General features: G+C 45.5%; 405 protein-coding genes, 9 tRNA genes, 2 rRNA genes, 5 pseudogenes, 1 riboswitch and 2 other annotated features (2 of these 424 running past the window's edge). Of the genes and pseudogenes, 214 read left to right on the top strand and 207 right to left on the bottom strand.

Translation table 11 applies throughout. From position 1 onward, the window contains the following. From HUB64_RS15340 to HUB64_RS15355, 4 genes are all read left to right on the top strand, one after another. Positions 1–9, top strand: the 3' end of a protein-coding gene (locus HUB64_RS15340) for a glycerol-3-phosphate dehydrogenase/oxidase (RefSeq protein WP_173497335.1). Its footprint begins 1,167 nt before the window's first position; 9 of the gene's 1,176 nt are visible here — the last part of the coding sequence; its start codon lies off the left edge, out of view; it ends in the stop codon at positions 7–9. A 109-nt stretch (positions 10–118) separates the two neighbouring features. Next, complete coding sequence (gene rlmC, locus HUB64_RS15345) at positions 119–1,291, top strand: 23S rRNA (uracil(747)-C(5))-methyltransferase RlmC (RefSeq protein WP_173246540.1); 1,173 nt, start codon at positions 119–121, stop codon at positions 1,289–1,291. A gap of 200 nt (positions 1,292–1,491) precedes the next feature. Further along, a complete protein-coding gene (chrA, locus tag HUB64_RS15350; RefSeq protein ID WP_173497336.1) occupies positions 1,492–2,640 on the top strand; it encodes a chromate efflux transporter in 1,149 nt (382 codons plus the stop codon). Positions 2,641–2,767: 127 nt separating this feature from the next. Then, on the top strand, positions 2,768–4,432 hold the full coding sequence (locus HUB64_RS15355; RefSeq protein ID WP_113939838.1) for a methyl-accepting chemotaxis protein: 1,665 nt from the start codon (positions 2,768–2,770) through the stop codon (positions 4,430–4,432). 120 nt (positions 4,433–4,552) lie between these two features. Here the strand turns inward: HUB64_RS15355 and fdhF are convergent, their stop codons facing one another. Then, entirely contained in the window at positions 4,553–8,818 is a 4,266-nt protein-coding gene (gene fdhF / locus HUB64_RS15360; RefSeq protein ID WP_173497337.1) for a formate dehydrogenase subunit alpha, read from the bottom strand. Positions 8,819–9,355: 537 nt separating this feature from the next. Here fdhF and prfB point away from each other — a divergent pair. From prfB to HUB64_RS15390, 6 genes are all read left to right on the top strand, one after another. Beyond that, positions 9,356–10,454, top strand: a protein-coding gene (prfB, locus tag HUB64_RS15365; protein ID WP_168824900.1) for a peptide chain release factor 2 whose coding sequence is annotated in 2 segments (ribosomal slippage) — positions 9,356–9,430 and positions 9,432–10,454 — 1,098 coding nt in all. Because the reading frame shifts where the segments join, the coding sequence is not laid out codon by codon here. A 28-nt stretch (positions 10,455–10,482) separates the two neighbouring features. Next, entirely contained in the window at positions 10,483–11,985 is a 1,503-nt protein-coding gene (lysS, locus tag HUB64_RS15370) for a lysine--tRNA ligase (protein ID WP_006080389.1), read from the top strand. A gap of 692 nt (positions 11,986–12,677) precedes the next feature. Then, complete coding sequence (locus HUB64_RS15375; protein ID WP_173497338.1) at positions 12,678–14,150, top strand: carbon starvation protein A; 1,473 nt, start codon at positions 12,678–12,680, stop codon at positions 14,148–14,150. A gap of 310 nt (positions 14,151–14,460) precedes the next feature. After that, the gene (gene katG, locus HUB64_RS15380; protein ID WP_173497339.1) at positions 14,461–16,626 is read left to right on the top strand and encodes a catalase/peroxidase HPI; all 2,166 of its coding nucleotides are present in this window, start codon (positions 14,461–14,463) and stop codon (positions 16,624–16,626) included. A gap of 170 nt (positions 16,627–16,796) precedes the next feature. Next, positions 16,797–17,231, top strand: a complete 435-nt coding sequence (locus HUB64_RS15385) for a PaaI family thioesterase (RefSeq protein ID WP_028761608.1) — start codon at positions 16,797–16,799, stop codon at positions 17,229–17,231. 370 nt (positions 17,232–17,601) lie between these two features. Then, on the top strand, positions 17,602–19,290 hold the full coding sequence (locus tag HUB64_RS15390; RefSeq protein ID WP_131524680.1) for a glucan biosynthesis protein: 1,689 nt from the start codon (positions 17,602–17,604) through the stop codon (positions 19,288–19,290). Between the two features lie 83 nt (positions 19,291–19,373). Here the strand turns inward: HUB64_RS15390 and HUB64_RS15395 are convergent, their stop codons facing one another. Further along, complete coding sequence (locus HUB64_RS15395; RefSeq protein WP_173497340.1) at positions 19,374–20,105, bottom strand: type 1 glutamine amidotransferase; 732 nt, start codon at positions 20,103–20,105, stop codon at positions 19,374–19,376. 84 nt (positions 20,106–20,189) lie between these two features. Between HUB64_RS15395 and HUB64_RS15400 the strand changes: the two genes are divergently transcribed. The 3 genes from HUB64_RS15400 to HUB64_RS15410 all read left to right on the top strand — a co-directional run bounded on the left by HUB64_RS15400 (position 20,190) and on the right by HUB64_RS15410 (position 23,709). Beyond that, positions 20,190–21,005, top strand: a complete 816-nt coding sequence (locus HUB64_RS15400) for an AraC family transcriptional regulator (protein WP_173497928.1) — start codon at positions 20,190–20,192, stop codon at positions 21,003–21,005. A gap of 248 nt (positions 21,006–21,253) precedes the next feature. Beyond that, complete coding sequence (locus HUB64_RS15405; RefSeq protein ID WP_105252986.1) at positions 21,254–22,723, top strand: inorganic phosphate transporter; 1,470 nt, start codon at positions 21,254–21,256, stop codon at positions 22,721–22,723. Between the two features lie 134 nt (positions 22,724–22,857). Then, positions 22,858–23,709, top strand: coding sequence for an isocitrate lyase/phosphoenolpyruvate mutase family protein (locus HUB64_RS15410; RefSeq protein WP_173497341.1), 852 nt, complete (start codon positions 22,858–22,860; stop codon positions 23,707–23,709). A gap of 337 nt (positions 23,710–24,046) precedes the next feature. Here the strand turns inward: HUB64_RS15410 and HUB64_RS15415 are convergent, their stop codons facing one another. Beyond that, positions 24,047–25,000: a DUF72 domain-containing protein gene (locus tag HUB64_RS15415; RefSeq protein WP_173497342.1), complete on the bottom strand. Its 954-nt coding sequence runs from the start codon at positions 24,998–25,000 to the stop codon at positions 24,047–24,049. A gap of 291 nt (positions 25,001–25,291) precedes the next feature. Between HUB64_RS15415 and HUB64_RS15420 the strand changes: the two genes are divergently transcribed. Beyond that, positions 25,292–26,719 carry a GGDEF domain-containing protein gene (locus tag HUB64_RS15420; protein WP_173497343.1) on the top strand — a complete coding sequence of 476 codons (1,428 nt, stop codon included), beginning with the start codon at positions 25,292–25,294 and terminating at the stop codon, positions 26,717–26,719. 134 nt (positions 26,720–26,853) lie between these two features. Here the strand turns inward: HUB64_RS15420 and HUB64_RS15425 are convergent, their stop codons facing one another. The 7 genes from HUB64_RS15425 to HUB64_RS15455 all read right to left on the bottom strand — a co-directional run bounded on the left by HUB64_RS15425 (position 26,854) and on the right by HUB64_RS15455 (position 35,989). Next, positions 26,854–28,746, bottom strand: coding sequence for a methyl-accepting chemotaxis protein (locus HUB64_RS15425; RefSeq protein WP_173497344.1), 1,893 nt, complete (start codon positions 28,744–28,746; stop codon positions 26,854–26,856). A gap of 497 nt (positions 28,747–29,243) precedes the next feature. Further along, positions 29,244–31,877, bottom strand: a complete 2,634-nt coding sequence (gene pepN, locus HUB64_RS15430) for an aminopeptidase N (protein WP_173497345.1) — start codon at positions 31,875–31,877, stop codon at positions 29,244–29,246. Positions 31,878–32,128: 251 nt separating this feature from the next. Continuing rightward, on the bottom strand, positions 32,129–32,722 hold the full coding sequence (gene lpoB / locus HUB64_RS15435) for a penicillin-binding protein activator LpoB (RefSeq protein ID WP_173246506.1): 594 nt from the start codon (positions 32,720–32,722) through the stop codon (positions 32,129–32,131). A 69-nt stretch (positions 32,723–32,791) separates the two neighbouring features. Continuing rightward, positions 32,792–34,195: a COG3014 family protein gene (locus HUB64_RS15440; protein WP_113939848.1), complete on the bottom strand. Its 1,404-nt coding sequence runs from the start codon at positions 34,193–34,195 to the stop codon at positions 32,792–32,794. Continuing rightward, entirely contained in the window at positions 34,195–34,752 is a 558-nt protein-coding gene (gene def / locus HUB64_RS15445) for a peptide deformylase (RefSeq protein WP_168824914.1), read from the bottom strand. Before def ends, HUB64_RS15440 begins: the two co-directional genes overlap by 1 nt. 64 nt (positions 34,753–34,816) lie before the next feature. After that, entirely contained in the window at positions 34,817–35,029 is a 213-nt protein-coding gene (locus tag HUB64_RS15450; protein WP_006080410.1) for a SlyX family protein, read from the bottom strand. 9 nt (positions 35,030–35,038) lie between these two features. After that, complete coding sequence (locus HUB64_RS15455) at positions 35,039–35,989, bottom strand: WD40 repeat domain-containing protein (protein WP_173246498.1); 951 nt, start codon at positions 35,987–35,989, stop codon at positions 35,039–35,041. Positions 35,990–36,143: 154 nt separating this feature from the next. On the opposite strand from HUB64_RS15455, the gene fkpA reads away from it, so the two are divergent. The 6 genes from fkpA (at position 36,144) to katB (ending at position 43,376) form a co-directional block, all read left to right on the top strand. Then, on the top strand, positions 36,144–36,911 hold the full coding sequence (gene fkpA / locus HUB64_RS15460) for an FKBP-type peptidyl-prolyl cis-trans isomerase (RefSeq protein WP_131524662.1): 768 nt from the start codon (positions 36,144–36,146) through the stop codon (positions 36,909–36,911). 618 nt (positions 36,912–37,529) lie between these two features. Next, positions 37,530–40,142, top strand: a complete 2,613-nt coding sequence (exeM, locus tag HUB64_RS15465) for an extracellular exonuclease ExeM (RefSeq protein ID WP_173497346.1) — start codon at positions 37,530–37,532, stop codon at positions 40,140–40,142. Positions 40,143–40,252: 110 nt separating this feature from the next. Then, the gene (locus HUB64_RS15470) at positions 40,253–40,708 is read left to right on the top strand and encodes a hypothetical protein (RefSeq protein WP_173497347.1); all 456 of its coding nucleotides are present in this window, start codon (positions 40,253–40,255) and stop codon (positions 40,706–40,708) included. Between the two features lie 105 nt (positions 40,709–40,813). Next, the gene (locus HUB64_RS15475) at positions 40,814–41,251 is read left to right on the top strand and encodes a PaaI family thioesterase (protein ID WP_028761594.1); all 438 of its coding nucleotides are present in this window, start codon (positions 40,814–40,816) and stop codon (positions 41,249–41,251) included. 82 nt (positions 41,252–41,333) lie between these two features. After that, entirely contained in the window at positions 41,334–41,576 is a 243-nt protein-coding gene (locus HUB64_RS15480) for a YgjV family protein (RefSeq protein ID WP_028761593.1), read from the top strand. Between the two features lie 324 nt (positions 41,577–41,900). Next, positions 41,901–43,376, top strand: coding sequence for a catalase KatB (katB, locus tag HUB64_RS15485; RefSeq protein WP_173246491.1), 1,476 nt, complete (start codon positions 41,901–41,903; stop codon positions 43,374–43,376). 115 nt (positions 43,377–43,491) lie between these two features. On the opposite strand, the gene norW is transcribed toward katB, so the two are convergent. Then, entirely contained in the window at positions 43,492–44,658 is a 1,167-nt protein-coding gene (gene norW / locus HUB64_RS15490; protein ID WP_173497348.1) for an NADH:flavorubredoxin reductase NorW, read from the bottom strand. Continuing rightward, positions 44,651–46,180, bottom strand: a complete 1,530-nt coding sequence (norV, locus tag HUB64_RS15495; RefSeq protein ID WP_173497349.1) for an anaerobic nitric oxide reductase flavorubredoxin — start codon at positions 46,178–46,180, stop codon at positions 44,651–44,653. Before norV ends, norW begins: the two co-directional genes overlap by 8 nt. A 227-nt stretch (positions 46,181–46,407) precedes the next feature. Here norV and norR point away from each other — a divergent pair, with 227 nt between their 5' ends. Continuing rightward, the gene (norR, locus tag HUB64_RS15500) at positions 46,408–48,015 is read left to right on the top strand and encodes a nitric oxide reductase transcriptional regulator NorR (RefSeq protein ID WP_254451430.1); all 1,608 of its coding nucleotides are present in this window, start codon (positions 46,408–46,410) and stop codon (positions 48,013–48,015) included. A gap of 50 nt (positions 48,016–48,065) precedes the next feature. On the opposite strand, the gene HUB64_RS15505 is transcribed toward norR, so the two are convergent. After that, positions 48,066–48,620: a TMEM165/GDT1 family protein gene (locus HUB64_RS15505; RefSeq protein WP_131524629.1), complete on the bottom strand. Its 555-nt coding sequence runs from the start codon at positions 48,618–48,620 to the stop codon at positions 48,066–48,068. Positions 48,621–49,030: 410 nt separating this feature from the next. Continuing rightward, positions 49,031–49,130, top strand: a riboswitch (cyclic di-GMP riboswitch). A 123-nt stretch (positions 49,131–49,253) separates the two neighbouring features. Between HUB64_RS15505 and gbpA the strand changes: the two genes are divergently transcribed. From gbpA to HUB64_RS15520, 3 genes are all read left to right on the top strand, one after another. After that, on the top strand, positions 49,254–50,699 hold the full coding sequence (gene gbpA, locus HUB64_RS15510; RefSeq protein WP_173497351.1) for an N-acetylglucosamine-binding protein GbpA: 1,446 nt from the start codon (positions 49,254–49,256) through the stop codon (positions 50,697–50,699). Positions 50,700–51,260: 561 nt separating this feature from the next. Then, positions 51,261–52,436 carry an aromatic amino acid transport family protein gene (locus tag HUB64_RS15515; RefSeq protein WP_173248682.1) on the top strand — a complete coding sequence of 392 codons (1,176 nt, stop codon included), beginning with the start codon at positions 51,261–51,263 and terminating at the stop codon, positions 52,434–52,436. A gap of 294 nt (positions 52,437–52,730) precedes the next feature. Further along, the gene (locus HUB64_RS15520; RefSeq protein WP_173497352.1) at positions 52,731–54,887 is read left to right on the top strand and encodes a S46 family peptidase; all 2,157 of its coding nucleotides are present in this window, start codon (positions 52,731–52,733) and stop codon (positions 54,885–54,887) included. A gap of 1,430 nt (positions 54,888–56,317) precedes the next feature. Here the strand turns inward: HUB64_RS15520 and gmhB are convergent. Continuing rightward, a complete protein-coding gene (gene gmhB / locus HUB64_RS15525; protein WP_168824129.1) occupies positions 56,318–56,866 on the bottom strand; it encodes a D-glycero-beta-D-manno-heptose 1,7-bisphosphate 7-phosphatase in 549 nt (182 codons plus the stop codon). A 469-nt stretch (positions 56,867–57,335) separates the two neighbouring features. On the opposite strand from gmhB, the gene HUB64_RS15530 reads away from it, so the two are divergent. Both HUB64_RS15530 and HUB64_RS15535 read left to right on the top strand, forming a co-directional pair. Beyond that, positions 57,336–58,007, top strand: coding sequence for a GntR family transcriptional regulator (locus tag HUB64_RS15530; RefSeq protein WP_028760950.1), 672 nt, complete (start codon positions 57,336–57,338; stop codon positions 58,005–58,007). 91 nt (positions 58,008–58,098) lie between these two features. Next, positions 58,099–59,166, top strand: a complete 1,068-nt coding sequence (locus HUB64_RS15535) for a ketoacyl-ACP synthase III (protein ID WP_028760951.1) — start codon at positions 58,099–58,101, stop codon at positions 59,164–59,166. A gap of 87 nt (positions 59,167–59,253) precedes the next feature. Here the strand turns inward: HUB64_RS15535 and HUB64_RS15540 are convergent, their stop codons facing one another. The 12 genes from HUB64_RS15540 to HUB64_RS15595 all read right to left on the bottom strand — a co-directional run bounded on the left by HUB64_RS15540 (position 59,254) and on the right by HUB64_RS15595 (position 75,943). Beyond that, positions 59,254–59,847, bottom strand: a complete 594-nt coding sequence (locus tag HUB64_RS15540; RefSeq protein ID WP_173244179.1) for a lecithin retinol acyltransferase family protein — start codon at positions 59,845–59,847, stop codon at positions 59,254–59,256. 214 nt (positions 59,848–60,061) lie between these two features. Continuing rightward, positions 60,062–60,748 carry an exonuclease domain-containing protein gene (locus tag HUB64_RS15545; RefSeq protein WP_173497353.1) on the bottom strand — a complete coding sequence of 229 codons (687 nt, stop codon included), beginning with the start codon at positions 60,746–60,748 and terminating at the stop codon, positions 60,062–60,064. 1 nt (position 60,749) lies between these two features. Continuing rightward, positions 60,750–62,597 carry a DUF294 nucleotidyltransferase-like domain-containing protein gene (locus tag HUB64_RS15550; protein WP_173497354.1) on the bottom strand — a complete coding sequence of 616 codons (1,848 nt, stop codon included), beginning with the start codon at positions 62,595–62,597 and terminating at the stop codon, positions 60,750–60,752. A 200-nt stretch (positions 62,598–62,797) separates the two neighbouring features. Further along, entirely contained in the window at positions 62,798–64,534 is a 1,737-nt protein-coding gene (locus HUB64_RS15555) for a sodium:solute symporter family protein (RefSeq protein WP_131523557.1), read from the bottom strand. Between the two features lie 11 nt (positions 64,535–64,545). Next, the gene (locus HUB64_RS15560; RefSeq protein WP_006082142.1) at positions 64,546–64,812 is read right to left on the bottom strand and encodes a DUF4212 domain-containing protein; all 267 of its coding nucleotides are present in this window, start codon (positions 64,810–64,812) and stop codon (positions 64,546–64,548) included. 632 nt (positions 64,813–65,444) lie between these two features. Further along, positions 65,445–66,065, bottom strand: coding sequence for a thiol:disulfide interchange protein DsbA/DsbL (locus tag HUB64_RS15565; RefSeq protein ID WP_173244167.1), 621 nt, complete (start codon positions 66,063–66,065; stop codon positions 65,445–65,447). A gap of 121 nt (positions 66,066–66,186) precedes the next feature. Then, positions 66,187–67,050: an NAD(P)-binding domain-containing protein gene (locus HUB64_RS15570; RefSeq protein ID WP_173244164.1), complete on the bottom strand. Its 864-nt coding sequence runs from the start codon at positions 67,048–67,050 to the stop codon at positions 66,187–66,189. A 56-nt stretch (positions 67,051–67,106) separates the two neighbouring features. Next, complete coding sequence (locus HUB64_RS15575; RefSeq protein WP_131523554.1) at positions 67,107–68,312, bottom strand: HD-GYP domain-containing protein; 1,206 nt, start codon at positions 68,310–68,312, stop codon at positions 67,107–67,109. 222 nt (positions 68,313–68,534) lie between these two features. Next, positions 68,535–69,020, bottom strand: coding sequence for a DUF2919 domain-containing protein (locus tag HUB64_RS15580; RefSeq protein ID WP_173497355.1), 486 nt, complete (start codon positions 69,018–69,020; stop codon positions 68,535–68,537). Between the two features lie 248 nt (positions 69,021–69,268). Then, positions 69,269–71,326: an NAD-dependent DNA ligase LigA gene (gene ligA, locus HUB64_RS15585; protein ID WP_173497356.1), complete on the bottom strand. Its 2,058-nt coding sequence runs from the start codon at positions 71,324–71,326 to the stop codon at positions 69,269–69,271. 103 nt (positions 71,327–71,429) lie between these two features. After that, complete coding sequence (zipA, locus tag HUB64_RS15590) at positions 71,430–72,503, bottom strand: cell division protein ZipA (RefSeq protein WP_173497357.1); 1,074 nt, start codon at positions 72,501–72,503, stop codon at positions 71,430–71,432. 23 nt (positions 72,504–72,526) lie between these two features. Further along, positions 72,527–75,943 (bottom strand): chromosome segregation protein SMC, encoded by a 3,417-nt coding sequence (locus tag HUB64_RS15595; RefSeq protein WP_173497358.1) that lies wholly within the window; start codon positions 75,941–75,943, stop codon positions 72,527–72,529. Positions 75,944–76,140: 197 nt separating this feature from the next. Between HUB64_RS15595 and cysZ the strand changes: the two genes are divergently transcribed. Together cysZ and HUB64_RS15605 are read left to right on the top strand one after the other, a co-directional pair. Next, the gene (gene cysZ / locus HUB64_RS15600) at positions 76,141–76,920 is read left to right on the top strand and encodes a sulfate transporter CysZ (protein ID WP_173497359.1); all 780 of its coding nucleotides are present in this window, start codon (positions 76,141–76,143) and stop codon (positions 76,918–76,920) included. 176 nt (positions 76,921–77,096) lie between these two features. After that, positions 77,097–79,505: a carbohydrate binding family 9 domain-containing protein gene (locus tag HUB64_RS15605; protein ID WP_254451431.1), complete on the top strand. Its 2,409-nt coding sequence runs from the start codon at positions 77,097–77,099 to the stop codon at positions 79,503–79,505. Positions 79,506–79,605: 100 nt separating this feature from the next. Here HUB64_RS15605 and HUB64_RS15610 read toward each other — a convergent pair whose 3' ends face one another. Further along, on the bottom strand, positions 79,606–80,727 hold the full coding sequence (locus HUB64_RS15610; protein WP_028760965.1) for a beta-ketoacyl-ACP synthase III: 1,122 nt from the start codon (positions 80,725–80,727) through the stop codon (positions 79,606–79,608). Continuing rightward, positions 80,724–81,923 (bottom strand): RDD family protein, encoded by a 1,200-nt coding sequence (locus HUB64_RS15615; RefSeq protein ID WP_173497361.1) that lies wholly within the window; start codon positions 81,921–81,923, stop codon positions 80,724–80,726. Before HUB64_RS15615 ends, HUB64_RS15610 begins: the two co-directional genes overlap by 4 nt. A 250-nt stretch (positions 81,924–82,173) precedes the next feature. On the opposite strand from HUB64_RS15615, the gene cysK reads away from it, so the two are divergent. From cysK to HUB64_RS15635, 4 genes are all read left to right on the top strand, one after another. Then, positions 82,174–83,142 (top strand): cysteine synthase A, encoded by a 969-nt coding sequence (gene cysK, locus HUB64_RS15620; protein ID WP_113940761.1) that lies wholly within the window; start codon positions 82,174–82,176, stop codon positions 83,140–83,142. Positions 83,143–83,344: 202 nt separating this feature from the next. After that, positions 83,345–84,418, top strand: coding sequence for a methyltransferase (locus HUB64_RS15625; protein WP_173497362.1), 1,074 nt, complete (start codon positions 83,345–83,347; stop codon positions 84,416–84,418). Positions 84,419–84,570: 152 nt separating this feature from the next. Continuing rightward, positions 84,571–85,569 (top strand): TDT family transporter, encoded by a 999-nt coding sequence (locus HUB64_RS15630; protein WP_028760969.1) that lies wholly within the window; start codon positions 84,571–84,573, stop codon positions 85,567–85,569. A 693-nt stretch (positions 85,570–86,262) separates the two neighbouring features. Next, positions 86,263–88,977, top strand: coding sequence for a TonB-dependent siderophore receptor (locus tag HUB64_RS15635; RefSeq protein WP_028760970.1), 2,715 nt, complete (start codon positions 86,263–86,265; stop codon positions 88,975–88,977). Positions 88,978–89,129: 152 nt separating this feature from the next. Here HUB64_RS15635 and focA read toward each other — a convergent pair whose 3' ends face one another. Continuing rightward, positions 89,130–90,125 carry a formate transporter FocA gene (focA, locus tag HUB64_RS15640; RefSeq protein ID WP_028760971.1) on the bottom strand — a complete coding sequence of 332 codons (996 nt, stop codon included), beginning with the start codon at positions 90,123–90,125 and terminating at the stop codon, positions 89,130–89,132. Positions 90,126–91,344: 1,219 nt separating this feature from the next. On the opposite strand from focA, the gene pflB reads away from it, so the two are divergent. Together pflB and pflA are read left to right on the top strand one after the other, a co-directional pair. Next, positions 91,345–93,627, top strand: a complete 2,283-nt coding sequence (gene pflB / locus HUB64_RS15645) for a formate C-acetyltransferase (protein ID WP_028760972.1) — start codon at positions 91,345–91,347, stop codon at positions 93,625–93,627. 63 nt (positions 93,628–93,690) lie between these two features. Beyond that, positions 93,691–94,431, top strand: coding sequence for a pyruvate formate lyase 1-activating protein (gene pflA / locus HUB64_RS15650; RefSeq protein WP_105252135.1), 741 nt, complete (start codon positions 93,691–93,693; stop codon positions 94,429–94,431). A gap of 43 nt (positions 94,432–94,474) precedes the next feature. Here pflA and yfbV read toward each other — a convergent pair whose 3' ends face one another. After that, positions 94,475–94,918, bottom strand: coding sequence for a terminus macrodomain insulation protein YfbV (yfbV, locus tag HUB64_RS15655; protein WP_081729091.1), 444 nt, complete (start codon positions 94,916–94,918; stop codon positions 94,475–94,477). A 141-nt stretch (positions 94,919–95,059) separates the two neighbouring features. On the opposite strand from yfbV, the gene ackA reads away from it, so the two are divergent. The 3 genes from ackA (at position 95,060) to HUB64_RS15670 (ending at position 99,437) form a co-directional block, all read left to right on the top strand. Next, positions 95,060–96,259 (top strand): acetate kinase, encoded by a 1,200-nt coding sequence (gene ackA / locus HUB64_RS15660; RefSeq protein WP_105252134.1) that lies wholly within the window; start codon positions 95,060–95,062, stop codon positions 96,257–96,259. A gap of 111 nt (positions 96,260–96,370) precedes the next feature. After that, entirely contained in the window at positions 96,371–98,524 is a 2,154-nt protein-coding gene (gene pta / locus HUB64_RS15665) for a phosphate acetyltransferase (RefSeq protein WP_028760976.1), read from the top strand. A gap of 478 nt (positions 98,525–99,002) precedes the next feature. Then, a complete protein-coding gene (locus HUB64_RS15670) occupies positions 99,003–99,437 on the top strand; it encodes a hypothetical protein (RefSeq protein WP_105252133.1) in 435 nt (144 codons plus the stop codon). A 786-nt stretch (positions 99,438–100,223) separates the two neighbouring features. Here HUB64_RS15670 and HUB64_RS15675 read toward each other — a convergent pair. After that, complete coding sequence (locus HUB64_RS15675; protein WP_131523541.1) at positions 100,224–101,141, bottom strand: class I SAM-dependent methyltransferase; 918 nt, start codon at positions 101,139–101,141, stop codon at positions 100,224–100,226. 6 nt (positions 101,142–101,147) lie between these two features. Further along, positions 101,148–102,257 (bottom strand): AI-2E family transporter, encoded by a 1,110-nt coding sequence (locus HUB64_RS15680; RefSeq protein ID WP_028760979.1) that lies wholly within the window; start codon positions 102,255–102,257, stop codon positions 101,148–101,150. Positions 102,258–102,355: 98 nt separating this feature from the next. Here HUB64_RS15680 and folX point away from each other — a divergent pair, with 98 nt between their 5' ends. The 3 genes from folX (at position 102,356) to gltS (ending at position 105,455) form a co-directional block, all read left to right on the top strand. Then, complete coding sequence (gene folX, locus HUB64_RS15685) at positions 102,356–102,718, top strand: dihydroneopterin triphosphate 2'-epimerase (protein WP_006082167.1); 363 nt, start codon at positions 102,356–102,358, stop codon at positions 102,716–102,718. An 87-nt stretch (positions 102,719–102,805) separates the two neighbouring features. Further along, on the top strand, positions 102,806–103,699 hold the full coding sequence (locus HUB64_RS15690) for a TIGR01777 family oxidoreductase (protein WP_173497363.1): 894 nt from the start codon (positions 102,806–102,808) through the stop codon (positions 103,697–103,699). 532 nt (positions 103,700–104,231) lie between these two features. Beyond that, positions 104,232–105,455 carry a sodium/glutamate symporter gene (gene gltS / locus HUB64_RS15695; RefSeq protein ID WP_113940752.1) on the top strand — a complete coding sequence of 408 codons (1,224 nt, stop codon included), beginning with the start codon at positions 104,232–104,234 and terminating at the stop codon, positions 105,453–105,455. A gap of 75 nt (positions 105,456–105,530) precedes the next feature. On the opposite strand, the gene lepB is transcribed toward gltS, so the two are convergent. The 3 genes from lepB to HUB64_RS15710 all read right to left on the bottom strand — a co-directional run bounded on the left by lepB (position 105,531) and on the right by HUB64_RS15710 (position 109,686). After that, the gene (gene lepB, locus HUB64_RS15700; RefSeq protein WP_105252129.1) at positions 105,531–106,193 is read right to left on the bottom strand and encodes a signal peptidase I; all 663 of its coding nucleotides are present in this window, start codon (positions 106,191–106,193) and stop codon (positions 105,531–105,533) included. 266 nt (positions 106,194–106,459) lie between these two features. Beyond that, on the bottom strand, positions 106,460–108,955 hold the full coding sequence (locus tag HUB64_RS15705) for an ABC transporter permease (RefSeq protein WP_173497364.1): 2,496 nt from the start codon (positions 108,953–108,955) through the stop codon (positions 106,460–106,462). A 2-nt stretch (positions 108,956–108,957) separates the two neighbouring features. Next, entirely contained in the window at positions 108,958–109,686 is a 729-nt protein-coding gene (locus HUB64_RS15710; RefSeq protein ID WP_028760984.1) for an ABC transporter ATP-binding protein, read from the bottom strand. A 52-nt stretch (positions 109,687–109,738) separates the two neighbouring features. On the opposite strand from HUB64_RS15710, the gene HUB64_RS15715 reads away from it, so the two are divergent. After that, the gene (locus tag HUB64_RS15715; RefSeq protein WP_131523537.1) at positions 109,739–110,338 is read left to right on the top strand and encodes an arylesterase; all 600 of its coding nucleotides are present in this window, start codon (positions 109,739–109,741) and stop codon (positions 110,336–110,338) included. Between the two features lie 145 nt (positions 110,339–110,483). Next, positions 110,484–111,551 carry a DUF3083 family protein gene (locus HUB64_RS15720; RefSeq protein WP_028760986.1) on the top strand — a complete coding sequence of 356 codons (1,068 nt, stop codon included), beginning with the start codon at positions 110,484–110,486 and terminating at the stop codon, positions 111,549–111,551. Between the two features lie 87 nt (positions 111,552–111,638). Here the strand turns inward: HUB64_RS15720 and sohB are convergent, their stop codons facing one another. Together sohB and HUB64_RS15730 are read right to left on the bottom strand one after the other, a co-directional pair. Beyond that, positions 111,639–112,655, bottom strand: a complete 1,017-nt coding sequence (sohB, locus tag HUB64_RS15725) for a protease SohB (RefSeq protein WP_105252126.1) — start codon at positions 112,653–112,655, stop codon at positions 111,639–111,641. A gap of 111 nt (positions 112,656–112,766) precedes the next feature. Further along, complete coding sequence (locus tag HUB64_RS15730; RefSeq protein WP_173497365.1) at positions 112,767–115,250, bottom strand: VolA/Pla-1 family phospholipase; 2,484 nt, start codon at positions 115,248–115,250, stop codon at positions 112,767–112,769. Positions 115,251–115,512: 262 nt separating this feature from the next. On the opposite strand from HUB64_RS15730, the gene HUB64_RS15735 reads away from it, so the two are divergent. Further along, the gene (locus HUB64_RS15735) at positions 115,513–116,250 is read left to right on the top strand and encodes a YciK family oxidoreductase (RefSeq protein ID WP_173497366.1); all 738 of its coding nucleotides are present in this window, start codon (positions 115,513–115,515) and stop codon (positions 116,248–116,250) included. Between the two features lie 146 nt (positions 116,251–116,396). On the opposite strand, the gene HUB64_RS15740 is transcribed toward HUB64_RS15735, so the two are convergent. Continuing rightward, entirely contained in the window at positions 116,397–117,362 is a 966-nt protein-coding gene (locus HUB64_RS15740) for an exo-alpha-sialidase (protein WP_173497367.1), read from the bottom strand. Between the two features lie 101 nt (positions 117,363–117,463). After that, positions 117,464–118,339, bottom strand: a complete 876-nt coding sequence (gene rluB / locus HUB64_RS15745; protein ID WP_028760991.1) for a 23S rRNA pseudouridine(2605) synthase RluB — start codon at positions 118,337–118,339, stop codon at positions 117,464–117,466. A 276-nt stretch (positions 118,340–118,615) separates the two neighbouring features. Here rluB and HUB64_RS15750 point away from each other — a divergent pair, with 276 nt between their 5' ends. Beyond that, positions 118,616–118,909 carry a hypothetical protein gene (locus HUB64_RS15750; RefSeq protein WP_173497368.1) on the top strand — a complete coding sequence of 98 codons (294 nt, stop codon included), beginning with the start codon at positions 118,616–118,618 and terminating at the stop codon, positions 118,907–118,909. On the opposite strand, the gene HUB64_RS15755 is transcribed toward HUB64_RS15750, so the two are convergent. Genes HUB64_RS15755 through HUB64_RS23245 form a run of 3 tightly spaced genes read right to left on the bottom strand, consistent with a single transcriptional unit; the run spans position 118,903 to position 120,367 of the window. Beyond that, on the bottom strand, positions 118,903–119,613 hold the full coding sequence (locus HUB64_RS15755) for a hypothetical protein (RefSeq protein ID WP_173497369.1): 711 nt from the start codon (positions 119,611–119,613) through the stop codon (positions 118,903–118,905). The two genes, HUB64_RS15750 and HUB64_RS15755, sit on opposite strands and share 7 nt — an antisense overlap. Beyond that, on the bottom strand, positions 119,613–119,894 hold the full coding sequence (locus HUB64_RS15760; protein WP_173497370.1) for a hypothetical protein: 282 nt from the start codon (positions 119,892–119,894) through the stop codon (positions 119,613–119,615). Before HUB64_RS15760 ends, HUB64_RS15755 begins: the two co-directional genes overlap by 1 nt. After that, on the bottom strand, positions 119,891–120,367 hold the full coding sequence (locus HUB64_RS23245; RefSeq protein WP_368039631.1) for a DUF1983 domain-containing protein: 477 nt from the start codon (positions 120,365–120,367) through the stop codon (positions 119,891–119,893). The genes HUB64_RS15760 and HUB64_RS23245 overlap by 4 nt, the downstream gene beginning before the upstream one ends. Positions 120,368–120,747: 380 nt before the next feature. On the opposite strand from HUB64_RS23245, the gene HUB64_RS15770 reads away from it, so the two are divergent. The 4 genes from HUB64_RS15770 (at position 120,748) to HUB64_RS15785 (ending at position 122,931) form a co-directional block, all read left to right on the top strand. Beyond that, on the top strand, positions 120,748–121,257 hold the full coding sequence (locus tag HUB64_RS15770) for a hypothetical protein (RefSeq protein ID WP_028760234.1): 510 nt from the start codon (positions 120,748–120,750) through the stop codon (positions 121,255–121,257). Positions 121,258–121,363: 106 nt separating this feature from the next. Then, complete coding sequence (locus HUB64_RS15775) at positions 121,364–121,909, top strand: hypothetical protein (RefSeq protein ID WP_173497371.1); 546 nt, start codon at positions 121,364–121,366, stop codon at positions 121,907–121,909. 93 nt (positions 121,910–122,002) lie between these two features. Then, complete coding sequence (locus tag HUB64_RS15780; RefSeq protein ID WP_173497372.1) at positions 122,003–122,383, top strand: hypothetical protein; 381 nt, start codon at positions 122,003–122,005, stop codon at positions 122,381–122,383. 110 nt (positions 122,384–122,493) lie between these two features. Beyond that, positions 122,494–122,931, top strand: coding sequence for a hypothetical protein (locus HUB64_RS15785; RefSeq protein ID WP_173497373.1), 438 nt, complete (start codon positions 122,494–122,496; stop codon positions 122,929–122,931). Between the two features lie 22 nt (positions 122,932–122,953). Here HUB64_RS15785 and HUB64_RS15790 read toward each other — a convergent pair whose 3' ends face one another. After that, complete coding sequence (locus HUB64_RS15790) at positions 122,954–123,910, bottom strand: IS110 family transposase (protein ID WP_173497374.1); 957 nt, start codon at positions 123,908–123,910, stop codon at positions 122,954–122,956. Positions 123,911–124,692: 782 nt separating this feature from the next. Between HUB64_RS15790 and HUB64_RS15795 the strand changes: the two genes are divergently transcribed. The 3 genes from HUB64_RS15795 to HUB64_RS15805 all read left to right on the top strand — a co-directional run bounded on the left by HUB64_RS15795 (position 124,693) and on the right by HUB64_RS15805 (position 126,235). Then, entirely contained in the window at positions 124,693–125,037 is a 345-nt protein-coding gene (locus HUB64_RS15795; RefSeq protein WP_173497375.1) for a hypothetical protein, read from the top strand. Between the two features lie 176 nt (positions 125,038–125,213). Continuing rightward, positions 125,214–125,630, top strand: coding sequence for a DUF6882 domain-containing protein (locus tag HUB64_RS15800; protein WP_173497376.1), 417 nt, complete (start codon positions 125,214–125,216; stop codon positions 125,628–125,630). A gap of 89 nt (positions 125,631–125,719) precedes the next feature. Beyond that, entirely contained in the window at positions 125,720–126,235 is a 516-nt protein-coding gene (locus tag HUB64_RS15805) for a hypothetical protein (protein ID WP_173497377.1), read from the top strand. Here the strand turns inward: HUB64_RS15805 and HUB64_RS15810 are convergent. The 10 genes and pseudogenes from HUB64_RS15810 to HUB64_RS15855 all read right to left on the bottom strand — a co-directional run bounded on the left by HUB64_RS15810 (position 126,225) and on the right by HUB64_RS15855 (position 139,752). Then, entirely contained in the window at positions 126,225–126,365 is a 141-nt protein-coding gene (locus tag HUB64_RS15810) for a hypothetical protein (RefSeq protein ID WP_254053120.1), read from the bottom strand. The two genes, HUB64_RS15805 and HUB64_RS15810, sit on opposite strands and share 11 nt — an antisense overlap. Before the next feature lie 335 nt (positions 126,366–126,700). After that, positions 126,701–127,860: pseudogene (locus HUB64_RS15815) on the bottom strand (IS3 family transposase). 414 nt (positions 127,861–128,274) lie between these two features. Then, on the bottom strand, positions 128,275–130,194 hold the full coding sequence (locus HUB64_RS15820; protein ID WP_173497378.1) for an AAA family ATPase: 1,920 nt from the start codon (positions 130,192–130,194) through the stop codon (positions 128,275–128,277). Between the two features lie 160 nt (positions 130,195–130,354). After that, positions 130,355–131,092, bottom strand: coding sequence for a hypothetical protein (locus tag HUB64_RS15825; protein WP_173497379.1), 738 nt, complete (start codon positions 131,090–131,092; stop codon positions 130,355–130,357). A 1,548-nt stretch (positions 131,093–132,640) separates the two neighbouring features. Then, a complete protein-coding gene (locus HUB64_RS15830) occupies positions 132,641–133,195 on the bottom strand; it encodes a hypothetical protein (protein WP_131526156.1) in 555 nt (184 codons plus the stop codon). A 2,478-nt stretch (positions 133,196–135,673) separates the two neighbouring features. Then, a pseudogene (locus tag HUB64_RS15835) lies at positions 135,674–135,961 on the bottom strand (tyrosine-type recombinase/integrase); the annotation flags it as partial. 185 nt (positions 135,962–136,146) lie between these two features. Beyond that, positions 136,147–136,734, bottom strand: coding sequence for a TlpA disulfide reductase family protein (locus HUB64_RS15840; protein ID WP_173242631.1), 588 nt, complete (start codon positions 136,732–136,734; stop codon positions 136,147–136,149). Next, a complete protein-coding gene (nrfF, locus tag HUB64_RS15845) occupies positions 136,731–137,210 on the bottom strand; it encodes a heme lyase NrfEFG subunit NrfF (protein WP_173242627.1) in 480 nt (159 codons plus the stop codon). Before nrfF ends, HUB64_RS15840 begins: the two co-directional genes overlap by 4 nt. After that, on the bottom strand, positions 137,207–137,761 hold the full coding sequence (locus HUB64_RS15850) for a DsbE family thiol:disulfide interchange protein (RefSeq protein ID WP_105251044.1): 555 nt from the start codon (positions 137,759–137,761) through the stop codon (positions 137,207–137,209). The genes nrfF and HUB64_RS15850 overlap by 4 nt, the downstream gene beginning before the upstream one ends. Before the next feature lie 11 nt (positions 137,762–137,772). Further along, entirely contained in the window at positions 137,773–139,752 is a 1,980-nt protein-coding gene (locus tag HUB64_RS15855; protein ID WP_173242625.1) for a heme lyase CcmF/NrfE family subunit, read from the bottom strand. Positions 139,753–140,152: 400 nt separating this feature from the next. Between HUB64_RS15855 and ccmI the strand changes: the two genes are divergently transcribed. Then, positions 140,153–141,403: a c-type cytochrome biogenesis protein CcmI gene (gene ccmI / locus HUB64_RS15860; protein ID WP_173248542.1), complete on the top strand. Its 1,251-nt coding sequence runs from the start codon at positions 140,153–140,155 to the stop codon at positions 141,401–141,403. A gap of 61 nt (positions 141,404–141,464) precedes the next feature. On the opposite strand, the gene HUB64_RS15865 is transcribed toward ccmI, so the two are convergent. Further along, complete coding sequence (locus HUB64_RS15865; RefSeq protein WP_105251041.1) at positions 141,465–141,764, bottom strand: cytochrome c5 family protein; 300 nt, start codon at positions 141,762–141,764, stop codon at positions 141,465–141,467. Between the two features lie 318 nt (positions 141,765–142,082). On the opposite strand from HUB64_RS15865, the gene ccmA reads away from it, so the two are divergent. The 6 genes from ccmA (at position 142,083) to HUB64_RS15895 (ending at position 146,011) form a co-directional block, all read left to right on the top strand. Continuing rightward, positions 142,083–142,733 carry a cytochrome c biogenesis heme-transporting ATPase CcmA gene (ccmA, locus tag HUB64_RS15870; RefSeq protein WP_131525727.1) on the top strand — a complete coding sequence of 217 codons (651 nt, stop codon included), beginning with the start codon at positions 142,083–142,085 and terminating at the stop codon, positions 142,731–142,733. A gap of 11 nt (positions 142,734–142,744) precedes the next feature. Continuing rightward, the gene (gene ccmB, locus HUB64_RS15875) at positions 142,745–143,431 is read left to right on the top strand and encodes a heme exporter protein CcmB (protein WP_006079706.1); all 687 of its coding nucleotides are present in this window, start codon (positions 142,745–142,747) and stop codon (positions 143,429–143,431) included. A gap of 1 nt (position 143,432) precedes the next feature. Further along, on the top strand, positions 143,433–144,179 hold the full coding sequence (locus HUB64_RS15880) for a heme ABC transporter permease (protein WP_105251039.1): 747 nt from the start codon (positions 143,433–143,435) through the stop codon (positions 144,177–144,179). After that, the gene (ccmD, locus tag HUB64_RS15885) at positions 144,179–144,379 is read left to right on the top strand and encodes a heme exporter protein CcmD (protein WP_105253042.1); all 201 of its coding nucleotides are present in this window, start codon (positions 144,179–144,181) and stop codon (positions 144,377–144,379) included. The genes HUB64_RS15880 and ccmD overlap by 1 nt, the downstream gene beginning before the upstream one ends. Continuing rightward, positions 144,376–144,864 (top strand): cytochrome c maturation protein CcmE, encoded by a 489-nt coding sequence (gene ccmE / locus HUB64_RS15890; RefSeq protein ID WP_105251038.1) that lies wholly within the window; start codon positions 144,376–144,378, stop codon positions 144,862–144,864. Before ccmD ends, ccmE begins: the two co-directional genes overlap by 4 nt. A gap of 142 nt (positions 144,865–145,006) precedes the next feature. Then, positions 145,007–146,011 (top strand): ABC transporter substrate-binding protein, encoded by a 1,005-nt coding sequence (locus tag HUB64_RS15895; RefSeq protein ID WP_254306291.1) that lies wholly within the window; start codon positions 145,007–145,009, stop codon positions 146,009–146,011. A gap of 57 nt (positions 146,012–146,068) precedes the next feature. Here the strand turns inward: HUB64_RS15895 and rplQ are convergent, their stop codons facing one another. From rplQ to HUB64_RS16060, 33 genes are all read right to left on the bottom strand, one after another. Continuing rightward, positions 146,069–146,464, bottom strand: a complete 396-nt coding sequence (gene rplQ / locus HUB64_RS15900; RefSeq protein WP_006083573.1) for a 50S ribosomal protein L17 — start codon at positions 146,462–146,464, stop codon at positions 146,069–146,071. 40 nt (positions 146,465–146,504) lie between these two features. Further along, positions 146,505–147,494 (bottom strand): DNA-directed RNA polymerase subunit alpha, encoded by a 990-nt coding sequence (rpoA, locus tag HUB64_RS15905; protein WP_006083574.1) that lies wholly within the window; start codon positions 147,492–147,494, stop codon positions 146,505–146,507. Positions 147,495–147,518: 24 nt separating this feature from the next. Next, positions 147,519–148,139 (bottom strand): 30S ribosomal protein S4, encoded by a 621-nt coding sequence (gene rpsD, locus HUB64_RS15910; protein WP_006083575.1) that lies wholly within the window; start codon positions 148,137–148,139, stop codon positions 147,519–147,521. Between the two features lie 32 nt (positions 148,140–148,171). Then, positions 148,172–148,564 (bottom strand): 30S ribosomal protein S11, encoded by a 393-nt coding sequence (gene rpsK / locus HUB64_RS15915; RefSeq protein WP_006083577.1) that lies wholly within the window; start codon positions 148,562–148,564, stop codon positions 148,172–148,174. Positions 148,565–148,579: 15 nt separating this feature from the next. Beyond that, complete coding sequence (gene rpsM / locus HUB64_RS15920; RefSeq protein WP_011787581.1) at positions 148,580–148,936, bottom strand: 30S ribosomal protein S13; 357 nt, start codon at positions 148,934–148,936, stop codon at positions 148,580–148,582. A 117-nt stretch (positions 148,937–149,053) separates the two neighbouring features. Next, a complete protein-coding gene (gene rpmJ / locus HUB64_RS15925) occupies positions 149,054–149,167 on the bottom strand; it encodes a 50S ribosomal protein L36 (RefSeq protein ID WP_006083579.1) in 114 nt (37 codons plus the stop codon). Between the two features lie 21 nt (positions 149,168–149,188). Continuing rightward, a complete protein-coding gene (gene secY / locus HUB64_RS15930; protein ID WP_007644459.1) occupies positions 149,189–150,529 on the bottom strand; it encodes a preprotein translocase subunit SecY in 1,341 nt (446 codons plus the stop codon). Positions 150,530–150,536: 7 nt separating this feature from the next. Further along, positions 150,537–150,971 (bottom strand): 50S ribosomal protein L15, encoded by a 435-nt coding sequence (gene rplO, locus HUB64_RS15935; protein ID WP_006083581.1) that lies wholly within the window; start codon positions 150,969–150,971, stop codon positions 150,537–150,539. A 3-nt stretch (positions 150,972–150,974) separates the two neighbouring features. Next, positions 150,975–151,157, bottom strand: a complete 183-nt coding sequence (rpmD, locus tag HUB64_RS15940) for a 50S ribosomal protein L30 (RefSeq protein ID WP_006083582.1) — start codon at positions 151,155–151,157, stop codon at positions 150,975–150,977. A 6-nt stretch (positions 151,158–151,163) separates the two neighbouring features. Next, positions 151,164–151,667 (bottom strand): 30S ribosomal protein S5, encoded by a 504-nt coding sequence (gene rpsE / locus HUB64_RS15945; RefSeq protein WP_006083583.1) that lies wholly within the window; start codon positions 151,665–151,667, stop codon positions 151,164–151,166. A gap of 11 nt (positions 151,668–151,678) precedes the next feature. Next, the gene (gene rplR / locus HUB64_RS15950; RefSeq protein ID WP_006083584.1) at positions 151,679–152,029 is read right to left on the bottom strand and encodes a 50S ribosomal protein L18; all 351 of its coding nucleotides are present in this window, start codon (positions 152,027–152,029) and stop codon (positions 151,679–151,681) included. A 10-nt stretch (positions 152,030–152,039) separates the two neighbouring features. Further along, complete coding sequence (gene rplF / locus HUB64_RS15955) at positions 152,040–152,573, bottom strand: 50S ribosomal protein L6 (RefSeq protein WP_105251036.1); 534 nt, start codon at positions 152,571–152,573, stop codon at positions 152,040–152,042. Between the two features lie 10 nt (positions 152,574–152,583). Then, a complete protein-coding gene (gene rpsH / locus HUB64_RS15960; RefSeq protein ID WP_006083586.1) occupies positions 152,584–152,976 on the bottom strand; it encodes a 30S ribosomal protein S8 in 393 nt (130 codons plus the stop codon). A gap of 24 nt (positions 152,977–153,000) precedes the next feature. Then, positions 153,001–153,306, bottom strand: coding sequence for a 30S ribosomal protein S14 (gene rpsN, locus HUB64_RS15965; RefSeq protein WP_006083587.1), 306 nt, complete (start codon positions 153,304–153,306; stop codon positions 153,001–153,003). Between the two features lie 10 nt (positions 153,307–153,316). Next, a complete protein-coding gene (gene rplE / locus HUB64_RS15970; protein WP_006083588.1) occupies positions 153,317–153,856 on the bottom strand; it encodes a 50S ribosomal protein L5 in 540 nt (179 codons plus the stop codon). A gap of 12 nt (positions 153,857–153,868) precedes the next feature. After that, on the bottom strand, positions 153,869–154,183 hold the full coding sequence (gene rplX, locus HUB64_RS15975) for a 50S ribosomal protein L24 (protein ID WP_006083589.1): 315 nt from the start codon (positions 154,181–154,183) through the stop codon (positions 153,869–153,871). An 11-nt stretch (positions 154,184–154,194) separates the two neighbouring features. Then, positions 154,195–154,563: a 50S ribosomal protein L14 gene (gene rplN, locus HUB64_RS15980; protein ID WP_006083590.1), complete on the bottom strand. Its 369-nt coding sequence runs from the start codon at positions 154,561–154,563 to the stop codon at positions 154,195–154,197. A 180-nt stretch (positions 154,564–154,743) separates the two neighbouring features. Then, positions 154,744–154,992 carry a 30S ribosomal protein S17 gene (gene rpsQ, locus HUB64_RS15985; RefSeq protein WP_006083591.1) on the bottom strand — a complete coding sequence of 83 codons (249 nt, stop codon included), beginning with the start codon at positions 154,990–154,992 and terminating at the stop codon, positions 154,744–154,746. Further along, complete coding sequence (gene rpmC / locus HUB64_RS15990) at positions 154,992–155,183, bottom strand: 50S ribosomal protein L29 (RefSeq protein WP_006083592.1); 192 nt, start codon at positions 155,181–155,183, stop codon at positions 154,992–154,994. Before rpmC ends, rpsQ begins: the two co-directional genes overlap by 1 nt. After that, positions 155,183–155,593, bottom strand: a complete 411-nt coding sequence (rplP, locus tag HUB64_RS15995; protein WP_006083593.1) for a 50S ribosomal protein L16 — start codon at positions 155,591–155,593, stop codon at positions 155,183–155,185. Before rplP ends, rpmC begins: the two co-directional genes overlap by 1 nt. A gap of 11 nt (positions 155,594–155,604) precedes the next feature. Next, on the bottom strand, positions 155,605–156,297 hold the full coding sequence (gene rpsC, locus HUB64_RS16000; protein WP_006083594.1) for a 30S ribosomal protein S3: 693 nt from the start codon (positions 156,295–156,297) through the stop codon (positions 155,605–155,607). Between the two features lie 9 nt (positions 156,298–156,306). Next, positions 156,307–156,639, bottom strand: coding sequence for a 50S ribosomal protein L22 (rplV, locus tag HUB64_RS16005; RefSeq protein WP_006083595.1), 333 nt, complete (start codon positions 156,637–156,639; stop codon positions 156,307–156,309). Between the two features lie 15 nt (positions 156,640–156,654). Further along, on the bottom strand, positions 156,655–156,933 hold the full coding sequence (rpsS, locus tag HUB64_RS16010; protein WP_006083596.1) for a 30S ribosomal protein S19: 279 nt from the start codon (positions 156,931–156,933) through the stop codon (positions 156,655–156,657). A gap of 14 nt (positions 156,934–156,947) precedes the next feature. Then, positions 156,948–157,772, bottom strand: a complete 825-nt coding sequence (gene rplB / locus HUB64_RS16015) for a 50S ribosomal protein L2 (protein ID WP_006083597.1) — start codon at positions 157,770–157,772, stop codon at positions 156,948–156,950. Positions 157,773–157,788: 16 nt separating this feature from the next. After that, positions 157,789–158,091, bottom strand: coding sequence for a 50S ribosomal protein L23 (gene rplW / locus HUB64_RS16020; protein WP_025008843.1), 303 nt, complete (start codon positions 158,089–158,091; stop codon positions 157,789–157,791). Continuing rightward, the gene (gene rplD / locus HUB64_RS16025; RefSeq protein WP_113941598.1) at positions 158,091–158,696 is read right to left on the bottom strand and encodes a 50S ribosomal protein L4; all 606 of its coding nucleotides are present in this window, start codon (positions 158,694–158,696) and stop codon (positions 158,091–158,093) included. Before rplD ends, rplW begins: the two co-directional genes overlap by 1 nt. 17 nt (positions 158,697–158,713) lie before the next feature. Beyond that, the gene (gene rplC, locus HUB64_RS16030; protein ID WP_006083600.1) at positions 158,714–159,352 is read right to left on the bottom strand and encodes a 50S ribosomal protein L3; all 639 of its coding nucleotides are present in this window, start codon (positions 159,350–159,352) and stop codon (positions 158,714–158,716) included. Positions 159,353–159,382: 30 nt separating this feature from the next. Next, complete coding sequence (gene rpsJ / locus HUB64_RS16035) at positions 159,383–159,694, bottom strand: 30S ribosomal protein S10 (protein ID WP_006083601.1); 312 nt, start codon at positions 159,692–159,694, stop codon at positions 159,383–159,385. Positions 159,695–160,028: 334 nt separating this feature from the next. Continuing rightward, the gene (gene tuf / locus HUB64_RS16040) at positions 160,029–161,213 is read right to left on the bottom strand and encodes an elongation factor Tu (RefSeq protein WP_105251028.1); all 1,185 of its coding nucleotides are present in this window, start codon (positions 161,211–161,213) and stop codon (positions 160,029–160,031) included. Positions 161,214–161,330: 117 nt separating this feature from the next. Then, positions 161,331–161,406 (bottom strand) — tRNA-Thr (locus tag HUB64_RS16045). An 8-nt stretch (positions 161,407–161,414) separates the two neighbouring features. After that, positions 161,415–161,488 (bottom strand) — tRNA-Gly (locus HUB64_RS16050). 38 nt (positions 161,489–161,526) lie between these two features. Then, positions 161,527–161,611: transfer RNA gene (locus HUB64_RS16055), tRNA-Tyr, on the bottom strand. An 8-nt stretch (positions 161,612–161,619) separates the two neighbouring features. Next, a tRNA-Thr gene (locus HUB64_RS16060) sits at positions 161,620–161,695 on the bottom strand. Between the two features lie 235 nt (positions 161,696–161,930). On the opposite strand from HUB64_RS16060, the gene coaA reads away from it, so the two are divergent. Then, a complete protein-coding gene (gene coaA, locus HUB64_RS16065; protein WP_105251027.1) occupies positions 161,931–162,881 on the top strand; it encodes a type I pantothenate kinase in 951 nt (316 codons plus the stop codon). 27 nt (positions 162,882–162,908) lie between these two features. Here the strand turns inward: coaA and birA are convergent, their stop codons facing one another. The 5 genes from birA to HUB64_RS16090 all read right to left on the bottom strand — a co-directional run bounded on the left by birA (position 162,909) and on the right by HUB64_RS16090 (position 167,307). Continuing rightward, on the bottom strand, positions 162,909–163,868 hold the full coding sequence (gene birA, locus HUB64_RS16070) for a bifunctional biotin--[acetyl-CoA-carboxylase] ligase/biotin operon repressor BirA (RefSeq protein WP_173497381.1): 960 nt from the start codon (positions 163,866–163,868) through the stop codon (positions 162,909–162,911). Continuing rightward, positions 163,861–164,886, bottom strand: a complete 1,026-nt coding sequence (murB, locus tag HUB64_RS16075) for a UDP-N-acetylmuramate dehydrogenase (protein WP_173497382.1) — start codon at positions 164,884–164,886, stop codon at positions 163,861–163,863. The genes birA and murB overlap by 8 nt, the downstream gene beginning before the upstream one ends. 188 nt (positions 164,887–165,074) lie before the next feature. Further along, positions 165,075–165,190, bottom strand: a 5S ribosomal RNA gene (gene rrf, locus HUB64_RS16080). Positions 165,191–165,391: 201 nt separating this feature from the next. Then, positions 165,392–166,264, bottom strand: a sequence feature (23S ribosomal RNA rRNA prediction is too short). A gap of 3 nt (positions 166,265–166,267) precedes the next feature. Then, positions 166,268–167,000: a sequence feature (23S ribosomal RNA rRNA prediction is too short), on the bottom strand. A 112-nt stretch (positions 167,001–167,112) separates the two neighbouring features. Beyond that, positions 167,113–167,189, bottom strand: a tRNA-Met gene (locus HUB64_RS16085). A 41-nt stretch (positions 167,190–167,230) separates the two neighbouring features. Beyond that, positions 167,231–167,307: transfer RNA gene (locus HUB64_RS16090), tRNA-Met, on the bottom strand. A 257-nt stretch (positions 167,308–167,564) separates the two neighbouring features. Between HUB64_RS16090 and rlmKL the strand changes: the two genes are divergently transcribed. The 5 genes from rlmKL to rmf all read left to right on the top strand — a co-directional run bounded on the left by rlmKL (position 167,565) and on the right by rmf (position 174,093). Next, on the top strand, positions 167,565–169,694 hold the full coding sequence (rlmKL, locus tag HUB64_RS16095) for a bifunctional 23S rRNA (guanine(2069)-N(7))-methyltransferase RlmK/23S rRNA (guanine(2445)-N(2))-methyltransferase RlmL (protein WP_173497383.1): 2,130 nt from the start codon (positions 167,565–167,567) through the stop codon (positions 169,692–169,694). Further along, entirely contained in the window at positions 169,687–169,941 is a 255-nt protein-coding gene (locus HUB64_RS16100; protein ID WP_168827464.1) for a glutaredoxin family protein, read from the top strand. The genes rlmKL and HUB64_RS16100 overlap by 8 nt, the downstream gene beginning before the upstream one ends. Position 169,942: 1 nt before the next feature. After that, the gene (locus HUB64_RS16105; protein WP_173497384.1) at positions 169,943–171,868 is read left to right on the top strand and encodes an ABC transporter ATP-binding protein; all 1,926 of its coding nucleotides are present in this window, start codon (positions 169,943–169,945) and stop codon (positions 171,866–171,868) included. Positions 171,869–171,896: 28 nt separating this feature from the next. Continuing rightward, entirely contained in the window at positions 171,897–173,729 is a 1,833-nt protein-coding gene (locus tag HUB64_RS16110; protein ID WP_173497385.1) for a DUF3466 family protein, read from the top strand. 187 nt (positions 173,730–173,916) lie between these two features. Next, positions 173,917–174,093, top strand: a complete 177-nt coding sequence (gene rmf, locus HUB64_RS16115; protein ID WP_006082074.1) for a ribosome modulation factor — start codon at positions 173,917–173,919, stop codon at positions 174,091–174,093. 122 nt (positions 174,094–174,215) lie between these two features. Here the strand turns inward: rmf and fabA are convergent, their stop codons facing one another. Both fabA and HUB64_RS16125 read right to left on the bottom strand, forming a co-directional pair. After that, positions 174,216–174,731 carry a bifunctional 3-hydroxydecanoyl-ACP dehydratase/trans-2-decenoyl-ACP isomerase gene (gene fabA, locus HUB64_RS16120; protein WP_028759638.1) on the bottom strand — a complete coding sequence of 172 codons (516 nt, stop codon included), beginning with the start codon at positions 174,729–174,731 and terminating at the stop codon, positions 174,216–174,218. A 74-nt stretch (positions 174,732–174,805) separates the two neighbouring features. Beyond that, positions 174,806–176,539: an AAA family ATPase gene (locus HUB64_RS16125; RefSeq protein ID WP_105253105.1), complete on the bottom strand. Its 1,734-nt coding sequence runs from the start codon at positions 176,537–176,539 to the stop codon at positions 174,806–174,808. A 221-nt stretch (positions 176,540–176,760) separates the two neighbouring features. Here HUB64_RS16125 and HUB64_RS16130 point away from each other — a divergent pair. Continuing rightward, positions 176,761–176,851: transfer RNA gene (locus HUB64_RS16130), tRNA-Ser, on the top strand. Between the two features lie 1,012 nt (positions 176,852–177,863). Here the strand turns inward: HUB64_RS16130 and secA are convergent. After that, the gene (gene secA / locus HUB64_RS16135) at positions 177,864–180,590 is read right to left on the bottom strand and encodes a preprotein translocase subunit SecA (protein ID WP_173497930.1); all 2,727 of its coding nucleotides are present in this window, start codon (positions 180,588–180,590) and stop codon (positions 177,864–177,866) included. Between the two features lie 60 nt (positions 180,591–180,650). Further along, positions 180,651–181,550 (bottom strand): M23 family metallopeptidase, encoded by a 900-nt coding sequence (locus tag HUB64_RS16140; protein WP_105251201.1) that lies wholly within the window; start codon positions 181,548–181,550, stop codon positions 180,651–180,653. Between the two features lie 27 nt (positions 181,551–181,577). Here HUB64_RS16140 and HUB64_RS16145 point away from each other — a divergent pair, with 27 nt between their 5' ends. Continuing rightward, on the top strand, positions 181,578–182,024 hold the full coding sequence (locus HUB64_RS16145) for a DUF721 domain-containing protein (protein ID WP_106648311.1): 447 nt from the start codon (positions 181,578–181,580) through the stop codon (positions 182,022–182,024). A gap of 12 nt (positions 182,025–182,036) precedes the next feature. Here the strand turns inward: HUB64_RS16145 and lpxC are convergent, their stop codons facing one another. The 15 genes from lpxC to mraZ form a co-directional block, all read right to left on the bottom strand. Next, complete coding sequence (lpxC, locus tag HUB64_RS16150) at positions 182,037–182,957, bottom strand: UDP-3-O-acyl-N-acetylglucosamine deacetylase (RefSeq protein WP_011845621.1); 921 nt, start codon at positions 182,955–182,957, stop codon at positions 182,037–182,039. A 182-nt stretch (positions 182,958–183,139) separates the two neighbouring features. Then, a complete protein-coding gene (gene ftsZ, locus HUB64_RS16155; protein ID WP_106648312.1) occupies positions 183,140–184,327 on the bottom strand; it encodes a cell division protein FtsZ in 1,188 nt (395 codons plus the stop codon). Positions 184,328–184,360: 33 nt separating this feature from the next. Beyond that, on the bottom strand, positions 184,361–185,596 hold the full coding sequence (gene ftsA, locus HUB64_RS16160) for a cell division protein FtsA (protein ID WP_006079897.1): 1,236 nt from the start codon (positions 185,594–185,596) through the stop codon (positions 184,361–184,363). Further along, complete coding sequence (locus HUB64_RS16165) at positions 185,577–186,326, bottom strand: cell division protein FtsQ/DivIB (RefSeq protein ID WP_168826587.1); 750 nt, start codon at positions 186,324–186,326, stop codon at positions 185,577–185,579. Before HUB64_RS16165 ends, ftsA begins: the two co-directional genes overlap by 20 nt. Positions 186,327–186,477: 151 nt before the next feature. Further along, positions 186,478–187,944 (bottom strand): UDP-N-acetylmuramate--L-alanine ligase, encoded by a 1,467-nt coding sequence (gene murC / locus HUB64_RS16170; protein WP_173247341.1) that lies wholly within the window; start codon positions 187,942–187,944, stop codon positions 186,478–186,480. A 2-nt stretch (positions 187,945–187,946) separates the two neighbouring features. Continuing rightward, positions 187,947–189,035, bottom strand: coding sequence for an undecaprenyldiphospho-muramoylpentapeptide beta-N-acetylglucosaminyltransferase (gene murG, locus HUB64_RS16175; RefSeq protein ID WP_173248714.1), 1,089 nt, complete (start codon positions 189,033–189,035; stop codon positions 187,947–187,949). Further along, the gene (gene ftsW / locus HUB64_RS16180) at positions 189,035–190,246 is read right to left on the bottom strand and encodes a cell division protein FtsW (protein ID WP_113941076.1); all 1,212 of its coding nucleotides are present in this window, start codon (positions 190,244–190,246) and stop codon (positions 189,035–189,037) included. Before ftsW ends, murG begins: the two co-directional genes overlap by 1 nt. After that, entirely contained in the window at positions 190,236–191,555 is a 1,320-nt protein-coding gene (gene murD, locus HUB64_RS16185) for a UDP-N-acetylmuramoyl-L-alanine--D-glutamate ligase (protein ID WP_173247345.1), read from the bottom strand. Before murD ends, ftsW begins: the two co-directional genes overlap by 11 nt. Before the next feature lie 6 nt (positions 191,556–191,561). Beyond that, on the bottom strand, positions 191,562–192,644 hold the full coding sequence (mraY, locus tag HUB64_RS16190) for a phospho-N-acetylmuramoyl-pentapeptide-transferase (protein WP_006079891.1): 1,083 nt from the start codon (positions 192,642–192,644) through the stop codon (positions 191,562–191,564). Next, on the bottom strand, positions 192,645–194,027 hold the full coding sequence (gene murF / locus HUB64_RS16195; protein WP_105251193.1) for a UDP-N-acetylmuramoyl-tripeptide--D-alanyl-D-alanine ligase: 1,383 nt from the start codon (positions 194,025–194,027) through the stop codon (positions 192,645–192,647). A 156-nt stretch (positions 194,028–194,183) separates the two neighbouring features. Continuing rightward, positions 194,184–195,686, bottom strand: a complete 1,503-nt coding sequence (gene murE / locus HUB64_RS16200; protein WP_173247348.1) for a UDP-N-acetylmuramoyl-L-alanyl-D-glutamate--2,6-diaminopimelate ligase — start codon at positions 195,684–195,686, stop codon at positions 194,184–194,186. Continuing rightward, a complete protein-coding gene (locus tag HUB64_RS16205; protein WP_105251191.1) occupies positions 195,683–197,437 on the bottom strand; it encodes a penicillin-binding transpeptidase domain-containing protein in 1,755 nt (584 codons plus the stop codon). The genes murE and HUB64_RS16205 overlap by 4 nt, the downstream gene beginning before the upstream one ends. A gap of 13 nt (positions 197,438–197,450) precedes the next feature. Beyond that, a complete protein-coding gene (ftsL, locus tag HUB64_RS16210) occupies positions 197,451–197,765 on the bottom strand; it encodes a cell division protein FtsL (protein WP_105251190.1) in 315 nt (104 codons plus the stop codon). Between the two features lie 10 nt (positions 197,766–197,775). Continuing rightward, on the bottom strand, positions 197,776–198,717 hold the full coding sequence (gene rsmH / locus HUB64_RS16215; RefSeq protein ID WP_105251189.1) for a 16S rRNA (cytosine(1402)-N(4))-methyltransferase RsmH: 942 nt from the start codon (positions 198,715–198,717) through the stop codon (positions 197,776–197,778). 31 nt (positions 198,718–198,748) lie between these two features. Further along, on the bottom strand, positions 198,749–199,207 hold the full coding sequence (mraZ, locus tag HUB64_RS16220) for a division/cell wall cluster transcriptional repressor MraZ (RefSeq protein ID WP_105251188.1): 459 nt from the start codon (positions 199,205–199,207) through the stop codon (positions 198,749–198,751). 663 nt (positions 199,208–199,870) lie between these two features. Here mraZ and HUB64_RS16225 point away from each other — a divergent pair. Beyond that, the gene (locus HUB64_RS16225) at positions 199,871–200,206 is read left to right on the top strand and encodes a hypothetical protein (RefSeq protein ID WP_168826581.1); all 336 of its coding nucleotides are present in this window, start codon (positions 199,871–199,873) and stop codon (positions 200,204–200,206) included. Positions 200,207–200,377: 171 nt separating this feature from the next. Here HUB64_RS16225 and glpK read toward each other — a convergent pair whose 3' ends face one another. The 6 genes from glpK to leuA form a co-directional block, all read right to left on the bottom strand. After that, positions 200,378–201,862 (bottom strand): glycerol kinase GlpK, encoded by a 1,485-nt coding sequence (glpK, locus tag HUB64_RS16230; protein ID WP_173497386.1) that lies wholly within the window; start codon positions 201,860–201,862, stop codon positions 200,378–200,380. A gap of 193 nt (positions 201,863–202,055) precedes the next feature. Further along, positions 202,056–203,405: an outer membrane protein transport protein gene (locus tag HUB64_RS16235; RefSeq protein ID WP_173497387.1), complete on the bottom strand. Its 1,350-nt coding sequence runs from the start codon at positions 203,403–203,405 to the stop codon at positions 202,056–202,058. A gap of 526 nt (positions 203,406–203,931) precedes the next feature. Further along, the gene (leuD, locus tag HUB64_RS16240) at positions 203,932–204,537 is read right to left on the bottom strand and encodes a 3-isopropylmalate dehydratase small subunit (protein WP_173247355.1); all 606 of its coding nucleotides are present in this window, start codon (positions 204,535–204,537) and stop codon (positions 203,932–203,934) included. A 27-nt stretch (positions 204,538–204,564) separates the two neighbouring features. Then, positions 204,565–205,965 (bottom strand): 3-isopropylmalate dehydratase large subunit, encoded by a 1,401-nt coding sequence (leuC, locus tag HUB64_RS16245; protein WP_173248716.1) that lies wholly within the window; start codon positions 205,963–205,965, stop codon positions 204,565–204,567. Positions 205,966–205,988: 23 nt separating this feature from the next. After that, a complete protein-coding gene (gene leuB / locus HUB64_RS16250; RefSeq protein WP_173497388.1) occupies positions 205,989–207,083 on the bottom strand; it encodes a 3-isopropylmalate dehydrogenase in 1,095 nt (364 codons plus the stop codon). Between the two features lie 70 nt (positions 207,084–207,153). Then, positions 207,154–208,722, bottom strand: coding sequence for a 2-isopropylmalate synthase (leuA, locus tag HUB64_RS16255; protein WP_173497389.1), 1,569 nt, complete (start codon positions 208,720–208,722; stop codon positions 207,154–207,156). Between the two features lie 509 nt (positions 208,723–209,231). On the opposite strand from leuA, the gene HUB64_RS16260 reads away from it, so the two are divergent. After that, positions 209,232–211,013 (top strand): diguanylate cyclase, encoded by a 1,782-nt coding sequence (locus HUB64_RS16260; RefSeq protein ID WP_173497390.1) that lies wholly within the window; start codon positions 209,232–209,234, stop codon positions 211,011–211,013. Here HUB64_RS16260 and recQ read toward each other — a convergent pair. Continuing rightward, on the bottom strand, positions 210,995–212,818 hold the full coding sequence (gene recQ, locus HUB64_RS16265; protein ID WP_173497391.1) for a DNA helicase RecQ: 1,824 nt from the start codon (positions 212,816–212,818) through the stop codon (positions 210,995–210,997). The genes HUB64_RS16260 and recQ overlap by 19 nt on opposite strands. Positions 212,819–213,145: 327 nt before the next feature. Here recQ and HUB64_RS16270 point away from each other — a divergent pair, with 327 nt between their 5' ends. Both HUB64_RS16270 and rarD read left to right on the top strand, forming a co-directional pair. Beyond that, positions 213,146–213,610 (top strand): thioesterase family protein, encoded by a 465-nt coding sequence (locus HUB64_RS16270; RefSeq protein WP_173497392.1) that lies wholly within the window; start codon positions 213,146–213,148, stop codon positions 213,608–213,610. A 205-nt stretch (positions 213,611–213,815) separates the two neighbouring features. Then, positions 213,816–214,700, top strand: a complete 885-nt coding sequence (gene rarD / locus HUB64_RS16275) for an EamA family transporter RarD (RefSeq protein WP_173497393.1) — start codon at positions 213,816–213,818, stop codon at positions 214,698–214,700. Between the two features lie 49 nt (positions 214,701–214,749). On the opposite strand, the gene HUB64_RS16280 is transcribed toward rarD, so the two are convergent. The 5 genes from HUB64_RS16280 to radC form a co-directional block, all read right to left on the bottom strand. Next, the gene (locus tag HUB64_RS16280; RefSeq protein WP_173497394.1) at positions 214,750–215,268 is read right to left on the bottom strand and encodes a PH domain-containing protein; all 519 of its coding nucleotides are present in this window, start codon (positions 215,266–215,268) and stop codon (positions 214,750–214,752) included. Positions 215,269–215,387: 119 nt separating this feature from the next. After that, positions 215,388–216,707 carry an amino-acid N-acetyltransferase gene (gene argA, locus HUB64_RS16285; RefSeq protein WP_105251176.1) on the bottom strand — a complete coding sequence of 440 codons (1,320 nt, stop codon included), beginning with the start codon at positions 216,705–216,707 and terminating at the stop codon, positions 215,388–215,390. A gap of 322 nt (positions 216,708–217,029) precedes the next feature. After that, a complete protein-coding gene (rpmG, locus tag HUB64_RS16290; RefSeq protein WP_006079871.1) occupies positions 217,030–217,203 on the bottom strand; it encodes a 50S ribosomal protein L33 in 174 nt (57 codons plus the stop codon). A 6-nt stretch (positions 217,204–217,209) separates the two neighbouring features. Next, the gene (gene rpmB / locus HUB64_RS16295) at positions 217,210–217,446 is read right to left on the bottom strand and encodes a 50S ribosomal protein L28 (protein ID WP_006079870.1); all 237 of its coding nucleotides are present in this window, start codon (positions 217,444–217,446) and stop codon (positions 217,210–217,212) included. 121 nt (positions 217,447–217,567) lie between these two features. After that, positions 217,568–218,245, bottom strand: coding sequence for a DNA repair protein RadC (gene radC, locus HUB64_RS16300; protein WP_113941095.1), 678 nt, complete (start codon positions 218,243–218,245; stop codon positions 217,568–217,570). A gap of 122 nt (positions 218,246–218,367) precedes the next feature. On the opposite strand from radC, the gene coaBC reads away from it, so the two are divergent. From coaBC to folE, 5 genes are all read left to right on the top strand, one after another. After that, a complete protein-coding gene (gene coaBC / locus HUB64_RS16305) occupies positions 218,368–219,591 on the top strand; it encodes a bifunctional phosphopantothenoylcysteine decarboxylase/phosphopantothenate--cysteine ligase CoaBC (RefSeq protein ID WP_173497931.1) in 1,224 nt (407 codons plus the stop codon). Further along, positions 219,588–220,046: a dUTP diphosphatase gene (dut, locus tag HUB64_RS16310; RefSeq protein ID WP_173497395.1), complete on the top strand. Its 459-nt coding sequence runs from the start codon at positions 219,588–219,590 to the stop codon at positions 220,044–220,046. Before coaBC ends, dut begins: the two co-directional genes overlap by 4 nt. Positions 220,047–220,080: 34 nt before the next feature. Then, complete coding sequence (slmA, locus tag HUB64_RS16315) at positions 220,081–220,674, top strand: nucleoid occlusion factor SlmA (RefSeq protein WP_113941097.1); 594 nt, start codon at positions 220,081–220,083, stop codon at positions 220,672–220,674. A 135-nt stretch (positions 220,675–220,809) separates the two neighbouring features. Beyond that, complete coding sequence (locus HUB64_RS16320; protein ID WP_173497396.1) at positions 220,810–222,798, top strand: S9 family peptidase; 1,989 nt, start codon at positions 220,810–220,812, stop codon at positions 222,796–222,798. A 270-nt stretch (positions 222,799–223,068) separates the two neighbouring features. Then, positions 223,069–223,719 carry a GTP cyclohydrolase I FolE gene (folE, locus tag HUB64_RS16325; RefSeq protein WP_006079864.1) on the top strand — a complete coding sequence of 217 codons (651 nt, stop codon included), beginning with the start codon at positions 223,069–223,071 and terminating at the stop codon, positions 223,717–223,719. Positions 223,720–223,946: 227 nt separating this feature from the next. Here folE and pyrE read toward each other — a convergent pair whose 3' ends face one another. Together pyrE and rph are read right to left on the bottom strand one after the other, a co-directional pair. Further along, positions 223,947–224,588 carry an orotate phosphoribosyltransferase gene (gene pyrE, locus HUB64_RS16330; RefSeq protein WP_006079863.1) on the bottom strand — a complete coding sequence of 214 codons (642 nt, stop codon included), beginning with the start codon at positions 224,586–224,588 and terminating at the stop codon, positions 223,947–223,949. Between the two features lie 163 nt (positions 224,589–224,751). After that, a complete protein-coding gene (rph, locus tag HUB64_RS16335) occupies positions 224,752–225,465 on the bottom strand; it encodes a ribonuclease PH (protein ID WP_006079862.1) in 714 nt (237 codons plus the stop codon). Positions 225,466–225,674: 209 nt separating this feature from the next. Between rph and HUB64_RS16340 the strand changes: the two genes are divergently transcribed. Next, positions 225,675–226,538: a YicC/YloC family endoribonuclease gene (locus HUB64_RS16340; protein WP_006086670.1), complete on the top strand. Its 864-nt coding sequence runs from the start codon at positions 225,675–225,677 to the stop codon at positions 226,536–226,538. Positions 226,539–226,686: 148 nt separating this feature from the next. Here the strand turns inward: HUB64_RS16340 and yjjG are convergent, their stop codons facing one another. Beyond that, complete coding sequence (gene yjjG / locus HUB64_RS16345; protein ID WP_254451432.1) at positions 226,687–227,367, bottom strand: pyrimidine 5'-nucleotidase; 681 nt, start codon at positions 227,365–227,367, stop codon at positions 226,687–226,689. 296 nt (positions 227,368–227,663) lie between these two features. Between yjjG and HUB64_RS16350 the strand changes: the two genes are divergently transcribed. The 10 genes and pseudogenes from HUB64_RS16350 to HUB64_RS16395 all read left to right on the top strand — a co-directional run bounded on the left by HUB64_RS16350 (position 227,664) and on the right by HUB64_RS16395 (position 238,294). Further along, positions 227,664–228,560 carry a LysR family transcriptional regulator gene (locus HUB64_RS16350; protein ID WP_173497398.1) on the top strand — a complete coding sequence of 299 codons (897 nt, stop codon included), beginning with the start codon at positions 227,664–227,666 and terminating at the stop codon, positions 228,558–228,560. 300 nt (positions 228,561–228,860) lie between these two features. Beyond that, the gene (locus HUB64_RS16355) at positions 228,861–229,127 is read left to right on the top strand and encodes a helix-turn-helix domain-containing protein (protein ID WP_168826547.1); all 267 of its coding nucleotides are present in this window, start codon (positions 228,861–228,863) and stop codon (positions 229,125–229,127) included. Continuing rightward, the gene (locus tag HUB64_RS16360) at positions 229,127–230,434 is read left to right on the top strand and encodes a type II toxin-antitoxin system HipA family toxin (RefSeq protein WP_173497399.1); all 1,308 of its coding nucleotides are present in this window, start codon (positions 229,127–229,129) and stop codon (positions 230,432–230,434) included. The genes HUB64_RS16355 and HUB64_RS16360 overlap by 1 nt, the downstream gene beginning before the upstream one ends. An 11-nt stretch (positions 230,435–230,445) precedes the next feature. Then, positions 230,446–230,679 (top strand): annotated as a pseudogene (locus HUB64_RS16365) (LysR substrate-binding domain-containing protein); the annotation flags it as partial. 165 nt (positions 230,680–230,844) lie between these two features. After that, positions 230,845–231,201, top strand: coding sequence for a hypothetical protein (locus HUB64_RS16370; RefSeq protein ID WP_173497400.1), 357 nt, complete (start codon positions 230,845–230,847; stop codon positions 231,199–231,201). A 443-nt stretch (positions 231,202–231,644) separates the two neighbouring features. After that, positions 231,645–232,775: a DNA cytosine methyltransferase gene (locus HUB64_RS16375; protein ID WP_173497401.1), complete on the top strand. Its 1,131-nt coding sequence runs from the start codon at positions 231,645–231,647 to the stop codon at positions 232,773–232,775. A gap of 114 nt (positions 232,776–232,889) precedes the next feature. Continuing rightward, the gene (locus HUB64_RS16380; RefSeq protein ID WP_173497402.1) at positions 232,890–234,779 is read left to right on the top strand and encodes a DUF262 domain-containing protein; all 1,890 of its coding nucleotides are present in this window, start codon (positions 232,890–232,892) and stop codon (positions 234,777–234,779) included. A gap of 5 nt (positions 234,780–234,784) precedes the next feature. Next, positions 234,785–235,942 carry a DUF3696 domain-containing protein gene (locus tag HUB64_RS16385; RefSeq protein WP_173497403.1) on the top strand — a complete coding sequence of 386 codons (1,158 nt, stop codon included), beginning with the start codon at positions 234,785–234,787 and terminating at the stop codon, positions 235,940–235,942. 3 nt (positions 235,943–235,945) lie between these two features. Beyond that, positions 235,946–236,848 carry a hypothetical protein gene (locus HUB64_RS16390; RefSeq protein ID WP_173497404.1) on the top strand — a complete coding sequence of 301 codons (903 nt, stop codon included), beginning with the start codon at positions 235,946–235,948 and terminating at the stop codon, positions 236,846–236,848. Between the two features lie 363 nt (positions 236,849–237,211). Further along, positions 237,212–238,294: pseudogene (locus HUB64_RS16395) on the top strand (ISAs1 family transposase). Between the two features lie 15 nt (positions 238,295–238,309). Here HUB64_RS16395 and HUB64_RS16400 read toward each other — a convergent pair. Both HUB64_RS16400 and HUB64_RS16405 read right to left on the bottom strand, forming a co-directional pair. Continuing rightward, positions 238,310–238,645: a hypothetical protein gene (locus HUB64_RS16400; RefSeq protein WP_254451433.1), complete on the bottom strand. Its 336-nt coding sequence runs from the start codon at positions 238,643–238,645 to the stop codon at positions 238,310–238,312. A 296-nt stretch (positions 238,646–238,941) separates the two neighbouring features. Then, positions 238,942–240,057, bottom strand: coding sequence for a Fic family protein (locus tag HUB64_RS16405; protein WP_173497405.1), 1,116 nt, complete (start codon positions 240,055–240,057; stop codon positions 238,942–238,944). A 429-nt stretch (positions 240,058–240,486) separates the two neighbouring features. On the opposite strand from HUB64_RS16405, the gene HUB64_RS16410 reads away from it, so the two are divergent. Continuing rightward, on the top strand, positions 240,487–241,320 hold the full coding sequence (locus HUB64_RS16410; RefSeq protein ID WP_173497406.1) for a sulfotransferase: 834 nt from the start codon (positions 240,487–240,489) through the stop codon (positions 241,318–241,320). 53 nt (positions 241,321–241,373) lie between these two features. Here HUB64_RS16410 and HUB64_RS16415 read toward each other — a convergent pair whose 3' ends face one another. The 3 genes from HUB64_RS16415 to HUB64_RS16425 form a co-directional block, all read right to left on the bottom strand. After that, positions 241,374–242,438, bottom strand: a complete 1,065-nt coding sequence (locus HUB64_RS16415; protein WP_173497407.1) for an aminoglycoside phosphotransferase family protein — start codon at positions 242,436–242,438, stop codon at positions 241,374–241,376. Further along, positions 242,431–243,303 (bottom strand): NTP transferase domain-containing protein, encoded by an 873-nt coding sequence (locus HUB64_RS16420; RefSeq protein ID WP_173497408.1) that lies wholly within the window; start codon positions 243,301–243,303, stop codon positions 242,431–242,433. Before HUB64_RS16420 ends, HUB64_RS16415 begins: the two co-directional genes overlap by 8 nt. A 166-nt stretch (positions 243,304–243,469) precedes the next feature. Continuing rightward, entirely contained in the window at positions 243,470–245,182 is a 1,713-nt protein-coding gene (locus HUB64_RS16425; protein WP_173497409.1) for a hypothetical protein, read from the bottom strand. Between the two features lie 252 nt (positions 245,183–245,434). Here HUB64_RS16425 and gmk point away from each other — a divergent pair, with 252 nt between their 5' ends. The 32 genes from gmk (at position 245,435) to HUB64_RS16585 (ending at position 278,375) form a co-directional block, all read left to right on the top strand. Further along, positions 245,435–246,058: a guanylate kinase gene (gene gmk / locus HUB64_RS16430; RefSeq protein ID WP_173497410.1), complete on the top strand. Its 624-nt coding sequence runs from the start codon at positions 245,435–245,437 to the stop codon at positions 246,056–246,058. Between the two features lie 58 nt (positions 246,059–246,116). Continuing rightward, positions 246,117–246,395, top strand: a complete 279-nt coding sequence (gene rpoZ / locus HUB64_RS16435; RefSeq protein WP_007651394.1) for a DNA-directed RNA polymerase subunit omega — start codon at positions 246,117–246,119, stop codon at positions 246,393–246,395. A 42-nt stretch (positions 246,396–246,437) separates the two neighbouring features. Continuing rightward, the gene (gene spoT, locus HUB64_RS16440) at positions 246,438–248,543 is read left to right on the top strand and encodes a bifunctional GTP diphosphokinase/guanosine-3',5'-bis pyrophosphate 3'-pyrophosphohydrolase (protein ID WP_105251161.1); all 2,106 of its coding nucleotides are present in this window, start codon (positions 246,438–246,440) and stop codon (positions 248,541–248,543) included. A 25-nt stretch (positions 248,544–248,568) separates the two neighbouring features. After that, positions 248,569–248,952: a RidA family protein gene (locus HUB64_RS16445; RefSeq protein WP_173497411.1), complete on the top strand. Its 384-nt coding sequence runs from the start codon at positions 248,569–248,571 to the stop codon at positions 248,950–248,952. 228 nt (positions 248,953–249,180) lie between these two features. Further along, on the top strand, positions 249,181–250,845 hold the full coding sequence (locus tag HUB64_RS16450) for an AMP-binding protein (RefSeq protein WP_168826527.1): 1,665 nt from the start codon (positions 249,181–249,183) through the stop codon (positions 250,843–250,845). Between the two features lie 181 nt (positions 250,846–251,026). Beyond that, positions 251,027–251,971 carry a calcium/sodium antiporter gene (locus tag HUB64_RS16455; protein ID WP_105251158.1) on the top strand — a complete coding sequence of 315 codons (945 nt, stop codon included), beginning with the start codon at positions 251,027–251,029 and terminating at the stop codon, positions 251,969–251,971. Between the two features lie 247 nt (positions 251,972–252,218). Then, positions 252,219–252,923: a tetratricopeptide repeat protein gene (locus HUB64_RS16460; RefSeq protein ID WP_173497412.1), complete on the top strand. Its 705-nt coding sequence runs from the start codon at positions 252,219–252,221 to the stop codon at positions 252,921–252,923. A 118-nt stretch (positions 252,924–253,041) separates the two neighbouring features. Then, positions 253,042–254,121 (top strand): sensor histidine kinase, encoded by a 1,080-nt coding sequence (locus HUB64_RS16465; RefSeq protein WP_173497413.1) that lies wholly within the window; start codon positions 253,042–253,044, stop codon positions 254,119–254,121. After that, the gene (locus HUB64_RS16470; RefSeq protein ID WP_113941110.1) at positions 254,121–254,717 is read left to right on the top strand and encodes a DNA-binding response regulator; all 597 of its coding nucleotides are present in this window, start codon (positions 254,121–254,123) and stop codon (positions 254,715–254,717) included. Before HUB64_RS16465 ends, HUB64_RS16470 begins: the two co-directional genes overlap by 1 nt. Before the next feature lie 191 nt (positions 254,718–254,908). Further along, entirely contained in the window at positions 254,909–256,984 is a 2,076-nt protein-coding gene (recG, locus tag HUB64_RS16475; RefSeq protein WP_173497414.1) for an ATP-dependent DNA helicase RecG, read from the top strand. A gap of 203 nt (positions 256,985–257,187) precedes the next feature. After that, positions 257,188–258,084: a DUF3014 domain-containing protein gene (locus tag HUB64_RS16480; RefSeq protein ID WP_173497415.1), complete on the top strand. Its 897-nt coding sequence runs from the start codon at positions 257,188–257,190 to the stop codon at positions 258,082–258,084. Between the two features lie 337 nt (positions 258,085–258,421). Beyond that, positions 258,422–259,159 (top strand): beta-ketoacyl synthase chain length factor, encoded by a 738-nt coding sequence (locus HUB64_RS16485; protein WP_173497416.1) that lies wholly within the window; start codon positions 258,422–258,424, stop codon positions 259,157–259,159. Next, positions 259,152–260,027, top strand: a complete 876-nt coding sequence (locus tag HUB64_RS16490; RefSeq protein WP_011918527.1) for a 1-acyl-sn-glycerol-3-phosphate acyltransferase — start codon at positions 259,152–259,154, stop codon at positions 260,025–260,027. The genes HUB64_RS16485 and HUB64_RS16490 overlap by 8 nt, the downstream gene beginning before the upstream one ends. Next, positions 260,011–260,265 carry a phosphopantetheine-binding protein gene (locus tag HUB64_RS16495; protein WP_011787697.1) on the top strand — a complete coding sequence of 85 codons (255 nt, stop codon included), beginning with the start codon at positions 260,011–260,013 and terminating at the stop codon, positions 260,263–260,265. Before HUB64_RS16490 ends, HUB64_RS16495 begins: the two co-directional genes overlap by 17 nt. Before the next feature lie 9 nt (positions 260,266–260,274). Further along, positions 260,275–260,523: an acyl carrier protein gene (locus HUB64_RS16500; RefSeq protein WP_011787696.1), complete on the top strand. Its 249-nt coding sequence runs from the start codon at positions 260,275–260,277 to the stop codon at positions 260,521–260,523. Next, positions 260,523–261,071: a hypothetical protein gene (locus HUB64_RS16505; RefSeq protein WP_131523999.1), complete on the top strand. Its 549-nt coding sequence runs from the start codon at positions 260,523–260,525 to the stop codon at positions 261,069–261,071. The genes HUB64_RS16500 and HUB64_RS16505 overlap by 1 nt, the downstream gene beginning before the upstream one ends. After that, on the top strand, positions 261,068–262,432 hold the full coding sequence (locus HUB64_RS16510; RefSeq protein ID WP_173497417.1) for an AMP-binding protein: 1,365 nt from the start codon (positions 261,068–261,070) through the stop codon (positions 262,430–262,432). The genes HUB64_RS16505 and HUB64_RS16510 overlap by 4 nt, the downstream gene beginning before the upstream one ends. Continuing rightward, complete coding sequence (locus HUB64_RS16515) at positions 262,425–262,811, top strand: thioester dehydrase (RefSeq protein ID WP_173242763.1); 387 nt, start codon at positions 262,425–262,427, stop codon at positions 262,809–262,811. Before HUB64_RS16510 ends, HUB64_RS16515 begins: the two co-directional genes overlap by 8 nt. Further along, positions 262,805–264,682: a glycosyltransferase family 2 protein gene (locus tag HUB64_RS16520; protein ID WP_173497418.1), complete on the top strand. Its 1,878-nt coding sequence runs from the start codon at positions 262,805–262,807 to the stop codon at positions 264,680–264,682. Before HUB64_RS16515 ends, HUB64_RS16520 begins: the two co-directional genes overlap by 7 nt. Continuing rightward, positions 264,679–266,253: a histidine ammonia-lyase gene (gene hutH, locus HUB64_RS16525; RefSeq protein WP_173497419.1), complete on the top strand. Its 1,575-nt coding sequence runs from the start codon at positions 264,679–264,681 to the stop codon at positions 266,251–266,253. Before HUB64_RS16520 ends, hutH begins: the two co-directional genes overlap by 4 nt. Continuing rightward, positions 266,250–266,681 carry a thioesterase family protein gene (locus HUB64_RS16530; RefSeq protein ID WP_173497420.1) on the top strand — a complete coding sequence of 144 codons (432 nt, stop codon included), beginning with the start codon at positions 266,250–266,252 and terminating at the stop codon, positions 266,679–266,681. The genes hutH and HUB64_RS16530 overlap by 4 nt, the downstream gene beginning before the upstream one ends. Beyond that, the gene (locus tag HUB64_RS16535) at positions 266,681–267,481 is read left to right on the top strand and encodes an outer membrane lipoprotein carrier protein LolA (protein WP_173497421.1); all 801 of its coding nucleotides are present in this window, start codon (positions 266,681–266,683) and stop codon (positions 267,479–267,481) included. The genes HUB64_RS16530 and HUB64_RS16535 overlap by 1 nt, the downstream gene beginning before the upstream one ends. 2 nt (positions 267,482–267,483) lie before the next feature. Further along, positions 267,484–269,925: an MMPL family transporter gene (locus HUB64_RS16540; protein ID WP_173497422.1), complete on the top strand. Its 2,442-nt coding sequence runs from the start codon at positions 267,484–267,486 to the stop codon at positions 269,923–269,925. Between the two features lie 23 nt (positions 269,926–269,948). Next, positions 269,949–271,238, top strand: a complete 1,290-nt coding sequence (locus tag HUB64_RS16545) for an NAD(P)/FAD-dependent oxidoreductase (protein WP_173497423.1) — start codon at positions 269,949–269,951, stop codon at positions 271,236–271,238. Positions 271,239–271,242: 4 nt separating this feature from the next. Beyond that, positions 271,243–272,007 carry a DUF3261 domain-containing protein gene (locus HUB64_RS16550; protein ID WP_173497424.1) on the top strand — a complete coding sequence of 255 codons (765 nt, stop codon included), beginning with the start codon at positions 271,243–271,245 and terminating at the stop codon, positions 272,005–272,007. 46 nt (positions 272,008–272,053) lie between these two features. Beyond that, positions 272,054–273,253 carry a beta-ketoacyl-[acyl-carrier-protein] synthase family protein gene (locus HUB64_RS16555; protein ID WP_173497425.1) on the top strand — a complete coding sequence of 400 codons (1,200 nt, stop codon included), beginning with the start codon at positions 272,054–272,056 and terminating at the stop codon, positions 273,251–273,253. A gap of 4 nt (positions 273,254–273,257) precedes the next feature. Beyond that, positions 273,258–273,791, top strand: coding sequence for a hotdog family protein (locus tag HUB64_RS16560; RefSeq protein ID WP_131524010.1), 534 nt, complete (start codon positions 273,258–273,260; stop codon positions 273,789–273,791). Between the two features lie 112 nt (positions 273,792–273,903). Beyond that, the gene (locus tag HUB64_RS16565; protein ID WP_131524011.1) at positions 273,904–274,629 is read left to right on the top strand and encodes a 3-ketoacyl-ACP reductase FabG2; all 726 of its coding nucleotides are present in this window, start codon (positions 273,904–273,906) and stop codon (positions 274,627–274,629) included. Further along, complete coding sequence (locus HUB64_RS16570) at positions 274,630–275,889, top strand: beta-ketoacyl-ACP synthase (RefSeq protein ID WP_173497426.1); 1,260 nt, start codon at positions 274,630–274,632, stop codon at positions 275,887–275,889. It abuts the gene before it with no gap. Positions 275,890–275,920: 31 nt separating this feature from the next. After that, positions 275,921–276,664 (top strand): hypothetical protein, encoded by a 744-nt coding sequence (locus HUB64_RS16575; RefSeq protein ID WP_173497427.1) that lies wholly within the window; start codon positions 275,921–275,923, stop codon positions 276,662–276,664. Between the two features lie 558 nt (positions 276,665–277,222). Next, positions 277,223–277,732, top strand: a complete 510-nt coding sequence (locus HUB64_RS16580; protein WP_173497428.1) for a hypothetical protein — start codon at positions 277,223–277,225, stop codon at positions 277,730–277,732. Between the two features lie 166 nt (positions 277,733–277,898). After that, positions 277,899–278,375 (top strand): GNAT family N-acetyltransferase, encoded by a 477-nt coding sequence (locus HUB64_RS16585; RefSeq protein WP_173497429.1) that lies wholly within the window; start codon positions 277,899–277,901, stop codon positions 278,373–278,375. 51 nt (positions 278,376–278,426) lie between these two features. Here HUB64_RS16585 and HUB64_RS16590 read toward each other — a convergent pair whose 3' ends face one another. After that, a complete protein-coding gene (locus tag HUB64_RS16590) occupies positions 278,427–279,614 on the bottom strand; it encodes a benzoate/H(+) symporter BenE family transporter (protein ID WP_173497430.1) in 1,188 nt (395 codons plus the stop codon). 163 nt (positions 279,615–279,777) lie between these two features. On the opposite strand from HUB64_RS16590, the gene HUB64_RS16595 reads away from it, so the two are divergent. The 3 genes from HUB64_RS16595 to HUB64_RS16605 all read left to right on the top strand — a co-directional run bounded on the left by HUB64_RS16595 (position 279,778) and on the right by HUB64_RS16605 (position 281,081). Beyond that, positions 279,778–280,353, top strand: coding sequence for an XRE family transcriptional regulator (locus tag HUB64_RS16595; RefSeq protein WP_173497431.1), 576 nt, complete (start codon positions 279,778–279,780; stop codon positions 280,351–280,353). A gap of 143 nt (positions 280,354–280,496) precedes the next feature. Beyond that, on the top strand, positions 280,497–280,820 hold the full coding sequence (locus tag HUB64_RS16600) for a rhodanese-like domain-containing protein (RefSeq protein ID WP_105251132.1): 324 nt from the start codon (positions 280,497–280,499) through the stop codon (positions 280,818–280,820). Positions 280,821–280,895: 75 nt separating this feature from the next. Next, positions 280,896–281,081: a hypothetical protein gene (locus HUB64_RS16605; RefSeq protein WP_173497432.1), complete on the top strand. Its 186-nt coding sequence runs from the start codon at positions 280,896–280,898 to the stop codon at positions 281,079–281,081. 139 nt (positions 281,082–281,220) lie between these two features. Here HUB64_RS16605 and azoR read toward each other — a convergent pair whose 3' ends face one another. The 6 genes from azoR to HUB64_RS16635 form a co-directional block, all read right to left on the bottom strand. Continuing rightward, positions 281,221–281,817 (bottom strand): FMN-dependent NADH-azoreductase, encoded by a 597-nt coding sequence (gene azoR, locus HUB64_RS16610; RefSeq protein ID WP_173497433.1) that lies wholly within the window; start codon positions 281,815–281,817, stop codon positions 281,221–281,223. A gap of 181 nt (positions 281,818–281,998) precedes the next feature. Then, positions 281,999–282,436 (bottom strand): thioesterase domain-containing protein, encoded by a 438-nt coding sequence (locus HUB64_RS16615; RefSeq protein ID WP_173497434.1) that lies wholly within the window; start codon positions 282,434–282,436, stop codon positions 281,999–282,001. 92 nt (positions 282,437–282,528) lie between these two features. After that, positions 282,529–282,966 (bottom strand): D-aminoacyl-tRNA deacylase, encoded by a 438-nt coding sequence (gene dtd, locus HUB64_RS16620; RefSeq protein ID WP_105251128.1) that lies wholly within the window; start codon positions 282,964–282,966, stop codon positions 282,529–282,531. A 16-nt stretch (positions 282,967–282,982) separates the two neighbouring features. Continuing rightward, positions 282,983–283,588, bottom strand: a complete 606-nt coding sequence (locus tag HUB64_RS16625) for a hypothetical protein (protein ID WP_131524020.1) — start codon at positions 283,586–283,588, stop codon at positions 282,983–282,985. Then, positions 283,585–284,538: an alpha/beta fold hydrolase gene (locus HUB64_RS16630; RefSeq protein WP_173497435.1), complete on the bottom strand. Its 954-nt coding sequence runs from the start codon at positions 284,536–284,538 to the stop codon at positions 283,585–283,587. Before HUB64_RS16630 ends, HUB64_RS16625 begins: the two co-directional genes overlap by 4 nt. A gap of 35 nt (positions 284,539–284,573) precedes the next feature. Further along, positions 284,574–285,545 carry a virulence factor BrkB family protein gene (locus HUB64_RS16635; RefSeq protein WP_173497436.1) on the bottom strand — a complete coding sequence of 324 codons (972 nt, stop codon included), beginning with the start codon at positions 285,543–285,545 and terminating at the stop codon, positions 284,574–284,576. An 81-nt stretch (positions 285,546–285,626) separates the two neighbouring features. Here HUB64_RS16635 and HUB64_RS16640 point away from each other — a divergent pair, with 81 nt between their 5' ends. The 4 genes from HUB64_RS16640 to HUB64_RS16655 all read left to right on the top strand — a co-directional run bounded on the left by HUB64_RS16640 (position 285,627) and on the right by HUB64_RS16655 (position 288,692). Continuing rightward, the gene (locus tag HUB64_RS16640) at positions 285,627–285,848 is read left to right on the top strand and encodes a hypothetical protein (protein ID WP_006079786.1); all 222 of its coding nucleotides are present in this window, start codon (positions 285,627–285,629) and stop codon (positions 285,846–285,848) included. Between the two features lie 28 nt (positions 285,849–285,876). Continuing rightward, a complete protein-coding gene (locus HUB64_RS16645; RefSeq protein ID WP_173497437.1) occupies positions 285,877–286,530 on the top strand; it encodes a DUF2959 domain-containing protein in 654 nt (217 codons plus the stop codon). A 266-nt stretch (positions 286,531–286,796) separates the two neighbouring features. Beyond that, entirely contained in the window at positions 286,797–288,011 is a 1,215-nt protein-coding gene (locus HUB64_RS16650; RefSeq protein ID WP_105251123.1) for a 4Fe-4S binding protein, read from the top strand. Positions 288,012–288,275: 264 nt separating this feature from the next. Further along, positions 288,276–288,692 carry a hypothetical protein gene (locus HUB64_RS16655; protein WP_105251122.1) on the top strand — a complete coding sequence of 139 codons (417 nt, stop codon included), beginning with the start codon at positions 288,276–288,278 and terminating at the stop codon, positions 288,690–288,692. Positions 288,693–288,717: 25 nt separating this feature from the next. Here the strand turns inward: HUB64_RS16655 and HUB64_RS16660 are convergent, their stop codons facing one another. After that, positions 288,718–288,867 (bottom strand): hypothetical protein, encoded by a 150-nt coding sequence (locus HUB64_RS16660; RefSeq protein ID WP_173497438.1) that lies wholly within the window; start codon positions 288,865–288,867, stop codon positions 288,718–288,720. Positions 288,868–289,151: 284 nt separating this feature from the next. On the opposite strand from HUB64_RS16660, the gene HUB64_RS16665 reads away from it, so the two are divergent. Beyond that, positions 289,152–290,177 carry a diguanylate cyclase gene (locus HUB64_RS16665; protein ID WP_173497439.1) on the top strand — a complete coding sequence of 342 codons (1,026 nt, stop codon included), beginning with the start codon at positions 289,152–289,154 and terminating at the stop codon, positions 290,175–290,177. 392 nt (positions 290,178–290,569) lie between these two features. Here the strand turns inward: HUB64_RS16665 and typA are convergent, their stop codons facing one another. Then, positions 290,570–292,381 (bottom strand): translational GTPase TypA, encoded by a 1,812-nt coding sequence (typA, locus tag HUB64_RS16670; RefSeq protein ID WP_105251119.1) that lies wholly within the window; start codon positions 292,379–292,381, stop codon positions 290,570–290,572. Between the two features lie 1,009 nt (positions 292,382–293,390). Between typA and glnA the strand changes: the two genes are divergently transcribed. Continuing rightward, a complete protein-coding gene (gene glnA, locus HUB64_RS16675) occupies positions 293,391–294,800 on the top strand; it encodes a glutamate--ammonia ligase (protein WP_113941334.1) in 1,410 nt (469 codons plus the stop codon). Positions 294,801–295,128: 328 nt separating this feature from the next. On the opposite strand, the gene HUB64_RS16680 is transcribed toward glnA, so the two are convergent. Next, on the bottom strand, positions 295,129–295,779 hold the full coding sequence (locus HUB64_RS16680; RefSeq protein ID WP_254306293.1) for a hypothetical protein: 651 nt from the start codon (positions 295,777–295,779) through the stop codon (positions 295,129–295,131). A gap of 76 nt (positions 295,780–295,855) precedes the next feature. Between HUB64_RS16680 and HUB64_RS16685 the strand changes: the two genes are divergently transcribed. Next, positions 295,856–295,932: transfer RNA gene (locus HUB64_RS16685), tRNA-Met, on the top strand. Positions 295,933–296,311: 379 nt separating this feature from the next. Here HUB64_RS16685 and HUB64_RS16690 read toward each other — a convergent pair. From HUB64_RS16690 to HUB64_RS16735, 11 genes are all read right to left on the bottom strand, one after another. Next, positions 296,312–296,725 (bottom strand): hypothetical protein, encoded by a 414-nt coding sequence (locus tag HUB64_RS16690; RefSeq protein WP_173497440.1) that lies wholly within the window; start codon positions 296,723–296,725, stop codon positions 296,312–296,314. 225 nt (positions 296,726–296,950) lie between these two features. Then, positions 296,951–297,442 (bottom strand): GNAT family N-acetyltransferase, encoded by a 492-nt coding sequence (locus HUB64_RS16695; protein ID WP_173497441.1) that lies wholly within the window; start codon positions 297,440–297,442, stop codon positions 296,951–296,953. A gap of 457 nt (positions 297,443–297,899) precedes the next feature. Further along, positions 297,900–298,499, bottom strand: coding sequence for a recombination mediator RecR (gene recR, locus HUB64_RS16700; protein ID WP_006082081.1), 600 nt, complete (start codon positions 298,497–298,499; stop codon positions 297,900–297,902). 12 nt (positions 298,500–298,511) lie between these two features. Next, complete coding sequence (locus HUB64_RS16705; RefSeq protein ID WP_006082082.1) at positions 298,512–298,841, bottom strand: YbaB/EbfC family nucleoid-associated protein; 330 nt, start codon at positions 298,839–298,841, stop codon at positions 298,512–298,514. A 223-nt stretch (positions 298,842–299,064) separates the two neighbouring features. Next, entirely contained in the window at positions 299,065–302,427 is a 3,363-nt protein-coding gene (gene dnaX, locus HUB64_RS16710; RefSeq protein ID WP_173497442.1) for a DNA polymerase III subunit gamma/tau, read from the bottom strand. A 37-nt stretch (positions 302,428–302,464) separates the two neighbouring features. Further along, positions 302,465–303,016 carry an adenine phosphoribosyltransferase gene (gene apt, locus HUB64_RS16715; protein ID WP_105252212.1) on the bottom strand — a complete coding sequence of 184 codons (552 nt, stop codon included), beginning with the start codon at positions 303,014–303,016 and terminating at the stop codon, positions 302,465–302,467. Between the two features lie 268 nt (positions 303,017–303,284). Then, positions 303,285–303,653 (bottom strand): YbaN family protein, encoded by a 369-nt coding sequence (locus HUB64_RS16720; RefSeq protein ID WP_173497443.1) that lies wholly within the window; start codon positions 303,651–303,653, stop codon positions 303,285–303,287. A gap of 81 nt (positions 303,654–303,734) precedes the next feature. Continuing rightward, positions 303,735–303,857 carry a hypothetical protein gene (locus tag HUB64_RS23335; RefSeq protein WP_006082086.1) on the bottom strand — a complete coding sequence of 41 codons (123 nt, stop codon included), beginning with the start codon at positions 303,855–303,857 and terminating at the stop codon, positions 303,735–303,737. Between the two features lie 150 nt (positions 303,858–304,007). Continuing rightward, positions 304,008–304,754, bottom strand: a complete 747-nt coding sequence (locus tag HUB64_RS16725; RefSeq protein ID WP_173497444.1) for a DUF2063 domain-containing protein — start codon at positions 304,752–304,754, stop codon at positions 304,008–304,010. Then, positions 304,754–305,623, bottom strand: a complete 870-nt coding sequence (locus tag HUB64_RS16730) for a DUF692 domain-containing protein (protein ID WP_173244261.1) — start codon at positions 305,621–305,623, stop codon at positions 304,754–304,756. The genes HUB64_RS16725 and HUB64_RS16730 overlap by 1 nt, the downstream gene beginning before the upstream one ends. Positions 305,624–305,739: 116 nt before the next feature. Next, positions 305,740–306,168: a hypothetical protein gene (locus HUB64_RS16735; RefSeq protein WP_028759624.1), complete on the bottom strand. Its 429-nt coding sequence runs from the start codon at positions 306,166–306,168 to the stop codon at positions 305,740–305,742. Positions 306,169–306,435: 267 nt separating this feature from the next. Between HUB64_RS16735 and HUB64_RS16740 the strand changes: the two genes are divergently transcribed. Beyond that, positions 306,436–307,386, top strand: coding sequence for a tRNA-dihydrouridine synthase (locus HUB64_RS16740; protein WP_105253104.1), 951 nt, complete (start codon positions 306,436–306,438; stop codon positions 307,384–307,386). Positions 307,387–307,573: 187 nt separating this feature from the next. Beyond that, positions 307,574–307,933 (top strand): TraR/DksA C4-type zinc finger protein, encoded by a 360-nt coding sequence (locus tag HUB64_RS16745; RefSeq protein WP_028759621.1) that lies wholly within the window; start codon positions 307,574–307,576, stop codon positions 307,931–307,933. An 89-nt stretch (positions 307,934–308,022) separates the two neighbouring features. On the opposite strand, the gene HUB64_RS16750 is transcribed toward HUB64_RS16745, so the two are convergent. The 4 genes from HUB64_RS16750 to HUB64_RS16765 all read right to left on the bottom strand — a co-directional run bounded on the left by HUB64_RS16750 (position 308,023) and on the right by HUB64_RS16765 (position 314,179). After that, complete coding sequence (locus HUB64_RS16750) at positions 308,023–310,683, bottom strand: TonB-dependent receptor (RefSeq protein WP_173497445.1); 2,661 nt, start codon at positions 310,681–310,683, stop codon at positions 308,023–308,025. A 421-nt stretch (positions 310,684–311,104) separates the two neighbouring features. After that, positions 311,105–312,823 carry a bifunctional UDP-sugar hydrolase/5'-nucleotidase UshA gene (ushA, locus tag HUB64_RS16755; RefSeq protein WP_028759619.1) on the bottom strand — a complete coding sequence of 573 codons (1,719 nt, stop codon included), beginning with the start codon at positions 312,821–312,823 and terminating at the stop codon, positions 311,105–311,107. A gap of 364 nt (positions 312,824–313,187) precedes the next feature. After that, positions 313,188–313,859 (bottom strand): alpha/beta hydrolase, encoded by a 672-nt coding sequence (locus HUB64_RS16760; protein ID WP_173497446.1) that lies wholly within the window; start codon positions 313,857–313,859, stop codon positions 313,188–313,190. A gap of 92 nt (positions 313,860–313,951) precedes the next feature. Then, entirely contained in the window at positions 313,952–314,179 is a 228-nt protein-coding gene (locus tag HUB64_RS16765; RefSeq protein ID WP_173497932.1) for a DUF3389 family protein, read from the bottom strand. A gap of 253 nt (positions 314,180–314,432) precedes the next feature. Here HUB64_RS16765 and HUB64_RS16770 point away from each other — a divergent pair, with 253 nt between their 5' ends. Beyond that, positions 314,433–316,376: a M1 family metallopeptidase gene (locus HUB64_RS16770; protein WP_173497447.1), complete on the top strand. Its 1,944-nt coding sequence runs from the start codon at positions 314,433–314,435 to the stop codon at positions 316,374–316,376. A gap of 193 nt (positions 316,377–316,569) precedes the next feature. On the opposite strand, the gene HUB64_RS16775 is transcribed toward HUB64_RS16770, so the two are convergent. Then, a complete protein-coding gene (locus tag HUB64_RS16775; RefSeq protein WP_105252202.1) occupies positions 316,570–317,058 on the bottom strand; it encodes a peptidylprolyl isomerase in 489 nt (162 codons plus the stop codon). Positions 317,059–317,205: 147 nt separating this feature from the next. Then, positions 317,206–318,510 carry a lytic murein transglycosylase gene (locus HUB64_RS16780; protein ID WP_173497448.1) on the bottom strand — a complete coding sequence of 435 codons (1,305 nt, stop codon included), beginning with the start codon at positions 318,508–318,510 and terminating at the stop codon, positions 317,206–317,208. Positions 318,511–318,929: 419 nt separating this feature from the next. Between HUB64_RS16780 and HUB64_RS16785 the strand changes: the two genes are divergently transcribed. Both HUB64_RS16785 and HUB64_RS16790 read left to right on the top strand, forming a co-directional pair. After that, positions 318,930–319,289: a DUF2750 domain-containing protein gene (locus HUB64_RS16785; protein WP_028759614.1), complete on the top strand. Its 360-nt coding sequence runs from the start codon at positions 318,930–318,932 to the stop codon at positions 319,287–319,289. A gap of 51 nt (positions 319,290–319,340) precedes the next feature. Next, on the top strand, positions 319,341–319,982 hold the full coding sequence (locus HUB64_RS16790) for a hypothetical protein (protein WP_173497449.1): 642 nt from the start codon (positions 319,341–319,343) through the stop codon (positions 319,980–319,982). A 197-nt stretch (positions 319,983–320,179) separates the two neighbouring features. Here HUB64_RS16790 and HUB64_RS16795 read toward each other — a convergent pair whose 3' ends face one another. Continuing rightward, positions 320,180–321,124, bottom strand: coding sequence for a chemotaxis protein CheV (locus tag HUB64_RS16795; RefSeq protein ID WP_173497450.1), 945 nt, complete (start codon positions 321,122–321,124; stop codon positions 320,180–320,182). A 232-nt stretch (positions 321,125–321,356) separates the two neighbouring features. After that, on the bottom strand, positions 321,357–321,971 hold the full coding sequence (locus tag HUB64_RS16800; protein ID WP_028759611.1) for a class I SAM-dependent methyltransferase: 615 nt from the start codon (positions 321,969–321,971) through the stop codon (positions 321,357–321,359). Between the two features lie 101 nt (positions 321,972–322,072). Here HUB64_RS16800 and HUB64_RS16805 point away from each other — a divergent pair, with 101 nt between their 5' ends. The 5 genes from HUB64_RS16805 (at position 322,073) to HUB64_RS16825 (ending at position 325,608) form a co-directional block, all read left to right on the top strand. Further along, a complete protein-coding gene (locus HUB64_RS16805; protein WP_028759610.1) occupies positions 322,073–322,624 on the top strand; it encodes an LON peptidase substrate-binding domain-containing protein in 552 nt (183 codons plus the stop codon). Positions 322,625–322,769: 145 nt separating this feature from the next. Further along, positions 322,770–323,432: a sigma-70 family RNA polymerase sigma factor gene (locus tag HUB64_RS16810; protein ID WP_173497451.1), complete on the top strand. Its 663-nt coding sequence runs from the start codon at positions 322,770–322,772 to the stop codon at positions 323,430–323,432. Next, positions 323,425–324,147 (top strand): ChrR family anti-sigma-E factor, encoded by a 723-nt coding sequence (locus tag HUB64_RS16815; protein ID WP_105252198.1) that lies wholly within the window; start codon positions 323,425–323,427, stop codon positions 324,145–324,147. Before HUB64_RS16810 ends, HUB64_RS16815 begins: the two co-directional genes overlap by 8 nt. A gap of 726 nt (positions 324,148–324,873) precedes the next feature. Then, entirely contained in the window at positions 324,874–325,047 is a 174-nt protein-coding gene (locus HUB64_RS16820; protein ID WP_006082106.1) for a hypothetical protein, read from the top strand. Positions 325,048–325,347: 300 nt separating this feature from the next. Continuing rightward, positions 325,348–325,608 (top strand): hypothetical protein, encoded by a 261-nt coding sequence (locus HUB64_RS16825; RefSeq protein WP_011789018.1) that lies wholly within the window; start codon positions 325,348–325,350, stop codon positions 325,606–325,608. A gap of 157 nt (positions 325,609–325,765) precedes the next feature. On the opposite strand, the gene HUB64_RS16830 is transcribed toward HUB64_RS16825, so the two are convergent. The 4 genes from HUB64_RS16830 to HUB64_RS16845 form a co-directional block, all read right to left on the bottom strand. Then, positions 325,766–327,238, bottom strand: a complete 1,473-nt coding sequence (locus tag HUB64_RS16830; RefSeq protein WP_168827420.1) for a nicotinate phosphoribosyltransferase — start codon at positions 327,236–327,238, stop codon at positions 325,766–325,768. A 10-nt stretch (positions 327,239–327,248) separates the two neighbouring features. Further along, a complete protein-coding gene (prs, locus tag HUB64_RS16835) occupies positions 327,249–328,136 on the bottom strand; it encodes a ribose-phosphate diphosphokinase (protein WP_113940908.1) in 888 nt (295 codons plus the stop codon). A gap of 357 nt (positions 328,137–328,493) precedes the next feature. Next, a complete protein-coding gene (locus HUB64_RS16840) occupies positions 328,494–329,207 on the bottom strand; it encodes an NUDIX domain-containing protein (protein ID WP_173497452.1) in 714 nt (237 codons plus the stop codon). Between the two features lie 81 nt (positions 329,208–329,288). Further along, entirely contained in the window at positions 329,289–330,317 is a 1,029-nt protein-coding gene (locus tag HUB64_RS16845) for a pyridoxal-phosphate dependent enzyme (protein WP_173497453.1), read from the bottom strand. A 268-nt stretch (positions 330,318–330,585) separates the two neighbouring features. On the opposite strand from HUB64_RS16845, the gene HUB64_RS16850 reads away from it, so the two are divergent. Beyond that, positions 330,586–330,993, top strand: coding sequence for a YccF domain-containing protein (locus HUB64_RS16850; RefSeq protein ID WP_028759602.1), 408 nt, complete (start codon positions 330,586–330,588; stop codon positions 330,991–330,993). Between the two features lie 35 nt (positions 330,994–331,028). Here the strand turns inward: HUB64_RS16850 and HUB64_RS16855 are convergent, their stop codons facing one another. The 5 genes from HUB64_RS16855 to HUB64_RS16875 all read right to left on the bottom strand — a co-directional run bounded on the left by HUB64_RS16855 (position 331,029) and on the right by HUB64_RS16875 (position 336,445). Next, positions 331,029–331,919 (bottom strand): alpha/beta fold hydrolase, encoded by an 891-nt coding sequence (locus HUB64_RS16855; RefSeq protein ID WP_173497454.1) that lies wholly within the window; start codon positions 331,917–331,919, stop codon positions 331,029–331,031. Then, complete coding sequence (locus HUB64_RS16860; RefSeq protein WP_131525019.1) at positions 331,916–332,956, bottom strand: M14 family metallopeptidase; 1,041 nt, start codon at positions 332,954–332,956, stop codon at positions 331,916–331,918. The genes HUB64_RS16855 and HUB64_RS16860 overlap by 4 nt, the downstream gene beginning before the upstream one ends. Before the next feature lie 165 nt (positions 332,957–333,121). Beyond that, positions 333,122–333,868 (bottom strand): ABC transporter substrate-binding protein, encoded by a 747-nt coding sequence (locus HUB64_RS16865; protein ID WP_173497455.1) that lies wholly within the window; start codon positions 333,866–333,868, stop codon positions 333,122–333,124. Between the two features lie 344 nt (positions 333,869–334,212). Further along, complete coding sequence (locus HUB64_RS16870; protein ID WP_131525021.1) at positions 334,213–335,925, bottom strand: AMP-binding protein; 1,713 nt, start codon at positions 335,923–335,925, stop codon at positions 334,213–334,215. 139 nt (positions 335,926–336,064) lie between these two features. Then, the gene (locus tag HUB64_RS16875) at positions 336,065–336,445 is read right to left on the bottom strand and encodes a DUF6508 domain-containing protein (protein WP_028759597.1); all 381 of its coding nucleotides are present in this window, start codon (positions 336,443–336,445) and stop codon (positions 336,065–336,067) included. 277 nt (positions 336,446–336,722) lie between these two features. On the opposite strand from HUB64_RS16875, the gene HUB64_RS16880 reads away from it, so the two are divergent. The 3 genes from HUB64_RS16880 to HUB64_RS16890 all read left to right on the top strand — a co-directional run bounded on the left by HUB64_RS16880 (position 336,723) and on the right by HUB64_RS16890 (position 339,270). Next, positions 336,723–337,184 (top strand): EVE domain-containing protein, encoded by a 462-nt coding sequence (locus tag HUB64_RS16880; RefSeq protein WP_028759596.1) that lies wholly within the window; start codon positions 336,723–336,725, stop codon positions 337,182–337,184. Positions 337,185–337,293: 109 nt separating this feature from the next. Beyond that, the gene (locus HUB64_RS16885; protein ID WP_173244223.1) at positions 337,294–337,632 is read left to right on the top strand and encodes a hypothetical protein; all 339 of its coding nucleotides are present in this window, start codon (positions 337,294–337,296) and stop codon (positions 337,630–337,632) included. A gap of 369 nt (positions 337,633–338,001) precedes the next feature. Then, complete coding sequence (locus HUB64_RS16890; protein WP_173244220.1) at positions 338,002–339,270, top strand: hypothetical protein; 1,269 nt, start codon at positions 338,002–338,004, stop codon at positions 339,268–339,270. 92 nt (positions 339,271–339,362) lie between these two features. Here HUB64_RS16890 and HUB64_RS16895 read toward each other — a convergent pair whose 3' ends face one another. Next, positions 339,363–340,157, bottom strand: a complete 795-nt coding sequence (locus tag HUB64_RS16895) for a TIGR00266 family protein (protein WP_113940919.1) — start codon at positions 340,155–340,157, stop codon at positions 339,363–339,365. Between the two features lie 256 nt (positions 340,158–340,413). Further along, the gene (locus HUB64_RS16900) at positions 340,414–341,328 is read right to left on the bottom strand and encodes a LysR family transcriptional regulator (protein ID WP_028759592.1); all 915 of its coding nucleotides are present in this window, start codon (positions 341,326–341,328) and stop codon (positions 340,414–340,416) included. Between the two features lie 207 nt (positions 341,329–341,535). On the opposite strand from HUB64_RS16900, the gene HUB64_RS16905 reads away from it, so the two are divergent. Both HUB64_RS16905 and hppD read left to right on the top strand, forming a co-directional pair. Beyond that, entirely contained in the window at positions 341,536–342,696 is a 1,161-nt protein-coding gene (locus HUB64_RS16905; RefSeq protein ID WP_173244217.1) for a homogentisate 1,2-dioxygenase, read from the top strand. Between the two features lie 76 nt (positions 342,697–342,772). After that, positions 342,773–343,813 carry a 4-hydroxyphenylpyruvate dioxygenase gene (gene hppD, locus HUB64_RS16910; RefSeq protein WP_173497456.1) on the top strand — a complete coding sequence of 347 codons (1,041 nt, stop codon included), beginning with the start codon at positions 342,773–342,775 and terminating at the stop codon, positions 343,811–343,813. Between the two features lie 124 nt (positions 343,814–343,937). Here the strand turns inward: hppD and HUB64_RS16915 are convergent, their stop codons facing one another. The 6 genes from HUB64_RS16915 to HUB64_RS16940 all read right to left on the bottom strand — a co-directional run bounded on the left by HUB64_RS16915 (position 343,938) and on the right by HUB64_RS16940 (position 348,462). Further along, positions 343,938–344,492 carry a sugar O-acetyltransferase gene (locus HUB64_RS16915; protein WP_131525027.1) on the bottom strand — a complete coding sequence of 185 codons (555 nt, stop codon included), beginning with the start codon at positions 344,490–344,492 and terminating at the stop codon, positions 343,938–343,940. A gap of 169 nt (positions 344,493–344,661) precedes the next feature. Further along, positions 344,662–345,144, bottom strand: coding sequence for an Atu1372/SO_1960 family protein (locus tag HUB64_RS16920; protein WP_254053117.1), 483 nt, complete (start codon positions 345,142–345,144; stop codon positions 344,662–344,664). Then, positions 345,144–346,133: a glycine betaine ABC transporter substrate-binding protein gene (locus HUB64_RS16925; protein ID WP_254451434.1), complete on the bottom strand. Its 990-nt coding sequence runs from the start codon at positions 346,131–346,133 to the stop codon at positions 345,144–345,146. The genes HUB64_RS16920 and HUB64_RS16925 overlap by 1 nt, the downstream gene beginning before the upstream one ends. Beyond that, entirely contained in the window at positions 346,120–346,596 is a 477-nt protein-coding gene (locus HUB64_RS16930) for a VOC family protein (RefSeq protein ID WP_028759587.1), read from the bottom strand. The genes HUB64_RS16925 and HUB64_RS16930 overlap by 14 nt, the downstream gene beginning before the upstream one ends. A gap of 154 nt (positions 346,597–346,750) precedes the next feature. Next, positions 346,751–347,917 (bottom strand): major royal jelly family protein, encoded by a 1,167-nt coding sequence (locus HUB64_RS16935; protein WP_231466222.1) that lies wholly within the window; start codon positions 347,915–347,917, stop codon positions 346,751–346,753. Between the two features lie 11 nt (positions 347,918–347,928). Next, a complete protein-coding gene (locus tag HUB64_RS16940; protein ID WP_368039635.1) occupies positions 347,929–348,462 on the bottom strand; it encodes a YbhB/YbcL family Raf kinase inhibitor-like protein in 534 nt (177 codons plus the stop codon). A 296-nt stretch (positions 348,463–348,758) separates the two neighbouring features. Between HUB64_RS16940 and HUB64_RS16945 the strand changes: the two genes are divergently transcribed. Then, positions 348,759–349,241 (top strand): hypothetical protein, encoded by a 483-nt coding sequence (locus HUB64_RS16945; RefSeq protein ID WP_173244206.1) that lies wholly within the window; start codon positions 348,759–348,761, stop codon positions 349,239–349,241. Between the two features lie 225 nt (positions 349,242–349,466). Continuing rightward, a complete protein-coding gene (locus HUB64_RS16950) occupies positions 349,467–350,090 on the top strand; it encodes a LysE family translocator (RefSeq protein ID WP_106650850.1) in 624 nt (207 codons plus the stop codon). Between the two features lie 74 nt (positions 350,091–350,164). On the opposite strand, the gene HUB64_RS16955 is transcribed toward HUB64_RS16950, so the two are convergent. Then, a complete protein-coding gene (locus HUB64_RS16955; protein WP_173244203.1) occupies positions 350,165–351,505 on the bottom strand; it encodes a GNAT family N-acetyltransferase in 1,341 nt (446 codons plus the stop codon). Positions 351,506–351,613: 108 nt separating this feature from the next. Here HUB64_RS16955 and ggt point away from each other — a divergent pair, with 108 nt between their 5' ends. Beyond that, positions 351,614–353,353, top strand: a complete 1,740-nt coding sequence (ggt, locus tag HUB64_RS16960) for a gamma-glutamyltransferase (RefSeq protein ID WP_173244200.1) — start codon at positions 351,614–351,616, stop codon at positions 353,351–353,353. Between the two features lie 657 nt (positions 353,354–354,010). Here ggt and HUB64_RS16965 read toward each other — a convergent pair. Together HUB64_RS16965 and HUB64_RS23250 are read right to left on the bottom strand one after the other, a co-directional pair. Next, positions 354,011–354,505 (bottom strand): hypothetical protein, encoded by a 495-nt coding sequence (locus HUB64_RS16965; protein WP_173244197.1) that lies wholly within the window; start codon positions 354,503–354,505, stop codon positions 354,011–354,013. Between the two features lie 447 nt (positions 354,506–354,952). Continuing rightward, positions 354,953–355,153 (bottom strand): annotated as a pseudogene (locus HUB64_RS23250) (hypothetical protein); the annotation flags it as partial. Between the two features lie 253 nt (positions 355,154–355,406). Here HUB64_RS23250 and HUB64_RS16970 point away from each other — a divergent pair. The 3 genes from HUB64_RS16970 to HUB64_RS16980 all read left to right on the top strand — a co-directional run bounded on the left by HUB64_RS16970 (position 355,407) and on the right by HUB64_RS16980 (position 358,730). Next, positions 355,407–357,620 carry a M3 family metallopeptidase gene (locus HUB64_RS16970; RefSeq protein ID WP_173497458.1) on the top strand — a complete coding sequence of 738 codons (2,214 nt, stop codon included), beginning with the start codon at positions 355,407–355,409 and terminating at the stop codon, positions 357,618–357,620. 276 nt (positions 357,621–357,896) lie between these two features. After that, a complete protein-coding gene (locus HUB64_RS16975) occupies positions 357,897–358,346 on the top strand; it encodes an acetyltransferase (RefSeq protein ID WP_173248611.1) in 450 nt (149 codons plus the stop codon). Next, positions 358,347–358,730: a GCN5 family acetyltransferase gene (locus HUB64_RS16980; protein WP_173244192.1), complete on the top strand. Its 384-nt coding sequence runs from the start codon at positions 358,347–358,349 to the stop codon at positions 358,728–358,730. Between the two features lie 214 nt (positions 358,731–358,944). Here the strand turns inward: HUB64_RS16980 and HUB64_RS16985 are convergent, their stop codons facing one another. Beyond that, positions 358,945–361,089, bottom strand: coding sequence for a M3 family metallopeptidase (locus HUB64_RS16985; protein WP_173244189.1), 2,145 nt, complete (start codon positions 361,087–361,089; stop codon positions 358,945–358,947). A 707-nt stretch (positions 361,090–361,796) separates the two neighbouring features. On the opposite strand from HUB64_RS16985, the gene HUB64_RS16990 reads away from it, so the two are divergent. From HUB64_RS16990 to HUB64_RS17020, 7 genes are all read left to right on the top strand, one after another. Then, positions 361,797–363,842 (top strand): bifunctional 2',3'-cyclic-nucleotide 2'-phosphodiesterase/3'-nucleotidase, encoded by a 2,046-nt coding sequence (locus HUB64_RS16990; RefSeq protein WP_028759576.1) that lies wholly within the window; start codon positions 361,797–361,799, stop codon positions 363,840–363,842. Positions 363,843–364,048: 206 nt separating this feature from the next. Next, positions 364,049–364,798: a DUF2057 domain-containing protein gene (locus tag HUB64_RS16995; RefSeq protein ID WP_028759575.1), complete on the top strand. Its 750-nt coding sequence runs from the start codon at positions 364,049–364,051 to the stop codon at positions 364,796–364,798. 773 nt (positions 364,799–365,571) lie between these two features. Then, positions 365,572–365,763 (top strand): hypothetical protein, encoded by a 192-nt coding sequence (locus HUB64_RS17000; RefSeq protein WP_147250506.1) that lies wholly within the window; start codon positions 365,572–365,574, stop codon positions 365,761–365,763. A gap of 135 nt (positions 365,764–365,898) precedes the next feature. Then, positions 365,899–367,143 (top strand): lanthionine synthetase LanC family protein, encoded by a 1,245-nt coding sequence (locus HUB64_RS17005; protein ID WP_028759573.1) that lies wholly within the window; start codon positions 365,899–365,901, stop codon positions 367,141–367,143. 39 nt (positions 367,144–367,182) lie between these two features. Next, on the top strand, positions 367,183–370,335 hold the full coding sequence (locus HUB64_RS17010; protein ID WP_173244186.1) for a lantibiotic dehydratase: 3,153 nt from the start codon (positions 367,183–367,185) through the stop codon (positions 370,333–370,335). Next, positions 370,332–371,096: an HlyD family efflux transporter periplasmic adaptor subunit gene (locus HUB64_RS17015; protein WP_173244183.1), complete on the top strand. Its 765-nt coding sequence runs from the start codon at positions 370,332–370,334 to the stop codon at positions 371,094–371,096. The genes HUB64_RS17010 and HUB64_RS17015 overlap by 4 nt, the downstream gene beginning before the upstream one ends. Then, a complete protein-coding gene (locus tag HUB64_RS17020; protein ID WP_254306306.1) occupies positions 371,096–373,216 on the top strand; it encodes a peptidase domain-containing ABC transporter in 2,121 nt (706 codons plus the stop codon). The genes HUB64_RS17015 and HUB64_RS17020 overlap by 1 nt, the downstream gene beginning before the upstream one ends. Before the next feature lie 331 nt (positions 373,217–373,547). Here HUB64_RS17020 and rrf (HUB64_RS17025) read toward each other — a convergent pair. Next, positions 373,548–373,663 (bottom strand): 5S ribosomal RNA (rrf, locus tag HUB64_RS17025). On the opposite strand from rrf (HUB64_RS17025), the gene HUB64_RS17030 reads away from it, so the two are divergent. The 7 genes from HUB64_RS17030 to HUB64_RS17060 all read left to right on the top strand — a co-directional run bounded on the left by HUB64_RS17030 (position 373,653) and on the right by HUB64_RS17060 (position 378,445). Further along, complete coding sequence (locus HUB64_RS17030; protein ID WP_173497459.1) at positions 373,653–374,168, top strand: CbrC family protein; 516 nt, start codon at positions 373,653–373,655, stop codon at positions 374,166–374,168. The two genes, rrf (HUB64_RS17025) and HUB64_RS17030, sit on opposite strands and share 11 nt — an antisense overlap. A gap of 86 nt (positions 374,169–374,254) precedes the next feature. After that, positions 374,255–374,704 (top strand): hypothetical protein, encoded by a 450-nt coding sequence (locus tag HUB64_RS17035; protein WP_028760222.1) that lies wholly within the window; start codon positions 374,255–374,257, stop codon positions 374,702–374,704. A gap of 103 nt (positions 374,705–374,807) precedes the next feature. Beyond that, positions 374,808–375,083 (top strand): hypothetical protein, encoded by a 276-nt coding sequence (locus tag HUB64_RS17040; RefSeq protein ID WP_028760233.1) that lies wholly within the window; start codon positions 374,808–374,810, stop codon positions 375,081–375,083. Between the two features lie 109 nt (positions 375,084–375,192). Then, positions 375,193–375,729 carry a hypothetical protein gene (locus tag HUB64_RS17045; protein ID WP_028759283.1) on the top strand — a complete coding sequence of 179 codons (537 nt, stop codon included), beginning with the start codon at positions 375,193–375,195 and terminating at the stop codon, positions 375,727–375,729. Between the two features lie 160 nt (positions 375,730–375,889). Then, a complete protein-coding gene (locus tag HUB64_RS17050) occupies positions 375,890–376,039 on the top strand; it encodes a hypothetical protein (RefSeq protein WP_158497601.1) in 150 nt (49 codons plus the stop codon). Positions 376,040–376,506: 467 nt separating this feature from the next. After that, the gene (locus HUB64_RS17055; RefSeq protein ID WP_173497460.1) at positions 376,507–377,541 is read left to right on the top strand and encodes a DUF2235 domain-containing protein; all 1,035 of its coding nucleotides are present in this window, start codon (positions 376,507–376,509) and stop codon (positions 377,539–377,541) included. Positions 377,542–377,617: 76 nt separating this feature from the next. Continuing rightward, positions 377,618–378,445: a cobalamin-binding protein gene (locus HUB64_RS17060; RefSeq protein ID WP_173243092.1), complete on the top strand. Its 828-nt coding sequence runs from the start codon at positions 377,618–377,620 to the stop codon at positions 378,443–378,445. 62 nt (positions 378,446–378,507) lie between these two features. On the opposite strand, the gene HUB64_RS17065 is transcribed toward HUB64_RS17060, so the two are convergent. Both HUB64_RS17065 and HUB64_RS17070 read right to left on the bottom strand, forming a co-directional pair. After that, positions 378,508–379,899, bottom strand: a complete 1,392-nt coding sequence (locus tag HUB64_RS17065; protein WP_173497461.1) for an NAD-dependent succinate-semialdehyde dehydrogenase — start codon at positions 379,897–379,899, stop codon at positions 378,508–378,510. Between the two features lie 225 nt (positions 379,900–380,124). Beyond that, the gene (locus HUB64_RS17070) at positions 380,125–381,243 is read right to left on the bottom strand and encodes a glycerol dehydrogenase (RefSeq protein ID WP_173497462.1); all 1,119 of its coding nucleotides are present in this window, start codon (positions 381,241–381,243) and stop codon (positions 380,125–380,127) included. 471 nt (positions 381,244–381,714) lie between these two features. On the opposite strand from HUB64_RS17070, the gene HUB64_RS17075 reads away from it, so the two are divergent. The 3 genes from HUB64_RS17075 to HUB64_RS17085 all read left to right on the top strand — a co-directional run bounded on the left by HUB64_RS17075 (position 381,715) and on the right by HUB64_RS17085 (position 383,131). Further along, positions 381,715–382,230, top strand: a complete 516-nt coding sequence (locus tag HUB64_RS17075) for an ATP-binding protein (RefSeq protein WP_173497463.1) — start codon at positions 381,715–381,717, stop codon at positions 382,228–382,230. Positions 382,231–382,259: 29 nt separating this feature from the next. Continuing rightward, positions 382,260–382,655 (top strand): GNAT family N-acetyltransferase, encoded by a 396-nt coding sequence (locus HUB64_RS17080; protein ID WP_028759277.1) that lies wholly within the window; start codon positions 382,260–382,262, stop codon positions 382,653–382,655. A gap of 92 nt (positions 382,656–382,747) precedes the next feature. Next, positions 382,748–383,131, top strand: a complete 384-nt coding sequence (locus tag HUB64_RS17085) for an MAPEG family protein (RefSeq protein WP_113941155.1) — start codon at positions 382,748–382,750, stop codon at positions 383,129–383,131. A 9-nt stretch (positions 383,132–383,140) separates the two neighbouring features. Here the strand turns inward: HUB64_RS17085 and HUB64_RS17090 are convergent, their stop codons facing one another. Continuing rightward, a complete protein-coding gene (locus tag HUB64_RS17090) occupies positions 383,141–384,604 on the bottom strand; it encodes a PLP-dependent aminotransferase family protein (RefSeq protein ID WP_173497464.1) in 1,464 nt (487 codons plus the stop codon). Between the two features lie 117 nt (positions 384,605–384,721). Between HUB64_RS17090 and HUB64_RS17095 the strand changes: the two genes are divergently transcribed. Further along, a complete protein-coding gene (locus tag HUB64_RS17095) occupies positions 384,722–385,180 on the top strand; it encodes a GNAT family N-acetyltransferase (RefSeq protein ID WP_028759274.1) in 459 nt (152 codons plus the stop codon). A gap of 128 nt (positions 385,181–385,308) precedes the next feature. Here HUB64_RS17095 and HUB64_RS17100 read toward each other — a convergent pair whose 3' ends face one another. Then, positions 385,309–386,376: a tartrate dehydrogenase gene (locus tag HUB64_RS17100; RefSeq protein WP_173497465.1), complete on the bottom strand. Its 1,068-nt coding sequence runs from the start codon at positions 386,374–386,376 to the stop codon at positions 385,309–385,311. Between the two features lie 96 nt (positions 386,377–386,472). Here HUB64_RS17100 and HUB64_RS17105 point away from each other — a divergent pair, with 96 nt between their 5' ends. Beyond that, positions 386,473–387,387 carry a LysR family transcriptional regulator gene (locus tag HUB64_RS17105; RefSeq protein WP_173497466.1) on the top strand — a complete coding sequence of 305 codons (915 nt, stop codon included), beginning with the start codon at positions 386,473–386,475 and terminating at the stop codon, positions 387,385–387,387. Between the two features lie 264 nt (positions 387,388–387,651). After that, on the top strand, positions 387,652–388,794 hold the full coding sequence (locus tag HUB64_RS17110; protein ID WP_254306297.1) for a glucosaminidase domain-containing protein: 1,143 nt from the start codon (positions 387,652–387,654) through the stop codon (positions 388,792–388,794). Positions 388,795–388,997: 203 nt separating this feature from the next. On the opposite strand, the gene HUB64_RS17115 is transcribed toward HUB64_RS17110, so the two are convergent. From HUB64_RS17115 to pyrC, 5 genes are all read right to left on the bottom strand, one after another. Beyond that, positions 388,998–391,052, bottom strand: coding sequence for a toxin-antitoxin system YwqK family antitoxin (locus tag HUB64_RS17115; protein WP_173497467.1), 2,055 nt, complete (start codon positions 391,050–391,052; stop codon positions 388,998–389,000). Between the two features lie 241 nt (positions 391,053–391,293). Further along, positions 391,294–392,106 carry a glutamate racemase gene (murI, locus tag HUB64_RS17120; RefSeq protein ID WP_173497468.1) on the bottom strand — a complete coding sequence of 271 codons (813 nt, stop codon included), beginning with the start codon at positions 392,104–392,106 and terminating at the stop codon, positions 391,294–391,296. A 922-nt stretch (positions 392,107–393,028) separates the two neighbouring features. Continuing rightward, positions 393,029–393,850 (bottom strand): toxin-antitoxin system YwqK family antitoxin, encoded by an 822-nt coding sequence (locus tag HUB64_RS17125; RefSeq protein ID WP_173243121.1) that lies wholly within the window; start codon positions 393,848–393,850, stop codon positions 393,029–393,031. Between the two features lie 300 nt (positions 393,851–394,150). Next, positions 394,151–395,197: a hypothetical protein gene (locus tag HUB64_RS17130; RefSeq protein ID WP_173497469.1), complete on the bottom strand. Its 1,047-nt coding sequence runs from the start codon at positions 395,195–395,197 to the stop codon at positions 394,151–394,153. Positions 395,198–395,328: 131 nt separating this feature from the next. Beyond that, positions 395,329–396,360: a dihydroorotase gene (pyrC, locus tag HUB64_RS17135; protein ID WP_173243127.1), complete on the bottom strand. Its 1,032-nt coding sequence runs from the start codon at positions 396,358–396,360 to the stop codon at positions 395,329–395,331. A gap of 353 nt (positions 396,361–396,713) precedes the next feature. Between pyrC and HUB64_RS17140 the strand changes: the two genes are divergently transcribed. The 10 genes from HUB64_RS17140 (at position 396,714) to HUB64_RS17185 (ending at position 406,999) form a co-directional block, all read left to right on the top strand. Next, positions 396,714–397,976, top strand: coding sequence for an efflux RND transporter periplasmic adaptor subunit (locus tag HUB64_RS17140; protein ID WP_173243130.1), 1,263 nt, complete (start codon positions 396,714–396,716; stop codon positions 397,974–397,976). Between the two features lie 109 nt (positions 397,977–398,085). Continuing rightward, on the top strand, positions 398,086–398,349 hold the full coding sequence (locus HUB64_RS17145) for a hypothetical protein (protein ID WP_105251637.1): 264 nt from the start codon (positions 398,086–398,088) through the stop codon (positions 398,347–398,349). A 99-nt stretch (positions 398,350–398,448) separates the two neighbouring features. Next, on the top strand, positions 398,449–399,198 hold the full coding sequence (locus HUB64_RS17150) for an ABC transporter ATP-binding protein (RefSeq protein ID WP_173243133.1): 750 nt from the start codon (positions 398,449–398,451) through the stop codon (positions 399,196–399,198). 11 nt (positions 399,199–399,209) lie between these two features. Further along, complete coding sequence (locus HUB64_RS17155) at positions 399,210–400,520, top strand: ABC transporter permease (RefSeq protein WP_173243136.1); 1,311 nt, start codon at positions 399,210–399,212, stop codon at positions 400,518–400,520. Between the two features lie 10 nt (positions 400,521–400,530). Continuing rightward, a complete protein-coding gene (locus tag HUB64_RS17160; RefSeq protein ID WP_173243139.1) occupies positions 400,531–401,730 on the top strand; it encodes an FtsX-like permease family protein in 1,200 nt (399 codons plus the stop codon). Between the two features lie 134 nt (positions 401,731–401,864). Beyond that, positions 401,865–403,343 carry a sigma-54 dependent transcriptional regulator gene (locus HUB64_RS17165; protein ID WP_173243143.1) on the top strand — a complete coding sequence of 493 codons (1,479 nt, stop codon included), beginning with the start codon at positions 401,865–401,867 and terminating at the stop codon, positions 403,341–403,343. A gap of 46 nt (positions 403,344–403,389) precedes the next feature. Further along, complete coding sequence (locus HUB64_RS17170; protein ID WP_173243146.1) at positions 403,390–405,078, top strand: ATP-binding protein; 1,689 nt, start codon at positions 403,390–403,392, stop codon at positions 405,076–405,078. Between the two features lie 298 nt (positions 405,079–405,376). Continuing rightward, positions 405,377–405,787: a curli production assembly/transport protein CsgE gene (locus HUB64_RS17175; protein WP_131523186.1), complete on the top strand. Its 411-nt coding sequence runs from the start codon at positions 405,377–405,379 to the stop codon at positions 405,785–405,787. Positions 405,788–405,797: 10 nt separating this feature from the next. After that, positions 405,798–406,193, top strand: a complete 396-nt coding sequence (locus HUB64_RS17180) for a curli assembly protein CsgF (RefSeq protein WP_106649655.1) — start codon at positions 405,798–405,800, stop codon at positions 406,191–406,193. Then, complete coding sequence (locus HUB64_RS17185) at positions 406,193–406,999, top strand: CsgG/HfaB family protein (protein ID WP_105251644.1); 807 nt, start codon at positions 406,193–406,195, stop codon at positions 406,997–406,999. The genes HUB64_RS17180 and HUB64_RS17185 overlap by 1 nt, the downstream gene beginning before the upstream one ends. 147 nt (positions 407,000–407,146) lie before the next feature. Here HUB64_RS17185 and HUB64_RS17190 read toward each other — a convergent pair whose 3' ends face one another. Together HUB64_RS17190 and HUB64_RS17195 are read right to left on the bottom strand one after the other, a co-directional pair. After that, complete coding sequence (locus HUB64_RS17190) at positions 407,147–407,752, bottom strand: TetR/AcrR family transcriptional regulator (protein WP_173243149.1); 606 nt, start codon at positions 407,750–407,752, stop codon at positions 407,147–407,149. Between the two features lie 17 nt (positions 407,753–407,769). Beyond that, positions 407,770–409,194 carry a coniferyl aldehyde dehydrogenase gene (locus HUB64_RS17195; RefSeq protein WP_173243152.1) on the bottom strand — a complete coding sequence of 475 codons (1,425 nt, stop codon included), beginning with the start codon at positions 409,192–409,194 and terminating at the stop codon, positions 407,770–407,772. Between the two features lie 226 nt (positions 409,195–409,420). Here HUB64_RS17195 and HUB64_RS17200 point away from each other — a divergent pair, with 226 nt between their 5' ends. The 3 genes from HUB64_RS17200 (at position 409,421) to HUB64_RS17210 (ending at position 410,953) form a co-directional block, all read left to right on the top strand. After that, the gene (locus tag HUB64_RS17200; protein WP_028761699.1) at positions 409,421–409,804 is read left to right on the top strand and encodes an STAS/SEC14 domain-containing protein; all 384 of its coding nucleotides are present in this window, start codon (positions 409,421–409,423) and stop codon (positions 409,802–409,804) included. Between the two features lie 108 nt (positions 409,805–409,912). Further along, on the top strand, positions 409,913–410,344 hold the full coding sequence (locus tag HUB64_RS17205) for a universal stress protein (protein ID WP_028761700.1): 432 nt from the start codon (positions 409,913–409,915) through the stop codon (positions 410,342–410,344). 171 nt (positions 410,345–410,515) lie between these two features. Next, a complete protein-coding gene (locus tag HUB64_RS17210; protein ID WP_028761701.1) occupies positions 410,516–410,953 on the top strand; it encodes a universal stress protein in 438 nt (145 codons plus the stop codon). A 15-nt stretch (positions 410,954–410,968) separates the two neighbouring features. Here the strand turns inward: HUB64_RS17210 and HUB64_RS17215 are convergent, their stop codons facing one another. Together HUB64_RS17215 and HUB64_RS17220 are read right to left on the bottom strand one after the other, a co-directional pair. After that, the gene (locus HUB64_RS17215; protein ID WP_173497470.1) at positions 410,969–411,826 is read right to left on the bottom strand and encodes an ABC transporter substrate-binding protein; all 858 of its coding nucleotides are present in this window, start codon (positions 411,824–411,826) and stop codon (positions 410,969–410,971) included. Between the two features lie 151 nt (positions 411,827–411,977). After that, the gene (locus tag HUB64_RS17220; RefSeq protein WP_173243159.1) at positions 411,978–412,529 is read right to left on the bottom strand and encodes a DUF924 family protein; all 552 of its coding nucleotides are present in this window, start codon (positions 412,527–412,529) and stop codon (positions 411,978–411,980) included. A 207-nt stretch (positions 412,530–412,736) separates the two neighbouring features. On the opposite strand from HUB64_RS17220, the gene HUB64_RS17225 reads away from it, so the two are divergent. The 5 genes from HUB64_RS17225 to HUB64_RS17245 all read left to right on the top strand — a co-directional run bounded on the left by HUB64_RS17225 (position 412,737) and on the right by HUB64_RS17245 (position 417,569). Next, the gene (locus tag HUB64_RS17225; RefSeq protein WP_028761704.1) at positions 412,737–413,063 is read left to right on the top strand and encodes a winged helix-turn-helix domain-containing protein; all 327 of its coding nucleotides are present in this window, start codon (positions 412,737–412,739) and stop codon (positions 413,061–413,063) included. Between the two features lie 25 nt (positions 413,064–413,088). Continuing rightward, entirely contained in the window at positions 413,089–413,427 is a 339-nt protein-coding gene (locus tag HUB64_RS17230; protein WP_173497471.1) for a carbon starvation protein CstA, read from the top strand. 241 nt (positions 413,428–413,668) lie between these two features. Beyond that, positions 413,669–414,958, top strand: a complete 1,290-nt coding sequence (locus tag HUB64_RS17235; RefSeq protein ID WP_131523194.1) for an NCS2 family permease — start codon at positions 413,669–413,671, stop codon at positions 414,956–414,958. 202 nt (positions 414,959–415,160) lie between these two features. Then, positions 415,161–416,279, top strand: a complete 1,119-nt coding sequence (proB, locus tag HUB64_RS17240) for a glutamate 5-kinase (protein ID WP_105251651.1) — start codon at positions 415,161–415,163, stop codon at positions 416,277–416,279. Between the two features lie 12 nt (positions 416,280–416,291). Beyond that, positions 416,292–417,569, top strand: coding sequence for a glutamate-5-semialdehyde dehydrogenase (locus HUB64_RS17245; protein ID WP_173497472.1), 1,278 nt, complete (start codon positions 416,292–416,294; stop codon positions 417,567–417,569). A 104-nt stretch (positions 417,570–417,673) separates the two neighbouring features. Here the strand turns inward: HUB64_RS17245 and HUB64_RS17250 are convergent, their stop codons facing one another. From HUB64_RS17250 to HUB64_RS17260, 3 genes are all read right to left on the bottom strand, one after another. Beyond that, the gene (locus HUB64_RS17250) at positions 417,674–417,982 is read right to left on the bottom strand and encodes a hypothetical protein (RefSeq protein WP_105251653.1); all 309 of its coding nucleotides are present in this window, start codon (positions 417,980–417,982) and stop codon (positions 417,674–417,676) included. A 222-nt stretch (positions 417,983–418,204) separates the two neighbouring features. Further along, the gene (gene ybaK, locus HUB64_RS17255) at positions 418,205–418,681 is read right to left on the bottom strand and encodes a Cys-tRNA(Pro) deacylase (RefSeq protein ID WP_028759489.1); all 477 of its coding nucleotides are present in this window, start codon (positions 418,679–418,681) and stop codon (positions 418,205–418,207) included. Between the two features lie 119 nt (positions 418,682–418,800). After that, positions 418,801–419,721, bottom strand: coding sequence for a DMT family transporter (locus HUB64_RS17260; RefSeq protein ID WP_173243168.1), 921 nt, complete (start codon positions 419,719–419,721; stop codon positions 418,801–418,803). Between the two features lie 288 nt (positions 419,722–420,009). Between HUB64_RS17260 and dnaK the strand changes: the two genes are divergently transcribed. The 3 genes from dnaK (at position 420,010) to HUB64_RS17275 (ending at position 424,279) form a co-directional block, all read left to right on the top strand. Continuing rightward, the gene (gene dnaK / locus HUB64_RS17265) at positions 420,010–421,929 is read left to right on the top strand and encodes a molecular chaperone DnaK (RefSeq protein ID WP_105251655.1); all 1,920 of its coding nucleotides are present in this window, start codon (positions 420,010–420,012) and stop codon (positions 421,927–421,929) included. A gap of 110 nt (positions 421,930–422,039) precedes the next feature. Beyond that, positions 422,040–423,176: a molecular chaperone DnaJ gene (gene dnaJ, locus HUB64_RS17270; protein ID WP_113941183.1), complete on the top strand. Its 1,137-nt coding sequence runs from the start codon at positions 422,040–422,042 to the stop codon at positions 423,174–423,176. Positions 423,177–423,694: 518 nt separating this feature from the next. Next, complete coding sequence (locus tag HUB64_RS17275; RefSeq protein ID WP_173497473.1) at positions 423,695–424,279, top strand: DUF5677 domain-containing protein; 585 nt, start codon at positions 423,695–423,697, stop codon at positions 424,277–424,279. Positions 424,280–424,791: 512 nt separating this feature from the next. On the opposite strand, the gene HUB64_RS17280 is transcribed toward HUB64_RS17275, so the two are convergent. After that, complete coding sequence (locus HUB64_RS17280; RefSeq protein WP_028759454.1) at positions 424,792–425,070, bottom strand: hypothetical protein; 279 nt, start codon at positions 425,068–425,070, stop codon at positions 424,792–424,794. A gap of 528 nt (positions 425,071–425,598) precedes the next feature. Between HUB64_RS17280 and HUB64_RS17285 the strand changes: the two genes are divergently transcribed. From HUB64_RS17285 to HUB64_RS17320, 8 genes are all read left to right on the top strand, one after another. After that, the gene (locus tag HUB64_RS17285) at positions 425,599–426,930 is read left to right on the top strand and encodes a DEAD/DEAH box helicase (RefSeq protein ID WP_173497474.1); all 1,332 of its coding nucleotides are present in this window, start codon (positions 425,599–425,601) and stop codon (positions 426,928–426,930) included. Between the two features lie 137 nt (positions 426,931–427,067). Continuing rightward, positions 427,068–427,652, top strand: coding sequence for a GNAT family N-acetyltransferase (locus tag HUB64_RS17290; RefSeq protein WP_173497475.1), 585 nt, complete (start codon positions 427,068–427,070; stop codon positions 427,650–427,652). A gap of 149 nt (positions 427,653–427,801) precedes the next feature. Beyond that, positions 427,802–428,611, top strand: a complete 810-nt coding sequence (locus HUB64_RS17295) for a M48 family metallopeptidase (protein WP_173497476.1) — start codon at positions 427,802–427,804, stop codon at positions 428,609–428,611. Positions 428,612–428,830: 219 nt separating this feature from the next. After that, positions 428,831–429,448, top strand: coding sequence for an FKBP-type peptidyl-prolyl cis-trans isomerase (locus HUB64_RS17300; RefSeq protein ID WP_006083907.1), 618 nt, complete (start codon positions 428,831–428,833; stop codon positions 429,446–429,448). Positions 429,449–429,519: 71 nt separating this feature from the next. Continuing rightward, positions 429,520–430,332 (top strand): 4-hydroxy-tetrahydrodipicolinate reductase, encoded by an 813-nt coding sequence (dapB, locus tag HUB64_RS17305; RefSeq protein WP_105251661.1) that lies wholly within the window; start codon positions 429,520–429,522, stop codon positions 430,330–430,332. Positions 430,333–430,500: 168 nt separating this feature from the next. Beyond that, positions 430,501–431,661, top strand: coding sequence for a glutamine-hydrolyzing carbamoyl-phosphate synthase small subunit (gene carA, locus HUB64_RS17310; RefSeq protein ID WP_113941188.1), 1,161 nt, complete (start codon positions 430,501–430,503; stop codon positions 431,659–431,661). Between the two features lie 27 nt (positions 431,662–431,688). Continuing rightward, a complete protein-coding gene (carB, locus tag HUB64_RS17315) occupies positions 431,689–434,913 on the top strand; it encodes a carbamoyl-phosphate synthase large subunit (protein WP_105251663.1) in 3,225 nt (1,074 codons plus the stop codon). Positions 434,914–435,098: 185 nt separating this feature from the next. Further along, positions 435,099–435,830 (top strand): RluA family pseudouridine synthase, encoded by a 732-nt coding sequence (locus HUB64_RS17320; RefSeq protein ID WP_173497477.1) that lies wholly within the window; start codon positions 435,099–435,101, stop codon positions 435,828–435,830. A gap of 73 nt (positions 435,831–435,903) precedes the next feature. Here HUB64_RS17320 and HUB64_RS17325 read toward each other — a convergent pair whose 3' ends face one another. The 4 genes from HUB64_RS17325 to HUB64_RS17340 all read right to left on the bottom strand — a co-directional run bounded on the left by HUB64_RS17325 (position 435,904) and on the right by HUB64_RS17340 (position 440,340). Continuing rightward, positions 435,904–436,677, bottom strand: a complete 774-nt coding sequence (locus tag HUB64_RS17325) for an ABC transporter substrate-binding protein (protein WP_173497478.1) — start codon at positions 436,675–436,677, stop codon at positions 435,904–435,906. A gap of 215 nt (positions 436,678–436,892) precedes the next feature. Next, positions 436,893–437,981, bottom strand: coding sequence for a methyl-accepting chemotaxis protein (locus tag HUB64_RS17330; RefSeq protein ID WP_173243184.1), 1,089 nt, complete (start codon positions 437,979–437,981; stop codon positions 436,893–436,895). Between the two features lie 258 nt (positions 437,982–438,239). After that, complete coding sequence (gene mgtE / locus HUB64_RS17335) at positions 438,240–439,613, bottom strand: magnesium transporter (protein WP_173497479.1); 1,374 nt, start codon at positions 439,611–439,613, stop codon at positions 438,240–438,242. Between the two features lie 19 nt (positions 439,614–439,632). Further along, on the bottom strand, positions 439,633–440,340 hold the full coding sequence (locus HUB64_RS17340) for a hypothetical protein (RefSeq protein ID WP_173497480.1): 708 nt from the start codon (positions 440,338–440,340) through the stop codon (positions 439,633–439,635). 753 nt (positions 440,341–441,093) lie between these two features. On the opposite strand from HUB64_RS17340, the gene HUB64_RS17345 reads away from it, so the two are divergent. Both HUB64_RS17345 and HUB64_RS17350 read left to right on the top strand, forming a co-directional pair. After that, positions 441,094–442,299 carry an endonuclease/exonuclease/phosphatase family protein gene (locus tag HUB64_RS17345; protein WP_173497481.1) on the top strand — a complete coding sequence of 402 codons (1,206 nt, stop codon included), beginning with the start codon at positions 441,094–441,096 and terminating at the stop codon, positions 442,297–442,299. 280 nt (positions 442,300–442,579) lie between these two features. Further along, entirely contained in the window at positions 442,580–443,770 is a 1,191-nt protein-coding gene (locus HUB64_RS17350; protein ID WP_011788387.1) for a class I SAM-dependent rRNA methyltransferase, read from the top strand. A gap of 181 nt (positions 443,771–443,951) precedes the next feature. On the opposite strand, the gene rpiA is transcribed toward HUB64_RS17350, so the two are convergent. Then, a complete protein-coding gene (gene rpiA, locus HUB64_RS17355) occupies positions 443,952–444,614 on the bottom strand; it encodes a ribose-5-phosphate isomerase RpiA (protein WP_028761507.1) in 663 nt (220 codons plus the stop codon). Positions 444,615–444,865: 251 nt separating this feature from the next. On the opposite strand from rpiA, the gene HUB64_RS17360 reads away from it, so the two are divergent. From HUB64_RS17360 to HUB64_RS17375, 4 genes are read left to right on the top strand one after another with little or no spacing between them, the layout of a single operon-like run. Beyond that, entirely contained in the window at positions 444,866–445,798 is a 933-nt protein-coding gene (locus HUB64_RS17360) for a DUF808 domain-containing protein (RefSeq protein ID WP_105251669.1), read from the top strand. Between the two features lie 35 nt (positions 445,799–445,833). Further along, entirely contained in the window at positions 445,834–446,766 is a 933-nt protein-coding gene (locus HUB64_RS17365; RefSeq protein WP_173497482.1) for a 3'-5' exonuclease, read from the top strand. After that, positions 446,763–446,921 carry a hypothetical protein gene (locus HUB64_RS17370; protein ID WP_173497483.1) on the top strand — a complete coding sequence of 53 codons (159 nt, stop codon included), beginning with the start codon at positions 446,763–446,765 and terminating at the stop codon, positions 446,919–446,921. The genes HUB64_RS17365 and HUB64_RS17370 overlap by 4 nt, the downstream gene beginning before the upstream one ends. A 40-nt stretch (positions 446,922–446,961) precedes the next feature. Further along, the gene (locus HUB64_RS17375; protein ID WP_173497484.1) at positions 446,962–447,906 is read left to right on the top strand and encodes a hypothetical protein; all 945 of its coding nucleotides are present in this window, start codon (positions 446,962–446,964) and stop codon (positions 447,904–447,906) included. Between the two features lie 106 nt (positions 447,907–448,012). Here the strand turns inward: HUB64_RS17375 and HUB64_RS17380 are convergent, their stop codons facing one another. After that, on the bottom strand, positions 448,013–448,351 hold the full coding sequence (locus tag HUB64_RS17380; protein ID WP_113939267.1) for a PBPRA1643 family SWIM/SEC-C metal-binding motif protein: 339 nt from the start codon (positions 448,349–448,351) through the stop codon (positions 448,013–448,015). A 381-nt stretch (positions 448,352–448,732) separates the two neighbouring features. Here HUB64_RS17380 and HUB64_RS17385 point away from each other — a divergent pair. The 3 genes from HUB64_RS17385 to HUB64_RS17395 all read left to right on the top strand — a co-directional run bounded on the left by HUB64_RS17385 (position 448,733) and on the right by HUB64_RS17395 (position 452,084). Continuing rightward, positions 448,733–448,809 (top strand) — tRNA-Trp (locus HUB64_RS17385). 670 nt (positions 448,810–449,479) lie between these two features. Then, on the top strand, positions 449,480–450,691 hold the full coding sequence (locus HUB64_RS17390) for an NnrS family protein (protein ID WP_173497485.1): 1,212 nt from the start codon (positions 449,480–449,482) through the stop codon (positions 450,689–450,691). Continuing rightward, positions 450,675–452,084, top strand: coding sequence for an ammonia-forming cytochrome c nitrite reductase subunit c552 (locus HUB64_RS17395; RefSeq protein WP_173497934.1), 1,410 nt, complete (start codon positions 450,675–450,677; stop codon positions 452,082–452,084). The genes HUB64_RS17390 and HUB64_RS17395 overlap by 17 nt, the downstream gene beginning before the upstream one ends. A gap of 286 nt (positions 452,085–452,370) precedes the next feature. Here HUB64_RS17395 and HUB64_RS17400 read toward each other — a convergent pair whose 3' ends face one another. Both HUB64_RS17400 and HUB64_RS17405 read right to left on the bottom strand, forming a co-directional pair. Beyond that, complete coding sequence (locus HUB64_RS17400; RefSeq protein ID WP_173497486.1) at positions 452,371–453,948, bottom strand: ABC transporter ATP-binding protein; 1,578 nt, start codon at positions 453,946–453,948, stop codon at positions 452,371–452,373. Then, on the bottom strand, positions 453,945–455,546 hold the full coding sequence (locus tag HUB64_RS17405) for an ABC transporter ATP-binding protein (protein ID WP_173497487.1): 1,602 nt from the start codon (positions 455,544–455,546) through the stop codon (positions 453,945–453,947). Before HUB64_RS17405 ends, HUB64_RS17400 begins: the two co-directional genes overlap by 4 nt. Before the next feature lie 319 nt (positions 455,547–455,865). Between HUB64_RS17405 and HUB64_RS17410 the strand changes: the two genes are divergently transcribed. The 5 genes from HUB64_RS17410 to HUB64_RS17430 form a co-directional block, all read left to right on the top strand. Then, positions 455,866–457,983 (top strand): TonB-dependent receptor, encoded by a 2,118-nt coding sequence (locus HUB64_RS17410; protein ID WP_173497488.1) that lies wholly within the window; start codon positions 455,866–455,868, stop codon positions 457,981–457,983. A 92-nt stretch (positions 457,984–458,075) separates the two neighbouring features. Beyond that, positions 458,076–458,786: a TetR/AcrR family transcriptional regulator gene (locus tag HUB64_RS17415; RefSeq protein WP_173497489.1), complete on the top strand. Its 711-nt coding sequence runs from the start codon at positions 458,076–458,078 to the stop codon at positions 458,784–458,786. Between the two features lie 72 nt (positions 458,787–458,858). Beyond that, a complete protein-coding gene (locus tag HUB64_RS17420; RefSeq protein ID WP_368039637.1) occupies positions 458,859–459,800 on the top strand; it encodes an ABC transporter permease in 942 nt (313 codons plus the stop codon). Next, a complete protein-coding gene (locus tag HUB64_RS17425; RefSeq protein ID WP_173497490.1) occupies positions 459,797–460,747 on the top strand; it encodes an iron chelate uptake ABC transporter family permease subunit in 951 nt (316 codons plus the stop codon). The genes HUB64_RS17420 and HUB64_RS17425 overlap by 4 nt, the downstream gene beginning before the upstream one ends. Then, positions 460,744–461,373 carry the 5' portion of an ATP-binding cassette domain-containing protein gene (locus HUB64_RS17430; RefSeq protein WP_173497491.1) on the top strand. Its footprint extends 153 nt past the window's final position, so only the first 630 of its 783 coding nucleotides appear in the window; the start codon lies at positions 460,744–460,746; its stop codon lies off the right edge, out of view. Before HUB64_RS17425 ends, HUB64_RS17430 begins: the two co-directional genes overlap by 4 nt.

Here is a 461,373-nt window from a genome sequence, read left to right on the forward strand (position 1 = left end):
CTATCTTGAGTGCGCCGTGAATTATGCACTTGATGCTGATTTGAATATGCTTCAAGGTGATTTTTACCTGTAAAACCGCTACAGTGTGGCGCTTTTTTACTGATATCTAGGATCTGCCGTGAATGCTGCTATTGTAAATACCGTCAAGCAATGTGGTTATTTTAACCAAGGTCAGTGCCTTTCTTGCCGGCATATACAACAGCCTATGGTGCAGCAAGTGGCGGTTAAGACTCAAACTTTACAGCAACTACTCGCGCCTTTTATCCCAGCTAATTTGCCCGATATTTTTCAGCCGCCGGTAATTGGCGAGGACAGCGGCTTTCGTAATAAAGCTAAAATGGTGGCCTTAGGCGCCGCCCATGCGCCTGTGTTGGGGATTGTGGGCCCAAGTGGCGAGGCGGTAGATCTTTGCGACTGCCTTTTATATCCATCTGATATGCAAGATTTATTACATCGCTTAACACGCTTTGTGCAGCAGGCTGGACTTCCTCCTTATCGGGTAGATAGAGCCAAGGGTGAACTTAAATTTATTCTGCTGACCCGCAGTCAAGTGCGTGGTGAATATCTACTGCGGTTTGTACTGCGGTCCACCAATAGTATCGAACGTATCGAACGTGAATTACCTGCATTATTAGCTGAATATCCGCAAATAAAAGTGGTGTCAGTCAATATCCAACCGGTTCATATGGCAATACTTGAGGGTGATGAAGAGATTTTCTTAACTGAGAATACTAGGCTTGAAGAACGTTTTAATCATGTGCCTTTGTTTATTCGGCCTAAGAGCTTTTTCCAAACCAATCCACACGTTGCGGCGCAGTTATATCAAACGGCCCGTGAATGGGTTGCCGAGTTTTCACCTCATTCGTTATGGGATCTCTTCTGTGGTGTAGGCGGTTTCGGACTGCACTGTGCATCCAAAGACATTACCCTCACAGGGATTGAAATTGAAGCTGAAGCGATTGCCTGCGCGCAAATGTCAGCGCAAATGATGGGGCTCGAAAACGTGCAATTTATGGCGCTCGATTCCACCGACTTTGCTAAGGGTAAAAGCGCTGCTGATAAGCCGGATTTGATCATAGTTAATCCGCCGAGGCGCGGTATTGGCGAGGCGCTATGCCAGTCATTAAGCGAGTTTTCCCCTAAGGCCATTCTCTATTCAAGCTGTAATCCGCAAACCTTAGCGAAAGATCTCGAACATATTCAAGGCTATCACTTAACCAAAGTGCAGCTATTTGATTTATTCCCCCACACGGATCACTTCGAAGTACTAGTCATGTTGGTGAAGGATTAATTTTTTAGCTCATCAATTTATCACTAAGCATTTGTGTTCAATCGCTTTACGACTCTTGAAGTCCGCTCAAACAATCATAAGGACTCTACCATGTGGAGTCTTTGCAATACTTTTATCTGCGCTGCTCGCGTGAAACTTCATCAAAGTGTCTTTTTAGTGGCATAATCTTCAGCACTTTATGCATTGATGGACGGCGATTTATGCTACAGATTTTCCTACGCTTTTTTACCTTGGGCTTGATGAGTTTTGGCGGGCCTGCGGCGCACATTGGTTATTTTCGCCAGACCTTCGTAAATGAACTCGGTTGGCTCGATGATAAGCGTTACGCCAGTCTGGTTGCCTTAAGCCAATTTATGCCGGGGCCAGGGTCGAGCCAAGTGGGCTTTGCCATTGGTTATCAAAGAGGCGGGTTTGTTGGCGCGCTTGCTGCTTTTGCCGGTTTTACACTACCTTCCTTTATTTTGATGTACTTACTGGCAGTAACAACGTCGGCTTGGCTCGCTAATCATTATGTTCAAGGGATGATTTACGGGCTTAAATTAATGGCCGTCGTTGTGGTTGCCGATGCCGTTCTCGCCATGTTTAAACAGTTCTGCCAACGCAAATCCGCACGCCTATTAATGTTAGTCAGTACTGCTGCAATTTTGATTGCGCCATCTATGTGGACGCAAATCCTTTTGTTACTTGGCGCCGCCACTATCGGCATCTATAAATTGACTGCGAGCCAAGATGACACAGTAGCGCTGGCACCGATTCGATTGAATTACTTCTATTTGTTGCTCTTTTTCGTGTTGCTCATCGGCAGTTTTTTTATCGTGGATTTAGGCTCTGAAGCTTGGATCTTCGGTGAGTTTTATCGTGTAGGGAGCTTAGTATTTGGTGGTGGTCATGTCGTACTACCTCTGCTAGAAACAGCGGTGGGCGATACCATAGGTGGCGATCGTTTTCTGACAGGTTATGCCTTTGCCCAAGCAGTGCCAGGACCTATGTTTACCTTTGCGACCTTTTTAGGCGCTGAAGTGATGTTAGATAAGCCCTTCATGGGGGCTTGCATCGCAACAGCAGCCATTTTCTTACCCGGTTTTTTACTCATGCTGGTGGGGTTGAAAAGTTGGCATGCGATTGCCGCAAGACCAAAAATTGCTGGTGCGATAGCGGGAGTGAATGCTTGTGTTGTTGGCTTACTTGCCGCAGCACTTTATCAACCCGTGTTTTCTCAGGCGGTATTCTCAGGTAAAGATATGGCCTTGGTATTGCTCGGTTTTGGTGCATTAAAGTTATTTAAACCACCCATGCTACAACTGGTATTAGGCTTTAGTGTATGTGGTGTGCTGCTTAATATGCTTTGAACTGAGTCGTTATTAATCGAATGTTTATTGAGCAAGATTAAGATTTTGTTACTTTAAGCGCATAGAAATACAACAATCTTAGCTATACTCCGAAGATACAAGTTGTAATCCTTTGGAGCATTCAAGTATGTCTAAGTTGAGTTTGCGCAATAAATTATTATTGCTATCGCTATTTCCTTTGATCCTCGCATTATTGGTGTTGATGTCGGTTTCTTATTATGTCGAGCAAAATGCGCTTGCCGATGAGGTGGTTACCTTTAGATCTAAGCTCGTCGGTGAACGTAAACAACAAATTAAAGAAGCTACCGAAATTGCCGCTGGTATAGTGAATTACCAATTATCGTTAAAAGAACAAGGGAATGTGAATCAAGCGCTAAGAGACATACGTTTTGGCAGTGCGGGTTATTTCTTCATGTATGACTCTCAAGGGAAAAATATTTTTCATGCCCTAATACCGAGTTTAGAAGGGCAAAATAAAATGGATATGACAGATCCTCGCGGCACTAAAATTATCGTCGGTCTGCTCGATGCCGCTAAACGTGGCGATGGTAGTTTTTCCTATTACTATCAAAAACCTAATACTAATGAACAGATTGAAAAAATCAGTTACGCCATGATGATCCCTGGTACTGACTGGATGTTAGGTACTGGGGCATATATCGATGATATTGAAGCTGTTGTTGAAGATTATCGCGAGACAGTGACTGAGCAAATGGCAGAAAAATCCTTCGCGATTTTGCTGATAGCGCTTTTCCTTACGGGTATTACTGGCTTTATCATTATGATTGCCGCCCACCGTATGGTCGTGCCAATCAAGAATATGGCCGATAACTTAAATGATATTGCTAAGGGCGAAGGGGATTTAACCAAGCGACTTACCGTAAAAGGTGAAGACGAAATTGCCCAACTTGGGCGCTCCTTTAACCTCTTTGTCGATAAACTTCAGCATATTATCGGCGATGTTGCGACTGCGACGGCAAAAGTAAAAACGGCAGCCAATGCGATTCATGATCAAACTAAAGTCATGTCGAGCCAGTTGGTGAGTCATAACAATGAAACCGATCAGGTGGTGACTGCAATCACTGAGATGTCCTCCACTGCGAACGAAGTGGCTAAGAATACCACTCAAGTAGCCGAAGCGACTCACGCTGCTACTGGTGATGTGGCAAATGCTCAGCGCTGTGTTGATGCTTCGCTTGAGGAGATTGCGTCTTTAATGTCGCAAATCAACAATGCGGCAGGCAGTATAAAATCACTCAGCGAGCAATCACAGAAGATCAACAGCGTGCTTTCTGTCATTGGCGGTATTGCCGAGCAAACTAATCTATTGGCATTGAACGCCGCCATCGAAGCGGCCCGTGCTGGTGAACAGGGTCGTGGATTTGCTGTGGTCGCCGACGAGGTGCGTAATTTAGCCAGTCGAACTCAAGCCAGCACGTTAGAAATCAACGAGATGTTATCGGCACTGCATAAGCTAGTGACCCAAGCCGTGAAAGCCATGGAAGAGAGTCAGCAAAGCTGTGTACGTTCGGTGGATTCTTCTCGCACGATTTCCGATAGTTTAGGTTCAGTCACTTCAGCGGTAACGGCGATTAATGATATGAGTACCCAAATTGCGGCCGCGGCGACAGAGCAAAGCTCAGTAACCGAAGAAATTAACCGTAACGTGTATGCCATCCAAGAGATTGTAAACGAGCTGCTTCATTCCAGCGAAGATGCCGCTAGGATCAGTATGACAGTCTCGGAAGAAGGCATTAACTTGGGCAAGTTAGTGGGCCAGTTTAAGATTTAATTGCAGCAATCTTGATTAAAAACGGGAGACTTAAAGTCTCCCGTTTTTATTTGGCTTATTTACCTTTTTGAAGAGCACTTAATCCATCTACTTTAGTCAATTCAGCCTAGTCAGTTCATTCTAATCAATTTTCTCGGCAACCCGTTCAACCCTTACCGAGCAGACCTTATATTCAGGGATAAAAGCGACAGGATCGAGCGCATTGATGGTGAGTTTATTCGCCGCAGCTTCCACAAAGTGGAAGGGCAGGAATAGCACGCCAGCTTGGGCTCTTTTCGTCACAAAAGCGTCGATTTCAATTTCACCGCGGCGGGTAGTGAGTTTGATTTTATCGCCATTGCCTATGCCGAGTTGCTCGGCGTCATAGACTGAAATCATTACCTTAGGCGAGCCGAGTAAGTCGAGTCCGGCCGTTTTACGGGTTAAGGTGCCTGTGTGGAACTGTTCCAGTAAACGTCCGGTCGAGAGGGTGAGCGGGTACTCACTGCAGGGCATTTCTGCGGGTAAGCGATAACTCACTGGCGTGAACTTACCTAAGCCGCGGGTGAATTGCCCTTGGTGCATAATGGGAGTGCCAGGATGAGCTTCATCTGGGCAAGGCCATTGAATACCTTGGGGAATTTTACCGTCAACTCCAGTGCTTAATCGCTGCCAAGTAATGCCGCGATATTGTGGTGTCAGCTGATTGATTTCCTGCCAAATCGCTTCTTCATTAGGGTAATCCCAAGCGGCACCCATCGCATTGGCAATGGCTTGGACAATTTGCCAATCGGGCCGGGCTTCACCTGGCGGTAGCAGGGCTTGTTCGAGTCGCTGCACTCGTCGTTCAGTATTAGTGAAATGACCGCGTTTTTCGACAAAGGCTGCGGCGGGCAGAACCACGTCGGCAAGCTCGGCGGTTTCGGTGAGGAAGATGTCCTGCACCACTAAAAAGTCGATTGCATTAAGCGCCCTAAGCACATGGGCTTGATCTGGGTCGCTTAATACGGAGTTTTCGCCCATCACATATAAAGCCTTGATTTTCCCTTTGGAAATATCATGCATCATATGGGTGGCGGTCACGCCAATTTCTCCCGATAACGGCGTTTGCCAATGTGCCTCGAAACGCATTCTGGCATGAATGTCGGTGACTTTTTGGTAACCACTGAAGAAGTTAGGCAGTGCGCCCATGTCACAGGCACCTTGCACATTACTTTGTCCCCGCAGTGGATTAATCCCCGCTCCTTCAACTCCAATATTGCCGCATAGAAGTTGTAGATTAGATATGGCGGTGACATTGTCGTGTCCCGTCGTGTGCTGGGTAATGCCCATAGCATAGTAGATTGCGGTTTTATCGGCCGTGCCTATGGTACGGGCGATGCGGGCGATATCTTCGGCTTTAACGCCGGTTATCAAGGCCGCGTTTTCTAGACTGTAATCTGCTTTTGCGAGTTCAGCATAGAGAGCATCCACGCCTTCGGTGCGTTCAGCGATATAACTTTTATTCTGCCAGTTGTTGCGGATAATTTCCGCCATAATCGCATTGAGTAGCATGACGTCTGTGCCGGGTCTGTGGGCGACATAAAGCTGTGCACTGTCGGCAATGGCGACACGTTTAGGGTCGGCCACCATTAATCTTGCGCCATGCAAAGCCACGGCTTGCTTAATTTTCGAGGCGATTATCGGGTGAGCACTGCTGGTGTCTGAGCCTATGATAAAAATCACATCCGATGCTTGAATGCTTGGAATGTCATTGGTCATTGCACCACTGCCGATACTTTGCTGTAGCCCAGTGACAGTGGATGAATGGCACAGACGGGCGCAATGGTCGATGTTATTGGTGCCGAGTATGCTTCTGACAAATTTTTGCAGGAGGAAGTTTTCTTCATTGGTGGCTTTTGCCGAGGCCAAGCTTGCCAGTGCATTGCTGCCATGTTGCTGTTTTATTTGCTGTAAATGTTCGGCCACATAGGCGATGGCTTCAGGCCAACTACTTGGCGTGAGCTGGCCATTTTTACGAATGAGTGGCGTGGTGAGGCGTTTTTCACTGTGAATAAAATCGAAACCAAACCGGCCTTTCACACACAACATGCCTTGGTTTACCACAGACTCTTTATTGCCCTCGATATGACGGATCTGATTCGTGCTGGTATCGATTTTAAGGTCAAGCCGACAGCCTACGCCGCAATAGGTACAAATCGTTGAGGCGGTTTTGAGTGGCGTTTCATCGCCTTGGCGTTTATCCCGCGCATCGACGAGTGCGCCTGTTGGGCAAACCTGCACACAGTTACCGCATTGCACACATTTGCTATCGGCCATGCTAGCGCTAAAGCCGACTCTCGGTGCGCGGCGCGCGGCGGTTTCGCTTATGTCTTGCGGCAGTGCTTGATAGGAATCATGGGCAAATTGAATCGCACAATGGCCACTCTGCAACTGGCACACATCGACGCACTTACCGCAGCTAATACAGCGGTTTGCATCAAATTGAATGAACGGACTCGATTTATCGACCGAAAACTTACGCGCGCTTTGGGTGCTGAGTGACTTAGGTTCGACATGGTAGTCGGTCGCATAGTCCCTTAATTTACAATCCGTATTGGCTTGGCAGGCGCATTCGAGGCAGCGCGCAGCTTCTTGCATGGCGGCATCGGGAGCAAAGCCTAGCTCGACTTCGCCGTAATTGAGTAAACGTTGCACCGCGTTCAATTCGGGCATGGTTAAACGGGCTTTACGTGCGACAGAGGGGTAGAGCTCGGTAGTTGGCAAGCCTTGTTTTATTGTGTTACCGACTGCTTTTGATGAATTAAATTCAGTGGCATGCAGCTCACAGCTTAGGCCTTGTTTGAGTAATTTATCTATGGCGATGGCGGCTTTATGGCCATCGCCTATGGCGGCGACTGCGGTGGCAGGACCGCGGCGCGCATCCCCCACCACGAAGAGTTTTTCAACCCCTGATGACATAGTGTGCTCGCAGCCAATAAAGGTATTCCAGCGGCTGAGAGCGAGTTCACCATTACTTAAGTGGCTCGCGGGATCTTGCATAAAACTCATATCGGGAGTTTGTGATACTGCGGCTATCACAGTATCAAAATCTTGGGTAAAGGTTTCACCAGTATCAACGGGAGCGCGTCTGCCAGAGGCATCGGCTTCGCCGAGTGCCATCTTAGCGAAGGTGACAGAATGTACTCTACCTTGCACATCGCTATGGTTTTCAAGCGGATTGGTTAAAAAATGAAACTTCACCCCTTCGACTTCGGCCTCATGTACCTCGTAAGCTTCGGCTGGCATTTCTGCGCGGGTGCGACGGTAAATTAGGGTGACATCGCAACCTTCACGCACTGCTGTGCGGGCGCAATCAATAGCGGTATTGCCACCACCAATGACGGCGACTTTCTTACCTAAAACAAGAGTCTTTTCGAGACAATGATCTTTTAAGTAATCGACACCTAAGTAGCAACCCGCGAGTGTGCTGCCGGGATAATCCATAGGCACAGCTTTTTGGGCGCCAATGGCGAGACAGACGGCATCAAAATCTTCAACTAATTGATTTAAATGTATCTCGTGACCGAGACGTGTTTCTGTGTGGATGGTTAACCCGTTATGGCACAAGAGTTCGATTTCTTTATCGAGTATCGCCTTAGGTAAGCGATATTCAGGAATGCCATAGCGCAGCCAGCCACCCGCCTGTGGCATAGATTCGAATATCTCAACGCTATGGCCTTGGTTTGATAAGTAATATCCGGCACTTAACCCTGCTGGACCCGCACCGATAATGGCGACTTTTTTGCCCGTGTCGGCTTGGCGTGGTGGCACATAACTCATGCCCCCATTTTCGCCATCAGCTAAGTCGAGATCGGCGGCGTGGCGTTTTAATTGACGTATGGCAATGGGCTCATCGACGAGTCCGCGGCGACATTGTGCTTCACAAAAAGCAGGGCAGACACGGCCAATGGAGAGTGGCAGTGGCAAAGTTTGTTTAATGACTTTAACGGCTTCAGTATGGTTGCCTTGGGCGATGTGATACAGGTAACTCTGCACATCGACGCCCGCAGGGCATGCTTGTTGGCAGGGGGCTTCGCAATCGGCAAAATGATCACTCAAGATTTCAGTCAGCGCTTGTTTGCGTTTTTGACTTAAAAATTCAGACTGAGTTATGACTCGCATGCCGACGGTGGCGGACGTTTCACAGGCGCGTACGCAGCGCAAACTGGCGTCGGAATTCTCAATCTGGACGACACATAAATTGCAGGCTTGCTTGTCTGCATGTTCGTGAACGCCTAATTGCTGCGAGGCTGCGCTGGGATCACATAAGCTGGGTATTGCTATGCCAGCAGCATGCGCCACTTGCAGTAGGTTATCGGTCGGATTCACCGACAACACTTGGTTATCAATTTGAAGTTCTATCATCCCATGGCCTTTTTATATGTAGGGTGCTTAGCTGCTATAGCGCGGGGCTGCAGGCTTAGGTTGTTTCGAGTATACCTAGACAGCTTTAGAAGACGCTTATGGGCGAGTGAAGTTTACTGCAAAATTGCAGCTTGAATCACAAACCCGCCCAGACTGTGCGCTGGTGAATGTTTGTTCTGATTTAGTCGTGATAGGGTTGGCGTTATCAGGCCTTTTTAGTTGTGTTTCCTTTGATATTATGTGGATTTTTTAGGCAGGAGAGCGCTTGTGTGTCAGCCATTGGCCTCGCGCATAGCACTATCTTGGCTAAATTTAAGTAAGATCACAGTCTTAACTCATTGCTTTTTGTTAGTCTCGGCTTTAGTGCTGTGGTCTTTTAGCTTGGAAAATAATCCTTGTTATCCCATTTAATGAACAGTGCACCCCTAGGTTTACCAGTCTGGTTAGGTTAAAATGCGCGGTTGCAAATACTGTTAATCACCGCCCCTTTTAGTGGAAGATCAATTAAAGCGGCCAAATAAAGAAAGTTGAAAACTCATGTTTGAAGTTAATCCAGTAAAATTCAAAATTAAGGAGCTTGCCGAGCGCACGGAGCTTCTTAGGGGGTATCTTTGACTACGATGCCAAAAATGAGCGTCTAGAAGAAGTTACCCGTGAGCTTGAAAGTTCAGAAGTGTGGAACGACCCAGAGCGCGCCCAAGCCTTAGGCAAAGAGCGCGCTAGCCTAGAAGCTGTGGTCAAAACCATAGACGATATGGACTCAGGTCTTGAAGATGTTGAAGGCTTACTCGAGCTGGCTATTGAAGAGGAAGACGAAGATACCTTCAATGAAACCAGTAAAGAGCTGGATTATCTCGAAAGCCGCCTTGCCGATCTTGAATTCCGTCGTATGTTCTCCGGCCCGCAAGATGCGTCAAACTGTTATTTAGACATTCAGTCTGGTAGTGGTGGTACCGAAGCCCAAGATTGGGCCAACATGGTGCTGCGTATGTACCTACGTTGGGGCGAAGCCCATGGCTTTAGCCCTGAGTTGATGGAAGTGACCGATGGTGACGTGGCCGGTATTAAAGGCGCGACCATTAAGTTTACTGGCGAATATGCGTTCGGTTGGTTACGCACTGAGACTGGCGTGCACCGTTTAGTACGTAAGTCGCCATTCGATTCATCGGGTCGTCGTCATACGTCATTCTGCTCTGTGTTCGTTTATCCAGAAATCGATGACGATATCACGATTGATATCAACCCATCGGATCTGCGTATTGACACTTATCGCGCATCGGGCGCGGGTGGTCAGCACGTTAACAAAACGGAATCGGCGATTCGTATTACCCACTTACCGACGAATACCGTCGTGCAGTGCCAGAACGACCGTTCACAGCATAAAAATAAAGATGCTGCGATGAAGCAGCTGAAAGCAAAACTGTTTGAGTTAGAAATGCTCAAGCAAAATGCCGACAAACAGGCCGCAGAAGACGCTAAGTCTGATATCGGCTGGGGCAGTCAAATTCGCTCTTATGTATTAGACGATGCCCGCATTAAAGACTTACGCACAGGCGTTGAAACCCGCAATACTCAAGCGGTACTCGATGGCGATCTGGATAAGTTTATCGAAGCCAGTTTGAAATCTGGGCTGTAATTAATTCAAGGTATAGACGAGAAATAAGATGACTGAACAAGTAATTGATGAGAACAAACTGATCGCCGAGCGCCGTGCCAAGCTAGAAAGCATCCGCCCAAACTGTAGTGCTAATGCGCATCCAAATACCTTCCGTCGCACCCATAAAGCGGCTGAACTGCAAGCACAGTATGGTCAAAACACTAAAGAAGAACTCGAAGCCTTAGGTTTTAAGACCAGCATTGCTGGCCGCATCATGGCAAAACGTGGTCCTTTCTTAGTGATCCAAGACGTGTCTGGCCGTATTCAAGCTTACGCTGAAAAAAGCGTACAAGCTGATTTGAAAGAGCGTTTTCAAGGTCTGGATATCGGTGACATCATAGGTGTAACTGGTCAGCTGCATTTGTCTGGTAAAGGCGACTTATACGTCAACATGGAACAGTACGAGTTACTGACCAAGGCGCTGCGTCCATTGCCTGCGGACTATTATGGTCTAGCCGATCAAGAAATGCGTTACCGTCAACGTTACGTGGATCTCATCGTTAACGAAGATTCGCGCAATGCCTTCATCATGCGTTCTAAAGTGGTTTCTGCAATTCGTAACTTCATGATCAAAAAAGAGTTCATGGAAGTTGAAACCCCTATGATGCACGTGATCCCTGGTGGTGCTTCGGCCCGTCCTTTCATCACTCATCACAACGCCTTAGACATGCCAATGTACCTGCGTATCGCACCAGAATTATATCTGAAGCGTTTAGTGGTAGGTGGTTTTGAGCGTGTGTTTGAAATCAACCGTAACTTCCGTAACGAAGGTCTGTCGCCACGTCATAACCCAGAATTCACTATGATGGAATTCTATATGGCTTATGCTGACTACAAAGATCTGATGGACCTTACCGAAGAAATGCTCAGCTCGATTGCTATCGAACTGCTTGGCAGTGCGCAAATGCCCTACGGTGAGCACACAGTCGATTTCGGTGGCCCATACGCACGTTTAAGCATGTTAGAAGCGATTCAGAAGTACAATCCTGATAACGCCACTATCCAAGCTATGACCTATGAGCAAGTGAAAGATGTTGAATTCATGCGCGATTTAGCGAAAAGCTTAGGCATGAAGATTGAGAAGTTCTGGACCTGTGGTCAGCTGCTTGAAGAAATCTTCGGTGAAACTGCTGAATGGCAATTGATGCAACCGACGTTCATCACTGGCTACCCAGCGGATATTTCACCATTGGCACGTCGTAATGATGACAACCATTTCATCACTGACCGTTTCGAATTCTTCATCGGTGGCCGAGAAGTGGCTAACGGCTTTAGCGAGCTGAACGATGCTGAAGATCAAGACAACCGCTTTAAAGCACAGGTTGACGCCAAAGATGCAGGTGACGATGAAGCTATGTTCTACGATGCAGACTATATCACTGCACTGGAACACGGTTTGCCACCCACGGCAGGTCAAGGTATTGGTATCGACCGTTTAGTGATGTTGTTCACTAACACTCATACTATCCGTGACGTGATCCTGTTCCCTGCCATGCGCCCACAGGCGTAATGCAGTCGAACAAGGTATTTCGTTGTACATTTTGTTGTATTAGTTTAGCCACTCGACTTTTAGTAAGTCTCAATAGGTTAAGTTTACAGTGATTGATTTAGGTATGACCTGAGCATCGCTACGATGAAATACCCCCTAAAAAACCAGCCATTTGGCTGGTTTTTTGTTTTCTAAAATAGCTAAAAATAATGAGTGATAAAGTCGAACCATTAGTAACCTAAAAATGGGCTAGATGAGCATCATCAAGTGGCACGTTAGCTTTAGGTTGTGGCTATCGATCGTAGTGTAGATTGCGGGTTTAGTTTGTGAGTGTAGATAGTGTCTTTAACTTGGGGTTGTATATTGGGATGTCACGAAACACTCGTCTATGCTGCTAGCATCTCGCCGCCAGTCACATGCGATATTGTCTGTGTTCATTTCATTTTCGATAGCGATGGTTTGCAGGAATACCTAGGGCAAAGAGTTCAAGAAGAGGCAATTGGGATACATCAAAATAGTTGGTTGTATTACTGAGTGCATAAATACTTCATAGGGATTATTTTTAAACGCGTTTGTTCATCTATACCCACTCGTACGGCTGTTTCAGATAATCAACCCGACATTAGTCTAATAGTGTGTTGCTTGACCTCAGTCGCTAACTCAATGAAACTCTCCATTAAATCACCTCCTACTAAAGTATGGATAATTAAATAATGTTAATTTTCTTTATTTGTATCGCACTCTTAGTGCTTGCATACAAGTTCTATAGTCCCTTTGTTGAGCGGCAAGCTGGTATAGATCCTAAAGCGATAACACCACAGGCGAGATTCGAAGATGGCGTCGATTACGTTCCGGTTCATCCGGCTAAAGCGTTTCTGATCCAGTTCCTCAATGTCGCGGGTGTGGGGCCGATATTTGGCCCGATCCTCGGTGCACTTTACGGCCCAATAGCCTTAGTGTGGATTGTACTGGGGAATATTATTGGCGGCGCAGTACATGATTATTTTTCTGGCGTGCTCAGTATTAAAGAAGACGGTAAGAGTCTGCCAGAGATTGCGGGCCACTACTTTAATATTTACTTTAAAGGCGTGATGTTGCTGTTTACGGCTATGCTGCTGTTTTTTGTGGGCGTGGTCTTCATCATGAGCCCCGCAGGTTTGCTGAGTAATCTCGATTATTTTAAAGACACCATCTTTGGCAATAATACCTTCTGGGTGTTAGTGATTTTAGTCTATTACTTTTTAGCGACTATGCTGCCGATTGATAAAATCATCACTAAATTATATCCCGCATTTGGTTTGTTGATGATAGTCATGACAGTTTCTATCGCTGTTGCTCTAATGATCAATGCGCCGCAGTTACCTGAAATGGGGGATGTGTTTGCCTATTTCGACCACAGTCATTACAACAACGAGTTACTTGAGCCAAATCCAGACGGCTTACCAGTATGGCCACTGTTATTTGTGACTATTACCTGTGGTGCGATTAGCGGTTTCCATTCAACTCAAGCGCCCATCATGGCCCGTTGCTTGACGAATGAGAAGTATGTTCGCCCTGTGTATTATGGCGCTATGGTTGCTGAAGGTATCGTTGCTTGTGTATGGGCAACGGCGGGTATTGCAGCTTTCCCTGGCGGTTATGTAGAGCTTAAGAGTTTGCTCGACCAAGGTGGCCCAGGTTTAGTAGTTAATCAAGTGGCAACTACGTATTTAGGTGTTGCGGGCGGTATTATGGCGATTGTGGCCGTGGCTATCTTCCCTATCACCTCTGGCGATACCGCATTTCGTTCGCTGCGTTTGACGATTATCGATGCCTTCCATATTCCGCAAAGTATGCGTAATCGCTTATTAGTTGCAGTGCCTATTCTGACCATTGCGTACTTTATGACGAAGATCGATTTCTCTTTGATTTGGCGTTACTTTGCTTTCTCAAATATGCTGCTATCAACCAGTGTATTGTGGTTAGCAACTAAGTACTTGTTCGATCGCGGGACCTTCCATTGGATTGTTAGCTTACCAGCGATTGGCGGCACCAGCGTTACTGTGTCTTATATTATGACTGCGGGTATTGGCTTAGGCTTACCGCAACCTTTGAGCCAGCCAGTGGGTATTGCTGTCGGAGTTATCTGTTTAGTTGCGCTGATCATTGCGCACAATAGACGCAAACCTGTGGCAGAAGCTAAATAGTTAGTTATCCCATAGTTTTACCCAATAAAAAACAAGGGCTGCATTTTGCAGCCCTTGTTTTTTATGATTGGTATCATTCTACTATCCTTTAATGGCTTATTTTAGAAAGGTAATTTTTGCTGAATATTTTTTAATGAGCGGATTCATCGCGTTTCATCTAGAGGTAAGGTAAGGTCGTTAGACTGGTTTTTATTTCTCTATTGAAACGATTAGTCTGTGGTAGAGAGCGTTAAGCAGTACAAACTTGCGGCAAAAGTCATTTAGATTTTATTTACTTGAATATTTTTTGCGAACAGAAGGAGAGCACGTTATGTCTGAGAACAAATGTCCTATGCACCATTCTGCTGGTGGCACCTCGAATCGAGATTGGTGGCCTAAACAGCTCCGGCTCGATATTCTGCACCAACACTCTTCCTTATCTAATCCTTTGGGTGATGACTTCAATTATGCTGAAGCCTTTAAATCCCTCAATTTAGCTGCTGTAAAGCAAGATCTCCTCGCATTAATGACGGATTCACAGGACTGGTGGCCAGCAGATTTTGGCCACTATGGGCCGCTATTTATTCGTATGGCATGGCACAGTGCCGGCACCTATCGTACCGGTGATGGACGTGGCGGAGCGGGGAGTGGTAATCAACGTTTCGCACCGTTAAACAGCTGGCCAGATAACGTAAACCTCGATAAAGCACGCCGGCTCCTTTGGCCGATTAAACAAAAATATGGCAATAAAATCTCTTGGGCCGATTTGATGATCCTCACGGGTAATGTCGCGCTGGAATCTATGGGATTCAAAACCTTAGGTTTCGCTGGTGGGCGAGTCGATATTTGGGAACCCGAAGCTGATATTTACTGGGGTGCGGAAAATAAATGGTTAGACGATAAGCGTTACTCGGGAGAGCGAGATCTTGAAGATCCCCTCGCCGCAGTCCAAATGGGGTTGATTTATGTTAATCCTGAGGGACCCAATGGCGACCCAGATCCTTTCGCTGCCGCTGTAGATATCCGCGAAACCTTTGCCCGCATGGCGATGAATGATGAAGAAACCGTAGCCTTGATTGCTGGTGGTCATACTTTTGGTAAAACCCATGGTGCAGGTGACGCAGCATTAGTCGGACCTGAGCCAGAAGCCGCAGGTATTGAGCAGCAAGGCCTAGGCTGGCAGAGTCGCTATAAAAGCGGTAAAGGTGGCGATACTATTTCCAGTGGCCTCGAAGTGACTTGGACTTCAACACCAACCCAATGGAGTAACAATTTTTTTGAAAATCTATTCGGATATGAATGGGAACTGACTAAGAGCCCAGCGGGTGCCCATCAGTGGATACCTAAAAATGGCGCGGGTAAAGGGGTGATCCCCGATGCGCATGATGCCTCAAAACGTCATGTGCCAACCATGTTGACTACCGACCTTGCACTGATCTTCGATCCTGATTACGAGAAAATATCACGTCGATTCTTTGAAAATCCCGATGAGTTTGCCGATGTATTTGCAAAAGCTTGGTACAAGCTGACACACAGAGATATGGGGCCATGCACACGCTATTTGGGTCCTGAAGTGCCTGCAGAAACGTTTCTTTGGCAAGACCCCATTCCTGCGGTTGATCATCCCCTGGTTAATGAGCAGGATGTTACTGATCTCAAACTGAAGATTATTGGCTCTGGATTAACGATTTCAGAAGTCGTTGCCACTGCTTGGGCCTCGGCGTCTACCTATCGGGGTTCCGATATGCGCGGTGGTGCGAACGGTGCGCGAATTCGACTCGCGCCGCAAAAAGATTGGCCAGTGAATCAGCCTGAGCAACTTGCTAAGGTGCTCAAAGTGCTTGAGAGTATTCAGTCTGAGTTCAACAACAGCGGTAAGAAAATCTCCCTTGCTGACTTGATTGTGCTAGCAGGCTGTGTCGGTATTGATCAAGCGGCTAGAAATGCAGGGGTTGAAGTGACGATTCCATTTACGCCGGGTCGTATGGATGCCACGCAAGCACAAACTGATGTGGAATCTTTTGCGGTACTTGAACCTGTCGCAGATGGCTTTAGAAATTATCATCCCACTCCGTTTTCTGTTTCGGCGGAGGAGTTATTGGTTGATAGGGCACAATTGCTGACCTTAACTGCGCCGGAAATGACAGTGCTTATTGGCGGTTTGCGGGTGTTAGATACTAACTCTGATCAGTCAAAAACGGGTGTCTTGACTGCGCGTCCTGAGTTTTTGACCAATGACTTTTTTGTTAACTTGCTCGATATGGGGACGACGTGGAAACCCACTTCCAAAGCGGAGGATATGTTTGTGGGTATTGATCGCGTCAGCGGCCAGCAAAAGTGGACTGCAAGTCGTGTTGATTTGATCTTTGGCTCTAATTCGCAGCTGCGTGCACTCGCAGAAGTGTACGCGAGCAGTGATGCACAGCTGCGATTTATCGATGATTTTATCGACGCTTGGACTAAGGTGATGAACTTAGATAGATTCGATCTTCGCTGAGCTTATATTTATTAGTCTTTTTAGTGGTATATGGATCCAATTTAGGCGCCGCTGGGGTTAATGCGGACCGAGCGTTTAAGTGGATTTTCAGTTAAATGATCGCCTAATCCAAAGTGGTTAAGCGGTCATTTTTATTCATGTGCTTTGACGCTCATCAATTTAGGTGGAATATGAATATTCAGCAAATGTCGGGTTTAGCCATTTTACAGGCAATGGCAAGGGGGGAATTACCCGCACCTTCTATCTCTCTCACTATGCCAATGTCGCTGGTTCAAGCCGACGAAGGAACGGTGACATTCCATGCGACTGCCGATGATAAGCACCTCAACCCATTGGGCGGTGTTCATGGTGGTTTTGCCGCGACTGTATTGGATTCGGTTACCGGTTGCGCCGTGCATACATTGCTTGAAGCGGGTGTCGGTTACGGCACTATCGATTTGAATATTAAAATGATTCGACCTGTGCCTAAACATCAAGTGTTAGTGGCTGAGGGCAAGGTGATCAATTTATCTAAGTCTTTAGGTATTTCGGAAGGTACGCTAAAAACGCAGGATGGAAAACTGCTCGCCACTGCTACGGCGACTTGTATGATTTTAAGGCCATAAACCGATTTTGCGGGCTGGCGATATTATCTCTTCGAGTTAACATGCTGAGCAGATAATTAACCTATGCCGAAGGTGCACTTTATCTTCAGGTATTAAGCCGACGGCCTTCTTGCTGGCAGTGAAGTTTTTATGGGCGTGAATTCAGTAAATAACGGAATTTTTTAATCATATTTTCATAAATAGGCCTCAAGATTGAAAATAGCTAGCATGCCATATTCCATTCGACAGAAAGTATGCTAGATTCTGGCGAATTGTTGCTGATCGCTGTATTGTTACCTCTGTCATCAACAGTTCTCCACAGGGCCATCGCTGCAATTGAGTCAGATTTGCAGGGAAGTGTCAGGAAGTTACACCAATTCAGAGTCTGCTTATGCAACCCAATTTATTTCCCGAACAAAGAAACGTTTATCAAGAATCGAGGGTGACACTACCCTCGATTGAAGCCCAATCTTCCTCTCGTCGCGGCCGTTTGCAGCGTATGGTTGGCGGCGTATTGTTAACCTGTAGCGTATTGCTGAGTCTTTCAGCATGTGCGGCAGGTAAGCAGGCGTCACCACAAGAAGGTGAAGAGTTTAGTTACGCTTGGCTAAAGGGTTATGCCCGTACTATGGCGGCACAACCCTATGAGAGTCATAAAGGCGAATTACCTAAAAGCCTTCAGGGCATGAGTTGGGATGATTACCAACAATTCCACTTCAAGAAGAAAGCCGCACTATGGCGTGATCAAGATTCGGAGTTTCGTGCCGAACTGTTCCATCTTGGGCTGTTTTTTGATACCCCTATCCATATTTATGAGCTAAATGAGGGTAAGGCTAAGTTAATCGAATATTCACCTTCAATGTTCGATTACGGCAAGTCAAAGGTCAAAGGTAGTCAGTTGCCTAAGGATCTTGGTTTTGCGGGTTTCCGTATGCAATTTAATACCGATTGGCAGCGTGACATTGTTGCCTTCCTTGGCGCTAGTTATTTCCGCGCAGTGGGTCAAGAAATGCAATACGGTTTGTCGGCTCGCGGCTTAGCGGTTGATACTGCACTGCCAAAACCCGAAGAGTTTCCAATGTTCACCAATTTCTGGTTAGAAAAACCTAAGCCAGGATCGAATATCACCACTGTGTATGCCTTGCTAGACTCTCCGAGTGTCACGGGTGCTTATCGTTTTGATATCGAACCGGGTGAACGTTTAAAAATGAAGGTGGATGTGGCTGTTTATCCACGTAAAGCGATTGAACGTTTAGGCGTTGCGCCACTGACAAGTATGTTTATGGTGGGTGAGAACGATCGCCGCACCGGTTATGACTGGCGTCCAGAAATCCATGATACCGATGGTTTAGCCATGCACACTGGCAATGGTGAATGGATTTGGCGTCCGCTAGGTAATCCTGAAAACCTGCGATTCAACGCCTATAGCGATGAAAATCCAAAAGGTTTTGGTTTACTGCAACGTGATCGTAACTTCGATCATTATCAGGACGACGGCGTATTTTATGATAAACGCCCAAGCCTATGGATTGAACCAACCAGCAGTTGGGGTAAAGGTTCCGTGCAGTTGGTTGAAATTCCAACACTGGATGAAACCTTTGATAATATAGTGGCTTTCTGGAATCCTGCTGAGCCGATTGTTCCTGGTCAAGAGCTGCTATACAGCTACAACATGTACTGGGGTGGCATTCCACCGGTTCAATCACCCCGTGCTCGGGTTGTTGATACCTTCACCGGGATTGGCGGCGTAGTTGGCCAGAAACGCAAATACTACAGTAAGCGTTTTGTGGTGGATTTCGCGGGCGGAACTTTACCTATGATAGGTAAAGACACTCAAGTTAAAGCCGTGATCACAGCATCTGAAGGTAAAGTGGAAATTGAATCAGCCCGTCCTTTAGCCTCGATTAATGGTTACCGCGCTATGTTTGACGTAGTGCCACCCGGAGACGGGACTGAGCCGATTAACCTGAGAGTCTATTTGGAGGTCGATGGTCAGCCATTGTCTGAGACTTGGATGTATCAGTGGAATCCGCCTGCAAAGGATGATCGTGAATTGCACAATGCAGGTCATCTGCAATAAGCGATTCGTGAGTCATTAATCTAAAACGCCAGCTAAGTTAGCTGGCGTTTTTGTTTTGGCTTAGCCCGCAGAATCCTGCAGCTTCAGGTTGTTTGGGTATATACGGCTTGATAGGTTAGGACTAGATTATCTAAAAAATGCCCCAGCAACTGATTCATCCTAGCCGTTGATTGCCCCAGTATGAACTCAGGGCTTTGAATATATGGCATTTTCGGTGTGCTAGAAAAAGCATTTTCTTGAGCAATTAATGGCGCTAATTGGCTACTGATAAATTCAAGATGGCATTGAAATCCAAAAACTAAATTTGTGTAACGTACAATTTGCCGCGGGCAAGCTTCACTTGTGGCGAGCACTTCGCAATCGGGAGTGAGGCCAGGCATATCGTTATGCCAGTGGCCAACCACTTCAGTTGTCGAAAATGTCATAAGGTTAACATCACTTTTTCCTGCCGCAGTCAGTTCAATGGGGAAGTAACCAATCTCGGTATGCGGGCTCTTTTGATAACGGGCACCTAATGCCTCTCCGATTAACTGTGCCCCAAGACAAACCCCCACAACGGCTTTATTTTTTTGGATAGCTTGTCTGATAAACCTTTGTTCTGCTTGGCTATCAAAATATTGACAATCGTTTTGGCATGTCGCGGGAGACTGAGGGCCACCGAGGATAATTAATAGATCAAAACCATCACTATTGTCGGGTAAAGCTTCATCTAGATAGATTCTGCTAAAGCTCATACTGTAGTTTTTGCTTGCAGCCCAATCGCTAAAATAGCCTGGACCTTCATAGCTTTCATGGATAATGCAATGAATGCGCATCGAGTTTTCCTGTGTCTTTTATGGGATAACGCTATGCTACAATCCTTTTTATTTGGCTGAATAACGTTATATGGACAAGTAATGATGCTAAGTCGCCAACTCGATTCGATTAACGCCATTATTGAGCAAGCGCCTAATATGCCTTCTTTTGTCAAAACGATTGAGATGCAGAAGGGTTATGTGGATGTTTTACACCAGCACTGTTGGCATCAGCTTATTTTTCCGCTTCAAGGCCTGTTACAGACAGAGGCAAATGAGGCACTTTTTTTGGTCCCCCATACCACAGCGCTTTTTGTGCCTGCAGGTGTCATGCATGAGTCTGTTGCGATCACAGATACCTGCTTTATTGGTGTCTATTTGAATCCTATGTATGGTCGAGATTATGGTGCCATCGTTAAGCCCGTCGCCATGAGTGCTTTTATAAGGGAGTTAGTGCTAACGCTCAGAAAACAATGTGCTTTTAATACCCCAACGAATGTTGATCCAATGGTTCAGGCGCCAATACTGCGTTTGCTTGAGGTGTTATATGATCAAATTAATAGTGCGGAAGGACAGACTTTCAAGTTACTGATACCGCAAGATAGGCGCCTAAAATTGATTTTTGAGCATTTAACCCAAACGCCAGCTTTAGATTTCTCTTTAGTGAAATGGGGTGAGATGGTTGGGGCATCGGAACGAACATTGTCGAGGCTATTTGTGAGGGAGTTTGGTTCTTCATTCGTATTATGGCGTCAACATTTACGGCTGATCTATTCGCTGTCGTTATTGGCCACTGACCTATCAATACAGAATGTGGCCCACCAAATTGGTTATCAAAATGATTCATCCTATATCAAAGCCTTCAAGGAGCGTTTTGGGATGACGCCACAGCGATTTCGGTTAGGCGATCATGGGATATAACCCTGTTACGACGTATGGTCATGAACACTATTTCTAGTTGGCTTATTTAATATTGAATCAATATATTGCACCTTTTTGCGGCACAAATATTCATTTGGCCGAATAAAATCAAGCCAGTTGTAATTGCAAGCATGCTACTGAGTTATTGGGGGCTAATTCACTTTTTGACAATCTAAACAATTTTTCACTGTAAAAGACCCCAAACTTGGGCGTAACCTGTGGGCGTTCTCGCCATGGGTAAGTATTTTATGTTTGAAATGTTCACAACGTTAGGCTTTGCGTGGTCGGTGGGTTTAGTCCTTGCCGTACTTTTTGTACTGGCATACGAATTTATTAATGGCTTCCATGACACGGCAAATGCGGTGGCGACGGTGATCTATACCAAGGCAATGCCGGCAAATCTGGCGGTCGTTACCTCCGCACTATTTAATTTTGCGGGTGTGCTGTTAGGGGGGTTAGGGGTGGCCTATGCGATAGTGCATTTATTACCTGTAGACTCCTTGCTCGGTATGGACTCAATCCAAGGCTTGCTGATGGTGTTTTCCCTGCTATTTTCGGCAATTATCTGGAACTTAGGCACTTGGTATTTTGGTATTCCGGCATCGAGTTCCCATACCTTGATTGGTTCGATAATGGGCGTGGGTGGCGCGTTCGCTTGGATAAATCATCAGCCTATCTTGCAGGGCATTAATGTCTCTAAAGCAACGCAGATTATGCTGTCCTTGATTATTTCGCCGACCTTAGGGTTTGTGATGGCAGGGATTTTTTTGCTCATCATGAAATACGTTTGGCAGAAACATAAAATTCACCGTACCCCCGATGAGCAGATGCAGATTAATGGTAAAAAACACCCTCCATTTTGGGCAAGGGCGAGTTTAATTATCTCCGCTATGGGGGTGAGTTTCGCCCATGGTTCTAACGATGGACAGAAGGGGATAGGTTTAGTGATGCTAGTGCTGATTTGTATGGCACCGGCTTATTTTGCCTTGGACATGGGCAGTCAACCCTATGATTTAGAAAGAACTCAAGATGCTAATCGTCGCATTATGGCGATTTATGACCGTAACCAAGCCGTTATCGCGGATGTTATCGACTTTAAAGCCTTAGTCAACGTTCCCGAATATATGCTGGCCCATTGCTCATCTGCCAATGTATTACCGGCGATGTCGTTGCTTGACCGTCGCTTAGCAAAAGTCTCAACTTACAAAGATATGGATGTAGAAGAGCGACGCGAGGTGCGACGTTTATTGTTGTGCATTGATGATACTGCTCGCCAAGTGGCTAAATTGGATCTTCCTGCTAAGGATTTAAGTTCATTGGCTAAATGGCGAAAAGATCTCACTAGAACTACTGAGTATGCGCCCATTTGGGTGATTATTGCCATTGCGACTGCGCTGGGTTGCGGCACGTTGGTGGGGTGGCGGCGGATTGTATATACCGTGGGGGAAAAAATTGGTTCATCGAGTATGACTTACAGCCAAGGCATTGCCGCGCAGGTCACCGCTGCCGTCTCTATTGGGATTGCCAGTATGACGGGGATGCCGGTATCGACGACTCATATTTTGTCTTCCGCTGTTGCGGGTACTATGGTGGCTAATCGTTCAGGGCTTCAGATCCAAACTATTAAGCAAATCATGCTCGCTTGGCTGCTGACACTACCTATTACTATGTTGCTCTCCGCGAGTGTGTTTATCCTTGCCAATGCACTTTGGGGTTAGCCAAGAATACTCAAGTTGAATGCTCACATAGCCAAGCCTTGAGGGCTTGGCTTTTCGGTTCAGTGCCGTTTCCCGCGATAATTACCTAAGCCATCTTGTTAGAGTTGAGCCTTCAACACCAACAAGGACATAAGATGGCTGAGCAATCTAGAATACTTTTCAAAGCACTACATCAACAATCAGAGCCGCTGATATTAACTAACGTTTGGGATGCCGCCAGTGCGGCCATCATCCAAGCATCGGGCGCCCGTGCGATTGCGACCAGTAGCGCGGCATTGGCTTGGTCGCTCGGTTATCCCGATGGCCAAGCGTTACCTAAAGTGGCTTTATTGGACGTAGTGAACAATATCCTACGGCTGAGCCGAGTGCCCGTGACGATAGATATTGAATCTGGTTATAGCCAAGATCCCGATGAGGTTGCTGCTTTTGTTGCGAAGCTCGCTGAGCTTGGCGTAGCAGGAATTAATATTGAGGATGGCAGTGCAAGTGTTGCTGAGATGGTGGCAAAAATTAAAGCTATTCGCGCCCATCATCCTCGTTGCCAAGGATTATTTATTAATGCGCGAACTGATGTGTATTTACTGGGTTTAGCCAGTGGTGAGGCCGCTGTTGTTATGACTATCGATAGGTTAACTCAATATCAGGCTGCGGGTGCGGATGGTGGCTTTATCCCTGGCGCGAATCAGGTCGAGACCGCTAAGCGCTTGTCTGCCGCTGTGGATATGCCACTGAATTTTATGCTATTGAATGAGCAGATGGATATCGGCGAGTTATTTGCCGCAGGTGTGCAGCGTTTTTCCACTGGCCCAGCTTCATTTTTACAGGCCTATAGCACTTTGCTTAATCCAATTTTGTTAAATTCAATTAAGGCAAAACCGTTTCAGCGAGAGTCAAATGATGCGGTTATTGCCGTTGATAAGGATTCAATACCTAAAGCCATTTCCCTTGGTTTTGAGCAAATGAATAACTTATTTATCCCGAGTTAAAGCTGTTTTTCATCTATACCCAAGCTACCTGAAGATACGAGTTTCAGAGCGCCCAGGGTGCTTTAATTCAAGGCGCATTAATGACAGAATGTCGGCCACCTTTTGAATTGATGCAACACGGAAGTGGAGTGCCCTGGGCGCTCCGTCCCGGCGGGTTTTAACGCACTTTATGCTGCGTTGGTTATTTTTAACTTAGCCCGCTAGGCCTGCAAATAACCGCCTTGCCTAAAGTGCGTTAAATTCCCGCTGAATCCTGCATCTTCAGGTTGTTTGGGTATATACCCACGGCGAGTTTGCCGTGGGTTTCTTCTTACGTCCGTTTTACTTAGCGCCCGTTTTACCAAGAAAGTCCCATCTGCGTGCTTGTCTCCTCAGGTTTCTTATCAAGCAGGCGTAGCTCGGCGAGTTGAATGTGCGCTGCAATTTGGCTGCGCAATTTTTGATAGAGACGGATGGCTAGTTCAGGCGCGGCTTCATTGTCGGGAGTATGGATAAACAGATAGGGTTCTCGACCTTCTGCGAGCCACAGCGGGAGTTGGGTGAGCCAATTATCAAAAAAGGCATCGTTATCCTTAGGTAAAGCAGTAACGCCTTGCTGTGCGAGTTGTGTTACGGCATCGTCTGGTTGGCCGATAAAGCGCACCACTGGATTATTGGCGGTGGCAATCGCATGCACTGGCACTCGAGGTTTTTTCTTGTGAGCGTCGATAATCGCGACATTGCAGGGCGGCAGTGCAAACAAGGGCCTGCTGTCCATGATGATGCGATTCACTTTTTTATCGATGAGTAATCGATTAAGCGCACGCTCGGCATCTCCCTTAGCAAAAAACGCAGCATGCCTGACTTCGACGCCATAGGTTAACCCTTGGGGGATTTGATCTAGAAATTGCGCTAACGCAGGCAAGTTTTCTGGGCCGAAATGGGCGGGCAGTTGAATTTTCCAGCTCCCTGTTTTATCGATTAATGGTGTCATTATCTGGAAAAAATCTTTCAATTCTTGGCCGCAGTGTTGCAATAATCTTTGGTGAGTGATGGTTTGCGGTAGTTTGAAGGTAAAACGAAAGCTATCGGGCGTGGCACTGTGCCAATTCATTACCGTTTGCTGTGCAGGCGTTGCGTAGAAGCTGGTGTTCCCTTCGACAGTATTGAATATTGTCGCGTAACGGGCGAGTCGCTCCGCTTGTTTAGTTCCGTGACCATACACACTTTCTTGCCAATTCGAGTGCGACCACATGGCAAGCCCAAGGCGAAAATGGTTGGGTTGATGTAACGGAGAGCACAATTGGTCCAAAAATAAATTCCTTTAATGCGATTTGCGCGTACCAAAGCTGCGCCCTGATGTTGACCAACACTTTAGGGCATTGTGCCGATATCTGTCGTCCAGAGTCAAATAGTGCCACCGATGGCCTTAAGTATTGTGTTTGATTTTGTTTGAATTTAACTCTGTAAAAGTCGGACTTAACTTAGCCAACTCTGGAATGACATTGAAAATTAACCTACTCTAATAGTGCGTTATTATTATTTTTATGCTTATGATCAAACTTAGGACTTAGCCAAAGACGGACGTTTATTGGAGAATTACGTGAATAATGATGGCTATACTTCCTTAAGCAATTTTATCGACCTTCTCTTGGATGCTATTTGTGTCGTCGATAAAACGGGGAGGTTTGAATTTGTGAGTGCTGGGGCAGAACGTATTTTTGGCTATACCCCAGAAGAAATGATGGGTATGCAGATGCTAGATCTTGTCATTCCAGAGGATAGAGAGCGCACTCTCGCAACGGCCAATGAAATTATGGCAGGTCGCTTTAAAGTCGATTTTGAAAACCGTTATGTGCGTAAAGATGGTGTTATCGTCGATATTCTTTGGTCTGCACGTTGGTCCGATGCTTATCAACAACGTGTCGCAGTCGCTAGAGATATTTCTAAGAGCAAAAATGCCGAACGTAGACAAGCAGCCTTATATGAGATTTCAGAGGCTGTGCATGTCGCTGAGGACTTGCTAGCCCTATATCGTAGAATTCATGAAATTATTGCTAAATTATTGCCTGCAGCAAACTTTGCTATTGCATTGTACGATCAAGATTTAAATGAATTAAGTTTTCCTTATAAAGCCGCTACTGGCAAGGATTCACTTATCGATATTGCAAGTTTCAGTGTGTTCACTGACCAAGTGATCCGCAGTGCTGAGTCTTTACTCCTGTGTCCCGTGACCTTAACTGATTATCCCCAAGCGATTCGTGAAGATTTGGGTAATGGCTGTTTAAGTTGGCTGGGTGTGCCGCTGAAGCTACAGAAAGGTGTTATCGGCGCTTTGATTATGCATAGCTTGCCCACTTCGGCTTCATATACACACCAAGACCGTGAGTTATTGGAGTTTGTTTCTACGCAAATAGCTTTTGCGATTGAGCGTCGACAAATGCTCGCGCGATTAGAGCATATTGCACTTTATGATCAGTTAACCTTGTTACCCAATCGTGAGCTTTTTTACGATAGATTTCAAAAGGCGCTATCTCGAGCCCATAGGGAATCAAGTTATTTCTCTTTGCTTTATTTAGACTTAGATAAATTTAAGTGGGTTAACGATACTTTTGGTCATAGCGTGGGCGATTTATTACTGCAAGTGACGGCACAGCGAATAGTCAGTTGTGTGAGGGGCTCAGATACCGTTGCGCGTTTTGGGGGGGATGAGTTTGTCATCTTACTTGAACGAGTCGATTCAGCACATAATACCCTGCTGGCCGCGCAAAAAATATTGCAAGTATTCGAGCAACCCTTCGAGCTTGCCGAACAGCAGATCCATATTCTGCCGAGTATCGGTATTGCTCTGTATCCAGAGCACGGTGAAGATGAAAAACAACTTATTTCCTGTGCCGATACTGCTATGTATAAAGCTAAAAAGAATGGCGGAAATCGAATTGAAATGGGTTACCAAGGATTAAGAAACTTACATGCTGAGCTTCGGCCTGAGGCCAATATTCCTGAAAATAAAGCGATGAAGATCATTTAAGCTTGCTTTAGGTAAGCCATTGTAAGTCTTTGAAGAAATAATATGTAAAGAAATGCCCGCAAATGTCACTGACACTTGCGGGCATTATTGTATGGAACTGTTGATGTAATCTTTATATAAAATAAGGCTTTTGATTACAGTTTGAAGCGATTAACTTCCTGCTGCAATGATGCGGCTAAATGGGCGAGCTCTTGAGCTTGGACCATAGACGTTTGTGCCTCAATCGAGAGATTCTCTGACACTTCACGAATCGACTCTGTATTACGGTTGATTTCGCTGGTGACTGAGGTTTGCTCCTCGGCTGCTGTGGCAATTTGGCTCGCCATATCTGAAATATCATTAATGGCTTTGCTGATTTGCAACAGACTTTCGCTGGCTGAATTAGCATCGGCCACACTGGTTTCTGCCATTTCATGACTTTGAGTCATAGACTTAACGGCTTTGCCTGCGGTTTGTTGTAGGGTTTCGATCATCGCTTGAATTTCTTGTGTCGATGAATGCGTACGTTGTGACAGTACACGCACCTCATCAGCAACTACAGCGAAGCCACGACCTTGTTCTCCTGCACGTGCCGCCTCAATGGCTGCATTGAGTGCAAGTAAGTTGGTTTGCTCTGCGATGCCACTAATGGTCAACAAAATGCTGTTGATCTTTTGTGAGTGCTCGTTCAGTTCACCGATAATTCGCCCTGCAGTTTCGACTTCACTGGCTAAATTACGGATAGATTGCTGGCTTTGCATTACCTGTTTATGGCCATGGTTTGAAAGTCCGACCGCATTTTGAGCTGTCTGAGCTGTATGCTCAGCATTACTGGCAATTTCCTCGGTGGCGCTGGCCATTTCGGTCACCGCAGTGGCAACCATAGTCACTTCATCTTGCTGTACTTCAATGCGCTGGCTGTTATCCGTTGCCGACGCACTACTTCCTTTGGCTTGATATTCCAATTGACCCGCAATCTTGTGCATGCGGGAAATCATACCGTGTAGACGTTCTACAAAGCGGTTAAACCCCGAAGCTAACATACCAATTTCATCGTGACTGTTGGCAGTATGAATGCGCACAGTGAGATCGCCATCGCCTTCGGCAATATCATTGAGTGCTTGGGCAACGCGTTCGAGATCTTTGAATTGAATTTTAAAGATGGCGATTAAAATCAAACCAAACAGCACCAATAGTGCAACACCTACGGCAGACATCCACCAAGCAAGATCGGTTGCCTGTGACATGATTTCTTGCTTATCCATTACGAAAATCAGCGCCCAGTCTGTTGAGGGTATTGCCGCAACATAGACTAACTTAGTGGCACCATCGAGGTTTCGCTCTTCCATCGTATTGGCATTAGTGCGCTGTGATAACCAGCTATTACTAAAATCACTATCAATTTTAGTGAGTTGTTGAGTATTTAGCTGGCTATTGGGATGACTAATAATGAGCCCTGCATTATCGACCATCAGAGTATAACCTTCGCCCGGCACTACGAGGCGCTGCACCGCATCGGTTAGCTGATCTATGGTTAAGTTCGCTGCGGCAACGCCTATCAATCGGCCAGAACTCATTACAGGTTCGGCAATGGTCACGACTTGTTTTTTCAGTGTGGCGCTGACGTAGGGCGCCGTCATGATCATTTTACCGGCAGCTTTAGCGTCCATATACCAAGGGCGAACGCGGGGATCATAATTCGCGGTATTTAGCGACGGATCTTGGCGATACATGTTGCCTTGTTCGTCGCCATAGTAAGTGAGGGCAAAGTCAACCGCAGTATGCGCTTGCAGCAAATGAGGGGTAACGTTTGTACTCGGATCGGCTTCAACGACTTGTTTTAGGCTGGTAATGGCCATTTTTCTGTCTTGCATCCACTGACCTATGCCGGATGAAAAGGTAATCGCTAGTTGGTCAATTTCATGTTGAGTGTTTTCTAACGCATTATTTCTAATGAAATAACTAGAGATACTTACGAGTACAGCAATAGTGATCAGTACAGCGGAAAGACTGCTGAACAGCAGCCGTGTTTTGAGTGTCGATCGCATAATCTATATCCTTTATATTCCGTTAGCTCTCTAACGTTGTTTTAGTATAGCGGCAGTACGGGGCAAAACATTAAATCATTGAAGAATTATAGTAATAAATTTAGAAGTGACGCCCATAATTTATGAATTTAATAATTACATGATTTTTATATCAATAACGATTGCGTCAGCGGTTGTTTATTTGATGAGCTGATGGAACTTAGTAGACTAAACTGAAGAGATGAATAATATTTTACAGGTGATAAATAACATTGGTTATCGTCAGTAAGCCGTTAAAACACATAAGCTCAAGCTAACAATTTAATTAAATATGTCACTGGTTGTGAGTGTGATTAATTCATTATTCAGAATGCTGGCTTGTTTATATCAAAGGTTAGTGAGCATAATTTCGCGCGGGTAGCATCTTGTGTGCTGGTTCAAGTTTAAGACTCATCTGTAACAGAACATAAAAAAGGGACTCCTAGGAGCCCCTTGTTAATTTTAAAATGACCTTAATATTAGTGAGTCATCTTATTTTTGATCAGCACACAACGCTGCTCTATTTGACGGGTTTCCAGTAGATTACGGCGGGTAAGGTTAGATAGCCCAGTTTGGCGATCAAGTACTTTGTCCAATGCCGCTATGCTAGTGTAATTACAATCGGTTGGGATGAGGAAATGGCTATAATTACGCATAAATACTGGCCCTTTTTTGTCCATATCCATTAAGCTCGCCAGACGCTCTTCCGCTGTAGCTGCGCTTAATAGTTTTTGCTCAGCAGGATAAAGATTTTGCATAATAATCCGCTGTTTGGAGAAAGGCAGGCTGTCTAGATGGACTTTACTTAACCAACGACGTTTTGCGGCCGCTTCAGGGCGGATCACTTGTGCCGCAAGTGCCGCTTTTTCACCAGAGTCTGAATTATCCTTGGTGGCCTCTTTGGTTAAGCGCTGCAGCGCGTTAGGAAAATCATAGCGATTAAGCTGGGTGATGATTGCCCATCGTAAATCTTGGTCTAAGGTTAATCCCTTTATTTTTGTTTCACCGTCAATGAGTTGTGCTAAATGACGCAGTGAATCTCTGTCGCTTGCTAAACTGACATACGCATTGAACCAGATCCGTTGGAAGTCATTATCGCCTTTATTTTCCATTGCTTTTCTCAGACTCATTTGGCTTAAGCCTTTAATTGCATTTTCAGCGTAGTTTTGCTGAATAGGGGCGATCTGCGCGAGATATTCCTTTGAGCGCAACATGCTATCGATGATCTGACCAACAATCGTGTAGTCCGTCTCAGCAGGCGCGTTAACAAACACTGTGCTTAGGTATTGATCTAAGCTCAATTTACCTTCGCGGACGCTGTCCCACAGACTTTGCCACAGCATAGATCGCAGTAGTGGATCGGAAATATTACTCAGTTGTTGTTTTGCGGTATTAAATGACTTGTCATCAAGCTCGACTTTCACAAAGCCCCAATCATCAAAGTTTGGATAGACTAGGTCTGGGCAGCGCTCACCAATCAGTTGTTTAACTTCAGTACGCTCGCCTTTGTAAGTCACTGGCACTGTAATGTCATTTCGCAGATCAAAGCGACCTTGGGTAAATAAAGCCACTTGGACTTTTTGTTCACGTAATGTGGGTAGCTCTGCGCTTGCAGGGAGCTGTCGTAGGCTAAATTCGCTGATTCGGTTGCCCTCACAACGATATTCCGCCTTGATGGTGTTAACGCCCGCGCTGTAGAGCCATTCTTGAGTCCATGCACTTAAATCGCGGCCAGCGGCTTTCCCTAGGCTATTGATAAAATCGTCTAACTCAGCGTTTTGATAACTGTATTGTTTTAAATAGTTACTGACGCCACGACGAAACACCATGTCGCCGAGTAAATGGCGTAATTGTTTCAGCGTTGATGCGCCTTTTTGGTAAGTGATAGCATCGATATTGTCGAAGGCGTTCTGAGTAGTTGCTACGGGTACTTCAATGGGGTGCGTGGTGACTAAGCTGTCTTGCTCATAGGCTTTTTGCTTGCCTTTAGCGTAGAAGGTACGCCAAGCATTGGTGAACTCTGTGGCTTCTTGAGTCGCAAGTGTGCCCATAAATGAAGCAAAACTTTCATTTAACCACAAGCCGTTCCACCATTTCATGGTGACGAGATCGCCAAACCACTGGTGCGCCATTTCGTGCATGATCACGCCCGCAAGATTTTGCTTTTGATCTGCTGTCATCGCCGCTTTATGAAGGAAGATATCTTCGGAAAAGGTCACTGCGCCTGCGTTTTCCATCGCGCCATAAAGGAAGTCTGGCACTAGAATTTGATCGTATTTCTTAAAGGGGTAAGGAATACCAAAGTAATTATCGAAAAAAGTTAACCCTTGTTTCGTATAGGTAAACCAATCTTGCTCCGTGACTTGATTTGCAACGGATTGACGGGCGAACAGGCGCATAGGATAGCGGCCTGAGTTGTCTTGCCACATGTGATAAGGGCCCGCGTGCATCGAAAAGTTATATGGGCTTAGCTTAGGTGTTTGTGGGAAAGTCCAACGATTGTAAGCACCTGCTGGGGTGATTTGGCTTTCACGCATTGAGCTAATGACTTGCCAGTCTTTGGGTGCTGTTACCGTAATTTGATAGTTAGCCTTGAGATCCGGTTGGTCGAATACTGCGAACATCTGCTGAGCTGCAGCGGGTTCAAAATGAGAGTAGAGGTAGACCTTGCCATCGATTGGATCTTTAAAACGGTGTAAACCTTCACCATTGGTGCTGTGGGCACGGCTAAATTGCACTTCAATGGTATTTTCACCTGAGGTGAGCAAACGCGTATTTAAGCTGATGTAAGCGCCATTGTAATTGGGGTATACGGCGGTACCGTTGATGATAAAGCGTTTTATCTGCGCCTTGTTTAAATCTAAGCTCAGTTGTTTTGGCACTTCACTTAATTGAAATGTCACTTTGGAGGTGGCGGAAAACTCGGCATCCCCTGTGAGCTGAAAATCCAAGTCATAGTGAATATCGGAGATGACCTGCGAGCGAAGCGCAGCCTGATATTGGCTAATATAAGCGCTAGCATCACGTGGACCCGTATTGAGTGTACTTTGGGTTGCACACGACATTAATGTGCCGCAGGTAAGGGCAACGAGACTGGCTTTAAACAAGTTCACAACTTAAATCCTTCAACGATTTGTTTTTTGCTTGGATGTTTGCATTCAATATCGTGTGTGTAGGTTTGCCTTTGTGGCAAATTATCCCTCGCGCCAGCGCCAATTTTGAGCATCATCATCGCAGTGTATTTTGGCCGAGTACACTACCTTATTTACCTTGGATTACCAATGTTAAAAATGTAAAAAAAAGCCAGCGTTAACGCTGGCTTCTTGAGATTACTGTTTGGCAGAATTAAGTGCCAATAGGACAATTACATGCCTAAGAAAGACTTAGACTTCATCTTACGGATTTCTTTTTCATCAGACCATTCGATAAGGCCTGTTTCTAAATCCATTAAACGCATTGTCATCTTATAGTAGACGTCTTTAGTGCTACCGTCTTGCTTCACTATGCTAGATAAATTGCCATATAACATGTATTGAGCGCCAATTTGACGACCAAACTTGATGGCGGTTGATGGGTCAACCATGCCAGTGTTGTTTTGGTAATCCAGTTGTTTACGGACTGAATCTACTTTAGTCATGTCGATAAAACGGAACTTGCCTGAGCGCAATAATTTGTTACTGATAGAGTCAGTGACAGACTCTGTGTCGATATGTTCTGAGGTTTTGTTTTTGATGCTATCAACAAATAAAATCGGGCGGTCATTGGCTGTTATTGCCACGATAGGAGGGAAAGTCATCATGCTATCCACCATCTTGGCTGCAATAGCTTGTAGATCCGTCGAGCCAAAGTTCTCATTGACGGTTTCAACTTCTGTGGCATCGCCATATTCGACTTTAGATTGACATGCAGCTAGACCCATAACGGCAGCCAGTACAAAAATCAGTTTAAATTGTTTCATAGTCAGTTCCATTTTGTGATTGTATAAACTTAATGACACACGTCTTATTCAAATACCACAACCGCTAGGCTAAATGATTATTGAATAAATTCGGGTGTAATTACCAGTATCAATTGCCCAGACTAAGGTGGTTTTGCCTGCTGCAACATCAATTTTAGCCGGTGGCGCTTTGTCTAACTGCAAAGTGTATTCACCTGCACTCAAATAACGCCGCCCGATCTGTGCTTGTTTAGGGAGCGTCAGCCAACTACGACGATCCGCTTGTTCTGTTACTACGTTAAAAATCTGCATCGCTATACTGCCAATATCGGCCGCATTGTTCCCTGGTTTGCCACTCTTCTCAATCTGATAGGCCATCTCAGATTTAGCATAGACCCTAGCGACTTGGCGAACTAGCGTCGCGGGCAGATCTTCCTTGAGTGCTGTGATGGCTAAGGCATCGATATTGGCAATAGGTTCAGTTTTCAGCACTGTACCTAAACCTTGCACTTGCGTCTCTGGCACAAAAGTATTGTTTGGCATGTAGGTAGCAAGTGACACTGTCTGCCAGTTACCATGGATAGTAAAAGGTACAGTGAGAGCTTGTTTTGCTGGCACAAAGCCGCGCTCGACCATCAAAATTACTTGGCCATCTTTGGGGTTGGGCAATTTAGCATCGCCCCAACGGCGCTTAAACTCATCATACTGTGGCATGCCGAGTTGCTTGGCGAGGCGGACCAGATCTTGCTGTAAATAGGTGTTATCTGGAGTGATTTGTGCTGCTTTACGATAATCGATATAGGCATCGTTCGGCTCACCCAGCACTTCGTGCAGTACGCCAGTCGTATAATAACTGTAAGCGTTTAAGAAGGAACTGGTGACTGTGCCCGCAGCTTGTCCTAGTTTGTTAACCTCGGCATCTATGGTGCCGTTCGCCATGGCTTGAACTGACTTTTGTGATTTTTGATAGCGTTCTTGCTCGCTGCTCTGTAGTTCGTTACTGCGACGAACTTCGACTAGAGCCCCCTGATAGTCGCCACTAAACAAATAGTTAAGAGCTTGGTATTGGTGCAGCATAATGCGTTCATACCCTGGGCCTCGGTACGGAATCGCATTGTCGTTTAACACTAAGCTGCTGGCTGTGGCGCCAATGTCACTAACGCTGACTTTGGCTTTATCATCAAAGGCGGTATAAGCATCTACTGCTTGCTGATAATATTTTTTACTGGCAGCAAAATCGCCGGCGACTTGAGCAATTCGTCCCGCTTCTTGGGCATAGAGTAAGCCGTCATTGCCATTGATATTGCTGGCAAGTTTGTCGATATCGGCCATGGGAGTCGCACTATTAAGCTCTTGTTTGAGTGGTTCTATCTGCGCAGGATAATTAATGAAAATACTGTTATAAGCGCAGCCCGATAAGTTTAAAACCAATCCCATTGCCAAGGTTGGTGCAATAAATGCGCGAGAAAAAGGTGTAACGAAGGACAGTTTCATTATTGCGCTTCACCTTTTTTGATGGATTGGGCTGAAATCGCCTGAGTCTGTTCTGGCATAAGTGAACGCTCGAGTAATGTGATCCCTTGAAGGTGATCAAATTCATGTTGAAAAATCCGTGCAATAAAGCCCGTTAATTCGGTTTGTTGCCATTCGCCTTGTAAATTTTGATAGCGTACTTCAATGGCTTGATGTCTTTGTATCGTAAATCTTTGCCCCGGTACAGATAAGCAGCCTTCTTCTCCGCTGACCAACTCGCTTGATGCATTAATGATTTGCGGATTAACCACGACCACAGGCGCCATATTAGGCGCGTCGGGATAACGCTCATTAGGACGAGAAGCCATAATAAATAAGGCTAAAGGGCTGTGAACTTGGGGGGCTGCGATACCAACGCCATTGGCAGCGTCCATGCTGGCAGACATTTGCTCGGCAAGATGCACGAGCTCGGCATCGAAATGGTGCACTGTGATTGCAGTCTGCCTTAGAATGGGTTCACCCACTAACGCTATGGGTAATAGAGTTGGGGTTTCTTTTGGCATTAAATGTTTAAACATCGCATTCCCTGGATATTTTGCAGTAACTGTTTTTTAATCAAAGTTAACATCTAAAGCGTCAGTATTAATAATGAGGTGGTGGCGTTTCTTCAGCTTGGGTCGCCATATTACTCGGTTCCATGTCCTGCAACTTACCAATTAACATGTGAATTTGGTGTTGCTGGTGAGCCACCAGTCGATTTAATTTGATGACCTCTTGGTTTAATTCTTCGACTGTGAGCTCTTGAAAAGCCAATTTGGTTTCTAGATCTTCAATCTGTGCTTGTACGCCTTGCATGGCTAACCTCTATTTCTGCCAAGTTTCAACTAAGCCTTGGCTACTGATACTAACGACTTTATTGGTATCTCGAATTGCCACAGAGTATACAACGGCTCCTCGATTTTGGCTGTTTTTAGTGAGTGCAACCTGCCATTTTTCAATTTGTTTACCCGAGTCACGTTGCCAGAGTATAACTTCCCGCGCTGGCGTACCTGTTAATAGCTGGCTGTCTTGTTTGATAAACCTCACCGCTGAAAAGTTCATTTGGCGACGGGTAATATCCAGCTTATTTAACAGCTTACCGCTTGTGTTATCCCAGATTTTTGCTTCATCTGTGCTGCCATTAGTAAAACTTAAACTACCACTGTCGTTGAGTGCCACTTTGGTTATACGGCTGCCGAGTGTCCACGTATGAAGCGGTTGGCCAGTTTGTGCCTGCCAGAGAATCGCCTGCATATCATTTGACCCCGTTAATGCTAATCGGCCATCAGCAGAGAGGGCAACACTATTGACGCGCTCTTTATGTCCAAGAAACTTGATTAAGGCAGATTTTTCGGCATTAAGCGACATGACTGAACCATCATTTAAACCAATAAGTAGTGCGCCATTATCGGCTACCGCGACACTTTCACCGGATGAAGGTAAGGACCACCAGCCCAAAGGCTTACCGTCGGCTATTTTCCACATAGCAACTGAATCTCGGCTTAACGATGCTGCAAATATCCCGTTGGGAGAAATCGCTGTACCTGTGACGCCAGTATTAATATCGCCATGTATCCATTGGTATTTGAGGGTGTGGGTACTGAGATCCCAGCATTGAACTCCACTACTTTGAGTGGCAACTAAGGCGAATTGCCCATTACTTGATAGGCTCGCGCTATAGCTGGGTTCTGTCGTGAGAACACTGATATCTTCTGCTTTGGGGTGGCAAGCGATTAGAAAAACTGTGCAAATTACCAGCAGTAGATTTTTCTTCATGAACTTGCTCCCTAAGTTGTTGTCTTTAGACTTGATCAAGTGACATTAATCACTGTTAACCCATAAAGAATCTAGTTGGTATAACCGAGATAACTAGTATAAAGTTGTCACGCTTAGGTTATTGTAACCGCTTGAGGATGCTGAGGAAGCTTTAATGAAATCGATTTATAAATTATCGTTAGTTGCATTGGCTATTATTGGCCTATCTGCTTGTAATCAAGAAGAAAAAGCAGCTACGAGTACAAATGTTGAATTAACGACTGAAGCTCAAAAAGAAGCTTACAGTGTAGGCGCTTCAATCGGTCGTTATATGTCTGGCCATATCAAAGAGCAAGAAGAATTAGGCCTGCCAGTTGATCGCACTCTGATCGTCACTGGTTTCACTAATGGTCTGAATGACCAATTAAGTTTAACCGAAGAAGAAATGCAAACCATTCTTCAAGGTCTAGATAAAAAGTTAAACGATAAACGTCAGGAACAAGCCACAGCGATTTCTGCGAAAAATATCGAAGATGGTAAAAAATTCCTTGAAGAAAACAAGGTTAAGCCTGGTGTAGTGACAACTGAGTCTGGCTTACAATATGAAGTATTAACTCCTGGCACGGGTGAAAAGCCTGCCGCAGAAGACACTGTAGAAGTGGATTATGTTGGTACTTTACTTGACGGTACTGAGTTTGATAGTTCTTATAAACGCGGCGAAGCGGCTAAGTTCCCTTTGAATCGCGTTATTCCAGGTTGGACTGAAGGCGTGCAATTAATGCCTGTTGGCGCTAAGTTCAAGTTTGTGATCCCATCGGAATTAGCCTATGGCGTACGTGATACTGGTACTATTCCACCAAACTCTACGTTGATTTTCGAAGTTGAGTTGAAATCAATCGAGAAAGCTTCTGCAGCGCCAGTAGCTGAACCTGCTAAAAAGTAATTGATTAGCTGCGACGTGTAATACGCCGCTATTGAAAATACCGCTCCTAAATGAGCGGTATTTTTTTGTCTGTAAAATTCGCATTATTGTTTTAATATTGAGCTCACTATCTTACAGTCGTTGGTTCTCAGACTGGCTTTATGTTTCATTTTTATACCCATCATCAACATTAATCTGCTGCAATAACCAAGGGTATAAATCATCCACTTTAGCAGTTTGACTGTTATGTTTATTTCAAAATAATGAATGCTAAATTAAGTTTTAATTATATCCATTACCTTTTAAGGACCCGTGTTCCTTATATATTATTGGGTATTGCATACCGAATAATATCATCAAAATATCACATTAAAATATTGATTATTATTTGAGCTGGACACTAGATGCTTTGAGCTTATGTGTATTGCTCTTACTGTTTGTTTTTACATGGCTAATACTTTTGATTTACCATCATGTTCTGTTAGGTGAACAGTGAGGTGTCTATAATTAGTTACTCATCAATGTGTTACATTGGCAATGTGCGATCTTGCCCTCTTTTTTTACGCATTCAACTCTGAAATAATCCGCTCGCACGTTAATAGAAGTTAGCGGCAATATTATAATAATGGGGTTGATGATATGGATAATGTTAATAAATTAACGGCTATTTCTTTAGCTGTTGCAGCGGCTTTGCCTATGATGGCAAGCGCAGATGTGATGATCACCGAATATGTTGAAGGTAGCTCAAATAATAAAGCGATTGAACTGTATAACAGCGGCGATACGGCAATTGATCTCGCGGGTTATAAACTGGTTCGTTATAAAGATGGTGCTACTGTTGCGTCGGATATGGTGGCTTTAGGTGGTCAAACTATTGCGGCAAAATCGACAAAAGTTATTTTAAATACTAGCGGTACTATTACTGTTGCTCAAGGGGTTGATAGTTACTCTGGTAGTTTAAGTTTTAATGGCGGTGATGCGGTTGCCTTAATGAAAGATGATGCAGTCATCGATATTATTGGTGATGTGCCGACGCCAACGGGTTGGGGATTAGACGTTACCTTAAAACGTAAATTAGATGCGTTAGTGGCGAATACAGTATTTAATGCCGCCCAGTGGGAACAATTACCTAAAGATACCTTCTCTGGTTTAGGTTCTCTAGAAACGCCTGCTGAGCCAGAAGTGCCGCTCTTTAGCTGTACTGGCGCTAAAATTGTGCCTATTTATCAAGTACAAGGTGCGGGCGAGTCGAGCCCATTTGTACCAGCAGGGGCATTCGAATCTGAAGCCGAAGTGACTGTGCGTGGCGTCGTGACTGCCCGTGGTGAAAGCTTGTTTAAAGGTTTTTACTTACAAGAAGTTAAGGGTGATAACTCACCGTATACCTCTGATGGTGTATTTGTATTCTTAGGTGAAGCTGCACCTGAAGCGATTCAACCTGGGGTTGAAGTGTGTGTGCAGGGTAAAGTGAAAGAATACTTTGGCTTAACTCAAATCGATATTAAAGCCGATAAGAAATTTGATGTTGGCGCTAAGGGTGAAGTCCCTGTTGCCGCACCTTTCTATGTGGCCGATGGCGAAACCTTAGCGCAAGCATTAGAGCGCTATGAAGGCATGAATGTGGCCTTAGATGCGGGCAGCGATCTTAAAATCAGCCGCACCTTCAGCTTCGACTATGCGGGTAGTCGCAATAACATGCTAGTGTCATATCAAGCACCTTTGATGAAGCCTACACAGCTGTATCCAGCGCTTTCTGCTGAAGCAACAGCATTAGTTAAATCTAACCGCGAAAACCAACTCTTTATCGAATCCGATTACAAGCCTGCCAATGGTGTTATTCCATACTTCCCTGATTTCAATGTGGAAACGGGTTACATCCGTGTTGGCGATCAACTGACTAACCTGCAAGGTGTGATTGGTTACAGCTACGGCGCTTATCGTTTAGTGGCGACTAATACTATTACAGCGGGTGATTTTATCCGTGGTGACGATAGAACCGAAGCCCCAAGTGTTGCAACTAAGGGAGATCTGCGCGTGGCTAGCTTTAACGTGCTGAACTTCTTTAACGATGTTGATGGTGGCGATACCAATCCATCAGGCAGTAACCGTGGCGCTCTAACGCTGGAAGAAATGGTGCTACAACGTACTAAAATCGTTAGCGCTATTACCGCCATGAATGCCGATATCGTCGGTTTGATGGAAATTGCTAACAACGGTTTTGGTGAGAAGAGTGCGATTAAGGATTTAGTCGATGCACTAAATGACAAGCAGACGCCTGAAAACGCCTATAGCTTTGTTGAAATCACCGATGCTGATAAGTATGACGGCAAGTACTTTGGTACAGATGCGATCACTGTCGGCATGTTATACCGTGGTGGTAAAGTGGCTTTAGCGGGGGCAGCACAAGTTATCGGTACTCCAGAACAGCACGCCAGTGCTGGCAGCGTGACTCGCACAAAAGATGGCAAAACTGAGACTAACCCTGGCAATGATGCTTATCAACGTCACAGCTTAGCGCAAACCTTTAAAATCCATGATGAGTCTCTGACCGTAGTCGTTAACCATTTGAAATCTAAAGGCTCAGGTTGTTTAGAAGATTGGGTTAACTTCGAAGAGTCAGTTGATCCTGCCGATCAACAGGGCAAGTGTAATGCTTTCCGCGTATCTGCAGCGAAAGTCTTGGGTGAAACGCTAAAAGACGTGAAAGGCGACTTACTGATCATCGGTGATATGAATGCCTATGGTATGGAGGATCCTATCCGTGTACTAACCGACTTCGATGCGAGCAAGTCAGAGCGTGACATCCTGACCGCTTCGTGGACGACGCTCGACGGCAAAGTGTTTGAACGCCAAGGCAGCAAGATTGAAAAAGGTTATGGCTTTATCAACTTGAACACGAAAGCCCACGGTGCAAGCACTTTCTCTTATAGCTATAACGGCGAGTTAGGTAACTTAGATCATGCTTTAGCCAATGCTAGCTTAGCCAAACGTTTAGTGGATATTGAAGATTGGCATATCAACTCAGTGGAATCTAGCCTGTTTGAATACGGTAAGAAGTTCTCTGGTGATCTGGTTAAATCTGAAAATGCTTTTTCTGCATCGGATCATGATCCTGTGATTGTTGCTTTAAGTTATCCTGCGCCAGTAGTGCCGCCAAAACCTGAGCCAAAGCCTAAAGATGATGGCGGTGCTTTAGGTTATTTAGGTTTAGCACTGATGTCCTTGTTTGGTTTGCAGCGTCGTCGCCGTTAACCTGTATATGGGGTTAACTCACAAGTGCAATTTGTGAGCTAGACTGAAACAAAGGGATGGTTAACCATCCCTTTTTTATCTCTTTTTTTCAGTTTTTATTAGGAGTGAGTATGGATACCACCTCAAATCCGCTGAAAACCATGAATATCAAGGCGCCACTGTGGTTTTACTTTGTCGCAACGCTCAGTTTGTTGTGGAATATCATGGGGCTGATGGCTTTTGTGATGCAAATGACTATGACGCCAGATGCACTCGCACAGATGAGCCCAGATCAAATTACACTCTATGAAACGACGCCAATTTGGGTTGATGCTGTGTTTGGCTTTGCCGTGGTTTCAGGGGTTCTAGGATGTTTATTATTGTTATTCAGAAAATTAATTGCTTATAAAGTGCTGGTCGCCTCGCTTATCGCTATTTTGTTGCAAATGACCTATGTATTTTGCATTCAGCAAGCGGCTGTGGTGCTAGGAGCCGACGCGTTAATTATGCCAAGTGTAGTCGTGGTGTGGGGATTATTTCTTGTCTGGTTTAGTCAGCTAAGTACCACTAAATCTTGGTTAGTTTGAGCCTTATTTTTGCTGATATTGATGTGAGCAGCTAAGAGTAAACTAGTTGAACTTCATCCACTTCACAGTAAACTGCTGATTGGTTTTATTGACTAGGAAGTTGCAATGAGTATTTGGTTTAGAGCTGTAACGTTAGAGGATTGCGCGCGTTTAGACGCAGGTATGGGTGGCAAAGGCACCTTGATGCAGACTTTAGGAATTGAGATCAGTGAGATTGGCGACGATTACATGAAGGCCACTATGCCAGCCAGTCCGGCGGTGCATAACCCTTTGGGCATAGTGCATGGTGGCGCGAATGTCGCGCTTGCTGAAACCGTTGCCAGCTATGCGGCAAATTTCGCGGTGGATTTTGAGCAGTACTATTGTGTCGGTCAAGAAATTAACGCTAACCACTTACGGGCTTCCCGTAATGGGGTATTAACCGCCACGGCTAAGCCTATCCACTTAGGGAAGCGCAGCTCTGTATGGGAGATTTTAATCCACAACAGTGCGGGTGAACTGACTTGTATTTCACGGATGACGGCGGCTGTCGTTAAACGCTAAATGCAATGAGCCAGCTTATTACCTGTGGTGTGATTGGCGTATCAATCGTTTGATTTAAATAATATATAGATAAGGATTGGATATGGATAACGCTACAATTTGGGAATGGGTTGGTTATTTAGCTTCAGTGGTCGTTGCAATATCACTGATGATGTCAAACATTAAGAAACTGCGCTGGTGGAATCTCATTGGTGCGGCTTTATTTGTGGCCTACGGTGTGGCAATTGGGGCTTATCCTGTTGCCTTAGTTAACTTTTTTATCGTGCTGATTGACACTTATTATTTGGTTAAGCTTTATCGTGAAGCTGACTTATCCAGCAGTTAATGGTGTATCAGCTTAACTCCGCTTTCTCGCACCGCACTTCGATCCATTGTCCTGAGCAGCTATTTGGTTTTTCAACAGCATCTTAAGTGATGTGAGCGGACCATTGGCTGTGAGTCCGTGTAATTCATTAACAGTCTTGCTAAACTCATTTTTAATCTTTTTTTTAGATTATATAAATCTAGTTTAATCGCTTTATTCTCAAACGGTAATTCTCTATTCTTGCTCTATCGACAACACGTCGCCAGCCAAGGAGATAAACCATGGCCACCATTTACGATTTAATTGAAACCTGGTTAACCAGCAATCAAGACTAAGGAGCAGGGCATGAGTCAACAACATCAAACAAGCCAGTACTTAACGAGCCAAAACGGCGCCCCAGTGGCCGACGATCAAAACTCACTGTCGGCGGGTGAACGTGGTCCTCTGCTATTACAAGATTGGCATTTAATTGAAAAGTTAGCCCATTTCAACCGTGAGCGTATTCCTGAGCGTATCGTGCATGCTAAAGGTACTGGGGTTTATGGCACATTTACGCTGACTAAAGATTTAAGCGATTACACCATTGCTGACCATTTCAATGGTGTTGGTAAGCAAACCGAAACCTTTATTCGTTTCTCGACCGTAGGTGGAGAAATGGGTTCTGCCGACGCAGAGCGCGATCCACGTGGCTTTGGTTTACGTTTTTATACTGCCCGTGGTAATCACGATATCGTGGGTAATAATACGCCGACCTTTTTCTTACGAGATGGGATTAAGTTTCCAGACTTTATTCATACGCAAAAGCGTAACCCCAAGACAAACTTAAAAGATCCGCAGGCTATGTGGGACTTTTGGTCATTGAACCCAGAAGCCATGCATCAAGTGACCATTTTGATGTCGGATCGTGGTATTCCGGCGAACTACCGTCAAATGCACGGTTATGGTTCACACACTTTCTCGCTGTGGAATGCCAAGGGCGAGCGTTTCTGGGTGAAGTTCCACTTTAAATCGCAGCAAGGTGTGGTCAACTTAACCAATGAACAGGCTGATAAATTAAAAGGGATTGATCCCGATTCATCGCAGCGCGATATGGTGGTTGCTATTACTGATGGTAACTTCCCGCGTTGGACGGTTAATGTGCAGATTATGCCTGAGGCGGATGCCAATACTTACCATATCAATCCATTTGATTTAACTAAGGTTTGGCCGCATAGCGACTATCCATTACTTGAGATTGGTGTATTAGAGCTGAATCGTCTGCCACAAAACTACTTTGCTGAAGTTGAGCAAGTGGCATTAGCACCTAGTAATTTGGTCCCAGGCGTCGGGGCTTCACCAGACAAGATGTTACAAGCACGTTTATTTGCCTACGCCGATGCGCAGCGTTACCGCATTGGTGCTAACTACAACCAATTGCCAGTGAATTGCCCGCATGCCGCTAAGGCAAATCACCATCAACGTGCAGGTGCGATGGCGGGTACACAATGTCCTTATCATGGCAGTCAAACTGGTGGCGACGCTTCGGCAAACTATGGCCCGAACAGCACTGCTGATGCCTTGGTTGAGCCAGTAAACTTTAGCGAACCACCATTGCGTTTAGAAGGTGAAGCGGCGCGTTACAGTCGTTATAACCAAGACGATTATACCCAAGCGGGTAATTTGTATCGCATCTTCTCTGAAGCTGAGAAAGCGCGCCTAGTGGCAACAATTTCGGGTTCATTAAGTCAAGCGAGTTTAGATGTGCAGCAACGTATGGTGGCGCATTTTACTCAAGCCGATGCGGATTACGGACAACGTATTAAACTGGCATTAGGTCTTTAAACTATTGCTGTTGCGAATGTTTGAATAATAGTAGAAACGATAAAACTGAGTAGAAAGCCTCTACTCAGTTTTTATTATCAGCGACAATAATATTAACATTCTCGTTAATGTGCTCTTAGGCCGCGATGAGTGCCGCGTTAGGGCTATTTAGCTGCTTTAACAATCCAAATGCTTGCTGCATTTTATCCTCGGTTACGATAAATCCTATAAATGTTTCATCCACGTCGAATGCTTTAATACAGCTTCCTTGAGCATCAATATCGACTTGCCAGCGATGGACGCCATTCACTGTTATACCGCTGAGTTGCATAGGTAACAGTGGCGTTTTCACTTTAATGAGCATGGCGGGAAAATTCACTGCTGTCGGTTGGTTCAGTAATGTGTTCGCCAGTGCATTGGCGCTCAGTAACGCAGGTTGCAAATAGGCCCTATTTTGGTCGTTGATTTGGGCGCAATCACCTAGCGCATAAATATGGGCATCGTTGGTTTGTAAGCATTCGTTAACGACGATACCTTTATTGACCTCTAGCCCCGCATGCTGGGCAAGTTGACTGTTAGGGAGAAGTCCCGCTGCACAGATAACCGCATCACAAATAAACCGCTGGTCATTATCTAGGCACACAGAGATACTGCCATCTTGGTGTTGCAGTTGGCTGACTCGGGTTTGCAATTGCACTGTGACGTTATGCTGCTTTAGTACAGCGGTCAGTTTGTGGTTTAACATTTCGGGTAGCATATTCGGCATTAAGCTCGCTTGTGGATCGACCAAAAACACTTGCTTACCTGCAGTTGCTAAGTCCATTGCCAGTTCAACTCCGACCAAACCAGCACCGATAACCAGTACTCTCCTCGCGCCATGGATGTCTGCTTCGCAGGCCTGATACTCCATTAAGCTGTTAACTGTGTGGATGATATCGACGCCATCCCCCTCTATAGGCGGAATAAAGGGTCGCGCACCCGTGGCAAGCACTAATTTTTTGTACGCAATTTCGCGTCCTTGATGGCAACAGACTACCTGACGAACTTTATCTATTTTTATGACTTCACAGTGATTTATTACATCAATTTGTTGCTCATGTGCAAATTCAGTCGCGGTCAATTTTATGAGGTCTGACGCCATTTTTTTAAGGCTAAACACATGGCTTAAATCTGGTTTATGGTATTCGTCACCAGAGTCGGCTGTGATAACTGTAATCGGTTGTTCGCGGTTTAAACGTCGCAGTGTTTTGACTAGCTGATATGCCGCGAATCCACTGCCGATAATGACGATAGGTTTAGACATTAGTCACCTCATTTTTTATGACAGCGAAAACGCTTTTACCTAGGCCACATTCGGGACAGAGGAAGTCTTCGGCCACTTGAGTCCAAGGTGTGCCAGCAATGACATCTTGATTAGGTTCTCCTTTTTCAGGGTCGTAAATCCATTGGCAAACGGTGCAAATCATTGATTGTGTATCATTTAATTCGCACGCTTTTGTTGCAATCGGTGCTGTCACAGGGACGTTATTAGTAGCAGTATTTTCAGCTGTTTGACTGGCCGTGGTGGCTTGGCTAGGTTTTGACATGACTTGATTAATGATAGAGCGACTATTAGCGCTATCAAGGGGCCGCAATGCCCATTCTCGCGCGATTCGCTGGCCGTGCTGACGGCATTCTTGCATCGCATCTCGATCGGGACGCCATTTGACTTTTAATCCCACTGAGGTTTCAAAACCAGCATCCATCAAACGAGTGTGAATTCTATCGACTGCGCCGCCATTCCAGCCATAACTACCAAAAGCTGCCGCCTTTTTATTGCGAAAACGCAGGCCCGTGATTTCTTCAAGCATGGCGGCAATTTTAGGCATCATCACATTATTCATGGTGGATGAGCCGACTAAAATACCTTTTGACCTAAATGCCTGTGCAAGGATTTCGTTTTTATCATGACGTGCGACGTTATACACTTTTACCGCTACATTGGGGTCAACATCATGGATACCTTGAGCGATACCGTCGGCCATCATGCGAGTATTATTGGACATGGAGTCGTAGAAAATCGTGATGCGGTCTTCTTGATAAGCGTCGGCCCAAGCTAAATATTGGTGAATAATTTGGGCTGGATTATCACGCCACACAATGCCGTGTGAAGTTGCGATCATATCTACAGGTAAATTAAAGCTTAATACTTCGTGAATTTTAGCCGTTACTAGGCTGCTAAAGGGCGTTAAAATGTTTGAGTAGTACCGTAGGCATTGTTCCATTAATTCATTTTGATCAACCTCATCATTGAATAAATGTTCGTCGCAATAGTGTTGGCCAAAGGCATCGTTACTGAATAAAACCGCATCTTCGGTGAGGTATGTCATCATGCTATCTGGCCAATGCAACATAGGTGCTTCGATAAATATCAGTTGCTTACCATTGCCTATCGCTAAACTATCCCCTGTCTTTACGGTAATGAAATTCCATTCTGGGTGGTGGTGATGTCCTACAATGGAGTCGACCGCATTTTCACTGCAGTAAATTGGAGTGTTAGGAATTTTGGCCATTAATGCAGTCAGGGCGCCTGAGTGGTCTTCCTCTGCATGGTTCATCACAATATAGTCTATGTCGGTTAAATTAATTTCAGCTTCAAGATTTTGTAAGAATTGCTGGCTAAACCGATGATCAACTGTATCAATTAACACGGTTTTTTCTTCACGGATAAGGTAGCTATTGTAGCTTGTGCCTTTAGTTATCTTGTACTCAGTACCATGAAAATCTTGCACTTCCCAATCGCGTTGACCCACCCAGTGGATATTGTTTTTTACATGAATAGTCATAAATACACCTGTGATAATTAATAATGAATGCGCTACGTAAATCTTGCTTATTTAGTTAAATCTCTAATTGCACTCACTATGCCAACATTCTAATGTATTGATTTTTATTAGTATTAACGTATTTTAATATTTTGAAATCACTTAGTAGTGTCATAATGACAGTTTGATATTGGTCAAATTGACATTACACTGTTGTCAATATGACTTTATTTGACTGTGGATGTGCTATGAGTGCCCATGCTGATTTAACTCAGTTAGCCTTAGATTTAACTGTCGGCGTGTCGACGCAAGACAGATTTGAGCGTTTGTTGGCAGTGGTCAGGCGGCGTGTCAATTGTGATGCTGCGGCATTATTGGCATTTCGGGAGCAGCAATTTGTCCCCTTGGCGATAGATGGGCTCTTTGCCGAAGTGTTAGGGCGTCGCTTTCAAATTAGTGAACATCCGAGATTAGAGGCTATCGCCCGTGCTGGCGATGTGGTTCGTTTCCCGGCCGACAGTGAACTTCCCGATCCGTATGATGGTTTAATTCCACATCATAGTGCGAACTTACATGTACATGCTTGCATTGGTTTACCACTAATCGCGAACGATCGCTTAATAGGGGCGCTCACCATTGATGGTTTCAACCCTCATCAGTTTGATGGTTTTAGTGATAGCGAGTTGCGTGTGATCAGCGCACTGGCCGCAGCCAGTCTTAATACTGCGTTATTGATGCAACAGCTAGAATCCCAAGTTGTTGAAGTTTCCAATGGCACTGAGGTGCTCAATCGTCCTGCTAGTCAGCAGGAGATCATAGGGCAATCCACACAGATCCAATCGCTAAAGCAGCAGATAAGTGCCGTGGCAGGCACTGATTTATCGGTATTAATTACTGGCGAAACTGGCGTGGGTAAGGAGTTAGTGGCCGCGGCGATACATAATCAATCGACCAGAGCCGATAAATCACTTATCTATTTAAACTGCGCTGCATTGCCTGAGTCCGTCGCCGAAAGCGAGTTATTTGGGCATGTAAAAGGGGCATTTACGGGGGCAATCAGTCATAGGCAAGGCAAGTTTGAACTCGCTGACAAGGGGACCTTGTTTTTAGATGAAATCGGGGAGCTTCCCTTGGGGCTGCAAGCTAAGTTATTGAGGGTTTTACAATACGGTGAATTACAGCGAGTGGGCAGTGATAAGAGCCTAAAAGTGAATACTCGGATTATTGCTGCCACTAATCGAATTTTGCACCAAGAGGCAACGGAAGGGCGCTTTCGTTTCGATCTTTACCATAGGTTGAGCGTATTTCCTATCCACGTAGCACCATTAAGAGAGCGTGGGCAAGATATTGTTATGCTGACAGGTTTTTTTCTTGAACGTTGTAAAGCGAAGTTAGGACTCACCCATATCAATATCACACCCGCAGCGCAGCAGTTATTAGAGCAATATACATGGCCGGGTAATGTGCGTGAGCTAGAGCATGCGATACACAGGGCTGCGGTGTTGGCGAAAGCCGAGCTAAAAACGGCTTATATCAGCTTAAGTGATAAACATTTTCAGCTCGATTCTTTGATGAATCAAGCACACAGAACAGTCGACGAAGATAGGCCATCAGATGCCGCAACGCTAGCCAGTGAATTAGCATTTAGGTCTGAGTCGGCCTGTCGTGAGGGACAATCGCAAGATAATTCCAGTGTTATGCTGGGGCTTAAGGCTGCGACGGAGAGATATCAGCGTCAACTTATTCGTCAAGTTTTAGCCGCGAATCAACAAAATTGGGCTGCGTGTGCAAGAATATTGCAAATCGATACAGGTAATTTGCACCGACTTGCAAAACGGTTAGGTTTAAAAGAATAAAATATTGCGTGAAGAAATTTTATTCTGCAGCAAAACCCCTGCCTCGATTCTTAGAAGAACAGTGTTGCTACGCCTAAGAGTGCGAACAATACGGCGCAGCCACGATGTATCCACAACATAGGCAATTTTTCAGCGCTGAAGTGGCCTGCGATCACTACGGGTACGTTAGCAAGCAGCATGCCTAAGGTTGTGCCAGCAACCACCATAGTTAATGAATCGTATTTTGCGGCTAATACCACAGTTGCGATTTGCGTTTTATCCCCCATTTCGGCGATAAAAAACAGAATAAAGGTGGCGAGAAAGGGGCCCATTTTATAGAAACGGCTCTCTTCTGCATCGACTTTATCGGGGATTAACACCCAAAGAGCGATCGCAAAGAATGACGCAGCCACTAAATAACGTGCAAGATCAGGGCTTACCCAGTTAATGGCCCATTGACCAATCCAAGCTGCGGCAAAATGGTTAAATAATGTCGACAGCAAAATACCTAAAATAATGGCGGTTTTATTTTTAAATCTTGCGGCGAGGATTAGTGCAAGCAATTGAGTTTTATCACCAATTTCGGCGATAGCAACCGTAAAGGTTGAGGCAAGTAGGGCTTCCAAGTGTGATCCTTTAGGGGTGGTTATGACATAAGCACAATAAACCGTCCACCCCTAGGTGCGGTAATTGTGCTCAGGTCTTGCTGGGCAAATCTATTATTTGCTGTGAACACCATGGCATGTTGCCAAGTATGTTGATGTTCACCCTAGATGACGATGGCTCGAAATCCAGTTAGCTACTCCCCCGAAGCGAGGTGGGCATTATACCTAGGTAAGATTTAGTTTCAAGCACGAGTTTATAACAGTAGGTGCTGATAAATGTTTGACAGGTGTCAGAAAAATACCGATTCACATTCTGTAACTTAATGAATATAAATGAATTATTTTTTGACAACGTTGTCTTTTGTTGCTAATTTAGCCAAGTCATTTCTACTTGGTTACATACTGTTAACTCGTAGTGACTCAATGATAACGACTGTATTTGGCAAACTAATTGAAAAGTTAGGACGCAAAGCTTCCGGTCTAAGGTTGTAAATGGATTTTTTAGTGAACTAAGATAGCGGAGTTGCCGCAGAATTCGATTTCTGTGAAAGATAAACGACTGCTGTTTAATGCTGTTGTTTGCCCAAATACCACTTTTATATCTAAGCCTATCATTATGTTTAGGATGATAGGCAATCAATGGAGTGCATTAAAGTGGCAAATCCTACTGTTTTTTCCCCTATTTCTAAATTGAGTTTATTGGCCGCGGCAGTAATGGCGACGAATGCGTTTGTGAGTATCTCTGCGCAGGCGCACGGTTATGTTGTGGCACCTGAATCGCGTTCATATGCCTGTAAAACAGGTAAAAATGCCAATTGTGGTGCGGTGCAATGGGAGCCGCAAAGTGTTGAGGGGCCATCGGGTTTTCCTGAATCAGGTCCTGCTGATGGCAAATTGGCGAGTGCTGGCAATGGTGCTTTTTCACCTTTGGATGAACAAAGTCCGAGCCGTTGGGCAAAGACGGATATTAAAGCGGGCTGGAATAAGTTCAGTTGGCAGTTCACAGCAAACCATGTCACCCGTAATTGGCGTTACTATTTAACTCGCCAAGATTGGAACCCAAACCAAGCTTTGAGTCGAGCGAGCTTTGACTTAGCACCCTTTTGCGTAGTTGATGGTGGTATGGAACAGCCGCCTAAGTTAGTGACCCATGACTGCTACGTGCCAGAAGGTCGCAGTGGTTATCAAGTGATCTTGGCCGTGTGGGAAGTGGGAGATACGACGAATAGTTTCTACAATGCTATCGATGTGAACTTGGGCTCTGGTCCTGTTGTGCCGAGTGAATGGCAAGATGTGGGGGATATCAATCCGTCACTCGATCTAAAAGCAGGCGATAAAGTGATGACCCGGGTGTTTGACGCCAATGGTGAGCAAACGGCTAAGCAAACAGTCATTACCATTAGTGATGCGACTCAAGGTGATAAACAAAATTGGCCTTTCCTATTAGCGAGCGCGATTAATGCCCAGCAGTCCCAGTTAAAAGCGGGACAAAAAAATGCATCGGGTGTGATTGAGCCTGTGTATGGCAAAAACGACATTTTTACAGCGAAAAACTCAGGTATTGAGCGTGTCGAAGTAGGATTTGATTTAGCTCCTGCTCCGGGCAACAGCTTAGAAGTCACTTCACTTGCCGACGATTATCAAATTATCGATGGTGCGGCGAAGGTCAGCTTTGATGTAACCAGTAACGCTGAGATGCTAGTGTCAGCGTATTTGTTTAGCCATGATGGCACCGCGTCAGGTTTTGTGAGCCAAACTGTTAACAATACCAGCGCGAGCTTAGTGTTAGACGTCGTTGAGCCTAAAGCTGGGCATTATCATTTGCAGGTAAAAGCTGAGCCTAAACAAGGTGATGTTATTCAGCAGAACTTTGATCTCTTCTTAAAGGATCAAGCTCCTGCACCAGAAGCTGATTTTGTATTCCCAGCAGGCGTGAAAGGTTACGTTGCAGGTACTACAGTGTTACAGCCTAAAAATGGCAAAGTGTATCAATGTAAGCCATTTCCTTATAGCGGCTATTGCGTGCAGTGGTCGGCTTCTGCCACAGGATTTGAGCCAGGTGTTGGCGCTTCTTGGGCTATGGCGTGGACTGAGCTGTAAATTAACTTTTTGAGCTAACCTAGCTTCAAAAAGGTGTCATTGGGCTTAAACATATCCGTGTGTTTAAGCCCTTTTTGTCTGCATCGGATGGAAAAAGACTGGCTTTATTTTGATTCGAGCCTAATACAAGATTACAGGTATTCTCAACAAAGGTAGCGATTTTGTTGGCTTGTTTATTTTCGTTTATCACAGCGCTATTAAGTTGTTACCGTACCGTTTGCTACCCTTCTTTGTTCACAACTGGCTTGCCCACTGGGTTTGGCTCTGTTAATGTCCCAAACTATCTATTTAATCGATGCTTATATCGGTACATTAATTTGGGCTATCACAATTGAAAGTCATGCCATTTTTCAATAATCGATTTAGTTAGCCTCAATGGCTACTGGGTTGAAACATTCAAAAGCTATTGGGGCCAATTGATCTGCTAGGTCGAGATCTGATTGGATGCTTTAAGTGATGTGTCGCTTATTTCGATTTAAGACGCAAGGCTTTATCGGTTCAAATCTTACTCAAATAAAATAATAATTAATTATTGAACAGGACTATTGTGTGAATTCAAAAATGTTAGGCTCGATCGCCATCGTTGCCGGGACAGCCATTGGCGCAGGTATGTTAGCGTTACCTTTAGCCACAGCGGCTTTAGGTATTATCCCTGCCTTAGTGTTACTCGTCGTTATTTGGGGCGTGTCCGCCTATACCTCATTACTTATGCTCGAAATTAACTTACGCACTGGCGTGGGGGATAACGTGCATGCTATTACGGGTAAGTTACTGGGTAAAAAAGGTCAAATAATTCAAGGTGCTTCTTTCCTGAGTTTATTATTTGCCTTGACCGCGGCTTATCTCACCGGCGGCTCTTCGTTATTAGTGCTTAAAGCGAAGAACATGTTCGATATCGTGCTCGATAATCAAGTCGCAGTGTTGTTATTCACACTGGTGCTTGGTGGCTTTGCGGCGCTAGGTGTTGCTTGGGTCGATAAAGTTTCACGTTTCCTATTTTCGTTAATGATTCTATTGCTCGTGGTGGTGGTATTATTTTTATTGCCCGAAGTCAGTATTGCTAGCATGGCAACGGGTGCGATTGCCGAGTCGATGACCAGCAATTGGATGGCGGCAATTCCCGTGGTGTTTACTTCGTTTGGTTTCCACGTCTGTATCGCCACCTTAGTGCGTTATCTTGATGGCGATGCGGTATCACTGCGTAAGGTGTTGTTAATCGGCTCGACGATCCCACTTGCTTGTTATGTTCTGTGGTTATTGGTGACTTTAGGCACAGTCGGCGGATATGAGGTGAATAGTTTTGAAGGTTCACTACCTTCACTCGTCACGGCATTGCAGGATATTGCTCATACGCCTTGGATCAGCAAATGTATTTCATTATTCGCTGACTTAGCTTTAGTGACCTCATTCCTCGGTGTGACCTTAAGTTTATATGACTTTATCGCCGAATTAACTCGCGCCAAAGAAACGTTTGCCGGCCGTATTCAAACTTGGTTACTGACCTTTATTCCGCCTGTCTTGTGTGCCTTGTATTTGCCTGAAGGCTTTGTGGCGGTACTGGGATTTGCGGCCGTACCATTGGTCGTGATGATCATCTTCTTGCCCATTGTTATGGCACTGCGTCAACGTCAGTCGCAGCTCGGTGGTTATCAAGTGTCTGGCGGATCTGTTGCATTAGTCATTGCAGGCTTGTTAGGTGCCGTGATTGTGGGTGCCCAGCTATTTGTTGGGATCTAATTCATTGCAATTTAGTTTATTGTTATTTCATTGCGATAGGTGAGGCCTTTTAGCGAACGCGGCAGGGTAACTTTGATTAAATGTATTTGCATTGTAAGCGAGTTTTTCAGAGTCTGTTATAGAGAGTGTCGCATGTGATAAAGTCAGGCCCCGGCCTGACTTTTTGCTTTTTAGGTTTTAAAGCGAGTGATGCTGGGTTTTAGCACAGTTATTTAAAATTAAAACAACGCTATTAAAACGAGAAAATGGCCCAGCTTGCGCGTGGCTTCATTCACATAAAACGGACTTAACACAATGAAAAAATGGTTACTCACAGTTGCCGTGGCCGCTAGTTTTGGCGCACAGGCTGACGAAGGTATGTGGCAGCCTCATCAACTGCCTGCAATGGCTGATGAGCTAAAAGCAAAAGGCCTTGAAATTGATGCAAAATCGATTTCTAAACTCACCGAATTCCCGATGAATGCCGTGATAAGCCTCGGCGGTTGCACTGCATCATTTGTATCGCCAAAGGGCCTAGTCGTGACTAACCATCACTGTGCCTATGGGGCCATTCAATACAACTCCACTCCTGAGAAAAATCTGCTGCAGGATGGTTTTTTAGCTAAGACCTTCGCCGATGAATTACCTGCAACCCCTGGCTCACGTGTCTATGTGACTGAAGATGTCACTAATGTCACTGAGCGAGTTAAAAACGGGCTTGAAGGTAAAGTGGGCAGCGCCTTCTATCAAGGCATTGAAAGCCAAGAAAAAGCCTTAGTTGCTGAATGTGAACAAGAAGATGGTTACCGTTGCCAAGTGTATAGCTTTCACGGTGGTCTCGAATATTATCTGGTTAAGCAATTGGAAATCCGTGATGTGCGTTTAGTCTATAACCCAGCCGCGAGCGTGGGTAAATACGGCGGCGACGTAGACAACTGGATGTGGCCACGTCACACAGGCGATTTTTCTTTCTACCGTGCTTATGTATCTAAAGCGGGTAAACCAGCAGAGTTTAGCAGCGACAACGTGCCATACGAGCCAAAAAGTTTCTTAAAAGTCTCGGCTAAAGGTGTGAGTGAGGGTGATTTTGTGATGGTGGCAGGCTACCCTGGTCGCACCAACAGATATCGCACAGCCACTGAAGTTCAAAATGAGTTTGAGTGGGCTTATCCCGAAGGCAAAATGCTGCGTGAACGCTTTATAGAGATCATTAAAGAAACCGCGCCAGAGGGCAGCGACGAGCGTATTAAGTACGAGAGTCAAATTGCTGGCCTTGCAAATTACGCGAAAAACTTCACTTCTATGATCGAGTTTTACGGCAAATCAACCATGTTGGCTGACCGTAAAGCCCTCGAAGCTAAGCTTGCGGCGTGGATTGCCAAAGACAGCAGTCGTGAAGCGAAATACGGTAAAACCTTAGCGGAATTAGATGCCTTGATTGCCAAAGGCAAAACGCATCAAGAGCGTGACATGATCTTAAGCTACATAGGCAGCACGACTATGTTGCCGACGGCGCGCAGCTTATATCGCCTCGCGAACGAGAAACAACTGCCAGATATGCAGCGTGAACCGGGCTTCCAAGATCGTGATATGACACGTCTAAAAGCCAGCATGGAGCGTATTGACCGTCGTTATGCGCCAAGCGTTGATAAAGCGGTATTGCACGACATGCTAAAACGCTACGCCGCACTGCCAGAAGATCAGCGCCTACCCGCATTGGATAAAGCCTTTGGTATCGATAAAAAGTTTAGTGAAGCTAAGCTTTCGAAAACCTTAGATAAAATGTACGCCAAAACTGAGTTAGGTAAGAAAGATGTTCGCCTAGCGTGGATGGATAAATCCGTTGCCGATTTTAAAGCCTCTAAAGATCCTTTCATTCAATTCGCTGTCGCTATGTATGACACAGATATGGCTGAAGAAAAGAAAGAAAAAGAATTAGCGGGTGAACTAATGAAGGTGCGTCCGCAATATATGGATGCCATTATTGCTTACAACCTAGAGCAAGGTAAGCCAGTGTATGCTGATGCTAACTCAAGCTTACGTGTCACGGTTGGTCATGTGAAAGGCTACTCGCCAAAAGACGGTTTAGTGGCTGTGCCATTCACTCGCCTTGAAGGCATAGTGCAAAAGGACACAGGTGTTGACCCATTCGATGCACCAAAGAAAGAGTTAGAGCTGATTAAGCAGAAGCAATATGGTGATTTCTATATGAAATCAATAGATTCTGTACCAGTAAACTTTTTATCAACTTTAGATACTACTGGCGGAAATTCTGGCTCACCGACCTTAAACGGCCGCGCTGAACTCGTCGGCCTATTGTTCGACGGTGTGTATGAAAGCATTATCGGCGGTTGGGCATTTGATAATGAGATTAACCGTTCTATTCATGTCGACAGCCGTTATATGCTGTGGGTAATGAAGTATTTAGATCATGCCGACAATTTATTAGCTGAGATGGAAATCGTTAAGTAATCCATTGCCGCACCAGCAATGGTGCGGCCTATAGTGGCATAGTGAATTTGGATTATCAGCATTCAAGTGCGATTTAGTGATTTAAGAATGCTGAAATAACAAGACAACAAAATAGCGATAAACTCACTGGGTTTATCGCTATTTTTTTGTGCAATGACTGCTGATAGCTGTTGAGATAGCTTCGCTATGGTATTAGCTCACCTTTTTAGCATTAGCGTAACCAGTGGATTGAAAATATATACGCAACATATTTTTTTAGACTGAAATGTGTTGGAAAGTAGTGCCGGAGGACCTGCATCTTTAGTTAGAGTTTTTAGTGGGTTAGCATTGGCAGGTATCCACGCATATAGGTTCGCCATGGCATTGACTCGTCGACACGGTGAATAGAAACCTAGGGTTTCTGAGCTTATGAACGAGAGCCATGGACGGCGAACTGGCAGTTAAACAGGGATAATGGAATGGACCCATCCACTTTTAATCGGCCTCGCAATGGGCCACGATGTAGTCGCTAAAACTCATCAGAAAGAGGACGGGTCCACCTATGAAGATTACTACAATCGGTTTAGATATCGCAAAGTCTGTTTTTCATGCTGTTGGTGTCGATAAAGCAGGCAAGTTAATCAAAAAGAAAATGCNCTGTTATCCCCCTCGACTGGGCAGATCCCTAGGCATTACTCACCCGTCCGCCGCTCGCCACCTCAGAAGTAAACTCCCTTGTGCTGCCGCTCGACTTGCATGTGTTAGGCCTGCCGCCAGCGTTCAATCTGAGCCATGATCAAACTCTTCAATTAAAGTTTTGTTGTTTGACTTACGTCAAACGGCTCAATGAATTCTACTGTTTTGATTCGCTTTGCTCACTAAGAAGCATCACGTTTCAATTCATACATTACTGTATGTACATATTACTATGAACACTCAATCACGCTTCTCGTTGAGGAGAATGACTTGAAAACATTGATTTAAATTTTTTACTGCCAACCCGAAGGTTAAGCAGTTTCGATTAACTCAACACCTGTGAGTGTCCACACAGATTTGCTTGATAAATTGTTAAAGAGCATGGTTAGCAGCTTATTCAGCGTTTAACCCTTGACCCCGCTGGGTCAGTGGATGCGCATTATAGGGATGTCAGATTTTACCGCAACCCCTTTGGCGCGAATAATTACGAAAAACGATTCAAGCGCACAATTTTTAAACTAAAAGTGTGTTTTAACGCCAATATTATCGAATCTATGCTGAATTAAGGGCAAAGATGAGATTAATCCAGCGCTAGAAATGACAAGAGCCAACCTATTGGTTAGCTCTTTATCTCATGCGAGATAGCTTTACTTCTGATTTCTATCCAACAAGAGCAACAACTGGCACCGCTTATATCGCAACCTTGGTTGACGAATCAGCTCATGATGAACTGATTATAAGTAGTAGAACTCCAACTAACCCACGCTTTTTAAGTAAGCCGGCACATCGGCAATACTGTCGAGTACCACAGTGGCATCACTGTCATCAGCAATAACCTTACCACTGCGCACTAATATACGAGTAGTCACGCCCGCCGCTTTCGCAGCCTGCATATCTTCGGCTTTGTCGCCAACCATGACTGAGTTCGCTAAGTCGATTTTTAAGAATTGCGCCGCATCATTAAGCATACCCGGCTTAGGTTTGCGGCAATCACAATCGACCTTATATTCCCCTATGCCTTTCTCGGCATGGTGTGGGCAATAGTAAATCCCATCGAGCTCGACCCCTTTGTCGGCAAAGTTCCAATCCATCCACTCCGTTAAGCTGTGGAATTGGTCTTCAGTGTACATGCCACGGGCAATACCAGATTGGTTAGTGACGACAACTAACTTGTAGCCCATTTCTTTTAAAGAGAGGCAAGATTCAAACACACCGTCAATATATTCGAAGTCATCCACTAGGTGGACATAACCATGGTCTTTGTTAATCACACCATCACGGTCTAAAAATACTGCTCGACTCACTGTAATACTCCCAAATCGCCTAAGGCGTTATCGCGCTATTATTCCATTCATTATCAGAAATTGCACCGCGAAGTTATGCTTTTAGCGCTAAATTGCGCATTAGTGATATTTCGTGGCTGTACAGGCAAATCTCTATGCACAGCTTGTGTCTATGCGAGATAGCAATTGTCCCACCAAATTAGAGTCCAAAAAAAATCCAGCAGTGAAATGTGTAATTACACTGTTTTAATCAAAATACTCAATCGAAGAAGCTGAACAGCGTTTTTACAAATAATGGCCACCGTTGCCATCGAAGCCGCTCGCAAGGAATGCGCTTCAAATCGTAAGAGAAAACCACAAAAAACCCCGTCTTTTGGGCATTGTTAGTCTCTGAGATGCTGCACTCAATCAAGCATTTCCCTTTATTTGTGGTGTTTTTAACGGTAATCTTGGGCAAATAACGAGAAAATACCCGAAATAGACGGAAATAATGAGTCGAACTACGCCTATCGTCCACAAAACCCGCACCCAGTTAGTTGTGGAAGTGCTCAGAGAGAGAATTCTTTCAGGTGACATAGCCGCAGGAGAACCCCTCAGACAAAGTGCCTTGGCTGAAGCGTTAAATGTCAGCCGTATTCCGGTGAGAGAAGCATTATTGCAACTCGAAGCTGAAGGACTCGTTAAGTTTGAGCCCCATAAAGGTGCGACTGCGACCGTTTTATCCGTCGAACAAGTCACCGAACTCTTTGAATTACGTGCAATGATCGAAACCGATCTGCTTGCGAAAGCGATCCCACGACTTCAAGAGGCTGATTTAGAAAAAGCAGAACGTGTACTCGAACAATTGGAGTCGGCCTTCAAACATGAAGATGCCGTCGCCAGTTGGAGCGAGTTGAATACGCAATTTCACACTTGCTTATATCAGGCGGCTAATCGCCCACACACCCTTGAGGTTGTTCACGGCCTCAATACTAATTGTGATAGATACATTCGTTTGCAGTTATTGCTCGCGGGGGGAATTCCTGCCGCAGAGCATGAGCACAGGGCTTTGCTCAACCACTGCAAACTGAGAGAAACAGAAAAAGCGACGGCGCTACTGCGTCATCATATTCTGCATGCCGCAATGACAATTCGAGATCTCGTCGCCAAACAGGTGGTCTAGATCACGGACGGCCATTAGAGTTGCCGATAAGCTTTGTTGTCGATTCAAGGCAGCGCTCAGGTTCTGCCTTTTTTATTTGAGAGAAACCACCATGCAGTACGCCACTATCACTGGTTGGGGCAAATGTGTTCCACCAGCCACGCTGACCAACGATGATCTTGCGACCTTTATCGAGACATCCGACGAATGGATTAAATCTCGCACAGGGATCAGCCAGCGCCATATCAGTCATGTAAATACCTCTGAACTTGCTTCAGTTGCAGCACAACGTGCGCTCGCAGCAGCAGGTATTGATGGCAGTGAAATCGACATGATCATTCTTGCCAGTGCCAGCCCAGACACTTTGATCCCAAATATTGCATCCACTGTACAAGCTAATATTGGCGCCAGTTGTGCAGCATTCGATATCAATGCTGCCTGCAGTGGCTTCTTATATGGCTTAGGTTTAGCCAGCTCACAAATCAAGAGTGGCCAGAGCAAGAAAGTATTAGTCATTGGTGCTGAACGTTTATCTTTCTATTTAGATTGGTCGCGCCGCGAAACTGCAGTGCTATTTGGTGATGGTGCGGGTGCCGTTGTGGTTGAAGCGACAGATGTTGCCGGTGGCGTGCTCGGTTATGAGCTAAATAACGATCCTGAAGGTCGTGATATTCTGAAAGCAGGCTTTGGCACGGCGATGGACAGATTCTCAGCCGACTCATTGGACTTTTTCATTGAATTCGATGGCCAAGAAATCTTCAAGCGTGCGATTAACGGAATGAATAAATTGAGCACTAAAGTGCTTGAAAAATGTGGTGTTGATAAGGATGAAGTGGATCTCGTGATCCCGCATCAAGCCAACGAACGTATTATTGATACCTTAGTTAGCCGAATGAAAATCCCGAAAGAAAAAGCCTTCGTGAACATCGCTAATTATGGCAATACCTCGGCGGCGACGATTCCAATTGCCATTTGTGATGCGTTAGAACAAGGCATTATCAAGCCGAATCAAACCATACTCTCTTGTGCCTTTGGCGCAGGCTTAACCTCTGCCGCACTCTTGCTGCAATGGGGAAATCGCGTCACACCTATCAATATCAGTGATGCCGAGTTACCGCCTTGTGATAAAACAGGCATAGAGTTAGTTAAACGCGCTGTAGATTATTTTTGTAAGCCGTAAACGGTTTCTGCAAAACGATAACATAGTGTTTCACTAAAACAAAAAGCCATCTTAATCGATGGCTTTTTTAGTATATGACTACAGAGCTTATTCATTCAGCTTGCTAATGATCATCTCATCCCAATAGATAGCTTGATTAAAATGTTCGGCGAGTTTTTGATTTAACTCGTTAAAGCCTTTAATCACGCCTTCGCTGCCACTAATACAAGACCAGACAAATCGATGGCAATTATTGTCGAATAAATCATATTCCCGATACTGATAAATCGCCTGTTCAGCACGGGGCAACACAGACTCGGCAATAAGAGGCTGATGTTGGTGATTACAGGCAAGATAGATTTGGCTACCGGTCCGTCCCGCTAAAAAACGCTTTACCGATACAGCCCGCACCAACCCTGAGCCATGTAACTCTACGAGGCAATTATCACCAAGCCAAATGCCAGTATGCTCAATCACACCAAAAACATAACAACAGACGATACTCCCAGGAATTGGCGATACTTGTTTTAATCCCTTTTGCCATTGACTCGGCGGTGCCACCATAGCGCGATTGGCAACGGGGGACTTAGGAGCCTTACCGAGTAATCTGTCACGCTCAAGCTGTTGACGCTGCTCGCGCTCATCGGCCAGCAAAACAGCACCGATTACGGCACCACCCACCCAAAGTAAAGGTAACGGCATCATATTCTCCTACACACTCAACTTAGTAGAGTGAAGTACAAGTTGGTTGGATTGCCAAGTTAACGGCAGGTTGAATTTGAACAGAGAATTAAATGTCAACTGAGTTTAGCTTGTCAGTGATTAACCTAAGATGAAATCAAAGTGAAATCAAAGTGAAACCAATCCATCTCAAATGAATTCACTCACCACAAAGAGTGATTTTAGTTAACACTGACTAAGTCGATTTTTGCAGTAAATCAGCCACGGTAAGCTTTGCCGCACCGCCCATAGCAGCCATTTGCGCGAGTAATAATTCCCCACAAGCTAAGGCATCGGTCAGTGCGCTATGGGCTGTATAAATGGGTAAACTGTAACGTTCGCGACAAGCACCGAGACGCAAGCTCCCCTCTTTAATCACTGAGTGTTCCCGTAGTAAACGGTGCTTTTCAATCATTAAAGTATCGATTGTAGGTAAAACAATGGCTTGATGATAAATCGTCAATAAATCCTGCTGTAAAAAACGACAATCTAAAGGGGCATGATGTGCCACCAGCACGCGGCCATAGGTCTGATTGATAAACCAGCCCATGGCTTCTTCAATGGTTACGGCTTGTACCAAATGATTATCAAGAATGCCGTGGATCGTCGCGCTTTGGCCTACACTACCGCGAATTTGTACTAACTTTTGTTCGGCGCGTGCCAACGGGATCTCACCGCGCTCAATCGGCACCAATCCAATACTGAGAATTTGGTCTTGCTGTGGATTGAGCCCTGTCATCTCCAAATCCATCGCCGTTAACGGCGCTTCGGATAACGGCATTGCCAGCAGAGGCAACAGCGACTGATAATAGCCTTTAAATAAATGATGTTGGCAACGCAGCGCCCGCCAATTGAGCTGAGTTTTCAGCAACAATATATTCATATCAAAAACTTCGCATAAATTTCATCTTCATCCCCGCCTGCGCCTCATGCACGACTTTAAAAGCGTCACGTAACTGATGACGAACCAGCGAAGATAAATGCCCAGGCAGCAAATAATTACTCACCTCTACCCCTTGATTATGTTGATAACCTTGGTTCGATAACCGCATATGAGCGATAAACTCGTGGGCATCAGCCAAATTGAGCGCATCTTGTCGATTGAGGATATTCGCATCCATCAAGGCACGAATACGTTTTGCAGTATTCACTTCTTTAATGCCCGCAGACAAGGCATAAACACGGGCAATATCGTTAATCAAAGCATTGCCCTTATGCTTCAAATCTATGCCTTTAACTTCACTACCATCCCGCTCGAGTACAAATTTGCGGAAAAATCCTAGCGGCGGCGACTCCACCAGCGAATTGCCAGTCATACCCGCGAGGAAAATATCGTTATCGCGGGTTTGAGCTAAGACTTTATCCTGTAAGGCATCAAACAGGGTTTGTGGACCGTAAACCGATCGCATATCGAAGAAGATGCTGGCGTGCATTAACGCCTTAGGCTCAGGCGTTATGACCCATTTTTCAAATACCTGTTGCCACTGTTTGAGTGACATCCGCCATTGGGGATTTTGCGCCATAATATTGCCGGGACAAAATTCATAACCGCATTGGTCAAGCCCTGCGCACACGGCATGGGTTAAGGCATCAAAATAACCTTTAGCAAAATCATCCATCTCTTCTGCGACTAACAAGCCATTATCTTGATCTGAACACGCAGCCTGATCTTGTCGTCCCTGCGAGCCAAATGCCAACCAGCAAAAGGCCATGGGCGGTTCACCGAGTAATTGCTGATTGAGCACAATTAATCGCCGCGTCAGCGCATCGGTGACAGAGGTTAACACTCGGCCAATTTCTTCAGCTCTGGCATCGGCACTAATAAGATTTTGCAGCAATAGGGGAATTTGCTTACTGACGCCAATTAAACTGGCAAGATCCTGCTGCCGTTCAATCTCACCAATCAACAGTAGCGGTTGTGAGCCCTGCCCGCGCAAGATGTCGGTACTGGTCACCATACCGATAGCTTTATCTTGATCAATAATAGGTAAGTGATGAATGTTATGCTCACTCATCAGCAGCATGGCTTCAAAAATCAATGCATTGGAGGAAATAGAGATAGGTGAAACCGTCATGGCTTGATGCACAGCAACGCTGCCATCAAGCCCTGCTGCTAACACGCGATTACGCAAATCCTTATCGGTTAAGATGCCAACCAATTTATGATTATCCGTCACCAATAAGGACGATACTCGGCGATTTCGCATCAAGAGTGCCGCCTGAGTCACGCTAGCTTGAGCATCAATAACGATGGGAGTGGAAGACATCAAGGTACTTATCCGACTTGTGGTCGTCAGATCCTTTGCCTTAAAGCGGGCCTCATGGCGTAAACGCTTTGCGAAGGCGCGGGTAAAAAACTTATCGAAGTGACGACTCTCACTCCTAAGGCTATCAAACAAGGCTTGGGGCAGATGATAAACTAGACCGTCTTCAAGAATAGCGACTTTATTAACGACTTTTTCCCCTGATAACAAAGTAGAAAAGCCAAAAAACTCACCCTCACCCACTCTATCCACCAACACGCCGTCAGGATCGCGCACCTCAAAGGCGCCGCTACGCACCATATACAACTTAGGCGAATTCGCGTCGAAATTAACATAACCAGAGGCCTTGCTGTAATACCCAACAGTAACAGCCTTAGCGCAGCGCACGACTACATCCTCAGGCAGAGCATCAAAGGGCACAAGTCCCTGTAGAAATTGCACTACGGGTTGTAACTCACTGGCATTCATAGGCAACACCTTCTTTAGGCGAATTTTTACTGAGATGTCATCACTATAGCCTGCATTGTCGCTACGCTACATTCGACTAAAGTCAGCCGCAAGCATAATAAAGTGACTCCCCACAGAGTCATAAAGGCAGGCCAAAAGAGGCCATAAAAAAGAGCGCCGAAGCGCTCTCTTGTGTTGATACTCACCATTACGCAGTAAGGTTAGTGGCCGCTTGCTTCACCCGAACCTTTAGGGAAACGAATCGATTCAACCATCTCCTGAACATGCAGTGGTGTTGCCGCAGTGACTCGACTCACTATCGCTGCTACACCGAAGTTCACCAGCATGCCTACCATACCAATACCTTCTGGTGAAATACCCAGGAACCAGTTAGCAGCTATGTTAGCCGTTGGATCAACAAACTTGAAGTAGATGATATAACCCGCAGTAAACAGTAGACCCGTTAACATACCAGCAATCGCACCTTCTTTATTCATTGTCTTAGAGAAAATACCCATAACAATGGCAGGGAACAGTGAGGAAGCCGCTAATCCGAAGGCGAATGCCACCACTGCCGCCACGAAACCAGGAGGGTTCACCCCAAAGTAACCCGCAATCACAATGCCGATACCTGCCGCCAAGCGAGCGTATAGCAGCTCTTTTTTATCGGAAAGGTTAGGCATTAAATTCTTTTTCAATAGGTCGTGTGAAACCGACGTTGAAATCACCAATAGCAAGCCTGCAGATGTTGATAACGCAGCGGCTAAACCACCCGCCGCCACGAGGGCGATAACCCAAGCTGGTAAATTAGCGATTTCTGGAGTAGCAAGTACGATAATATCGTTATCAATCTTCATTTCATTTTTGCTAGCGGGATCTTCAATCTTACCTGACGAATAGTAAATTTTACCGTCGCCATTTTTGTCATCCCACTTAATCAAACCGGTTTTTTCCCAGTTCTTAATCCAATCTGGTGCAGACTCATAAGCCACACCTTTAGAATCGGGACCGTTAATAGTTTCAATCATGTTCACGCGGGAGAACGCTGCTAACGCAGGCACTGTGGTGTACATAATCGCAATAAAAACAAGCGACCATCCGGCAGTGATACGTGCATCTTTCACCTTAGGTACAGTGAAGAAACGCACGATAACATGGGGTAAACCCGCAGTACCCACCATCAAGGCACCCGTAATACAGAACACATCTATCATGCTCTTAGAACCGTCGGTGTAAGGTGCAAATCCGAGCTCAACCGAAACGTTATTGAGTTTTTCTAACAAATACACACCGCTATTATTGCCAGCGGCATCTAGTAACTCAGCACCAAAACCAATTTGCGGAACTAAGTGGCCTGTCATCATCACTGAAAGGAAAATAGCCGGAACCATAAAGGCGAAAATCAGTACGCAGTATTGGGCAACCTGAGTGTAGGTAATCCCTTTCATACCACCGAGTACCGCGTAGAAGAACACGACCGCCATACCGATATATACGCCCGTATCCACATCCACTTCAAGGAAACGCGAGAACACAACACCCACGCCACGCATTTGCCCTGCAATATACGTAAAGCAAATAAAGATAGCGCAGATAACCGCGACTGTGCGTGCCGCCTGTGAGTAATAACGCTCACCGACGAAATCTGGCACAGTAAACTTACCAAATTTACGTAAATACGGTGCCATACAAAGGGCAAGCAATACGTAACCGCCAGTCCAGCCCATCAAGTACACGCTACCATCGTAACCGACGAAAGACACAATACCCGCTAACGAAATAAATGACGCCGCTGACATCCAATCTGCCGCCGTTGCCATACCGTTCACCACAGGGTGAACACCGCCGCCAGCAACATAGAACTCTTTGGTTGAACCCGCACGGGTCCAGATTGCAATCCCAATGTAGAGCGCAAATGAGAGCCCTACGATAATATATGTGAGTGTTTGAACATCCATCTCAAAGCTCCTTAGTCTTCTTGTACGTTATATTTTTTATCTAAGGCGTTGGCTTTTGCCGCGTAGACAAAGATAAGCGCAACGAATACATACATAGATCCCTGTTGTGCAAACCAGAAACCTAATTTGAATCCCATGAAATGGACTTCATTGAGTACATCAACCAATAAAATGCCGCATCCAAAAGAAACTGCCGCCCAAATGGCTAATAAGCTCAGTACGAGACGAATATTCTCGCGCCAATAACCCTTTGCCTTGTCGTTGTTTTCAAAACCCATAGTGACTCCCCTGTGCTGTTTTAATTTTAAGTCATGTTTAATCTAGCAACAGCTGGTGTGAGCACAATCACGACTTTCGTCTAACCCGTGATTCAAAACACTGTCTGCAAATAGCGAATAGAAACAAATTCAAAGAGTTAACAATGATATTACATTTTGATGCGGTTTTAACTTTTTTAACAGGTTAGACCAATGTCGAACATGAATGAGTGGGATGTGAATGGAGAAAGAGGATTTTCAACCAATAAATAGAAATAACTTATTGTCTGAACTAGGGAAATTAGAAATTTAAATGACCTTTAATACAGCTCTAGACTGGCTAAAAATCAGATGACTTGAGGTTTTTAGCCTAGATTATCGAGAGTTTTAATCATGAGTTTCTCAATCAATTAGAGACGTTAAATCTTTCATCAAACCTAGGTCAGCCCAATTGCTTACCGTTTCATTTCATCATGTTATTTCGTCAAAATGTTAGGGTTTGACTCACAGTCACCTTGCAGGTTTACAACAAAAAATAACCCAGCCTATGCTGGGTTACTCAATCTACCTTGAGGAAACGTGACTAAGCGTTACTCGCAACAAGCAACTTTCATCGCATGATACATCGCGCGCCGTCCGTCTATAAAATGCCGTTACTTCGCAGCTAAAAACTTCACTAACGCCGCCAATTCTTCTGCGGTATGTGCGGTTGAGGTCAGCATATAACGGCCATTAACCAGTAATGACGGTACCCCCTTGATCCCAGCAAGCTCAGCTTGAGAGTCATAATTCATTAGGGTGAATTTAGCATCGACGGAATTCATCGCGGCATCTACATCATCCACCCTAGCGCCTTGGGCAATGAAAAAGGCTTTTACTTGCTCAAGGGTGGTAAATTGCTCACCTTTCTCATGAATTTGCTTAAAAATGGCACCATGGGTTTGCTTAGTCATCTTTAATTTTTGCGCCATATAATAGGCAAACTGGCTCAATTCCCAAGCGGGACGACCTGCACCAACGGGGGTACGCTCAAAGGCCACATCTTTGCCAAGCAGCTTTACTGTCGACTCAATGAGCGGTTCTTGCTTATAACAATGTGTACAGTTATAAGAAAAAAACTCCCGCAGCACTGGCTTTTGCGTTTCGGTAATGCCCGCCACAGTGACATAATCCTTGCCTTCCTCGAAACTTGCAGCCTGCAGGGCAAAGCTGGCACTCAGCATTAATCCGCACGCAAATACTGCTATAGGTCGAACTCGATTAAACACGCTCATTATATTGTCTCTTTTTATTCGCCATTTGTTTAAATAAGGATTACACATTTGCTCAAGCAAACTTGGAACCCAAAGATAACCTAAAAGTTCGACTTTTACCTTTAACAGTAATGAACCTTTCTCAACATGCCGCTAGCATATCCAGCGGCGAAACATACTGATATCGAAAGCCTAAATCTGTGACAATCGCGTCAGCTTGGATGACTTTACTCGGCATAGATTGTTGATTAAATTCTGGCGCGACTAAACCTAGAGATTCGGCAGCAGCTTGATAAAACTCAGCTTTAGTCGGATGTGAAGGTGCGCAAAGATTATAAATCGGCGCCACTGATAATCCAGAATGAGTTGCCGCGAGAATGGCGCTAACGGCGCGCACACAGTCGCTAAGATGGACTAAATTTACCGCGACATTCGCTCCACTCACATCGGTTTTTCCAGCAAGAAAACGCCCAGGATGACGTTTAGGACCGACGAGTCCAGCAAAACGAACGATACAGGTATGGGGCAATGCTTGAAATAAAGCTTCAGCATCTAACAGCACTTGGCTATCGCTTGATTCTGTCATCGCATCGGCTTCTGTCATCAATTTATCTTGGGTCGGATATACGCCCGTAGTGCTGATAAACACAATCCGCTGATATTGCCAGCCTTGAGTTAATGCGATGAGTTGTTGTAATTCTTCAAGATAAGCGGCATTACCACGCTTTAGCCGTGGAGGAATATTGACCACCAGATAATCGGTCTGAAATAAACCGCTTAACGCCTGAGCATCGGGGGCAGATGATGCTTCGTGGCCCAATTGCAGCGGATAGGCTTCAATCCCGACTTCAGTTAATACCGATAATTCTTCGGCACTGCGCTTACAGCCAGTGACTCGATAGCCCTCATGGACAAGTTGCTTTGCCAAAGCAAAACCAAACCATCCACAACCGACCAAAGCAACACTGGATTTTACTGCGCTGTTTTCTGCTTTTACATTCGCCATATTAGCCCTAAGGGAATCACATCAGCGGATAGAATACGGAACTTAGCGCATAAGATTCAAGTTTGTAGCGAACTAAAATAAAAACTAATCCCTTTATCGACTTGTAAGGTACGAATCGCCCCCTCGGACAACTCTTCCGCCTTGATGGCTTTTTGTACTGTCACGCCTTCATTACTTAAAAAACGCAGCGATGGCTCACTACCATCCTCTTTGCAGGCCCACACTTGGGGTTGACTCACATCTTTAGTCGTCATCATGACTTTTGCGATACAGCCATCGGAGAGTTTCACTATGGTTCCTGGTGGATAAATACCGAGAATTTTAACCAAAATAGCGATTAAAGATTCGGCATGTTTAGTGGCCCGATTCTTAAACAAATAACCTAAAGCGACTTGAGGAGAGGATATTTGTTGACCACTGAGCTGTTGATCGTAGTCATTTGCCAAACTCACGATCTGCGTAATGATAGGAATTTTATGATCAGTTAACCCATCAGGGAAACCTGAACCGTCAATAAACTCATGGTGGTGTAGCACAATGTGGAGTACTTCTTTAGGGAATAATCCGGAACGATTGAGCATGTCATAGGCGAAATTAGGGTGCATTTGCAGATAATTTGACTCATGAGGTGTTAAGGCTCCGCGCTTACGGCGAATAACATCAGGTACCTTAAGTTTTCCAATATCATGTAACAAACTACCAAGAGCAATATCACGCAGTTCCCTTGGGCTTAAATCCAGTGCATGACCCATCATCATTGCTAATACTGCCACAGAGACCCCGTGCTGGGTCACACTGACATCGTTATCATCCATTCCGACCAAAGTGAGGAAAGGTTTTTCAACTTCCTGCAAATGGCTTAGCAAGTCTTCTACCAATGACGCCGACAATCGATAGGCACCTTCGGGATCACTGGCTATCTTGCCAAATACATTTCGGCAGTTATTTACATTCTCAAGGAAACGCTTTTGGCTTAAACGTATCGCCTTACGGGTATCGGCCTTAAGATCCCGCTCAGGTGGAACTTCAATTTCATCTTCAACATCCTCATCTTCCCTAACAGTCTCCGATCCGGGATTCAATTCAGATAACAAAAAAACATAGGGAACGCCTAAGCCACGGATCATTTCGATTTGAGCGGCACTGCTAATATCAACACGGTTAAATAAAAAAGGGTGGTTCGTCCATGACAAAGGCAACTTGACTCTCATGCCAAGTTGAATTTCTGACAGTAACAACTTTTTTTGAGGTACTTTTGCCACGCAATATGACTCCTTTCAAATGTAATGTGGATATAAACAGATGACCTCATCTGCGTATCCAACAGGGCACATTTAAGCTAAGTACATATAACTATAGATGATTCAAAGCATTCAATGGAGAAATAAGGTAAAAATCCTTATCAAACTGAGGGATAGAACACATCGTCATGTGCCCCACCGCTCAGTTCTAAATAAAGTTATTATATAACAATACGATAAAAACTAAGGCTGAAGTTCTTGAGCTTCTTCTTTTGGCCAATCACGGAGGTAATAACTGAGTCGCTTCGATTTAATAAGATAAATACTCGACCAAAACAACATTAAAGCATCTAAAGCAAGACTCCAATGAAACAGAAATTGGCTATGGATTAACCGCTGACCCAACAAAACGCCATCAATCATCAACAGCAACCACAACCCCCATTTTAAATGCACAAAAATCGGTCTTAACCATTGGGGCGAACGTCGACGTTCAGCTATCACCACAAGATAAATCAAAACCGCGCCAAGTCCCGCCCCGAGTGCTAGCAAAAAATCTGACTTTTCAGGGTAAAAAATCCGCACTAACTCAGAACGATCACCCATCTGAGTCAGCGAGGCGATAAAAATACACCAACCACGCGCGAGATAAGCCAAAAGCGCATATAAAAAGATGGGCGGTTTAATGTGGCCTTTATCATCGAGCCAAGTGATGTGACTAAAATTCAAATAGGTTTCCAATCAGCAAAATCTAAAACAGCATATCAAGGAGATGGTGCCAATCGCAGTTAATTCAATAGCCAAAGCAGATAATCTTTCCGCACCGTGATTATTTTCAGACAAAAAAATAGCGCCTTGGGCCAGGCACTATTTAATATCGGCTATTCGGCGGTATTCACCCCTTGATACAAGGCTGCAGCCGCTACAGCCAGCATTGAATCAACATCAAGCCAACGCCCTCTCTGAAATGACGCCAATCAAGCGTTCGCGGCGAGAAGTGCTAACAGCTCGTCTTCATCCATCACTTTAACACCAAGCTCCTGCGCTTTAGCCAGTTTTGAACCTGCCGCCTCACCTGCCACTAAACAATCGGTATTTTTGGAGACACTGCCTGCCACTTTCGCCCCCAGCGCCTGCAACCGAGCTTTAGCATCATTGCGATTGAGCTGATTTAAGGTGCCAGTCAATACCCAAGTTTGGCCTTTAAGCGGCTGTGCATCTGCACTAGGTGCTTCAATGGCAGGCCAATGAACACCTGCAGCAACTAAAGCATCAATAACTTCAAGGTTATGGGGCTGGGCAAAAAAATGGGCCACATGCTGTGCAACAACAGCACCAACATCTTCCACTTCGGTTAACTGCTCCACAGTTGCCACCCGCAGCGCATCTAGACTGGCAAAGTGCGCCGCCAGGTTTGCTGCCGTCGCCTCGCCCACTTCGCGAATACCTAAGCCATATAAGAAACGCGCAAGAGTGGTGGTTTTGGCCGCTTCAATCGCGGCAGCTAAATTGGTTGCCGACTTCATCCCCATGCGGTCAAGCATAGTCATCATAGAAGCGGTGAGCTTAAACAGATCCGCAGGACTTTGAACTAACTCTTTATCAATCAATTGCTCAACGACTTTGTCGCCCATGCCATCGATATCTAAAGCCTTGCGGGATGCAAAATGCTTAATCGCTTCTTTACGCTGCGCTTCGCAGAATAAACCACCGCTACAGCGCGCCACAGCCTCACCTTCTAGGCGCTCAACTAAACTGCCACATACAGGACAATTGTGCGGAAATACAATGTCTGTCGCCGTTTCAGGGCGTCTTTCGGGCACTATGGCAACAATTTGTGGGATAACATCGCCAGCGCGGCGGATGATCACTGTGTCACCGACTTTAATGCCTAAGCGGGCAATTTCATCGGCATTGTGCAGCGTCGCATTCGATACCGTCACGCCACCAACAAACACTGGCTTTAAGCGTGCTACTGGCGTGACAGCACCTGTGCGGCCCACTTGAAAATCAACGCCTTCAAGTTGGGTCATTTCTTCCTGTGCGGGGAACTTATAAGCAATCGCCCAGCGGGGTGATTTAGCCACAAAGCCTAAACGTTGCTGCTGGGCAATGTCGTTAACTTTCATCACTACGCCATCGATTTCAAAGGCTAAATCACCGCGACGGCTGAGAATATCTTTGTAGTAGTCATAGACTTGGCTTAGTTCAGCGCAGACTTTAATTTCGCTACTTACGGGTAAACCCCACGATTTAAGCTGCTGTAACTGCTCGAAATGGGTTTTAGCTAACGGATGGGAATCCGGCTCCACCACACCGAGCGCATAGGCATAAAAAGCCAATGAACGGGCAGCAGTAATTTTACTGTCAAGTTGTCGCAAGCTACCGGCTGCTGCGTTACGCGGATTCACGAAGAGTTTTTCATCTTTGGCGCGCGCCCTGTCATTCAAAGCTTCAAAAGCGGCTTTTGGCATAAAAGCCTCGCCGCGTACTTCAACGAGTTCAGGGAAGTCATTACCACGTAATTTAAGCGGGATCGATTTAATGGTTTTAACATTTTCAGTGATGTCTTCACCCACTGAACCATCGCCGCGCGTCGCCGCACGCTCGAGCACACCATGGCGATACAAGATACTCACGGCAAGGCCATCAAGTTTAGGCTCACAACAAAAGCTCACCTCACCCACTTTATCGGTGACACGCTTATGGAAAGCACTGAAATCCGCCTCATCGAAGGCGTTATCTAGGCTTAACATAGGCTTAAGGTGCGTGATTTGATCAAATTTGGCGAGCGCTAATCCGCCCACCCTTTGAGTCGGTGAATCAGCGACAATCAAATGGGGATACAAGGCTTCTAACTTGAGTAAACGCTGCATCAACCTGTCGTACTCAGAATCGGTAATGCTCGGAGCATCGTCCACATAGTAACGAATGTTGTGCTCGTTCAGCGATTGGCTGAGCGCCTGCATCACCTGCGATGCGTTTTCTGGGGTGACGTCTTTAGACAGAAGTGTATCGAGTTGAATGTCTTGCATATTCTTTATCCAGAATTCTTTAGATCACAAAAAGTAGATCACAAAAAATGAGGCCGCAATAGCGGCCTCATCAATCTATTAACCGCCAAGTTGCGGTGTCGGCTTAAGCGTTAGCGCGAATGCGGTGTAAATAATCTTGCTTAGTGAACTCACCCCAAGGTTGGCGTTGTCCGTCAAGCACGACCGCATCGATATCATCCGCGAGTTGACGCGCCGAGTTAAGCATAATCGAAAAGTTCATTAGGGCGTCACCGTAACAAGGCAAAGTCATGAAAAACACCACGCCTTGGGTACTGAACTGCTCCATATTATCAGGATCAAACACGCCAGGCTTTAGCATATTCGCTATCGAGAACAATACTTTTCCATTGCCAGCATTATCCACATGGCGATGGAAAATATTCATATCGCCATATTTAAAATTCAAGGTTAAGAAACAAGGCAGCAATTCGGCGCCGTTAAGCTGTAGACCCTCTTTAGCGACCACGTGTAATACCAGTACGTCGCGTGGTTCACCTAACTCATCTTCAGCGGCTTGTTCGGCAACCTCTTCTTGATAGCTATCTTCTTTATATTCATTTTCGTCAAACAAGGCCGTTTGCTGCGGAGCTGCACTACGTAACGCATGCTCCTGCTCAGCCGCTTTTTGCGCGACGATAGCCGCATGGGATTGACCCATTGGCGGAGTTTGCGTGCTCGCTTGAGTGTTCAAGACGGGCTCTTGACGCGAGACTTTCGGGCCACGGTGTTGCTCTTTTGCCACGGGTGGCTGCAAGCTAAAATCAGGCTGAGCTGTCATAGGCTCGTGTTTAGGGCCAACTTTCAACTCTGGTTTAAATTCTGTTGATTTAAACTCTTGTGGTTTAAATTCAGGCTTAGGTTCTAACTTTACTTCCTGCTTCAAATAAGGATTGGCCGCAGGAGTTTCGTTGTTAGGTGCAAGTTCACCGGCTTTGCGCACGCGTACGGCGCCAATACCATCGGCATCAAACCCTTCTGAATCGATCCGCTTCGGACTCGGCTCACCTTTCTCAGCCTGTTTCTTATAAAAGTTGCTCATTGGGCTATCTTTCAATGATTTAGGCTGTTGTCTTCTGATAGACCAAAATCCATGCACCAGCACAGCAACTATGGCTATGGCGCCTAAAACGAACAATACTAGTTGCAAATCTTCCATTGGTTACCCTGTCTTTCTTCTAGTTATCCAGCGTCAGCCATCGCCACCGCTTGCTCTATGTCTACCGCAACTATACGAGACACACCGGGCTCGTGCATAGTCACGCCAATAAGTTGATCCGCCATTTCCATGGTTATTTTGTTATGGCTGATATAAATAAACTGTACGCTCTGTGACATTTCTTTTAGCAATCGACAGAAGCGTTCTACGTTGGCATCGTCTAATGGCGCATCCACTTCATCTAACATACAGAAGGGAGCAGGATTCAGCCTAAAAATGGCGAATACCAATGATAAAGCGGTTAATGCTTTTTCACCACCCGAAAGAAGATGGATTGTGCTGTTCTTCTTCCCCGGTGGTTGGGCCATGATAGTCACGCCCGTTTCTAACAAATCGTCGTCAGTTAACGCTAAATAAGCTCGGCCGCCACCAAACACTTTCGGAAATAAGCGTCCGAGATCTTCGTTGACTGAATCAAATGTCGTCTTAAAGCGGCTTCGAGTTTCTTTATCTATTTTACGGATCGCTTCCTCTAAGGTTGCAAGCCCTTTATTTAAATCGTCATCTTGATGATCAAGATAAGATTTTCGCTCACTTTGCTGTTCAAATTCTTCGATCGCCGCAAGGTTAATGGCACCTAAACGAACAATTTTCTGCCGGATTTGATCTAAATCACTCTGCCACTTGTCTGGCATCCCCTCTGCCGGCAAGTTTCCAAGGATTTCAGACAGAATGATTTGCTGTTCTTGTAAGGCTTCCAGCTGACTATTCGCTTGGCCTTTTATTCCTTCACGACGTAACTTTAACGTGCTCAGGCTTTGAGTCAAGTCCTCAAGCTTACCAAGCTCTTGTTTTTGCTTTATTCCTATACTGTTTAATGTGTCTGTGAGCACACTTTGCTGCTGACGAACCTCTTTTAAGCCCTGTTGTTGCTCATGTTGTTGCTTTAGTAACTGCGTTAACTGTTCAGTTAGCTGCACACTATTTTGCACCCCACTCAATTGGGCAACTTTGGCAAGTTCTGTTAACACAGACTCGCGGGAGTGGATGAGTTCATTGACACGCACTTGCTGTAATTCAATTTGCTCCGCGCTCACGGCCATGCGCATCGTCACGGCTTGCAACCCCGTCGCAGTGGCTGATAATTGACGTTCTACCTCAGTAATACGCCCTTTTAATGCTTGATGGCGCACACTATCGGCCTGTGTGTCTTGGATGAGTTGCCGCTGAATATCTTCACTAGCCTGCAGCGTCTCATCGAGCTCCATTTCTTGTTCTGCTAATAATTCGCATTGCTCGCTTAAGCGTTCAATATCAATCAAACTCGTACTTAAAGCCGCGTCGAGTTTACTTTGCTGTTCGACGCGCGCCTTCACTTGCTCGATTAAACCACTAAGCTGCATCGACTTAGTCGCTTTGTCTAACTGCAATTGATGTAATTTTTGCGCGCCATCGGTCAGTTGCAGTCTTTGTTGCTGCAAAATAGCCGCAAGATCTGTCATCTTGTCTTGCCGAATCTGCAGGGATTGTTGCAAATCGAGGATATTTTGCGCTAACTGAGCTTGCTCTTTACTGAGTTGCACCAGTGACTGGGCGCCCTCTGTTTTAGTGATTAAAAAACCTTGTCCCAGTAGATAACCGTCGGCAGTGACAATCCGTTCATCGGATGTTAGCTGTGGCAGCAGTTCTTTCGCTGCATGGATATCCTTTGCCCACTTAAGCCCCGCTAACCAAGGGGCGAGATTCACCTTAGCCTGTAAAAATTCACTTTGGCTTGATTGTGACGCTAACGCTTGAAACCCCATTTCAGTTTCAGTGACGCCAACGGGCAAGGTCAACAAGCCATTTAGGGCGAGTTCGGCCGCGGTTTCCCAACCATTTTCAACAGTTAAACTCTGCCATAACTGCGGTTTATCACTCTGCTGTTCTTGCTTAGTCAACCACTGTTCAACCAGCTCATGGCGCGCTTTAGTCGCAGTTAATTGCTGCTGAATGTGCTCAGCGCTATGGCGGGCTTCATCTAAGGCTTGCGTACTTGCACTTACACTTTGTTCTTGCTGATGATTAATTTCATTTTGCAGTGTGAGCGCATCATCCAAAGACTCAATATCTTGCTGCAATGGTGTAATACTCGATGCGAGATCACCGTCCATTAACGCCACAAGTTGCGCCTGCTGCTCACGACTTTGCTGCTGTTTGTGTTGCAGTAATTGCTGCTGATGCGCTAACTGGCTGCGACGCAGTTCAAGCTGTAACTTATGCTGAGAAACATCCGCTGCCTGTTGGCGCGCCACTTCGGCCTGCTGCTGACTGCGTTCTATGCTCATTTCCCATTGGGATTGCAGCTCATCCATGAGCTCTTGTTGCTCATCATGCTGTGGCCCAAGTTTGGCAAGTTCAAGCTCTAACGCGCTAAGACTCGCTTTATAGCCGTTAAGCTTATCGGTGTTTTGTTGGATCTGCTCTTTGACTTGCGCCAACTGGGTTTCGAGCTGGGCGTCGCGTTGCTTTTGATTCTGTAGCTGTTGCTCTAACTTAGCGATCTCAGTACCGGTCAGATAATAGGCTTCAACCGCTCGCTGCTCTTGCTCCGCCAATTGCGCGAGTTGCACTTGCAATTCAGTGGTCTGTAATTCATCAGTTTGCGCGAGTGACTGCGCCGCCGCTTGCTGCACTTCAATAGCACTTATCTGCTCAGATAGGCTCGCCATCTGATCTTGCAACTCTTGATAGCGCATCACAAGGAGTTCAGCATGGGTCTTACGCTCGGCCTGTTTAAGCTCACGATATTGTTTAGCGGCTTTAGCCTGCTGCGCAAGTTTATCTAACTGCTTACCGAGCTCACTGCGAATATCGCCCAAACGCTCGAGGTTTTCGCGGGTATGGCGAATACGGTTTTCAGTTTCGCGCCGACGCTCTTTATAGCGGGAAATCCCGGCGGCTTCCTCAATAAAGGTACGCAAGTCTTGGGGTTTAGATTCAATCAGGCGGGAAATAGTGCCTTGCTCGATAATGGCATAACTTCGCGGGCCAAGACCTGTGCCCATAAACAAGTCGGTAATGTCTTTACGACGACACTTTTGACCATTGAGAAAATACCAAGACTCACCGTCGCGGCTCACCTGACGCTTAACGGCGATTTCTTCATAACTGGCATACTGACCAGCGAGGCGACCCTCTTTGTTTTCAAAAATAAGTTCAACACCCGCCACAGACACAGGTTTTCGCGCGCTTGAACCGTTAAATATCACATCGGCCATAGAATCACCGCGTAGGTGCTTCGCCGAGCTTTCACCGAGCACCCAACGCACGGCATCGATCACGTTCGATTTACCGCAGCCATTTGGGCCAATAATGGCGGTTAATGCCTGTAAAAAAGGAATTTTCGTGGGATCGACAAACGACTTAAAGCCGGCAAGTTTTATCTGTTTTAATCTCATGGTGCCAGTTAGCGCGTCTCTGAAGTCTGGCCCGAAAATGAGCCGAGCGGTGCAAATGCATTCTGCTGGCAACTTTAACAAAGCAGGCAGCATTTTGTAACGCTTTTTATTGAATTCATGCGGCTTTTAGCTTGTCATCTGTCCATGAGTTGATCACAATCGCATATAGCTGTCGCTTAACTTTTTGGAAAAACGATATGACACAGAAAAAAACCTTGCCCTTCCCAGCCAAAAGTGGCGTTAATTATTTTCTCGATGGCTTTGGTTTAATCACACGTAAAGGCCTGCGCACTTTCGTATTTATTCCGTTAATGATTAACCTACTGCTGTTTGCTGGCGTCATTTATGTAGCCATAGGCCAGTTAGATACGCTATTCACTTGGATGAATGCCCAGCTCCCTGAATATTTAAGCTGGTTAAACTTTTTGCTTTGGCCCCTCGCCGTCACCACTATGCTGGTGATGCTTGCTTTTGTATTTAGCTCCGTCATGAACTGGCTCGCCGCCCCCTTTAATGGTCTGTTGGCTGAAAAAGTCGAGCAGCTGTTAACTGGTAAGCAGCTGAATACCGATTCTGGTATTGATTTAATCAAAGACTTACCGCGTATCCTTGGGCGTGAGTGGATCAAACTCAAATACTATCTGCCCCGCGCACTGGTATTTTTGTTATTGTTTTTAGTGCCTATGGTAGGCCAGACGCTGGCGCCGATTTTATGGTTTCTGTTCAGCGCTTGGATGATGGCGATTCAGTACTGCGATTATCCCTTCGATAACCACAAGGTCAGTTTTAAAGATATGCGCTTTGCCTTGAATCAAACCCGTGGCACCAGTTTTAGCTTTGGCGCAACTGTGACGCTATTTTCGATGATCCCCATAGTCAACTTTATCGTCATGCCAGTGGCGATTTGTGGCGCGACGGCCATGTGGGTCGATAAGTATCGTGAAGCGTATCGCAACCATGCCATCGCACCCGAGTAGTAACACCAGCAGTGCTGAGTCATGGCTCAGCACTGCTCCCCAATTTTTTAGACCCAATAATCCAATCATGTTTCGCCTCGTTAAAATCAACGCAAACCTTGTAACAATTACTCGCTATTGTTAACTTCACATTTTCTGGCAAAATGCGCGCCACGAATGTGTTATTTGAGTCTTTTTTGTTGAAATCAATCTTAGCCATCATCTTATCTAGTCTTACTTTTCTACCTGTAACTTGTCTTGCTGGCTATGCCAGCCAATTTCAGTTAGCCATTCCAACACTTAACAGTGCTGCCAATATCGACGGTGAGTTGGACGATGCCATTTGGCAACAAGCCGCAGTCACAGAGCTCAAATACGAAACCCAACCAGGGGAAAACATTGCCGCATTAGTGAAAACCGAGGCGCGAGTCTATGCGACTAAAACCAGTCTTTTTGTGGCATTTACTGCCAAAGACATTAATCCCAAACTCATTCGCGCCACACTCAAGGACAGAGACAAACTGTGGAGTGATGATTTAGTCGGAATTAAACTCGATACTTTTAATAATGCCCGTTTAGCATACCAATTTTTTATTAATCCCCTTGGCGTGCAATTAGACTCAATTGAAAACGAACTAACGGGTGAAGAAAGCGAAGCATGGGATGGTATTTGGAAATCCGCAGGCAAGATCACCGCCGATGGCTATCAGGTCGAAGTCGAGTTACCACTGAGACTGTTCAACTTTGACGACAAGAAAAGCCTGCAAGAATGGGGCTTTGAGTTAATTCGTTATTATCCACGCAATGAAAAACATCGCCTATCGACCCATAAGATTGACCGTAATACGAGTTGTCAACTTTGTCAGTTAGGTGTGGCTTCTGGCTTGGCGGGGGCAGAACAAGGACAGGATGTACAAATCACCCCGACTTTTATCGCCAACCGTAACGAACATAAACAGGCGGATGGCTGGGAAGCTGATAACAATCTCGAGCCAGGTGTAGACTTGCGCTGGGGCATTAATTCCAGCACCTTACTCAATGCCACCATTAATCCCGATTTTTCCCAAGTGGAATCCGATGCTGGCCAGCTCGATGTGAACAGCACTTTCTCCTTGTTCTATGATGAGAAACGGCCGTTTTTTTTGGATAATAAAGACTATTTCGACACACAGGTCAATCTGCTGCACACCCGCAATATTGTTGCACCTGACTATGGTATCAAACTGACAAGTAAGAGCGATGATCACACTTTAGCTCTGCTAGCAAGTAACGATAGCCAAACCACGTTTTTAGTGCCGGGAAATTTAAGCTCAGAGGTTGCCTCGCTTGATCAAGAAAGTTTGAACCTTGCGGGACGTTATCGTTTCGACATGAGCAAAACCTTCTCCATCGGCGGATTACTTACCGCGAAAACAAGCAGTGACAACACTCACAATGGTGCAGCAAATGCCCCCCATAATGGGATCAACAGCCAACCCGATTACCACAACTATGTCATTAGTCTGGATGCGAAATATCAACCAACACCACAGGACAGTTTCACTGCGCAAGTGGCCCAATCGGATACTCAGTACCCCACGGGAGTTTATCGTCAATTTTGTACTGATACTGAAAATGACCCTAGTAATGGTTTGCCCTGTGGCCAATCTCAGCTTGATTGCGAACTCGGTCACTGCCAACTCAACGAACAAGTATTACGTAGCCAATCTGATAGCCGCTTTGGCGGCAATTTATATCAGTTAACCTTTAAACACGAAGAGCGAAATTGGTTTGCTTACAGTGAATACAACGCAGTTGATCCCGATTTTCGTGCCGATTTAGGCTTTGTCGAAAAAATCGATTACCGCACCTTTGAGGCTGGTGCGGGTTTGATTTGGTATCCTACGGGCACCTTTAACAAGGTGGAATTAGCGGGAGATTGGGATATCACTCATAACCAAGCAGGCGAACGACTTGAAGAAGAGTATGAAGCCTACATAGAAATCCTCGGCGCATTACAAAGCGAAATCACCTTTGGTGTAGAAACCCGTGAACGTGTGGGCCCTCGCCTCGATGCTTCACTGCTCACTATCGCCGGAAATAGTCAACTATATGATGAAACCCAAGTGTGGTTTTATGGCGCAGTAACCCCGTTATCGCCCCTGAGTATGGAGCTTGAAATGTACTACGGCGATGAAATTGATTTTATCAATGATAGGCTGGGCACTAAAACGCAAATGAACCCGAGTATCAATTGGAAAATTGCTAATGGACTTTCTATCGATATCTCCCATCTTTATCAGCAAATGGATGTGGAACAAGGTGCACTTTTTACCGCTAATCTGAGCGATGTACGCCTCAACTGGCAATTCAGTCTACACAGTTTTATTCGCCTTTCTAGCATTTACACCCGGATAAATCGCAATGTGGCGCAGTATTTATATTCAGCGCCGCAGAGTGAGGAAGCGCATTTAGGCAATGAGCTCCTCTACGGTTATAAACTCAATCCGCAGAGTGTGTTCTACCTCGGATACTCTGATAGTTTACAGGCTAATGATGAGTTAAGCCGCCTGACGCGGGACGAGAAAACCTACTTTATGAAGTTAAGTTACGCATGGCTGCTATAAACAATCATTGCCTTAAACAGAAAGCAACTTAGGCAAACAACTGACATAAAAAAGCCCACATCTTCCTCGATGTGGGCTTTTTATTATGACGGTGAGAATCTTAGACCTTCTGCAGAATAACACTGCCAATAGAATATCCTGCGCCAAACGAACTCAATAAACCTAAATCGCCAGTCTTAAAGTCACCGGAAAACTTGTGAAATGCAATAACAGAACCCGCGGAAGCCGTATTGGCGTATTCATCTAGTACCACGGGCGCTTGTTCCGCAGACACATCATCCCCAAGCAACTTTCTCACCACAAACTGATTCATGTTGATGTTCGCTTGATGTAACCATAAACGCTTGAAGGACTGTGGCGTTAACGCTTGTTCGGCCAGATGTTCATCCAAATGTTGATAAATCATCGGCAACAGCTCTTTAAATACCTTACGCCCTTGTTGGTGGAATAACTTATCGGCTTGATGGGCCGCACTCGGATCGCAGCGATTCAAGAAACCGAAATTACTGCGAATATTGTTCGAGTAATCGGTAAAACAGCGGCTTGAGAGGATCTTAAACACATGGTCAGACTGGGCTAAGCTTTGTTCTTCCAGTACCAGAGCCGTCGCCACATCACCGAAGATAAAATGGCTGTCACGGTCGCGATAATTCACCTGTGCCGAGCAAATTTCAGGGTTGATCACTAGCACTCTTGAGGCAGAACCCGTAGCAATGGCATTAGCCGCGGCGACAATTGCAAACGTCGCCGATGAACACGCTACCTGCATGTCGTAACCATAACCCCGCGTACCCAGTGCACGTTGAATTTCAATCGCCATAGCAGGATACGCACGCTGAGTATAAGCGCAGGCAACAATCACTAAGTCAATTTGTTCAGCCTTGAGATTGGCATTTTTAAGCGCCATCAATGCGGCTTCAAGGCCAATCTCGGCCTGCATCGATAATTCGTCACTACTGCGCTCAGGAATCAACGGCATCATGACTTCGGGATCCAGAATGCCCTCTTTCACCATCACATATCTGTGCTTGATGCCAGAGGCTTTTTCAATAAACTCGCTCGATGAATAGGACAAAGCCGCGACATGGCCTTGCTCAATTAAGCCTGCATTTTCAAGATTAAAAATATCCACATAAGCATTGAAGCTCTCAACTAAGGCTTCATTGGAAATACTGTGGGGCGGCGTAAATAGGCCACTCCCCGAAATGACGACCTGTTTCATAAATGCTCCAAACGGGTACTGGTTGTAAGGTGAGCAGAGGATGCATCATCACTCGTAAGCACAGGTGCTAACTCATTTTGCCCCTGCGCTTGTTGCTCTAATCGTTGCTTTTTATGCATTTGCACTAAGTCTATCACGACTGTTGAAGATATTTTATCTTGGATCCCCTGCCGATTGGCATCCCAAAATATTTGCATAAAGCCAAGTAAGCCAGTAGTAAAGCCTGCGGCATAGCCACCATAACGGCCAAACGCGGCCCATAAACTGATGTTGGCACCATCGAGCTGGATCACCCTAATGCCCAACATCTTCTTACCTAAGGTTTGACCATCAAATCGTGCAGTAAAGACGGTAAAGTAAAACGCTGCCCAACCAAAACCCAACCCCATATCACTCAGAAAGCCTTTCACCCAAGCGACAACACTATGGGTTGTAGCTTCATCAACGGTTCTGAGGCGAGAATATTGCGAAGAGCTCACATTCACTGCATCAGCCGCACTTTGCAGCTGTACATCCGGCGAAATAGCTTGAATAGGCTGAAGTGGCTCAGGCGGAGAATCTGTTGTCGCCAACTCAACAGGAAGTGTAATAACAGGCCATAGGCTGCCATTAAGCACCTCCGCCTGTAACTTTTCACTGTCTACGGCAGGCAAACTACTGTTGGCTATGGTTTCTAGCACCATTTCACGTTGATCATTTTCTGTCATGCCCTTTGATACTGAAGCGCTTTTTATCGCTTCATGTAGGGATTGAACTTGAGTTTTACCACAAGCATAATTATTGCACTGGCTCAACGACATCAATGCTGGTAGTGACGTAATGATTTGTTCACCTAATGCCAATTGTTGCTCTACTCCCTCACTGCTTTTAACGTCTGTTCCATTAAAATCAAACAGATTATTGGCGGTTGTCAGCAACATAAAAACCAACATCAGGGCATAAAGTCCCCACTTTAATAAACGACCAAACTTACGACTGCGCTTTTCAATCCAGATAATACTGACCACCAGCAAGACAAACATCCAATCCATCTGTTCAGCTAACACAGTGATCAGCAAACCATCAATCAGTATGGCTAACATCCGCTTCAACGGTGTCGCCAATGGGGTATATAACACGGCTGCTGCAATGGTAAATGCCTTTGGCGTTACCATCGTTTTTGGATCTTTACCCAGATCCATTTGTTGCTGCTTCATCTTTGCGCTTGTCCGATACGAGTGATAGGCTAGTTTTACGATTGAGACATCAAGAAGTTATCCCTGTTAATGCCACAATCTTTTTTATGTTAGCAAGAGGTTAACACAGTTAAACTGGCTGCCAATCAGGGTTTGCGAATAACAGCACACCCTTTAATAACCAAATCGAATAAAGAAGAACAAACAATCACTTCTAAAAGCGCCACAGCAGATTATGATTCAGTAGTGCCAACATAGGAGCAAGCAATCCATGAGCAAAATTTTCGAAGATAATTCATATACTATTGGTAATACACCACTAGTACGTTTAAACCGTGTTAGCCAAGGTAAAGTGCTGGCCAAAGTCGAAGCCCGTAACCCAAGTTTCAGTGTTAAATGCCGTATCGGTGCCAATATGATTTGGGATGCCGAGAAGAAAGGTCTATTAACAAAAAATCACGAGCTGATTGAGCCGACATCAGGCAACACAGGTATTGCATTAGCGTATGTTGCCGCGGCCCGTGGCTATAAACTGACCCTGACCATGCCAAATACCATGAGTTTAGAGCGTCGTAAGCTACTCAAAGCCCTAGGCGCAACTCTCGTGCTGACTGAAGGCGCGAAAGGCATGAAAGGTGCCATTGATAAAGCGGAAGAAATTCGCCAATCGGCTCCTGAAAAATACATTTTATTGCAGCAGTTTAATAACCCTGCTAACCCAGAAATCCATGAAAAAACCACAGGTCCAGAAATCTGGAATGATACCGATGGTGAAGTGGATGTGTTTGTTGCCGGTGTAGGTACTGGCGGTACAATTACTGGGGTAAGCCGTTACTTGAAAAAAGTGGCCGGTAAAACCATCACCTCAGTTGCGGTTGAGCCAGCAGATTCTCCTGTTATAGCTCAAACCTTAGCGGGTTTACCTGTGCAACCAGGGCCGCATAAAATCCAAGGTATTGGTGCTGGCTTTATCCCAGGTAACTTAGATTTAGAATTGATTGACCGTGTTGAAGCTGTTACTAACGATGAAGCCATCGACATGGCCCGCCGCTTAATGCAAGAAGAAGGCATTTTAGTGGGTATTTCATCGGGTGCCGCCGTTGTCGCCGCCAACCGCATCGCTGAGTTGCCAGAGTTTGCAGGCAAAACCATTGTGGTGATTTTGCCATCGGCTGCCGAGCGTTACCTATCTTCAGTCTTGTTCCAAGGCCAATTCGGCGACGAAGAAAACGTTCAATAAACGACGTTTTATCGTCCTTAAAATACCCAGCTTTGGCTGGGTATTTTTATTTATGGCATTCCATTATTTAGATCTCGATTACAGAGCATAAACAAGTTACTGCTCAAGTTTGGATACAGCTCATAGTTCTTTGTATCTCAACTGGCTTTCACGGCTAACTTGGTTATAAAGAACGGACCCGCTCGCCAATTCATTCCTTTTTATGTCTTTTTACCGAACACCAAGTAACATCAGCGCCTTCAATGCAAAGTTTGAAGCTCAAAAAATTGCCTTTGGCCCCATTAGTTTCCAAGTCGCCCACTGCCTACTCAAATTCGATGTGCTAGCCCAAATAGATAAAGCGGCCGAACATGGGATCACTGCGGCCGAGTTAAGCCAATCCACCCCACTGAGTGAATATGCCTTGGGGGTATTGTTGGATATGGGGCTCAGTATGGGTCTCGTTTGGCAACATGAAAATGGCTATGTGCTCGACAAAACTGGGCACTTTTTACTCCATGACGACATGGCAGCCATCAACCTTAACTTTGTGCAGGATGTTTGCTATCAAGGCCTTTTTAACCTTGATACCGCGCTACTCGAAGGCAAGGCCGCAGGACTTAAGGTGTTCGGTGACTGGAATACCATCTATCCCGCCTTAAAAGATCTACCACCCAAAGCGAAACAGAGCTGGTTTGCCTTCGATCATTACTATTCGGATCATGCCTTTCCACAGCTTCTACCATTAGTGTTTGCCCATAAGCCAATCCATTTAGTGGATATAGGCGGCAATACCGGAAAATGGGCACTGAGCTGCTGTGATTATGACGCAAACGTTGAAGTTACGATTATGGATTTTCCGGGTCAACTAGAGGTAGCCACACAAAATGCACTCGCACGAGGTTTTGCAGCACGCGTGCATACCTTTGCCACCGATCTGCTGGACGACTCACTACCCTTTGTCGAAGGCGCCGATACTTACTGGATGAGTCAATTTCTGGATTGCTTCTCAAAAATCCAAATCCTGAGCATTTTACAACGCACGGCAAAGGCAATGACATCAAGCAGCCAACTCTTTATCGTCGAAACCTTTTGGGATAGACAGCCATCGGCCGCCTCCGCCTATTGCGTAAATGCCACTAGCCTCTATTTCAGCGCCATGGCCAATGGCAATAGCCGCATGTATCACTCTAAGGATTTATTGGCCCTGCTTCACCAAGCGGGACTGTATGTGGATGAAGACACAGACAATCTTGGCCTAGGGCACACGCTACTACGTTGTAAACTCAAACCTTAAGTTTAATAGCAACATCAAAGTAAATAAAACTTATGCAATGAATAAAATTAATCAAGTTTATTTATCATTGATACCCGCAGTACACTAAATACATCAAAACAGCGCCCCAAAAAAGCGATGTTAAGCATTGTCAGTATTGAGAGGTATTCAAAATGACTTCAAAACGCAAACGCTGGACATCCCACGCAGCTAAACTTCCCAGCCCTATGGCTGGGTTGGCACTGGCAATTGCCAGCTTAGGTTGGACATGGGAGAACATGACACCTTCACTTAATGGCGCAGGACAACTCACAGGTGCCATCATAGCCTCTGTGTTACTGTTATTGCTCATGGGTAAATTCATGCTTCATCCTAATATTTTAAAGGACGAGCTTAGTCACCCTGTGATTGGTAGTGTGATCCCCACCTTCGCCATGGGCTTGATGGTGGTGTCTAAATCACTCGGCGACTATTTCCCCAAAGCTGGCTTAACCCTGTGGCTAGTCGCCATTGGTATCCATGTGATCTTCCTAAGCGCGTTTATCTACTATCGCGCCATTGATTTTAAACTCGAGCACATGGTTCCAAGCTGGTTTGTACCACCGATTGGCATTATCGTCGCGGCGGTGTCTTTCCCTGTGTCTGATTACCAATGGTTAGCAAACGCCATTTTGGTTTTTGGAATGTTAGCCTACTTAATCATGCTGCCTTTGATGCTCTATCGCCTCATTTTCTGTCAGGCGATACCTGATGCCGCTAAACCAACCATTGCCATTCTTGCAGCTCCCGCAAGTTTATCACTCGCGGGCTATCTGACTGTTTGTGAGCAGGCATCAATTCCCTTAGTCGCCTTACTACTGAGCATCGCCATTCTGATGACCAGCATCATCTACTTGGCCTTCTTTCACCTACTAAAACTGCCCTTTAGCCCAGGCTACGCAGCCTTTACCTTCCCTATGGTGATCGGTGCAACCGCCCTCTTTAAAACCGCTGCTTGGTTAACGCAGTTCAATAACATGGGTGAGTTAGCGATATGGATAAAATACTTAGCAGAATTCGAACTGGTAATCGCCACCTTAGTGGTTGCCTATGTCGCCCTACGTTATTTAGGACACTACTTTCCACTGCAATTTAACGTGGTAGAGCACAAATCAGTTCTAAATAGCAAATAAACAGAACAGCTTTTTGTAAAAATAATTAACCATACAAATGAATTGTTCACTCAAAAAACTAAACAATAAACCGAAAGCGAAGTGAATAGATATTCACTTCGCTTTTATATTTAAACAGTCAAAATTAAATAATCAGAAATAGCATTTGATTAGTTTTCACTCTTTACAACATTTCATTCCATAATTTTACTTCTAGCTTCCTGACGCGGTGTAAAAATATCACCATACAAAATTAAACCGCATGAAAACCCTTATTGATAGCACTCCTCAATCATCCAATCTAAAATATATGGAATGACAAACCATATCGTTATTAATTTTTACTTTTTCACATAAAATAGTTTCAAACTATTATTGAAAACAACAAAATTAAAACACAATAAAACAAAACATTAGCAACAATAAAAAAACACAAAGAACCAATAATAAAAACAAAAAGCCAAATAAAAAACAAAACCCTCAGATTAAAACCTTATCTGCCACCGATTACACACACACCCTACTTATATCTGCATTTTAAAAAGAGAGTAAATAACAAATTTTAAACAAAACTCCAGCATGACCAATGTTGCACTTGTTATTTTCTTGTGGTTATATCCTGAACTCAATTAAATGAGAGCTTAATTCTTTACATAAGTAACCATTTAAGAAAAATAAAAAATAAACATACAACATGTGTTAAGGGAGAATAAAATGCGTGCAAATTCTACATTAGCCAAAGCCGTTCGCTTTGCATTAATAAGCGGAGCAGCTACTGCCGCGTTAACCACTTCGATAGTATATGCAGCTGAAGATGGTGCCAAAGTTGAACGTATTGAAGTAACAGGTTCACGTATTAAGCGTACCGATATGGAAACCGCAACCCCAGTTACAGTACTAAGTGCTGATGATATGGCAAAACAAGGTTTTACTAACGTACAAGATGCATTGCAGAGCCTGACTTCAACAACAGGAGCAATGACAACTCAATCAGTACATGGTTTTACACCAGCTGCGTCATCAATCAGTTTACGTAATGCGGGTGCAAGCAGAACGCTAACATTGATTAACGGTAAACGTCTCAACCAATATCCTAAACCAGCAGGTGGTACAGACAACTTTGTTGATACCGCAAACTTACCAATGGAAGCTGTTGCTCGTATTGAGATATTACAATCTGGTGGTTCAGCAATTTATGGTGCAGATGCTGTTGGTGGCGTAGTAAACATTATTTTAAAAAGAGATTTTGATGGCGTCGCATTAAAATATCGACATGGTGATACTACTGAAGGCGGTGGTGGAAGCGATCGAATTGCGCTATCTCTGGGTTCATCTTCCGAACGTGGTAACGTCTCAACCTTCATCGAATTTACTGATACTGAGCGTTTGAATGCAACTGATAGAGCTGTTTTTGGATTAGATACAGACAAAGTACCTTATAGTAAATATTCACAATACAGCTCATATGGGGCTGGCATTACAGGTAAAAAACCTGCTGGTGGAACGACACCAAAAGGCCAACGTGTCCTAACTGCGAGTGAATGCGAAGCGGGCGGTTTTCTTTGGACAGGTAGCGCATGTGGCTTTGATCGCTCAAAGTGGCGCGATCTATCACCAGAAAGCACTCGTTTTATCAGTTCAACGAACTTTAACTATGAACTTGCAGATAATTTGAACTTTGTAGGACGTCTTGATTTTGCAGAAGCAAAATCAACAACACGTATCGAACCTATGGGTATCGATAACTACACAGTCAATGTTGCAGGAGACAAAGTAACTTTAGGCGTTGATTTAGATGATTCACTGACAAAAACATTCGACAAGAATACAGGTCTTGGTGGAGATTTTAAAAATGCCGAAAATGGTGACTACAACTATATTCGTCGTTTGCACGAATTCGGCAACCGCGCAGGAGAAACAAGTACCCGTAACTATTTCTTCACCGCGGGCTTGGAAGGCGTGATCGCTGATGATTATAGTTGGGATACATCCGTAAATTACGGCCGTACTAATGTGGATGTATTCAATAGTGGCTTTGCGACTGTGGGTGGATTATTTAATTATCTAGCTCAAGGTACTGACGGTAAATCACTGCTTGCGCCTATCAGCACAAATGATGTCAGCGGTATAGCGTACACTCCGTTTGAAAAAGCTCAATCAACTCAAAAAAATATTCAAGCAAATATCACAGGTCCAGCATTTGAACTGCCAGCAGGTTCAGCAGACTTTGCTTTTGGGGCGGAATATACCACTCAAGACTACTCATCAGAATCTGACTCAGAATCTGTTAAAGGCAATATTCTAAGCCGTGGTGGTTCATCAGGTGCTGGTGAGCGTTCATACTGGGCAACCTATATGGAATTAAAGCTTCCAGTTCTTGAGGACTTAACACTTGATGCGGCCTTACGTTATGACCGATATGATGATTTCGGTGGAAATTTGTCGCCTCAATTAACCGTAGAGTATCGCCCACTTGATGAATTATTAGTTCGTGGCTCTATCAGTAAAGTGTTCCGCGCACCAGATATGCATCGCGTATATGGAGATGCAACTAAAGCATATAGCAATATCATTGATTTTAAACAGTGCCAAGCTCTAGGTGGAACTCCATCTCAGAAAAATCCAGATCCAACACTGAACAAAATCTGTAATGAACTCAATATTGATATCACTACTGGTGCTAACAAAGATCTTAGCGCTGAAACAGGCTATACAGCCAACATAGGTGCTGTATATGGTGGCGATAGCTTAAATGCTTCACTCGATATTTGGGAGTGGAAACTGGATGACATGGTAAGTGACATCTCTGCAAGCAAAGCTGCTCGTGAATATGAAACTTATGCAAACATGATCACCCGTGACGCATTAGGTACTATTACTCACATTAATACCGTCGCACAAAACCTTGCTTATCAGAAAGTTCGTGGTATTGACTTAACCACTGGTTACGGATGGGATGTCGCTGACTTTGGTGAGTTAAAACTAAACTTTAATGGTACTTATATTCTTCTTTCTGAAGGACAAACAGATCCTACAGCTGCAATTGATGATGACATCGATGATGGTGGTTTACCGCAATATAAAGCCAATATCATTTTAGGTTGGTATATAAACGATTTTGAAACAACTTTAGGCGCTTACCACACAGCAAGAATGCATGGTGTTGGATATAAATCGTTTAAAAAAGCTGCATTAGATAAAGGTTTGGCATTCGATGAAAGTGCAAACGAAATTGCATCACAAACGAAGTGGAACTTAACATCGGCTTATAACATCACAGACGCAATTAAAGTGACTGGCGGTGTAATGAACTTATTTAATGTTGGACCAAACTTTGATCCAACAGATACAGCCTGGCCACACTATAACCGCTCATCATATGATGCGCGTGGTCGTGAATGGTTTATCGAAGGCGAAGTTAAATTCTAATATGGTGTTTATGAGTTAGAACCTAATCAAAAAACGGCATCTTCGGATGCCGTTTTTATTTACTTCATTATTTACACATCATAGTAAACCGACATAAAAATGCCCAGCTACCTGCTGGGCACTTTCACTTCAGACTAATAATTAAAGGCGTTCTAGGAATGTTTAGTCAGCTTAATCTCACTCTGATGCTGAGATTTTTCAGCATGCGAATGTGGTGCAGAAAAATGTTCATGATGAGCTTTGTGTGGTTCAGCCAAGGTGACTTTACCCTGCTCTATCCACCAATAACCTAAACCAACAATCACACCGCCACCGACAATATTGCCTAAGGTTACAGGTATTAAATTATTGAATATAAAGTTTGCCACGGTTAAATCGGCAAATTGTGCTTGAGTAACCCCTAAAGACACGAAGAACTCTGGGCTGGCGATAGATTGGATCATCATGCCCATAGGCACCATAAATAAGTTAGCGATACTGTGTTCAAAGCCACTACTAACGAACATAGCCACAGGTAAAATTAACAGTAACGATTTCGTCAGTACATCACGACTAGCAAAGGTCATCCACACACCTAAACACACCAACATGTTACATAAAATGCCTAAACTAAAGGCTTGAATCCAAGTATGGTGCAGTTTGTGCTGTGCCACTTTAAGTGCATTTAATCCCCAATTACCACCATCGAGATCATACATACCTGCGGCAGTGATCAAGCAAACCATCAACATAGCGCCGACAAAATTGCCGGCATACACGCGGCACCAACATTTGAGTAATTCAGCGCCAGTGACCTGTTTTTGTGCCCAGGCGACGGTACTGAGTACAGAACTGGTGAACAGTTCTCCACCGCAAACAACCACTAAGATTAAACCTAAACTAAAGGCTATTCCGCCAACGAAACGAACTAAACCCCAAGACGCATCGCCTGCGCCAGTAGTTACGGTTAAATAAAAAACAAAGGCTAAAGCGATAAATGCGCCAGCAAACACGGCTAAGCCAAAGGACTGCCAAGGTGCTTTAACCACTTTGCTTGTCCCGTAAATTTCAGCCTGATTGTAACAACTAAAATGAGCTGAAACCTGTGGCGCTTCATGTGCGCTGTTTGTCACAGTTGGAACTGATGACGATGGATTTGGGCTTTTCATTGCATAACTCCAACTTCAGATAAACAAACTTGAACGCGTAGCATAGGTATCTCCAGCAGCGCCATTGCGCAGATAACACGAATCAAAACCGAGATAATGATTTGCTGCTTAAATGATGATTCACTAAAGTCTCGCTTTGTATCATACAACACGCTTATGCTGTGAAGCAGATATTGCTAAAGCGTGATGCTATTCACACCCAAAATGTGAAAACTTTGAAGCCAAAAACACAAAAGGTTAATTGGTCTTACCATGTCAACCCGATTTTCATCGCGAGAATGTGGCTTAATTAAGATGGTATACAATGCATATCCTGCACGTTTCCATCTCATATTTAGCGAACTAACGCTTAAATTAATGCGCTATAGATTCAAGTTAACCTCAGCAATGACACATTAAATGACCAATAGCTTGACGCGTGTCTCTCAGTATTCATTAAATTGAACCCACTATAACCCATACTTTAGCATTTACAGTTTAGTCCAACAGCAAGTAACAAGTTGCCTGCATCATAGCCAACTACTGTATTTAGCCACTCTTTAACCCTTCCTGAATGATTTAAGCATTGCATGCTTTATTTGATGGCGTTATGACATGCCGTCTCCTAAATCGACACTAAGTTAGCAAATAAAAATAAATTAATACAAATAGCTAACATCAAACTTATTTTTAATATCATAACCACTGCGCCTACTGTGACAGCTCCCATTATCGAGCCGTGACTCCCACCAATCAAAATCAGCCTATACGAGGATAGATTTATCCTCGCTAAAGGTGGACAGTAAATGGGAACAATATAGGCAGGCTGATTTAAGAGATAATGGGGTTCAGATGTCACACCAACTTAAAAAGCGTGCCGTATTCCCTATTGTGGTAAAAAAATGCTACCTAGCTAGCAAATTTGGTATTAACAGAGCATAAACCAAGCCGTTTAAGATGCGATAGCGACAGACCTATGTTAATATGCTTGTGGACAATTGGTCTTACCAATTATAAAGATTTATCAGTAGCCGATAATCAAAGTAAGCGAATATTTGTCATCTTATCGGGTATCAATAGACAGACTTTTGGAGTGACGAGCGCTTCAAAATCCAGTTCCCATCATAGGGCGTCATCATGAAGGGAGCTTTATTTCAGGAATTAGCTATTGGCTTATACTCAGCATTGCTTAACGCTGATCGCCAATAACCTTTTATCTCAACCAGAAGGTATTAGTACGATGACCGACAAAACTGAACTGTTTGCCAACGCATGGGAAGGCTTTACTCCTGGCGATTGGAAATCTGAAGTCAATGTACGTGACTTTATCCAACAAAACTACGCGCCTTTTGAAGGCGACGAGTCCTTCCTCGCCGGTGCCACCGAAGCGACCACAAAATTGTGGGATAAAGTCATGGAAGGCATCAAACAGGAAAACCGTACCCACGCGCCTGTTGATTTCGACACTAAGATGGTTTCAACCATCACTTCCCACGACGCTGGCTATATCAACAAAGAATTAGAAACTATCGTTGGCTTACAAACAGACGCGCCGCTAAAACGCGCTATGTTGCCTAACGGTGGTATTCGTATGGTGGAAAGCTCATGCGCCGCCTACGATCGTGTACTGGATGAAGATGTTAAATACGTTTATTCAGAACTGCGCAAAACCCATAACCAAGGTGTGTTCGATGTTTACACCCCCGAAATTATGGCCTGTCGTAAATCAGGTATTTTAACGGGCTTACCCGATGCTTATGGCCGTGGCCGTATCATTGGTGACTATCGCCGTGTGGCACTTTACGGTATCGATTACCTGATGAAAGATAAGTTTGCCCAATTTAGCTCACTGCAAGCGCAGTTTGAAGCGGGTGAAGAGTTATCTAACGTTATCCAATTACGTGAAGAAATTGCCGAGCAACACCGTGCATTAGGCCAAATGAAGAAAATGGCTGCCAAGTATGGCTTCGATATTTCTCGTCCAGCGACCAATGCACAAGAAGCGATCCAATGGACTTACTTCGGCTATTTAGCTGCAGTGAAGAGCCAAAACGGCGCTGCCATGTCATTAGGTCGTACCTCTTCATTCCTCGACATCTATATTGAACGTGATCTAAAAAATGGCACCTTAACTGAGCAACAAGCTCAGGAAATGGTTGACCATTTTGTGATGAAATTGCGTATGGTGCGTTTCCTACGTACCCCTGAATACGACGAATTGTTCTCAGGCGACCCAATTTGGGCAACGGAGTCAATCGGCGGTATGGGCTTAGATGGCCGTACGTTAGTGACGAAATCAAGCTTCCGTTTCTTGAACACCCTTTACACTATGGGTCCAAGTCCAGAGCCAAATATCACAGTATTATGGTCAGATAAACTGCCAATCGGTTTCAAAAAATATTGCGCCAAAGTGTCTATCGACACTAGCTCAATCCAATACGAAAACGATGACTTAATGCGTCCTGATTTCCAATCAGACGACTATGCAATCGCCTGTTGTGTGAGCCCTATGGTTGTGGGTAAACACATGCAGTTCTTCGGTGCTCGCGCTAACTTAGCGAAAACCATGCTGTATGCGATTAACGGCGGCGTAGACGAAAAACTGAAAATCCAGATTGCCCCTAAAGCAGACATGATCACAGACGAAGTGCTCAACTTTGATGATGTGATGAATCGCTTAGACGGTTTAATGGATTGGTTAGCGACTCAATATGTCACTGCACTGAACTCAATCCACTACATGCACGATAAGTACTCTTACGAAGCCGCGCTTATGGCGCTGCACGACAGAGACGTACGTCGCACTATGGCTTGTGGTATTGCGGGTTTATCTATCGCAGCCGACTCACTGTCTGCCATCAAATACGCCACAGTAAAACCAGTGCGTGATGAAAACGGCATAGCCGTTGATTTCGATATCAGCGGTGACTATCCAAAATTTGGTAACAACGACCCACGTGTAGATGATATCGCCTGTGACTTAGTTGAACGTTTTATGGCGAAAATTCGTGACCGTAAAATGTATCGCAATGCGATCCCAACGCAGTCAATTCTGACCATCACCTCAAACGTGGTTTATGGTAAGAAAACCGGTAACACACCCGATGGTCGTCGTTCAGGTGCGCCATTTGCACCGGGTGCAAACCCTATGCATGGCCGTGATGAAAAAGGTGCAATCGCTTCTTTAACCTCAGTGGCAAAACTCCCATTTGCCCACGCTCAAGACGGTATTTCTTATACCTTCTCAATCGTGCCAAATGCGCTGGGTAAAGATGATGATGCTCGCCGTACCAACTTAGCGGCATTGATGGACGGATACTTCGACCACAATGACAAAAAAGAAGGTGGCCAACACTTGAACGTCAACGTGATGAACCGCGAGATGCTCGAAGATGCCGTTAAGCATCCAGACAAGTATCCACAGCTGACCATCCGTGTTTCTGGCTATGCAGTGCGCTTCAACTCACTGACGCCAGAACAACAACAAGATGTGATCACGCGTACATTCACAAAAGGTCTGTAAGCTAAATTAGTCAAGGCTGTAGTACACTGTGCTACAGCCTCACTTATTTTAACAGGAGTCACAATGGCAGTTATCGGTCGGATCCACTCGGTGGAATCCTTTGGCACAGTAGATGGTCCCGGCATACGGTTTATCACCTTTATGCAGGGCTGTTTAATGCGCTGCCAATATTGCCACAACCGTGACACTTGGGATCTTGATGGCGGAAAAGAAGTTCTGGTCGATGAGTTAATGAGTCAAATCATCAGCTATCGGCCTTTTCTCGATGCCAGCAATGGTGGTGTTACGGCCAGTGGTGGTGAAGCCATTTTACAGGCCGAATTTGTCGCCGAATTATTCACAGCCTGTCAGCAAGAAGGTATTCATACCTGTTTAGATACCAATGGTTTTGTACGTAAGTACACGCCAGTGATTGATGAGTTGCTCGACCATACTGACTTGGTCCTGCTCGACATCAAGCACATGGACGATGAAAAACATATTGAGTTAACTAAAGTCAGCAACCATAGAACATTACAGTTTGCGCAGTATTTAGCAGAGCGTAATCAAGCGACATGGATACGTTATGTCGTAGTGGGCGGATTTACCGACGATGAAGCATCGGCATTACAACTGGCCGAGTTTATCAAGCCCATGAAAAACATTGAAAAGGTAGAGTTACTACCCTATCACGAATTAGGTAAACATAAGTGGGAAGCCATGGGCGAAAGCTATCAACTCGATGGGATATCCCCCCCGAGTCGAGAAACCATGGAAAAGATCAAAGCGGTATTTGTCCAACAAGGGATTAACGCGATTTATTAATCCACAGTAATAGAAAGCCAAAACGGATAACCGCGGCAACGGCCTAAAGTTCTTCCCAATAACTGGCATCTAAACGCTCAAAGGCTATTTTTAAAATCAGTGCCATATCGAGGTAACAGGCCTTAGCGCCTAACGTGTGGCAATTGATACCCATGGATGACAACTTCGCACTCAACTGGTTAATCCAGTCGAACAGCGTTAACGGTAATGGATGGCGAGCTCGCCAGCCTAACCACAGCAGCCCCTGTAACGGTAAGCTGATGAAAAATAAACCGAGAGTGACAGCTTGGGGCAGAAATGCCCAACCGTGAATATACAGCTGGCTCATGCTCACAAAAATCGCCAGCACTGGCATCACCAGTATGGCAAGCTGAGTCGCTCGGACGACCCGATACTCAGGAAAATAAAAACCCAGTTGTCTAACCATAGGCCAAGTCTTCATATACTGATGACCATCACCTAAGGTTTTGAGGATCTTAATGCTCAATCTTAGACACCAACTACAATGGAATACTGCTCTTACCATAGCACAATCTGGCGAATCGCCCCAAGACTGATATGGTAAAAACACCGCAGTTCCTCATTATTTTGAATCGTTATATTAAACACAATGGCAAAGGGTTTACACATGTCAAATAAACTGGTTTTAGTTCTCAATTGCGGTAGCTCTTCTCTCAAATTTGCCGTCATTGACGCGCAAACAGGTGACGACCAAATTTCTGGCTTAGCTGAATGTTTTGGTTTAGAAGACTCTCGCATTAAATGGAAAATCAACGGCGAAAAACATGAAGCAGCCTTAGGTGCATTTACGGCTCACCGTGAAGCAGTTGAATACATTGTTAATAAAATTCTTGCGGAACAACCTGAATTAGCAGCAAAAATTCAAGCCGTTGGCCATCGTATTGTTCACGGTGGTGAGAAATTCACTCGCTCAGTGATCATCGATGAGAGCGTGATCAAAGGTATCGAAGACTGTGCTTCATTAGCACCACTGCACAATCCTGCTCACCTTATCGGCATCCGCGCGGCAATGGCCTCTTTCCCTAAATTGCCACAGGTTGCTGTATTTGATACCGCTTTCCACCAAAGCATGCCAGACAGAGCTTATGTCTACGCCCTGCCTTACAAGTTATACCGTGAACACGGTATTCGTCGTTATGGCATGCATGGCACGAGTCATTTATTCGTTAGCCGTGAAGCGGCAAAAATGCTCAACAAGCCCATCGAAGAAACGAATGTTATCTGTGCTCATTTAGGCAATGGCGCGTCAGTCACGGCCATCAAAGGCGGCAAAAGTGTCGACACTTCTATGGGCTTAACCCCATTAGAAGGTTTGGTCATGGGCACGCGTTGTGGCGATATTGACCCTTCAATCATCTATCACTTAGTCCATCAACTGGGTTACACCTTAGAAGAAGTTAATAACCTGATGAACAAGCAAAGTGGTCTGCTGGGTATTTCCGAGCTGACCAACGATTGCCGTGGCATAGAAGAAGGTTACGCCGAGGGCCATAAAGGCGCGACCTTAGCCTTAGAAATCTTCTGCTACCGCTTAGCCAAGTACATCGCCTCATACACTGTGCCACTGGGCCGTTTAGATGCAGTCGTCTTCACCGGCGGCATTGGCGAAAACTCAGATTTAATCCGTGAAAAAGTGCTCAACATGCTGGAAATCTTCAATTTCCATGTCGATAGTGAGCGCAACAAAGCGGCGCGTTTCGGTAAGAAAGGTATCATCACCCAAGATAAAGGCACGATTGCCATGGTGATCCCAACGAACGAAGAATGGGTTATCGCTGAAGATTCCATTAAACTTATCAACAAATAAAAAGACCTAAGCCGTTTGCTCACCCAGACGGCTTTATACCTTACGTAGCCGTACTCACAAGCAAATTTGCAGAAACTATTCTGCCAAAAACCATCGAAACTAGAGGTTTTTATGTCTCGTAATATTATGTTAATCCCCATAGGTACCGGAGTCGGCCTGACCTCCTTAAGCCTTGGGATGGTGCGCGCACTGGAGCGCCACGGGGTTAAGGTTCAGTTCTTTAAGCCTATTTCTCAGCTTCGTCCAAACGATAATGGCCCAGAACGCTCGACCACTATTCTGAGCAAATCGCCAACAGTAAACCCCTTAGAGCCCTTCGACATGGCCCATGCCGAAGCCTTAATTCGCGCTGACCAAATCGACGTCTTAATGGAGCAAATCATCGCCCGTGCGGCCGATTGCGCTAGCAACACAGAGACCTTAATTGTCGAAGGTTTAGTGCCAACGCGTAATCATCCCTTCGCCGATGATGTGAACTATGCCATCGCTAAAGCCATGGATGCCGACGTGATTTTTATTGCCACGCCAGGCAGTGATACGGCTACAGGGCTAATGAATCGCCTCGAAATCGCCTATAACTCTTGGGGCGGGAAAAAGAATAAACGCTTAATTGGTGCTGTGATCAACAAGATTGGTGCCCCCGTTGACGACGAAGGTCGCGCGCGCCCTGACTTATCTGAAGTCTTTGATCACCAAGGTGTTCAACGCTCAGATGCGGCCAGCATGTTCCAACTGCCGGGTAAGAGCCCACTACGTATCTTAGGCAGCGTGCCCTACAATCTTGATCTTGTCGCTCCTCGTGCTTCGGATTTAGCGAAACATTTAAGCGCACGCATTCTGAATGCTGGTGAAATGCATACCCGCCGCCTGCGTAAAGTAACGTTTTGTGCACGCAGTATCCCGAACATGGTCACTCATATTAAGACTGACTCCTTGCTTGTAACCTCAGGCGATCGCTCAGATGTGATCGTATCAGCCTGTCTTGCGGCCATGAACGGCGTGAAAATTGGTGCCCTGTTATTAACAGGTAGCTACGAGCCAGAGCCAGAAATCCTTAAGCTGTGTGAGCAGGCCTTTGAAACCGGTTTACCTGTGTTCTTGATCGACAGTAACACTTGGCAAACCTCGCTCAACATTCAACGTTTCGACCATGAAGTACCCGTCGATGACGCAGTTCGTATCGATCTGGTGCAGGATTATGTGGCCAGTCACATTGACCAAACGTGGATTGAAAGCGTGACTAAAAACTCACCCCGTGAGCATCGCCTATCACCACCAGCTTTCCGTTACAAACTCACGGAATTGGCGCGCGCCGCCCACAAGACTGTGGTACTGCCAGAAGGTGATGAGCCGCGTACCATTAAAGCGGCGGCCATTTGTGCCGAACGCGGTATCGCTCGCTGTGTACTTTTAGGCAAAAAAGATGAAATCCTGCGTATCGCCGCACAGCAAGATGTGGTGCTTGGCGAAGGCGTGATCATTATCGATCCAGAAGAGGTGCGCGACCGTTACGTAGAACCTATGTTGGAACTGCGTCGCAGCAAAGGCTTAACTGAAGTCGTTGCCCGTGAACAGTTAGAAGACAACATGGTGCTCGGCACTATGATGTTGGCGCAAAACGAAGTCGACGGTATCGTTTCTGGCGCGGTTAACACCACAGCCAATACCATTCGCCCACCACTGCAATTGATCAAAACGGCACCGGGCTCAAGCTTAGTTTCATCCATCTTCTTTATGCTGATGCCAGATCAAGTGCTTGTTTACGGTGACTGTGCGATTAACCCAGATCCCAATGCTGAGCAGTTAGCAGATATAGCCATCCAATCGGCGGAATCAGCAAAAGCCTTCGGTATCGAGCCAAGAGTGGCGATGATCAGCTACTCAACCGGCAACTCAGGTACAGGTTCTGATGTGGATAAAGTGCGTGAAGCAACCCGTATTGCCAAAGAAAAACGCCCAGATCTGATTATTGATGGTCCATTGCAATACGATGCGGCAGTCATGCCAAACGTTGCACGCTCTAAGGCACCTAATAGCCCTGTCGCTGGTCAAGCTACCGTTTTCGTGTTCCCAGACCTTAATACAGGCAACACGACTTACAAGGCCGTACAGCGAAGCGCGGACCTGATCAGTATCGGTCCTATGCTGCAAGGTATGCGCAAACCTGTGAACGACTTGTCTCGCGGCGCGTTAGTCGATGACATCGTCTACACTATCGCACTAACGGCAATTCAAGCCGCACAGAACGACGCAGCTAAAGGCTAACAGCATTAAATCTGCATAACGTTACGCACAAAAAAGCACTGGTTATTACCGGTGCTTTTTTATGCTCAAATTTAACGTAAACCATACCGCTGATCGCAAGAATCGCTTAATGGATAAGTCTAAATTGCAAAAGATGAAGAAAAAAACGAGAAATATCGAATTATGCAGTGTGAATAAGCTCGGCAAATTGCGAAAAATATCCACAAGTAGAAGTGGAACATAATGGAAAGCAGAAAAGCGTCACTTTTTAACCAGCAAATAAAGCAAGACAATATCAGTGACTTACAAAGTATCACTGAAGTCTTCAACATAGTTTTCCACAGTTTCTGTGGATAACCTTTTTATATGACTCCTAACTATATGCCACACACATGAGGTTTGAGTCAATGCTTTTCACAATAGACAGCGAATCACGACAAGACTTGTACATTACAGCTAAAATCGCGATACTCGGAACAAATTCCAATAACTAAAACTTATGCGAACTCTATTTTTTTTCTCCCTCCTGTTTCTCTTCGGTTGTGGCGATCCCTCAACGCAAGAGCAACGCCAGTTATCACCGGAAGAAGTGAGCTTAGGCTTTTTTAAAGCGATTTATGTTGATCGTAATGTTGAACAAGCCAAGCAATACGTCGACGATCCCATTAAACAAGTGCTCACCCATTACCACATTGCCGCAGCCGTACAGCGTAATATGCTCGGCCTATCTATGACCAATGTTGAAATGGAAATTGATGATATCGATATCGACTTCTTCCGCAAATTTACCAAAGACGTCATTGTTGTGGTCAAAATGAAAGGTCTTAAAGGTGGTCAGCCATGGATTGATGACAGGACCATACGCCTACACAAAATTGGTAGCCAATGGATTATCGTCGAACTTCTGCCTGAAAAGCGCAAAGTTAACGGTTAACCCCCTTTCTTGCCTGCTTTCACCGCGCATACCTTGTCATACAATCATTCTGCTTACTTTCAGCCAAAAAAATAGCAACCTTAGGGTTGCTATTTTTTTGTGCTTGTTCTGTTATTTCCGACTCATAAGTACCGTCAGTTTAATCGCTATCGATTAAGCTTGGATCACTTCTTCTTCGCTTTCAGCAGGTAAAGACGTTAGTACATCGTCTTTCACTTGATAATAAGCATTTTCGTATTCATGAACTTCCATAACAACTCCTGCTTGATTGGGTAAGGTCGCAGAGGCTTGCCATTCTATGCTGACATTTTGCCTATGAGGAAAGGGATACATTCCGTGGGCTGGAGTATAACAAAGCAAAAGCCACAATTACAGAAAACTTTCAGTTTTGTATTACCAAGCATAGCATTTAAGGCTGGTTATCATTTAAATAGCTCACAATCAGTGATTCGACATGAAAGACTTTCACTTTCTACGAGGATATTGAGGCCATGCTGACGCCATTTCATCATTCGCTTTATACACAAAAGCGATTAACAGAAATCGCTTACATAAAATGAATCTAGGGAATGCCATTAGATGTTCAGGGCAGGCTTTATGGTGAAATTTCCACCCTCAAACACTTAGACCAACATCAAGTAAGTAAAGTGATTGAAACCTATGGGCGATCGCAGCTATCAGAGCGATTAAGCTACTGAAGAATAAGTGCTGTGTAATAAGCGACAGTGTAGAAAGCTAAACACTCAACCTAAGCCGACAAAAAAGGCCAGTTAAGCTAAATCAGGCCTAGGCTTGAGTCGATAAGCGGTAGCGAAGCACCTTAAGTGACTTCTCTTCCGACACATCCATAAAGGCTAGCGGATTGGCTAAGCGCTCTATGTATTCGAGTGCAGGTGCTGCTTCCGCTACCTGTTGACGCAGGAAAGCGGTATCGAGTTCAGGTGCATTTAGACACAGTAATACTTCGCCATTCTCGGCAAGCAACTCAGGTAACCGCCTAATTAAACGCACATAATCCTTAGTCGCAACAAAACTGCCCTTCTGATTGCTCGGTGGATCGGCAACAACAATGTCGTAGGGACCGAGCTTTTTCAGTTTGCCCCAAGATTTAAAAATATCATGGCCTAAAAAACGGGCTCCCGCGCTAAAGCCATTCAGCAAATGGTTCTGCTTACCTATGCCTAATGCGCCTTTGCTCATGTCCATATTCACAACTTCATCGGCGCCCCCTTGTAATGCCGCGACCGAGAAACCACAGGTATAAGCGAATAAATTAAGCACCTTTTTATAACGGGCGTTTGCTCTAACCCACTCGCGACCATTGGCCATATCGAGGAAGAGTCCGTGGTTTTGTCCGCGCATTAGGTGCACCTGAAACCGTGCACCGTTTTCGCTAACGATATGCGGCTCAGGCACTTCACCTTGCAATAATTGGGTAAACGTCTCCCCCGCACTACGGTATTGGTAGACTAAATTCAATTGACTATCTGGCCGAATAGCTTGCCAGCGCGCTGCAATCGCCTGTTGGCAGAGGGTTAAATCCGTATCCTCCAAGGGAGTAAAGCTGGTCAGCAATAGTACGGGTGCAAACCAATCTAAACATAGGTGCTCACAACCCACGTAATGCCCACCGCGGCCGTGGAATAACCGCACCGCATCATCACCTAACTCAATTGTCGCTAGCGCTTGTATAAAACTTTGCATCTTCTATTACTTACTCTCAGTTGCACTTGTATTGGCTTCATCGCCATTGGGAATTGAATTTTCCGTGTTACTGGCCAAGAACTTATCTTCAATATCGTCCGATAATAAAATGGCTAACCAATTACCACTCTTACTCGATTCGAGGGCAATTTTAACCACCATAGTCAATGGCACTGACAGCAACATGCCCACAGAACCTAATAACCAGCCCCAGAAAATTAATGATAAAAACACCACTAAGGTCGATAACCCCAGACCGCGCCCCATAAATTTAGGCTCAATGATATTGCCCATCACCATGTTGGCACCCACGTACAAAAGTGCAGTCCCCCCCGCAGCCGCAGGGCCAAGCTGAATAAAGGCCAACAACACAGCTGGAATGGCGGCAATGATAGAACCAATATTGGGAATATAATTAAACAGGAAAGCAATCACCGCCCATAACATGGCGTAATCCACGCCAATGAAGGTCAACCCCACACCGACGATGATCCCAGTAGCCAAACTCACTAAGGTCTTGATCACCATGTACTGATTCACAGATTGTAAAAAGCGGTCAATCTGCTTTAAGCGCATATCGGGATCGTCCAATGCCAGATGCAATTTCTTTGGCAGCGACTGAGCTTCAAACAGCATAAAGACGATAGTGAGGATGATCAGAAATAAATTCGCCATCACATTGCCGACACCCGATAGCATATTCGTGGTCATAGACAAGGCCATACCTGGGTCAAAATAGGCTAATACCTGATCCTTCGAAATCTGAATATTTAATGCCTGTAATTTATGGATAATCCACGAAAACTGCTCCACCAGCTGATCGCGATATTGGGGCAATTGTTTAGAAAACTCATTGACAGAACTGCCGACGACTGAGGCTAACCATAGGCCCATCAACACAATAAAACCCATCAAGAGGATCACTGCCAGCCATTTAGGCACACGGAACTTTGTCATCAAACCGATTGCAGGATTACAAATCACCGCAAGAAAACTGGACAGCACAAACGGCACCACAATCGGGCTCGCCGCCTTAATCCCTGCCAAAATAATCACTACAAAGGCCATAACCGCAAAGCCACGATAAGCAGCAGAGGGCGCATTAGGTCGAGTCATTTATTAAAAATCCTTCTTGATCTTAGATAAAATTGTTAGGCTAACCTTTGAAACCACTTAACCTCAGCAACTTTAGCTTAAGATAGCCATTTGTCATTATGAAACCAGAAACCGCGATTATACGCATTAAAAACTTAAGACTTCGTACTTTTATTGGCATTAAAGAAGATGAAATCCAAAATCGCCAAGACGTGATCATTAATGTCGTGATCCATTATTGTGCCGAACGTGCCCGCAACAGTGACAATGTTGAGGATGCGCTCAATTACCGCACTATCACCAAAAAGATCATTGAACTGATTGAGAATAACCGTTTCTCATTACTCGAAAATCTCACCAGCCAAACGCTGGCCATCGCCAGTGAACATCCTTGGGTTGAATTTGCCAGTGTCGAAATAGACAAACCCCATGCACTACGCTTTGCCGATTCAGTCTCGATGGAGTTATGTTATCAAAAATAATCTGGCTACAAATACTCCGACTAAGTGATCGTTGCACACCGCATTTTGGTATATATCCGCAGAGCTTAACCAATTAAGAGAGGTTCCATGAATATACTGATCACCGGCGCAAGCGGCTTTATTGGCCGCCAATTAGTCGAACGACTGGCGCCATATCATCAACTGACGTTATTAACTCGCTCAGTGCAACAAACACAAAAAGTGCTCGGTAGTAAGCACCATTACCTCGAGAGTCTCGATGCGCTAAGCGACTTAAATCACATTGATGCCATTGTAAATCTTGCGGGTGAACCCATAGTCGCTAAACGTTGGAGTAAAAATCAGAAGCAACGCATTTGTGATAGTCGCTGGGATATTACGGCAAGATTAACTCAGCTAATACAACAGAGTAGCACTCCTCCTCAGATCATGGTGAGTGGTTCGGCAGTCGGTTATTACGGGCGGCACGATGATAAATTACTCGATGAGTCTAGTGGCGCCCATGTTGAGTTTAGCCATGACATCTGTCGAAAATGGGAGCAAGAGGCGCTAAATGCAACCTCAGAGCACACACGAGTCTGCATTATCCGTATTGGTATCGTGCTAGGTAAAGGTGGTGCCTTAGAGAAAATGTTACCGCCATTTAAACTCGGACTCGGTGGCCCAATTGGCCATGGACGCCAAGGTATGAGCTGGATCCATGTGCAGGATCTCATTTCCCTTATTGATTTTTTACTCACTCAACAACACTGTAAAGGCATATTTAATGCCACAGCACCCAATCCAGTGAGTAACGCTGTGTTTACCAAAGCGCTCGGAAAAGCACTTAATCGCCCAGCGTTAATCACGACCCCACCGCTTGCATTACGCTTAGCGATGGGCGAAATGTCGGAGCTGCTGACAGAAGGACAATTTGTTTACCCCAAACGTGCCCTCGAAGCGGGTTTTCAGTTTCAATTCAGTGATCTCGATAACGCCTTAACAAACGTGTTAGCCAAATAGGCCAGCACGCTAGAGCCTAAACTCAGCTTAAATATACTGATAAAATCAGTGGCTGATGCAGGCGGAACTTAGTACTCAAATCCGCTCAACAGCCAGGTATATTGTAACGTCAATCTTGCCATTATTTTAGTAACACGAGAAAAACAAGAGTGTAACATCATGATTTATATTATGATTTAGCGACAATCCGTCCATTTTCTGCTAAACTCGCCTCCATTCGGTCATAGGAGGCACGCATTAACCGCCTCAGCCTTGACCACAGATAGACTCAGCAACACCTCATAAATAGACAGTTATTTATGCTCAGGAACAGGCTATTTAATCTGCTGTTCTTGGTCTGTAGACCATAAAACGATACACACTCGCGCCTACTCATCCTTTAAATTTTTTATCGGATTGACACTGATCTGTCCTCGACATCAAGCGCTTAACATCCAGCATTAGCAGGTACTTAATAACAAGATGGGTTACTTCTCATTGGACATTGTGCCCAATGAAACGCCCGCACTAAGACAGTTTGTAAGGAATTTTCATGCACACGACCTATATGATTGGCGAGCTAGAATCATTTTTAATTGCCATTTTCGTGCTGTTTATCGGCCACTCTATCAATCGCCATGTACGTGTCTTCAGGCAATATAATATCCCCGAACCCATAGTGGGTGGCCTAGTTGTCGCCGCGGGAGTCACATTTCTTCACTTTCAAAATATCAGTCTCGACTTCAGCCTATCACTGCAAAATACCTTAATGCTGATGTTTTTTAGCACCATTGGCCTCTCGGCAAACTACAAGCTATTGCTCAGCGGTGGTAAAAAAGTCTTCATCTTTTTAGGTGTGGCCTCAGTGTATATTGTGATTCAAAATGCCGTCGGCGTCAGTTTAGCCAGCCTATTGGGGCTCGATCCCATCATGGGACTTATCGCAGGATCAATTACCCTGTCGGGCGGCCATGGTACCGGCGTCGCTTGGTCACAAACCTTTGCTGAGCGCTACGGTATCAACACCTTAGAGTTTGCTATGGCCGCGGCAACCTTTGGTTTGATCATGGGTGGGATCATCGGTGGCCCCGTCGCACAGCGATTAATCGGTAAGCATAATCTCGTTTCTCGCTATGGGGTTGGCCGCAAGCATCACAGTGAACATCCGCATTTAGTCACTTATGATCACTTAGAAGAAGACCAAGTCACCGCCAAAACCATATTAGAAACTCTGTTTGTGCTGTTGTTGTGTGTTGCAGGATCAAAATGGCTCACGCTGTGGATCAGCCAATCGGGTATTGCATGGCTAAAGATGCCCGACTTTGTATATGCTCTTTTTCTTGGCGTGCTGATCGCTAATCTCACAGAACTCACCCGCGGTTACAAACCCCATACCGAAAGCATCGATGTGATAGGGACTGTCGCGCTGTCACTCTTCCTCTCAATGGCCTTAATGACTTTAAAATTATGGGAAATTTTTGATTTAGCGATCCCGCTACTGGTGATTTTACTGGTACAAACCGCAGTGTTAGCCATTTTTGCCTATTTCGTGACGTTCAAAGTCATGGGCAGTAATTACGATGCTGCGGTGATCACCGGTGGCCACTGCGGCTTTGGTATGGGTGCAACCCCAACAGCGGTAATGAATATGGGCGCGCTAGTCTCACGCACAGGGCCATCACCCCAAGCCTTTATGGTAGTACCTATCGTCGGAGCTTTCTTTATCGACATAGTTAACTTAATTGTCTTACAGGGCTATCTGAGCTTTATGAAGTAGTTGTTTATAACTCAATCACTTAAAAAATAGGGCGCCGACTTTGGCGCCCTATTTCATGGTTCAAAATAGTTAAGACTAGAATTCACGCATTAAGCGTTCAGGCCGAGGCAGGTAATAATCATCATAATCAAGGGAGAAAACGACTGAACTTGAACGGCCAACAATCTCATCACGGGGCACGAAGCCAATAACCCGAGAGTCAGCGCTGTTATCACGATTATCACCCAGTGCTAAATAATGCGCATCCGGCACTGTGACAGGTCCAAAATTGGCAAGCCTTGAGGGTACAGGGTTAAGGCGAATACTGTGAACCATACCGAGTAAATTTTCCTGCATTTCTGTCACATCAGCGGGAGCATAAGCACTCAATGCTTGGGATGTGTAGCTAAGCAGTTCGCCGTTTAAATACAAGCGATTATCCAGCATCATCACAGTATCGCCTGGCACAGCTATTACCCGCTTGATCAGTTTTTTATCGGCCTTTTTCGAGTCAAATACCACAATATCGCCGCGAGCAGGATCTGCCAGTTTAACTAATGCAATATGCGTAAATGGCACCCTAAGATCATAAGCCATCTTATTAACAAGAATGCGATCACCCTCGACGATAGTCGGCAGCATAGAACCCGATGGCACAGTATTCCAATCGGCCACAGCGCTCCTGAACACTAACATTAAGCTGATAAACAGAAAAAAGGAGCGATTATCCTTAAGCAGTTTTGTTATTCCTTTGAACATAATATTCCCTCTATGGCATATATAAGCTAGTCGCTGTTCTCAGTTAGATAGACCCATTGCGTTGCACTAAGTTCTGTTGCTACCTGCTTAAGCACAGATCAATTTGTAAGCCGATGTAAAAAGCATATTCAATTCAAGTGCAGCAGAATCAACCCCATAACAAAAAAGCACTGAGCTTATGTCGCATCAGTGCTTTTAATGTTGGCTCAGCTTGTTGTCTTAATAAACTTTATGTTTTAGCCCATCAACAGAGTTCACAAACCGCCCTAGCTCCCAGCCTTTAATAGCTCAGAGCAAGATTGGCTGAGCAATTGTCGGCAACGCCACACCCCAAGTAAGGCGACAATTAAGGCTCCAGAAACTGGGGCAATACCCCACCAAGGCCAGTGCATGTATACATTAAGTTCAAATACTTGCGTCTTAAGTAGATATAACGCAAATTCGGCCACAATTACGGCTAACACACCCGCAATACCGCCAAGTAAGGCGAACTCTAAACCCGTTGCACTGCGCAATAACCATCCTGAAGCACCAAAGGTACGTAACACCGCCAGTTCACGTTGCCGAGTTGCCATGCCAGCCTCAGTCTGTGCAATCAAGACTAAGGCACTGGCTAATAACACTAAGGCCAGCACTAAAGACAACGACAGCGACACTTGCTCAATTATCTGCCGCAACTGCCCCACCATAGCGCCAACATCTATGATAGATATCGTCGGAAATTGCTGAATAAGCGCAAGGATCACTGCATCCTTAGGCGTACCATCAGCATTCATAGTCTTATCGTTAGTCGCCTGATCATTCAGATAGAAACTCGCCATCGAAGTATAAGCAAAAGGCGCGAGCGCTTCTTGGGTGAAAATCATAAAGAAGTTCGGTTGCAGCGTTTCCCAGTGTACGGCACGAATACTGGCAACTTTAACTGTGAGCTCTTGATTATCAATCACGTAAGTCAGCTTATCGCCAAGACCAATACCTAAACGCTCCGCCACGCCGGACTCCACCGATACTTCATCGGCGGCTTGATTAAAATGCCCCTCTAACAGTTCGTTGTTAGCAGGCAGTGTATTGCGCCACGTTAGGTTTAACTCGCGCGAAATGCCCACTCTTCCCTTTTCACCCGCTTCGGACTGTTCATTCGAAATCAGCGCTTCACCGTTAATTTGAGTTAATCGGCCACGGATCACCGGATAAATGTCCGTCGCCACTATCCCCTTCGCCGTCATGAAATCATTCAAGGGCTTTGCATCATCAGGCGCAATATTGACAAGGAAATAATTAGGCGCATTTTCGGGCAACTGTTTTTGCCATTCGTTAAGTAAATCTTGTCTTAACGCCAAAATAGTCAATAACAGTACCAGTGCAGCGCTAAAGCCAACCAATTGCACCGCATTTTGCCGCGCACGACGCCTTAGCCCCGCCAGCGCTAATTGCAAAGGATTGGTAGTCTTCATACCAACACTGTGTCCTGCTCGTATCATCACAAATCCAAGCAGACTTAATAGCACAGCCAGCAATAGCACAGCCGCGACCACAGTCAGAGTCAAAGTCCAACTTTGGGAATACAAATAGCCCAGTAGCGCCATAGCCCCTAGACTCAGTAGCAAATGCAGCCACATACCAAGCTGTAAGCCTTCTAACTGACGCTGCAACACCCGCAGTGGCGGAATAGCCAGTAAACGCATCAATGGATAAGCCGAAAACATAAAGGCGCTGATGAGCCCTGTGCTGATGCCGAGTAATAATGGCCGTGTGAGTGGCGGTGAATAGGCCGCAATTTCGGGTGGCAATAGGTAACTGATCCCAAAATCGAGTAACCCTCCCCCAATAAGACCTAGACCAATTCCCAGTAGCGTTACCAACAATAAATGAGTACCAAACAACAGGCGAATTTGCTTTGCCGAGGCGCCAAAGGTTTTCAGCATGGCCACCACATCGTAATGACGCTGACAATAACGCTGGGCGGCAATACCTATCGCCGCGCAGGCCAATGCAATGCCCATCAAACTTGCCAGCAGTAAGAAGCGCTCCGCTCGCTTAACGGCTCCCGCAATCGGCGAGTCACCGGATTGCACATCGACCCAACGCTGGGTGCTATTCAAAAGCGGTTTAACACTTTGTTCAAAGGCCGTAAGCGAGGCTTCATCTCCGGCAAATTGATACAGATAAGTCACGCGGCTGCCTGGTTGAATAACACCTGTTTTGGCGACATCCTCCATCCGCATCAATACCACAGGCGATGAAGCAAAAGGATTAAAACCTGCGTCGGGTAAGCGGCTGATCTCATTGCTGAGCACAAATTCGGTATTACCTAGTTCGATGGATTTGGGATAACCCAAAAGTCCGCCTAAGCGAGTCTCAAACCAGATTTCGCCCGCTTGAGGTAACGCCTTGGTTTTACCGCTGGTGAGTTCAATATCCCCCTTAAGCGGGTAACCCGACTCTACGGCGCGTACTGTGACTAACTGAAACTTATCTCCCGAATAGACCATGGAATTAAATTGCATGTTAGTCACATGCTTAAGCCCAAGCGCTTCGGCTTTGGATAAAATCGCCGCATCAATTTTAACTGGCGAATCGATAATACGGTCGGCCGCAATAAACTGTGAAGCTTGACCACTAATTGCCACTTGCAGACGTTCACTCACCCGCGCTAAGCCACTCACAGACAAAACCGCGAGCGTAATAGCGAGGATAATCAGTAACAATTGTCCCTGCTGTAACTCGCGTTTAAACAGGCGCCATGCCAGACTTAACTCCATTATTAAGCCTCCTTAACATCAGCTAGCAGTTCTGTTTGAGTGATATCTTCCTGTAAATGGCCGTTATCCATCACTAGTTGACGCTCACACCGCTTGGCCAGCAGCAGATCATGGGTAACAAGGACTAAGGTTGTATGGCTTTCTTGATTAAGCTCAAACAACATATCGGCAATCTTATGGCCGTTGACGCTGTCTAAATTGCCAGTTGGTTCATCGGCAAACAAAACTGTAGGCTCACAGATAAAAGCGCGGGCAATCGCCACCCTTTGCTGTTCACCACCCGAAAGCTGTTTGGGTAAATGGGTCAAGCGATGGGATAAACCAACCCGCACCAACATGGCCTGCGCTTTTTCCTTGGCATTGCTCACGCCTGCAAGCTCGGCGGGTAACATGACGTTCTCGAGCGCAGTTAAGGTATCAACTAACATAAAGGATTGAAAAATAAAGCTGACCTTCTGTTTACGCAGTGCCGCTTTTTGCTCTTCATTCAGTGGTGATAATGCCACACCATCGAGCCAAATCTCCCCCGACGTAGGCGTATCAAGCGCCGCAAGCAATCCCAATAAGGTGGATTTTCCCGAACCTGATGGGCCGAGAATGGCCACACTCTCACCTTGCTTGACATCTAAGTTAATGCCCTTGAGGATAGTGAGCGTTCCTTCCTGAGTAATCACTGATTTTTCGAGGTTAACAACATTAATGGCACTGTTTTTTAAGATGACGTTAGACATAGGATCCTTCTTATATAAATCGTTCTGGTATCAATCGCTAAGATTAAAATCAATGGCGAAGACCCTAGGGGCATTCATCCTACTGAGTGTACTCATGGTCACGTCCGCTCACGCGGCAAAGATACTGATCCTCGGCGATAGCTTAGGCGCTAGCTACGGCATGGCAGAACAGTCAGGCTGGGTAGCACTACTGCAAAAAAATCTGCCCGAACATCAGTTTACCAATGGCTCAGTGAGCGGCGAAACCACAGCGGGCGGCCTACGCCGATTACCCGCCTTGCTCGATTCTGTTGCTCCCGACCTTGTGGTCGTTGAACTGGGAGGTAATGATGGTTTACGTGGATTCCCCCCAACGCAACTCGAAAATAATCTAATCCAAATCATTACCCTAGCCAAAGATAGCGGCGCAAAAGTGCTGCTGACCGAGATCATGGTACCGCCTAACTATGGCCCTCGCTATACCCAAAAGTTCACCCAAGTGTATCAAGACATATCTAAAACCCAGGATATAGTGTTGATCCCCTTCTTTATGCAGGATATCGCGCCCCATCCAGAATTAATGCAAAGGGATGGCATTCATCCCAACGAAAAGGCGCAAGCTCAGATTGCGGCTTGGATGCAACCATGGATAGAAAATGCGTTAACCCAATAAAATAGCTGCTATTTTAAGCTAACGAACCGCTTACTTAGCTAAACTCATACTCAACGGATAAAAACGTGTTCTAACGCAAGATTCACCCTATAGATAAACAGTAAAATTCGTGTTAGCAAATGGTTAACTCAAACAAGGAGTCAATATGTCCCTTAGCCATCAGCAAAAAGTGTACATACCCAAGGAAGCCCGTACCAATCAATACATCACAGCCGAAATCAAGGTGACGGATGAGCTACTCAATCAATATCCCGATTATCAAAGCTGTTATCAAACGTTAAGCCGTTTGATATTTAATTTGGCAGAACAACACGATCTCCGTAATGTTCACGTGATCACTAACGATAAACTGCCAGTAGTGCGTTACCATACCGAAGCATATTGCTTCCAAACCACTGAACAAATTCTATTTTTTTATAACCCAGCCTACCACGAAGCCCAAAACTTATTCTCGCAAGAAAACTATCGCGCCCGTAAACTGCGCATTGTGTTTCTCGCCACAGGTGACGATATTCGCAGTAATTCCGCCAGTTTCCATATCAAGGTGCGTGAGTTACTCACTGAATTAATGCCCTTAATGCCAATAAGCGATCTTAAGGTTAAGGTCCGCGACCATCAGCATTTATCCTATGATCTGTTCGCAAAAGCTAAGGGCTATAAAGAAACCTATGGTTATAAACTGCGCGCCATCGGCCCAAGATATAAAGCCAGAAAATGTGAGTTACCAGAAAACGTTAGCTCTCTTACCTATGTGACGGTGAGCTTGCCGCTGAGTCGCAAACTCAAACAGGGTTTATTACCTGACTCAGCCACTGACTTTACGCCTTTATATCAGCATCTTGAAGACTGCTTCCTCAAAGCGGCAGCTAATAGACAACTGACACGCCTTGCTATGATAGCGAACGGCTTAACACCACTTGTGCGTAACAGTAAGTTTGAAAAGCTCGACAGCAAAGCCGAAGTACAAATGATAGGGTTCGATCCTAATGCGACTGAGCAACAAGTTATCCGTCGCTGGGATGCCGATAACTTAGTCGAAGCCGCGCACTTTACAATAGTGGCAGGTACTAAGGACTGTGACGATTCGGGTTTCGGTCGTTTTATGAACAATGTTGAAACGGCTCTGAAGGCCTTCGCAGCCGACATAGGTGTCGATCCGGAGCGTGAAGATCTCATCGTACGTTTCCATCAACATATCAGCTATCAAATCTAACCCACTTCGGTATTAGCCGCGAAAGCTCAGCAAATGAAAACGCCTGCAAATGCAGGCGTTTTTACTTTTATTCACCAATAGACAGAATTACATAGGACGATTTTTTTCTATGAGGCGATTAAAAATAGCGTTCACAGACAAAGAGGCACCGTGGGCAATTTTATCGGCAAGTTTCTTTCTCACCTGATAACGTATCTTGTACACAGTACGCTCTGTGGCGAGTGACATTATCACATCATCGCTGGTCGAAATCGCATCAACTAAACCTAATTCAATGGCTTGCTGACCGTACCAATGCTCGCCAGTGGCGACTTTCACTAAATCCAACTCAGGGCGATACTTACCAACAAACGCTTTAAATAAGACGTGGGTTTCTTCGAGTTCTTCTTGAAACTTCTGTCTTCCCTCATCGGAGTTTTCACCAAATACTGTCAAGGTGCGCTTAAAATTACCGGCCGTATGTTGCTCATAATCAATTTCATGCTTTTTCAGCAGGCGATTAAAGTTAGGCAGTTGAGCAACAACACCAATAGAACCGACAATGGCAAAAGGTGCAGCATAAATTTTATTCGCTACACAGGCCATCATATAGCCACCACTGGCGGCGACTTTATCAACACAGACAGTCAATGGAATATCTGCTTGACGTAAGCGATCTAACTGGCTGGAGGCTAAACCATAACCATGCACCATACCACCGCCACTCTCTACATTGACAACCACTTCATCGCCTTTTTCTGCGATAGCGATAATTGCACTGATTTCTTCACGCAGTGATGCGACCTCAGCGGCATCGATACTGCCCTTAAAATCAATCACGAACACTTTGCCCGTGCAGGCTTCATCTGCGGCTTTGTCTTTTGCCTTTTCGTCAGCTTTTAATTGCTTTTCATAGGCTTTGAATTGTTTCTTTGACAGAAGTTCTTCTTTTAAGCCATGCTTAAGTTCTTCTAACTCTTCAGACAAGTTAGTGATCCTCAGCTCGCCCTTATCTGACTTGTGTTTTACAGTGGAAGCCAACACCACAATAATAACGGCAACGATTGCGACCACTATTGTGACGGCTTTCGCCAAAAACATTCCATACTCGTATAAAAATTCCAAAGTGTTCTCCGTTAGGGCGTTACATCATTCAATCAATTGCGCGCTATTCTAACAGCCTAAAGGCCCATAAAAAAACCCAGCAAAGGCTGGGTTTTTCCGATTAAGGCAAGATTAGTTAGGACAAGTCGCAATGACCCCACTGTTTGTCACTAAAATCGTCGCATCGCCCTTACCTGCAGTAGCTGCATAGGTTGCCACTTGAGTCTGCATTTCAACAGTGGCAGCCGCGGCCATACCATCCGTTGATTCCTTTTCTTTAGGATCAACAATCGAACTGTGGTGACCTTTAGCGAAACGCACAACGCCATGACCTTTGCTCGTGCTATCGGCACAAGGTAGCCCGATGGCAGCGATCAGCGGCTCAGTGCCCGATAATGGGAAGTTATCGACGCGATTAGGCAGCACTTGATCTGCTAAGTTACCGTTACCATCACCCGCCACTTCAATTAAGTGCACAGGTAAGCCAGTCGCTTTTAACATAGCAGCATGGTTAACAGGATCTGCAGAATCTACCGCTGTTTGAACCGCAAAGGCAAACGTCGGAATAAACTGTGCGTATACCGCCTGCACCAGTGCCGCATATTCAGGGCTACCAGGCTCATAACCTGCTGTATTAGCCGCATCGACCTGTGCTTGGAAAGTTGCAGATGCCGTAATATTACTAAACAGTACTGGGCCAAAGGTTGCAGAACCTGCGAATGATCCTGCTAATCCACCTGCTGGCGCAACTAAGGATACAGCATTGATAACATAAGCATTTGGCAAGGCATCGCCGGTTGCTGGATTCTTCATACCTGTGCTGGCATAGGTCGCAAAATCGGTGCCCACAATGGCGCCTAAACTCAGACCTTGAGCACTGATTTTAGTCACATCAAATACTTGCGGCTGACCTGCTTGTGCTAAGCCCTGTGCTAAGCCCGTAAGAGCAAGACGCACCCCTAAATGGTCCATCGTCGCTTGACGGAAATTATCTCGCACCGACAAAGTGCTAGAAATATTCACAAACACCAACGGGTTACCATTTTTAAAGGCGTCCGGTTTACCAACAACTGCACCGAAGGCAGGATCTGTCGCAGAGACTTCATAAATCCCATCACCGTTAGCATCAAATGAACGCGCACCGTGAAGTGGCATATCAATAGCAACAGTCGCAACCCCCATTGCCGCATACGTGCCGGCATAGGCCAATGACATTTCTTTACCGCCACCTAAACCGTGAAGGGCAATTGTTGTTGGCCAACCAGATGTAGGAGGAATAAACTCACGACCTTGCTGTTGATAAAAAGCGGCCAATTTCGTTGCATTGGGCATAGAAATCAGTACGGATACTGTTTCATAACCTTTGATTGCTGGAATAGGATTGAATTTAGTCAGATGTTTGGTTTTATCAACTGCCGTACCATCGTCTAAAACCCATGTTTTACCCGCCATTAACGAGGGATTGGCTAAAGCATCAGCAGGGTTGGCAATACCATTAGCCACCGCTTGCATACCAAAATTATTCTGGCTGAGTGTGCCCGCTTGCAGGGCTAGTAGCACAGAGACAGGGCTATCACCTTGGGCTTTCCAATGACCATTAATTAATGGTTTACCTTCAGCGGATAAACAACCAACTGAAGAACAATCACCGTAAATAGGCAGTTTAATTTTTGCCGTATACACATCAGCCAAGTTTGCGGCAACATAGGCAGCTCCAGCAGCCGGTGTTAAGCCCGCCACTTGAGCCACAGTCAATCCAGTTGGTGTTGGCATCTGGGCAAAGCTTGGTGCATAGGGAGCCCCCTTCGCCATCAGCAATTTGGTGGTTTCATAGACGTTAGCAACAGACTGAGTGGTAAATAAGCCAGAGTAACTGATGGTTAAAGGATCGACCTTATGGGCCGCAGCAATCCCTTTCTCATAACTGTTCACTAAGGTTTGCAGCATCAATTGGTCTGGCGTTTCTAAAGGTAACGTATTGATATCCAGCTTCAACAAACCATAGGTCGTTGAAGGAGCGATACCGCGACCTTCAGAATCTTGAATAAGATTCGTTGTCGCATAAATATAAGATTGCCCAGCTTTGAGTGGCTTAAGCGGAATTATTACCACTTTTTTGCCCGAAGCGGTTGATATAAAGTCAACGCCAAACTGCAACTCAGCGCCCACTTTACAGGCTGAAACTGACGGTTTAGCCTTACATTCGGGATCAGACGATAATGCGCCGCCTACTGTAGCTTCAAACATTCTGACAGCACCCGGTTGTGCAACCGATGCAGCCATTAAGGTCAGCGGTGTACCGTCATGTTTTTTCGCCAAATCGATATCAATAGAAATCGGTGATGTTGTCGACCACCCATCTAACGCCCCAAGCGCTATTTGTGGATCAACATAATTGCCCGAGCTTTCACCCGGAATTGATAATGTGCCATCTTTGGTGCCACTGAACAGCAAATCATTCGGTAATGGAACTTTTGAATTAGCAGGGTCGAACACCATGTGCGATTCAGGGATGAGCACTTCTGTCTTATCCTTGAGTTCATTAAAACTGTCCTCACCACATCCTGTGAGGCCCAGTGCAGATGCAATCGCAACACCCAAAATGAGTCTTTTCATCTTTTTTCCCCAAATCTTGTTGTAATAGTTTTGTTTTCCCCAAGAAATTAGTCACAATAGCTTTTAGATCTGTGACCAATAGGGCTTATGTTAGCCCCTAACTCATTTTAAGTTAACGTAAAAATATTGAGTTAGCCACAAGTTTGTCACAAAGATTTTAGCTATTGATAACAAAGTTTCATTCATTTGTTTGAAACATGCGTTTATCACTTCGGCGACTCTAGAAGTGGCGGGCATTCTCGCCAAGAGGAAAAAGAGACTCATGTTGGAATATCAAGCAACAAAAGATTTACTCAAGGGCAAGACGATTTTAGTCACAGGTGCTGGTGCTGGCATAGGCCGAACCGCCGCCATTGAGTTTGCAAAACACGGCGCCACTGTGATTTTACTTGGTAAAACAGTGAAAAAATTGGAAGCAGTTTACGACGTAATAGAACAAGCCGGTTATCCCAAACCTGCCATAGTGCCATTGGATCTTAAGGGCGCAACGGAACAAAATTATCGCGATATGGCCGATACCATAGCCGAGCAATTCGATCATTTAGACGGCTTATTACATAACGCTAGCTTACTCGGTGCCTTAGGTCCGTTTGAACACATAGATATTACATCACTCGAAGACGTGCTCAAAGTGAACGTCACGGCCCAAGTCATGCTAACTAAAGCATTACTACCTGTGATGCGCCAAGCACCCAGTGCATCTATTATCTTTACGTCGAGCAGTGTGGGTCGTCAAGGCCGCGCCTATTGGGGACCTTATGCTTTCTCTAAATTTGCCACCGAAGGCATGATGCAAGTTCTCGCCCATGAATGCGATGGCACCTCAGTTCGAGTTAACAGCATCAATCCAGGAGCTACCCGCACTGAGATGCGCGCTAAAGCCTACCCTGCAGAGAATCCACTGGATCTCAAAACCGCTGAAGAGATCATGCCGACCTATCTATATTTGATGGGTCAAGATTCTAGTGCCGTCAACGGACAGCAGTTTAACGCACAGTAATCGAATCGCTTATTGAGTTTCTGCCGGTATGATTCAGCAATATTAAAGGGCCTATTTATGGCTCTTTATTATTTTAGATATTCTCAAAATGAAACCCAGAACTTGTCGATGATATTAAGTACGACAAAGATAGCGCACCGCCAATCTTAGCTTAACTGAATTTTTGCAAAATAAATCATCGTTTTAGCTTTGGCGACTCTGTTTGATTCATCAAGCGAATTTTGCGTATCCAGCTGTGAGTCAGCTAACTCATGGCTGGAGTAATAACTTACCCACAACTCATTTCCATCAATAACAACGCCCGCATAACTAGTATCGCCCTTCGATGGCAGTGTCAGTAGTTCTTGAACCACGCCAGTATCTGGATGAATTTCAACTAAAGCCGTGCGAACTTGCTCATCGTATAAACGCACTACAGCCAACAAACGGGATTGATACATCAACATCACTGGCCCACCAATGCGCTTATCGAGTTCTTGCCATTGCCAATCAGTGAATGGCATTTGACTGTGGCCGAGTAAACCGACAAATTCTGGGCCCCATACGGGATCGCGCCTCAATAGACAAAAGCCGTTTTCTTGATGAAAAACAATGGCAGTTTCGTTGACATAACCTTGATTATTAAACACCTTTAACCAAGTCTCAAACTGCACCCCATCATCACTCTTATACAAACGGGTATCACCATCAGGCCCAGCGCGATAACCCACGCCATAGAGTGCATTTTGATGCTCGGTTAAGCGCCATAACCAATAGCCTTTATCCGCGACTTTTAACGCATCCGACCACGCTAGCCCATTGGCTGAGCGCCAAAGATGTGATTGTAAGCCAGACTTATCGTGTAAAGTCCCGCCGCCGAGTAAGAGTAATGCCCCTTGATACTCAATCAGTTTGCCATCGCGTAAATCCGCCTCATCCGAACGGATCAGCGCCACGCTCTGCCAAGTGTCGCCTAAATCCGCTGAGCGTAGAATTCGTAGCGCACCATCGGGTGACACATGGGCTGTCCCTTCACGGAAAACGCAAAACAGTGCCCCCTGAAACGTGATTAAATCGGTAAACGCATTATGGGCAGCGTGCTCCCAAATCCGTTTCACTGAAATTAGCTTCATTCATTCACTCCTCAATCCAACTGAGACTTGTTATAACATAGCTGCAAATAACAGAAAGCAAAAAGGCCGCTTAGCGGCCTTTTTCATTGGGATAAAACAACTTAGCTGCGCTGACGCGATGGCTTAGGTTTTCCCGATCCGGTCACTTTATGCTTACGTACGGCGCGGCGAATTTTAGCACTCTTCACCTGAGCACGGGCTACGCTGTGTTTATCGGCAGCAAGCATAGTACGAGTTTCGGGCTCAAGACCCGCCAGCTTACGCAAGTAGTTAACTTGCTCTACGGGCAATTCAACCCAGCCACCACGAGGCAGTGATTTTGGCAGTTCGACCATACCATAACGAATACGGATCAAACGACTCACCTGTACTTCTTGGGATTCCCACAAACGGCGCACTTCACGGTTGCGACCTTCGCGTAAACACACATGCCACCACTGGTTCATCCCTTCGCCGCCCGCTGGTTTGATGCTATCAAACTGCGCAGGGCCGTCTTCTAACATGACGCCAGTACGTAAACGTTGCACTGTAGCCTCAGGGATTTCACCAAAGGTACGCACTGCGTATTCGCGGTCGACTTCGTTCGATGGATGCATTAAACGATTCGCCAACTCACCATCTGACGTAAACAACAATAAGCCTGAGGTGTTAATGTCTAAACGACCCACTGCTACCCAGCGTGAATCACGCACTTTAGGTAAGCGATCGAATACCGTTGGACGGCCTTCAGGATCTTTACGACTACAAATTTCGCCTTCAGGTTTATGATATGCCAGCACACGGCAAATCACGTCTTCGGCAGACTTTAACGAAATGGCTCTGCCATCGATACGCACTTTAGCATCAGCTTCAATACGATCCCCAAGGCTAGCAATTTCACCATCAATACTAACTCGGCCTGCAGCAATCCATGCCTCCATCTCACGACGGGAGCCATGGCCTGCACGGGCCAAGACTTTCTGCAATTTTTCACTCATTAGTTAACTCTTTACTAGTATTCTTTTTAAAAACAAGGAGTTTATCACCTCGCTTTTTGTATATTTTGTTTGTATGTACGCAGTGATGTACACAATTCCAAAAGTGACCTAATTATACGCGCTATGCTGTATCGGCGCAAAGTTACATTAATAAACCAATAAGCAAACATTAATTTATCTACAGCTTTAATGCAGACACGAAGTGTAATATGTGCGACATTGGAAAATAATATCTATATATTAATAACTTGGGCGTGATTAAAACAGGAGGTTACAATGTGTAAACTGTATATTTATCTTGTAATAGGATTTATTTCTGGATGTGCGCATATTGGAGCAGCTTCTGGACCCATGGAAATAGTAGAAGAGAAAGTAACTGTTGCTGAGGTTAAACAATGTATTGCACCTGGGCCAAAATGCAGCGTAGTCGTTAGCTTTTCAGATGGTACTCAGGAAGAGTCCATTACAACTTTTTCTAGAGTAAAAGTTGGTGACGTGTGGGTTAGAGATTGTCGCCACTACCCAGAAACTGGTGCTACGTACTGTAATAAATTTTGGCGACGTCAGTAATGAGTGACATCGATAATTGGGTATTGTGCTTGGTTTGTGCCAACACTGATTCCAGTTGGCTGAACCGGATGATACTCAAGCCGAAGGAATAGCCTAAGGTTCATGATTCCTGATGCTGCATATGATGCCTCGTTGTTAACTGCTGCTGCGCTTATGGTCCACATTTCAGTAATTTGATAGTAGTTTGGTGTTGGCGATCCTGCTGGAATGTATACGTACTCCTGAGCGCCAACACTCATTAATACTGCACACTTTCTGCCTGCTGGAGTTGGATGCTCAATATATGACGGTTGCCCATCATCAACATCCATCATCCCAACAATTTTCAAATAATTGCGCGAAGAATCGAAAAACAAGTTTCCGCTAGCATCTCTCATCTTCAATTTTGGGCCTACCGTACCAGCAACCGAATAATCAAAAATATAATAAGGAATGGTATCAGGGGCGATAGAAAAAATGGTAAATGTAAACGTGTTACCTGATTTAACACGCTGGTACACTGCCGCTGGCGCACTTTCTTTTGGTATTAATGCTATCTGAGGGTTATTCCCTGAAACTATTACCGTTCCGACTGATACTGTTCCATAGTAGTTGGTATTACGAACGGTTGTTACATTACCTTTTGTTAGCAATCCTAAGTTTTTGTAGGTGTTGTCAATTTGAATGATGTTGTTGTTATTCCTGACTCTTAGCCCGACTGCCATTAATACCTCCCATAAATTAATATTCCATCTGGTAAAATATTAATCGAAGGACTGTTAAATACCCACGATATGATATTACCGCTAACGCTGAAAGCTGGTGCATAAACACTGTCGCTAGATGGATGAAATTGGTACCAAATAGCGCCACCAAACGTAGCATCAACCGTGACAGATCCGGTCATGGTTTTTACTTCTTGCTCACCAATAATACGAGCAAACCTATCGGAAAAATCGAAAGTAATATTACCACTTTCATCGCGGATCCTTAGCGCTGCTGTCATGACAAGTTCAACCCTAACTCAACTCGTGCGATGTTATTACTATCGTAGATAACCAATCCAGAGTTTGTTATTTTCATTCGATTTCCTGCAGATGTCCCATTAATTTCAAAAGTACCGTCCTTATACAGCTTCCAACCACTAACGTTTTGCACATAGTTAGTTGATTGTAAAGTGTCACTAATCTTAGCGAAATTAATTGTTGCATCACCAATAATCGCAGTGTTGATAAATACTTGTCCACCTTGGACAACAAATGGTGTTGTGATGGTTGATGAGCCTGTGATCTGGTTTATTAATGCAAACCTACCAACATCAAATAAAACTTGCGACTGCATCCCTTCAGGCGTGTTCTCAATGCCTATAGACATGCCTGCACCGTAATATTTGCCATCGGCGGTCACGCCAACTTTTACTGAATACATCGCTTGCAGCTTTCCATCTAACGCTACCAAGGCGGTTGATGTTTGCTGCACAGCTGAGGACGCATCATTTGCAGTTGCCTGTACTGTACTGATATTTTGAGCTAAAGCGCTGTCAGCATCTGCCCTTGCACTTTGCTCTTGCTGGATTGCAGCGGTATTTTGATTTGCTTTGTTATTAGCTGCATCGGCACTAGATTGCGCCGCCGAAGCAGCATTATTCGCAGCAGTAGCTGATGCTTGTACTGTCGTAATATTTTGAGCTAGAGCGCTNCGCGCATGCGCGTTTTTCCAGATGGTGTATTTGAAAAAAAGCTGATAAGTTCCTTTTATTACAAGTAATTAACAGTGCGCGTTTTTACTGGTCTAATGAGGTAAACGCGCATGCGCACTAATAAAATGTTAGGCGGTCAAATCAGAATCGGAGATTTAACATGGAAAGAGAATTTCCAGATGTCTTAAAAAAATTGCATGCAATTGAAATAGATTATGCTGATGGAGATGGAATAGACTTCGAGCCATTTGATGAGTTCTATTCTGAAGAGGATGCTTCTGATTGGATTAAGGCATGGACTGGAAACAGTTCGCTTGATGGTAGTGAATATTTGATATTTGGCCAAGATGGAACAGGGGGTTATGTTGCAATTTGGCTTGTGAGAAATGATAGCGATTTGCTTCAGCAGCCAATCGTATTTTTTGGCTCTGAGGGTGAAGTTGGAGTAATCGCCCGAAACTTTAGAGACTATGTTTGGTTATTCGCTAATGGCATTGGCCCATATGAGGCCGTAGCTTATCCCGGCCTAGACAGGCCAAAGAACGAAGAGTTTCTGGCATTTGCTAAGAAGTTTGCTCCACAACACGAAAGCACTGCTTCTGAAATTATTGGAAGGGCAAAATCCGAATACCCTGATTTCGAAAAAATAATTGAGCAACTATGCCAGTAACCTCAGAATCGCCTAACAAACCGCTTAAATTCGTTCCGGCCACAAAAAGCGTGGCCTCCACCGGACTCGCTGACGCTCTCCGTTTAGCGGGGCGTTAGCCACTAAGATGCATACAAACAGAAAGCTCTTCGACTTAGCTACTAAGAACTCTCAACGACTAGCTGCTAATGGGCTTCTGTCATCGTTACCTAGCCAACTCAAGTCAGAGTTTGAGAAGGCCGAGGCAATCTATCATCCAGAGTTATCAGCGTTGTTCTCGCCGGTAATCCACAAGTCTATAGAACTACATAAGAACAGCCACCTGCTGATGGCTGGCTCAAATGTTTTGCTAACGGCCTTCAAAGAAAAGGCGTTAGAGAGCTTCTTCCGCTGGGCCTCAAGGCTACCCGAAGGTGAATATGTCTTGGTCTTGGATGGCGGCAATGGGGTTGCCTTTAATGACGCTGGGTCATGGGTCTCCAGACTTCCGGGCTACGTTTTCACCCGCTCGGCAGCCATTGATGCATTTAGGGTCATGTCATTACGCGGTATCGATCAGGCGGCCATTGCTTCAAAAAACGGGCATCATGCAGCTATCCTTGAAACTAGCAGCGGTTTCCTTCCAGATGAGCCGTCAGCTAGTGAAGTGATCTATGAAGTTACTTCGTGGTGAGGCGCGACTAACAATAGGTTCAAACCATTCGCTTCGCTCACTGGGACGGGCTAAAGCCCGCCCCTTAACCAAACGTTATGCATTAAGGATGTCATGAGTACGAATCCAATCACAGCAGCCATTCCGTTATGGTATGCCCAGATGAGCTGGGCGAAAGAGCTAATTCGACTTGGATTCGGCCTATCGAAAGTAGAGGACATTCTTTCTAGCGAAAATCGTGGTTGCAAATTAGTGCCAGGAACAGCTTGGAATATTCGAACTCATGGTATCGGAGTAGATGTTTTTAAAACTCCAGGTGTTGGAGGAATCGATTTTGATTTTGACAAACCCGACCCAGATCCGTGGCGAATGCAGATTTTTATTGAAAGGCAAGTAAACGATGGAAACTTGCCATACGAGAACTACCGCGAATTACTTGATGATGAAGAACTGATGAAAAAGGCCATTTCAGAGGCGTTGTCACAAAATGCATAACAAACGCCAGCACATTGCGCCTGCGGCGCTGGACTCGCAACAAGTTGCTCGCCTGTGTGGCGGGCGTTAGGGCAGCCAACAAGCACCTTATTACCTCACAAGGAAGAAAAATGGATTGGTCAAGTTTTATATCCGGTGTAATTGGCGCTTTCTTCGGCGGTGGAGCTGGCGGCATATTTTTAAAAATGTATCTAGACCACAAGCTTCAAATTGAGCGAAGCGAAATAGCAGAAGAACGCCTGAAACTTCAAAAACAACGTGAGGCAAGCATTGCAATTGCCGAAATTCTAGGGGTATGGGTTAAGCCTAAATATTTTGGAGAAACAACAAGCAATGAACAAAGGTGGGAAATTCAATCCACCTATTGGAAAAATATTCTATTACTAGACAAGAGATTAATTGATCAATTATTTCCTCTGCTTGCTCATAAGGACGGAGCTATTAGCACAAACGAAATGATTGCTCGCGCAAGGCAGATACTCCTAAATCTTGAAGAGCCCGACATCAAAGCTTCCGACCTGAACAACTGGTTACCAGTAAAGCCCTAACAAGAGACTATGGCGTCAATAACTAATTTATCGCTTTTGGCGCTTCCCATAGGGCACCGTCTCTCAACATCGAATTTAACGTCACCACCATCTTCCTAATACAGGCAATGATAGCCACTTTTTTAGGTTTCCCTGTGGCAACTAATCGCTGATAGGTGCTCTTAAAAACCGGGTTAGATTGTATGGCTGACATCATTGCCATATATAAAACCGTTCTCACTTGATGCCTTCCTCCTTGTATTTTTCGCATGCCTTTAAAGCGCCCGCATTCTTTATTCATCGGTGCCACACCGACCAATGCGCTTGCTTCCTTGTTACTGATATAACCCAATTCTGGTAAGTTACTGATGATGGAAGCTGCGGCGATTTTACCGATACCTTTCATACTCTGAAGCAGTATATTTTTCGCTTGATAATCAGGGTTTGACTCAATGAGTTTAACGATTTTTATTTCAATCTTTTCAATCTGATTTTTGAACGCCGTTAAAATAGGTTTAATGGTCATTTCAAGTTCTTTTGGCAATATTTGAAGGCGGTTTTTTTCCATCGTCTGCATCACCAATAGTTGATTTCGTCTTGCGACTAAATCACTCATAGCACGCATTACATCAGGTTTTAAAGTTGATAAGGTCGGCTTAATCGCTTCGCTGTAATGCGCTATAAGTTGCGCATCAAGCTTGTCAGTTTTTGCCCGTTGACCAATGGCACCAGCAAAGCGTTTTATGTGAACAGGGTTTGCGATGACAAAAGGTAAGTTTGCCTCAGCGCAGGCCATAATGAAGGGCATTTCAAGACGACCTGTCGCTTCGATAACGATGCGCTCAGGAGTGTATTTTTTAATAGTTTTGACGGCCTCTTTAATCCCTTTTTCATCGTTCGATACAGTGAAATAGATATTGAGAGGGCGGATATAAATGTCGAGTTGAAACTTGCCAGTATCAACACCTACGTTAATGTTTTGATTAGAAGTTGTTTTCATAATAAGCTAACTCTTGCTTGCAAATGCGGGTTCGAGACCCAGTAGACTATTCGAGTATTTTGCTTGGAGTCCTTTGTCGCGTTCTTTCTTGTTATCGGTCTCTCAATAGAGGAGCCAGCGTTCAATCGAACTACGACAAGGAAAGCTTTAGTTGCAGCTAAAGCCTGGGTCTCACATTACCCGAAACTGGAAATTATTTGTAATCAGGTGAGTTTATTATCCATACAAGTTGCTCAACCACCGTTCAGGCCAAAAAGCGGCCTCCACTGGACAGCCTAAAGCGTGCTTCGCACACGGCTGCCGGTTAGCAAGGCGTTATGTGGCAATTGAGAATGATTAGACTTATTAGCATTTTGCTTTTTACCGCCCTGTGCGGATGTACTACGACCAAGCCTACAGAAGTAGAATTAAATTTCTCATATCAGGACAACTACGACTATTTCGGGTACGTTACTTATTGGGTGAGAAACCCAGAAATTCCCCCGACAGGTGACAATATAGTCGGGGCTGAAAAGGACTTTGTACTCTGTAAAAGTGAGATAAAGGAGCATCTAATTGATAAACAATTTCCAAGTCGTGATATCCAATATGCATTTATCGTAGAGTGTATGTACAAAAAGAGCTGGTTCTTGTCTGCCGAGACTTATATGGTTACAAAGTAGGCCACATAACAAACCAAGTCAGCGGGACAATTACATGCAGTCTCCCGTCACTTCGTTCCGTATTTTAGCCTGCATGTACTTGCCCTGCTTGGGGCGTTATATGTCATTTAGGAAAGTTCGATGAAATGTCCCGTGTGTTCTGAGGAGTTCGGTTACTTACTATTGAAAAACTTGGAAAAAACAAAAAAGGAAACATTATTTCATTGCCCTAAATGCTCGCAAAAACTTAGCAATTCATCACTATTAGAAATCCAGAGAAAGGTAGATTTTTTCATCTATGGAGGACTAGTTTTCTTGATGGTAGTGCTTGGGATCGAATACATCATCCCAGGTGAGTCAATGAGCACAGTTTCTAGAATTTTAATAATGACTATTTGTCCTATATCGTTGTTTTTAGGTTACTTGCAAATTAAAAAGATGGATACAGCAGAGTATCGTAAAGCTGGTGAAAAACATGCCATATAACAAGTTACTTAATTTCGTTCCGGCCACAAACAGCGTGGCCTCTACGGGACTGCCTACGCTACGCTGCGGCAGCCCATTAGTAATGCGTTATGTCTCTGGGAGTTGATGGTGTTTGGCCTATTTAAAAAAAGATGAACGTCGAAGAATTTATCTCGGGTAGCGTCGAAGGCCTGAGGATGACCACTGATGCTCACAGAGCAACGTGGCACCTAGGCGAAGAGAAATCCTGGAACGTAGATCAGGACAGCGGACAAATCATCTTTTCGTTTGAAGATGGCACTATTGCAGAATCACCAGTCCAAATTATTGGTACCTTCAATTCCAATGATGACACGTTCATGTGGGCCTGGGACCACCCTTCAATATTGCCTACACTTCAAGCCAACGCATTGCGGGTAAAGCAATTTGGCGAAGAGCATGGTTCAAAGGAACTAACGACTCAAAAGGTTACCTGCACAGAGATGAGAGCGTGGGAATATACTGCACTGGCTATGCGCCTTGCTGAAGCAAACGGCGCATATTGTGCTGAGGCCGCTCCAGGCACTTTCGTGTTTATGAATTTTGGAGAGGTACACCTTGCCAAAGAAACATAACCAGTGCAGGCACGGCGACGCCAATGACATTGCGCCTTCGGCTCCATTCCATGAGCGCGCATGCTGCAAGCGTTAGCTAAGGATAAAATTTGCGTAATCTAATACTTGTTCTTTTTATATTGATTGCTGGATGTGCGCCAAATACGGCCACTTTTATGAGTCCAAAAGGACTTGGTGGTGACGTCATTATAAATGGCTGCGCACAAATCCCATCAACTTTTCGATATGAAATGGAAGGGGCCAGTTTTAAAGTTAATTTAGGTAACAATTCTGTTTATTTGGTAGTCGAAGTCGTAGATGGTAGTAGTGTTGAATGGCAAAACAATGAAATAAGTGTTCAGGTAAATAATGAAAAATTCACTGAAAAAGCCAAGGATTTAATACAAAGTGATCGAATTAGAGAGCCTTGTGGTGGTTTCACTAGTACGTTTAACTGTAAATCTTATCGAAGCTACCATTTGAATATAGAGTTTGAATCGCTCATTGGTGCTACTAAAGTAAAAATATTGCCTCCAATACCTATGGTAAATAAAGTGCCTTTTAAAGTTTCAGAAATAGAATACAAAAAAGTGACAAAAACACTAATGCAGGCAATCAACTGCTAACAAGAAAAGCCAGCCGACGCGTACCGCGCAGCTGTGACATACCTATGTTCAGCAGCATGTCTTTCTGACTTAGTGCTAGTTGTTCTCGGTAGTGCTTGAGTTCTGTGGCTAATTCGCTGAGATGCTTCATGGTGTTGGCTCGGTTATCTTTTACTCATAAACATCATATTAGTTGTTATCCGTCAATAATTACAACTAATGCGATGTTATTTTGTATAAATACAATCAATTTGTTGTTTATGCGTATAAATACAACATATTAGTTGTATATGTGCCGTTGATATCGGATTGGATTTTGTCATAGATGAGGTGGTCGCGGGCTACATTATGGGCGCGCTGGTGTGTGTGATTAGGCCGGCTTGATTGTGCTAGAGAGATTAAAGAGTCGTTATTTAACACCACACTTCTGGGACAAAACCTTATTAGCCAGATTCGGATTAGCTATTTTATTAGTAACTGTACTGGTCAACCTAAACTGGACACTTTTACTTGAGAATTCTCAAACTCTACAGGTGACAGATCGTCATTAGCAGAATGAAGCCGCTCCAAGTTGTAATATTTCATGTAAGCCGTCACATCTTGCTTCATAAACTCCCTTGTTGGTTGAGCAACTTTAAAAATCCAATCGTGTTTCAAGCTACCAAAGAAACGCTCAACAACGGCATTATCCCAACACGCACCCACATCACCCATGCTGGCTCGGACACCATAGTTCGATAGCAGCCTACCGAATTGCTTACTGGTATATTGCGAGCCTCGGTCACTGTGGAATACCAGCCCTCGCGCTGGTTGTCGCAGGTTGTAGGCTTTCATTAATGCCTTAGATATCAAATCCGTGGTCATGCGTTTGTCTATGTGCCATCCCACAATCCGGCGTGAATATAAATCCATCACCACTGCCAAATACATCCAGCCTTCACCCGTCTTTAAATAGGTCACGTCACCCGCCCAGACCTGATTAGCCGATATTGGATTAAAGTTCATGTTTAACAGGTTATCAGCCACTGCATCTGAGTGTTTCCGCTGCGTAGTCACCTTGTAAGCGCGTCGCTGGGTTGCTTTGAGTCGAAGGCGGTGCATAATTTTACGAACGAGATAGCGACCAACCTGGTAGCCTTCCTTGCGCAATTTCTTCACCATTTCACGATTCCCTAAGCTACCTCGACTTTGCTTAAATAGCTTTCGAACAAGGCGATAAAGCTTCAGTGTTTCAACGCTTATCACGTTTGCAGGGCGTTTATGCCAATCGTAATAGCCTGACTTACTGACACTCATTACTCGACATAACAGTGCTATGGGAAACAGGTGAGATTGCAGTTTGATGAAACGAAATCTTACTTCATTTCTCTCGCAAAGAAGGCGCTTGCCTTTTTTAGAATTTCTTTCTCCATGCGTAATTCTTTGTTTTCTCTACGTAATCGCTTCAACTCATCACGCTCAGACTCTTCTAAGGTGATGCCTTGTTGCAGGGCTTAGTGTTTTTCCTTCCAGTTGTAAAGCAGGCTCGTGCTAACTCCAAGAGACTTTGCCGCATCGGCAACGCTATAACCTTGCTCCAGCACCATCAAGACGGCTTCATCTTTAAATGCCTGCGGATAACTCTTATGTGATTTTTTCAGACTCATATAGACCTCTTAATTTATTGACCATACTGTCTCAAAATTAAGTGTCCGATGGGATTAGACCAGAACAAACGCCTCTTTGGGCTACAAACTAATCAACTCTCGATATCACCAGTTGGAATAGGCATAACAGGGATATGAATCAGTTCTCTAGATATTTGATTCATGCTAAGGCAAAAAAAGCCCCGTTGAAAGGAAGAAACGGGTCTGTTTTAAGGTCAGCATGAATCAGTCTGGTGTAGAGTGATTCACTGGCTCATTTTTGGGACAAAAGCGTGTCAGGACGTCGACTGTATCAGGTGAATTTCGGATAAAAATTTCTATGGGTTAACGCTCCGCTTGAGCCACGGGTTGCCCTGAAGCACAGCGTAAGGGTAAGGGTAAGCCGTCTGACTCGAAGCGGTTGTTGGGCGCTCTTTATTCAAATAGCTTATTTATTTCGATGAAGACCCGCTCAAATCGATCAAGCGTCTCTTTTGAAAAGTCACCTGCTTTGGGTGCTACCTGAATAAGCTGGCTGGCTGGGCGATAGTGATTAAACCGATCCTTTCCAATGGCCTTATTTATCTGCTTGATAATTGTTTGCAGCTTGGCGTCTAGATCTGAAACCTTGAGCTCTGGGTGCTCACTAGAAAAGGCGAGATTAAAGTACTTCAAATACTCTGCCTTCTCGAACAGATCTTCAACATCGGCAACCTTTGTCTCGCCGCCAACGAATTCGTCAAAGAATCTTATATGCTTCTCCTTGATGATCTTTTGGGCGACAAGGTCTTGAACCTTTTGCTTACCCTTTTGATCTGTGAAGGTATCCAGCAAGCACGCAACTCCAAGCTTTGAGCCTCGCAGAAGCGAAATAAATGTAGTTACTTTATCAAGGCCACCGACCGGAACAATCGTAACATCCTCTCGAAGAGATGCCCTGTTTTCTGCCTGCAATATTCCAGAGAAGAAAGTCAGATATATAAGATCTGCCGGACCTTCAACCAAAAGATTCTTCTTCGATATGAAGAGGTTTTGTGCGATGTCATACCCGAGAGCTGCCTGAAGTGGAAAAAGAGTGTTTGGGTCTCTCTCTTGGATAGAGTCAGATATCACACTGCCGGAGTTTGTTTCCAAGCAAGTGCGAATTCTATCTAGGTGCTCAGACTCCACCATGAATGGTGAATGCGTCGTATAGATAATCTGATACTTGTCAGACAGGTCATTAATGAACCTTAGAAGATCTGCTTGCGCTGACGCGTGAAGATTCAACCCTGGCTCATCGAGCAATAGGATGTAGTCTGATTTTTTATCAGATTGAATTCGCGAAAACCAAACAATGAACGAAAAAAACCAGTTGAACCCTTTGCTTCTACGATCAAGGGGAAGAGTAACTTTGTGTCGCTGGCTCTTGACTCGGATATCTAGGTATTTCTCAAGCTGCCCTTGTGGATTATTAATGGATTGAATCTTGAACTCTATATCTAAATTTTCGTTTGACTTCCAGTACTTGAATACTTCATTTGTAATTTTGTTTGCGGACGCTTCTAGCAAAGCCACAAACCTCTCGTATTCCTTGTCCTGGGCGCCAAGAATGTCTTTGGGGTCAATTCTTGCCAGCTCGAAGAGTGCGCGTGCAGTTTTATCCTTTTCCGACACCCCATTTGCGATTGCCATCTCGTTAATATTTATTTTTCCACTCAACGGATAGTAATCATCAAAATACCAGAATTTCGGAAGTGCGGGGCGAATGTAAGTCCGATAGACATAGGCACCTAGATCATTCCATCCGGTTGGGTTGGTCGCATACTTAGCGACTTCGGCTTTGAAGGCATCAAGATCAGTGTCTTCATCATTGCCTTTCAAGGCTGAAACTTGACCGATATTTTTCATTTCGCCAATAGCCTTCCGAGTTGCCTCAGATAACTGATGGCCTTCAGTAAGATGAGCCAAAAACACCTTATCATCCGCAACAACATTAGATACCGTAACTTTTGGCTCTCTATAGTTCGTGTTATGCGTGAACTCCCTAGCGGAGAATACTTTAACCCCTATTTTGTTGTTGATAGTTTCAACCAACTCAATCGGTATGGCGTAAGTGCATGAAATAATGTTGCCGCTATTTTCCTTATCATCCTCAAAGTCTATCAACTCATTTCTCGGATAATCAAGTACCTCATCAAATTCAAAATCTTTATCTGTTTGGTCAAAATAATTTGTTTTTGCGATAGCAGACAGGAACGAAGTTTTTCCTGACTCGTTCATGCCAACCACCGTAGTTATCTTGGGGTCAATGACTACCGGTTGCTCTTCTTGAATGCACTTGTATTTATAGACTGTTACTTTTACCAACTTCATTACTGCCTCCTAGTCCTTTGCGATACAGATGTCCGATTAGCATTAACGCCACAACCCGTAACTTGGCAGCCCCGTTGATAGCGCCCAACGCCGCCAACACGCGCGGCTTTGCAGTGAAGGCGAAGCCGCAACGGAAAAGCCGTCGCAGTGCTTAGCCTTGTTAGCTCTTAGCACTTCTAAGCCTCAAAAAGTGTTTAACAAACGAGCTGGTTAACTCGAATACAAATTCAATCTCAGCTGTAATGACAGCATCATCATGTTTAATATAGGTGTTCTGATATTTTGTGTAGTAATCCACAAGCTTCTCAAACATGTTTGCCAACTGTGGCGAGCCACCCCGATCTTTTACGTACTGACCGATAGTTGAAATCTGATTCTCTAGGGTTTTATTATTTCCAAATATTTGGCGGACAAGAATTTCAAGAGCCAGCCTAAGATCATCCAAAGTATTACGCTGAAAAATACCATGGCTATGTTTTTCAAGCGCCTCATCAAAAAGCTTCTTTGCATCGGGATAATCGGCTAACCAGTGTCTCGCCTCAATAATTTGGGTCTCGTGGATAGCAGTAAGATTATCTTGATCTGCAAAGTCTCGGTATTCTCTGAACAACTTGGTCTTTAGAGTGACAAGCTGAGCTATATCCCCGTTTGCATTCAGCCGATCACAAAGCTCTCGAATTATTTGATACTGCTGCTTAGGAGAAAATTTTAGCAAGTTGTCAAGAAGTGCTGTCCGTTTGTTTGGTGCATCAAAAGGATATCTAGCGTGCGGGATATCGACCGCAAAATCAGCGGCGTAAGCCGATGTTATCTCTACCAGTTTTGAGCCAGACAGACCGTTATTTGTCAGCTCTGTAGCGGCGAACGAAATAAAGGCTGTTGGAATTCGATCATGCATCGTTGTTTCCCTAAGAGCTAACTTCTTAGTATTTATGCGCTGCCCTGTTTACCTCGTTGGACCAGTGAAAACGCGCACAGTTAACCATCTGTATGCAAAGAACTTATCAGCTTTTTATTAAATACACCATCTGGAAAACGCGCATGCGCGTTTTTCTAACCTATCAACTAAAAGCCAGCGACTATAGTTATTTGATTTTATAGAGTTTTATTTGTTGCAGATGGAGTTAATGCGCACTGATATTGTCTTAAAATCACTCCAAAGTATCTAAATTTAAATTTGACTGTATACCAATACATTATTAGTCGCTTCGCGGTAGGGCCAAACATAGGCAAATAGATAAAAATTTGTATAGCAGCAGGAGTGGGAATTTTCGATTGTGTTAACGAGCCGAAACACGGAATGGGGCATAAACGTGCCAGAACTGATCTTGCCTGACACGAGTTTGGACCAAAGCACATGAGGCCAAAGCTCACGCAAAATGCCAGCGTGTTGCGCATGAAACAGACTAGGTAAGTTTGATTCAATGTAACGGTTTATCAAATCCCTCATGATCACACCTTACTCTTTGGTAGTCATTACATTATGTATCTCAAATTATCAGATAACAAATGTCTGAACTTCGAGCTGCGGCAAACTTTGGGTAGAAGTGGGTTAAAGCCATCTATCGGGTCTAATTGCATCGTGATTTGAATATTTACAGGTTAAGTTAAGACTAATCCAGTTCAATCGTGAGTTCGGTTTAACCTATTCTTAGACCACTATTTTCACCTGCAGACGTGTCACTCGATCACCTTAAGCTTCATGGCTAGTCGCTGGCTTGGTACGGCGTACTCTTTACCTGTGCTCTTTTCATCTGCAGACGCGTCACCCGATCACCTTACGCTTCATGCTCAGTCGTCGGCTTTGCCCAATCCTAATGTACATCATGAGCTATGCGCAGTTATACGCTAATGCCGGTGGTCGATAATGGCACGTACCTAAGCGTGTTGTTCCGCTTGGTCCTATGATCTAGCCGTGTGTTTACCTGCAGATGTTTTAGTCGTTCAGGCATTTACTCATGTCTGTGGGTGAAGCCGGCATAAATAGGGCTGATATAGGTGTGTTGAGCGACGATGACGAGTGAGAATAGCGCACGTTTTCTTCATCTTAGTTGTTAATGGTATGTTTCGTTCTGATAGGGGGATCACACCATTATGCTTCAACAGTTCTTCGATGCGGCCTAGATAATCCCTAGATCCCCTCAAAAAGTTGGGAGCACTCAAACCCATGTGGCAGCTGGGCTACAGGCATACCGTTGCATCAACCCTACAGGAGGATGCAACGGCGCGCTTTTGTTGGCCTTATGTTAATTTTATCAGGTTAAAAAGGTCAGGGGAATTGCGAGGTTTTGAGTAGTCTTGCGTGAGCTCCAAGCGCTCAATCTCCACTCGACATCACACTTCTGGGACATTTCCGAGTTAGACTTTTAGCTCGAATTAGTGAATTTCGAATTAAAATTTCTATGGGTAACGCCAAAAGAACCGGCGGCACAGCCGTCTGGTTGCTTTACTTGCTAGCATGATCCAGCCTACGAAAGGTAAGTGACTCGCTGCTATCGAAGTGCATTGGAATAACAAGGTAAGCCAGTCCTGTCGATACTCTGTTTCTACCCAAAACTAAATTTTGGTCGCAGTCCTTGTACAAGAATAATTTTGTATCGTGCCAGCCGACTAACTCACTTAGTTGGGGCAAAACCGTTGAATGGGAATATAGGGGCACTACACCGTCTTCTAAGGATTGTATAGATTCTGGATTACCGGATTTTCTAAGAATACCTTGAGAATATCCTTCAGCCAAAACTTTCCCAGCAGAATCAATAGAAAGCGAGATACGGTCTATATCCTGATGCTCTTCCAGTATGAGATCCTCTAATTCGGGCCAAATAATCTGTGAGAGGTAAACTCTGAAATGATCTTGTGCATTAGTTGCTTCGTTGGAGTATGTGCCTTGAAGTGCAGATAACTCGCCTATCTTGCAAAATTTAATGTCCGAATTCGGCGAGTTGGATGCGCAGCCCGTCACCAACAGAAAGGTAAGAACAATAAGTGTGTAAGGTTTCATTATTGGCATGCTAACGTCTTAGCATTTATGCGCTGCGTTGTTTGCGGGACATAAATCGCTTGCTGGACTTGGCCGCTGCCACATCCATGTTGATTAGTAAAAATGATGCTATAGGAATTTGCTTTTTTGCGGTAGCGTTTTTTTATACAGTTTAGCGGATAATCACTCGATATCATTTTAGCTTTCTCATTCTTATACGCTCTCGCATGACTGATTATTGACCTTCATAGACAGCATAAAGGCCCCGCACTCAGGCTAACTCTCGTATCACATCCCCTCACTGGCTTGCGCCTATAAGGCAGGCTGCTTTTTGCTGTCGGTCATTCCGCTTCGTCTTGAGGGAGAGGCTATCCTGACAAACGTAGTGGCTGGTTTTTGAAAGTTCGGACGGGCATGACTTCTAGGTTGAAAGTAACCTCATCACATTAGCTTTTTTATAGCCACAACTTTATTCGCCCTACTTGCATTTTAAACTTTGAAACAAGCTTTGGGGCAGAAGTGAGCTAAAGCTACCTGTCGGATCTAATTGCATCGTGCGTTCTGTTTGACCTGTTCTTAGACCACTTTCTTCACCTGCAGACGTATCACCCGAGCACCTTACGCGTCATGCCTAGTCGTCAGCTTTATCCAATCCCAATACAAATCATGAGCTGTGGGCAGTAATGCAGTAATGCACTAATGCGGTGGTCGAGCATGGCTGGTATCTAAGAGTGTTGTTCCACTTGGTCCTATGATCCTGCCGTGTTGATCTGCATGTGTGTCGCTAATCTCACGCTGGCTAATTGCTTGTTGAGATAAGGGAATTGATAGGGCTGATACCTCGCATCAATGTGCATATTTACGTTTTTGTCAGCAGCTTTACCTGCAGGTGCGTTAGTTGTTCAGGCATTTGCTAATGTCCGCGGATGAAGCCGGCATTGGTAGGGCTTATATAGGCGTGTTGTGCGACGATGGCGAGTGAGAATTCCGCACGTTTTCTTAGTCGTAGTTGTTGCTGATATGTTGTATGGCGATAGGGGTATTACGCCATTAGGGTTCAACAGTACTTCGTTGCGGCCTAGATAATCCCTAGATAGCCTCAAAAAGTTGGGAGCACTCAAACCCATGCAGCAGTAGGGCTACAGGCGAGTCGTTGCATCAACCCTAGAGGAGGATGCAACGGCTCGCTTTTGTTGCTTTTGTGTTAACGCTTCAAGGGCGTAAAGGGTAGGGCAAAAGGTGAGTTTTTTGGTAGTTCTGGGTGAATTGATGGCGCCTAAATGGATCCTTCTATTCGGCTCACGGTTTAGGTCGTTGCCTCATCCTGCTTGGGTGCTATCCGCTCGCCGTTTTTGGTCATTAAAAGCAGGCAAAGTGGGATGATCTGCACACTGTTTTTGGGTGATTGAACGCGTTTTTAGGCTCATGCTGCCTTAGTTTGAATTGTTATTGATATGTTTTAATTTAATGGGTGTTGTTCAATGTGTTGCACCAATATGGTTCAACCGTTTTTTGATGCGGCCTAGATAATCCCTAGATAGCCTCAAAAAGTTGGGAGCACTCTAGCCCATGCAGCAGTAAGGCTACAGACGAGTCATTGCATCAACCCTAGTGGAGGATGCAACAGCGTGCATTTGTTGCTTTGGTGTTAAATATTGGCAATAGGGTGAAGAGGGTAAAAGCCAAGGTTTTAAACGGTTTTAGACGGTTTTAGGTGAATTGCTTCTGTCTAGGACTAGGCTCATTTTAACCGAGTGCCAGAGTCGTTATCTTTACCTATATTAGTCATCCTGCATGGATAGGAATGGAGCGATGATCATGTGCAATTATGAGGAATTTTGATTTTCAGATGGGCGGATTTTGTGTCTCGCCGATGCTCACGGTTTGATTGAAACCGAACGCGACACTTTATGATGATGAGAATCGCTCTCAACTCGATGTAGATGCGAACCATTATCATCACGGGTCCTTCCGGCTCGGTTGATTGCGGGGGCAGTGACGCGCAGTGCTTCACTACATATGAGGATTTTAGAGGGCTTGGTTGTTGTTTTATTAACGGGCTTTTAGGGGGCGTTCATAATTTTGAACGCTATTTATACCATTGATTTTATTTGCTTATTATTCATGTTTTCTCAGGGATTCAAAAAACAGGCGTGCTCGGATATACCAACTTCAACAGATCGATTTTGTGATCTTTTGATCTTTGTTGAATGGGCCGATATTTAACGTTCCTTGGTATGTTACTTGCTGTAGATAACATCACCAACGTTATGGCACTGATACTTTATTTCTCGCTGACCAAGGCATAAAACAAAGTGGGCCTTGATTGCGTATATAAAATGCTAAGTCGCAATTGAGTGAACACTATTTTGTCCCAAAGTGTTTGAGTCACTTCTATCGCTTGTCAATATAGGTAGCCAGTTAATGAAATTTTAGCCATGATGCGATTGGGCTGCTCGAACTGCCTGAGTGTAAGGGAAATAACGCCATAGTTACTATTTATAATGCATCCAATGGACTCGTTGTCCCTGCGTAATGTTGGCCAAGCACATGGGTGTAGATTTGTGTTGTACTAACGTCATTATGGCCAAGTAGTTCCTGAACACTTCTGATATCACTGCCCGATTGAAGTAGATGGGTTGCAAAGCTATGTCTAAATGTATGACAGGTAACACGCTTAGTTATTTTGATGTTACGCACCGCATTGCCGAGCACTTTACGAATAACACTCTGATGAAGATGATGCCTGCAAAGCGTTCCTGTATAAGGATTAATGCAGGTTGTGGTTGNAACACTCATCAATCAGTAAACTCATCAATGAACTGTCACACCAGGCTGCTTAACGCTGTCTGCCGTGTCAGTGGATGCGCATTATAGGCAGTGAAACTTTTTGTGCAAGGGCTTTTTAAATGAAAAAAGATCGCATGGCGATCTTTTAAACAGCGGCGATTGTTTTACATGCAAAGTGCCCATTAATTGGGCTTTTTGCTGCCTTTATCGATAAAACCTTGGATTAGCGAGACGGCTTTTACGTCATCCCAATCAACATAGGATCGAACAAAGGCAATTAATTGACCCTGTTGATCAAGAATAAAGGTCGCAGGAATCGTGTCGAGCGGAAAAACGTTCCCAAGACTTTGTGGTTGATCGTAGTAAGAGTTGAAATTCGCCATACCTAATGAACTTAAGAACGGCTGAACCTGCTGCTTACCTTCTGCATCAATAGAGATAGGCAGCACGACAAAATCTTCAGTCTTGAACTTAGTTGCTAACCTTTCGATTGCAGGCAACTCTCTGACACATGGCGGACACCAAGTCGCCCACATGTTAACCATAATGATCTTGCCTTTAAATTGGCTGAAGTCGATAGCTTTACCATCGACATCATTAAAGGCAACAGGCTCAATAGGAAAAGTCTTTGGCAGTACATTGATCAAATCAACCGTTGATTCCATCGGTTTAGCCGTTTGCTGCATACCAGGGTACGAATGCGCGACCCCAGCAACAAATACCGAAAGAATGGATGACAACATGAATGCCGTTATGACTTTATGCTTCATTTTGTATTGCGCTTTAGCAAGGTATCTAACTCGCGCTGATCTTCTGCGCTAATTTCGTTCGGCACATTACCGCCAATACGTTGCTTACGAATGAAGATGAATCCAATCACTAGACCCAGAAGTAATAAACCAATAGGACCTAACCAGAGAATGTAGGTCTTGGTTTCCATCTTAGGTTTATAGAGAACAAACTCACCGTAACGACTAGTCATAAACTCGATGATCTCATCATCCCCTTTTCCTTCGTCAACCATCTTGAATACCTCAAGACGCAGATCTCGAGCAACGGGTGAATTGGAGTCGATCAAATTTTGGTTTTGACACTGTGGACAACGTAGTTCATGGGCCAAAGACAAACCGCGCTTTTGATTTTCAGGTGACTTGAATTCGTAAGTATCAACTGGTGTTGCCATGACAGCGGTCGTCATGCTGAACATCAGCACTAGACTACCTATGATTTTTATCAGTGTTCTCATGCTGCGCCATCCTTCGCTGCTTCAGCTTGTAATTGTTGGATCATAGGGTAAAGGGTTTCACTCCATACGCGTTGGTCTATTGGACCTGCATAACGGAAACGGATAATACCGTTGTGATCAACAATAAAACTCTCTGGTGCACCATAAACGCCAAGATCTAATCCTAAACGGCCATCTTTATCATAAATATTAACGTTGTAGGGATCGCCCTGACGTTTTAACTCTTCTAACGCAGGAACACGCTCATCACGATAGTTGATCCCGTAAATTGGCAAAAGATTTTTACGTTTTAGCATCACTAAGAAAGGATGCTCATATTTACAAGATGGACACCACGTCGCCCATACGTTAAGTAATGATACCTTACCTTTTAATTGCTCATTCGTTATTATCTCAGCCGGTGTTTCTAGGCGTTCCAGTTGGAAAGCCGGAATAGGCTTCCCTTCCAGTGCTGAATCCAATTGCTGCGGATTCAGAAATAACCCTTTATATAGAAACACCCCCATGGCGAGAAATATGACCAATGGGATAAACAGAACCAACTTCTTCATACATTCCCCAATTATTGAGCCGTTGCCAATTTTGCCTTTTCGGACAAAGGCGCGACGGCTGCAGTGACTTTCGCACGGTAACGTTTATCCGATGCAGCGAAGAATCCACCTATCATCATGAAAATTGCCCCAAACCATAACCAACGCACGAACGGCTTATAGTTTAAACGAACCGCAAATTCAGTGCTGGTAATAGGGTCACCCATAGTCACGTACAAGTCACGGAATAGACCCCAGTCAATACCGGCTTCTGTCATATCCATAGTTCGCACATTATATTGACGACGATCTGGTTTTAGTAATGTCAGTAGCTCATCGCCCTTGTAGATCTCTATCTGTCCCTGCTGTGCAGTGTAGTTAGGACCTACTACGTTTTTGGTCTCGAGATACTTAAAAGTATAACCGGCGAGTTCTTGGCTTACACCAGGTCCCATACGAACACTTTTCTCAATCGAGTAATTTGACACCATAGTGGCACCAATCACAGAAACAGCAATACCGAGATGCGCGAAGATCATACCAAGCTGACTACGGCCCATGCGGCTAATGCTGATATCACCTTCTTTCGACTTGACCATGTTATAGGCCGCTCTTGCGGTAGCCAGAATAATCCAAGCCGCGGCAGCAATACCAAAGGTAACCCAAATATTGAATACACCATCGACGATAAATGGCGTCACAATACCGATAGCAGCAGCAATCATTGCTGGGATCAATAGCTGACGCTTAAGCTCGCCCGCTTTCGATTTTTTCCAGCGAATAATTGGACCAATACCCATAAAGCCAAATAGCACTAATACGATAGGCACGAACACCGCATTAAAGTATGGGGGTCCAACAGAGATTTTACCCATGCCAAGCGCGTCGATGAGCAATGGATATAATGTACCCAATAGTACCGTACCTGCGGCAACCGTCAGTAGCACGTTACATACTAAGAGCATTGTTTCTTTAGACTTGAGCTCGAAACGGGCAGGACTACTCATTTCACTGGCACGTAAAGCAAACAGTGTTAATGAACCGCCAACAGCTAAACCAAGTAACAACAGGATGAACATACCGCGGCTTGGATCGGCTGCGAATGAATGCACTGAGGTTAATACACCTGAGCGAACAATAAAGGTACCAAGCAAACTTAAAGAGAAAGCGAAAATAGACAGTAATACAGTCCAGTTACGGAAGGCGCCGCGTTTCTCAGTCACAATCAAAGAGTGAACAAGCGCAGTACCCACTAACCAAGGCATAAAAGAGGCGTTCTCAACGGGATCCCAGAACCACCAACCGCCCCAGCCTAATTCATAATAAGCCCACCAAGATCCTAGTGCGATACCGCCCGTAAGGAAGGTCCAAGCAGCCAATGTCCATGGACGAGTCCAACGAGCCCATGCAGAATCGAGACGGCCGCTCATCAGCGCAGCAATCGCAAATGCAAAGCTTACAGAGAAGCCCACATAACCCAAGTACAACATAGGAGGATGGAAGATTAATCCCACGTCCTGCAGCATTGGATTTAAGTCACGACCTTCGGCAGGGATCGGGAATAAACGTTCAAATGGGCTAGATGTGAGTAGCATAAACAAACTAAAGCCAATCACAATAAGAGCCAATACTGCCAGCACACGGGCAGTAAATACTTCTTCTAAACCTTTGCTAAACAAAGCAACCGCAGCCGCCCAAGTTGATAAAGCAAACACCCAAAATAACAGTGACCCTTCATGACCGCCCCATACGGCCGAGATCTTAAAGAAGATAGGTAACTGAGAATTTGAATGATGTGCCACATAGGCGACCGAGAAATCATCGACGGCAAAACTATAAGCCAGCACGACAACAGATAAGGTAATAAAAAAGAACATTCCGTACGTTAATGGCCAAGCGTACCTAACAAGGTATTGGTCTTTTCTGGCAACACCTATTAGGGGGACGCTGATTAATAAGAAGGCAAAAGCCACCCCTATTATCAACGCAAAGTGTCCAAGTTCTGGGATCATGGGTTTTCCTCAGTCTTCAATAATATGTTGATTTAGAAAGACTCTATCTCAACGCACAACATGCTATTCACGCAAATGCACGAAATTTTGCTCATTTTAGTATTTGCTATTGTTCCTGTCTGCCTCTTTCGTACAAAACTGGGTTACTTGTCTCATTCTCAATTTTAGAGGTCGATGAAAGTCACGGAAGAGGCTCAGTTCTGCATGTGACCGACAAATGACACTTAAGTTTCATACAAAATTTACAAGAAGAATCAATTTGTGAACCAGTGCCCAACTATAAGCTTTCAGCACTGGGATTACCTTATATTACTGTTCAATGAACAATCTTTACGTATAATCTTGCTTCCAAGCCTAGCGGTTACTCCGCTTTCTGCAAACTAAAGTGAATATAGAAACAATGACGACATTTTGGATTTTTATTGCGCTTGTTATGTTAGTCGGCCTGATGCTGATTTGGATCCCGCACTTCAGACAGCAAAAATTGCTGAAAACGGAAGAAGCTGGAGTTCGTAAACAAACGAACCTTGAATTGTTCAATGAGCGCTTAGGCGTTCTTGAAAAAGAATTAAGTGAAGAGCTACTCGATCAAGCCGAATTTGATGCATTGAAGAAAGAACTGGAAATCAGTCTACTCCAAGACATCAAACAAGCGAACGACGATTCACTGGTCAACCAAATAAAGCCAAAGACGATTCTGTGGCCGTCGATCATGTCAGTTTGTTTGATTGTTATCTCAGGCTATCTCTATCAACACTTAGGCGCCTTCGAGAATATTGATAGTGCTCAACAACCTGCAAATCCACATGCGGGAATGGATACGGCTCAAATCATGATGCAACGCGTGCAGATGATGGAAGCTCAAGTTAAAGCCGAGCCAGAAAACAGCCAACTGTGGTTCAGCTTAGGTCATGCTTATGTATCGGCAAACCAATACGATAAAGCGATTGCGGCTTTCGATAAAGTAATCGAATTAGTCGGAAAGCATGCAGAATTGCTCGGTCCAAAAGCAACGGCGATGTATTACAAAGCGGGTCAACAAATGACACCGCAAATCCAAGCTCTTATCAATGAGTCTTTAGCAATGGATGCACAAGATCCTTCAACGCTACTGCTCGTGGGTATGGATGCTTTCTTTACTGCTGACTACAAGAAAGCCATCACCTCTTGGCAAACGATTTTAGATAGCGGTCGTGCCGACGTTGATCGTGCTGCTCTTATGAATGCAATCGAAACCGCCAACTTACGCATGCAGTCGGAAACCGCTGGCATGCCAAATGATGATGCACATAAGCAAGTCAAAGCGAGTGCTAAATCGGTCAATGTCACTATATCTATCTCAGCAGAACTTGCGGCTAAAGCCAGTCCAGAAGACACCATTTTCATCTTTGCCCGTGCAACTGAAGGACCTAAAGTCCCATTAGCTGCAACCAAAGTCAGTGCTAAGTCTTTCCCGATTACAGTGACATTAGATGACAGCAGCGGTATGGGTGGTGATGTGAAGTTAAGCGATGCAGCCAATGTGGAAGTGATTGCTGTACTATCTAAACAAGGTAATATCAAACCGCAAACGGGTGATATTCAAGGCAAGATCAGTAAAGTCGCCGTAGGCGATACAGCGAACCTAGTACTTGATACTCAAGTGCAATAAATCGCAGTTAATTGCAGATATAAAAAAACCGGCTTTCGCCGGTTTTTTTATATCTGAAGAATTACTTAGCTGTAGACATAAATTTGATAGCAGCTTTGTAATCATCATCAGTACAATCAGTACACATACCGCCTGGTGGCATAGCATTCAGACCGGTTTTCACACTCTTCACTAGAGCGTCAACACCCTTAGCTAAGCGTGGTTCCCATTCTGCAGCGTTGTGTACTTTTGGAGCACCAGCAACACCCATACTGTGGCATACGGTACATGCCTTATTATAAATAGCCTCAGCATCTTGAGCTGAAGCGTTAACTGACATAGTCAAAGCAGCGACAGCAGTCATTGCTAACAGTTTTTTCATGTTCAATGTTCCTAATGCAAATACGTACAAAGCTCGGCGCCGCCCTTACTTAGGCAGACTCATTATAGCCGACTAAGATTACTACAAACTTCAAGAAATCTCATCTTTTTGTGATTAGAATCTCAACACAAAATGAATCAGGCGACAAGGATGACAAATTCGTTAATATATTAGCAAGTCGTAAAAAAGTTCGATAAATATTGCGGTTATTGGAACCACATCATATTGCTGACATCTAGTGCAAACCAAGAGTAAACCCCCAATAACGTTTGTGTTAGAATGACTTGTGTTTCCTTCCGGCTTGAGATAGAGGGTTCAGTGACAAATATAACTAAAGAAACCACATTAGTGTCAGCCAGCAAGCTGACCTGTATCCGCGAAGAACGCATCCTCTTTGATGAGTTAAGTTTTGATATAAATGCCGGTGACATTGTTCAGATTGAAGGCCCTAACGGCGCAGGCAAGACCAGTTTATTACGCATATTGGCGGGCCTTTCTCGCCCCTATGCCGGACAAACTTTTTACATTAATGAAGACATAAACCGTTGCCGCGATGAATACAATGAAGACCTCTTGTATTTAGGCCATTTAGCTGGCGTGAAATGCGAGCTGACTGCCGAAGAAAACCTTAATTTCAATTTAAGAATCAGTGGTTATGATGACTTTGATACGTCAGAGATTTTAGCCAAAGTCAATTTAACGGGCTTTGAAGAAGCTCTCGCGGGGCATTTATCCGCAGGCCAGCATCGCAGAACAGCGCTATCAAGATTGTGGCATAGCAACTGTAAAATTTGGATCCTTGACGAACCTTTTACTGCAATTGATAAAAAAGGCGTCGAAGAACTGGAGCAGTTATTTATTCAGCATGCGGATAATGGTGGTTGTGTGATCCTCACAACTCACCAAGATATGGGCATTATCACAGATGATAGGCTTCGTAAAATTCGTCTCGATTATCGCTTCATATAAGGTCAGGCTCAATGAAAAGAGGCATCAGTTTTACCCAAGCATTTTTCACCTTGCTGCAGCGAGATCTTAAAATTGCTATTCGCCACCGCGGCGACATTTTTAACCCACTGCTATTTTTTATTATGGTCGTTACCTTGTTTCCGCTGGGAATTGGACCAGAGCCGCAAATGTTAGCACGTGTGGCACCGGGGATAATTTGGGTAGCCGCATTATTAGCATCAATGTTGTCACTTGAAAGGCTTTTCAAAGCCGACTTTAGTGATGGTAGCTTAGAACAAATGCTATTAAGCCCACAGCCATTAGCCATTCTCGTATTAGCTAAAGTGTTAGCCCACTGGATTTTAACAGGTGTGCCACTGATTATTATCGCACCACTGTTAGCGGTATTACTCAATCTAGACGGCAACAGCTACGGTGCGTTAATTTCAACGCTTGCGCTAGGCACGCCAGTATTGTCGCTGTTAGGTGCTATTGGTGTGGCATTAACCGTCGGTCTAAGGAAAGGCGGCGTGTTACTCAGCTTACTTATTTTGCCCCTATATATCCCAGTACTCATTTTTGCAACGAGTGCCATAGACGCGGCAGGAATGAATTTACCCTATGATGGTCAGCTCGCTATAATAGGCGCTATGCTGGTCGGATCGTTAACCTTAGCACCTTTTGCAATTGGTGCATCTCTGCGAGTGAGTACTAACTAAAATGTGGAAATGGTTACACCCTTACGCGGATCCTGAACGCGCATATAAATTATCAGGAACTTTATTTCCATGGTTTGCGATCTTAGCCGGTCTATTGATTGCTGTTGGCACTACATGGGGACTCGTCTTCGCGCCGACGGATTACCAGCAGGGTGATAGCTACCGTATTATATTTATCCATGTTCCTGCAGCGTCTATGTCAATGGCGGCTTATATGGGTATGGCAACAGCAGCCTTTATCGGTCTAGTTTGGCAGATAAAACTTGCCGACTGGGCTGCGGCATCTATTGCTCCCATTGGTGCAGTGATCACCTTTATCGCACTCTTTACCGGGGCAGCATGGGGTAAACCTATGTGGGGTGCTTGGTGGGTATGGGATGCACGCTTAACTTCTGAGCTGGTATTACTATTCCTATATCTAGGTGTGATCTCGCTCTACGCCTCATTTGAGGATAAAGTGCTCGCAGCTCGTGCAGCAGGGATCTTAGCGATCGTCGGTGTGATCAATATTCCTATCATCAAATACTCAGTTGAATGGTGGAGCTCATTACATCAACCGTCGACAATACGCATTACCGAGAAATCGACAATGTCGACGGAAATGCTCTATCCACTATTAATTAACATACTGGGCTTCGGTCTTATGATTGGCGCCATCACTATTGTCCGTTTTAGAGCAGAAATTTTAGCAAGAAATGGCATGCGCCCTTGGGTCCGTGAACTAGCTAAAGCGGAGGAGGTCAAATGATGCAATTCGATTCAATCAGTGATTTTTTTAATATGGGCGGCTATGCATTCTATGTATGGCTATCCTATGGAGTGACCTTCTTCTGCCTCTCTACGCTCATCATTACCAGCGCACGCCAAAAGCGTAAGGTGTTAATTGATATCGCGAAGAAGATGGATAGAGAAGAACGCCTAAAAGAAACTAGGAGTACTAAATCGTGAACCCAAGACGCAAAAAAAGACTGACATTAGCTGTAGCATTAATCGGTGGCGTTGCTGCGATTACTTCGCTTTTGCTCTATGCGCTGAACTCCAACTTGAACTTATTCTATACTCCGTCTGAAATTGTCCACGGCAAGACAGACACTGGCGTAAAACCTGAAATTGGCCAACGTATTCGTGTCGGCGGAATGGTGACGGTAGGTTCTATGGTGCGAGATCCCAAAAGCTTGCATGTCGAATTTGCAGTGCATGACTCCCTCGGCGGCGAAGTACTGGTCACTTATGACGACCTATTGCCCGATCTTTTCCGTGAAGGACAAGGCATTGTTGCTCAGGGTGTACTGGGTGCTGATGGCAAACTAGAAGCAACTGAAGTACTGGCCAAGCATGATGAAAACTACATGCCACCAGAAGTCGCTGAAGCCATGGGCCAAAAGCACGAAAAGTTAGATTATAGCCAGCAAAAGGCACCTGATACTAAGTAGGTTATTGATGGATCAGCAATAGCGTACAAACTAAGCCTCCTAGCTTAATAACTAGTGAGGCTTTTTTATTATCTCAATATGCACAATTAAAGGTGGACTATACTCTAGGCAGCGCCAATACCTAAGATTGCATATGATTCAAATGAGACAACTAAACTCTAGTTTGCAACACATTCTAAGCTTCCTAATTATCTGCTTGATAGGCCTCTCTCAGGAAGCCAATGCTGCTAAAGTTGTTGTTATCGAAAGCTACCATCATAGCTATCAATGGGACCAAGAATACTATCAAGCGATTTATGACACGCTCAGCCCTCACCACGATGTTAGTTATTTCGAGATGGATACCAAACGCTTGCCCGAAGAGCAATTTACTGAACGAGCTGACTTAGCATGGAAATACATTCAACAACAAGCACCTCAATTGGTTATTCTCGCCGATGATAATGCGGTTAATCTCTTACACCAGCGCCTAAATGACAGCCTAATCCCAGTTGTCTATTTAGGGGTGAACATGAATCCTAGAGAATATCATCTCAATGAACACAAACGCTTCACAGGCGTCATTGAAAGACCACTACTACGACGTTCACTACTGCTCATTCAACGTTTACTACCACAGACTGTGCATAGAAAAATCTTAGTTCTATTCGACCAAGGAGTCACCTCTGACTCAGCGGCTGAATACATCAGTAAACAACACTCAAGCATGTTAGGCGATATCGAAGTTAATTTAGTGCAATTGTCACAGCTAAGGGATTGGCAGCGGAATGTATTGACCGCGAAGGAACAGGGTTATAACGCTATAGTCGTGGCGCTATACCACACAGTTAGAGACGCAGATAATCGCTCAGTAGATGCAGATCAGCTCCTAAAATGGATATCTGAACATACTCCGGTACCGAATTTTGGGTTTTGGGGATTTAGTGTCTCTGCTGAAGGTAATATTGGTGGCTATGTTCTCGATGGCTATCATCATGGCAAGATTGCAGCGAATATGGCGACAAAAATACTCGGCGGCGAGAAACCCGAAAATATTTTCCCAGTAACAGATGATCTTGGAAAATACATGTTTAGCCAGAAAGGCTTAGCTAAATGGAATATCGTCCTCCCAAAAGAAATCGAGAAAACCACACTTTGGGTAAAATAGTAAAAAAGGCATAAAAAAGCCGGGCTAATGCCCGGCTTTTTAAAAGTGTAACCTTAATTACTCAGCAGCTTCAACATCAACAGCTTGAGCAGCTTCTGGGCGACCAACTAGCTCGATGTAAGCCATAGGGGCTTTATCACCAGCACGTAAACCGCACTTAAGGATACGGGTATAGCCACCAGGACGTTCCTGGTAACGTGGACCCAACTCAGTAAATAACTTACCAACGACTTCAGCGTCGCGAGTACGTGCAAACGCTAAACGACGGTTTGCAACGCTGTCACTCTTAGCAAGTGTTATCAGAGGCTCAACTACGCGACGCAGTTCTTTCGCTTTAGCCACAGTTGTCTTGATGATCTCATGACGAACTAGTGAACCGGCCATGTTGCGAAACATGGCTTGGCGATGACTGCTGTTACGGTTTAGTTGACGACCACTCTTACGATGGCGCATGACCTAATCCTTATAACCTAAATCTGTACAAACCTGAGACTTATAGGTCGTCTGCTAAACTAGCTGGAGGCCAGTTTTCCAAACGCATACCTAACGACAGTCCGCGAGAAGCTAAAACATCCTTAATTTCAGTAAGAGATTTCTTACCTAAGTTCGGGGTTTTCAGCAACTCAACTTCAGTGCGCTGTACCAGATCTCCGATGTAATGAATCGCTTCGGCTTTCAAGCAGTTAGCCGAACGTACAGTTAGCTCTAAATCGTCGACAGGACGCAGCAGAATCGGATCGAATTCCGGTTTCTCTTCTTTCAGCTCTGGCTCAGTCACGTCACGTAACTCTACAAACGCATCTAGCTGTTCAGCCAGAATAGTTGCAGAACGACGGATAGCTTCCTCAGGATCGATAGTACCGTTTGTGGTCATATCGATAACGAGTTTATCTAAGTCAGTACGCTGTTCTACACGTGCTGCTTCTACATTGTAGGCAATACGTGCAACTGGCGAGAAAGAAGCATCAACCAGCAAGCGGCCGATTGGGCGATCATCGTCTTCGGTCTGTGCACGAGCAGATGCTGGTACATAACCACGACCACGCTCAACGCGAATACGCATGCTGATATCATTATTACCTGTCAGATGACAGATAATATGATCAGGATTCACGATAGTGACATCACCATCATGCGTGATATCTGCTGCGATGACAGGGCCTGCGCCGGACTTGCTCAACGTAAGCATAGCCTCGTCTTTACCCTCGATGGTCACTGCTAACCCTTTCAGGTTTAACAAGATCTCAAGGATATCTTCTTGAACGCCTTCCTTACTGCTGTATTCGTGCAGTACACCGTCAATCTCGACTTCGGTAACCGCGCAGCCGGGCATAGACGACAATAGGATGCGACGCAACGCGTTACCTAAAGTGTGGCCGAAACCACGCTCAAGTGGTTCCAATGTAACCTTGGCACGTGTTGAGTTAACCTGCTCGATATCAACGAGACGCGGTTTAAGAAATTCTGTAACAGAACCCTGCATTGTGTCCTCTCTTGTTTGTTAGCCTTACTTAGAGTAAAGCTCGACGATCAGCTGTTCGTTAATTTCCGCAGACAAATCGCTACGTTCTGGAACGCGCTTGAAAGCACCTTCCATTTTCGCGTTGTCGACTTCAACCCATGTAGGCTTCTCGCGTTGAGCTGCCACTTCTAAAGCCGCTTTAATACGAGCTTGAGTACGTGACTTCTCGCGGATGCTCACAACATCATTCGCAGACACTTTGAATGATGGAATGTTAACAACACGACCGTTAACCATAATAGATTTATGGCTTACTAGCTGACGTGATTCTGCACGAGTTGCACCGAAGCCCATACGATAAACAACGTTATCAAGACGGGTTTCTAAAAGCTGAAGCAGGTTTTCACCTGTGTTGCCTTTAGTACGTGCAGCATCTTTGTAATAGTTACGGAATTGTTTTTCTAACACACCGTAAATACGACGAACTTTTTGTTTTTCGCGTAACTGAGTACCGTACTCTGACAAACGTGGCTTACGAGCGCCATGTTGTCCAGGTGCAGTTTCCAGTTTACACTTTGAATCGATTGCTCTCACACCGCTTTTTAAGAAAAGGTCTGTACCTTCTCGGCGGCTGAGCTTGAGCTTGGGACCCAAGTATCTTGCCATGATCTTTCTCCAACTATCCTAATGAAACGGCGTTATACACGACGCTTTTTAGGAGGACGACAACCATTATGAGGGATCGGCGTCACATCGGTAATGTTGGTAATTTTATAACCAACAGCGTTCAGCGCACGAATGGCTGACTCACGACCTGGACCTGGACCCTTCACAAACACTTCAAGGTTTTTTAAACCGTAGTCTTGAGCAGCAGCACCTGCACGCTCAGCAGCCACCTGTGCAGCAAATGGAGTAGATTTACGTGAACCACGGAAACCTGAACCACCTGAAGTAGCCCATGACAACGCATTACCTTGACGATCTGTAATGGTGACAATAGTGTTGTTGAAAGAAGCATGGATATGAGCCATGCCATCTGCAACCTGTTTACGTACGCGCTTACGCGGAGAACGTGACGGAACTTTAGCCATTGCTTTACCTTCCCGTTACTTTCTAATAGGTTTACGTGGACCTTTACGCGTACGCGCATTGGTCTTAGTACGTTGCCCACGGAGAGGCAGGCTACGGCGATGGCGGAGACCACGATAACAACCAAGATCCATAAGACGCTTGATGTTCATTGAAATCTCACGACGTAAGTCACCTTCTACTAGGTATTTGGCGACTTCTTCGCGTAGTGTGTCTATTTGAGCTTCGCTCAATTCCTTGATCTTAGCAGTTTCAGCGATTGCTGTAGCCGCGCAGATTGCTCTAGCGCGAGTACGGCCGATGCCGAAAATTGCAGTCAATGCGATGACTGTATGCTTTTGATCAGGAATGTTAATGCCAGCGATACGGGCCACTATGCACTCCTTAAAGTTAAAGGCCAACTGCGAAAAGCCCGAAAGGATACTCGACAGTTGACAGATTTGCAAACAAAATTTTGTTCAGCCCAATTCATGGGCTGAACAAATTACTTTTTAGCCTTGACGCTGTTTGTGTTTTGGTTCAACACAGATAACGCGTACAACGCCACTACGCTTGACGATCTTGCAGTTACGGCAGATCTTCTTCACGGAAGCTCGAACTTTCATTTCATCACTCCGTAAAGCTACTTAGCGACCAAAGCGATCTAAATTCGCTTTGTTAACTAGGTTAGCTTTCTTCATCACAGACTCATACTGATGAGACATCATATGCGTCTGAACCTGAGCCATGAAGTCCATGATTACGACTACCATAATTAGTAGTGAAGTACCGCCGAAATAAAACTGTACTTTCCACGCAATTAACATGAACTCCGGAATTAAGCAGATAAAGGTTATGTATAACGCGCCTGCCAATGTCAAACGGGTCATAACTTTATCAATGTAACGCGAAGTCTGTTCTCCAGGACGGATCCCAGGGATGAATGCACCACTCTTCTTCAAGTTATCTGCTGTTTCACGTGGGTTAAACACCAACGCAGTATAGAAGAAACAGAAAAAGATAATCGCTGTTGCATATAATAATGAGTAAAGCGGTTGGCCAGGTGACACAGCAAGTGAAAAATCACTTAACCATGACATGGACTCATTTTGACCGAACCACTGAGCCAGTGTTCCAGGAAACAAAATGATGCTTGACGCAAAAATTGGCGGAATAACACCTGCCATGTTTATTTTCAGCGGTAGATGGGTACTTTGCGCAGCGAACACCTTACGGCCTTGCTGACGCTTGGCATAGTTAACGACGATACGACGCTGACCACGTTCCACAAACACTACAAAATAAGTCACTGCAAACACAATTACCGCGAGCAACAACAATACTAACACATTCAAGTCACCTTGACGCGCCTGCTCAGCCGTTTGGCCGATAGCGGAAGGTAATCCAGCAACAATACCTGCGAAAATCAAAATCGAGATACCATTACCTATACCACGTTCGGTAATTTGCTCACCTAGCCACATAAGGAACATAGTTCCTGTTACTAAGCTCACAACCGCAACAAAGTAGAATCCAAATCCAATGTTGACCACAAGGCCTGGCACTAAATTTGGTAACCCGGTTGCAATACCGACCGACTGGAATGTACCCAGCACTAAGGTACCCCATCTGGTATATTGACTGATTTTCTTACGTCCTGATTCGCCTTCCTTTTTCAATTCAGCGAGTGCAGGATGTACGACAGTCAACAGTTGCATGATAATCGATGCCGAAATGTACGGCATAATACCTAATGCAAAGATAGAGGCACGCTCAAGGGCACCACCCGAGAACATGTTAAACATGCCAAGGATGGTTCCACTTTGCTGAGCAAACAGCTCTGCTAATACAGCTGCGTCAATACCAGGAATTGGCACAAACGAACCGGCTCTAAAGACGATAATCGCACCAATCACGAACAGGAGGCGAGCTTTCAATTCTGAAAGTCCACCTTTCGCGCTTTTTAAATCAAGTCCTGGTTTTGCCATCGACGTATTATTCCTCGATCTTACCGCCGGCAGCTTCAATAGCTGCACGTGCACCTTTGGTTACCTTCAGACCTTTAACAGTCACAGGGCGCTCAATGGTACCTGAAAGAACAATTTTCGCAAACTGGATGTTGCGAGTTATTACGTTCGCATCTTTCAGAGCGTTTAAGTCGATAACATCACCGTTAACTTTTGCCAGTTCGAGTACACGAACTTCAGCTGTTACCATAGCGCGACGCGAGGTAAAACCAAATTTAGGTAAACGGATTTTCAGTGGCATTTGACCACCTTCGAATCCTGGGCGTACACCGCCACCAGAGCGAGACTTTTGGCCTTTATGACCACGACCCGCTGTTTTACCTAGACCTGAGCCCATACCACGGCCTACACGCTTTGGTGCATGCTTAGAGCCTGCAGCTGGAGATAGAGTATTTAAACGCATCTATTAATCCTCCACCTTAACCATGTAGTAGACCTTGTTGATCATACCGCGAACAGAAGGAGTATCTTCTAATTCAACAGTATGACCAATGCGACGCAAACCAAGACCCGTTAGGGTTGCACGGTGCTTCGGTAAACGACCGATACCGCTTTTAGTTTGAGTAACTTTTACAGTTTTAGTTGCCATGGTGCATTACCCCCGAATTTCGTCAACATTCAGGCCACGCTTAGCTGCGATTTGCGAAGGTGACTTCATGTGCACCAAAGCATCGACAGTCGCGCGAACGATGTTGATCGGGTTAGTAGAACCGTATGCTTTTGACAGAACGTTATGCACGCCTGCTACTTCCAATACGGCACGCATTGCGCCACCGGCAATAATACCAGTACCTTGTGATGCAGGTTGCATGTACACAAGAGAACCAGTATGACGACCTTTAACTGGGTGATGCAGAGTACCTGCATTCAACTCAACGGTCACAATGTTACGACGAGCTTTTTCCATCGCTTTTTGAATCGCGGCTGGAACTTCACGTGCTTTGCCATAGCCATAGCCAATCTTACCGTTACCGTCACCCACTACTGTCAGTGCTGTGAAGCTAAAGATACGACCGCCCTTAACTACTTTAGAAACACGATTAACTGCAATTAATTTCTCTTGCAGATCGTCTTTTTGCTGAGCTTCTAATTTAGCCATTTTATAACCCCTTAGAACTTCAGGCCAGCTTCACGAGCTGCATCTGCTAAAGCAGCTACACGACCGTGATACTTGAAACCAGAACGATCGAACGCAACTGAAGTTACGCCTTTTTCGATCGCGCGCTCAGCAACAAATTTACCTACTGCTTTCGCTGCGTCTACGTTACCGGTACTCTTCAGTAGCTCTTTAACCGCTTTTTCTACGGTTGAAGCAGCTGCCAACACCTGAGCTTCAGGATTGATCACCTGAGCATAAATGTGACGCGGTGTACGATGTACAACCAGACGGTTCACGCCCAGCTCTTGGATCTTCTTACGAGCGCGAGTAGCGCGACGTAAGCGAGATGTTTTCTTATCCATATCGCGTTACCTACTTCTTCTTAGCCTCTTTACGGCGTACTACTTCGTCGTCATAGCGAACACCTTTGCCTTTGTATGGCTCTGGTGGACGGTATCCGCGAATCTCAGCAGCGACTTGGCCAATTAACTGTTTATCAACGCCACGTAGGACGATGTCAGTTTGGCTAGGGCACTCTGCAGTAACGCCTGCGGGCAGTTTGTGTACTAACGGATGAGAGAAACCTAAAGTAAGGTCGATATCAGCACCGACGAGTTTCGCACGGTAACCAACGCCAACTAACTTTAACTTACGCTCAAAACCTTGAGATACACCAACAACCATGTTGTTTACTAATGCACGAGTTGTACCAGCCTGTGCCCAAGCGTTAACAACGCCTTCAACAGGGAGGAACTTAACTACGCCGGCTTCAATAACAACATTGACCGCATTGTTGATCACTCGAGTCAGACTACCTTTTCCGCCTTTGACGGTAAGGGTCTGTTCGTTCAAGGTCACCTCTACGCCAGCTGGAATAGATACTGGTGCTTTTGCTACACGAGACATTCCTAGCTCCTTAAGCTACGTAGCAGATAACCTCGCCACCCATGCCTGCAAGGCGGGCGGCACGATCAGTCATCAAGCCTTTAGAAGTGGACACAATTGCGACACCCAGACCGCCCATCACCTTTGGTAGTTCGTTTTTACCTTTGTAAATACGAAGACCAGGGCGACTTACACGCTGGATAGTCTCAACGACTGGTTGGCCTTGGAAATACTTTAAAGTAACTTCCAGTTCAGGCTTGGCTTCATCTGCTACGGCGTAATCAGCAATATAACCTTCATCTTTAAGTAGTTTCGCAATTGCGACTTTCAACTTAGCTGAAGGCATCTTCACTGATACGTGGTTAGCAGCTTGGCCGTTACGAATACGGGTTAACATATCCGCAATAGGATCTTGCATGCTCATATTAGCTTACTCCGTGACAAGTGCTTACCAGCTGGCCTTACGCAGGCCAGGAACTTCACCACGCATGGTTGCTTCACGTAATTTGATACGGCTTAAGCCGAATTTACGTAAGAAGCCATGAGGGCGACCAGTTTGATTACAACGATTGCGTTGACGCGCAGCGCTGGAATCACGTGGTAGAGCTTGCAGCTTAAGAACCGCATCCCAACGATCTTCGTCAGAAGAAGCTGGACTTGCAATGATAGTCTTAAGAGCCGCACGCTTTTCAGCGTACTTGGCCACGAGCTGTGCACGTTTAGCTTCACGTGCTTTCATTGATGTTTTTGCCATTACGCTACCCTTATTTCTTGAATGGGAAGTTAAAAGCGTCTAACAAAGCACGACCTTCTTCATCATTCTTCGCAGTAGTAGTGATAACAATATCCATACCACGAATCTTATCGATTTTATCGTAATCGATTTCTGGGAAGATGATCTGCTCACGCACGCCCATTGCGTAGTTACCACGGCCGTCAAACGCTTTAGCGCTTAAGCCACGGAAGTCACGAATACGTGGGATTGCGATATCGACTAAACGCTCTAAGAATTCCCACATACGCTCACCGCGTAGGGTCACTTTACAGCCAATAGGGTAGCCTTCACGGATTTTAAAACCAGCAACTGACTTACGAGCTACAGTCACAACTGGCTTTTGACCAGCGATTGCAGTCATATCACGGACAGCATGGTCCATGATTTTCTTGTCTGCAACAGCTTCGCCAACACCCATGTTCAGGGTGATTTTCTCAATCCGAGGGACTTGCATGACACTGGTATAACCGAACTTTTTAGCAAGTTCAGCGACAACAGTCTCTTGGTATTTATCATGCAGTTTCGCCATCGTTTACTCCAATTACTTAACGAGTTCACTGTTCGATTTGAAGAAACGAACTTTTTTGCCGTCTTCAAAGCGGAAACCAACGCGATCAGCTTTGCCAGTGGCAGAGTTGAAAATCGCTACATTTGATGCTTGTATCGGTGCTTCTTTCTCAACAATACCGCCAGCTACGCCCAATTGTGGGTTTGGCTTTTGGTGTTTTTTGACAAGATTGATGCCTTCAACAATCAATTTACCAGTAGGAAGGACTTGAGAAACTTTTGCACGTTTACCCTTGTCTTTACCTGCTAATACAATCACTTCGTCTTCACGACGTATTTTAGCTGCCATTTTGAAGCTCCTTACAGTACTTCTGGTGCCAGCGAGACAATTTTCATAAATTGCTCATTACGCAATTCACGTGTCACTGGTCCAAAGATACGAGTACCAATCGGCTGCAGGTTGTTGTTCAAAAGAACAGCTGCATTCCGATCGAAGCGAATGACAGAACCGTCTGGACGACGTACGCCTTTCTTAGTACGGACTACCACCGCGTTATACACATCGCCTTTCTTCGCTTTAGCGCGAGGAATCGCTTCTTTAACAGAAACTTTGATGATGTCGCCGATACCGGCATAACGACGATGAGAGCCACCCAAGACCTTAATACACTGAACTCTGCGTGCGCCGCTGTTACAAGCAACGTCAAGAGTCGATTGCATTTGGATCATTTTAAGTGCTCCGCTATCGTTACTACACAATTCCCACTATGGGACAATAAAAACACTCATTTTTGCTATTAATTTAGTCAAAAATGGCGCGCAAATATAACACCATAAAAGTGGAATGTATAGTATTAAAAAACAAACGGCCCCACATTCTGGGGCCGTTTACCTAAATACCTAATTAACTTAGGCCTTTGATACTACTTCAACCAGGGTCCAAGACTTAGTCTTAGACAAAGGACGACATTCGCGAATCGCTACTAAATCGCCTTCATTGCACTGATTCGTTTCGTCATGTGCATGGATCTTTGTCGTACGCTTAATGTATTTCCCATAAATTGGGTGTTTCACTTGGCGTTCGATAGCAACAGTAATGGACTTGTCCATTTTGTTGCTAGTTACACGACCCTGCAAAGTACGGATTTTATCAGACATTATGCACCCGCCTTAGAAGTAATAATGGTCTTAACGCGCGCAATGTTACGGCGCACCAATTTCAGTTGATTAGTCTGAGTCAACTGACCAGTGGCGTGTTGCATACGCAGGTTGAACTGCTCACGCAGCAGACCAAGTAGTTCAGCGTTCAGTTCTTCAACGCTCTTTTCTCTCAGTTCGCTCGCTTTCATTACATCACCGTCTTAGTTACGAAGGTAGTCTTAATTGGAAGCTTGGCAGCAGCCAAAGCAAACGCTTCACGAGCGATTACTTCAGAAACACCATTCATCTCATAAAGAACCTTACCAGGTTGAATCTGACATACCCAGTATTCAACGTTACCTTTACCTTTACCCATACGCACTTCAAGAGGCTTAGAGGTAATCGGCTTGTCCGGGAAAACTCGAATCCAAATTTGTCCCTGACGCTTAATGTGACGTGTCATGGCACGACGTGCAGATTCGATCTGACGTGCAGTTAAACGGCCACGGCCGACTGCTTTCAGACCAAAAGTACCAAAGCTAACTTCGGTACCGTTCGCTAGACCGCGGTTGCGGCCTTTGAACATCTTGCGAAACTTCATACGTTTAGGTTGCAGCATTGCCGGCTCTCCTATTTACCACGAGGCTTGCGCTTAGGTTGCTGCTGCTTCGGCTCTTCAATCTGTGGCAGCATTCCGTCTAGAACTTCACCTTTGAAGATCCAAACTTTAACGCCAATCACACCGTATTGGGTGTGACTTTCAGATGTAGAATAGTCGATATCAGCACGCAAAGTATGTAAAGGTACACGACCTTCACGATACCACTCATCGCGCGCAATCTCAGCTCCGCCTAAACGGCCACTAACTTGTACTTTGATACCTTGAGCACCAATACGCATTGCGTTTTGAACTGCGCGCTTCATAGCACGACGGAACATTACGCGACGCTCTAATTGCTGTGCAATAGAGTCAGCAACTAACTTGGCATCTAGCTCAGGTTTACGGATCTCAGCGATGTTAATTTGAGCAGGAGTGCCAGCAAGTTTTGACACTGCAGCACGCAATACTTCAACGTCTTCACCTTTCTTACCGATCACAACACCTGGACGGGCAGTGTGAATGGTAACGCGGATGCTTTTCGCTGGACGCTCGATAACAATCTTAGATACTGAAGCAGCTTGTAATTTCTCTACAAGAAACTTACGCACTTCCCAGTCGCTGTTCAGGTTACTTGCGTAATCTGATTTATCTGCGTACCAGGTAGAGATCCAAGGCTTGGTGATACCCAGACGGATACCATTAGGATGTACTTTCTGTCCCATTGCTCTCTCCTAGCGATCTGATACAACCACAGTAATGTGGCTGGTACGCTTCATGATACGATCAGCGCGGCCTTTAGCACGTGGCATGATACGCTTCATAGTTGGGCCTTCATCTACGAAGACGGCTCCGACTTTAAGCTCATCAATATCCGCGCCTTCGTTGTGTTCGGCGTTTGCGATAGCTGAGTCAAGTACTTTTTTAACCAGTACGGCGGCTTTCTTGGGGCTGAAAGTCAAAATTTCGAGGGCCTTAGCAACAGGCAATCCACGAATTTGATCAGCAACCAGACGGGCCTTCTGCGCAGACGTACGGGCAAAACGATGTTTAGCTAAAACTTCCATCTTATTCCTCCCGTATTAACGCTTCTTCGCTTTCTTATCTGCAGCATGGCCGCGATAAGTGCGAGTTGGTGAAAATTCACCAAGTTTGTGGCCGATCATTTCGTCAGTTACGAACACAGGAACGTGCTGACGACCATTATGGACAGCGATGGTCAAACCAATCATATTTGGAATGATCATAGAGCGACGTGACCAAGTCTTAATAGGCTTTTTGTCACCGGCTTCCATCGCTTTCTCTACCTTCTTCAGCAAGTGCAGGTCAATGAAGGGACCTTTCTTGAGAGAACGTGGCATGGCGAATCCTCTTACTATTTATTACGACGACGTACGATGTACTTGTCAGTGCGCTTGTTACTACGAGTTTTATAACCCTTAGTTGGCACACCCCATGGAGTCACTGGGTGACGACCACCAGAAGTACGGCCTTCACCACCACCGTGTGGATGGTCTACTGGGTTCATTGCAACACCACGCACTGTAGGACGTATGCCTCTCCAGCGCTTAGCACCTGCTTTACCTAACTGGCGTAGCATGTGTTCGGCATTACCAACTTCACCAAATGTCGCGCGGCAATCAACTGGCACTTTACGCATTTCGCCAGAGCGAAGACGTAGAGTGGCATATGCGCCATCACGAGCAACAACTTGTACATAAGCACCTGCAGAACGAGCGATCTGAGCACCTTTACCAGGCTTCATTTCAACTGCGTGAACTACAGAACCTACTGGGATGTTGCGCAGTGGCATAGCGTTACCGGTTTTGATCTCGGCAGCAACACCAGACTGGATCTTATCGCCAGCTTGCATGCCTTTGGCAGCAAGAATATAACGACGCTCACCATCCGCATACAATACTAACGCGATGTTAGCAGTACGGTTTGGATCGTATTCCAGACGCTCAATCTTTGCAGGGATACCATCTTTATCGCGTTTGAAATCGATTAGACGATAATGCTGCTTATGACCACCACCTACGTGACGGACAGTGATACGGCCAGTATTGTTACGGCCACCACTTTTAGATTTTTTCGCCAACAAGCCAGCAAAAGGTTTACCCTTGTGCAGGTCAGTGTTCACCACTTTAACTACGTGGCGACGACCTGGAGAGGTTGGCTTACACTTAATAACTGCCATGATAATTCTCCTTTGCTTACTCAGCGCCGCCGACGAAATCGATGTCAGCACCAGCAGCTAGAGTCACATAGGCTTTTTTCCAATCGCTACGACGACCAGTACGGCCACCAGTGCGTTTAGTTTTGCCTTTGCTCACTAAAGTGCGAACTGAATCAACTTCAACTTCAAATAGCTTAGCAACAGCAGCTTTAATTTCAGCTTTAGTTGCATCGATAGCTACGCGGAAAACAACAGTGTTGTGCTTCTCAGCGTTCACAGTGCTCTTTTCAGAGATATGTGGAGCGAGAATAACTTTTAGCAAACGTTCTTCGCGGATCATCATGCTAGCATCTCCTCGATTTGCTTCACTGCGTCAGCAGTCACAAGCACAGTGTTGAAGGCGATCAGACTCACTGGGTCTAGACCCGCTACATCACGAACGTCAACCTTGTACAGGTTACGAGCTGCTAAGAATAAGTTCTCATCAACTTCTGCAGTCACAATCAGAACGTCTTCAAGGTTCATTGCTTTCAATTTAGCTTTCAGCTCTTTAGTTTTAGGAGCTTCAACACCGAAAGATTCAACAATAACCAAACGCTCTTGACGTACCAATTCAGACAGAATGCTTCTCAGCGCGCCGCGGTACATCTTTTTGTTAACTTTTTGGCTGTGATCTTGGGTTTTAGCAGCGAATGTTACGCCACCGCCACGCCAGATTGGGCCTTTAACAGAACCAGCACGAGCACGGCCAGTTCCTTTTTGGCGCCAAGGCTTTTTGCCTGAGCCAGTTACTTCCGCACGAGTCTTTTGAGCACGAGTGCCCTGACGCGCGTTTGCAGCGTATGCTACAACTACCTGATGAACCAGTGCCTCGTTAAAGTCACGGCCGAAGGTAGTTTCGGAAACTTCAAGAGCGCTTTGCGCGTCTTTCAATACCAATTCCATTACTATCTCCTCAGACCTTAAGCTTTAACGGCAGGCTTGATAATCAAGTCGCCATTGGTAGCGCCAGGAACAGCGCCACGGACTAGTAGCAGGTTACGCTCAACATCTACACGAACAACAACTAGATTTTGAGTAGTAACACGCTCGGCACCCATATGGCCTGACATTTTTTTGCCTTTGAATACGCGACCAGGCGTTTGGTTCTGACCGATAGAACCATTCGAGCGGTGCGACAAAGAGTTACCGTGAGTCATATCTTGAGTACGGAAGTTCCAACGCTTAACGCCGCCTTGGAAGCCTTTACCTTTTGATTGACCAGTAACATCAACTTTCGCTACGTCTGCGAAAATATCAACATTTAGCTCAGCACCAACTTCAATGCCCTCGCCTTCACCGTCTACCAAACGCATTTCCCACAAACCACGACCGGCTTCAACGCCGCTCTTGGCAAAGTGACCTGCTTCTGGTTTAGTGATGCGATTGGCTTTTTTGGTGCCAGTTGTAACTTGAAGTGCACGGTAGCCGTCAGTTTCTAAAGTTTTCACTTGAGTAACACGGTTGCCTGCAACTTCAATTACAGTAACTGGTATTGAAACACCATCTTCAGTGAAGATGCGAGTCATACCAACTTTACGACCAATAAGACCGATAGCCATCTCTCAAACCTCTTCTTACTAGGATCTCAATTAACCCAAGCTAATCTGTACGTCGACACCAGCCGCAAGATCTAAACGCATTAACGCGTCAACAGTCTTTTCAGTTGGCTCTACGATGTCAACCAGGCGCTTGTGTGTACGTAATTCGTACTGGTCACGAGCATCTTTATTAACGTGCGGAGAGATCAAAATGGTATAACGCTCTTTGCGAGTAGGTAGTGGAATTGGACCACGAACCTGCGCGCCTGTACGCTTAGCAGTTTCAACGATTTCCGCTGTAGACTGATCAATTAAGCGATGATCAAATCCCTTTAAGCGGATACGGATTCTTTGGTTCTGCATTGACCAGAGCTCCTAAAATGGACATATAAAAAATCACCCTCTAGCTTCTTCAATATAGAAAAGCAGAGCGAGATGATTTAACCGTTCGACTCCCAATCGGAGCCGCTATGATAATGATTAACTTCAGCGACTAATCATTTAATTCGTCAACCTAAGTCGACGAGGGGGCCATTATACCTATCTAAATCCGGATATCAAGCCCGCTGTGTAAATAGTCATCAAATAACTATTTAACTTCAGAGTGGCGAGCATTTTACACAAATTTGTGAATAAAACCAGCCCTCAAATAAAAAAGGAAGCCGAAGCTTCCTTTTCAAACTAATTTCTATCGCAATTAAGCGATGATTTTAGCTACTACACCAGCACCAACTGTACGACCACCTTCACGGATTGCGAAGCGTAAACCTTCGTCCATCGCGATTGGGCAAATCAGAGTCACTACCATTTTGATGTTGTCGCCAGGCATTACCATCTCTACGCCTTCTGGCAGTTCGATAGTACCGGTTACGTCAGTTGTACGGAAGTAGAACTGTGGACGGTAGCCTTTGAAGAATGGAGTGTGACGTCCGCCTTCTTCTTTTGACAGAACGTAAACTTCTGATTCAAAAGTCGTGTGTGGGTTGATTGAACCTGGTTTAGCCAATACTTGACCACGTTCTACGTCATCACGCTTAGTACCACGTAATAACACACCACAGTTCTCGCCTGCACGACCTTCGTCAAGCAGTTTACGGAACATTTCTACACCAGTACACGTTGTTTTAGTCGTTGTGCGAACACCAACGATTTCAACCTCGTCACCCACTTTAACAATACCACGCTCAACACGACCAGTAACTACTGTACCACGGCCTGAAATTGAGAATACGTCTTCGATTGGCAGTAGGAACGGCTTATCGATGTCACGTTGTGGTTCTGGAATGTAAGAATCCAGTGCTGCGGCTAATTCAAGGATCTTAGCTTCCCACTCTGGTTGACCTTCTAGGGCCTTCAGAGCTGAACCTTGGATTACTGGTAAATCATCACCTGGGAAATCGTATTCTGACAGAAGTTCACGCACTTCCATTTCAACCAATTCCAGTAACTCTTCGTCATCTACCATGTCACATTTGTTCATGAACACGATGATGAAAGGTACGCCAACCTGACGAGAAAGCAGGATGTGCTCACGAGTCTGTGGCATTGGACCGTCTGTAGAGGCAACTACTAGAATCGCGCCGTCCATCTGTGCAGCACCAGTGATCATGTTTTTAACATAGTCAGCGTGGCCTGGGCAGTCTACGTGTGCGTAGTGACGTGAAGGCGTGTCATATTCGATGTGAGAGGTATTGATCGTAATACCGCGCTCACGCTCTTCTGGAGCGTTATCGATTTGAGAGAAGTCTTTAGCTTCGCCACCGTAGGTCTTAGCCAGTACGTGAGAGATAGCTGCAGTCAGTGTGGTTTTACCATGGTCAACGTGACCAATGGTGCCCACGTTTACATGGGGCTTAATACGTTCAAATTTAGCTTTAGCCATGGTAATGCCTCAGTCCAAGATTCTTGGTGATGAAAACTAACATATAGAAAAAATCCGATGCATTAAAATGACATCGAACCGATTATGTTTAGGCGTAGGAGCTAAATTTAGAGAGGCTGGTGCTGATAGGCAGATTCGAACTGCCGACCTCACCCTTACCAAGGGTGTGCTCTACCAACTGAGCCATATCAGCAACTAATTTGGAGCGGACAGCGGGAATCGAACCCGCGTTATCAGCTTGGAAGGCTGGAGTAATACCATTATACGATGTCCGCGCAACCTAACTAAGGCTACCTAACTACCTAGAAAAAAGTGGTGGAGGGAGAAGGATTCGAACCTTCGAAGGCTGAGCCGTCAGATTTACAGTCTGATCCCTTTGGCCACTCGGGAACCCCTCCACAGAAAATGGTGCCGGCACCAAGAGTCGAACTCGGGACCTACTGATTACAAGTCAGTTGCTCTACCAACTGAGCTATGCCGGCATTATCATTTCGGAACGGGATATTAGGTAAATGCGCTCCCAAGTGCAAGTAAAAAACGCCTATTAACGTAAAAAAAGCGCTTGAACGGTGTTTTTTTACACGTTATGCAACTTTGACGGCCAATTAAACAGCGAATACATCAAACGGTAACGGAAACACGACTGCAATCACCCATTTAGTATTGTTCCAAATAATCTCATAGTGTACTGTGCCTTTCCTAAGCTGAGGAAAGCCAATGACTTCTAAAAATTCAATTCAAAAAGCACTCTATCTCGCCTTCGAGCGCCTGCAATGGTCTGAGTTACGAGATTCAGTGCCGTTGACACTGAGTGAGCAAGACTTGGAGAACCTTAGAGGCATAAATGAAAAGATTTCCTTATCGGAAGTGACCGATATTTATCTTCCCCTTAGCCGGCTACTGAATTTGATCGTTAAAGCTAAGCAACAACGAGGCTTAGTGGTTGATGAATTCCTCGGTCAAAAACCATCAAAAAGTCCTTACATCATTAGTATTGCTGGTAGTGTCGCCGTCGGAAAGAGCACCACAGCACGTATTTTGCAAGCTTTACTACGGCACTGGCCTGAACACCCAAAAGTTGATTTGGTGACAACAGATGGTTTTTTGTATCCTCTGGCGGACTTAAAACGTAAAGGACTATTACAGCGTAAGGGATTTCCAGAAAGTTACGATATGAAAATGCTGGTTGAGTTTATCTCCGCCGTGAAATCCGGTCAGCCACATGTCAAAGCCCCTATCTATTCACACGTCACCTATGACCGCGTTAAGAATCAGCACCAAACGGTTTCTCAACCAGACATCTTAATTTTAGAAGGCTTAAATGTACTACAAACAGGACTCGACTCCCCCGTTGATACCCGTCGTCCTTTTGTCTCCGATTTTGTCGACTTTTCTATTTATGTCGATGCAGAAGAACCTTTGCTAAAACAATGGTATAAAGAACGATTTTTGCAGTTCCGCTCTGGTGCATTCAGTGACAAAAAATCTTATTTTCATCACTATTCGACGCTAACCGATGATGAGGCCAATACGATTGCCGCCAATATTTGGGACACAATCAATGGTCCAAACCTACAACTTAACATTCAACCGACCCGTGAAAGAGCCCATTTGATCCTGCAGAAAGGTCAGGATCATTTAATGTCCCACGTGCTAATGCGCAAATAGCCTTATGTAAAATTGACTCTTGGGTACTTAGCGTGCCCTTAAGCTAATTTCACCGCCGATAAATGCTTGAACACCGTCGGCGGTTTCGAGCAATACTGCACCTTGCTCATCAACGCCACGACAAATTCCTTCGACAGACTTTTCCCCCATAAGCAAACGTATTTCACGGCCATAAAATAAGTCCGCAGCTTGCCAACGAGTCTTGAATGCAGCTAATCCTTCACGCTCAAATAGCTGAATATCACGCTTAAGCTGCTTCTGTAATGCAATAACAAGCGCCGTCTTGTCAGGCATGTCGACCAACTCTGACAAATCACTCCAAGGCTGATCGATACCTTTACCTTGTTCCTCTGACATAGTCATATTGACACCAACACCTATGATAAGCTGGCACAGGCTATCAGCCTGACCCGACATCTCAATCAAGATCCCGGCAAGCTTCTTGTTATCCAAATAGATGTCATTGGGCCACTTAACACCAATATTCTCGACGCCAAAAGATTTAAGCACTTCAACCAATGTACAGGCCACCGCTAAACTTAATCCCATTGCCTGCGCCATTCCCTGCGGGAAAGTCCAAAACAGCGAGAAATATAAGTGATGCCCATAGGGCGACACCCAAGTTCGGCCTCGACGACCACGACCTGCGGATTGATACTCTGCCACACACACATCACCATTCTTCAATTCAGTAATATGGTCCAGCAAAAAACCGTTGGTGCTTGCTATCTCATCAAAGTAAAAGCAACGATTATCAATTGATTGCACTAAACGTGAAGCATCAATCAAAGAAATAGGATTCGCTAACTTATAGCCGCGACCTTTGACGCTATAAATTGCCACACCATAGGTTTCTAGCGCATCGATGTGCTTATTCACTGCGGCACGCGAAATCCCAAGTTCAGTGGCTAACTGCTCGCCTGAAACAAATTGCCCGCTAGATAATAAAGCTAATATCTGGCGTTTTCTTCCCCAATGATCAGACATGCAAATCTCCTTCACCGTTAGCCCCGATGATTCTAGGCTCGGCTTCTAGCACAACACCAAATTTATCCTGTACTTGCGCAATAACATACAGCGCTAGGCGGCAAATATCATGCCCCGTTGCTCCGCCTCGATTCACTAACACTAAGGCTTGCTTGTCATGCACTGCCACATTGCCGAGCACAAAACCTTTCAGTCCCGCTTGTTCAATCAACCAGCCTGCAGCCAATTTCACTGTTGCATCCGCTTGTGCGTAGCCCACTATCGTCGGAAAACGCTGTGCTAAATCGAGATAACAGGCTGCGCTTACAATGGGGTTTTTAAAGAAACTGCCTGCATTGCCGAGCACTGCGGGATCAGGAAGCTTTTCACTTCGTACTTGGCATACGCGCTCAAAAATCTCATGCGCTGTAACGGTTGCAGGATCAAACGATTGCAATGGACCATAGACTAAACGCGGTTGCCAACGTTTAGCTAAGCGCAGCCCAACAGCTGTGACTACAGCGAGATTGCGCAATTTGTCTTTGAAAATAGACTCACGGTAAGCAAATTGACACTCAGCTGTGCTGATGCGCACAAACTCACCTGAGGGTAAATCAAGATACTCAACCCAATCACACACATCACATAGTTCAACACCATAAGCGCCAATATTCTGAATAGGTGCTGCACCAACCGTCCCAGGAATTAATGCCATATTCTCCAGCCCAAACATGCCATGCTCGAGCGTAAACTGAATTAACTCGTGCCAATTCTCACCCGCCTCAACATCGAGATAAAACGCTTCTGTGTCTTCAGATACTTTTATCCCTTTCGATAAAATCCTGACAACTGTGCCGTTAAAGTCCTCCGTAAAGACCAGATTGCTACCACCACCAAGCACCAACATAGGCAATTGCTGTTGCCATAGTGGCAGACAGATCGCCTTAACAGCTTCTTTTGAGTGCGCCTCAACAAGTTCCGCGCAAGACTGGGCTAAACCAAAGGAATTAAATGATTGAAGGCTATGAGATAGAGACATGTGTTTGTTCAATGACGACAAAAACGTATTGTAACTGCTAAAAGCGAGGATTGCAGCTCATGCTAGAGAAGATGGCTGGATGAAGAACTGAGAGAAAAGCAGGAAAATCACTCCAATTAACAAATTGCGAATGCAAAAAAGCCAGCTTGTTTAGCTGGCTTCGTTACATCTCAATGAGATAATTAGGCGCTTGGCGATGACCTACTCTCACATGGGGAGACCCCACACTACCATCGGCGCGTTTGCGTTTCACTTCTGAGTTCGGGATGGGATCAGGTGGTTCCACAAGGCTATTGTCACCAAGCAAATTCTGTTTATTACCGTGTCCATCTCTGGCTCACGTTAATAATAATTCGGAAAGCTGATTTTCTGTTGAGTCTTTAACTTTATCAAGTATCTGTATTCTGTCTAAGGCTTTTCGTACGACCTCCATGGAAGGAGGAAGTGCTAGAAAATGTCTGGAACATTTTCAGTAAAACCCATCTGGGTTGTATGGTTAAGCCTCTCGAGTCATTAGTACATGTTAGCTCAACGCCTCACAACGCTTACACACCATGCCTATCAACGTCCTAGTCTCGAACGGCTCTTTAGAGGAATTAAATTCCTAGGGATGACTCATCTTAGGGCTCGCTTCCCGCTTAGATGCTTTCAGCGGTTATCGATTCCGAACGTAGCTACCGGGCAATGCCATTGGCATGACAACCCGAACACCAGCGGTTCGTCCACTCCGGTCCTCTCGTACTAGGAGCAGCTCCCTTCAATCATCCAACGCCCACGGCAGATAGGGACCGAACTGTCTCACGACGTTCTGAACCCAGCTCGCGTACCACTTTAAATGGCGAACAGCCATACCCTTGGGACCGACTTCAGCCCCAGGATGTGATGAGCCGACATCGAGGTGCCAAACACCGCCGTCGATATGAACTCTTGGGCGGTATCAGCCTGTTATCCCCGGAGTACCTTTTATCCGTTGAGCGATGGCCCTTCCATTCAGAACCACCGGATCACTATGACCTACTTTCGTACCTGCTCGACGTGTATGTCTCGCAGTTAAGCTGGCTTATGCCATTGCACTAACCGTACGATGTCCGACCGTACTTAGCCAACCTTCGTGCTCCTCCGTTACTCTTTGGGAGGAGACCGCCCCAGTCAAACTACCCACCAGGCACTGTCCCTAATCCCGATAAGGGACCTAGGTTAGAACATCAAAACTACAAGGGTGGTATTTCAAGGACGACTCCATCATGACTAGCGTCACAACTTCAAAGTCTCCCACCTATCCTACACATGTAGGTTCAATGTTCAGTGCCAAGCTATAGTAAAGGTTCACGGGGTCTTTCCGTCTAGCCGCGGGTATACGGCATCTTCACCGCAATTTCAACTTCACTGAGTCTCGGCTGGAGACAGCGTGGCCATCATTACGCCATTCGTGCAGGTCGGAACTTACCCGACAAGGAATTTCGCTACCTTAGGACCGTTATAGTTACGGCCGCCGTTTACCGGGGCTTCGATCATGAGCTTCTCTTGCGATAACCCAATCAATTAACCTTCCGGCACCGGGCAGGCGTCACACCGTATACTTCCTCTTGCGAGTTTGCACAGTGCTGTGTTTTTGATAAACAGTTGCAGCCACCTGGTATCTGCGACTCCCGTCAGCTTAGAGAGCAAGTCTCATCACCAACAGGAGCGTACCTTCTCCCGAAGTTACGGTACCATTTTGCCTAGTTCCTTCAGCCGAGTTCTCTCAAGCGCCTTGGTATTCTCTACCCGACCACCTGTGTCGGTTTGGGGTACGATTCCCGCTAACCTGAAGCTTAGAAGATTTTCCTGGAAGCATGGCATCAACTACTTCAGTCCCGTAGGACCTCGTCATCAGCTCTCAGTGTGTACATTAAAGTACGTGTCCCCGGATTTGCCTAAGAACACCACCTACCACCTTAAACGCGGACTACCAACGCCGCGCTAGCCTAGCCTTCTCCGTCTCTCCATCGCAGTNTATATAAAGTGGTTGCGGGAGCCGGATTTGAACCGACGACCTTCGGGTTATGAGCCCGACGAGCTACCATGCTGCTCCATCCCGCGTCCGATTGTTGCTGTTAATAACTATTTTAATTCTGTCATCTAAGAATTGGTTGCTGGAGTCGTATTTTAACTGACTACCTTCGCCTGTTGTTTATAAGGAGTTAGCCCGATAAGCTGTTTCTCGTTATAAACACATATAGAAAGTGGTTGCGGGAGCCGGATTTGAACCGACGACCTTCGGGTTATGAGCCCGACGAGCTACCATGCTGCTCCATCCCGCGTCCGATATCTATCTGTATTACTTTACTATTTTGCTTTTAAATGGTTGCGGGAGCAGGATTTGAACCTACGACCTTCGGGTTATGAGCCCGACGAGCTACCATGCTGCTCCATCCCGCGTCCGTCTTCAAAGCGGGGCAGACTATAACGGCAGCGCCTTGGCATTGCAAGGACGAAGATCGAAAAAGGTGGTGAACGCTTAAATATAAAGCGGAGTGGGGGGCTTTCATACAATTTAAACATAAGTTAGGGATTTTTCGTTGATTATCTTAAGTCGAGGATGAGACTAAATGGGGTTTCGACTAATAACTGTTTATCTTTTATGTATTCGAGCAGGTATAATGTCGCTTTGATTTTGACTGCGTACTGATTATCCCATGCTTAATTTTTTTGCCGCCGCCCCTAAGGGCTTTGAATATAGCTTAGCCCAAGAGCTGACAGAATTTGGTGCGACTGAAGTAAAAGAGAGTGTTGCTGGTGTGTATTTCACTGCCCCCTTAGCTTTAGCGTATCGGATTACTTTATGGACACGCTTAGCCAGCCGTATCGTGTTGGTTATCTATAAAGGCAGCTGCGAGTCGGCAGAGCAACTTTATAATGCCGCCTATTGTGTCGATTGGCCGGCGCATTTTTCCAATAAAAGCACTTTTAGTATCGATTTTCATGGTACGGGTGGTTTTATCAATAATACCCAGTTCGGCGCACTTAAGATTAAAGACGCGGTTGTGGATAGATTCCGGGACGATGACGTTGAGCGCCCAAATGTGTCACGCGTCGATGCTGACTTTAAAGTTGATGCCCATTTTCGTAATGGCGTAATCACGATTGCGATGAACTTCTCTGGTCCATCATTGCATCAACGTGGCTATCGTTCTACTACTGGCGAAGCGCCTCTGAAGGAAAACTTAGCCGCCAACATGTTAGTGCGCAGTGGCTGGCAAGCAGCGCCTTCGACCTTGCTCGATCCTTTCTGTGGTAGTGGAACTGTGCTGATTGAAGCGGCTTTAATGGCGGCCGATATTGCCCCAGGCTTACAGCGTAGCCGTTTTGGGTTTGAACATTGGCGTCGTCATGATAAAGCTGTGTGGCAAGAAATCGTTGAAGAAGCGAAAGCGCGTGCCTCATTAGGCGTGAAACGTTGTGAGATTAAATTCTACGGCTCAGATATCGATTCGCGCTTAGTCGCGTTAGCCAAACGTAACGCCGAAAATGCCGGTGTACTCGAGTTAATTGAGTTTCAAGTTGCAGATGCGTTGACGATAACGCCGCCTTCAGAAAGTGGCTATTTGATCACTAACCCACCTTATGGTGAACGTTTAGGCAATGTGTCTGAGTTATTGCAGCTTTACTATCAGCTAGGCGACAAGTTTAAGAAAGAGTTTGGCGGCTGGAAAGTGGCCATGCTGTGTAGTGATATCGAGCTGGTATCATCACTTAAGCTTAAAGCCGACAAACAGATGAAGATGTTCAACGGTGCCCTAGAATGTGCTTTTAACATTTATACCTTGCATGCGACCAGTACACGTCGTGATACGCCAGTGCTGCCAGACGGCGTCGACATTGCCGATATCGCCCCTGCATTTGCTAACCGCATTAAGAAAAATGCCAAGTTATTAGAGAAGTGGGCCAAGAAAGAAGGCATCGACAGCTATCGTATTTATGATGCCGACATTCCTGAATATAACGTCGCAGTAGATAAATACTTAGATTACGTGATTATTCAAGAATATATGGCGCCAGCAACTATACCTGAAGCCGTAACCAAGCGTCGTTTAAGCGATGTATTGTTAGCACTGCCGTCGGCCATTGGTATCAATCCGAACAAGATGATCATGAAGACCCGTGAGCGTCAAAAGGGCACGAGTCAGTATCAAAAGCTGGATGAGCGTAAGTTAGAGCTTATCACTACCGAATATGGCGCTAAGTTCAAACTGAACTTAACCGGTTATTTGGATACAGGTTTATTCCTCGATCACAGATTGACACGCCGTTTAGTCGGTCAAAAATCTAAGGGACGCCGGGTACTTAACCTGTTCTCTTACACAGGTTCTGCTTCTGTGCATGCGGCGCTTGGTGGGGCTAAATCGGTGACGACGGTGGATATGTCAAATACCTATATTGCTTGGGCGAAGGACAACTTTGCACTCAATGGACTGCAAGGTAAGCAGTATGAGTTTGTTCAATCTGACTGCATGCAGTGGATCCGTGATTGCCGTGAACAGTACGATCTGATTTTTATCGATCCGCCGACCTTCTCAAATTCTAAGCGTATGGAAGATTCATTCGATGTGCAGAGAGACCATGTGAACTTACTGGCATCCTTAGTGAAACTGCTCAGCCCAACAGGCGAGCTAGTGTTCTCTAATAATAAACGTAAGTTTAAGATGGACATAGAGGCACTGACAAAGATGAACATTAATGTGAAGAACATTGATGACGTGACTTTGCCTATGGACTACAAACGTAATCCACATATCCATAATACCTGGCTTATCACCCATGCCTGAGTTGACTCAAGCAGAATTAGATAACAGGCATTATCTGCTATATCACACAGAGGGATGTCATCTGTGTGAACTGGCCGCGGCCTTACTGGACGCGGCTGACATTGGCTATCGGGCCATAGATATTTGTGACGATGAATACCTCGCGCAGCGTTATGGCGTATCGATCCCTGTGCTTAAAGCTTGGGATGGTAGAGAATTACATTGGCCATTTAACGCAACGCAATTACAAGAGTTTACAGGAGCTTAGTTTGAGTCTGGTTCGTATCAATAGTGGCTCTTTAGCCTATGGTTACACTCCGTTGTTACAAAAAGCGGATTTTACTATTCAACGCGGTGAGCGCGTGTGTATTGTTGGCCGTAATGGTGCTGGCAAGTCGAGTTTATTAAAAGTGTTATCTGGTGATGTACTGCTGGATGAAGGCGAATTCAACATCGCTGGTAATGTGACCGTTAGCCGTCTACAACAAGATCCGCCAAAGGCTGAGCAAGGCACGGTATACGCTTATATTGCTGCGGGATTAAAGGAAGTGGGCGAGGCGCTTGAGCGTTATCATCAACTGTCCCACGATGTGGCCCATGCCGATCCTGAGCAAATGGATCGTATGCTGAATGAAATGCAAGGTCTGCAAGAAACCTTAGACCACTATAATGGATGGCAGCTAGATTCTCGCATCCAACAAAACTGCGAGTTGTTAGGTCTCGATCCTGACAAATCCTTGAGCGAGTTATCGGGTGGTTGGCAGCGTAAAGTGGCGTTAGCCAGAGCACTGGTGAGCGAGCCAGATCTGTTGTTACTTGATGAACCGACCAACCATTTAGACATAGACACTATCGAGTGGCTTGAAAAGTTTTTACTCGATTATCAAGGCGCTATCGTCTTTATCAGCCACGATAGGGGCTTTATTGCCCGTATGGCGACGCGGATTGTCGATTTAGACCGTGGTGTGGTGACCTCATGGCCGGGCAACTATCAAATGTATCTTGATGGTAAGCAAGAATGGTTGCGCGTCGAAGCCGAGAAAAATGCCTTGTTTGACAAGCGTCTCGCCGATGAAGAAGTATGGATCCGTCAAGGTGTTAAAGCCAGACGTACCCGTAACGAAGGTCGAGTTCGCGCACTTAAGGCTTTACGTGAAGAGCGAAGTGAACGTCTGAATCGTCAAGGCAATGCTAAAATGGCAGTATCGGATACTGAACGTTCTGGTAAGTTAGTCTTTGATGTGACCGATCTTAACTTCAATCTGCCCGATAAAAATCTGGTTAAAAACTTTAATACGACGGTTATCCGTGGTGACCGTATTGCGCTGATTGGGCCAAACGGTTGTGGTAAATCAACCTTGATCAAGCTGTTAATCGAGAAACTGCAACCGCAATCGGGTGAAATTAAAGTTGGTACTAAGTTAGAAATCGCCTATTTCGACCAATATCGCGAAGCGTTAGATCCTGAGCAAACCGTTGAAGATAACGTTGGTGAAGGTAAGAAGACCATCACGATCAATGGTCAAGACCGCCACATATTAAGTTATTTGCAGGACTTCTTGTTCTCGCCTATGCGCGCCAGAACGCCAGTGAAAGCGCTGTCGGGTGGTGAAAAGAACCGTTTGTTATTGGCTAAGTTATTAATTCGCCCTGCAAACTTAATCATTCTCGATGAGCCAACTAACGATCTTGATATTGAGACCTTAGAATTGCTAGAGTCGTTGCTCACTGAATACCAAGGTACGTTGTTGCTAGTGAGCCATGATAGGGCATTTATCGACAATACTGTGACCAGTAGCTGGTGGTATGCGGGTAATGGCCATTGGAGCGAGTATGTAGGTGGTTATCAAGATGCCGTGAACCAAGGGGCAAAGTTTTATTCTGAGGAACCTAGTTCGCAAAAGGCGGTCGAAGCTCCTGCGGTTGAAACTAAACCCGTTGAAGTTAAAACTGCAGAACCTGTGAAAGCGGTAAAAAAACTGTCGTATAAGCTACAGCGTGAGTTAGAGTCGCTACCTAATGTGATGGAGCAATTGGAGGCAGAAATTCTCGCATTGCAGACCACTATTGGACATTCAGACTTTTATAGTCAGGCGCAGGATAAAGTCAATCAGGTATTGAGTCAGTTGGCTGATAAAGAAAAGCAATTGGAAGTTTGCTTCGAGCGTTGGGAAGAGCTTGAGTCACTGAAGTAAACCAATAATAAAAATGGGAATAGAATTAATGAAGTCAAAGTTGGATAAAGCCCTTTCCTTGGTTGCCTTAGGTGTCCTTGGTGTATTAAACAGTGCCCATGCTGCACCTGTCTATGAAATCGTTAACATCGATAATTATGACCTGCAGGGCACGCTTGAAGGCACTCGTAACGGTTATGCTTTAGGTGTGAATGCTAGTGGTGAATTAGTCGGTATTTCAAAGGGTAAGAAAAAACTCAGCAGTTCAGATGTCGAAGGCGGCGTGATTGATGTTGCCGACGGTATCGCACCAGAAGAAACCATTACTTATTCTATTACCGCTGCCATTGTTGCAAATAACTTTGCTTTTATTGCTGCAGAAAATGGTGCAGCTGGGGCTTGGTTACCGACATTCGATAGCATTAATGGTACTACACCGCCAAATGATACTGCTGTGATTAACTCTGTTGATACCTTTTATTACGGTATTAATGATGCCGGTATTAAAGTGGGCAGCATGACTGCGCCTGAAAAGAAAACAGAGAACACTGCAACTACTGATGTTACCGATGATTATTGGTATTACCGCGATTATGAGTTCCGCGGTGTTGTAAAAGTGGGTAGCACTGAAATTCCATTAGTTCCTCCCTACACGCAATTTGTTAATGCTGATAAGACTAAAACCGCAGAGTTAGGTGGATGGTCTGCTGCTACAGCCATTAATAATAATAACTTAGTGGCTGGTTATGCCAGTACTGCTATCAGTAAATATGGTAGTGATCGTGTTAATTATTGTTTAGGCTCGGATAATACTTTGCCGTTGGATGTTTGTGTACAACGTGAGCAATATCCGAACTCTACGGGTACGCGTAACATTCAGTACCAGACGCGTGCCTATGTATGGCAAATCGACAATAATATCGCTACGGGAATTGAGTTGCCTTTAGGGTTAACGCCTAAAGCTGATAACACCTTAACCTTTACTGCTCAGGCTCTCGGCGTGAATGATAACGGCGTGGTTGTTGGTCGTTCGCACGTTTATCGTAACAACAATACAGATAAGTTGCACCAAGATGCGGCTTATTGGGCTAAGGATGCCGAAGGTAATTATAAATACCACTGGATCCCAATGGGCGAATCGATTTCAAGTTCCATTGCCTATGACATCAATGATAGTGGTATTCTTGTCGGTAGTTATCGCAGCTATATTCAAGGTTATTTGCGCGACAAGTTTTTCTATTTTGATACTAATACTCCCGATGTTGGCTATGTAACCCCTAATGATTTTGCCTCAACGGCAACGGATCTTTCGAGTAAACCCAAGGATATTAACAATAAAGGTCAAGTAGTTGGTTACGTTGAAACGACTTACGATAAAGAGAAGCCACGCCCCAAAGCGGGTTTCCTGTATGAGAAGTCGACGGGTGAGTTTAGCAATATCAATAAATTGCTGACCTGCGAGTCTAAGGGTTATGAAAAATCAAACGACGGTAGCTGGGCACGTCATCAGGTCGAAGTTCAGGATGGCTCGGGTAAAATTCTTCAATATAACGCTGATATTTTAGTGGTTGAAGGCACGAGTATCAATGAAGATGGCACTATCGTAGGTACGGCTTTTATTCGTAAACCTTCTTATCAATTTGATAAAGATGGCAACATAGTTATTGGTGAAAATGGCTTACCGCTATTTGAGCTGAGTGGTAGTGGCGAGCCTGTAACGGCTTATGTTCCACGTATGGTTGTACTTAAACCGGCTACCAGTGGTGAAGCTTGTACTGTTGAAGATAGCACCGATACCGGTAATTTTGAGCGTTCTGGTGCGGCAACGTTAGCTTGGTTATTTGCCTTGCCATTGGTGTGGTTCCGTCGTCGAATTCGTTAAGTTTTAAGCTTCAATTCAGACTAAAAAAATCGAGGCGAAATGCCTCGATTTTTTTTCGCTAGGATCTCAATAGTTTAATAAATAGTCAGTATAATAGCCGATTTTTTGATTGATCTTGGCGTCAAAAAGCACTATTTCTATGGGTGAAGCTTTTGCTTCTATTTTATGTAGAACAGAGGACGCTTGCATGAAAAGACAAAAACGAGATCGTTTAGACAGAGCTTTTTCAAAAGGATTCCAAGCTGGGGTTGGTGGACGCTCTAAGGAGCTCTGTCCATATGCAAATCTTGATTCGCGATCGCAGTGGTTAGGCGGTTGGCGTGAAGGTGTGGATGGCCGAGTTAATGGGCTATTTAATAAATAATTGAGTTTTACTCATTAATTAAATAGCCCAGAACAAGCAAAGTAATGCAGCATATTGCCCTCAGATGAGGGCATTTTTATATCTGCAGTACTGATATCTTCAGTGTCTTGGAGTAAGACTGATCAGAATGTAGACGTATCGCTAAAGACACCGACTTTAAGATCGGTTGCACTGTAGATTTGACGACCATCAACTTCAAGGATTGCATCGGCAATACCCATCACCAGTTTACGGTGAATAGTACGCTTGATATTGAGTTTATAAGTGACTTTCTTAGCGCCTGGTAATACTTGACCCGTAAACTTCACTTCACCTACACCCAGAGCACGTCCTTTGCCTTCTGCGCCTTCCCAGCCTAAATAGAAGCCAACGAGTTGCCACATGGCATCTAGCCCTAAACAGCCAGGCATTACCGGGTCGGTAATAAAGTGGCAGTCAAAAAACCATAAGTCTGGATTAATATCGAGTTCAGCGACAATTTCACCTTTGCCAAACTCACCGCCATTATCATTGATAGTAACGATTCTATCTATCATCAGCATGTTATCGACAGGCAGACGAGGTGAGTTTGGACCAAATAATTTCCCATGGCCACAGGCGATGAGTTCTTCTTTATTGAAACTGTTTGCTTTGTTCATTGTTTTACTACTCCAGCAATAAGAGCCGCCAAGATTAGCGAACACGTGTAAGCTAAACAACTCCGATCAGCTAATTAGCGGCGAAAAAATCCCAATTTTGCGAGTAATCTCGTGATTATGCCGATTTCCTCCTCGCCATTTCCTGCGAGCTTGTCTAATCGTTCCTGCACAAGGCCGTATAATGAATCATGTGGAAAATCATTATCTTCATCGGCTACACCCGCAGGCATTTGCATTAATAGCTCAACAGCTTGGTCCATATGCTCGATTGCATAGAGGTGAAATAAGCCTTTGCCTACAGCTGTAATCACTTTGGGATTGAGGTTAAGCTGTAACACGTTCGACTTGGGCATAATAACGCCTTGTTCTCCCGTGAGACCACGACGTTCACACAGATTAAAAAAGCCTTCAATTTTCTCGTTGATGCCACCAATCGCTTGCACATTACCAAATTGATCCAATGCACCAGTTATTGCCAGTGACTGAATAATGGGTTGTTCGGCAATCGCTGACATCAAACAGCAGTATTCGGCGAGTGATGCACTATCACCATCAATTTCTTGATAGGATTGCTCGAAAACGATATTGGCATTTAGGTGTAATGGTGCATCTCGCCCAAAGATACGGTACAAGCAGGCAGAAAGGATCATCATTCCTTTGGCATGTATATTGCCACCAAGTTCAGATTTTCTTTCGATATCGGCGACTTCACCATCACCATAGTGAACAGATGCCGTGATCCGCGCAGGCTCACCATAACTGTAATCGATGGCATCAATGACAGTTAAGCCATTGATCTGACCTACCATAGCACCCGAAGTTGGCAGATTTATGAAGTTGTCATCGAAGCTTTGACCTGAATACTCTTCCGAGCTGTTATGACGATAGTTGGCTTGGGCTAACGCGAGCTCAATACTGCTCGCATTGATACTCGGTTTACCACAATAGGCTTTAGCTTGCACCATCAGTTGGGCAAACTCGAGCATAGACAAACTGAGGCGGCGCTGATGTTCGGTTAACCGTGCACTATAACGAAAAAGTGGCGCTAGGCTTGATTGTTCTAGAGTGACCTCGACACTTTGTGCAACCGCTTGCAACCATGCGACGTATTGTGACTCTGTATAACGGACCAAGTCGATTTCGCTAGCGAGTTCTGCTAGTAGGGTAAAGTGACGTTGAAATTGCCAATCTTCAGTTCTGACTTGGCTATAAATCATTCCTGCACCGATAAGGACAATTTTACAATTGAGCGGGATAGGACTTAAGTTATTGCTAATCTGATACGCTTTATGGGTGAGGATTTGCATCACTAATTCCCATAAACCTTCACGTTTCCACAGTGACTCGGCGCAAATAAATACATAATGACATTCGGCCAGAGCACCAGCTTGATATTGACTTGTTGTTCCTGTTTGTGCCATACGGCCAATGAGGTCTACACGGCGAATATTACCACTGAGGTAGCGATAGCGAGTCGTTTTTTCGGCAATACTGATCTGATTTTCTAGTGGTTTCTCTGATTGCCACTGAAATGTTGCCGCTTTGTCAGTCGGGCGTGTTGCCACTAAATAAGCTGGAGATAACGGCGCTAGGCTATCAATACAGGCTTGGATCATTAATTGGCGGTCAATGCTCGGGAAATCAGCCAGATACAAGTGCTGATCGACAATAGCTTGGTGGAGTTTAAACGCATCCACAGCACGCTCTTGTCCTAAGAGTAATGCGCTTAGATTGTCAGCCGTTTCGGGAAGGGTTGGCAGGCTAAATTCAGGTGCGAGTGAAGACGTGGGTATCAAGAGTGAATTCATATAAGCATTTACCGTGAAAAGTTGCAGTGATTTTACCATACCAAGACGACAAGTCTCTCACTGTATAGGTGTTTTTACCTCTGTTTACTCGATTATTCCTTGAAACTGGGCATGTATTTGTTGTAAAAAACATCGGGGTGAACATAAGTTGAGCATTTGACTCGATATTTAAAAATTGAGGTTTACAAGTTAGCGGTATACTTATATTATTTTCGGCGTTCGGAGGGGTGGCAGAGTGGTTTAATGCACCGGTCTTGAAAACCGGCGTGGGTTTATAGCCCACCCAGGGTTCAAATCCCTGCTCCTCCGCCATATTTAGTCAAAAAGCCGCTAAGCAATTAGCGGCTTTTTGCATTTATACAGTTTGAACCCTTGGGTTCCTGATTTGAAGCGCAGCTCCTGCGCCATANACTGGGCAGATCCCTAGGCATTACTCACCCGTCCGCCGCTCGCCACCTCAGGAGTAAACTCCCTTGTGCTGCCGCTCGACTTGCATGTGTTAGGCCTGCCGCCAGCGTTCAATCTGAGCCATGATCAAACTCTTCAATTAAAGTTTTGTTGCTTCCGTCTTGCGACTTCAGCGGCTCAATGAATTCTGATTTTTTGTTTCTCGCACTCCTTATAAAAGAAGGGCTGAAACAAACTGTACATATTGCTATGAACACTCATTGTTACATTGATTTAAATTTTTGACTGCCAACCCGAAGGCTAAGCAGTTTCGATTAACTCAACACCTGTGAGTGTCCACACAGATTTGCTTGATAAATTGTTAAAGAGCGTTGACCACACACTGAGTTTTCAGCGGGTCAGGGCTGCGTATTCTACGCATTCCCGTTAGTGCGTCAAGTAGTTTTTTCAACTTTCTCAACACTCATCGTTTAGCTCGCTAACCGATGAACTGCATGGCTTTCTTTGCTTAACTTGCGTTTCGCTGTCTGCCCTGTCAGTGGATGCGCATTATAGGGGGATTGAGAAAGTCCGCAAGGGCTTTTTTGAGAAAAATGGATCTTTTTTTAATACTTTCAGTTAGTCACACAATACCCCCACTTTATCCTCAGACTTATCCACAAAATGGGTTTTAACGGTTAAATTTGCTACAGCGGCTGGTTAACTTTAGAGGCTATCGATAAGAATGAAATGATGTTCAATGGGGAATAACGACGATTAGCAATATAAAGAAGAGTAAGAATGTAATCCGGATGACATGGGAGTAAACGTGAGGCTTAATTCTTAATTAATGGAAGAAATAAAAAGGCAACTTAGATAAGTTGCCTTTAGTGTACGTTTTATTCTACTTATTCAGTAGGCTTAATCTATCAGCAGATTAACTTAACTTGCCGTGGCATTGTTTGTACTTACGGCCAGAGCCACAAGGACAAGGGTCGTTGCGACCCACTTTGTCACCATCACGGATCATCGGTGCTTGCGCAGTAACAGCTTCATGCTCATCACCACCGCCAACAAGCGACTCTGCCGCTGCGTGTTGATAGTCGCGCTGGATCTTGGCATCTTCTTCACGACGACGCGCTTCCATTTCTTCCACATCTGACTGAGCTTGCACTTGTACTTTCGACAGCACACTGATGACGTCGTGTTTCAAGGTGTTCAGCAGTTGTTGGAATAACTCAAACGACTCACGCTTATATTCTTGCTTTGGATTCTTCTGCGCGTAACCACGTAAGTGGATACCTTGACGCAGATGGTCCATCGCCGCTAAGTGTTCTTTCCACAGACCATCGAGCGTTTGCAGCATAACGGCTTTCTCGAACTGGCGTAGCACTTGTGCGCCAACCATTTCTTCTTTTGCCTTATACGCATCGCCCCAAGCAGTGATAATACGCTCACGTAGACTCTCTTCATGCAGATCGTCTTCTTTATCTAACCATTCTTGGATAGGTAATTTGAGCATAAATTCTTGGTGTAGACGTTGCTCTAAACCCGGGATATCCCACAACTCTTCTACTGATTGCGGCGGAATATATTGATCGATTACCGCGCCAATTACATCGTCTTGGATGTTTTGGATAGTATCTTCAATACTTTCCGCATCCATCAACTCATTGCGCTGGGCGTAAACCACTTGGCGTTGATCGTTAGCGACGTCATCAAATTCGAGTAATTGCTTACGGATATCGAAGTTACGGGCTTCAACTTTACGTTGAGCGTTTTCAATTGCGCGAGACACCCATGGATGCTCGATCGCTTCGCCTTCTTCCATACCCAGCTTTTTCATCATGCCAGAGACACGATCCGAGGCAAAGATACGCATTAAGCTATCTTCCATCGATAGGTAGAAGCGTGATGAACCCGCGTCACCTTGACGACCCGCACGACCACGTAACTGGTTATCGATACGGCGTGATTCGTGACGTTCTGTGCCTAGGATATGTAAACCACCCGCAGCAACGACTTCATCATGACGAATTTGCCAATCGGCTTTGATCTTAGCTTTTTGCTCTGCTGTTGGATTATCGAGTTCATCGATTTCCATGTTCCAGTTGCCGCCAAGCACGATATCGGTACCACGACCTGCCATGTTCGTCGCAATAGTCACAGAACCAGTACGGCCAGCTTGCGCGACGATTTCAGCTTCTCGTTCGTGGAATTTAGCATTTAAAACTTCGTGCGGGATCTTTTCCTGCACCATTAAGCGCGCTAACAGTTCAGACTGTTCGATTGATACTGTACCCACCAATACTGGCTGACCACGTTCACGGCAATCTTTAATGTCTTTAATGATCGCTTGATATTTTTCATCGGCGGTCAAATAAACTAAATCCGCCATATCCTTACGCACCATTGGACGGTTAGTAGGCACAACGACTGTGTCTAATCCATAGATGTGTTGGAATTCAAACGCTTCAGTGTCAGCTGTACCTGTCATACCTGCCAGCTTCTCGTATTGACGGAAGTAGTTCTGGAAAGTGATCGAAGCTAATGTTTGGTTTTCATTTTGAATGTGTACGCCTTCTTTGGCTTCGACAGCTTGATGTAAGCCTTCTGACCAACGACGACCTGGCATAGTACGACCCGTGTGTTCATCGACTATGATGACTTCGTTGTCTTGTACTATGTAATCCACATCACGTTCAAACAGCGTGTGCGCACGAAGCGCCGCGTTGACGTGGTGTAACAGGGAAATATTAGCTGCAGAATAGAGTGAGTCGCCTTCGGCTAACATGCCGCGCTCGATCAACAGGTTTTCTACTTTTTCTTGACCACGTTCGGTAAAATGCACTTGTTTGGCTTTTTCATCGATGCTGTAGTCGCCCTCACCCACAAACTCTTCCGTATCTTCTTTATCTTGACGGATAAGATTAGGGATCAGGGTGTTGATCTTGATGTATAGCTCAGAGCTATCTTCGGCAGCGCCAGAAATGATCAGCGGCGTACGCGCTTCGTCGATTAAGATTGAATCCACTTCATCGATTAGGGCGTAGTGCAACGGACGTTGAACCCGTTCTTGCGGTGAAAACGCCATGTTATCGCGCAGATAATCGAAACCAAACTCGTTGTTGGTCCCGTAAGTGATATCGGCGTTATAGGCAGATTTCTTCTCATGTTGGCCAATACCAGCGACGTTGATTCCTACGGTTAAACCAAGGAACTCAAACAGTGGGCGGTTATTCTCGGCATCACGACGTGCCAAGTAATCGTTCACTGTAATCACGTGGACGCCTTTGCCTGTCAATGCGTTTAAGTAGGCGGGTAAGGTTGCCGTTAAGGTTTTACCTTCACCTGTACGCATTTCAGCAATACGGTTGCTGTCGAGTACCATACCGCCGAGTAACTGTACGTCGAAATGACGCATATCAAATACACGCTTAGACGCTTCACGCACTGTAGCAAAGGCTTCAGCCATGATGCTATCTAATGAAGCTCCAGCAACTAAACGCTCACGGAACTCTGCGGTTTTCGCCTTTAATGCTTCATCGGTTAATTTTTCATAATCAGCTTCTAATGCGTTAATGCTAATAACGATCTTTTGAAGCCCTTTAAGGGTGCGGTCGTTGCGACTACCAAATACTTTTGTCAGTAATTTACCAAACATCTGAATCACTTATTCTCTGTAGGCCAAGTCCATGATGGAAACTAGAAGCCAATGTTTCAATTAACTTGCTTTGCGGTAGACAAACTTTTGTGGATCTATCTGCTGTCCGCCGCGCAACACTTCATAATGCACATGAGCCCCAGTTGAGCGCCCAGTGCTTCCCATACTGGCGATAGCATCGCCTTTTGCGACCACATCACCTACAGTCACTGACAAAGCTTTATTATGGCCATAACGCGTATGCAAACCGTTACCATGGTCGATTTCAACCAATTCGCCATAACCGAACATATTTCCAGCAAAAGTCACTACGCCTGCAGCAGTCGCAACAACTTTAGCTCCTTCTCGACCGGTAAAATCAATCCCCTTATGCACAGACCTGCGACCGTTGAAAGGGTCATTACGTAATCCGTAGGGTGACGATAACCAACCTTTATCGAGCGGGATACCTGATATATAACGTTCATCATCTATATGGTGGTTAGATGACACTGTTTCAAGTAGTGAAAGCTGAACATTATTATTGTCAATTCGTGATGCCAACTTATCCATATCGTCGATAAGCTGTCCGAGCTCGATGTTAGTGCCTAGTTCGCTCAAACCACCCACACCAACCTCGGATGAAAAATCAAAATCTTCATCCAACTTATTCTGCTGGGCGACCTGTTGACCTAAAGCTTCGAGACGGGTGATCTTGGCTTGCATACGTGCAACATGAGTTACAAGCATAGCCAGTTGAGACTCAGTAGCACTTTTAAGCTCTAAGACTTGTTTCTTTTGTTGTTCGCGCACGAGACGATCGTTATCGACACTGGCTTGCTGATCTTGAAATCGAGCGGAGTTGTGTTGATAAATACCGGACCCAGTGGCCAACAATAGTATTGGAAGTAGCAACCAGCGTTTACTGGGCTGCCAGCGTGTGACGCCATTCCGACCTTGAATAAATACTGTTACACTCATAGCCTAATTCAGCCATCTTATTATCATATGAAAAAGCCCCCTCAAGATCTCAGCCAATTACTGCATCAATCGGGAAAATTACCCGACCTTGCTGAGAAAGCGGAACTACTTATGTATCTGGATCAGCATGTGAAGCAGATTATTGCAGGTCCTGTTGCGGAGCAACTAAAAGTCGCTAATTTCCGCCAGGGTGTTCTTGTGGTTGAAACCACTTCGGCAGCTTGGGCTGCGCGAATTAATTTCCAAAAGCCGAAGCTATTAACCCAGCTTCAAGCAGAAACGCTCCCAATCCTTACCGCAATTGAAGTTAAAGTCAACCCGAGATTAGCAATGTATGACGCAAAGCCTAAACAGGGACATAAAGAATTAAGCCCAGCAGCAGCAGAGCACATTGCAGCATTAGCGGAAAATATTGGCGGTTCACTGGGCGAAAAACTAAAACGGCTGGCCTCATTGGCCAGCCGTAATAAATAATCTTACTGCTTTTTAAGCAAATACAGCGCCACCTGGTACGGTAAAGCTGACGGGAACATCGGCTTCTTTTTCGAAGCTGACCAACTCCCACGCATCCTGTTGCGCAAGTAAAGCACGCACCAATTGGTTATTCAGCGCATGACCGGTTTTATACGCAGTAAACTCACCTAAAATAGCGTGTCCTGCCACATATAGATCACCAAACGCATCTAGAATTTTGTGCTTAACAAATTCGTCCTCATAACGCAGGCCGTCGGGATTAAGGACGCGATATTCATCAAGTACAACAGCGTTTTCCATGCTGCCGCCCAACGCTAGGTTGTTGGCTCGCAAATATTCGATATCACGCATAAACCCAAAAGTACGGGCGCGGCTGATATCTTTCACGAAAGCAGAAGTTGAAAAGTCCATCACCACATGCTGTTGGCTACGAGCGATTTCTGGATGCGCAAAATCAATTTTAAAATTGACTCTAAAACCTTTAAACGGTTTTAACTCGGCCCATTTATCGCCATCTTCAACGCGCACAGGGCGCTTAATCTTTAAATACTTCTTAGGCGCGGCCTGCTCTTTAATACCCGCAGACTGCAACAAGAAGACGAATGGGCTTGCACTGCCATCCATAATAGGAATTTCAGGCGCGTCCACTTCGATTACAGCGTTATCTATGCCTAAACCCGCAAGAGCTGCAAATAAATGCTCAATGGTCGAGATACGAATACCTTCGTCATTGACAAGTGCCGTACACATAGTGGTTTCACGAACTTGCTCCGCCTTCGCTGGGATAGCGACGGCAGGACTCAAATCGGTGCGCACGAGTACGATCCCTGAATTAACGGGCGCGGGCATAATGCTCAAAGTGACCTTGTTGCCAGAATGCAATCCGACACCAGTTGTTTTCACCATTTTCTGAACAGTTCGTTGAAATATCATTCAGTTACCCGTTTATATGCCAATTATAAAGCCTAATATTTGTACACTCAGCGTCGGCAAATCGAGCCGCACTGGTTCAACATAATAACATAACTTTATTATGTCACACAAATGCAGCTATGTTGTGGTATTGCCCAAAACGAACAACACCTCACATATTACGCTGGACTCAAACGCTCTCGCTAGTCGGCTTGCTTACGCAAAAATGCTGGAATATCAAGATAATCCAATTCATGCTTTGTCGATGGTGCAGGCGTAGGAGCTGGCTGCGGAGCCGCTGGCAACACGTTGCCTTTTGGCGCTGCATAGTTCACATGTGCAGCTTCTTCGACATAGGCTTCGACTTTTGGTTCAACAACTACAGGCTCTGGACGAGGTGCAGGTTTAGAAACCAATTGGATATCTGGACGCTTTTCAGCACCAATACCAGTCGCAACAACCGTTACACGCAACTCATCACTCATTTCAGGGTCGATGACAGCACCAACAACCACAGTCGCGTTGTCAGAGGCATAAGCCTTAACATGATTACCGACAGTTTCGAATTCTTCGATACTCATATCCATACCCGCAGTAATGTTCACTAACACACCACGCGCACCGGCTAAGTCGATGTCTTCTAATAATGGGCTGGCAACAGCAGCTTCGGCCGCTTCTTCAGCACGGTCTTCACCGCGAGCGACGCCAGTACCCATCATGGCATTACCCATTTCAGACATCACAGTCTTCACGTCGGCGAAGTCGACGTTAATCAGACCTGGACGAGTGATAAGCTCGGCAATACCTTGTACCGCGCCAAGTAACACATTATTCGCTGCTGCAAACGCATCGAGTAAAGAAGTACCACGGCCCAATACTTTTAATAATTTTTCGTTCGGGATCGTGATTAACGAATCCACGTGCTTAGCCAGCTCGGCAATGCCTTGCTCAGCGTAAGCCATACGTTTTTTCCCTTCGAATGGGAAAGGCTTAGTCACAACCGCAACGGTGAGAATACCTTCTTCGCGTGCGATTTGAGCCACAACAGGTGCAGCACCTGTACCTGTACCACCGCCCATACCGGCAGCGATAAAGATCATGTCAGAACCTTTGATTGCCGCGCGAATGTTTTCGCGGTCTTCTTCAGCTGCAGCACGACCCACATCTGGGTTTGCCCCTGCTCCAAGACCTTTAGTGACATCGCGTCCTAATTGAATTGTTGAGCCAGCGCCTGATTTTCTCAGGGCCTGAGCGTCTGTATTGGTAACGATAAACTCAACACCTTCAATGTTGTGTTTGACCATATGTTCGACAGCGTTACCGCCGCCGCCGCCAACGCCGATGACTTTAATCACCGCGTCGTCTGAGTGAGTATCCATGATCTCAAACATTGTCTGATCTCCGTGTTGCCTGCGTTATGAAAATTAAAATTCGCCCTTAAACCAGCTTTGGACCCGATTCCAAGCGCTAGTTACCCCTTGGCGCTCAGGACGTTCGAACTGACGTTCGATCACCCGTCGTGCGCCGTAATGAAGCAGTCCGACTCCTGTGGAGTAAATAGACTGGTCCACGTATTCATATAAACCTTTGATCGGTAGCGGTGACGCTACGCGAACTGGCATGCCAAAAGTCGCTTCCGCAATATCGACCACACCTTGAATCGACGCTGTGCCACCTGTGAGCACAATACCTGCGGCGATTTGATCTTCTAAACCACTGTCTTTCAACTCTTTGAGCACAAGCTCAAACAACTCTTGGTATCTTGGTTCCACCACTTCGGCGAGCGTGTGACGTGACATGCTCCGCGATGGACGACCACCTACCGATGGCACTTCAATACTGTCTTCGCGGCTCACCATAGAACTGCGCGCACAGGCGAACTGCACTTTAATTTGTTCAGCATGTGACGACGGCGTGCGGAAAATCTTTGCGATGTCGTTCGTCACTTGGTTACCTGCAACCGGTACAACCGCACAATGACGCAAGGCGCCATTGGTATATACCGCGATATCCGTAGTGCCACCGCCGATATCGACGATACATACACCTAAATCTTTCTCATCGAAGGTCAACACAGCATCGGCTGAAGCAATCCCCGAGAACACTAAGTCGTCAACCTTAAGGCCACAACGCTCAACGCTCTTAGTAATATTCTTCGCCATATCATTGGCGCAGGTCACTATGTGCACCTTGGCCTCCATACGCATACCGGACATACCGATTGGGCTGCGAATACCGTCTTGAACGTCGATTGCATATTCCTGCGGCAGCACGTGTAAAATGCGACGTTCGGTCGGGATCTTCACCGAGCGAGCCGTATGGATCACGTTATCAACATCTTCCTGTGTCACTTCTTCATCGTTGATCGATACCATGCCGTTTTCATTTTGGCAGGCGATGTGTTTACCCGAAATACTCAAGTAAACCGATGACACTTGGCAATCCGCCATTAATTCCGCTTGATCGAGCGCACGTTGCACACTGCGAACTATCGAATCTAAATCGTTCACGCCACCTTTATCCATGCCCCTTGAGGGATGGTTACCAAGGCCGACTATGCTAATTTCGCCATCGGGCAGAACTTCGCCTATGATCACTGCGACCTTAGAGGTTCCTATGTCCAATCCGACGATAAGGTTTCTATCTTGGTTTTTGATCATTAATTATCGGCTCTCTTGTTTGTGCATCGCCCCAGCCTACGGCCAACCCTGTGTCGTAGCGCAAATCTACTCTGGCAACGGATTTCTCTTGTTTCGCCAAAACCGGATAAACAGTAATAAATCGTTGTATCCGTGCAATTTTATCTTCTCGACCCAAATCTAAAACGATACCGTTTCCAAGGGTCGCGTGCCACGCATGTCGTGGCGTTAAATTCAAACTGGCTAAGGTAAAGCCATTAATCTTTAGTAGGGAGTTGATCTGTGCATAGACAGTCAACACCTCAAGGCCCATATCATTTGGTCCAGATAACTGCGGTAAATGCTCAAGCTCTGGGTGCGATGGCGCTTCGAATACTTCTCCATGCACGTTCAACCACAAGTCACCATTCCAATGGGCTGCGGGTTGTTGCTCTTGCAAATACACCCTGAGTTTCGCTGGCCACTCACGCCTTACCGATGCGCGATACACCCAAGGTAAAGCTTCTAACGCCTGCTGCACTAAGGTAATGTCAGCACTAAAAAAACTGCGCTGCATTAAATGCTGTAGTGCTACTTGTATATCTTTATCTGTGGTGTAAACCCGCTCACCTTTGATGGCAACGGCCTCAATCGGCAAGTTGCTGGCATCATTCAAAAATTTATGTAACTGATAGCCACCAAATACAAAACTGGCTACGATGAAGAATAAAAAGCCAGCCCCGCTCCACTGATACCAATTAAACCGTGACATTCTTGCCCGCCAGTGCCGCCTCTTATCACTCCAAGACACGCTTCATCCCACCTTTAACGACACCCATTAAAAACCACAGAAAACCGGCCATTATATAGACCAAAACCCTTTGGTCAAAATTTCCTTTTTCTCGCAGATCAAGCGCTAAAGATCAGCTTGCTTGCGCAGGTAATTCCACCACAGCAAACCCTAATCCAGACGACGCTAACTGTCGTGACAGGGCGCCAATATTACCCGCACCTTGGGTGAGTAATAAATCCCCGTCCTGCAATACATCGGGCAACACTTCTGCAAGCAGATCTGGGCTTGCGATAAAGATCGGATCTAGCTGACCACGCAAGCGAATTGAACGACATAATGCGCGACCATCCGCACCTGTGATCGGCGCTTCACCCGCACTATAAATATCGAGTAACAATAAGCAATCCACTTGTGATAACACTTCCACAAAATCCTCATACAAATCACGGGTACGAGTGTATCTGTGCGGCTGATACGCCATGACCAAACGTCTATCAGGCCATCCTGCGCGCGCAGCTTTAATGGTCGCCGCAACTTCGCTGGGATGATGACCATAATCATCCACTAACATGACTTCGCCCTTCGGCGTGGCAAATTTGCCTAAATGCTGGAAACGACGCCCTATACCTTGGAACTCCACTAAAGCCTGAGTAATCGCGTTATCGTCGATTTCATCTTCAGTCGCCACCGCAATGGCCGCTAACGCATTGAGCACATTATGTTGGCCCGGTAAATTCAACACCAGATCGAGATCTTCTTTAGCTTTACGCCTGACAGTAAAACGGCACTGATGACCTTGCTGACTAAAATTAAGTGCTTGCACGTCCGCATCGTCACTGAAACCATAGGTCACGTGTTTACGGCCAATACGCGGCAGAATCTCACGCACGACGGCATCATCAATACACACCACAGCAACACCGTAGAACGGCAAGTTGTGCAGAAAATCCACAAAAGTCGATTTCAGTTTTTCAAAATCACCGCCATAAGTATCCATATGATCAGCTTCGATGTTGGTCACCACACTGACCATAGGCTGCAAATGCAAAAAGCTCGCATCACTCTCATCGGCTTCGGCAATCAAATAACGGCTGGTGCCTAATCTGGCATTGGTACCGGCACTGTTGAGCAAACCACCAATCACAAAGGTTGGATCCCGCCCAGCTTGACCATAAACGCTGGCGATAAGGCTCGTTGTCGTGGTTTTACCATGGGTGCCCGCAATCGCCACACCATGTCGATAACGCATCAACTCGGCTAACATCTCAGCACGACGTACAATAGGAATACGTAATTCTTTAGCGGCAAGGATTTCTGGATTTTCCAGATTAATCGCGGTTGATACGACGACCACATCCACTTGCTGCACGTTTTCAGCGGCATGACCAATTTGGATCTTGGCACCGAGTAAACACAATCTGTCGGTCACGGCATTTTGCGCAATATCCGAACCACTCACCTGATAGCCTTCGTTCACTAACACTTCGGCGATCCCGCCCATGCCCGCGCCGCCAATGCCGACGAAGTGAATACGCTTAATACGGCGCATTTCTGGGATCATACTTCTCAGTTGTGCGTATCTTTCTGTCTTAGTCATGCTTATCCTTTCTCAGCAAGGCTGATGCACACTGCGGCAACTTGTTCAGTCGCATCCAGTACCGCAACGTCTCTCGCTCTTTGGCCCATACGGGCTAATTCTGTTCTGTCATTGGCGAGCAACTGTAATTTGTTCGCCAGTTTATTCACGTCCAAGATGGCCTGTGGCAATAGGAAAGCTGCGCCAGCCTCAACCAATACTTGAGCGTTACGGGTTTGATGATCATCCACTGCATGGGGATAAGGTACCAGAATACTCGGTAGCCCCACCGCCGCTAACTCAGACACAGTCAAGGCGCCAGCTCGGCACAATACCACATCAGCCCAGCGATAGGCGGCTTCCATATCGTCGATAAACTCAGCGATATTCACGCCACCATCTTGTCCTTGTTGCTGATATGCCGCCTTCACGCCCGTAAGATTATCTTTACCCACTTGATGCCAAACCGTCACTGACTGCTGCTGACTCAGTATCGCGACCGCTTCTGGCATAAGATCGTTAAATACTTTGGCACCAAGGCTGCCACCGACCACGAGCACTTTTAAGGCTTCATCAGCCTCAGGCTGAGGTTCTGCGCCTAAGGCAATCAGTTCTTGGCGAATCGGATTACCAACGACCTTGGCCTTCACTGTGGTAAAGGTATTTTTAAAGGCGCATAACACTTGCGTCGCAATCCGCGACAACAACTTGTTCGTCATCCCTGGGATGGCATTTTGTTCATGCAGCACCAGTGGAATACCGGCTAATCTTGCCGCAACACCACCTGGGCCACTGGCGAATCCGCCCATGCCAAGGACCACATCGGGTTTAAACTCAGCAATCACGGCCTTAGCCTGCAATATTGAACGCACCACTTTAAAGGGCGCCGCGAGTTTTCGGATCAAACCATTACCGCGCACACCTTTGATATCAATGAAATCAATATCAAATCCATACTGGGGCACTAAACGCGCCTCCATACGATCGGCCGTGCCTAACCAACGCACTTGCCAACCCTGTTGAGCTAAATACTTAGCCACCGCAAGTGCCGGGAACACATGTCCTCCCGTACCACCCGCCATGACTAAAATACGTTTTCCTGTTGGAGTCATCACTTCAATCTCCCTTGCACGGCCTGAACTAATGTCATGCGCCGCTCGTAATCAATGCGCAGCAACATCATCGCTGCCGCAGTCATGACCCATAAACTACTACCACCGTAACTGATAAAAGGTAATGTCAGCCCTTTGGTTGGTAACATGCCGATACTCGCGCCGACATTCACCACAGTCTGGAAACAAATCCAAATACCGATGGCATAACCTAAATAACCTTCAAATGGCTTATCCATGGCTAAACACAAATTACCTAAACGAATCGATCTCAGCGCCACAAATAGCAGTACAGATAACACGGCAATAATGCCGATAAAGCCCAATTCTTCCCCGATCACGGCAAAGATAAAGTCAGTGTGCGCTTCGGGTAAATATTCTAATTTTTGAATACTATTACCTAGCCCTTGGCCAAACCAATCACCTCGACCATAGGCCATCAAAGATTGAGTCAACTGGTAACCGCTACCGAAGGGATCTTGCCAAGGATCCATAAAGGAGGTCACTCGGCGGATACGATACGGTTCCAATAGCACTAGGGCCACAAACGCCAATACGCCCGCAAAAATCAAGGCAAAGAAATCGAGTAAACGCGCACCGGCTAAAAACAATAGACCAACCGTTCCCACAAATAGCACCACCACAGTACCTAAGTCGGGCTGCATCAAAATCAGCACAGCGTAAATCGCAAATACTGCAATCGGCTTATAGAAGCCTTTAGCATTCTCGCGCACTTCCTGATGACGCCTCACTAAGTAACCCGCCATATAGATGGCGAAGGCAAATTTAGCGACTTCCGCCACCTGGATACGAATAGGGCCTATGGATAACCAACGCGTTGCACCGTTTACCGTAGTGCCAACCACCAATACAGCCAACAACATCAAACCCACAATCAACAACAACATGGGGCTCCAGCGCTGCCAAGTCTGCATCTCTACTCTTAGCACAAATGCCGCAATGAATAAGCAACCCACTAAATAACCCACATGGCGAGTCATAAAATAAAATGGGTTCCCCGTGAGCGTTTGCGCTTCAGGCATAGAGGCTGACATCACCATTACAAAGCCGAAGCTAATCAAAGACAACACAGCCGCGAGCAAAGCACGGTCGTACAATTGCACGCCCGGGACTTCGGTATCACGTTGCCAATTGGGTATTGCTAAACGCAAACGCCCAAATAGGCTAAGTTGTCTTGCATCACTCGCCATTAAGTTGTCCCACGAGGTTTCTAAAATCATCACCTCGAGCCATGAAGTTACTGTACATATCTAAACTGGCGCAGGCTGGCGATAATAAAACGATATCACCAGAGGTTGCCAATTCAGCGGCTTTCGCTACCGCAGCAGCCATAGTGTCGACTCTTATCGAGCCGTCTTTCAATGCAGCAATCTTTTTACCATCGCGGCCTAAGGTGATGAGGTGCGTCACTTTAGCTAAAGCTACAGCTAAAGGCTTAAAATCAGCCCCTTTACCGTCACCGCCAGCAATCAAAATAATATCGCCTAAGTGGTCACTCAAGCCATCGAGCGCGGCGACTGTAGCACCGACATTTGTCGCTTTAGAGTCATTGACATAGGTAACGCCATTCTTAACACCAACCACTTCACAGCGATGGGATAAGCCAGTAAAAGTACGCGCCACTTTTGCCATAACGTGCTTATCGACACCGACGACATCCACAAGCGCCATCGCCGCAAGTAGGTTGGCATGGTTATGACTGCCAATCAGTGACACTTCAGTAATCGGCATTATTTCGCTGCTGCCGTGATAAATCTTGCTGTCGCTGATGCCCCATTCGTCCGCTTCTGGCGCAGCTAAACCAAAACTGTTTTGGTTCATTGGTTCTGGCGGTACGGTCAGTTTATCGTCACGATTAAAGAGTACGGCACGGGTTTGTTTGTATAAGCGTAATTTAGCCTCGCGGTAGGCATCGATGTCACTGTATCTGTCCATATGGTCTTCGCTGATATTCAAACAGGTCGCCACCACACACTTAAGACTGTGGGTGGTTTCCAATTGAAAGCTCGACAACTCAAGCACAAATAAGTCCGCATTTTCATGCAGTAAATCCAGCGCAGGCACACCGATATTACCTCCGACGGCAACGGCAATACCCGCTTCCCTTGCCATCTCGCCCACCAACGTAGTGACGGTCGATTTACCGTTAGAGCCAGTAATGCCAATCACACAAGGTTTACGTTCAGCAATTTCACGGGCAAATAGCTCAACATCACCAATCACTTCGATACCCATATCCACCGCGGCACGTACCTCTGGGGTATAAGTAGCAATGCCGGGACTGATAATGATCTGCGTCGCTTGCACAAGATAACGGCAATCGAATCCGCCAGAAATCAGCTTTACATCAGGAAAAGACGTCGCTAACGTTTCGGCGCCCGGAGGCTGCCGACGACTGTCCATCACCAATGGCGTAATGCCCTTTCCACACAAATAGCGCACCACGGACAAGCCCGTGGCCCCCAAACCTAACACTATGTGTGAATACTGATTTTGCATAACCAATTACCTTAACTTCAACGTGGCTAAGCCAAGTAAGACGAGGAATATCGAGATAATCCAAAAACGCACTATCACTCGAGGTTCAGGCCAACCTTTTAACTCATAGTGATGGTGTATCGGCGCCATGCGGAAAATACGCTGGCCGCGTAACTTGTACGAACCCACCTGCAGGATCACCGACAGAGTTTCCATCACAAACACGCCGCCCATGATCACTAACAAAATTTCTTGTCGAACGAGGACCGCAATAGTGCCAAGTGCAGCACCTAATGACAGTGAACCCACATCGCCCATGAAGACTTGCGCGGGATAAGTGTTGAACCATAAAAAGCCCAGACCCGCACCGACAATGGCGGTACAGACAATCACAAGCTCACCCGAACCGGGTAAATGCGGGATATGTAAGTAATTCGCAAACTGAGCGTGACCCGACAAATAAGCAATCAATGCAAACGCCGCCGCGACCATTACCGTCGGCATAATCGCCAAACCATCGAGACCATCGGTTAAGTTCACCGCATTACTCGAACCCACTATCGTGAAGTACGCCAATACGATAAATACGGCGCCGAGTTGCGGCATCACGTCTTTAAAGAAAGGCACCACTAATTGGGTTTCGCCTGGATTGGCCGCTGTGGCATACAGAAAAAAAGCAATAAGCAGCGCAGCCAAAGATTGCAGAATGTACTTCCAGCGCGCGATCAAGCCTTTAGTGTCTTTACGCACCACTTTGCGATAATCGTCGATAAAACCGATCAAACCGAAACTGCCGAGCACAAACAACATGACCCACACATAGCGGCTACCCAAATCACCCCACAACAATACGCTGATGAAAATAGCAGCCAATATCAGCAAGCCACCCATAGTCGGCGTGCCACGCTTACTAAAATGTGATTCTGGACCATCGTTACGCACAACCTGACCAATTTGCAGTAATTGCAAACGTTCAATCAGTTTAGGGCCAAACCATAAGCTAAAAACCAATGCGGTCAATAAGCCTAAAATGGCTCGAAATGTCACATAGGAAAACACGTTAAACCCGGTATGAAAACGGGTTAAATACTCGGCCAGATATACCAGCATTTACACTAACTCCCCACGCCCGAAGGCTACTGTTAGGCCATCCACGACCCGCTCCATGGCGGCGCTACGTGAACCTTTAACGAGAACCGTTACCTGTCCCGGCAACTGGTTTATATGCTTTATAAGTTTTTCTACTAACGTCGCCACACTGTCATAGTGCTCCGCACCGAAAGCTTGGCTCGTGTGCTGACTTAAAGTTCCGGTACAAAACAAGGCATCAATCCCCTGTTGCTTGGCCAGTTGCCCTAGTTCAGCGTGTAAAAGGGGCGCATTGTCGCCTAATTCTCCTAAATCTCCCAGTACCAGACAGCGATTTTCAGAAATTTCCTTTAACCAAGCGATCGCCGCGCCAACGGAGACAGGATTTGCGTTATAGCTATCGTCGATTAGACGCACGCGCCCCAATTGACTCGGCTGCATACGTCCTTTCACTGGCGTTAATTGGCTCAAGCCTTCAGATATTTCAGTCAAACTCAATCCCAAAGCAATACAAACACTTGCAGCGGCGAGTGCATTACTCACCTGATGACGACCCGCCAACGGCAATACCACTTGGCAAGATTCACCTAAATAATTGAGCATAAAACGATAGCAACCATCCGCATTAGTCTTATGGCCTGTCGCTATCACGTCGATATGACGTTTAGCGGCACCATCTTGCTGGGAGAAGCTCAGTTGCTTATAAGGTCTTGCCTTAACGCTCATAAAATCAGCGAAGGCATCATCGGCGTTGATGATGGCAGTGCCATCGGCCTGCAGATGATTAAAAATCTCTGACTTCGCCTGCGCGACACCCGCTTGCGATCCAAATCCTTCTAAATGGGCACTGCCGACGTTATTCACCAGCGCGACGTTTGGACGCACGAGTCCCGAGGTGTAATCGATTTCACCTTTATGGTTAGCACCGAGCTCGAATATCCCAAACTCATCCGCTGGCGTTAAACGCAGCAAAGTAAGCGGTACACCAATCTCATTATTAAAGTTGCCAGCGGTATAGAGGATTTGATGCTTAGCCGACAGAATGGTCGCGATCATTTCCTTCACGCTGGTTTTGCCGTTTGAGCCAGTCAAAGCAACACAAATCGGATTGATCTGGTCACGGACATAAGCACCAATCGCACCCATGGCTTTTTGACAATCAGCCACTATGAGCTGCGGGATATCAAAAGCTAACTCACGCTCAACCATTAACGCCGCTGCGCCGTTCGCAATAGCTGTAGCTGCAAAATCATGGCCGTCAAAGCGCTCACCCTTTAAGGCAACAAACAGGGTTGCAGCGCCGATTTTGCGGCTATCACTGCTTAAATCTTGGATGGTGACGTCGTCACCGACTCGATACACGCCTAAGTGTTGACTTAGGGCCTCGAGAGAAAGTGGGATCATCTTGATTGCTCCAATGACCGGTGTGCCAATACACATCCATCATAGTGTTGACTTAGAGTCTCGAGAGAAAGAGGGATCATCTTGATTGCTCCAATGACCGATGTGCCAATACACATCCATCATAGTGTTGACTTAGGGTCCCGAGAGAAAGAGGGATCATCTTGATTGCTCCGATAACTGGCGTGCCAGGGCGCGTTCATCATAGTCATGACGCACACCTGCCGCCTCTTGGTAAGTTTCGTGGCCTTTGCCCGCAAGCAAGATCACATCGCCAGGTTTAGCCAATGCCACAACCTCTTTAATTGCTGCGATACGGTCAACCTGAGTCAATGCCTGCTGAGGGTGGGTTAGCCCTTGGATAATATCGGTAATAATTTGCGCGGGGTCTTCACTGCGCGCATTGTCGCTGGTCACCATAATGCGGTCAGCATATTGCTCTGCAGCTTGGCCCATCAAAGGACGCTTGCCCTTATCACGGTCGCCACCACAGCCAAATACGCACCATAAATCACCGGCACAATGGCGACGTAGCGCGTTTAACGCTTGTTCGATCGCATCTGGCGTATGGGCATAATCGACCACTAAGGTGATGTTATCCGCAGTTGTGAAACGCTCCATACGACCTGCGACGGGCGTTAGGTATTGCACTTGCTCGGCTAACGCTTTCATATCAAGACCTTGCAGGTACAAGGCCGATAGCGCCGCGAGTAAATTAGAAAGATTAAAGGCACCAAGTAGTGGCGAGTGGATTTGAGTCTCGCCCTCGGGCCAGACTAAGGTTGCACTGACACCTTGATCGTCAAACTTGGCATTTTTAGTATAAAAAGCCGCGGCTTGATGACCTTCAATACTAAAGCCCCACATTTGCGCAGGCACAGATTTAAGTTCAGTCAACCAAGACACGCCAACTGCATCGTCGAGATTCAATAAACCGTGACCTAAAGTGCTGAAACGAAATAGGCTTTGTTTAGCGGCGGCATAGCTTTCCATATCGCCGTGGTAATCGAGGTGATCGCGCGTCAGATTAGTGAACACGGCAACATCAAATGGTACTGCGTCGACGCGGCCTTGCACTAAGCCGTGACTCGACACTTCCATGGCGCAGACACTCGCGCCTTGGGCTTCAAACTCATGCAACTGACGCATTAAGGTAATCGCATCGGCTGTGGTGTTACCACTATCAACAAGCTCGCCCCAGAGACCATTACCAAGGGTGCCCATGACGGCGGCTTTGCGCCCCAATGAAGTCACCAGTTGTGCAATGAGTTGACTCGTAGAGGTTTTACCGTTAGTTCCGGTAATACCGATAACTCCAAGGGATGGCATAACGGCAGACTTGTGCGCTAAGGTATAACGCTGGGCGGCAATTGCCGATACCTGACGACTTAACTGAAAGAAATAAATCTGCACACCGTGCTCGGCATTATCGCCCAGCAACACTTTGCCATGTTGGTCAGCATCATCCGTGTGAACTAATACGCCTGCGGCACCTAAATCTAAGGCTTTTTCAATAAACTGTCTGCCATCGACCTTATGTCCTGGCAGCGCCAAAAACACATCGCCGCGACGTATTGCGCGGCTATCTAAGGTCAGATCATTGAAGGACTGCGCGCCAGCATAATGTAGCCAAGGCGCTAGCAAATCCCGTAATAACATCATTCTGCTCTCCCAGCGGCGATTCCCGCCAATTGCACTTGTTCTTTATCGGTAATGGGTTCAACGTTTAACATTTGCAGTGCGCCAGACATGACTTTGGCAAATGCAGGCCCCGCCACTGAACCACCATAATAGAGATCGCCCTTAGGTTCGTTCACTACCACCACTATCGCTAATCTAGGATTATTCGCAGGAGCAACACCCGCAAATAAAGCAACATAATCATCACCATAACCACCAGCAACTGCCTTACGACTTGTGCCAGACTTACCTGCAACTGGATAACCGTCGATGTGCGCTAAAGTGCCAGTGCCGCCTTTTTCCGTTACACCGACCAGCATTTGCATTACATCGTGAGCCACATTTTCAGAAATGACTCGCTCACCGACAGGTGGCTTTTTCAGTTTCATTATCGAGACTGGGAACAAAGTACCGCCATTGCCTAAGGTGGCGTACATGCGCGCAAGTTGAAGTGTTGTTGCCGTTAAGCCGTAACCGAAGGACAAGGTGGCACGTTCAAAGTCTGACCAACGGTGGCGATCTTGAATCAAGCCAGCGCTTTCACCCGTGAGGTTAATTCCCGAAAAACTACCAAGTCCCATGGATTGATAAGTGCCGAGCAGTTGCTGCACCGGAATAGACAAAGCTAATTTACTGATGCCGACGTTACTGGATTTAGCCAAAATACGCGCCAAACTCATATCGCCGTAGTTCGCGGGGTCACGTACTTGGCGGCCACCTAAACGCATCCAACCCGGTGAAGTGGCAATAATATCGGTCGATTTAACTGTGCCAGCTTCAAGCGCTGCGGCTACCACAAATGGCTTAATGGTCGAACCCGGCTCAAAGGTATCTGTCATAGCACGGTTACGCATTCTGAAGGTTTGCAGATTGTCGCGCGCATTGGGGTTATACGAAGGCGTATTCACCATTGCCAAGACTTCACCCGTATGAATGTCGAGGACGACAATCGAACCCGAAGTCGCTTGGTTCATCTCAGTGGTGCGTTTTAGTTCGCGATAGGCTAATTGTTGGATCCTATGATCGATACTCAGCACGAGATCATTTGGACTCTCACCTTCCTGCACTATATCGAGACGCTCGACGACATGACCATCGCGTGACTTACGCACTTTTTGTTTGGAAGGCGTACCTGTTAACCAACTATTGTAAGCATTTTCAACACCTTCAATCCCAACATCATCTATGTTAGTGATGCCGATTAACTGAGCTGTGATTTCACCACCTGGATAATAACGGCGAGATTCAGACTTTAGAAATACACCGGGTAATTTAAGCTGAGTAATATAGTCCGCAACCGCAGGGGTAATTTGGCGTTTCAAGTAGGTGAAGCGTTTGGTGGGGTTACTGCGTACTCGCTCTAACAAATCTTCGAGGGGCTCATGCAACACATCGGCTAAGGCTTGCCAGCGGCGCATATCGGCAAAACCATTACTATCATTGACTTGTTTTGGATCGGCCCAGACGGCACGCACTGGCACACTAACGGCCAGCATGTCGCCATTACGGTCGGTGATCAAGCCACGCTGCACTTCACGACTAGTGGTCCGCAATGTTCGCATGTCACTTTCGTGACGTAATTTGTCGGGCTCGATAATTTGAATATAAGCTGCGCGTCCCACTAGGCTGCAAAACAACGCACACACAAACCCGACCACTACGTATAAACGCCAGTGGATCAATTGAGGTTTTTGCGGTTTGCTTACCCGTTTGATTTTCGCTTGCCTAGTCATATCTTCCCTATACTCACGGCACCTTTACCACAACTTCTTCGCTGGGTAACGGACGACTCATGTTGAGTTCCTTAGAGGCAATACGCGTAATACGACTGTGCTCAGTCTGCGATTGCTCTTCTAATAATAAATTGCGCCACTCAATATCTAATCTATCTCGCTCCTGCAGTAACTGGTCCCACTGGGTTGTCAGTTGACGGCTAACATGGCTGCCATAAACCACGGCAACCGCATTACTCAGCACAAGCAAGGCTAATAACAAGATCCATTTGTGCAGCCATAAATCATGTAAAACGATCCGTGGCAGATTAATCGAGGGCTTACTCACAGTGCGCCCCTTAGTAATCTAAACGCTCGGCAATGCGTAACACTGAGCTGCGAGCTCTGGCATTGCGTTCGATTTCTTCGTCGGATGGCATAATCGCCTTGCCCACGGCACGTAACTTACGCGACTTGTTAATTTGATCTTCAGTCACCGGAAAACCGTGCGGTACACTTTCGCCTTGGCTATGACGACGAATAAAACGCTTCACGATACGATCTTCTAAAGAATGGAAACTGATGACCGACAAGCGTCCTTGGGGAGCAAGCACATTGACGGCTCCTTCAAGTGCCTGATCAATTTGATCTAATTCACTATTGATATAAATGCGGATCGCTTGAAACACCCGAGTCGCAGGGTGCTTATTGCGTTCTTTATTTTTAGTGATACGCGCAATTAAATCGGCTAAATCTTTAGTACGTAAAAACGGCGTTTTCTCACGATCGGCAGCAATACAACGGGCAATATGGCGAGCATTTTTCTCTTCACCGTAGGTTTTAAATACCCAAGCCATATCTTCAATTTCGGCACGAGCCAACCATTGTGCAGCCGTTTGGCCTTGACTGTTATCCATACGCATATCGAGTGGACCATCGCGCAAAAAACTAAAACCGCGTTCAGCATCGTCGAGCTGGGGTGAAGACACACCTAAATCGAGTAATACGCCATCAATTTTGCCCACAAGCCCAAGCTCTTCGACGTAATCGGCTAATTGACCAAAGCCACCATGCACGATTTGAAAGCGTGGATCGTCAGCAAATTGTTTGGCCGCTTCAATCGCTTGAGGATCGCGGTCGATAGCGATCAATCGACCATGTTCACCGAGTTGTTGTAATACTTGTCTTGAATGACCACCGCGGCCGAACGTGCCATCGATATAGATGCCATCGTCTTTGATGTTTAAACCGCCAACCGTTTCTGCTAGCAGTACGGATAAATGGGCAAATTCTTGACTCATTACTCTCTTCTTATTTAGTTATCACGACTCGTTAAAGTGAAAAATCCGCGAGGCGCTCGTTATTAACGAGATCCTCACTTCGAATCGTTTCCTGACATTCATCAATTTGCTGCAGCCAAGATTGCTCATCCCACAGCTCAAATTTATTCAATTGCCCCACCAGCATGATGCGCTTATCTAAATTGGCATATTGCCTTAACGGTGGCGGCAGTAATATGCGCCCATTACTGTCGAGCTCCACTTCGTGGGCGTAGCCGAGTAACAGGCGTTTTAAAGATCTCTGGGTTTTATCGGTATCTGAAAGCTTCAACAACTTAGCTTCGATCAATTCCCATTCGTGAATGGGATACAAGAGTAAACAGGCGGATTGGATATCGACGGTAATCACGATGCGGCCTTGGTGCTCAAGCTGCAAAGGTTCGCGGTATCGCACTGGAATAGCGATCCGTCCCTTTGTATCTAAGTTGATAGCACTGGCTCCACGAAACACGCTAATTCATCCTATCCTTTGATTTTTGATCCACAAATATCCACTATTTCCCACAACTGCTAAGTTTAGGGACAGTCGACAAGCATTGTCAAGGGATGGGATCCTTTTATAAATCCAGTCGGCAAGCGGGTTAGCCGCATGTTGAGCACTTAACCGCGCGACAAACTTTTGACAAGAAAAACCATTAGAGATTGACTAAACAGAGGAAACAACAGGAATAAATAGCGCCGATATATTCAGCAACCTTTTGCTTTCAGGTGCTTGCGATGAAAAAAATGGGGAATTATTTCTGTATTTGTGGGATTTTACGGGTCGAGAAATAACGTCAAACTCAAAAACGCAACAAAACAAACTTACGTCCATCCTTATTCGACAGTCAAAAAAGAGTTGAAATCAGCATAAAAATCTAAATTTTTATTCCAAATAAAGACGTTCATCTTTTTACTAATGGCTGAATATTAATGTCGCGATTGCGAGAAAGATCAAAAATCCCACGTAAAATCCACCAAAAGAACCACTTTCTCCCTATACATTCACCTTATACCCGCACTAGCTACCTAATGGCTCGCCTTATTCGCCTTAACAAGTTAAACGGCGTATAGTCTAAATATTGACCTACTTCAGCCGATATCATATTAAGAGGTGTAATAACAAGGAGGCGTTATGAGTGGATTGGATAGCATTTATGCCATGCTGGCACAGCCAGTAAAAGCCGTGTTTCACCCTAAACGGGTTGTTGACCAAGTCAGCAGCGCAAGCGCAAATGCCCCAGATAGCCATGAAACACCGCAGTCGCAGTTACCTCCAGCGTTAGAAAGCCGCAATACTAAAGTCAGGGAAAGACGCAAAGAATCAGATAACAATAAAAATAAGAAACGCCGTGCATCGGATGAAACCGAAACGCTAAAACTAAAAGAAGGTGTCGTACTTGAAGTGACCGATGATTCCGCAGAAATCAAGAAGCCACCGAGCCAACATATCATTGATGTAGAAGTATAAATCCGTACTGATATAAAACGGAAAAGGCGCAATCCCATTGGATTAGCGCCTTTTTATTAGCCTCTTTTTAGCAGCACTATCGAGCATGCCTGAAATCAGGCCAGATTTCGAATCATGCGATACCTCAAATTAAGTTTTATCTCAAACCAATGCCGCCTCAAGGCGTATTGTTTAAGTTCGAGTTCTGGCCACCGCGTCCTGCCAACCTGCGTATAACTGTACTCGAGTCTGGGCATCGATATTAGGGATAAAATGCTTATCGATACAGGCTTTGTGCTCAAGCTCTATCACACTCTCCCAAAAGCCCACTGCCAACCCAGCTAAAAATGCCGCACCCAAAGCGGTTGTCTCACAAACGCTTGGCCTTAACACTTCGACATCGGTAATGTCGGCTTGAAATTGCATCAAAAAATCATTAGCGACCGCGCCGCCATCCACCTTTAAACGCTTAAGGCTGACGCCACTGTCTTTGGTCATGGCATCAAGTAAATCTTTACTCTGATAAGCGATGGATTCTAACGCCGCCCGAATAATATGATTACGATTCGCCCCGCGTGTCAGACCAAATAGCGCACCACGGGCATTGGGATCCCAATAAGGTGCACCCAATCCCACAAAAGCGGGCACCAGATACACGCCATTAGTATCGGCGACCTTAGAGGCAAAGTACTCAGTATCACTGGCGTCACGAATAAGCCCCAGTTCATCCCGCAGCCATTGAATGGTCGCGCCGCCCATAAAGACTGAACCTTCGAGGGCATAGTTCACTTCACCCTTAGGCCCCACGGCAACTGTGGTCAATAAGCCATGGTTTGAGCGCACCGCTTTTGTCCCTGTATTCATCAACAAAAAACAACCAGTACCGTAGGTATTCTTCGCCATGCCGGGCTCGACACATAACTGACCAAAAAGCGCAGCCTGTTGATCGCCCGCCATTCCTGCAACTTGGATTTCACTGCCTTCGCCAGCAATCCGTGTTGTACCATACACGCTGCAGGAAGGTTTAACTTCTGGCAACATAGACGCCGGAATATCTAAGGCTTCGAGTAACTTATTATCCCAAGTCAGGCTATGGATATTGAATAGTAGAGTGCGGGCAGCATTGGTGGGATCGGTGACATGCACCTTGCCCTCGGTTAACTTCCACACGAGCCAAGTATCGATAGTGCCGAACAACAACTCACCACGCTCGGCTTGCTCACGGGCATTGGGCACATTATCTAGAATCCATTTGATCTTAGTGCCTGAAAAATAAGGGTCGAGTAATAAACCGGTATTCTCACGCACATATTCTTCTAACCCTTGAGCTTTGAGTTGCTCACAAATCTCAGCGCTGCGACGGCACTGCCACACTATCGCGTTATAAATAGGTTTACCTGTGGCCTTCTCCCATATAACAGTGGTTTCCCGCTGATTGGTAATGCCAATGGCGGCCACTTCATCGCTGTGAATACCCGCACGCGCCAATACTTCAATTAACACTGAACTTTGGCTTGCCCAAATCTCCATGGGATCATGCTCGACCCAACCCGGATTAGGGTACAACTGGGTAAATTCCCGCTGGGACACGCTGACAATGTTTGCGTCGTGATCGAACACTATCGCCCTTGAGCTGGTCGTGCCTTGATCTAAGGCCACCACGTATTTTTTCTGCACGCTACTATCCTATCTGAACTCTCCGCCGCCTTTTTATGCTAGGGAGAATTAACATGATCCACCGACTTATGCAGTGAATATATTCGGAATTTACCGCCGTGACCAGCAAGCAAGCCGTAAAACAAGATAACGCCACCATGCTATAGCTATAAAAAAGCCCTGAAGATTCAGGGCTTTTTTTAACATACTGAACTTACATCTTGTAGCTCATTTGGATACCCGCAAGCCATACATCGCCGCTTGCTTCGCCGTTAAAGTTAACAGTCGCTAGGTTCAATAGGTTTTGCTGTTCATTGATTGGCGCATCGCCAGTCGCTTTAATATAAGTCACAGCAAAATCAACGTTCAGGTTCTTAGTTGCCTGATAACCTGCGCCCACAGAGAACCACAGACGGTCAGAGTCTGGAATTGTGGTTGTGCGCCACTCGTCATTTGCCGCCGTTTTATCTAAAGCAACACCGGCACGCACTAACCAGTCGTTATTCACTTGATAAGTAGTCCCTAGCGCGAAGCGCCAGTTATCTTCGAAGTGCTCTTCTTTAACTAAATCAGACTCTAAACCGCCCTTAGGTTTAACTTCACCAGGGAAATAAGCCACTAGTTGATCGAATACGCTCCAATCGGTCCAGTTCACACTCGCATGCATGGCCCAGTTATCGGTCAATTGGTGATGGGAAGCTATCTCTGCAAAAGCGGGCAATTCAAGCGGTAAATAACCTTCAATGGACACATCTTGGCCGCCAGTGTACAGAACACCAGAAGCATGACCATCCAAGTCCAGTTGCACGCCGCTGTGATAAGCAAAACCCAAACGGTGAGCCGGATTAATTTGCCAGCTTGCACCTAACTGCCAGCCATAACCCACATCATCACCCTTCATGCTTTTCAGCTCAGTGCCACCTGGAGGTAACACTGCCTGCACAGGAGCCGGCAGTGCAGGTTTGATACCATCAACCCAACCTGGTAATGAGGCACCAATTTCGCCTTCACCATAAACGATACGTACACCAGCACCTACGCTGACAGCATCATTGATGCGATAAGCGATGTTTGGATTAAATTCAACGGTCGTAACCGAAGTCTTGTTACCAAAAATAGCCGCTGCGTGGGTCGCGGGTAATTCAGTGGCTAGACCATAATTAGAGTTTACCGCTAGGCCCCAAGTCCATTGATCATTTAGCTGATTTGAATAATAAAAATTTGGCACAAGTGCGTCATCAGCTACATCTAGTGCATCGCCACCTTTCATAACAGCAGGATTAGGACCAATTAACGGTGAGCTAAGGCTCACATCACCAGTCACATCGACGTTTGGCATAACGTAAATGCCACCCGCGGACAACTGACGTCCTTCTAAATAAGTGAGCATGGCAGGATTTCGACCTTGAGCCGAAGCGTTATCCGCCATAGCGGCTTCACCCGCAAAGGCGCGACCTAAACCTGTAGCAGAGTATTCCGCAAGTTGAAAACCCGCGGCATGGAGTTGAGTCGTTGAACTTAACAAGGCTGCAGTGACAGCCAAAGTCAGAAGACGTTTTTGCATTGTTATTCTCTAATCATATTATTGTTATCTGTACTACTTGGATGAGTACTGCGGCGTTCAGGCAAAATAGAGCAAACACTCCATATTGAATGCGCAGCAGTTTACTTATGCAGAAGATGTTTGCAACCAAAGGAGATAAAACAGACAAAAACTCTAAAGAGATGCGACTTTAAAACAGATTTAGTGACGCATGTCACCATTAAAACAAAAAATGACCTTTAAACACTCAAAAATCATTCACGACAGTCGTGAGATTCAAATTATGAACCCAACAAATACCAATATTAAACAATAAGATAAAAAATTAAAACTTTGGAACACCTGTAAATCATTTAAACTCGACAAATACAGCATAAATCACTGCAGAGAATAAAATTTTCTAGTATCAAAACGACAATAAAAATTTATGCTTTAAAATACAATTAATTAAATTAAGAGTGTTTTGAGATTTAAAACAAAAACGCCTAGGTATTAACCTAGGCACATAAATATAGACTCAACACGAGTACAAATGTGCGCTGAAAGTTTAGCGGCGCCAACCTTGGATTTGAGTTTCGTACTGACTGATTTGCGCAGCATGGGACAAGGTCAGCCCAATAGCATCTAACCCATTGAGTAACTTATGTCTCGCCGACTCTGCCAGCGTAAAACTAAACTCAGCACCTGACGGTGAAATCACTTTACAGCTGGTGAGATCAACCGTGATTTGCGCGCCTTCTTCTGCCGCCACTTCATCCATCAACTGACGCACCTGCGAGTGGGTTAACGCCACAGGCAATAGGCCGTTATTGATTGAGTTGCCGTAAAAAATGTCGGCAAAACTGGGCGCTATAATGGCGCGCAAACCAAAGTCTGCCAGCGCCCAAGGCGCATGTTCGCGGCTTGAACCACAACCAAAGTTTTCCTGCGACAAAAGAATTGAAGCGCCTTTATAACGAGGCTGGTTCAATGAAAACTCAGGATTGGGCACATCGCCCGCATCATCTAAATAACGCCAGTCATGAAATAAGTGCACCCCAAAACCATCGCGCGTCACCTTAGACAAAAACTGTTTCGGAATGATCTGATCCGTATCGATATTGGTGCTGTCGATCATGACCGCAAGCCCGGTATGGGTCGTAAAAGGTTGCATTAACTTCTCCTCTTGGGTTTACGGTAATTAGTAAGGTTTACGAATATCGACAAAATGCCCAGCCACCGCAGCGGCGGCGGCCATCGCCGGGCTCACCAAATGGGTACGACTACCACGGCCTTGGCGACCTTCGAAATTACGATTACTGGTCGAAGCGCAGCGATCACCCGCTTCTAATCTGTCATCGTTCATCGCTAAACACATGGAACAACCCGGTAAACGCCACTCAAACCCGGCTTCGATAAAGATTTTATCTAAGCCTTCGGCTTCGGCTTGGGCTTTCACTTGACCAGAACCAGGTACAACAATCGCGGTGACGCCACTCGCGACTTTACGACCTTTGGCATGTACGGCAGCGCTGCGTAAATCTTCAATCCGCGAGTTAGTACATGAACCGATAAATACCTTGTTGATGCTGATGTCTGTCATAGGCGTACCCGCACTCAGGCCAATATATTCTAGGGCCTTTTCCATACTAGCTCGGGTACTTGGGTTGGCTTCATCAAGAGGATTAGGCACTTTGCCATCGATCGCTACGACTTGGCCTGGGTTAGTACCCCAAGTCAATTGTGGTGCGATATCGGCGGCATCTAACTCAACTACAGCATCAAACACGGCGCCATCATCGGTCTTTATGGCTTGCCAGTAAGCGACAGCCTCTGCCCAATCTTCGCCCTTTGGCGCAAATTCGCGGCCTGCTAAATAGTCGAAAGTGGTTTGATCCGGCGCGACCATGCCCGCTTTAGCGCCCATCTCAATTGCCATGTTGCACACTGTCATGCGGCCTTCCATCGACAGGGCTTCAATCGCCTCACCGCAGAACTCCACCACGTAACCCGTGCCACCATCCATGCCTATTTTGCCAATAATAGCGAGTACGATATCTTTGGCGGTCACGCCATCGGTGACATGACCACGCACTTCAATCTTCATGGTCTTAGCTTTTAACTGACGCAGAGTTTGCGTCGCTAAAACGTGCTCAACTTCAGATGTTCCAATGCCAAACGCCAATGCCCCAAAGGCGCCATGGGTTGCGGTATGGGAATCACCACAGACAATCACAGTGCCGGGTAAGGTGATACCCAATTCAGGGCCCATTACATGCACAATCCCTTGATTAGGATGATGAATGTCGTATAAACGCACGCCAAAGTCTTTACAGTTTTGCGCTAGGGTTTCAACCTGTGCGCGCGCCATTGGGCTTAGCGCATCTAAGCTGGCGCTACGGGTCGAAGTGTTGTGATCCATAGTGGCAAAGGTTTTTTCCGGTGCACGCAGTTTGCGGCCTGCCACTTTTAAGCCACTGAATGCTTGGGGAGAAGTCACTTCATGGACTAAATGTCTGTCGACATAAATGATCGGCGCTTCACCTTTAGGAGTCGCTACAACGTGGGCATCCCATACTTTTTGATACAGCGTTTTTGCCACCGAGTTTTTTGGCACAGTCGTCATTACACACCTTCCTTTATAGCATTGGCGATAAAGTCACCCATCTCGCGAGTGGATTTAGCTTGGCTACGCTTGTCTGCGCTCAATAGTTCACCGGTTAAGTAGCCAGAATTTAACGCTTTGCTGACGGCGCGCTCAATCGCACAGGCGGCTTCTTCTTGCTTTAGGCTGTGGCGCAACATTAATGCCGCCGACAGAATTTGGGCGATAGGGTTTGCAATGCCTTTGCCCGCGATATCCGGCGCACTGCCACCCGCTGGTTCAAATAAACCAAAGCCAGTGCTGCTCATGCTCGCCGATGACAACAAGCCCATAGAGCCCGTTAACATGGCGATTTCGTCGGATAAAATGTCGCCGAACAGGTTAGAACATAGCATCACATCGAACTCATCGGGACGACGTAGCAACTGCATGGTCGCATTATCGATATAGATGTGTTCAAGCTCGACATCGGGGAAGTCCACCGCCACTTCTTCAACCACTTGGCGCCATAACACTGAACAGGCGAGCACATTGGCTTTATCCACTGAGGTCACTTTTTTACGGCGACCACGGGCGGCTTCAAAGGCGATACGGGCGATACGGCTAATTTCACGGCGGCTATAACGCATAGTATCGAAGGCTTCTTCATTCTCGCCTTCACCTTGGCGACCCTTTGGCTTACCAAAATAAATGCCGCCGGTTAACTCGCGTACACATAAGACATCAAATCCACGGGCGGAAATATCGCTACGCAGCGGTGACATATGTTCTAGGCCGTCGTGCAATTTAGCTGGGCGCAGATTACAAAACAGTTCGAAGTGACCACGCAGAGGCAATAGCGCGCCGCGCTCAGGTTGCTCATTTGGCGGTAACTTTTCCCACTTAGGACCGCCTACCGAGCCAAACAGGATCGCATCTGCCGCTTCACAGCCCTTTAGCGTGGCATCGGGTAGTGGGCAACCGTGGTTATCAATGGCAATACCGCCAACATCGAATTCAGTGTATTCGATACTCAAATCGAAACGCGCTTCAACCTCACGCAGCACTTTACGCGCCTCTGCCATCACTTCAGGACCGATCCCATCCCCTGCTAATACTGCTATTTGATAACTCATACGCCAGCCAACTCCTTTAAATGTGAATGCTTTATGCTCGACCTTGCTATTCTTTGGATGCTTTTAGCGACTAGACGCCGCCTAGCTCTCGATTTTTTTGCATACTTTGTTTGTAATCGGCAACCTTGTCTGCGCGGCACGTTAAGTTCATCACATGCACTAAAGCGCGTGCCGAGGCTTCGACCACATCGGTCGCTAAACCTACGCCGTGAAAGTTTTGCTCGTGGTAAACCGCGGTAATGTCCACTTGGCCTAAGGCATTTTGACCTACGCCCTTAGCGCCTAGCTTATAGCTGATAATGTCGATTCGACGATCCGTTGCACGAGCAATCGCGTTATAGGCAGCATCAACCGGACCATTACCGGTTGCGGCTTCGGTTTTAATTTCGCCGCCCACTTCGATACGCACAGTCGCCGTAGCAACGCCTTCAGTTGAGTCAGACTGCACCACTAATTGCTGCAATTGATAGTGATTGTCTTCTTCGGCCTGCGCTTCCATAAAGGCTAAGGCTTCTAAATCATAATCAAATACTTGGCCTTTTTTATCTGCCAATTTTAGAAACTCTTCATACAGAGTATCCATATTGTAATCGTGCTCGCTATAGCCCATTTCCTCCATGCGATGCTTGATCACATGGCGACCCGAGCGCGAGGTCATATTCAAGTTGTTGCGATTCAAACCTATGCTTTCTGGTGTCATGATTTCATAGGTATTTTGTGCTTTTAACATGCCATCCTGATGGATGCCCGATGAATGGGTAAAGGCATTGGCACCGACAATAGCCTTGTTCGCCTGCACTGGCATATTGCATAACTGGCTGACTAAATTAGAAGTACGGTGAATTTCTTTGGCATTAATGCCCGTTTCTAATCCCAACATCCCCTTACGCGTCGCTAAAATCATCGCGATCTCTTCCAGTGAACAGTTACCCGCACGCTCACCTATGCCATTGATCGTACATTCAATTTGACGCGCACCGTGTTGCACTGCCGTTATCGAGTTAGCCACAGACAAACCTAAGTCATCGTGGCAATGCACTGAGATCACCGCTTGGTCGATATTCGGCACCCGATGAAACAAAGTTTGAATGATATTGCCAAACTCGCTGGGCACTGTGTAACCGACCGTATCGGGAATATTAATGGTGCGTGCGCCCGCACGAATGGCGGCTTCTACCATACGACATAGATTATCGATGGGCGTACGCCCCGCATCCTCACAGGAAAATTCCACATCGTCGGTAAAACGGCGGGCATACTTCACCGCGCCTACGGCCATCTCTAACACTTGATCGAAAGAACGCTTCAACTTGCTCTCAACGTGAATCGTCGAGGTCGAGATAAAGGTATGGATACGGAATTGATCTGCAACTGACAAGGCCTGCGCCGCTGCATCTATGTCCTTTTCCAATGCACGGGATAAGGCACAAACACGGCTATTTTTGATGGTACGCGCTATGGTCTGCACTGACTCAAAATCACCGGGTGAAGAAACCGGAAAACCCACTTCCATCACATCCACACCGAGACGTTCCAGCGCCATAGCGATCTGTAGCTTTTCTTTGACCGACAAACTTGCGGCTAACGCCTGCTCACCATCACGCAAGGTAGTATCAAATATTATGACTCTGTTAGACATCTCGCTTCTCCATGGAACGTCACCGTTCGTTAGTTAATTTTTGCCGTATTCAGATACAAAAAACCCCGCAACATCGGTGCGGGGTTTGTGAATGCTTTGCCTCTTTATCGAGCGTGCAACACTAAGACCTCCGCGTATAAACCGCGAGAGAGAGAAGGAGGAGGTCGAGTTTGCGGCTAATAATATTCATTTAATCTGTATATTTATTCTGTTTGAATTATTGAGGACGGTTAATATTTAACTTGCCTAGCCGATAGTGTCAACCCTAATTTTTTCATGTTCCACTCATTCAACCTGTCTTAAGGCTAATAACTGTGAGTTTCATCCCCAAATTAGTGATCGATTCCACAGAATTAACCAGCTGTTTGGATTCAGAAATCACTGGGATGTGTTAACTTATTCCCCTTAGAAAAAAATAGTTTTTTATGCAAAAAACTATTAAGAAAAGTTATAATCCCGCCTTAGTGATTAGGGATATTAGAACTTACGCATTTTATATGGAGCACAAAATGGATTTTCGCGTCTTGGTACTGAGCCTGTTGTTATGGCTGTTTCCCTTTGGGGCCAGTGCTATAGACCAATTAGATGAACTCACTGAACTCGTCTACCAATATCCAAGTAAAGCACTCACTCAAATAACAGCGTTAGAAAAACAATTTGCGACCAGTGCAAGCTCAGATATCAATCGACTCAGATTAAGTGTGTTGAAATGCCAAAACCTACTACAAATAGGGGAAAATGAAGCCGCTATCAACGTCGCTCAATTAGGCGAAGCAAACGCTAAACAACTTAAGCTAGATCAAGTACGACCTTACTTTTTGATTTGCCAAGCCGATGCCAACCTTAGCTATAACAATATTCAAAATGCCCTACCTTTGCTTGATTCAGCCATTAACCTAGCGCGACGTTACCAGCAACCACAAGCCTTAGTCGATGCTTTACGCTTACGTGGCCAACTCGATACTGACACTGACAACTTCTCTTCTGCTATCGAAGATTTACGCCTCGCGATTGATATTTATCCGGATATTCATGCTCAAACCCAAAATTGGATTTGGCCACCACAGGCCTATGTGTATGCCGCGATGGGAAATTTACTTTATGCCACCCATGATTTCCCCCAAGCCATGTATTACACCAACTTAGGTATACAAAGTGCCGATGCAAAAGGGAAGGTTTTACACTTTATTTTACGCAATGCAGCTCGGATAGCGCTTGATAATCAAGAGTTTGATTACAGTGATAAACTCGAACAACAAGCTAAAGCGCTTTTACCTGAGCTCGGTTCGCCACTTGAACTCGCCTACAGTTATGCCATTTTGGCCTCAATCGCGCTCGATAAAGGCCGCATTGATAATGCCGAAGAATATCTTTCTATCGCGATTAATACGTTTAAAAAACAAAATCAACAATTAGCTACAATGCGTTCAACTCGCCTACTCGCCCAAATTCGTTTTGCTCAACATCAAGAAGATGCCGCTTTAATCCTCATGAATCACGCAATTGAGCAAGCTGAAAATCTAAAACAGTATTCTGATCTCAAAGGATTTTACGGGATCATGAGCGATCACTACTTAGAAAAAGGAGATTTTAAACAGGCCTATTCTTTCTTACTCAAACGTTATCGAGCGGCCGAGCTCACCAATCAAGCGATGAATAATGCTCGGATATTGCAGTTTAAGGCCCGTCTAAATCAACAAGATCTGCAGCAGGAGCCAAATAGCACTGCACCAGAAAAAGATTCAATCTTACAAGAGCTAAATGTCGATTGGGCCTATAGCACACTGTTCTTAATCGCGATGGCATTATTGGGCGGGGCTATTTGGTATTTGATTGATAAACAGAATAATCGTGCCCCACATATTGAAGGTAATGAACCTGCGGAAACGCTGCTCCAACAAGTCACATCAGCATTAAACAGTGCCAAACAAGGCAATTACCCACTGTCTTTATTATTGTTTAATGCGAGTCAGATCCGTCAAGTTGACCTACCTCTCTTACAGGATGAGCTACAACACAGACTACGGGAGCAAGATAAGTTAATCCGATATTCGATGGATGAAATTGCCATTATCCTGCCGCATACCTCGGCAACTGGTGCTAAAAGAGTCGTTAGTCAGTTGGTTGCTTGCATTCAGCCTTGGCAGGGTTCAAGTAAGGTCAATATTGGTATAGCGGCGATGCAACAGTTTGATACGTTAGAGTCTTTAATTAAGAGAGCCAGTATCAATCAATTGGGCAAGGTTAAAATCAATGAGAATACTTCAAACCATTATTCTCCCGCTAAGTAAGCCGTAATTTCATCGAGAAAAGCATCACCGAAACGACTCAGTTTACGCTCGCCAACCCCGTTGACGGCGAGCATTTCCCCCGCGCTCGTTGGCATCATGGCTGCCATTTCTGCGAGGGTAGCGTCGTTAAAGACTAAATACGGCGGCACATCCTGCTGCTCGGCAATGGTTCTACGCAATAACTTCAACCGTGCAAACAACTTACGGTCATAATTCAACGGTGCTTTAGACTGACTCGCCTTACGTTTTGTGGTTGTTAACTGAATACGCGGTTCGGCGAGCATTAACGCCACTTCCCCTTTGAGCACAGGCCGTGCCGATGGGTTTAGGGTAATAGATGAACCGCGAGTCACATCTTGACTCGCCAGTCCCAGATGAATGAGTTGACGGATCACACTCAACCAATATTCATGGCTCTTGTCTTTACCAATCCCCCAAGTCGTGAGTTTGTCATGCCCTCGATCGACTATCGGCGCACCTTTCGAACCGCGCAACACTTCAATTAAATGATTGATACCAAAACGCTGGCCTAAACGGAAAATACATGACAACACCTTCTGCGCATCTTCGGTGCCGTTATAACGCTTAGGCGGGTCGAGGCAAATGTCGCAGTTACCACAGGGCTCTAATGCACTCTCATCAAAGTAATGCAGCAACACTTGGCGGCGACAGGTCTGCGCCTCAGCAAAGGCAGCCATAGTATTAAGTTTGTGGAATTCGACCTGTTGCTGCGGTCCTGGCTCGGACTGTTCAATCAAATGTCGCACCCGACCAATATCGGCGGGATCGAACAACATAAAAGCTTCTGCATCGAGCCCATCACGTCCTGCTCGGCCCGTTTCCTGATAATAGGCTTCGATACTTTTCGGGATATCGTAATGCACTACAAAGCGCACATTCGACTTATTAATCCCCATACCGAAAGCCACAGTAGCAACCACAATATCGATTTGATCTTTAAGGAAACTATCCTGTACTGCACCACGGTCTTCCTGCGTCATTCCCGCATGATAGGCCTTGGCATTAAAACCTTGCAGGCATAAACGGTCAGCGACTTCATCGACACGACGGCGACTGCTGCAATAAATAATGCCGTTAGTGCCATTCTGCTGCGTTAAAAAATGTCGTAACTGATTAGCTGCATTAAGCTTTTCGGCGACTGTATAGCGAATATTGGGCCGATCGAAACTTGAAAGTAAACGGAACGGTTCAATACCGAGCCGCTCACAAATACTCTGCCGAGTCGCCTGATCTGCTGTTGCGGTCAGCGCCATCATGGGCACATAGGGGAAGAGTTGCTTTAACTGGCCGAGCGCCGCATATTCAGGGCGAAAATCATGGCCCCACTGACTGATACAATGCGCCTCATCGATGGCAAACATCGCCAGCTGGAGAGACTGCATACGCTCAATAAAATCAGCGGTTAATAAACGCTCAGGTGACACATAAAGCAGTTTTAACTCACCGTGGCGTAGCTGCCTTAATACTTCGGCACTCTGCTCGCGCGGCAAAGAAGAATTCAGATAAGCCGCAGCAACACCGGTTTGCAATAAGCTATCGACTTGATCTTTCATCAAAGAAATCAATGGGGAGACGACAATAGTGATGCCATTCATCATCAAGGCGGGTAACTGATAACACAGACTCTTACCGCCGCCCGTCGGCATGATCACTAAGCAATCTTGCCCGCCGCAGACACGTTCTATCACCTCCCGCTGACCGTCCCTAAAGTCACGGTAACCAAACACCTGCGCGAGGCGTTGCGAGAGCGGATCATCATGCGTGTCGAGTACGAACTTTTCCATGGATCTTCTATGTCAAAAGTGAGGGGGCCTATTCTATACCCAAACTAGTTCAAAATGCAGGATTCAACGGTAATTTAAAGCGCTTTAGACGAGGCAATTCACCACGATTGCAGCTATTTTAACCCTAGTGGGCTAAGCCAAAAATAACGAACGCGGGGTAAAATACTTTAAAAACTGCCGAAACTGTGTCGTCATTTTAGCGACGGAGTTGCATTAGCCGTAAGCTTCACTGTAGATTAATTGCTCTAAGCCGCACTTTGTTTATCTCAGTGTTGATAACAAATCCAATTACGCCTAATACCGTCACTCAGTGACAAGGACCCCAAAATGACCAGCCCAATCCAAGCCGAAGCTTTGAGAAGAGTCGCAGCAGTATTTGATCAACATGTCCCTTTTCATAATCTGCTCGGGCTCGATATTAAACGCTACGATGTCGACGGTGTCGAAGTGGTCATCAATATGAAACCTGAACTTATTGGCAATATCCATCAACAGATCCTCCACGGCGGTGTCACAGCTACAGTACTGGATGTGGTCGGCGGACTCACCGCATTTGCAGGACTGGTCGCCAGTCGTGATGATTGGACGGTCGAAGAGCTGCAGCAACGCCTGCAAACCCTAGGGACAATTGATATGCGCATTGATTATCTTAGACCTGGCCGTGGCCTCACCTTTACGGGGACGGGCAGCGTCATTCGTGCGGGTAATCGAGTTTCAGTATGCCGCATGGAACTACATAATGAGCAAGGCACGCATATCGCTTTTGGAACAGGGACTTATATGGTGGGTTAGGCGATTAAATTTAGATGTGTATTACTGCCTTAGGGCTCAAGATTGACTAAGGTAAACGTCCTGATTAACAGGATGGTTACTCACTTTAATCGCACATTCAATTTTTTGTAGAGATATTCTGTAACGAAAAGAACGCGGCGAATCCCTTGAGTCAGCGGTCAGACACACCTACAATCGCCGTCTTGTTGTCCTTCGAAGATGTCTCATGCCAGATCTTGAATACCGCAAAGGGATCCTACTTGCCGTCAGTGCTTACTGTATGTGGGGTTTTGCGCCTTTATATTTCAAATTACTCAACCATGTTTCCGCCACCGAAATTTTGCTCCATCGAGTGATTTGGTCATTCGTGTTTATGCTGATCATTATGCAGTTTATCGGCGGTTTTTCTCGCTTACGCTTACTGTTTAAACAGCCTAAACAGTTGATGGTTCTCACCATTACTTCCATATTGATCGCGGGAAACTGGTTACTATTTATTTGGGCGGTAAATAACGATCACATGCTCGATGCCAGCCTAGGTTACTTCATCAATCCTTTACTCAACGTCTTACTCGGTATGTTATTTCTAGGCGAAAGGTTACGTAAACTGCAATGGTTTGCGGTTTCACTCGCCAGCGCTGGCGTATTGATCCAGTTAATCTCTTTTGGCTCGATTCCCATCGTCTCACTGGCACTCGCGGGCACCTTTGGTTTCTATGCACTGCTGCGAAAAAAGGTCAATGTGGATGCCAAAGCAGGCTTATTAGTCGAAACCGCAGTGTTATTACCGGTAGCGCTGATTTATCTCCTCGCAACCTTAGACACAGCAACAGCGAGCATGCTGACTAATGATTGGCAACTGAATCTGATGTTAATGGCGGCTGGGATAGTGACTACCATTCCTTTACTGTGTTTTGCAGGGGCAGCGGTACGTATTCCATTGTCTATGCTCGGCTTTTTCCAATATATTGGCCCGAGTATTATGTTTATCCTCGCGGTGAGTCTATTCAATGAGCCCTTCGATGCCGAAAAAGGCGTGACCTTCGGATTTATCTGGAGCGCGCTGCTCGTCTTTACCTTAGATATGGCCTATAAACGCAAAACGGCGTGAGCATTATCACGCCGATAAACACAGTGGCAGAAGTGATGACATATGATGATTACTTCTGTAACTGTGCTAAAAACTCACTCCCTTGCGGTACTGTCAGTAATAAACTGTAGCCTTTAGTCGTTGGCACTAACACTAACTTCGATTTATCTGTTATCGCCAAAAATGCCCTGCCTTTTCCCTGTAGATTAAACCAGCCCAATTGAAATCCTGGCATGCCTATACCGTTGATTTTAAAGCTCGGCGTTAAATCTGCCTCTTGTTGCAAATCGACTATGCGTGCCTCGGCGGGCAATAAATCCGCGCGGGATAACTGCACTTTATAGAAGGGCACATCCAAGGTAAGCTCAGTATCGGTTAACACTAATTCGGCGCTATTCGATTGATAGAAGACCCAAGAAAATCCGCCCATCATCACCAGTAATATACCTAAACTCGCCGACTTCGCTATCTTAGGCATATTTTTTAGCCATAACATCAGCAAGATACCCGCTAAACCGAGCAATAAGACGATAAAGCTGAAGATAGAGGTTTGGGTTAAAGGGGCGAGTTCAAAAAATTGAGGACTCATTGGCAGTATCTCCCGTGCAGTGAAGTCTTAATCTGCCAATAAAGACATATTATGTCAATAAAAATGCCAGCGCTAATATGAGTACTAGGCTGGCATTGATTGGATTGATTTAGAACGGCTTAGAGATCGAGCGCGAGAATTTTTGAGCGGCGTTGATAGTTATACAACTGCTTCTTCTTCTGTGGCAGTGCTTCAACATCTTCAATCACAAAACCATGCTCGAGGAACCAGTGAATGCTCCGAGTTGTCAATGCAAACAAGCGTGAATAACCACGGTTTCTGGCCTGATTGATAATGTTCTTCAGCAGTAAGCTCCCTCTGTCGGCATCGCGATAATCGGGATGCACCACTAAACAAGCAAACTCACCCGCATTGTCCTCTTCAAAAGGATAGAGCGCAGCGCAACCAATCACTAAACCATCACGTTCAATCAACATGAACTGTTCGATTTCAATCTCAAGCTGCTCACGACTACGACGCACCAGAATGCCTTGTTCCTCCAATGGACGGATAAGGTTCAACACACCGCCAATATCGGCGATTGACGCACAGCGTAAACGCTCAGCACTCTCAGTGACGATTTGTGTGCCTATTCCTTCGCGAGAAAACAGTTCCTGCAACAAGGCGCCATCTTCGAGGTAGCTAACTAAATGACAACGCGGTACGCCATTGCGGCAAGCATCGATACTGGCTTTGAGAAACGCCATAGTGCCAACACAAGCAGACCCTTGCTCGGCCAGCTTGTTCATGATGTTTTGCGCATCATTTGGCATCAACTCCGCAATCACATCGCCATTACGATCGAGAATACCGTTCTGTGAGCTAAAGCCGATCATCTTGTCTGCTTTGAGCTTAATTGCCACTTGAGTCGCGATTTCCTCAGCGGTGAGATTAAAGCTTTCACCAGTAACCGAAGCAGCAATCGGCCCCATCAATACGATGCAGTGATTATCTAGCTGACGTTTTAAGCCTTGCACATCAATACGACGCACTTTGCCACTCAGGCAAAAGTCCACACCATTATCCACACCCAGTGGTTGAGCAATCACAAAGTTGCCGCTCACTAAGTTAATTTGCGCACCTTGCATCGGCGTATTACTTAAACTCATGGATAAACGCGCTGTGATATCAAATTGCAGTGCACCCGCAACTTGCTTAATCACTTTGAGCGAATCTTCATCCGTGATACGCACACCGTCGTGGTAGGCAGGCGCAATACCGTTGGCGGCTAATGCAGCATCAATCTGCGGCCTAGCGCCATATACCAACACCACTTTGATCCCTAAACTGTGCAGCAGGGCGACATCATTTAAGATGGCGCGGAATTGATTTTGAGCCAAAGCTTCACCGCCAAGCATGACCACAAAAGTTTTACCTCTGTGAGCATTAACATAGGGGGCAGAATGACGAAATCCATCAACCAGTTCAGTGGTACGCACGCGTTATTTACACCTCATTTTTGAGCTGGCAGCGTCACTATGACACACCAGGAATGAATCGCTAACTTTCGCGTATGGTATTGCATTTTAATTCACATATAAAGAATTTATTCTCACTAAAGTGCAGATTTGATGATTTAAAGTGCTTAGAACCGCACTATTTTATATTTTCAGTAAGTGTTCACACTTTTTTAACTTCACAGGGGATGATTCAGCGGCATCAGTTTGCGAGGCAATTATCTCAACTTGATGACTAGCCACTAAAAAAATGCAAAAAAAAGCCCCTTAAATAAGGGGCTTTTCTCGAAACACTAACCAAGGATTACTTGATTTTGGCTTCTTTGTAGATAACGTGCTGACGAATAACTGGATCAAATTTTTTGATTTCCATTTTTTCAGGCATGTTACGCTTGTTTTTTTCAGTTGTGTAGAAGTGACCAGTCTTAGCTGTAGAAACTAATTTGATCTTCTCACGATTACCTTTAGCTTTAGCCATGATCTATTATACCTTCTCGCCACGGGCACGAAGTTCAGCAACAACAACTTCGATACCTTTTTTGTCGATCAGACGGATACCTTTAGTAGATACACGTAACTGTACGAAACGCTTTTCTTCTTCTAACCAAAAACGGTGGTTTTGTAGGTTAGGTAAAAAACGACGACGGGTCGCGTTTTTTGCATGCGAACGGTTGTTACCAACCATCGGCTTCTTGCCAGTAACTTGGCATACTCTTGACATGTCAATCTTCTCCAAAAACAATTTTAACGCTCGAGCATTAATGTGCCTCGTATGGCCGTCGCCCGAGGCACAAAGAGGGCGCATTTTATACACGATCACAGAGTGAAGATCAAGTGTTAGATTAATTAATCCAGCCTCGTTCTGCAAAAGAAACTATCTCTCGATCACCTACAACCATATGGTCCAACAAGGATACGTCTATGGTTGCTAACGCATTTTTTAATCGCTCAGTTATTCGTCGGTCAGCCTGACTGGGCTCGGCAATACCAGACGGATGATTATGACAAACTATAACTGCTGCGGCCTTTTTCTCCAGCACTAAGCTCACCACTTCACGTGGATATACTGAGGCTGAGTCTATTGTGCCGCGGAATAATTCGACAAATTGAATCACTCTATGCTGGCTATCCAGCAGTAAAACTGCGAACACTTCATAGGAGCGATCGGCCAATTGTCGCATTAAATAGTCCCGAGTTAAATCGGGATTTGTCAAAACCTGACCTCTTTGCAGATTTTCCTGCGCTACACGCCGCGCTAATTCGGCCGCAGCTTGAAGCTGGGCGTATTTTACAGGTCCTACGCCCGGAAGTCGACACACCTGATTTCTTGGGGCACAGAGCAGGTTTCTGAGGCCGCCAAACTCGCAAATAAGCGACCTAGCAAGGTCAACCGCGTTTAATCCGGCTAAACCGTTACGCAGCAATACTGCCAGTAATTCAGCATCCGAGAGATGCGCAGCTCCTTTTTGTAACAGTTTATCTCTGGGGCCTTCGCCCTCAGGCCAATCTTTAATCCCCATGTGACCTCCCTGTCATCTCACATATTTTCACTTTACTGAGTATGGACGAGATTTTTTGAACTGGGATAGTCACTAAAATTCACCGCTTTGTGATATTGTTGCCGGCATTATTTCTATCTCGGATGATGTCTGTGAGTCTGACAAATAAAAACGTCCTGCTGGGCATTGGCGGCGGTATTGCGGCCTATAAAAGTGCTGATTTAGTACGTCGCTTGAAGGAGCGTGGTTTTGATGTGCGCGTGGTGATGAGCCAAAGTGCGATGGAGTTTATTACGCCTCTGACGCTGCAAGCGTTGTCTGGACATCCAGTGGCATCTAGCTTGCTCGACCCCGCAGCAGAAGCAGCCATGGGCCATATAGAACTTGCTCGTTGGGCAGATCTCGTCATCATCGCCCCTGCAACCGCAAACCTATTGGCGCGGATTAATGCAGGCATGGCCGATGAGCTAATCACCACCACGTGTCTTGCCACTGAGGCGCCAATTGCCCTGTGTCCAGCAATGAATCAGCAGATGTACCGTAATCTGGCTACACAAGCGAATTTAACTAGCCTCGCATCACGTGGTTTTACACTTTGGGGCCCCGCCAGTGGCAGTCAGGCCTGTGGTGAAGTCGGCCCTGGTCGTATGTTAGAGCCATTAGACATAGCGGAACTGGCTACACAATTTTTTGCCACGCCTGACGCCGTTGAATTTAAGCCACTCGCAGGACAGTCGGTGCTGATCACCGCCGGACCAACCCGTGAAGCAATTGATCCCGTCAGATACATTTCAAATCACAGTTCTGGAAAAATGGGCTTTGCACTCGCCAAAGCCGCGGCAGATATGGGCGCAACAGTCACCTTAGTCTCAGGCCCAGTAAATCTAAGCACCCCAGAAGGCGTGACACGCATTGATGTTGAATCGGCGCAAAATATGCTCGATGCTGTTATGGATAACGTTGATAAAAAAGATATTTTTATTGGCTGCGCCGCCGTTGCAGACTACCGCATTAGCGATATTGCTACCTGTAAGATCAAAAAATCGACCGAAGAAATGCAACTTGCGCTGGTGAGGAATCCTGATATCTTAGCCACGGTTGCGAGCTTACCTAACCGTCCTTTTGTGGTGGGATTTGCCGCCGAAACCCATGATGTAGAAGCCTATGCGCGCGATAAGCTCAAACGTAAAAACTTGAACATGATCGCCGCAAACGACGTTTCCATTGCTGGCCTAGGCTTTAATGCCGATGCTAATGCCCTGCGTGTTTTCTGGCCGCACGGCAGTCAAGATTTGCCTGCTACTGACAAACTCACGTTGGCACGGCAATTACTTTCGTTGATAGTGAAAGAAAAAACAAATACATGAAAACACCGATTGAATTAAAAATTCTCGACTCCCGTATCGGCTCAGAATTTCCCTTGCCCGCTTACGCCACCGCAGGCAGTGCAGGCATGGATCTTCGCGCCATGATAGACACGGCTTTAACCATAGCACCGGGTGAAACTGTGCTCATTCCCACGGGGATTGCTATTCATGTGGCCGACCCAGGACTTGCAGCGGTGATTTTACCGCGCTCAGGCCTGGGCCATAAACACGGTATCGTACTGGGGAATCTAGTCGGACTCATAGATTCAGATTACCAAGGCCCCTTAATGGTATCTTGTTGGAATCGTGGTGACAGTCCATTCACCTTAGAAATGGGCGATCGTCTCGCGCAACTGGTGTTTGTTCCTGTGGTACAAGCACAATTCAAACTCGTTGATGAGTTCGACAGCTCAGACCGTGGTAAAGGCGGATTTGGCCATTCAGGCACTAAATAATCCCCTAAGTCGTTATTGAGCCAAGGATACTGCAATGGCTGTAAGCCCAAAAATTAATCGTCGTGAACACATTCTGCAATGTCTAGCGCAGATGCTAGAAACCAACCCAGGACAAAGGATCACCACAGCGAAACTGGCCTCAGAAGTCGGTGTATCGGAAGCCGCACTGTATCGCCACTTCCCGAGTAAAGCGCGGATGTTCGAAGGCCTAATCGAATTTATCGAAGAGTCGTTATTGTCGCGCATCAATTTAATCATGGATGACGAAAAAGACACCATGAAGCGCTGCCAGTTGGTACTGCAACTGCTGCTGATCTTTGCCGAGCGTAACCCAGGAATTTCCCGCGTTCTCAACGGTGATGCTCTACTCGGTGAAAATGAACGCCTGCGAAGCCGTATTGGTAACTTATTTGCCAAAATTGAAACCCAGTTAAAGCAAATTTTACGGGAAAAAACCCTGCGAGAAGGTAAAGGCTTCAACTTAGACGAAGCCATATTAGCCAATTTACTGTTAGCCTTTGCCGAAGGCCGCATCGCCCAATTTGTACGAAGTGAATTCAAACTCAAACCGACGACACACTTCGATGAACAGTGGCGTTTTATCCAGCATCAACTTTTACAAAGCTAATGATTTTTCAACATAAAGGACGGTAACTATCGTCCTTTATGTTCGGTATTCCTTCCTTGTTTCGCCCCATCTTTTGTTTTATCCTCGAAAAACATTTTAAGAACAAAAAACACAATGATTTTACAAGGATGTCAGATGAAACTCTTCCGATTAGCCGCATTGGCGACACTTTGCTTACCAATACTTCCAATATCCACCTTTGCAGCCAATAGCTCCAACGCGAATGCGTTATCGCAAGCACAGTTATTCAGCAAAGGTGATGAGTACTCGGATGTAAAAATATCACCTACTGGTAAATATTTAAGCGCTATCACAAGTGTCGAAGGTAAAAACGTTCTCTTAGTCTTAGATACCCAAACCAAAAAACTCCTCAATGCGATACGTTTTCCCGATAATGCTCAAGTCGGCGACTATGAATGGGCCAACAGTGAGCGACTGGTACTGGCAAAAGAATACCTAAAAGGCTGGCAAGACACACCTATCTACTACGGTGAATTGATGGCGGTAAATGCCGATGGTTCACGAAAAGCGTATTTATTCGGCTTCGAGAGTGGCGAGCAACAAACAGGTTCAAATATCAAGAAAAATACCCCTATGCGGGCGAGCGCGTTTATCCTCGATCCTCTGCCAGATGATGAACGCTACATGTTAGTTAATGCTATTCCATGGAATGATAGGATCAATCTTGACTTTGAACTATCACAAGATGTCTATCGCGTAGACTTGTTCAATGGCACACGTAAACGCATCACAGGCTCACCTATCGGCCGAGCCCGTTTTATGACAGACCATCAAGGTGAAGTCCGCTTCGTTGCCGGTGAGGACAATAAAAACATTACTAAAGTGTTCTACCGCAAAGACGGTAACTGGGTAAATACCGATAAACTAAATCTAGGTCTTGCTGATTTTAAACCACTCTCCTTTGCCGATGATAAAAATACGATTTATGCCGCCGGTCGCTCCCAAGGTGAAACCTTAGGGGTTTACAAAATTAATCTCGAAACGGGCGATAAAACTGAAATCATTCAGGATGAAAACGTTGACCCTAGCAACTTTTGGATTAACGGCACCAATAAACAACTTTACGCCGTCGAGTTTGAAAATGGTTACCCAAGTTATGCCTTTGTCGATAATGAGGATTCGCACGCTAAATTGCTAAAAGATCTGCTGGGTGCTCTCCCCGGCCATCAAGTACGAATTGTTAGCGAAACCCGAGATGCAGAAAAACTCGTTGTACTTGCGTTTAACGATCGAAACCCTGGCGATTACTACATATTTGATACGAAAACACTAAAACTTGAATATCTAGCCGCCGCTAAAAAATGGCTCGACCCAGAGCAAATGGCTGATGTTAAACCCATCAGTTTCACCAGCCGTGATGGTAAACAACTCCATGGGTATCTAACGCTCCCCTTTGGTAAAGAAGCTAAAAACCTACCCTTAGTCGTCAATCCACACGGTGGTCCACACGGTATCCGTGACTGGTGGGGCTTTGACCCACAAAACCAATATCTAGCAAGCCAAGGCATAGCCGTTCTACAGGTCAACTTCCGTGGTTCAGGCGGATATGGCGATCAATTTGAACGCGCTGGCTATCAAAAATGGGGCTCAGATATTCAGCATGACATTATCGACGCAACCCAGTACGTTATTGACCAAGGTTTTGCCGATAAGGAACGCATCTGTATTGTTGGCGGCAGTTTTGGTGGGTACAGCGCCTTGCAGAGCGCTGTGCTTGCGCCAGATATGTTTAAATGCGCCATAGGTGTAGCTGGCGTATATGATCTTGAATTGATGTTTAATGAAGGCGATGTCGCCAACAGCCGTTCTGGTACTAGCTATCTCAAGGATGTGCTTGGCCAAGATAAAGCGGTACTTAAAGCAATGTCTCCTTCTGAAAACGTCGATAAACTCAAAGCAAACATACTATTGGTGCATGGTGGTGAAGATGAGCGAGCGCCAATTGAACAACTCGAATCCCTCGAAAAAGGCCTAAAAGCTCACAATTATCCTTACCAAAAACTGGTGATGGACAATGAAGGCCACGGTTTTTATAACGATGAGCATAGAGCGAAATACTATGAACAAATGCTCAGTTTCCTAAAAACCAATCTGAAACTTTAGAATTGACTCAAACTTGCCGACACTACTAGGCTAAACTCGATTGGCAGTGGCAGATTTAAAGCCGATATCCGATAAGGACTATCGGCTTTTTCATGTGGCCTATACGCGTTTTTCGGTATGAATTGTCTGCAATTCGCGCTATCCTCCTCCCCCTATTCTTGCCCTAGCGAGAATAACAATAATTTGTATCTGATGCTGAACAGCCCAAGTACCACTCGATGCTCAGCATAGGTTTTCTGTTATAGCCGCTACGACGTAGTGGAGGATAAGATGGCATTAAGTGAAGCAGCAGTAAAAGTACAAGCCGCGTTATTAGAACGTGGGCTTGAAACCCCAATGCTCCCAAGCGTTTACAGCAGTGAAGAACGTAAAGACAAGATTGAACATCATATGAAAGAAATCCTGACATTAATGTCATTGGATCTGTCAGATGACAGCCTTGCCGATACGCCGCGCCGCATTGCTAAAATGTACGTCGATGAAATCTTCTCCGGCTTAGATTATGCGAACTTCCCTAAGATCACGGTTATCGACAATAAGATGGGCTTCGATGAAATGGTGCGAGTGCAAGACATTAGCCTCACCAGCACCTGCGAACACCATTTAGTGACGATCGATGGTACTGCGACCATAGCTTATCTACCACGTAAAAAAATCATTGGTTTATCAAAGATTAACCGTATAGTACGTTTCTTCGCCCAACGTCCACAAGTGCAAGAGCGTTTGACTCAGCAAGTGTTAGTCGCGCTGCAAACCTTGCTCGAAACCAAAGACGTTGCCGTTAAAATGGATGCCGTGCATTACTGCGTAAAATCCCGAGGCGTGATGGACTCCACCAGTTCGACCACTACCACAGCGCTGGGCGGTATTTTCAAATCTAACCCTGCGACCCGCGCCGAATTTTTGCACCAGTCTAAATAAATGTATTGAAACTTAACGCTATTTAAAACGTGTCGAAATCAATAGCAACCAATACAGCTCAATAAAAAACGCTGCGATTCCTTCTATAAAGAATCGCAGCGTTTTTTGTTTTTATACCCACTCAATCAAACCCTTCTCAACCTAGCTAAGATCAATGCTGGCTGATTAACTGATTTCACCAAGCCAGAGATAGCCACTTGATCAATACCAGCCGTCAAACACTAGACTTAAATGCCATATTGCTCGCGATACTGGCTCACGGCGGCAAGTTGCACTTCCATCCCTGGTTTTTCAGACAAATAACTGATTAGGTCGGCAAGTTTAATGATTGCCACTATGCCACAGCCAAAATCGCGCTCAACCTCTTGGATGGCCGATAACTCGCCCTTGCCTTTCTCTTGCCTGTCTAAAGCAATCAACACGCCCGCTAATTGTGCTTTATGGGCTTCGATGATTTCCATCGATTCACGAATCGCAGTACCCGCAGTGATCACGTCATCGACGAGCATCACGCGGCCTTTCAGCTCGCTACCGACTAAGCTGCCACCTTCACCGTGATCTTTTTTCTCTTTGCGATTAAAGCAGTAAGGAATGTCAATATCGTGATGCTCACACAGGGCAACGGCCGTAGTCGTAGCAATCGGAATACCTTTGTAAGCAGGGCCAAACAGCAAGTCGTAATCAATGCCAGAGTCCACTAACGCAGCGGCATAAAAACGACCTAAACGCGCTAAGTCACGGCCAGTATTGAACAAACCCGCATTGAAGAAATAAGGACTGATACGGCCCGATTTAAGGGTAAATTCGCCAAATCGCAACACCTGACGTTCTAGGGCAAATTCAATAAACTCACGTTGATAAGCTTTCACAATATCTCCTTACGACTTTGTATTTTATTGGTTTTGTATTATGGGGAATTTTTATTCGGTACAGGGCTTGCACTACACTAGCATCTTGCTGCAGATAAAAAACTGCAGTTAATAAAAAGCCCCGCACTCTATAACATGACGGGGCTTTTTCATCACCACAATATTAGTTCAGTGCGGCTTTCTGCACATCGACGATTTCACGAATACTGTTCTTCGCCAATGCCAACAGTTCAAGTAATTCTTCGTGGCTGAATGGCTCGCCTTCGGCGGTGCCTTGAATTTCGATGATCTTGCCCGTTTCCGTCATCACCACGTTCATGTCAGTTTCAGCGGCGCTGTCTTCGATATATTCTAGATCGCTTATCGCTTCACCCTTGTAAATACCTACGCTGACAGCAGCTATAAGGAATTTCAGCGGGTTAGATTTAATGATGCCTTTACCACGCGCCCAGTTCAACGCATCCACTAAGGCCACACAGGCGCCAGTGATAGAGGCTGTGCGCGTGCCGCCGTCAGCTTGGATCACATCACAGTCGATCACGATAGTGTTTTCGCCTAGGGCTTTCATATCCACACAGGCGCGTAGAGCACGACCGATAAGACGTTGAATTTCTTGCGTACGGCCAGATTGCTTACCGCGAGCGGCTTCACGATCCATACGGCTATGGGTCGAACGTGGCAACATGCCGTATTCCGCAGTCACCCAGCCTTGACCCTGACCTTTAAGGAAACGTGGCACACCTTCAGTAAAACTGGCGGTACAAAGCACTTTGGTTTCGCCAAATTCCACTAACACAGAACCTTCGGCATGGGCCGTAAACTGGCGAGTGATAGTGATGGGACGAGTTTGTGCTGGCGTTCTGTTACTTGGACGCATGCGAGATTCCTGTATTCTGAGTCATTGACCGATTTTGGCTGCATATTATAAGGGCTTGAGCCTTAGGATGCCATGCTTAGGGTGATTCTCTGGCAAACTCATCACACAAACACCTAATCCCGGTCGCTATTGGCGGTATGCCTTTAATCCTAAAGCCATTGACTCTATAATCGCCTCTCATTATGACGATTACACCATTAGGACAACCCATGATCCAAAGCATGACAGCCTACGCTCGCATCGAGCACAAAGCACAATGGGGCACAGCCTCCTGGGAAATTCGCTCTGTCAATCAACGTTATCTCGAAACTTACCTACGTTTACCCGAGCAATTCCGCAGCTTCGAACCCGTACTGCGCGACCGCCTTCGTAAACGTTTAAGCCGCGGCAAAGTGGAAGTCAATTTGCGCTACGAGCTGGCAGACAACAGCAATAACGAGCTGCAGTTGAATCAAGCGCTAGCAAAACAGCTATTAGGCGCCGCCACTTGGCTCAAGCAAGAAGCGGGACAAGGCGATGTCAATCTGACCGACATCCTACGCTGGCCGGGCGTGCTAGCGAGCGGCGAACAAGATATGGATGCGATCGGCGCCGATCTGATGACAGCCTTCGACTCAGCCATAGATCAATTCATCGAAGCCCGTGGCCGTGAAGGCGAAGCCATCAAAGACATGCTGCTAAGCCGCTTAGACGGCGTAAGCGAGCAAATCGCCGTCGTACGCGAGCACATGCCAACGGTGATGCTGTATCAACGCGAAAAGCTCACCAACCGCCTTGCGGAAATCAAAGGTGAACTCGACCCAGCCCGCATCGAGCAAGAAATGGTGCTTCTGGCTCAGAAACAAGATGTCGCCGAAGAAATGGACAGACTCGAAGCCCATGTAGCCGAAGCTCGCCGTATCCTCAAAAAAGGCGGCAGCGAAGGTCGCCGTTTAGATTTTATGATGCAGGAATTCAACCGCGAATCGAACACACTCGCCTCTAAATCCATCAGCACTGAAATCACTTCAGCCGCAGTTGAACTTAAAGTCCTTATAGAGCAAATGCGCGAGCAGATCCAAAACGTTGAGTAATGATAGTTAACGCGTTTTAGATACCCAAAAGCCCTTAATGTAAGGGCTTTTTGTATTTTATGACACTGAGGGAATATCAGTTAAAGCACTCACTCTGATTCACTAATATCGAGTGCGAAGTACTGAGCTAGGCTCAGTGAACAATCGTTTACGGTAACAGGATTTTTTGCAGCTCTTGGTGCGAGCTCACTTGATAGTGCGGGGCGATACCGGCGGGTACATCGTGGCCGTGGACGTTATACCAACAAGTATGAATACCTGCATTGATGCCGCCTTGGATATCTGAATGCGGGTTATCGCCGACCATGAGCACAGTCTCGCGCTCAGGATGGTCCATGAGTTCGAAGGCATGTTCGAAGATACCCACATCAGGTTTGGCTATGCCGACTTTTTCTGAAATCACTAAAATATCAAAATGATGCTGTAATCCTGTACGCTCTAATCGCACGGTTTGTAGCTCAGTGAAACCGTTAGTGATGATGCCTAATTTAGCCTTACCTTGGAGCGCGGCTAATAACTCGCGGGCACCGGGTAGCGGCGAACAAATTTCGGCCATTGCCGATAAAAAAGCACTATTGAGGGTCATGGCCGTGACAGATAATTTGTCAGCCCAAGGCTCGAAACGTATGGTCTGCAACTCGGCGGCAGTTATCTTGCCATCTTGATAATCAACCCAAAGTGGTTTGTTAACTAACTGATACTCATCAAAATCGGCTTGGGTAAAATCGACCCCAAACTCACTAAACATCAATTGAAGCCCTTTTAAGGCATCGAAATAAAATAAGGTTTCATCGGCATCAAACAAAATCCATTGGTAAGGCAAGGACATAGGAACTCTCTTTCTGACAAAATAGCTAAGACCCATCCTTATGCCGTTCAGTGGCATCGAGAATGGTACATCGGCGATTGCGGCAACACTGTGGCTAACTACCTAGCAGTAATCAAGATAAGCGATAAACATGAGCGATGAGCGCGAAAATAACTAGGCTTCACAGTCGACACCCGCAATCAGCAAGTGCATTAGTCTACCTTGCATCAAGGGCGATGATAACCACGATAATAAAAACTGACTGTTGAGGTATCATCAACAATAATGGCAGGGGAACGCGATAATCTAAGGACACCATGGAGCACTTTTCGGCATTACCTATCTTTGTCACGGTCGTGGAATGCGGTAGCTTTTCGCTTGCAAGTCAAAAGCTTGGACTGAGTAAATCGGCTGTGAGTAAACGCATTACCCTATTAGAACAAAGTCTGGGTATTCAACTTTTGCACCGTACCACTCGCAGCTTAAGTCTTACCGAAGCGGGCGCCCGCTATTTTGACTATGTTCGCCCTGCCGTTAAACTCGCAGAGGAAGGGTTAGACGCCATTTCTGAGCTACAACAAGCGCCTCAGGGCAATCTTCGCATCGCAGTTCCTATGGTATTTGGCCGCTTGCATATCGCCCCTTTAATCCCCGAGTTTCTGCGCCGTTACCCGAAAATACAGCTGCAAATGCAGATGGATGATAAGACAACCGATTTAATTGCTGGCGGATTCGATCTGGCAATTCGTATAGGCGAGCTACCAGATTCAAGCCTTATTGCCCGTAAAATCGCCCCTTGTTTAAGTGTCATTTGCGCCTCACCCGAATATCTTGCTCGCCACGCTGCACCACAAACGCCGCAGCAATTAAGCCAACATAACTGTTTGTTCTACTCATATTTTCGTGATGGTGTTGAATGGACCTTCTTAAGCCCGCAGGGCCCCACTCGTATCCAGCCGAACGGTAACTATCAAGTCAACAATAGTGATGCTATCCACCAAGCCACACTCGATGGTTTAGGCATAGCCAACCTGCCCCGTTTCATGGTCGACGCCGACTTACAAGCAGGCCGCCTACAAGCCTTGCTCGCAGACCATCCCCTCCCCGAACATGGCATCTACGCGGTTTATCCACAGCGAAAACATTTGCCGACTAAGGTGAGTGTATTGATTGAATTTTTGATAGAGAAGCTGGCGAGTGGCAAGTTAGGGTAAATTTTCACTTGTCAGTAATGAGGAAGGACAACTCCCTTTCACCCCCTATGAAAAATAAACAATAGACCAGAGACCAGAGACCATCAGACTGACTCTCTCGAGCGGCTGAAAGCGGATCATTTGAACAATCCGATTTATGTTTTTAATCAAGACTACACTTGCATTTTTAGCCACTATTTATACGCTACAACGTATATAAACAAATTATACGCTGTAACGTCTTAAACATTGACTATACGCTATAGCGTGTTAAGTTATGTTTATACTTTAAAGCGTATTGGGAAATAATGGGAATTTAAGATGAAGATCACCACAACCAAACAGCTTAGCGCTTATATACAAGATGTTCGCCAATCACAGGGACTCTCCCAGGCTAAAATTGGTGAGAAAATTGGCTTACGCCAAGGCACTATTTCCAACTTCGAACAGAATCCCGACAGCACTAAACTTGATACATTTTTCAAACTCTTATCAGCCCTCGAACTCGAAATAGAACTCAAACCTCGCAACGCGAGTGACAGTGATACAGGCCCATCTAACAATAAACAATGGGCTCAGGAGTGGTAATGGCAGCACTTGACGTTTATATGAATGGCTTTCTAGTCGGTACTTTCTCTAAAGAAGAGACAGGAGCCCATCGATTTCAATACAATAGCGACTGGCTGACTATTCCAGGAAATCGCCCCATATCGTTGTCTATGCCTCTACGCCAACGCCACTATCAGGGCAATGAAGTTTATAACTTCTTTGATAACTTACTGCCTGACTCACCGGAAATTCGCCAGCGTATCCTCGCACGCTATCAAGCTAGTTCAACCCAACCATTCGATTTACTGACGAAAGTCGGCCAAGATAGTGTCGGAGCCTTGCAACTGGTACCACAAGGTATTGAACCCGAAGACATTAAAAAAATTGAATGTGAACCACTTGATGACGCAGCCCTAGTACGGGTCTTAGCAGGTTACCAATCCAAGATCCCATTAGGCATGCTCGAAGAATATGACGATTTTCGGATCTCAGTTGCTGGAGCACAGGAAAAAACCGCCCTGCTGAAATATGATGGTCTGTGGTGTTTACCCCATGGTTCAACGCCAACCAGTCACATAATCAAACTCCCTATCGGCCAGATAGTCACCCATTCCCACACCTTAGATCTATCGGACAGTGTCGAAAACGAGTACCTGTGCATGTCTATTGCTCGAGAATATGGTTTACCAGTTCCCGATTGCGAAATCCTTAAGGTTGGGAATATCAAGGCGCTCGCTGTCGAACGCTTCGATCGCCGCTACGCAGCGGACAATAGTTGGCTGATGCGCCTACCACAGGAAGATTTTTGCCAAACCCTCAATATCCCCTCAGCGAGGAAATACGAGAACCAAGACGGACCAGGCATTAGCGAGATAATGTACGTATTGATGGGATCGCTTGCCCCAGAAAGAGATCGGCGCATCTTCATGAAAGCACAAGTGTTATTTTGGTTACTGGCGGCGACAGACGGCCACGCTAAAAACTTTTCGCTATTTATCAGGCCCGAAGGAAAATACGAGCTTACCCCACTCTACGACATCATCTCCGTTTATCCAGTGCTGGGTGGTACAGGACTTAACATCCGCGATGCGAAACTGGCCATGGGACTGACAGCCACTAAAGGGAAAAAATACCAGATTGAACAAATCTTTCCCCGCCATTTTCTCGCTACGGCAAATCGAGTCGGCTTTAGTCAACAAGCCATGAACGAGCTTCTTGAGGAGTTTGTTGAAAAAACGCCTATGGTTATCCAACGGATACAAGCGCAACTGCCAGATGATTTCCCCCCACATATCCAGCACAGCATCCTGAACGGGTTAGATCATAGGGTAAGGCGACTGCTATAACAGCGCTCAAAAGTGATGCCATCCACCAAGCCACACTCGATGGTGTAGGCATAGCCAACCTGCCCCGTTTCATGATCGACGCCGACTTACAAGCAGGCCGCCTACAAGCTTTGCTCACAGATCATCCCCTCCCCGAACATGGCATTTATGCGGTTTATCCACAGCGAAAACATTTGCCGACTAAGGTGAGTGTATTGATAGCGTTTTTGATGGAGTTGTTAGTAAAGAGATTGGGCAATGATTAGATAGGGTTAACGATAAAAACAGCTTAAAAAAAGGGTTATAACGAATACAACCACAAAGCTAAAAAAAACTAACTTAAAACGGACTTAAGCCAAATAAAACAGCATATTAAATAGCCTGCCCAACTATAATAATAGTCAGTCTAGCTGACTATTTAAGGCAGAAATATGAGCGCTTATCATCAAACATTTGGCTATGAATTTGATCTTGGTTTCGACCTGAGCCAATACCCATTTCTTATCGACAAAAGCTATCAAAATGACATGTGTCCAAGCTTTTATTTCAAACGAAAAAGCGACTACTTTATTCTTTGGGTAGACTATGCCGACCCCATCTGCCGCGAAGAAGATTATCCCCGCTACAGCATCATCTCAGCCGAGAATGACGGCGACAACCTACACCCAGAAATCCGTACCGCTTCTCAACCAACACTACAACTTGAATTTGAACAACCCAGTGACCTAATTCACTACCTTGAGCAGATAAAACAGCAACTGAGCACCAAAGTCGTTTCAATACAATAACCATGATGTTAAACAGTGCAATGTAAGTCACTGGTGCCCATTGCTTTCCAACAAAGCTAGATCGATTCACTTATGAATTCAGCCATAACTCCCATTCCCACAAATATAGCCAAATTCTATAACGTCAATTGATGCTCGCACTAACTACAAGTTCCTAAAGATGTGTATGACTTGTTAATGTGACTCATATCTAGTGGGCTAGCCATCAAAAAGCTTAAGGATGTACTTTAACATGTAACGTCAAACCCTAACTTAACATTCAGATATATATGAACTAATCCTAAAATCCCATTAGTAATTATAGTCCTAAATAGAATAACTTTATGCCAACAACATGCACTATTTACATGGGATGCAGAGTTAATATCAAGTGCCTACAACTTCCTGATGAGGTATTATACTTAGCTATTTAATCTGTACTTTCAACAACCGAAGGTTAATCGTTGTCTCCATCATCATCCAAACCAATCATTTTTTCTTTTTTCTCTGGCAGCGGCTTCCTCGATCTTGGATTTGAGCAAACGGGATTTGATGTACGCTTTGTCAACGAGTTTCATCCTCCATTTATGGAGGCATATAAATACTCAAGAAAAATGATGCACCTCCCTGAACCTAAATATGGGTATTTCCCTGGTAGTATTGAAGACTACGTAGTAGGCGATGGTGCAAAGCTATTAATTGATTTAGTTGAAGATGCGAAAAAAAAATCGCTGGTTGGATTTATTGGTGGTCCGCCCTGCCCAGATTTCTCCGTCGCAGGAAAGAATAAGGGTTCCGAAGGGGATAATGGTAAATTAAGTCGAGTCTACATAGACGCTATTATTCAAAATAAACCAGACTTTTTCTTATTTGAAAACGTAAAAGGGCTATGGAGAACCGTAAAACATCGGGCTTTTTATGACCAAATGAAAACGAAATTAGAGAAATCTGGTTACATTTTAACAGATCGCCTAACAAACGCTATTGAGTATGGCGTACCGCAAGATAGAGACCGTATTCTACTATTTGGCATTCATAAGTCACACACAGGAAAAATAAATAGTGCAATGTTAGAAAAAAATTTTGCATGGAATACACATATCATATTTGATAAAGATATTGTGCTGAATAAGAAATTTTGGCCTACACAAGATACTTATAGTACAGATTCAAAGAAAAAATGTCCTGCCATTATCAAACCTTATGAAGAACTAACCGTCGAGTATTGGTTTAAGAAGAATGACGTCTGTTCTCACCCAAATGCTCATCATCATTTTGTACCAAGACAAGCCTTGTTAAAATTTCAAACTATTTTAGAAGGTGATGACAGCAAAAAATCGTTCAAACGTTTACACCGTTGGAGATATTCACCTACTGCCGCATATGGTAACAATGAAGTCCACCTTCATCCATATAAAGACAGAAGATTAAGTGCCGCAGAAGCTTTGGCAATTCAATCATTACCAAAAGAATTTAGCTTACCCGCAACAATGACCTTATCTAATATGTTTAAAACTATTGGTAACGGGGTCCCGTATCTTGCTGCAGAAGGCTTGGCAAGAACTATTTACAGCTTTCTAAAATCTCTAAAGTGAAATGTTCATCTACCCTATAAACATCATTATTTGATGTTACAAGCCTTCTGGTATGTAACTATCTCTACATGTTAGACTGGCTATAGTCGATGTTATTCATAGTGAGCTCAATTTATGCAATTTAGTGATGTGTTAAGTGACATAGAAAAGTTGATAGGGAAAGAATTACAATCAATTAATCCTAAAACAGCGCCGATCGTCTTAACTCGTATAGATAAAGACATAGGGAAATACTTTGTATCAGGAAGTATTAACTCCCAAGGCTCCTCACGCTCTATTAGAGAGTTTGAAGATATATGGAAAGAACTTACACTAAAAGGTTTTAGTAACGTTGACCAAGCTTTGTTTGGTGGTGGTAGTAGTAGAAATCAACCTGAAACTATTTTCGCACATTTACCTTATATTCAACATTTTAAGTATCAACAAAGAAAACATCTTTTATTAAGAGGGAAAAATGTACATGATATAGGAGTTCTATCAGAACTAAGTTATTCCGAATTGAGAATAGTCAATGCGAAAATTAGAGCTCACAATGAATTAAGCAATAAATTAATAATCGATTCACTAAGTCAAATTTCTGAAAAAATAAAAAAATCCTTAGATTCTATTTTGGTAAAATACCCTAGCGATACAAATGTAAAAGCATTTGAAAAAAGTTTTACTGAACTTGAAAATATTGAGAATATAATCAGAAATACGATAGTTTCACTTGATACCATAAACATTAATCTAACAAAAAATAACACTGAAAGAAGTGTTATGCCATCTATTAATGATATTGATAATGAAGTTTATGTTGGTTTCAAAAGTGAAGAAGAATATATCGGTACTACTGGAAAACCAAGAATCAGACAATATACTCCAACAATCTCATTAATTTTCGATCGGCTCACACATCACGAGATTGAACTACAACCCGACTTTCAGAGAAAAGATCGAATATGGGATAATGTACAGAAGTCGCGGTTGATTGAATCAATCTTAATGGAGCTACCATTGCCTGCTTTTTACTTTGGCGAGAAAGCTGATGGAAGCTGGATAGTTATTGATGGGGTTCAACGCGTTACAAGTATTTATGACTATATACGTGGTGACTTTCCTCTTTCAAAAAAACTAGAAGCTAGAACTGAATTCAGAGACCTTTATTTTAGAGACTTAGATCGTATTCACCAACGAAGAATTCTTGAGTACGCAGTTACTTCTCATCTTATAGATATGACTTCTGGTCACGAAGATCTTGTAATAGAACTATTCCATAGAATTAACACTTACGGGGTTAAACTTAGTTCACAAGAAATTAGGTCTGCACTTAATCAAGGTTCGAGTGTTACTTTTTTAAGATATATTGCAGCATCTTTAGAGTTTAGAATTGTTACAAATGAAAGAATAAAAGCTGAAAGACAAAAAGATATGGAACTATGCCTTTCAGCTATTGCATTTATTGTTCTCGGTTATGAGAATTATATTGATGATAGCTACGACAAATTCTTATCAAACTCAATGACAAAGATGAATTTCCATCAAATAAAAATTGAAAATAAACATGGGATAGATAAGGGAGAATCATCTTTATCTTCTGATACGAGCACTTTCTATCTCGAGCTTGAGTCTAATTTAATAAAAGCCTTCTCATTAGCAAAAGATGTTTTTGGCGTTCTAGCGTTCAAGAAAAATTTAGATGCTAAACCTAATGACCCAATAAGTAAACCATTATTTGAATTAATCATATCTTATTTTTATCAACTAAATACTCAGCAAGCTGAAATGGTGATGAAAAATAAAAATGAGTTAGTAAAAAAACTATATGAATCAATGTCAGGAGAAGTGGATGATTATGCGACTTGGGATTCTCAAAGATATTTTGAATCTGATAGAGGTTTTTTATATTCAATATCAACATCTACTGGGAAAAACATTACAGTTAAATATCGATTTGAATCATTCCGGAAAATATTAAAAGAAAGTACCGGAGTAGATATTAAACAGACACCTTTAAGAGTATAATTTACATGCTAACAATTAAATCAATTAAGTTGATAAACTTTAAGTGTTATAAAAGTCAAGTTTTTGACTTTACTCCTTTAACAGTTTTTTGCGGCAATAACTCAGTAGGTAAAAGCACAGCAATTCAAGCACTTGGGATATTATTGCAGTCAAACTTTGAAAGTCGTGTTAAAATAAATGGTGAGCTTGTTCACATTGGTGGATTTAAAGATATACATAACTTTAGCAATAAAGATGAGTCTACATTAGAAGTGACTATCGATTCTTCTGTTGTAAAAGGAACCTGGGGATATAGAACTTCAGAAAATAGAGAAAATCTCAGAAATAACTTTCTACCATTTATTGGTAGCGAAGAAGAAGTTGCATTTATGGCTTCTGAAGATGCTTCACCTAAATCTATATCATACCAATTTCTTCAAGCTGAACGATTTGGTCCTCGTGACAACCTACCTCTTTCAGAAGATACAAGAGACTGGGATTGGCTCGGAACAAAAGGGGAGTTTACTTTAGAAGTGTTGGAAAGCTTAATCACTAAAAAGCGCCAACATTTAGATCAGTCTGATACAGATGCAGGAGATCCTCGTAAACATCCATCATTAACAATTAGTGAAGTTTTTCGCAATATACAAGCATGGATGGGCGAAATTGCACCAGGTTATAGCATAAACCCTATTCGGGTAGATGATGCAAATGTAAGCCATAATACAATTGATACTGGGTGCGGAAATTTAACTAAGCCTATTAATGTCGGTTTTGGATATAGCTATTCACTCGGTCTTGTTTCTGCACTAATTCTTGCTCCAAAGGGGCGAATTGTTATTTTAGAAAATCCGGAAGCCCATTTACATCCACGAGGTCAGAGTTATCTTGGACGTTTAATTGCTTTAGCTGCCCAAGCAGGGGTTCAGGTGATAGTGGAAACTCATAGCGACCATTTACTAAACGGTATGCGAGTAGTAGCGAGGACCCATGAAGATTTTGATCCATCAATATTTTCTCTTTATTATATATCAAAAGGAAACGAACAAAGCAACGTAGAGAAAATAACACTTGCGAAAGATGGAAAACTATCTAATTGGCCAGATGGTTTTTTTGATCAGCAAGCACAAGATATGTTTTCAATTTTGACTGGAAAAAAAGACTTACCACTGAAGGGCAAATAAATTATGAAAACAAATGTCTGTTTTGTGGCGAGTAGCTTTAATTTCAATGATACTGAAAATGATTTGATTGAATCGTTTTATAGCGCGGCACTGCTTGTTTCTAAAATGAATTCTGAATATGTTACTTTCACTGCATCTTCTGATTTTCATGATTTTGTTGCAATGGAATTATTTTGCTCAGGCAAATTTATTGAAATTGGAGCATTAACTTCTGCTATATATGATGGAGGAATGTCAAAGGTTAAAACTTATGACAACTTTAACTCCAGCGACGTGCTCAACTGTGCTAGTAGAATAATACCGATGCATGATGATTGTTGGCTTTCACTGTATAGTTCATCTAATAAATCACAAGGTGAAAATGAGCAACTTAGAGTCATACACTCTGAAAATGACTTAGTATCGTATTGTTCTGAAGTTTTAATTAAAAACCCTGTTAATCATGATGAATATGCAAAGATATTTCCTTTGATATATAGAAATATTTTGTTCCTAAATAATACAAACACTGGTGAAACCTATAATAGTATTAGAAAGTTAAATGGAGGGTATCAAAATTACATATGTGGCATTACGAGCTGTTTGATATTTATGAATGGATATCAAGTTATACCTAATGACTGGGTGAATAATATTGCAAATTTGAATGCCGCCCTTGAATTCCCTGTCACACCAGAGGGAACTGGCAGCAACCAAAGGCAGATTGGAGAGCTCAAAAGAGATTTTTTAATTAATGATATTGAATATAAAAATATAAACTGTGAATACCATTATAAACTCGAGCGTATAGATGGTGCAAATGGTAAGGGTACTTATTATTTCAACCGAATTTATTTTGGATTCTTCAATCGTATTAAGTGTCAAAATCCTCAAATTGCAATAGCACATATTGGTGAACACTTATAATTCAGACCTGATATATGTTATTTCCATTACTCTTCCCTAATAGACTGAACCTTAAGCATTTAATTGATCCAATATCGACTCCAAACTGTTGTCTTACCTAGATTTTTATTGTTGGCTTGACAGCAGTTTGTGATGACAAATGCTATTGCCAAACCCAGTTCAGCCTTCAATTAAGTTATTGATTTACCTGCCAAAGATTTCATTATGGGCTCGAACTAACCCTGGGTAGATTTGGCTGTTTTAAACATAGATAAACGCACTTTCTACCGACTCTGCAGGGCGGGATCATACTTTGTTAACCGTAGGGAACTTCTTCGTATCTGCATGATCTGATCGGGCATGTTATTCTACTGAGCCTAATCCATGTCCTTATTTGAACACTTGAAACTCATCGAAGACCCTCGCTCTCACATCACCCTAGACCATGATTTAGTTGATATTATCTTTCTCGTTTTAGCGGCAATCACTTCAGGTTGTGATGGCTGGCAAGCTATCGAAGAATTCGGCAAAGAGAACCTATCATGGCTACATAAACATCGAGATTTTGACAACGGGATCCCGACTCGGCATTCCATTGCTCGGATCATTAAAGTCATCGATACCGAAATACTGGTGTTGACGCTCTTTAGTTGGGCAAATAGCTTAAGAGAGGCCTCATCCAAGCCATTAATCGCTATCGACGGCAAAACGTTGCGGGGGCTGTTAATCAACATGGCGCTAAAAATGCGCTACACCTCGTTTCGGCCTTTGATACCGAACAAGGAATTGTGCTGTATCAGCAAGATACACAGACCAAAGGTAACGAAATCGCAACGGTTCAAGCGCTGTTGCACATGTTAGACATTAAAGACGCTGTTGTAACCTTTGATGCACTTCACTGCCAGCGGGAAACGCTTCAACAAATCATCAAAGCTAAAGGCGACTATGTTGTTCAGGTAAAAGGCAACCAACCTCTACTTAGGCAGGCCATAGAGATGCAGTTCCAACCTCACTGGGATAACGACGGCGTCGACATATTGAAAGGGGCATGGCCGTAAGGAGCGTCGCACGACGTTTCAAATTCCAGCAAAGCTGCCGCAGGCGCTCGCGAAAAAGTGGCCGTCAGCCAAGTCGCTAATTGCCGTTGAACGTCAACGAACACATAAAGGTGTTAGCACCATAAGTACGGATTATTACTTAAGTTCTTTACCTCTAGACGTCGAACTTGCAGCCAAAGCGGTGCGTCAGCATTGGCACATCGAGAACCAGCAACACTGGGTGCTTGACGTCACCTTTAGGGAAGACTGTTCAAGGATTGGTGACCGTGAAAACGCGAAGAAGATGGCGCTATTTCGGCGTATCGTGCTGAACCTTTTAGAGCAGCATCCGCTAAAAGCCAGTAAACCAACCAAAATAAGAAAGGCAGCATGGAATGGCGATTTTAGGAGCGAGATTTTCTTTGGTTAAGAGATTTAACAAAGCTTAATCCCGCCCTGGTGCAGTAGCAGGATCTTTACCAGGTTCTTTATTGTCACCAAAGTAGCGGATATGACCGTTATCAACGTCATAAAAATCTTCCCATGGTGTTTCTATTGAACCTTTCTTATTTGGACTACTGGAAATGAGTATTGCCGGGCGGACGAGTTGACCCAAGCAGGTTTTAATCTTGGCACTAGGGTTTATGCCCTTTTCAAGCTGCAGATTGTTGGCTTCGATTGATTTGGTTAGAAAATGGAAATTGAGGTAGCCATCTTCATACATGTTTTCTCCACATGCTGGCTTTTTATATCTCAGTACATCACCAATCTGAATTTCCATTATTCGTCACCAATCCTTATCTAAGCAGCTTGATGCAATATAACATACTGATATTTAATTAGAAGATATGTGGAGACCAATTGTGAGTATGCGCTTATTCAACTGCTAATTTATAACCTCACACAAGTACCACACTGAAGGTAAAGCGATACAATGGCTGCACAGCGGAAAATGGTATCGCTAAGCAGGCCCTCTGCGCCATGGATGGCGCGGTGGAGCCCTCATGGAAGAGTTTACGGCGTGCCTGCGTCGATACCATTTGAGTGCCACAGCTGAGCCTTAAACCAAAAATCTCGCTACTTTCCACTCAGCAATAAGTATCTGGTACTGCGGCCGCCAGCGGCGGCTTTAGCTAAAAAGCCTTGCTCGACCATTTGCGCAAGATGACGGGTGGCGGTGGCGCGGCTCACCTTTGCGACTTTTTGATACTGGCTACTATTAATCCCTAATTCAAAATCGCCATCTAACATCCGATTGAGCACTTTAGCTTGCTCCTGACTCAATAAAGATTGGTCGACACTTTGCCAATACTGAGTTTTCGACAGTGTTCTGCTCACATCTGCCATCGCATTGAGTAAGCAGTCATTGAGGGTTTCAAAAAACCAGACTAACCAAGGAGTAATATCGACATCACCCCTTTGAGTGGACTCTAAAATGTCATAGTAGGCTTGGCGACGGGCAAGAATACTGACCGACATAGCGTAAAAACGAATCGAGCGTTTCTCCGCTTGTGCCAAGGCCAAATCGGTCAATAGGCGAGTGATGCGCCCATTGCCATCATCAAGCGGATGCAGCGTCACAAACCAAAGGTGAGTTATCGCCGCGCGGATAAGCGGATCTAAACCCAGCTCTTGCCGTGATGCATTAAACCATTCGATAAACTGCGAGAGTTCAGCATCCAATGACGCTCTAGAGGGTACTTCAAAATGTACCGTTGGTTTATCAATCCGGCCTGAGACAACCTGCATAGGTGTATCGCCACGCAGTGTTCCGCCAATAACGGGGTTAAACAGTGTATAACCCTGCGGAAATAACTGCTTGTGCCAGCCCAATATCCGTTCGAGGGTTAATTCAGTCTCTAAATTTTTTAAGGCATCGAGCATAATGTCAGCTAAACCATCGGTTTGTGCTGTTGTCGGATACGGTTTGTCTTCAGTCACGCCGAGTTTTTTAGCTAAGGATGAGCGCACCGAAGCCGCATTGAGCGTTTCACCTTCGATGGCACTGGAATGGATAATGTTAGCGAGTAAGGTGTCGAGTGCAGCGTCTGAAGTTAATAAGCTATCGTCGTGACTTAGCAGTTGCTTGCCAAGCAACTGGCCCTGATTGAAATAGACCTGACGCAGCAAGGCATCAATGCTGCTGGTGTTCCAATGAAACTTAGGCCAATCGGCTTGCTGCCAAATCCACATATCTACCCCATGAGTCGAATAACAAGCCCATTCTACTCACATAATGAGGCGATTAACAAACCTATTCGCCTCATTTTATGAGTCGAATAGCACTAATAATCGCCTCATCAATACCAATATGGCTATCCAATGCAGGAAAATGAGCCTTGTTGGTAATCCGGGAGCTCTGTTTCTAAGCCTTGCGGTCAGCCACTTGCTATTATTGTGCAGCTACAGTGCAGCTATCATACAACTTAGTGGCGCCTTTACTGTGGTGCATTGGCGTTGCGCGTGACTTTTATGTATAGCCACCGACAAATATGTATAGCCACCGACAAAACCTTCGCGCTGAGATATACTGCCGCCGCTGATTTGACACGCCAATATGAAACGCCGAGGTGATAACTTACGGCTTTACCGCACCACTGATACACATTCTGAGCCTAACCTATGCCTGATAACACCAACAATTCACCAACCTCTACTCACGTACAATGTACTGCTAATGCACAGCGTATCGGCAATGTTCAACCTACTGGTAATTCACAGATTGCTACGCCAGATACAATGCATCCAGCCCAGTCGAATGCGCTCAGTGACGAACAGATAAAGGTGAAAAAGCAGAAGGTCTTTATCATAGGTTTGCCACGCACGGGCACCACGAGTGTGAGTGTGGCGCTATTGGAGCAAGGGCTAAAAGTGGCGCACATGGCCTTTACTAAACAGGCATTTATGCTGGCCGATGCAGTGTCTGACACGCCTTGTTTCAGCGATTATCAGCAGTTGGATTTATTATTTCCCGAGGCAGTGTTTGTCTATCTCGACCGCGATATCAATACTTGGTTGCCTTCGATGCAGATGTTACTTGGTAAAATGGCACCCCATTTGGATGAAAAAACGGGCCGCTTCCATCCAATATTAAAGCGCAGTTTTAGGCATACTTTCGCCATAGATAAAGTGGCGGAACCTGCCAGCAGTGAGCACTTAATTGCTTGTTATCAAAAGCATCAGCAAGAAGTGTTTGCTTACTTTAATGGGCGGGAAGACTTTATTTCAATCGATGTTAGCCATGCAGGAAGCTTAAGTCAGTTACTGCAATTTTTGGGAATGGAAGCAAACGCGGAGAATAGCGATGTCGCATTAGGTTTAAGCGAGCCGCTGAGTTTCCCTAAACTTAACGTGGGCCGCAACGTGGCAAGTTGGGGCGAATATAAACACCCCAACAAGGTCAACACCAATAGCGCAGGCCCACAAAGCCGTAAGTTTTTCGACTACACGCTTTAACAATGCATTGGATCAGTACACAAATACCAATGCACAGATATCCAAGCGCTGAATTAAAAATTAGCTTTAAGCACAGCCTCTTGGTCGAGCAAGCTTTGGTACAAGGTAAACTGGTTGGCGGCGCGGTCTAAATTATGGCCTTCGCGGTGGATGTGGAAATACACATCACCGTTAAGATAATCCGTTAAAAAACGCACACCTATCATCAAACAAATCACCCGAGCACCGAGCCACAGACTGCGCTTTTCGTCTTCCGTTAAAACGTCACCCAACTCGCTCAAGTAGCCACGGCAAATCGCGGCGAAGATATCTTGGCGAATTTGGACTTTATCCAAGGCCGTAGAGTCTTCCTCCTCTGGCGAGCAGAAAGTGCGTACCATGTCGCCAAAGTCATACATAAGATGACCTTTCATACAGGTATCTAAATCGATAATCGCCATGCTGGACATGTCGCGTTTATCAAAAAGCATGTTATTGATTTTAGTGTCGTTATGACAAATTCGCAGTGGCAGCTTTGGCGATATTTCTGCAAGTTCATCCAGCAAAGCCTGCTGAGATAACGCGTAATCGACCCAATGACGGCAGAGCGCTAAGCGATGTTGACTATCGAGTTCAGCGGCCTGCTTTAGTAAGGCCATGCGTCCCGGTAAATGGTGAAACTGAGGGATCACATCTTCAAGCTCTGTCGCATCAAAATCACTTAAGGCAGAGGCAAAATGCCCAAAGGCCTTGGCCGCCATTTCCGCTTCTTGTTCCGACTTAACCACTTCAATGCTGAGACTATGGGGCAAGTAACTGATCGCACGCCAAAATCCTTGCTCGCCTAAATCGATAGCCAGTTCACCCTCTTGGGTTAAACATGGGCTAACGACTTTAAGGCCGTATTGTTGCTGCAATGACTTAGCGCATAAATGATGGCTAATTTTATCGGCATTGCAGACCAAAGCGTTGGGTGTTTTAAATACCTCAGTATTAATTCTCTGCAATACCAATTCGCCCGCAGGCCAGCGCACTAAAAGGGTGTCATTGATGTGGCCATTACCGAGGGCAGAAATTTTCGCCTCGGCAGATTCAATACCAAAATGAGGCAACACTGACTGCCTGATGAGTTTAATCACTCAATAACTCCGTTAATTTTTGTTTTACCCAGACAGTGTCCTGCGGATAAGTCACGCCAAGCCATGGCTCACAGGCAACATCGACATAGACAGGCAAACCTTGCTCAATTCCCGCTTGTACTATGGCGGGTAAATAGCATTCAGACTTAGGTTGTTGCCCCTGTTGCCCGATAAATTCGGTTAATTCACGTTTAATAACATCAAATATGTTTGGGGAGAAGCCCCAGCATGTCATAGAGACCAAGGACTGCGCCGGCAAATTAGCATGACCCTGCGGGCCATCACCCATTAAGTGGCCTGCTTGCTCGGCGATATTGAGCCATTCGGCGACCGATTTAAGCTGACCATTTTCAACCTGACACAGACCACGGTTAACACCACCGTGTTCCGACAACGTGAGTTCTATGGGATAGGCCACCATCATCCACTCAGTTGGCCTAGTGCTTAAGCCTTTGGCTAAGGAAGCAAAAGCGCTATCACCATAAAAATCATCGGCATTGATAACGGCCATTGGCCCTTTAACAAGATGGCGCGCACTCCAGAGTGCATGGGCCGTCCCCCAAGGTTTAAGCCTGTGGCTAAGTTCCGCCAACTGCACCGCGTCGGGTAAATCCGTTAAGACTTGATAGCAAAAATGATATTCAAAATCGGTTGGCAAAAATCGTGTCAGGATCTCAGTTAATTCACTTTCTAACTCTGGGCGGATCACCAGCACAGCACGCTGAAAACCACTGCGAATGGCCGACATGATTGATAGCACCAACATGGGTTCACCCGCGGGACCGAGTGCCGCCAATTGCTTATCGCCGCCGAAACGACTACCTAGCCCCGCAGCCATAATGACTAAGGTCAATTCTGTATTCATGCTGGATTGATATATTCAGTTCAAATTTAAAGGTGTTTCCCCAAACCGCAGCGACCTAAACAACCTAAAGTACGGTTTGAGAAAAAGAGGAGCAAAAGTGTAATCTACCCCTCTAATTGTGACTAGCATTTAAGCAGAATTTTTATCGACTTAGCTGCAGACTTTTTTAACGAGCAATATAATCGCCAAAGGTGCGATTTTGTTCCAATATCGCTTGGCTGCCCTTAAGACTGAACTTATAACCACATAGGCTAATATTACCTCGACGGGCGAGGTCAATAATGATGGCCTGAGTATCGAGTGGCGAGAATCGTGCCTCTGAAGCGGAATCCGCTTTCAGATCCACAGTCACAGGGCGATAGTCAGTGCCATTGTTAAAGGATAAGACGCTGCAAGTTTTATCTCCCTTTGCCGTCGCTAAGGACCACAGGTTTTGTGCTTTACCTTTCTCACCGAGCCAACGCATGATCAAGATGTCATCCTCCAGCGCCACAGAAAAACCGTCCGGTAACGCGAGCGTCACCCGCTCACCCGCATAGGGCGCAATCGCGTTAACCGTGACAACTTCTGCACCATCACCCGTCTCTGCATCGCTATTTGGCCAAAAGCCCCACACCAAGGCAATCAAGAGCACCACGCCACAGCCAATTCCTGCTGGGCGCCAATAACGGCGTTCCACTTTCGGCAGTTTAATCTTAGGCAACACCAAGAAACGCTTTAGTGGCGCCAAAAACTCAAATAAACCGCGAAATAGCTCAGTCATCGAACCAGAATCTTTTGCTTCGGCGCGGCGCTGACGTACCTCTTCGGCATGATCTCTATCGTTAAAGCTGTCAGGCTCGTCATCTTCTTCGGCGGTAAAACGCCAACCGGGTTCAGCACTACGCTCGGCAGGATCTAATTGCGCCGCAGTAAAGTCGACATGTTTCAAATCAACATTGTCCACATCGACATCGACCAACTCAATGTGGGTCTGTTCAACGCGGCTAGTATTAGCAGGACGAAAATCCGCATGGCTGTCTGGTATCACAAAATCGGCAGGATTCTGCGTCATTCGAGTTAACGCATCAAAGCGCAGCTCATCTTGACGCAACGCCTCTCGCTCTGCCTCCGCCGCGCTAACACTCGGCTCAACCCTCGGCGATGTTAAAACAGATTCAACATGGGTCGATAAATCGACCTCTGGCTCAGACACAGTCTCAACGCTAATGGTTTGGGCATGAAGCTGCTCAACATGCGGCTCATGCCTTTCAGCTTGAGGTTGTGCTTGAATATGAGAGGTAAATTTTGCCGATTGTCTTACGGCAACGTCTTGAGCAACAATAGGTTTAGGGTCAATGATGTTAGGATCTATGGCAGTTTTAGATGCCATGGCTTTAGGGTCTATAGTGTTAGGATCTACGATTTTAGGATCTATGGTTTTAGGTGCGATGGTTTTAGGAACGATAGTCGGTTCCACACGGCGCCTAGGCATTGCCTGTGATGTTGGTGCATCCAGCTCAGGACCGAAATAACCGTAGCGATAATCCACTATCGTTGGTGCAGGAAAGCGCCAGCCCCAAAATGTCAGTCCCGCGGCTAACACTAAACTCAATCCAATTAAGGCAATATGCACATCGGCCGCTAACAGGCCGATGAAAATTATTAACGGCAATAGAAATACGCCAATCAAGCCTTTTGACTTATCGGCATCGGCCAAACGACGCAAGCTGGTGAGCCCTAATAAAGGTAGACCCAACAATGCCAGCAAATACATCAGAAAATTAGCCCCAAAAGCAGCGGCGGCAAATGCAATACAGACGTAAACGCCAACACTGATTGCGACAAAACGGGGACGAGAATCACGCCCGTGAAGGCAGAAAAGAGATTTTAACAGCACGACCCTTCCTTTATTGTTGTAAAAACGAGATACAAAAAGACACTCATTGCCTTATTCGCACGAGCGTAACCAATTTACCCGCAATTGTCAGTGCCTACGACCCAAGTCGGATAAAAATGCACATAATATCGAAGTAAATCTAAAATAGGCTTAAATTGCCAGCCAACAAGCCCTAGTATTTCTATGGTCAAAATCGGTATAATGCTCGGCTTTCTGGGCCCTTCTTGCGTTAACCCATTGGATATTTAGCTCATGACCGCACGCGGAAATTTATTTATTGTGTCGGCGCCAAGTGGCGCAGGTAAATCCTCGTTGATTTCAGCCTTGCTTAAAGACAAGCCAGCCGACATGCAGGTTTCGGTATCTCATACCACCCGCGCACCACGCCCAGGTGAAGTTGATGGTCAACACTATCACTTCGTTAATGTTGAGCAATTCAAAGCCTTAATTGCTGAAAATGCCTTTTTTGAATGGGCAGAAGTGTTTGGCAATTACTATGGTACCTCGCGCCATGTGATCGAGCATACGCTCACCCAAGGTATCGATGTTTTCCTCGATATCGACTGGCAAGGTGCCGAACAAGTTAAAGCCGTGATGCCAGAGGCCATTGGTGTGTTTATTCTACCACCCTCTAAAGCCGAGCTAGAGCGCCGCCTAACAGGTCGCGGACAAGACAGTAGCGATGTTATCGCCAGCCGTATGGCACAAGCCGTATCGGAAATGTCCCACTATAAAGAATATGATTTTATTATCGTCAACGACGATTTTGACACTGCCTTAGCCGATTTGCGTGCCATCATTCGCAGTCAGCGCTTAACAGGTGCTAGTCAGATCCACGCGCAAAATGATATGCTTCACGATCTGTTGGCAGGATAGCTGTCATAGTGTACAATTTTGCGTCATTTTTTCCCTAGATAAACTGGAGTTTCAACACATGGCTCGCGTAACTGTAGAAGACGCCGTAGAACAAATCGGCAACCGTTTTGATATGATCTTGGTTGCGGCGCGTCGTGCTCGCCAAATCGCCGTGCAGGGTAAAGACCCTATGGTTGAAGAGATGAACGACAAACCCACGGTTATCGCCCTGCGTGAAATCGAACTAGGTTTAGTTAATGCTCACACCTTAGATGCCGATGAGCGTCAAACGGTGCGTGAACGTGAAGCCGCTGAAATTGCAGCGGTTGCAGCCATTGCTGAAGGTCGTTCATTATAGTTTTTGAGTAAAAACCTATTTAGGTAAAAGGAGAGCTGCCACTTGTATCTGTTTGAAGGTCTAAAGGAGTCTGCTTCCGGTTACTTAGAACCTGAACAGGTAGAATTGCTCAAGCAGGCGTACCAGATTGCGCGCGATGCCCACGAAGGGCAAATGCGCACGAGTGGCGAACCTTATATTACTCATCCGGTTGCGGTTGCCCGCATCCTTGCTGACATGCGTCTTGATCATGAGACGCTGATGGCAGCACTGCTCCATGACACCATCGAAGATACCCATGTCACCAAAGACGATTTAGCCGAACTATTCGGTGTCGCGGTGGCCGAACTCGTCGAAGGCGTGTCAAAACTCGATAAGCTTAAATTTCGCGACAAGAAAGAAGCCCAGGCTGAAAACTTCCGTAAAATGATGATGGCGATGACGCAGGATATCCGCGTTATCCTCATCAAGCTTGCCGATAGAACCCACAACATGCGTACCTTAGGCGCACTGCGTCCCGACAAACGTCGCCGTATCGCCCGCGAAACCTTAGAAATCTACGCGCCCATCGCTAACCGTCTCGGTATCCATAACATCAAGACAGAGTTAGAAGACTTAGGTTTCCAAGCTTATTATCCAATGCGATATCGGGTGCTTAAAGAAGTCGTTAAAGCCGCCCGTGGCAATCGCAAAGAATTGATCCAAGGCATCGAAGCCGCTGTGTATACACGCTTAAATGATGCGGGTATTCCAGGGAAAGTCAAAGGTCGCGAGAAAAACCTCTACTCCATCTATAACAAGATGCAGAGTAAAGAGCTGCAATTCCAAGAAGTGATGGATATCTACGCCTTTAGGGTGATAGTCGATTCCATCGACACTTGTTATCGCGTACTTGGCGCCATGCATGGACTGTACAAGCCTCGTCCCGGTCGTTTCAAAGATTATATCGCTATCCCCAAAGCCAACGGTTATCAGTCTCTCCATACCTCTTTATTTGGTCCACACGGCGTGCCCGTTGAGATCCAAATTCGTACCGAAGATATGGATCAGATGGCTGACAAAGGGGTCGCCGCACACTGGGCCTACAAAGGCGGTGCGCAAACAGGCCAAGGTACGACGACTCAAGTGCGTGCCCGTAAGTGGATGCAAAGCTTGTTGGAGTTACAACAAAGCGCTAGCACCTCATTCGAATTCGTTGAAAACGTGAAAACTGAACTCTTCCCTGAAGAGATTTATGTGTTCACCCCTGAAGGTCGCATTCTGGAATTGCCCGTGAATGCCACTGCAGTAGACTTTGCCTACGAAGTGCATACAGATGTAGGTAATACCTGCGTCGGTGCCCGTGTTAACCGCCAAGCATATCCGCTCAGTCAGCCGTTAATTTCAGGCCAAACCGTTGAAATCATTACCGCTAAAGGCGCCCGTCCTAATGCCGCTTGGCTGAACTTTGTGGTAACCGGTAAAGCTCGCGCTAAAATCCGCCAAGTGCTGAAAAGCCTTAAAGGTGATGATGCGATTGCACTCGGTCGCCGCCTGCTCAACCATGCGCTAGGCAAAACTAAACTCGACAGCATTGCGCCTGAGCAGATTGAAAAAGTGATCCGCGATACTAAACATACCACGCTCGATTCGCTGCTCGCCGATATCGGTCTTGGCAATGCCATGAGTATTGTTATCGCCCAGCGTTTGATTGGCGATAATCTTGAGAATCAAGAGAGTCGCGACGGCCACATGATGCCAATTCGTGGCGCCGAAGGCATGCTCGTTACCTTCGCTAACTGTTGCCGCCCCATCCCAGGTGATGCCGTGATAGCCCACGTGAGCCAAGGTAAGGGCTTAGTGGTGCACATGGAAAACTGCGCCAATATTCGTGGTTATCAAGGCGAGCCAGACAAATATATTCCCGTACAATGGGATAATGTTGAAGGCGTTGATTACCAAGCCAATCTGCGGGTCGAAATCGTTAACCACCAAGGTGCACTGGCGAAGATCACCTCGATCATTGCCGCCGAAGGTTCAAACATTCACAACCTCAGCACTGAAGAACGTGATGGTCGCGTGTATTTGATCAACCTGCGGATTTCGGTGAAAGACAGGATCCATTTAGCCAACGTGATGCGCCGAATTAGGGTACTGCCCGAAGTACTGCGCACATCCCGTAATCGTTAATTAACTCAACACTAGAGAGAGCGTCATGGCAGAAAAAACCATCATAGCGACCGAAAACGCCCCAGCGGCCATAGGCACGTATTCACAAGCGGTTAAAGTCGGCAGCACAGTGTATTTGTCTGGCCAGATCCCGCTCGTGCCAAGCACAATGCAAATTGTCAGCGATGATTTTGAAGCGCAAGTCGTGCAAGTATTTGAAAACCTGACGGCGGTTTGTACTGCTGCGGGTGGTTCAATCAACGATATCGTTAAGCTCAACATCTTCCTGATTGATTTAAGCCACTTCGCTAAAGTGAATGAAATCATGAGCCGTTACTTCAGCCAGCCATACCCAGCCCGTGCTGCTATCGGCGTGAAGCAATTGCCGAAGGATTCTCAAGTTGAAATGGACGGCGTGATGGAGCTGTAAGCGCTAGCATTTCACCTTCTATAAACAAAAAGGCGCTACGGCGCTTTTTTTGTTGCCAACACACTCCTACACCCCGCTCGCCACTCTCTTCATCTTGCTTTCATACTCAACTTGTAGGCTTTGCGCTCCATTCTCATATTTTACAATCTTGTAAACTATTTGCGCGAGCTCACAAAACTCGCCATACTGGGTACAGCCAAAAGAACAATAAATAACAGGGAATTGCCAATGGATACAGCGATTAAGACGCCAATTGAAATGCTGGCGCACTGGGCTAATACTCAGGGGGACCAAGTCTATTTACGCCAACCGATCAAGGGTCAATTCCTTGATTTTACTTGGGCTGAAGTTCAAGAAAAAGTTCAACAACTTGCCGGAGCCTTACATCACTTAGGCTTAGAGCGTGGTGATAAAATTGCCGTTCTCTCTAAAAACTGTGCCGAATGGTTTATCACCGACCTCGCGTTGATGCACGGCGGTTATGTCAGCGTACCTATTTATCCTACCGCCAACACAGATACTATTCGCTATGTGCTGCAACACAGTGGCGCAAAAGCCATTTTTCTCGGCAAGCTTGACCATTGGGCTGACCAAGAAGCCGGTGTCGGCGGCGAGCTACTACGCCTTGCCATGCCCTATGATACGATGCCAGCACAATATCAATGGGAACAGTTGCTTAAGCTAGGCTATCCCTTAATTAACGCCCCACTGCCTACTCCAGATCAAGTGATGACACTCATCTATACCTCTGGTTCGACTGGCCAACCTAAGGGCGCGATTCAAACCTTCGCCAGCTATGGCTGGACTTGCCAAGCGGTAGTGCGTGACCTGCGCACCGATGGCGACGATAGACTTTTATCCTATTTACCCTTAGCCCATATCACAGAGCGCGTTGCGATTGAAGGCTCATCCTTCTACTCAGGTAGTGTGGTGGCTTTCGTTGAAAGTCTCGACTCCTTCGTTGTCGATGTTCAACGAGCAAAACCAACGGTATTCTTCTCGGTACCACGGTTATGGAGCCTGTTTCAGAAAAACATCATCGACAAAATTGGGGTCAGTAAACTTAATCTATTGCTGAAAATCCCACTGCTTAGCAGCTTTGTGAAATACAAAATCCATAAGGGTTTAGGCTTGAACCATTGTCGTCTACTCGGCTCTGGCTCGGCGCCAATTCCACCATCACTGATCCACTGGTATCACAGTATTGGTCTTAATATCTGCGAAGCTTGGGGTATGACAGAAAACTGTGCCTATTCGATCATCAACTATCCTTTTGATGCGCGTAAAATTGGTACTGTTGGCCGCCCAGTTGAGGATTGCCAGATCCGCCAAGGCGAGGATGGTGAGCTACTGCTCAAGAGTCCGGGATTAATGACTGCTTATTATCTTCAGCCTGAAGCTACTGCAGCGGCCTTCGATGCTGATGGTTTCTTCCACACAGGCGATCTGTGCTCAATTGATGCCGATGGTTGTGTCACTATTACTGGCCGAGTGAAAGACAACTTTAAAACCGCCAAGGGCAAATATGTAGCGCCCGTGCCTATCGAACGTAAATTGGCGCAGGATCCCCATGTTGAACTGATCTGCGTGATTGGCTCTGGTCTGCCACATCCCGTCGCACTAGTACAGTTATCCGAAGGGGCAAATCTACAAGCCCGCGAAGAAGTCCGCACCTCACTCAAAGCGACACTCGATAGCGTTAATCCGCACTTAGAGTCACACGAACATGTCGATGCGATTGTCGTGGTCAGTGATCCTTGGACGATTGAAAATGATGCGCTCACACCTACCCTCAAAATCAAACGCCATGTGCTTGAAAAAGCCTTTAGCGAACGAGTTGACGGCATTCGTGGCGCCCAAGTCCGCTGGGAAGATGAATTAACTCAAAAATAACTAGGCCAAACAATCAGTTGGCGAGCATGGTCATCAGCTAAAACTAAGCACGCCTAGGGTGTGCTTTTTTATGACATATTCTGTCAAAATCCGATAAAACCACGTATCATGTGCGCCAGTCGGCCAAGGGGCAATTCCCTTGTACTTTTCCATTCAATATTAGGTTTAACAGAGTCTAACGATGCTAATTACACTATCGATTATTGGCGGTTTTATTATTTTAACCTTAGGCGCTGAAGCCCTAGTGCGTGGCGCGAGTTCAATCGCTCTACGTTTAGGTATTACGCCACTTATCATAGGCTTAACTATTGTAGCCTTTGGTACTAGCGCACCAGAACTGGCTGTGAGTGTAAAATCTGCTCTAGCAGGAAACAGCGGTATCGCCTTAGGTAACGTTATTGGCTCTAACATTGCTAACATAGGTTTGATTTTAGCCATCACGGCACTTATCCGCCCTATTCAAGTGCAATCTCAAGTCGTAAAGCGTGATATCCCTTTGATGATATTGGCTTCCATGTTGTTCTGGGCACTCTTGTTAGATGGCGAGCTCAGCCTAATTGACGGTGTGATATTGCTGTCACTACTGTTCGGTTATTTAGCCTTTAGTTACATCAGCTCGAAAAATGGTAATGAAGAGGAAGAGATTGAAGCAGGTCCAAATAATCCGCTACTTTCAGCCCTATTTATCTTAGTCGGTATTGGTATGTTAGTCGGTGGCGGTATTTTGTTTGTCAACGGCGCAGTAGATTTAGCCAAGACCTTCGGTATCAGTGAAGTCATTATCGGCTTAACGATCGTGGCGATTGGTACCAGTATGCCAGAGTTAGTAACTTCTGTTCTCGCAGCACTGAAAGGTCAGAGTGACATAGCCATAGGTAACGTTGTCGGTTCTAACATATTCAATATTTTGGGTATTTTAGGTATTACTGCAATAGTACAGCCGGTATCATCACTTGGCTTCCAACCCTTTGATTTCATAGTGATGTTGGCATTTGCCATCATGATTTTACCTTTCGCTTGGACAGGATTTCGTATTGGCCGCCGCGAAGGTTCAGTATTACTACTGTGCTACTTAGGTTACTTGGGCTACCTAATAAACCAAGCGAGCACTCAAGCTGTGGTATAACACTTAGCAGCTCATTTACGATAAAAAACACCGGAGCCTCTCCGGTGTTTTGCTCTCTAGGTATTGTTCCCTTTATTAATCAAGCACTTTCTTTAAAGCACACCTCATAAAAAATATAAGCACATAACTCAACTGATGACATTTGTCATGCCAAAGCCATGACCTTTGTATCTGCATTTCTTCTATCGAATTTCTGATAATGAGCCCGTACCCAAACATTGGGAAACTCACTCAATAAGGAAATACCATGAAAACATTACTCCTCGCCTCCAGCTTTGTGCTTATCAGTACTCACTCGTTTGCAGCAACGCCATCAAACACTAACATCACCAACGTAGACGCGGCCTCGAATGCGATGAATCTAACGCAATTACAACAACTGAGCGGTAGCACTCAAGATTATGATAAAGCCTATGCGAACTATCGATTAGCCATCAGTGCCAATGTAATGGGGCAGAAAACACTCGCTAGCAGCGCACTGACTACAGCGCAAACCACATTAGAAGCACTCGAAACCAGCCAAGCGAATGCAGAATTCCTTGCCCTGTTATCGTCGGTTTATGGCATGCAAATCGCCTTAGATAATAGTAAAGGTGCAACGCTCGGCATGAAATCCGCCAAGGCGATTGCCAGTGCCGAACAATTAGAACCACAAAATCCACGGGTCGCATTGGTTAAAGCCATCGCCGCCTATAACACGCCAGCTATGTTTGGCGGCAGCATGCAAAATGCTAAGACCTTAGCCACTACGTCCATAGAAAGATTCGCCCAGCCTTGCGACAACATTTGCTGGGGTGAAGCCGAAGCATACACGTGGCGCGGGCTCGCTAAACAGGAATTAGGCGATAGCCAAGGCGCGATTGAAGATTGGCAACAAGCGATCAAAGTACAAGCAGATTATGGTTGGGCAAAATTTTTGCTTCAACAAAATCAGCAATTAAGTGCAAAATAGACAAAGTTGTTAACGGGGATCTATGGCGCTGACGATAGCGCCAATCCCTAAAAAGAATAAATTAAAACAGATGCCATCGGTGGGCATTCAACAACCAACTCAGTGACACAGAGGCATCATGATAAGCACTCCCCTTCAGCTCGAACGAAAACTTGCTTGGGTGTATTTGATAAACTTAGTGTTTTATCTTATCCCTCTAGCCATAAATCCCTACCCAAGCTGGAAAATCGCCCTCAGTTTTGCTGTGTTAATCCCTTTTATTGCCAGCTATTTTTGGACCTATAAGTGCAATAACCGTAGCGCCTATCGGCCCATTCTGATTATGGTGGCGATAGCAATAGCGATCACCCCAATCAACCCAGGTTCTATCTCACTATTCACCTTTGCCGCTTTTTTCATTGGCTTTTTTTACCCTCTACGGACCTGTCTATTGGCGCTTGCTGCCATCATCGGCCTACTATTTGCCCTCAATGAGATTTACCACTTTAACAGTTACTACTTTCCGCTTTACGGCTCGGGATTAGTGCTCGGCGTGGGCATGTTTGGTGTCGCCGAACGCAGACGTTATCGGCATAAATTGAAAGAACAGCAAAGTGCCCAAGAAATTACCACCTTGGCCACTATGCTTGAGCGTGAACGTATCGCGCGGGATCTACACGACATTATGGGGCATAGCCTTTCTTCCATCGCCCTTAAGGCTGAGCTAGCCGAAAAGCTTATCGCAAAACAAGAATATGAACTCGCATCAACCCAATTGATTGAGCTAGGACAAATTGCGAGGGAAAGTTTAAGCCAGATCCGCCACACAGTGTCAGACTACAAACACAAGGGCCTAGAGAGTTGCGTGACGCAGCTTTGTAAATCCTTAAGGGATAAAGGCTTAAGTGTCGAGCTCAGTGGTGAGCTACCCAAGCTAGGTGCAAGCACAGAAAGCCAACTGAGTTTGATCCTCACCGAACTTATTAATAATATTCTCCGCCATAGCGGTGCAAGTGAATGCTCTATCCACTTTTCTAAGCAATCAGACCGCCTGCTGCTCGAAGTCAAAGACAATGCCGCGGCCAAACCTTTTATAGAGGGTAATGGCCTCACAGGTATACGCGAGCGTCTCGACAGTTTAGGTGGCAGCTTGAGCTATAATCTCGAACAGGGATATACCTTTACCGTCAGTTTACCTTTGCAGGGAGCAACACATTAATGAAGATTTTATTGGCGGAAGATCAAGCTATGGTGCGAGGAGCACTCGCCGCACTCCTCACGCTTGCAGGGGGTTTTAGTATCACCCAAGCGAGTGACGGCGACGAAGCTCTAAGCTTACTCAAACAGCAAAGCTTTGATCTCTTGCTAACGGATATCGAAATGCCCGGCCGCACAGGCTTAGAGTTGGCCACATGGTTAAAGGAGCAACATAGCCAAACCAAGATAGTGGTCATTACCACCTTCGGCCGTGCGGGCTATATTAAACGTGCCATCGAAGCGGGTGTGGGCGGCTTTCTGCTTAAAGATGCGCCCTCGGAAACCTTAGTCAACGCGATTCAACAAGTGATGGCAGGAAAACGAGTGATCGATCCTGAACTTGCCATGATGGCGATTGGCGATGTCGACCCACTCAACGACAAAGAACGCCGCGCTCTTCGCCTCGCTAGCGAAGGCAAATCCACCTCCGACATCGCCGAAACTCTTTTTATCGCCGAAGGGACTGTTCGCAACTACCTCTCAGAAGCCATAGCCAAACTCAATGCCAGTAATCGAATCGATGCAGCCCGCATTGCCAAGCAAAAAGGCTGGTTGTAATAACACTCACAGTTAACCACGCTTTCAGCCTAACGATATCTTATCAACAATTTTGTGGTCTTAAGGCCACAGAAGGATATTAGCTATGCTTCCAAACAAAATTTGATAACACCCTAATTCCCCTTGAGATTGCCTTACGCTTATTCTCTGTTAATATATGTATAAATTCACAGTGATTGAGTGCTAACGACTTGCAGCAATTGGATCTTGTTCCGATCACCGACCTCAAAGGCGTCGCCAAAAAGGTCGCGGAGAAACTCGCAAAGCTCGGCATCACAACAGTACAAGATCTGCTGTTTCACTTACCCCTGCGCTACGAAGATAGAACCCAAATCTATCCCATTGCCGCCCTCAGCCTAGGCGGTTATGGCACTATAGAAGCTGAAATCCAATCGACACAAATCATCCAAGGCCGCAAGCGCATGCTGGTCTGCAATGTGCGCGACGATACGGGCAGCTTAAGCCTGCGCTTCTTTAACTTTTCCGTTGCTCAGCGTAATGCCATGCAAAATGGTTTGATAATCCGCGCCTATGGTGAAGTGCGCCGTGGTAGTCATCAAGCTGAGATAGTGCATCCAGAATATAAAGTGGTGTATCCCGGTGAAGATGTTCACCTGAGCGATACCCTAACGCCGATTTATCCCACGACTGAGGGCTTAAAACAGGCGAGTTGGCTAAAGCTGACCGAGCAAGCCTTGGTATTGCTAGAAGAAGGTGGCTTAACTGAGCTGCTGCCACCACAATTGCAACCTAACAACATCAGCCTTAAACAAGCGCTACAGACGCTACATCGCCCTCCTGCGGGGATCTCTCAGTTCGATTTAGAGCTAGGTCAACACCCAGCCCAGCAACGACTCGTGCAGGAAGAATTACTCGCCCACAATCTCAGTATGTTACGCCTAAGGCAGCGCAGTAATTTAGATGCCGCTGTCACCATGCAGGCCACGGGGCAGTTGCTCAATCCCTTCCTCGCGGCTCTGCCCTTTAAGCCGACTGGCGCCCAGCAAAGAGTCGTGGCTGATATAAGCAAAGATTTAGAAAAGCCGCACCCTATGATGCGCTTAGTGCAAGGGGATGTTGGCTCAGGCAAAACCTTAGTCGCGGCGATGGCTGCGCTGCAAGCGATCGAAAACGGTTATCAAGTTGCCATGATGGCACCGACTGAGCTATTGGCCGAACAACATGCAACTAACTTTGCCGCTTGGTTTGAGCCACTCGGACTTAAAGTCGGTTGGCTGGCGGGCAAACTCAAAGGTAAGGCCAGAACCCAATCCCTTGCGGATATTGAATCCGGCGCAGCCCAAATGGTGATTGGCACCCATGCCATCTTCCAGCAGCATGTGGTCTTTAGCAAACTCGCGTTAATTATTATCGATGAGCAACACAGATTCGGCGTACACCAACGCTTAGGCCTGCGGGAAAAGGGCGTGAGCCAAGGTTTCCACCCGCATCAATTGATCATGACAGCCACACCCATTCCCCGCACGCTGGCGATGACGGCCTATGCAGATCTCGACACGTCCATTATCGATGAACTGCCGCCGGGGCGAACTCCAGTAACCACAGTGGCGATTGCTGATTCACGCCGCAACGAAGTGCTTGAACGGGTGCGTAACGCCGTCATCACAGATAAACGTCAGGCCTATTGGGTGTGTACTCTGATTGAAGAATCCGAAGTGCTCGAATGCCAAGCCGCCGAAGACACAGCCGAAGAACTGCGCCTCGCCCTGCCCGAGCTCAATATTGGCCTAGTGCATGGCAGGTTGAAGAGCGCCGAGAAACAGCAAATCATGGCCGACTTTAAGGCAGGCATTATTCATCTACTGGTAGCGACAACCGTGATTGAAGTGGGCGTCGACGTGCCGAATGCCAGCCTGATGATCATTGAAAACCCTGAACGTTTAGGTCTAGCACAGCTGCATCAACTGCGCGGACGAGTCGGTCGAGGCGCCATCGCAAGCCATTGTGTGTTACTCTACAAGGCGCCGTTGAGCCATACCGCCACCCAAAGACTGAGTGTACTCAGACAAAGCAATGATGGTTTCATCATAGCGCAGAAAGATTTAGAAATTCGTGGCCCAGGTGAAGTGCTTGGCACTAAGCAGACGGGACTGGCTGAGCTCAAAATTGCCGATCTGGTGCGCGATCAAGCTTTGATCCCACACATTCAGAAATTAGCGAGCCATGTAATGGCGCAAGCTCCCGAAAAAGTCGATGCAATTATTTTACGTTGGCTCGGGCACAGACAGCACTATGTGCAGGCTTAGGCCGTAAATATTAAAGGGTAAAGAACGAGGCGTAACATCTGCCTTTACTCGAAATAAATTGTTTATGTTCAGCTAAGCGCTATAGACAAGCGCATGGAAACTTGCAAAATGAACCTGCGGCCTTCAAATAGCCCGCTCTTGCACTTTAATGTTAGCTGCATGTATTCACCAAGTTACCTTGACACTCAAGCGAAGGATGTAAAATGCAAGTTAATCAAGATGATAGAATAACACCTCAAGAGACGTCTTCTAGCAGCAATCGCTTTGCGCTTTTTGCGATAGTGCTCGTCGTGCTACTTTCTGCCGGAGGATATTATTACTACAGCGGTGATTCTGACTCACCTAAACTCATTCCTAACGCCCCTATTGTATTGCCTGAAACACCGCCATCTGAACCTATGACGCTCGAAAGTGCGCCAGAGCCTGAAACCACAGAGACGACGCCTGCCGTTACAGAAACGAACACCAATAGCACTGAAACCACTGCAGTGGCAGAGCCTGAAGTTGTCGTAGAACCTGTGCCAGTGCTGGCTGAAAGTGATGCATTTGTGCAACAAAAAGCCCTCGCCATGATCAATAACAATGTGCTGAGTTCTTCGTTAGTGCAGCAAGATCTCGTCCGCCAATTTGTGGTATTCGTGGATAACCTAGCTCAGGGTGAATTAACCCGTAAAGTTAGCCCACTTAAAGGACCAGAGAAGCTGTTCTCAGTCTCAGAAATCACCAACAAAGTGTATTTAAATCCTGAGGGGTTCCACAGATACGACGCCTATGTTGACTCGATTGCCAAAATGGACGAACAGAGCTTAATCACAACTTACAAGCAACTGACGCCGCTCCTAGAGGAAGCTTTTACCGAACTCGGCTACAGCAACGCCAAATTTAAAGACAGAATGCTGCAAGCAATTAAAATGTTACTCGCAGCACCTATTATTGAAGATCCGATTGAGCTGAATTCAATTAGCGTTAACTATCAATTCGTTGACCCTAACTTAGAGGCACTACCCAGTGCACAAAAACTGTTGATCCGTATGGGTCCAGAAAATACTCGCAAGTTGAAAGTAGCGCTGCGTAAAATCGAGAGTCAATTGTCGCAATAGGTTATCAAGCTCATGCCAAAAGGCGCTCAGTGCGCCTTTTTTCATTTTAACCTGTAAGTTAAAGTGTCTGCGAAATCAGATAGCCACTGCGATATTTGTTACTCAATGTCGAATAAGTGCTGTAAATCACAGCACTTGATCCCATTCCGTTAACCCGCACAATGCAAATGGCTTCATAAAAAGAAGGGGCATAGTGTAGAATGACCACGCTGTAGAGGGCATTTCGAGCGTCATTCTTCTAACGCGTATACTCCTCACTATGGTATGACAATCCATTAATGTTCTAACTTAGTTAGGGATAACTAAGACAGCTTAAATTTAGTGTCGAGGCAAAGTAGTGCAACTAACATTCAGCATTCTCTCTTGGGGCGCTTGGGCCCCCCAATATCAGCACCATCAAAGTTGGCAAACTTGGTGCGAGAGTTCGGCTGAGCTCAATCTCGATACGCCACCACAGTCGGATACCACCGCTCCCGCACTCAAACAAATTCCCGCCATGCAGCGCCGCCGTTTTAGTCGCTTGACTAAGATGATGTTAGAGGTGAGTTTTCAGTGCGAAATGCCTGCAAATTGTCGCTCTATTTTTGCCTCGCGCCATGGAGAGTTGCAGCGCACCATTGGCCTGCTCGAAGACATTATCGCCAAACAGCCCTTATCGCCCTTAGGTTTTAGTCAGTCGGTGCACAACACCGCCAGCGGTATTTTTGGCATATTGGCGGCCAATACCGCGCCTTCAACCTCAGTTGCGGCGGGCACAGAAACCCTGTCCCAAGCTATGGTCGAAGCCTTCGCCCAATTACATCAATCGCCAGAACCATTGTTATTGGTCTTCGGTGATGATCCAGTGCCTCCTGTGTACGATGAGTTTACCCAAGAATTTGAATTACCTTTGGCCCTAGGCCTACAACTCGCCCCCTTCGATACACCCGCTTCGGCCAAGCTCACGGTGAGCCACATTTCTAAGGCAACAGCTTTAAATCCGCTGACCTATGGTGCATTTATCCACGCCCTAGCAACGGCGCAAAATATTTCAGGCTGCTTATCCCAATGGCATTGGAGACTTGAGCATGTTTGATGCAGCCCACAGCCATGACGCCGCTAAGGATCATCAAGATTCAATGCTCAATGCCGCTTATACCTTGCCGGAAACTCGCCGCAAAGGGCTGAATTATGTGCCACGTTGGCTAGGTGGCGTGAGTTGTTATATCGCCTTTGGCTTAGGCGGCTTATTAAGCTCCTTGACCATTCTGCCGCTACTGCGTTTTTGGCCAGGCACACCAGAGGCGCGGATTATTCGGGTACAAAAGGCCGTGCATTTAATGTTCAAAGGCTTTGTCGCCATGCTCACTTGGGCTGGTGTGATTAAGGTCAGCAGCCACGATGCCCAAAAATTACATGATGCCAAAGGCGTTATCGTCATTGCCAACCACCCCAGTTTAGTGGATGTGGTGGTATTGATAAGTCTCATGCCCAATGCGGGCTGCATAGTCAAACAAGCTTTGTGGCGTAATCCATTTTTGCGTGGTGTGGTGTCCTGCGCGGGTTATATTCCCAATCGCGGCGCCGAACTCATGCTAGAGGATTGCCGCGAAGTGCTCGCAAGAGGCACCAATTTAATTATCTTCCCCGAGGGCACGCGTACGGTGGTCGGTGCGACCATTAACCACTTTGCCCGCGGCGCTGCCAATATCGCCTTAAGGGCCGAAGCGGATATTTTACCTGTGGTGCTACGTACCAATGTGCGTGGTTTGACAAAGGAGCAACCTTGGTATGAAATCCCAAGGCAAACCATGGGAATGGCCGTTGAAATCGGCACAATCGTTTCTTACCAGAAGTACCAAGCGGCTTTAGGTGAGCATGCAAAAATGGCCCGGCAGCTGACGCGGGATCTTGAACATTACTATAAACAACAACTCGAAAATAATTATGAACTTAAACAATGAAATAAAGCAGTTAATCATCGACTGTCTCGATCTAGAAGACGTCAGCATTGATGATATTGAAACCGATGCGCCGCTATTTGGCGAAGGTTTAGGCTTAGATTCTATCGACGCCCTCGAGCTCGGCTTAGCCATCAAGAAAAAATTTGATGTCAAAATCGAAGCCAATTCGGATGCCACTAAGGCCCATTTCCACAGTGTTGCCAGCTTAGCTCGCTTTATCGAATCACAGCGTCCATAGGAGAGGAATATGCAAAATCGTGAACAAATCCTCGCTATGCTGACCACTATTTTAGTGGACGAATTCGAAATTGATGCCGAGGCGATTACGCCTGAGGCCAACCTGTATGAAGAGCTCGATCTCGACAGTATTGATGCAGTCGACTTAGTGATAAAGCTGCAGCAACTGACAGGTAAAAAGATCCAACCCGATGAATTTAAATCAGTTCGCACAATCAATGATGTGATTAATGCTATCGAAGGTTTAGTTAAAACCTAATGCGAGCCTTGCTACAGGTCTTAACCGCCCTAACTTTGCTGGCCTACCCCGTTGCCGTGTATTTAGGGCTCAGTTACTTGCCTGCTGGCACCATAGCGCTCGTGCTGTGTTTATTGCTGATAGTGCGGCTAATGCTACAAAAGCAAAAGGTTAAGACATTAGTTTTACCACTATTGGTGGGGATTGTGCTCACGGCAGGCAGTTATCTTGCCAAGCGCAGTGACTGGCTGCTGTATTACCCAGTAGTGATAAATCTCACTATGCTGGCGCTGTTCAGTTATTCACTGCACACTGGCCCTAGCATGATCGAACGTTTAGCCCGTTTGAAAGAACCCGATTTACCGGAAGAAGCCACTGGGTATCTTAAAAAAGTCACTCTACTTTGGTGCGGCTTATTTATCTTCAATGGCACTATGGCGGCTTACACCGCTGGCTTTACTAGCTTAGCAACCTGGACCTTGTATAACGGTTTGATTGCATACGTACTCATGGGACTGCTCCTCGGTGGGGAATGGTTATATCGCAGCTTTTGGTTGAAGAAAACATGACACAGCTACTCAAAAACTGGTTAACCCAAGGGCCCTTTGCCCAACAACTGATCAGCTTTAATCACCACGACATAGTCACAGGTGCATTATTTACCAATCAGGTGGCGTATTTTTATGAGCAACTGCTGGCCGCGCCAGAGAAAAAATGGCTGCTCGCGAGTGATACCAGCGATCTGTTTGCTGTGGGTTTATGTGCGGCGCTGTTAGCAGGCAAGGAAATTATCTTACCAGCCAACACCCAAACAGGCACGCTGAGCGAGTTAACCCACCAGTTTGAAGGCATATTGTCGGACAAGCCATTGTGTGAAAGTCAGGCCTTTATTCTACTGAGAAAAGAGCTGAGCCTGCCGAGCAAGCCTTGGCCGACGAGCGAGGCTATCGGTGAACTTGTGCTATTTACCTCCGGCAGCAGTGGCGAACCTAAGGCGATCCGTAAAACACTTCAGCAATTAGACGTTGAAGTCTCAGTGCTCGAACATACCTTTGCCGAACATTTACCCCATTGTAGTGTGGTTTCAACGGTTTCCCACCAGCATATCTATGGCCTGTTATTCAAGATTTTGTGGCCACTCGCCGCCAGTCGGCCGTTTTTAAGTGAGCAGATTGAATACCCAGAAACCTTAAGCTATTACACTGCCTTACTGCCAAACTTGTGTTTGATCAGTAGCCCTGCCCAGTTATCGCGTTTACCTAAGGCCTTAGAGCACGAGCGGCAACTGCGCTCACCCAGCTTAGTGTTTAGCTCTGGCGGGCCCTTAAGTTTTGCGGCGGCTCAGGGGATCAGCCAATGCTATGGCCATTTGCCCATCGAGATTTTTGGTAGCACAGAAACGGGCGGCATCGCCTATCGCCGTCAGCATGAGGCCGATGAACCTTGGCAAGTGTTTGACAGAATATCGATAGATCAAGATCCTAGCGACGGAGCCTTGCTGCTTAAATCACCTTATTTAGCCGACGATGAATGGTTGCGCTGCGAAGATAAAATCGAACCAACCGAAAATGGCCAGTTTAGACTCAAGGGCCGACTCGATCGCATCGTTAAGATTGAAGAGAAACGCCTGTCACTGGCGCAAATGGAAACGCTGCTCTGCAGCCACACCTACGTTGAGCAAGCCGCACTTGTGGTATTGCCGCAGTTTAAATCCCAACTGGGCGCTGTGATAACTCTCTCCGCACTTGGCCGCAGTGTGCATCAAGAGCAAGGAAAACTCAGTATCAACAATGCGTTAAAAGCACATTTACTGACGCAATTTGAGCGAGTCACGCTACCACGCCGCTGGCGTTATCCCGATATTTTGCCACTGAACACTCAGGGTAAGCGTGTCACTGCCCAGTTAGTCGAGTTATTTGATCATGATTAAATCGAGTTTACCGCCGATCCTGCATTCTAATATCGGCATGGATAATATTGAATTACGTCTGTTAGTGGCGGCCGACCTTGAATCTTTTAAGGGACATTTTCCCGAGCAAGCCGTGCTACCGGGCGTGACGCAATTAGATTGGGCGGTGCGTTTAGGCTGCCAATATTTCGGCTATTGCGAAGCCGTAGCCAACTTAGAAGTGCTTAAGTTTCAGCAACTCATACTGCCGGGGCAAGAAGTCACCTTAAGCATTAGCAATAATGCCGCTAAGGGAAAACTCACCTTCGCCTATAGCGATGGTGAAAACCGCTACGCGTCAGGTCGTATCGCCTTCGATATCTCGCCAGTTAACAGCAGCGATGGGGCGAGCCAGTGCTAACACCTCCCAGCGACTTAGTTGAGTCGGCACCCATCAAGCTCGCCTTAGTGATCCCCAATTACAATCACAGTGCCGCAATTGCCCAGACCTTGGCCGAACTCGCCCAATTTAATCTGCCCTGTTATTTGATTGATGATGGCAGCAATGACGAAACCCGTTATCTACTGCAATCCTTAGCCCAAACCTATCCTTGGGTGACTTTGCTGCTGCATCCTTACAATCGTGGTAAAGGCGCTGCTGTGATGACGGGCCTACGCCGAGCCTACAGCGATGGCTTTAGTCATGCACTGCAGGTCGATGCCGATGGTCAACACAATCTGGCCGATATTCCAGCTATGGTAGCAAGGGCGCAGGCTAAACCCGATGCGCTGATTTCAGGCAAACCCGAGTACGATGAATCCGTGCCTAAGGGCAGGCTTTATGGCCGTTATATCACCCATTTTTGGGTGTGGGTCGAAACCTTAAGCTTTGATATTCAAGATTCTATGTGTGGCTTTCGCGTTTATCCCTTAGCCGCCACGGAGCGATTACTACGCCAGCAATCCTTAACGGAGCGAATGGATTTTGATATCGAAATCCTAGTCAAACTCTACTGGCAAGGGGTGGAAATTTTATTCCAGCCGACTAAGGTGATTTATCCCGAAGGTGGTGTTAGTCACTTTCAAGGTGTGGCCGACAATGTGCGCATCACTAAACTGCATACCAAGTTATTTTTCGGCATGCTCAAACGCCTGCCTTGGCTATTGAAGCGTAAATCACAGCAACAAGCCGCGCAAAACTCCCATTGCTCGTCAGCAACACAATCGACTTCAGCAACATCATCAACTTCAGCCACCCATTGGTCGGGCATGAAGGAGCGCGGCAGTTACTGGGGCATCAAACTGTTAGCCGAGAGCTATCGTATTGGCGGCCATTGGTTGTGCCGCGCCATTATGTACCCGGTGATTTGCTATTTCTTTCTCACGGGCAAAGTCACCCGCGAAGCCTCGTTAGATTTCCTGCGCCGCGTGCAAACGCTTGAGCCGCAACATCCTAAGCTCAACCAGCCCGTAGGCTGGCGCGATAGCCTGAATCACTTTTTAGCCTTTGGAAATGCCGCACTCGATAGAATCGATGCGTGGTGCGATCGCATCCAATTTAGCCAAGTGGATTTTCCAGACCGCCAAGTGCTGGCCGACCAACTCGAAAGCGGTAAAGGCGCCGTGTTATTGGTGTCTCACCTCGGTAATTTAGAACTCTGCCGCGCCATTTCAATCCACCAGCGCAAAGTCAAAGTAAACGTCATGGTGTTAACGAGCCATGCGGAAAATTTCAATAAGGTACTCAAACAGTTAAATCCAGATAGCACGCTTAATCTTATTCAAGTGACCGAGCTTAACCCCGCGACGTCTATGCTGTTGCAGCAAAAGATAGAAGCCGGTGAACTGGTGGTGATCGCGGGCGATAGAACCTCGCCGAATACCCAAGGCCGCGTCATGTATGCGCCGTTTATGGGGCAAGATGCAGCGTTTCCTCAAGGGCCGTTTATTTTGGCAGGTTTACTCGATTGCCCTGTATTTTTAATGTTTTGCCTGCGGGAACAGGGCCGTTATCGGGTGCATTTAGAGCACTTCGCCGAAACACTTAAAGGCCCAAGGGCGGGCAGAATGGACAGATTACAGCAGGCAGTAAATCGCTACAGCGAACGTTTAGAATACCTTGCCAGACGCGAGCCTTTGCAATGGTTTAACTTCTTCGATTTTTGGCGTAAAGACAGCGAGTTAGAACGCGCATCAGCCAATTCAGTACAAGCCGATGCTGTAACAACAGAATCAGCATCATCGCAGGTCCCAGAGCAGGATCATAAGACAGACAGGACTAGTCATTCATGAGCCACACCCAAGCCGCCGACTCAAAGAATCAATCAGACTTAAAGACTGTTGAGTTCGGCCGTCAATTTCTAACCTTAGAACAAGTGGTTGCCGTCGCCAAGGGCGCACCAGTCAAGCTCTGTGATGATGCGGATTATCAAGAATATATCCAAAAAGGTGCGCGCTTTATCGATAGCCTGCTGCACGAAGAAGGCGTGGTTTATGGCGTCACCACAGGTTATGGCGACTCTTGCACAGTCAATGTGAGCTTAGATCTGGTCCACGAATTGCCACTGCATTTAACCCGCTTCCACGGCTGCGGTTTAGGCAAGACCTTAAGCATAATGCAGGCCCGCGCTGTGATGGCTTGCCGTTTAAACTCCTTAGCCATTGGCAAATCTGGCGTGACCTATGAGCTATTAAAGCGCATCGAAACTTTGCTCAATCTCAACATAGTCCCTGTAATCCCAGAGGAAGGTTCGGTCGGTGCCAGTGGTGATTTAACGCCGCTGTCGTATTTAGCCGCCGTGTTAGTCGGTGAGCGCGAAGTGATTTACCAAGGTGAGCGCCAAGCGACTCAAGCTGTTTACGCTAAGCTCAACATTATCCCGCATGTCCTGCGTCCAAAAGAAGGCTTAGCCCTGATGAACGGCACGGCTGTGATGACGGCCTTGGCCTGTTTAGCCTTCGATCGCGCCCAATATCTTGCCCGCTTAAGTAGCCGCATTACCGCTATGGCTTCGTTAACGCTAAAAGGCAACTCGAACCATTTTGATGAAATCTTATTTGCCGCTAAACCGCATCCGGGGCAAAACCAAATCGCCACTTGGATACGGGAAGATTTAAATCACCACGAACATCCACGTAATTCTGACAGGCTGCAGGACAGATATTCCATCCGCTGCGCGCCGCACATTATCGGCGTGTTGCAGGATGCGCTGCCGTTTATGCGTCAGTTTATCGAAACCGAAGTCAACAGCGCCAACGACAACCCGATTGTCGACGGCGAAGGCGAGCATATTCTCCACGGTGGCCATTTTTACGGCGGCCATATCGCCTTTGCGATGGATTCACTGAAAAATACTGTGGCCAACTTAGCCGATCTTATCGATCGCCAAATGGCACTGGTAATGGACCCTAAGTTTAATAATGGCTTACCCGCTAACTTATCCGGCTCAACCGGCCCGCGCCGCGCGATTAATCATGGCTTTAAAGCGGTGCAAATTGGCGTATCGGCGTGGACAGCAGAAGCACTCAAGCACACTATGCCGGCCAGCGTATTCTCACGCTCGACCGAATGCCACAACCAAGACAAGGTGAGCATGGGCACTATTGCTGCCCGCGACTGTATGCGCGTGCTGCAATTGACCGAACAAGTCGCGGCGGCAGCCCTGCTCGCCATGACTCAAGGTATTGGTCTGCGTATCGTCCAAAATGAGCTGGACGAAGCCTCGCTCACCCCTTCATTGGCGAAAACACTCGCCCAAGTACGCGCCGATTTTGAGACCTTAATCGAAGACCGACCGCTTGAAGCCGTGCTGCGCCAAACCATAGCTAAAATCCAAGCAGGCGAATGGGAAGTGTGCCGATGAAATCATTGCTCACTATCGATATGGAAATGCAAATCCCCTTCCACGATGTGGATTCCATGGGGATCACTTGGCATGGTAATTACCTGCGTTATTTCGAGATTGCTCGCTGCAAACTGCTCGATGAGCTGGGCTATAACTACCGCCAAATGCAAGCATCTAACTATGCGTGGCCAATTATCGATTTGCAGATTAAATACGTCAAAGCCAGCACCTTCGAGCAAAAAATCACAGTCCGCGCCGAGTTAGTCGAGTGGGAAAACCGCTTAAAAATCAATTATCAAATCCGCGACGTTGAAACGGGTGCGCGCATCACTAAGGGTTATACCATTCAGGCAGCAGTCGACATGAGCACCCAAGAATTGTGCTTTGTTACCCCAGAGGTGTTCCGTAACAAAATAGCCATCCTGCTCGCTAAGGTTGAAGACTAATGAACTCAGTACTCGCGAAGAGCTCTGCTCTGACGAAGAATCCTGTGCTGGCGAAGTGTGCATTACTCCTCTGCCTTGCTTGCGGCTTGGCTTGTGCTTTGATAACCCTGCCACTCAAAGCAGAAACCTTAGCTGAGCCCGGTGTTTATCAAGCGCTCTTTAGCCAAAATGCGGATACCGCGCAGCTTGTCGCCCTGAGCCAAAAGCTTAACTTGGGCGAAACGGTGCGAGGCCAGTTTGTGCAATCTCGGCAGTTAAAGGTGCTCAAAAAGCCGTTAATCAGCCAAGGTCAGTTTATCTTCGATCAGACCCAAGGGCTGATATGGCAGCAGATAAAGCCCTTCGAATCCCTGCTGATTTTAAAAGATAAGCAGCTTATTCAGCGCAATAGTCAAGGTCGAGTCCAAGTCAGCAAGGCCGATGCCTCGGCGAGCGCTGCCGCTATGGGCGATTTATTGCCCAGCCTAGTGCGCGCTATGCTCGGCGGTGATATTTCCGGTTTAAGCGAAAACTTCGAGCTGCACTTTCTCATTACAGACAGGTTAAAAATAGAAAGCTTGAGCACAGACGGCCAATGGCAATTAGGCCTAACGCCCAAAGATCCCTTAATGAAAAAAGCCATCACCAATATGGTGTTAGAGGGGAGCGATGTGTTGCAATCCTTAGTGCTGCTGAGCGCAGCGCCGAGTGTGAGCCCACAGGATATGACCCGCATCGACTTTAGTGCGCTTTCCCAAGGCAAACTCAGCGAAACCGAATTGGCGCAGTATGCTGTGGCGATAGAGGCGAATAAACCTTAACCATGGCCGCCAACTTCACCGCGCGCGCCAATCAAGCGCTAATACAATCATCCCCTAAATGGCGCCTCGCCATTTGGTTGCTATTGATGCTCTCTGCCAGTCTGTGGACTTTGCAACTCTGGCAAAACGGCGCAAGGGTGCAGAGCGATATTCTTGCTATGCTGCCGCATTTACAGCAGGACAAACTCACAGAGCGCGCCCTTAACCAAGTTGAAGCGACGCTCGCCGATCAAGTCTATATTGCGCTCGTCGCCAAGGATGAAACCACGGCAATATCTGCGGCTAAGCTGTTGATGCAAAAGCTTGAAACTGACCTTGTTGCTACTGGAAAAAATGCTGCACTCACAGATATTCGCAGCGCCGATATGCAGCTCGGTGAAGCGTTGGGGCAATACTATTTCCCCCACAGATTTAAATTGCTGACAGCGCCACAAGCTGAGGCGTTAGCAACGAAAGACATTGGAAATCTGATTGAAGCGGCCACAGCGCAGCTTTACAACGCCTTTAGCTACGCCAATAGCAACTTGCTTGCCCAAGATCCGCTGCTGTTATTCCCCGCCAATTTACTCGCCCTCGCGCCGAGTTCCAAAGTCAGAGCCAGCCAAGGCATTCTGCTAGCGAATCAAGGCGATAATGTCGCTGCGGTTGTTATGGCAAAGGGGCGAGAAAGCGCTTTTAATCCCAATGCGCAATTGGCGCAGATGACGGCATTAACCCTAGGATTGGATGCGGTTAAACAAAGCTATCCCGATATTACACTGCTTAAGGCTGGTGCCCTGTTTCACGCGATTGCGGCGACCCAAACGGCTAAGAGTGAAATCTCGATCCTTGGTCTTGCATCCTTACTTGGGGTAATAGCTTTAGTCTGGCTGGCGTTTCGTTCTGTAATGCCGCTACTGCTGGCAATCGTCACCATTTCCAGCGGGCTGTTGCTGGCCGTGACTTTTACCTTAAGCGTATTTGGCGAGCTGCATTTACTCACCTTAGTGTTTGGTACTAGCTTGATTGGCATTGCCATCGACTACAGCTTTCATTTTTACTGCGAGCGCTTAAGCGATACCGAACGGAGCGCTCAGGCGACGGTCGCGTATATCTTCCCCACAGTGACACTTGCCTTTATCACCAGTGCCTTAGCTTATGTGGGCATAGGTTTAGCGCCGTTTCCTGGGATGCAGCAAGTGGCGATTTTCTGCGCCGCGGGACTACTCGGGGCCTATCTCACCCTCATTCTCGCCTACCCACAGTTAGCGGGAAGTCGTTTGCCATCGGGCTCCCGCCCATTAGCGTTAGCGGGGAAGTACCTTGCCAACCTCACTCAGTTATCCAACCGATTGACCACACCTTTAGGCATGGGCATGTTTGCTTTAGTGATAGTGGTGTGGTGTCTGGTTGGCGTAACCAAGTTAACCGTCGATGACGATATTCGCCATTTGCAGCAAAGCCCCGCGAGCGTGACTGAACCTGAAAATAAGCTCAGGCAGCTACTCAGCGGCGGCACAGATAATCAATTCTTACTGGTACGCGCCGCGAGTGAAGAAGCACTACTACAACAGCTTGAGCGAGTGTCGCCACTGCTGGATGCCGCTATCGCCAATCAAGAGTTAGGCAACTACGTCAGCCTCAGCCGTTATCTGCCCAGCCATCAAAGGCAAGACACGGCTTATCGCTTACAGGGTGAAATCTATCAAACTCAGATAGATACTGTGCTCACAAACCTTGGGTTGGATGAGAACTTAAAGCCAGAGCTGCAAGCAAGCTACTTAGCGGCTAAAGACCAATATATCGCCCCAGCGGATTTCTTTAAGCTAGAGGCAGGCAAGCAACTCGCACCGCTGTGGCTAGCACCAAATGGCAACGCCACCGACTATGAAGCGCTAAATGATGGCGGCGCGAGCGCTGAGCATGGTGCCATTGTCTTGCTTGGCGGCATTCAGCAGATCGACGCGCTCAAGGCGCGCTTTGCCAATGTTCAAAGCGTACAACTTATCGATAAAGTCGCGGATATCTCCGCGGTCATGGGCCATTACCGACTGTTAACCCTAAAGCTGTTAGCGCTCGCACTCGGTATCGCACTCTTGTTGTTTAGCCTGAATTTTGGCATTAAAAAAGCCGCGGTTGTGGTTGCAGTGCCAGCCCTTGCTGCCTTGCTAACGCTTGCAACCTTAGGCTTAACAGGCTCGCCACTGAGTCTGTTCCATGCACTCGCGCTCATTTTAGTTTTCGGGATTGGGATAGACTACAGCTTGTTCTTTGCCTCTGCTCAAAACCACGGCAAGGCAGTGATGATGGCGGTATTTATGTCCGCCTGCTCGACCCTATTAGCCTTTGGTTTACTCGCCTTTAGCCAGACCCAAGCGATTCATTATTTTGGTTTAACCCTGTCGCTAGGTATAGGTTTAACCTTTTTACTTTCGCCACTGATTTTAACGACTAAAAAGTCCTGATAACGACAAGGAACGTACTTTACATGCCTACACCCGCTCACGATTTATCGGCTATGCCAAATTCACTTGCCGTCGATGTGGCTATTATCGGCGCAGGACCTTCAGGCGCCATCGCCGCCAGCTTGCTACACCAACAAGGTAAGCGCGTGCTGGTGTTAGAAAAACAACATTTCCCCCGTTTTTCCATCGGTGAAAGTTTACTGCCCTGCTGCATGCAATTCATCGAAGAAGCCGGCATGTTAGACGCACTCAATGCCGCCGGATTCCAGCATAAAAATGGCGCCGCCTTTCGTCGTAATGGCACTTACACTACCTTCGACTTTACCGATAAATTTACCCCTGGGCCTGGCACCACATTCCAAGTGCAGCGCGCCAGTTTTGATAAACTGTTAGCCGATACCGCCCAAAGCCAAGGGATCGAAATCCGCTACGGCGAAACCGTCGAGGCGATAGATTTAACCGAGAATCCATGCTTAATGGTGCGCAATGAACAGGGCGAGCTTTATCAAATCAGCGCCCAATATGTGCTTGATGCCAGTGGTTTTGGCCGTGTGTTACCCCGCTTGCTCGACTTAGAAAGTCCGTCTTGCCTACCACAGCGCAGCGCCATCTTTACCCATGTGGAAGACAACATCAGCGATCCTAACTTTGATCGAAATAAAATTTTAATCAGCGTCCACCCAGAGCATAAAGACATTTGGTATTGGCTCATTCCCTTTAGCAATGGCCGTTGTTCACTCGGCGTAGTGGCAGAACCGCAATTACTTGCGCGTTTACAAGGTTCGCTTGAGCAACAATTGATGAGCATAGTCAATGAAGAACCAGGACTAAAAGCCCTACTGGCAAACGCTAAGGTGGTGCAAGAATGCGCCACACTCAAGGGTTATTCAGCCAATGTGTCACGGCTTGCGACCGACAAGTTCGCCCTACTGGGTAATGCTGGCGAGTTCCTTGATCCGGTATTTTCCTCCGGCGTCACTATCGCCATGCAATCGGCATCGATGGCAGCAAAATGTGTGATTAAACAACTCAATGGCGAAACGGTTGACTGGCAAGCCGATTACTCAGCACCTTTAATGCAGGGGGTGAATACCTTCCGCACCTATGTGCAAGCTTGGTATGATGGCCGCTTTCAGGATGTGATCTTCTATGAAGAACCGAATCCACGCATCAAGCAAATGATTTGCTCGATTCTGGCGGGCTACGCTTGGGACCTCAATAATCCCTTCGTTAAAGACTCGGAGCGCCGCCTGAATATGGTGGTCGAATTGTGCCAAAACCAAGTTGCCATTCCTGAATTTGCAGAGGCGTAACCGCATGTCGCTTAACTTTGACGCGAAATGGCGAGTGTTCCCCGCGCTACTGATCATCAGTCTGGGGCTGACGGGATGTAGCGAACTGTTGTTCAGGCAAACCTGTGTCGGCCTCGCTAAAGACATGCGTTATTGCTTGGCGCCACTGCCCCATGATTTTGCCCCCGCAGCCGATAAGCCTCTGACTAAGCCGACGGCCAAATCCGCCGACATTAGCAGCCCGCAAACCGAGAGTAAAACGGGCGTATCCTCACCCCAGTCCTTTAGCCAAAAGGTCAGCATTAAAGTGGGTGATAAGTCCCACGAGTTACTCACTCAATTAGAGTTTGAGGATGAGCGTATGACGCTCGTTGGCTTAGCGCCACTCGGACAGGCTTTGTTTACCTTAGTTTATGATGGTAATACACTCAGCAGTGAACAAAGCGTGCTGCTAGGGGACAGTTTTAAAGCTGAGTATTTAATGGCGATGATGCAACTGATCTATTGGCCTGAGCAGAGTATTCGCGCCCATTTAGAAGGTGGTCATTTAGTCACAGGCCTTTGCGATACGGTAGGGGGAAATCAGGGCGATGCACTTGTAGGCACCCGAGTGAATACAATCCCTTGTCGCCAGATCTATAGTCAAGACACCTTGATCAGTAAAAGCGGCCAGCAAACCCATGTGGTGCAAATCCGTTATCAACAAAATATCGGCGATGCTCTTTGGCAAGCCCACATCAGCTTAACTATGCCACAAGCTAAATTTGAGCTAGAAATCGAACCTATTTAATCTGTTAGCATCCGCACTTAACTGTGCCATGGTAAAAAGACACACAATGATGAACAGAGTAGCTATTACACAGATTGGATTGTGTACCCCGCTAGGGCAAGATTCCCAGCAGGTTTTAGACCGCCTGATCGCCGGTGATACCAGTGCGATGCTGCGCAGTGACACTCTCCTGTTCGAGCACCCAACCTTAGTTGCCCCCGTGACGGCAGCACTACCAACCATTCCCGAAAAACTCATTCAGTTCGATTGCCGTAACAACCAATTACTGCTGTGCGCCGCACTGCAAATTGCGACCACAGTTGAACAAGCGAAACGGGATTTTGGTCATGCCCGTATTGGTGTTGTGCTAGGCACAAGCACGTCAGGGATTTCAAAAGGTGAAGCCGCGCTGAGCTACCGCAATCAACACGGATACTTTCCGGCGGATTACCACTATTTCCAGCAAGAGCTCGGCAGCACCAGCGACTTTTTACGCCAATATTTTGAGCTAGACGGCCCTTGCTACACGATTTCGACCGCCTGCTCATCCAGCGCAAAAGTCTTTGCCAGCGCTAAACGCCTATTACAGGCGAATCTCTGTGATGTTGTGATTGTCGGCGGTGTCGACAGTTTATGCCAACTCACAGTCAATGGTTTTCACGCCTTAGAGTCTGTCTCGAAAGGCCACTGCAATCCTTTTAGCATCAACCGTGATGGCATCAATATCGGCGAAGGCGCGGCGCTTTTCGTCCTGACGTTGGGCGAGTCAGAGGTCATGCTAGCGGGTATTGGCGAGTCGAGCGATGCCCACCATATGTCGGCGCCACACCCCGAAGGCGAAGGCGCCATCGCTGCCATGCACGCGGCGTTGCAAGATGCACACATTGCAGCAAAAGACATTGGTTACATAAACTTACACGGTACAGCCACGCCTAAAAATGATGCGATGGAAAGCCGCGCAGTGGTTGAAGTGTTTGGTGTAAACGTACCGCCCTGCAGCTCGACCAAGCCCTTAGTCGGCCATACCTTAGGTGCCGCTGGCGCCATTGAAGCCGCCTTCTGTTATTTATTACTTTCAGCACATAATCACCGCCAAGCCCTGCCACCCCATCAATGGGACGGACAAATCGATCCACAGGATCCGTCCATTGCCTTGGTCGAGCGCCATCAAGTTGCCGCTAAGGGCGCGCTTAATTATGTGATGAGCAATTCCTTCGCCTTTGGCGGCAGCAATGCCAGCCTGATTTTCTGCCGTAACGAGGCCTAGTACCATGCAGTTACTTAAGATCAATAAACCCTTTGCCGAACAGAATATTGCCGATTTTATTCCCCATAGGGCACCGATGATTTTGCTCGATAAAATCATTGGCTATCAGCGCGATAACCTAGAGACCGAAGTCACCATCACAACCCAGAGCCCCTATTTCGATGACAAACATCGAGCCGTACCCAATTATGTGGGTATCGAATATATGGCCCAAAGTATTGCCGCCCTTGCTGGGGTTGAGGCAAAGCTTCGCAATGATAAAATCCGCGTGGGCTTTCTATTGGGATCGCGCAAATTAACCTTGTATGCCAAGCAATATGAGCTCGGGCGCACCTATCGCACCCAAGTCAGCCGCCTCTATCAAGAGGGATCGGGATTAGCGGTATTCGATTGCCAAATTTATCTGCTGCCCGAAGCCGGCACTGAGCTAGAAAAGAGCTTAGTGGCCCAAGCCAATGTGAATGTGTTCCAACCTCAGGACACACAAGCCTACCTTGCAGGCAATCAAGACGCGGCAAATAGAAGCCTTGGGCACTAAAGCAATGATGTAGATAAAAAAGCCTTAAAGCGCCTTAACAAGCGACCTTTTTACCATAAATACATGAAACCCCATACCGACACATAACGATAAAATGGGGTGGAGAAAACAGATGAATAACAGAGTATTAGTCACAGGTTCGAGCCGTGGCATTGGCAAAGCCATCGCCCTAAAACTCGCCGCTGCGGGTTTCGATATCGCCCTGCATTACCACAGTAACCAAGCGGCTGCCGATGACACTGCAGCGCAAATCCGCGCGCTTGGAGTGAATGCGAGCCTGCTGAAATTTGATGTCGCCGACCGCGCAACCGTCAGAGCCGCCATTGAAGCCGATATCGAGGCCAATGGTGCCTATTATGGCGTGATCCTCAATGCTGGCATCAACCGCGACACCGCCTTTCCCGCCATGACAGAAAGCGAGTGGGACAGCGTGATCCACACTAACTTGGACGGTTTTTATAATGTCATCCATCCCTGTGTGATGCCTATGGTACAAGGCCGCAAGGGCGGACGTATCATCACCTTAGCTTCGGTTTCTGGGATTGCGGGCAACCGTGGCCAAGTCAATTACAGCGCCTCAAAAGCGGGTATTATCGGCGCAACTAAGGCATTGTCATTAGAACTGGCAAAACGCAAAATTACCGTTAACTGTATCGCTCCCGGCTTGATTGAAACCGACATGGTGGCCGATATTCCTAAGGATATGGTCGAGCAATTAGTGCCGATGCGCCGCATGGGTAAACCCAGTGAAATCGCCGCCTTAGCCGCATTTTTAATGTCTGACGATGCCGCCTATATCACTCGCCAAGTGATCTCGGTCAATGGAGGCATGATCTAAATGAGCGAAGCGACAAATCAAACCCGCTTAGGGAAACGAGTGGTTGTCACTGGCATTGGCGGCATTACCGCCCTAGGGCATGATTGGGAGGCGATAGCGGCGAGCCTTAAGGCGCAGAAAAACTGTGTTGTCACTATGGGCGAATGGGATAAATACGATGGCCTCAATACCCGCTTAGCCGCCCCAATTACCGACTTTGAAGTGCCAAGCCATTATTCGCGCAAGAAAATTCGTTCTATGGGTCGGGTTTCTATCATGGCGACCCGCGCCAGTGAACTTGCATTAATCGATGCGGGATTGTTAGACGATCCTATCGTGTCCTCGGGTGAAATGGGTATCGCCTATGGCTCGTCCACTGGCAGTACCGATGCCATCATCGCCTTTGGCGATATGTTGAAAACCGGTGATATGTCGGGTGTCACCGCCACGAGTTATATCCGCATGATGGCACACACCACAGCGGTGAATGTGGGGGTATTTTTCGGCTTAAAGGGCCGAATTCATACCACTAGCAGCGCCTGCACCTCGGGGAGCCAAGGCATAGGTTACGCCTATGAAGCCATCAAATACGGTCATCAAACCTTAATGTTGGCGGGCGGCGGTGAAGAACTCTGCCCCACAGAGGCTGTCGTGTTCGATACCTTATTTGCCACCAGCACTAAAAACAGCACACCCGAACTCGCGCCACGCCCCTTCGATGCGAGCCGTGATGGCCTCGTGATTGGCGAAGGTGCCTGTACGCTGGTACTCGAAGAGCTCGAACACGCCAAGGCGCGTGGCGCCAAGATTTACGCTGAGTTAGTCGGTTTTGGCACGAATTCAGATGGCCAACACGTCACCCAACCAAACGCGCAGACCATGGAAATCGCTATCAGGTTGGCGCTCAAAGACGCACAGCTTGAGCCTAGCGCCATAGGTTATGTGAACGCCCACGGCACGGCAACGGATCGCGGTGACATCGCCGAAAGCCACGCGACCCATGCAGTTTTTGGTGCTGGTATGCCGATTTCATCCCTTAAAAGCTACACGGGCCACACCTTAGGCGCATGCGGCGCATTAGAAGCTTGGGTGAGTATTGAGATGATGAATGCGGGCTGGTTTGCGCCGACACTCAATCTTGAAAGTATCGACCCACAATGCGCCGATTTGGACTATATCCGTAACGAACTGCGCCAAATCGACACAGATTATGTCATGAGTAATAATTTCGCCTTTGGCGGTATTAATACCTCGCTGATTTTTAAACGCTGGGCCCAATAACAACATATAAAAACCACATAAGGACATCACCATGAAACCACTCTTTGCAGGTATGCTGCTTAGCATCAGTTTATTAAGCTCGCCTTTATTGGCTCAGGAATATACGCTTGAAACCTATCAAGAAATCTTTAAGGGTGATAACCAATTCAAGCAAAAAGAAGCCATTGAATCACTCACCATCGCTGGTTTATCAGATCCTGCCATTTTTGATGCGCTCGAAGCAAAGCTACTCGCATCTTTGCCCCAAGCCACTGAAAAAAATGCCATTGACTACAGTGCTTGGTTAGTCAAAGGCTTAGCTTATTCAGGCAATGATAAGTACAGCGAAACCATCAACAAGATTGTTAATGGTGATTATCCTAAAAAACTCAAAAAATACGCAGGTCAAGCTTTAGAGAACATAACAATATATAAAAAATGGAATGCGATTCTTGCGGATAAAAACCAATATATTGCCGATCAAAGTCAGCAAAATAATGCCTTTGCCAATGCCCTACGCAGCAATGATTTAGAATTAATGCGTCTCGCGGCTAAACGCATCATAGATGACCGCCAGTACGATGATTTTATCCTAGCCGTACTCAGTAACGAATTGAAAACACCACGCTTAATGGCCGATGACAAACTCGCCATCGATACCTATGCCAACATGGCAAAAGCGCTAGCTAGTTCGGGGAATACCGCTTACCGCGATGTGATTGAAAATATGGCAACCACGAGCTCAAACAAAAAGCTCAAAAACTACGCCGAGAGTTATTTGAAGAAATACTACTAAGCCTACCCGTTTTACGCTTAATCGAGTAAATCATGGCCGAGCTTATCCTCGGCCATTTTTATATTCGCCTATACAGGCTTGCCATGGTAATCACTCACTACACTGTGAAAGAACCTAGAGGCTCTAAGTTGATAAACGAGAGTTACCGAAGGCGAAGAGGCAGTTAAACATAGATATTGTTCAGAGTGAGGCCAACCATGGTACTGGCTCTACGACCCGCAGCAAGTCTATCCTTGGATGCTCGACCGCCCCGTCCATGGGGCGGACGGTCGTCTCGCCAATCACCATGGTTTGCCTTTCGAGCATTAGTGTAATCTGTAGGCTTACAAAGACGCGAGCTAACATTTAATAACTGCAAACTTCGCTAACCAAATTTTACAACATCTAGTTAGGTAATTATTCGTTGTGAGCAAGATGTATATTTCAGAGTGTAGCTGTACGACTTTCATGCACATATGATAGGAAATGGTGATTAATTTCAAATTAAATCTACTGATATTGTAATCAAGTAAAGATAGCGATATCTTGCCTTACTCTTACTTTATTGGAAATTGTGGCATGTTTAACTGGATTACTCCTGAAATCATTATTGCTATTTCGTCAGTATTTATTGCACTGTTTGCCTTAGTTGCAACGATTTGGCAGGGTAAGATGACAAAGAAACATAATAAATTATCCGTTAAACCAATCCTTAACTGTAGAGTTGAAATATCAAATCACTGCGAGAAAATAGGAGTTCATTTCACTAACGATGGCATTGGACCGGCGATTATTACTTCAGCGAAGATAAAACGGAATAATAAAGAATTTAGCTTGGGAGATTTTAGATATCTAGGATTATTTCCTGAATTAAGAAATGAGCATTTTCATTTCAATCTTTTGGGTATCCCAGGCACTATTTTACCTTCACAATCACAATGGCTTTTTTCTACAAATGAACATAAGAATGGCTTTGTCAAGATTAATGATCTTATTTCAGCATTAAATGAAGTAAATATTGAAATAAAATATGAATCAATGTATGAAGATAAATTTACTTTTTTAAGAAAAATTGAGCCTCCACAATAGTCCTATCTTGAGAGATGTACGGCTCAACATTCAACTGATACCTTTTCTACTCCCTAGTTTTGTGGCCTAGCATTTGCTTATCCACCACGGCGCATTGGCAAACAGACGACAAAGCGCGATGACGCCATTATGGATAAGCCAAAATAATAGGAGCACCCGATCTGCTATGAAATCCACCATAAGAGCCATGAAAATAACCTTAGATGACCTTAAAGGGCCTGAGATTGCGGCTTTACTGCAGGAACACCTCAACGATATGCGGGCAACCTCACCGCCTGAAAGCGTTCACGCATTAGATCTTGACCGCCTGCGTCAGCCCAATATTCGTTTTTGGACCCTGTGGGATGGTAATAATCTCGCGGGCTGCGGTGCACTAAAATGGTTAGATACCGAGCACGCGGAGATCAAATCCATGCGCACCGCCGCGCCCTATAAGCAGCAAGGTATAGCGTCTAAAATATTGCAGCACTTAATTAACGATGCTAAAGCCACAGGCATTAAACACCTGAGTCTAGAGACAGGTTCGATGGACTTCTTTAATCCAGCCCGAATGCTCTACACCAAATTTGGCTTCGAAAGCTGCGGCCCCTTCGACACCTATCAACTCGATCCCAATAGTGTGTTTATGACAAAGAAAATCTAAAAAACATGCGCCTTAGTCTTTGAAATTCATCTCTAAGGCGCTTTGCTGCAGTTAAGTATTAGATCGCTTAACTACTGATGCAGTTCTGTGCCCGTTCCACCAATGGATAATAAATCCAAGTAACAACCCCCAAAATGCACTGCCGATACCCAATACACTAAAACCCGATGCCGTGACCAAGAAAGTGATCACCGCTACTTCGCGATCTTCCGTTTTAGCTAATGCGGCGGTCAGGCTATTGGCGATAGTGCCGAGCAGGGCTAATCCGGCGATGGCCAGTACTAACTCCTTCGGGAAAGCGGAAAACAGTCCAACCACAGTGGCGCCGAGTAACCCAGTGATAAAGTAAAACACCCCGCCCCATACCGCCGCCCAGTAACGGGTCGCTGGATTCGGGTCTGCTTCTTTACCCATACAAATAGCGGCTGTGATGGCGGATAAATTAAAGGCAAAACCGCCAAAGGGCGCGAGGATAACCCCGATTAGCCCTGTGCTCGTGATCAAAGGTGAAATGGGCGGCCTGTAACCATTACCGTGCAGCGCAGCGACACCCGGCATATTTTGCGAGGCCATAGTCACCACAAACAGCGGTAATGCCACGCCAATCACACTCGCCAACGAAAACTCAGGTGTAGTCCACACCGGTATCGCCAGTTGCAACTGAACCGCATCTAGCTTGAGCAAATCTAATTGAAAACTCATGCCTATGCCCACCAGCAACGTCAGCAAGATGATGTAACGCGGCGCAAAAGGCTTAACGACGACAAACACCAACAACATGATCAAAATTAGACTCAGCTGGGTTTGCATCGCCTGAAATAGCCCTAGGCCAAATTGCAGCAGAATCCCCGCCAACATGGCGGAAGCCACCGACTGCGGCATGATGCGGATAAGCTTATCCATCCAGCCCGCCACCCCGCAAAGGGTGATTAGAATTGAACTCACCAGAAACGCGCCTATGGCTTGATTGACGCTTAACCCCGCTAAGCTAGTCACCATCAGCGCTGCGCCCGGTGTAGACCAAGCCGTTAGAATAGGATTCTTGTAGTAAAGCGATAACCCTATACTGGTCACACCCATGCCCACTCCTAAAGCCCACAGCCATGAACTGATCTGTGCTGGTGTAGCCCCCACCGCCTCCGCCGCTTGAAAGATAATCACCGCCGAGCTGCTATAACCTACTAATACCGCAATAAAACCCGCTGATATTTTTGATAAACTCCCTGCATCTCGCCACATATCCACTCCCTTTCTCTGCAATTAGTGTCGCCATTACTTTGTGCGCTATAACTTATAAAATGAACAAGATAGCTTTTGTGCGCTATAACGTACGAGATGGACAAGATAACACCTGTGCGTTATAACGTACAAACTAAATTTTCATAAAAATGATGGGGCCATTGTGCAGACGATAAACAGCTATCTCGCCACCACGCTTAAAGCACTTCGCAACCAAAAGGGATGGAGTTTAGATAAAGCCGCCCAAGAGACGGGCGTGAGTAAGGCCATGATAGGACAAATCGAGCGCGGTGAATCAAGCCCAACCATTGCGACGCTATGGAAAATAGCCAGTGGATTCAATATCTCGCTGTCGACCTTTCTCGAACCCACACCCCAGAGCCAAGGCGCAGTATTCCGTAAACCCGACGAGTTACGCCAACAACCCGCCACCGACGGCATGCTAGTCGCCTCACTCTTCCCCTTTGAAGAGCGCTTCGGTTTCGAGATGTTTGAACTCACGCTGCTGCCAAACTATGAGCGCCTTTCTGAGCCCCATGAAACGGGTGTCACTGAGCATGTCATTGTCTTGAGCGGCACTATGGAAGTGCTAGTCGATGGCGAGTGGCAAACACTCAAGCAAGGTGAAGCGGTACGATTTGCGGCCGACAAACCCCATGGCTATCGCAATCTAAACGAGCAAGCCGTGGTATTCCACGACATCATTCACTATCAACGAGGCAGTGAATCTAGCTTGTAGCAGCTTATAACGCCAGTAATGCAGAGTTCGAGTACCAACAACGCCAAAGACCAAACCCTTCACTATGATAATTTGCAACACTTGCACTCGCCAATTCATTAGAATAAACTTATTGAAAATTTTCTAATGGTAGGAGCAATGCTATGTTTCAATCTTTACTGGCTAAGTTATCCGGCAGCCACTCGGGCGAAAAATGTTGGCAATTGATTGAACAAGGCGCACGGGTGATTGATGTGCGTTCGCCGGAGGAATTTGCCTCAGGTCATTTGCCCCAAGCCATTAATGTGCCATTGCCAACGCTCGACCAATGGTTACACCAAGTCGACAATAAGCAACATCCCTTCGTGCTCTATTGTGGCGCGGGTATTCGAGCGCAAAAAGGCTGCGACATTCTCAAGGCCAATGGCTTTAGCTGCGTAGTAAATGGTGGCTCGCTTAAAGATTTAGTCTGCTGCCAACCGAGCTAATTTAAGCCTCAGTTGTTCGGCGCCAATCTTACCAATCTGTATGTTGTGATGGTTTAGATATCTGCGAGGTGATGTATGCATAAAACGAATTATGCCAAAGCGTTACAGCTTGAAGCCACACTGGTTAACCCTGCTGAAAAGCCGCTTGAAACTGAACGTCCTGCACGCTTTAGCATCAGTCGTAACCGCGACCAAGCCAGTACTAAGGTGCGTTATGTTGAGACAAGCACCCTCGCCAAAGGCTGCAGCCTTTGCGAATAAACAGCTTAGCGTGCCACTTAAACCTAGCCACTTAAGCCAAGCGTGCTTAGCTGAAATGGACATACAAAAATGCCAGCCTATTAAAGGCTGGCATTATTTATTCAGCCAAATCAAATGGCTCAGCTAATCAATGGGACAATTAAGCTTTCAGCTGATCGATACTGTGTTTCGCTTCGCTCATGCCTTTGTCGTGGGCTTCAGGGCCCATGTTCAACGCTTCGGCGTAAACAACTTCAACATTAGTGATACCAATAAAGCCTAAAACCGTTTTCAAGTAAGGTACAACGTGATCCGTTGGGCCATCTTTGTGAGCGCCGCCACGGGTCGTCACTAACACAGCGCGTTTACCTTCCACTAATCCTTTTGGACCTGTTTCAGTGTAAGTAAAAGTCACACCGGCACGGGCGACAAAATCGATCCAGTTTTTAAGTTGAACCGGAATCGTAAAGTTGTACATAGGTGCAGCGATAACAATCGTATCGTTCGCTTTTAATTCAGCGACTAAGGTATCTGATAAGGCGAGCATTTCTTGCTGACGTGCAGATAATTCTGCACCACCGCGTAACCCAGAAGCGATTTCACCGTCTACCATAGGCAGTACGTCTTTACCGCCTAAATCACGCACTGTAATAGCGGCGCCTTGGGTTTCCCAGTGACTCGCTAAGTGATCAATTAACACGGCAGATTGTGAATAACCGCCAAGAATGCTTGATTTTAAAATTAAGACTTTAGACATAATCTGCTCCGAAAATAGGTAAATGACTCAGAGTCAGATGGAATATCTCAACTCTATGGCGCTAGTGTATTAGCCCATAAAAAAGAAATAAAGCGGATAAAATCTGAGATTAGCTTCGATTTTTTAGAAAGGTTATACGTCATCTTCGACGTACAGATACACTAAGTTGTTTTCGACGCATTCATACTTTCGACGTACTAACATACAGGCCTTCAAAAACCGCACACAGTGAATCCATACAATACAATTGCACTTCCAGCTTCACCTTAACTCTGCGCCCCCTTTGTAACGGGCTGAGATCCACATCTGGCCATTGTACTTTTACCACAGGGTCACAAGTCACAGGAGCAAGATAACGAATATGGGCATCGGCGAGCACAATATCACCCGCCACGCCCACCAACTGTTGATTTAGCCACACTGCACCCCAGCCCGTTAAGGTCATCAAGGTATAAATACTGCCCGCAAACATGGTCTGATGCAGATTAATATTGGGCATCATCGGCGCTGTGACTCGAAATTCTCCCTCGCTGTAATCGAGTGGCACTATCTGCATAAACTCGCTAACGGGGATCGTACTGTGCCAAGTCTGGCGTAATTTAATGAGTAATTGATCCATGTGCATTCCCTTAATACTCCCTTAGTACAAGCGACATTGATTATGCCTAGCACCCCATCACCTAGACCCCTAGATAAACATCACGATAGAAGCTACACCTGCAGATTAAAGGTCACGGGGCCATCATTGACTAAGGACACTTGCATATCGGCGCCGAACTGTCCGGTTTCTGTATGAACGCCCTTAGCGCGGCAGAATGCGACAAACTCTTCATACAAGCCTAAGGCTTGATCCGGCGTACCCGCCCCTGAAAAACTCGGCCTCAAGCCTCGGCCTGTATCAGCGGCTAAGGTAAATTGTGACACTACTAATAAAGACCCACCGACTTGTTCTAGATTGAGATTCATCTTGCCATTTTCATCGGAAAAAACGCGATAACTCATGACTTTAGTCGCCAACTTTTCCATCTTCTCGCGGGTATCTTCTTGCTCGACACCGAGCAGAACCAACAAGCCTTTATTGATTTCACCTAAGGTTTGGTTATCAACCACCACACTGGCGTGACTCACTCTTTGAATTAACGCAATCACAACTTTTCCTTTTAGATTAAGGCTTAACGGGAACCATTTGCGGCATTAGCGGTAGCGGGCGGATATATTGCTCTACGCCATCAGGCAAAGATTGTACGACTTGCGCCAAGCCGCCATTCGTCCACAGCATAAAACGACGTAACTCTTCTATTTCAATACGGTCGGCAAAGGTCACTGTACCTTGCACTTGGATCACTGCGCCTTGGTCCAACAACACAAACTTGGCAAAATTAAGCTTCTGATTCAAGGTGCCAATCACGGCAGGCAACTCTTGGCTGGCCTGCAATTGCGGATGCACTGCATAGAAGCGATTCATTAAAATACGGTCAATGCCCGCCGAATTGATACTCGGCTCAAGCAAGAATTGGTTATTGCCAAACTGCACAGCCACTTTAGTCGGCGCAACTTGGGTGGCCAGATAATTTGCGTTAATCAGCGCTTGGTACAAGCGATCAGCGGCAGTTTCATTAGTCAACCCACCGAGTTCAACAACTTTGGGCGCGACAGGGGCACTCACGACCTCCTGAGCCACCACTAGGTCAATCGCGCTGGTTTGCGAGGGCGCCGTGGCGGCACAGGCGGTTAATCCGAGTAAACTGGCACTGATGAGCAATGTTTTCATTGTATTTCTCTTTGATGTATCCACGACCACATAGCATGGATTTCTGCTGTAACCGCCAAAAACAAAGACTCACTATTGAGCATATGTCCGCCATCGACAACAGATTGAATTGTAATAGCATGCTCCAACCCAGCCAAAAAATCGCGTAATAGCGTCGCTGGGCAAATCGCATCCTGCATTCCTTGCAATAACACACTACGCGCCTTCACTCTAGGCGTCACGCGCTGTAACACATTCATGGCATTGAAGTAATTATGTCGAGCAAAGTGTAACTCGATATTGGCTAATGCTAATACGGATTCGGGTAACAGCCTTGGTAGCACTAACCTCGCCCCCGCAAGCTGCAACTCCCACTGCACCCAACGCCGCGCAAAATGGTATCGCACATTTTCATCGGCTGATGCCAAACCTAGATGATATGAATCCAGTAATTCAGTCAGCGATAACTGAACCGGAAAAATGTCATTGAAGAGTCGATAATCAGCAGGTTGCAATTTTGCCGCGCCGTCAGCGCCATAGAGCCAGTCGAGACCTTCTTTGGATGGAATAAATAACGCCCACAGTACCTGTGAAATCACCCGCTCTGGGAATAATCCGCTGTAAATTAAGCCTAATGTGGCCCCAAAAGAGCCTCCGGCTAAACACCAACGCTCAATACCCAATGCAAGGCGAATCGCCTCAATATCGCTAATCAAACCAGTGAGATGGTTGTTGGCTAAATCGCAAAAGGGTAAAGATTGCCCAGAACCGCGTTGATCTAAAAGCAAAATCCAATATTGATCGCCATTAAATAAAGCTAAATCACCGATATCACAACCCGCTCCTGGACCGCCGTGCAAATACAGCAGTGGGATACCTTGTGGATTACCGTATTGCGCCAGATGCAATTGCTGACCATTGCCAACGTTAAACCAGTCGCGACGGATAAAAGATGGGAAGGATTCAGGCATTCAGTGTCATCGACATTAATAATCCTCTAATGGGGTCATTCAGATTTAGCCACCGCCTTGAGTGCCGTCACCTCAGCCGAAGTTAACACCGCAGCGGAATTTTCTTGGGAGGCATTTTCTAGGGGCTTAGCATTCAGAGCGGTTTCGTCATCATCTGAGCTCGACTCATAATCTAAATATTCAGGCATCGCGGCGGTAATTTCCGCGCCGAGTAATACTATCATCCACGATAAATACACCCAGACAAAGATAATGGGGATCACGGCTAAAGCACCATAAATCGCTTCATAACTCGGAAACTGAGTGACATACAAAGCAAAGGCTTTTTTACCTAACTCAAACAAGATTGCGGCAACAATCGCCCCTAATAGTGCATGTAGAAACTTCACTTTTTGATTAGGCACCACCATATACAACAACAAAAATGCCGCCACAGAGAAAAGCATAGGTAAACGCTCAAGAAACACGGGCACCACACCCGACAGCTGACCGTCAAAGACCTTCAATGACACCACGTAGGAAGTGGCGACCAAACTGGCCCCCACCAAAACTGGGCCCAAAGTGATGACCATCCAATACATAGAAAATGCCACCACCACTGAACGCTTCTCTTTAGTACGCCAAATGTTATTGAGCGATTTATCAATGGCAGAAATCAGCAAAATGGCAACCACGACTAAGGCCGCAATCCCGACCGCAGTCCCCTTAGAGGCATTGGCCACAAACTCATTGATATACACTTGCACAGTATCGCCAGCGGCGGGTAAAAAATTCTGATAAACGAAACCTTCTATCTGTCCACGTATCCCCTTAAATACCGGAAAAGCTGACAGCATAGACATAGTCACCGCCACCATAGGCACGAGTGACAACAGTGTGACATAGGCTAAATGTCCGGCGCGAATATTGATTTGATCTTCAACTAAACGCCGTCTCAAATGCAGCAGGAAGTGCCAGATCCCGAGGAATAAGGCGCGAATTTGTGCCAGTTCTATCTTCTTAGTCACGGGTTTCTCTTGATTCTGTTGGTATAGACTCGTTATCTTCGTACAATAAACACTTAATTTACAAGTCTAAGGAGTGAATTGATGTCTCAACAAGGATCTGCAGGTAACGTTATTTCCGCTATTGCTAGCCTATTTTTTCCTGGGCTAGGCCAATTATTGCAAGGCAGAATAATGGCCGCACTGTTATTTTTCATTATCACAGTGGTGGGTTATGCCCTCTGGTGGCTGATTGTACCCGCGGTAATAGGTGCTATCTTTCATCTGTGGAGCATTATCGATGCGGCGCGATTTAAAGCCGATTAATTAATTTCATTCAGCGACGGAACACCCAATGAAAAGACTGATAGCTTCAGGGCTGATTGCCACAAGTCTCCTGCTTAGTGGTTGCCAGAGTGCCTACTACGGCGCAATGGAAAAGGTCGGTTACCATAAACGCGATATTATGGTCGACAGAGTTAAAGATGCGAAAAAATCCCAACAGGATGCTCAAAAAGAGTTCAGCTCAGCCCTAGAAGAAATGCAAGCACTGCTCAATTACAGTGATGGCAACTTAGAAAAAGCCTATAGCAGAGCCAAAGATGAATACGAATCGGCTCAAAGTGCCGCCGACAACGTCAGCAACCGTATCAATAAAGTCGAAGATGTAGCCGAAGCACTGTTCGATGAGTGGCAAAATGAAATTAGCGAGATCAGTAAAGCTAATCTACGCCGCAACAGTGAAGCTAAACTCAAAGAAACGCGCCGCGCCTATGAACAATTGATTAAAAGTATGCGCCGTGCCGAGTCAAAAATGCCGCCGATACTCACCGCCATGAAAGACAATATGCTGTATCTCAAGCATAACTTGAACGCCCAAGCCATTGGTGCGATTAAAAGCGAATTTGCGAGTCTGCAAACCGATATTTCTGGCCTGATTAAAGAGATGAACACCTCGATTAACGAATCGAGCAAATTTATCGAAGCACTCGAAAAATCAAAAAATTAATCCAAATGCCCCACTGAACGCCTAAGCCCTAGCAAAATAAATTGCTGGGGCTTTTTATTCTTTGTGTGACCTCGCACGCTGTCCCTGCAAGCCATACTTTATTTGTGCAAGACTAAAACACTTAGCTTTGTGAGCTATGGCGCGCTTTAATTGATTGATAGCGCGAATCTTAGATCTGACGCACAATTTCACTTATTACTCAAAAACTTATCCTCAGTTCACCACTCAGAGCCTGTACTTGTAACTTATTAGCTGTATTCATCACTATGACTTTTATCGAATCACTCACGCTGATGTTGGCACTCATGTATCTCGCCTCCCTCAGCTATTGGAGCGGCCAGAAATGGGGCGCGGTCGCCACACTGTTGCTCAGTATTGGTGCGGTGGCAATGAGTCTTTATTGGCCACTGGCTCTCGGGCTTCTTATTGCACTACCACTGATGCTACTTGGGCATAAATTTGCGCCTGATGCACTCAAGGGTGAAATTAAAATCAATACCCTTCGTGAAGGGACTCAACATGTCTTAGCGCTATCGCTCTTGCTGGTTGCCATACAATACACAATCAATACCGTACTGCTTAAGCAAGGAATCACACCTTGGCTAATGCGCCCAGACGTAGTCGATGCCTTTTTACCGATTGCGGGTGGCATTGAGCTTAAAGCCATTATCAGCCTCAATTTGTGGGATCAAACCCATCCTGCGGCAGCAGTCATGCTAGCGGCGGTATTACTCACAGGTTTACTCTGCAAGCGGGCATTTTGCGGTTGGGCTTGCCCATTAGGTTTGGCAGGGGAATATCTGTATTCCTTTAGAAAACGCTTTATTAAATCAGAGCTTACACCACCCGCTTGGCTAGATTGGCCACTGCGAATGTTGAAATATCTATTACTCCTAGCACTTTGCTACATAGTCATTGGTATGCCAGCACAATCCATCCCCCATTATCTTGAAGGTAATTATCATAAGATTGCCGACTTGAAGATGGCATTGTTCTTCCTAACACCCAGCCTAATCACGCTACTGGTATTTGCGCTGATCCTCGCTTTAGCGGCATGGCGTCGTCAGGGATTCTGCCGTTACTTGTGTCCCTATGGCGCTATGCTTGGGATCTTAAGCTTTGCAAGCCCATTAAAAATTCGCCGCAATACCCAGCACTGTCTTATCGAAGCGAAAGGAATGAAATGTGACAAGTGTACCCGCGCTTGCCCAGCAAACATCATAGTGCACACTAAAACCACGGTTCGCAGTGACGAGTGCCAAGCCTGCATGCGCTGTGTCGCGGCTTGCCCTAAATCCGCCGCCCTCGGCCTTGGGCTGAAATCAGGCCATAGACTCGGTCATAAGGGATTGCTCGCATTAGTGCTTATCGCATTATTTATCCTACCGCTGGGCGCTTACTTAGCAGGTTTCTGGCATAGCCAAACACCAGACAACATCCGCATGGAATTGATCCAAGTGATTAATAGAATTGGGCACTAGAACACCTAAAATGACACATATGATGGGATCCAATTGCGATGGAATAAAACACTAACGAAATTGAAAAACAGCAGCAGATAAGACTAGAAAACCTCAAAATGGAAACCTTTAGGTACAACTAAAGGTTGACCAACTTAGTAGGAATAATCTGAAAAGATTAAAATAAAATCATATAGAACAGATGCTTAATTGACACAAAATCTAATTACTGGTCTAATTCGCGCGCATTTAATAAAGGAATGTATTAACCAAAGGAATTATTGTGTGAAAAAATCATTATTGATCGCTCTTACTGCTCTGCCATTATTTGCTTATGCTGGCCCATTCGATTCAATCGTTAAATCAGCAACTCAATCTGTCACTGACACAGTGAATGATACGGCGACCAATGCGTTAGACAGCGCAACGAATGAAGCGATTAAAAATACATTCGGCATTAAAGAAGGCTCAACCAAGCAAACAATCACTGAAAAATTAGGTGCGCCTGCTAGCACTTATAATGAAGCGGATCTAGAAGTTTGGGCCTATGATCTTAGTGCGTTAAATGCAGCTTCTCCAATGCTGGCAGAAACCACTAAGACTTTGCTGAAAGATAATGAAGTCGCTCAGAAAAATGTGACTATCAGCTTCAAAGGTGAAAGTGTCAATGCGGTAAAATTGGCAGATAAAGCTAAGTCATAAGCTTGACTGCTCACTCGATAGGGCTCTAAGTCCTATCGAGTATCCCGACGTCCTCGGCCGCACCACAGCCATGATAGGCGTTAGCAATAAAGCCACTGCCAAGTAATACTACCCAGAAAAACCTCACGTGCCGCCCAGTGACACACTCAGCTAACGCAATCCAGTAACCTCTCATCAGCAGCCCCTCTAAGCAATACCAACAAGCTTTGCCTGATTTTGAATAATCCCAGCAGGCTTGTGTTAAATAATACTTGGGCTAAATGATACATTAAGTGAATGCAAAACAATTTTGTCTCCCAGACCATACTGCAGATAATGGCTTACATCACTCTCTGCAGTATTTTTAATATATACGTCATAAAATTGATTACAATCAGGCAACAGCTAGACTTTATCGCAGATAATATTCCTATACGGATATTAGGAAAATGGTTTTATGTTCCCCAACGGAGCTAACCTATGCGACCCGACCGACAGCAATTGATCCATTCGTTATTTGACGAATATATTGAGATGTATGCCTCCCGTGATGACAGGCTAACTCGTCGCTTTAGTGATAACTTTAGCGGCTATGCAGGGAGCAGTGACCAGCTTGTCACCAGCAGGGAAGAATGGGTGCGAATCACTCGTCAGGACTTTGCACAAGTGCCTGAGCGAATCCACATCGAAATGTTAGATCTTTCTTTACAAGACCTTGCCGACAACCTCGTGGTGGTGACTGCCTTTTTCCATATCCACTTACCTATCCCTAATCCTATGCTTTCCCGCGAGACAGCACGGCTAGTGTTGATATTTCACCGAGAAAACAACGACTGGATGATTGTCCACAGTGGCATATCCATCCCCTACGGCTTAGCCCACAAAGGGGAAATTTACCCGATCGCGCGATTAGAGGAACGTAACGTCGAACTTGAATCCATGATCACAGCTCGAACTAGTGAACTGGCAGAAGCCAATAGGCAACTTGAAATACTCAGCAATACCGACGGTTTAACCAATATAGGCAATCGCCGCCTATTTGACATGATGTTACAAACGGAGTGGAGTCGTGGACAAAGGAGCAATTCATCACTGGCCCTCATCATGCTCGATATTGACCACTTTAAACAATTTAACGATCACTATGGCCACCTCGCCGGAGACGATTGCCTTAAACAATTAGCAAGTACACTATCCCAGTCCGGTCGCAGAGCGGGCGAATTAGTCGCTCGCTACGGCGGCGAAGAATTTGTCATTCTATTACCGAATGTCGATAATCAAACCGTACTTGAGACAGCCCAGCACATTCATCACCTGATCCAATCCATTGCCATTCCGCATGCAAATACCGACCTTGGGATTGTGACAGTGAGCGCAGGCGTCGCCTATCTGCAACCCTCTAAACAACAAAATGCTCTAGAACTTGTTCGCCAAGCGGACGCCGCTCTCTACCGCGCAAAATCCGCTGGCCGCAATTGCATACGGGTGATGGATGAGGACGACTAATACCAATCGTATTAAATATCTGTTCATTCAGCGCGAGTTCAACGCGCTTTAGACAAGGCGAAGGCTTGAAGGCATAGTGGTGCTCTGTCGAAAGCCTTGAACGCAGTATAAAGCGCTTTGCCATGTAGTGAACATCAGCCGCCCTTCGGGAGCCACACAGGCATCCCACTCCCGTGTTGCATTGACTTAAAAGGGAATAACCATTTCTGCGTCAATGCGCCTTGGATTGAGATGCCTGTGAGGCTCTGAACTGATTAGCTATTTAATGTGATTGGTATAATACCCATTACTCAATTTATCCCAACAAAAAGCCCTGCACAGTTTCCTATGCAGGGCTTTTTAAACCGATAGACTCACCTTAAGGGCGTGTCACCTGAATCAACAGGCTGGCATTAACCGCGGTTAAAGCGCTTACGATCGTTTTCAGTCAAGTGTCTCTTACGAACACGAATGTTCTTAGGCGTTACTTCAACTAATTCATCATCATCGATGAACTCAAGCGCTTGCTCAAGTGTCATTGTGATTGGCGTAGTCAACACTTGGGCTTCGTCAGTACCAGAAGCACGCATGTTGGTCAGCTGCTTACCTTTCAAACAGTTAACAGTCAGATCGTTTGAGCGAGCGTGAATACCAACCACTTGGCCTTCGTATACTTCAGCGGCGTGGCCGATAAAGAGACGACCGCGATCTTGCAGACCGAACAGTGCGAAGGTCAATGCCTTACCCGTTGCGTTAGAGATCAATACGCCGTTAGCGCGTTGACCGATATCGCCACCTTTGTGCGGACCGTAATGGTCGAATGAGTGATAAATTAGACCAGTACCAGAAGTCGCAGTCATAAACTCAGTTTGGAAACCGATTAAACCACGGCTTGGGATGATGAAGTCGATACGTACACGACCTTTACCATCAAGCTGCATGTCTTTCATTTCAGCTTTACGGGTACCTAATTTCTCGATTACTGTGCCTTGATCTTCTTCTTCAACGTCAACAGTCAAGGTTTCAAATGGTTCACACAGTTCACCGTCGATAGTTTTCAGAATAACTTCTGGACGTGATACGGCTAACTCGTAACCTTCACGACGCATGTTTTCAATCAAGATTGATAAATGCAATTCACCACGGCCAGATACACGGAAGCGATCTGGACTTTCTGTTTCTTCAACACGCAGTGCCACGTTGTGGACTAATTCTGTTTGCAGACGCTCCAGAATGTTACGTGAAGTCACATACTTACCTTCTTTACCTGCAAAAGGTGAAGTATTAACTTGGAAAGTCATGGTCAGAGTAGGTTCATCAACAGTCAAAGGTGGCATAGCTTCTACTGCACCAACGGCACAGATAGTGTCAGAAATTTTCAGCTCGCCTAAACCTGTGATAGCAACGATGTCGCCAGCGTTAGCAATTTCAACTTCAGTACGGTCTAGACCCATGTAACCTAATACTTGGCCCATTTTACCGTTACGAGTTTTGCCATCAGCGCCAATAATAGTCACTTGTTGGTTAGTTTTAACGCTACCACGCTTGATGCGGCCGATACCGATAACACCCACGTATGAGTTGTAGTCGATTTGCGAAATTTGCATCTGGAACGCGCCTTCGGCGTCAGCATCTGGGAAAGATACTTTTTCAACGATAGTTTGGAACAGCGGCGTCATATCATCGCTCGCTACATCCGGATCTAAAGTTGCAAAACCGTTTAACGCAGAAGCGTAGACGATTGGGAAATCTAGCTGCTCGTCAGTTGCACCTAAGTTATCGAACAGGTCGAATACTTGGTCAATAACCCAATCTGGGCGTGCACCTGGACGGTCAATTTTGTTGATAACAACGATTGGCTTTAGGCCTTGAGCAAACGCTTTCTTCGTTACGAAGCGAGTTTGTGGCATTGGACCGTCAACGGCATCAACTAGCAATAATACTGAGTCAACCATAGACAGAACACGCTCAACCTCACCACCGAAATCGGCGTGGCCTGGGGTATCAACGATGTTAATACGGTAGTCGTTCCACTTGATGGCAGTATTCTTTGCCAGAATCGTGATCCCACGTTCCTTTTCAAGATCGTTGGAGTCCATCACCCGCTCAGTGGCTTCTCCTCGGGTTGCAAGGGTGCCTGACTGTGACAGCAACTTGTCTACCAGGGTCGTTTTGCCATGGTCAACGTGTGCAATAATGGCGATGTTACGTAAATTCTCTAGCACGGATAAACCTCTTACCATCAAACAAAAATAGGGATATTTCAGTAATTCGTTATGGTGATCGAGCTCGATCTACCACAATAAAAAGCGTGCCATTCTACTCCAGAGCGGCCTTGGCGCACAGGATTATTTTTGAACACTTATAAAACAATTCGCCAATCCTTGGGTAATTTCCGCCAATCATCCACTGAATGAAATCCTCTATAGCCAGAGTTAACGCTCTGTTTAATTGCCATATTCGTAGGAAAAATCCGAGTTAAGCAGCTGAATTTGCTATTTTTCGTATTCAATGTTAGCACTGCTAATGTCGATTTAAGCATCAGCAAAATCGACTTAGGTACAGAGAAATTACCACGTGAACACACTGCAATAAATTCTGCGGCACACTTAATCTAACGTTCATGTTGGCGTTTACACCCGATGGCATTAAGACTCACTTCATTGTCACGGGATACCTTTTACGCATGACTGATTTCACTTGGCCTGTGAACAGCAAAGACATTTCGCACATGAGAACGAACTCTTTCCTAATAATATGATAATAAACCACTATTGGATTGATAATGCGTGGCATAGTTGGACAGACTAGCGTGGTTTTATGACAATTATGCGGCGGTTATGCGGTGGTAAATAGTCCCGTTCTGTACTGAAAGTATGTGTGAGCTTCACAGAGGCAGTACTTACTGAGATAGTGAAAGCCAAAGTGTCATTGCCATCTCATTGCCATATAAGTGGTGCATGTTATCGCTGTGCATCCCAGCTTAAGGTTTGCATGAATCAATTCAGTGCGCACCAAAATGGAGTAATGCACCAAAATGCCACAGACAAAAGCACTATTATGGTGCACACGCGAATCCAATTAAGTGCAACAAAGATTTTAAACCATGTTAATCAGTAAGTTAAATTATTGGCATGGATATCGCTTTATAGCTCGTAAGTTTGGCTCAAGATAAATCACTTGAGTTAAAAGATTATAGAAGGGGCATCCCTTTACCCTACCGGAGGCTTGAGAATGTCAGTTGAATCAGTTTTAAAGCAACTTGAAGAATTAGAAGTTAAGTTCGTTGATTTACGTTTTACCGACACTAAAGGTAAAGAGCAGCACGTATCTATTCCTTCTCATCAGGTAGATGCTGATTTCTTCGAAGACGGCAAAATGTTTGACGGTTCTTCTATCGCAGGTTGGAAGGGCATTAACGAATCAGACATGGTACTGATGCCAGATCCAACGACATTCGTACTGGATCCTTTCACCGAAGAAACCACAGCGCTGATCCGTTGTGACATTCTTGAACCCGGTACCATGACAGGTTACGACCGTGACCCACGCTCAATTGCTAAAAAAGCAGAAGCTTACCTGATCTCTACTGGTATCGCTGATACTGTATTGATTGGACCAGAACCAGAATTCTTCCTATTTGACGATGTCCGTTTCGGTACTGACATGTCAGGTTGTTTCGTTAAGATCGACGCTAAAGAAGCGGCTTGGAACTCAGGCACTAGCTACGAAGGCGGCAACACAGGTCACCGTCCATTTGTTAAAGGCGGTTACTTCCCAGTTGCACCGGTTGACTCATCACAAGACCTACGTAGCGCTATGTGTTTAGTGCTCGAAGAAATGGGCCAAGTGGTTGAAGCGCATCACCACGAAGTGGCGACTGCAGGTCAAAACGAAATCGCCACTCGCTTCAACACCTTGACTAAGAAAGCGGATGAAATCCAAATTCTGAAGTACGTAGTGCACAACATGGCACACGCTTACGGTAAGACGGCGACTTTCATGCCTAAACCCATCGTTGGTGACAACGGTAGCGGCATGCACGTTCACCAATCTCTGGCGAAAGACGGTGTTAACTTGTTCGCTGGCGACAAATACGCAGGTTTAAGTGAAACGGCTCTGTACTACATAGGTGGTATCATCAAGCACGCTCGCGCGCTGAACGCTTTCACTAACCCAAGCACTAACTCTTACAAGCGTTTAGTGCCACACTTTGAAGCACCTGTTATGTTGGCCTACTCTGCCCGTAACCGCTCTGCATCAATCCGTATTCCAGTGGTACCAAGCCCTAAAGGCCGTCGTATCGAAGCACGCTTCCCTGATCCACATGCAAACCCATACTTAGGTTTCGCAGCGCTGCTGATGGCGGGTCTTGACGGTATCCAAAACAAGATCCACCCAGGTGAAGCGATGGACAAAGATCTGTACGATCTGCCTCCAGAAGAAGCGGCTGAAATCCCACAAGTGGCAACGTCATTAGAAAACGCCCTTGAAAATCTGCAAGCTGACCATGAGTTCCTGACAAAAGGCGGCGTGTTCAGTGAAGATTTCATCCAATCTTATATCGTACTGAAAACAGCAGAAGCTGAGCGCGTAGCACGTACAACTCACCCACTTGAGTTTGAAATGTACTACAGCCTGTAATGGCTAGCGCTATACAACCGGCTCGCTTTATGTAATTGATACAGAAAATATAAAAGCCTCGATAGCAACGCTATCGGGGCTTTTTGTATTTTGAAGGTATATACAACTTTGATTCTGATTCAATCATCGCGTTGTTCTCTAAATAGGCATCATCGCCAACCACTCTTTTATCATTCATAGAAGGCACGCCAGACACCGCGGCAACAGCAGCAACAATAGAGATAGATGGTTAAAAACCGATTTAAACTATACGAGGGTGCGGCATAAAACCACCCATATAGTCGGAAGTTAACTACCGCGCCATTATTGTTAAGTGTCCAAGCTTTATTCAACTAGGCTGGGGATTGTCAGGGGTAAAATCTGCCAGTTGGGCAGGTTCGCCTGACTCAAATGACGCAAATGTTACGCCATCTAACACGCGCTCATTTTTAAATACACGGATTTCAGAATCAGGTAACTGCGTCATTAGCAATGACAAGATAGTGTGCATCTTATCCAATGGGCAATGAAGACGAATGCTTGCGCGTAAGCCCATTGTTCGTACATCCGATTGGCAGGCAATAAATGGACGATTCCGCGTTACCTTAATCAAATGACGATGCCCATTTTTTATAGGACTCTCGTAAGTAGTCTCTATATTTTTAAAACCGGTGAAGAAAAATGCCATCACAGCAAAACCACCCGCGCCGACCAAGGCGGCCGGGCCTAAAAAGGCCACCCCGACAATACAAACCACCACCCCAAACCAAGCCAGCCCCCGCACTACCGCGTAGGCAGCATCCGGTATAACGTCATGATAGGTGGTAACTAACCCCTCGGTGGTAAGCCGATAATTGTACTGTTTGTCAGCCAACCAGAGGTAGCGCATAAATGGCCCAAAAATCATCGCTATGATGAGAAAATAATACCATTGCTCAAATCCATACCAGTATGTCACCAACCCAACTAGAGCCGTAATCCCGCACGGAATAAGGACCATGATCCACCCAATGCCATACACAGTCGCTACCTTAATATCCCACTCATAGNAACAGTTATTAACAGCAACAATCGAACGCGGGATGGAGCAGCATGGTAGCTCGTCGGGCTCATAACCCGAAGGTCGTCGGTTCAAATCCGGCTCCCGCAACCACTTCTCTTTAATGTAAGAGAAAAATAACCAGCATAAGCTGGTTTTTTTGTGTCTGAAATTAACCACAGTTAAATATAGGACAGAGCAACAGGCTCACTCGTCGGGCTCAATTCTTTATAAACAACAGGCGAAGGTCGTCGCTGATTTAACATTAGCAATCCAGCTCCCGCAACCAATTCTCTTTATTAAAGAGAAAAATAACCAGCACAAGCTGGTTTTTTGTATCTAAAATTCGTAATAACCCTCTGTAAAATCCTAACCAGATCAACATGGTAGCGCTCATCGGATTCAACAACCTATAAACAACCGATGAAAGCCATCAGTTCAAATCATCTTCAACAACAGCGTCCAAAATAAGATTTAAACTGTTCAGCTGACATCAATGCATTTTTTGGATGTCAAATTTCGCCATAAAAGTGTCGGACAATATGACGCCTGCCATAGCACCAAAGGAAACGGTGAAAATCATGATGAAAGGTAGAGGTTTCAAATAAGCGGAAGTCAGAACACCTTGACCGAACCAGTGCAGTAATAGACCAAGCATCATGACGCCAAAGGCGAGCCTATTTGTGGCAAAAAACATCGGAATTTCAAACGCCCACAACGCTTTATTTTCCTTAAATTGAGCGAACCCGAAATAGAGATAAAGCAGTAATGCCACTAAGGCGATAGCGCAGACACTGAGTGTATAAGTTAACTCCGATGCCCCGACCAACACTTGATAGCCGATACGAATGGCATAAATACCGACACCCAACCAAAGTATCAGCAGCGGCAATAAAATGAGTCCCATTTTTATCCTTAAAAGTTGAGACAGACATACACTTAGCACCTAAAGCGGACTTTGAAAATGAGCGCTTAATGCTATTCACTGACCACAGTTTGTGAAGTGAGCACTTGAAATACGTTCTTAGATTGAGCGCTTAGAGTCAAAGTTAGGACTTAGATTGAACGCTTAGAGTCCGTTCTTAAAGTAAATGCCTTAAGCAACAGCTAAAATAGCGCCGAGATCTGCATGCTATTTTATCCGCGCCATATGATACACACTGACAAACTCACCATTTCTAAAGGCAAAATCCTTCGACTCACCTTCAATCACAAAGCCAAACTTTTTATATAGACCAATGGCGGCATGATTATCAGTATAAACTGTTAATTCAATTCGTTTTATATTCATCCATTTATCGGTAAGCTCAAGCATCGCGTTAATCAAGGCACTGCCTATACCGCGGCCTTGCCAACAGTCTTTTACACCCATACCAAAGGAGGCAACATGCCTACGGCGAGGTTGCTCATACACTTCAAAACCCAACTCACCGACAATTTCACCTTCAATCTCTGCGACATAACGATGAACATGATTCGATGTTGCAGCAAGACGCGCCTCCCATTTATCGGTCGATGGCAAAGGTAATTGCAAGGTACCGGCATAGGCATTTGGACAGGCATATACTGCTTGAATGGCTGCAGCGTCACTCTTCTCTGCATGCCTAATCGTAATATTTCCCAATGAGTCCCCTCCATGGTTTTCTAATAAAAAATACCTGTCCGGTTCAACGTACACAGAGCTAAGCACACAGATCTAAATCCACGGATTAGCTTAGGCACAAAGGCGCGAACACTGTGGTAAATCGCAACTTAGCCCGCTTCTTATCAAACCGACTTTACGGATGAAGCTCGCATAAGACAAGTATGAAATTTAAAAAACTATTGATAAACCTAGTTTTTATATGGGTAGATATCAATTGAAATGAGGATTGAAGCACAGCGCTATCTCCACGGCCCTATCACCACAACCCAGCCTCGACATCTTGAAAACACTGGGCAAATAAAAACCCGCTCAAGATAGGTTCTTGGCGGGTTTAAGGGATATCGCGACAATTGAGTCGAGTCGAACAGTTCAGCATTTAAATTAAGCGAATATAATCAACCGCATTACACTAACTAAACTGAGTCACTGTGTTCTGTTAAAGCGGTAAACGGCCATTGAATGACAAGGCTAACGTCGTGCTATCCACATATTCAAGCTCGCCACCAACGGGCACGCCGTGGGCGATGCGACTGATCATCACCTTATGGCGTCTGGCCATATCAGCAATAAAATGCGCTGTTGCCTCGCCTTCTACCGTCGGATTGGTCGCTAAAATCAACTCGGCCACATCACCCGAGGCCAAGTGGCGCTCAAGTAACGCTAAACCTAGCTCTTCCGGCCCAACACCATCGAGTGGCGATAGATGGCCTAAAAGAACAAAGTAGCGACCGGTGAAATGTCCACCCGCCTCAATGGCTAACACATCGGCCGGCGTTTCCACCACACAAATGGTGGAAGACGTACCGCGTTTATGGCTAGCACAAATCGGACAGAGGGTTTCTTCAGTGTAGGTTCGGCAAGACTGGCAATGACCGACGTCACTCATCGCACTGGACAGCGCACTGGCTAATTTAAGCCCTGCTTTTCTGTCGCGCTCGAGTAACTGAAACGCCATACGTTGCGCCGATTTAGGCCCAACCCCAGGTAAACAACGCAGGGACTGAATTAACTCATCTAACAGTGGACTAAATTTCATCGGCTATCTCAATTAAAATGGCATTTTCATGCCTGGAGGTAATTGCATACCACCAGTGACTTCGGCCATTTTAGTTTTTTGGTTTTCTTCGATTCGACGGGCAGCGTCATTACAAGCCGCAGCAATCAAATCTTCCAGCATTTCTTTGTCGTCTTCCATCAGGCTTGGGTCGATTTCAACTTTACGCACTGTGTGCGCGCCAGTCATGGTGACTTTCACCAAACCTGCACCAGATTCACCCACCATTTCCATACGGGCGATTTCTTCCTGCACTTTGGCCATTTTTTCTTGCATCATCTGGGCCTGTTTCATCAGATTGCCCATACCGCCTTTTCCAAACATAGTCTTTTCTCTTCTATTAGGGTTAGTCGCAAGCATTAACGCGGCTAATCTTACTTAAATAAATGGGATTGGCAATCAATGCCGTTATCTTGTTAATAAACTTATGATCTCGATGCCGAGTTTCTCAGCAGCATCACTATAAATATGCACTCGAAGCCTAAATTTAAACCACAGCGTTACAAATTAACGATGAAAATTTTACCCAAAGACTCGCCAATAATAGCTAACTCGCGGCCTCATTTAACTCAGGTAACGCTTGTATTTGCTGACTGCGTAAATTCAACAACTCTGGCGGATACACTAGACTATCGGCATCGAGTTCGGCGCCCATACGTTGGATCAACCATTGCACATTGTCATCATGAATCAATGATTGATGCGCTTGTTGCAGCAACTCTTGGTGGAAACGCTTACGTAACTCTAAGGGCGTTTCCCGCTGTTCATCGATTCCTATGACCACTTGTACCCGTCTTGGGTTCCCGAGCGCAGTAGTTAAGGCTTGCTCAAGCTGCACTATGGCAACATCGGCCGCTAGATGCTTCTGGTTTGGTTTAAGCAGCAACGGCAAAGGATCACTCAAAGTTTGACAGACAGAATTAACCGCCAGTTGCCGCACTCGCCCGCCGATCTCTAAGCTCGCCATCAACTTGTACCAATGTAAATCTAATGGATGACCGCTAATAGGTTGAGTCGAACTGAGCGCGACTTGTGTCTCATGCGTGTGTTCCACTGTATTCGACGCATTTGTCAGTGCTATTGCGCTAACCGAGGCAAACTCTGAGGCGGGTATTTCTTCTTGACGTACAGCCTGATTTTGAAGTATTTCCGACTTCAAACTTGATGCTGCGGCCTGCCCGTCACTCAGGGATAGAGTGTCATCTTGTGCATGATTAGGTGCGTAACTCGCGCCTAAAAGCTCTTGAGCATGACTGGCTTGAACATTATTTATATCAGTAGCTTGCGCGCTCACAGGCTGAACACAGTTAGTTTTATTGCTATCGACTTGCGTCACTTCGATAGATTCAGCTTCAGGCGCTGCCTCCCAAGGCGGACGATCATCTGCAGCGGACGGTTTGACAGGCTTCTCAGAGACAATTCCAGTTGAAATGACGACTGAAGATACTGCTTGGTGCAGATCGATAGGCTCAAGATCTAAGTCGAAGTCATCATCAAAATCTATCGCTAAATCAGGGTCTAAGTCAGATGCTGGATCAACAGAAAATGCCACACTTGGCTGACTCGCTTCAATTTTAGTAACCGATTTAGGTAAGGTTACACCATGTGATTTAGTGTTTGGCGTCTTAAGTTTTGAGTCCAATGACGACTTTTTTTCATCACCGTCCTTAGCACTTAAGGCGTCAAGATCAGATAGCAGCGAATCCCGCGCCGCCAACACAGCTGAGAGAATATCATCGTCGGCTAAGGATACAGAAGCGGCTTGTTGTAGCGCTTGCTCTTGTATTGAATCTGATACTGAGATCTGTGATTGAGTGAAGACTTGAGCCACAGGTGCTGACTGACGATCAGCAGAAGCTTGCATGCCTGCAGCGTTTGAAACACCTACAGAACTTTGAACATCAACAGAATTTATAGCCTCTTGCGAATCAAAGCCATGGTTAAAGTTATCATCATTATAAGCGCCAGAGGAAAAATCAGCATAAACGTCTTGATAGGAATCAAGTGGAGCTGACTCTAGGGCATAATCCCCCATCGCTGGAAATGAATGCTCAGCTTCATTTCCATGAAGACGATTGGCATCATGCTCTAACTCAAACGCGTTGTTATCGATGTTGTTATCGAAGATGTTCTTTGCAGCAGGGTCTTTATCAGAAAGAGTTTTATCTGCACTGTCATCACACTCAACCGCTGTTGAATTGACAGCAGTTTCAGGCTCTGCCGTATTCACTCGACTCAGCTCGGAAGCTGTTGTGACTAATTCAATTCCTTGAATATTCTGAGTATCAATACTAACAACCGATGCCTCGATACCAGCAACAGATTCTGAAGTGTATATAAGAGACGCTTGAACGGTTGATACCGTTTGAGATTTAGCCTCGGCATTCACTGTGCTGGTATTCAAGATGCCAGCGTTAAATCCCTGACTCTGCGCCTGACTTAGAATCACCGCCTGTTCGGCAATTAATGCCGCATCCGCTTCGAGTTCAGATCCAAACTCATGTTCTACTACATCAGCAAGCTCACATGTCGCCTCAACGGCAGCGGTTTGAACAGTTTCAGCTTGCTGACTCGCTACGGTGGACTCAATTAATACCGTTTTTTTTTCAGCAGGCAGTTGTTCCGCAGTATGTGGCTCAGCAAACTTTTGTTCATTTACATCAGTAGCTTGCGCTATCGCAACTGGCGTTTGCCCTTCAGGTAAACTGATCTCAGCGACCGCATCAGGCTGCCAGCGCTTTACTGGCTTTTCCGGCACAAACGCCACAGCGCGTAATAGCGCCATCTCAAGACCCGATTTAGGATCCGGTGCATGGGGTAAGTCTTTGCGGCCTGTTAATAAAATCTGATAATAAAGCTGCACTTGTTCCGGCTTAAGCTGTTCGGCAAAGGCGCGAATTTGTGCGCTATACAAGGATTGCTGCGCGCAAGCGGGGGCAAATTGGGTCAAGGTAATTTGATGTAACAACTCAAGTAAACTGCGTAGCACTTCTTGGGCATCTGCGCCGTACGCGAGCACTTGGGCACATGTATGCATTAACACACCAATATCGGCATCGGTTAAGGCGTTAAGCAAGGCAACTACATGCTGTTCATCAATACTGCCAAGCATAGTTTGCACTTGAGTGAGCATCACATTACCGCCACCAAAGGCGATGGCTTGATCGGTCAAACTCAAGGCATCACGCATACTGCCATTGGCAGCTTTAGCCAGCAGTTTTAGGGCTTCTGCATCAAAGGGAAACTGCTCTTGGGTCAAAATATGATTGAGCTGAGTGCCAATTTCAGCTTGGGTCAGGCTTTTTAAATTGAACTGCAAACAACGAGATAACACAGTCACTGGCAGTTTCTGCGGATCGGTGGTCGCCAGAAGAAATTTAACGTGCTCGGGGGGTTCTTCTAAGGTTTTTAGCAGTGCGTTAAAACTGCTGCGCGACAGCATATGCACTTCGTCGATGAGATAAACCTTAAAGCGGCCACGGGTTGGACGATACTGCACATTGTCTAACAGCTCACGGGTATCATCGACCTTAGTGCGAGATGCGGCATCGACTTCAATCAAATCGACAAAACGGCCTTGGGCGATTTCCACACAACTGCCGCAAACACCACAGGGAGTCGCTGTCACACCTTGTTCGCAGTTTAAGCCTTTGGCAAAGAGTCGCGCTAAGCTGGTTTTACCAACACCGCGCGTTCCCGTAAACAGGTAAGCATGGTGTAAGCGCTGCTGGCTCAACGCATTGGTCAAGGCATGCAAAACATGGCTTTGGCCAACCATTTGATCAAATGTGGCAGGGCGCCATTTTCTGGCTAACACCTGATATGACATGGAACTCCCCAGAGTATGTGATACAAAAGCGGGAGCATGCGCCCCGAGAACTTTGAAAGATAACATGCCATGATTTGACATGCCATCAAACTATCCCAAGGCGCCTTTAGCTGCAGATTTATTCGCCTTCAAACTCACAAAGTTTAACCAACTCAAGCCCTAATGCGGTTAAACGTGCTTCACCACCTAAATCAGGTAATGAGATCACAAAGGCCGCATGTTTAACTTCACCGCCGAGTTGGCGGATCAGTTTAACGGTCGCTTCGATAGTACCGCCAGTGGCGAGTAAATCGTCAACAACGAGCACTTTGTCATTTGCGCTAATCGCATCAGTATGAATTTCTAGGCTATCGTGACCGTATTCCAGTTCATAGCTTTGGCTGATGGTTGCACGCGGCAATTTGCCGGGTTTACGCACAGGTACAAAACCGATACCCAATTCTAAAGCCAACGGTGCACCAAATAAGAAACCACGGGCTTCAGTGCCCACAATTTTGGTAAAGCCTTGGCCACGATAATGTTCAACTAACAAGTCGATGGTCGCTTTATAGGCTGCTGCATTCTCAAGCAAACTGGTGACATCTCGAAATAAAATCCCTTCCTTAGGATAATTAGGAATCGTTTTAATGCTTTGCTTTATCAAGGATAAGGTTTCTGTATTCATAGCCATCATATTTGCTTAATAAGTTACTTAATCAATTCACCAACCTAGCGGTGGCGGTATAAAACAAAACGTCCACACTGGGTGGACGCATTGTCGAAAGTCGAACAAAGCTTATGCCGCTTTAGTTTTAGTTGCAACAATCACAATGCACAAGTGATGGAAAGGTTATCAATTTGTGCCTTAGATCAAACCCTGTTGGCTCTCAGTTAAATAGCCTCAACAAGAACACGACTAAACTTTCAGTCACAGCACTTGAGCCCATCCAATCACTCAATCATCCCTCTATTTCAGGTATACCTTTAAGATACCAAAGTAGGACCAATGCCATGACAAACAGCAGACCTTTTACCCAAAGGATAGGGACCACAATAATACTGAGACTAAAACTGAGTGCGCTAACTATCATGGCTTTGCGTTTCAATCCCTTACGCATTGCTCGCTGCTCTTGCCACTGGGTTAAGGCGTCGGCAAACCAGGGATGTGTCATCAACCAATGGTGTAAACGTTCACTCGAGCGGGCAAAGCAGAAGGCAGCAAGCAAGATAAAAGGCACGGTCGGCAATATCGGTAGCACGATACCGACTAAACCTAAGACTAAAGCGGTTAAGCCTAACAGTAAAAATAATCCGCGCTTTAATACCATAGGTTTAAATGCCCTTTATCGAAAAAACAAAAGCCACTCGAAGAGTGGCCAATAGGCTATGCGCTAGAGATTAACGCTCGCTTAAATTAAACCTAAATGCTTTAACCAAGACAGACTTGCTGGCAGAGTCGGCAACAGTAAAACTAAAATAAAACCAATAAAATACAAAAAATTAAATGGGTCTTTGAACGGCTGACTACTCATTACAGCTCCTCTAGTATGTGCAAGTATAAGTGCGCAGGAATCGTACAGTGATTGAGATCACAAAACGGCCGACATTGTAGCGGTTTGTCAAATCAATAAAAACCCTCTAAATGTAGGGTTATTGCATTTATTTCGGCAATAATCCCAACCTTAAGACTGACGTCCGCGCACTATCCCTTTCGCCGCTAATTGCTCAAGTAACTGCATACAACCTTGCTCAATAATCTCTGGCGCCATTTGAGGGTAAGTGATTGTTAACCAATCAACTATCTCTTTAAAACCCGCTTGGCCTTGAGCTTGAAGAAATGCCAGCACCTGCGCGCTTAAGGGATTTAACTGTAAGAAGCACACTTCACAATCGGCATCTTGATAGAGACAAAAAAACACTGGCGTATCGAGTCGTTGCTGCGGCCGATAATCCTGACGAATGTGCTGCACCTCAAAATGATACTGCGCCACCCTCGCCGTCTGCGACAAACATAAAGCCTGCGTCGACATTTGCGCTAGGCTAAGTTGAGATTCATCCCCACTCGCCTGTGCGACCGCAACGGCCAACTCCAGCCATTCATAGTGCGCTAATTCGAGCATAAAAACAGGATCATTTGCCGTGGGCTGATATTCCTGCTGTAAAAAATCTAAAAACTCACACGCGATATCGATAAAGATGGGCGATTGGCAATCATGTTGACTGAAAAAACGCTGCACCAAAGTCAGCCAATCCTCCTCAGAATACAAACTTTTCAGCACGGGGAAGCCGTTCGACACAAATCCCAGCACATTATTAAAAAATAACTCGCGGTAAACCTGCATACGCCGGAAATCAGTATCCACGGGCAATGGCGAAGATGGATCGCGGATATAATCGATAAAGGATTGCTGCACTTGCTTAAAATCCATTAGGCGATCCTCTTTACGGCATGAGCACTATTTTGGGCATGGGAGCTGGACGCCGCCATTTGATAACCGTGAATTTGATTTATCTCGAGCAACAATTCAGCGGTTGTCGGCAAATTAAAGTCACGCTCAAGCAAAGTCGGTTTTACCCCATGCAAAGCATAACAGCGCTGTAATAATGTCCAGACGGGATCGTTAATGGCGGCGCCATGGGTATCAATGAGCAGATCTTCAGCTTGTTTGTAGTGCCCAGCAATATGCAAATAGGCGATGCGCTCCGTCGGCATGGCCTGTAAAAAGGCATCGGCATCGTATTGATGGTTTATCGAGTTCACATAGATGTTGTTCACATCCAGTAGCAGTTTACAATCGGCTTCTTGCAGCACGGCATTAACGAATTCAAGTTCTGTCATTTGCGCACCTGGAGCGGCATAAAAAGACACATTTTCTAAAATAAGCGGCCGCTCTAGAATATCTTCTACTTGCTTGACCCGCGCCGCCACATGCTTCACCGCAGCGTCGGTAAAAGGGATAGGCATTAAATCATATAAGTGACCTTGCCCTGAGCAATAACTTAAATGTTCGGAATAGACTTGGATTTGATGTAAATCCATAAAGGTTTTGATATTTTTTACAAACGCGAGATCTAAAGGTTCAGGGCTACCAATGGATAAACTCAAACCGTGGCAGTAGAAAGTATGTTGCTCAGTCAACTCACGAAATTGGCGGCCAAATTTACCACCTAAGGTCATCCAATTCTCAGGTGCCACTTCAAAAAAATTAATAGCATCAGGCACCTGTAAACAAAATTCACTGAGCATTTCTCGTCTTAATCCCAGCCCTACCTGTGTCGTATTTTTTTGATCATTCATAGAACCTCACGAATGCTAACCTGTAATCGCTTAAGAATAAAACACAAGAGACCAGCGCTGGCTGGCCTCTTTAGGCTCAATTATCCCAATAACTGCAGGGATAAAACAAACCCGCTTTACTTCACTTCTTTTTTAACGGCTTCGACTTTAGCATCCACTTTTTCGGCGGTTTTCTTCATATCAGCGCCACATTTTGCTTCACCACACTTACCTTCATGGGCCTTATCAGCGGCTTTCTTCATGTCAGCACCGCATTTCGCTTCGCCACATTTCCCCTCATGAGCTTTATCTGCAGCCGCTTTTTTCATCTCAGCACCGCATTTAGCCTCACCACACTTACCTTCTTTGGCTTTTTCAGCGGCGGCTTTCTTCATGTCTGCGCCGCATTTGGCTTCACCACATTTGCCTTCTGAACCGACAATTTGATAGCCCGCATCCATAGCTTCAAAACCAAATGGGTTAGTTTGTGCATTGACAGCAAAAGCTGAACTCATCACAACTGAACCTAACGCTACTGCAACTGCTGTTTTTTTAACTGAATTCATAAATAATCCCTTCTTGTTTATTGAGTAATAATGACCAACAACAGTTTAAGTAGCTGGCTTACAACAAAAGACCTGCCTTATTTCGATTCTATTGCAAAAAATATCACTAAGTCACAGAAATGGTAAAAATATCCTGCTAGGACAATCAGTTTAGCTTGGATTTTATTTATTGGCGTACCTATTCATCCTCCTTCACAAGGCCACTTTGTAACTTAGGGCTGATAAGGTAGAATGCTCGCCCTTTGCAACAGATATGGGTTTACTGCAGTGCGTGTGATTTTGGCTCCAATGGAAGGCGTAGTAGACGCTTTGATGCGTGACATCCTATCGACCATCAATCCCTACGATTTGCTCGTCACCGAATTTGTGCGAGTGGTAGACCAACTGCTGCCTGAAAAGGTCTTTCTCAAACTGTGTCCTGAACTGCTCAACAACGGCAACACCCCTTCAGGTACGCCAGTACGAGTACAATTGCTTGGTCAAGAACCCCAATGTATGGGCGAAAATGCCCTGCGTGCCATTGAGCTAGGCTCACACGGTGTTGATGCAAACTTTGGCTGTCCAGCAAAAATTGTTAACCGCAGTAAAGGTGGCGCCGTATTATTGCAATATCCTGAGAGTGTGCACGATATTGTCAAAGCCATGCGTCAAGCAGTACCAAAAGAGCATGCCGTAACGGCCAAAATACGTTTGGGCTACGAAGATAAGTCACTGTTTATGGAAAACGCCATTGCTGTGTATGAAGCCGGTGCAACTGAACTTGCCATCCATGCGCGCAGTAAAGTCGACGGTTACAGACCGCCAGCCTACTGGGAATACATCACCGAAGTGCGCAAACGTTTGCCGATCCCGGTGATCGCCAACGGTGAAATTTGGAACAGTGACGATGCTAAGCGTTGTATCGAGGTCACGGGCTGCGACAGTATCATGATCGGCCGCGGGGCAATTTCATTGCCGAACTTGGCTGATACTATCAAGACAGGAGCCACTCCTTATACTTGGGCGCAAACCTTAGGGCTCATGCTCAGTTATACCCAAAGGGAACTCAATGGCCGTAAAAGTGACTATTATCCAGCCCGGATCAAACAGTGGTTTACCTATCTCAACCGTCAATATCCCGAAGCCGATACCTTGTTTAGGGAACTGCGAGTCTTTAAAACAACGGAAGAAATTGTCCGCGTATTAGAAACAGCGCAACGGAACTTATGCGACGAATAATCGCAACGATATATGTGATAAAAGGGCTTTTGCCGTAGCACATATAATGCGATAAGAATGAAGTACTTTTTCGATTTTTAACGGCTAAAAAACCGAAAATGTGGCAGATACTTGATCTTTATCATAGTCGTTGATAGTGGAACTATTAGACTGGACGCCTAGAGTCAAATGAAATAGGCGATTTTACGTGAGCACCACCCATATCAGACATGAATTGTCAGAGCTTGAAGCTAATCTAAGGAAAGAAATAGGCGCGCTCCCTCTGTTCCTCGAAGCCATAGGGGAGCATTACGCTAGCCTGAGTCTGGCAGAATTAATTGATAAATTGGCTCAGACACCACTGGCTGAACACCCACTATTTTGCCGATTAAATAAACTTGATGCCGCCTTTTGCCAGCTCGACTTAGGTCTCTACGGTCTTTGCTCGGATTGTGAGGCAGAAATTGAAAGCGAACGCTTAAGCCAAGATCCCACCGAACAACGCTGCACCTCCTGCGCCGAGCATTATCAGCATGAACACCGCCACGAACTGCGCCTCACGCATTGATAGCGCTCATTCGACACCCAGTAAACTGCCTTATAAGCAAAAAAACCTCCGCAAGCGGAGGTTTGAGTTATCCAGGGAGGGCGGACAACCTAAAACTTCTGGTTTATTCTCAGGTAATACGTTCTACCTAACACATCATATAAACCCACATTCACATCGCGATAATCGGCGTAGGTGTAATAGTTTGGTGTTTCAGCATCAAACACATTATTCACCCCTACTGTGATAGAGCCGTTATAAGCATGGGTATAACCAAACTGAATATTATGTTTAAAGTAATTATCGTAATCAACATAACGGTCGGTTTCTTCTAACTCATTGAAATAACTTGCTGATTGACTACCGATATAAACAACTGTCCATGCGGCAGAAAAATCATCGTATTTCCAACTGGTCGCAAAGTTACCGCGCCAATCGGGCGAGTCAGTCGACCCTGCGTAATCGATCATGTCTGCTTCAGCGTTATCCTGCTTTTTAAAATCAAGCACATGAGTTAAATCCAGTTTGAAATTGAAATCCCCAAAGCCTGTTTCTAAGTTATAAGCCGTAACAAAATCGATACCTGAGGTCTCAACTGTAGCTAAGTTACGAACTCCGGCTTCAATATATTCAATCTTGCCATCAGGACCGCGCGTCACATAGGGAGAAGAACCATTCTTGATTTCATCACGCAGGATATCATCCACATCAATTGACTCAATTTTGTTGTCATAGGTGATTGAGTAATAAGATAACTCCAAGTTCCATGCGTCAGTGACATTCCAAACGCCGCCAAAGGTTAACGAGTTGCCCTCTTCTGCCTCTAGATCAGGATTTCCTCCATACCAGGTTTTATGTTGATTATTAGTCGCACAATATATGGCATCCACGTTACCAGGTTCATTACACCACAAAGAATCAACACCCTTCTCAAAACTCAAGGATTGAGACGAGAACATTTCGCTCATATTCGGCGCGCGGAATGAGTCACCATAGCTAGCACGCAATAATAACGTATCTATAGGACGCCAGCTTAAACCAAACTTAGGCACCACGGCATCGAAGGTCGATGAATTAACGACTTCCCCCTGAGGCCCTGTGAGAGTTCCTTCCTGCTCATAGCGCTCATAACGTACTGCGGCAGAAAACTCAACATTGGCAGGTAAGCCAACTTGGAGTTCCAAATAAGCGGCACTACGGTCACGCGTGGCATCCACATCATCACCACCCGAACCGCCGGAGATAATACCCGCGGCCGATTCTGGATCACTGGTTTGCTTAAACTTGATCATTTCATATTCAAGACCGCCGACCATAGCGACTGAAAGATCACCGTCATCGAGCAGTAAGGTCGAAGCAAGACCATCCAATTGAGTACTTTCAAATTTGCCCTGATAAACCCCAGTATGCGCTGCTTTACGATACAGATCTGTCATCTGTTGATCCCACTGCTCATAACTCATTCCAGAGGTATTGAAAATATCATATTGCTCTGAATCAATTTCTTGCTGAATAATATCGTCGTTCAGTAAATTATAGTTAAAACTATTTGTCGTCGATGTTGCGTGCTGGGCATTTAATTCCCAGTCGATACCATTCCCTGAATCTATTGTACCAACAAAGCCACCTAGAATATCAAAGTTGTTGGTTTCAGTTAATGTATCTCGCTCGCCAAGTTGCGCGCCTCGCATAGAAATCACTAATTCTTCGCCAACTGGATTAAACTTATTATCGGCACTCATCACAGGGGTATTCGTTGATACTGGCGTTCCCGCATAACGGGTTTCAGTTTCAGCTAATGAAGCAGAAGCTCGGCCTCGGAATTTTATATTCTCTGAAATCTCATAGGAGAAATTAGATAACAGCGAATTACGGGTTTGATCGCCAAATAACTTAGTGACATTACCATGGTTATATAAACAACGACCATCACCTGAGTCTATGGTATTTTCCGTTTTTTCACATATATCTGAATTACTATACCAGCTACCGTTGCCTGGTCCATATTTACCGTTTGGTACTGAGCTATATCCACTATATGCGTTATAACTTGAATCGTCCATTCGCCAAATATCACGATCCATTACCGCTTTAGTATCATAATATTCATAGGTTAGCGTGATATTGCCTTTATCAGTATTAAAGCCCGTTGCAAGTGATAAACGGTTGGCATCGCCTCCTTCAACACTTGGCTGCTCAGTGCTGTAATCAAGCTGAAACCCTTCAAACTCTTTCTTAGTGATAATGTTTATCACGCCCGCAACCGCATCGGAACCATATACTGCCGAGGCGCCATCGCGCAGGATTTCAATACGCTCCACGATAGCCATAGGGATAGAAGATGTATCGGCCACAGAGCCAGAGCTCGAACTTGTGCCCGGCATACGGCGTCCATCCAATAACACTAATGTCGCAGACGATCCTAAACCGCGTAAATTGACATCACTGGTTGAGCTTGCTCCTGATCCATAGCCAGAAATACCACGCCAAGAACCAAAGCTGTTTATCGCGGAGTTATTCAATACGTCAGCAACGGTTTTTTCACCCGTCATGGCAATATCCGCAGCATTAATGACAGTCACGGGTGAAACAGTTTCCATATCAACTTGTTTAATACGAGAACCCGTCACTTCAATGCGTTCAACTTTCGCATTTTCTTCTGCTGCATTTCCCACTGCAGAAAAGCCTATTCCAGAAAAAACCACACTGCTTGTCGCCACTGTAATTAAACTAGTACGAACGGCTTTGGCCGTTAAACTTAAATAGCGCATTAATCTCTCCTTGAGGTAAATAAAACCCTATGTTTGTTATTTTTATATTTGGCAAGCGAACTCTATTTCGCTGTAGGGATAATGTTAATGCGCAACATCTAAGTCAACCATTAAAAACAATTAATCTCAAATTAAAAAAAATTGACACAAAATAAATCAACTTGAATATAAGATATTCGTATATACATCATGGAGTTAAGCAATACAGACCTGTTGAATATATTAAATATTTAATTTGATACAATAAATCTCAATTGTTAACCAAAAGAACACCGAGAAACTCACGCCACAAATGAATCAAAGTGTATCCAAAATAAAACGCTGAATATTAATTTACACTTAGTTCAATATTAATTAACCATAAAAAATGCCACTCATTTGAGTGGCATTAATATTGAAACACTGAGTAATGATTGATTACTTAAAGTTGGCAACCTTCAACACTTTTTGAGTTCTCATAAACAATATCGCCTACAGGATTGTAGTCAGCAGCTTTAATCACTTGTTTCTCTTTCAAGAAAGAATAGAGTAAATCAGCATCAACAAAACCCGTTTGAATTGGGCTGGTTAGTTTAGGATAACCGTCACCACCCGCAGCATTAAAGCTAGGTACAGTGAACTTATAAGTGGCTGTTGGGCTAAAATCCTTGCCGCCAATGTCGCTGATGTTGGCTGTTTTAGCCACACAGTCAATGGTCATTTTCACACCAGTGATTTGTGCATAACCACCAGAACCAACTTGAAGACTGCCGACTGCGCCTAAATAAACCGCAACTTCAGTACCCGTCATTTCGTTAAGGGTAACCATATTACCAAATGGCTGAACAGTCAGCACGTCACGGTAACTAATGTTGCCTGGTTGGATAGATGCACGTACACCGCCGGAGTTCATTACACCAAAATCAGCAGTCACTTTAGCACTTTGTGCCATCGCTAACATACGGCCTAAGTTAGTTTGCTTATTACGCACGTTTGCACGCTCACCATCTAACAGGGCATCCGTTGTCGCAATGACTTCGTCTAACTTAGCTTGACCTTTCTCTTGATAGTAAGAAAGCAGCTCTTTTAACTCTGAATCCGGTTCAATTTTAGTGCCTGCTAAGTCAGCAGTTTTCTTACCAGCATCATCCAGTTTGCGCATATTCACAGGGACAAGCTTGTAGCTCGCTAGATGGAGTTCACCGTTAAAGTATTCAAAATCTGCACGGCCAACATATTTACCCCATTCATGGGCTTGCATGATCCAAGTGCCATTTTGTTTATCAGGTGCACATGCATCACCAGGCTTAAAGGCTGCGTAAGCTTTGTTGTCAGTTCCCGGTTCCATACACACTGGATTCTGTGAATGACCACCGATAACAACTTGTAAATCCCCTTCTTTCAATGCGCGAGCCATAGCTACATCGCCAGGGGCATTACTACCATTTTTACCATCCGCGTAATGACCCATGTGCGTGGTAGCGAAAATGATATCTGCCGCTTTGGCATCTTTAATTTCTTTAATCACTTTAGCAACTTCCACCTTGGGATCGGTGAATGTTAGATCGCTAATGTATTCTGGGTTACCAATCTTAGCAGTGTCTTCTGTCGTTAAACCAATAACAGCAACTTTAAGACCATTAACGTCAAATACTTTATAGGCATCAAAGTAACGCTCACCAAGAGTACCATCGGCATTTTTACGGTAAATGTTCGCCGCTAACATAGGGAATTCAGCAAGGCGACGCTGCATATCAAGTACTGATAACGGATTGTCAAACTCATGGTTACCAACAGCCATGGCGTCGTAACCAATTTTATTCATGCCCGTAAAGTCTGGTATGGCATCTTGAAGATCAGATTCTGGTACACCCGTATTAATATCACCACCAGATAATAATAAGGTTTGACTGCCATTCTTACTCACTTCTGCACGAATTTGATCAACCAGAGTTTTCTGAGCGGCTAAACCGTATTCACCATCACTGTTTTCCCAGAAACGGCCATGGTTGTCATTGGTATGTAAAACGGTAAACGTTTTACAAGCACTTCCCGCTTCAGCACACGTTGTTGGAACTTTATCGTCATCACTATTATTACAACCCGCAAGTGCAGCGAGAACAGCAGTTGCAACTAATCCTTTAATAAGCATATGTCTCATTACATCAACCCCTTGATTTTAATTATTTTATCATAGAAAGATTGCCGTGAACTCCATCAAGTTCAGCGTCACGGATAATAGCAAATAATAAAGATAAATTGTGTCATTTTTATTAAAAACTTGACATTTATATGAAATTTGGCGGGCATTTTAAGAAGGATTTGTTTCATATAAAAAAATAAGCTGAATGACTGATTTTTATATATTTAGAGAATACAAAATAAAAATGGAATAAATGGATTTTAATCGTTTGTTATAAATAACTTAGGAAATATGAAAAAACATCGCGATTGTTCCTTTAAAAAAACAAGCATGGGTAAATCTCAACTTACCGCATGCTGTTTTTATCAGCAATTAGACTTATCTACATTTCAAATCGCTGTAATAACCATTTAGAAATCGCTTTCAATTGTTCAGGAATGACAGAATGAGGCATTGGATAAGTTTGCCACGTAACATGATAGCCGCCCGCCGTTAAGGCTTCTTTTGCTAACATTCCAGCGGATAATGGTACAACATCATCCTGTAGACCGTGTTGCTGTAATATGGGTGTATTGCGATTCGCCGCACTTAATTCAGCGGGTAACACATCGCCCGTCGGCAAATAGCAAGACAACGCCATAATCCCTGCAAGTGGCTCAGGGAAACGCAGTCCAGAGAATAAACTAATTACTCCACCCTGACTGAATCCCGCTAATACGATACGTTGGCTCGCAATACCCGCCGCGATTTGTTCATTAATTAATGCGGCAACCATTTTTTCCGACTCAAGCACGCCTTGCATATCGGCTCTGTCATGCAAATCCATGCTTTTAATATCGTACCAAGCGCGCATAACGTAGCCACCATTAATGGTCACTGCTTGCTCTGGTGCATGGGGAAAAATAAATCGAATAGCATGATCTGCAGGTAAGCCTAATGCAGGCACTACGGGAGCAAATCCGGCCCCCGAATCCCCTAATCCGTGTAACCAAATAACCACAGCCGTAGCAGGAGTCTTAGGTTCAACAACAATACGCTCAAGAGAAACTGACATACTAAAAATTCCCAATTCGATATTAAACACTCATCAACTAAAAAATGATGATAAATCTATACGTTAAACACTCATCACCACTCGGGCACAGGTTATTCAGCATCCATGCCCAGCACATCTTGAATCGCACATAACTGAGCATTTGAGTCCAATACTAAGCTCCAACGTACACCGCCACCATCGGCGATCAGCATAGGAGGCTGACGTCTCAAGCCGATATCCTCAGCACTCGCTTGCAGTACGATACTGGCAACGTTGAGGCGCACTTGAACCTCGAACTCAGTAACGATTAACTTACCCTGCGAAAAATCTAACACCATTATGATAACCGCCCTATGTGAAAACGCCGTCATCATAGCAAACTTGTGCTCTTTTACCGATGGCATTTCCTGACCAGCATTCAAGCCATTAAAGTTTGATTACATTTGAGCTAACAGTGAGATAACAAATCCAGTGAATTATCAGGTAAACTTTTGCGCTAATAGAGTGGGTTAACAGAAAACCAAGCTGAATTGATGGTCTTATCGCCCCAAACTCGAACTAACATACTTCATCATTAGGCTACTATAAATAATGCTTTCACTTCGTCGAACCGTCCTTTGCAGCACCCTAGTCTTTGCCCTCCAACTAATTCCCTGCGCTTATGCCAATAGCACTCCAAATACCTTAACCACTGAGCCTACTGCCACTGTTGTACAAGCTGATACGCAGCAGAACCAAGATGCACTGACCTACGCCAATTACACTGAAGTCAGCGTGAGTCATTTGGAACTAGCCCTTGTAGTTGATTTTAAGCAAAACCGCTTATCCGGTGAAGCCACCCTCGATTTAGCTTGGCATAAGGCGGGGAAAGAACTCATCTTAGATACTCGAGATCTGACGATTAACAGCGTAAGTGCTTTAAATACAGCGGGGAAATGGCAAAGCGTGCCCTTCACGTTAGCCAAAGCGGACGCTGTAAAAGGCGCCGCGCTAACCATCAAACTTGCTGATGAAAATAGTCAAAAGGTCAAAATCAATTATCACACATCGAATAATCCGTCTGGTATTCAATGGTTAACTCCTGAGCAAACCCAAGGTAAACAGTTGCCTTTTATGTTCAGTCAAAGTCAGGCTATTCACGCCCGCAGTTGGATCCCACTGCAAGATACGCCAGCCGTTCGCCAAACCTATAGCGCAACGATTACGGCCGATAAAGCCATTACTGTGGTCATGAGTGCCGATCGCAAAACCCTGTCGAGCACGCAGACCCAATTCACTATGCCGCAGGCTATTCCAGCTTATTTGATTGCCATTGCGGCCGGACATTTAAAGTTTGCTCCCTTAGATAACATCTCGGGCATTTGGGCTGAGCCAGAGATCCTCGACAAAGCGAGCAAAGAATTTGCCGACACGCCAGAAATGATCAAAATCGCGGCTAAACGTTATGGCGATTACCCTTGGGGACGTTATGACTTGCTTATCTTGCCACCAAGTTTCCCCTTTGGCGGCATGGAAAACCCGCGTTTGTCTTTTATTACACCCACAGTGATCGCGGGTGATAAAAGCTTAGTGAGCCTCATCGCCCACGAACTTGCGCACTCGTGGTCGGGTAATTTAGTGACGAATGCCACTTGGCGCGATCTCTGGCTTAATGAAGGTTTTACGACCTATGTTGAGAATCGCATCATGGAAGACCTCTATGGCCGAGACCGAGCACTGATGGAGCAAACCATCGGCTACTCTGAATTGCTTGCAGAGCTTGCAGAACTTACTCCTGCCGATTCAGTGCTACATCTCGATCTCGGTAAACGTTCGCCCGACGAAGCCTTCAGCGGTGTCCCTTATATAAAAGGCCAGTTGTTCTTAATATTTTTAGAGCAAAAATTTGGCCGTGAACGCTTCGACACTTTTGTGAAAAGCTACTTCAATCATTTTGCATTTCAGAGTATTACTACGGCGCAATTCCGTGAATATTTATCTTTGAATCTATTAAACAAATATCCCCATCTTGTCAGTGAAGGTGAAGTGGATACTTGGATTAAAGGTCAAGATTTACCGTCATTTCTTGTGCCGCCCAATTCCCATGCCTTCGATGATATTGATGCTCAAAGACAAACTTGGCTCGAGGGTAAACTCAGTGCAAGCGAGTTGAAAACCAGCACTTGGACAGTCCACCAGTGGTTAAGATTCATCAATGAAATGCCAAGGATCAATCTAGACCAAACCAAACTTGCCGAGCTAGATAAGGCGTTCCATTTTACGGGCACTGGCAATAGTGAAATCGCTTTTGCATGGTATTCACTGGCCCTAGACAATGGCTATTACGCAGTACTACCCGCATTAAAACAACACTTAACCCATATTGGCCGTATGCGCTTAATCGTGCCTTTATATCAAAAGCTAGCAAGCTCTGATAAATACGACTGGGCCAAAAGCGTCTATCTCAGGGCTCGCAGCGGCTACCATCCCCAAACCCAAGCAAGCCTAGATATGATGTTTGCCGACAAACCACTCGAGCATGAACATAGCCATTAGCGAGATAAGGAGCCATTAGCGGTTGCGACAATCATTAAGCCATTAGCACCGTAAAAACAAAAAGCCCAAACCTAGGTTTGGGCTTTTGCTATTTAATCTTTAGCCTCGATTCATTCAACCCATACTGAACTTATACTCCACTCACATTGAGTCAGATAAAGCCAAGTTCGAAGCCGAGCCCGAAACCTAAAGATTAGTGGTGATGACCACCTGCACCATGGGCATGACCGTGGGCGATTTCTTCATCACTCGCATCACGGGCACCTACGACTTCAATATCAAATGTCAGTTCGCGGCCGGCTAATGGATGGTTTACATCCACAGTCGCCATAAACTTACCCATTTTAACGATAGTCACTTGGCGCTGACCTTGGTCGGTATTAACCACTGCTGTCATGCCTGGTTTCCACACAGTCGCACCCAGTAAATGCTTAACTGACACACGTTGGTGTGCGTCAGCATCCGCTACACGCTCACCGTAGGTTTCAGCGGCAGGCAAAGTCACAGTGAACTTTTCACCTATAGCTTTACCGTTTATCGCGTTTTCTACACCTGGCATCATGTTGTCATGACCGTGTAAATAGGCAATCGGATCGCGACCTTCGTTCGTCTCGATCACTTCACCTTTCTCGTCGCGCAGTGTGTAGTTAAACTGCACAACCATATCGTCTTTAATGCTCATCGAATATCCTTTGATTTTCTTCGATTTCAATTGTGGGCCGAGCTTAACAAAACTGCGCTTTTCACTCCACTTTTTTATCCGGCCTCAAAGCACTCAAAACCCGCAGCGAGCGCTCTTTGGCTACAGTAGCTACAGTAGCTACTGTAACTAAAGTGATAATCCTAAAGCGGTAAACACCTCTGGGCTTGGGAAGCCATCGGCAATCATCTGTTTGCTACGTTGAAAGGCTTGCAACCCTGCCATAGAGTTACGTCCCAACACGCCATCAGGCTTACCAACATCAAATCCAGCCTCGTTCAGTTTTGTTTGCAGTTGCTTTACTTGCTCGCGGCTTAAGCGTGGTTGCTCATGCGGACTGACCGTCAAGGGTTGTCCACCATTAATACGATCGGCTAAGTGCCCAACCGTAATGGCATAAAATTCGGAGCGATTCCAACGCATGATCACATTAAAATTCTCATAACCTAAAAAGGCTGGGCCTGTGTGTCCCGCAGGCAAATACAACGCAGCTTGAATATCGACGGCAGGCAAAGGTTGCCCATTCGACTGTGTTACATTGAGCGCAGCCCATTCCGATAACGACAAGGGCTGTTTCGCACCTAAATGACTGTAACTAAAATCCTTTGGCAACAAGACTTCACGCCCCCAACGCTGATTACGCTGCCAACCTAAGTGCTGCAAAAAATTCGCGGCAGAAGTGAGCGCATCTGTGGTGCTATTCCATAAATCGGCCTTACCATCGCCATCGCCATCGACCGCATATTTGGCATACGCAGAAGGCATAAATTGCGTATGTCCCATAGCACCTGCCCATGATCCCACCATAGTGTCATCATCGAACTGATACTTTTCTTTCAATTTTAAGGCTTGCATCAGCTCTATGGTGAAATAATTGCTACGGCGTGGCTCACAAGCCAAAGTCGCCAGCGAATTCAATACCGACATTTTGCCTTTATAGGAACCGTAGTTCGTTTCCAGTCCCCAAAAAGACAAGATATATTGCGGCGGAACACCGTATTTTTGCGCTAATTGATTAAGTAAGACACTGTGCTTTTGCAGTAAACGGCGGCCTTCATTGACGCGCCATTCGGTCGCGCGCTTACTGAAATAATTATCAAATGTCTGGCTGAATTCGGGTTGCTGTTGGTCCAGCTCAATCACTCGAGGGACAAATTTCAAGTTCGCAATGGTAGAGTTTATCGTCGCCTCAGACAGACCTTCTGCACGTGCTCGCGCTTGCAGTCCAGTCAAGCACATTGGAAACGCCTCAGCATTAGATTGTACGCTAGCACTGATATCGGGCATTTGATTGATTTCAGCAGCTATGCCACTTGCGTTAGAGCTGGTTGCATTAGCACTGGCACTCGCCGTTGGCGCACTTGAACAGGCACTCAGACTGACACAGGCGGCAATACTCGCAAACAGATAAGTTAACCCTTTAATTTTAATCAAATCAACAACTCCAATATTTGATCTCACAACAATCACACTGTTGTGGCTAAACACGACAATATTCCGTCTTCAAGAGGGAATTGCCCTAGAGAGATATTCGCCTTGGCATAACGAGTGAAAGGTTAGAATCCAAAACACCTTTAACGGCCAAAAGCATAGAAGACACGTTTCTCCGCTACGTAAAGCCCCTATCTGAGCCACATTTAGTCAGTAAAACAGCCTGTACCAAGGCGACTCATTACCAATAATCCTGACCCATAGTGACACGTAACACAATCCTTATCGCCATAAATACCTTGCGGCATAGGTTTATTGCTCAGTTATCCAACACAAAAAAAATCTTAACAAAGAATCCCTTGGTATCGCAGCACGTTACCGTATAATGGATAAGTTAACAGCACACATCAAAGAGACCTATCATGACTGAAATCAATGCGGCTTTGGCTGGCTTTATCAAAAATGTAAAACAACATCAGACGCTTTGGGGTCTAATGGATGAAACTGGCGAAGGCTGGGTCGTTTGTGATTCTTCAGAATTTGAAGACACAGATGTGATGCCATTATGGTCAAATGAAGCTACTGCAAAATCCCATTGCAGCGACGAATGGCACGACTATCAACCCGTTTCTATTTCATTAGAAGAATTTCTAGAATATTGGGTCTCAGATCTAAACGACGATGGTGTATTGATCGGTGTTGATTGGCAAACCGATGAAGATTGTCTTGAACTTGATCCGATTGTTTTAGCAAAAGATTTGGTTGATGTTGAAGAAGTTTAATCGCTTCAGTATGCCATTGATGACATCAAGGACTGAGGTGCTCATTCCTTGATGTCTGCTATTCCGCTTATCGATATTCCCTTCGACAAACGCCATACTTGCTGGTTTTGTGGCGAACCGAGCCATCAACACTTCGAATATATCGCACACACACATACACCACATGCTTCGTTAGCTGTGCCCGCCTGCAGCGAATGTTTGCGATTAGCCAAACAACATACTCTTAGCTCCATTTGGGATTGTCGTATGGCCGTCAAAGATGCTCTGATGCGTATTTATGCGAAACACCTCGCCATAGGGATTAATTGGACCGAAGAAGAGCTTGCTGAGTCCGAATTCTCCTGCAAAGTGTTTGAAGGTTTTAAAAAAAGTGCTTGGATGATGTACCAAATTGCCCGCGACCGTATCAATGCGCCCGGTTGGCCACTGGTATTAGAAGGCGAAGAAATTGACGACCAAGGTTATAACGCAGGTTTTGAATTCGATGGCGTGACTTTTAATTCAGTCAATGCCGCTATCCAATACTATTCGACGCAATTCACTTTAGATCCACAGTTTTTTGCCGAACTGGTAAGCCTCGTCGGCCGAGCAAGATTCAACTATGCCTTAAGGCTCGCCCGTATCCATATCGCCGCCGCCAAAGAAATGAAGCGCCAAGTATTACACGATGTAGCAGCCGAATTAGCGTTATAATCTAGCGAGTTATAAGTAGTGGGTTATAGGTAGTGGGTTGGCAGATGTTTGCAGAAAAGCAGTTGAAAAGGTAGCAGTTAAAAGAATGTGATTCAAGACCGTATTAAAAACTGTTATTAAAGCGTTCATTCAAAGCGCCGAACCTATCGATGATCGACTCAAGGTCAATCACCGATAGTTCGAATCTCAAAATGCGATCAGTGATTGATCACTTGTCTTAATCTTTCTTGCACCACTTGCACCAGCAAATCCGGTTGGAACTTAGAAATAAACTTATCACAGCCCACTTTTTCAACCATGGCATGGTTAAAACTGCCACTCAACGAAGTATTTAAGGTAATGAATAAATCCGACATAGCTTTATCACTGCGCACTTCAGAAGTGAGCTTATAACCGTCCATTTCGGGCATTTCAGCATCGGTAATCATCATCAATAATTCTTTGGCAACTTGTTTACCTTCATCACGCCATTTCTGCAATAACGTCAGCGCTTGTAAGCCATCAGATGCCTCAATAATTTCGATACCCAGTTGGCCTAACGTTTCACGCACTTGACGTCTGGCGGTCGATGAATCATCCACAATCAGGATTTTTCTGCCTGGCATTTCATGGACTAAGGTTTCGTCGAGTACACCTTCAGATAAACGGATATCGTAGTGAATGATCTCCGCCAAGACTTTTTCTACGTCGATAATAGACACTAACTGCGACTGACCTTGATGCTCTATGCGAGTAATTGCCGTTAGATAATTATTACGCCCAGCCGTTTTAGGCGGCGGCATAATATCGCTCCAAGTCATGTTGATAATGTGTTCAACCTTACCGACTAAGAAACCCTGCACACTACGGTTATATTCTGTGATGATCATATTGGCATCTTCGTTAGGCGGCACGGGCTTAAACCCTATGGCCGAACGTAAATCAATCACGGGGATGGAAATCCCACGAATATTAGCAACACCAGAAATATGCGGATGACTACCCGGCATCGCATTCAAGGGAGGAAGCTTGACGACTTCTTTGACTTTAAAGACGTTAATGGCAAATAACTGCGTGGAATTAATGCTAAAGAGCAACAACTCAAGTCGGTTCTCACCAACGAGTTTGGTACGCTGATCTACGGTTGCAAGTACGTTTGCCATAATGCTGCTTCTCTACTCTTGAGGAAAATCCTTTCCCCACATGCGACGGATTAGCTCAAATTATAGCGGTAAACTCCCATGAAGAACCATGCCGAGAGTCTATTTTATCTAAAAATTACAACCACTCTCGCAAAGTTCGGCCATAAACTTCGTTTAGCGCATCTCAGATATCTGCATCCCTAAGCTTATATTTTCAGATAATACGCGACATTGCTAATATTTGGTCTTAGTGTTAACGCAATATTTTCTGGGCGAGCACCATACCCGCAAGATTAAAGGCATTTCTATCGCGGACAATCTTAAATCCCAGCTGGCGCAATACCGTTAACAAATCACTATGATTAAAGCGATTCTGCTGTGGATGCTCAAATAAGCGCCGGCTCAATGGATTACAAATTGCGGCACGATATAAATCCTCTATCACAAAGTATCCGTTCGGTTTCAGCACCCTTGCAACTTCCTTAATGGCCGCTTGCCACTCTGGAATATGATGGAATACGGCAAAATCAAACACCATATCAAACTCGCCATCGCCAAAGGGTAAACATGTTGCATCAGCAACCGAGAAACTCAGCCCTTTTAACCCTTGCGGCCGAGATTGCCAGCGGGATTGTGCGGAGGCAACCATGTCAGGGTCGATATCCACGGCCGTGATATGTCCCGCGCCAAAATGTTCGCGGATCAACTGAATGCCGTTACCAAACCCACAACCTATTTCTAATGCGCGTTCGCACAAAGCCATAGGTTTTGGCATCATAGAGGTCAATAAGGGCGCTTCGAGATGATTTTGTAGCCAAAAACGTAATGGATGCTGAACGATCTTTTTCTCAAATGGATTTAATTTCATGCCATCCTCTCACTATGGGTAAACTACTGTTGAATAATTTTACTGATCGAACTGCCATTATGGTACGTAATGATAGGAACATAAGTTCACCAGAGGCCACGATGAAATTACCTCTTTTTCCATTACCCATTTGTTTATTGCCCGAAGGTTACACGCAACTGCGGGTATTTGAACCTAGATATAAGCGCTTGGTCGCCGAATCATTAAAGTCAGGCCAAGGCTTTGGCTTATGTATGCTTGAAGAGGATGGTAAAACCATTCAGCCCATAGGCACCTTAGTGCATATTATTGATTTTGAAACCTTACCAGACGGACTATTAGGGATCAGTATTCAAGGTTCAAAACGCTTTAAACTTGATAAAATCAGTGTCGAAGCTGATGGTTTAAAGCGCGGAGACGTCAGTTTAATCGACAATTGGCCTGCTGTACGTATTGCGACCGATGAACGTTACTTGAGTCAAATGTTACAAAACATTCTTAAGGAATATCCGCAACATCTCAAGCACTACCAAACAGAACAGTTCGATGATATCGCTTGGGTCTGCCAGCGCTGGCTAGAAATATTACCCGTACAAGCATCCGAAAAGTACACCTGCATTAATGCCTTAGATCATATTATGACCCGAGATCTATTGCGGGCCGTCATTAAATAATACTGTGAATGATCCTTTATTTAAGCCACTTCGTATTGATTGAAAGTTTGACAGCAAAAATGGGCTCAGAAGTGCAACACACTTCTCAATTTTGTCGTTACTGATATCACACTCAGCACTCACGACTGCGATAAGAGCGAAAATAATGGAAAATATTCAATCACAAAGCAGGCAAACTCGGTATCATGTCCCAATCACGTCTCTGACTAATTCGGCTATGGATAACGAAATTCCAGCTTCCCAAACCTGCGAGCCTCAAGCGGATGCTTTAATCACGTTTATGCTACAAGTAGCAGACAACCGAGACAGAGCCGCCTTTGGTCACTTATTCCAGCATTTCATGCCCAAGATCCGAGCATTTGGTTTACAAAGACTGAATCAACAAGGGTTGGCGATGGATTTAGTACAAGAAACCATGACCAGCGTTTGGACTAAGGCTCATCTATATAATGCAGAAAAAGGGTCAGTGACAACTTGGGTGTTTACCATTATGCGTAATCAATGTTTCGATATGCTTAGACGGGTACAACACAATAGAGAAGATACTTTCGGTGATGATATTTGGCCGCTGTGTGATGCGACCATGGCTAAGGACACACTCACTGATCACAAGTTGACGGCTAAATTACTCCAACATCTTGATGCCCTTCCCATAGCACAAAGACAAGTTGTGCAAGGCATTTACATGCAAGAACTCACTCAACAAGAGCTAGCCGATACCCTAAAGGTACCGATAGGGACCATAAAGTCCCGTTTAAGATTAGGGCTAGAAAAGTTGAAAAGCTTCTTGGAGACACACAATGATTAAGCATCATCCCCAACAAGAATTACTCGTCAGCCATGCCAATGGGAACTTACCTTTATCAATGGCGATAGCAATATCCGCACACTGCGACCTATGTGAGACTTGTCGAGAGCAGCTTGCCCTATTCACAGAACAAGCTGCAAATTTAGCATTAAATCCTGATGGCGGTCATGCTGCAAATGATACGGGCGAAGAGTTGATGCACAGAGAGTATGTTGAGGTGCAACACTCTGGCGACAATCAAGAATCGGCATTGGACATTGACGCTATGATGGCGCAAATCATGGCTCAACCGGCAGCGACAAATGTGCCTAATAACGCCCCTATCGATGTCGACATAAAGCAACAGCATTACACTGTGCCCTCGGTGTTTCGTCAGCATTTGGCCCGTCCATGGCAAATATTAGGCAAAGTCAGTCGCATGCGTTTTGATGTCGATGAAACGAACACCCGCGCTAGCCTATTGCATATAGATGCCCAAGGTGAAATCCCCCAACATACCCATAAAGGTTATGAACTAACACTATTACTAGCCGGAGAGTTTTCCGATCTAAATGGTGACTATGTGCCAGGTGATTTTATCGTGCTCGACGGCCAACACCATCACTCACCGAAAACCATTAACGGTTGCTTATGCTACACAGTATTAGATGCACCGCTGCATTTTACCAAAGGTCTGAGTAAGCTACTCAATCCCATAGGTGAACTGATTTATTAAACCTTTTGACTGAGTTTTTAAACAACAGCAAACGCATAGATTCATTTATAAATTCAGTTTAATAATTCCATTACATAAATGACTATGATTAATCCCATTAAAATGACCTATTTTAGTGGGATTTTTTATAACATTTGCCTATAAAACGGCAATATTAGCCTTAGTCAATTACCACAAAAATAAAAACCAACCCATAAACAGACCTGACTATTCCCCTTTAAATCAAGTAAATAGCCACGAAAAATACACTTTAATTCAACATTAGCAAATAAATAATGACATCGAATAAAAATTAAACTTGCATAAGCTATTTTTATTGATATACTGCACGTCGTTTTGAGATACACCTTGTTGTTTACCTTTTTAACCCAGCCTGATATTTAGCAATCAGAGTTCGGTCCTCATAAAGAAAGCCTACTACAAGCAAAACCCCATAAGCTCAATCATTCGATATCACTAAAATCATGTGGTTATGTCTGTGAACTTACCGTTCTCCTTGTTGTCATAGTATTGTCATTAAGCTATGGTCAACTGGTTGAATCGAGTTATTCCATTGACGTAATCGACAACATGAAATATTTATCGATTAAGCATCTCTTGATTAATGAATCAAAGATGGGGTAACCTCGATACTCAATAGAACGAATCTTTCGCACAATTGCTAAGGATATTTTATAGTTACAACTATCTCACCTATGGGTGAATTAACAAAAAGGAGTGTGGCATATGTCATACAAAATTAATGGACATGAAATTACAGTGAACTTCCCTGTAGATTCAATCTCAGTAAATAAAACCTCAATTGCTTTTACCGATCGTCAAGGTAAAAACAGACAGACTTTTTCTAAACGTACAGAAGCCATCAGCTTTATGAAATGGTTATTGTCCGCGAACAAATAAGTCAAAAAGTAAGTAAAACGATAAGTTAAAAATTAATACCGCAGTACCCGTTTACTCAAGTGTATTTAATCGGTTTCCATTATCTTCGCAGTACCGAGCACTTAAGTAGACTGATAGCCGAATGTCACGAACACGCTATCCTTTTTTACGTCATTATGACGAGCACATTTGGTTCAGGCTGTATCTCTCTCACACAGATACCTGCCGAACCAAATGAGTCAAATCCAGCGTTAGATCACCTCTTTCCATTGCAGCATCCGCTAATATTCATACACATGAATACTGTTCAGCACATCATCTATGCCAAAACCCAATACTCAAATTGCCATGCAAACCTTGATAAACCAGATCAAAGAGACTATTCCACTCAATTTAGAAGAAGCACAACTGTGCCAGGGACAATGTTTAGGTTGTTCGAAGAAAATGCTGGAAATGTTAGATGCCGAAATCAGTTATTGGCAATTTAGTGAGGTGACGCCTAGCCTAAAAGATTTAAAAAACCTCGAAAACATTGGCCGTCGTACCTATAAAATTCTTAAACGGAACCAGTTACTGTCTTAATCGCTTGTATTTGCATTTGACTATTTATAGGGCATTTTACTTACGCGACTTAAAATAAATTCAAAACTTAACTGACAATATGACCCTAATAGAAATCACATTGCCAGTTTTATCTTCGCTATTGTCGATAGCCGTTAAAAATCACAAATCGATAGGCTCAACTTCTAGACTCTGCCAACCTTGCGCGAATATCTGCCAAAGAATATTCCGTTAATAGTTCACCATCGGCAAATACGGGAACAAACTCGCAATTGTTGACATCTTGCCAGCTGGCTTGATCTTTAAGATAAAATTGACCCTGCTCATCTTTAAATACCGCCACTAAACCCTTAGCGGATTTTTTAGTGCCATCATCTGTTTTAGGATCTTTAAATATTTCTCTGTCTTTACCATCAACTTTCGCAAAGGTCGCTTTCACGGCATAACCGTCAGTATCTCGGGTCACGTGTTGATAGGTAAAACTGCCAATTCCAAACACAATATTAGTTGACGCAAAACCTTTAGCCTTTAATCCGGCACAAATGGCTTCAGCACGTTCAATGGTGATTGAATCGCCATAAATCAGTCCAACATGGCTATTCAGCGCTTTGTAACCTTTGGCTGTTGTGCTGCCCCCAAAGACGTCCCACAGACACTCAATAGCGCCTTTATATTCGGGACTCCCGATTGGAGCTTGTGGATCGCCACAAATGATCTTCACAGGGCAACCTGTATCAGGCCTAAACACCACTTTGCCATCGCGGGCAAGAATGCGGTCTTTTAACGCTAAGGTGAATTCTGTCATCACCTGCCAAAAATCCCAAGAATCTGAAACAATGCTGACAATGCCCGTTGGGTAAATATCTTCAATCAAACGGCGGAACGTCTCTAATTCATTCTCCATGCCACCCGCGCACATGACACTGTGCTCCGTTGCGGGCACACTGCCACCGACAAGTTCTTTATCACTATCGGCAAGGTAATATTGCTCAAGAAAATCAATGGCGGGTATGGTATCAGTCCCAGTAAAACTGAGTAAATGTGCGGCGCCGCTCATGATCGCGGCCTCTGCACCATACATGCCACGGAAACTAAAATCGTGCCCCTGCCAATCAACAAAAGCGATGTCACCATCGGTTTCTAGCGCGTAAGTCTCAAATATTTTGCGGTATTGCAGCGCGGTAGTAGCACTGGTACACATACCCCACACATTCGCGGAAAGGATGGTTTCGAGATAATTGGTCAACCAAAAGAACCGCTCATCGGTATTGTACAAAATCAAGCAAGGCACTTTTAATGGATACACTGAGCCTTCAGGTAATGCCATAATTTTAATTGGTAAATAACCTAAATCATGCAACTCCTCAATATGCTGAGTGCCAACATTATTCGGCCCGAGATAGTTATTGATACGGCGGGAGAATTGACGAATGACCTGATCTTTAGGTTGTTGAAAGAAATCACGGTTCCAACTGTCGATCAAGAAATGCTTGATAAAATACTGCAAGCCAAAAAACACCATTTGGTCTGTATAACCACGACGGGATTTACGGGCGGTCAGGTTACTAAAAATCACTTGTGTATTATCGGGATATTGACGACGGTGATCGACTTTGTAGCCATCAATGGCAGTAACGGGATTCAAGTACATAATATTTTCCTTAATGATTCATATAACTCAAAACAGCATGACAATGACAGAACTCGCTCGAAATATGTGTGGGGACACCTAAACTATCGGTACAAAATAATCTGTCTATGCCCGCCTCTCGCAGTGCCAACTCACTGGCCTTATCTTCATAATGTGACACGATCAAAATGACGCTTTGGGCCCCCTTTTGCTTTAATTTGATGGCAAGTTCAATAAAGGTTCTGCCACCTGCGCAAATATCGTCAACGATTAAGCAGGTTTTACCCGACAAGTCATCACAGAACACTTCAGTAGCGATAATATGGCCATTGACCACATCACGATGTTTATCGGCCCTGATCACCGGCATTCCCTGTAACGCTTTAGCTAAGCCGAATACTTTTTTATTCGCCCCCGCATCGGGCGAGACTAACACTAGCTCCCCCGTTAATTGGGCTGCGATCGCGGCAACAAAACTGTGGTTATCTATTACCTGCACTCGGTCTAACAATGCGGCGGTGACATCGCTGTGAGGGTCAAAAATGCTGACTGAAGCATATTGCTGCTGATTAATCAGGCTGGCATAGACTTTTACCGATAAGGCCTCACCAGCATTACACACCCTATCTTGGCGAGCACCCGGCATATAAGGCAGTAACAGATCGATTTGCTCTGCACCACTGCGACGCAATGCATCAGTTAACAACAAGAGCTGCATGATGGAATGATCGCCACGATAACCGAAGAAAACTGTGACGCGTTTCGCTGGAGGAACCAGCAGTTGAACATGATTCTCCCCCGCACCAAATTGAAATAAACGGTAGTGAGTCTCATCACTAGCTGCGGGTAACCGATAAAAATCGGCTTGCGAACATTGAGCGTGAGAAGCATCTTGAGACGTTTGAATACGTTGAGACATAGTAACCTCCTGTCTGTGGCAAGATTGCCGAAATTGACGGCGCCCTTGTTGTCTACATGAACAATAGTGTCTTAAAGACATTATTGTGTAAAGTTGATTTTTAGACTATTTCAGACGGAGCAACCTGAAATGTTATGCTTAAATGGTATATAGTGTCTTTTAGACACTATTAATGGGCGCGACAACTAAGAAGCCACAATATGGGTATCGAGTAATACAAGAACCGGAGACATTAAGGCAAAATCAGTAATTAAACAGCCTTTACTGATTCAAAGTCACCATGAATAAGGCATAAGCAGTCGCCGTTACTCATATTGAGCAAGGCGAATATCTGGCTTAAATCCATATTCACTGTGATCAACATTCTAAATTTCTTAAGAAGCGATACGATGCGGTATTGGGTTTCAAGCGGTATAAATTAGCAGGACGACCACGTTCGGTGCGCTTTAATCCCGTATCGATCAATAAATCAGCCTGTTCAACCCGCCGACGAAAAGATTTACCTTGGATAGGCTTGCCCAGTAAAACCTCATGTACATGCTGCAGTTCTGGCAAGGTAAAAGGTTCAGACAGTGCAAATCCTGGGACTAAAGAATATAAGGCTTTTTGTGTTAAACGTTCCCGCGCTTGCTCAATTAACTGCAGATGATCAAACGCCAAGGGCATCTGCAACACATCTTCTAATGGCCACCACTTAACATCACTCACTGAATCAATCTGGATTTGGCAAGCTTGATAACTCATCAAGGCGGTATAACATACAGTCACAGACCAGCCTCTTATATCACGACTACTATTACCCACAGTGCATAGCTGCTCAATATAAGGTGGCACTACCGCGGTTTTCTCATGCAGTTTACGTAATACAGTTTGCTCAAGGGATTGATCGCAATTTTCATCGATAAACCCACCAGGTAATCCCCATAAACCTAAAAAAGGATGGTTTGAACGTTGCACTAAGAGTACTTTAAGTTGCTGATCGTGATAGGTAAACAATACGGCATCTACTGTCAGTAGCTGAGCCTTAAAAACCTTAGGATCGTAATTGGCGAGATATTCCGCTTCAGTCATTGATATTCCCCATCGTTCCAAATCATCAGCTTAACTTAGCATTACACAGCTTCAAACATATTATGTCTTAGCGTCACTAAGTCAATGATCTGAGGCACAGGATGAGCCACTTTGCCCAAATTTACGCTGATAACGTGGCAACATGGTCTCGTTCCCGAGTAAGCCACCTTGGTGGATATACATCACAGGACGAGAGCCTCCGCCTTGTAAATATTCCTCAAGCACAATAAAACCTAAGGGATCGTAGAGTAATTCAAACTGCACACCTGAGGCGCAGACCCGCTGCCACATGGCATAAAATTCGGGATAAAGTTTACCAAAATGATATTTCTTGCCGACATTAACAATCTGTGGATGCTCACTGGTATTGGAATTAAGTAAAGAAAATTGCAAGCGCAAATAATCATCTCCACCGACAACGGCACAAGTCACGACGCGAATATCCGTTTGCTGACGGATAAAATGCTGATTTAAAAATAACGCTGTCGTTCCCGTCCCCGAAGGTAAAAACACCGTTAAATCAACCAATCTATTCGCCTTCGCAAACTGTATTATCTCTTGCGCCAATCTATTCACCCCATATTCGGCGTAAGCACAGCGCCCCCCCTCTGGGATAAAAAGCGCTGTCGGCTCATTCACGAGTACTTGAGCCTCGATATAATCTTGGCAACTCAGTCGCACGTCGCCCACTTGCACAGTAGGCTCAGGACTAGCATTAAGATTTGACAAAACGTGAGGTTCAGATTGCGGCTGAGTGCACGCCTGCTTTTGTGCTATTAACACACTTAAATCGATAATATTGGCGCCATTCGCTAAGGCGGCAGCGTAATTGCCTGTGGGATGTTTAACCACTTGACTGGCAATATGATCTACATAAAAATCACACTGCCAACCTTTCATCTTTGCTAATGTTGACAATGAATACAGTGAGTTAGCCAATGGAGAGCCGTGACCTATCACCTTGCTGATGCCTGCAAACTCATGATCTAAAAAATAGCCGAATTTGCGAGCTTTATTGCCACTAAACGCCGGATGCAGTAAATCATCACGTTTTAGGAAAATGTCTCTGCCAGCAAAGGCAAACGTATCAACAGGGGAATTTGCAAACATCAAGCGACTCAAGCAATTAAATTCTCTGGCTTTTAAACCAGTTAAGGGAATAGTGAGTGTAACTCCGCCCTTCCTGTTACGCCCTTAAGAAATTATCAATTTGGCGAAAAACTAGTGAAAATGACACATGAATCTCGAATACATATAATTAACCCATTGATTATGAATAATTTAAATAGTTGGCATGGTTATCGCTTAGACATTGACATATATTCAATTTATCGAAGCTAACGATAAAGGCTAACAGGGTAAACATAAGGAGTTTTCAATGGCTGTATTACGCTTAATATTCAACATAGCTTGGTTTGTACTCGGCGGATTTGTGATGGGACTCGCTTGGTGGCTCGCAGGTATCCTGTGTTTTATCAGTATCATTGGTATTCCCTTCGGCCGCGCCTGTTTTGTTATCGGCGAAATGACCTTTTGGCCCTTCGGCCAAGAACAAATGAACCGTCGCCACTTAACTGGACGTGAAGACTTGGGCACAGGTGCATTAGGCATGGTAGGAAATATCATTTGGTTCTTACTGTTTGGGATCTGGTTAGCCATAGGGCATTTGGTCCACGCCTTAGCTTGTTTTGTGACGATTATCGGTATTCCCTTTGGGATACAGCATCTTAAATTGGCTTTACTCAGCCTCACACCGATAGGCCAAACCGTAGTGGCTAAAGCTTAATAAGACAATGTGTTAACTGCGCTATTCACTCTCGATTATTTGGTTTCAAGAGTGGATAGCGCTTTGTCATCCCATACAGCAAATATCACTTCGTTTAAGGCTATTTCTTCCTCCAATAAATCGTTACAATCATATTGAGTATTGGCAGGCTCACTATCCACAGAAAACTGCACTTGCGGCTTAGTCGCCCCCACAATGTCCAACAGATAATGCGCCAGTTTTGCGGGTGCATCTATAGCGGCATCGTGACCACAATACGCGAGTACAATCAAATCGGTGTAAAAATGCCGTGCTAACGCCTTACTCGATGCCATACTCACCAGCGCATCACGGTCACCGCAGAGCACAGTTATCGGTACTTCCACTGTCAATGGACATTGGTATTGAAAAGCCGCCCAAAGTTGTCGCCATACATTACGTCGACTTGGTGTAGTATCGCGGCGAAACTCACTCCACTTGACAATTAACTCTCGGTCTCGCCGATGACGAAAACTGGTTAAACGCACTATAGTCGACTCGATTGGATGTAAAGCGTCACCCCGAGCCCGCATGAAAAAAGCCTTCAATGCATTCAGCGGGTTAAATCTTTGATACCAAGACGATAAATTCGCCGCACTGCTGTTTAATACAAAGACATGCCTTATCTGCCAAGGTCGCTGGCATGCCATTTCCAGCGCCAACATACCGCCCATAGACAAACCGAGGAGATAAATAGTCTCCCCTTCCTGTACCAGCTCATCCAATTGCTGCCACACGGCATAGGCATAATCAGCAATCTTAAGCGGACTTAATTCGTGGGATAGCGTCCCATTGCCCGGAAGATCCGGTGTCAGCACTCGCAATCCCTTTTGTCGCAGACGCTGATCGAAACCATTCCAATGGCGCTGATCACGCATTAATCCCCTTAATAACACCCAAGTTGTCATGACTGAGACTCCCAATACCAATAATGCCGTGCGCACTCTGTCAGCTCAGCCAAACGTTCAGGTGTTAACTGCTCTAACGATTGGGCATAGGCCGCTTCCATCATAAATTGCATGAGTACTGTATGCCTGCGTAAAATCCTGTGGTGACGATGTGTTTTTTGTGGATTGAAAAAGCCAGCAAAATTAAATATTTGTCTAGGATTTTTCTTTATCCATGCCCAAGATCCCATCTCTAATGTCAAAGGTAAAAATGGCACCTGAGCAGAAGGATCAGCCACTTGATGCTGGCGATAGAGGTAATCCCAAATATCGCCATGAGTGCGATAAAACTGGCTCTGCGGCGCCAACCGATAATGGCCGTGATGGGGATAACTCTGTTCAAATAATTGTTTTAGATGAAAAATATAATTGGCATTTTCGAAGGCGGTACGGGTATGGGCGTAGGGGAACCAGATATGATCACTCAAGCCAAATCCCGAGTGGGCATCGAGCGAAATCAAACTTGTGCTGCGACTCAACAGTTGTTGTACATAGGCAACTAAACCCGCGGTTTCCAGCTCCATTCCCCCAATACCGCGATACCAGGGCAGCCGTGACGATATACGCTGTCCTCCCACCATAAAGGACACTTTTTCACGGGATTCTATCGGAGCGTTACGCATCAAATCCACTTGATTACCATTGCCCCGCGTTCCCATGAATAACCCAACAGGATTCACTACAGGTACAAAAGCTAACCGCAGGCCCGTTAACATCTGTTGTAGGTGTTTATCCCAAACAAGCCGCTGCAACAAACTGTTCAACAATGCCAAAATAACTTGAGATCCAATACGTTCAACCCCATGCACGCCACCCACAAAGAGTACTGTCGGACAAGGCGTATCTGTACCACCTAATTCAACACTGTAAAGGGGGAAATGCTCTTGGCGGAATGGAATGTCGGCAAGGATCTGATAATCCAACTTAAGATGATGAGTATCAATGAGTTGCTGCAGTGTATCTAACTCAAATGGAAGCTCAAAAGGAAGTTTCTTCATGTCACCTTAATCAATAAAATGAGAGAACAACTCATGCCGTTAAAGTGATACTAATAGTGAACAAAGACAAAATGATGACAAACTGCATATCAGAAGTGACTTTACGGGGAAATAGGCGGAAAAATAGCGAGTAAAACAAAGAATAAACTATCCTAAAACCCTACATTAGTCTTCACGATAAAGTAGCTCTCCAATGATGGTTTCTACGTCAACCTGCACTAAGCCTTGGTCAACAATATCTCGCCAACGCCGTCCCTCTTCTGTATTACGAAACGCGATATAGAGCTGCTTATTCGCCAGAATTTGCCGATTGATTTGCAACTTTGTCGCCAGCGGCTGTAAGGGCTTTTGCTTGAGTAAATAGTGCAGAACGTTGACATCAATCACCGCGGCATCAATCCGACCTGCGGCAACTTTTTTGACATTATGCTCATCCGAAGTCACAGCTTCAGTCCGCTGTACACCGGAAACGATCATGCGATCTAAGGCCTGAGTATTCACATAATCTTTCACCACACCTAAGGTATAGCGATTAAGATCTTCAATATAATTCCAACTTACTGGATGGGACTTTTGCTCCACCAGCCCCAATGGACTTTCGCCAATCGGTTTTGAAAAGATAAACTTTTCAGTCTCTACATAGTATTCAGGAAAATAACCTATGTAGTCAGAGTTCGGCATAGTCGTAAGTTTGACAGCGCGGCTCCACGGATAGAAATCCACGTCTAATTGGTGTCCCATAACGTTCAGCGCCGCCCGTACCACGGCAATACTGGCACCCTGCTCCGTTAATTGCTCTCCTGAATAAGGCGGCCAAAGTAAAGAAGTGAGCATTAAGGTATCCGCTTTAGCTACGCTCAATCCCATAAAGGAAAGACAATACACAAGGAGCATTGAACGCCATCGAACCATTTAGTACTCCTTTGCCTACATGGATTTACGACTACATCATCGACAACTTAACGCTTTCGTTTTTATCTGCCGAGATTTTATGACTGGTTAGATTTTATGACTAGTTTTAGTATAGCCATCAAGCCACAGTGGGGAAGTGAAGTTTTGTTACAATTAGAATAACGACATTAGCAGCAAAAGCTAACTCAAAGTACAGCTTGGCTTGATGGTATGACTCGCCGACTTTTTCATTAGCCAATTAGCTTGTTCGTTTATCTGCTAACCGAAATAGCTAGACAGAATCAAATTCAAGCCGCATTGCGCGGCTTGAAAGTCAAAAAAGCACACTCGCAAAATCACATCACTTAAGCATTAATATCTTCATATAACTCTTGATACATCAGCTCGCGCATTTTGAATTTCTGAATTTTTCCCGTCACTGTCATTGGATACTGATCCACAAACTTGATATAACGCGGCACTTTAAAGTAGGCGAACTTCTCGGTGAGAAAATGACGAATATCAGCCTCTGTGATCGCGGCTCCTGAGCGGACTTTAATCCAAGCACACACTTCCTCGCCGTATTTATCGCTTTGAACGCCAAAGACAGCCGCATCCTGCACATCTTTATGGGTGTAAAGTTTCTCTTCAATCTCACGGGGATAAATATTCTCGCCGCCGCGAATAATCATATCTTTAATGCGCCCCACAATTTGCACATAACCTTGCTCATCCATTTGACCAATATCGCCCGAATGTAGCCAGCCTTGACTGTCTATGGTTGCAGCCGTTTTCTCAAGATCATTCCAATAACACTGCATAATGCAATAACCACGACTACAGACTTCACCGGGTTGATTAATTGGCAGCACTTCGCCAAATTCATCGACAATTTTCACTTCGGTATGGGGTAAAGCACGGCCAACCGTGAGCACACGTTTCTCTACGGGTGAGTCGATTTCAGTAATGTGATTGAGCGGACTGCACTCAGTCTGACCATAACCAATCAGCACTTCCTTCATATACATCAGGTTTTGTACACGTCGCATCACTTCTTCAGGACAAGTTGCCCCCGCCATCACACCGGTACGTAAGGAACTCAAATCAAAACGAGCAAATTCTGGGTGTTCCAACTCGGCAATAAACATGGTCGGTACGCCATGCAAAGCGGTGCAACGCTCTTGCTCAATCACTTGTAATGTCGTCAATGGATCGAAGGATTCACCGGGGAACACAGCAGCTGCGCCTTTGGCTAAGCAGACTAAACTGCCAAGTACCATGCCAAAACAATGGTATAAAGGCACTGGAATACAGAGTTTATCGTGGCAGGTAAACTTCATCGCCTCTGCGACTAAATAGCCATTATTCAATATGTTATGATGTGATAAGGTCGCACCTTTCGGACTGCCCGTCGTGCCAGAGGTAAACTGGATATTAATCGCATCGTACGGGCTTAATTCCTTAGCAATACTCTTGAGCATTATCCTGTCAGCGGCGGTCACATCAACGATCAAGTCATCAAAATTCAACATACCGACGGATTTCTCTGCGCCCATACGGATCACAAATTCAAGCTCAGGTACGGCTTTAGCTTGTAATTTACCCGCTGGGCAAAAAGTTAGCTCAGGCGCCAATTCATATAGCATCTCAAGATAATTGCTGGATTTAAACTTATCAGCACAAATTACCGCGCGACAACCCACGTTACTCAGCGCGTATTGCAACTCTTCAGGGCGATACGCAGGATTAATACACACCATGATAGCGCCAATTTTAGCGGTCGCATATTGGGTTAAACACCACTCGATATTGTTAGGCGACCAAATCCCTACCCTATCACCAGACTTAATACCGAGTTTTAAGAGTCCTGTGGCGAGCGCATCGATTTGGGCAAGATATTGGCGGTAATTCCAGCGGATATGTTGATGGTGTACGACGACAGCTAATTGGTCGGGATACGTTGCCGCAATCTCATCAAGATATTGACCTATGGTCTTCTCAACGAGTTTCGGTGATGACTCGCCTCTAAACTCGCTAACATTGAGCGGGCTTATAACTTGGCTTGTAGGAACTGACATTAAGGCCTCCGTGCATTTATTATTATGGTTAGCGAGGTCCAAACTAACCAATCCACGGATCATGTCACAAGTAAAAAAGCACTTTATTAGACTAAAGAGTAAGACAAACGATTAGATAACAATCCATTAAAGCCCAGTGCTAGCGGCTGATAAACTCAAAATGAGTACTCGACTTAGGCACATTTAAGCTTTGTAACCGCTCAACAATGGCCAGTAACACGCCTTGGCGACGCATATTTTCTAACACGCCGGGGCTAAAAACCTCGAGTCGCGTCATGGCCGTCAACAGCAACTTACATTGTGCGATACTCGCATCACGAATATAGGCAGGTTTATCGACTAAGTAACTGTTGTTATACCAATAGTCCCAAGTGAAATTAGCCAATAACCAACCTTGCGTTGTCAGGTCATTAATAAATTCCAGCATTCGCTCATGACTTAAGATCACATCACCCGCCGTAAAATCCTTAAGATATTTAGTGTATAAACCACAATCGGATGTCATTGTTGAAGTCCCCATAACACACCTCACAGGTTTTGGTTGCCTCTGCTGCCACAACTTGTACGACACCAGTCACAAACCGAGATCGAATTTGACGCTTTGCCTTAGAAACGAGAATTTGCATAAGGCATACCAAATAAGATTACTGTCAACAGGCTAAGCCACGTTATCTGAACGGAAACTTAATCAAACTCACAATATTTGATATGGGTGACGAACTGGGGTATTCGACAAAATTCAGATAAACTCAGCGGTATTGAAGCGCTTAACGGCAACTATGAGTAAAGGAAACAAGATGAACTACTGGCTTATGAAATCGGAACCCGACGAATTCAGCATAGATGATCTTAAGGCTTGCCCTAACCAAACCGAAGCTTGGCATGGGATCCGTAACTATCAGGCGCGTAACTTTATGCGCGATGAGATGCAGATTGGCGACAAGGTATTTTTTTACCATTCAAGCTGCAAAGTGCCCGGAATTGTCGGCATAGCAGAAGTCGTGACCAATGCGTATCCCGACAGCACAGCCTTCGATCCCGAATCGAAGTATTTCGACCCTAAGTCAGATCCAACCAAACCAAGATGGCTACGAGTAGATATCCGCTTTGTCAAAAAATTTAACGAGATTATTCCCTTAAGTTTGATAAAAAGTTTACCCCAACTGGCGGACATGTATTTAGTCTCTAAGGGGTCAAGACTCAGTATCCAACCTGTGACCGCCGAACAATGGCAAGCTGTACTCATGTTAACCCGCTAGAAAGCAATCTTGAGCTAGAACGTTCAGCTATAGTTCATTTCGCATCGCCTATTGTTGGCCACATCCAGCATTGGACACAACATCAACTCAATGCCCCTTAGGAGTACAGATGAATAAATTGACCTCAGTGGTAATCACAGGACTTGTCCTCAGCTTAACGATGTCCATCTCAACCTTTGCTAAAGATGACCATGAGCACCACAAAAAGGATAAAAGTCTACCGCCGGGATTACAGAAAAAAGTTGACCAAGGTCAGCCACTGCCACCCGGTTGGCAGAAAAAACTCCAGCGTGGTGATGTGCTTGAGCATGATATTTATGATCGCGGCCGCATCGTAGTGCCCTTAGACAGAGATGGCATCATTAGCATTCAAGTCGAAGGTGCACTAATCAAACTCGATAATAACAGCCGTAAAATCCTCGATATCGTCAATATCATTACCGATTAACTTCCCATGACAAAATGGCATTTATAACTGACACATTTACAACTACGCCCAGCGCTTATCTGGGCGTAGTTGTACTTCTTAATACTGCTTTCATCTATCAAAAAACGTTGTCTGTAAGACAATTTATCATCCCAGTCCTCACTCAATAACGTTCTAACTTACAATAAAGCAACATATTGATATTTATCATATCTTTACTATCTGGCTATTGGTCGTAAATTGGCTAAATGCTAGACTCATGCAGGGTGAAAAGATATCGAACAGAACAAGATAAGTGTCACCTAAAAATACTCATGCGGCTAAGGCAAAATCTTAATTGAATTCATAGCATCCCGATAATGACCGTAGACTAACGCTGGATTTTTGATAATGGAAAACACCTCACTTCAACGGGTTAAGCAGGCAATTATTGCGGGGTTCTGGGCATCACTCGCCAGTATTTCTGTGGGTTTTCTATTTAAACTCTGGCTAGCACAATGGGTTGCCAAAGCCGATCTAGCGCTCTATCACACAGTGATCGACATTATCTCACTGTCGCTAATCCTAATGACGGGATTTCGCTCCTCTATGGTGGTGACCTACTCCCAGACCAAGCAAGATGTGGATATTACCAATATATTCCGCTACAGCTTGATCGCTATGGTATTACTGACATGGGGCTTAGTTTTACCCTATATCAAACACAAACTTCAGCTCAATGTAGAATATTTTCAATTGGTTGGGATTATTCTGAGTATGGGGCTCAAGGTCTATTTTACCAATCAAATTGCCATGTACCGGCTATATGCCATCTCCAATAGAGTCACTTGGTTAGAGCCGCTCGCGCAAGTGACTAGCTTTTTATTATGTTTCTACGGCTTAAAACAAACCGCCATTGCATCACTCTTTTACAGCATGACACTGTCATCGCTCATCGTTGCCTTATATATGTACTTAAAACGGCGCAAAGATATTGCCACTCCGCCCTTAAGTGCAGTGCATTTTGATACGGGTTTACGCAGTTTTATGAAGAAAAGCCTGACGGCGTCCATGGAAGCGGGGGCCAGTATCTTGATGATTTACATCACCGTACTGCTGACTATTGCCTATTTCAGCATAGATGAACTGGGTGATTTCCAAGTGGTGGTGCGGCCGATGATCACTTACCTCACCCTGCTTTTTGTCTTTCCCATCTACCGTTTTGTGCTGCCCGAAGTCGCAGTGTGCGTACGAGAAAAACGCTTTGACGAAGTGCAACAAATTAAGTCATGGCTGACGAAAGTTTCTTTGTGGATCAGCGGTATTTTTTTTGTCGTTATGGTTTTTGCGAGCAAGCCGTTAGTCGCTTGGTTATTCCCCGAGCAATACATTAAAGCGGCTCCAGTATTAATGCATTTCTCCATGTTTTTTATATTTATGATGCTCAATGGCTACCAGCTTGCTTATATCAAAGCTCATGGCTACTTTACTCAAAGTCTACTTATTCGCCTTGCTGGTATCGCAGTACTGGTCGGTACTTTCTACGCTTACCGCCTGTATACGGAGAATGTCGTCGCGGTGATTTTAGCCTTAGGCACGGGCTATTTGATGATGTATCTCATATCTAAACTAGTTGAAAGACGCATTCAGCAAAACCTTAACAACGGCGAAAATGCTTAAAACGATAAAGGAAATGAGAGGTTTCAACTAAAAAGGCATCCCAGAGGATAGTCTGGAATGCCTTAAGAGAAGACAGCATGTCAGCTTATCATTTAGCGCCCATCGAGCATGCGACCAAGACCTCCGAGTACAGAGCCTTCTCCGCGATCACTGCCTCCCGCAGATGGGGCATGGGCGATAATGCGATCCGCCATACGTGAGAATGGCAAGCTTTGTAGCCAAACCGTCCCGTGGCCTTTGAGTGTGGCTAAAAACAAACCTTCACCGCCAAAGACCATAGACTTTAATGAGCCTGCACGCTCTATGTCGTAATCAATCCCTGAGGTAAATGCAACAAGACAACCGGTGTCAACTCTTAAGGTTTCACCTTTTAGTTCTTTTTTCACTAAGGTGCCACCCGCATGGATAAACGCCATACCATCGCCCTGTAGGCTTTGCAGAATAAATCCTTCGCCACCAAAAAATCCCGTACCTAAGCGGCGATTAAATTTCATCGTCACGCGTGTACCTAAAGCCGCAGCCAAAAAACTGTCTTTCTGACAGATAAGCTCACCACCATGTTCGGCCAAGTCGATCGCTAGGATAGTGCCAGGATAAGGGGCGGCAAATGCGACTTTACGTTTTTGATTGCCTTGGTTGGTAAAGTGAGTCATAAAAATGCTCTCACCTGTCAATGCCCGTTTACCCGCGCCCACCAACTTGCCAAAAAAGCCTGACTCAGGCTCAGAGCCATCGCCCATTTTGGCCTCAAAGCTAATATCTTGCTCTAGATAATTCATCGCGCCCGCTTCAGCGACCACGGTTTCGTTAGGATCGAGTTCCACTTCAACCAACTGCATACTGTGGCCGATAATTTCATAATCCACTTCATGACAACGTCTAGACATACTGTTCCCCTTAACTGTCAGTTCCTTGTTACTATCCTTTAGATTGACCCCGATGGACGACTCTTTACCTATCGCGGCTCAATTTCACTCTTCATCTCGACCTTAATCTAGATCTAAGCTCAGTCTGAATTTAGGCCTTATTTTAACTCTCAATCCAAACCTTCATCTGACCTAGGCATTAATCTATGACATAAAATGTCAAAATGCGATTATTTTATGCGGTAACTTGTATCAAAAGATGACAAGCGAAGACTTATCAACCCAAACCCACACCATTAAACTGCTCAGCCTTAGCAAACTCCTCTAATATCAACTCGGTAAAAAGTTGTCCCGCACGACCTAACGGTCGCTCTAAGGTCGAGACGAGCTGTGGAATAAACGTAAAACGACTGCCACCGACGAAGTCGATTTCAACTAATTCGCCCTTAGCCAACTCTTCTTGCACTAAAAAGTCCGGCAACCAGCCAAAACCTAAGCCTTTTAACAAGGCGTTCTTTTTCATGATAAAGCCAGAAAGATAAAACACTTTATCGCCGCCAAATTGCATTTCATCGCGGTAACTTTTATTGGGTGAAGAGTCTTCGATAGTTAATTCCACATGTTGCTGCAGCTCAGACAAACTAATTTCGCGAATAAAAGATAAAGGATGCGAAGCACTGGCCACCAGCACGCTAGTGATGGCTGGCAAAGGTTGCGGATGATAGTAGGGGCCTGTGCGATAATCTTTCACTAACATCAAGTCGGCATTATCCCGCTCAAATCTGTGTTGTACACCGCCTAAAAACTCCATATTCAGCTGAATTTTAGTGGGGATCTGATGTTCAGCCATGCGCTTTAAGGCCGTCATGATAGGCTCCATCGGTAAGGCACCGTCTATCACTAGCTCTAGCTTGGGCTCCCAGCCTTCACTGAAACGACTGGCAAGATGTTCAATGTTTGCAAGGTGTTGCAGTAATCTTTGTCCCTCGGCCAAAATCACGCGGCCCTCTTGCGTCAGCTCAGCACGATATTGCTCACGGCTAAAAAGCGGCACGCCTAAGTGCTCTTCTAACTTTTTAACTTGATAACTCACCGCCGATTGCGCTTTGTGTAATCGCTCCGCCGCCTTGGCAAAACTGCCCTCTTCCACCAGCACTTGCAGCACATTAAAAGCATCAATATCGATGCGCATGGTCACTCCTTGGCTCTAATGAACATGTCACGGAAACACTACGATTCGTAAAGATTAGAATACCATCTAATTTTTAGATTGAGATAACGGATTTATTATTCTTTTTTTTGTTCATTCAAGCAACTAAATTGATAACAAGATCACATAACCATAACGACAAGCGAAGTAGAGCTAATCTCACACCGCTGTAAAAACCAAGGATCCTCCATGCCATTTTATGTGAAACAAGGCCAGATTCCCCATAAGCGCCATATCGCATTTGAAAAGGAAAACGGCGAGCTTTACCGTGAAGAGTTGTTCTCAACCCATGGTTTTTCCAATATTTATTCCAATAAATATCACCACAACATGCCAACCAAAGCATTAGAAGTGGCGCCCTACAGCCTAGGCCATGGTGCCAATTGGGAAGACTCGCTGGTCCAAAACTATAAACTCGATTCCCGCGACGCCGACCGTAAAGGTAATTTCTTCAGCGCCCGTAACAAGATTTTTTATAACAATGACTTAGCACTTTATACCGCCAAAGTCACCGCCGATACCGACAAGTTTTACCGTAACGCCTATGCCGATGAAGTGGTTTTTGTCCACGAAGGCGAAGGCACACTCTACAGCGAGTACGGCACAATTAAGGTCCAAAAATGGGACTATCTCGTGATCCCACGTGGCACCACTTATCAGCTTAAATTCAACGATTACAGCAATGTGCGACTTTTCGTCATCGAGTCATTCTCTATGGTGGAAGTGCCTAAGCATTTCCGTAACGAGTATGGTCAGCTATTAGAATCGGCACCTTACTGCGAGCGCGATTTGCGCGTACCTACATTGCAAGATGCTGTGGTTGAGCGCGGCGCCTTCCCCTTAGTGTGTAAGTTTGGCGATAAATACCAACTCACCACGCTCGAATGGCATCCCTTTGATTTAGTAGGTTGGGATGGCTGCGTTTATCCTTGGGCATTCAACATCACAGAATACGCACCAAAGGTAGGCAAAATCCATCTCCCCCCTTCTGATCACTTAGTCTTTACCGCCCATAACTTTGTGATTTGTAACTTCGTACCGCGCCCCTACGATTTCCACCCTAAATCGATTCCGGCGCCTTATTACCACAACAACATAGATAGCGACGAAGTCTTGTATTACGTCGATGGCGACTTTATGAGCCGCACGGGCATTGAAGCGGGTTACATGACCTTACATCAAAAAGGCGTGGCCCACGGACCACAACCGGGCCGAACTGAAGCCTCAATTGGCAAAAAAGAAACCTATGAATATGCAGTGATGGTGGACACGTTCGCCCCACTGAAATTAACCGAACATGTACAAAATTGCATGAGCAAAGACTACAACCGCTCTTGGCTAGAAGACTAGCCCCAAGCCACCAGCACTCCCATGCGGGAGTCATTAGAGTGACGGCGTGTTGCACTAAAATAACGAGGAAAACAACATGGCAAGCGAACTAAATCCACTGGGCTTATTAGGTATCGAATTCACTGAATTCGCCAGCCCTGATTCTGATTTTATGCACAAAGTCTTTATCGACTTTGGTTTTTCTCTGCTGAAAAAAGCCAAGAACAAAGACATCCTGTACTACAAACAGAATGACATTAATTTTCTGCTCAACACTGAGTGCGAAGGTTTCTCAGCTAAGTTTGCTAAATCCCACGGCCCAGCCATTTGTTCTATGGGCTGGCGTGTAGAAGATGCCGGCTTTGCCTATCGCGTTGCCGTTGAACGTGGTGCAAAACCCGCCGATGATGCCAACAAAGATCTGCCTTATCCTGCGATTTACGGCATTGGTGACAGCTTAATTTATTTCATCGACACCTTTGGCGCAGATAACAATATCTATGCCGCTGATTTTGAAGATTTAGACGAGCAAATTATCACTCAAGAGAAAGGCTTTATCGAAGTCGATCACTTAACCAACAACGTCTACAAAGGCACAATGGAACATTGGGCTAACTTCTATAAAAACATTTTTGGTTTTACTGAAGTGCGCTACTTTGACATCAGCGGCGTACAAACCGCGCTAGTGTCCTACGCCCTGCGCTCACCCGATGGCAGCTTCTGTATCCCGATCAACGAAGGTAAAGGCAGCGATAAAAACCAAATTGATGAATACCTGAAGGAATACAATGGCCCAGGTGTGCAACATTTAGCCTTTAGAAGCCGCGATATCGTTAAATCTCTGGATGCGATGGAAGGCAGCTCAATCCAATGCCTAGACATCATCCCTGAATACTACGACACTATTTTCGATAAGTTACCACAGGTCACAGAAAATCGTGAGCGCATTAAACATCACCAAATTCTGGTGGATGGTGATGATACAGGCTATTTATTGCAGATATTTACTAAAAACCTGTTTGGACCGATTTTCATCGAAATCATCCAACGTAAGAATAACTTAGGTTTTGGTGAAGGCAACTTTACTGCCCTGTTTGAATCAATTGAACGGGACCAAATGCGCCGCGGCGTACTGTAAGTATTCATCCTACTAATAAAAAACGGTACGCACTGCGTACCGTTTTTCTTTCTACGACTATCTACATCGTCATCTAAATCACCATCAGCTTTGACACCAATCACTCAGCTTTAACTTTCCTGCGCTAGTCCACATCGATAGGTTTGATAACTTTACAAGGGTTCCCCGCCGCCACACAGTTCGCGGGAATGCTCTTATTCACTACACTACCAGCACCAATGACACAATTATCACCAATGGTCACACCGGGCAGTACAGAGACGTTTCCGCCTAGCCAAACATTATTGCCGATTTGAATTGGCGCGCCGTATTCCGTCGTTTGCCGCGCAATGGGATTAATCGGATGCGTTGCGGTAGAAATCATCACATGGGGACCAAACATCACATTATCACCAATCGAGACTGAGCAAACATCTAATATGGTTAGATTATGATTGGCGTAAAATTGTTTGCCAATATGGATGTTATAGCCGTAATCGCAAAAGAAATTAGGCTCAATATGGGCGCAGTGTTGAATATCAAGCAGGCCACGAAGATGCTCCATTCGGGCATCAAGCAAAGTCGGTTCGGCCAGATTAAACTGATGACAAATGGATTTCGCCCGCATCCGCTCAGCCAATAACTCATCATCCCAAGCCTTATAGGGCTGGCCCGCCAACATTTTTTGTTTCTCAGTCATCGTATTGTCAACATTCAGTCCATGATGACCTAACCCTAACAATCGATTGATGAAAGTTCAAGAACTGCCTCATATGCTCTTGAATGAACTACCCGTCTTGCTGACAGAACATTTAGCTAATAGCCAATGTGAGTCACATTCAAGCATTAAATCTCAATCGAGACAAAGGTCATTGCCTTTGTTCGTCATCACAATAGAGTTCTGCAAATAAATACACTAGACACAAACTGTTCAGCGGCATGACAGGATTTGTCCAAATCATCCGGCTGTGACGCCCTGCTTCACCGAAGATTTCAAGCAATAAATCCGAAGCCCCATCGAGTGCTTTAGGATGTTCAAAGCAAGATTGATGCACATTTAGCACTCCTTCCAAGCGGTAAATTTGTTTTATCCGCGAAAGCTCACCGCAAGCCTGTTTCAATTGGGCAATGGCATTTAGGGTCGCAAGACGACAGGCAGCGTAGCCTTCGCTCACAGTATGATCGGCGCCCAATTGTCCTTGATACTGAAGCTCGCCCTCTAAATAGGGAAACTGACCCGAGGTCATTAACTGACTGCCAACAATTGAATAGGGTTCATAATTTCCAAGAGCCGCGGCAACCTCAGGTAGTTCAAGCCCTGCCGCCACTAGCCGCGATTCAGGTGTGCTCATCATAATGTCACCTCCTGAGATGAGACATTCGCAGGATTAAGCAGCGGGGCTAACCAAGTCGTCAAATGCTGAGGATTGACTGTCAGCCAGTTCGCAGCGGCCTCATCTTCCGTCATTCCTTGTCGATTAACCGCATAATCGAGTTCTGCAACCATTTGATTCGATAATACTATGTTATCCAGCACCTGAATTTGTGCTGGCGAGAAATTAACCACTAACTCGCGTTCACGGGCGAGCAATACCGCTTTATCTTTTCCCCCGAGTAAACCTTTAGGGTCCTGAAGATCGCGAATACCGTATTGATGGTGTAAAAATTGTGGATGCCACAAAGGAACGATCACCCACTCGTTTACCGCTACGGCAGACTCAAAAGCCGCGACACAGTCGGCTTGAGTGCCTGTTCTAAATTGATAACCTGCCGCCGTTAATCCATATTGCGTCATAATATTTTTAGAAAATCGCGTGATCCCCGCCCCCTCACCAATCCCTTGAATGATGGGCCGCATACGTTGCCGCACGTCAGGTTTGAGTAAATCCTCAATGCTCGACACTTGCTCAGCAGGCACATAATCGGGTACGCCCCAGAGCGCATAGGGCTCATAATGTAGCCCGAGTTGCCGCGTAGCAACTCGCTCTTCGACACCTTGTCGATAAATCCCGTGGCTATGGGGCAGCCATGCTGAACACAGCATATCCACTTTGCCTTCACCTAGCTGCTCAAAATTAGCCTCGTGCAATGCATAGCTTCGTTGCACCTCTTTGCCCATAATCCCTATCACATGGGCCACCACAGCGGCGGTGACGCGATGAAAACTTAAGTCCGTCACTCCCATGCGAATCATCGGCTTACCCTGTGAGCTCTCCATATTTGTACTCGTACTCAATGAATTCATACCTATCACACCTCGAGGAAATAATGCCAATGATGCCAAACTGCCCAATCCCAGCGTTTGCAATAATTGCCTTCTGAAGACATTAATCTCCGCCATGTTCAGGCTCCTTGGTGTCTAAAATAGTGAGCCTATCCATCACAATCCCTACGATGGCGTTGTCCTTTGCATAGGGGAATATCATCTCTACTTTGATGCCATTCGGATCTTCAAGAAACAACTGATGCTCACCAATCTCAGGCACAATTCGTTCCTGAAAAATCATCCTCTGCTGGCATAAATGCTGCTGCATCTGGTGTAAATCCGTGCCACGAAACGACAAATGGTCAACACGTCCCGAGCCATAAATATTTCTGCTTTCCCCTAAGTAGGCATCTAGCGCCTGATCGCCCGCTTCCACTAAATGCAAAATGGGCTTATTTGAGGCATAGAGCCAATGTCCAGGAAAACCAAACTGTGGCCGCCAACCTAATTTCAATCCAAGGATGACTTGATAAAACAACAGCGTTTCAACCAGTTTGGGGGTTCTGATGGTAAAGTGATCCAATCCGATAATGTTCATATTGTCATCCTCTGGATGTCGTGACTCAGTGACTCGGTATAACCAAGTGCAAATCCAAACCGTTTTAATCCGCAAAAATCGTGTGAATAAATTCAGTTCAGATAAGCACTTGGCGTAAGGTTATAAAATTAATTGATGAGATTAATTGTTCGGATTAATTACCACGAACGCCCGCCGCTAACGGCTTAAAACGGAAAATATAATAAGGTGGACTGTTTTCAGCTTTGCCATTATTTAATGGTGCCGATAACGGTAATTGCGCAGCCCCAGAGTACAAGTAACCTTGCTTGCCATAACTCACACCGTCGGGCCAAACCATACGTTCATCATGGACATAAGTACGATACTGGCGAGAATCTGCAGGGATCACACCAATGGCCCGCTCTCCCACTTCTGTTAGATACAAATTATTCGCTTCATCAATACTTAAGCCACCGTTGTCGGGCTTATCGGCATAAGCCTCCACTTTGGCAGAGAGTGCCGCAGGCGTTAACGAAGGATTGATGAGATCGGTCATCCGCACACGGTAAACTTTGTCTTTATTCATCGGGGCAAAGTAGAGCCATGTTTGGGTTTTATCTAAAGCAATGCCATCGGCACCCACATAGACTTCAATCTGCTTTCTATCTTTTGAGTTTTTATCGATAATCAGTGGCCGCTGTAAGTCTGGCATCACACTGTTATCACCCTGTAATAGGCGCCGACTTTTCCCTGTATTTAAGTCCACAACCACCAGCGCAGCCTTTTCACCAATGGGACCCGTACCAATCCCCTCATCGGCAATCACAATCGCTTGATGTCGAGATGAGATAACAAAGTCATTATGTTGTGACTCAGGAAGAGAGACTGGCGCGGGCAAATGAATAATGCGATCTAATTGGTTTTTCTTGGTATCCCACGCCACTAATTTAGGCTCAATACGTGGCGCCTGCTGGCCAGAGTCTAATAGCCAAACTCTGTCTTGATCGTCGGTTCGCAGCCCCAACACCCAATTAAGGCAAGTGTCAGGTTCTTTCGCTTTGCCCTGCGGATCATGGCATTGCTGCCAATCCGAATTAGGAAATGGCTTAGTACTACCATCCGCTAAAAGCTCTGCCACCTTAATGTTAGGTTGATAGAAAGGGTGATAACTGAAAATCAATCGTTCATCTGATGTGAAAGTAATACCGCCCACAGCCCCATCAAGTTCGGCAAAGACTTCCATTTTTGCCAGCGGCTCAGTCTGTGTCGCCCATGAGTGAGAACACAACAAACTGGTTGCCAGTAGTGTAAAAACCTTTGATAACATTGGGTATGTAATGCGCGTAGATAATATGGTCATCTTCATTCCTCCTAACGTGGGCCAGCTAAAAGCGTTAAACTTGCTTCGCCTAATCTATGCTGCCAAAGATAGAATCCCACCAAAGCGGGAGTTGATCCCTTGTCTATCGGCAACTGCGCCACATCCAAAGCATGCACTGTCCATACATAACTGTGTTCACGTCCCTCTGGTGGACAAGGTCCAAAGAATCCAGGTTTACCTAAATCGGTATTAGCTTCAATGGCACCACTGGGTAGCGCTCCGCCATTCACACCACCTGCGAGAGTCGACACCTGTGCCGGAATGTCATACACAACACTGTGCCAAAAACCACTGCCAGTAGGCGCATCTTTGTCATATAAAGTGACAGCAAAGCTCTTGGTACCGGCAGGTACATTTTGCCAAGTTAAACGCGGCGCAATATTTTCGCCCGAACAACCAAATTGATTCCAATAATACTCAGGAGGAAACCTTGAATTATCAGCTAAATTACTTTCGAGACTAAACGCAGAGGCACTGTCGTCAGCCATAACGTAATTAATACTGGCAGCCAAAGCGACAGTCACCAAGAGAGTCTTTTTGAAAGAGGAGAAATAAGGCGATTTCATAATATGCTGAACCCATTTTTGAACTGTCCTAGAACAGTCATTACCATTGATTTGAGAATGTGGGTTAGCATATCAATCAAATTATTATTGATAAGGCGCATTTGGTTGATATGAGTTTCAAAAAATATTGGATAATCTCAACATGCTTCTCAGTTATTTTTAGGTTATGGTAGTTTCAGCAAAGATAATGCAAAAAAGTAACAACCAAACGACTAAGATATGTTATTAACACAATAATATAACGAGGATTCGCTATGATTAAAGCGGATTATCAACCTTGGTTTCCCGTGAACAGAAACCTAAAGCCACACCCGAACCTGAGTTGCAGATTAGACCATTTATCTTTAACCATTCTGTGGCAGGAACTTGATAACGATGCATTCACAATGGAATTATATTTCCCAACGATATCTGGAATACAAGTAATTGATGAGTCAAGTTATCAAACCTTCTTAGATAACATAAGTGATAACTTTAGCGATATTCTACATGATGATAAAAGCAATACGCCATTCCCTATTGATTCAGATTTAAATATCACGAATCAATCCAATGCCGATTATTTTTCTTTACCTTGGCCAATATGGAAGTCGGTAAAAAATGCACGCCGTCCTTATTATGGTGAATTAGGCGAACATATTTACCAAGACCTATACAGTTATTATATGGTGGGCGCCGATAGTGTCTACTTGATCGATACTGATGTAGAACCTACAGTCAATGTCTTATCTTGTTAACTATGAAGTTAATCGCTGTTAACCGAACAACTGCAGAATTAATCACAATGGGGTTAGTGAGCATATTGTTAATAATAACTACAATATGCTTTTTGCGTGAAATATCGCCAGCCAACACAACCGATTACATTTAAAGAGAGCAAGTTCAAAATAAGCAGATTGGCTAAATCCTCCGTTTTCATTACACTATCGACCTTCTCATCTTCACCCAAGAATGACCAAACCATGCCTGATTTTGCCTTACTCGCTGTGTTTATCCCGACTTTTTTCTTTGTTTCTATCACGCCGGGCATGTGCATGACACTCGCCATGACACTGGGTATGAGCATAGGTGTGCGCCGCACCCTGTGGATGATGCTGGGTGAACTGGTAGGCGTGGCGTTAGTGGCCACGGCCGCCGTGATGGGCGTTGCCAGTATCATGCTCAACTATCCCGAAGTATTTCAAATTTTTAAATGGATCGGCGGGATTTATTTAGGCTTTATCGGCGTACAGATGTGGCGCGCGCGCGGCAAGATGGCCATATTAAGTGATGATGACACTAACCCCAGAGCCAGCAATGTTACCTTGATCTCTCAAGGCTTTATTACCGCCATTGCCAATCCAAAAGGTTGGGCATTTATGGTGTCGCTACTACCCCCTTTTATCAATGCCGAGCGCGACGTCGCGCCGCAGCTCCTCGCCTTACTGAGCATTATCATGGTGACCGAATTTACCTCTATGCTCGCCTACGCCAGTGGTGGCAAAAGCCTGCGCATCTTCTTGAGCCGTGGTGATAATATTCGCTGGTTAAACCGCATTGCGGGCAGCCTAATGATAGGCGTAGGAGTTTGGTTAGCCATGAGCTAACGGTTTGAACTAACCGCTTAAATGTAACCTGTTCTACCTAAAATTAACCCAATAAAGTCCCGTTAACTCGGTCTTTATGAAGGCGCTTTTTTGTAGGGCAACACATCCTGCATCTGCGCCATATATTGCTGCATTTGCAGTGTTTCTTGCTCAACAAAGTCCGTAATCGCCGCCTTAAATCCCAAATGGGCGATGTTATGGTAGGAATACATTGCTACGGGTTCAAAGCCTCGCAGCACCTTATGTTCCCCCTGCGCGCCCGCATCAAACACTTGAAACTCATGTTCAATACAATATTGAATACCTTGATAATAACAGGCCTCAAAATGTAAACCGTCAAGCTCAACCGTCGTCCCCCAATAACGACCATATAAGCATTTCTGCCCTCGGGTATTCTCACCTTTTAAATACAAGGCGCCAGCGACCATCTCGCCCTTTGCATCTTCAACCACCAACAGTAGGACTTGCGCAGCGAGTTGTGCCCCCAACTGCTGAAAAAAGGTTGGCGTTAAATAGCCGCGATGACCGGAGCGTTTAAGGTAAGTTAATTGATAACATTGGATAAAAGTCTGCCATTGCGAAGCGGTGATCTGCTCCCCTTCGACAAACTGAAACTTAAGATTAAAAGGCTGTAACTGCGCCCGCTCCTTCAAGATATTTTTACGCTTACGGGAACTAAAGCCCGCCAGAAAATCATTAAAATCCCGATAACTGCGATTATGCCAATGGAACTGAGTGCCTAAGCGTTTTAACAGCGAATTTGGCAAACTTTCAAATAACGGCGTTTGTGTTAGGGTCACAAACAGGCTGTGCCATGAGGAAATCGGGGTAAAGCCCTGCTCTGGCTCATTAAGAATAGCTTCCTTAGGTACGAGATTATCCTGCGCTGATATTAGTCGGCGATTCAATGTCATCAGCAGTAATGCCGCCACGCGCAGTTGCTCGGCGCGCTCTACTGCGGGATGAATGCCCATCCGTTGACCTTGCACTGGGGTAAAAGGGATCGCATTCACCCATTTGGGATAGTAATCGAGCCCATGGCGCTCATAGGCTTCGGCCCACGCCCAATCGAACACATACTCACCGTAGGAGTGGGATTTTTGGTACAAGGGCATGACGGCAATAAGTGGGAACTGATTGAAGTGCTTAGCCGTTTGCACACTGATAAACCCTCCTTCAGCCAAAGGCAACAAGCTTTTATCCTTACTGGCGACATCATTTAATGTGTCACCCGCATCGAACACGCATAAATGTCGAGGCGTCCAACCGGTTGCAGTGCAGGCGGAGCGGCTTTGCTCAAGTGCCAACAGAAACTCATGGCGGCAAAATGGATTCGCCTCACCCATGGCGGCATTCCACGCACTGGCCGAAATATCCGACATTGAGCTCGCAAAAGCCAAAATAAGCTGTCTCATTGGGTAAATTATCGTCCTTTACTGGTGTGAACAAGTATACGAGGTTGCAATTAAGCCTAATTCTCGGCACATTGCATAGCCATAATTAAAATAAATTCAGGATTGAGTATGCGTCCAACAAGACCTTTTAGACCTCTTATTCTCGCCATTGCGATGGCGCTTCCCTTACTATCATCTCCCAGTCTGCTTGCCGATGAATCGCCAATTTTCAGCCAGATGGCCACCGCACAACCTGTGTGGGCTAAGCATGGCATGGTCGCAAGCCAAGAAACTCTCGCCAGTCGCACCGGCGTTGAGATCCTAAAGCAAGGCGGTAATGCGGTTGACGCCGCCGTGGCTGTCGCCTTCAGTTTGGCAGTCACCTTACCCCGTGCTGGCAATATCGGCGGCGGTGGTTTTATGCTGGTGCATATTGCCAAAGAAAACAAAACCATCGCTATCGATTATCGCGAAATGGCGCCGTCTAAAGCCAAGAAAAACATTTTCCTCGACGAAAATGGTGATGCAGTTGAAAAACTAAGCCGCGAACACGGTCTTGCCGTGGGTGTGCCAGGTACTGTGATGGGCATGAGCTTAGCCCTTGAAAAATATGGCACTATGACTCTCGCCCAAGTTACGGCACCCGCGATCAAAATGGCGCAGGAAGGCATTAGCATCACCCCAGATCTTGCCCAATCCCTTGCAGGCCTAAAACGCCGCATGGCCCAATGGCCAACCACGGCCGCTATCTTCTACAAAGCCGACGGCAGTGACTATCAAGTGGATGATATTCTTAAACAACCTGAACTTGCCCATTCGTTAAGTCTTATCGCAGAAAAAGGCACCAAAGGATTCTACGAAGGTGAAACCGCCACTAAGCTCATCAATGCGGTGAAAGAAGCTGGCGGCATTATGACCTTAGACGACCTTAAAAATTATAAAGTTGTGGAACGTGAACCCGTGCGCGGCGAATACCGCGGTTACGAGGTTGTGTCTATGCCACCGCCATCATCGGGCGGCGTGCACATCATCGAAATGCTCAACGTATTGCAGCAATTCCCAATAGACAAACTCGGCCACAATACCGCCCAGACGATTCATCTGATGGCAGAAACCATGAAGTACGCCTATAGCGATCGCAGCGAATACTTAGGCGATCCCGACTTTTATAAGGTGCCCGTCAGAGCCTTAACCAGTAAGGACTACGCCCAAAAAATCGCCAGCCAAATTGCGATGAATAAGGCAACACCGAGCGCTGAAATCAAGCCCGGCAAGCTCGCCCCCTATGAGAGCGACCAAACCACTCACTTCTCGGTAGTGGATAAATGGGGCAATGCGGTTTCAAACACTTACACCTTAAACTTCAGCTACGGTTCAGGTTTAGTGGCCAAGGGAACTGGCATTTTGCTCAATAACGAGATGGATGATTTCTCAGCCAAACCCGGCGTGCCCAACGGCTACGGTTTAGTGGGCGGTGATGCCAATTCGGTCGAGGGCAATAAACGCCCACTCAGCTCAATGAGCCCAACAATAGTAATGAAGGATGGCAAACCCTTCCTCGTCACTGGCAGTCCAGGTGGTTCGCGCATTATCACCACCACACTGCAGATCATCATGAATGTTATTGATCATGGATTGAATATCGCGGAAGCCAGTAATGCGGCGCGGGTTCATCATCAATGGCAACCCGATGAATTGCGAGTCGAGTCCAGCTTTAATCGCGATACCATTTCCCTGCTCGAAGCCAAAGGACACAAAGTGAAAGTACAATCCGCTATGGGCAGCACACAATCAATCATGGTGACCGAACAAGGAATTTTTGGTGCTTCTGATCCACGCCACTCGGGTAGCGAAGCTATCGGCTACTAGCATCCCCATGATGCCAATGTTAGTGAAAGAGATGAGTGTAAAGAGATGAGTGAGATAAAGAAGTGAATGAGATAAAAGGATTTATGACCTATTCGAACTAGGTCATAAACCCTGAGTAAAGCTTGTCCTTCCGCTCAGTGAATGCAAACTCTCGCTTAAAAAAGCCCTGCTATAAATCACTGTATAAGCAGGGCTTTTTATTATTTTGAATAGCTGATTTTCATACTGAATATAGCTGACCTTTAGACTGTAGTGGCATAGGCAATTTGTACCGGGTGACATGTTATTTCAATCGTTGGGATCCTAGTGGTTGGCTGGTATACTGTAGTGGCACACTCATATAGGCTTACCATGGCATTCACTCATCGACACGCAGCTAGTCCGTCCTTGGATGCTCGACCGCCCCGTCCATGGGGCGGACGGTCGTCTCGCTAATCACCATGACTCACCTTTTTGGCACTAGTGTAACCTGTAGATTTAAAAGACATACGCAACATACTTTTGGACATACATGAGTTAGATTCCTAACTCTAATTTGTGAGTTTCGAATTAAAATCTCTATGGGTAACGCCCCAATAGGCGGCGGATAATAGTTGGCTATAATTGTGAACGAAGCGAACGCACCAACTATTAGGTGTTCGCCTTAATTGGCTCTTGTTAACTCTCTTTTCCTCGTATGCCTTGGATAAAGAATACGTGCCCATACCTATCAGCTCTTTGTTTTGCCTGGTAAGTGTCGTTAATTGCAGCGCCAATACCTATTGGGTTAAGTATTAAAGGCGATGGCAAATTTCCCAAAAAACCTGTCAAAAATGTTTTTGTGATACTTGGTTTTACTTCAGAAGCTAAATCCCAAAGGTCTTTTTGGACTTGGGAAACCAAAGCTTTATCTACAGAAGTTGGATTGTCGATAACTGTCTCAAATACCATACTTCTAAAGGCTTCAATGTATTTATCACCTCTGAGTTCGATGATTTGATCCCAAGATAACGCATCGAAATTTGGTATTAACAGGTCATCCCCGAATAAGTCATGACATTCAATACTCTGGTGTTGATACTCATGTTCAAGTGCTCGTCCGACTATCGGTGCATAGCTTGGCACTAATCCAACCCCCTCATTTTGGAGTAGTTGATTTACACCTAAGTCCACAGTTACATCCATGTCAATTGGTATAAATGATGCTATAGGAATTTGCTTTTTTGCGGAAGCGGTTTTTTATACAGTTTGATGGGTAATCACTTGATATCGTTTTAGCTTTCTCATTTTTCGCACTTATTTTTTGCTGATGAATCGCTATCTAACGACTCTAAACTCCAAGGAATACACCTCCCCTCGGAGTTGCCGCAGGGCGAATAGACAAATTGCGTGAGTCTCGCCATGGATGGCGAGCTAGCTTTCGCAGGTGCAAGGACGCATCCTTCGGAAGCGATAGCAAATTTGGCAATGAGCACAAGGGGCTCTCAACTCCGTTGGGGGCGTCATGGAGCATCCAAGGAGGATAGGACGAGCAGTCCTCCTTGGTCGGGTGTGGGGTGAAGCCCCACGACTTTGATTGTGATTAAAGAATTCAAACGAAGTTTGTAATGGTAGAGATCACTATTTCACCGCCGATAGCTCGATAAACGCTGCGGTATACATTTTTAGGTTCAGCATGAATTGCTTGTGGGTGATAAACTCTTTTTCGGTATGGCCTGTGTATTCCACGCCCAGCATCGCTGGGTCAAAACTTAAAGCAATGGGGAGTAATTTACTGTTCGTTGAGCCGCCAATTGCAATGGGTTTAGGGTCGACTAAGCCAAGAAAACGTGCCTGAGACGCAATAATATCCTCGCCCAGTTTGCCATCATTTTTTGCTTAAAAGCCTAAAACAAAACATTTGTTACAAACTAAACACAAAATCGATGGAACCCCTAGTCCGATACATGTTAAACAGTCACATTAAGCTTAATTTAATGGTTTTAGCCGCACGTAGACTTCAAATTTTTCCTGAAATCCAAGGCCATCATCATGCAAACATCCATAACAATATCGACCTAACGGGGAACAAATAATGAAGGGACTAACCCTCAAATCGCAAGCCCTCACGCCACACAGAGCTAAGCTCACGCTAAGTGCCATCACTTTAGCCTTAACTTTGGGCGCCTGTAGCACACAACAACCCGATGCCAGTGTTCAAGCAAGTGCGGCGCCAAATGCAGTGTCAGCACAAATTATCAGCCAGAATGCGACTAATCCATTCTTTAAACCCTATGATACTTTTATGGAAATTCCGGCCTTCGATAAAATCAAGCCTGAGCATTTCCTCCCCGCATTTAAAGCGGGAATCGCCCAACAACACGAACAAATTCAAGCAATTGTTGATAATAAAGCCAAACCCACCTTCGCCAATACGATTGAAGCCATGGAGTTTTCTGGCGATCTAGTGACGCGCGTTTCTAACGTCTTCTTTAACCTGACGGGCGCGAATACGAATGAAGCATTGCAAGCACTCTCGAAAGAAGTGTCGCCTATGTTATCGTCCGCCGAAGACGATATTTTGCTTAATGACAAACTGTTTCAAAAAGTTAAAGCCGTCCACGACGCAAAAGACAACCTGAAGCTCAACACAGCCCAAGCCAAATTACTGGAAGATACCTATAAATCTTTCACCCGTGGCGGCGCTAACTTAAGCGAGCCAGATAAAACCAAACTGCGCGCGCTGAACGAAGAAATCGGCAAACTCAATTTAACCTTTGGTGACAATCTATTAGCCGAAACCAATGCCTTCGAATTAGTGGTTGATAGTAAAGCCGATCTCGCGGGTTTACCCGCAGATGTGATTGCCACAGCCTTTGAAACCGCCAAAAAACGTGGCCACGAAGGCAAGTGGGTATTTACCACGTCTCGCCCTTCTATTACGCCTTTTTTGACCTATGCCGATAATCGCCAGTTACGTGAAAAACTCTACAAAGGCTATATCGAGCGCGGTAACAACAATAACGCCAACGATAACAAGATTATACTCGCTAAGATTGCTGCCCTGCGTGCTGAACGTGCTCAACTGATGGGCTATAAAACCCATGCGGATTTCGTGTTAGAAGAACGCACAGCTAAAACACCAGAAAACGTCTACGGTTTACTCAATAAAGTATGGCCAGCGGCATTGGCCCAAGCAAAAACCGAAGTGGCTGATATGCAAGCCATGATTGACGCTCAAGGTGGCAATTTTAAGCTGCAAGCGTGGGACTGGGATTACTACGCCGACAAAATTCGTGTCGCTAAGTACAGCTTTAACGAGCAACAAACCCGCCCGTATTTCTCCCTCGACAGTACATTAAAAGGCGTGTTCTACACGGCTAACCGTTTGTACGGTTTGACCTTTAAAGAACGTACCGACTTACCCAAATACAATGCCGAAGTCCGTACTTGGGAAGTTTACGATAAAGACGGCAAACTGATGGCCATCTTTATGGGTGACTATTTCACCCGTGACAGCAAACGTGGCGGCGCTTGGATGAACTCCTTCCGCAAGCAATACAATATGAATGGCGTTGATTCTAAACCTATTATTATCAACGTATTAAACTACCCTCGCCCAGCGGGTAATGAGCCAGCGCTGCTGACCTTCGATGAAGCCAGCACACTATTCCACGAATTTGGCCACGCACTACACGGCATGTTATCGAACGTCGAATATCGCTCACAGGGCGGCACCGCCGTACCTCGCGATTACGTTGAGTTCCCATCGCAAGTGAATGAAAACTGGATGACTCAGCCAGAAGTGTTAGCCCAATTTGCCAAGCACTACAAAACTGGCAAAGTGATCCCGCAGGAGCTAGTGCAGAAAATCCAAGCGGCCAGCAAGTTCAACCAAGGTTTTTCTACCGTTGAATACATGGCGGCCACTAAACTCGATTTAGATTGGCACACACTAACCGATACAACGCCAAAGGATGCGGCCAAGTTTGAGGCGGACTCGTTAGCGGCAATGGGACTGATTGAGGAAATTAGCCCACGCTATCGCAGCACTTACTTCTCGCATATTTTCGCAGGTGGTTATTCAGCAGGCTACTACAGCTACCTCTGGTCGGATATTTTAGGTGCGGATGCTTTCGAAGCCTTTAAAGAAAACGGCATTTTCGACAAGGCCACTGCGGATTCCTTCCGTAACAATATCCTTTCGAAAGGCGGCAGCGATGATCCTATGCTGATGTATAAAAACTTCCGCGGTAAAGAAGCCGGTATAGAGCCGCTACTACGTAGCCGCGGATTACTGGCCGAGTAACATAACATCATCCCTCTAAATTGAAGTTTGAAATATCACCAACAGGGAGCTAACACTCCCTGTTTTTATTTTACTGATACCAAATAGGGAAATGGCGAGAAAGGTCAAGATGACAGAGTGCAGCTTGGCAGGTAACATCTTGGGAAAAAGATGTTACGGAACTTACGCCTAAACTTTTTAAACGCGGATTCGTAAAGGTGGTACGTTTCCGCTTCACATGTTAACCCACTATGATTCACCGCTTAGGCGGCATTAAATTTTCAATAGAGTTATATGATGAATATTGAGATGGTAGAAAAAGCAGATCATCTTAGTCTGCTCAATATTTGGGAAGCATCAGTGAGAGCAACCCATGACTTTTTAGCAGAAGAAGATCTACAGGAATTAAAGCCGTTGATCCTCGAACAATATTTTGACGCCGTTCACTTAAAGTGCGCTAAAAATGACAATGGAGAAATCCTCGGATTCTGCGGGGTACATGATGGCAATATTGAAATGCTGTTCATCTCACCTGACGCGCGCGGAAAAGGGATTGGTTCCATGCTAGCGACACATGCCATTAAAGAACTGGGAGCCACAAAGGTTGATGTTAATGAGCAGAATCAGCAAGCATTAGGTTTTTACCAGCATATTGGTTTTTCAGTAACGGGTCGCTCACCCGTTGATGGACAGGGTAAACCTTATCCGCTGTTGCATCTGGCGTTATATTCCATTGAGGGATTGTAGATGTATCCTGATTCAATCGATGAGAATAGGATTGGAGAGTATCCGGCGGAAACAAAATCAGGCGGCGGTTATTTCTATGATCAAGTACTAGAATATCGTGTTTGGTGCCGCCCTTGGCAAGGTGCTCCAGATGAATTTGATGGTGAAATCTACTATTACGCATTTCATACTTATAATGAGGCTCTTGAATTTTCGAATGAAACTGACGGGTCTGAAGCGCCTTTAGTACTTGTTAAACAGCTTGAATGGATTGATGAACCAGAAGCAGGAAAATTCATTCATAAAACAGGTGAACGCCTAACTGAATGGAGGGTTGAGTGGCTATTAGAGAGTCAACGTAAGGAGGACACTATTACTAACTTTATAAGTGACAATCAAACATAACAATTTAATCAATAAAAAATAGTTTAAGACTGTCTTTCGACAACATTCCAACAAACTATTTTGGAACTGTGATTAGGAGCGTTACCTGCAGATTTCCTTATCCTCTAAACCTCCTGTCTTGAAACAAAAAATGGTTAATAAATCCGCCCTGACATCAATAAAAAAGGCTTGTTAGGTTTCCCTAACAAGCCTTTAGCTTTTTACAATTAATCAATTAATCGACTAAACCGCGGCGCTTTAACAGTGCCTCTGTTGTCGGTTTTTTACCAGTAAAGTGAATATAATCTTGCATGAGATCTTCACTGTTACCTTTAGATAAGACTTCCTTACGGAATTTGTCACCATTATCGGCTTTTAAGCCACCTTGCTCACCCATATAGGCAAAGGCATCGGCGGCAAACACTTCGGTCCACAAATACGCGTAATAACCTGCGGAATAACCACCGGAGAAGGCATGGCTAAAGTAGCTCGATTTATAACGGGGTGGAATTGGCGCAAAATCAAGACCATGTTTAGCTAGCACTTGGTGCTCAAACTTCTCTACATCGCTAATTTGAGTATCGGCGCTGATAGAGTGCCATTCCATATCTAACAAGGCCGCTGACAGGTACTCAACGGTATCAAAACCTTGGCCAAACTTATTTGCCGCTAAGATTTTATCGAGCAGCGCCTTAGGAATTGGCTCACCCGTTTTATAGTGTTTGGCATAGTTAGCAATCACAGCAGGATCGATATTCCAATCTTCGTTAACCTGTGATGGGAACTCAACAAAGTCACGTGCGGTTGATGTGCCAGCCACGCTTGGGTATTTCACCTGCGAGAATAAACCGTGTATCGCATGGCCAAATTCATGGAACAGAGTGGTCACTTCATCGAAGGTCATTAGCGTTGGGCCATCGGCTGGCTTAGGAATATTAAGCGCGTTATAGACAACGGGCTTAGTGCCGAGCAGACCGCTTTGGGTGACGAACTCATCCATCCACGCGCCGCCGCCTTTGCCTTCACGGGCATAGGGGTCTAGATAGAATAAGCCAATAGAACTGTTATCTTTATCAAAGACTTCAAAGGCTAAAACATCGGAATGCCACACGGGTAAATCAGTACGCGGTTTTAAGCTGATGCCATACAATTTATGCATAGCGAAAAACAGCCCGTCTTTCAGCACAGTATTAAACTCGAAATAAGGCTTGATACTGCTTTCATCGAGGGAGTATTTCTCTTTACGCACTTTGTCGGCGTAGTAAGCCCAATCCCAAGGTTGCAGTTCAAAATCACCGCCCGCCTTTTTGATTTCAGCTTGAATATCAGCCGCCTCCACTTTGGCGCGAGCTAAAGCTTTTGGCGCTAAATCATCGAGGATTTCATACACAGCAGCAGGGGTTTTCGCCATTTGATCGGCAACCGCATAGGATGCCCAAGTATCGAACCCCAGTAAATTGGCTTTTTTAGCCCGTATTTGCGCCATTTTGACAATCAATGGACCATTGATTGCGACGGCTCTGTGCGCCGAGGTTTCCCATACTTTTTGGCGCAGTTCACGGTTGCTCAGGCTAGAAAGTACAGGTTGACGTGTCGTGTTGACTAACGTAATCAAATAGCCTTCTTTACCAGCAGCTTTAGCAGCCGCAGCTAAAGTAGCAATTTCGCTGTCGGATAAACCGGCTAACAGGGCTTTATCAGTCACAACAATCACATCATCTTTAAATGATTTTAAGCTGTTTTGTGAAAAGTCCGTCGCTAAGGTTGCAAGCTCAGCGTTAAAGTCGCGCATCTTAGCTTTATCATCAGCCGACAATTTCGCGCCAGCGCGGACAAACTGCTCATAGTAGTATTCAACTAAATGCTGATCTTCCGCATTTAGGCTGCTCTTTTGCTGGTATACGGCTTCAACGCGGGCAAATAAAGTCGGATCGAGATAAATATTATCGCGATGTGCAGAAAGCTTAGGTGCCAGATCCGCTTCAGTTTTCTGGAAATCATCATCAGAAATCAGACCTGCGAGATTAAAGAAGGTACGCGATACGCGCGTTAACAATTCACCCGAGGTTTCCATGGCGAGAATGGTATTGTCAAAACTAGCCGCCTGTTTGTTATTCACAATCGCAGCGATTTCTGCATCGTGAGCTTTAATGCCCTGCTCGAAGGCGGGAGCATAATCTGCGGACTGAATAAGATTAAATTGCGGCGCTTGATCTTGCAGTGGACTCTTGCTCAGCAGCACATTAGTTGCTTGCGCTTTAGCAGCGGATTGAGTCGCAACGGCATTTTTGGCTTCATTGGTGCTTACATCAGGCTTGTCTGAACAAGCGCCAAGTAACAATGCCGCAGCTACGGCTGTGGTAATAACGGACTTACGCATATTAACTCCCTTGGATGTTGCTGCCCTTTCGATTGTATTTTTAAGGTGAAAGGTGCGCGCAAACGGATTTTGGCTTTCGGTTTACAACAGTCTGTTTTAACGAACTTGTGTAGCTTCGTACGTCAATTTCGATGAACTACCTTAACAAGTTACGCGCATTTCAGCCAAGTTTTACCCGCCCAGAGCACAGCTAATTTGTATCACTTTATGTGTATTGCCCGTCTAAATAAGCCTATGCCAACGCTACGCTAAACCTAACTCACCTCAATCAAGCCAAGAGACATGTGAGCATAGGTGATTAACATTGGCTAAAATTTTATGTAAAAGAATTATTTAAAACAATTCTACTGAAATTTTACGTCAAATATCCCCGACATAGACAAGGGGCTGAGCAAATAAAATGCCATTCCAATAACAAATATTAATTCTTCTTAATAAACTGTTTACTGCAATTATTTAAACATTAATGCAACAAATAAACAGGCTAAACGGCTCACTATTTAGGCAGGCAAACCTTGAGTCACAATTTGAAACAGCTTTTATCCGATTAATGTCACATTCAGATCATCAAATGTCTTTATAATTCCCGCTCGTTAACTTAGCGGAAAATTAACCTAACAGTTAAATTACGCTGAATTAACGGGATGATGGGCATGTTCTTTTACGGAACATGCATTGGGGTCAAATAAATATAAATAGAGATAACTATGTTAAATAAGAAAATACTCGCAGTGATGATCACTGCCGCCCTTGGTGTAAGCGCCTGTAATTCTGATGACGACAAAGTCGTTCAAGCCGATTTACGGGTACTCGAAACCACAGATCTGCACACAAATATCATGGATTTCAACTACTACAGTGGCAAAAATGACCCAACTATCGGTCTAGCCCGTACTGCAAGCTTAATCCACGCTGCACGCAACGAAGCCAAAAACAGCGTACTCGTCGACAACGGCGATCTACTACAAGGCAGCCCAATGGGCGATTACATGGCTAAAGTTGGCCTGCAAATGGGTGATATTCATCCAGCCTATAAAGCCATGAACCTATTAGATTATGAAGTCGGTAATATCGGTAACCATGAATTTAACTATGGTTTAGATTTCTTAAATAAATCCATTAGTGGTGCAGATTTCCCTTATATCAACTCAAACGTTTATTGCGCCGACGATAATGGTTGCTGGAATGAGGTTAAAAAAGGTGAGCATTTATTCACCCCTTATATCATCAAACAAAAAAACATCATCGACAGCGAAGGTAATAATCAAACCATTAACATTGGTTATATTGGTTTTGTGCCACCGCAAATTCTATTGTGGGATAAACAAAATCTGACGGGTAAAGTGACGGTCGAAGATATTATTGAAACCGCGAAAAAATATGTCCCCGAAATGAAAGCCAAAGGGGCCGATATCATTATCGCCATTCCTCACTCTGGCATTGGTTCAACGGAAAATCCTGGCGATCCTATGGCTGAAAATGCCACTTACGCTTTGACTTATGTTGATGGTATCAATGCGATTCTATTCGGCCACAGCCACTCTATCTTCCCTGATGCTAAGTATGCCGACTTACCCAATACCGACGTCACTAAAGGCCTACTGAACGGCGTCCCCGCTGTGATGCCAGGTCGTTGGGGTGATAACCTAGGGGTTGTTGACTTTAAACTTGAACGTAGAGATGGTAAATGGCATGTCCTTAGTGCGAAAACGCAAGCTCGCCCCATATATAATGGTGCAACTAAGGAAGAGTTAGTTAGCCAAGATCCCGCAATTAAAGATGCAGTCGCAGCCGAGCACCAAGGCACCCTCGCCTTTGTGGATGAACCTATCGGCGTTGCCGCAGCCGACATGTACAGCTTCCTTACCTTAGTGCAGGATGACCCTACGGTACAAATCGTTTCCGATGCGCAAATCGCTAACGTGAAAGCGAAATTACCTGCAGCATTAAAAGGTCTGCCAGTGCTATCAGCCTCCGCCCCCTTTAAAGCGGGCGGCCGCCACGGTACAACCAGTGATGCCGATCAATTTGTGCAAGTTGATAAAGGCCCACTGACCTTTAAAAACGCCGCCGATCTGTACCTATATCCCAATACTATGGTGGCAGTCAAAGCGACGGGCGCCGAATTGAAAGATTGGCTCGAGTGCTCAGCAAACCAGTTCAATCAAATTGACCCTGCAAAAACCACCCCACAAGGTTTAATCAACTGGGATGGTCATCCAACCTATAACTTCGACGTACTCGATGGCTTAACCTATAAAATTGATGTGACCCAACCAAGCAAGTTTGACCGCGATTGCGCAGTCGTTAATGCCAACGCAAACCGTATCGTTGATTTAAGCTATAAAGACGAAAACGGCAAAGTCATCACAGGTGAAGAATTTGCCGCGAAAGAGTTTATCGTTACCTCAAATAACTACCGCGCCTTCGGGGGTAAGTTTGCTGGTACGGGTAGCGACCATGTGGTACTTGAACTGCCCGATACTAACCGTGAAGCGCTAGCTGCTTATATCACAGCGCAATCTAAGTACAACGAAACCACGGGTAAGTACGAAGCTATGGTCAATCCAAGTGCCGATTACAACTGGGATTTCAAAACCATCACTACCAACGTCACATTAGACATTCGCTTCGAAACCCAAGACAGTGACAAAGCCGCTGCCTTTATCGAAGCCAATAAACAGCGTGAAATGAAGAAGATCGGTAAGGATGAACTGGGTTTCGCCGTTTATAGCATCAACCTAACCAAATAAGCGTTCAATTCCAAAATATCATGCTCAAAAGGCTCCTCGTGAGCCTTTTTTATTCCCTGCAGATCAAATTAACGCTAATCTGCGCGCTATAAACAGTGTGTCGCCATTTAGTTCATCATGCTCCACACTAAAGGTTAAACCTGCTTTGTGTCGCTAAATATCTGCCTTATTATTTAGCGGCGTCCTCGCAACAACAGAGAAAGCTTATGAAATATCAATCAATCTTATGTGCCACTGCGTTAATGCTGGGCGCAGTGCAACCTGCAACGGCCGATGTTCATCTCAATCTGACTAAAAATGCTGAAGTGCTAACGGTCAATGGCAAGCCAGCCGTAAAGAGTGGCGATCTCATTTTAGCCGATGGGACCAATCAGATTGCCTTCCGTTATGCCGCGCAATATCGACAACAAGCTGACTCAGTGCATTATCTCTCCGACGTGCTCATCGTCCGTTTTGATGCATCAGCACAAACACTCACGCTGACACTTCCCGCCATCAACTCAGCCAGAGATGCAAAGAAATTTGATGAGTCACCTAAGCTGACACTATTAAATGCTCAAGATGAAGCAGTGGGTTTTACCAGTGATAAATTGATTAAGAATGGCATTCAACTGGGACGGGATTTCGAACACGAGATACTGCAGTACAACCTTAGCAATCATCCGGCTTCATTAAATCTCACTATGAATACCGCAACAACGCAAGCAAGCGACGCCATTGCACCAGTATTGGCAAGCCAGCCGCAAATACACCAAACATCAGCAGCCACATCCACGAGCTTGATCGCGCCAGCAGTTATGTCGTCAGCAGTCGCAGCGAACAATGATAAGGCTCAGCAAATCACTCCAGCGACGACACCTAGCCAAGCTGAAATCAGTCAAATGCTGGATTACTGGTACAAACAAGCTAACGACAATACCAAAGCCAGCTTCAAAGCCAAAATAAATAAAGAGTGATCCATACCGCTTCGGCTATCTACTTCAGACCGCCAGCTAAGTGTCTCACATGGACTGGCGACTCTATTAAAGCTTAGTAAAACTAATATTTCAGAAATATTAAAACTCAGTAAGTCCATTTTCACTTCACAGCTTAATGTCATTTAACACAGCAAAGCTGCTAAGCAACAAATGGTGCGAGTGCCTGTAAAGGTGTTATTTATATATTTGGTAGAACAAATTATAAATATAAAAGACATATCATTTTACAGTCTTCGTAGACTATTATTTATCAACTCGCTTTATAAAATACAGTTAAGCATTTGTAGATAAAAGACTTATCACTTAATTAACTACAAAGAATTCGAACTGAGTAAAATCGAATAGTCTCAGTTCCTCCAGCCAACATAATTAACTATCCGCAAAGCGTTATCTCATAATTAAATATTTTTAAAAATCAAAACCTTGAGCAAGGATAAATACTATTTAGCCTACACATTTAACCGTATGCATTATGATTTACGCTATATATTTTGGCTAGATCCAGAAACAAATGTAACAAAAAATGTCATAAAGGCATTATTTAGCAAGAGTCATTATCAGCTTCAAAGCCTCACTAAGCATGAAAAGATCAATGCTCTAATCCTATTCCATAAAAAACATTCAACCTTTAGACTTATTCAACCTTCAACCTGCTCATTCTTTATACTGATTTAAACTCTCCCCATCAAATGTTAGAAATAAGTTGCCTAAATGATAGGGCGAAAAATTACTAATCAAGTAAAAGGAATAACATGATGGAACTTAAATTAAAAAAAGCTGAGTTAGTGAATCTGTCCCATGATAAAAAAGTCTTACCTAGCGAATTAACACCACAAGTTGCTGGTGGTGTGATAACTCGTGCTTGCGGAGAGTTGACTGCCAATGCATACACCTGCCCTTCTGATCGTACAGGTAGCACTCATCGCTGCTGTCAAATCCCTTAATACGGGGTTCAAGTAACCAAATAGGTTGTGACGTCACAATATAACACAGCATATTTTATCAGTAGATGTGTAAAGGGCATATCCACTATGCCCTTTTGACTTTCTAAATGAGCCAATATGTAGAAGCTGTACTTCATGGAAATAAAGGAAGGTGGTTCAGTGCAATTTAATCAACCCCATCAGTCTAGCCTTGCTAGACAGGCATTGAACGACATAGCTGTGCTATTAGTGAAAGATGCCAAACAATCATTAGAGCAGCAAGGGGTTGGTTTGTTAACTGGCTTAGCTGGGCAACAATTATTTTTCTGGCAATTACATAAACAGTTTCCAGAACTAGCATGCCAACATGAATTTTCAGCACGAATGACATTAATAGAAGAGCAAATACCATTCCTACATTCACAGTTCGCGTTTGGCTATGGACTGACTGGTGTCGCTTGGCTATATGAATTTTTTTTGCATGAAGGGAATTACCAAGCGGAGTTTAATCACAATACTGATGTGCTCTTACTACAACATTTACAACAGAACGACTGGACTGGAGAATTGGAATTTATTCGCGGACTAAGTGGTTTTGCAGTCTATATAGCGCGGCGTCAAACCGCGGAATTAGGCTTACCTTTGGCCCAAGCGTTATTGACACTACTGGAACAGCAATGGCATCAATTTGCCGATGGTACTGGTGCTTGGGAAGTGGCAACAAACTCTTTCTTTAGATTTAATCAGGCAACAGATAACCCTGAATATAATTTAGGATTAGCTCACGGAGTCCCTTCAATCATTGCCTCTCTATTACCATTATTAGCGCATCAGCAACTACACAGCCAAATTCAGACGTTGTTGCAAGCCAGTTGTCAGTGGTTAATTCAGCAGCAACAAACATCAGAGAAATTTGGTAGTTGCTTTGCGTACATCACGGAACAACCGTGCCAGTCACGACTCGGTTGGTGTTATGGCGATGCCACCATCGCCTTAACATTGCTGCGAGTGGGCAATGCAATAAACCGTGATGACTTTACCGCCGCTGGTAAGAACATTGCCTTAAAAGCCGCTCAGCGTAGACTAAAAAGCAGCCAAGTACAGGATGCAGGTATCTGTCATGGTAGTGCAGGTTTGGCTTTAATCTTTCAAGTCATAACACGCTATTACACCGAATCCACTCTTTCACAGGCTGCACAATATTGGTTTGAACATACATTAGCACTATATCAAACATCAGGACTCGACGGTTTTAATGCCGTGCGCGAACAAGATAATTCAAACTGCCGCCTACCAGACCATGGCTTACTTGGAGGCTATGCCGGTATAGGTTTAGTGCTATTGATGGCCTTCAACGTAGAAACTAATTGGCTAGATGCGCTTTTATTAACCAATAATTGATTTCGATATATTGGCTATTTTTATAACAAGGAATTGTTTATGAGTGTAGAGGTTTTGCAAGCCGCGGATTTTTTTGTTATCCGGGCACCTAGATCAAGTTTGTCTCAACTACGAAAAATACCAACAGAGCCTACGGCCTTAGTCGATTTTCTCGCCAGTTGGTTAGCAAACCCAGCAGTACAAGAAGCCTTATATCTTGCAAGTCCTTCATTGATGGAACGATTGCCTAATTGGCAACTGCAACCACACAGTAAAGCGGCAATTAAAATAACTAACTCCTTATTGAAATATTTTATTCGGTTTAGCTCTAGAGCGACGCCATTTGGGTTATTTGCAGGCGTAGCCTTGGGGCAAGTAGCAAATGAAACGCGCTTACAGTGTGATAGCATGCTGCGAGATAAGCGCCATACCCGCTTTGACATAGCCTATTTAACTGCAATTCGAGCCCAGTTAAGTGAACCAAATGAGGCCGAGAAGTGGCCGGTATTGTGCTATCAAGCAAATCCGACGTTGCAACAACAGAGCGATGGTCTGCATTATATTGAACCGTATTTTTCAGATACTGAGCAAAAATATCGTTTAAGTACCTTGGTATCAGATGAATATTTGCTTGCTATGCTGCAACTGGCGAAGAAGGAAGGGAGCTTTGCTTCGTTACAAGGTGGATTTCAACAACTCTATCCTACGGCGAATACTGCAAGCATACAGGATTATATTAAGCAGTTACTTACTGCCGGTGTGCTGCAAGTCAAATTACCACTAACATTAACTTCTGGCTCCCCAGATCAAACTTTTATTACGGCGTTACAAAGTATGGGCGCTACAGACAGTGCTGATATATTGCAACGAGCTCTCACTCAGTTAAACAGCATGGATAAACAACCTGTTAACCCGCTTAAGCAATATCAAGAAATTTATCATAGCTTGCAAACACTGCCGTATCCTGTAAGCGAGAATCGCCTATTACAGACTGATATTTTGCGCTCATTTTCACAGTGCCAATTAGCACAAGCAGAAGTATCTGCCCTGATGCCTGCATTATTGGCATTATTAGCGATACGAAAACCTTATAAAACACCACTTAATGACTTTAGCCAAAAATTTGAAGCAAGATTTGGTAGCCAGTATGTGCCACTGTTGACCTTATTAGATGACGAAGTTGGTATTTCATTCTCCAGCGATATTGGCTACCACACTTCCTTGTTAGCGGGGTTAAATATCACCAATCGTCACCCCCCCACACAAGATGTTATCGAACCATTGCAACAGACGATTATCGCTGCTCTAAGTGATGTATCCCCAAGCGAAACTGTGCTGAAATTAACAAGTGATTCGTTATTGTCTAAACATGAAAGTGCGACATTAATGGCTAAGTTACCCGCTTCCTTCGCGATTAATTTGTCAGCGTATCAACAAGAGGATGGCCGAGTTATTTACTATTATCATGGTTGCTATGGTCCTTCTGCAGCGAATTTACTCGGACGTTTCTGTCATTTATCAACAGATATGCTGCAACAGGTCAAACAACATTTATCTCAAGAAGAAGCGCATTCTCCAGAAGTCCTTTTTGCAGAAGTACTACATATGCCCGAGGGGCGTCCAGGCAATGTCATCGCTAGACCGACATTAAGAGCCTATGAGATTGTTTTTCTTGCTGACAGTCACTTAGCAAATGAGTGGCAAATCCCAATCAGCGATCTATTGGTCTATCAAGAAAATAACGTGTTATGTTTATGGTCACAGCGACTACAAAAAAGAATAATTCCCCGTTTATCCTCTGCCCATAATTTCAGTGATCGTAGTTTAGGGATTTATCGGTTTTTATGCTCACTTCAACATCAAAACTTACAAATGCCTCACTTCTCCTTACCTGATAGCCTGCATAAAGCAAAACGAGTTCCAAGGATCATGTTAGATAATCTGGTCCTGCAAGAGGCCCACAGCAATATTCCAGTCGCACAATTGAAACGCTTGTGGCAAGAAGGCCAGTTTGTTGAATCCGATTGGCAACAACTGCAGAAAGAATATGGTTTAGAGCGTTATATGAGCTATGCCATAGCCGACCATGTGTTACTGATCGATCTGCAAAATAATATGATGTTCCAAATGTTGTTGGCAGAGGTAAATCATAAAAGCCACATTAGGTTGAATGAAGTGCTCGCGATGAAATACCAACCTTTGCTGCAAGGGCCAGATGGCCCTTATCAACATGAAATAATTGTACCGCTGTCAAATAGTGCAGCAATCCCATACTTAGCACCACTCATAGCGCCATTGACGAGCTCAACCAATGACAAGTGTAGGCAGTTCACGCCTGGCTCAGAATGGCTCAGTGTCAAATTGTATGCAGGGCAAAGTAGTGTGGAGCAACTGTTACTAAAGCAATTGGCACCATGGCTAACACAGATGCAGCAAGATGGTGTGCTCAAGCATTGGTTCTTTATACGCTATGGCGATCCTGATTGGCATCTACGGCTACGATGTTTTGGCGAGCCGGAACGATTATATGGGGAGTTACTACCCGCACTAAATCGCTTATTAGCGCCATCTCTAGCCAGTGCAGGCTTACATCGAATTGAGTTGTTCACTTACATGCAGGAGACAGAACGTTACGGTGGTGAGCATATGATGCCTTTGGCTGAGCACTTTTTCTGTTTGGACAGCCAGTTTGTGTTGCATGCAATATTATTCAGTCAACAAGATGACAGCTTGAGGTGGCGCTTAGCTATTTTAGCGATAGATTTAATTTTAACTCAATTCGATTATTTACCCACCGAGAAATTTACACTGATCGATAATTTGCGGGCAGGTTTTGCACAAGAATTTAAAGAAGACTTAGAGTTACGCCAGCAGATGGGCGATAAATATCGACACTATCAATCACAATTACAACAAGATAGCCAATTATTGGATCGGCAGAACCAAACTATTGAGCCATTTAAACAACAAATTCAGCAGAGTTTACAGCAGTTTTCATCTTCGATTACACCATGTTGTCAGGCAATGTTGGCATTATTTGAGTCCCAACAGGCACAAGGCAGTCGCGATAATTTATTAGGCTCGTTATTACATATGTTTACTAACCGTTTATTCAAGGCTTATGGTCGAGAGCAAGAGTTTGTCGTTTATGACATGTTACGCCGTATCTATCTAAGCAAACGCGCACAACCAGTACGAGGTTTATCGCAATGAGCGATTTATTTCGAAAAGAAGTTGTTGTACAGCAACAGCAAAGATTACAAGGGGAAGTAAGTTTAACCCAGCCAGTTAGTTTTATTGGTTTCACAGTATTGATTAGCACGCTTTTTTTATGTGCATTACTATTTTTGTATTTTAGCGAGTATCAACGCAAAGAACATGTGCAAGGTTCTATCGAGCCAGCCATGATGGCGATTCGTTTGCCCACACCTAAATCAGTCAACGCAGGGCATCTTTTAGTACAAGTTGGCGAGCAAGTGCAGCAGAATCAACCTTTAGTACAACCGCTGAACCTCCCAAATACGATGGGAAAATCATTTTTACTAAAAGCTCCTTTTACAGGAACGGTTACCGAAGTTTTATTGCCGTCTGGAGAGGATATCGGCCCATCAAAACCCTCAATATCGTTATTACCGCAACCAGAAACCTTATTCGCAATTGTATATATACCCTCAAGAGTTATAGGACAACTCACATTGGGGCAGGAGCTACAAATGCGCATAGAGGCACTTCCCTATCAACATTTTAGTGTGCAAACAGCCACTCTAGTTGAGATAGGAAGTCAGCCTATAACCATAAATGAATCGCAACCCTTATCGGAGCCGAGTTATAGAGCCGTTTTAGCATTGACGGAAGACGCAAAAAAATTGCCACTGAGAGCAGGTATGGGATTAGAGGTTAATATTAGCTTCGCGCCACGCAGACTATTGGAGTGGTTGTTTACACCAAATGTTGATGATAAGGGTCAAAACTAATGGCAACACTGCAAGAGAAGCTTAGAACTTGGTCTGCTGGCCGCCGCTTACCCATGATCGTTCAAACTGAGGCCGCAGAATGCGGCTTAGCCTGTGTAGCTATGGTGGCCAGCATGCATGGCTATCAAACTGATTTAAATAGCTTAAGACAACGTTTTTCGCTATCGCTAGAAGGCTGTACCTTACTGGATCTGATGCATATTGCAGAGCAGTTGCAACTCAGTAGCCGCCCACTGAAAATTGAATTAGAAGAATTATCCGACTTAGCTACGCCATGTATCTTGCACTGGGATCTCAATCACTTTGTGGTACTAAAGTCAGTGAACACTCAACACTGTATTATTCATGACCCAGCTTTAGGAGTGCGGCGAATATCCCTAACAGAAGTGTCAAAATCATTTACTGGTATCGCTTTAGAATTGACACCGACAGCTACATTTACTGCAGAACAAGCTAAACAATCACTAACATTCTCATCCTTTTTTTCTAAGATCACTGGTTTAAAGCAATCGTTAGGGTTGTTACTCAGTTTGTCCGTTTTTTTACAGCTGTTTATTTTAGCCTCACCTTATTACATTCAACTCGTGGTAGACGCCGTTATTATCAATAATGATGGTCAGTTGTTATTAGTGTTGGCATTAGGCTTTGCCTTGTTACTATTATTTGATGTTGCCACCAATGCTTTACGCAGCTTAGTGCTACTGAATTTCAGCAGCCAACTTAGTGTGCAGCTAGCCAGTAACCTCTTCCATCACTTAGTGCGGCTACCATTGGCCTATTTTGAAAAACGTCATATGGGGGATCTGGTATCACGATTTGGTTCTTTAAGGCAATTACGGGAACTGCTGACTACCGGCATTATTGAAGCCATCATTGATGGTTTTATGGCGCTAGGAGTTCTATGCATGATCTTCTTTTACAGCCCGTTATTGTCTCTCGTCGTGCTAGTGGCAGTGCTAGCATATTGCGCCTTGAGATTAGCGTTATATCGGTCCTTACGCTTAGCCTCAGAGCAGCAAATTCTAGCTTTAGCAGGTGAACAATCTAACTTTATGGAAACGATCCGAGCAATTCAAACGGTTAAGCTATTTGGTTTTGAAAGTCAGCGAGAAGCGATTTGGCAAAATCACTATGTTAAAGCAACGAACAGGACCATTACGCTCGGGAAATATGAAATTTCGTATCAAATAATGAACAAATTGCTATTTGGTACAGAAAATATTGTAGTGATCTATCTTGCTGCAGAATTAGTAATGGCGGGCAGTTTTACCACAGGAATGTTATTTGCGTTTATTGCCTATAAAGCCCAATTTATGGCGCGTATGAGCAAGTTGATCGAAAAGTTAATTGAATATCGCATGCTGAGTTTACATTTTGAACGGATTGCAGATATTGCCCTAACAGCCAAAGAGCAAACTTATCCACCACAACCAATGCTGCATAAAGTGGCCGGAAATATCTGTCTACAACAGGTTAGTTTTAGTTATAGCTCCGTCGCTGAGCCAGTGCTATACAATTTAGCATTACAAATAAACGCCGGTGAGTCGGTTGCAATTATAGGTCCATCCGGTTGTGGTAAGAGTACCTTAATGAAACTGTTATTAGGGCTATTAACACCAACCGAAGGTGAGATTTTAATCGATGACATACCGTTGGTGAAATTAGGATTAGCTCAATATCGCCAGCAAGTCGCAGCTGTAATGCAAGAAGACCGATTACTCGGTGGGACAATAGAAGATAATATTACTTTTTTTTCGGAAAAGATTGACGTCGAAAAGCTCACTCGTTGTGCACAAATGGCAGCAATACACCAAGATATTTGTCAGATGCCAATGGGCTATAAAAGTTTAATAGGCGATATGGGCTCAGCACTATCCTGTGGGCAAAAACAACGGTTAATTTTGGCGAGAGCGCTGTATCGGGAACCGAAGATTTTATTTATGGATGAAGCAACAAGTCACTTAGACATTGTCACTGAGTCTGTTGTTAATCAAGCGATGAAAAAATTGAATATCACCCGAGTGGTAATCGCCCATCGGCCCGAAACCATTAAAGCTGCAGATAGAGTCATCGATTTAACACAACTTCTACAGCGACCAGCAATTAACAAAGTAAGTTAAATAAAATCAAAATATTGCACCGATGAAATGAATTGTTTATGCACTCTATCGACTTAAGCGTGTCAGAAGGCTACTTTTATAGTAATACCCGTGATTCAGAAAATAACTTGGTCAATTCGATAGTTGAGTTACTTATGACATAACTGACAAGAATAGACCAAACCCAAGATAAGCAAGCACCTAAAAGCTTGTTATTATCAGATAGAGATTCACTCTTCTACGTTAATCACATGAATGAGAGCAATGTATAGATGGGATTAAGACAAATTGCAGACGTAAAAAAGCCAGCTTATTCAGCTGGCTTGGTTACATCTCAATGAGATAATTAGGCGCTTGGCGATGACCTACTCTCACATGGGGAGACCCCACACTACCATCGGCGCGTTTGCGTTTCACTTCTGAGTTCGGGATGGGATCAGGTGGTTCCACAAGGCTATTGTCACCAAGCAAATTCTGTTTATTACCGTGTCNCTCATGTGATTGCTGCAAGCATCAGCAGGGGTACGTTTACTCAGGTTCTATTTATAGTAAAAATAGGCCAGACTCAATCTGTCCTTGGTGCATTGCCGATGGTGGTGCAGCTAAAATGTTCGGAATTGAGTTTGTCTCTTTGATGCCGGCAATTATCGATCCTAGCAATCCACAAGAGATAGAATGTAGCGAAAGTGCTTTCGATGAATTGCTTCACCGAACTCCTGGGTTTTCAAGTTATCAAGAAATTGAATGGCCAAATCATTGTGGTGATTTCTGTGAATATCATGGAATAAGCACAGTGAAAGATATAAAGAATATTTCTGCTGAGCAAAAAGAACGATTGTTCCAAACTAGCTATTTAGACAAGCGTGAGCTTACAGATATACAGAGAGGTAAAGACGACGACGAATTGCACTATTTTTTAAGGTTTTCCTGTCGTAATTGTGGCGAATCCTTGTTTCAATTTGATCCAGATTAAAAATATAACAATTCGCGTCATTTGCAGCCTTCGGCTGCTGGGACGCCGCTACGCGGCGCCCATGCGCTCAACGTTATAGGTCAATCATGAAGAAGTGTATTTTTACTCTGTTAGTTATTTCTCTATTTGGTTGCGCTACAAATAAAGAGTCTTTGTCTAGCGACGCTCATGTATTTAACCTAAATGGTAAAAATATGAGCGTCTCTGAAGGTTTGCTTTCAGAGGTTCGTGAGAAATGGAAAGGTAATGGGAGTCGTATTGTTACAAGCAGCCTGCTAAACGAAGCTGATGTGCAATGGTCTCTAGACTACATCGCTCTAATGGAGGCCATTAACAGTAAAGAGTGCAATTCACTTCAAGTACTCCAAACTAGAAAATATGATCCTATCAAAGACATTGACTCAACAGGGGCCAATATAGAGCCGGGGTTATTCGACTATGTTTGGGTGGTTCAAGTCTGTGATGCTCAAAGAAATTATCGGTTAGTAAATCGAAAAGGAGATAAGTCATTTACACTTTATCCACTAAACCTATAACAAGTTTATCAACGAACGCCACTTCGTGGCTGGACAGCCTAAAGCGTGGCTTCGCCACAGGCTGCCCGTTATAAAGGCGTTATATGCCACAGGGAGATTAGGCTTGTCGATTAAACTTCTAACTGAACGTTACCAACTTACTATCCTTGCGCCGTTTCATTTAAGCGTTAATGGCGAAAAATATGTCATTGATGCCTTAATTGAAGGTTATGGTGCACGTAAAGGCATGCTAATCGTTAAAAATGCGAATACTATTAAAGACGTAAGAGAAGATATTGTAGCTTTGGGATACGGATATTCTTGTTTTGATATTAATGCCAATGATGTAGCTGAAAGCTTTCAAGAAGTGCTAGATGACTGGGGTAAAAGTGGCATATAACAAGTTGCCTAAATTCGCCGCAAAAAGCGCGGCGGGGACAAATACTCACTGGGCTTCGCCCAACAACGTTCGCATTTGCCCCTTGGCAAAGCGTTAATGGTCAAAAGCAATGATCTCTGAATCACAATACTGGAAAAATGACCTACAGAAGAACGTCGAATTCTTCCACAACAAGCTGCATCAGACGACTTGGAGGGAAGCTTCCTTTGCTGCTTTAGAAAAAAGAGTAATGCTGTCTTGCTATATCGTTAGGAAGCTGGCAGAAGCTAATAAGATTACAAAAGAGATTTTCGAATGCCAAGTGAAGTTGTATTCCTATAAAAATAAAGGGAAAACTGTAGATCTGCTAAATTGGCATCGAGTAGGCGATTTATACGAAGTTGAGCAGCCACAAGAAATAACAAAACCGTTCTCATATGTTATTAATCAAATAATACATAGCTATACGTTTTTATTCGCTTTCAAGTCAAAAGATAATATCGAAGGCATTCTATTCAACTCGGATCGCAGCAAGAAGAAGGAACTATATATGCTAAAAATCGCTGATTTTATCGAATTACTATCTCCAATAGCACAGTGCTACATCGGGAGAACAATCATGCAAAGAAACAGTGATGGCGAAATGGTCGTGGTTCATAGTGAGTAAACCATTAACAAGGCCAAGCACATCGCCCGCAAAAAAACGCGGGCTGGACCTCGCTATCGCTCGGCCCGTGTTGGCGGCGTTACCTATAGAAATCTTTATCCGAAACAGACGCGTTAGAGTTAAGGCTTTAACACGGAAATGTCTCAAAACTGTGTTGCGTATGTCTTTTAAATCTACAGGTTACGCTAAAGCCAAAACGGTGAGCCGTGGTGATTTGCGAGACGACCGTCCGCCCCATGGACGGGGCGGTCGAGCATCCAAGGATGGACTGGCTGCGAGTCGACGAGCAAATGGCATGGCAAACCTATAAGTCGGGGCGGTCGAGCGGCTTGGACAACATCCGTGTTTAATTGCCAGTTCGCCATCCATGGCTCTCGTTCATAAGCTTAGAAACCCTAGGTTTCTATTCACAATGTCGTCGAGCAAATACCATGGATCGACCTTCAATAGGGGCCTGCATTTAATAACTAAGCAATAAGTCATTTAGTGATATTAGCCTTTCTATATTTAACGCTCCTCTGTCCAACTCTTGTTAAACGAACATTACATATGCAAACTATAGCGGCATCTTATTGTTCTAATTTGTCAGCTTAGGTTTTTATGTCACTATAGGTTTTTTGCTGCGACGTTAGCATGTAAAGCAAGATGAGCTTTTAACGCCTTGAATCGCTGGTAAAGAAGGCTATCGAGGCTGTTATTCTTGGTAAAACCCGTTAGCGTCTGTATCGACAGCTTTTTACCTGTGAGATTGGGCATCAGTGACTCAAGGATGATCCTATGAATAAGCGTATCGTGATTTGTGCCGATGGGACTTGGAATCGGCCGGAGAAAGATCTTAAGGTCGATTTCCCCACCAATGTGCTGCGCCTTGCGCGTGCTATCAGCCCGATAGCGGCAGATGGTAAACCCCAGCAGGTATTTTATGATTGGGGCGTGGGTTCCTATTACGATCAAACCATCGGTGGTGCGACAGGGCGCGGTTTACATAAAAACATCATGGATGGGTATCGCTATATAGTGCAAAACTATTCCCCTGGCGATGAGATTTATCTCTTTGGTTTTAGCCGCGGTGCTTACACTGTGCGTTGCTTGTGTGGTTTGATTAATAACTGCGGCATACTTAAACGCCCCGATGCGGCGTTGATTCAACAAGCTTTCGACCACTATAAAAAAAGCAGTGCGCCCTTTGCGCCTGATGGTGAAAAATCCCTCGAATTTAGAGCGAGATACAGTCATGAATCTCGGGAAATCAAGTTTGTTGGTGTGTGGGATACCGTGGGTGCTATGGGGATCCCTATTTCATTTTTAGGCTTGTTCGAAGATAAAGACGAGTTTTACGACACTAAAATTGGCCGCAATGTGCGCGTTGCCCGTCATGCGTTAGCCATAGATGAACATCGCAGTGATTTTGAGCCGACCATTTGGCAACTGCGTGACAATATGGACATGCAGCAAGTGTGGTTTGCGGGCGCCCATAGCAATATTGGCGGCAGTTATAAACCCGATAAAGACGGTTCATTGTTGTCGGATATTGCACTGTTGTGGATGATATCCGAGGCGCAGAAATTTAATTTAAGCCTAGAGCCACACTTAGCCGCGAGTGTGCATCCAAATCCGCTCGCGACCTTACATAACTCGAGACGCAGTTTTTATCGGATAAAACAGGAATATTTGCGACCACTCGACCCTGAGCAAGTCCCAGTACTTTTGCATCATTCGGTGAAGGCCCGCTGGGATCAAGATCCTCAGTATCGCCCGAAGAATCTACAAACTTATATCGAACACTATGGCTGGCCAGAGCAGCTAGTTTAACTCTATAACCCTAAGTGACCTGAAGAGACTACGCCTGCATCTTCAGGCGGTTTGGGGATAAATACTAAGGCATATCATGATTAAGCGACACTTAGCTGGACTCGTTTTTGGGCTCAGTCTGTTTCTCCCTCATAGCGTATTGGCGCAGCCCGCTAAACGCATTATTGCGCTCTCGCCCCATGCGGTGGAAATGCTTTACGCCATAGGCGCGGGCGATACGATTGTGGCCGCAACCGATTATGCGGATTATCCCGAGGCGGCAAAAAATATCCCGCGTATTGGCGGTTACTACGGCATTCAAATGGAGCGGGTGATGGAGCTTAATCCCGATCTGATTGTGGTGTGGGATTCGGGTAATAAAGCCGAAGATATCAACCAGCTTAGGACGTTAGGATTTAACCTTTATGGTAGCGATCCTAAAACCTTAGAAGGCGTCGCCAAGGAGCTTGAAGAGTTAGGCCAACTTACGGGGCATGTTGAAGAAGCAAGCAAGGCTGCAGCCGCTTATCGCGCTGAGCTTATCCGATTACGGGTTGAAAATGCTAAAAAATCAGAACCTAAGGTATTTTATCAACTCTGGTCGACCCCCTTGATGACAGTCTCTAAAAACAGTTGGATCCAACAGATCATCAGTGTGTGCCATGGACAAAATGTGTTTTACGATGCCGCCAGTGATTATCCGCAAGTCAGTTTAGAAAACGTCTTGCTGACCTTGCCCGAAGTGATTTTACAGAGTGAAGAAGAAGGTAATGTGAAAGGGGTTGATTGGCGCCAATGGCCAGAAATTCCTGCCGTGAAGAAACAGCATATTTATCAACTCAATGCCGATTTATTACACCGCGCGACGCCCAGAGCTTTACTTGGCGTTCAAGCCTTATGTGATGCCTTGGATAAAGCACGTTAAATAAAACGCCTGACAGATTATTCCGTCAGGCGTTTAGTCAGATGTTGCTATTTTCTAAGCGTTTAGAAAGGCGCGTTGATGTCGACCACATTAATCAGCTTGTGGTTTACAAACTCTTTCAATCCTAAATCAATCAACTCGCGGCCATAACCTGAGCGGCGTACGCCACCAAAGGGTAAGTCGGCCTTGACCATAGTTGGATGATTGACAAACATCATGCCTGTGGAAACCTGCTTAGCGACCGCCAGCCCGCGCTGGGTATCGGCGGTAAACACTGAGCCACCCAATCCAAAGGGCGAGTCATTGGCGATGGCAATTGCCGCTTGCTCATCTTTCACCCTGTGGATACTGGACACTGGGCCGAAGAATTCCCAATAGTAGGCTGGGTTATCTGGCGTCAGGTTTGTCAGTATTGTTGGCTGCACAAAGGCGCCTTGCTTCGGCACTTTTGGCCCCACTTCGGTCGCGGTTGCGCCGTGTTTTACGGCATCACGGATCTTCTGCTTCAACTCATCGGCAGCACCTTGGGAAGAGAGCGGCGCTAGCGTAGTGGCCGAGTCCATAGGATCGCCTGCTTTTAGCGCTTCAATCCCCTTGATATAGCCCTTCATAAATTCATCGTAAATGGCTTCAACTAAGATCATCCGCTTAGATGATGTGCAGACCTGTCCCGCGTTCCAGTGACGGCCAAACACAGCCCAGTCGATGGTTTTAGGCAGATCGGCATCTTCAAGTACGATAAAGGCATCTGCGCCACCCAGTTCTAGGGTGGACTTTTTCAGTGCCTTACCCGCCAGAGCGGCAATGATCGATCCCGCATCTTCTGATCCCGTGAGCGCAACACCATGCACTTTGGGCGAATTGATGATCTGTTCTATCTGCTCTCGGGTGGCATACAGATTTTGGAATGCACCTGAGGGCAGTCCGGCATCGCGCATTAAGCCTTCAAAGGCCGCAGCGCACTGGGGCACGTTGGATGCATGTTTGAGTAGTAAGGTATTTCCGGCTGCAAGCTGCGGCGCTAAGATGCGCGCAATTTGGTAGTAGGGAAAGTTCCAAGGTTCGATAGCCAATAATACGCCCAGCGGCTCATTAACCAGTATCGCTTCACCTTCGGCGGGATCGGCAACCGGCAGTTTTTGCGGTGCCAGCAGTCGCTCGGCATGTTCGGCGTAGTATTCGAAAATTTGCGCCGACAGTTCGACTTCAGCTTCGGCTTCTGCTGTGACCTTGCCCATTTCTAAGGTCAGTAGATTGGCGTATTTGGACTTGTTGTCTCTGAGGATCTTTGCTGCCTTAGACAGTATTGCGGCCTTGTCGGCAAAGGGAGTGGTTCGCCAGCTTAAAAATGCCTGATGGGCGGATTCTATCGCCTGTGTGACTTCGGTATCTGTTGCATTTGGAAATTCTTTAATGAGCTTTCCCGTAAAGGGATTGGTTGTTGCATAAGCCATATGTGCCTCCAAGCGTTTAACAAATAGAGCGTAAATGCCAGCTTTGGCATCGAGGGTGGAAATGTCTTGTTTGTTGTGGACTTCCTTGCCATTGATTATGTGGCAAGGAAGCCTAGTATGAACGGTAAACTCGTGTGGTAGTAGGAACTATCTCAGTAGTATTAATCAATTAAATCAAATTGATAGATGGTTTCCATCTACGGCGTACACGTCATATTGTTACGGTTAACAAGCTTCAGCTGTTTTATAGCGTTCAGCCATGGCATTGGCGGCTATCATGGCTTGATAGACGTCATCTGCGGTTAATTTCATCGGCATATTGCCCATAGTATCGCCCTCAGCACAGGCTATCTCAGCCACTTTGTGCCACTCGGCCTCGATAAAGGTTTTCAGCCCTAAATCTGCGAGTGTGAGCGGTAGTCTCGCCGTTTTGATAATGCGGATAACATTATCGATTTCGGCTTTTGGGGCATTTTCGAGCACGAGCTGAGTTAGTAGCCCAAAGACGACTTTCTCGCCGTGCTGAGCTTTATGTAAGTCTGCTACCGCTGACATACCATTGTTTACGGCATGGGCGGCGGCTAACCCACCTGCTTCTGCACCAACACCACTGAGATAGATGGTGGCTTCAATGGTTTGCTCTAGCGCAGGTGTGACTATGTTGTTTTTAACCGCGTCCATAGCAGCTTCAACATTTTCAGTCAGTAACTGATAACAAAGTTGGGCCAATCCCAGCCCTGTGCGGGAAGGCTTTTTCAGGACTAGGTTGACGCCATCCGATTGATAGCAGGCACGAGCTTCAAAATAGGTTGCCAGTGCATCGCCTATGCCTGCCGCAAAAAATCGGGCTGGAGCCGCGGCGATAATAGCAGTGTCGGCAACGACAGCATCTGGGTTCTGTGGCAGAAACAGATAGCGTTCAAACTCACCTGTTTCGGAGTAGATCACTGCAAGTGCAGTACAAGGCGCATCGGTTGAGGCAATTGTGGGGTACAAGATGACTGGCTTTTTTTGATAGAAGGCGACGGCTTTGGCGGCATCTAAGGTTTTTCCACCGCCAACTCCAACAATAACGTTGGTATGATGCTGTTCTGCCAGCGCGCCTAAGCGCTTTATCTCGGCTTCGCTGCACTCATAGTTGAATTTTTCGAGGTGGCTGCTGATCCCATTTTGATCTAGCCCAGCGACCGCTTCATTCTTCACGCGGCTGAGGATAAATTCATCGCAGATGATAAAAGCATTGTCACCAAAGTCCTTAACATAATCATGCATTTGAGCTAATAGGCCCTTGCCGATAATGAATTTTTTAGGGGAAGTGACGGTACGTGGAACGACAGTGCTCATAGAGCCTCCTTTGCACTTATGACGGTTATCCTTTCATTCTTACCCTAGCATACGCCTAAATTAATGTCATAGCATGAATGGTGGTAATGTTTTTATTGCTAAGCGTAAATTACTACTTTAGTGCTTAATTGTTAGATTAATAGTGTGGTTTATTGTTTTATTATTCGAGTTAAATGCTTTGGTTTCTCCCTGATTTAAGGCAAGGGTAGGGCTCAGAGAGCGAGGCTATCTAAGCGGGCGAAGAGATGTCAGATCTCAAAAAAAGCTAACGGTGGATTGTGCGAATAGCGGTAAACGTCTGCTGTCTAAACACAGGATAGTCATTAATGTAATGGGATTTTATTACCTTAAACTCGTCCCAAGTCTTGCTCGGTGTTCATGCTTTATGTGATGCTCTGTACTGTCGTTCATTGGTGTCATAGCGAGTGAAATCGTCGGCTGAGATAAAAGACCAGTAATCAAGGAGTGAAGATGACACAGCAGAATGCGTTAGGACAATTGGTCAGTAAAGGTACGTTAATATTCTTTTGTGGCAAAATGGGCGCAGGTAAATCAACCTTATCGCGACAACTTGCAGAGGCCAAAAACTGTATTTTAATCTCGGAAGACGCATGGCTGGCGGCGCTATATCCCGATGAAATTAAAGATTTTGATACTTACTTGAGCTATTCCGCTCGCCTTAAGCCTTTGCTTAAAAAGCATGTGCAGGAACTGCTCTGTTCGGGTGTTTCTGTGGTCATGGACTTTCCCGCGAATACTATCAATCAGCGCCTGTGGTTTCGAAGCATTTTTACTGATTGCGCCGCCCATAAACTTATTTATCTTAATCACAGCGATGCGCTTTGTTTGAGTCAACTCGATAAACGCAGACAAAGCCACCCTGAGCGCGCTATGTTCGATACCGAGGCGATGTTCTGGCATGTGAGCGGTTATTTTCAGCCGCCGACTCTGGATGAAGGCTTTGAGCTTGAGGTGATAGAAAGATAAGTTCGTGAATAAAAACAATAGGAAATATCATGTACCAAGTGCTTGAAGGCGTTGTTTCTGCCAATGATTTTGTTCGCCTACGACAGATTTCAGGCTTAAGCCCTAGACCATTGGAGGGTGCCATTAAGGCCTTGCCAAGGAGTTTATACGGCGTGCAAATAAAGCTCGCTGAGCAGACTGTGGGTATGGGGCGTGTGGTTGGTGACGGCGCGCTCAACTTCGAAATTGTCGATATTGCAGTGGATCCTGAGCATCAAGGTAAGGGATTAGGGCGGCTTATTATGCAGCACATCATGGCTTATCTAGATCGTGAGGCTTTTGAGGGCGCGTATATTACCCTGATGGCGGATGTGCCTGAACTCTATGAAAAGTTTGGCTTTAAATTTAGTCGTCCCGCAAGTGAAGGCATGTATATGGTGAAATAACGCCGCTAACCAATACACTTGTAACTTAGGCACTTATAGCTGTAGAACTCAAACAGTAGAACTTAAAACAACAATCAAAGGAAGATTACCCCATGAATACCTTACTTATTTGCTTATTTGTCGCCATGTTATTGCCATATCTTGCGAAAGGTCCAGTGGCTTGGGCGATGGCAAAGGCGGGTGGTTACGATAATAATCATCCCCGTGCTCAGCAGGCGCAGCTCACTGGTTTTGGCGCTCGCGCTTTAGCGGGACATCAAAATGCCTTTGAATCATTGCTGGTGTTTGGCCTAGCCGTATTAGTGGTGATAGCTACCGGCAAAGTAAATCCCACCACTGAATGGCTGGCCATCGTCCATGTCGGCGCCCGTTTTGTGTATCACATCCTCTATCTTGCCAACAAAGGTACCTTAAGATCCCTCACATGGTTTGTTGCCATCTTCAGTGCTTTCGGGATTTTCTTTCAGGCTTTTTAAGCTTGGATATTAAAGGACCTGCGCCAGTTTTTTGATACTTTCCCGCAGATCATCAGGCGTATGAGCGGCATAGCCCAGTAAGATTGCTTGCCTTGAATAGGGCGCTTGGCAATATCGAGACAAAGGCTGTGCCCCCAAACGTATTTGGCGGCATTTGTTGATCACTTCCTCTTCGGTCAAGTCGCCCTTCAGCCAACACACGAGGTGAATACCTGAGTCTGAGGTTTGAACGGACAATTTGTCGGGCAGATAGTGCTCAATTGCTGCGATTAACGCCGTTTGGCGTGCTAAGCAGGCTTTTCGCACTCGGCGAACATGCCGCGCATAATGTCCTTCGGCGATAAACAGCGCTAATGTTGCTTGCTCTAGGTGAGCCGTGTGCGTATCGGCGTAATGCTTTGCTAGCTGGAAAGCCTGTATCAATTTAGGGGGCACCACCAAAAAGCCGAGTCGTAATTCGGGTAGCAGCATCTTGGAAAAGGTGCCAGCGTAGATCACTCTTTGATGTTTATCGAGCCCCTGTAATGCCTGTATCGGACGGGCGCTATAACGAAACTCACTGTTATAGTCATCTTCTAAAATCCATTTACTTTGCTCTGCGGCCCAATCGAGTAAGGCCAATCGTCGTGGCAGACTTAGTGTTCCGCCGAGGGGGAATTGGTGTGAGGGCGCGGTAAAAGCCAGTTTCACTGAGGGCCACCGCTGGATCGCATCGGCAATATTTGTGCCCTCATCATCAACACTCACAGGACGAACTTGCATATTTTGCGAGAGAAAAGCGCCTAAAGCCCCGTCATACCCAGGTTCATCAAGCCAGACTTCATCTCCCTGTTGGAGTAGTACCTGCGCTGTGAGGTTAATGGCCTGCTGAGTTCCATTGACTATGATGATCTGCTCAGGTGTGCAATTGAGGCCGCGGGTCGAACGCGCATAGTCACTTATCGCCTCACGCAGCGGCAAATACCCCGCGCTATGGTTTGATTTACCTAAGGTTTTACGCGATTGCCGCCAAACTCGGCCTAACAGCCGCCCCCAAAGTTGGTGCGGGAAAAGATCGACGCATCCGACGCCAATATTAAACATGCTATGGCTGTGGTCCGTATTCCCCTTCGCTTTCAGTCGCGCCATTTCTATTAACTGTGGATTAATTTCTAAATCGGAATCAAAGGCTTGAGCGCTTTCTCTGGCACGGTTTGGAATATCGATCAATTCATCGGGAATGGTATCTGACACATAAGTGCCCGATCCCGGTTTAGTCAGCAGATAGCCTTCATCAATCAGGCGCTCAAACCCTTGCAGTACTGAGTTACGTGAAATCTGCATAGTTTCCGACAAGGCTCTGCTGGATGGGAGCTTCATTCGCGGGTGTAAACGTCCATCAAGAATGGCCTCTCTAAACGCATGATAAAGCTGATCTTTGAGGATGCCATCTTTGAGTTGCAAGTGAGGGAAATTGGATTGAGGTTTTTTCATTTGCTAACTGGTACTGTAAAAAATACAAAAAGTGTACCTTATGCGGTACCACAATTGAATCTAGAATCTTGCTTCAGTAAAACTGAGACCATTTACTTAATTTCAAGGAGTGCGCTAATGTCCAGCCAATCACTAACAGTAACCATTGATATGGTTAAAGAAACGGACTATTCACTCTGGTTACCACACTGGCGTGATTACCAGACTTTTTACAAAGTGGCGTTATCAGAAGCGACCACCCAAGCCACGTGGCGCCGATTCTTCGATGACCAAGAACCTATTTATTGCGCCGTCGCAAGAGAGGGCCAAAACTTACTCGGTTTTGTGCACTATGTTTTTCATCGTTCTACTTGGGCCGAAACGGATTATTGTTATCTTGAAGACTTGTTTGTTGCCCCAACGGCAAGGGGGCAACATGTTGGAAAACAATTGATTGAGTATGTAAAGCAAGCGGCCATTGAACACAACTGCGCGCGCCTGTACTGGCATACACAGGAAACAAATTTAACCGCGCAAAAACTCTATAACTGGATTGGTGAAAAACCGGGAGTCATTGAGTACAGAATGCCACTGTAAGGAAGGGCCTTTAATTAACGCATTAACTGGTTAGCTTATTGATGCGTTTATTATCAGCGGCTTGATAGTCTAAAATCCTTTCAATCCTAATGCTAAAGGGCTTTTAGCATTAGGTTTTAATGCACGTTTTAATTGCGACTAATCGCAGCGATCACTGCATCGGTCAGCTCCCGAGTATTCGCCGTTCCGCCCATATCGTGGGTTAAAGACTGCTTATCTTTCAATACGTTTTCTATCGCGCTGAGTATCAGGTCGTGCATTGCACCATAACCTAAATGTTGCATCATAATAGCGCCCGCCCAAATTGTGCCTAAAGGATTGGCAATACCTTGGCCTGCAATATCCGGCGCCGAACCATGAACTGGCTCAAACATCGACGGAAATTCCTTGCTTGGATTGATGTTCGCCGAAGGGGCAATGGCGATAGTGCCGGTGCACGCAGGGCCAAGATCAGACAGGATATCGCCAAACAAATTTGAGCCAACAACCACGTCAAAATGCTCTGGTTTCAGCACGAAATTGGCCGTCAGAATATCGATATGATATTGGTCGACTTTAACATTTGGATACTGTTTTGCCATTTCCATGACGCGACTATCCCAATAGGGCATAGAGTGAAATATGCCATTGGATTTGGTCGCCGAGGTTAAGTGCTTTGCTTTGCGGCTTTGGGCTAAATCGAAGGCATATTTTAAGATGCGATCTGTGCCACGACGGGTAAAAATGCTCTGCTGGGAGACTATCTCATGTTCAGTGCCTTCATATTGAATGCCGCCGACGGCGGAATATTCGCCTTCTACGTTTTCACGTACTACATAAAAATCGATATCGCCGGGCTTTTTACCCGCGAGTGGGCAGGGCACGCCTTCAAATAACCGAATAGGCCTAAGGTTCACGTATTGCTCAAAGGCTCTGCGGATCGGTAGTAGCAATCCCCAGAGTGAAATATGGTCGGGAACTCCTGGAAATCCAACAGCGCCTAAGTAGATGGCATCAAAGGATTTTAGTTGCTCAAGTCCATCCTCTGGCATCATGCGACCGGTTTTATGGTAGGTTTCACAGGACCAGTCGAAGTAGGTCCACTCAAACGTCACACCTAAGATTTTTCCTGTGGCTTCGAGTGTGCGTATCCCTTCGGGGATCACTTCTGTACCTATGCCATCTCCGGCAATTACGGCGATTTTTACCTTAGACATCTTCGACTCCAATAGGGGATTCTGCGTTTTTAGTATGTTATTCCATATTCGTATCGTGTATGAATAGGCTAAATGTTTTGTTAAGGATTACGAATCGTGAGCCAACTGCCGCCACTTGAAGATTTACGGGTCTTTGTTATCGCCGCTACAAGCGGGGGATTTACAGCCGCTGCGGAGCAATTATCTTTTTCGCCAGCGTATGTGAGTAAACGCATTGGCCTATTAGAAAAAGCGCTCGGAGTGCGCTTGTTTCTGCGTTCTGCCAGAAGTGTCAGCCTCACCTTAGAGGGCAAGATTGCCTTGGAATGGTCCGAACGTTTGCTCGATACAATGGAGCAAATGAGCCTTGAAATTAGCTTAGAGCAGCAAGTGCCACGGGGGCGATTACGTATCGCAACCAGCACAGGATTTGGCAGCCACTGCATTGCACCGATTATTTCAGACCTCGTGTTCCACTATCCCGAATTAGAAGTTGATTTAGAGTTGCTCGATCGCCCCGTCGATCTGGTCTCTGAAGGTTTTGATCTGGAGATCCGTGTCGGTGGCGAATTGCCACCGCAAATGATTGCTAAGCGTCTTGCGAGTAATTATCGGGTATTGGCGGCGTCGCCGACCTATATCGACACGCATGGCATGCCAAACAATCTCGCGGCATTAGCCGAGCATAAGTGCATAGGGATCCGCGAGCGCGATCAAAACCATAGAGTGTGGCGATTGGAAAGTACGGCTGGCATAGCCTCGGTTGATTTAGCGGCTTCCTTGATGACCAACAATGGCACTGTCGCTAAGCAGTGGTGCCTTAAAGGCCACGGTATTATGTTGCGCTCCATCTGGGATTTACAGCAAGATTTCTTAAGTGGCACATTAGTCAGAGTACTCCCCGAGTATCATCAATCCGCTGAAATTCATGTAATTTATGCTTCACGATTAGAAACGTCTGCCAAACTTCGCACCTGCGTCGGCTATCTTGAAGAGGCTTTACCTCGTTTTGCTGGCACTGGAATAAGTTGATTTTATTTCGCCAACCTCTATTGGCGAGTGAACGCTCGCTATTTTTATATTGAGTTTAAATAAATCAAGATGTTGGATTTAATTGCTGACATTGGGTCAAGAGGCGGCCAGGAAGGCGCTCGTCCTATTCTCTTTAATAAAATGATCGTAATCGGCCATTTTGTATATCTATTAAGCAAACTGTCAGGTTTTTACTGTTACCTTACGCCCCCGATGTATTGGCTAATCCCATTGCTACCGTTTTACCTTAGTTAAAGAGATACCATGTTTATAAAGTTTAAGCTTCCCGTTGCTATGCTCGTACTCATTGCTTTGTCTGTTTTATGCTCTTCGGTGTATGTGCAAGAAACGCGAGTAACTAAGCTGATTTCAAATAGGCTGCCAGTTGATACTCTTAGCTTTCAGTCTCAGACGGCTTCCAATCCTTTAGTTGCCAGTCAGAGTGCTCTGCATCATATGCAGAGTTTGCCAAAACTGATGACGACTTCCCTGGCGCAAGCGAATCAAGGTGCTGTTGCCAATCCAACGGTTGCTGAACATTTCTCATCCCCAAAAATGCTTGAGCAGTCATCCTTAGATAATCCAGAGATTAAACAACTGAGTCTGAATATCAGTTCTCTCGATGAACTCATGGGCTTGTTTGACTCGCTTAATTACACGCCAGAAAGCTTTCGTGATGGTAATAAATCGGTCCCTAGATTGACCTTTGATGCCGTGGGAGAGGGCTGGAGTTCAGTGTCAAGCCTACTCCCGGTGAAGCAAAAGAAAATGGTGTTTCTTAGGATGATTGCCCCTTTAGTCTTATTGGCGAATGAGAAAATTTTACAAGAAAGACAGGTCATTATGTCTGCCCCCCTCGATGATATTGCGTTATTAGCCTTAGGGGTAAAGTACAAAGTAATAAGCAGTGAAGATAAACCGCTGTTAGAAGCCCAAAGACAAATGCTACTTGAAAGGGTGGATATCCTGCCACCATCGTTAGTGTTAGCTCAAGCGGCAAAAGAAAGCGGTTGGGGCACATCGCGATTTGCCCGTGAAGGTAATGCATTATTTGGGCAGTGGGATTTCAAGGGTAATGGTATGGAACCTAGGCAAAAGCGCCAAGGTTTAGGCAATTATGGTTTAGCACGATTCGATACACCATTTGCTTCAGTAGAAGGGTATTTGTTGAATTTGAATACCCATAATGCTTATCAGAAGATGCGAGATTTTCGTGCCCAATCAAGACAAGCTAATCAAGCTGTGACAGGCTCTGCACTTGCAGGGACGTTAGACCGATATTCGGAGCGTGGTCACGCCTATGTTGAGGCGATTCGTCAGATGATCCGTACCAATAAGCTATATCTGGTGGATGATATTTATTTAAGTGATGACGCACCATTACATCTATTAACAAGAACAAACTAAGTGATTGGTAAAATAACCATTTTCACTTAGCCTGAATAAAGCGCACTTTAATTAGACTTATATAGGTCAATTTAATCAAGGGCATCCGCATTACCCTATATCCCAACTTTAAACTTTGCCTTTTTGCTGGTAATTGTCTTCAAGGTCTTGAGTTAACCATTAGGATAAAAGGATAAGCAGTGCCTGATGTTCGATATTAATGTTTACCTTTCTGTAATCGCATAACTTCCATCTGTGTTATAGCGGATGATAAACCCCTTTTTGTCACCATCGTGGTAATACTTCAGGGACAGTAATCGATCCTTGTTATCGATTTCATATGTCCAGCCACGTTGCTCATTGTCGCTGTAATTGGACAGTGAATAACCGCCATCCTTCTTGTAGCGGATGCTGATTTGACTGTCTTGCCCCTGTTCATTATTTTGCAGCTTTTGGACATGCCCCTCTTCATCGAATTCATATTCTTTGATGAGGTTGCCATGATGGTAGTCAGAAAATTTGTATAATTTTCCTTTACTATCATAATAATATTGTTCCCCATGCTTAATCGATGGTGTATTTTTAAAAGGGGGATTCAGTATGTCCTTACAGTCATTGCTATAGGGATTTTCTCGCATTATGCACTCGTCCTGAGAGGGCTTGACGGGCAAGGTTTCGTCATATTCATAATGACTTAACTCCATAAGCCGGTGATTATGGTTAGGATCAAATATCGCCTGCATTCCATGGTATTCACCTTTGCGATAGTGCCTAATGCCACTGGCAACATCCTGTGCTGAGTACCAAATACTCTGACCATCGAGCAGTCCCTGCTTATAATGCTTATTGGCAAAGAGCACATTTTCATCGCTGATTAGTTTTTCTTCACCTTCGCGTAATCCATTGAGATAAGTCACTTCGATCCGTGATTTCTTGTCAGTTTTAAATACCCAAGGGCCAGTGCGCTTGCCATCAAGGTAAGCCCCGTTACCCACATAGTTGCGGTATTCGCCAAGCGAGACTTTATCTACCCAAGGGCCTTGTTTAATGCCGTTTTGATAGTGACCTTTATTGCCATTGCTCTCAAGCCATTCACCGTCTTTGACGCCGTTGCGATAAATGCCTTTTTCAGACAATCGCTTATCCCCTGTGTCTGCGCCATATTCGGGCTCATAGATTTCATATGGGCCACCGAGCACTCCTTGATGGTAATGGGCAAAACCGTAGTTATCTGCCTCATCGAACATGGACTGTGCAATCCATTTACCTTGCTTTTTGCCGTCAAGATATTCACCTTCCCAATAGCTTGCTTGGCCGTCAGCCTCCATCCATTTACCGACTTTTTTGCCTTGTTTGTACTGACCATTCAACATGATATTGGCATTACGGTTATCGTAGGCGATATAGGGGCCATCGAGCACACCTTGGGCATAATGACTTTCAAGCGCAAGTCCAGCCCAAGAACCACCGAGATTCATATAATCATAAGCTGGGCCCGTTTTTGGGATCTCACCCTCACCGCTGTTTAGCCAGTCCACATCATCGGCTTCAAAGACAACGCTCACCAACACAAAACTGCCCTGTTGTTCGCTATAATCATTGCGATAAAAGTGGGTCACTAAACTGTATTGATGCTCGCGGCCTTGGGCATCTTTATCTTTGCGGGTGAGGGGATAACGTAATTTATATTCGTCCGCGGTTTTCACATCGGCGGGTAAACCTTTAGCATTGCGATAGCCGATTAAGGTTGGTTTGAGCTTGGTTGATCCATCGATAATCGCTTTAATGGCAGGATCTTCAATCGCCTCAACATCATAGGTCATGCTATATTGCTGCGGCGGAATTTGGTTTAACACTTTGCGGGTGTCGCTGACGGTAAATGACGATAACGTCGGGGCGACTTCATCCAGCACAACTTGAAGGCGTGGCAGCTTAGTGAGCTTTGAATCCTCAAAACCATAACCCCGTAAATGCTGACCATCAGCATCTTTAAGCATGACCACGACTTCTTTGTCGCCACCCTTATCAAAGTCATAGTAAAAAACTGCCACAATTTCAGCCGCACCATAATCATCAAGATGTACCCCGGGCGCATCGCCGTCGGACATTTCGCTCCACACTTGATTGTCTTTTTGGTGAAAATTAAGCCATTGGCCATTCGGTAAATCGACAGTGGGATGGACGGCTTTGCCCGCAGCGCTTGCCGCAGGAATAACCGTTAAAGAGGATAACAACATCATGCCCGCTGCAGTGAATAAACTGCGAATCGAAAGTTCCATTTAACTACACCTTTTACACCGATAACTTGCGCCTCATGCGCACCAGTAAACGGGCCGAATTTTATGCGAAGACAAGCACTTCAGGAAGTAGCTGATACAAAAAAGGCCGCAATAGCGGCCTGTTAAGATCTAATGTTTAACAATCAGCGATGCGATATAGCATTTATTTCACGGGTGTCTTTTAGGGTAATCATTTAGATTTCTTTGAAAACGGGTTTTAAAAGAAAATGAGCTAAAAATATTACAATAACAGCTGCTTAAATTTAATGGAGCACTGAAGCAGTGCTTCAATTTTGCTTTGTTTCGCTTGTTCTGAATCTACATTCCCAGTGGTGTAAAACGTTATTTCTGGATCGAGTATCGGGCTACACGTTTGGTGTTCGATTTTCAACAATGAGTGCGTTCGATTAGCAATCGCTAATCCAGAATCAATGACGGTAACGTGGTGGGGAAGGGCATTTTTGATTTCTGCATTGATAAGTGGAAAGTGAGTACAAGCCAGCACTAATACATCGGTATTAAACGCATCGGGTTTGTTAAAAATACGCTGAATTTCCTGGGTTACAATGTCGGGGTCAAACCCATTGCCGAGAAGTTTTTGCTCTGAGGCGAGAACCAGCGCTTCAGAGTCTTCTACTAAAACCTTACATTCTGTGGCGAAATTCGTGATCAGCATCTTCACATAAGCTGAGTTCACCGTGGTGTGAGTGCCAAGTACCATCACTACCTTTGATTTTGATAACGAAGCGGCGGGTTTTATCGCAGGGACAACGCCGACAATAGGTAGATTGAGTTCAGCACGAAGTAAGTCTAGCGCAATGGTACTCGCTGTATTGCAGGCGATAACGATGATATCGGGTTGAGTCAGTGAGCTTGCTTTGGATATAACGTCTAAAATTCGCTTTTTTAGTATATCGTGCGGCTTTTTTCCGTACGGGAAAAAGCCAGCGTCAGAGACGTAACTCAGCCGTATGTTGGGGATTCTCTTTTTTATTTCGGCCGCGACAGTCAGTCCACCTGAACCTGAGTCAAAAACTAATATTGAGCTATCCATTGCACCTACCTTCACATAATCAACACATTTAATTTTGCCATAGACACAGGAGCGTTAGTCGAATTGGCATACAGCTTCAAGAGGCGCATTTTGCTCTTTCAGCCTATTTTGATCAATGAGGATATGTTTGGTTAAGACTTTTTCGTAAACAAAAAATCTTTTGGTGAGTTAATGCAATCTACCGCAGGGTGAGATTATGAATACTCAGTTTTGTCCGCAGTTTAGTTTGGATGCCAACTTAATCCTTCGTGCGTTTGTAAATATAGGTGGAGCTTTAATTCCGCATATCCATTAAGCACTATCATTCCACTGACACGCAGCAAGTCCGTCCCTTGATGCTCGAACGTGGCATCTGCTGTATAGGACATATTAATGTCGCGATCACATGGATGTAAATAAGCGACCATGCCACGGACGGTCACTTCCATGATAGTGCTTAATTTGGGTTAATCCCTGTGTATGTCAGATGGTTGATTCTTAAAAAATTCATGGCTGTCCGCTTTTTTTACTGCCATGCGTGGTAATACGCAGTTCAAGGCCGATCTGAGTTGGGCAATAGAATTTATTACCACCAAATGTTATCGCAGCAAGCAGTCAAAAACAAAGCACGACAATAGCTTAGAGTTGATATGGGCACATTTAGATGCTTAAGGTACAGGCTATGAACAATGGATGTCTTGATAATATTGATAATAAAGCAGAAAAAGAGTTATGGGAGTCCTGACTTTCGCTTATATGCTCAATGCCTAGCCGAGCAAGCCGAGTCTAGTGACCAAAAGAAATCGAGCTTGGATGAAAACCGCATTTCTTGAAAAGATATTAATGGCTGGACTTGCCAAGGCGGACAAAATATGAACATTCACGCGATTACCCTGGGAACCAGACGAGATAAGTCTGGTTCAGTGAATTGCAGATTTAAATTTTATTTATTTTTTACCATGATTAATTGACCATCTTTATAAATCTCTTCAGATGCTAATTGCCCATCGTCACCATAGCTTTTAAGGACTCCTTCTAATAAGTCATTTTTATAAGTCCCTTCCTCCATCAATTGACCACTTTCATAATATCGCTTATATGGACCTTCTTTTAGATTATTTTCAATAATTGCATCACAATTGACCTTTCCATTTTCATAATAATGTATAGAGTGGCCATTTTCCAAACCACTTTTATACGTCATCTCCCACCACAACTGACCACTTTCATAATAATATCTAGAAAGGCCTTCCTGCTTACCATCCTTACAGAAAACCACTCCCCACAATTGACCATTTTCATAATATGATTCACAAATTCCTTCTGGAAGTCCATTTTTCTTAGTTCCTTTTCTCAATATCCTCCCACTTTCATAATATCTATTATAAGGACCATCTTCTAATCCATTATTATAATTCCCTACAAGCCTTACAGCGCCATTTTTATAAAATATCTTGTAAGGGCCTTCTTCTAATCCATTTCTATAACTTCCTTCCTTCTCCACTCCGCCATTTTCATAATATTTTTTGTAAGGGCCTTCTTCTAACCCATTTTTATAAGATCCTTCGAACAATAGCAAACCATCTTCATCATATGTTTTAAAAGGACCGTCTTCTAGACCATTTCTATAAGTTATTTCCCTATATCCGTCACAATCATCACTTTCATAATACCTTTTACTTTTCCCAGTAAAAGGTATTTGTGTATCTATTTCATAATAGATCCCATTTATATTTTGCAATTGATTAAAATCTATTTCCTTCATCGATAACTCCTTTTTTATCTATAATTCTCAATGCTCTCACACCTACCATCGGTGTTTTTCAAGGTAGTAGGCACTCCTTGCTCAAATATTATGCTTCAAGCTGAGCTTGCACTAAGGCCTCGGGTGTCGCTATTTTTGCGGTTAAATTGCTCAAAGATGATTCCTTACTGAAATGAATTAGCTCGAAATGGATTGCTGTGTCGGGAGGGAAAGAGTGCTTGTCGTCGCGCTACTATCATCGCACTACTATCATCGCCATGACTGCTTTCTTTCCCTCTAATATTTTCTCAGTTAAGTACACTATTCCAATATCTTAAGCTGTGTTTTTCCCCATTGGGTGGCATAGGGCATGGCTTCTTGCGGGCTGAGGATAAACTCATTTTCACAGCCATCGCCGCGGGGCGTTTCCCAGAATTTGATGCCCTTTGGCTCGAGGGTGAGCTGGTAATATCCCGAGCCGTCGGATGTGGGGCATTCTGCGTCCGGTGCTTTGCCAGCAAACAATTTGTCCCTTAATGCTGGGGGTAAAGGATGACTCATACCCTCGAGCATGCTTTGTGGTTGAGTATCGGCGAGAAACCATTGCCATGGGTGGAAAGGTTTGCCGTCGTTAAGGGAGAAACTCACAAATTCTTGGCTGATACCATTGGCGCCATAACCTGCCGCCCAGCGATATAGGCGCACACTGAGCCAATGCTGATTAATAAAAATCGGTTCGGCAAAGGTTTCGTCAGTTACAAAACTGCCCATTTGTGCCAGCATTCTGCGGCGAGTGTCAAAGGTTTGTGCTAGTTGGGCTTCATCGGTGAGCTTATGTTCAAGCCATTGATTAATTGTCAATATACCCGTTTGTGGGCCTTTAAATTCGATACCTACATCTGTGCCAAACGTCAGCGGGCGATACTCAATATTTTCGTAGCTTTGCCATTTACCTCGGCTGAGTTTTGGCGTGGTTTCTAGCGGTAGATTGTAAGCATCGGCACCACAATCCTCGACCTTATCTGGGCTGATTTCTCGCTCAAGTTGCACTGGTAACGATTTACTCGCGGTATCTTTAAACCAATGGCCGCTCAGTTTTTGTGGCGTGACACTATCAAACTGCCAATTTCCTGTATTGCCTTCTTCTTTCCACAGTTCATCTTGCTGCTCGAGTCTTATCGGCGTTAAGTAGCGTTGATAGTAATAACTGCCTGTTCCATATTGATTAAAACAAATTCTGACCTTGCTTTTACCTAACTGTCCCTGCCAGATCCCTGTGAGTTCATTGGCCGCAAAGGTCGGCAAAGAGATCGTGGCGGTCAGCAACAGGCTTGAAGATAAAACGGAGAATAACATCCTTGTGGGCATACTGATTTTCTCTTAAAAGGTGATAAGTAAGGGCCGTATTCTAAGCGCAGGATACTGACCGATTGTGGATTAAAAATCAAAATCTGATAAAAAAGTCGCCCGTAGGCGACTTGATGTTAAAGACTTAAGGCTTACTCAACTTGCCAATCAATGGTTTCTCCAGCACGAATAGGCACGACGTTAGTATCGCCAAGCGGGTAAGTTGCAGGAACATCCCATGACTTTTTGACCAGCGTGATGGTATCGGTATTGCGTGGTAGATGGTAAAAGTCAGGGCCGTTAAAGCTTGCGAACGCTTCGAGTTTATCCAGCGCATTGACCGACTCAAATGCTTCGGCATACAGCTCAATGGCGGCATGAGCCGTGTACGAACCCGCACAGCCACAGGCCGCTTCTTTCTTATCCTTGGCGTGTGGCGCTGAATCTGTACCGAGGAAAAACTTCTTGCTGCCGCTTGCCGCTGCACCTAACAACGCCTGCTGGTGGGTGTTGCGTTTTAAAATCGGCAGGCAGTAAAAATGCGGACGAATACCGCCTGCCAGCATGTGATTGCGGTTATACAGTAAATGGTGGGCCGTGATAGTCGCGGCCACATTGTCTGAGGCTTGAGTGACAAAATCAACTGCATCTTTGGTGGTGATATGCTCAAGCACGATTTTAAGCGCTGGGAAATCGGCGACAATTTTACTGAGGATATTTTCAATAAAGACACGCTCGCGGTCGAAAATATCAATGGCTGAATCTGTGACTTCACCGTGGACTAAAAACAGCATACCGACTTCTTGCATGGCTTGGAGTACGGGATAGATGTTTTTAACATCGGTTACGCCGGAATCTGAGTTAGTCGTCGCGCCCGCTGGGTAGAGTTTAGCGGCGACAATTTTACCCGAGGCTTTGGCCTTGCGGATTTCATCTGGGCTGGTTTTGTCGGTTAAATACAACACCATCAAAGGTTCGAATTGTGAGCCCGCGGGCACTTGCGCTTTAATGCGATCGTAATAGGCCAGTGCGGTTTCGGTATCGATAGCGGGGGGCACTAAGTTTGGCATCACGATGGCGCGGCCCATATAGCGGCTGATATCGCGCACTGTATCTTTAAGCTGGGCGGCGTCTCTTAAATGAATATGCCAGTCGTCTGGGCGAGTGATTGTTATTGTGGTCATAGGGTTTTCTTTTGATCGTTTTTGCTGCGAGGGTGGCGGGATCTTATGTGGCAAGGATTTTACTGTAAAGGGAAACTCGGCTGTTTTGGTTAATAAATCTAGATTTCTAGACCCTAGAATCTAGGAACTGCTTTTTTTCAATCGGACACTTTTCATTTCTCTGCTGCGGACACTTTTAAATGAAAGCGCCAGTGTCCGCGGACACTTTTATCTGCAATTTTTTGTTAACGTTTTGAAATAATATGATTTTACTTGTTTGGCATAGGCTTTGCTAACTCTAGGGTAGAGATTTCCAATAGTGTCCGTTGATACGTTCCGGCACTGATGATTCCAACAGGGAAGCGAGTAAAGCCATGATTAAAGATACTAGCGGCCAAGATACAGTACTTGTGCCATCGACCTCTAAACGTCTTAAGTTACCGCTGATCATTGGCGGTTGCGCCTTATTAGTCAGCGCCTTAGTTTGGGCGAGCTTGGGCACTGATAGCGTGAGCAAATCCTTAAGCCGCAGCGACATCACTACCGCAAAACTCTTCGTTGGAACGTTAACCCGCGATGTGGCGACCACAGGTAAAATCGTGGCGGCCAATGCGCCTATTTTGTACAGCACTGAGGAAGGTACTGTGACTCTGCTCAGCAATCCTGGCGATACTGTTAATAAGGGCGATGTGGTCGCCAAACTTGATAGTCCAAGACTCACTAATCAGCTAGAGCAAGCCAAGTCCCTATTAGCGGGTATGGAGAGTGCATTAGAGCGCGCTAAGTTGGATGCAAGACGCGATCAATTACAAGCTTATCAAACCTTAGATATCGCAACGGTCGATCTTGAAGCGGCGGATAGGGAAAGCCGACGCGGAGAGGAACTGATTCAAAGTCAGCTTATTGGCCAGATTGATTATGAAAAGGGCAAAGATGATTTACACAAAGCCAAGCTGAAGTTTAAGCATGCAGAGCAAGAAGTTGCGTTAACGAAAGATACGTTAACCTTTGAGATTAAAAATAAAGCCCTAGAAGTTGAGCGTCAAACTCTCGCGGTGCGTGAATTAGAACGCCAAGTCGATGCCTTGAATATTGTTGCACCTGTTAACGGCATTATCGGTAACTGGATTACCGAGCAGAAAACCCGTCTTAGCGCTAACCAACCGATTTTAACCGTCGTGGATTTAAGCGCCTATGAGGCTGAGTTAGCCGTGCCTGAGTCCTATGCGGATGATCTGGGTTTAGGCATGGAAGTCGAGTTGAGTTTTGGCAGTATTAAGTTAATGGGCAAGTTATCGTCGATTTCCCCTGAAGTGCGTAACCGTGAAGTGACCGCTAGGGTGCAATTTGACCAAAGCGACAGCCTAACACTGCGCCAGAATCAACGCATCTCGGCCCGAGTGTTATTAGAGCACAGACCCAATGTTCTTATGGTAAAACGCGGCGCCTTTATGACCAGCGGTGGAGGTAATGTGGCTTATCAAGTCGAGGGCGATTTAGCCAGCCGTCGTGAGGTTAAGCTCGGCAGTACTAGCCTGAGCCAAGTCGAAGTGCTTGATGGTGGCAAAGCCGGAGATGAGTGGGTTATTTCAAGTGTCGACCCTTTTAATCACGCCGAACAGGTCAGAATTCATTGATGACCGATATTCGTAAATTATTAAACAACCAATCTGATGAATTTAACAGCGCAGTGATCAAGGTGAATGACGAAACCTGCTGCGACATGGATAAGAATAGGAGCCGGATATGCGTGATAAACAATTTGATATCAGCATGTTGATGTCATCCAAAGTGTTTGGAGTACTAGCCTTATTATTACTGGTGGTTGCGGTGGAACTAAGTATCGGTGAGGCCAATAGCTGGTTTTTCCTCGGACTCAATTTGTTGGAATGGAGTAATCCTTTGGATGAGTTTCGCCAAGTGGGTGAGGTTTCAACCGAAACTGCCAACCTTATGCTGGGCGCTTTTATGTGGTTTTTAGAATGTGTCGTTGAGCCATTCTTTGGCTGATAAAGGTGTGCTGATTACGGTCGTACATGAGTCGATGCCTAAGGTGTAGACGCAGAGTCTAGGCGCCAAAATAGATTTGATTATTTAAAGGAAATTAACATGTTATCAATGAAGAATGTGAGCAAGGTTTTTAAAACGGATTTAGTAGAAACCCACGCCCTGCGCGATTTTAACCTCGAGGTGAACGAAGGCGAATTTGTCGCAGTCACAGGTCCTTCTGGCTCGGGTAAAACCACCTTTTTAAATATTGCAGGTTTACTCGAAGGTTTTACCCACGGCGACTATTTTCTCGATGGGATTAACGTCTCTAACTTGAGCGATAACAAGAGCGCCACTATCCGGAATGAAAAAATTGGCTTTATTTTCCAAGGTTTTAACTTAATTCCCGATCTTAACTTAGCTGAGAATATTGAAGTGCCGCTGCGCTATCGTGGTTTTAATGCCAAGGAGCGTCAACGTCGTGTACAAGAGGCATTAGAGCAAGTGGGCTTAGCTTCACGGCTCCAACATTTACCTACTCAGTTGTCGGGTGGACAACAACAAAGGGTGGCGATTGCTCGTGCTTTGGCGGGGGAGCCACGTTTCCTGCTCGCCGACGAACCTACGGGAAACCTCGACAGCCTAATGGCACGTCAAGTGATGGAATTACTCGAAAATATCAATCAAGCGGGCACGACCATTATCATGGTGACGCACGATCCTGAACTCGCTCGCCGCGCCCAACGCAACATTCAAATTGTCGATGGTCAAGTGTGTGATTTTACTATGTATCATCAAGGTCATCGACATGTCAGTGACATCACTGCTGCGACTGATATCGACAAACTTGTCGCCAACGCCGACCGTTAAGGATATGCATTATGTTCTTTTATTATGTTGATTTAGCTTGGCGCAGCATTAAGAAAACCCCGGTGCTGTCGCTGTTAATGGTGTTGGCGATTTCGATTGGTATTGGTATCACGATTACTACGTTAAACGTGTACAAGATGATGTCATTTAATCCTGCGGGTGAACGCTCTGATGAGTTAAATGCGGTACAGCTTTGGAGCCAAGGTCCTGATTCTTGGGATGAGTTAAACTCGTTAGTGACTTACCAAGACGCGATGAATCTGCGCAACAATACCTTACCTAAAAGCCAAGCTGCGATGTTTCGCACTGGGATGGCAGTGCAAACGGAGGATGCCAATTTTGCGCCTATTTTAGAAAGCATTCGGGTGACGGACAGTGACTTTTTTAAGCTGTTTGACGTGCCATTTTTGTACGGTAATGCGTGGGATAAATCCGTCGACACTGAACCTGCTTATCAAGTGGTGATTAACGATAAACTCAATCAAAAGTTGTTTGCGGGTCAAAACAGTGTTGGCAAAGTTATCTATCTTAATCGTAAACCTTATCAAGTGGTGGGGGTGATTGATGCTTGGGATCCTAAGCCTAAATATTATGATCCCACTAACGGTGCCTTTAACGACACGGAACAAATTTTTGTGCCGTTTTCGCTGACGCCTATCGAAGAGTTTGATGTATGGGGTAACACGTCGGGTTGGAAGTTTGAGACGATGAATAGTTACAGTGATCGCCTTAACTCTGAAAAAGTGTGGCTGCTGTATTGGGTTGAGTTACCAAATAAAGACGCAGTAGCCAGTTACCGTTCTTGGCTCAGCAATTATGTAGCGGAGCAAAAAGCCCTAGGCCGTTTTACGGATAATAAATCTGCCGCTGACTCAGTCAAAGTATCCGATGTGGCAACTTGGCTTGAATACAATCATGTGGTGCCCGAAGACAATAAAATCTTGGTTGGCTTGAGTGCGCTGTTTTTAAGTGTTTGTTTAGTCAATATATTAGGTTTAATGCTGACAAAGTTCCTCAAGCGCGCACCCGAAGTGGGAGTGCGTCGCGCCATTGGTGCTAGCCGTGGCCAAATCTTCGCTCAATACATGGTGGAAGTGGGCATGATTGGCTTATTCGGTGGTTTGCTGGGACTCGCTTGGGCCTACGCTTCGCTTTATGGGTTATCGGCCCAGTTTGAGGTCGCGAAGGGGTTAACCCATTTATCGGCGAGTATGTGGATTATCACCCCAAGTATTGCGGTAGGCACAGCCTTGTTGGCTGGCTTGTATCCCGCATGGGTGGTGTGTCGCACTAAACCTAGTGTTTATCTGAAAAGCCAGTAAGGGACTCATTATGTTGCATATTAAACCTATTCTCAGCAGTTTATTGCGCAGTAAAAGCGGTCCAGTCTTACTGCTTATTCAGATTATCTTGTCTGTGGCGATTGTGGCGAATGCGAGCTTTATTATTCAAGAGCGTTTAGCCCTGATGCAGCGTGATTCGGGGATTAAAGAGTCAGAAGTCTTGACCTTTAGCTTGTTCAACTTCGATCCATTGATTGATAAAACCGCGCAAAACAAAATTGATCAGCAAATTTTGCGGGGGCTGCCCAATGTGATTGATGCGACCTCAACCAATATGTTGCCGTTAAGCGGTGGCGGCTGGTCGAGCACGTTAAATCTGGGCCCCGACCCAGATAGCGCTAAATCGACACCGCAATTTGCCATGTATTTAGGGACAGATCACACCATTGAGACCTTAGGAATTAAGCTGATTGAGGGGCGTAACTTTTACCCCCATGAACTTAAGGATAACCTCGATAGCCCTAGCCGATTAGCGATCATCTCCAGTACGTTAGCGAAAGCCATTTGGCCTGATGAATCCGCACTTGGCAAAGTATTGTACGAAGGTAAGGATGCGCAGATCACTGTGATTGGCGTAGTCGAAAAACTGCAAGGCGCGTGGATTGACAGTTCTAGCCTTGAAAATAGTGTGATTCAAAATGTGGATTATGGCAGCAGTTCTTACATGGTACGGGCCAAACCTGAGTTTCACGCCGAGCTTAAAGACGCGATAAAAAAAGCGCTGCTGGCTGAGAATCCAAACCGAGTGCTCGATGGCTTTAAGTCAATCGAGGCCTTAAAAGATAGCTCATACCGAGATCATAAATTGATGATTACTGTGTTAACTATGATGGTGGTGTTGTTATTGCTTATCACCTCGCTCGGTTTAACGGGCATGGTGATGTTTAATATCCAGCGCCGCACTAAGCAGATAGGTACCCGCCGCGCATTGGGTGCTAAAAAGCGCGATATTATCAGTTACTTCCTCGTGGAGAATTATTTGATTTGCTTAGCGGGAGGCGTGCTTGGCGGCTTGTTAGCGATACAGTTAGGCCAACAGTTGATGAAAATCTATAGCTTGCCTATGTTGGACTTAAGCTACCCACTAATTACTGTGGCAGGTTTGTTTATTGTCACCACGTTAGCGGTTTACTTGCCAGCGCGTAAAGCGGCAAATATTTCGCCAGCAACCGCAACTCGCAGCGTATAACTGAATATTTGATGTCACTCAAGGTGCGATAAAAGCGCGACAAAAGTGCGACAAAAGTGCGATAACAATAGGATGTTATTGCACTTTTTGTTACTTTACGGTTAACAGTTTTACTTAGGACAACACTCACACTTATGGATACTATCCTTATCGTCGATGACAATCATGCCATCTGCCAAGCCCTAGGTTTGATGCTAGAACTCAATGATTATCGGGTGCTGATTTGCCATAGCCCAGAGGACGCCCTTGGGTTATTGACGACGCAAGATGTGGATTTAGTGATCCAAGATATGAACTTTACCCGAGATACCACCTCGGGTGAGGAAGGTCGGCAGCTGTTTTACGCCCTGCGCGAACGCCAAGGGGATTTGCCGATTATTTTGATGACGGCGTGGACCCAGCTCGAAACGGCTGTTGAATTAGTCAAAGCGGGCGCTGCCGATTATATGGGCAAACCTTGGGATGACGCTAAGCTACTCAATAGCATCACTAATCTGATTGCGCTTTATAAACTCTCCCGTGCTAACCACCGCTTGGAGCGGGTGAATCATCAACGCCAAGTGGCGATCGCCGATGCGGATCTCTGCGGTATTGTCTTTGGTAGCGGTGCTATGCAACGTTGTATTGACTTAGCCTTGCAACTGGCACGCTCCGATGTGTCGGTCTTGATCACTGGCCCCAATGGCGCGGGTAAAGACAAGCTTGCCGATATTCTCCACGCCAATTCACCCTTAAAAAACAAACCTTTTATTAAGGTTAATGTCGGCGCCTTGCCGATGGATTTATTAGAGGCCGAGCTGTTTGGTGCCGAGGCGGGCGCTTTTACTGGCGCGACTAAAGCGCGTATTGGCCGTTTCGAAGCGGCAGACGGCGGCACGCTGTTTTTAGATGAAATTGGCAATTTACCTTTGTCTGGGCAAGTGAAATTATTGCGGGTGCTACAAACCGGCGAATTTGAACGCTTAGGAAGCCATAAAACCCAGAAAGTAAAAGTGCGGGTGATCAGTGCGACCAATGCGGATCTGGCCCAAGATATCGCTGAAGGGCGATTCCGTGAGGATTTGTTTTACCGCTTAAACGTGATTGAACTGGCATTGCCACCGCTGAATCAACGCATCGATGATATTTTACCTTTAGTGCAGCATTTTATTGGCAGCGATTTTAGCTTGAGTAAACCTGCGTTGCAGGCGTTATTACAGCACCGCTGGCCGGGAAATGTGCGCGAGCTTGAAAACGCCTGTAAGCGAGCCGTATTGTTGGCGCAAAGCCATGTGTTGACTGAAGCTGACTTTGGTTTGGCGACTGTTGCGAGTGTCATCAAATCGGCTTCCAGTGTTTCGGCTGTATCTGAGTCGCGGCTATCTGGCTTGAGACAGTCTGATCCTCTGCCTGTTTATTCGCCCGCTTCCATCCCCGTAAATACCGCATTTTATCATGAGTCTGTTCGTGCCCAAGTGTCAGATGCCAATGAGGCGATAGACGTGAGCCGAGAAGATATCGAAGCGGCGTTAAAACAGCATCATGGCGTAATTGCTCGGGTGGCAAAAGCGCTTGGACTCAGTCGCCAAGCGCTGTATCGGCGGATGGACAAGTTTGGTTTAGATAAGTCATAGGCTAAGTGCAGATGCTAGGGTAAAGGCTATCGATTAAGGAATCTGAGTGTTAATTCGAACTAAACTTATCATTTTTTCAATGGCTTGCTGCGCCTTTGGCGTCTTGCTGAGTTTTGCTTTGGTGAAGTATATCTCACCCGATGCTTCGTCTGTTGCCACGTCTAACACGATTGAAATCCCTGATGTGAATGTGCAACTGGATTTTGCAGAGCTTGAGAAAACGGTCGCCTCCATCGAACTCGCCCTTAACAATAGTGAGCAATTGCAGGAGGCTGCGGCGATGCAAGCGCACCAGAGGGCCGAGCAGATTAAAGCCGAGCTGCAAAAGCTTGAACAACTTAAACAAGAGCAGTTACAAATAAAACTCTTCAAGTTAGAACAACTTAAAGAAGGGCTGTTTAATTCTATTCCTCATGTGGTTGAGCCTTTACGTGTAGAACCGCTATCCATTTTACCGCCCAAAGCACCTGTATCTCCTGCGATATCCGCTGAGATAGCTAAGGGAGAGCGTGTCTCGAGTTTGACCTTAGGTGAAGGTTTGATCGTGTTGCTTCTCGCTTGTGCTGTCTGTGGTTTAGGTATTGCTTGGTTGACTCGACATCTCGGCCGCAGTTTAGATTCCCTTGAAGTCGGCTTGCTAAATTTTAGTGATAATGACTTTAGTGTGAGTATTCCTGAACATGGCGAAGGTCAGCTCAAAACCTTAGCGCAGTTATTTAACCATTCGGCGGCAAAATTGCGCCAAGAAAGGCAGTACATTTATCAGCGGGAGTTATTACTGGATAAGGTGATTCAAAGTTCTCCCAATGTGATGTTGTTACTGGACGATCATCAGCGGCTCATTTACGCCAACGATGCGGCGCGTCACCTATTTCATAAAAAGGGCAGAATGGAAGGCTTGAGCTTAGATGAATTGCTGGTGGATTTGCCCGAAGTATTGGCCTTAGCGCTTAAACATGAAAAGAACGGACTCTTCGCCATGGGTGAAGATGATGTGGAAACTTGGTATTTAAGTCGCGGCCAATTTTTATTGAATAACCAACAGCATAACTTGATTTTGCTCAAGCAGATGACCCGCGAGCTCAATCGTCAAGAGGTGGCAGTATGGAAAAAAGTCATCCGCATTATTAGCCATGAGCTCAATAACTCAGTCGCGCCCATCGCCTCTATGGTGAACTCCGGCCGACTGCTCACCAAAGATATCGATAATCCCAAGCTAACCTTAATTTTCGATACCATCGAGAATCGCACCAGCCATCTAAGCCAGTTTATCTTCAACTATGCTCGTTTTGCTAAGTTGCCGCTCCCGCAACGGCGTCAGGTGAATTGGACGCAATTTACTGCCCAGTTAACTCAGCATTATCCCTTTAAACTCATTCATGAGTTACCTGAGGTTGATGGTTTTTTCGATCAAGGACAGATGGAGCAAGTGCTCCTCAATTTACTTAAAAACGCCCATGAATCTGGCTCAAACCCCGAGGATGTCACCCTGTCGATTCGGTATCAAACCTTAGTGGATGGTGCAGGTTTTAGTATTGTGATTGAGGATCGCGGCGCAGGTATGTCTGGTGAAGTATTAGAGCAGGCGCTACTGCCGTTTTACTCAACAAAACAATCGGGTACAGGCTTAGGTTTACCTTTGTGCCGTGAAATTATCGAAGCCCACGATGGCAGTATTAGCATGCATAATCGCAGTGACGGTGGCCTGTTGGTTCGACTATGGTTACCACAATAATGCTCGCGTTTTGAATAAACACCGTAATGCGACTCTTAAGTCGCATTTTTATTGCTTATCTTATCCGCTTGTTTAATGCATAACTCCTATCCTCAACAGCCTCTTGGCGTATTAGCCAAATGGGCTATTTTTGCCTTTTTACCTTAGCTCTTCGGGCTAATTTGCCCCCTAGCGTAATGACGGGAGATCTTTAACCCTGTTAACCTGTTTTATCGAAAATTTGCGTTAAAACTCACCTTGTTCTAACAGAGGTTAGCGCGGTTTTTAAGGTTCGATTAAAAAGGTTAAGGAGGGATAAGTGAAACAGTTAAAACAGCGTCTGCTTACTTACGTTTTATGTCCATTCCTGCTGCTGGCTTCCCCTATCACTATTGCCGATAACGACATTGAAATTAGTGGCTTAGTAATAGATAGAACCTTGACTCGGTTTGGTAAGGACTTTGGCTTTTACTACTCAAGCTATTGGCGCGAATTGCCCTTTACCCAAGGCTTTAACGTCACTCTATATGAGACAGTGTTTCCACAGGCTGGAACCGTTTTAACCTTAGAGGTAAACGGGACTCGGATTTACACCACCCATTTTGGTCGTCGTGCAAATCCGATTAAAGAGAGCGCAGAGCAGGCGATTTTGCTTACGATTGATTATTTAGCGCAAGTCAGAGCCAATGCAATAACAGGTGATTTTTCAGGAACATCGGACGACTTTTAGGATAATAATAATGACATACAGGACGTTACTTGCTCTTGTCACGCTATGTGTGGCAAGCAGTGGCCAAGCCACTGAATTGATTTATACGCCAGTGAATCCCAGTTTTGGCGGCAATCCACAAAATGGGGCTTTTCTATTAAATAAAGCCCAAGCCCAGAATGACAATAAATCTACCTCGACCGAGAAGGACTTTGTCACCCGTTTTAAAGAATCCCTAGAGCGTAATATCATTAACTCAATCACCCGCGGTGTTGCTGATGGTGAAATTACCGATGGTGTTTACGATACCGGTGATTTTCGGATTGAAGTGGCTTCTACGGGAAATGGCGTGATGCTAACTATTACTAATACTGAAACCGGTGAAGTCACTGTGATTGAAATGCCGACATTCGGAGGAGTCAACTAATGGCCCGTCTAGTGTTAGTGAGTTTACTACTGTTAAGTGTGTCGGCCTGTAGCCTGATCTCCAAACCCGATTTAAATATCACGGCTGCCGAGGTTAACCCCTTGAGTGAGGTGATGCGTGGGTTGCAAACTCAACCAGGACCTAAGTTTCCTATCCCTGTGGCCGTGTATTCCTTTCGCGATCAAACTGGCCAATATAAGCCGCAGGCTAACGTGAGTTCGTTTTCGACCGCGGTGACTCAGGGTGCAACATCGATGTTGATGCAGACTTTGCTCGACTCTAAATGGTTTACACCCGTTGAGCGTGAAGGGCTACAAAATTTGCTTACCGAGCGTAAGATCAGCAATAAACAGAGCGGTACTAAGGGCGATGAAGTGCCCGTATTATCCACCGCCAGATTGTTACTCGAAGGTGGGGTGATTAGTTATGAGACCAACACTAGCACTGGTGGTAGCGGTGTCGAATACTACGGCATTGGCGCCTCTGAAATGTACCGTGAAGATCTGGTGACCATTTATCTACGCGCCGTGGATGTACACACAGGTAAAGTCATGATGTCGGTCTCAACCAGCAAACGAGTTTTGTCCCAAGAAATGCGTGCGGGTTTGTTCCGTTACACGAGTTTAAATCGATTAGCCGAGGCTGAAGTCGGTTTTACTACCAATGAGCCAGTGCAGTTTTGCGTATTACAAGCCATTGAATTGGCGGTCGCTGAGCTGATTGATAAGGGCATCAAACAAGGCTACTGGAGCCCAACTCAAGTGGCGCAGCCAGCAGAAAAAGCCCAGGAGTTGAGTCAGGGCTAGGTGCCTGAAAGTCGGTATTAGATGCTAGAGCAAAGCAGGCTTCTGCTTTAGCACTTAGTCGCGATAGCGAAAAAGAAAACCGAGCCAGTTAAGCTGACTCGGTTTTTTATTGCAGTTATTGCAGCAGTCAGTTGATATTTGGCTATTTTAGTCCGTTTGCATGGCCTTCCAAAACAGTTCAAAACTGGCATCGCGGTATGTTCTATCTGTCCCCAAGTGCGGATTATCGATAAAGAAACGCGTTGCTGCTAGATATTGGCCGTGGCAGTTTTCTAGCATCAATTCCACTGGATAATGGGCGATTAGCCCCATCATTTGTCCCTGCTTAATGAGTTCGCTAATAAAGCCTAAGATGCTATTCATCGCTTGATCGCGCACCTTAGCAGCAATCATGGGCGACATTGAATATTGCTGAAAAAACAGTTGTTTGACAGGGTTATCCAGCGACCAATCTATCGCACTTTGCCATAGTTGTAGGGCATTGTGTTTAAGATCGCTGCCCTTATGGGTGTTTAACAGTAAGGCATCGGCAAATTCTTGTTTTATTGTAAGAAACAAAGATTCCATCAAGGCTTCCTTAGAAGGGAAGTGATGGAACAAGGTGCCCGTTGCTACACCTGCTTGTTTCGCAATCGAGGCGGTGGACGTGCCATGAAATCCTTGGCTGACAAAGAGCGCTAAAGCAGTATCGAGAATAGCTTGGCGTTTATCAGTCATGGTTTTAATGGGTTGTGTTGTTGATGGTTTATTCAAGATTTATCCCCCAATGACTAGCGCAAAAATAGCTTCATTAAGATGCGCTGGATAAAAGTGCCGTAGGGCGGGTGCACAAATTTGCCTGTGTTGAATCGGCCACGGCTGAGTACCGTTTTAGCATGGCTGAAGGTCAAAAAGCCTTCCTTGCCATGGTAATGCCCCATGCCCGACGGGCCTATTCCGCCAAAGGGCGCATCGTCGGCGGCGACATGAAACACGGTTTCATTGATACAAACACCGCCAGAATGGGTCTGCTGGAGGATCTTTTGCTGAGTTGGCTCATCGAAACTCATCACATAAAGCGCTAAGGGTCTGGCTCTGTGGTTGATGTACTGAATCGCTTCATCTAAGGTGTCGTAGCTAATAATCGGTAACAATGGGCCAAAAATTTCCTCTTGCATCAATAGCATGTCTTCACTGGTGTGAGTTATCAACTGAGTTGCGAGTTTACGATGTTGGCTATCTATGGCTTCGTCAGTTGCTGAAATAACACGGGCACCTTTTGCTTTGGCGTCTTCGAGCACTGTCATCAAGCGGTCAAACTGACGTGTATTAATGATGCTGCCATAGTCCTTATTGTGGTTAATGGTGCCGTACATGGCCTTAAACTTAGCTTGGTAGGCGGCGATAAAGTCATCCACCTTGGTTTTAGGGCAAAGCACATAATCAGGGGCTACGCAGATTTGTCCGGCATTCAAACACTTACCGTAAATCATTCGTTCTACTGCTATCTCAAGCGGCATATCGGGGGCGATAATCACAGGCGATTTACCACCCAATTCGAGTGTTACTGGGGTGAGATTATTCGCTGCGGCGCGCATCACATGGCGGCCGACTGTGGTCGAGCCTGTAAAGAGTAAATGATCGAAGGGCAGGGCAGAAAATTGGGCGGCAATGTCCGCCTCACCTTCAACAACCGCCACGTGGGATTCATCGAAGACTTGTGCCAATAACCGTTTGATCACTTGGTTGGTCGCTGGGGTAAATTCTGACATTTTGAGCATGGCATGATTACCCGCGGCAATAGCAGTCACTAGCGGGCCAATTGACAGCATGACGGGGAAATTCCAAGGCACGATAATACCGATCACCCCCAAAGGTTGATAATGCACTGTGACTTTGGCGGGTGCGAGTAAGATGCCCGCATGGCGAGCGCTGGGCTTGAGCCATTTTTTGAGGTTTTTCAAGCTGTAATTGATGTTGTTGATGACAGGCATAATGTCTGAGATCAGGCTGTCATCAATCGATCTATGGCCGTAGTCTTGGCTTAAGGCTTCGACTAAGGGTGTTTGAAATTGCAGTATGGCCGCCTTAAGTCGAGTTAATTGCTCCACTCGCGTAGCGTAATTAGGATTCGGCGCCGCTAAATAACTGCTGCGTTGGCGTTGGAGCAACTGAGTCAGTGGCGAAGTATTAAGGTGTTCGGTGGCCATATTCATAGTGGTTGCTCCAAGGGAAATGGTAGGCTGAGTCTTATTCGGTACTTTATTTAAGTAATCGTCTAGATTGAGTCTTTTATTAAATCAGTACCGACTGATTAGTCGGTTTATCCTAGCTTGCTTAGTGAGATGGTGCAAGGTATCTGGTGTATTTTTGAGCAAGATCACGGCTTGTTGTGGCGTTAGCTTTTACACTAAATCAAGGGTTGTTACATAAGGAGTATGTATGGCATTGTTAAAGCACGGAATTTCGATTGGTATTGAGCGTTACGGTGATGATGATTTTTTCGTTACCTTTAAAGCTATCGGTACCTTAACTCATCAAGACTACGAAATGATGGTGCCTGTGTTGGAGTCTGCATTAGCTGGGGTGAAAGATCCTGATATCTTCGCCTTGGTAGATGTCACCGAGTTGGAAGGCTTGGAACTACAGGCCGCTTGGGACGATCTCAAACTTGGGGTGAAGCATATTCGTCATTTCGAGAAAATAGCCATCGTCGGTAAGACGACTTTGCAGGAAGTGTTGGCTAAATTGGCAAACTGGTTTACGCCTGCTGAGGTAAGGTTTTTTGTTGATAATGGCGATGCTGTTGCTTGGCTAAGAGACTAAGGTTGTGAGATGAAGTTTGTGGTCTGCCAATGTGCTAAATCGGGCGTTATAGCAGCGCCGTAAAGATTCACCCAGCAATCCATTCGCGCCATAGAAGGAGTACAAATTATGCGTACAGGTCAAATACTCTGGCCCACAGATTTTTCGGAAACTGCGGCCCATGCACTGAGCTATGCCATTGAAATGGCTAATCTATACCATGTAGGGCTAAAAATTTTACATGTGGTTGAACAGCCGATCGGTGATGAAAACTTTATGATTCTATCTATTACCCCTGAAGAACTTGCTAAAAGCATGGAGGAAGCGGCGGCAACTAAAATGCGAGCACTATTGGATGGATTGAATACTGAGCTTCCCATCACTACCTTGATCCGCCGTGGCGATCCTGTCTATCAAATTTTAGAAGAGGCCAACAGTAAAGACATTGGCATGGTAGTAATTGCTAGCCATGGCCGAACTGGGATTTCGCATTTTTTACACACCAATGTCTCAGAAGCGGTGGCGAATGGTGCAGCTTGTCCTGTGCTTGTGGTTAAGTAACTGGCTTTGACTCTATAAATCCAAAGGGCGCTTATAGCGTCCTTTCTTTTTGATTGATAAAGAATAATTAATTGAAATGGGTACGCAAGAAGCATAGCAAACTGCTATAAAATAGTGGTATTTTGGCCTTAATAATTAGCTTAATTAAAAACTCAAATGATGGATAAGCTTATGCGTACTCAAGAAGTGTTATGCCCTACGGATTTTTCATCCACTGCGGCCCATGCGTTAAAATATGCGGTTGAAATGGCAAATGTTTATCAAGTCGATATTCGGTTGTTGCATGTGACTAGCCCTGCCCGTGGCGCCCATTGTTATGGTATTGCGGTCGATATTCCCGCTACATTGGAAAATGAACTCAAAGCTTTCGTTGATGCAAAAATGCAAAGTTTGCAGCAGGAAATGCAGCAGAACCTTACCGAAGGGCTCAATATTAAGTTAGTCGTGCGCCATGGTGATGCTATTGATGAGATTTTAGCGGAAGCCGTTGATGTGGGCATGGTGGTTATCGCTAGTCATGGTAGCAGCGGTTTAGCTGACTTTTTAAAACCCCACGTTACACAGGATATTGTTAAGTATGCTAAGTGCCCGGTGTTGGTGGTGAAATAACACTATGGGATAAGTTTAGTAGGAATCATTTTTGATCATTTTAGGTTCTGTTAACTTAGTCGACGCCTCTGCTTCATTGTCAAATGACATCAGGCGTCGATACTTTTCCTGCAGAGCCACTAAGCTGCCATCTTGGGTAATTTGTTTGAGTCCCGCATTAAAATCATCCCGAATTTGTTCACTGAGAAACGCGAACTTGTATTCTGTAGGTGGGAATATTTGGTGGCAAATCGCCTGTTGTTTTAAGTCTTTCTCAGTCAGTTTGCCCTCAAGATAGGCCTGCTTTAAGTAGTATTTGAAAATATTTTTATCCATCACAACGACATCGGCCCTGCGCTTCATCAGCATATAAACCTGCTGCACTTGCCTCGCTTGTTCTTGGTAGCCGCTATTGGTCTTAACCATGTTGGCAAACTCTTCCCCCAGTAACGATGATGCACGTTGAAAGGCGACGACTTGTTTGTTGTTTAAATCGTTTATGCTATTGATGTTAAATTGATTGCTTTCTAGGCTAATGGCGCAGTTTTGGTAGGTTATCGCAACGTTTGAATAAAAAACGTTGTTAATCATTCCTTCTTTGATGTTGATGATGCCATCGAGTTTACCCTCCCTGAGTTCATGGAAAGTGCGCGCCAGTGGTAAGTAGTGGATAGAAGCTGTATGGCCTTTAACGGCGAGGGCTTGGTTAAGTAATTCGAGTTCGATCCCGCTATTTGTTGCTTGGATGACATAGGGCGGGATAGACAGGCTGACGCCTATCTTAATTTCAGCTGCTTGGCCGAGCTGAGCGCCGCATAGGATGAGTAACCCCATCAATTTGTAGCGGTTACGACGAGCCACTGAGCTACTTGGCTTATTTAGTTTATGCGCCATAAGTTACCAACACCTCCGCGGTATACACTTGTAACTGTGTTTGATACTCGCCAAGTCATTCCATGACTTTCTTGAGTAAGTGTAGTGTGTCTGTGAACTCAGCACGGCTTTATTTATCAAATACACATTAACGCTTTAACCTATTACAGGCTCAAAAGGATGAGCCCGGTTCAGTTAGAAAAGCAATTTCCTCCGCAGTAGACTCCCTGCCTAAGATAATATTTCTATGTGGATAGCGGCCAAACCTGTCGATAATCACTTTATGGCGCAGTTCAAACGTTAGGTTTGTTATCGCAGCTTCGCGATTAAACAGTTTTACTGCTACTTGGTGAATGGTTGCCGATTCGCTGTGCATATAGGGCATAAATAGAAAAGGGACTTGTTTGGATTTTAGTGCGGTATCGACCCGTTGGGCAACGGCTTCTTGGGCGAGCACTAAGGCGATGGTATCAGCTTCGAAAGCGGCAGGCGTATCGCGGTAAATATTACGGGAAAATTGATCGAGCACTATTATCTCAGCCAATCGACCTTGAGGCGTGATTCGCCAATGTGAAAGTTCTCCCCGTTTAGCTTGAAGTAGTACACCTTCGAAGCGCTGTTTGATCTGGGTATCAAATTCAACATCTTTAATCCACCAGAGCTTTGGGTCAATGTCTTCAAACCAAAATGTCAGTATTTGGTCTGCTGTGATTGTCTGGCTCATTTTAGCCTTTCTTCATAGGTGTTGAGTGATATTAGAAATAACAGTTGTTGGGGGAGGATGACAAGTCGTTTCGTTTGATTTAAGTGCAGATTTGTTATCTGATGATATTGTCGCGAACCGTAAGTATTTAGTATTGGCTATTGCCTTATTGACTGAATATAAAGTAGTTTTGATGATAATTACTTTTGTTTCCAGACAGGTCATCCTATGTCACTTTCAATGCCAGCATCCCAACAGGTTTCAAAGCAAAATAAAGCGTTTCTGCGTAAGTTATATTTGGCGCATTTAATGGATGATGACCGCCATAATCTTTTATCACTCAATAAGTTAACCGGAATGCCTCGCAGAACTTTACAGGATGCTATCGCAGCTTTTGAGGATATAGGTATTCGAGTCGAGTTTGTGCAGGAAGGCAGCCGTAACAATTCAGGTTATTACCGCATAGTCACCTGGGGGCCGATCAGCAGCGCTTGGGTCGATACCCATCTAAGCGAAATCGCTGAGCTGATAGGGTTTTACGAGAAGTCAATTTAAACGCTGTTTGTTACCAAGGACGAATTTGAGAACTCTTCAACTGTTAGGTTTTATTCTTGCCATCGCAGGCGTCATTTTGGGATATATAACGCTAGCATCTATTGACGGTCAAACATCTGAAGCTTCTGCTGGGGCTGCGGGTTTAGGCATGATTTTTATGGTATTACCAACCTTTGGCTGTTCTGCGTTAATGTTGGTACCTTCTTCTTTAACATTATGCAAATCAGAAGTCAGGCTACGTACATATTTTAAAGGGAGTTTTTGGTTGAGTCTGTGGAAATTGAATTTAGTTCTTTCTGCTGTATATATCCTTGTTACTCTTTATGTGGGCTGTTTATGGCTACAAATCAGCATTGGTCGCTAACGAGTGAATCATCTTGTTCATCATGTGTTCATTTTTTATGCTTAACCTTCAACGCGAGTCTCACCCGAGGATATTGCATTCGTTTGCATAGATATTTGAGCATTTTCTCTTCGTTACTCCTTTGCCAATTTTCTGGCCTGACCAGCCTAAACTCCCTATAATCGGCTGCAAATGTCATCACGTTACATAGTGTTCACATCTAAATACCCTACATACTTAAAATAAAAAGGAACCTTGTTCCATGTTAGAAAAACTGTTCAAACTGAAACAAAATCAAACGAGCCTCAAGCAGGAAGCGGTCGCAGGTTTGACAACATTTATGACGATGGCCTACATCATTTTTGTGAACCCAATGATGTTAGCCGATGCGGGCATGGACCATGGTGCTGTATTTGTGGCGACCTGTTTGGCGGCGGCTGTCGGCTGTTTGGTTATGGGGTTGATGGCGAATTATCCAATTGCGCTTGCTCCAGGTATGGGACTTAATGCCTTTTTTACCTACACAGTCGTGGGTGAAATGGGTTACAGCTGGGAGACTGCGTTAGGCGCAGTGTTCCTGTCGGGAATTTGCTTTTTAATCTTATCGTTAGTGCGTATTCGAGAATGGATTGTAAATAGTATTCCCATGTCGTTACGTATCGGTATTGCTGCAGGTATTGGTTTGTTCCTTGCACTGATTGGCCTTAAGAGCGCCGGTATTGTGGTGGCAAGTCCTGCTACGCTAGTGACGCTGGGCGATATCACGGCATTTCCGGCGGTTATGGCTGTGCTGGGCTTTTTCCTCATTATTGCTATGGTGCAGCGGGGAATGAAGTCAGCGGTGATTGCCAGCATTCTGATTATCACTGGCCTAGGATTAGTGTTTGGTGATGTGCAGTATCAGGGCATTGTATCAATGCCCCCTTCAATCGCACCTACATTTATGAAGATGGATTTATCCCAAGTATTTGAAGTAACTATGCTATCAGTCGTTTTTGCTTTCTTATTTGTGGATCTCTTCGATACCTCTGGCACCTTAGTAGCGGTTGCACAGCGCGGTGGTTTTCTCGATGATAAAGGCCGTTTACCACGTCTGAATCGTGCCTTGACCGCTGACAGTTTAGCAACGATTGCGGGGGCGGCTTTTGGCACTTCCACCACGACAAGTTATATCGAAAGCACCGCGGGTGTGAGCGCGGGTGGTCGTACTGGTTTAACGGCCGTTGTGGTGGGATTACTCTTTATTGCTGCGTTATTTTTATCGCCATTGGCGGGGATGATCCCGGCTTATGCGACTGCGGGTACACTGTTTTATGTAGCGATTTTGATGATGTCGGGACTGGTGCATGTCGAATGGGAAGATTTGACTGAAGCCGCGCCTGTGGTGGTTGTGTGTATATTAATGCCGCTAACGTTTTCTATCGCGACGGGCATTGCCTTTGGGATAATCTCATATGCAGCAATCAAATTACTCACAGGTCGCTTTAGCGATCTTAATGTGGGCATTTTAGTATTAGCCGCATTGTTTGTAGCTAAGTTTGTCTATGGTTGATGCTGTCGATTAATTCACCTGCACAGTAAAAACTCGCAGCGTAGATTGTTTACATTTTTTGAGGGCCATCTAATCGATGGCCCTTTTTAATGCGCGATTCTAAGCAAAAACGAAAATTTATCTCGAGTTAATAACTCCTTGCTACCAATTACTCAGCGGATTAGGTATAAGGATTGTTCGGTTATTTTGTTACAAATGAATAATGAACTTAAGTGAGATTGCGTATCGCCGCGTGGTAGTGAAGTTAGGGACGAGTGTGCTGACCTCTGGCAGTAAACAGCTAGATAAAGCCCACATGGTTGAGCTTGCTCGTCAAATGGCCGCACTGATGAAGTCAGGGGTCGAAGTCGTATTATGCACCTCAGGGGCAATTGCCGCTGGGCGTGAACATCTCCAATACCCGACGCTGCCCGACACTATGGCCAATAAGCAATTGTTAGCCGCTGTCGGGCAAAGTCAGTTGATCCTCGCTTGGGCACAACTCTTTAGTATTTATGGGCTGCATGTGGGCCAATTGCTGCTGACCCGTGCCGATTTGCAGGATAGGGAGCGTTACCTTAACGCCCGCGACACGCTCAATGCCTTGTTGGCGAATAATATTGTGCCGATCATCAATGAAAACGATGCCGTTGCCACCAATGAGATCAAAGTGGGCGATAACGACAATTTATCGGCGCGCGCAGCACTCTTATGCGATGCTGACTTATTGATTTTACTGACGGATCAAAAGGGCTTATTCGATGCGGATCCACGCACTAACCCGAACGCTAAGTTAATTTCACAGGTGGTGAAGATTGACGATAGTTTGCGTATGCTGGCGGGCGGTTCTGTATCGGGTTTAGGCACGGGTGGTATGTCGACTAAATTGGAAGCGGCGGATATTGCTCGCCGTGCTGGCATCGAAGTGGTTATCGCCTCTGGCCATCACCCTGATGTGATCAAAAAAGTGGTCGCCAAAGAGTCCGTCGGTACTCACTTTAGTGCCATCGAAAACCCGCTCGAAAGCCGCAAACAGTGGATTCTAGCGGGACCTGCGACTCAAGGTTCTTTAGTGCTTGATGCGGGTGCGGTCAAAGCCGTGACTGACAAAGGCCGCAGTCTATTGTCTAAAGGTATCGTAGGCGTTAAAGGTCAGTTTGAACGTGGTGCGACGCTACAATTAGTTGATCAACAAGGTAAAGTGATTGCTAAAGGGATGACACGATACTGTGGCCAAGCCCTGAGTTTGATTGCGGGTAAGCATTCCGACGAGATCGAGTCTGTACTCGGTTACGATTATGGTGACGCAATAGTGCACCGCAACGACATGGTTGTCTTATAAGCGAGGTCTGTTTTGAGTCAAATGAATCAAGATCAGTATTTACAGCAACTTGGCCAAAATGCCAAACAGGCCAGTTATGCTTTAGCCAATTTAACGGCGAGCCAAAAGGCTGACTTACTCGAAGCTATTGCCGATGCGCTGACGGCAAACTCCGCCGCCATTTTAGCGGCTAATGCTAAAGACGTTGCCGCCGCTAAGAACGATGGATTAACGGAGGCGATGATCGACAGACTGTTGCTCGATGATGCGCGTTTAGCGGGCATTATCGGTGATATCAGCGATGTGATCCGCCTTGCTGATCCCGTGGGCGAAGAGTTTGGCAGCAAGTTATTAGATAACGGTTTAAGGTTGACTCGTCGCCGCGTACCGCTGGGCGTGATTGGGGTTATCTACGAGGCGCGCCCGAATGTGACTGTCGATATCGCGGTACTTGCCCTTAAAACGGGTAATGCGGTGATCCTCCGTGGCGGTAAAGAAACCCTTGAATCGAATAAGCTTATCAGCGAAGTGATCCGCGGCGCGATTGTCGCCCAAGGTTTACCCATAGATGCGGTGCAATTTATTGATTCTTCAGACAGAGCCCTAGTGACAGGTTTACTTAAGCTCGATCAATATGTCGACATGATAGTGCCGCGCGGCGGTCAAGCATTGCAGCGCTTATGTGCCGAGCAAGCGACGATTCCAGTGATTTTAGGCGGCATTGGTATTTGCCACTTGTATGTCGATAAAAATGCCGACCTTAAGCGTGCCTTAGGCGTAATCGCTAATGCGAAAGTGCAGCGTCCAACGGTGTGCAATGCTCTTGATACCTTGCTGGTGGATGAGCGCGTGGCGAGTACCTTTGTACCGCAAATTGCCGAGTATCTGCATCGTCTAGGCGTGCGTTTTTCAGTTTGTGACACAAGTTTTAGTCTGCTGGATGGTTTAGGGTTCGATGTGACGCTTGCTAAGTCTGAGGATTTTGGTATTGAATGGCTGTCGTTAACCTTAGGTATCAAAGTCGTGAGCGATATCGATGCCGCCGTTAGTCATATTCGCCAGTATTCTAGCGGCCATTCGGAGGCCATTTTGACCGATGATATTCATGCAGCGGCGCACTTTATGAATGAAGTGAACTCAGCCGCCGTGTATGTCAATGCCAGTACGCGTTTTACCGATGGCGGTCAGTTTGGTCTTGGCGCTGAAGTGGCGGTGAGCACGCAAAAACTGCACGCCCGCGGTCCAATGGGGCTTGAGGCATTAACCACATATAAGTGGTTAGCTTGGGGTGATTACACCAGTCGTGTTTAGCGGTAAATACCGATAAACCCAAAGCCGTTAACTTACTGCGTTGACGGCTTTTTTGTTTACGGTATCCAACTGAATAGCGACATCAATGTGTTTGGCTAACGAGTTTAGCTGCTTATGGTGAGCGGGGTATAAGTAGCAAGTAACCAGATACAGAAAAATATCGTCGACATAACAACGGTGAATTTACGAAAGGCCTTGATGTATTCCAAGGTATAAATAAAGTACTTTTCTTGTACTCTGCGAGTGAGTAAAACCGAAGGCAGCATAAAACTGCAATAGAGCATGACTACCATAGTGGTAAAACTGTTTCCCCAGAAATGCTCATAAATAAATAAGGCGATGCAGAGTAGCATGGCGCACCAACTGATAGGGCTGATGCTATTTTCTGGATTCCATTGGGTTGATTTTTCCATCTGACTATCCTTAGTCGATTTGTACCTCAGTACAATTTATAGACGGATATCTCGGCTTTATCAAACGCTTTCCACTTTAGACTCAGTACGCTGGCAGTTTGTTGTCGTTTGAGCCTTGTTTACCATTTATCCAATATGAGCGCGTACAACTTAAAGTGAATTGCTTACTTAACGTCGAATGACTTGTGCTTAATGTGGCCTGGATAGCTTAAAGCATCTAGCTTAAAGTGTCTTGATATCGGCAAATTCGCCTTTGCAAAGCAGGGCTAAGTCTGTGGCCGCTAAGCTTATCTCTAAACCGCGTCTGCCCGCGCTGACATAGATTCTATCGAAACCTTGAGCGCTGGCATCAATCAAGGTTGGCAATTGTTTCTTTTGCGCTAAGGGACTAATACCGCCAACCAGATAGCCTGAGGATTTTTGTGCTAGGTCGGCATCGGCCATTTGTAGTTTCTTTTGTCTTAAGCATTTAGCTACGGCTTTTAGATTAAGCTGATGATCGACGGGCACGAGCGCAACGGCAATCGGCGCATGGGCTTTGTCGATGGCAACTAAAAGGGTTTTAAATACTTGCGCGGGTTCAAGCCCTAGGGTGTTAGCGGCTTCTTCGCCGTAGGCGGCGCAGTGTGGATCGTGGCTGTACTCTAAGATATCAAACGCAATCTTGGCTTTTTTCGCCAATCTGACGGCCGGGGTCATTTTATACTCCTTCACAAAATGGAGGATATTAGCGCTTAATCTTGGCTTAAAATGTTAGCCAGCTCTTTTAATTGGTTCATTGCCGTGAGCTAACATTATTTAAGGCTGTTACTCAACGATTATTCCGCTAGCTTTGTGCTTATCTTGTTTTTACGCTCTAAATAACGGGGCAGAAGTTGCTGCAACATCATCCCCGATAAAATAAAGGCTAGGCCGAGATAGGTTGCCATCGCAATCGTTTCCTGCAAAATCCACGCGATAAAACCAATCGACATCACTGGGGATAAAAACACCATAGTGCTGATGTTCGCGGTGCGAGTGGCTGTTTTCAGCGCCATTAACCAGAGCACGAAGGTAATGCCCATCTCAAATAAGCCCACATACATACCTGCAAATATCGCCTTAATACTAAAACTGGGCAGGGTATCTGTCAGCACTAAGGTGACGGCAATAAAAGGTAAGCCGATAAGAAAACTCAATAATAAACTGACCACAGGATCGCCTTGATCTTTAGTGTTGACGATCCAATATAGGCACCAGAGTAAAGTGCTGGTGAGAGCAAGACCGATACCGAGTGGGCTATCAAAACTAAAGCCGCTGATATCGCCGCCGGTAGCAATGATAAACACGCCTGTATAGGCAATCAGCGCCGCAGCTATATCGCTCTTACGCAAATGTTGCTTTAACAAAGGCGCGGCAAGTAACGGCAGTAATACCGCCCAAGTGTAATTAAGTGACAACGCTTGCTGCGCTGGCAGTAAGGAATACGCTTTAAATAGCACGACATAGTAAAGGAAGGGATTGATGAGTCCAGTCACCAGATAAAACATGGGGCGGCGTAAAAACTGTTGCTTGAGTAAGGAAAGCTTTTTTTGCCAAGCAAGGATTCCGGCAAGGGCAATAATCGAAGTGAGTACGGCAACAAACACCAGTTGCAGCGGTGTGTAGTAACTCAAGGCAATCTTAAAGGCCGTGGCCACTGTCGACCAGAGAAAGATCGCCGCCATGCCATACACGTACGCTAAATTCGAAGACTTCACTCTGCTACCTTACGAGGATAAACATCCGCCAAATGTGGGCAGATTGAATAACAGCTTTGGTTGATAAGCAAGACTATTTTATGTGATTGGATATTTTATCCCGCTGTAGATGCGAGAAAGATAAATCAGAAAATTTTTTTGTTCGCCCTTGTAATTAAATTCCCTGTCCCAATATAGGTATCAAGGCAGAGAAGGTGGCCAACGATGGACTTGATATTTAAACCGTCTAGCCCCATATCAAAACCAACTAAACAAATTTAGATTGAATGAAATTTTTCGGAGGACCTCATGGGTAAAATTATTGGTATCGACTTAGGCACAACAAACTCTTGTGTAGCTGTCCTCGATGGTGGCAAAGCACGTGTGTTAGAAAACGCTGAAGGCGATCGCACAACCCCGTCAATCATCGCTTATACAGATGATGAAACCATTGTCGGTTCGCCAGCAAAACGTCAAGCTGTGACTAACCCGACTAACACATTCTTCGCGATTAAGCGTTTGATTGGTCGTCGCTTTAAAGATGACGAAGTCCAACGTGACGTGAACATCATGCCATTCAAAATCATTGCAGCCGACAACGGTGATGCATGGGTTGAATCGCGTGGCAACAAGATGGCTCCACCACAAGTTTCTGCAGAAATCTTGAAAAAGATGAAGAAAACCGCAGAAGACTTTTTAGGTGAAGAAGTAACAGAAGCGGTTATTACTGTTCCTGCTTACTTTAACGATTCACAACGTCAAGCGACTAAAGATGCGGGTCGTATCGCAGGTCTTGATGTTAAACGTATTATCAACGAACCAACGGCTGCAGCATTAGCCTACGGTATCGATAAGAAACAAGGCGACAACATTGTTGCAGTATACGATTTAGGTGGTGGTACATTCGATATCTCTATCATCGAAATCGACAGCAACGATGGCGACCAAACATTTGAAGTGTTGGCAACCAACGGTGACACCCACTTAGGTGGTGAAGACTTTGACAACCGTTTGATCAACTACTTAGCTGACGAATTCAAGAAAGAGCAAGGCTTAGATCTGCGTAAAGATCCATTAGCAATGCAACGTCTGAAAGAAGCAGCAGAAAAAGCGAAAATTGAACTTTCAAGCACCAACCACACTGAAGTGAACCTGCCATACATCACGGCAGACGCAACAGGTCCTAAGCATTTAGTGATTAAAATCACTCGTGCTAAATTGGAATCGCTGGTTGAAGACTTGATTATCCGTACATTAGAGCCACTAAAAGTTGCCCTGGCTGATGCAGATTTATCTGTAACAGACATCAACGAAGTGATTCTAGTGGGTGGTCAAACACGTATGCCTAAGGTTCAAGAAGCAGTGACAAACTTCTTCGGCAAAGAACCTCGTAAAGACGTGAACCCAGACGAAGCGGTAGCCGTAGGTGCTGCAATTCAAGCGGGCGTACTGTCAGGCGACGTGAAAGACGTATTACTGTTAGACGTAACACCACTGTCTCTTGGTATCGAAACCATGGGCAGCGTGATGACTAAGTTGATTGAAAAGAACACCACTATTCCTACTAAGGCGCAGCAAGTGTTCTCAACAGCCGATGACAACCAAAACGCAGTGACGATTCACGTACTGCAAGGTGAGCGTAAGCAAGCGAGCGCGAACAAGTCATTAGGCCAGTTCAACTTAGACGGTATTGAGCCAGCTCCACGTGGCCAGCCACAAATTGAAGTGATGTTCGACATCGATGCCGACGGTATTCTGCATGTGTCTGCGACAGACAAGAAAACCGGCAAGAAACAAAACATCACCATCAAAGCCTCTTCTGGCTTAAGCGAAGAAGAAGTGGCACAAATGGTACGTGATGCCGAAGCTCACGCAGATGAAGACAAGAAGTTTGAAGAGTTAGTGCAAGCACGCAACCAAGCTGACGGCTTAGTCCACGCGACTAAGAAACAAGTGGAAGAAGCGGGTGATGCATTGCCAAGCGAAGATAAAGAGAAAATCCAAGCTGCTATGGCCGCTGTTGACACTGCCAGCAAAGGCAATGACAAAGAAGCCATTGAAAAGGCAACTCAAAACTTGATCGAAGCATCTGCTAAGCTGATGGAAATCGCTCAAGCTAAGTCTCAAGCTCAAGGCGGCGACAATGCCGACGCGGGCAAACAGGCTAACGCTGCTGCCGATGACGTTGTCGATGCTGAATTCGAAGAAGTGAAAGACGACAAGAAATAATGACTTGTTTTCAATCAAATAGATTGATTTCAAAGCGTTAATTTCTAGGCGGGCGTTACGGGGCAACCCTAACGCCCGTTTGTTCAACACCAGCTGAGAAGCATGAGATTATGTCAAAGCGAGATTATTACGAAGTATTAGGTGTCAGTCGTGACACCAGCGAACGTGAAATTAAAAAGGCCTACAAACGTCTGGCCATGAAATTTCACCCAGATCGCAACCCAGGCGACAAAACCGCAGAAGCTAACTTTAAAGAAATTAAAGAAGCCTACGAGATCCTAACCGACGCCGACAAAAAAGCGGCCTATGACCAATTTGGTCATGCGGGTGTGGATCCTAATCGCGGTGGCGGTGGTTACGGTGGTGGTCAAGGCGATTTCGGTGATATTTTCGGTGATGTCTTTGGCGATATTTTCGGCGGTGGACGTCGTGGTGGTGGTCAACGCCAAGCGGCCCGCGGCTCAGATTTACGTTACAACCTAGAGTTATCACTGGAAGAAGCCGTTAAAGGCTTAACCAAAGAACTGCGTATCCCAACACTGGCGACTTGCGATCTATGTGAAGGCAGCGGCGCTAAAAAAGGCACCTCTGCAACCACTTGTGGCACCTGTCATGGTCAAGGCCAAGTCCAAATGCGCCAAGGTTTCTTTGCGGTGCAACAGCCTTGTCCAACCTGTCATGGCCGCGGCAAGATCATCAAAGATCCTTGCACTAAGTGTCATGGCGATGGCCGTGTTGAAAAGAGCAAAACCTTATCGGTTAAGATCCCAGCAGGCGTTGATACGGGTGACCGTATTCGTTTAGCGGGTGAAGGCGAAGCGGGTGAGTTTGGCGCGCCTCCAGGGGATTTATACGTTCAGGTCAGCGTGCGTGAGCATGCGATTTTTGTCCGTGATGGCAACAACCTTTACTGCGAAGTGCCGATATCCTTCAGTAAAGCGGCCCTAGGCGGTGAGATTGAAGTGCCAACACTGGATGGTAAAGTCAGCCTGAAGATCCCAGCCGAAACGCAAACGGGCCGTATGTTCCGTTTACGTGGCAAAGGCGTCAAGTCGGTTCGCAGCCATGCGGTAGGCGACTTGCTCTGCAAAGTGGTTATGGAAACCCCAGTTAACTTAAACGATCGTCAAAAAGAACTGTTACGCGAATTTGAAGCCACCTTAACAGGTGAGTCGAAAAAACACAGCCCAAAGGCTGAGGGCTTTTTCGATGGCGTGAAAAAGTTCTTTCAAGATCTGAATAGCTAACTTGGTTTGATGGCGCTGCTGTTATGTTAGCGGCGCACTAGATGAATAAAGCCCTGCAATGGTTAACCTTGCAGGGCTTTTTTATGTCACGAATCTAGTTTGAGGTTTCGATTCTTTTTAAAAGAAAAGTCAAAGTCGTGGGGCTTCACCCCACACCCGACCAAGGAGGACTGCTCGTCCTATCCTCCTTGGATGCTCCATGACGCCCCTAACGGAGTTGAAAGCCCCTTGTGCTCATTGTCAAATTTGCTATCGCTTCCGAAGGATGCGTCCCTGCACCTGCGAAAGCTAGCTTGCCATCCATGGCAAGACTCACGCAATTTGTCTATTCGCCCTGCGGCAACTCCGAGGGGATGGTGTATCCTTTTGCCGTTAAAGTGAGTTTCAGCTGTAGTTTCATAGAAATTTGTAGTTGCCATTTAAGATTTTAGGTGAGCCGAATATTTCTATGAACCATTTTTTGTAGATATTACTTTAATAGAGTAGGTCTGTAGTTAAAATCGTTAGCAGAGGTCAAAATGGATTGCATATTTAAAGCTCGTGAGCATGTGGATAATGCTTGGCTTATAGCAGAAAAATTAGGAGTACTAGCTACAGATAAAAATAAATTTATTAGCTCCATGTTATACACCTCTATGAATCACTGTGATGCTATACAAGTGTTAGTTCAGCAGCAAAATCTAGCGTCTTCTTCAGCCTTGCTAAGACCACTCTTTGAAAATACTTTTCGTGCGGTTTGGTTGCGTAACTGTGCTTCAGAAGAGCAAAGCCTAAAAGTAATGAATTCAAAAGATGGGTGGCCATCGCCTTGGAATGCTATTCAGTTAATTGAGGCTCAATCTGATAACCCCAAATTACTATCTAAGCTTTGGGAAATTATGAGAGAAAATATGCATGATTTTACTCATGGAGGTCGTGAGCTAGCTCATCGGCAAATAGGTGGAAATATTATTACATCCAATATTAGCTATTCAGAAGTTTTTGAATTGATGAAAATAGTCGTCTTATTCTCCTCTTATGTACTTTCTCAGTTGATTGAGTTATCCGAAGATAAAGATGCACTTTTACTTTTAGAAGATCTACTTGATAACCAACCATTTTGAGATCGTTAGGCTGTAAATATTTCATCGCACCATAATGAAACTTAACTTTTAAAGTTAAAAAAGATGGGACTGGCAGATCTCTTTTGGGATTAATGGTTAACACTACAACTACAGGAGTTCACCTTCCCCTGCGAAGTTGCCGCGGGGCGTTGGAATAAATTGCGTGAGCCTCGCCATGGATGGCGAGCTAGCTTTCGTAGGTACATGGACGTTGCCTTCGGAAGCGATAGCAATTTATCCATAAGACCAAGGCCAGTAATCAATGCATGTAACTTCGCTAGGGTGAGTGCTGCGTAGCAGCGTTTCGAACGAGAGCTAGGGATGGCGAACTGGCAGTTAGACATGGAGGTTGTTCGTCAAGGGAGCATCCAAGGAGGATAGGACGAGCAGTCCTCCTTGGTCGGGTGTGGGGTGAAGCCCCACGACGTTGATTTTGATTTAAAAATCCAAACGAAGTTTGGAAATGGGGTATGCGTGAGCCATCAATGATGATCAATGGCTCTTTTGAGAGGTTACTCTTCTGGAACAGTAAATGCGGCTTCGACTTTTTCTAACTCTTGCTCGGTTTTAAGCTGAAACGCTTGCTGCTTTTTAAGTTTGGCTTCTTCTTCAAGTGCGGCTTCTCTTTGTTTAAATTCGTGTCTCTCTGGTTTAGTCAGAAACTTAAACGCGAGCTTGTTGCCCAGTACGTAGGCGACGACGTCTTCGCCTTTTGTGCGGCGTTCATCGACGCGTTGTGAAAAACGGGCGTTATCGCGGGCTTTACGTTCTTCGGCATTTAACTTACTCATAATCTGTTCTCCTCATTTAGTTAATCACGGTAGTGTTCCACTACGCTCAGTTAAACAAATGAGTTGTGTTGCACATTCATAAAGCTGATTGGGCGGGATTCTACCATAAGCGCTCACGAAAGCTGTGGGATTAAAATCTACCATCCCATCACCAGCGTTAACTTTGCGCACATAAGAAAGATGCGGCTAGAGTCTCTTTTAAGATAAACCATGAACACCGAAGTGACAGGCATTCACCTATTCCTGCGAACTGGCCGTTAGACAAGGACCTTGTCGGCAGGGGAGAACCAAGAGGGGATTGCAGGTGATTCTCTTTAGGTCGGCTATTGATTTGACCTTTGGTTTAGAAATTCAAACGAAGTTTCAAACTAGACTTTCTTAGTGGCGTAACGTAAATGCCGTAGCTGTATCGTTGCAAACACTAGCGTTGCAAACTGTGCCAAGGCTTGCGTAAAAGCCGAAACAACATTGGTATTCAAAGGCAACTCTCAGTAAACTTTCGCTCCCATGTTTTGATCCGGTGCTGTGATGATCTTTCCCGAGCTTTCTTCTTCCCCCGAGTCGTTAACTTTTGCTGAGCTTGGCTTAAATTCGGCGTTACTTAAGGCCTTGCCTGCAAGTCTTAAACATCCGACAAAGGTGCAGCAACTCACGATTCCGGCCATTCTTGCAGGACGGGATTTGTTAGCCTTAGCACAAACTGGTAGCGGGAAAACCTTAGCTTTTGGTTTGCCACTCCTACAACAAATTTTGTTGCAACAGCAAACACAGTTGCAGGGCGCTAAGTCTGTACAGCCTCCAAATGCACTGGCGTTAGTGCTGGTGCCTACACGGGAATTAGCGCTGCAAGTGACTGAGGCGCTGCAAACAGTGGCGAGTCAGTTATCGACTTCGTTGAACATTCAGCTTCTGTGTGGTGGAGTCGCGCTGGAAGACCAATTAGCCGAACTTGCAGCCAAGCCGCAGGTGTTAGTGGCAACCCCAGGACGTTTACTGGACTTATGTAAACAGGCCCACGTCAGCCTCGATTCGATAAAACATCTTGTGCTGGATGAGGCTGACCGCCTGTTGGAAATGGGGTTTTGGCCCGATGTGCAAAAGCTGATGGCGTTTATGCCTAAGCTTAAGCAAATCTTGTTGTTTTCTGCCACCTTGCCCGAGGCTTTGGATACATTGGCGGGCAAGCTACTGGTGAATAAGCCGCTACGGGTCGAAGCTCACAAGGTGAATTCAGTGGCTGGTGAAATCGAAGAGCAGCTCTATTTAGTCAACAAGGGCAGCAAAGCACAGGCATTGATTGCTCTGTTAAAACAGTATCAATGGCCGCAGGTGTTGGTGTTTATCAGCGCCCGCGATGATGCCGATGCCGTCGCTAAACGGCTCGCTAAAGCGGGGATGAAAGTTGCCGCGCTGCACGGTGAAAAAGAGCAAACCGTTCGCAGCCAAACCTTGGCCGACTTTAAAGCCAATCGTATCCAAGTATTAGTGGCGACAGATTTGATGGCGCGCGGCATTCATGTTGATGCCTTGCCTGTCGTCATCAATTTGGATTTGCCCATGAGTGCGCCTGTATACGTGCACCGCATTGGCCGCACCGCCCGCGCTGGCGAAAAAGGGCTGGCGATTTCCCTCGTGTGCCACGGTGAAATGGCGACCTTAACGGCGATCCGCAGTTTAACCGCGCGGGAGTTACCGCTGGCATTATTGGCTGACTTTCCTGTAACGGATAAGCCGAGTGAAAAAATCACTGATGACGCCACTGAGGGCAAAGTTGAGCGTAAGCGACCACCGCGTGATAAACAGGCGAATCGCCGTAGCATCAATAAGCACAGCGCTAAAGAGTTTAAAGGTAAGCGCTGAGTTTGAAGCTATTCATAGCGTTCAAGCTTGGCGTGCCTCAATCACTAAACTGATAACAGAATAAAGCGCATTGGCCGCTGTTATCACTTTCGCTCTGGGTGTAACTTAGTGACTTATTTACATTAAGGAGCTAAGTCATGGGATCGACATTGGCGTTAAGCAAAGCACTTCATAAAGTGGTGAATAACGGTTTAACGACTGAGCACTTTGTTCTTAGGCCATTCCAGCGAGCGGATCTTGAGGCTTTTACCGCCTATCGAGCCGACCCTAAGGTCGCTAAATATCAAAGCTGGACGGATTACAGCTATAGCGATGCACTCGCGTTGTTCGAGAAGATGGATTATGCACAATTTGGTGCGGTTGATACTTGGTTTCAGCTTGCGATTGTTACTGGCGCGTTGGGAACAAGACCGACCCAATTAGTTGGCGATCTGGCGCTGCACTTTATTGATGAGCAGCAGGTGGAAATTGGCTTTACGATTGCGCCTGAACATCAAGGTAAACATGTTGCTTTTGAGGCCGTCAGCGCATTGCTGGATTACCTCTTTATTGAATTGCATAAGCATAGAGTTATTGCCATCACCGATGCACAAAATCTTGCCTGCTGTCGCTTACTCGAAAAACTCCGCTTTAGGCGCGAAGCCCATTATGTGAAAAACATCTTCTTTAAAGGCGCGTGGGGCGATGAGTTCGTCTATGCCTTGTTAAAGGAGGAGTATTAATTCCCTTTAGGTGCAAAGTATCGCTAACGCGCGCCGCCAGTGTTTCTCTATTTGGCTTATCTTGTCTATCTCAGTAAAATCTTTCCATTAGTTGAGCCCGTGTTGGCTCAAAGATCTTCACGCCCGTCATGGGATTTAAGGAGTGCCACATGAAATCAATGCGTTTAGGCTTAGTGGGGATGGCGGTCGCGCTCGGATTATCGGCCTGTGCGACCACGCAATCGCCAACGGGGCGAGGGCAGACCTTGTTGTATTCAGCGGCGCAAATGCAGCAGATGGGCGATTCCTCCTTCGAGGAAATGAAAAAACAGCAAAAAGTGAGTAGTGATAAAAAGCTGACGCAATACGTCAATTGTGTCGCTAATCGTATTACTGCAGTGCTGCCGGACCAAACCCAGCGCTGGGATGTGGTTTTGTTTGACTCAGAACAAGTCAACGCTTTTGCTCTGCCGGGTGGGCATATTGGGGTTTATACCGGATTGCTAAAGGTTGCTAAGGGGCCAGATCAGCTTGCCACTGTGCTCGGTCACGAAGTCGCGCATGTGTTGGCGCAACATGGTAACGAGCAGGTTTCCCGTGGGCAGCTAACGGGCGTTGGAATGCAGATTGCCGATGCGGCGCTAGGGGCGAGTGGTGTGTCGAATCGCGACTTATATATGTCGGCGTTAGGACTCGGTGCTCAGGTGGGGGTTATTCTGCCTTTTGGTCGCGCCCAAGAGAGCGAAGCCGATATCATGGGCGTAGAGTTAATGGCTCGAGCGGGTTTCAATCCGGCTCAGAGTGTTGAGTTATGGCAGAATATGTCGAAGGTGGGCGGTAGCCAAGGGCCGGAGTTATTATCGACCCATCCATCGAACAGTAATCGCATTGCTCAGCTACAACAATTGCAAGCACAGATGCAGCCACTTTATGCCAGTGCTAAAGCGCATGTGAAGAATCAATGTGTGGCGCCGAAATAAGCTGAAGTCTATTTAAGATCTAAGTGCCCGTTTGGTGAGTGTTCGCTGTCGTTTGCGCAGAGATACGTATCCTTAACCTATTTATGCTTTTGGATAAATACGCAATAAGTGTGTAAAAAAGCCTCCTTAGTTAAATAAGCAGTCAGTTTATCAGCATAGCTCGCTGAACTATGGTAAACTGGCGCGCAAAATTCCACTGATAATTGAGAGTCGTTAATTATGTCTGATAAATTCAGTACTGTTGAACAGCAAGCAAGCTACGGTGTAGGCCGTCAAATGGGTGAGCAACTGGCCGCCAATTCTTTTGATGGCGTGGATATTCCAGCCGTTCAAGCGGGTTTAGCCGATGCGTTTGCCGGTTTAGAAAGTGCTGTGTCTATGCAAGATCTGCAAGTTGCTTTCACTGAAATTAGCGGTCGTATTCAAGCTGCTCAAGAGCAAGCTGCTGCTGCTGCGTCTGCTGAAGGCGATGCCTTCTTAGCTGAAAATGCTAAGCGTGATGGCGTGACTGTGACTGACTCTGGTCTGCAGTTCGAAGTATTAGTCCAAGGTGACGGTGCTACTCCAACTTACGAAGATACTGTTCGTACTCACTACCATGGTTCTTTCATCAATGGTGATGTGTTCGACAGCTCTGTAGTTCGTGGCCAACCTGCTGAGTTCCCCGTTTCTGGCGTTATCGCTGGCTGGACTGAAGCACTGCAACTGATGCCAGTAGGCACTAAGTTGAAATTATTTGTGCCACATCACTTAGCTTACGGTGAGCGCGGCGCGGGGGCATCGATTCCTCCTTATTCAACTTTGGTATTCGAAGTTGAATTATTAGATATCATCTAATATTGAAAAAACGCCTAAGCCTGTCTTAGGCGTTTTCTTATGGAATACAAAGAAAGATTGAGGAGATTGAAATGAGTGGACAAGTGAGAGTGGCAATCGTCGGTGCCGGTGGTCGTATGGGACGCACTCTTATTGAAGCGGCCTACAATCACGACCATATTTTACTGGGTGCCGCCATTGAGCGTGCAGGCTCAAGTTTAGTGGGTGTGGATGCGGGTGAGTTAGCTGGTGTGGGTAAATTAAACGTCATGATCATGGATTCGCTCGATTATGCGACCGATGATTTTGATGTGTTGATCGATTTCACCGCGCCAGACGCCAGTATTGTCCATTTAGATTGGTGTGTTCGCCATAAGAAAGCAATGGTGATTGGCACAACCGGTTTCAATCATGCTCAAAAAGAACAGATCAATGCCTTTGCCGAGCAAACGCCGGTCGTGATGGCGCCGAATATGTCTGTGGGTGTCAATTTGATGTGGAAATTACTCGAACTGGCTGCCGAAGTCATGGGTGATTACACGGATATCGAAATTATCGAAGGCCACCACAGACACAAAAAAGATGCGCCGTCGGGCACAGCCCTGAAAATGGGTGAAGTGATTGCTAAGACTTTAGGTCGCGATCTTGAAAAATGTGCCGTATATGGCCGTGAAGGGATCACGGGTGAACGTGACCGTGAAACTATCGGTTTTGCGACTATTCGTGCTGGTGATTTAGTTGGTGAACACACGGCTATGTTTGCCGATATCGGTGAGCGTTTAGAGATCACCCATAAAGCTTCGAGTCGTATGACCTTTGCTAATGGTGCTATGCGTGCCGCTCACTGGCTCGTGGAGCAAAAGCCGGGCTTGTATGATATGCAGCAGGTTTTAGGTTTGCATTAATATTAAAAACGCCGATATGGCGTTTTTTTTTGCACCCAGTTACCAGTGGGTGGACGGTTTCGCGTTTTTACTGTAAACTCGCTGGAATTTGTCAAAATTTCGTAAATTAGCGGAAATTGGTATCTTAACATAACATAAAAACATTATATTTCAGTGGCTTGGCTCTTTATGGAGGTCGCGTTGACAAAGTCTGCCTTACTCGTACTCGAAGATGGAACTGTATTCTCTGGCACAGCAATTGGTGCCGATGGTCTCTCTGTTGGTGAAGTTGTTTTTAACACTTCCATGACAGGATACCAAGAAATTTTAACTGATCCATCCTACTCACGCCAGATTGTAACATTAACCTACCCACACATAGGCAACACTGGTACCAATGATGAAGATATTGAATCCGATGGGGTTCACGCTTGTGGTCTTATCATTCGTGATCTTCCGCTCATCGCAAGTAGTTTCCGTAATCAACAAAGCTTAAGTGATTATCTCAAAGCGAACAATGTCGTTGGCATAGCAGATATCGATACCCGCAAGTTAACTCGTATTCTCCGTGAAAAAGGTGCTCAAGCCGGTTGTATTATGGCAGGTGCAGACTTAGACGAAGCAAAAGCGCTCGCCGCTGCCAAAGCTTTCCCCGGTTTAAAAGGCATGGATCTCGCTAAAGAAGTCACGACTAAAACTGCCTATCCATGGCGTAAAGGTAGCTGGCGTTTAGTGGGCGGCTTACCAGAAGATACGCCAGCAAATGAGCTTAAATACAAAGTAGTAGCCTACGACTACGGCGTTAAGCAAAACATTCTGCGCATGTTAGTGGACCGCGGTTGTGACGTCACCGTAGTGCCTGCTAAAACTTCAGCTGCCGAAGTGTTAGCGATGAATCCCGATGGTGTGTTCCTTTCGAACGGCCCTGGCGATCCAGAGCCATGCGATTACGCGATTGAAGCGATTCAACAAATTCTGAAAACCGACACGCCGATTTTCGGTATTTGTTTAGGTCATCAGCTACTCGCGCTGGCCTCAGGTGCAAAAACTTTGAAGATGAAGTTTGGTCACCACGGTGCAAACCACCCAGTGAGCAATATCGAGAAAGGTAACGTGATGATCACCAGCCAAAACCACGGTTTTGCTGCCGATGAAACGACCTTACCCGCCAACATTAAGGTGACGCATAAGTCGCTGTTTGATGGTTCACTCCAAGGTATCCATCTGACGGACAAGCCCGCGTTCAGCTTCCAAGGTCACCCTGAAGCGAGCCCTGGCCCGAACGATGCCGCCCCGCTGTTCGATCACTTTATCGAGCTAATCGACATATACCGTCAGAACGCCAAGTAGTACGCTAGCTAGGAGAAGAGAGAAGCAATGCCAAAACGTACAGATATAAAGAGTATTCTTATCCTAGGCGCCGGCCCAATCGTGATTGGTCAGGCATGTGAATTTGACTATTCTGGCGCACAAGCGTGTAAAGCGCTGCGTGAAGAAGGCTACCGTGTCATTCTGGTGAACTCTAACCCTGCCACCATTATGACTGATCCAGAAATGGCCGATGCCACTTATATCGAGCCGATTCACTGGGAAGTGGTCCGTAACATTATTGCTAAAGAACGCCCAGATGCGATTCTGCCAACCATGGGCGGCCAAACCGCACTGAACTGCGCATTAGAACTTGAAGCCAAAGGCGTACTGAAAGAATTTAACGTCGAGATGATTGGCGCGACTGCCGATGCTATCGATAAAGCTGAAGACCGTAGCCGCTTTGATAAAGCGATGAAAAGTATTGGTCTTGATTGTCCACGCGCGGGCATTGCCCACAATATGGACGAAGCTTATGGCGTACTTGATCAAGTGGGTTTCCCTTGTATTATCCGCCCATCCTTTACTATGGGTGGCTCGGGTGGCGGTATCGCTTACAACAGGGAAGAGTTCGAAGAGATCTGTTCACAGGGCTTAGAGTTATCGCCAACGAGTGAACTGCTGATCGACGAATCACTGATCGGTTGGAAAGAATACGAGATGGAAGTGGTCCGCGATCGCAACGATAACTGCATTATCGTCTGCGCCATCGAAAACTTCGATCCTATGGGCGTGCACACGGGCGACTCTATTACAGTTGCACCCGCGCAAACCCTGACTGATAAAGAATACCAAATCATGCGTAACGCCTCTATGGCCGTACTGCGTGAGATTGGTGTTGAGACCGGCGGTTCGAACGTACAGTTTGGTATCAACCCGAAAGATGGCCGTATGGTTATCATCGAGATGAACCCACGGGTATCGCGCTCTTCAGCATTAGCATCAAAAGCAACGGGTTTCCCGATTGCTAAAATCGCTGCTAAGTTAGCGGTTGGTTTCACTCTTGATGAGCTGATGAACGACATCACTGGCGGTCGCACGCCAGCGTCATTCGAGCCTGCTATCGATTACGTTGTGACTAAAGTGCCACGCTTTAACTTTGAAAAGTTTGCCGGCGCCAATGATCGCTTAACCACACAGATGAAGTCTGTGGGTGAAGTGATGGCGATTGGGCGTACTTTCCAAGAGTCACTGCAAAAAGCCTTACGTGGTTTAGAGGTTAGTCGTAACGGTCTCGATCCTGTCACAGATATGTCTAAACCTGAGGCTATGTCGCGTATTCGCCACGAGCTGAAAGAGCCTGGTTGCGACCGTATTTGGTACATAGCCGATGCGATGCGTGCGGGGCTGAGCTTAGATGAAATCTTTAAACTGACCAATATCGACCCTTGGTTCCTCGTGCAAATCGAAGAGCTGGTTCAGCTCGAAGGTGTTGTTGCTGAAGCGGGTCTGGCGGGTCTGGATATCGACTTACTGCGTAAGCTGAAACGTAAAGGTTTTGCCGATGCGCGTCTGGCCGATGTATTAGGCGTGAACGAAGCCGAAGTGCGTAAGCTGCGTGATAAGTTCGACCTGCACCCAGTCTATAAGCGTGTGGATACCTGTGCGGCTGAGTTTGCAACAGACACGGCTTACATGTACTCAACGTATGAAGAAGAATGTGAAGCTAATCCATCGACCCGTGACAAAATCATGGTGTTAGGTGGCGGGCCAAACCGTATCGGTCAAGGTATTGAGTTCGATTATTGCTGTGTGCACGCGGCGTTAGCGCTACGTGAAGACGGCTATGAAACCATCATGGTGAACTGTAACCCTGAAACCGTTTCAACCGACTACGACACTTCAGACCGTCTGTACTTCGAACCCGTCACACTGGAAGACGTATTAGAAATCGTCCGTATCGAGAAGCCAAAGGGCGTTATCGTGCAGTACGGTGGTCAAACGCCATTGAAATTGGCCCGTGCCTTAGAAGCTGCTGGCGTACCTGTAATTGGTACTAGCCCAGATGCCATCGACCGCGCCGAAGACCGTGAGCGTTTCCAGCAAGCTATTCAACGCTTAGAGATGAAGCAGCCTGAAAATGATACCGTGACTACGGTTGAAGGTGCTGTGATTGCCGCTGAGCGTATCGGTTATCCGCTTGTTGTGCGTCCATCCTATGTACTGGGCGGCCGCGCGATGGAAATCGTTTACGACAAGCAAGATTTGCTGCGTTACTTCAACGAAGCCGTGAGCGTATCGAACGCGTCGCCAGTATTGCTCGATCGTTTCTTAGATGATGCGATTGAAGTGGATATCGATGCAGTATGTGACGGTGAAATCGTGGTGATTGGCGCGATTATGGAGCATATCGAACAAGCGGGGGTTCACTCAGGTGACTCAGGTTGTTCGCTGCCGCCATACACGCTAAGCCAAGAAATCCAAGATCGCATGCGCGTTCAAGTCGGCAAGTTGGCGATGGAACTCGGTGTTGTCGGTCTGATGAACGTACAGTTCGCCGTGAAAGATAATGAAATCTATATGATTGAAGTTAACCCACGTGCTGCCCGTACTGTGCCATTCGTGTCCAAAGCGACCGGTGTGCCTTTAGCTAAGATTGCCGCGCGTGTGATGGCGGGTCAAAGCTTAACGTCGCAAAACTTCACTAAAGAAGTGATCCCACCTTTCTACTCAGTGAAAGAAGTGGTGTTGCCCTTTAATAAGTTCCCAGGTGTTGACCCACTGTTAGGCCCAGAAATGCGCTCTACCGGTGAAGTCATGGGCGTGGGCGATACGTTCGCCGAAGCCTATGCTAAGGCGCAGTTAGGTGCCACTTCTGAGGTGCCTAAGTCGGGCCGTGCATTATTGTCTGTGCGTAACAGCGATAAGAAACGCGTTGCCGATTTAGCGGCTAAGTTAATTGAGCTCGGTTATCAAATCGATGCGACTCATGGTACTGCGGTTATCCTAGGCGAAGCGGGTATCAACCCACGTTTAGTGAACAAGGTACACGAAGGGCGTCCACACATTCTCGATCGCATCAAGAATGGTGAATACACTTATATCGTGAACACTACCGAAGGTCGCCAAGCGATTGAAGATTCTCGTCAATTGCGCCGCGGTGCACTGCGTTACAAAGTTAACTACACGACGACCATGAATGCTGCATTCGCCACTTGTATGGCCCATGCCGCCGATGACCGTACTAACGTGACTTCAGTACAAGAACTGCATCTGCGCGTATTGGCTAAATAAGCCACAGCCTTAATGTCGTTAATTAGAGGGCCGCATAACTTAGGTTATGCGGCCTTATTATTTAGGCCTGTATCTGTTCTATTGAATTATTGGGTCTATTTTATTTAGCTTGTTTTATTGAGTTGTTCAGCTTGTTTGAGTATGACTTAACTCATTTTATTGCCCATTTAGGTAGCCTGAAAACTATGTCTGCATCTGCCAATAGCCTTGCCAAAGCTGATACTTTTATTGCGCCGCCTTGCCTCGGGCAAATACGCGTACTCTATCAAGATAACGATATTCTACTGATTGATAAGCCGAGCGGATTATTGAGTCTGTCAGGGAAGAATCCGCTGAATCTCGACTCGGTGCATTATCGTTTAGTGCAGGATTTTCCGACGGCCACTTTGCTGCACAGGCTCGATTTTGGCACTTCCGGTATCATGCTGGTGGCGCTGAATAAAAGCGTGAATGGTTTGCTGACAAAACAGTTTCAGGCGCGCACGGTTGAAAAGCGTTATACCGCCTTGCTCCACGGGCATTTAGCCGCTGACAGCGGGGTGATTAATCTGCCGATCGCTAAAGATAGTGACCATTTTCCACTACAAAAGATTTGCCATAGCACAGGCAAAGTTGCGATCAGTGAATATCAGGTGCTGGAACGATTAACCGATCCTTTCGCCACGCGGGTCGAATTTATCCCTGTTTCTGGCCGAACCCATCAACTGCGGATCCACAGTCAGCAATTGGGCCACTCAATTTTAGGGTGCGATCTCTACGGCGGCGTGGGTGAGTGCGTGACTGATAAGACTGATGCAGATGAAGCTGATATCACTAATACGACGAGCAGCAGATTAATGCTGCATGCGACCTGCTTAGCGTTTAATCATCCTATCACGGGTGAGCGTATTGACTGGGTTTGTGAGTGTCCTTTCTAAGTGCTTTCTTAAGAGTCATAAAACTCAGCATTCAGCACTCATCACTTAGCACGTAGAATTTAGAGCAATGGGTTTAGTTGCTAAACCCGATACGTTCGGTCTGCATTGGCGGCGTATCGTTGGGGAGCCAAGTATGGTAAATCGTTGCGAAGGTGCCATCTGCTTTTATCGCTTCTAGGCTGTTTTTCCACTGTACGATCACATCATTGGGTGTGCCTTGTGAAAAGGCAATATAAAGATGATTAGCACTAATCGTGAAGAGCGACTCTACGTCATCAATGCTCGCGCCCGCATCCGACAGAATACTCGGCGCGGTGAGATTGGCATTACACCAAAGATCGACACGTTGCTTCATCAATTGTTTTGCACTCAATAAGGGCTCGGATGAGGCCGCAACATTCGTAAATCCCAGTTCGAGCAATAGGCGTTCTTCCACCGAGGCACGATAGACACCAATTGCCTTAGCTGTCTTTGCATCATCTATAGTGGTTATTTTTATGCCGCTATTTTTTAAGGCATAAAAATTAGTCGTGCCGACAGCAACAGGCCCAATCATAGTAAACATTTGCTCCCTTTCTGCTGTGCGCGTCATCGTAAACAACACAGTATTAGGTTGCTCGGTCAGCATTTTCCAGCCGCGAGCCCAAGGTACGACCTTGATTGGATCTGGGTTGTTTATGCGCTTTTGAATTTCTTGTACTACCTGTACAGCTAAACCATCGGGTTTGCCATTGACAGAAAAGCTGATTGGTGACCATTCTTCGGTATAGATGTTGAGCGGCTGCGCGCGAAGAGAAACTGCGCTGCTAAGGGTGAGTGATAACAATAAACTTGTGACTAATTTCATTAATAACCCTAAAAATTAGAATGTTATAATTGAGTCTCACTGCTTGCTCTTGAAACGATTAAAGATGAAGGCTGTGTTTAAATCAAGTATAGCTAGGGGTTCATTTTCTAAGATTAAATTTACTATACCGTTTTGAACGATAAAAAAGAGCGCGAGTATGGCGCTCTTAGGTAGGCTTATTTATGGGCGATAGCTTATCTTTCTGTGCCTGTATATCACGCTCGATATACATCTCGCATAAGGTTATCAATGCAATGGACAACACGCATACTGGCGTCTTCCATTGAGTGCAGTTGTTTGACCATCTCAGGCAAATTACCTTTTTGTCTCGCATTGAGCGCCGCTTTTCCTGCCTCGTGTACCGCTTTATGTGGTGCATCTAATGCTTTGAAGTTACTTAAATGCTGATAATTCTCGGCACCAAATCCTTTGAAATACCATTGCCCTAGGCGGCACTCAGTGTGTGAGTTCACGTTGTGGTTATGCTGTGGTTTTTCAATTAATTGATAAACGCTACTTTTCCAGACTGCGTGATCGAGCTTAGTGGTATTCAAGAATGACGCTGTGGCTGCGTTATGGATAACGTGCTGCATTTGTTTTGAGCGTTGCAGGACATCTTCAACGACTTGACCAATTTGGGTTGAGGAGGTGGCTACATCAACGGCACTACTTTGATTATTATGAACAATTTCTTTAATCTCAGCCGCTTGCGCGACGATTTGTTTCACGAGTTTTTCAATATGGCTACTGGCTTCATGGGCTTTGCTTGCAAGTTGGCGCACTTCATCGGCCACCACGGCAAACCCCCGTCCTGCTTCGCCTGCACGGGCGGCTTCAATGGCGGCGTTCAATGCCAGCAAGTTTGTTTGTTCTGAAATTCCTTGAATAGCCGCGACAAATTGATTGATTGAAGAGGTCGTAGCATCGAGTTCTGTGACAGCTTTCATGCTGTTCGATGCTTGATCATTAATATAAGTCGCTCTAGTGCCTAAATTGGCAATGGCCACACGGGTTTGATCAAAAACTTGATTGAGTTCAGACAGTGATTCTTTTTCCGCAGAGAGTAATTCGGCACTGCTGGCTAAGCCTTCGCGCACGGCATTAAGCATATCTCCGCCTTGGTTTTGGCAGGCGATCACTTCAGTGTAGTGGTCTGCATTTTGGCGCGACTGTTGCTGCATAGTTTCATTTTCACGGATCATGCCACGCAGTTCATCTATTTCATTTTGGTGTTGGCGTTCTAGTTGGATGAGTCGCTCTTTAAGCGCCTGGTTTTCAGCTTTGAGCTGGGAATTAAACCACATATAAAACCTCTCAAGTCGCTAGGACTATCACTATTGCTTATCGACTTACTGTGACTGGGCTCAGCGGTAAATACTGCAATGTTAATAAAAAGTAAAACGATTCAGGTATGGAAATATTAACTGATCTTTAAGCTTTATTCTTAATTTTTTTAAGGTTATTGAAGCTTTTATGCTTTGTCATAAATGGGTTAGTACTATCGAATGATAAGTGAACCACGCTAAGGTTAACTTAGCTTGGTTCACTTTGAGGTCTTAGGTTTATGGCATAGGTAAGTCGAGCACCACTGTGGCTATGCTGAAATACACGAGTACACCTATGATATCGGCGATGGAGGTGATGAGTGGCGCACTAGCGGCCGCAGGATCCATCTTTAACTTGCTCAGTAAGAAAGGCAGAGACATACCAATCAAGCTGCCAATAATCACCACAATTTGCATTGTGAGTGCCACAACCAGCGCGATTTCAGGTCCGCCGCGCCAAAATCCTAGCAAGGACACTGCAGCTGCCATGCTGGCTCCTAATAACCCGGCGACAAATAACTCGCGCCCTAGCATAGATAACCAATCCTTGAGAACCACTTCCCCTGTGGCTAGGCCGCGTACCATTAAGGTCGACGATTGTGAGCCCGCATTGCCGCCACTATCGATCAGCAGAGGTAGGAAGAAGACTAAAGAGACATAACTGGCAATGGTGTCTTCGAAGAAGGCGATCCCCGCTCCCGAGAAAATATTACCAAAAACCAAGATTACCAGCCAAACCACGCGCTTACGGTAAAGTAAGCCTATGCTGGCAGTCTTGAGGTTATGGTCAATATTGCCGATGGCCGCGGTTTTTGTGAACTCAAGATCCGCCTGTGAGCTGGCGATATCCATAGCATCATCATAGGTAACGATACCGACGAGCTGACCTTTGCCATTGACTACTGGCAGCGCCATTAAGTCGTAATGGGCGATCATCTGCACCGCTTCTTCGCGAAAGGCATTGGCATCGAGCGCGACAGGATCGGGTTTCATAAAGTCGACCACTCGCTCGTGCGGCTGCGCCAGCAATAACTGCCTTAAAGATACAGTTCCTATTAAGCGGCCTAACATATCCACCACATAGGTTTGATAAATCGTTTCTTTATCTGCCGCTTCAGTACGTAGGGTAGCGATGGCTTCTGCCGCAGTATGGCGGCTATTCAGTAATGTGTAATCCGATGTCATGACTGCGCCGACTTTAGCTTTATCATAGGCGGCGAGGGTGCGCATATCTTCCCGTTTGGCCAATGCTAGCGCAGGTAAAATCGCCGCTTGCTGGGTTTCATCGAGCAGATTATAGAGGTCGGCACGTTCATCTGCTGCCATGTGAACCAGCAGCGCAGATAGCGTGGTTTTATCTAATTGCTGTACTAAGCTGGCTTGCAATTCATCGGTCAGATAGCGAAACAAATTGGCGCAAATCTTAGGTGAGGCCAGTTGCAATAATAGGACTTGTTGAGCTTGATTAAAGACGTTAAATACGGCTGCAATATCGGCAGGGTGGCGTTTTTCGGCTAATTCAGCCATAGCGCTGGCACTGCGTTGCTCGATAATCATTTGCAGGTTATGGATGATTTTTTTAGTGTTGTTTGTGCTGTTATTCATGTTCATAGTTCATTCTCTCAACGATCTAGTGACCAAAGTAAAAGGTGATGTCTGCGCCAAGTTGCAGCGCGTTGCCACGAAGGGCATTGCCTAAGCTCAATTCGAGCTGTAGCTGTTGTTGTGGCGTGTGTTGATAAGCGAACTGATAGGTAGTCTCGCTCAATTCTTTTTGATAAATCTCGGCTATCACGCGATGGTGACTACTGAGTTCATACGCCGCCGCGATACCCACAAGTAATTGGGTTGATTGATTAAACTCATGGGTAAAACCTAAATTGGCATAGAGACTGACATCAGAATCGCCTAAGGTTTTACCAAAAATGCCGAAGACTTCGGTGACTAATTCGTTACTGGCATCGAGGTTTTTCTGCAAGTTGATCACCAGTGCGCTGTGCCAATCATCCTGTTGCTGCTCTGAATCTGAGTGGGAGTTTACGTTGAGCGGTAGCTTAATGCCGACTTCTGCTTGCTCCTCACGAATATCGTCATTGGCATTGGACGCTAATCCTAAATGCCATTCCCATTGATTGCGGCTGCAAGTCGTGGCCGCGTTTAATTGTGGGCGAGCATGATCCGACCTAGGTTGTTGCCAGCCCATTTCTAATTCACAGCGCTCCGCGAGGGCGGGATCATCTACTTCGAGATGGGATGCCGCCGCACTCATGCTGTAGTACAAGCTGATACTTGCACAGGATAAAGATCGCAAAATTGATGTGTTGTTTATGTAAGCCATATTTAGGCTCCTCAGATGTAAACCCATAGGTGTAAATCCATAGGGAAAACGAAGTCCACTGAGGCAAAAACTTGCTTTGAGATGCAATAAATACACATAACTGAACCCCAGCAAAATGCTGGAATTGCTAAAGCGCAGCCATAGGCTCAGGCTTATTGTCTGTGATCGATATTTTGTGGGAGGCTGAGTGAAGAATGGTTCACACTACTACCCTGCTTAGCAGGTAGCAGCAAATATTGCGGGCTAGTGCTAGGCGTTAAATCCTGTCTTTTGGACAGGGCATCTACTGTCGCTTATGTGTGTGCCCACAGTGGGTCTCCGCAATGATTAAAGTCGCCACATTCTAAGGGACTGAAATGTAAAGTCAACCGCACATGTTATTACATATGTTTTTGTTTGAATTTACACTTTAAGGAAAAGTTAATTTTATGATTATTCTTGGGCTTGCGTGATTTTGTTGGGAGTGCTGGTGGTTTTGCGCACCATTCATTGTTATGTGATTGTTTGTTTTTTGGCTGGTGGCGGTTGATTTTTGTTGTCGGATTTAACTCTGATATTGAATTGTGGTTTTTAACGGTATGACTTATCTCAGTAAGCTGTGTTTGAGTCGCCAGAGATGAGTTAACACTTTATCCATAATGGGGAATTTGGCATTAGCGCACTTCGGGTATACCCTTGTCATGCCTGCGGTGAGTCATTGTGCTCACTCAGATTAAGATAGTTTGCTGTATTCAGATTTTGGGGGATTAAGCTGTGGCACACAATATTGATGAGTTGGAATCAATGGCTGCACCTATCGATCATAAGTGCACCGCGAATATCAAGATCGCCAGTATCAATCTGTTTAACTTTATTGAGCCGCCTTTGGCTTACTATGATTTTGAAAATATCTATAGCCATGGGCAATGGCAGAAAAAGTGTCAGTGGTTGAGTGAGTTTCTCGTACATCGCCAGCCCGATATTGTGGGATTTCAAGAAGTGTTTAGCCCTGAACCGCTTAAGCGTATCGCTCGCGAGCAAGGTCTAGGGTATTTTGCGGTCGTTGATGAGCCAACTCTTATCAGTGATTACATTTATCGCAGCCCTGTGGTCGCGCTTGCCTCCCGGTATCCCATAGTGGAAATCAGCAGTGTCGAACCTGATACGCGTTTAGTGGCAGCCATGGGATTATCGAGTGAATTTGCCTTTAGCCGTAAGGTGCTGCGCGCAACCGTTGAAGTGCCACATATCGGCAAGTGTGACTATTATGTGGTGCACTTTAAGTCAAAACGCGCCGGATTAGCACTTGAACCTAAGCTATTTGAACATCAGTCCCTTGAACATCAACCTCTCGAACATCAGCCACTTGGGTTAGATAACTTGGCTCCCGCAGCGAGCATGAAACTGCATTCAGAAACCCAATTACTCACAGAGCAAGCCTTAGGCCGCTGGGCATCTACCATGCAGCGCGGCGCAGAAGCAGCATTATTATTCAATGGCATATTGGTACGCAGGCAAGAATCTAAACATCCCGTTATCGTGATGGGGGACTTTAATGACAGTCTGACAATGGGCGCCTTAGATGCGTTAATGATACAGGGCGAGAGTATCCACAGTAATGACATTAAAGCCGCTGGCCTTGGGCATTTATCGGATGCGGCGTTAGCGGCGGTGTTTGCTCAGTATCAACTTAAGGATGCCTATGAGTTATTTATTGAAGCGAACTTGAGGGACAGTTTGACGGGTAATACCGCTTACCATAGGGAACACAGAGCGGCGACCCATTACTATGGCCCTAAAGGTTCAGTGCTGGATTATATTTTGCTTTCGAGTGAGTTTGATGCGAGCCATGGCCGCAGTTTAGCGCAAGTCGTAGATTATCAGACCTGCGATAGACACTTAATCAGACCTGAATATGAACGCGACGCCTACAGTACTGACCATGCGCCCGTCATTGTTGAGTTAGCGCTACGTAGCTAAGTTCTCGTGTTTACTGATTAATTCGTCTTATTTCAAATCATGTCAGTTGTCTTTACGGTTTTGTTAGCGTTGTTTCATTAACCATTCCAACATCATTTCGCATGAATATCATTCAGAATTAACCGTTAAAATAAGGTATGATCGGCCACCCGTGGATGATGGTAAATAAGCGCTTCGGCGTGTTCGGTACTCGCACTTAGGTGGCATTGGGTATATCATCCGTTTCCCATTTTTAGACAGCAGCCCTTTTTTAGTGGCGGCCCTATTTTTAAAGGCAACTATGGCTATCAGAATCAAACTTAAACCCGGCCGCGAGAAGTCACTCGAGCGTCGCCATCCTTGGGTATTTTCCAATGCTATTCATAACATTAAGGGAAAACCTGAAGCGGGTGAGACAGTCGATGTGGTCGCGCATGATGGTCATTGGTTAGGTCGTGGTGCTTGGTCGCCTGAGTCGCAAATTCAAGTGCGGATTTGGACTTTTGATCGCGAAGAGGAAATTGATCGCGCGTTTTTTGCCAGACGTTTACAGCGGGCGCAAATCGGCCGTAACGATCTAATCCGCGAGCAAGGCTTAACGGGTTACCGTTTAGTGGCTGCTGAGTCCGATGGTTTACCTGGGATCACCATCGACAGATATGCCAATGTGCTGGTGTGCCAGTTACTGAGCACAGGTGCTGATTTATGGCGCGATACCTTAGTTGAGCTATTGGCTGAGCAATATCCAGATTGTGCTATCTATGAGCGTTCCGATGTGGATTCCCGTAAGAAAGAAGGCCTGCTGCCTGTTACCGGTTTACTGCATGGCACTCTGCCAGAAATGCCAGTGATTATCGAAGAAAACGGCATCAAGATCGCCGTCGATGTGATTAAAGGCCATAAGACAGGCTTCTATCTCGATCAGCGTGATAACCGCGCCATTGCCGCCCGTTTTGTCAAAGATAAATCGGTATTGAACTGTTTTTGTTACACGGGGACTTTTGGTCTGTACGCTGCGAAAGCAGGCGCTGCCAGTATTGAAAACGTCGATGTGTCTTCTCTCGCCTTGGCGACAGCGCGTCTCAATATGCAAGTGAACGGTTTGAGTGATGACAATGTGCATTACAACGAAGCCGATGTGTTCAAGTTGCTGCGCCAGTACCGTGATGAAGGCAAAACCTTTGATGTGATTGTGCTCGACCCGCCTAAGTTTGCCGATAACAAGGCACAGTTAAACGGGGCTTGCCGTGGTTATAAAGACATCAATATGATTGCATTGCAGTTGTTGAATCCGGGTGGCGTGTTATTGACCTTCTCTTGCTCAGGATTAATGCCTGCGGATCTGTTCCAAAAAATCGTGGCCGATGCTGCGCTCGATGCGAAACGTGAAATCCAGTTTATCGAACGCTTAAGCCAAGCGAGCGATCACCCTATCGGTAGCGCCTTCCCAGAAGGATTCTACTTAAAAGGTCTAGTCGCCAGAGCTTGGTAAGCCAAGAGCTTGATATAGGCTGTCTGCGATGGGCAGCTGAGTCAGATAACATTGAACCCTAAAAAGAACCATAAAAAATGCCAGCCCTTTGAAAAAAGTGGCTGGCATTTTTACAGCGTATTTTGACAGTGTTTTTTACATCTGCAGCCGTGTGACTGGGATGTGAGTGTTAACGCTTAACTTATTTGGCGGTAAAGGTTTTTACGCCATCAGGGGTGCCAACGAGTAACACATCCGCACCGCGTTTGGCAAACAGACCGTTAGTCACTACACCGACTATCTCATTGATCTGACTTTCTAATTCTTTTGGATTAAGGATCTTAAGATTGTACACATCGAGGATCACGTTGCCGTTATCGGTCACAACGCCTTCACGGTACACAGGATCGCCGCCAAGTTTAACGAGTTGACGCGCCACATAAGAGCGTGCCATCGGAATGACTTCTACGGGTAGTGGAAATTCGCCTAGTATGTCGACTTGCTTAGTGTTATCCACGATACAGATAAACTTCTCAGCCACTGCCGCGACAATTTTCTCGCGAGTTAATGCCGCGCCGCCACCTTTAATCATATCCATACGGTCGTTGATTTCATCGGCTCCGTCCACATAGACAGATAAACGATCGACGCTGTTTAAGTCATAAACGGGAATACCCAGCGCTTTCATTTTCTGAGTTGATGCTTCAGAGCTAGAGACTGCGCCTTCGATATCGGCTTTCATGGTCGCCAGTGCATCGATAAAGTGATTCACAGTCGAACCCGTACCAACACCAACAATGCTGTCTTTTTCAACGTACTTAAGTGCGGCCCAACCGGCAGCTTTTTTCATTTCATCTTGAGTCATGTTGACATCCTGTAACGGCAAATGAGTAAAAAATTCTGGGCTTAGTATACTCTTTTCCGATAAATAATGTGGCGCAATTCCACCGTGGGTGTGATCTAGATTGCTGGCATTTTCACATTAGCAAGCAGTCCCAATAACGTAAGTAACTTAAGCAGTTAAGTTGGAAAGCATTTCGCTATACGCCACTAATCTAACTAAGCTACTATGGCAAAAGCAGAATGGTTTATAGATGATTTGTAGAGGGATTTAGCATGGCAGGCGCGAGTTTATTAACCTTACTTGACGATATCGCATCGATTTTGGATGACGTAGCGGTAATGAGTAAAGTGGCGGCAAAGAAAACCGCGGGTGTATTGGGGGATGATTTAGCCCTCAATGCCCAGCAAGTGACGGGCGTAAGCGCCGATCGTGAATTACCTGTAGTGTGGGCGGTGGCCAAGGGATCATTCCGTAATAAGTTGATTTTAGTGCCAGCAGCAATGCTTATCAGTGCTTTTATTCCCTGGGCTGTCACCCCTTTATTAATGTTTGGTGGACTGTTTTTATGCTACGAAGGGTTTGAAAAACTGCATCACAGCTATAGCCATAGAAAAGGCCAGCAACAACACGAAACCCAAGTAGAGAATGAGTTACCTGAGATTAAAGATTTCGCCGCCTACGAGGCCGAAAAAGTCAAAGGGGCGATTCGTACCGACTTTGTGTTATCGGCGGAAATTATTGCAATTACCCTTGGTATCGTGGCGGACAAATCCCTATCGACACAGTTTTTTACGTTAGCTGTCATTGGGATAGTCATGACCATAGGCGTGTATGGCTTAGTGGCGGCAATTGTGAAAATGGATGATGCGGGTTTGTACTTGAGCCAACGTGAAGGCGCCTCTGTATTAACTCAAATGAACCGTAAATTAGGTTTTGGTTTATTGAGCGCAGCTCCCGTATTAATGAAAAGTTTAACGATTATTGGCACGGCAGCCATGTTTATGGTGGGCGGTGGGATTTTAACTCATGGCCTACACCTAGTCGGCGAGCAAATCCACCATGCTGAACAAGCGGTTGCTGCCATTGGTGTTGTTGGACCTGTGTTTGCTGTGCTGACGCCAAGTATTCTTAATGGCTTATTTGGTGTCGTTGCTGGCGCTGTTGCACTTATTGCGATGACAGGAATACAGAAATTGCGTAGTTAACTAGCTGCGCGCATCAACCATCAAGGATGAGCACGATGAAGTTAATGAAGTACTGTGTCTCCCCGAGTAAGCTGGCTTGGTTACGTAAAGAGTTTGGCAAAGATGCCGATGGGTTAATGGCGGCAATGGATGCTGCTGGCACGGCTTATCTTGATAACCTCAATGCCTTGACCGAGCTGCAGAAAAGTGAGCTGGTATCGGCTAAGGCTGAAAATGCGATTAAAGCTAAAACTCAACTTCAAGCGCAGCGTCAGTGGGCATATTTGTGGCTGCAGCAACGTATCGCTTTGACTACACGTATTGATGATATTGAACTTGCAGCGTTAGCAGCTTTTGAATTTCAACATGTCCGCATCGAGGTAGTTGAGCCGTCGGAGTTCGATGCGGTTGTCGCACTATTACAGGCTGAGCAAGTCTTAGGTTTTGATACTGAAACCCGTGCAAGCTTTGAGCGCGGCGTGCAACACCCCTTGAGTCTTATCCAAATCGCGACAGTGGATACCTGTTATTTATTTCAGCATGCCATTTTGGGAGAGCAATTCATCCAGTTAAAAGCCTTATTAGAAGATGAAACCATACTCAAAGTCGGGGTTGGTTTACGCAGTGATGCACACGCTCTCAGGCGGCAATGGGGCATTAATGTCGCCTCAACATTAGATTTAAATTGGGCACTGGCTCAACTTGGAGCGGAGAAGGAAATGGGGACGCGGCAATTAGTTGCGGCGCTTTTGGGTGCTCGTATCGACAAACCTAAAAAAGTCACCTTATCGAATTGGCAGCTCGTGCCTTTATCCAGTGCGCAAATTCATTATGCTGCCGCCGATGCCTTGGCCGCACTCAAATGCTTCAACGCGTTAATCACTCAACTGACACCCTTTTATCATGCATCAAGTGCCGCAAAAGCCGCATTATTAATTCCTTCAAGTTTGATAATGCCATTGGCGAAATATTTTAAGGATGCAGAATGAAACACAAAACCCAAGATGCCGCAAAAGTTAAAATCATGCCATTACATTCGGATGCGAGCTCGCAAGGCACCAGCACTTTAGGTTTGATTTACCGCGTACTTGGCATGTTGCTTCTGTTAAGTGTTATCACTTTTGGGATTAATGCTTGGGCATAGATAGCAGTATTGCCAGCAGTCGAAAATAAAGGAGAACACTATGTTAGATGCTATTTGTGAACTCGAAACAGAGGATCATTTAATTGCGAGAACGACTTATAGTGTTTTTAAGTTTCAACAATTACCCGATGAGGATATCGAGCGTTTGCGGCAATGGTTAATTTGTCCCGCCTGCGGTGGTAAAGCATATTTCCGTAAAGCCTCAAAGGACGGTAAAGCCGCTTGTTTTGGCTCGCGATATCACCAAGCCGATTGCATTGAATTTAAACCTTCGGCACAAAAGTCCCGTGAGGAGCAAGATGCCATTGAAGTGCAGCAACAGCTGGTGGACGCCGATGCTTTAATGATCGATTTTAGCCGTAAACCTCGTCGCCATACGCCTGCAAACAAAGCTTCGACTGCACAGGCATTAAGCAGCAAGACTGAGCCAACGCCTAAATTGTCCTCTATGCCTGAGTCATCGAAAGTGTCTATTGCATCGTCAATGGATGATCGGATACAAGAGTCGAAAACAGGCTACCAAGTTAACACCGCTGAACATATCACTGAAAAACGAGTGCCCAGCCAAGGGCTCGAAAAGTTACTCCACAGTTTATTGCGCGGTACAGATTTGGCGAAATCGGATCTCTGGGTATACACAGACGCTGAGCGAAAATACCGTTGGCGGGCGAAGAACCTGTTTGTCAATTTTGCCGATGCGGACCCAAGCGACAATAAACCCCACATGTATTGGGGCACGATATCCCACACTGACCCGACGATGAGTTGGCTTAACCCCGCCGACAGCAAAGATATCGGCATTCCTATCGATGGGATAAAGCAACCATTATTAGCGCAATTTGAAATAGAAGATAAACGCTGCTTTGAAGGTGCGGGTTTGATTTTATTTGGTAAATGTTTTTGGAATAAAGAAAAGACCCGCAAAATTATTCAGCTATGGAATAACGATTTGCAGCGGATTTTTATCTCAAAGTTGGAAGATTAATTGGCTTTGGGGAGAGAAACTAAAAAGAGGGGAGAAAAGGGGCTATTCCCGACGCACAAAAGCGTTACAGCAAAAGTCCCTATCTATACCACGCTGATGAAAGCGCTTACTTGCCGCAGCACTTCTTGAATTTTTGACCGCTACCACAAACGCAAGGCTCGTTACGATTCGGTTTTTTCTCGAAAGTCGTGGTCTTAGGCTTATTTAATAAACCGTCTAATTCAACAATATCTTCAGCGACGTCGGCATTGACTTCGATATTGGCGAACAGTTGGTGTTCGGCAACAATCGCGGCAACTTCGAGTTTACGCGCTTCGTCGGCAACAATTAATTGTAATGGTAATGCTTCTGTACCCGGTTTAGCGGCACGCTTAGTGTTGTAGCCATAGCTTTCGTGCTTTGGCTTAGGGGTTTTACGACCCTTGAAGAAAAATTTGTCAGACATGAGTGGTTCCGTCGAGCTGTGTATGAAATTGACGATGCTTATACTATAAAACGCCGATTTTATAAATCGAACTCAGATCTTTTTTCGATAAATGCGCGTCTTTAACCCTTAAGCACCTCAAAATGGCCGAAACGGCACACTTATTCGACGTCATCAAACTGATTTTTTGTGGGATCATTTAGTCGAGTTACCATTAACCTATGGGCTTTAAACTAAGTATCTACTACGCCATTAAGCTAATATGCGATGGCTTTTTAATCTCAGTGGCAGTTAAATCAACAGCAATAGCCTAACTTGTTTGAAAAACCTTCAGTTAATGAGTTTTGCCATAAAAAGTACTTTACCTTTGGAAGTGCTTTTAGCATAATGCCCCACGTCAACAGGGGTGTAGTTCCAATTGGTAGAACAGCGGTCTCCAAAACCGATGGTTGCGGGTTCGAGTCCTGCCACCCCTGCCAAATAAAACAACGGCTTGCATAGAAATATGCGAGCCGTTTTATTTTGTGTCGAATAAAACGGAAAAAATGATTTTGCTTGGATTGAATAACTCGCCATTTTTTAACGCTACCAATTGCCGGTACTATTTCCATTTTTCTGTCGTAACCCTCCACATAACTGCGGCTTGTAGGCTCATTTACTGTCAATGCTTGTTCATCAAATAGGTTGTTGTCGAAGCCACTAATCCGCCAGTTTCTAGCCTGATAATCGATGCTAAAGCGAGTTACCATATAATCATCTGAACTGTTATCGCCGTTATAAATCGAGCTGCCTGCGCTATCAAAGTCTTGGCTGTGTTCGAAATAAGATAAGCCGATAAAGCCACGGTTATTTAAATCAAAACGGTATTTATCCCATCTAAAATTTACCAATGTGTGACTGTTTGTGCCGTTACTTGTGTAAAAGTCTGCATCGAACCTTTGTCTGTCATGAACCCGCAGTACATTGATTAAGCCTATTAGCCGTCAGAAATGAGTATTCCACGACACTTTATTTTTTATTCATCTTTGGGATCTTAGTTCCAAAATCTAAGATTTAGTTTGAATTGAAGGTCATAACAGTACAATATAAGGTCTATATTGAATGCATCTTAAGTGTGTTCATCATCGTTCTGCTACTCGGCTAACAACTATGCTAAATATTGATGATCCTACACAAACCGAACGTACTCACGCGTTATGGCGCTTAGGCTTTAGACCTTTTTTCCTTGGGGGAGCAATATTAGCTGCGCTATATATCCCTTTGTGGCTATTAACTTGGTTTACTCCCCAATATAGCTTTTTCCCTTCATCCTTTTGGAGCCAGATACTGCCGCTATGGTGGCATCCACATGAAATGCTGTTCGGTTTCGCTATGGCAATTGTGTGTGGATTTTTGCTGACTGCCGTTCAAAATTGGACCAACCAACCCACATTAAAGGGATGGCCACTCGCATTGACCTTTAGCTGCTGGTTACTGGCACGATTATTACTCTTACTCCCAATGCAAGTTCCGCTCATTTTGCCCGCCTTGTTTGATTCATTGTTCCTTGGTATGGCAAGCCTTACTCTATGGCGCTGCATTTATAAGGTGAAGCAATGGCGCAATATTGGTTTTCCGATCATGTTGTTTGCCGCACTCGTGATTAACAATGTCAGCTATTACGCTTTATTTGAACGCGACTTTATTCTTGCCAACCAGATCTGGCAGGCGATGTTATGGTGGTTAGCCTTACTTATCACCATAGTCGGTGGGCGTGTCATTCCATTCTTTACCGCGATGCGCATTAAGGCCACCAAAGCAGAACCCTTAACTTGGATTGAATACCCGCTGATCCTGACGATGATCTTGCTCGTCATTCAATCACTCATCCACCTTATACCTCTGGAAGTCGAGCGAGGCTTACTGCTCATTGCAGGGTTCTTGCAGCTGGTCCGATTTGCACGCTGGTTACCCCATAAAACACTGAAAGAACCTATGCTGTGGTCCTTGCATCTTGCCTATTTAATGTTGCCTCTCAGCCTGTTAGCTATGAGTTGGTATCTCGATAATGAATATGCCTATCGCAGTTTGCTTCACCTATTTGCTATTGGTTGTATGGCTACCCTGTGTCTTTCGATGATTTCCAGAGTGTCACTCGGGCACACAAGTCGAAATATTTATGAGGGCCCTAAGATGATCTTGGCATTTATTTGCCTACCGTTAGCGGCACTGCTCAGGGCGCTAATGCCCATCTGGTTTCCGGCCCACACCCAAGTCTGGTTATGGTTGGCTGGCAGTTGCTGGTTTATCGCATTTGCACTGTTTGTATGGCATTACTTGCCGATACTTTCTCGCCCCCGTATTGATGGGCGCCCAGGTTAATATTGATGTTAGGACAAAAGGATACAAAGTGAAAACTTATTTTAAAACAGTCACATTGCTAAAAATGATTTGCTTGCTCGCCATAACTACATGTACATCTGTAGCGGCTTCCGATACTAGCAATCAACAAAAATATCCTAACCAATATCAATCTTGGCAAGCCACCTCTGAACAAGTTGAACGCGAAGATATGCTCGCCAATTATCCCGCCAGCATCATACTCTGGGCAGGATCTTCCTATGCCAAAGAGTACCATAGCCCACGTGGGCACCATTTTGCCGTTGCTGATGTGACGCATACTTTACGTACAGGTGTCCCCCCTAAGGCAGGAGAGAAAGGATTATCCGCTAGTTGTTGGACCTGCAAGACACCGGATGCCCCTAGATTGATTGAACAACTGGGATTTGAAGGATACTCCGCTAAAAACTTTACCGATCTGGGCAAAGAGATCCAAAGCGTAGTGTATTGCAGCGATTGCCATGAATCTGGCACTAATAAGTTAACTTTACCTCGCCCCCATGCCCAAGAGGCTATGGCTAAAATTCACCTGCCATTCGATAAACAAGATACCGATATGCAAGGTGCGCAGGTATGTGGTCAATGTCATGTCACTTACTATTTCCGTCCGGAAAAAAGTAATGTTGTAAATATTCCCTGGATTTTTGGCAGCACAGCCGACGATATTGAAAAATATTATGACACTCGCCGCTTCTTCGAATGGATCCATCCTCTTTCGAAAACGCCCATACTTAAAGCACGTCATCCTGAGTTTGAACACTGGAGTCGCAGTAAACATGCCGAAGTCGGTGTCACTTGCATTACCTGTCATATGCCAACCCAGCAGGATGCAAAAGGTGTTGAATTTACTAGTCATAAAGTTGATAAAGCCTTACCGCATTTTGATAACAGTTGCAGTGGCTGCCATAGCAGTAAAACCAAAATTGAAACCAAGCTCGCGGCCAATAAATTAACGATTGAGACCAAAGCCCGCGAAGTTGAAGCTCTGCTCGTCAAAGCCCACTATGAAGCCAAAGCGGCATGGGATGCTGGTGCTAAATGGGAGAATATGAATGAGCCAATTATGGCGATACGACACAGTCAGTGGCGCTGGGACTTTGCCATGTCTTCACATGGTTTGTATGCACATAATCCACAAGAAGGTAAGCAGCTTTTAGATAAAGCTATCGAACAAGCGAACGAAGCACGTCATCTGCTCGCTGGAATATTGAAGCAACTTAACGTGACTCAAGTTAGTTATCCAGATATCAGTACTAAGGAAAAGGCCCATCAAGCGATAGGGTTAGTTGAATCGGATTTAATCAAAGAAAAACAAAAGTTTATTGAAGAGGATGTTAATAAAAATTGGCACCCTGTCGCAAAATATGGTTACTAGTTTATTAACGGGTAGCTGATAATTTGAGGGATTTTAAAGCTCAAAAGCGAGAGGAAGCTCGAGTATTTATGCTTTGATTCAGTGAGCGTTATGCCAACAAGGCTTGGTCGGTTCTACAGCGATGCTCATCTTCCTTTGCACGAGCAATAACTGCAGTCGAAATGATTCATGTCATTTCGGCTGCAGTACATAACTCATTGATATGTTGGTCTGTAACGACAAATTAATCACTGTAATCTGTGTCAGACATCTGTAATTCAGTTTTTTAATGCGCAGAAAGCCGATCCTACTTTGAGGCAACTGATTGATGAAATTCTATTATTTTGGTTGGCTGCCAAAGTGATTGGTTTCGGTGCGAAACTAAAACCAGTGTACAACTCTGTTCACAAATAGCCTTGGCTACGCGCTTTTCTGTCTCCTCATCCAATGCCGAGGTGGCCTCATCCATTATCAGAATCGGTGCATTTTTGATAAGCGCACGTGCTAAGGCAAGCCTTTGGCGTTCCCCTCCCGATAACCCTGCGCCTTGCAAGCCGACTTCTTGGTAAATGCCCTGTTCTGATCTATCTAACACTTCATCTAGTGCGACTTGGCGTGCAATTTTATCTATGGCTTGATCGTCGGCATCAGGGTTACCGATACGAATATTGCTGGCAATGGTGCCTGTAAAGATGAGTGGATCCTGTGGCACATAGGCGAAAAAGTGGGCAAGTTCAACAGCGGGGATTGACGTGAGTGACACCTTGCCCAAAGTGATCAGGCCTAGGGTGGGATCATCAAAGCGCATCAATAACTTAAGTAAGCTGGTTTTACCTGAACCGCTCGGGCCACAAATCAGCACGCGTTCACCTGGCTCGATAGTGGCATTGATATTTTGCACCGCAGGAGGAAATGTTACGTTATTCAGTTCGATTGTATGATTGTTCGGTGTCTTTTGTTGCGCTTGGCTTGGCTCTTTGAGCGTTGGCGCATAAGTCGCTTGTCGATAGTGTTTAATAGCCGCTAACTGATCATTAATGCTTATTGCCGCCACGGCGAGAGTTTCAAGTGGCGCCGCCGCGCGCATGGTCAACATCAAAACAGCGAGCAGCATTGTCGTATTGTTTATACCGGATAGCACTAGGTAGAGTGCCATGCCTGCAATAGGTAAAAAGCTGGCGATAGCCGACAGTAATGTTGCTATAGCGGCGGCGCGATTAGTTCGTTCCAGTGCGATTTCTTGTGTTTGCCAGTTTTGCTCCAACCGTGTTGTTGCGCCGTTATATCCTGCTGCTGTGCGCAGTAACTCTAAGTGGTCGATCAGTTCAAGGGTTGACTGCTCTGCTGCCAATTCAGTGTTGTTTCGGTCCATATCTGCGCGGGCAAGGGCTCGTTGCGCCATACTCTGAATCACAAATGACACGAGTAACAAGCTAGCCAACATCAGTACCAGTGGCATGCCACCGATCAATCCTATGCCAAAGGTAATGCAGAGCGGAATAAGCGGTGCATGAATAAATACCTGAAATTGATGTGCCGGAATACTCATAAAGCCAGGAATACTCCGAGAGACAGTTTCTATGAGTAGTGTCCTGACACTCGGTGTAAACCAAGAGAGTTTCGCTTGTTGCATGGTCGTGCCTAATACACTGTAGAGCGCATTGGCCAGCCTTGCGCCAGCCCAAAAACCTGAACGCGAAGCCAGTATTGTGGTGAGTATGGTTATTGCGGCAATCGATAGCACTTTTTGCGGTGATTGCTGCTGAGTCATGGCTAAAGCCAGTTGAATGTAGCATGCCGCTTCCAATATGGCCGCCACAGCCCAACCGCAGGCAACAGGTATTAAGTGCTTTATGGCTGCGTAATCTTGGGGACGATTTATCATTGGCCTTCTCCTTCCCTGTGATGATGTTTGAGTGCGAGCTTGTCATCCGCCAGCTCGGCAAGCGTTAAGTCATGGGTGACCATCACAATCGTTTTGTGGTTTGTTTTTGCGTGATGGCGTAGTGCTGTGAACACGTTAAACGCCGTTTCGCTGTCTAGGGCCGATGTGGGTTCATCAAGCAATATCACCCTAGCGGGTGAAAGAAACACACGGGCAAGGTTGACGCGCTGTATTTCACCGCCAGACAGTGTGCTTGCATGAGTAGTTAAGGATTTATCCAATTGCGCGCAGTGTAATGCTGCTAAGTAATCCTCATCCGTGGCATCAGGTGCGGTGAGTGCGAGATTGTCGGCGATGGAGGTTGCCAGTAGTCCCGCACTTTGCGGCAATAGCATGATCGCGCGATTAATCGAGGTTTCATCCATCTCTTTGGGTGCAATATCAGCGAGTCGAATATCTCCGGCATTTAGCTGCTCCATGCCAGCTAATAAGCGCAGTAATGTGGATTTGCCAACACCACTGATCCCTGTAACTGCCGTGACTCTGCCAGATCTAAATTGATAGTTAATGGGCACAGATTGATTGCTTGTAGACAGTGAAGGCACAACATTCGTGAGGGTGAGCGGCATATTTTCTTTAAGCTCAATATTGCCGTTACCAACAGGAACTCTCGATTGCTCAAGAAAATCCGTTAGCCGCTGAGCGGCAGCGCGGCCCGTTGCGAGATAATCAAGCCCATGCCCGAGCTTTAGGGCTGGCGTGACTATGGCCAGACTGAAGAACAAGGCTGCAGCAAGGTTTTCTGGCGGCCATTCATACCCGATGGCATAGACAATGGCAAAAGTACAGACAGCCTGCAGTAGTGATGTGGCCACGGCGACTGAAGTGGATACCTTGCTTACCCGCTCAATGATCTCCTCAATAAAATGCTTAGTTGCCTTTTGGTAATCGGCCATAGCACCCGTTTGTGCGCCATAAATGCGAAATACAGGCGCACCACGGGCGTAGTCATCCACCGCGGCAGTGATATTTCCCATCACATTGACTCGTGCTTCACCCTGTTTTGCAGCAAGCCTTGGGATCACCACCAAATAGAAAAGCGCTGCGACTAGGCCTGGTATAAGGGCAAGTAATGCCACTAAGCCAGCGCTTAAGATCAGCAAACCAATAGTGATGGCAGGGACAATGATAAAGGTCGCTAATTCTGAGGGTAAATGCGCGATCATATGATGCAATGACGCTATGTCATCGACCATTAATCGCTTTAACTTTTCGCCCTTATATTTTGCCAAGGTACTTGGTGGCAACCTGACAAGATGCGCTGCAACATGACGCCTTAATCTTCCAGAAAATTGCGCCTCAGCATTGTGGTTAACCCAAGATGCGCCAGCTGATAGTAGCGCTGACACGACCCCAAATATGAGCGCCCCCGCTAACCATAGTGAGTGATGACCAGCAATAAGTTGAATCATGCACCAGAGTGCACCTAGTGTCGTCACGCCAGCACCTGCCGCTAGCAGTATTCCTAAAGTGAGTGCGGGAATCGCTGGACGTAGGGCGAAGGCTAATGTTGAAGTGGGACTGAAAAGTCGCTGCATTTTAATGTTCACCTAAAAAATCGAAGTGGAACAGGCTGGGCTTCGGTCTGGAAAGTGTGATTAACACAAGGCCAATGAAGCGATGAAGTCTTGATATTGCAGAGTAAAAAATAGTCTGAGTGCCAGAGTTTATGGGCAAATGAACATCCACGAGCCAAATTCCTTGTTTCATAAAAATTGAACCGCCATGAGATGGCGACCATATTAAGCGGTCATTTTCATTTATCAACACAGTGTTGATAAATGTTTTGAACGGCGATAATATAATTGATAACTATTCTCATTGGCAACAAATCTTTCGTATAAGGAGTTATTAAACATGCCCCGATTTGGTAAGTTTTACCCACAATCAAAGTGGGTTATCGGTTCTCTTGCGCTGGGGCTTAGCGCTATTTCAGGCTCAACTATTGCTGACAGTGGAACTGCTCCAGATAAGCAATCCAAGCAACAAGATGCAGCGGGAAATATTGAAGTCATCACAGTTTACGGTCAGAAAATCGAGCGGACGCTGAAGGAAACGGCGAGTTCAGTGACGGTCATCACTGAAGAACAGTTGAGGAAAAATGCCGACCAATCAACGATTTCTGAAATTCTCGGCGGTACGCCAAACTTAATTTATGCCGGAAATACCGATGCGCCCATTATCCGCGGTACGGATACTAAAGGGCCTGTTGCAGCGGGTAATGCCTACTTATCTAAGCCTGTGCCGGGTGCAACTATCAGTGTGGATGGTAAATATCTGAGCCCCGCAGAACTGGATTTAGGCGCAGCAGGCGTGTGGGATGTGTCGTCTATTGAAGTCTACCGTGGTCCGCAAACGACCAGTCAAGGAGCCAACAGTATTGCTGGCGCTGTAGTTATCCATACCCATAACCCCACTTATACGCCAGAATTTGCAGCGCAAGCACTTTATGGCAGTCGGAATAAGCAGCGCTTTTCGGTCATGGCGTCCGGTGCGCTAAGTAATGACTTTGCCGCAAGAATTAGCGCAGATTACAGCGCTAGAGATACCTTTGTTGATTACGTTAACCCAGATTTTACTGCCCATGATTTGGATTTTGAGTTTAAAAACCAAAATCTACGGGCGAAGTTGCTATGGGAACCCGAAAAATACAGCAACTTTTCCGCCATGCTGACTTATTCCTCCACTGAGGCTAAACGTCCCAGAAATGAGGTGGTATCTGAACCCTATGATGACTTAGAAAATCGTTCAATTTTTCAGGATAATCAAGAAGTCAGCAATCATGTCGGGATTTTTGATCTTGAATACGTGTTCGACAATGGTATGAAGTTACATAACCAACTGCAGTATTCAGAAGGGCAGTTTGATTATCACTTCGCAGCACCTTATCAAGGGATTGCAAAACGAGATAATGAAAACTTTTCGAATGATATAAGGCTGAACTTTGGTGACAAGAGTTCAGAATTTAGTGGGGTTGCGGGTGTCTTCTACTGGGATGATAAAACCAACAACAAGCTGAACAACGTATTTGGTCATGCCGACGCCGACCTGAGACATACCAGTTTTGCCCCCTACGGTGAAGTCATATGGCGCTTCTCACCCAAGTGGGCATTCACCAGCGCACTCCGTTATCAGTCTGATGAAATTAGCCACGATGGTATTGCCAGCTACATCCCAGGTGTGCGCCATCAATATGAAGAGACGTTTACGGCGTTATTACCTAAGGTTGCCCTGTCCTATGATCTGACAGATAACGTCTTAATCGGCGCGATGATCAGTGAAGGTAACATTCCTGGGGGCACAGGTATTAACTTCCGCGGCGGCGAATATTATACCTTTGATGCCGAATCGGCATGGAACTATGAACTTTTTACCCGTATCGATCTGCTTGAACAACGCTTAATCATAAATAGCAATCTCTTCTACACCCGCTTTAAGGATTCACAACGTTCAGTTACTGACTACCTCGATGGACGTCCCTTTGGTTCTGTCATTATTAATGCCGATGAGGCGCAAAGCTATGGGATTGAATTAGATTGGAACTTTAAAGTGGTCGATAGTTTTAGCCTATATGGTGGGCTGGGTTTACTTGAAACTGAGATAAGTGAATTTAATGACTACCGTGGCGAGGAGTTTGTCGGCAACGAGTTTAGTAAAGCGCCGGGATATATGTTTAATATAGGGTTTGACTATTCAATCACAGACACTATCAAACTGAGCGGTGATGTGCGCCATACGGATGGATACTTTTCAACGGATACCAATGAGCCAGAGTTAAGAGTGGGATCTTACACTACGGTAAACCTGAATTCTTCCTATCAAATCAACCAATATTTTGAAGCCTTTGTTTATGCACGCAATTTGCTGGATGAACGTGCACCCGTGGCAAAAATGGCTGACAGAAGTACCGGAGGCGTGGATGCATATTTACTTGAACCTCGAGAAATAGGTGTAGGCGTTAGGGCGAAGTTTTAGCGGCTAGCTTCTACCCGCGGTATTGGCTATTGCCATGCAGCGGGTAGCAAGAGCGGTTAGAATGGCTTTTTTGCCTTGGAAACCTTATCGATATGACACAAGTACCGGAGCAACTTACTCAAAAACGCCAGCGTGGTAGACCAAGCCGTATTTCCCGTGAGGCTATCGCCAGAGCTGCGTTGGAGATTGGGGTTGATCAAGCGACCATCCCTGCTATAGCCGCGCATTTAAAGGTCGATCATTCTTCCCTCTACCATCACGTAGCAGGTCGGAATGATGTTATCTCCATTGCTGCTGAGCTTGCTATCAATGAGCTTGACTGGCGAGCGCCAGCGGCCACCGATTGGCGGAGCGAATTGATCATATTGACCGATGCCATTTGGGCACTGTATGAGCGTCATCCTGGCCTCGCTGAATCTATTCATCAGGCCAGTGTTACCCCGTCATCGGGTATACGTTCTTTTGCTGAATCGGTCGAAAAGCTGCAACGCAAAGGCTTCTCCCTCGATGAGGCAGTGCTTGCCGTTGATATCTTAGTTGACATGGTGGGGGAGTGCTTTTTGGGATGGTGGTCAACCACTAAACCAGAAGCAGATGGCCGGACACGTAAAGAGCGAATTATCGCAATTTGGGAAGATGAAGCCACCAAGCTCCCTGATAAAGCTGAGCAGATAAATGCGATGGTAGACATCATGAAGGTGGGCGCCCGCAAATGGTGGGAGCGAAAACGTGACTTAGTGTTAGCGGGGATTGCCGTTACCCATGTCCAAAAGGCTGGGGGATCCGATAAGGCTCAAACATAGCGCGTCGATATGAAAACCTCATAGCGGCTGCAGATTAGTACAAGATTTATTACGTATAGGAAGTATCAGTTTGTGAAGGTGGTTTATGCACTGACGTGCTTTTTTGTGCTTTGTTTTGCCTCATTGCTGCTAGGCGCAAAGTATGCCTCTGTGACGCAGATGCTGACGTTATCGGATGATGTCTGGTTGGTGTTATCTGCGAGTCGTCTGCCGCGGCTCTTTGCCTTGATTTGCTCAGGTGTAGGGCTCGCTGTCTGTGGCGTGATATTGCAGCAGATTGTGCAAAACAAGTTTGTTGAACCTGCTACTTGTGGCGGGCTTGATGCCGCCAAACTAGGCATATTAATTTCAATCATTCATGCCCCGAGTATGGGTGTCACCGCCAGAATGTTGGGGGCTTTGGTTTTTTGCTTGCTTTTGAGCTTAGCCTTTATTCTGATTATTCGTGGTATTCGGTATAAGAGTCCGGTGCTCATTCCAATTATTGGGATTATGTTTGGCAGTGTACTCAGTGCGATAGCGGAACTTTATGCTTATCAAAACAATATGATGCAGAGTATGCAGGGATGGATGCTGGGTGATTTTTCAAAAATCGTGCAGGGTAACTACGAAATCATCTATCTGATCCTTCCCGTAGTCATACTGACCTACCTTTATGCACAGCGCTTTACCATTGTAGGAATGGGCGAAGGCTTGGCTACCACACTAGGCCTGAGTTATTTCAACCTAGTTATCTTAGGGTTAGTGCTGGTTTCCCTGACCATAGCGACCACAGTTATCACAGTCGGGAGCATTCCATTTATTGGTTTGATTATTCCTAATCTTGTCGCTATGCGTTACGGCGATAATTTAAAACGTACCTTGCCTATTATCGCCTTTGCTGGCGCAACACTACTGATAATCTGTGACTTGCTTGGACGGCTTATTTTGTATCCCTTTGAAATTCCTATAGGTCTAACGGCAAGCTGTTTAGGTGGACTCATATTTCTAGTTATCGTTTGGAAAATCAAATGAAAGACAGTGCATGGCGTTTTTTGAGCTGGGGGCTGCCTATTATGTTGGCAGTCACATTTTTATTGATGGGCTCAGGCTTTGATTTTGACTATGTCATACCGAATCGATTGGTGCGTTTGGGCACTATTTGCCTTGGTGGTGTCTGTATTGCGTTTTCTTCGATATTGTTTCAGACCTTAGCCGGAAATCGCATTTTAACGCCATCTATCATGGGGTATGAAGGGGTTTACTTGATTTTACAGGCACTGTTGATCCTTATCTTAGGGACGGGCAGCAGTATTCTGATCACCGCTAACAGCAATTTCTTTGTCTCAGTCGTGGTGATGTTGCTTTACTCAATGGCGATTCATCGTTGGCTATTTAGTGGAGATCGACATGATGTGTTCTTCCTACTGCTTGTGGGCTTAGTGCTCACTGTGGTGTTAGGCAGTTTTACTCAGTTAATCCAATATTCTATCAGTCCCGGTGAGTTTTCTATTTTCCAGAGCTACAGCTTAGCGTCGTTCAACCGCGCTCAACCAGAGCAATTGCTTATCTCTCTAGTACTTGTCAGTGCCGTGTGTATTGCCGCTTGGAGAGTGCGTGTAGTGCTTGATGTATTACTGATGGGGCGGGAGCAAGCTATCTCTCTTGGTATTGATTATCAAAAAGTGGTGCGCCTGCTATTGGGTCTTATCGCGGTATTGGTCGCAATATCAACCAGTTTAGTGGGGCCAACTGCCTTTATGGGGATATTTGTCGCGAATATGGCCTATGCACTGGCAAGGCATCCGTCGCACTCATTTACTTTGATAACAGGATGTGCCGTTGCTATCTCGGTTTTTCTGATCGCGCAAATGCTTGTTGAGCATCTGTTTAATTATCAAACCAGTGTTGGGCTGTTAATTAATCTATTTTGTGGCGCCTATTTCTTTGTTTTAATTCTTAAACCTCGGAGCGCAGTGTGATAACCGTCAATAACTTATATCAGTCTTATGGCGCGAAACCTGTGCTAAAAAATGTCACGGCACAATTTCCAGAACATCAGATGACTTCTCTCATCGGCCCTAACGGTGCCGGCAAAAGTACCTTACTGATGTCGATTGGTCGGCTACTGAATATCCAGCAGGGCGAGGTATTACTCAAAGGTACTGCTATCCACAATATTCCCTTGAAGGATTATGCCAAGCAAGTGGCAACCATGCGTCAGTTTAACAGCCTCAATTTACGCCTGACGGTCAGGGAGTTAGTGGCATTTGGTCGTTTTCCCTATAGCCAAGGGGCACTCACAAAGGAAGATCATCGCGCCATTGATGAAGCGCTGTCGTTTTTAGCTTTACAGTCATTAGCCAATATATTTATTGATGAACTTAGCGGCGGACAACGCCAAATGGCTTTTCTGGCAATGGCGATTGCGCAGCAAACGGATTATTTATTGTTAGATGAACCGCTCAACAATCTGGATATGAAACATGCCGTTAGCATCATGCGGGCACTTCGCCATCTGTGTGACGATTACAAACGAACGGTAGTGTTAGTGGTTCACGATATCAATTTTGCGGCTAACTACTCCGACTATATTGTCGGTATGAAG

Origin of the sequence: Shewanella sp. ISTPL2 (assembly GCF_013283205.1) — a bacterium.
Lineage (GTDB): Bacteria > Pseudomonadota > Gammaproteobacteria > Enterobacterales > Shewanellaceae > Shewanella > Shewanella oncorhynchi.

What these genes read in the sequence shown, in the direction of transcription:
- chrA (WP_173497336.1), top strand. Translation starts at nt 1,492, where the DNA reads ATGCTACAGATTTTCCTACGCTTTTTTACCTTGGGCTTGATGAGTTTT.
- HUB64_RS15355 (WP_113939838.1), top strand. Translation starts at nt 2,768, where the DNA reads ATGTCTAAGTTGAGTTTGCGCAATAAATTATTATTGCTATCGCTATTT.
- fdhF (WP_173497337.1), bottom strand. Translation starts at nt 8,818, where the DNA reads ATGATAGAACTTCAAATTGATAACCAAGTGTTGTCGGTGAATCCGACC.
- lysS (WP_006080389.1), top strand. Translation starts at nt 10,483, where the DNA reads ATGACTGAACAAGTAATTGATGAGAACAAACTGATCGCCGAGCGCCGT.
- HUB64_RS15375 (WP_173497338.1), top strand. Translation starts at nt 12,678, where the DNA reads ATGTTAATTTTCTTTATTTGTATCGCACTCTTAGTGCTTGCATACAAG.
- katG (WP_173497339.1), top strand. Translation starts at nt 14,461, where the DNA reads ATGTCTGAGAACAAATGTCCTATGCACCATTCTGCTGGTGGCACCTCG.
- HUB64_RS15385 (WP_028761608.1), top strand. Translation starts at nt 16,797, where the DNA reads ATGAATATTCAGCAAATGTCGGGTTTAGCCATTTTACAGGCAATGGCA.
- HUB64_RS15390 (WP_131524680.1), top strand. Translation starts at nt 17,602, where the DNA reads ATGCAACCCAATTTATTTCCCGAACAAAGAAACGTTTATCAAGAATCG.
- HUB64_RS15395 (WP_173497340.1), bottom strand. Translation starts at nt 20,105, where the DNA reads ATGCGCATTCATTGCATTATCCATGAAAGCTATGAAGGTCCAGGCTAT.
- HUB64_RS15400 (WP_173497928.1), top strand. Translation starts at nt 20,190, where the DNA reads ATGCTAAGTCGCCAACTCGATTCGATTAACGCCATTATTGAGCAAGCG.
- HUB64_RS15405 (WP_105252986.1), top strand. Translation starts at nt 21,254, where the DNA reads ATGTTTGAAATGTTCACAACGTTAGGCTTTGCGTGGTCGGTGGGTTTA.
- HUB64_RS15410 (WP_173497341.1), top strand. Translation starts at nt 22,858, where the DNA reads ATGGCTGAGCAATCTAGAATACTTTTCAAAGCACTACATCAACAATCA.
- HUB64_RS15425 (WP_173497344.1), bottom strand. Translation starts at nt 28,746, where the DNA reads ATGCGATCGACACTCAAAACACGGCTGCTGTTCAGCAGTCTTTCCGCT.
- lpoB (WP_173246506.1), bottom strand. Translation starts at nt 32,722, where the DNA reads ATGAAACAATTTAAACTGATTTTTGTACTGGCTGCCGTTATGGGTCTA.
- HUB64_RS15440 (WP_113939848.1), bottom strand. Translation starts at nt 34,195, where the DNA reads ATGAAACTGTCCTTCGTTACACCTTTTTCTCGCGCATTTATTGCACCA.
- def (WP_168824914.1), bottom strand. Translation starts at nt 34,752, where the DNA reads ATGTTTAAACATTTAATGCCAAAAGAAACCCCAACTCTATTACCCATA.
- HUB64_RS15450 (WP_006080410.1), bottom strand. Translation starts at nt 35,029, where the DNA reads ATGCAAGGCGTACAAGCACAGATTGAAGATCTAGAAACCAAATTGGCT.
- HUB64_RS15455 (WP_173246498.1), bottom strand. Translation starts at nt 35,989, where the DNA reads ATGAAGAAAAATCTACTGCTGGTAATTTGCACAGTTTTTCTAATCGCT.
- fkpA (WP_131524662.1), top strand. Translation starts at nt 36,144, where the DNA reads ATGAAATCGATTTATAAATTATCGTTAGTTGCATTGGCTATTATTGGC.
- exeM (WP_173497346.1), top strand. Translation starts at nt 37,530, where the DNA reads ATGGATAATGTTAATAAATTAACGGCTATTTCTTTAGCTGTTGCAGCG.
- HUB64_RS15470 (WP_173497347.1), top strand. Translation starts at nt 40,253, where the DNA reads ATGGATACCACCTCAAATCCGCTGAAAACCATGAATATCAAGGCGCCA.
- HUB64_RS15475 (WP_028761594.1), top strand. Translation starts at nt 40,814, where the DNA reads ATGAGTATTTGGTTTAGAGCTGTAACGTTAGAGGATTGCGCGCGTTTA.
- HUB64_RS15480 (WP_028761593.1), top strand. Translation starts at nt 41,334, where the DNA reads ATGGATAACGCTACAATTTGGGAATGGGTTGGTTATTTAGCTTCAGTG.
- katB (WP_173246491.1), top strand. Translation starts at nt 41,901, where the DNA reads ATGAGTCAACAACATCAAACAAGCCAGTACTTAACGAGCCAAAACGGC.
- norW (WP_173497348.1), bottom strand. Translation starts at nt 44,658, where the DNA reads ATGTCTAAACCTATCGTCATTATCGGCAGTGGATTCGCGGCATATCAG.
- norV (WP_173497349.1), bottom strand. Translation starts at nt 46,180, where the DNA reads ATGACTATTCATGTAAAAAACAATATCCACTGGGTGGGTCAACGCGAT.
- norR (WP_254451430.1), top strand. Translation starts at nt 46,408, where the DNA reads ATGAGTGCCCATGCTGATTTAACTCAGTTAGCCTTAGATTTAACTGTC.
- HUB64_RS15515 (WP_173248682.1), top strand. Translation starts at nt 51,261, where the DNA reads ATGTTAGGCTCGATCGCCATCGTTGCCGGGACAGCCATTGGCGCAGGT.
- HUB64_RS15520 (WP_173497352.1), top strand. Translation starts at nt 52,731, where the DNA reads ATGAAAAAATGGTTACTCACAGTTGCCGTGGCCGCTAGTTTTGGCGCA.
- HUB64_RS15530 (WP_028760950.1), top strand. Translation starts at nt 57,336, where the DNA reads ATGAGTCGAACTACGCCTATCGTCCACAAAACCCGCACCCAGTTAGTT.
- HUB64_RS15535 (WP_028760951.1), top strand. Translation starts at nt 58,099, where the DNA reads ATGCAGTACGCCACTATCACTGGTTGGGGCAAATGTGTTCCACCAGCC.
- HUB64_RS15540 (WP_173244179.1), bottom strand. Translation starts at nt 59,847, where the DNA reads ATGCCGTTACCTTTACTTTGGGTGGGTGGTGCCGTAATCGGTGCTGTT.
- HUB64_RS15545 (WP_173497353.1), bottom strand. Translation starts at nt 60,748, where the DNA reads ATGAATATATTGTTGCTGAAAACTCAGCTCAATTGGCGGGCGCTGCGT.
- HUB64_RS15550 (WP_173497354.1), bottom strand. Translation starts at nt 62,597, where the DNA reads ATGAATGCCAGTGAGTTACAACCCGTAGTGCAATTTCTACAGGGACTT.
- HUB64_RS15555 (WP_131523557.1), bottom strand. Translation starts at nt 64,534, where the DNA reads ATGGATGTTCAAACACTCACATATATTATCGTAGGGCTCTCATTTGCG.
- HUB64_RS15560 (WP_006082142.1), bottom strand. Translation starts at nt 64,812, where the DNA reads ATGGGTTTTGAAAACAACGACAAGGCAAAGGGTTATTGGCGCGAGAAT.
- HUB64_RS15565 (WP_173244167.1), bottom strand. Translation starts at nt 66,065, where the DNA reads ATGAGCGTGTTTAATCGAGTTCGACCTATAGCAGTATTTGCGTGCGGA.
- HUB64_RS15570 (WP_173244164.1), bottom strand. Translation starts at nt 67,050, where the DNA reads ATGGCGAATGTAAAAGCAGAAAACAGCGCAGTAAAATCCAGTGTTGCT.
- ligA (WP_173497356.1), bottom strand. Translation starts at nt 71,326, where the DNA reads ATGCAAGACATTCAACTCGATACACTTCTGTCTAAAGACGTCACCCCA.
- zipA (WP_173497357.1), bottom strand. Translation starts at nt 72,503, where the DNA reads ATGGAAGATTTGCAACTAGTATTGTTCGTTTTAGGCGCCATAGCCATA.
- HUB64_RS15595 (WP_173497358.1), bottom strand. Translation starts at nt 75,943, where the DNA reads ATGAGATTAAAACAGATAAAACTTGCCGGCTTTAAGTCGTTTGTCGAT.
- cysZ (WP_173497359.1), top strand. Translation starts at nt 76,141, where the DNA reads ATGACACAGAAAAAAACCTTGCCCTTCCCAGCCAAAAGTGGCGTTAAT.
- HUB64_RS15610 (WP_028760965.1), bottom strand. Translation starts at nt 80,727, where the DNA reads ATGAAACAGGTCGTCATTTCGGGGAGTGGCCTATTTACGCCGCCCCAC.
- HUB64_RS15615 (WP_173497361.1), bottom strand. Translation starts at nt 81,923, where the DNA reads ATGAAGCAGCAACAAATGGATCTGGGTAAAGATCCAAAAACGATGGTA.
- cysK (WP_113940761.1), top strand. Translation starts at nt 82,174, where the DNA reads ATGAGCAAAATTTTCGAAGATAATTCATATACTATTGGTAATACACCA.
- HUB64_RS15625 (WP_173497362.1), top strand. Translation starts at nt 83,345, where the DNA reads ATGTCTTTTTACCGAACACCAAGTAACATCAGCGCCTTCAATGCAAAG.
- HUB64_RS15630 (WP_028760969.1), top strand. Translation starts at nt 84,571, where the DNA reads ATGACTTCAAAACGCAAACGCTGGACATCCCACGCAGCTAAACTTCCC.
- HUB64_RS15635 (WP_028760970.1), top strand. Translation starts at nt 86,263, where the DNA reads ATGCGTGCAAATTCTACATTAGCCAAAGCCGTTCGCTTTGCATTAATA.
- focA (WP_028760971.1), bottom strand. Translation starts at nt 90,125, where the DNA reads ATGAAAAGCCCAAATCCATCGTCATCAGTTCCAACTGTGACAAACAGC.
- pflB (WP_028760972.1), top strand. Translation starts at nt 91,345, where the DNA reads ATGACCGACAAAACTGAACTGTTTGCCAACGCATGGGAAGGCTTTACT.
- pflA (WP_105252135.1), top strand. Translation starts at nt 93,691, where the DNA reads ATGGCAGTTATCGGTCGGATCCACTCGGTGGAATCCTTTGGCACAGTA.
- ackA (WP_105252134.1), top strand. Translation starts at nt 95,060, where the DNA reads ATGTCAAATAAACTGGTTTTAGTTCTCAATTGCGGTAGCTCTTCTCTC.
- pta (WP_028760976.1), top strand. Translation starts at nt 96,371, where the DNA reads ATGTCTCGTAATATTATGTTAATCCCCATAGGTACCGGAGTCGGCCTG.
- HUB64_RS15670 (WP_105252133.1), top strand. Translation starts at nt 99,003, where the DNA reads ATGCGAACTCTATTTTTTTTCTCCCTCCTGTTTCTCTTCGGTTGTGGC.
- HUB64_RS15675 (WP_131523541.1), bottom strand. Translation starts at nt 101,141, where the DNA reads ATGCAAAGTTTTATACAAGCGCTAGCGACAATTGAGTTAGGTGATGAT.
- HUB64_RS15680 (WP_028760979.1), bottom strand. Translation starts at nt 102,257, where the DNA reads ATGACTCGACCTAATGCGCCCTCTGCTGCTTATCGTGGCTTTGCGGTT.
- folX (WP_006082167.1), top strand. Translation starts at nt 102,356, where the DNA reads ATGAAACCAGAAACCGCGATTATACGCATTAAAAACTTAAGACTTCGT.
- HUB64_RS15690 (WP_173497363.1), top strand. Translation starts at nt 102,806, where the DNA reads ATGAATATACTGATCACCGGCGCAAGCGGCTTTATTGGCCGCCAATTA.
- gltS (WP_113940752.1), top strand. Translation starts at nt 104,232, where the DNA reads ATGCACACGACCTATATGATTGGCGAGCTAGAATCATTTTTAATTGCC.
- lepB (WP_105252129.1), bottom strand. Translation starts at nt 106,193, where the DNA reads ATGTTCAAAGGAATAACAAAACTGCTTAAGGATAATCGCTCCTTTTTT.
- HUB64_RS15705 (WP_173497364.1), bottom strand. Translation starts at nt 108,955, where the DNA reads ATGGAGTTAAGTCTGGCATGGCGCCTGTTTAAACGCGAGTTACAGCAG.
- HUB64_RS15710 (WP_028760984.1), bottom strand. Translation starts at nt 109,686, where the DNA reads ATGTCTAACGTCATCTTAAAAAACAGTGCCATTAATGTTGTTAACCTC.
- HUB64_RS15715 (WP_131523537.1), top strand. Translation starts at nt 109,739, where the DNA reads ATGGCGAAGACCCTAGGGGCATTCATCCTACTGAGTGTACTCATGGTC.
- HUB64_RS15720 (WP_028760986.1), top strand. Translation starts at nt 110,484, where the DNA reads ATGTCCCTTAGCCATCAGCAAAAAGTGTACATACCCAAGGAAGCCCGT.
- HUB64_RS15730 (WP_173497365.1), bottom strand. Translation starts at nt 115,250, where the DNA reads ATGAAAAGACTCATTTTGGGTGTTGCGATTGCATCTGCACTGGGCCTC.
- HUB64_RS15735 (WP_173497366.1), top strand. Translation starts at nt 115,513, where the DNA reads ATGTTGGAATATCAAGCAACAAAAGATTTACTCAAGGGCAAGACGATT.
- HUB64_RS15740 (WP_173497367.1), bottom strand. Translation starts at nt 117,362, where the DNA reads ATGAAGCTAATTTCAGTGAAACGGATTTGGGAGCACGCTGCCCATAAT.
- rluB (WP_028760991.1), bottom strand. Translation starts at nt 118,339, where the DNA reads ATGAGTGAAAAATTGCAGAAAGTCTTGGCCCGTGCAGGCCATGGCTCC.
- HUB64_RS15750 (WP_173497368.1), top strand. Translation starts at nt 118,616, where the DNA reads ATGTGTAAACTGTATATTTATCTTGTAATAGGATTTATTTCTGGATGT.
- HUB64_RS15755 (WP_173497369.1), bottom strand. Translation starts at nt 119,613, where the DNA reads ATGGCAGTCGGGCTAAGAGTCAGGAATAACAACAACATCATTCAAATT.
- HUB64_RS15760 (WP_173497370.1), bottom strand. Translation starts at nt 119,894, where the DNA reads ATGACAGCAGCGCTAAGGATCCGCGATGAAAGTGGTAATATTACTTTC.
- HUB64_RS15770 (WP_028760234.1), top strand. Translation starts at nt 120,748, where the DNA reads ATGGAAAGAGAATTTCCAGATGTCTTAAAAAAATTGCATGCAATTGAA.
- HUB64_RS15775 (WP_173497371.1), top strand. Translation starts at nt 121,364, where the DNA reads ATGCATACAAACAGAAAGCTCTTCGACTTAGCTACTAAGAACTCTCAA.
- HUB64_RS15780 (WP_173497372.1), top strand. Translation starts at nt 122,003, where the DNA reads ATGAGTACGAATCCAATCACAGCAGCCATTCCGTTATGGTATGCCCAG.
- HUB64_RS15785 (WP_173497373.1), top strand. Translation starts at nt 122,494, where the DNA reads ATGGATTGGTCAAGTTTTATATCCGGTGTAATTGGCGCTTTCTTCGGC.
- HUB64_RS15790 (WP_173497374.1), bottom strand. Translation starts at nt 123,910, where the DNA reads ATGAAAACAACTTCTAATCAAAACATTAACGTAGGTGTTGATACTGGC.
- HUB64_RS15795 (WP_173497375.1), top strand. Translation starts at nt 124,693, where the DNA reads ATGAAATGTCCCGTGTGTTCTGAGGAGTTCGGTTACTTACTATTGAAA.
- HUB64_RS15800 (WP_173497376.1), top strand. Translation starts at nt 125,214, where the DNA reads ATGACCACTGATGCTCACAGAGCAACGTGGCACCTAGGCGAAGAGAAA.
- HUB64_RS15810 (WP_254053120.1), bottom strand. Translation starts at nt 126,365, where the DNA reads ATGAAGCATCTCAGCGAATTAGCCACAGAACTCAAGCACTACCGAGAA.
- HUB64_RS15820 (WP_173497378.1), bottom strand. Translation starts at nt 130,194, where the DNA reads ATGAAGTTGGTAAAAGTAACAGTCTATAAATACAAGTGCATTCAAGAA.
- HUB64_RS15825 (WP_173497379.1), bottom strand. Translation starts at nt 131,092, where the DNA reads ATGCATGATCGAATTCCAACAGCCTTTATTTCGTTCGCCGCTACAGAG.
- HUB64_RS15830 (WP_131526156.1), bottom strand. Translation starts at nt 133,195, where the DNA reads ATGAAACCTTACACACTTATTGTTCTTACCTTTCTGTTGGTGACGGGC.
- HUB64_RS15840 (WP_173242631.1), bottom strand. Translation starts at nt 136,734, where the DNA reads ATGAAGCATAAAGTCATAACGGCATTCATGTTGTCATCCATTCTTTCG.
- nrfF (WP_173242627.1), bottom strand. Translation starts at nt 137,210, where the DNA reads ATGAGAACACTGATAAAAATCATAGGTAGTCTAGTGCTGATGTTCAGC.
- HUB64_RS15850 (WP_105251044.1), bottom strand. Translation starts at nt 137,761, where the DNA reads ATGAAGAAGTTGGTTCTGTTTATCCCATTGGTCATATTTCTCGCCATG.
- HUB64_RS15855 (WP_173242625.1), bottom strand. Translation starts at nt 139,752, where the DNA reads ATGATCCCAGAACTTGGACACTTTGCGTTGATAATAGGGGTGGCTTTT.
- ccmI (WP_173248542.1), top strand. Translation starts at nt 140,153, where the DNA reads ATGACGACATTTTGGATTTTTATTGCGCTTGTTATGTTAGTCGGCCTG.
- HUB64_RS15865 (WP_105251041.1), bottom strand. Translation starts at nt 141,764, where the DNA reads ATGAAAAAACTGTTAGCAATGACTGCTGTCGCTGCTTTGACTATGTCA.
- ccmB (WP_006079706.1), top strand. Translation starts at nt 142,745, where the DNA reads ATGAAAAGAGGCATCAGTTTTACCCAAGCATTTTTCACCTTGCTGCAG.
- HUB64_RS15880 (WP_105251039.1), top strand. Translation starts at nt 143,433, where the DNA reads ATGTGGAAATGGTTACACCCTTACGCGGATCCTGAACGCGCATATAAA.
- ccmD (WP_105253042.1), top strand. Translation starts at nt 144,179, where the DNA reads ATGCAATTCGATTCAATCAGTGATTTTTTTAATATGGGCGGCTATGCA.
- HUB64_RS15895 (WP_254306291.1), top strand. Translation starts at nt 145,007, where the DNA reads ATGAGACAACTAAACTCTAGTTTGCAACACATTCTAAGCTTCCTAATT.
- rplQ (WP_006083573.1), bottom strand. Translation starts at nt 146,464, where the DNA reads ATGCGCCATCGTAAGAGTGGTCGTCAACTAAACCGTAACAGCAGTCAT.
- rpoA (WP_006083574.1), bottom strand. Translation starts at nt 147,494, where the DNA reads ATGCAGGGTTCTGTTACAGAATTTCTTAAACCGCGTCTCGTTGATATC.
- rpsD (WP_006083575.1), bottom strand. Translation starts at nt 148,139, where the DNA reads ATGGCAAGATACTTGGGTCCCAAGCTCAAGCTCAGCCGCCGAGAAGGT.
- rpsK (WP_006083577.1), bottom strand. Translation starts at nt 148,564, where the DNA reads ATGGCTAAAGTTCCGTCACGTTCTCCGCGTAAGCGCGTACGTAAACAG.
- rpmJ (WP_006083579.1), bottom strand. Translation starts at nt 149,167, where the DNA reads ATGAAAGTTCGAGCTTCCGTGAAGAAGATCTGCCGTAACTGCAAGATC.
- secY (WP_007644459.1), bottom strand. Translation starts at nt 150,529, where the DNA reads ATGGCAAAACCAGGACTTGATTTAAAAAGCGCGAAAGGTGGACTTTCA.
- rplO (WP_006083581.1), bottom strand. Translation starts at nt 150,971, where the DNA reads ATGCGTTTAAATACTCTATCTCCAGCTGCAGGCTCTAAGCATGCACCA.
- rpmD (WP_006083582.1), bottom strand. Translation starts at nt 151,157, where the DNA reads ATGGCAACTAAAACTGTAAAAGTTACTCAAACTAAAAGCGGTATCGGT.
- rpsE (WP_006083583.1), bottom strand. Translation starts at nt 151,667, where the DNA reads ATGGCTAAATTAGAAGCTCAGCAAAAAGACGATCTGCAAGAGAAATTA.
- rplR (WP_006083584.1), bottom strand. Translation starts at nt 152,029, where the DNA reads ATGGATAAGAAAACATCTCGCTTACGTCGCGCTACTCGCGCTCGTAAG.
- rplF (WP_105251036.1), bottom strand. Translation starts at nt 152,573, where the DNA reads ATGTCTCGTGTAGCAAAAGCACCAGTATCTATTCCAGCTGGCGTAGAG.
- rpsH (WP_006083586.1), bottom strand. Translation starts at nt 152,976, where the DNA reads ATGAGCATGCAAGATCCTATTGCGGATATGTTAACCCGTATTCGTAAC.
- rpsN (WP_006083587.1), bottom strand. Translation starts at nt 153,306, where the DNA reads ATGGCAAAAACATCAATGAAAGCACGTGAAGCTAAACGTGCACAGCTC.
- rplE (WP_006083588.1), bottom strand. Translation starts at nt 153,856, where the DNA reads ATGGCGAAACTGCATGATAAATACCAAGAGACTGTTGTCGCTGAACTT.
- rplX (WP_006083589.1), bottom strand. Translation starts at nt 154,183, where the DNA reads ATGGCAGCTAAAATACGTCGTGAAGACGAAGTGATTGTATTAGCAGGT.
- rplN (WP_006083590.1), bottom strand. Translation starts at nt 154,563, where the DNA reads ATGATCCAAATGCAATCGACTCTTGACGTTGCTTGTAACAGCGGCGCA.
- rpsQ (WP_006083591.1), bottom strand. Translation starts at nt 154,992, where the DNA reads ATGTCTGATAAAATCCGTACTTTGCAGGGTCGTGTAACTAGCAACAAA.
- rpmC (WP_006083592.1), bottom strand. Translation starts at nt 155,183, where the DNA reads ATGAAAGCGAGCGAACTGAGAGAAAAGAGCGTTGAAGAACTGAACGCT.
- rplP (WP_006083593.1), bottom strand. Translation starts at nt 155,593, where the DNA reads ATGCTGCAACCTAAACGTATGAAGTTTCGCAAGATGTTCAAAGGCCGC.
- rpsC (WP_006083594.1), bottom strand. Translation starts at nt 156,297, where the DNA reads ATGGGACAGAAAGTACATCCTAATGGTATCCGTCTGGGTATCACCAAG.
- rplV (WP_006083595.1), bottom strand. Translation starts at nt 156,639, where the DNA reads ATGGAAGTTTTAGCTAAACATCGTTTTGCCCGTACGTCTGCGCAGAAG.
- rpsS (WP_006083596.1), bottom strand. Translation starts at nt 156,933, where the DNA reads ATGCCACGTTCTCTCAAGAAAGGTCCCTTCATTGACCTGCACTTGCTG.
- rplB (WP_006083597.1), bottom strand. Translation starts at nt 157,772, where the DNA reads ATGGCAGTTATTAAGTGTAAGCCAACCTCTCCAGGTCGTCGCCACGTA.
- rplW (WP_025008843.1), bottom strand. Translation starts at nt 158,091, where the DNA reads ATGATCCGCGAAGAACGTTTGCTAAAAGTTATTCTCGCTCCACATATC.
- rplD (WP_113941598.1), bottom strand. Translation starts at nt 158,696, where the DNA reads ATGGAATTGGTATTGAAAGACGCGCAAAGCGCTCTTGAAGTTTCCGAA.
- rplC (WP_006083600.1), bottom strand. Translation starts at nt 159,352, where the DNA reads ATGGCTATCGGTCTTATTGGTCGTAAAGTTGGTATGACTCGCATCTTC.
- rpsJ (WP_006083601.1), bottom strand. Translation starts at nt 159,694, where the DNA reads ATGCAGAACCAAAGAATCCGTATCCGCTTAAAGGGATTTGATCATCGC.
- tuf (WP_105251028.1), bottom strand. Translation starts at nt 161,213, where the DNA reads ATGGCTAAAGCTAAATTTGAACGTATTAAGCCCCATGTAAACGTGGGC.
- coaA (WP_105251027.1), top strand. Translation starts at nt 161,931, where the DNA reads ATGACTTCTAAAAATTCAATTCAAAAAGCACTCTATCTCGCCTTCGAG.
- birA (WP_173497381.1), bottom strand. Translation starts at nt 163,868, where the DNA reads ATGTCTGATCATTGGGGAAGAAAACGCCAGATATTAGCTTTATTATCT.
- murB (WP_173497382.1), bottom strand. Translation starts at nt 164,886, where the DNA reads ATGTCTCTATCTCATAGCCTTCAATCATTTAATTCCTTTGGTTTAGCC.
- rlmKL (WP_173497383.1), top strand. Translation starts at nt 167,565, where the DNA reads ATGCTTAATTTTTTTGCCGCCGCCCCTAAGGGCTTTGAATATAGCTTA.
- HUB64_RS16100 (WP_168827464.1), top strand. Translation starts at nt 169,687, where the DNA reads ATGCCTGAGTTGACTCAAGCAGAATTAGATAACAGGCATTATCTGCTA.
- HUB64_RS16110 (WP_173497385.1), top strand. Translation starts at nt 171,897, where the DNA reads ATGAAGTCAAAGTTGGATAAAGCCCTTTCCTTGGTTGCCTTAGGTGTC.
- rmf (WP_006082074.1), top strand. Translation starts at nt 173,917, where the DNA reads ATGAAAAGACAAAAACGAGATCGTTTAGACAGAGCTTTTTCAAAAGGA.
- fabA (WP_028759638.1), bottom strand. Translation starts at nt 174,731, where the DNA reads ATGAACAAAGCAAACAGTTTCAATAAAGAAGAACTCATCGCCTGTGGC.
- HUB64_RS16125 (WP_105253105.1), bottom strand. Translation starts at nt 176,539, where the DNA reads ATGAATTCACTCTTGATACCCACGTCTTCACTCGCACCTGAATTTAGC.
- secA (WP_173497930.1), bottom strand. Translation starts at nt 180,590, where the DNA reads ATGTTTGGTAAATTACTGACAAAAGTATTTGGTAGTCGCAACGACCGC.
- HUB64_RS16140 (WP_105251201.1), bottom strand. Translation starts at nt 181,550, where the DNA reads ATGAGTGTAACAGTATTTATTCAAGGTCGGAATGGCGTCACACGCTGG.
- HUB64_RS16145 (WP_106648311.1), top strand. Translation starts at nt 181,578, where the DNA reads ATGAAAAAGCCCCCTCAAGATCTCAGCCAATTACTGCATCAATCGGGA.
- lpxC (WP_011845621.1), bottom strand. Translation starts at nt 182,957, where the DNA reads ATGATATTTCAACGAACTGTTCAGAAAATGGTGAAAACAACTGGTGTC.
- ftsZ (WP_106648312.1), bottom strand. Translation starts at nt 184,327, where the DNA reads ATGTTTGAGATCATGGATACTCACTCAGACGACGCGGTGATTAAAGTC.
- ftsA (WP_006079897.1), bottom strand. Translation starts at nt 185,596, where the DNA reads ATGATCAAAAACCAAGATAGAAACCTTATCGTCGGATTGGACATAGGA.
- HUB64_RS16165 (WP_168826587.1), bottom strand. Translation starts at nt 186,326, where the DNA reads ATGTCACGGTTTAATTGGTATCAGTGGAGCGGGGCTGGCTTTTTATTC.
- murC (WP_173247341.1), bottom strand. Translation starts at nt 187,944, where the DNA reads ATGACTAAGACAGAAAGATACGCACAACTGAGAAGTATGATCCCAGAA.
- murG (WP_173248714.1), bottom strand. Translation starts at nt 189,035, where the DNA reads ATGACTCCAACAGGAAAACGTATTTTAGTCATGGCGGGTGGTACGGGA.
- ftsW (WP_113941076.1), bottom strand. Translation starts at nt 190,246, where the DNA reads ATGGCGAGTGATGCAAGACAACTTAGCCTATTTGGGCGTTTGCGTTTA.
- murD (WP_173247345.1), bottom strand. Translation starts at nt 191,555, where the DNA reads ATGCAAAATCAGTATTCACACATAGTGTTAGGTTTGGGGGCCACGGGC.
- mraY (WP_006079891.1), bottom strand. Translation starts at nt 192,644, where the DNA reads ATGCTGGTATATCTGGCCGAGTATTTAACCCGTTTTCATACCGGGTTT.
- murF (WP_105251193.1), bottom strand. Translation starts at nt 194,027, where the DNA reads ATGATCCCACTTTCTCTCGAGGCCCTAAGTCAACACTTAGGCGTGTAT.
- murE (WP_173247348.1), bottom strand. Translation starts at nt 195,686, where the DNA reads ATGATGTTATTACGGGATTTGCTAGCGCCTTGGCTACATTATGCTGGC.
- HUB64_RS16205 (WP_105251191.1), bottom strand. Translation starts at nt 197,437, where the DNA reads ATGACTAGGCAAGCGAAAATCAAACGGGTAAGCAAACCGCAAAAACCT.
- rsmH (WP_105251189.1), bottom strand. Translation starts at nt 198,717, where the DNA reads ATGAGTCAAGAATTTGCCCATTTATCCGTACTGCTAGCAGAAACGGTT.
- HUB64_RS16225 (WP_168826581.1), top strand. Translation starts at nt 199,871, where the DNA reads ATGAGTGGATTGGATAGCATTTATGCCATGCTGGCACAGCCAGTAAAA.
- HUB64_RS16235 (WP_173497387.1), bottom strand. Translation starts at nt 203,405, where the DNA reads ATGCAAAAACGTCTTCTGACTTTGGCTGTCACTGCAGCCTTGTTAAGT.
- leuD (WP_173247355.1), bottom strand. Translation starts at nt 204,537, where the DNA reads ATGCAACCTTTTACGACCCATACCGGGCTTGCGGTCATGATCGACAGC.
- leuB (WP_173497388.1), bottom strand. Translation starts at nt 207,083, where the DNA reads ATGAGTTATCAAATAGCAGTATTAGCAGGGGATGGGATCGGTCCTGAA.
- leuA (WP_173497389.1), bottom strand. Translation starts at nt 208,722, where the DNA reads ATGTCTAACAGAGTCATAATATTTGATACTACCTTGCGTGATGGTGAG.
- HUB64_RS16260 (WP_173497390.1), top strand. Translation starts at nt 209,232, where the DNA reads ATGGATTTTCGCGTCTTGGTACTGAGCCTGTTGTTATGGCTGTTTCCC.
- recQ (WP_173497391.1), bottom strand. Translation starts at nt 212,818, where the DNA reads ATGGAAAAGTTCGTACTCGACACGCATGATGATCCGCTCTCGCAACGC.
- HUB64_RS16270 (WP_173497392.1), top strand. Translation starts at nt 213,146, where the DNA reads ATGACCAGCCCAATCCAAGCCGAAGCTTTGAGAAGAGTCGCAGCAGTA.
- rarD (WP_173497393.1), top strand. Translation starts at nt 213,816, where the DNA reads ATGCCAGATCTTGAATACCGCAAAGGGATCCTACTTGCCGTCAGTGCT.
- HUB64_RS16280 (WP_173497394.1), bottom strand. Translation starts at nt 215,268, where the DNA reads ATGAGTCCTCAATTTTTTGAACTCGCCCCTTTAACCCAAACCTCTATC.
- rpmG (WP_006079871.1), bottom strand. Translation starts at nt 217,203, where the DNA reads ATGGCTAAAGCTAAAGGTAATCGTGAGAAGATCAAATTAGTTTCTACA.
- rpmB (WP_006079870.1), bottom strand. Translation starts at nt 217,446, where the DNA reads ATGTCAAGAGTATGCCAAGTTACTGGCAAGAAGCCGATGGTTGGTAAC.
- radC (WP_113941095.1), bottom strand. Translation starts at nt 218,245, where the DNA reads ATGGGGATTAAAGATTGGCCTGAGGGCGAAGGCCCCAGAGATAAACTG.
- coaBC (WP_173497931.1), top strand. Translation starts at nt 218,368, where the DNA reads ATGATGTCTGTGAGTCTGACAAATAAAAACGTCCTGCTGGGCATTGGC.
- dut (WP_173497395.1), top strand. Translation starts at nt 219,588, where the DNA reads ATGAAAACACCGATTGAATTAAAAATTCTCGACTCCCGTATCGGCTCA.
- slmA (WP_113941097.1), top strand. Translation starts at nt 220,081, where the DNA reads ATGGCTGTAAGCCCAAAAATTAATCGTCGTGAACACATTCTGCAATGT.
- HUB64_RS16320 (WP_173497396.1), top strand. Translation starts at nt 220,810, where the DNA reads ATGAAACTCTTCCGATTAGCCGCATTGGCGACACTTTGCTTACCAATA.
- folE (WP_006079864.1), top strand. Translation starts at nt 223,069, where the DNA reads ATGGCATTAAGTGAAGCAGCAGTAAAAGTACAAGCCGCGTTATTAGAA.
- rph (WP_006079862.1), bottom strand. Translation starts at nt 225,465, where the DNA reads ATGCGTCCAAGTAACAGAACGCCAGCACAAACTCGTCCCATCACTATC.
- HUB64_RS16340 (WP_006086670.1), top strand. Translation starts at nt 225,675, where the DNA reads ATGATCCAAAGCATGACAGCCTACGCTCGCATCGAGCACAAAGCACAA.
- yjjG (WP_254451432.1), bottom strand. Translation starts at nt 227,367, where the DNA reads ATGTCCTTGCCTTACCAATGGATTTTGTTTGATGCCGATGAAACCTTA.
- HUB64_RS16350 (WP_173497398.1), top strand. Translation starts at nt 227,664, where the DNA reads ATGGAGCACTTTTCGGCATTACCTATCTTTGTCACGGTCGTGGAATGC.
- HUB64_RS16355 (WP_168826547.1), top strand. Translation starts at nt 228,861, where the DNA reads ATGAAGATCACCACAACCAAACAGCTTAGCGCTTATATACAAGATGTT.
- HUB64_RS16360 (WP_173497399.1), top strand. Translation starts at nt 229,127, where the DNA reads ATGGCAGCACTTGACGTTTATATGAATGGCTTTCTAGTCGGTACTTTC.
- HUB64_RS16370 (WP_173497400.1), top strand. Translation starts at nt 230,845, where the DNA reads ATGAGCGCTTATCATCAAACATTTGGCTATGAATTTGATCTTGGTTTC.
- HUB64_RS16380 (WP_173497402.1), top strand. Translation starts at nt 232,890, where the DNA reads ATGCAATTTAGTGATGTGTTAAGTGACATAGAAAAGTTGATAGGGAAA.
- HUB64_RS16385 (WP_173497403.1), top strand. Translation starts at nt 234,785, where the DNA reads ATGCTAACAATTAAATCAATTAAGTTGATAAACTTTAAGTGTTATAAA.
- HUB64_RS16390 (WP_173497404.1), top strand. Translation starts at nt 235,946, where the DNA reads ATGAAAACAAATGTCTGTTTTGTGGCGAGTAGCTTTAATTTCAATGAT.
- HUB64_RS16400 (WP_254451433.1), bottom strand. Translation starts at nt 238,645, where the DNA reads ATGGAAATTCAGATTGGTGATGTACTGAGATATAAAAAGCCAGCATGT.
- HUB64_RS16405 (WP_173497405.1), bottom strand. Translation starts at nt 240,057, where the DNA reads ATGTGGATTTGGCAGCAAGCCGATTGGCCTAAGTTTCATTGGAACACC.
- HUB64_RS16410 (WP_173497406.1), top strand. Translation starts at nt 240,487, where the DNA reads ATGCCTGATAACACCAACAATTCACCAACCTCTACTCACGTACAATGT.
- HUB64_RS16420 (WP_173497408.1), bottom strand. Translation starts at nt 243,303, where the DNA reads ATGAATACAGAATTGACCTTAGTCATTATGGCTGCGGGGCTAGGTAGT.
- gmk (WP_173497410.1), top strand. Translation starts at nt 245,435, where the DNA reads ATGACCGCACGCGGAAATTTATTTATTGTGTCGGCGCCAAGTGGCGCA.
- rpoZ (WP_007651394.1), top strand. Translation starts at nt 246,117, where the DNA reads ATGGCTCGCGTAACTGTAGAAGACGCCGTAGAACAAATCGGCAACCGT.
- HUB64_RS16445 (WP_173497411.1), top strand. Translation starts at nt 248,569, where the DNA reads ATGGCAGAAAAAACCATCATAGCGACCGAAAACGCCCCAGCGGCCATA.
- HUB64_RS16450 (WP_168826527.1), top strand. Translation starts at nt 249,181, where the DNA reads ATGGATACAGCGATTAAGACGCCAATTGAAATGCTGGCGCACTGGGCT.
- HUB64_RS16455 (WP_105251158.1), top strand. Translation starts at nt 251,027, where the DNA reads ATGCTAATTACACTATCGATTATTGGCGGTTTTATTATTTTAACCTTA.
- HUB64_RS16460 (WP_173497412.1), top strand. Translation starts at nt 252,219, where the DNA reads ATGAAAACATTACTCCTCGCCTCCAGCTTTGTGCTTATCAGTACTCAC.
- HUB64_RS16465 (WP_173497413.1), top strand. Translation starts at nt 253,042, where the DNA reads ATGATAAGCACTCCCCTTCAGCTCGAACGAAAACTTGCTTGGGTGTAT.
- HUB64_RS16470 (WP_113941110.1), top strand. Translation starts at nt 254,121, where the DNA reads ATGAAGATTTTATTGGCGGAAGATCAAGCTATGGTGCGAGGAGCACTC.
- HUB64_RS16480 (WP_173497415.1), top strand. Translation starts at nt 257,188, where the DNA reads ATGCAAGTTAATCAAGATGATAGAATAACACCTCAAGAGACGTCTTCT.
- HUB64_RS16490 (WP_011918527.1), top strand. Translation starts at nt 259,152, where the DNA reads ATGTTTGATGCAGCCCACAGCCATGACGCCGCTAAGGATCATCAAGAT.
- HUB64_RS16495 (WP_011787697.1), top strand. Translation starts at nt 260,011, where the DNA reads ATGAACTTAAACAATGAAATAAAGCAGTTAATCATCGACTGTCTCGAT.
- HUB64_RS16500 (WP_011787696.1), top strand. Translation starts at nt 260,275, where the DNA reads ATGCAAAATCGTGAACAAATCCTCGCTATGCTGACCACTATTTTAGTG.
- HUB64_RS16505 (WP_131523999.1), top strand. Translation starts at nt 260,523, where the DNA reads ATGCGAGCCTTGCTACAGGTCTTAACCGCCCTAACTTTGCTGGCCTAC.
- HUB64_RS16510 (WP_173497417.1), top strand. Translation starts at nt 261,068, where the DNA reads ATGACACAGCTACTCAAAAACTGGTTAACCCAAGGGCCCTTTGCCCAA.
- HUB64_RS16515 (WP_173242763.1), top strand. Translation starts at nt 262,425, where the DNA reads ATGATTAAATCGAGTTTACCGCCGATCCTGCATTCTAATATCGGCATG.
- hutH (WP_173497419.1), top strand. Translation starts at nt 264,679, where the DNA reads ATGAGCCACACCCAAGCCGCCGACTCAAAGAATCAATCAGACTTAAAG.
- HUB64_RS16530 (WP_173497420.1), top strand. Translation starts at nt 266,250, where the DNA reads ATGAAATCATTGCTCACTATCGATATGGAAATGCAAATCCCCTTCCAC.
- HUB64_RS16535 (WP_173497421.1), top strand. Translation starts at nt 266,681, where the DNA reads ATGAACTCAGTACTCGCGAAGAGCTCTGCTCTGACGAAGAATCCTGTG.
- HUB64_RS16540 (WP_173497422.1), top strand. Translation starts at nt 267,484, where the DNA reads ATGGCCGCCAACTTCACCGCGCGCGCCAATCAAGCGCTAATACAATCA.
- HUB64_RS16545 (WP_173497423.1), top strand. Translation starts at nt 269,949, where the DNA reads ATGCCTACACCCGCTCACGATTTATCGGCTATGCCAAATTCACTTGCC.
- HUB64_RS16550 (WP_173497424.1), top strand. Translation starts at nt 271,243, where the DNA reads ATGTCGCTTAACTTTGACGCGAAATGGCGAGTGTTCCCCGCGCTACTG.
- HUB64_RS16555 (WP_173497425.1), top strand. Translation starts at nt 272,054, where the DNA reads ATGATGAACAGAGTAGCTATTACACAGATTGGATTGTGTACCCCGCTA.
- HUB64_RS16560 (WP_131524010.1), top strand. Translation starts at nt 273,258, where the DNA reads ATGCAGTTACTTAAGATCAATAAACCCTTTGCCGAACAGAATATTGCC.
- HUB64_RS16565 (WP_131524011.1), top strand. Translation starts at nt 273,904, where the DNA reads ATGAATAACAGAGTATTAGTCACAGGTTCGAGCCGTGGCATTGGCAAA.
- HUB64_RS16570 (WP_173497426.1), top strand. Translation starts at nt 274,630, where the DNA reads ATGAGCGAAGCGACAAATCAAACCCGCTTAGGGAAACGAGTGGTTGTC.
- HUB64_RS16575 (WP_173497427.1), top strand. Translation starts at nt 275,921, where the DNA reads ATGAAACCACTCTTTGCAGGTATGCTGCTTAGCATCAGTTTATTAAGC.
- HUB64_RS16580 (WP_173497428.1), top strand. Translation starts at nt 277,223, where the DNA reads ATGTTTAACTGGATTACTCCTGAAATCATTATTGCTATTTCGTCAGTA.
- HUB64_RS16585 (WP_173497429.1), top strand. Translation starts at nt 277,899, where the DNA reads ATGAAATCCACCATAAGAGCCATGAAAATAACCTTAGATGACCTTAAA.
- HUB64_RS16590 (WP_173497430.1), bottom strand. Translation starts at nt 279,614, where the DNA reads ATGTGGCGAGATGCAGGGAGTTTATCAAAAATATCAGCGGGTTTTATT.
- HUB64_RS16600 (WP_105251132.1), top strand. Translation starts at nt 280,497, where the DNA reads ATGTTTCAATCTTTACTGGCTAAGTTATCCGGCAGCCACTCGGGCGAA.
- HUB64_RS16605 (WP_173497432.1), top strand. Translation starts at nt 280,896, where the DNA reads ATGCATAAAACGAATTATGCCAAAGCGTTACAGCTTGAAGCCACACTG.
- azoR (WP_173497433.1), bottom strand. Translation starts at nt 281,817, where the DNA reads ATGTCTAAAGTCTTAATTTTAAAATCAAGCATTCTTGGCGGTTATTCA.
- HUB64_RS16615 (WP_173497434.1), bottom strand. Translation starts at nt 282,436, where the DNA reads ATGGATCAATTACTCATTAAATTACGCCAGACTTGGCACAGTACGATC.
- HUB64_RS16625 (WP_131524020.1), bottom strand. Translation starts at nt 283,588, where the DNA reads ATGAAAACATTGCTCATCAGTGCCAGTTTACTCGGATTAACCGCCTGT.
- HUB64_RS16630 (WP_173497435.1), bottom strand. Translation starts at nt 284,538, where the DNA reads ATGCCTGAATCCTTCCCATCTTTTATCCGTCGCGACTGGTTTAACGTT.
- HUB64_RS16640 (WP_006079786.1), top strand. Translation starts at nt 285,627, where the DNA reads ATGTCTCAACAAGGATCTGCAGGTAACGTTATTTCCGCTATTGCTAGC.
- HUB64_RS16645 (WP_173497437.1), top strand. Translation starts at nt 285,877, where the DNA reads ATGAAAAGACTGATAGCTTCAGGGCTGATTGCCACAAGTCTCCTGCTT.
- HUB64_RS16650 (WP_105251123.1), top strand. Translation starts at nt 286,797, where the DNA reads ATGACTTTTATCGAATCACTCACGCTGATGTTGGCACTCATGTATCTC.
- HUB64_RS16660 (WP_173497438.1), bottom strand. Translation starts at nt 288,867, where the DNA reads ATGAGAGGTTACTGGATTGCGTTAGCTGAGTGTGTCACTGGGCGGCAC.
- HUB64_RS16665 (WP_173497439.1), top strand. Translation starts at nt 289,152, where the DNA reads ATGCGACCCGACCGACAGCAATTGATCCATTCGTTATTTGACGAATAT.
- glnA (WP_113941334.1), top strand. Translation starts at nt 293,391, where the DNA reads ATGTCAGTTGAATCAGTTTTAAAGCAACTTGAAGAATTAGAAGTTAAG.
- HUB64_RS16680 (WP_254306293.1), bottom strand. Translation starts at nt 295,779, where the DNA reads ATGGTCCTTATTCCGTGCGGGATTACGGCTCTAGTTGGGTTGGTGACA.
- HUB64_RS16690 (WP_173497440.1), bottom strand. Translation starts at nt 296,725, where the DNA reads ATGGGACTCATTTTATTGCCGCTGCTGATACTTTGGTTGGGTGTCGGT.
- recR (WP_006082081.1), bottom strand. Translation starts at nt 298,499, where the DNA reads ATGAAATTTAGTCCACTGTTAGATGAGTTAATTCAGTCCCTGCGTTGT.
- HUB64_RS16705 (WP_006082082.1), bottom strand. Translation starts at nt 298,841, where the DNA reads ATGTTTGGAAAAGGCGGTATGGGCAATCTGATGAAACAGGCCCAGATG.
- dnaX (WP_173497442.1), bottom strand. Translation starts at nt 302,427, where the DNA reads ATGTCAAATCATGGCATGTTATCTTTCAAAGTTCTCGGGGCGCATGCT.
- apt (WP_105252212.1), bottom strand. Translation starts at nt 303,016, where the DNA reads ATGGCTATGAATACAGAAACCTTATCCTTGATAAAGCAAAGCATTAAA.
- HUB64_RS16720 (WP_173497443.1), bottom strand. Translation starts at nt 303,653, where the DNA reads ATGGTATTAAAGCGCGGATTATTTTTACTGTTAGGCTTAACCGCTTTA.
- HUB64_RS23335 (WP_006082086.1), bottom strand. Translation starts at nt 303,857, where the DNA reads ATGAGTAGTCAGCCGTTCAAAGACCCATTTAATTTTTTGTATTTTATT.
- HUB64_RS16725 (WP_173497444.1), bottom strand. Translation starts at nt 304,754, where the DNA reads ATGGATTTTAAGCAAGTGCAGCAATCCTTTATCGATTATATCCGCGAT.
- HUB64_RS16730 (WP_173244261.1), bottom strand. Translation starts at nt 305,623, where the DNA reads ATGAATGATCAAAAAAATACGACACAGGTAGGGCTGGGATTAAGACGA.
- HUB64_RS16735 (WP_028759624.1), bottom strand. Translation starts at nt 306,168, where the DNA reads ATGAATTCAGTTAAAAAAACAGCAGTTGCAGTAGCGTTAGGTTCAGTT.
- HUB64_RS16750 (WP_173497445.1), bottom strand. Translation starts at nt 310,683, where the DNA reads ATGCGCTATTTAAGTTTAACGGCCAAAGCCGTTCGTACTAGTTTAATT.
- ushA (WP_028759619.1), bottom strand. Translation starts at nt 312,823, where the DNA reads ATGAGACATATGCTTATTAAAGGATTAGTTGCAACTGCTGTTCTCGCT.
- HUB64_RS16760 (WP_173497446.1), bottom strand. Translation starts at nt 313,859, where the DNA reads ATGTCAGTTTCTCTTGAGCGTATTGTTGTTGAACCTAAGACTCCTGCT.
- HUB64_RS16765 (WP_173497932.1), bottom strand. Translation starts at nt 314,179, where the DNA reads ATGGTGTTAGATTTTTCGCAGGGTAAGTTAATCGTTACTGAGTTCGAG.
- HUB64_RS16770 (WP_173497447.1), top strand. Translation starts at nt 314,433, where the DNA reads ATGCTTTCACTTCGTCGAACCGTCCTTTGCAGCACCCTAGTCTTTGCC.
- HUB64_RS16775 (WP_105252202.1), bottom strand. Translation starts at nt 317,058, where the DNA reads ATGAGCATTAAAGACGATATGGTTGTGCAGTTTAACTACACACTGCGC.
- HUB64_RS16785 (WP_028759614.1), top strand. Translation starts at nt 318,930, where the DNA reads ATGACTGAAATCAATGCGGCTTTGGCTGGCTTTATCAAAAATGTAAAA.
- HUB64_RS16790 (WP_173497449.1), top strand. Translation starts at nt 319,341, where the DNA reads ATGTCTGCTATTCCGCTTATCGATATTCCCTTCGACAAACGCCATACT.
- HUB64_RS16795 (WP_173497450.1), bottom strand. Translation starts at nt 321,124, where the DNA reads ATGGCAAACGTACTTGCAACCGTAGATCAGCGTACCAAACTCGTTGGT.
- HUB64_RS16800 (WP_028759611.1), bottom strand. Translation starts at nt 321,971, where the DNA reads ATGAAATTAAATCCATTTGAGAAAAAGATCGTTCAGCATCCATTACGT.
- HUB64_RS16805 (WP_028759610.1), top strand. Translation starts at nt 322,073, where the DNA reads ATGAAATTACCTCTTTTTCCATTACCCATTTGTTTATTGCCCGAAGGT.
- HUB64_RS16810 (WP_173497451.1), top strand. Translation starts at nt 322,770, where the DNA reads ATGGAAAATATTCAATCACAAAGCAGGCAAACTCGGTATCATGTCCCA.
- HUB64_RS16815 (WP_105252198.1), top strand. Translation starts at nt 323,425, where the DNA reads ATGATTAAGCATCATCCCCAACAAGAATTACTCGTCAGCCATGCCAAT.
- HUB64_RS16820 (WP_006082106.1), top strand. Translation starts at nt 324,874, where the DNA reads ATGTCATACAAAATTAATGGACATGAAATTACAGTGAACTTCCCTGTA.
- HUB64_RS16825 (WP_011789018.1), top strand. Translation starts at nt 325,348, where the DNA reads ATGCCAAAACCCAATACTCAAATTGCCATGCAAACCTTGATAAACCAG.
- HUB64_RS16830 (WP_168827420.1), bottom strand. Translation starts at nt 327,238, where the DNA reads ATGTACTTGAATCCCGTTACTGCCATTGATGGCTACAAAGTCGATCAC.
- prs (WP_113940908.1), bottom strand. Translation starts at nt 328,136, where the DNA reads ATGTCTCAACGTATTCAAACGTCTCAAGATGCTTCTCACGCTCAATGT.
- HUB64_RS16840 (WP_173497452.1), bottom strand. Translation starts at nt 329,207, where the DNA reads ATGACTGAAGCGGAATATCTCGCCAATTACGATCCTAAGGTTTTTAAG.
- HUB64_RS16845 (WP_173497453.1), bottom strand. Translation starts at nt 330,317, where the DNA reads ATGTTTGCAAATTCCCCTGTTGATACGTTTGCCTTTGCTGGCAGAGAC.
- HUB64_RS16850 (WP_028759602.1), top strand. Translation starts at nt 330,586, where the DNA reads ATGGCTGTATTACGCTTAATATTCAACATAGCTTGGTTTGTACTCGGC.
- HUB64_RS16855 (WP_173497454.1), bottom strand. Translation starts at nt 331,919, where the DNA reads ATGACAACTTGGGTGTTATTAAGGGGATTAATGCGTGATCAGCGCCAT.
- HUB64_RS16860 (WP_131525019.1), bottom strand. Translation starts at nt 332,956, where the DNA reads ATGAAGAAACTTCCTTTTGAGCTTCCATTTGAGTTAGATACACTGCAG.
- HUB64_RS16865 (WP_173497455.1), bottom strand. Translation starts at nt 333,868, where the DNA reads ATGGTTCGATGGCGTTCAATGCTCCTTGTGTATTGTCTTTCCTTTATG.
- HUB64_RS16870 (WP_131525021.1), bottom strand. Translation starts at nt 335,925, where the DNA reads ATGTCAGTTCCTACAAGCCAAGTTATAAGCCCGCTCAATGTTAGCGAG.
- HUB64_RS16875 (WP_028759597.1), bottom strand. Translation starts at nt 336,445, where the DNA reads ATGGGGACTTCAACAATGACATCCGATTGTGGTTTATACACTAAATAT.
- HUB64_RS16880 (WP_028759596.1), top strand. Translation starts at nt 336,723, where the DNA reads ATGAACTACTGGCTTATGAAATCGGAACCCGACGAATTCAGCATAGAT.
- HUB64_RS16885 (WP_173244223.1), top strand. Translation starts at nt 337,294, where the DNA reads ATGAATAAATTGACCTCAGTGGTAATCACAGGACTTGTCCTCAGCTTA.
- HUB64_RS16890 (WP_173244220.1), top strand. Translation starts at nt 338,002, where the DNA reads ATGGAAAACACCTCACTTCAACGGGTTAAGCAGGCAATTATTGCGGGG.
- HUB64_RS16895 (WP_113940919.1), bottom strand. Translation starts at nt 340,157, where the DNA reads ATGTCTAGACGTTGTCATGAAGTGGATTATGAAATTATCGGCCACAGT.
- HUB64_RS16900 (WP_028759592.1), bottom strand. Translation starts at nt 341,328, where the DNA reads ATGCGCATCGATATTGATGCTTTTAATGTGCTGCAAGTGCTGGTGGAA.
- HUB64_RS16905 (WP_173244217.1), top strand. Translation starts at nt 341,536, where the DNA reads ATGCCATTTTATGTGAAACAAGGCCAGATTCCCCATAAGCGCCATATC.
- hppD (WP_173497456.1), top strand. Translation starts at nt 342,773, where the DNA reads ATGGCAAGCGAACTAAATCCACTGGGCTTATTAGGTATCGAATTCACT.
- HUB64_RS16915 (WP_131525027.1), bottom strand. Translation starts at nt 344,492, where the DNA reads ATGACTGAGAAACAAAAAATGTTGGCGGGCCAGCCCTATAAGGCTTGG.
- HUB64_RS16920 (WP_254053117.1), bottom strand. Translation starts at nt 345,144, where the DNA reads ATGAGCACACCTGAATCGCGGCTAGTGGCGGCAGGGCTTGAACTACCT.
- HUB64_RS16925 (WP_254451434.1), bottom strand. Translation starts at nt 346,133, where the DNA reads ATGGCGGAGATTAATGTCTTCAGAAGGCAATTATTGCAAACGCTGGGA.
- HUB64_RS16930 (WP_028759587.1), bottom strand. Translation starts at nt 346,596, where the DNA reads ATGAACATTATCGGATTGGATCACTTTACCATCAGAACCCCCAAACTG.
- HUB64_RS16935 (WP_231466222.1), bottom strand. Translation starts at nt 347,917, where the DNA reads ATGACCATATTATCTACGCGCATTACATACCCAATGTTATCAAAGGTT.
- HUB64_RS16945 (WP_173244206.1), top strand. Translation starts at nt 348,759, where the DNA reads ATGATTAAAGCGGATTATCAACCTTGGTTTCCCGTGAACAGAAACCTA.
- HUB64_RS16950 (WP_106650850.1), top strand. Translation starts at nt 349,467, where the DNA reads ATGCCTGATTTTGCCTTACTCGCTGTGTTTATCCCGACTTTTTTCTTT.
- HUB64_RS16955 (WP_173244203.1), bottom strand. Translation starts at nt 351,505, where the DNA reads ATGAGACAGCTTATTTTGGCTTTTGCGAGCTCAATGTCGGATATTTCG.
- ggt (WP_173244200.1), top strand. Translation starts at nt 351,614, where the DNA reads ATGCGTCCAACAAGACCTTTTAGACCTCTTATTCTCGCCATTGCGATG.
- HUB64_RS16970 (WP_173497458.1), top strand. Translation starts at nt 355,407, where the DNA reads ATGAAGGGACTAACCCTCAAATCGCAAGCCCTCACGCCACACAGAGCT.
- HUB64_RS16975 (WP_173248611.1), top strand. Translation starts at nt 357,897, where the DNA reads ATGAATATTGAGATGGTAGAAAAAGCAGATCATCTTAGTCTGCTCAAT.
- HUB64_RS16980 (WP_173244192.1), top strand. Translation starts at nt 358,347, where the DNA reads ATGTATCCTGATTCAATCGATGAGAATAGGATTGGAGAGTATCCGGCG.
- HUB64_RS16985 (WP_173244189.1), bottom strand. Translation starts at nt 361,089, where the DNA reads ATGCGTAAGTCCGTTATTACCACAGCCGTAGCTGCGGCATTGTTACTT.
- HUB64_RS16990 (WP_028759576.1), top strand. Translation starts at nt 361,797, where the DNA reads ATGTTAAATAAGAAAATACTCGCAGTGATGATCACTGCCGCCCTTGGT.
- HUB64_RS16995 (WP_028759575.1), top strand. Translation starts at nt 364,049, where the DNA reads ATGAAATATCAATCAATCTTATGTGCCACTGCGTTAATGCTGGGCGCA.
- HUB64_RS17000 (WP_147250506.1), top strand. Translation starts at nt 365,572, where the DNA reads ATGATGGAACTTAAATTAAAAAAAGCTGAGTTAGTGAATCTGTCCCAT.
- HUB64_RS17005 (WP_028759573.1), top strand. Translation starts at nt 365,899, where the DNA reads ATGGAAATAAAGGAAGGTGGTTCAGTGCAATTTAATCAACCCCATCAG.
- HUB64_RS17010 (WP_173244186.1), top strand. Translation starts at nt 367,183, where the DNA reads ATGAGTGTAGAGGTTTTGCAAGCCGCGGATTTTTTTGTTATCCGGGCA.
- HUB64_RS17015 (WP_173244183.1), top strand. Translation starts at nt 370,332, where the DNA reads ATGAGCGATTTATTTCGAAAAGAAGTTGTTGTACAGCAACAGCAAAGA.
- HUB64_RS17020 (WP_254306306.1), top strand. Translation starts at nt 371,096, where the DNA reads ATGGCAACACTGCAAGAGAAGCTTAGAACTTGGTCTGCTGGCCGCCGC.
- HUB64_RS17035 (WP_028760222.1), top strand. Translation starts at nt 374,255, where the DNA reads ATGAAGAAGTGTATTTTTACTCTGTTAGTTATTTCTCTATTTGGTTGC.
- HUB64_RS17045 (WP_028759283.1), top strand. Translation starts at nt 375,193, where the DNA reads ATGATCTCTGAATCACAATACTGGAAAAATGACCTACAGAAGAACGTC.
- HUB64_RS17050 (WP_158497601.1), top strand. Translation starts at nt 375,890, where the DNA reads ATGTCTTTTAAATCTACAGGTTACGCTAAAGCCAAAACGGTGAGCCGT.
- HUB64_RS17055 (WP_173497460.1), top strand. Translation starts at nt 376,507, where the DNA reads ATGAATAAGCGTATCGTGATTTGTGCCGATGGGACTTGGAATCGGCCG.
- HUB64_RS17060 (WP_173243092.1), top strand. Translation starts at nt 377,618, where the DNA reads ATGATTAAGCGACACTTAGCTGGACTCGTTTTTGGGCTCAGTCTGTTT.
- HUB64_RS17065 (WP_173497461.1), bottom strand. Translation starts at nt 379,899, where the DNA reads ATGGCTTATGCAACAACCAATCCCTTTACGGGAAAGCTCATTAAAGAA.
- HUB64_RS17070 (WP_173497462.1), bottom strand. Translation starts at nt 381,243, where the DNA reads ATGAGCACTGTCGTTCCACGTACCGTCACTTCCCCTAAAAAATTCATT.
- HUB64_RS17075 (WP_173497463.1), top strand. Translation starts at nt 381,715, where the DNA reads ATGACACAGCAGAATGCGTTAGGACAATTGGTCAGTAAAGGTACGTTA.
- HUB64_RS17080 (WP_028759277.1), top strand. Translation starts at nt 382,260, where the DNA reads ATGTACCAAGTGCTTGAAGGCGTTGTTTCTGCCAATGATTTTGTTCGC.
- HUB64_RS17085 (WP_113941155.1), top strand. Translation starts at nt 382,748, where the DNA reads ATGAATACCTTACTTATTTGCTTATTTGTCGCCATGTTATTGCCATAT.
- HUB64_RS17090 (WP_173497464.1), bottom strand. Translation starts at nt 384,604, where the DNA reads ATGAAAAAACCTCAATCCAATTTCCCTCACTTGCAACTCAAAGATGGC.
- HUB64_RS17095 (WP_028759274.1), top strand. Translation starts at nt 384,722, where the DNA reads ATGTCCAGCCAATCACTAACAGTAACCATTGATATGGTTAAAGAAACG.
- HUB64_RS17100 (WP_173497465.1), bottom strand. Translation starts at nt 386,376, where the DNA reads ATGTCTAAGGTAAAAATCGCCGTAATTGCCGGAGATGGCATAGGTACA.
- HUB64_RS17110 (WP_254306297.1), top strand. Translation starts at nt 387,652, where the DNA reads ATGTTTATAAAGTTTAAGCTTCCCGTTGCTATGCTCGTACTCATTGCT.
- HUB64_RS17115 (WP_173497467.1), bottom strand. Translation starts at nt 391,052, where the DNA reads ATGGAACTTTCGATTCGCAGTTTATTCACTGCAGCGGGCATGATGTTG.
- murI (WP_173497468.1), bottom strand. Translation starts at nt 392,106, where the DNA reads ATGGATAGCTCAATATTAGTTTTTGACTCAGGTTCAGGTGGACTGACT.
- HUB64_RS17125 (WP_173243121.1), bottom strand. Translation starts at nt 393,850, where the DNA reads ATGAAGGAAATAGATTTTAATCAATTGCAAAATATAAATGGGATCTAT.
- HUB64_RS17130 (WP_173497469.1), bottom strand. Translation starts at nt 395,197, where the DNA reads ATGCCCACAAGGATGTTATTCTCCGTTTTATCTTCAAGCCTGTTGCTG.
- pyrC (WP_173243127.1), bottom strand. Translation starts at nt 396,360, where the DNA reads ATGACCACAATAACAATCACTCGCCCAGACGACTGGCATATTCATTTA.
- HUB64_RS17140 (WP_173243130.1), top strand. Translation starts at nt 396,714, where the DNA reads ATGATTAAAGATACTAGCGGCCAAGATACAGTACTTGTGCCATCGACC.
- HUB64_RS17145 (WP_105251637.1), top strand. Translation starts at nt 398,086, where the DNA reads ATGCGTGATAAACAATTTGATATCAGCATGTTGATGTCATCCAAAGTG.
- HUB64_RS17150 (WP_173243133.1), top strand. Translation starts at nt 398,449, where the DNA reads ATGTTATCAATGAAGAATGTGAGCAAGGTTTTTAAAACGGATTTAGTA.
- HUB64_RS17155 (WP_173243136.1), top strand. Translation starts at nt 399,210, where the DNA reads ATGTTCTTTTATTATGTTGATTTAGCTTGGCGCAGCATTAAGAAAACC.
- HUB64_RS17160 (WP_173243139.1), top strand. Translation starts at nt 400,531, where the DNA reads ATGTTGCATATTAAACCTATTCTCAGCAGTTTATTGCGCAGTAAAAGC.
- HUB64_RS17165 (WP_173243143.1), top strand. Translation starts at nt 401,865, where the DNA reads ATGGATACTATCCTTATCGTCGATGACAATCATGCCATCTGCCAAGCC.
- HUB64_RS17180 (WP_106649655.1), top strand. Translation starts at nt 405,798, where the DNA reads ATGACATACAGGACGTTACTTGCTCTTGTCACGCTATGTGTGGCAAGC.
- HUB64_RS17185 (WP_105251644.1), top strand. Translation starts at nt 406,193, where the DNA reads ATGGCCCGTCTAGTGTTAGTGAGTTTACTACTGTTAAGTGTGTCGGCC.
- HUB64_RS17195 (WP_173243152.1), bottom strand. Translation starts at nt 409,194, where the DNA reads ATGAATATGGCCACCGAACACCTTAATACTTCGCCACTGACTCAGTTG.
- HUB64_RS17200 (WP_028761699.1), top strand. Translation starts at nt 409,421, where the DNA reads ATGGCATTGTTAAAGCACGGAATTTCGATTGGTATTGAGCGTTACGGT.
- HUB64_RS17205 (WP_028761700.1), top strand. Translation starts at nt 409,913, where the DNA reads ATGCGTACAGGTCAAATACTCTGGCCCACAGATTTTTCGGAAACTGCG.
- HUB64_RS17210 (WP_028761701.1), top strand. Translation starts at nt 410,516, where the DNA reads ATGCGTACTCAAGAAGTGTTATGCCCTACGGATTTTTCATCCACTGCG.
- HUB64_RS17215 (WP_173497470.1), bottom strand. Translation starts at nt 411,826, where the DNA reads ATGGCGCATAAACTAAATAAGCCAAGTAGCTCAGTGGCTCGTCGTAAC.
- HUB64_RS17220 (WP_173243159.1), bottom strand. Translation starts at nt 412,529, where the DNA reads ATGAGCCAGACAATCACAGCAGACCAAATACTGACATTTTGGTTTGAA.
- HUB64_RS17225 (WP_028761704.1), top strand. Translation starts at nt 412,737, where the DNA reads ATGTCACTTTCAATGCCAGCATCCCAACAGGTTTCAAAGCAAAATAAA.
- HUB64_RS17235 (WP_131523194.1), top strand. Translation starts at nt 413,669, where the DNA reads ATGTTAGAAAAACTGTTCAAACTGAAACAAAATCAAACGAGCCTCAAG.
- proB (WP_105251651.1), top strand. Translation starts at nt 415,161, where the DNA reads ATGAACTTAAGTGAGATTGCGTATCGCCGCGTGGTAGTGAAGTTAGGG.
- HUB64_RS17250 (WP_105251653.1), bottom strand. Translation starts at nt 417,982, where the DNA reads ATGGAAAAATCAACCCAATGGAATCCAGAAAATAGCATCAGCCCTATC.
- ybaK (WP_028759489.1), bottom strand. Translation starts at nt 418,681, where the DNA reads ATGACCCCGGCCGTCAGATTGGCGAAAAAAGCCAAGATTGCGTTTGAT.
- dnaK (WP_105251655.1), top strand. Translation starts at nt 420,010, where the DNA reads ATGGGTAAAATTATTGGTATCGACTTAGGCACAACAAACTCTTGTGTA.
- dnaJ (WP_113941183.1), top strand. Translation starts at nt 422,040, where the DNA reads ATGTCAAAGCGAGATTATTACGAAGTATTAGGTGTCAGTCGTGACACC.
- HUB64_RS17275 (WP_173497473.1), top strand. Translation starts at nt 423,695, where the DNA reads ATGGATTGCATATTTAAAGCTCGTGAGCATGTGGATAATGCTTGGCTT.
- HUB64_RS17280 (WP_028759454.1), bottom strand. Translation starts at nt 425,070, where the DNA reads ATGAGTAAGTTAAATGCCGAAGAACGTAAAGCCCGCGATAACGCCCGT.
- HUB64_RS17285 (WP_173497474.1), top strand. Translation starts at nt 425,599, where the DNA reads ATGATCTTTCCCGAGCTTTCTTCTTCCCCCGAGTCGTTAACTTTTGCT.
- HUB64_RS17290 (WP_173497475.1), top strand. Translation starts at nt 427,068, where the DNA reads ATGGGATCGACATTGGCGTTAAGCAAAGCACTTCATAAAGTGGTGAAT.
- HUB64_RS17295 (WP_173497476.1), top strand. Translation starts at nt 427,802, where the DNA reads ATGAAATCAATGCGTTTAGGCTTAGTGGGGATGGCGGTCGCGCTCGGA.
- HUB64_RS17300 (WP_006083907.1), top strand. Translation starts at nt 428,831, where the DNA reads ATGTCTGATAAATTCAGTACTGTTGAACAGCAAGCAAGCTACGGTGTA.
- dapB (WP_105251661.1), top strand. Translation starts at nt 429,520, where the DNA reads ATGAGTGGACAAGTGAGAGTGGCAATCGTCGGTGCCGGTGGTCGTATG.
- carA (WP_113941188.1), top strand. Translation starts at nt 430,501, where the DNA reads ATGGAGGTCGCGTTGACAAAGTCTGCCTTACTCGTACTCGAAGATGGA.
- carB (WP_105251663.1), top strand. Translation starts at nt 431,689, where the DNA reads ATGCCAAAACGTACAGATATAAAGAGTATTCTTATCCTAGGCGCCGGC.
- HUB64_RS17320 (WP_173497477.1), top strand. Translation starts at nt 435,099, where the DNA reads ATGTCTGCATCTGCCAATAGCCTTGCCAAAGCTGATACTTTTATTGCG.
- HUB64_RS17325 (WP_173497478.1), bottom strand. Translation starts at nt 436,677, where the DNA reads ATGAAATTAGTCACAAGTTTATTGTTATCACTCACCCTTAGCAGCGCA.
- HUB64_RS17330 (WP_173243184.1), bottom strand. Translation starts at nt 437,981, where the DNA reads ATGTGGTTTAATTCCCAGCTCAAAGCTGAAAACCAGGCGCTTAAAGAG.
- mgtE (WP_173497479.1), bottom strand. Translation starts at nt 439,613, where the DNA reads ATGAACATGAATAACAGCACAAACAACACTAAAAAAATCATCCATAAC.
- HUB64_RS17340 (WP_173497480.1), bottom strand. Translation starts at nt 440,340, where the DNA reads ATGGCTTACATAAACAACACATCAATTTTGCGATCTTTATCCTGTGCA.
- HUB64_RS17350 (WP_011788387.1), top strand. Translation starts at nt 442,580, where the DNA reads ATGGCTATCAGAATCAAACTTAAACCCGGCCGCGAGAAGTCACTCGAG.
- rpiA (WP_028761507.1), bottom strand. Translation starts at nt 444,614, where the DNA reads ATGACTCAAGATGAAATGAAAAAAGCTGCCGGTTGGGCCGCACTTAAG.
- HUB64_RS17360 (WP_105251669.1), top strand. Translation starts at nt 444,866, where the DNA reads ATGGCAGGCGCGAGTTTATTAACCTTACTTGACGATATCGCATCGATT.
- HUB64_RS17365 (WP_173497482.1), top strand. Translation starts at nt 445,834, where the DNA reads ATGAAGTTAATGAAGTACTGTGTCTCCCCGAGTAAGCTGGCTTGGTTA.
- HUB64_RS17370 (WP_173497483.1), top strand. Translation starts at nt 446,763, where the DNA reads ATGAAACACAAAACCCAAGATGCCGCAAAAGTTAAAATCATGCCATTA.
- HUB64_RS17375 (WP_173497484.1), top strand. Translation starts at nt 446,962, where the DNA reads ATGTTAGATGCTATTTGTGAACTCGAAACAGAGGATCATTTAATTGCG.
- HUB64_RS17380 (WP_113939267.1), bottom strand. Translation starts at nt 448,351, where the DNA reads ATGTCTGACAAATTTTTCTTCAAGGGTCGTAAAACCCCTAAGCCAAAG.
- HUB64_RS17390 (WP_173497485.1), top strand. Translation starts at nt 449,480, where the DNA reads ATGCTAAATATTGATGATCCTACACAAACCGAACGTACTCACGCGTTA.
- HUB64_RS17395 (WP_173497934.1), top strand. Translation starts at nt 450,675, where the DNA reads ATGGGCGCCCAGGTTAATATTGATGTTAGGACAAAAGGATACAAAGTG.
- HUB64_RS17400 (WP_173497486.1), bottom strand. Translation starts at nt 453,948, where the DNA reads ATGATAAATCGTCCCCAAGATTACGCAGCCATAAAGCACTTAATACCT.
- HUB64_RS17405 (WP_173497487.1), bottom strand. Translation starts at nt 455,546, where the DNA reads ATGCAGCGACTTTTCAGTCCCACTTCAACATTAGCCTTCGCCCTACGT.
- HUB64_RS17410 (WP_173497488.1), top strand. Translation starts at nt 455,866, where the DNA reads ATGCCCCGATTTGGTAAGTTTTACCCACAATCAAAGTGGGTTATCGGT.
- HUB64_RS17415 (WP_173497489.1), top strand. Translation starts at nt 458,076, where the DNA reads ATGACACAAGTACCGGAGCAACTTACTCAAAAACGCCAGCGTGGTAGA.
- HUB64_RS17425 (WP_173497490.1), top strand. Translation starts at nt 459,797, where the DNA reads ATGAAAGACAGTGCATGGCGTTTTTTGAGCTGGGGGCTGCCTATTATG.